We start from the raw sequence: 458,164 nt of genomic DNA, 5'->3' as shown, positions 1-458,164 counted from the left end.
TCCGCGACATCCTGGGTTCTTCCTCGGGTTTCCAGTCGCTGCAGTACCGGCAGATCGAATTCCTGCTCGGCAACAAGAACGCGCAGATGCTGGCGGTGTTCGCCTACGATCCGGCCGCGCAGGCCGCGCTGCGCGAGGTGCTGGAAGCGCCCAGCCTGTACGACGAATTCCTGGCCTATCTCGCGCGCCGCGGCCATGCCGTGCCGGCCGAGCTGCTGGCGCGCGACCGCACCCAGCCGCACCAGCGCAACGACGGCCTGCTGCCGGTGTTCAAGCGCATCTACGAAAACCGCGCGGAATTCTGGCCCGAGTACCACATGTGCGAGCAGCTGGTGGACGTGGAAGGGCAATTCCAGCAGTGGCGTTTCCGCCATATGAAGACGGTGGAGCGGATCATCGGCCACCGGCGCGGCACCGGCGGTTCGTCGGGCGTGGCTTTCCTCAAAAAAGCGCTGGAACTGGAGTTTTTCCCCGAATTGCTGGACGTGCGGACGGTGCTGGGCACCTGAGCCGAGGCGGCGTGGTCTGAAAAAGCGGCAAAGCCGCTTTTTTTGCGATCCGCACTTTCGGATCATGGCTTGTCCGGCTTTCCGCAAGATGCTGCGCCGCATTTGACGGCGCGGCGCCGGGCCGGTTACATGTCGCGGGTTTTGAATTTCCGATCTGTACGCGATGTGCGGATCAGTACATTTTTTCCAGCTCGACATGCCTGCACAACAGGGGATCGCATGACCGATACCACGACCACGGCGCCGACGGTGCCCGACTACCCCCAGACCATGGGTCACCCGCGTCCGCTGTGGATGCTGTTCATGACCGAGTTCTGGGAGCGCTTCGCCTTCTACGGCATGCGCTGGGCGCTCACGCTGTACATCGTGGCGGAGTTCTTCGGCGGCAGCCCCACCGGCCAGGCCTTCGCCAGCCGCACCTACGGCGCCTACCTGGCGCTGGTCTATGCGGCGGCGGTGTTCGGCGGCTACGTGGCGGACAAGGTCATCGGCTACCAGCGCTCGATCCTGGTCGGCGCGGTGGTGATGTCGGCCGGCCTGTTCATGATCATGCTGCCCAACCAGGACATCTTCCTGCTGGGCCTGTCCACGGTCATCGTCGGCAACGGCCTGTTCAAGCCGAACATCTCCTCGATGGTGGGCCAGCTCTACGGTGTGGGCGACCCGCGCCGCGACCGCGGCTTCACCCTGTTCTACATGGGCATCAACGCCGGCGCGCTGGCCTCGCCGCTGCTCACCGGCTGGCTGGCCAGCTATTTCACCGACACCCCGATGCAGCAGAACTACAAGCTGGTGTTCCTGGCGTCGGGCATCGGCATGCTGTTCAGCCTGTTCTGGTTCTGGTTCGGCCGCCGCCAGCTCAAGGGCGTGGGCCGTCCGCTGCCGGAGCAGGCCAGCCGCATGCGCGTGGTCTACGTGCTGATCGGCTGCCTGGTGGCGGTGCCGCTCGTCTACCTGGTGATGGCCAAGGCCGGCGCCGTGGTGCTGCAGTGGCTGCTCAGCTTCCTGTTCGTGGGCCTGTGTGTGCTGCTGATGATCGACGGCGTGCGCGAGGGCAAGGTGCAGCGCGACCGCGTGATCGCGATGCTGGTGATCTTCGTGTTCAACGTGCTGTTCTGGATGTTCTACGAACAGGCCGGCAGCTCGTTCAACTTCCTGGCCGAGAACATCGTCGACCGCAAGATGTTCGGCGGCTGGGAGTTCCCGGTGGGCTGGTTCCAGTCCGTCGCGCCGCTGGCCCTGGTGCTGCTGGCGCCGCTGATGTCGATGCTGTGGGGCTGGCTGGACAATCGCAAGCTCGAGCCTTCCATCCCGCGCAAGTTCGGCTTCGGCCTGCTCGGCAATGCGGTGGCCTTCGTGGCGCTGATGTACGCGCTGTCCAGCCTGGTGGACGACAAGGGCCTGATCCCGTTCTGGCCGCTGGTGGTGGTCTACGTGCTGCAGACCGTGGGCGAGCTGTGCCTGTCGCCGATCGGCCTGTCGATGGTGACCAAGCTGGCGCCCGGCCGCCTGGTCGGCCTGGCCATGGGCGGCTGGTTCCTGTCCACCGGCATCGGCAACAACCTGTCGGGCATCTTCGCCGGCCACGTCAGCGGCAAGACCGGCATGACGGTGGCGTCGGCACTCAGCGGCTTTACCTTCAGCTTCTGGCTGCTGGGCATCGCGGCGGTGATCCTGCTGGCGGTGGCGCCGCTGATCAACCGGCTGATGCACGGGGTGAAGTAAGCCCCGGCCGCGGCCTTCGCAATGCTAAAGAGGCGGCCCCGGGGGCCGCCTCTTTTTTTTATGCCGCGGTCGCCTCGGCGCCGCTTTCCCGCTGCCCGCTGCGCGGGGGCACCGGCGGGCCCAGCAGCTTGTCCAGGATGCGCGACAGCCAGGCCTGTTCGTCCGCGTCCAGCTTGGCCAGCAGCTCGCGCTCGCGTGCCCGCGCCATCGGCGCCACCACGTCGTGCACCTCCCAGCCGGCCTCGCTCAGGGCCAGCACCGAGCGGCGCTTGTCGCCCTCGTGCGTGCCGCGGTTGACCCGGCCGGCTTCGACCAGCCGGGCCAGGGCGCGGCTGACCGCCACCTTGTCCATGGCCGTGCGCTCAGCCACTTCGCGGGCGGAAAGCCCTTCGAAGCGCGCCAGCACGGCCATCACGCGCCACTCGGTGACGCTCAGGTCGAAGCGCGTCTGGTAGTCGTCGGCGATGCCCTGGCTGACCGTGTTGGACAGGATCGACAGGCGGTAGGGCAGGAAGCGTTCGAGCTCCAGCGGGGCGTGATCCGAGGGATGGGCGTGTTGTTGATCGGCGGGCACTGCTGCACCACTCCTTGCAAATGGTTTCACATGTAACTATAACGCTCAGGTCATACCGGCGGTCGCATCCTTTCAGTGATGTCGCGACCGGCGGAGCGAACCACCATCGCCCCCAGGCATTCCGACCCAGGAGATTCACCATGAGCGCGCAGCCCAATCTTGGCATGCAGGTGACCACTTTCGAGAACCCGATGGGCATCGACGGCTTCGAATTCGTCGAATTCGCCGCCCCGGCCGGCCGCGGCGCCGAGCTGCACGACCTGTTCAGCCGCATGGGCTTCACCGCGGTGCTCAAGCACAAGAGCCGCCCGATCACGGTGTACCGCCAGGGCGGCGTGAATTTCCTGATCAACGAAGACCCCGATTCCTTCGCCGCCGCCTTCGCCGCCCAGCACGGCCCCTGTGCCGCAGGTTTCGCCATCCGCTTCAAGCAGCCGTCCGCCGAGGTCTACGCCAAGGTGCTGGCCAACGGCGGCGAGGCGGTGGGCGAGAAGGAATCGAGCAAGGCGGTGAACGCCCCGGTGGTGAAGGGCATCGGCGACTGCATGCTGTACCTGATCGACCGCTACGGCGACCAGGGCGGCATCTACGACGGCGACTACGCGCCGATCCCGGGCGTGGAGCAGAACCCCGCCGGCTTCGGCCTCACCTTCATCGACCACCTCACGCACAACCTCTACTTCGGCAACATGCAGAAGTGGTCCGACTACTACGAGCGCCTGTTCAACTTCCGCGAGATCCGCTACTTCGACATCAAGGGCGCCAAGACCGGCCTGGTGTCCAAGGCGATGACGGCGCCGGACGGCATCGTGCGCATCCCGCTCAACGAATCGAGCGATCCGAAGTCGCAGATCAACGAATACCTCGATGCGTACCACGGCGAAGGCATCCAGCACATCGCCTGCTTCACCGACAACATCTACGACACCGTCGAAGCCATGCGCGCCAAGGGCGTGGCCTTCCTCGACACGCCGGACACCTACTTCGACGTGATCGACCTGCGCATCCCCAACCACGGCGAAGACGTGCCGCGCCTGGCCAAGAACAAGATCCTGATCGACGCCGACCCGGAGACCAAGCAGCGCAAGCTGCTGCAGATCTTCACCCAGAACAACATCGGCCCGATCTTCTTCGAGATCATCCAGCGCAAGGGCAACGAGGGCTTCGGCGAAGGCAACTTCCAGGCCCTGTTCGAATCGATCGAGCGCGATCAGATGCGCCGCGGCGTGCTCTGAGCTTGAGCCCCTCTCCCACCGGCGACCCGAAGGTAGTCCCTGTGGGAGAGAGGGGTTGGGGTGAGGGTACGGGCGGAGCGCAAGAGTGATGTTCACCACTCCGGCCGAACCCTCATCCGGCTGCCGCCACCTTCTCCCGGAGGGAGAAGGGTTCCTAATTTGAAGTTGAGGGAAGGGTGGATGCCTGGCTGAAGTTGCACACTGTCGGCTATGCAGGGATTCAAGAAACCGCCACTGCCGACACGGACTCACAAGCACTCGCGTGATCTGCGTCAGACTTCCACGGACGCGGAAAGGAAGCTCTGGTATCGGTTGCGTGCCGGTCGACTGAACGGTTACAAGTTCCGCCGCCAGCATCCGATTCCACCTTATGTTGTGGATTTCTACTGCGAGGCGGCGCGTCTGGTCATCGAGCTCGATGGCTCGCAGCACAATCAGGCGGTCGATCAAATACGTGCGGCATATATGGAAGTACGAGGTCTGAAAACCTTGCGCTTCTGGGATAACGAAGCTTTGCAGCAAACGGACGCGATCCTGGAGACTATCCTGCGTGCCGTGAGTGACCGGATCTCCACCCTTTAAGCAAACCACTGGTGCGATCGATGGAAACGAAGGGCTACCAATCCGGCTTCGGCAACGAGTTCGCCACCGAAGCCGTCGCTGGCGTGCTGCCGCATGGGCAGAACTCGCCGCAGCGCGTGGCGCATGGGCTGTATGCCGAGCAGCTGTCCGGCAGCGCGTTCACCGCGCCGCGGCACAGCAACCGGCGCAGCTGGCTGTATCGGATCCGGCCGGCGTCGATGCACCGGCCGTTCGAGCCGCTGGTGCACGAGCGTTTCCATAACCGCTTCGACGAAGCCCCGGCCACGCCCAACCAGCTGCGCTGGGATCCATGGCCGATGCCGGCGCAGGCCACCGACTTCGTCGACGGCCTGGTCACCCTGGCCGGCAACGGCGGCGCGGGCGAACAGGCCGGCTGCGGCATACATATATATGCGGCGAACCGCTCCATGCAGGGCCGCTTCTTCTACGACGCCGACGGCGAGCTGCTGCTGGTGCCCCAGCAGGGGCGCCTGCGCCTGTGCACCGAGCTGGGCGTGCTGGAAGTGGCGCCGCTGGAGATCGCGGTGATTCCGCGCGGCGTGCGCTTCCGCGTGGAGTTGCCGGACGGCGAGGCGCGCGGCTACGTATGCGAGAACTTCGGCGCGCTGCTGCGCCTGCCGGACCTCGGCCCCATCGGCGCCAACTCGATGGCTCTGCCGCGCGACTTCCTCACGCCGCATGCCTCGTACGAAGACGTCGAAGGCGATTTCGAGCTGATCGCGAAATTCCAGGGTTCGCTGTGGTCCGCGAAGATCGACCACTCGCCGCTCGACGTGGTGGCCTGGCACGGCAACTACGCGCCCTACAAGTACGACCTCACCACCTACAACACGGTGGGTTCGATCAGCGTCGACCATCCGGACCCGTCGATCTTCACCGTGCTGACCGCGCCCAGCGACACGCCCGGCACGGCCAACGTCGACTTCGTGATCTTCCCGCCGCGCTGGCTGGTGGCCGAGCACACCTTCCGCCCACCGTACTTCCACCGCAACGTGGCGAGCGAATTCATGGGCCTGATCCAGGGCGCCTACGACGCCAAGGCCGGCGGCTTCGTGCCGGGCGGCGCCAGCCTGCACAACTGCATGAGCGGCCACGGCCCGGATGCGGCGAGCTTCGAGAAGGCCTCGGCCGCGGACGTGAGCAAGCCCGATCACCTCACCGGCACCATGGCTTTCATGTTCGAGACGCGCAAGGTGATCCGGCCGACCCGGCAGGCGCTGGAAGCGCCGCAGCTGCAAGGCAACTACTACGAGTGCTGGCAGGGCATCCGCAAGCACTTCAAGCCCGGCTGAGCCGCGAGCATTGACCCCACGCGCGCGCAGGCGCGCATGGGCAGCCACCCCCACATCGATTAATGTTGAACGCTGCCGCTGAAGGCGCAGCGATCGGAGCGAAGCTATGAAACTGGGCAGTCTCAAGGAAGGCGGGCGCGACGGCACCCTGATCGTGGTAAGCCGCGATCTGTCGCGCGCGGTCAAGGCCAGCGGCATCGCCGCGACCTTGCAGGCGGCGATGGACGACTGGTCGAACCTCGCGCCGCGCCTGAACGCGCTGTACGCCGAACTGCAGGCCGGCACCGCGGCGGGCGCGTTCGCGCTCGACGTCGCCGCGCTGGCCGCGCCGCTGCCGCGCGCCTATGAATTCGTCGACGGCAGCGCCTACCTGCCGCACGTCGAGCGCGTGCGCCGCGCGCGCGGCGCCGAGGTGCCGGAGTCGTTCTACGTCGACCCGCTGATGTACCAGGCCACCAGCGCGGGCTTCCTGGCGCCGCGCGATCCGGTGCTCGTGCCCAGCGAGGACTACGGCATCGACCTCGAAGCTGAAGTCGTGGTGATCACGGACGACGTACCGATGGCCGCGACGCCCGCGCAGGCCGCGCAGCACATCCAGCTGATCGGCCTGGTCAACGACGTCTCGCTGCGCGGCCTGATTCCGAACGAACTGGCCAAGGGCTTCGGCTTCCTGCAGTCCAAGCCGCGCTCGGCGCTGTCGCCGGTGTTCGTCACGCCCGACGAACTCGGCGACGCATGGCATGGCGACAAGCTGCATCTGCCGATGCGCACCTGGATCAACGGCGCCTGGTTCGGCGAAGCCGAATGCGGCGTCGACATGCAGTTCGATTTCGCACAGCTCGTGGCGCACGCGGCGAAGACGCGTCCGCTCACCGCCGGCACCATCGTCGGTTCCGGCACCATCGCCAACGAAGACACCGGCAAGGGCGCTTCGTGTCTCGCCGAGCAGCGCACGGTCGAAACATTGCGCGACGGCAAGCCGAGCACGCCGTTCCTGAAGTACGGCGATGTGATCCGCATCGACGTGACGGATCGCGACAACGTGTCGATCTTCGGTGCGATCGAGCAACTTATTGCGTCGCCATCGCACTGATACGGCGTCGCTCGTTCGACACGAGCTGGACACGGAACCTTCACACAAGAGCCTGCAATGCAGGCTCTTTTCATGTGCGCTGCATGTTCAGGAAATGTAGAGGCATATAGCTCGTCCCCTAACGTGGGCTGTACGAGTGCGCGCGATCGCGACGCGATTCTCGCCATCGCGTCGGAACATTCTCTACTATCGACCTGGTTTTCGTCCGGCAGAAGTGGTTTGACGAAACAGGGGGATGTCGGTTTCAGGTTCGCGTATTGCGCGGCCTCCACATCTTTTTGCAGAGTCAGGCAACGCTGTGTTCCAACGTATCCTGCTTGTGTGTGTGGGCAACATTTGCCGTAGCCCCACCGCCGAATACCTGCTGAGGGATCGCCTGTGCGATGCCTCGCTTGAGATATCGAGCGCCGGTCTGGGCGCGCTCGAAGACCATCCCATGGACGCCACGGCGGCTACGCTTCTTGCGGAGCATGGCATCGATGCGAGCGCGCATCGCGGACGCCAGCTGCAGCCGTCGATGCTGCACGAGGTGGACCTCGTGCTGGTGATGGAGAAAAGCCACGCCGCCCGCATTGCGCGCCTCGCACCCGAGGCCAGCGGGAAAGTGCTCTTGCTCGGCAAGTGGCTAGGTGAAAAGGAGATTCCAGACCCGTACGGGCAGTCGCGCCCGGCCTTCGAGCATGTCTACGGACTGATCGACCAGGCCATCGCGCGCTGGCAGCCGTATCTGACCCCCTCCTTCTCCAGAGCGGCCTCCTCATGACCGATCCCCGCCCCGTTACTCAGCAGCGCAATGACGAAGAACTCGACCTTGGTGCGATTCTCGGCACCCTGGTCGACAACAAGTGGCTGATCTTCGCCATCACCGGCCTGTTCCTCGCCTGCAGCCTCGCCTATGCCTTGCTCGCCACGCCGATCTACCAGGCCGACGCGATGGTGCAGGTGGAGCAGAAAGTGCCCGAGCTGCCCGGCATCAGCGCGCTGAGCCAGACGCTGGGCGCGTCCAACTCGCAGGCCAACACCGAAATCGCGCTGATCACCTCGCGCGCAGTGATCGGCAAGGCGGTGGACGATCTCAAACTCGACATCAATGTGTCGGCGCGCCACTTCCCGCTGATCGGCACCGGCATCGCGCGGCGCTTCGCTTCCGCCAATCCCGGTGAGCTGGCCAGTCCGCTGCTTGGTTTCAACCGTTACGACTGGGGCGGCTCGAAGCTGGAGCTGCAGCGCATCGAAGTGCCGGACGACCTGCTCGGCAAGACCATGACGCTGATCGCCGGCGAGAACGGCGCGTATACCTTGTTCAGTCCCGATGGCGACGAATTGCTGCAGGGCGCGCCCGGCCAGATCGCCACCGGCCATGGCGTGACCTTCCAGGTCGGCGTGCTCAAGGCCAATCCCGGCACGCGCTTCGACGTGCGGCGCGAACGCGCGCTCACCACCATCAACCAGCTGCAGACGGCCATCCAGGCCGCCGAGAAGGGCAAGGACTCCGGCATCATCGGCCTCTCGTACCAGAACGCCAACGCCAGGCTCGCGGTGTCGCTGCTCGACCGCGTCAGCGAGTGGTACGTGCGCCAGAACGTGGAATGGAACGCGGCCGAAGCGGCCAACAGCCTGAAATTCGTGCAGGAACAACTGCCCAAGGTGCGGCAGGACCTGGACCGCGCACAGGCCGCGCTCAATGCGTTCCAGATCCAGGCCAAGTCGGTCGACATCACCATGCAGACCAAGGCCCTGCTGGACCAGAGCGTGGCGGTCGAGGCCAATATCCAGCAGCTGCGCATGCAGCAGGCCGACATCCAGCGGCGCTTCACGCCGGCGCATCCGGCCTACAAGGCGCTGATGCAGCAGATCGGCCAGCTGGAAGCGCAGAAAAGCGACATGGACAAGCAGGTCGGCGTGCTGCCCGACACGCAGCAGGAACTGCTCAAGCTCACCCGCGACGTCGAAGTCAGCAACCAGACCTACACCGGCCTGCTCAATCAGGCGCAGCAGCTGGACATCGCTCGCGCCGGCAAGGTCGGCAACGTGCATATCGTCGACAACGCCCAGGTGGACGTCACCAGCCCGGTGAAGCCGAAGAAGGTGCTGGTGGTGTTCGGCGGCACGTTTGTCGGCGCCTTCCTCGCCTTCGGCCTGGTGTTCGTGCGCCAGATGCTGAACCGCGGCGTGGAAGAGCCGGCGGTGATCGAGCAGCTCGGCCTGCCGGTGTATGCCTCGGTGCCGGTCAGCCCGACCGAGCACGAGATCGGCCTGTCCGACCACGCGCGCGGCGACGGCAGGCATCATCTGCTGGCGATCAGCTCTCCAGCGGATCTGGCCACCGAAGCCTTGCGCAGCCTGCGCACCAGCCTGCATTTCGCCCGGATGGAAGCGAAGAACAATGTGCTGATGATCTCCGGCTCCAGTCCGGAGGCCGGCAAGACCTTCGTCTCGGCCAACCTCGCCGCAGTGATGGCGCAGGCGGGACAGCGCGTGCTGGTGATCGACGGCGACATGCGCAAGGGCACGCTGCACAAGGTGATGGGCGGGCGGCCGAACAACGGCCTGTCCGAACTGATTTCCGGCCAGATCGACATGGACACCGCGATCCGTCCGCTGGCCTCGCTGGAAAACCTGCACTACATCGCGCGCGGCAAGGTGCCGCCGAACCCGTCGGAGCTGCTGATGAACCAGCGCTTCGCCGAGTTGATGGAACAGCTGATGCCGCGCTACGACCTGGTGCTGATCGATACGCCGCCGATCCTGGCGGTCACCGACGCCTCGATCATCGGCCACATGGCCGGCACCTGCCTGCTGGTGGTGCGCTTCGGCCTCAATCAGGCGCGCGAAATCGCCCTGGCCCGCCAGCGTTTCGCGCAGAACGGCGTGGAGATCAAGGGTGCCATCTTCAACGCGGTCGAGCGCCGCAGCAGCGGCTACTACTCGTACGGCTACTACGAATACAAGAACGGCACGTAAGCAGCGGAAGCGCGAGTGAAGCCGTGACGGCTCCACTCGCGCATGAATGGCGGTGTTGCGCGCGAGCGGATTTGCGATGCGCGTCGTGAATTTGGCCGTCACGCTTCATAAGCCTGTCAAGAGCGCAGGCGAACATCTGGACGTTTGGACGGCTAAACGTTGATGCGTTTCGCTGTATATGAAATGCGTCGCGAACGAGTCGTCGTGCTTCAGGTGTGAGTAAAGAAGCGCTTGCCACAGTACGTGGCTCTTGTGTCCGCAGCCGAGCCGAAAGGCTCTCCCCTTCACGGTCCATCGACACAGGCTAAGACGCCGGACCGCCACTATCTGGAAGATCGGATGCAGCAAGTGATCAATGCCAAGATTGCCGTCATCGGCCTGGGCTACGTCGGCCTCCCCTTGGCCGTGGAGTTCGGCAAGAAGTACGACACGGTGGGTTTCGATATCCGCACCGCGCGGGTGGAAGAACTGCGTGCAGGAAAAGATTCGACGCTGGAAGTGGACGCCGAGGAACTGCAGACCGCCACGCGGCTGCGCTATAGCGATGCGCTGGAAGACCTGCGCGATCGCAACGTCTATATCGTGACGGTGCCCACGCCGATCGACGCCGCCAAGCGTCCGGACCTGGGGCCACTGGTGAAGGCCAGCCAGATGCTGGCGACGGTGCTCAAGCGCGGCGACGTGGTGGTGTACGAGTCCACGGTCTACCCAGGCTGCACCGAAGAAGTCTGCGTGCCGCTGCTGGAGGCCGGTTCGGGCCTGAAGTTCAACCAGGACTTCTTCGCCGGCTACAGCCCGGAGCGAATCAATCCGGGCGATAAGCAGCATCGCGTGACGACGATCCTCAAGGTCACCTCCGGCTCCACGCCGGAAGCGGCCAGCTACGTTGACGCGCTGTACTCCAGCATCATCACGGCAGGCACGCACAAGGCCAGCAGCATCAAGGTGGCCGAGGCGGCGAAGGTGATCGAGAACACCCAGCGCGACCTCAACATCGCGCTGGTGAACGATCTGGCGATGCTGTTCAACAAGCTGGGCATCGACACGCTCGAAGTGCTGGAAGCGGCGGGAACGAAGTGGAATTTCCTGCCGTTCCGTCCCGGCCTGGTCGGTGGCCACTGCATCAGCGTCGATCCGTACTACCTGACGCACAAGGCGCAGGAGGTCGGCCATCACCCCGACGTGATTCTCGCGGGCCGCCGCACCAACGACGGCATGGGTCCTTACGTGGCCGGCGAGGTGGTGCGCCTGATGGTGCGCAAGGGCATCAACCCGGTGCGCGCCAAGGTGCTGGTGCTGGGCCTGGCCTTCAAGGAGAACTGCCCGGACCTGCGCAACACCCGCGTGATCGACATCGTGCAGGCGCTGCGCGACTACAACGCCGAGGTGGATGTCCACGATCCCTGGGTGGACGCGGACGAATGCCAGCACGAATACGGCCTGGCGACGATCGGCGATCCCTCGCGCGGCTCGTACGACGCCGTGATCGTGGCGGTGGGCCATCGCGAATTCGCCTCGCAGGGCGCCAAGGGCATCCGCAGCTATGGCAAGTCCGAGTCGGTGGTCTACGACGTGAAGTACGTACTGCCGCGCGAGGCGGTAGACGGGAGGTTGTGATGAAAGTCCTGGTGACCGGCACGGCGGGTTTTATCGGTTCGCACGTCGCACGCAAGCTGCTGGCGCGCGGCGACGAGGTGATCGGCCTGGACAACCTCAACGACTACTACGACGTGGGGTTGAAGAAGGCGCGCCTGGCACGCGTGCAGGCTTTCCCGGGCTATACGCATGTACAGGCCGATCTGGCCGACCGCCATGCGATGGAGAAGCTGTTCGCCGCCCATCGCCCGCAGCGCGTGGTGAATCTGGCGGCCCAGGCCGGCGTGCGCTATGCCGCGACTAACCCGCATGTCTACGTGAGCAGCAACGTCACCGGCTTCCTGCACGTGCTGGAAGGCTGCCGCCACCACGGCGTGGAACATCTGGTGTTCGCCTCGACCAGCTCGGTCTACGGCGCCAACCGCGACCTGCCGTTCTCCGAGCACCGCCCGGCCGAGCATCCGCTGACGCTCTACGCCGCCACCAAGAAAGCCAACGAGCAGATGGCGCACAGCTACGCGCATCTGTACGGGCTGCCGGCCACGGGCCTGCGCTTCTTCACTGTGTACGGTCCCTGGGGCCGGCCGGACATGGCGCTGTTCCTGTTCACCAAGGCCATCCTCGCCGGCGAACCGATCCGCGTGTTCAACGAAGGCCGGCACAAGCGCAGCTTCACCTACATCGACGACATCGTCGAAGGCGTGGTGCGCGCGCTGGACACCGTGCCCGGCAAGGACCAGGCATGGGACGCCATGCGCCCGGACCCCGCCACCAGCGGCGTCGCGCCCTACCGCCTCTACAACATCGGCAACGAACAGCCGGTGGAACTGCTGCGCTACATCGAGGTGCTGGAGCAGTGCCTCGGGCGCAAAGCCACGATGGAGCTGCTGCCGCTGCAGGCCGGCGACGTGCCCGAGACCGAGGCGGACGTATCGAGCCTGGTCGAGGCCGTGGGCTATCGGCCGAAGGTGTCGGTGGAGCAGGGCATCGCGGCCTTTGTGGACTGGTATCGAACCTATTACCCCGCCGCGGCTCCCCGCGCGGCCGTCGCAGGAGTCGCTTCATGAAGAACTTTGCTTTGATCGGCGCCGCCGGCTATATCGCCCCGCGCCACATGCAGGCCATCCGCGACACCGGCAACAAGCTGGTGGCCGCCTATGACCCGAACGATTCGGTCGGCGTGATCGACAGCTACTTCCCCGAGGCCGACTTCTTCACCGAATTCGAGCGCTTCGACCGCCATATCGACAAGATGCGCCGGGCTACCCACCCGCAGCGCGCCGACTATGTGGCGATCTGCTCGCCCAACTATCTGCACGACTCGCATATGCGCTTCGCCATGCGCTCCGGCGCCGACGCCATCTGCGAGAAGCCGCTGGTGCTCAATCCGTGGAATATCGACGGCCTGCGCGAGATCGAGCAGGACACCGGCCGCAAGATCAACACCATCCTGCAGCTGCGCCTGCACCCGGCCATCATGTCGCTGCGCGAGAAGGTGCGCGCCTCCAAGCGTGCGGCCAAGCACGAGGTGGATCTGGCCTATGTGACGTCGCGCGGCCACTGGTACCTGCAGTCGTGGAAGGGCGACGCCAAGAAGTCCGGCGGGATCGCCACCAATATCGGCGTGCATTTCTTCGACATGCTGCATTTCATCTTCGGCGAACTGCAGCAGAACGTGGTGCACCAGCTGTCCGACACCAAGGCCGGCGGCTATCTGGAATACGAGCATGGCCGCGTGCGCTGGTTCCTCTCGGTGGACGTGGAAGACGTGCCCGCCGCGCAGCGCCTGGCCGGCCAGCGCACCTACCGTTCCATCACGGTGGACGGCGAGGAGATCGAGTTCTCCGGCGGCTTCACCGACCTGCATACGCGCAGCTACCAGGAGATCCTGGCCGGCCGCGGCTTCGGGCTGGAGGAAAACCGCTGCGCCATCACCACGGTGTCGGATATCCGCCACGCGGCGCCGGTCGGCCTGCGCGGCGAATACCACCCCTTCCTCACACGCAATGCCGGCTGAGGCGCTTATGGCCTATTACCAACATCCCAGCGCGATCGTCGACGACGGCGCCCAGATCGGCGACGACTCGCGCGTATGGCATTTCGTCCACGTCTGCGGCGGCGCGCACATCGGCAAGGGCGTGTCGCTGGGGCAGAACGTGTTCGTCGGCAACCGCGTGGTGATCGGCGACCGCTGCAAGGTGCAGAACAACGTGTCGGTGTACGACAACGTCACGCTGGAAGAAGGCGTGTTCTGTGGCCCCAGCATGGTGTTCACCAACGTCTACAACCCGCGCTCGCTGATCGAGCGCAAGGACGAATACCGCGACACCCTGGTCAAGCGCGGCGCCACCCTGGGCGCCAACTGCACCATCGTCTGCGGCGTCACCGTAGGCGAGTACGCATTTGTCGGCGCAGGCGCGGTGGTGACCCAGGACGTGCCGGCCTATGCGCTGATGGTCGGCGTGCCGGCGCGCCAGATCGGCTGGATGAGCGAATACGGCGAGCAGCTCGACCTGCCGCTCAGTGGCTCCGGCGAAGCGTTGTGCCCGCATACCGGCAAGCGCTACGTGCTGCGCGAAGGCCGGGTCGGGCGCGAGGAGGTCACCGCGTGATCGACTTCATCGACCTCAAGGCACAGCAGGCGCGCATCAAGGCGCAGATCGACGAGGGCATCCAGCGCGTGCTCGCGCACGGGCAGTTCATCCTCGGGCCCGAGGTGGCGGAGCTGGAAGAAAAGCTTGCCGCCTATGTGGGCGCGAAGCACTGCATCAGCTGCGCCAACGGCACCGACGCGCTGCAGATCGCGCTGATGGCGCTGGGCGTGGGTCCCGGCGACGAAGTGATCATGCCGGGCTTCACCTTTATCGCCACGGCCGAAACGGCGGCGATCCTGCACGCGAAGCCGGTGTACGTGGATATCGATCCACGTACCTATCTGATGGATCCGGCGCTGCTGGAGGCGGCCATCACGCCGCGCACCCGCGCCATCATGCCGGTATCGATCTACGGCCAATGCGTGGACGCCGATGCGATCAATGCGATCGCCGCGCGCCATGGGCTGCCGGTGATCGAGGACGCCGCGCAGAGCTTCGGCGCCACCTACAAGGGCCGCCGCTCCTGCAATCTCAGCACCATCGCCTGCACCAGCTTCTTCCCGAGCAAGCCGCTGGGCTGCTATGGCGATGGCGGCGCGATGTTCACCAACGACGACGCACTGGCCACCGCCATGCGCCAGATCGCGCGGCACGGCCAGGACCGCCGCTACCACCACGCGCGGGTCGGCATGAACAGCCGCCTGGATACGCTGCAGGCGGCGATCCTGCTGCCCAAGCTGGCGATCCTGGACGAGGAAATCCGCCAGCGCCAGCAGGTGGCGGCGGCGTATGCGCGGCATCTGGGCGAGGCCGGCGTGGCGCCGCCGTTCGTCGAAGCGCACAACCTCAGCGTGTATGCGCAGTACACCATCCGCGTGGACGAGCGCGAAGCGCTGCAGGCGCGGCTGAAGGAAGCCGGCGTGCCGACGGTGGTGCATTACCCGGTGCCGCTGAACCGGCAGCCGGCGGTGGCGGACGCAAACGCGCAGCTGCCGGTCGGCGACCAGGCCGCACGCGAAGTGCTCAGCCTGCCCATGCATCCGTACCTGTCCGATGCGCAGATCGCGACGATCGTCGAGGGTCTCGCCGCGGTGCCGGCGAGGTAGGCGCCGTGATCGACCTGCTCGCCCGCTGCATCAGCGGCTCCGTGAACTGGGCGGAGCGCCGCAGCCATGCGCGGCGCCTGCGCGGCTATCCGGGCGTGGCGGCCTCCGCCACGGTGGGGCTGGGCAGCAAGCTGATCGGGCCGAGGGAGAACTTCCGCATCGGCGAGCACAGTTATCTGAACCAGGCGCACCTGTCCTGCGGACCGGGTTCGCGCGTGGTGATCGGGCGCGGCTGCGCCATCGGCTACAACGTGTCGATCAAGGCGCTGACCCACGATCCGGCCAAGCCGACCACCAATGCCGAGGGTCCGCTGCGCCACGTCGAGCGCGACATCGTGATCGGCGACGACTGCTGGATCGGCGACAACGTGTTTATCCGCGAAGGCGTGGTGCTGGGCGACCGCATCATCGTCGGCGCCAACTCGGTGGTGACCAAGTCTTTTGCCGGCAACCAGATCATCGCCGGCATCCCGGCGCGCGTCATCCGGGAGCGCTGAGGCCATGCGCACACCCGCCACCCGCGACGACATCCACGTGGACGACATCCACGTGCTGGTCATACCGTCCTGGTATCCGGCCCGGCCCGGCGATATCAGCGGCAGCTTCTTCCGCGAACAGGCGCTGGCCCTGCACTGGCATGGCTGCAAGCTGGGCGTGATCTATCCGCAGCTGCGCTCGCTGCGCCACTGGCGCGTCCCGGCCGGCAGCGAACGCGGCCCGCGGCGCGAGTTCGACCAGGGCATGCCGGTGCTGCGTTCGCCGGGCGTCAATCCGTTCCCGCTGCTGCACGGCGCCGCCGCCGCGTGGTGGGTGCGCCATGGGCTGAAGCTGTACCGGCGCTACGTGGCCGAGTTCGGGCGCCCGGACGTGGTGCACGCGCACGCCGCGCTGTACGGCGGCGCGCTGGCGCGGCAGCTGTGGCTGCGCGAAGGCGTGCCGTACGTGCTCACCGAGCACAGCTCGATGTATCCGCGCGGCCGGGTCAGCCGCACGCAGGCGCGCATCGCCCGCGAGGCGGCGCGCGAGGCGCGGCGGCGCTTTGCGGTGAGCGCATCGTTCGGTGGCTTCCTGGAAGGCTATTTCGGCGCCGACGTTGGATCGTGGGAAGTGATGCCGAACATCGTCGACGCCTCGTTCGGCGAGCGCCCGCTGGGCGAGCCGGCGAACGGCAGCGACTTCACCTTCCTCACCGTGGGTGGCCTCAACGAGAACAAAGGCATCCACCTGCTGTTCGAGGCCTTCGCGCGCGGCTTCGCCAACGAGCCAGGCGTGCGCCTGCGCATCGGCGGCCACGGGCCGGAACGCGCGCGGCTGGAGAAACTCGCCGCGCAGCTCGGCATCGCCGACCGCGTCACCTTCCTCGGTGCGCTGACGCGCCAGCAGGTGGCGGAGGAACTGGCGCGTGTACAGGCCCTGGTGCATCCCAGCCGCTACGAAACCTTCGGCGTCGCCATCGTGGAAGCGCTGGCGATGGGCCGCCCGGTGGTGGCTACGCGCTGCGGCGGCCCCGAGGGCATCGTCACCGCGCGCGACGGACTGCTGGTGCCGGTGGACGACATCGACGCACTGGCGCGGGCCATGCACGAACTGCGCGCGAACATCGGCCATTACGACGCGGCGGCGATCCGCCAGGCTTGCCTGGAGCGCTTCGGCGAAGCTGCCGTGGTGGCCCGGCTGCGCGAAACCTACGAAGCGGCGGCGGGACGGAAATTGCCGGCCGCGCACGATCGCGTGGTCGTGCCGCTGCGCAAGGCGGTCGGCCAATGAACAAGAACAAGCTGCTCGGCTTCGCGCTCGGTCCGCTCGGCTCGGCGGCGGTCGGCTTTGTCACCCTGCCGATGCTGGCCTGGTTCTTCAGCGCCGAGGACATCGGCCGCATCTCCATGCTGCAGGTGGCGACGAACTTCGCGGTGATCCTGTTCACCTTCGGGCTGGACCAGAGCTATGCACGCGAGTACCACGAGTCCGCCGACAAGCCCGCGCTGCTGAAGGCGGCGGCGCTGCCGGGCCTGATCGTGCTGGGCGTGCTGCTGGCCGCGTTGCTGGCCATCGCGCCGGGCCTGCTGTCGCAGGCCTTGTTCGCGGTGGACGATGGCGCGCTCAGCGCGATCGCCGCGGCTTCGATCTTTGCCACCTTCGTCTCGCGTTTCCTGTCGGTGATCCTGCGCATGGAAGAGAAGGGCTTCGCCTTCTCCATGAGCCAGGTACTGCCGAAGCTGCTGTTCCTGGCCCTGGTGGTGGCATACGCGCTGGCGGTGCCGGGGCGCACCTTCTTCATGCTGCTGGCTGCGTACACGCTGTCGATCGTCGCGGTGATGTTCGCCTATGCGTGGAACACGCGGCATGCCTGGGTGCCGGCGCTGGCGGCGCGGCTGGACCGGCGGCGGCTGCACCCGCTGATGGCGTTCGGCTTTCCGCTGATCTTCGGCGGTGTCGCGTCCTGGGCGCTGATGGCGATGGACCGGGTGTTCCTGCGCCAGCTGTCGACGCTGACGGAGCTGGGTGTGTTCTCGGTGGCGGCCAGCATCGCGGCCGCGGCCGGCATCGTGTCCAGCATCTTCTCCACCGTGTGGGCGCCGACCGTCTACCGCTGGGCGGCCGAGGGCGACGCCCAGGCGAAGATCGATGCGGTCACCGATCATCTGCTGGCCGCGGTGGTGCTGATCTTCGTCGCCACCGGCCTGCTGTCCTGGGTGCTGGCCCTGGTGCTGCCTTCAACGTATGACCGCGTGCAGTACATCGTCGCCGCCAGCCTGGCGCCGCCGCTGCTGTATGCGCTGTCGGAATGCGCCGCGGTGGGTATCAGCCTCGCGCGCCGCAGCCTGTATTCGATGCTGGCCTCGTTCCTGGCTGCGGCGCTGAACGTGGTGGGCAACTATCTGCTGGTGCCGCGGCTGGGCGCGGGCGGCGCGGCGATTTCCACCGCGGTTTCGTTCCTGCTGTTCCTGATCGTGCGCACCGAATTCTCGTGCCGCGTGTGGCGCCCCGTGCCGCGCGCGCGGCTGTATCTGGCGACCTCGGCGGCGACCGGCCTGGCGGTGGCCTTCGTGCTGTTCGGCGAGCGCCACCGCGGGCTGTTCCTGTGGCTGTGGGCGGGCCTGGGCCTGCTGTCGCTGGCCTGGTTCCGTCCTTCGCTGGCGCTGGCGCTGCAGGCCGGCGCGAAGCTGATGCAGGGTGCGCGGCTGCGCGCGGCGAACGTGTCGCCGCAGCTGCGCAGGAATGGAGTGCAATGAGCAAGGTCAATCTTTTCCTGTTCGCGGCCCATCATGCGACCGGCAACGTGGCGGCGCAGCGTTTCAAGGGCCTGGTGAAATACCTGGACGCGGATCGCTACCGGGTCCACGTGCTGGCGCGCGCGCATGGCGCCGCGCCCATCGCGGCCGGCTCACCGGCGGTGGAAGTGATTCCGCTGCCGGGACATTGCGTGGGCAGCGAATCCTCGCTGGCCGCGTCGCTGCTGAGCATGGCCTCGGCCTTCGCGCCGGCCCTGCCGTTCTCGCCGCTGGCGCGCGGCGCCGCCGCGCGCCGCCCGTGGCTGGTCAATGCGCTGGCCGAGGCGGACCGCCGCTGCAGCGAGCGCATCGCGGCCGGCGAACGCTGCGTGGCCGTGGGTACGTATTCACCGATCGATGCATTGATCGCCGCGTCCAGCCTGGCCTCGCGCCACGGCCTGCCGTGCATCCAGGATTTCCGCGACGGCCTGGTGTTCGAACCGCTGGGCCGCGCGGGCCGCGTCGCCGACGCCGCGCGCCGCATGATCGAGGCGCGCGTGATCGAAGCGGCCAGCATGGTCACCTCGGTGAGTCCCGCGCTGGTGGAAGATTTCGCGCGCCGCTATCCGGGCAAGCGCGTGGGGCTGCTGCCGAACGGCTTCGATCCGGATGACTTCGCCGCGCATATGGACGAAGACGCGCAGGAAGCCGCCGCCCTGCTGGCGCGGCAGATTCCGCAAGGCGCCATGCTGATCGGCCATTTCGGCCGCGTCGGCGCCAGCGATGCTTCCGCATCGCAGAGCCTGGACCGCTTCGTGTCGCTGATGAATGTGATCGAGGACGGCCAGGCGCGCCGCCACGTGCTGTTCGTGGGCGAGCTGACCGAGCGCGAACAGCAGTCGCTGCAGCGCGCGCGCTTCGGTGTCACCACCATCAAGCCGGTGCGGCGCGGGCTGGCCTTGCAGCTGATGAAGCGCTGCGACCGCCTGCTGCTGCTCACCGGCAACCGCGTGTGCTGCGCCACCGGCAAGGTGTTCGAGTACCTTGCCTCGGGCGTGCCGGTGGTGTGCGTATCCGGCGTGGAGAACGCGGCCTCGTCGATCCTGGCCGAGACCGGCGCCGGACAGACCCTGGTGACGCAAGGCGGCGGCGAAAGCGCCGAAGCCCTGCGCCGGATCATTGCCGCGCCGGCGGAAGGACGCCGCGAGATCGGCGCGTACAGCAAGGTGGCGCAAGCCGGCGTGCTGGATCGCTGGATCGCCGACATGGTGGCCTTATGAATCCGTCCCTCTCTCCTTCGATGCGCGGCATGCGCAGCCCGGTGCCGATGAGCGAGCGCAGCATCACGCGCCGGCATCTGTTCCTGCTGGCGGCGATCGGCCTGCTGTTCCTGTCGGTGGTGATCCCCAACTCGCTGCCGGTGCCCACCGCGGCGATGCTGGGCCTGACCGCGGTGCTCGCGCTGCCGGGTTTCCGCTTCGGCCTGGGCTTCAAGAAGCTGCTGGCGCTGTACGTGTGCACAGCCATGGTGACGGTGATCTACACCGCGGTCGGCTATCTCAACGACGCGCCGCCGGAAGCCGCCGCGCAGATGCTGGTGATCTACATCCTCTCGCCGCTGCTGTGGATGCTGGTGGCGGCGGGGCTGATGCGCGCGCCGGGGCCGGGGCGGCTGGTGGACTGGTTCGCGATCCTCACCGTGTTCGCCTGCGCCAGCGTGGCCTTGTACTTCTATCTGTACTTCCATTACGGCGCGGACGCCGTGTCGTTCTTTTTCAAGGGGCAGGCCAATATCAACCTGCAGGGCGGCTTCGCCGGCGCGATCATGCACGTGTACGGCTCGCTGATCTTCCTGGCGGGCGGTTTCTACAGTTCGCCGGAACTGATCCGCAGCCGCCTGCTGCGCATGGCGGTGCTGGCGATGATCTTCGTCTGCGCGGTGACGTCGGGCCGCTCGGCGCTGATCCTGGCCATTCCGGTGGGCTGGGTGCTGGGGCGCCTGCTGGGGCCGCGTACGGTGGGTTTCCACCGCAGCCTGACTTCGCCGCTGTCGCGCATGATCAAGGTCGGCCTGCCGATGCTGGTCGGCATGGTCGCGGTGGTGGTGCTGCTGCAGACCTATACCAGCGTGCGCCTGGACGTGATCTACGACAGCTTCGCCGACAAGATCAGTTCCGGCGGCGGCACGTCGCGCGTGGGCATGGCCGGCTCGCTGTTCCAGGGCATCCTCGACAACGGCGGCATCGGTGCCGGCCACGGCAAGGGCGTGAGCTTCGTCAGCAGCGCGGAATACCCGTGGCGCTACGAGCTGGTGTGGCTGGCCACCATCTACCGGGTGGGCCTGCTGGGCGCGGCGGTATATGCGTTCCCATTCTTCGTCTACATCGTGCGCGTGCTGCGCCTGGCCAGGGCCAGGCAGCTGCCGCCGCACCACAAGTTCCTGTTCAGCGCCTTCGTGGCCGCGTTCATCGCCTCCAATACCAATCCCTACATCGAAGCGTTCGCGTTCCAGTGGATGTACACCATCCCGCTGGTGGCGCTGTTCGTGGAATTCCCCTCCGGGGTGGAGCGCGTGCCTGCATGAAGCGTCTGAAGGTGATCCTGTTCGCCCGTTACTCCAGGCTGGGGCCCAGCACGCGCCTGCGCAGCCTGCAGTACCTGGAAGAGCTGGAACGTCGGGGCATCGACGTGGAAGTGCACGAGCTGTTTCCGGACTCGTATCTGGAAGGCCTCTATGGCGGGCGCCCGCAGGCGACCAAGTACACCGCATGGCGCTACTACGGCCGGCGCATCGCCGAGCTGATGCGCAACAGCGACCACGACCTGGCTTGGATCGAGGGCGAGCTGTTTCCGTATCTGCCTTATGGACTGGAGGCGCTGCTGTCGCGCCACGCGCGGCCCTACGTGGTGGACTACGACGACGCGCTGTTCCACAAGTACGATCTCTCGCCCAGCCCCGTGGTGCGCCGCGTGCTGGGCCGCAAGATCGACCGCGTGATGGCGCGCTCCGCCTGCGTGATCGCCGGCAATCCCTACCTCGCCGCGCGCGCCGAGCAGGCCAAGGCGGGCCGGGTGGAGATCATCCCCACCGTGGTGGACGAGTTGCGCTACGACACGGTCGAACACGGCGGCCGCGCGCAGCCGGTGATCGGCTGGATCGGTTCGCCGGCCACCGAGCATTACGCGCTGGACCTGCGCGACGTACTGATGGACGTGTGCGCCGGCGGCGCGGCGCGCGTGCTGCTGGTCGGCGCGCGGCCCGAGGTGGCGGCGCAGTTCGAAGGCGTGGCGGTGGACGTGCTGCCGTGGTCCGAGGAAACCGAAGCCGAGCTGATCGCCCATATGGACGTCGGCATCATGCCGCTGCGCGACGGGCCATGGGAACGCGGCAAGTGCGGCTACAAGATCATCCAGTACATGGCCTGCGGCCTGCCCGTGGTGGCTTCGCCGGTAGGTGTGAACGCGGACATCGTGCGGCATGGCGACAACGGCTTTCTTGCCGCCAACAACGGCGACTGGCGGCAAGGCTTGCGCCAGCTGATCGGCAGCCCTGAGCTGCGCGCGCGCCAGGGCCGCGCCGGCCGCCACCGGGTGGAAGACCATTACAGCCTCGCCTCGCAGGCCCCGCGCCTGGCCGACGTGCTGCGCAACGCGGAGGCACGCTGATGTGCGGCATCGCCGGATTGTGGATACCTGCCGGTGCGCCGCGCGAGCGGCTGGAGCGCCAGGCGCTGGCAATGACCGCGCGCCTGCTGCATCGCGGCCCGGACGACGGCGGCGTGTGGGCCGACGAGGCTTCCGGCATCGCACTGGCACAGCGGAGGCTGGCGATCATCGATCTGTCGCCGGCCGGGCATCAGCCGATGCATTCGGCCTGCGGCCGCTATACGGCGGTATTCAACGGCGAGATCTACAACCATCTCGACCTGCGCGCGCGCCTCGCCGCCGAAGGCAACGCGCCCACGTGGCGCGGCCATTCGGATACGGAAACCTTGGTGGCCTGCATCGCCGCGTGGGGGCTGGAAGCCGCGCTCAAGGCCTGCATCGGCATGTTCGCGCTGGCGCTGTGGGACCGCCGCGACCGCAGCCTCGCGCTGGCGCGCGACCGGCTGGGCGAGAAGCCGCTGTACTACGGCTGGCAGGGCGAGGCGCTGGTGTTCGGTTCCGAGCTGAAGGCGCTGAAGGCGTACGAGGGTTTCCGTCCCGACGTCGACCGCGACGCGCTCACCCTGCTGCTGCGCCACAACTGTGTGCCGGCGCCGTACAGCATCTATCGCGGCGTGGCCAAGCTGCGGCCGGGCCACGTGCTGCGGCTGCAGGCGGGCGGGCCGCGCGAAGCGGAGCCGCAGCCGTACTGGCGCTACAACGACGTGGTCGCCGAAGGCATGGCCGAGCCGTTCTTCGGCAGCGAGCAGGAGGCCGTCGACGCGCTGGAATCGCAGATCGCGCAGAGCGTGCGCGCGCAGATGCTGGCGGACGTGCCGCTGGGCGCCTTCCTGAGCGGCGGCATCGACAGCAGCACCATCGTCGCGCTGATGCAGAAGCAGAGCAGCCGCCCGGTGAAGACCTTCACCATCGGTTTCGGCGAAGACGGCTACGACGAAGCCACGCACGCCAAGGCAGTGGCCGCGCACCTGGGCACCGAGCACACCGAGCTGTACGTGCGGCCCGAGGATGCGCTGGCGGTGATCCCCAAGCTGCCCGGCATGTTCTGCGAGCCGTTCGCCGACAGCTCGCAGATTCCGACCTACCTGGTCAGCCAGCTGGCGCGCCGCCACGTCACCGTCGCGCTCAGTGGCGATGCCGGCGATGAGCTGTTCGGCGGCTACAACCGTTACCTCGCCGCGCGGCGGGTGTGGGAACGCATGCAACGCCTGCCGTCGTTCGTGCGCCACGCCGCCGCCGGCGCCTTGCGCGCGGTGCCGCCCGCGACCTGGGACAGGTGGTACGAGCGCGCCCGCGTGCTTTTACCTAAGCGCATGCACGTGGCCACGCCGGGCGACAAGGCGCAGAAGCTGGCCGGCGTGCTCACCCTTTCCAGCGGGCAGCAGTTCTTCCATCAGCTCACCAGCCAGTGGAGCGAGCCGGAACACCTCGTGCACGGCGCGGCGGAGCCGGCGACCCTGCTGACCGATCCGCAGGCCTGGCCGCAGACCGACAGCTTCGAGCACTGGATGATGGCGATGGATGCGCAGGCCTATATGGCCGACGACATCCTGGTGAAGGTGGACCGCGCGGCCATGGCCAACAGCCTGGAGACGCGCGTGCCGCTGCTCGATCCGCGCGTGGTCTCGCTGGCCTGGCGCATGCCGCTGCATCTGAAGATCCGCGACGGCCAGGGCAAGTGGCTGCTGCGCCAGGTGCTGTACCGGCACGTGCCGAAAGAATTGATCGAACGCCCGAAGCAGGGCTTCGGCGTGCCGCTGGACAGCTGGCTGCGCGGACCTTTGCGCGACTGGGCGGAAAGCCTGCTCGACGAAGGACGCCTGCGCCACGAGGGCTATCTGCGCCATGCGCCGATCCGGCGCGTCTGGCAGGAACATCTGAGCGGCAAGCGCAACTGGCAGCACCAGCTGTGGAACGTATTGATGTTCCAGGCCTGGCTGGGCGCCGAACAGGGGGAAACGGCATGAACGCGGCCACGGCAGGAAGGCGCATGCGCCGCCTGTGGCGGAGCCGCGCGAGCGACCCTTATCCCCGGAGCGGCAAGCCATCCCATGAAGATCGTCCTGTTCGCCAATACCGACTGGTATCTCTACAACTTCCGGCGCTCGCTGGCGCTGTCGCTGCATAAGGCCGGCCACGAGCTGCTGCTGCTGTCGCCACCGGGTCCGTACGGCGAGAAGCTGCGCGCGCTCGGCCTGCGCTGGGAGCCGGTGCCGATGGAGCGGCGCAGCCTCAATCCGCTGCGGGAGCTGGCGCTGCTGCGCTATCTGGCCAAGTTGCTCAAGCGCGAGCGGCCGTCGCTGGTGCATGGCTTCACCATCAAGTGCGCGGTGTATGGCTCGCTGGCGGCACGGCTGGCCGGGGTGCGTGCGCGCGTCAACGCGGTGGCCGGCATGGGCTATGTGTTCACCAGCAACGACCTGAAGGCGCGCGCGCTGCGGCCGGTGGTGCGCGCACTGCTGCGGCTGGCGCTGGACGGCGAGGGTGCGCGGCTGATCCTGCAGAACAGCGACGACGTGGCCTTGTTCGAACGCGCCGGGCTGGTCGATCCCTCGCGCATCCGGCTGGTGCGCGGCTCGGGCGTGGACTGCTGGCGCTTCGTCAAGCGCGGCGGCGAGCGTTCGGGCGGGCCGCTGCGCGTGCTCGTCGCCGCACGATTGCTGTGGGACAAGGGCCTGGAGGAATACGTCGCCGCGGCGCGCGAGCTGCTGGCCGAAGGGCGGCGTATCGAATTCATGCTCGCCGGCACGCCCGATCCCGGCAATCCCGCGGCGGTGCCGGAAGAGACCGTGCGCGGCTGGGTCAACGAGGGCGTCATCAACTGGCTGGGCCATGTGGAAGACATGCCGAACCTGCTCGGTGCGGTGGACGTAGTCGCGTTGCCCAGCTATCGCGAAGGCCTGCCCAAGACGCTGATCGAGGCGGCGGCTTGTGCGCAGCCTTTGATTACCACCGATGTGCCCGGTTGCCGCGAAGTGGTGAGCGACGGTGTCGATGGCCTGCTGGTGCCGGTACGCGATGCGAAAGCGCTGGCGCATGCGATCCGCCGCCTGCACGATGATCCGGCACTGGCGCGGCGCCTCGGCGAAGCGGCGTGGGCGAAGGCGCATGCGGAATTCGATGAGCGGATTGTGATCCGGCGGACCGTGGATGTGTATCGCGAATTGTGCGGCCCGTTGGCGATGCCGGTGGAGGAGCCTGTGGCACAGCGGCGCATGGCGTAGAGAGGTTCATGCGGCACACCTACCGAACTCTTCTCCCCGCCGGGGAGAAGATGCCGGCAGGCAGATGAGGGGTGGGTGCTCGCGGCATCGGATCGACGAAGCATCGCCCGCTTTCCCATCCCGCTTCTATGCTCCGTAGGTCCCCCTCACCCCAACCCTCTCCCCGGAGGGGAGAGGGAGATGGAAGGTTGTCGCCAGATGGCTGAGGAAGTTTTTGCATCTTCCTGCGCCCGGATCGCAAGGAATAGGTTCATGCGCGAGTAAACCTCGCGCCGCGCGTATCCCTAAACTCGGCGTTCCGGGGGAAGCCGATGAATGCGCATGTCTCGACGTGCGGCCAGCAGCGATCAGCTCCGAGGAACATCGTCATGCCCGACACGCCGGCGAACGTACTGGACTTCCTACCCAAGGAAGAGCACGCGGCGATCCGCGCGGGGCGTAGCAGCTACGACTGCACCGCCGGCATCCAGAAGGCCATCGACGGTTCGCGCCGCGTGCTGATTCCCGCCGGCGTCTATCCGGTGAAGCAGATCAACCTGCGCTCGGGGCTGGAGCTGTACGGCGAGGGCGCGTCGAGCGAGCTGCGCTCCTTCGACGATTCGCTGGCCTCGGAATTCATGCTGGCCACCTACATCAAGGATGGCGGTACGCCGCGCGTGGCCGACAATATGCGCGACATCCACCTGCACGATCTGAAGCTCAATGGCCGCGTGGGCGAGTACGGCTACGCGCAGTACTACTACCTGCTGGCGGCGAACGCCACGTCGGACCTGACCGTGGAGCGGATGACCTTCTTCGGCTTCCGCGGCGACGGCATGTACGTGGGCTCGGGCACCAAGTCCAACACCGAGCGGCACAACGAGCGGGTCACCGTGCGCGACTGCATCTTCGACGGCGCCGTGAAGGACAACCGCAACGGGCTGTCGATCATCGACTGCGACGGCCTGCTGGTGGAGAACTGCACCTTCCGCAATATCGGCAATGCCAAGCTGTCGCGCTCGGTGGGCGGCATCGATTTCGAGCCGGACCACGATTTCAGCGTGTACCGCAACGTGACGATCCGCCGCTGCAACTTCATCGACATCGACACGGTGAACACCGCCGGCATCACTTTTTTCAACGGTCACCAGAAGGGCGGCAATATCGGTAACTGGCAGGTGCTGGATTGCCAGTTCCGCAACTGCTACTGGGGCATCGACAGTTCGACCCGGCCCAAGACCGCGGCCGACACGCCGGACAACCTCACCGTGCGCAACTGCCATTTCCTCAATTCGGTGCGCACCGACCTGGCGATCAAGGGCCTGAGCGGCGCGCGCGTGATGGGCTGCATCTTCGAGCGCTCGCCGCCGGGCAACGGGCCGGGCGGCGATGCGATCCGGCTTGGCGACATGGCGTCGGCGCGCAGCCGCAATGCGGTGAATGCGGTGATCACCGGCAATACGTTTATCGGGGTCCGTCCGCAGATGGGTGCGATCGGCGTGCTCGGGGTGAGCGGGCTGGTGGTGGCCGGCAATACCTTCACCGATATCTATGGCACCTGCATCAACTTCTCCGAGGACGAATCGGCCGACAGCGCGCGGCATATCGGTTCGGTGGTGATTTCGGGCAATACGGTGCGGCGCACGCGCACGCTTGCCACGGGCAGGCCGGTGCCGATGGCCTTCCTCAGCACGGGCAAGAAGCTGCAGCTGAGCAAGGGCGACGTGCGGCTGGATGCGCAGTCGTTCGAGTACGACAACAAGGTGGATACGGGTGTGCCGCGGGTGGCGAATGGGGCGGCGGTGGAGTTCGGCGGCAAGCCTTGACGCAGGTTGGGGTGACCACCCCAACATCGCCCACTTCATGCGCCTCCCAGCGTTGGGGTTGTCACCCCAGCCTACGCCCACCCGCGCAATCGATAGACCCACAGGCCGATGTACTCGTGCAAGGTATGCGAGGCATCCCACAGCACCGCACGCCGCGGTTCCCATTCGCTGCCTGGCGCACGCACGGGAGGCATCAGCGCGGGCGCGGGAATCACACGCAGGCCCTGCTTCTCGAAGCTCGCCGCGGCACGCGGCATATGTTCGGGCGAGGTGACCAGCAGCACGGTATGCGCACCGTCGCCGCGCAGGATCGCCGCGGAGTTGCGTGCGTTCTCGTAGGTGGTATGGCTCGCGGTTTCCAGGCGCACCGCGGAGGAGGGCACACCCTGGCGCTCCAGCATCGCGGCCATCCGTTTCGCATCGCTCTCGCCGGAAAGCACCACCAGCGGCGCCCGGCTGGCGCGGAACAGCAGATAGCCGAAGCCGACGCGGCTGTTGGCGATGGCGTCGCCGCCTTCGTCGCGCCAGCTGTCTTTCTCGTCGGCCAGTGCCTCGCCGCCCAGCACCACGATGGCATCCGCCTTGGGGTAATCCACCGCGGGCTGCGTGGCGTACTGGCCTTGCAGCCAGCGCTGCAGTCCGTGTGCGAACACAGGCGTCGCACACAGCAGCAGCCATAGCGGCGCGATCGCGGCGATGCCCAGGCCCAGCCGATAGCGCCGCAGCACGATGCACAGCAGGGCGATGGCGCCGAGCAGCCACGCCTGGGTGATGGGGTGGCTGATGCTCAGGTTGACCAGGTCGAACATGCGCTGGCGCAGGCGCGCTGCCTGCGCCCTCCGCTCACTGTCCGCGCTGCTGCACCGCCTGGCTGGCGGCGATGGCGGAGCGGCGCGTAGTGCACACGATGTAGGTCAGCAGCAGGAAGCCGAACAGGCCCAGGCTGGCGAGCTGGCCGTAGTCGTGGATCAGATGGCCGATAAAGGCCAGCAGGATCGAGGCGATCACCAGCACCAGCAGGGTCATGCGCGGACTCAGGCCCGTGCGCAGCAGGATGTGGTGGATATGGCCACGGTCCGGCTTGAACGGCGACTGGTGGTTGCGCATGCGGCGGCACATCACCGCCAGCGTGTCCAGCGCTGGCAGGGCCACGCACCACAGCACGTCGGTGGGCAGCAGGTCCGAACCCGGGCTCTGGCTAAGGTCGATCAGCGCCCAGCCGAGCAGATAGCCGAGCACGGTGCTGCCGGCGTCGCCCATGAAGATTTTCCGGCCGAACAGGCCGAGGTTGGTGGCGAGGTAGGGAATCATCGCCGCGCCGAGCATGGCGATCAGAACCGTGACACCGGGCGTGACGCTGCCGTGATGGAACGCGAAGATCGAACCGATGCCGACCAGGCCCATGCTGCCGGAAAGACCGTCGATGCCGTCCATCATGTTGAACGCGTTGAGCAGTCCGATCACCGCGATGAGCGTGACCGGGATGCCGAGCGGGCCCAGCTGAAGCTGAACGCCGTTGAGCGTTCCCAGCGAACGGATATAGACGTCTGTACTGCCAATCATCACGAACACGGCCAGGGTCTGCACGATCAGGCGCGTGCGCACGCTGAGCTCGTGGCGGTCGTCCAGCGAACCCATGATGGTGAGGCCCGCGGCCGTGGTGAGCAGCATGCGGCTCATCTGCGTGGCGTCGCCATACCACCAGGCGCCGACGAAGACGCCGCAGAACATCGCCAGGCCGCCTACCAGCGGCACGCTGCCCTTGTGCTGCTTACGGTCGCTGGGGCGGTCCAGCAGGCCGAGGGGCTCCGCCAGGCGGCGCAGAACGACAATCGCCACGGCAGAAGTGAACAAGGCCGCAGCGCAGGCGAGCATCGTTCTTGTGTCTTGCATATCGTGGCTTCCTCGGGGCAATCCAGTGGGGATGGCTCGCGTCGAATGGAGCGTCACGCGTCGCCTATCATCGCTCGCTTCTGCGAAGCAGTGATGACAAGAAGCTGATCGAGCGAGTCGCAACAGCGAAAAGCTTGCGCGACATCACGAACCCGCGACGGAGATGAGCCAGATGTGTTGAAGCTCTTCGCGGTGAAGGGCAACTCTAAGCGATGTAAGTGAACGTCCAGTAGATTTTTCTCAATGTGGGTTGGTGTTGGTTCAGTCATTCACGCACGAACGAAGCTACAGTCCAGTCGCTTCACTCTCCGCATCTCCGCCATCACGCGACGCACCGAAGAGGATGCTCATGAAACTTCTTGCCGCTTCCATCGCAGCGACTTCCGCCCTGCTTCTGGCCAGCACCGCTTTCGCGCAGAACGCGCAGAACGCACAGCAGCAGCCGACCACTGTGAACCAGCTCATCGAGCAGCAGCAGGCCAAGCCTGCGACGCCGGCGCAGCTGATCTCGCCCAAGAGCGCCAAGGGCGCCGCGCACGGCAGCATGAAGGCCAACCACGCGGGTCCGGGTGCGGCGGCCGCAGCGGCTGTTGCAGGCACCGGTGGCACCGGTACGGGCGGCACCGGTACCGGTGGTACCGGCACCACGGGCACCACCGGCACGCATTGATTAGTTCTTAACGACGCGTTCGCATAAACGAACGCGTCGCGCGGTCTGCAGCCCACGCGGCACGCAGGCCGGCACGTCTCACGTCATCGGTAGGGGGCCGAGGATCCAAGTTCGCCGCACGCCGGCGTTCGCGATAATCGAAGGGCTCTACGGATGAACAAGCGACGGGCATTGTTGTTGGCATGTGCCGCCCTGACCCTGCACGGCTGTTTCTGGGCTCCAGGCCAGCACATGAGCGCGACCGACTTCTCGCGCCAAGGCTCGATCGACGCGGCTCGCTATCAGCTGGTGCCGATCACGCCGAAATTGCTGGCGATGGACAAAGCATCCAATCCGCTGGCCACCCTTCCCGACGAGTTGCGCAACTACCAGCCGGAGGCATACCGCATCGGCGTGGGCGACTCGCTCTACATCACCGTGTGGGACCACCCCGAGCTGACCTCGCCCGCGGGCTCGCAGCAGCTGCCCAGTGCGAACGGCCGCGTGGTGCGCGCCGACGGCACGCTGTTCTATCCCTATGTCGGCGTGGTCAAGGCTTCCGGCAAGACGGTGGAAGAACTGCGCGTGGAGATCTCGCAGCGCCTGGCCAAGTACGTGCAGGACCCGCAGGTCGACATGAGCGTGATCAGTTACGGCGCGCAGCGCATCACCATGCGCGGCGCCTTCGTCAAGACCGATCCGCTGCCGGTCACGGTAACCCCGCTGAGCCTTGCGCAGGCGGTGGGCACGGCGCAGATCAATACCGACCAGGCCGATCTCTCCGGCCTGGTGCTGTCGCGCGACGGACGCGATTACCACCTGGATCTCGACGCGCTCGCGCGCAATCACCAGCTGGGCGATGTGTGGCTCAAGCCCGGCGACCAGATCTTCCTTCCCTATGCGGATCGCAAGGAGGTCTACGTGGTGGGCGAGGTGACGCGTCCGGCGGCTTTCCCGTTCAAGACCAGCGACATGAGCCTGTCGCAGGCACTGGGCAAAGCCGGTGGATTGAACGAAACCACCTCCAAGGGCAATGCGGTCTACGTGATCCGCGGCGTGGAGGACATGGAGAAGTCGCCCGCCACGATCTACCAGCTCGACGCCAAATCGCCCGCGGCATTCGCGATGGCTGCGCAGTTCTCCGTGCATCCCGGCGACGTGGTGTTCGTGGGCCCTGCCGGCGTGACGCGCTGGAACCGCTTCCTCTCGCAGCTGCTGCCGCTGTCCGGCATCGTGACCAACGCGGCTTCGGCTAAGAACGACCTCACCAATTGAGGTATACGCGCATGACGAGCTTCCCGTGGCGAGCTTCGCTCCGCCTCGCGGCCCTGGCGGCTGCGAGTGGGATCGTCGCCGGCTGCACTGACGTATCGCTGGGAAGCGCAGATACGATCCGCCAGGCCATCGGCGGCGGCACCGACGTGCATCCCACCGCGGCGTCGGTGGCGGCCGAGCCGTATTACCAGCTGCAGGTGAATGCTCCGGGCGGCGAGGCGATCCTGTTGCTGGCCAGCGTGCAGGGCGGCTTGGAAAGCTGGTACGGCCAGGATGGGCAGGCGGTGTTCCTGCGCAACGGCGTGCTGGTGCGGACGGTGGGGCTGGAAGCGAACCTCGATCATGTCGCCTTCGATGGCGGCGATCCGTTCGCGTCGGGCCTGCAGCATGTGCAGGCGCCGATCGAGTACCGCCGCGTGCTGGACTGGTCGCCGGGTTATCGCTATGGCATCACCGCGGTCGCGCAGCTCGAACCGAAGGGTGTCGAGAGCGTGGACATCCTCGGTCAGCGCCATCAGCTGCGCCGCTACGACGAGCATGTGCGCGCCGATGGCGCGAGCTTCGACGTGACGAACCGCTACTGGGTCGATCCCGCCGATGGCTTTATCTGGAAAAGCCGGCAGCACGTCGCGCCCGGCCAGACGCTGGAGCTGATCCAGCTGCGCCCGTACCGCGAGGCCCGAACGTGAGGCTCGCCTGCCTGCCCGGATGGCTGGTGTGCCTGTGCATAGGCGTTGCCTGGCCGATCCAAGCGATGGCGGTATCCGTCAGCGTTTCCGGACAGGTCGATCGGCCAGGCGTGCAGGCCTTGAACGGCAATGCGCGGCTGGGCGATGCGGCGACGGCGGCGCAGGTGCGGCCCGAGGCTTATGTGCTCGGTGCGAGCTGGACGCAGAAGTCGAAGCAGTTCGAGCAGATGCGTTTGCAGGCTGGCTTGCTGTACGAGCTGGGCGCGGTGGTGGACCAGGCCAGGCGCGAAGGCAATGCGCCGCTGGCTGATCTGAGCACGAAGCTGCGGCGATGGCTGCAGGCCATGCCGGTGACTGGACGCCGCGTGGTCGCCACGCTGGATCCCGGCGCGCTCTATGCGAACGAGGCGGACGATCTGCCGCTGGAAGACGGCGACACGCTGAGCTATCCGCAACGTCCTTCGACGGTGCGTGTGATCGGCGCGGTGCAGAAATCCTGCGAGTTGCCGCACGTGGCGCTGCAGGAGGCACGAAAGTACGTAAAGGCCTGCCCCACGCAGATGGCCGATCGCGATTTCCTCTACGTGATCCAGCCCGACGGCAAGGTGTTCGAGCTGGGCATCGCACTGTGGAACGAAAGCGCGCCGATCGTGCTGGCGCCCGGCGCCATCGTCTACGTGCCGCTCGACAGCCGCCTCACCGCCGGCGCGGCCGACGCCGTGTTCGGCCACGAGATGGCGGACTTCATCGCCACCCAGCCGCTGGATGGCGGGGTGTTGCCATGATCGCTCGCCTTAACTGGCGCAGCGGATGCGTGATGTTGCCGGCCAGTCTGCTGCTGTCGCAGTGCATCGTCGGCGTATTGCACGCGCAGTCGGCGCCTGGCTATACGCGCAACGACTACGGCGAAGTCGGCCTGATGCAGACGCCGACGGCGCGCATGGCGGACGAAGGCGACCTGGCGTTCACCGCCTCGCGCACGTATCCGTACACGCATTACAACCTCTCGCTGCAGCCGCTGCCGTGGATCGAAGGCACGTTCCGCTACTCGTCGGTGAGCAACCGCCTGTACGGCCCGGTGGGCCTGAGCGGACATCAGAGCTACAAAGACAAATCGATCGACCTGAAGCTGCGCCTGTGGGACGAGACGCGCTGGCGTCCCGCGGTGGCGGTGGGCGGACGCGATATCGGCGGTACCGGCCTGTTCGGCAGCGAGTACGTGGTGGCGAGCAAGCGCTTCGGGCCGGTCGACGTCACCGCCGGCCTGGCCTGGGGCAACATGGGTGCGCGCGGCGACATCAAGAGTCCGCTCGGCTGGGCCTGGAGCGGCTTCGACAACCGCGCCGGCAATACCAATCAGCAAGGCGGCGAGTTCAACACGCTGCGTTACTTCCGCGGGCCGGCGGCATTTATCGGCGGCATCGAGTACCAGACGCCGCTGGACAAGCTGCGCCTGAAGGTCGAGCTGGACGGCAACAACTACAAGCACGAAGGGCTGGGCAACAAATTCAAGCAGCGCTCGCCGATCAATGTCGCGGCGATGTACCGGGTCAACGACAACGTCGATCTGTCGCTCGGTTTCGAGCGCGGCGACAAGGTCATGGCCACGCTCACGCTGCACACCAACCTGGCCAAGCACTTCGAGCCGCGCAAGACCGCCGACCCCGCGCCCGAGCCGGTGCGCGAACTGGCCACCACGCCGGATCCGCCGCAGGGCGCGGCCGCGATGGAGCGCAAGGCGCCGGAGCAGCTGGATTGGGACGAGCTGGCCAAGGCGCTGGGCCAGAACGCGGGCATCGACGTCACCAGCATCGGCCGGCGCGGTTCCGAACTGGTGGTGCATGGCGAGCCGCGCGCGTATTTCTATCCCAGCCGCACGCTGGGGCGCACCGCGCGCATTCTCGACAACCGCGTGGACCAGAGCATCGACTGGTTCACCGTGGGCGAAGAGAACTACGGGATGCCGCTGGCGGAGCAGAGCATCCATCGCCCGCGCTTTATCGACGCGCTCGATCACCGCATCGACATGCAGGAGCTGCGCCGCAGCGCCGAGCAGAATCCGCCGGGGCAGCAGGACGAGGTAACGCTCTACACCAAGCCGCCGAAGCGCTTCGATGGCGGCGTGTCGCTGGGCTACCAGCAGAGCCTGGGCGGGCCGAACGCGTTCGTGCTGTACCAGTTCACCGCCAACGGCAACGCGACGTATCGCTTCTCGCGCAATCTGTGGTGGGACGGCGTGGTGAGCGTGAATCTGCTCAACAACTACGACAAGTTCACTTACACCGCGCCGAGCCTGCTGCCGCGCGTGCGCACCAATATCCGCGAGTACCTCACCACGTCCGACGTGACCATGCCGAACTTCCAGCTCACCGGCACCAAGGTGCTGGGGCCGGATCTGTTCGGCATGGCTTATGGCGGCATGCTGGAATCGATGTATGCGGGCGTGGGCGGCGAAGTGCTGTACCGGCCGTATGGCGAGCGCTGGGCCTTCGGCGTCGACCTGAACTGGGTGCGCCAGCGCGGCTACCGCCAGGATTTCGCGCTGCGCGGCTACAAGACGGTGACCGGCAACGCCACGCTGTACTACAACACCGGCTTCCACGACGTCACCATCGCCGCCAGCGTGGGCCGCTATCTGGCCAAGGACTATGGCGTCACCGTCGACGTGTCGCGCGAGTTCGACAACGGCGTGCGCATGGGCGCCTACGCCACCATCACCAACAAGTCCGGCACGCAGACGGGCGAGGGAAGTTTCGACAAGGGCATCTATTTCTCGATCCCGTTCGACCTGCTGCTGCCGCATTCCAGCCGCTCGCGCGCCAGCTTCATGTGGGAGCCGCTGCTGCGCGACGGCGGCGCGCGGCTGTACCGGCGCTATAACCTTTACGACATGACCAGCGACCGCGATCCGGATCTGTTCGAGAAGAACCTGGAGAAGTCGCTGGACTGACGGGCCGCACGGTCGGGCATGGATGGAAGGCGCCGCGGCGTGGTTTACTGGGCGGCCCTTTCATTCAGGAGATCCGCATGTCCACGGTTACGCTCAAAGGCAATCCGGTCCAGGTCGACGGCCGTTTCCCCAAGCTCGGCGACAAGGCGCCGGCGTTCGCGCTGGTAGCCAAGGACCTGTCCAACGTCGCGCTGTCCTCGTTCGCGGGCAAGCGCAAGGTGCTCAATATCTTTCCCAGCATCGACACGCCGACCTGTGCCACCTCGGTGCGCCGCTTCAACGAACAGGCCGCCACGCTGAAGGACGCGGTGGTGCTGTGCATCTCGGCCGACCTGCCGTTCGCGCAGGCGCGTTTCTGCGGCGCGGAAGGTCTGGAGAACGTGGTGACGCTGTCGACCCTGCGCGGCGCGGAATTCCTGCGCGATTACGGCGTGGCGCTGGCTTCGGGTCCGCTGGCCGGCCTGGCCGCGCGCGCGGTGGTGGTGCTGGATCAGAACGACAAGGTGCTGCATGCCGAGCTGGTGAGCGAGATTGCGCACGAGCCGGATTATGAGGCGGCGTTGAAGGTGCTTTGACGTACGCAACTCGTAGGTTGGGGTGAGCCACAGGCGAACCCCAACACCACGGAATCGAAACGCCTCGCATCGTTGGGGTTACTGGCTGCATCAGCAGCCAGCCCTTCGGGCCATCCGCTACGCGGATGTTCGCTACGGCATCCTGCCTTCGCAGTCGCCTGCGGCTCACCCCAACCTACGCCGATCGTTTATTGATTGACGATGGGAATGCCGAGCGGCTTCGCCCCTCGGCGTTCCTGCAGTCCCAGCCCCATGCGCAGGCTGCTGCCGATGCGTTCGGCATTGCCGATGATCCGTGCGGCGGGTGCTTCCTCGAACAGCTCGCGCACCGTCTCCCGCCACAGTTCCAGCCAGCGGTCGAAATGCTCGCCGCGGATGCCGGCTTGCTGGCGGTGCACCGACATCGGCGAGCCGCGATAGGTCTGCGTGCCTAAGGTGACCGACGACCAGAACGACACCAGGGTGCGCTTGTGATCGTCCCAGTCGTGCACGGCGGCGTTGAAGATCGGGCCCAGCGCCGGGTCGGCGCGCACCTTGTCGTAGAAGCGGTCGACCAGGGTGGCGAGGCTGCGTTCGTCGATGGAGGCGTAGCGTTCCATGCCGTGCATGATAAAACGCCGTCCCTGTGATGGCCGTGCGGCAAGTCGACGCAAAGAAAAAGCCGGGCAAGGCCCGGCTTTTTCCGTTCAACAGGGCACTGGCGCTTACTTCGCGGCCATCAGCGCCTTGGTCATGTCGAGCATGCGGTTGGAGAAACCCCACTCGTTGTCGTACCAGCTCAGCACCTTGACCAGGGTGCCTTCCATCACGCGGGTCTGGGTGGAGTCGTAGGTGGACGAGGCCGGGTTGTGGTTGAAGTCCACCGACACCAGCGGCTTGTTGTTCACCGCCAGGATGCCCTTGAGCTTGCCGTTGGCGGCTTCGTTGACGATGGCGTCGATCTCTTCGTGGCTGGTCGCGCGCTTGGCGACGAAGCTCAGGTCGACCACCGACACGTTGATGGTCGGCACGCGCATGGCGAAGCCGTCCAGCTTGCCGTTGAGTTCCGGCAGCACCAGGCCCACCGCGGCGGCGGCGCCGGTCTTGGTCGGGATCTGGCTCATGGTGGCCGAGCGGGCGCGGCGCAGGTCCTTGTGATAGACGTCGGTCAGGACCTGGTCGTTGGTGTAGGCGTGGATGGTGGTCATCAGGCCGTGCACGATGCCGATCTTCTCGTGCAGCACCTTGGCCAGCGGCGCCAGGCAGTTGGTGGTGCACGAGGCGTTGGAGATGACCTGGTGCGCGGCGGTGAGCGTGTCGTCGTTGACGCCGAACACGAAGGTGCCGTCCACGTCCTTCTCGCCCGGGGCGGAGATGATCACCTTCTTGGCGCCGGCGGCGATGTGCGCGCCGGCCTTGGCCTTGGAGGTGAACAGGCCGGTGCATTCCAGCACCACGTCGACACCCAGGTCGCCCCACGGCAGCTTGGACGGGTCGCGCTCGGCGCAGACCTTGATGCGGTCGCCGTTGACGATCAGGTCGCCGCCGTCCACCGACACGGTGCCCGGGAAACGGCCGTGGGCCGTGTCGTACTGGGTCAGGTGGGCGTTGGTCTCGGCGTCGCCGAGGTCGTTGATCGCGACGATCTGGAACTCGTTGGTGCGACCGGACTCGTACAGCGCGCGCAGAACATTGCGGCCGATGCGACCGTAACCGTTGATGGCGACCTTGATGGCCATGGGACAGCGTCCTCCGGAGATGATGGCGGGGCAGCGGCGGCCGGACCCGGCCGCCAAAGAACCCTAATGTTAGCTGGAAAGCGGGGCCATCTCATCCGGCACGGTTCATTGGGCGTGCATGTGGGGTAGGCTCGCGAGCCTTATCCAAGATGTCGAAGCACCCGGGGCCAGGCCATGAGCGACGAACAGCAGACCATCGAGATCAGCCTGGAACAGATGTCCGGCTACGAATTCCGCGTGCGTTTCGACGACACCTCCGCACCGGACCTGCTCACCGACGAGCTGCCGCCGCTGGGCCAGGGCGCCGGCCCCAATCCCACCCGCATGCTGGCCGTGTCGGTGGCCAACTGCCTGGCCGCGAGCCTGCTGTTCGCCCTGCGCAAGTACAAGAACGACCCGGGCCAGCTCGCCGCCAAGGCCCGCGCCACGCTGGCGCGCAACGAGCATGGGCGCTGGCGCGTGGCGCGCATCGCGGTGGACCTCGACCTGGGCCAGGCCGAGGCGGACCTGGCGCACGTCGACCGCGCGCTCGCGCAGTTCGAGGACTTCTGCACGGTGACCGAGAGCGTGCGGCAGGGCATCGCCGTCGACGTAAGCGTGCGCGATGCCGCGGGCACCTTGCTGCACAAGGCCGCGACGGGCTGAGGCGCGTTGCGCCGCGGGGTCCTTGCCGCTCGCCGCGCCATCGCGCACGGTCCGGGCGATTTCTTCAACTCAAATTGAATTATTTGCGCGGTCCGCTCCGGCCTGCGCGCCCATCGATTCCCATCAAATCAAATTGAATGACATGCTGACTTCCCGACGTTTTCTCGCCGGCCTGCTGGCCGCGCTCGCCGTTGCACCCGCCGTCCATGCCTGGGGGCGCCAAGGCCACGCCATCGTGGCCGAGCTGGCGCAGCGGCGTCTGAGCCCGGCCGCCGAGGCCGAAGTCGAGCGCCTGCTGGCGCCGGAGAACACCAAGTCGCTGGCCGACGTCGCCAGCTGGGCCGACGAACTGCGCGGCGACGACACGCGCGCCGACCTGGCCAAGGCCACCAGCAAGCTGCACTACATCAACTTCCGTGCGGACGACTGCGTCTACGTGCCGCCGCGCGATTGCGCGAACGGGCAGTGCGTGGTCGGCGGCCTCGATCGCTACGTGGCCGTGCTGGCCGACCGCACGCAGCCGGACGCGGCGCGTCTGGAAGCGCTGAAGTTCGTGGTGCATTTCGTCGGCGACGTGCACCAGCCGCTGCATGCCGGCAACCGCGACGACAAGGGCGGCAACGCCTACCAGGTGCAGTTCCAGGGCAAGGGCACCAACCTGCACAGCCTGTGGGACTCCGGCCTGCTCGGCACCCATGGCAAGGACTGGCAGGCCTATGCGAAGGAACTGGACGCACGCCCGGCCGAGACCATGCCGGCGGCGATCGCGCCGCAGGACAACGTCTATGCGCAGTGGGCCGAGCAGTCGTGCGCGGCCAGCCGCGACATCTATCCCGACGGGCACAAGATCGACGACGCCTATGTGGCCGCCGAGCTGCCGCTAGCGGAGCGCCAGCTGCGTGTGGCCGGCGTGCGGCTGGCCGAGGTGTTGAACCGAGCGCTGGCGCGCTGACCGGTCTTTTTGTTGCGATGCGGAATGGATTTCCGCATCGCGTCGCAGCGCCTGGAAGGCCTGCAAAGGGTGCCCGGATGGATCGTCCGGGCGTCCTCGCGAACGGGTTCGCGATACGCCCCGGCGCATTCCACCCGGCGGCCATCTGGACGTCCATATGGCATACCAGTTGTATGGCTGAGGACTCATGTGGTCTCCGGCTCGTGATACCACTTTAGACAGTGGTAGACCACGCCGAGGGGGCTTCGGGCAGGGCGCCATGCAGCCCTCCGAAACTGGCCCGTCGACCCTCTGGCGCAACGAGGCAGTTCTGCTAGCCTCGAATGATGACCAACGAAACTCCGCTGCGCCGCACCAAGATCGTCGCCACCCTCGGCCCCGCCACCGACGTGCCCGGGATGCTCGAGAAAATCCTCGCGGAGGGCGTCAACGTCGTCCGCCTCAACCTGTCGCACGGGCAGCCCGACGACCATCGCGCCCGCGCCAATGCGGTCCGCGTGGCGGCCGAGAAGCTGGGCCGCGAAGTCGGCGTGCTGGCCGATCTGCAAGGTCCGAAGATCCGCATCGAGAAATTCGCCAACGGCCCGATCGAACTGAAGGTGGGCGACGAGTTCGTGCTCGATTGCAGCCCCGGTGCGCCGGCCGGCGACAACAGCCGTGTGGGCGTGAGCTACCACGACCTGCCCAGGGACGTGAGCGCCGGCGACGTGCTGCTGCTCGACGACGGCCTGGTGGCGCTGACGGTGGAAAGCGTGGTCGGCGCCGAAGTGCGCTGCCGCGTGCTGGTGGCCGGGCGCCTGTCCGATCGCAAGGGCCTGAACCGCCAGGGCGGCGGATTGTCGGTGTCCGCGCTGTCGGACAAGGACAAGGCGGACATCAAGCTCGCCGCCGAAATCGGCGCGGACTTCCTCGCCGTGTCGTTCGTGCGTTCCGCCGCCGACATGGAACTGGCGCGCCGCCTGCTGGAAGACGCCGGCGGCAAGGCCTCGCTGGTGGCCAAGATCGAGCGCGCCGATGCCATTCCCGTGCTGGGCGAAATCATCGACGCGTCCGACGTGGTGATGGTGGCGCGCGGCGACCTGGGCGTGGAGATCGGCGACGCCGAGTTGCCGGGCCTGCAGAAGAAGATCATCCGCGAGTCCGTGCAGCGCAATCGCGCGGTGATCACCGCCACGCAGATGCTGCAGTCGATGGTGCGCTCGCCCATTCCGACCCGCGCCGAAGTGCTGGACGTGGCCAATGCGGTGATCGACGGCACCGACGCGGTGATGCTGTCGGAAGAATCGGCGGCCGGTGCGCATCCGGATAAAGCCGTGGCCGCGCTGCGCCGCATCTGCCTCGGCGCCGAGCGCCAGTTCGAACCGAAGGAAGATCTCGCCACCGCCGGCCATCGCCTGGACCGCACCGACCAGGCCATCGCGCTGGCCGCGATGCTGCTGGCCAGCCAGGTCGGCGTGCGCGCGCTGGTGGCGCTGACCGAATCCGGCGCCACCGCGCAGTGGCTGTCGCGCTATCGCAGCGCGGTGCCGATCTATGCGCTGTCGCCGTTCGCCGATGCGCGCCGCCGCATGCTGATGCTGCGCGACGTGCAGCCGGTGGAATTCACCCACGCCAGCTCGCAGACCACCGCGGCCTCGGCGCGCGAAGCGGTGCGCCTGCTCTTCAGCCAGGGCAAGCTGGCCGAAGGCGACCGCGTGGTGATGACCCACGGCGACCATATCGGCCGTGGCGGCGGCACCAATACGCTGAAGCTGTTGTCGGTCGGCGCCGACGGCGTGGTGGAGAGCCTGCAGGATCTCTGACGCAGGGCGCGGCTGCACCGCCGCGCGGCGCCAGGGCTACACTGCCAGCCACACCCACGTCCCCAAGGAGTCGGCTCCATGAACACGATGCTTCGTTCCCTGTCGCTGGCTGCCGCGACGGCGCTGGCGCTGGCCGCCGCCATGCCGGCGCTGGCCCAGTCGCAGGCGCGCAGGGTCGGCCCCGAGCAGCTTCCCACGTATTGGATTTTGCTCAATTACGGTTCGGTGCAGGCCGACGTGCCCAACAGCGGGCAGAACCTGGACAAGCCCGGCTGCGTGGCCGTGACGTACGAGATCGGCACCGACGGCAAGCCGCAGGAAGCGGCGATCAAGAAGGTGGAACCCAAGAGCGATCTCGGTTCCGCCGCGCTCAGCGTGGTCAAGCGCTTCGAGTACGGCCCCTCGCTCAACAACGGCAGCAAGAAGGAACCTGTGTCGACCTACTACGTGGTGGGCTTCAACCTGCCCGAGGACAAGGCCGCGGCCAAGAAAGTTACCGACGCCTGCCGACTGCCCGGCTACGACCAGGCCTAAAAGCGGTTTTCGCCACGCTGCGAAGCCCCCAAACGCCCCGTCTCCACCGGAGGCGGGGCGTTCCCGTGCGCCGATCCGGCTATACTCGCGCCCTTTAGGCTTGGCCGCCCGGCGACGGGATGGTCTCCATTACCAACGCGGCCAAGGGCCGTCCCCGCGTTCCACGGAGTCGTCATGAGCATCGAAGATCTTGAAAGCATCGCCCTGGCGATGGTCGCGCCCGGCAAGGGCATCATCGCCATCGACGAGTCGACCAACACCATCAAGAAGCGTTTCGAAGCGGTCGGCATCGAGAACAACGAAGAGAACCGCCGCGCCTACCGCGAACTGCTGCTCACCACTCCGGGCCTGAGCGAGCACATCTCCGGCGCCATCCTCTATGACGAAACCCTGCGCCAGTCCACCAAGGACGGCGTGCCCTTCACCGAGGTGATGAAGAAGAACGGCATCATCCCCGGCATCAAGGTGGACAAGGGTCCGGTGCCGCTGGCCGGCTTCCCGGGCGACGTGGTGACCGAGGGCCTGGACGGCCTGCGCGAGCGCCTGCAGGAATACGCCAAGCTCGGCGCCCAGTTCTGCAAGTGGCGCGCGGTGATCAACATCACCGAAGACAACCCCAGCTCCACCGCGATCGAAGCCAACTGCCACGCGCTGGCACGCTACGCCGCGCTGTGCCAGGAAGCGGGCCTGGTGCCGATGGTCGAGCCGGAAGTGATCATGGACGGCGACCACAGCATCGAAGTCAGCTACGAAGTGCACGAAGCCGTGCTGCGCAGCCTGTTCAACGCGCTGTACGAGCAGAACGTGCTGCTGGAAGGCACCATCCTGAAGGTCAGCATGGTCATTCCGGGCAAGGACGCGGAAGAGCAGGCCGAGGTCGAGGAAGTCGCCGACGCCACCGTGCGCGTGCTGAAGACCACCGTGCCGGCGACGCTGCCGGGCATCGTGTTCCTGTCCGGCGGCCAGACCGACGAGCAGTCCACCGCCCACCTCAACGCGATGAACCGCATGGGTCCGCATCCGTGGCCGCTGTCGTTCTCCTACGGCCGCGCCATGCAGCAGGCCGCGCTCAAGCTGTGGGCCAAGGATATGAAGGCCAACTACGGCGAAGCGCAGAAGACCGTGCATGCCCGCGCCAAGGACAACGGCCTCGCCGCGCTGGGCCAGTGGAACGGCTGAGCTTCCGCTCCAGTGCGATAAAGAAAAAAGGCGCCCCAGGGCGCCTTTTTTCATGGTTCCGGCAAGCGAAGAGGGCGCCTTCCGGCGCCCTCCCGCTGTTACGCTCGCCAGTCCGAAGACGTGCGACTTGCCTTACTCAGAAGCGGTATTCCGCGCTCACCGACACCATGTCGGTGCTCAGGTCCACCTTGTTCTTCTTGGCGTCGAAGTAGTCGTAGTTCAGGCCGACGCTCATGTTGTTGCTGAAGTTGTAGCCAAAGCCCGCGCCGGCGTACCAGCTGGTGTCGTCCAGGCTCTTGCGGACCGGGTTCACGTCGTTGCTCAGACCGTGGCCCTTCCAGCTGTACACGCCGGCGCGCGCGCCGACATACCAGTTCTGGTCGATGTTGAAGCGGCCGTTCACGCCGGCGGTCCAGCCGTGCAGCTGGGTCTTGCCCTTGTCCACCACCGGGTTGCTGTTGAACAGGTTCTTCGGGTGGATGTTGCCCAGGTCGTTGTAGCCGACCTCGGCGCCCAGCGCGAAGTTAGGGGCCAGCGACCAGCGGTAGCCGCCGTTGAGGGCGTAGCCGGTGTCGTGGTCGTCGTACGGGCCCTTGTTGATCGAAGTGCGGCCCACATTGCCGTTGATGAACCAGCCGCCGTTGTCGGACGGCGCGTTCTGCGCGAAGGCGGGAACGGCCATCAGGCCGGCGGTGGCGAAAGCAAGGGCGAGCAGCGTCTTCTTCATGGAGAGTCTCCTGTTATGGAAGAACAGTGGCGGCCGTTGGGGAAAGGGCCGGGCACCGCGTGGCCGAGGGGTCTCGGCTTCACAAGGCTTAGATGGGAATAGTCCGAAAAAGATTCAATACCGATTAGTTCAGTATTAAGGCAAAGTTAAGATTTATGGCCGAGTTCGGGCAGGTTTAACTTGTTGATACCAAAAGAAAACGGGCGCCAGAAGCGCCCGTTTTCAACCCGGCTTGCGGTGATTCCAGATATCAGAAGCGGTATTCGCCGCTCAGCGACACGATGCCGGTGGAGCGCTTCAGGCCCTGGGTGACCTCGCCGGTGGCCGTGTTCTTGATCTTGCCGGCGTTGGCGTGGAAGTAGTCGTAGTTCACGCCCAGGCTGACCTGCTCGGTGATGTCCCAGCCGGTGCCGACGCCGCCGTACCAGCTGCCGCGGCCCGGACGGCCGCCGCTGGTCAGGCCGAGGTCCTGCCCCAGGCTGTTGTTGTAGTTGTTGCCGTTGTCATTGGCGCGGAAATAGCCGCCGTGGGCGCTGATGTACCACTGCGGCAGCAGGTTGATGCGGCCGTTCACGCCCAGCAGCCAGCCGCGCAAGGCGTTGGTGGTGCTGCGCTGGTTGACGTCCTGCGAATTGAAGACGTTCTTCACCCGGTAGTTGCCGAGGTCCGCGTAGCCGGCCTCAAGGCCCAGGCCCAGATCCTGGCCGGCCTTCCAGCGATAGCCGCCGAGCACGCCGTAACCGGTGCGGCGGCCTTTTTCGCCCTTGAAGAAATTGAAGCCGCTGCCGTTGCCGCTGCCGAAGCCGCCGTTATCGCCGCCATTGGTGCGGCCCACGTTGGCGCCGATGAACCAGTTGCCGCTGCCGACCGGCTGGCTGGGCAGGTAGTTGCCGCCCGCCGGAGCGGCCGGGCTGGAGGTGGTGCTGCTGTCCTGAGCCAGGACAGGGGCGCCGATGATGCTGGCGCTGGTGAAAGCGAGGGCAAGTAGGGACTTTTTCATGGGAATACTCCTCTTCTTCCTTTCTTAGGGAGCGATCGCCGACAGGGGGGAGGGGGAGTCTGCGATCGCACATGGCCTTGCCAGCCATGCCCCGGATTAGAGCGGCCCGGGACTGAAGGGTTTCCGTATTGCGACCGCACAAATTAAGGCCGAGTTAAGACCGTTGGAACGGGGTGAAGCGGGCGACAGCCCTGCGCGGATCGGTGACAATCACCGTTTTTCGCCGCCGCCTTTCCCTCCGGAGACCCCCGATGACCACCCGCCGCGAACTCGCCAACGCCGTCCGCGCCCTCGCCATGGACGCCGTGGAGGCCGCCAAGTCCGGCCACCCGGGCATGCCCATGGGCATGGCCGACCTGGCCGAGGTCTTGTGGAACGACTTCCTGCGCCATAACCCGGCCAACCCGAAGTGGTTCAACCGCGACCGCTTCGTGCTGTCGAACGGCCACGGTTCGATGCTGCAGTACGCCCTGCTGCACCTCACCGGCTACGACCTGCCGATGGCCGAGCTCAAGCGCTTCCGCCAGCTGCATTCGAAGACCGCCGGCCATCCGGAAGCCAGCGAAACGCCCGGCGTGGAGACCACCACCGGCCCGCTGGGCCAGGGCCTGGCCAATGCCGTGGGCTTCGCGCTGGCCGAGAAGGTGCTGGCCGCGCACTTCAACCGTCCGGGCCACCAGATCGTCGACCACCGCACCTTCGTCTTCCTCGGCGACGGCTGCCTGATGGAAGGCATCTCGCATGAAGTGGCTTCGCTCGCCGGCACCTGGGGCCTGGGCAAGCTGGTGGCGGTGTACGACGACAACGGCATTTCCATCGACGGCGAAGTGCACGGCTGGTTCACCGACGACACGCCCAAGCGCTTCGAGGCCTACGGCTGGAACGTGATCCGCCACATCGACGGCCACAACGCCGACGACATCAAGCGCGCGATCGAGCAGGCCGTGGCGCAGTCCGACAAGCCCACCCTGATCTGCGCCAAGACCATCATCGGCTTCGGCGCTCCGCACAAGCAGGGCAAGGAAGAAAGCCACGGCGCGCCGCTGGGCAAGGACGAAATCGCCGCCGCGCGCGAGCAGCTGGGCTGGCACTACGCGCCGTTCGAGATCCCCGCCGACATCTACGCCGGCTGGGACCACAAGGCCGCCGGCGCCGAGCGCGAAAAAGTGTGGAACGCCGCGTTCGACGCCTACGCTGCCGCGCATCCGGAACTGGCCGCCGAGTTCAAGCGCCGCCTCGCCGGCGAGCTGCCGGCCGACTGGGCCGAGAAGTCCGGCGCCTACGTGGCCAAGCTGCAGGCGGAAGGTCCGGAAGTGGCCAGCCGCAAGGCGTCGCAGATGGCGCTCGATGCGTTCGGCCCGCTGCTGCCGGAACTGATCGGCGGCTCCGCGGACCTGGCCGGATCCAACCTCACCAAGTGGAAGGGCAGCCTGGATGCCGGCAACGGCAACAGTGCCGACGGCAAGGGCAACTACGTGTATTACGGCGTGCGCGAGTTCGGCATGACCGCCATTGCCAACGGCCTGGCCCTGCATGGCGGCTTCATTCCGTACGACGCCACCTTCCTGGTGTTCTCCGACTACGCGCGCAACGCCGTGCGCATGAGCGCGCTGATCCCGGCGCACGCCATCCACGTCTACACCCACGACTCGATCGGCCTGGGCGAAGACGGCCCGACCCACCAGCCGGTGGAGCACATGGCCAGCCTGCGCTACATCCCGAACAACCAGCTGTGGCGTCCGTGCGATGCGGTGGAATCGGCGATGTCGTGGAAGGTGGCGATCGAGCGCAAGGGCGCGCCGTCGTGCCTGGTGTTCTCGCGCCAGAACCTCAAGCACCAGCAGCGTAGCGCGCAGCAAGTGGCCGAGATCGCGCGTGGCGGCTACGTGCTGTCCGACCCGCAGGACACGAAGTTCAAGGCGATCCTGATCGCCACCGGCTCGGAAGTGGAGCTGGCGATGGAGGCGGCGCGCACGCTGGCGCAGCAGGACATCGCGGTGCGCGTGGTGTCGATGCCCTGCACCGAGCTGTTCGACGAGCAGCCGCTGGAATACCGCGAAGGCGTGCTGCCGGGCTGGTGCCGTGCGCGCGTGGCGGTGGAAGCGGCGACCGCCGACTTCTGGCGCAAGTACGTGGGCCTGGACGGCGAAGTGGTCGGCATGACCACCTTCGGCGCGTCCGCGCCGGCGGGCCAGCTGTTCGAGCACTTCGGGTTCACCGTGTCGCACGTGGTGGACGCGGTGAAGCGCACGATCCGCTGAGCCGTCGATGCACCGGGAAGGCCGTGGCCTTCCCGGTGAGCGATAAAAAAACGCCGCATGTTGCGGCGTTTTTTTTATGTCCGCTGCGGCAGCGTCACGCCGCCAGCAGATCGCCCAGCTGCGACGGCTCGTTCACCAGCACGTGCGCGCCGGCCTGTTCGAGTTCTTCCTGGCTGCCGAAACCCCACAGCACGCCGATGCCGCGCACGCGGTTGGCCACCGCGCCGTCGATATCGAAATGGCGGTCGCCGATCATCACGGTCTGCTCAGGGTCCGCACCGAAATCCGCCAGCGCCGCGGCAATCATCGACGCCTTCTCGCTGTGCGCACTGTTCGGATCGGGGCCATACAGGCGGACGAACGCGTCGGCAAACGGAAACGCCTGCACGATCGGCGTCGCATGCCGCTCCGGCTTGCTGGTGACGATGGCCAGCTCGTGGCCGGCATCGCGCAGCCGCTGGATCATCGCCTCGATGCCCGGATACACCGTGTGCTCGCGCCAGCCGATGGAATGAAAACGCTGGTGGTAATGCTCCACCGCCGCTTCGACCAGGGCCGGGTCGTGGTCCAGCAGCGGCGCGAAGCTGTGCCGCAGCGGCGGGCCGATCCAGTGGCGCAGTTCCGACGGCGCCGGCACGCCCAGTTGCTCGAAGGCGTGCCGCACGCAGCTGACGATGCCCAGTTCCGAATCGATCAGGGTGCCGTCCAGGTCGAACAGGCAAAGCATGCGCGACCGGCTCACTTGGCTGCGCGCGCCTTGAGCGCGGCCACGGCCGGCAGTTCCTTGCCTTCCAGGAATTCCAGGAAGGCGCCGCCGCCGGTCGAGATGTACGAGACATCCTTTTCGATGTCGTACTTTTCGACAGCGGCCAGCGTGTCGCCGCCACCGGCGATGGAGAACGCGTCGGACGCGGCGACCGCGCGCGCCAGCGTTTCGGTGCCCTTGCCGAAGGCGTCGAACTCGAACACGCCGACCGGGCCGTTCCACACCACCGTGCCGGCCTTGGCGATCAGCGCGGCGTAGTTCTTGGCGGTCTGCGGGCCGATGTCGAGGATCAACTCGCCGTCCTTCACCTGGTCCACCGGCTTGACCGTGGCCGGTGCATGCGCGGAGAACTCCGGCGCTACCACCACGTCCACCGGCATCGGCACTTCGGCGCCGCGGCGCTTGGCGTCGGCGATCACCTTCTTGGCGGCGTCGAGCAGGTCCGGTTCGTACAGCGAGTTGCCGACGCCGTAGCCGGCGGCGGCGATAAAGGTGTTGGCGATGCCGCCGCCGACGATCAGCTGGTCGACCTTGCCGATCAGGTTCTCCAGCAGGGTGAGCTTGGTGGAGACCTTGGAGCCGGCCACGATCGCCAGCAGCGGCTGCGCCGGATGCTCCAGCGCCTTGCCCAGCGCGTCCAGCTCGGCCGACAGCAGCGGGCCGGCGGCGGCGACGGGGGCGTACTTGATCACGCCATGGGTGGAAGCCTGCGCGCGGTGCGCGGTGCCGAAGGCGTCCATCACGAAGATGTCGCACAGCGCTGCGTACTTCTTCGACAGGGCTTCGTCGTCCTTGCCCTCGCCGACGTTCATGCGGCAGTTCTCCAGCACCACCACCTCGCCGTCGGCGACATCGACGCCGCCGAGGTAGTCGGACACCAGGCGCACCGGCGTGCCCAGCTTGTCGCCCAGCCACTTGGCCACCGGGGCCAGCGAGGACTCGGCGTCGAACTGGCCTTCCTTCGGGCGGCCCAGGTGCGACATCACCATGACGCGGGCACCGGCGTCGCGGGCGGCCTTGATGGTGGGCAGAGAGGCGTCCAGGCGCTGGGTGGAGGTGATCCGCCCGTCCTCGATCGGCACGTTCAGGTCTTCGCGGATCAGCACGCGCTTGCCGCGCAGATCAAGATCGCTCATGCGGAGGAAGGACGACACGGCGCAACTCCTGGTTGGAAGGTGGGAAAGAGGGCGCCCTGGCGAGCGCGAACCCCGTATTGTCCCGCCCGTCCGGTGACGATGCAAACCGCGGTGCGGTTATCCTGGCCCGCCTTGAGACAGCGGAAGGACGCCCATCCATGAGCTCGGACCTGGTGCTGTACGGCTATTGGCGCTCCAGCGCCGCCTACCGCGTGCGCATCGCGCTGAACCTGAAGGGGCTGGCCTACGACAACCGTCCCGTGCACCTGGTGCGCGACGGCGGCGAGCAGCACCAGCAGGCCTATCGCGCGCTCAACCCGCAGGAGCTGGTGCCCTGCCTGGTCGACGGCGCGCAGGTGCTGACCCAATCCATGGCGATCATGGAATACCTCGACGAAACGCATCCGGCACCGGCCTTGCTGCCCGCCGATGCCGCCGGCCGCGCCCGCGTGCGCTCGCTGGCGCAGCTGCTGGCCTGCGACGTGCACCCGCTGGGCAACCTGCGCGTGCTGCAGTACCTGGGCAGCGAGCTGCACGTGGAGGAATCGATGCGCGGCAGCTGGTCGCGGCATTGGATCGGCGAGGGTTTCCGCGCGCTGGAAGCGATGCTGGCGGACAGCCCGGCGACCGGGCGCTACTGCCACGGCGACCTGCCCAGCCTGGCCGACGCCTGCCTGGTGCCGCAGCACTACAACGCGGTGCGCTGGAAGCTGCCGATGGAGGAGTTCCCGACCATCCGGCGCATCGTGGACGCCTGCCAGGCGCTGGAGGCGTTCAAGCGCGCCGCGCCGGAAGCGCAGCCGGACGCGCCGGCGGTCGATTGATCCGAGCACTGAAACGCATCACCCCGGCCTGGGCCGGGGTGATGGTGATGTTCCGCGGAAGGGCTTAGAAGCCGAGCCCGTAGGGGTCGTTACCCACCAGCTCCGCGCTCTCGGAGCCGCCGCCTTCGGACAGGCGGATCTTCAGCGCCAGGCCATCGCGCGAGTCGGCCTTGGCCAGCGCCTCGTCCAGCTCGATGCGGCCTTCCTTGTACAGGCGGTACAGCGACTGGTCGAAGGTCTGCATGCCTTCCTGCAGGCTGCGGTCCATCGCTTCCTTCACCTCGTGGATCTGGCCGCGGCGGATCATGTCGCGGATGAACGGGGTGTTGAGCAGCACTTCGGTGGCCGGCAGGCGGCGGCCGTCCTTGCCGATCACCAGGCGCTGGCTGATCACCGCGCGCAGGTTCAGGGCGAGGTTCATCAGCACGTTCTTGTGCGCCGATTCCGGGAAGAAGTTGAGGATGCGCTCCAGCGTCTGGTCGGCGTTGTTGGAGTGCAGGGTGGCCAGGCAGAGATGGCCGGTCTCGGAGAACGCGATGGCCGCTTCCATGGTGTCGGTGTCGCGGATCTCGCCGATCATGATCACGTCCGGCGCCTCGCGCATCGCGTTCTTCAGCGCCTCGTGATAGCTGTGCGTGTCCAGGCCGACCTCGCGCTGGTTCACGATGGACTTCTTGTGGCGGTGCAGGTATTCGATCGGGTCCTCGATGGTGAGGATGTGCCCGGAGGTATTCTGGTTGCGGTGGTCGAGCATGGCCGCCAGGGTGGTGGACTTGCCCGAACCCGTGGCGCCGACCACCAGGATCAGGCCGCGCGGCTCCAGGATCAGGTCGCGGAAAATACCCGGGAGCTGCAGCTGGTCGATGCTCGGGATCTCGCTCTTGATCGCGCGGATCACCATGCCGACTTCGCCGCGCTGCTTGAACACGTTGATGCGGAAACGGCCGGCTTCCTTCACCGCCAGCGCCATGTTGAGCTCGAGGTCGCGCTCGAACTGGGGCACCTGGCCCTCGTCCATGAGCGAATAGGCGATCTTCTTCACCATGCCGCCGGGGAGTCCGGTATTGCCCAGCGGGTACAGCTTGCCCTCCACCTTGATGTTCACGGGGGCGCCGGTCGTCAGGAACATGTCCGACGCGCCCTTGTCCACCATGAGCTTGAGGAAGTAACCAATGTCCACTCGTGTCCCCTGAAATGACGCTCACGCGTTGCAAACAACGATTATGCCCGCCCACAATACGCTGCGACACTCTTAGAGGAATGAGTGATGGTCCACATCTTTTCCGCGCCGGATAGCCGCCAGAATGGCGTCCGCACGGTGTTTTCCAGCCTGATCCTGGCCCTTGCGCTGGGCTCGCTCGGCGGCTGCGCCAGCGTGCCTCCGCCCGACGGCTCCATGAACCAGGCGCAGATGCAATTGCAGTACGCCCGCGACGCCGGTGCGGCCGATTACGCCCCGGTCGACCTGGATTTCGCGCAAAACAAGTTCCAGCAAGCCCAGGCCGCCATGGCCAGCCGCAAGTACGAGGACGCCGCCGCCCTGGCCGAAGAAGCCCAGGCCGACGCCGAACTCGCCCGCGCCAAGGCGCGGCTGGGCGCCGCCCGCGCCCAGATCCAGCGCAAGACCCAGGGCAACCGCGAACTGCGCGAGCAGATCGAGCAGAACCTGAACGCGCAGGAAGAAGCCGCCCAGCAGGCGGCCCAGCAGCAACAGCGCCAGTTCCAGGAACAGCAGCAGGGCCTGCCGGCGCAGGAACAGACGCAGGACATGCCGGCACCGTCCTCGTCCGTGCTGCAGCCGCTGCCGCAGGACGGCGGCTTCCAGACCCTGCCGCAGCCGCAGCCGCAACCGCAGACCAACGACCAGGGAGGCCACCCATGAAGCCCCTGCGCATCACCTTGTCGGCGCTCGTCCTCGCCGCCGCGGCCGTGGGTTCGGCCCACGCCAAGGACGACATGGACGTGGCCCGCCTCAACGGCAGCCTCGACCAGCTCGCCCGCGACCCCGCCCTGAGCGGCTACGCCCAGGCCGAGCAGGCCCGCGCCCGCGATGCCATCGGCCGCCTGGCCCAGGCCCGCTCGCGCGACCGCGCGCATGCGCTGTACGTGGCCGAACGCCGCGTCGACCTGGCCAAGGCCACCGCCCAGCTGCAGGAAGCCCAGATCAAGGTCAACCAGCTCGATCGCGAGCACGACCAGATCCAGCTCGACGGCACCCGCCGCGAGGTCGAGGCGGCCCGCCGCGAACTCGACCGCCAGCGCACGCAGTACCAGATGGCCCAGGAAGAAGCCGCCCGCCTGCAGCAGGAAGGCGCTGCCGCCCAGGCCCAGGCCGTGCAGGCCCAGGCCCAGGCCGACCAGGCCAAGAAGCTCGCCGCGGCCCAGGCCAAGGTGGCCAACGCCGCCAAGCGCCAGGCCGACCTGGCCACCCAGGCGGCGAAGGCGATGCGCTCGCAGATGCAGGGCGATTCGGGCAAGTAAATATCGCTGTCGCGATGTACGAACGAAGCGCCCGGCGGAGCATTCCACCGGGCGTTTTCGTTTCCATCGAAAGCATCGTTGAAAGCAACGTTTAACCTGAAAAAAAGCCTGCCGCGGCGGCCTTTTTCCGCGCGAATCGCAGTGTGATGCGCTTCGCTGGAACGCGCTTGCATGCCCCCGGATGCGGGAGTAGGGTCGGATACCCATGGGGCGCTCATGCACCATGGGTCAATGACCTGAATCATGCGCCTATCCCTCGATCACCCGATCACCTGCGTACCGGCAAGCCGGCGCGGGCCATTGGCATGCGCATGGTTTACCACCGTTAGCGGGCGCACCGATCCCGCGCCCGCGGTTCTTCGCGAGGAGGTCGGATCATGTTCGAAAACCAGCAGCGTGACGATGTCGAAGCCTTGATGAAAGCCGACGCCGAATTCCGTCGGCTGTACCAGCACCACAAGGAGCTCGACAGCAAGGTGCACGACGCCGAGATCGGCGTTCTTCCCATCGACGACATGACCCTTACGGGCATGAAGAAAGAAAAGCTCCACGCCAAGGAACGGTTGCAGCGCATGTGGGATGAACGAGCGCACAAGCACCGCATCGTCAACTAGCCTGCGGTTTCAAACTCAAGACACGCGGCCCCGGAGCCACCCTTGCGAGGGAACGGCTGCCGGGGCCGCTTCGTTTGCGCGCGCGGTCAGGGGAACGCAGGGCGGCTCGGTTATCATCGCCAGCCTGAGGCAGTCCGATCCGGGCCGCCCGCGAACCGAATGCAGGAGCTTCCATGACGGTCCACCAGAGTGTCCTCGAACTGATCGGCCGCACCCCGATGGTGCGCGCGCAGCGACTGGATGCCGGCCCCTGTGAGCTCTTCCTCAAGCTGGAAAGCGCCAATCCCGGCGGCTCGATCAAGGACCGCATCGGCCTGTCGATGATCGAAGGCGCCGAACGCGCCGGCAAGATCAAGCCCGGCGCCACCCTGGTCGAAGGCACCGCCGGCAACACCGGCCTTGGCCTTGCGCTGGTGGCGCAGCAGAAGGGTTATCGCCTGGTGCTGGTGGTGCCCGACAAGATGAGCCGCGAGAAGATCTTCAACCTCAAGGCGATGGGCGCCGAAGTGGTGCTCACCCGTTCGGACGTGGCCAAGGGCCACCCCGAGTACTACCAGGACATGGCCGAGCGCATCGCGCGCGAAACGCCCGGCGCCTACTTCATCAACCAGTTCGGCAATCCCGACAACCCCGCCGCGCACATCGCCACCACCGGCCCGGAAATCTACGAGCAGATGGACGGTCGCGTGGACGCCATCGTGGTCGGTTGCGGTTCTTCCGGCACCATGAGCGGCCTGTCGCGCTACTTCGCCGAAGTGTCGCCGAATACGGAAATCGTGCTGGCCGATCCGGTCGGTTCCATCCTCGCGCAGTACATCAACGAAGGCATTCTCTCGACCAAGTCCGGCAGCTGGATGGTCGAAGGCATCGGTGAGGACTTCTTGCCCAGCATCAGCGACTTCAGCAGGGTGAAGAAGGCCTACGCGATCAGCGACAAGGAAAGCTTCCTCGCCGCGCGCGAACTGCTGGCGAAGGAGGGCGTGCTCGGCGGTTCGTCCACCGGCACGCTGCTGTCCGCGGCCTTGAAGTACTGCCGCGAGCAGACCACGGCCAAGCGCGTGGTGACGCTGGTCTGCGATACCGGCAACAAGTACCTGTCGAAGATGTACAACGACTACTGGATGCTGGACAACGGCTTCATCGACCGCGACCAGCACGGCGACCTGCGCGACCTGCTGCTGCGCCCGTTCACCCAGCGCGACACCGTGGTGGTCGGCCCCGGCGAGCTGCTGATGACGGCCTACACGCGCATGAAGCTGTACGACGTCTCGCAGCTGCCGGTGATGGACGGCAACAAGCTGGTCGGCATCCTCGACGAGTCGGATGTGCTGATGCACGTGCACGCCGACGAAAGCCGCTTCCGCGACCCGGTCTCCACCGCGATGATCACCAACCTGCAGATCCTCGACATCCACGAGCCGATCACCGCGCTGCTGCCGGTGTTCGAGCGCGGCCACGTGGCCATCGTGCTGGACGGCGAGCAGTTCATGGGTCTGATCACCCGCATCGACCTGCTGAATTACCTACGCCGTAAGGTGCACTAGGCGCCAACACAGGCTTGGCGGATGCTGCTCGCCACAAAGCCGGCTGTTCGATGAACAGCCGGCCGCGCGAGTGCACGAAATGGCGCGTGCATGGTCGGATGCGTCACGAAAGTTTGCTGAAATGGGTGGCCGACAAAGTCCCGGCCCTGCGGAAGTCCGCTTCCGGTCCCCCTTTCTCCTCAAGAGGACTCTGCCCATGTGTGGAATCGTTGCCGCCACTGCCCAGCGCGACGTCGCCCCCCTGCTGATTGCCGGCCTGAAGGCGCTGGAATACCGCGGCTACGACTCGGCCGGCCTCGCCGTGCTGCAGCAGGATGAAATCCGCCGCGTCCGCGAAAAGGGCAAGGTGCGCGAGATGGAAGCGCAGTACCTGGCCGACCCGTTCCCCGGCGGCACCGGCATCGCGCATACGCGCTGGGCCACCCACGGCGTGCCGAACAAGGTCAACGCGCATCCGCACGTCGCCGGCCACGTGGCGCTGGTGCATAACGGCATCATCGAGAACTACGCCACGCTGCGCAGCGAACTCGAATCGCGCGGCCACGCGTTCACCTCCGAGACCGACACCGAAGTGATGGCCGCGCTGATCAGCGAGCGCCTCGCGTCCGGCAAGTCGCTGCTCGACGCGGTGTCCTCGGTGGTGCACGAACTGGAAGGCGCCTACGCCATCGCCGTGATCAGCGACAAGGAACCCGGCCGCGTGATCGGCGCCCGCCGCGGCGCGCCGCTGCTGGTCGGCGTGGGCATCGGCGAGAACTTCCTCGGCTCCGATGCGCAGGCGCTGATCCAGGTCACCAACCGGATGATCTACCTGGAAGAACACGACGTGGTGGAAATCACCCGCGACCAGGTACGCATCTACGGCCAGCACGGCCAGCCGGTGGAACGCGCCGTGCACGAGAGCGAGCTGTCCACCGACGCCGTCGAGCGCGGTGAATACCGCCACTACATGCAGAAGGAAATCTTCGAGCAGCCGCGCGCCGTGGCCGACACGCTCGAAGCGCGCATCGGCCCGCACGGCGTGCTGCCCAACATCTTCGGCGTCAATGGCGACGAGCTGCTGAGCAAGGCCAAGGGCCTGCACATCATCGCCTGCGGCACCAGCTACCACGCGGGCCTCGTCGCCAAGTACTGGATCGAGGACTACGCACGCCTGCCGGTCAACGTGGAAGTCGCCAGCGAATACCGCTACCGCGAAGCGGTGGTGCCGGAAGGCACGCTGTTCGTGGCCATTTCGCAGTCCGGCGAAACCGCCGACACCCTGGCCGCCATGCGCGAATCGCGCCGCCGCGGCTATCTCGGCACGCTGGCGATCTGCAACGTGCCGGAATCCTCGGTGGTGCGCGAAGCGGACCTCAAGCTGATGACGCGCGCCGGCCCGGAAATCGGCGTGGCCTCCACCAAGGCCTTCACCACGCAGCTCGCCGCACTGGGCCTGCTCACCCTGCAGCTCGCGCGCCAGCGCGGCCTGGAAGACGCACGCTATGCCGACCTCACCGCCCAGCTGCAGAGCCTGCCCAAGCGCATCGAAAAAGCGCTGGAGCTTGAACCGCAGATCGTCGACCTCGCCGAACACCTGATCCACCGCCAGCACGCGCTGTTCCTCGGCCGCGGCGCGCAGTATCCGGTGGCGATGGAAGGCGCCTTGAAGCTCAAGGAAATCTCATACATCCACGCCGAAGCCTACGCCGCCGGTGAACTCAAGCACGGCCCGCTGGCGCTGGTGGACGAAGACATGCCGGTGATCGCAGTGGCCCCGAACGGCCCGCTGCTGGACAAGCTCAAGTCCAACTTGCAGGAAGTGCGTGCACGTGGCGGCGAGTTGCTGGTGTTCGCGGACGGTGCGGCGAGCATGGATGGTAATGCGGCGCGCGGAAGCATTCTGCGTATCGACGGCGGCGGCGACTTTATTGCGCCGGCGGTGTTTACGGTGCCGATGCAGTTGCTTGCGTATCACGTGGCGGTGTTGCGGGGTACGGATGTTGATCAGCCGCGTAATCTGGCGAAGTCGGTGACGGTGGAGTAATTGCACATGAAAAAAAGCCGGGGCTCGCGAGCCCCGGCTTTTTTTTGTCAGTGCTGCGGCTTGACGGTCGTCAAATCGGTGGACGTCGGCGCCCCGCGATCAGCGAGATGATGAACAGCACGATGAAGACGATGAACAGGATTTTCGCGATGCTCGCGGCCAGGCCGGCGATGCCGAAGAAGCCCAGGAAGCCGGCGATCAGTGCGATGACTAGAAAGACGATGGCGTAGTACAGCATGGCGTACCCTCCTATCGGTGATGGTACTTGCCGTTGGCGGCGGCCGATCCGGATGTGGAGCGTGGCGGATTACCTTCCGTTCTCGTCGAATTCTTTCAGCTGCTTCATCGCTTCGTCCTTGGCGATGCCATAACGCTCCTGCAGCTTGCCGGCGAGATATTCGGAGCTTCCCTCGGCCACTTTCAGATCGTCGTCGGTCAATTTGCCCCAGCGAGCCTTGAGCTTCCCCTGGAGCTGTTTCCATTGGCCCTTGATCCGGTCTTCGTTCATATCCCGATACTCCACGATGCGTGCCGCGTCCAAACGGACGGCGGCGGTTGCGGTGGTTCTTAGGAATAGGAGCCGGCGGATGATTCGTGTGTGAATCGACGGCGTTTCGATCGAGTGCCGTTCATGAGTATGAGTAATGCGCGATGGCGCTAATGTTTTCGTCACGCGTCGATCATCTGCGCAGTGATGCGCGTCGTTTGCATAGTGGTTGCGATGCAAATTCGGATTTGCCCTAAAGACAACCCGAATGCGTCTCTGCTAGCGTGATCGATGTTGCCCGCGCTGTGTTTTCGTCGCGTCGCGGGCAACCATGGCAGCAATGTCGTGAGAGCGCGGGCCAAGGGTGTGTCACCACCCCTGACCCGCTAACCATCACCAACTTCTGAGGAGTCGATCATGGCTAAGCCAGATCATACGGTACTTGCACGCTCGCCGATCCCCTGGGCGACACATCCGCCGGCTAACCAGGTCGTCCGCATTCTTCGCGGACACGGTTGAAGAGCAGCGGCCTAAGAGTTTTCGTAGGTAATGAATCCTAGCCGTGAAACCCGGCGCGTTGCTTCGTGCAACGGCGAAAGCGACTGAGGCCGTCATCCACTTCATCAATCAAGCCGCCCGGCGCCGGTGTTCCAGGTGGTCGGTAAGCCTCGAGTCCGTGTGGTCGCGGCACGTCGTGCTGTCTGGCGGCGTGCCGTTCTCGGGACGAGGGCGGCGCATGGCAAGGAGTTGCTTATGGATATCTATGGCGAAGCGTGGCTCACACGCCACGTGGAATATTTTTCGGATCCGGAGGCGGGGCCGGATGCGTTGTTGAACGATGCCACCGAGTGGCTGCATTACGCGCATAACGCGATTCGGTTGTTGGCGGAGTTTTTCGAAGAGCGCGGCAGCGTGAATGCGCAACGCTTGCCGGTCATGTTGGAAAGCATCGCGGTGTTTATCGAAATGGGAACGCGCTGCGCGACGCAGGCGCATTTGCGGATGCAGTGGTTGCAGATACGTGGTGAAGAGCATTCGACTGTCGACGATGAGCGTAACGACGCCTAGAGCAAACCAGGCGACACCCTCTCAACTCCCTCTCCCCTTCGGGGAGAGGGTTGGGGTGAGGGGCCGGGCGGAGCGATGAGCGGAGGGGCGCGAAAACCAAAAGCTCTACTTATCTTCGTAGAACCATCACCGCGAGCACCCGCCCCTCATCTGCCTGCCGGCATCTTCTCCCCGGAGGGGAGAAGAGTTCGATAGGTAGTGACGGCGGGGGCGGGTGTCGCTTATACCCTACGTTGTGACGCGGACGCCCTTACTGCTGCACAGAACAGGTCTTGGACACACCCTTCAGCGGATCGGTAAACGCCGTATTCGAACAATCGACAGACTGCCCGACACCCACTTCCCGGTAATGCCAAACCCCACGCGCACCATAAGCCACCAGCCCCGTCCCCTGCGTCACCTTGCAGCTCGCCCCTTCCTTCGCACACACCGCAAACCCGCTCGGCGCATTACCCGTACCCCTGGGCGCAAGCACGCGGATCGCATCCTCGGTAAACAACAAGGTGCCAAAACCATTGTTATCCGCATACGGCGTCCGCCCTTCCGGACGAATATGCTCCGCCGCCTGCTGCGTATACGGCGCTGAAATATCCTTCCGGCGCGCGTAGTGGTTGTAGACCATCTCGTACACCGGACGGAAATCACCGCGGCTCTGGCTGGAAATGGTCTTGTGCGGATACTTGCCGGTGGTATCGACCATCGGATCGAACGGCACGTCATGGCCCAGATTGTATTGGGCGACATATTCGAAACCGGCCAGCAGTCGATTGCCGTACGCCGAATAAAGATCGAAGCCCTGCGACCACGCCACTTCCGCCACCTCGGCAAGATTGCCGACGCCCAGCTGCGTATGCGCCTGATCGCGCCCGCTCTCCTGCGTCTCGCCGAAGGTATTGATCACGTAATGCGTCAGCGCGCCATCCGAAGGCCCGTTGTAGTAGTAATCCAGCGCGCGATTGAACATGCCCCAGTCGTTGGTATACACGCCCATCGCGATCATCGCCTTCATGCAGCTGGAATCCCAGTTGCCGTTCGCATACGGGGCGAAATCCTTGATCACCGGATAGAACACGTTGCGGAACATCGCCTCGGATGCCGCGATGCCCTGCGCCGACCAGCCGGCCTTGCTGTAGCGGATCAGTTCCGCCGCGGCCACGAACTTGAAGCCGTTCAAACCGGCGGCGAGCGGTGCGTCATGGCCTTCGATCGATTTCAAGGTGCCCGACCAGGCATTGAGAATCCCGATCGCATTCGCCGCATAGCGCGGGTCGTCGCTCAAGGTCCACATTAGCGCCTGCTGATAAGCCGCATTGGCGTCGTCATTGAACTCGCCCATGCATTGGGCCGGCGTGTCGCGCACGACCTTGGCGCAATGGCCGCCGCGGATATGGTAGGTCGGCGACGAAAGGCCATCGTTCTTCAATTTGAAGTAACCACTCGCCCACGGTTCCTGCGTCAGATGGGCCTTGATGCGGGCGAGATCGTCGGCGGTGTGGATAACGCCGGGATGTACGAAGGTGGCGGTCGCGGCCTCGCTCGGCCGGATGCCGGCGCAGGCGGCCAGCGCCACCAGCAGCGGCGCAAAGGTTCGAACGGTCTGGCGTGCTTTCAGATGCATATCGATGACCCAGGGGACGGAGAGGCGCCACGTTGCGATGACCGGCCAAGGGCCGTCATGGTCATGCCGGGGCGGGTGGCCGTCATTTCGGGCCAGGCATCCAGAGATGCGGCCTGGGTCTAACCGAGATTCCCCGGCGGTACGCGGCGGCGCGCCACCCAGGCGTGACTGCCGTCACCCTTCTGCCCAACCGCCACCGGCCTTGGCTATCATGCCGCCGGGGGATGTCGTTTTCCGGTAAGCCTCGAAGACGACTCAGGAAAGCCTGGCCGCCGCCGATCCGATGGTTCCGACCGTCGGAACGCGTCGTGCCGCCGGCGCAGGAGCAAGGGAGAAGTATTTTGATCGTCGGTATCGATTTAGGGACGACCAACAGTCTCGTCGCGGTATGGAAGGACGGCGCGCCCGTGCTGATCCCGAATGCGCTCGGGGCGATGCTGACGCCGTCATGCGTCGGCCTGTCGGAGACCGGGGAACTGCTGGTGGGCCAGGCGGCCAAGGACCGCCTGCAGACGCACCCGCAGCTGACCGCCGCCAACTTCAAGCGCTACATGGGCGCGGCGCGCGAGATCAGCCTGGGCAAGCGCAAGTTCCGTCCCGAGGAAATCTCTTCCTTCGTGCTGCGCTCGCTCAAGGCCGACGCCGAGGCCTTCCTGGGCCATCCGGTGGAACAGGCCATCATCAGCGTGCCGGCGTATTTCAGCGACGCCCAGCGCAAGGCCACGCGCGCCGCCGGCCAGCTGGCCGGCCTGCGCGTGGAGCGGCTGGTCAACGAGCCCACCGCGGCCGCGCTCGCCTATGGCGTGTGCGATGCCGGCAGCGAGCGCAAGTTCCTGGTGTTCGACCTGGGCGGCGGCACCTTCGACGTGTCCATCCTGGAGATTTTCGACGGCGTGATGGAAGTCCGCGCCAGTGCGGGCGACAACTTCCTGGGCGGCGAGGATTTTCTGGAGGTGCTGGTCGAAGACATCATGGCTTCGATCGCGGCCAACACCTCGTTCAAGCCGGACGATTTCTCGCCCGGCGACCGGCAGCGCTTGCGCGACGCCGCGGAAAAACTCAAGCGCACGCTGTCGACCGCCGACTCGGCGGCGCTGTCCTTCCGCATGCGCGAGACCGAGATCGCCTATCGCATCGACGAAGACCGCTTCATGGCGCTGTGCGAGCCGCTGCTGCAGCGGCTGCGCCTGCCGGTGGAGCGCGCGCTGCGCGATGCGCGCATCCGCGCCGCGGACCTGTACGAGATCGTGCTGGCCGGCGGCGCCACCCGCATGCCGGTGGTGCGCAAGCTGGTCACGCGTATGTTCGGCCGCTTCCCGGCCACTACCTTGAACCCGGATGAAGTCGTGGCGCTGGGCGTGGCCGTTCAGGCCGGCCTGGAAATGGACGATGCCGCGCTGGACGAGATGGTGATGACGGACGTGTGCCCGTACACGCTGGGCATCAGTATCGTGGAAGGCTCCGGCCATAACGGCATGGTCAGCGGCTTCTACCTGCCGATCATCGAGCGCAACACGGTGGTGCCGGCCAGCCGCAGCCGCGACGTGTTTACGGTGAGGGATGGCCAGGCCAAGGTCGTCATCGAGGTGTTCCAGGGCGAGGCGCGGCTGGTCAAGGACAACATCCCGCTGGGCAAATTCGAGATCGCCGTGCGGTCCGGCATGCCCGCCGGCGGGGCCGGTGTGTCGGTGCGCTTTACCTATGACGTGAACGGCCTGCTCGAAGTGGAAGCGACCGCGCATGGCACCGAGGCGAAGAAGAGCATCGTGATCCAGGAGCACGCAGGCGTGCTGTCCGGCGAGGAGATCCAGCAGCGTCTCGCCGCGCTGTCCAGCCTGAAGCTGCACCCGCGCGAGGATGCGCGCAACGCGGCCATCATGGCGCGCGCCAACCGCCTGTTCGAAGAGACGCTGGGCGAGGCGCGCATGGTGATCTCCAAGGCGATGGCGCAGTTCGAAGCGGTGCTGGAACGGCAGGACCCGCGCGAGATCGCCACCACGCGCGAACAGTTCCAGGCCTGGCTCGACCGCTTCGAAAACCATCCTTTGCTGGATGCCTGATCTTCACCGTTTCATCTGGGAGCTCGCATGGAGTGGGTGTTCGAAACGCTGGGGATCGACCCGCAGGCTGACGTCAAGACGATCCGCAAGGCTTATGCGCGGGCGCTGAAGCAATGCGACCAGAAGACGGAGGCCGAGCGCTTCCAGCGCATTCGCCAGGCTTATGAGTGGGCGCTGCGCCATGCCGAGCATGCGGAGCGGGTGGCGGTTGTGCCGCAGGCCTCGGCCGCGCCGGAAGAGGAGCCGCAGGAATCGCCGCAGGCGGCGCGACCGGTACCTGTGCCGGTGCGCGTCGCGCTGGCGGATGACGCGCACGAGCTGGCCTCGCAGGTCTTCGCCGAGTTCGTGGAAGCCACTCGTGCGCCCGGTCCGGTTGCGATGAGCACGCTGCTGGCGAATTACTCCCAGGACGCGCGCCTGACTTCGCTCGACGCCAAGATGATGTTCGAGCAGGCCGTGCTGTTGCGCGCTTTCGCCGCGCCTCCCGACATGAACCTGCTGGACGAGGCTTCCGAGCTGTTTGCCTGGGAAACCTCGAACCGGCATCTCGCGGCGATGCGGCCCGATTTGGTGCATCGCCTGCAGCGCCAACAGATGCTGCGGCGTTTCCTGGATAACGGTGACGGCGCCGATCGCAAACAGTTCGTTGAGGCGGTGCAGCTCTACGCTCTGTGCCAGCGCGATCCCCGCGAGAAGGCCATGCCCTGGCAGGTGGCCGATGCCAACCGCTTGCTGGATCGCTATGCGGCCTTCCGGCCAGAGCTTGCCGAGCGCTTCGGCGGGGCCGCTTTGCAGTGGTGGCAGGAGCGGCTGCGCGAGAACGCGACCCTGCTGCGGGCCTATGAGGAGAAGCAGCAGGCACCGGCCTCGCCCGCACAGTACAAGCCGCGGCAGCGCAGTACCGGTAGCGGCTCGCCGTTCAACTGGCTGTTCCTGCTGCCGGTGTTCTTCGCGTTCATGCATACTTTCAGTGGCGGTTCTTCGTCGTCGCGCGATCAGCAGCAGCCTGCCTATACAGCACCCCAAGTGCAGATACCGCAGGAACCCTCGCAGCTTGCGCGCATCGCGTACGACGACGCCTTCATGCGCCAGATGGCCGAACAAGGCGACCCCGCGGTCCAGAACCGACTCGGCGAAAAGATCAGGCTCAAGGCGACCGATGCACAGGACTATCGCGAAGCCTTCGAGTGGTTCCAGAAGGCGGCCGAGCGCGGACATCCGCCGGCGCAGTACAACCTGGGCCTGATGTACGAAGAAGGGCAGGGCGTCGCGCAGAATCCGGTGAAGGCGCTGGAGCTGATCCGTCAGGCGGCGGTAAATGGCCATGCCGAGGCGCAGTTCCATCTGGGGGCCATGTACAAGGACGGGCGCATCGTAGAAGCCGATGCGCAGCAGGCGCGCCGATGGTGGGAGAAGGCGGCGGCGCAGCACCATCTGCCCGCGCAGTATCAGCTTGGTGTGCTGTACGCCAAGGGCGAGGGCGTAGAGCAGAGTTACGAGACCGCTGCGCGCTGGTGGGCCACGACCGCGTTGTCGGGCAATGCGGATGCGCAGAACGCTCTGGGTTCGCTCTATGCGCAGGGCTTGGGTGTCGCGCAGGATGACACCTTGGCGTTTCGCTGGTATCGCAATGCGGCGGCCCAGGGGCATGTTGCCGCGCTGGAAAGCCTTGCATCGATGTTTGAGCGGGGCGTGACCGTGGCGAAGAATCCGGTGATTGCGGATGCGTTGATGAGGGTGGCTGCTTCGAGAAAGGGACCGATTCAGTTCAACACCACGCCGGCTATGGCGAGTCTGGAGCGTGGACTGAGTGACGAGCAGCGGTATCACGCCAGGCTGCTGGCCGGCGACCTGGCCGGCTCGATCAGTGCCGGTTCGAGCTCGAATCGGGATTTCATCGCCGCGCTGGATAGGGCGGCTTCGGGGCATATCGTCCCCGGTCTTTGATCCAGGCAAGCGACTGCCTCACATCCCCCTCTCCCCTCCGGGGAGAGGGTTGGGGTGAGGGGCCGGGCGGAGCGGTGAGCGGAGGGTTGAGAAAGCCCAAAAGCTTTTCTTCGCTTCATGGAAGCTATATCGCGAGCACCCGCCCCTCATCTGCCTGCCGGCATCTTCCTCGCTCCTCAAAGCAGAGCACATCCATGTGCTCTCCCCGCGTGCTCCCCGGCGGGGAGAAGAGTTCGATAGGAGCCGCTAGGCCACCCGATCGCCTCGACGTACCCCCTCTCCCCTCCGGAAGGGAGAAGAGTTGCAGGACACACGGTGACGTTTTGTCTCAGTGCACCTGCGCACCCTACCTGGGATGATCCCCCACGGCCTCCATCAACACCCAGCACCCGACGTGACCCGACCGCGCCTGCACAAGCCCATCGCATGGCTGGCTTTCGCCGCCATGTGGCTGCTTGTCGCCGCGCCGCCGATCTCCCAGGTATTGGCCGCGGCGCCGGTCATGGCGATGGCCGATGGCGCCATGCACTGCGACGAACACGCCGGCCATGGCGGCGATGCTTCGCCGCACCCGTCGTCGCTGGACAAATGCGGCTACTGCGATCTGCTGGGCCATAGCCCGGTCGTCAGCAGCGTCGCCTGGCTGCCGCCGGCCACGCCGCCATCGCCGTACCGCTTGCCGTGGTTCCTTTCGGCGCCGCGCACCTCGCGAACGCTGCTCCTGTCGGCCGCGCCGCGCGGACCGCCGGCAGACCTCAACGCCTGATTGCCTTCGATCGTGCCGGCACGCGGAGCGTGCCGGCTGCGTTGCCGTCTTCCAAGGAACTGCCATGCATTCCGTTCTCACACACGGGCGCGCTCGCGTGCGTCCAGCGTTGCCTGTGTCGCATCCGCGCAACTATCGCGTCCACGCCTGGATGGTTTTCGCCGCCTGCAGCGCGGCACATGCGGCCGATACGCCGCAGACGCTGCCGCCGGTGGTGGTCACCGCGCCGATGCAAACCGACCCGCTCACCGTCGTCACCGACCCCAAGGCGCCACGCCAACCCGTGCCCGCCAGCGACGGCGCGGATTTCCTCAAGAGCATCCCCGGCTTCTCCAGCATCCGCAAAGGCGGCAGCAACGGCGATCCGCTGCTGCGCGGCATGGCCGGTTCGCGGCTGAATATCCAGATCGACGGCGGGCAGATCGGCGGCGGCTGTCCGTCGCGGATGGACCCGCCCACGGCGTATATCTCGCCGCAGCTGTTCGACAAGGTCACCGTGATCAAGGGGCCGCAGACGGTGCTTTACGGCCCGGGCAATTCGGCGGGCACCGTGCTGTTCGAACGCGAGTTCACGCGCTACGCCGCACCGAAGGCGAGCTTCCAGGGCAGCCTGCTCGGCGGCTCCGCCGGCCGCAACGATCAACTCGCCGACGCCCGCGCGGGCACGCCCGACGGTTACGTGGAACTGCGCGCCAACCACACCCATGCGCAGGACTACCGCGATGGCGACGGCCGCCGCGTGCACTCGGCCTACGACCGCTGGAACGCGGACACGGCGATCGGCTGGACGCCGGACGACGATACGCGCCTGGAATTGACCGCCGGCAAAGGCAACGGACATGCCGCCTACGCCTTCAGCGGCATGGACGGCGCGCAATTCCTGCGCGAGAGCGTGGCGTTGAAACTGGAGCGACGCCACCTGAGCAACCGCTTCGACAAGCTCGAAGCCCAGGTCTACTACAACTACGCCGACCACGTGATGGACAACTACACGCTGCGCCGGCCCGACCCCGCCAGCATGATGCCGATGGCGATGGCCAGCGACGTGGACCGGCGCACGCTGGGTGGGCGCGTCGCGGGTACCTGGATCTGGCCGGATGCGTGGCAGCTGACCGCCGGCGTCGACGGTTCGGTCAACACGCACACCATGCGCAATGGCGGACCGCCCGGCAGTCCCATGGGCGATTACCGCGATCTGCCGCGCGAGCGCGATGCGCGCTTGCGCAGCGTCGGCGCCTTCGCCGAGGCGCGCTGGAGCGTGGCGAAAGACCGGCGCGTGATCGGCGGCGTGCGGGTGGATCGCGCGTCCGCGCAGGGCTACGGCCTCGCGCGGGCGCACGAGGACATGGGCATGTCCATGGATATGGGCGGCGGCATGGATTCAGTAGCTACGGCGAATGCACGCCGCGACTCCACGTTGCCTTCCGGCTTCGTGCGCTACGAACAGGATCTCGCCGCCATGCCGGCCACGGTCTACGTGGGTGTCGGCCACGTGCAGCGCTTTCCCGATTACTGGGAGCTGTTCGGCCAGCATGCGGACAAGACGCTGGCTTCGTTCTCAGGCCTGCGTCCGGAAAAAACCACGCAGCTCGACGTGGGGCTGCAGTACCGCACCGCGCGCCTGCAAGCCTGGGTTTCCGCCTACGCCGGCGTGGTGAATGACTTCATCCTGTTCCGCTACGGCCAAGGCATGGCCGGCGGCAGCGCGATGAATGTGCAGGCGCGCATCGCCGGTGGCGAAGCCGGCATGGTGTATGCGCTGAACAAGCATTGGAAAGCCGATGCCACGCTGGCCTATGCCTGGGGTGCCAACCGCACGGAGCACCGTCCGTTGCCGCAGATGCCCCCGCTGGAAGCGCGCCTGGGCCTGACCTACGACAGCGGCACCTGGTCTGCCGGCGCACTCTGGCGGCTCGCCACCGCGCAGCGGCGCATCGCCGTGGGCGAGGGCAACCTGGTCGGCCAGGACCTCGGCGCCAGCGGCGGCTTCGGCGTGTTTTCGCTCAATGCGGGCTGCCGCCTGGGCCATGGGCTCACCCTCAGCGCAGGCATCGACAACCTGTTCGGCAAGACCTACGCCGAGCACGTCAATGCGGCGAACGCCGGCCTGGCCGGTTATGTGAACACCGTGCGGGTGAACGAGCCGGGCCGCACCGGCTGGCTGAAGCTCGACCTCGACATCTGACCATTCCGCGGCGGCGCGCAAGGCCGCCGCGGCCTATCATGTTTCCCTGCCTGCGAGGCATCTGCCCATGCTATCCATCCGCCGCTGTTCTTCCTTCGCGTTCGCCGCCGTACTCGCCGCGCCCGGCCTGGCCGCCGCCTGTTCCACCTGCGGCTGCTCGCTCAATTCCGACTGGTCCAGCCAGGGTTATGCCACCAGCCTCGGCTGGCATCTGAGCTTGCGCGAGGATTACTTCAATCAATCGCAGCTGCGCAGCGGCGCGGACAGCGTGAGCCGCAGCTCCTTCGCCTATCCCGCCGACGAAGAAGTGCAGCGCAAGACGATCAACCGGAACACGCTGCTGGGCGCGGACTACAGCCTCTCGCGCTACTGGGGCCTGTCGCTGCAGCTGCCCTATATGGACCGCCACCACCAGACCATCGCCGAGGGCGACACCGGCGTCTCCACCTCCGACGCGCGCGGCATCGGCGACCTGCGCGTGCTGGCGCGCTACCAGGGCTTCAGCGACGACGCCGGCATCGGCCTGCAGTTCGGTTTGAAGTTGCCGACGGGGCACTTCAAGCAGGACTTCGCCTCCGGTCCGCAGGCCGGCGAACTGCTGGATCGTGGTCTGCAGCTGGGCACCGGAACCACCGACGCGCTACTGGGTGTGTACAAGTTCGGCTACCTCACCGATTCGATCGGCTACTTCGGCCAGGCGATGGCGCAGATCGCGCTCGATGCACGCGAGCATTTTCGTCCCGGCAATTCGCTCAATCTCAATCTTGGCCTGCGCTATCTCGACGCCGGCCGCTTCACGCCACAGATCCAGCTGAACCTGCATGGCGAGCGGCGCGAAAGCGGTGGGCTCGCCGATCGGCCGAACAGCGGTGCGGTGCTCGCGTATCTGAGTCCTGGCATCGGGATCAGGATCACGCCGCGCCTGGATGCATTCGCCTTTGTGCAATTGCCGGTGTACCAGCACGTCAACGGCCTGCAGCTCGAACCTCGCCGCTTGTGGTCGCTGGGTTTGCAATACCGGCTTTGAGTTTCTGGTCTGAAATCTGGCTGAGATATTCCTGACTTAAACGCGCGCATTCGATAAAACCCGGCGAGCCGATACGAAAAACGGCGGCCCGTTTCCGGACCGCCGTTCGACGTTCAAGCCTGCGCTGTGCGCTTACGAGCGGCCGTAGACGTCTTCGAAGCGCACGATATCGTCTTCGCCGAGGTAGCTGCCCGATTGCACCTCGATCATCTCCAGCGGCACCCTGCCCGGATTGCGCAGGCGATGGACGCTGCCCAGCGGGATATAGGTGCTCTGGTTCTCGGCCAGCAGGAACACCTTGTCGTCGCAGGTCACCTCGGCGGTGCCGGACACCACGATCCAATGCTCCGCGCGGTGGTGATGCTTCTGCAGGCTGAGCGCCGCGCCGGGCTTCACCACGATGCGCTTCACCTGGAAGCGATCGCCGGCTTCCAGCGAGTCGTAGTTGCCCCAGGGGCGGTGCACCACGCGGTGCAGCGAGTGCTCGCTGCGGCCCATGGCCTTGAGATGGTCGACCACTTTCTTGACGTCCTGCGCCGCGTTGCGGTGCGCGACGAGGGTGGCGTCCGGCGTGGTGACGACGACGAGGTCGTCGACGCCCACCGTCGCCACCAGGTGGCGGTCGTGCGAACGCAGCAGCGAATTGCGCGTGCCGATGGCCAGCGTGTCGCCTTCGAGCAGGTTGCCGTTGTCGTCCTTGGCGCCGGCCAGCCACAGCGCGGACCACGAGCCGATGTCGCTCCACTCGCAGCTCACCGGCACCACGGCTGCGTTCTTGCTCTTCTCCATCACGGCGTAGTCGATGGAGTCGTCCGGCACCTTGGCGAAGTCGTCCTTGTCCAGGCGCACGAAGTCGAGGTCGGCCTTGGCCGATGCGAAGGCCTTGCGCGTGGCTTCCAGGATGGCCGGCGCGTGCGCGCCCAGTTCTTCCAGGTAGCGCGCGGCCTTGAACAGGAACATGCCGGAGTTCCAGTCGTAGCCACCTTCGGCCAGGTAGCCCTCGGCAGTGGCCTGGTTCGGCTTCTCGACGAACTTCTCCACGCGGTAGGTGCCGGTGCCGATGGATTCGGCGCGGCGGATATAGCCGAAGCCGGTCTCGGGGCGGTTGGGGCGGATGCCAAAGGTGACCAGCCAGCCTTCGCGGGCGGCCGGCAGGGCGGTTTGCACGGCCTCGACGAAGCTGGCGGTGTCGCCCACCAGGTGGTCGGCCGGCAGCACCAGCAGCAGGGCTTCCGGATCGGACTTCAGCGCCTGCATGGCGCCCAGGGCGATGGCCGGCGCGGTGTTGCGCGGCGCGGGCTCCAGCATGATGGTGGCGCCGCTGACCTCCATGTCCAGCAGCTGGTCGGCGGCCAGGAAGCGGTGGTCGTCGCTGGCCACCACGATCGGCGCGGTGGAGTCGGGCAGGGCGATGGCGCGGGCCACGGTCTGCTGGAACAGGGTGCCTTCGCCGGTCAGTGAGAGGAACTGCTTGGGCAGGTTCTTGCGCGAGATCGGCCACAGGCGCGTGCCGCTGCCGCCGCTGAGAATAAGGGGGATCAACATCGCGTCAGGATCCAGGCGAAATAAGGGATTGCAGTACGTCTTCCAGGCCATGCTGCCACGGCGGCAGGGTGGTGCGGAACGTGGCCTGGAATTCGCGGTTGTCCAGCAGCGAATAGGACGGCCGGCGGGCCGGGGTCGGAAATTCGCTGGTGCCGATGGCGGTGACGCGCGGCACCCGCGCGATCAGGCCCAGGGCATGGGCGCGCTCGACGATGGCGCTGGCGAAGCCATGCCAGCTGGTGCTGCCGCCGGCGACCAGATGATGCACGCCTTCCAGGGCCGGGCGTTCCGCGGCCGGGGCGGCCAGCCAGCGCTCCAGCGCGGCCAGCGTGGCCTCGGCGATAAGGCCGGTGCTGGTCGGCGTGCCGACCTGGTCGGCCACCACGCGCAGTTCGTCGCGCTCGCCGGCCAGGCGCAGCATGGTGCGCAGGAAGTTCTTGCCGTGCGCGGCATAGACCCAGGCCGTGCGGAAGATCAGCGCATGGCCGCCCGCGGCCAGCACCGCCTGCTCGCCGGCCAGCTTGCTGCGGCCGTAGGCGCTCAAGGGGCCGGTCGGGGCGTCGACGGGGTAGGGCGTGGGGCTTTCGCCGTCGAATACGTAGTCGGTGGAGTAGTGGATCAGCAGGGCGCCATGCGCGGCGGCCCACTGCGCCATGGCGCCGGGCGATGCGGCATTGACGCGATGGGCGAGCGCTTCTTCCTGCTCGGCGCGGTCGACCGCGGTATAGGCAGCAGCATTGATGACTACGTCTGGCTGCACGGCATCGAGCAGGGCGGTGACGCTGGCGGGTTCCGCCAGATCCGCGGCGACGGTGGCCACGTTCGCCACCGGCGAGCCGTCGCGCGTGGTGGCGGTGAGCTCGCCCAGCGCGGCCAGGCGGCCGCTTTCCAGGAAGGTCTGACCCAGCTGGCCGGCGCCGCCGAACAGCACGATCTTCAACGCACGAACTCCGGCAGGCGCTCGGCCGGGATGTCCTTCAGGAACGGGGTTTTCTCGTCCTTCTCCGACAGCAGCGGCGACTCGATCGGCCAGTCGATGCCGATGTCGGCGTCGTTCCAGCGCACGCCGGCATCGGCGGGGCCGTCGTACAGCGCGGTGCACTGGTAGCTGAAGGTGGCGAATTCGGAGACCACGCAGAAGCCGTGCGCGAAGCCTTCCGGGATCCAGAAGTGGCGCTTGTTCTCCGCGCTCAGCATCACGCCCACCCACTTGCCGAAGTCCGGCGAGCCGCGGCGGATGTCGACGGCGATGTCGTAGACCTCGCCTTCCAGCACGCTGACCAGCTTGCCCTGCGGATTCGGCCACTGGTAATGCAGGCCGCGCAGCACGCCGCGCGCGGAGCGCGAGACGTTGGTCTGCACGAATTCGCCGGTGATGCCGGCCTCCTGGAAGCGCGCCTTGTTGTAGCTCTCGTAGAAGAACCCGCGGGCATCGCCGAAGACGCGCGGTTCCAGCACGAGCGCGCCAGGCAGCGAGGTTTCCACCACTTTCATCGTACGGGTCCTTGTTCAACCATGTGCTGCAGGTACTGGCCATAGCCGGTCTTGGCCAGCGGCGCGGCCAGGCGCAGCACCTGCTCGGCGTCGATCCAGCCGTTGATGAAGGCGATTTCCTCCGGGCAGCAGACCTTCAGGCCCTGCCGGTTTTCGATCGTCTGGATGTAGTTGCCGGCTTCGGCCAGCGAATCGTGCGTGCCGGTGTCCAGCCAGGCGAAACCGCGGCCGAGCTGTTCCAGGTGCAGCGAGTCGTCTTCCAGGTAACGGCGATTGAGATCGGTGATCTCCAGCTCGCCGCGCGGCGAGGGCTTCAGTTCCGCGGCGTAGTCGCAGGCGCGGTTGTCGTAGAAATACAGGCCGGTGACCGCGTAGTTCGATTTCGGCTTGGCGGGTTTCTCTTCCAGGCCGATGACGCGGCCGGTGCCGTCGAATTCCGCCACGCCGTAGCGCTCCGGATCGCGCACCCAGTAGCCGAACACCGTGGCGCCGTGCGCGCGCTGCGATGCGCGGCGCAGCCGTTCGGTGAGGCCGTGGCCGTAGAAGATGTTGTCGCCCAGCACCAGGCAGCTCGGCTCGTTGCCGACGAAATCGCGGCCGATGATGTAGGCCTGGGCGAGACCGTCGGGCGAGGGCTGCGCGGCGTACTCGATGCTGATGCCCCACTGCGAGCCGTCGCCGAGCAGGGTGCGGAACAGATGCTGTTCGTGCGGCGTGTTGATCATCAGGATCTGCCGCACGCCGGCGAGCATCAGCGTCGCCAGCGGGTAGTACACCATCGGCTTGTCGTACACCGGCAGCAGCTGCTTGCTCACTGCCTGCGTGATCGGATACAGCCGCGTGCCGGAACCGCCGGCGAGGATGATGCCTTTCTGCGTAGTCATGTGCCCAGACGCTCCATTCGGTAGCTGCCGTCGAGAACCCGCTGCACCCAGGCCTGGCTGTCGAGATACCAGTGCACGGTCTGCGCGATGCCCGATTCGAAGGTCTGCGACGGCGACCAGCCCAGCTCGCGCTGCAGCTTGCTGGCGTCGATGGCGTAGCGGCGATCGTGGCCGGGGCGGTCCTTGACGAAGGTGATCAGGGATTCGCGTTTGCGGCCGTCGGCCAGCGGATGGCGCTCATCCAACAGGGCGCAGATGGCCTTGACCACAGTGAGATTCTCGCGCTCGGCATTGCCGCCGACGTTGTAGGTTTCGCCCACGCGGCCTGCCTCGAGCACGCGCGCGATGGCGCTGCAGTGGTCGCCGACGAACAGCCAGTCGCGGATGTTCATGCCGTCGCCGTATACCGGCAGCGGTTCGCCGGCTAAGGCCTTCTGGATCACCAGTGGAATCAGCTTCTCGGGAAACTGATACGGGCCGTAGTTGTTGGAGCAGTTGGTGGTAAGTACCGGCAGGCCGTAGGTGTGGTGGAACGCGCGTACCAGATGGTCGGAGGCCGCCTTCGACGCGGAATACGGCGAGTTCGGCGCATACGGCGTCTGCTCGGTGAACTTGCCTTCGCTGCCGAGCGAGCCGTAGACCTCGTCGGTGGAGACATGCAGGAAGCGGAACGCTGCGGCCGCCTCGCCTTCCAGCGATTTCCAGTAATCGCGCGCCGCTTCGAGCAGGGCCAGGGTGCCGACCACATTGGTCTCGACAAAGGCGGCCGGCCCGTCGATGGAGCGGTCCACATGGGATTCGGCGGCGAAATTGACGATCGCGGACGGACGATGGGTGGCGAGCAGCTGTGCGATCAGTTCGCGGTCGCCGATATCGCCTTGCACGAATACGTGCCGGGGGTTGTCCTGCAGCGAGGCCAGCGTGTCGAGGTTGCCTGCGTAAGTGAGCTTGTCCAGGTTGACGACTGTTCTGCCTTCGGCAATCGCACGCAGGACGAAATTGGCGCCGATGAAGCCCGCGCCGCCCGTAACCAGCAGGGGCGAGGATCCAGCAAGAGAACGACTCATGGATGGGGTCCGTAGTGGGGGCGGGAAAGGAGAGCGGGCAGCACGGCGCCCGCATGCATCTTTTCAATGATGCCTGCACGAATCCCAGTTACCAAGCTTCGGACGGCGCGGAATGCGAGCCGCGTCAGGTCAACAATCCGCGGATTCAGCTCCGGGTCGCGGTTGTGTACGAGCGCACATGCAAGGGATCGCCTTGTCCGGCCGGCCGCGATGCGCGCGCCAGCACCGCGCTGGCATGCCGGTGCAGAGCCAGGTCCAGCGCATTGCTCGCCATGAAGCGCGCGTGCAGTTCGCGGCCGAGCAAGGCCTCCAGCCGCTCGAGCTGGGCCGGGACCGATGCAGCGTCGGGTTGCGAGACGTTCTCGCGGTCATAGGCCAGCTTCAGGCCGGGCAGCAGCGGCGCGTAGAGCGCCTGGTAGGTATCGATGGAGCGCTCGTACTGTTCCACCACGCCGGCCATGCCCCAGCGGTCCAGCAAGGCGCAGGCTTCAGCGAGATCGGCCTCGCCCGCGCGCGCCTCCAGGATATGGCCGCAGCGCCATGAAGCCTCGGACAGGTGCACTACCTGGTAATCGCGGATCACGATGCTGCCGGCTTCCTCGCGCAGAGCACGGCGGATGTAGTCGGCGAACCCGACGTTGGCGGCGACCTCGGCGAAGGGCTGCTGCGGATCGCGGCGGGTGAACAGATAGACCGAATAGGCGCGCAGCAGCGGGTGCCGGATGAAGACGATGGGCAGGCTGTCCTCAAAGGGCAGTGGCGGCCGCGCCAGATGGCTGGAGATCGCCTTGTAGCCGGGATGGGCCAGCATATAGCCGCGCAGCTGTTCGGCGCCCTGGATATCGTGGGCATGGCTGCCCTCGAAGCTGCCCCAGGCCTCGCCGAAGCTGCGCTTGAGGCTCGCGTCGACGCTGCTGCCGGCGTTCTTGAAGATATGGTAGTGAACGAGTGCGCGAGTCCGGGTCATATTCGTAAGCATGGCGAAAGTTTGTGATTCCGCCAGGGCAAAACGTTTGATCCGTGGCCCGGTTGTCAAAAAAAGTAGGTTTTAAACAACTGTTTGATTTTAAGGGCGCATTGCCCGCAGCTTGCGTCGATGGTGCGCCCGCCTGAACGCCCGCCGCGCGCGGATTCGGTCAAACACGGCGAGGCAGGTAAGATGCGCGTTTGTCTCGAGCTGGAGCAGGTTTGCTACGTATGGCCAAGTCGAAGAAGAGCGCGGCAGTACAGTCCCCCCTCGGTCTGGGAACGCTGGCCATTCATGCGGGCCAGTCGCCGGATCCGACCACCGGGGCGATCATGACCCCGATCTACGCGACTTCCACCTACGTCCAGGAAAGCCCCGGCAAGCACAAGGGCTACGAGTACTCGCGTACCCAGAACCCGACCCGCATGGCCTATGAGGCCTGCGTGGCGGCACTGGAGGGCGGCGTTGCCGGCTTTGCCTTCGGCTCGGGCCTGGCCGCTGCCGCGACGGTGCTGGACCTGCTCGATTCGGGCAGCCACGTGATCGCGATGGACGACCTCTACGGCGGCAGCTACCGCCTGTTCGAGCGCGTCCGCCGCCGTTCCGCCGGCCTGGATTTCAGCTTTGTCGATCTCAACGACGACCGGGCGCTGAAGGCCGCCTTGAAGCCGAACACGCGGATGATCTGGGCGGAGACGCCGACCAATCCGATGCTGAAGCTGGTCGATCTGGCCAAGATCGCTGCCTTCGCGCGCAAGCACGGCCTGATCCTGGTGGTGGACAACACCTTCTGCTCGCCGATGATCCAGCGGCCGTTCGAGCACGGCGCCGACCTGGTGCTGCATTCGGCCACCAAGTACCTCAACGGCCATTCGGACATGGTCGGCGGCATCGTGGTGGCGCGCGAGCAGGAACTGAGCGAACGCATGGCCTTCCTGCAGAACTCGGTGGGCGCTGTCGCCGGTCCGTTCGACTCCTTCCTGGCCATGCGCGGCCTGAAGACTCTGCACCTGCGCATGAAGGCCCATTGCGAGAGCGCGCTGGAACTGGCGCAGTGGCTGGAACAGCACGCCGAAGTGGAGCGCGTGATCTATCCGGGCCTCAAGAGCCACCCGCAGCACGCCCTGGCGCGGCGCCAGATGAATGGCTTCGGCGGCATCATCAGCGTCGAAGTGAAGGGCGGCTTGCGCAAGGCGCGGCGCATGCTCGAGCGCTGCCACCTGTTCGCCCTGGCCGAATCGCTGGGCGGCGTGGAAAGCCTGATCGAGCATCCCGCGATCATGACCCATGCCTCGGTGCCGCCGGCCAACCGCAAGCGGCTCGGCATCAGCGATTCGCTGATTCGGCTTTCCGTGGGCGTCGAGGATATCGCCGACCTGCGCAGCGAGCTGGCCGAAGCTCTGCGCTGACGGCTACAAAGCGGGCGGGGCGCGTGCCGACGAGCGCCGCTCCCGCCATGAATGCACTTACCGGGTCTACTGTCAGCGCATGATTTCGAAGTACAGGCTTACCGATCCCTTGTCGCCCTACCGGGCCCTGCTGCGCCACTACCACCTGGTGGTGCAGATGGCCCGCCGTGACGTGATCGGCCGCTACCGCGGGTCGTTCATCGGACTGTTGTGGTCCTTCTTCAACCCCCTGCTGATGCTGGGGGTATACACCTTCGTGTTCGGTTTCGTGTTCAAGTCGCGCTGGACCGGGCAGGGCGGCGGCCAGTTCGAGTTCGCGGTGATCCTCTTCGCCGGCCTCAACATCAACACGCTGTTCCAGGAGTGCGCCACGCGCGCGCCGACGCTGATCATCGAGAACCGCAACTTCGTCAAGCGCATCGTGTTCCCGCTGGAGACGCTGTCCTGGAGCACGCTGGGTTCGGCCCTGTTCCACCTGGCCATTTCCACCATCGTGCTGCTGGCCTTCTCGCTGGTGATCCGTGGCTATGTGCCATGGACCATCGTGTACTTCCCGCTGGTGGTGCTGGTGTTCATGCCGTTCATGGCCGGCCTGACCTGGATGCTGTCGTCGCTTGGCGTGTTCCTGCGCGACCTCAAGCATGCGATGGGCATCATTACGGTGATGATGATGTTCCTGGCGCCGATCTTCTACGCCAAGGACATGATTCCCGAGCGCTACCGCGCGCTGCTCTATCTGAATCCGCTCACCGTCATCGTGGAGGCCTCGCGCGACGTGCTGATCTGGGGGCGCGCGCCGAACTGGCTGCATCTGGGCGCCTATACCGTCGCCTCCTGCCTGTTCGCCTGGCTGGCCTTCGCCTGGTTCGAGAAGACCAGGAAGGGATTCGCCGATGTCCTCTGAAGCCATGATTTCGGTCGACGCGCTCGGCAAGAAGTACGACATCTACGCGCAGCCGCTGGACCGCCTCAAGCAGATGCTGCTGCCGCGGCTCGGCCGTGCGCTGGGCCGCCACGGCCTGGCCTACCACAAGGAATTCTGGGCGCTGCGCGACGTCAGCTTCAGCGTGCGCCGGGGCGAGACCGTGGGCATCATCGGGCGCAACGGCTCAGGCAAGTCCACCCTGCTGCAGATGGTCTGCGGCACCTTGCATCCCACCGAGGGCGAGGTGCGCACGCAGGGCCGCATCGCGGCGCTGCTCGAGCTGGGCGCGGGTTTCAATCCGGAATTCACCGGCGAGGAAAACGTCTACCTGAGCGGCCTGCTGTACGGCATTCCCGAGGCCGAGCTGCGCAAGCGTTTCGATTCGATCCTGGCCTTCGCCGATATCGGCGACTTCATCCGCCAGCCGGTGAAGACCTATTCCAGCGGCATGTACGTGCGCCTGGCGTTCTCGATCGCCGCGCACGTGGACGCCGACGTGCTGATCATCGACGAGGCGCTCAGCGTCGGCGACGTGCGCTTCACCCAGAAGTGCATGCGCTTCCTGCGCGAGTTCCAGAAGAACGGCACCCTGCTGTTCGTCAGCCACGACACCGGCGCGGTGACCAATCTGTGCGACCGCGCGGTCTGGCTGGACCGCGGCAAGCTGGTGATGGACGGCGTGACGCGCGACGTGGTGGAGGCCTATCTGGCCGCCCAGCACGCGGCGGACCGCGCCGGCATGGGCGACGCGATCGCCATCCGCGCAGCGAAGAGCGAGGACGATGCCGACGCCAAGGCGGTAGCCGGGCCGGCGCTGGCGCTCGATGTGGCCGATTTCCGCGGGGACGTGCCCGGCGCCATCAAACCTGGACAAATCGTGCAGGTTTTCGAGTTCGACCCCGATAAGGTCGGCAGCGCATTCGGAGCGGGCAATGCGGAGATCGTCGCGGTGAACCTGCGCGATACCCAGGGCGCCGCGCTGCAGCTCCTGTATGGCGGCGAGCTGGTCGACCTGGTCATCGATGCGCACGCCAACGTGCCGGTGGAAGGCCCCATCCTCGGCTTCTACATCAAGGACCGCCTGGGCCAGCGGCTGTTCGGCGACAACACATATATGCCTTATCACGACCGCCCCCTGAAACTGGAGGCCGATTCCGACGTCCGCGCGGTCTTCCGCTTCCGCATGCCGATCCTGCCCACCGGCGATTATTCGATCGATGTCGCGCTGGCCACCGGTTCGCAGGACGACCACACGCAGCAGCACTGGATCCACGACGCACTGTCCTTCCGCGCCAGCGAAAGCACCATGCGCCATGGCCTGGTGGGTATTCCCATGCTTTCCATTGAGCTCAAGCCGACAGGGAGGCCGTGATGGAATTTACCGGCGAGCGCTTCCTTCCCACGGAGGCCGGCGGCATCCGCCACGAGCATCTGCACCGCTACGCCTGGTGCCGCGATCTGGCGCGCGGCAAGACCGTGCTGGACATCGCCTGCGGCGAAGGCTACGGCAGCGCCATGCTGGCGGAGGCGGCGGCGTCGGTGATCGGCATCGACATCTCCGACGAGGCGGTCGCGCATGCTGCGCAGGCCTATGCGGGCATCGCGAATCTGAGCTACCGGCAGGGCGATGCGGCGGTGATTCCGCTGCCCGACGCATCGGTCGATCTGGTGGTCTCCTTCGAGACCATCGAGCATCACGACCGGCACCAGGAAATGATCGACGAGATCCGCCGCGTGCTGCGCCCCGGCGGCACCCTGGTGCTGTCCTCGCCGAACCGTCCGATCTATTCGGACCAGGCCGGACATCACAACGAGTTCCACGTAAAAGAACTGGACTTCCGCGAGCTGGACGAACTGCTGCGCACGCGCTTCCCCAAGGTGCGCTACTACGGGCAGCGCCTGGCAGTGGGCTCGGCGCTGTCGCCGATGGCGCTGGAAGATAGCGGGCCGGCCATGCAGGCCTTCACCGATACCGGCGACGACGTCGCCGAGCGTTCGGTGCGCCTGATCGATCCGGTCTACTTCGTGGCGATCGCCACCGACGCGCAGACCGAGCTGCCGAAGCTGCCGCCGGCGGTGTTCTTCTCCGAATCCGAAGACCTCTACAACCATCACCACGAAGTGGTGAAGTGGGCGCAGAGCATCGACCGCGAGCTCACCGAAGCGCGCGGCAAGTACGGCGCCCTGGTGCAGGAGCACGAAGGCGTGGCCCAGTGGGCGCACAGCCTGGATCGCGAGCTGGAGCTCATGCGCAGCAGCGGCTCCAGCGTGAGCGAGATCGAACGCAAGCTGGACCGGCTCGGGCAGGAACTGCTCGGCGCGCACTTCCTGCAGGCGGAGCCGCCGGTGCCGACGCCGCGGCGCGATGGCGCCCTGCTGCTGGAGATGAGCGAATTCCATCAGGAGAACCAGCTGCTGCGCGAACGGCTGGAGCAGGCGCAGGCCAAGATCGAGGGCCAGCTCGCGCTGATCGGCCGGCACGGCCTGTACGAGCGCTATGCGCGCGAACGCATCAACGCGCTGGCGGAAAGCGATCGCCAGCTGCGCGCGGATTTCGAACGGGTGGTGTCGTCGCGCTCCTGGAAGCTGACCAAGCCGTTCCGCCTGCTGGGCCGCATGCTGCGTGGCGACTGGGCGACCGCGGTGGAATCGGTGCGGCAGGCGCCGCTGGTGCGCTCGCCGGCGCTGGCGCCGGTACGCAAGCTGGTGCGCCGCACCTTGACCCGCACCGCGCGCGGCGTGCCGGTGCCCGCGGTGACCGAGTACGACGAGTCGCCGCGCGAAACGGTCGCCAGGCTGGCCTTCCCGGAATACGCCCAGCCCAAGGTCAGCATCGTCATTCCCGCCTACGGCCGGCTCGATCACACGGCGACCTGCCTGCGCTCGATCATGGAGCACATGCCGCGCTGCGAGATCGAGGTCATCGTGGCCGAAGACGCTTCCGGCGACCAGGAAATCCACCTGCTGGCGCAGGTGCCGGGCCTGCGCTATGAGGTCAATCCGCAGAATCTCGGCTTCATCCGTTCCTGCAATCGCGCCGCCGGCATGGCGCGCGGCGAATACGTCTATTTCCTCAACAACGACACCCGCGTCACCGCCGGCTGGCTGGACGCCATGCTGGAGGTGTTCGACCGCTTCGCCGACTGCGGCATGGTCGGCTCCAAGCTGGTCTATCCGGACGGCAGCCTGCAGGAAGCCGGTGGCATCATCTGGAACGATGCTTCGGGCTGGAACTTCGGCCGCCTCGGCCATCCCGAGGCGCCGCAGTTCAACTATGTGCGCGAGACCGACTACTGCTCCGGCGCCTCGCTGTTGATCAAGGCGGCGCTGTTCCAGCAGCTCGGCGCCTTCGACGAGCTGTACGTGCCCGCGTATTGCGAGGACTCGGACCTGGCCTTCAAGGTGCGCGCTGCGGGGCTGAAGGTGTACTACACGCCGTTCTCGACCGTGGTGCATTACGAAGGCGTTTCGCACGGCACCGACGAGAGCGCCGGCATCAAGGCCTACCAGGTCGAGAACCAGAAGAAGTTCGCCGCGCGCTGGCACGAGGTGCTGCAGCGCGACCACTTCCCGAACGCGCGCAACGTATTCCGCGCGCGCGAGCGCTCCAAGGACCGGCCGGTGGTGCTGGTGGTCGACCATTACGTGCCGCAGGCGGACCGGGACGCGGGTTCGCGCACCATGTTCCAGTTCATGCGTCAGCTGTGCGCGATGGGCTGCTCGGTCAAGCTGTGGCCGGAGAACCTGTGGCGCGATCCGGTGTACACGCCCTTGCTGCAGGAGATAGGCGTGGAAGTGATCTTCGGCGCCGAATGGGATGGCGGCTTCGAGCGCTATCTGCATGAAGCCGACGGCCAGATCGACCGCGTGCTGCTCAGCCGGCCGCATATCGCCTGCAAGTTCATCCGCGCCGTCCGCAAGCAGCTGCCCAAGGCGCGCATTGCCTACTACGGCCATGACCTTCACTTCGCCAGGCTGCGCCAGCAGTACGAGCTGACCGGCGATGCCCGCTACCTCAAAGAGGCGCGCGAGATGGAAGCCGAGGAACGCCTGCTGTGGCGCGAAAGCGACATCGTGCTGTATCCCTCGCGCGATGAAGCGGACGTGGTCCATCAGCTGGAGCCGGTGGTGAACGTGCGCGAGATCCAGGCCTATGCCTACGAGCATTTCGGCAGCAGCGGGCTGGAGCCGGAGCAGCGCGTGGACATCCTGTTCGTCGCGGGCTTCGGCCATCCGCCGAACGAAGATGCGGCGGTCTGGCTGGTCGAGGAGATCCTGCCCAAGGTGCTGGCCCGCGTGCCGGAAGTGCGCCTGTATCTGGTCGGCTCCAATCCGACCGCGCGCGTCGAGGCGCTGTCGCGCGCCGGCGTGGTGGTCACCGGTTTCGTCGACGACGAGGCCCTGCAGGATTTCTACAATCGCAGCCGTGTCGCCGTGGTGCCGCTGCGCTTCGGCGCGGGCGTGAAATCGAAGGTGGTGGAGGCGCTGCAGCAGGGGCTGCCGCTGGTGACCACCGCGATCGGCGCCCAGGGCCTGTCCGGACTGGAACGGGTGGCCAGGATCGCGGACGATGCGGACGGCATCGCCGCCGCGCTGGTCGACCTGCTTACCAGCGCCGGGGACTGGCAGCAGCAGTCCGTCGCCGGCAAGCGTTATGCGGAAGCGCATTTCTCCACGGGCTCCATGCGTCGAGCCCTCGCCGATGCCCTGGAATTGAAGAGTCTTTCATGATTGTCAGATCGCGCGCTCCCCTGCGTCTTGGCCTTGCCGGTGGCGGCACGGACGTCTCGCCGTACTGCGACATCTATGGCGGCCATGTGATGAACGCCACCATCGACAAGTACGCCTTTGCCATTCTCTCTGAACCGGAATCGGGCCAGCGCGAATTCAGCGCGCTCGACGTCGGCGTATCGGAAACCCTCGCCTGCGACGAAGCGCTGTCGACCGATGGGCCGCTCAAGCTGCTGAAGGGCGTCTACGCGCGCATCTGCCAGGAGTTCCTCGGCGGCGAGCCGCGTCCGCTCAAGGTGCAGACTTTTTCGGATGCACCGCCCGGCTCGGGCCTGGGTTCGTCCTCGACCATGGTGGTCGCGCTGGTGCAGGCCTTCGCCGAGTATTTCGCCCTGCCGCTGGGCGAGTACGAGGTCGCGCATCTGGCCTACGACATCGAGCGCAAGGATCTGGGCCTCGCGGGCGGCAAACAGGATCAGTATGCGGCGGCGTTCGGCGGCTTCAATTTCATGGAGTTCTACAAGGACGACCGTGTCATCGTGAATCCGCTGCGGATCAAGGATTGGGTCTGGTCCGAGCTGGAAGCCTCGCTGGTGTTGTACTTCACCGGCGTTTCACGCGCTTCGGCGGACATCATCGACCAGCAGTCGCGCAACGTGGTCGAAGGCAACCGCAGCTCGATCGACGCCATGCACAGCCTGAAGCAGGAAGCGGTGCAGATGAAGGAGTGCGTGCTGCGCGGCGATCTGCATGGCCTGGCGCGCACGCTGCAGGCGGGCTGGGAAGCGAAGAAGCACATGGCCAGCTCGATCAGCAATCCGGTGATCGAACAGGTCGAGCGCGTGGCCTTCGCCAGCGGTGCGCACGCTGCTAAGGTGTCCGGCGCAGGGGGCGGCGGCTTCATGATGTTCATGTGCAGTCCCGACAAGCGCATCGCGCTGACCCGTGCGCTGGCCGAACAGGGGGGCAGATTGCTGGACTTCCATTTCACGCAACAAGGAGCGACGTCATGGCGCATCATGTAAAAGCCATGCTGCAATCCGAATTCAGCAAGTCGATCGCCTTGCTGCAGGTCATGTCCGACGACGCTGCGCTGCATGAGCAGGTCCAGCAGGTGCTCGAGCTGTCGGTGCAGTCGCTCAAGCGCGGCAACAAGCTGCTGTTCGCCGGCAATGGCGGCAGCGCGGCCGACGCCCAGCACTGGGCGGGCGAGCTGGTCAGCCGCTTCTATTTCGACCGCCCCGGCCTGCCGGCCATCGCGCTGACCACCGACACCAGCATCCTCACCGCGATCGGCAACGACTACGGCTACGACTACGTGTTCGCGCGCCAGGTCGAGGCGCTGGGGCAGGAGGGCGACGTGTTGTTCGCCATCTCCACTTCCGGCAACTCCAAGAATATCGTTCGCGCGATCGACGCGGCCAGGAAGAAAGGCCTCAAGGTGGTCGGCTTCACCGGCCAGGGCGGCGGCGCGATGGCTGCGCTGTGCGACGTCTGCTTCCGCGTGCCGTCGCCGGAGACGCCGCGCATCCAGGAAGGCCACGAAGCCCTGGGCCATCTGATCTGCGCCCTGATCGAGCAGGAGATCTTCGGCGATGGCAAGCACTGACGAAGCCGTGATCCTCGCCGGAGGATTCGGCACGCGCCTGCGCAGCGTGGTGAAAGACGTGCCTAAGCCGATGGCGCCGGTGGCGGGCCGCCCGTTCCTCGCCCACGTGCTCGACCTGATCGCCCGGCAGGGCATCCGGCGCGCGGTGCTGGCGACGGGCTTCATGGCCGAGCTGGTGGAGCGCGAGCTGGGCCGCGACTGGCAGGGCATGGAGCTGGCCTATTCGCCGGAGACGGAGCCGCTGGGCACCGGCGGCGCGATCGCCAAGGCGTTGCCGCTGCTTGCCGGCGACGCTTTCTTCGTATTGAACGGCGACACCTTCCTGTCGCTCGATTACGCCGCGCTGGACCGCACGGCGCACGCGCAGGGCTGCGCCATGTGCATGGCGCTGACGGCGGTACCCGACGTGGCGCGCTACGGCGCGGTGGTGGTCGAGGGCGAGCGTGTCACTGGCTTCAGGGAAAAAGGCCAGCCAGGCCCCGGCTACATCAATGCCGGCGTTTACCGGCTGCGCCGCGACGTGCAGGCGCGCTTTCCCGGCACGGCGAATTTCTCGTTCGAGACCGACGTCATGCCCGCCCTGCTGAAGGACGGTCAGGTGAGTGCGTTCGCGCACACGCAGCACTTTATCGACATCGGCGTGCCGGAAGACTACGAGCGCGCGCAGACCGAGCTGGCTGCATGAGCGTTGCCTCTGCGCAGGGGCCACGCGCCTTCTTCGACGCACACGCCGTACTGGCCTCGCCGGTGCCCAGGCCCGCGCTGTTCCTCGACCGCGACGGCGTGATCAATATCGATCATGGCTACGTGCACCTCGCGGAAGACACGCAATGGCTGCCGGGCATCTTCGAGCTGGTGCGGCGCGCGCGCGCCGCTGGCTATCTGTGCATCGTCGTGTCCAACCAGGCCGGCCTGGCGCGCGGCTACTACAGCGACGAGCAGTTCCGTGCCTACACGGGTTGGATGCACGCGCAGTTCGCTGCGCAGGGCGCGGCGCTCGACGCTACTTACTATTGCCCGCATCACCCGGACGCTGGGTTGGGCGAGCTGAAGCAGGCCTGCGCCTGCCGCAAGCCGCAGCCGGGGATGTTCGTTGCTGCCCGCGAGGCCTTCGGCATCGATATGCCGGCTTCGCTGATGGTGGGCAACCAGGCGACCGACATGCAGGCGGCACTGGCGGCTGCGGTCGGCCATGCGTATTGGTTGGGAGGGGAGCAGGGAACGGCTGCCCGCCTTGGGGCAAGTGTGACTTCCGTCGCGAGCCTGGACGACATTCTGCCGGGGGGAATGGCTGCACGATCCGGCTGATCGGACGCGTGCTATTGCAGTTGTCGCTGGTCTCGCGCTGGTCTCGCAAGTCGGTGTGAAAGATCGATCATGGAGCTGGACAATGCATGTATTCCGTTTTGAAACCTACGCTGCGCGCCAGGAAAACAAGGAACTGATCGGCTGCTGGCTGCACAGCAGGGATTTTTGCCAAGACCTCGGCAAGCGCGCCACGATCGCCCGGTTATGCAACGCCTGCGAGGAAATCGAGGAACTCAATATCTCGCGGCATGGCGGCGAGGTCGAGACCCGCGAAGGCATGCACTGCCCGCGCTGCAAGCTCAATGCCCGGGTGCGCGCCTGCCTGTCCTTGCTGCACGGCCTGGCCGATCCGGCCTCCGCGTCGATCTACGTGACCGAACAAGCCACGGCCACCTACGCCTGGTTGCAGGCGCACTATCGCGGCGCGCTGTACGGTAGCGAGTTCGAGCCGGATGCCGACAAGCGGGTCCGCCTGGCCGAGCGTCTGCAACGCCTGGGCGGCTACGGCGATGTCCACTTCGAGGACGTCACCCGGCTCAGCCTGGCCGACGGCAGCCAGGATGTCGTGCTGAGTTTCGACGTGCTCGAGCACGTGCCGGACTACAAGGCCGCCCTGCGCGAATTTGCCCGGGTGCTGAAACCGGGCGGCAGCCTGATCGCCACCTTTCCCTTTACCGACCAGCCCCCCACGATCACCCGCGCGTCGATCAACGCGCACGGCCAGGTCGAGCACCACCTGCCGGCGGAATACCACGGCGACCCGATCAGCGGCGGGGTGCTGTGCTTCTACCATTTCGGCTGGGACATCCTTGCCGAGGCGCGCCGGGCCGGATTCTCCCAGGTTGAATTCGTGCTGCCCTGGGCACCCGAGCAGGGCATCGTCTATGGGAGCTGGACCCTGCTGGCGCGGCGCTGACGGGCGGCGCGGGCCGGCTTCCGTCCCGACGGCTTCAGCCGTCTATGTGTATGGACGCCATGCGGCAGCGGCGTCCGTATTTTCATGCCGAGGCGCACGGTCAGCACGTATAATTCTGCGACGAATCTTCGTGAGCCATCGGGTGCGGCTCGTAAAGGCTTTGGGGGAATAGGGATCGTCCAGGTGAAAAAAGTAGAGTCTTCCAGCGTCATGGCGACGTGGATGACACGATTGCTGTCGCTCGGCGGTTGCGTCGCCGTGGCCGCGGGCCTGGCCCTGACGCCTGCCCTGCAGGGGCTGCACTCGGTCGTTACGGACCACAATCTGATCATTTTCGCCGCGATGCTGCTGGCCGGGGCCGCCGTGGCGGTGTTCCTGCGCTGGTCGCTGCCCAGCGCCTTGCTGCTGGTGGGGCTGTTGCTGCTGCTGCGTTTCGTCGGCGCCGGGCCCTTGCTTGCCGCCGCCCTGCTGGTGGCCGCCGCCGCGGTGATCGGCAGCGCGATCTGCCGCGCGGACGGATGGAGTCATCCCGCCATAGCCGTCCTGGTCGGCCTGGCGGTGTTGTCGGCGGCCGCCGGCTGGCTGCTGCCGTTCCCCGTGCATTACTTCGCCAGCTATCTGGTAGTGCTCGGCGCCATCGCCGGCCTGGGCCGCCATCGCCTGCTGGCGATGCTGCGCGGAACGCAGGCAAGCTGGCGCAATGCTGTCGGACTGGCCCCCGTGCATGCGGGCTTCGCCGTGCTGGTAGTCCTGATGGGCGGCGTGGCGCTGTGCGCGCCTACGGTGCAGTACGACGATCTGGCCACGCACATCCTGCTGCCGGAGCAGCTCGTGGCGCTGGGCTACTACAAGATGGACGTGGCCTCGCAGATCTGGAGCACGGCGCCATGGGCATCCGATGTCATCCAGGGCTATATCGCCTTGCTGGCCGGGCATGAGGCGCGCGGCGCCGCGAATCTGATCTGGTACAGCCTTACCGTGGCTTCGGTGTGGACCCTGGCCAGCGAGCTGGGCCTGTCTGCGCGCCTGCGCTGGCTGGCCGTCGCGCTGTACGCCTCGATGCCCATTGTGGTCTCGCTCAACGGCAGCATGCAGGCCGATACCGCGATCACTACGGTAACGGTGGCGCTGGCCGCGCTGTCCGCGCGGCTGGTGCGTACGCGCGAAGCGCGCCTGCTGTTGCCGTTCTTCCTGATCGGCGCGCTGGGCGTGGCCTTGAAGGCCACCCAGGGCCTGCTGGTGTTGCCCCTGGCGCTGGTGCTGCTCGGCCACGTCGGCTGGCGCGCCTTCCTGGCGCAGGCGCTGCGCGCGGCGATTCCGGTGGCCTTGATCGCCGGCTCGAGCTACGTCTACGCGTTCTACATCACCGGCAATCCGGTGTTTCCATTGTTCAACGGCGTATTCAAGTCCAGCTTCGGGCCGTTGCGGAATTTCGACGATCCGCGCTGGCACCAGGGCCTGCACTGGGATTCGCTGTGGCGCCTGACCTTCCAGACGGATCGCTACCTGGAAACCATCCCTGGCGCGATCGGCTTCTCCATGCTGGCGCTCAGCGGCGGCGCGCTGTGGACCCTGCTGCTGCCGCGGATCCGCTGGATCACGCTGGCGCTGCTGGCCACCACGCTCGGCATGTTCTTGGGCATCCAGTACGTCCGCTACGTGGCACCGCTGTTCCCGGCCTTGTTCACGCTGGGCCTGCTGGCCTGGGAGCGTGCGCGGCTGCGCTGGGGCGGCGAGCTGCTGCTCGGCATGGTGGCCATCGCCAACGTCGTGTTCATGCCGGCCTCGCTCTACATATTCGGCGATGACCTGTACTGGCGGCTGTTGCACAACGTCAACGCACAGCCGACGCTGGTGAAGGAGCAGGTGCAGCGCAGCTACGGCGTCGAACTGGTCTTCGCCAAGTACCTCAGCATGGCCTGGCCCAACGGCTATTCCCTGTTCCTCTCCGATCCGCGCCGTCCCTTCATCGCGCCGTTCAACGGCCAGGCTTTCAACGCGGCCTGGTACGACACCACCTTCCACGGAGTCTTCGATCATGCCAACGAGGACGCCTCGGGCGCGCTCTGGACCGGCATCTTCGAACGCACCGGCATGTCCCATGTGTTGACGACCAGCGACACGCCGAAGCCCGTTATGGCGTCCTTGAAATCGATCGGCGCGGTGCCGGAGTTCGCGGTGGGCGACGCGATGCTGTGGCGCTTGTGCAAGAGCGATTGCGACATCCAGCGGCATCCATTGATAGAACAGCGCGATATCGCCCGCAATTTGATCCGCCATGGCCGTCGATAAGTTGAGCCGCCCATCTTTCCGCCGAATCTGACGCGCCACTATCGAGGCAAGCATGAAGTTACTTAAGCAGGGATTCGGCTATGGCGTGGTCGGAGGCGTCCAGATCGCTTTGGACTGGATGATCTTCGTATCGCTCACTGCGCTGGGCGTGGCCACGGCCGGAGCGAACGTCACCGGGCGGGCGACCGCTGCCCTGCTGGGCTTCTGGCTCAACGGCAAATGGACATTCGCCGAGAATGGCGGCAAGCCTTTGGGTATGCGGCATTTCGGCCGCTATGTAGCGACCTGGCTTACTACGACCGCGTTGAGCACCTGCATCGTGGTCGCCACCTCTCGCGCCCAGGGCATGCATGCCGCGTGGCTGGTCAAGCCGGCCGCGGACCTGGCGCTGGCCGGACTGGGATTCCTCGTTTCCAAATATTGGATCTACCGCTGATCGTGCCAGCGCAGGACATGCCATGAGTACAACAACGGATATGCGAACCCCGCTCATCGCCGTCGTCATCCCCTGCTACCGCGTCGGCCGCCTGGTCCTGGATGTCATTGCGCGCATCGGCGGCGAGGTCGGCTGGATTTTCGTGGTCGACGACCAGTGCCCGATCAAGACCGGCGATATCGTGGAAGCGGAATGCCACGATCCGCGCGTTACCGTGATCCGCCATGAAGCGAACCAGGGCGTGGGCGGAGCGACCGTCACCGGCTACAACGCCGCGATGGCCTCGGCGGCCAAGGTGGTGGTGAAGATCGATGGCGACGGGCAGATGGATCCGAGCCTGATTCCGCAGCTGTCGCGCGCGATCCTGCTGGGCCGCGCGGACTACGTGAAGGGCAATCGCTTCCATCGCATCAGCGACGTGCACGGCATGCCGGCGATACGCCTGCTCGGCAATGCGGGGCTGTCGTTCCTGACCAAGCTGTCCAGCGGCTACTGGCAGCTGTTCGATCCGACCAACGGCTTCACCGCCATCCATCGCGAACTGCTCACCGAGATCGAATTGGACAAGCTGGCCAGGCGCTACTTCTTCGAATCGGATCTGCTCTACAACCTCAATCAGGTCCGCGCCGTGGTGGCCGAGATGCCGATGCGCGCGGTATACGGCGACGAGCCGTCCAGCCTCAGTCCGATGAAGGTGCTGCTGCCGTTCTTCAGGGGCAATATGCGCAACTTCTTCCGGCGTGTGCTCTATACCTATTTCGTGCGCAACTTCTCCGCCGCTTCGCTGGAACTGCTGCTCTCGGTTCCGCTGATCCTGATCGGACTGATCTATGGCATGGCGCACTGGTTCGCCGGCATCGAAACTGGCGTGCAGTCGGCGCCGGGCGTGGTGATGGCCGCGGCGCTGCCGCTGATCATCGGCACGCAGCTACTGCTGTCCTGGCTCAACTATGACGTCGCGGTGCAGCCGACCCAGCCCATCCACGTGTCGCTGGAAAAGGGGAGGGAAGGCTGATGATCCGATCGACAGGCACCTGCCGCGCGACAGCGATGTTTTGCGCGCTGGCCGCGCTCGCCCTGGCCGGTTGTTCGGAGCGTCAGACGGCGCCGATTCCCGGCGCCGCGCTGATCCTCGGCACCGGCGACGGCGTGGAGCTGCCGGGCGTCACCATGGCGCTGACACCCGGCACGCTGCGCACCTGCGAGCATCCCGATGGCCGCATGGTTGCCAAGGTGGCGTGGAATGCGAAGTCGGCCGGAGTCAGCTCGGTGACGATCTGGGTCAGCGACGCCACCACCGCAGAGAAAAGCTGGTACCACGGCCCGGTCGAGGGTTCGGCCGATACCGGTCCGTGGGTGGGCGATGGCGCGGTGTTCCGCATGGCGGACGGCAGCGCCAAGCAACGCACGCTCGCCGTGCTGCGCGTGCATGCGGTCAATTGCATGGCGGCGGCACCGGCGCCGTCCGCGGACCCGGCGACCCCCTGAGCGGGCGCGCCGGCCGGCGGTTCAGCGCACCAGGCTCAGCTGTTCGAGCTGGCCTTGCAGGCCCAGCGCCCAATACGCGCGGCGCTTGGATTCGTCCTGGAAGAAATAGGAACGGGCCGATTCAAACGCCGCGATATAGACCAGCGGCGCTTCCTTCATGAGCTGAAGATTTTCCGGCAGCGGATTGTAGAAGCGATCGTCGAACGCGACCGGCGCGAAATCGGCCTGGTACTCGACCAGGAAGGCGAAGGTCTTGCCGGGCAGCTCCAGCACGCGGAAGCCGTGCGGCTCGAAGATGCGGCGCAGCGCCTTCAGGCCGTACGACACGATATGGCCACGCCGCTTTGGATCCAGATAGTCCGGATCCTGCTCGCGCACATAGGCCGGCATGCCGGTGTTGAACAGCCAGGCGGAATTGACGTTGCAGATCTTGGCCAGCCCGGCGACCAGGCCATCGAGCATGCGCGGCGTCAGGTGCTCCACCACTTCGATGCACACGCCCGCGTCGAACTTCCCGTCCAGGCTGCCGACGTCGCCGACCACATAGTTCGGATGCTGGCTGCGCTCTTCCGGCGGGAACAGTTCTACCGCGTGGAAGGTGTCCGGACGCGCGGGGTAGCGCAGCGCCAGCTCGTCCAGCAGATAGCCGGGGCCGGCACCCACGTCGAGAAAGCGCCGCACCGGCCGGCGCGTGTAGAGAATGGTTTCGCCGGCGCAGATCAGGCCATCGGCCTGCGCGCGCTCGTGCGCCGAGGCGATCTCGCTGTTCCAGTAGTCCGCATCATATTCGCGGGTGGTGTGCCCTTCGTCGATCTTCGCCAGCACGGTCGGATCGATGTACAGCGAGTCGCAGCCGGCGCAGGCGTAGTAATCGTAACCGTCGCGAACGCCGAAATGGGCCTGTTCATGGCGGCCTTGGCAGATGGGACAAGCGGCTTGCATCGAAACTCCTGCTGCGATGGCGGTGAGCGATCGAAGCGCTCGCGCCGATACTGGCGGACTGGCGTGGTCCGGCCTCCCCTGTCGTCGGAATCTATCCCCGTACCTGATGCAGGGCAAGCCGTATCGGCGCGTTCGTTGCGGCGCCGGGCCGGAATTCGGCTGCGCTGCGTGAAGGCGATGCGAGCGTCGCCATCGCGCGGATATCGCTGCGATGCATGGCGATTGGTGGCAATGACGAAGGCGCGAGGTGCGATGAAAGCCGGCCCGGGCAGGGCGCCGCGGGCCGGTTCGATGAAGCAATGGGACGCGGGCTGCGCCGCGAAGCCCTTGCCGCCGGCGCTGTTCAGCCCAGCGCCTGTTCGATGTCCGGAATCAGCTTGAACAGATCGCCCACCAGGCCGATGTCGGCGATTTCGAAGATCGGCGCTTCGCCGTCCTTGTTGATTGCCACGATGGTGCCGGCGTCCTTGATGCCGGTCAGGTGCTGGATCGCGCCGGAAATGCCGAAGGCGAGGTACAGCTCCGGTGCGATGATCTTGCCGGTCTGGCCGACCTGCAGTTCGTTCGGCACGTAGCCTGCATCCACCGCGGCGCGCGAAGCGCCCACGGCGGCGCCGATCTTGTCGGCGAGCTTGAAGATGATTTCGAAGTTTTCCTTCGAGCCGACGCCGCGGCCACCGGACACCACCTTGCTGGCGCTCTGCAGGTCGGGGCGGTCGCTCTTGCCCTGCTGCAGGTTGACGAAGCGCGTATGCGTCGGCAGCGCGGCGTCGACGTTGACGGCTTCCACCGGCGCGCTGTTCGCACCCGTGGCGGCGGCGGGCCACGAGGCGGTGCGGATGGTGGCGACCACGGCGTGCGCCGGGTTCGCTTCCACGGTGACGATGGCGTTGCCTGCGTAGATCGGGCGCTTGAAGGTGTGCGCGCTTTCCACCGACATCACGTCGCTCACCTGCGCCACGCCGAGCAGGGCGGCCGCGCGCGGCGCCACGTCCTTGCCGAAGGTGGTGGAGGGGAAGAACACGTGGCTGTAGCCGGCGGCGGCCTTGGCCACCTGCGGCGCCAGCACGGCGGCCAGCGGATGCGCGTTCTCGGCGCGCGCGATGGTGAGCACCTTGCTCACGCCTTCGATGCGCGCGGCTTCGGCGGCGATGGCGTCGACGTTGTCGGCCAGCACCAGCACGTCGATCGCTTCGCCCTTGACGGCGGCGGCGGCGCTGACGGCGCGGGCGGTGGAGGGGTTCAGCTTGCCGTTGAGGTGTTCGGCGATAACCAGAATCTTGCTCATATCGATCTCCCGGCAACCTGCTTAGAGCAGGCCCTTCTGCTTGAGCGCGGCCACCAGTTCGGCAGCGTCCTTGACCATCACGCCCTTGCTGCGCTTCGGCGGCGCGGCGTACTGCGTGGTCTTGAGCTGGTCGTGGGCTGCCACGCCGAGCGAGCCGAATTCGATGGTGTCGATCGGCTTGGACTTGGCCTTCATGATGTCCGGCAGCTTGATGAAGCGCGGCTCGTTGAGGCGCAGGTCGGTGGTGATCACCGCCGGCAACTGCGCTTCGATCGTCTCAAGGCCGGCGTCCACTTCGCGGGTTACCGTGGCCTTGCCGTCAGCGATCTCCACCTTGCTGGCGAAGGTGGCCTGCGGGCGGTCCCACAGCGCGGCCAGCATCTGGCCGGTCTGGTTGGCGTCGTCGTCGATCGCCTGCTTGCCCAGGATGACCAGCTCGGGCTGTTCCTTCTCGACCAGCTTGAGCAGGGTGCGCGCGGCGGTGAGCGGCTGCACTTCGTCGGCGGTGACCACGTGGATGGCGCGGTTGGCGCCCATGGCCAGGCCGTTGCGCAGGTGCGCGGTCAGGTCGGCCGGGCCGATGCCCACCACCACCACTTCGGTGGCGATGCCTTTCTCGCGCAGGCGCAGGGCCTCTTCCAGGGCGATATCGTCGAACGGATTGGCCGAAAGCTTCACGCCGTCCGTCATCACGCCCGTGCCGTCAGGCTTGACCTGAATACGGACGTTGAAGTCCACCACCCGCTTGTAGCCGACAAGAATTTTCATCTCAGGACCTTTGGTGCGTGGCCGCCTGGCGGCGGCCGGAAGCCATCGATTGTACCTGCCGGCAAACGCTCGTTTGAAGTGCCGGCCGGTTCAGGCCAGGGCAGCCTCCAGGGTGGCGCGGGCGATGCTGGGGGAGAAATGCTCCTGGATGTTGCGCAGGCTGGCCTCGGACAGGCGCAGCCACAGCGCCGGATCGTCGTACAGGCGCAGCACGGCGGCGACGTAGGCGTCTGTGTCGTCGGCAACCAGCACGTTCTGGCCGTCGACCAGGAACATGCCTTCAGCCGCGATGCTGGTGGCTACCACCGGCAGGCCATGGCTCATCGCGGTGTTGACCTTGCCTTTCACGCCGGCGCCGTAGCGCAGCGGGGCCAGCGCGATGCGGCTGCCGTCCATCCACGGGTCGAGGTCCTCGACCCGGCCGTGCGCGACCACGCCGTTGCCGTGCAGCTCCTGGCGGGTAGCCTCGGGCATCTGGCCGATCAGGTGCAGCTCGATCTCGGGGCGCGCGGCGCGGATCTTCGGGAAGATCTTGCCGACCAGCCATTGCACCGCATCGACGTTCGGCGGATGGCCGAAGCCGCCCACGAAGATCAGCCCGCGGCGCTCCTCGAAGGATTTCCTGCGCCCATGCACCTCGTGCATGTTAGGCAGCAGCATCACGCGCGCTTCCGGCACTTCGCGCTGCAGCAGCTCCAGCTCCACCGTGCTGACCACGAAGGTCGCATGGCAGGCGCGGATGGTGGCGATTTCGCGCTGCTGCGAGGCGGCAGCGCGGCGGGCCAGGGTCGGATTGTTGGTGTGGTCGGCGGCGCGCTGCTCGCGCAGGAAATGCACGTCCACGGTGTCGAACAGCAGCCGCGCCTGCGGCGCCATGCGCTGCACCAGCGGCAGGTTGGCGTCGGCGACGTAGTGGCGGCACAGCAGCACCGCGTCCAGGGCGGCGCCTTCGTCCTTGAGCCAGGCGGCCAATGACGTCAGCGTGGGCTTGCACAACACCCGCACGCCGATGGCGCCGAGCGTGCGCAGATCGGCGGCGCCAGCCTGCGCGTTGTCGGCCATGAAGGTCACCCGCCAGCCCATGCCGCGCAGCAGCCGCATGATGTTGTAGAGCTGCAGCGAGCCGGCGTCGCGCCTGGGATCGGGGGTGAGCGCGTCCATGACGAAGATATGCCGCTGGCCGGCATGGATCGCCTTGTTCACCGGGGTGCCGCGCGCAGGCTGGCGTTTGAGCGCATCGGCCCATTTCTCGATGAACTTGGCGCGGTTGAGCAGCTGGTACTGCTTGGTGCCGGCGCTGAGATCGGTGCCCGAGCTGATGCCCTCGCAGTGGATCACTACGCTGGCCGGTTCGTAGACCACGCGGCGGCCGGCGGCGCGCACGGCAAAAGCCAGGTCCATGTCCTCGCAATAGGCCGGTTCGTAGTGCACATCGAAGCCGCCGAGCTGCAGGAACAGCGCCCGCTCGATCAGCAGCGCGGCACCGGAGACATAGTCCACGTCGCGGCGGTACAGATAGCGCGGATCGTCGCGCCGCTCGAAGCGCCCCACGTTCCAGGCCTCGCCGTCGTTGTAGACCAGGGCGCCGGCTTCCTGCAGGCGGCCGTCCGGATACACGAGCTGGCTGCCGGCGATGCCGCAGCCGGGTTCTTCCAGATAGGTCTGCAGCAGGCGATCCAGCCAGCCCGCGGTGACCTGGGTATCGTTGTTGAGGAACAGCAGGTACGGCGCGCGCGCCGCGGCGGCGCCGGCGTTGCAGCTATGAATGAATCCGAGATTGCGCTGGTTGGACAGCACGCGCAGGCCGCGCACCTGGGCCAGGATGGCGGCCGTCTCGTCGGGCGAGGCGTCGTCCACGACCAGGATCTCGATCGGCGCCGCGCTGCCGTAATGCGCGATGGAGCGCAGGCAGGCCAGGGTCCAGGCGAGCTTGCCGTAGACCGGAATGATCACCGTGACGCGCGGCTCGTCGCTGTGCGGCACCTCGAACGGCTCGAACGGCTGCTCCAGCGGCAGCAGCTCCAGCGCCAGGTCGTGCGGCGGCAGCGGACGGAACTCCTGCAGCACGCGCGACAGCGTGCCGCGCAGGCCGCGCTGGGCGATGCTGCCCAGCACGCGTTCGGACAGATAGCGCAGGCGCTTGACCCGCCATGGCAAGGAACTCAAAGGCATGCATATCTCTCGACTGCGGGCGCGCGCCACGGCGCGTCCGCGTGGGACCATGGCATCCGTGCCGGGGCCTTACAGATTCTGGTAGTTCGGGCCCGAACCGCCCTCGGGAGTGACCCAGTTGATGATCTGGTACGGGTCCTTGATGTCGCAGGTCTTGCAGTGCACGCAGTTGGCGGCGTTGATCTGCAGCCGCTTGCCGGCTTCGTCCTGCACGATCTCGTAGACGTTGGCCGGGCAGAAGCGCTGGCAGGGATTGCCGTATTCCTCGGCGCACTTGGTCACGCAGATCGAAGTGTCGGCCACGTGCAGGTGCACGGGCTGGTCTTCGTCGTGCTCGGTGGCGGCGAAGTACACGCCGGCCAGGCGGTCGCGCGGCGGTAGTTCGCGCTGTACGTAGTCGCGCTTGGGTTCTTCCTGCTGGCCGAGCTTGTGCAGCGACGACCAGTCGGCCTTGTTCTTGAGCGTCCACGGCGAGGCGCCGCCGGTGACGGTTTCCCAGGCGGCGTTGAGCATGCCGAACCACAGGCCCTTCTTGAAGGCGGGCTTGATGTTGCGGACCTTCTTGAGTTCCGCCATCACTTCCGAGCCGCGCAGCTTCGCGTCGAAGCCGGCAGGATCGAGTCCGTTCGCGGCGAGATGTTCGGCGGCGAGCATGCCGCTGCGGATCGCCTGGTGCGTGCCCTTGATCTTCGGCACGTTGAGCAGGCCGGCGGTGTCGCCGATCAGCAGGGCGCCGGGCATCTCCAGCTTCGGCAGCGACTGCCAGCCGCCGGTGACGATGGCGCGCGCGCCGGCCGACAGAATGCTGCCGCCTTCCAGCAGCGGCTTCATCGACGGGTGGTTCTTCCACTGCTGGAAGGCTTCCCACGGCTGGTAGTTCGGGTCGCTGTAGTCCAGGCCGCTGACATAGCCCAGCGCCACGCGGTCCTTGTCCAGGTGATACAGGAAGCTGCCGCCGTAGGTGTGGCTGTCGGCCGGCCAGCCGAAGCTGTGCACGATCTTGCCGGGCGTGACGCGGCCGGGCGGCAGCTGCCACAGCTCCTTGATGCCGATGGAGTAGCCCTGCGGGTCGGCGTTCTTGTCCAGCTCGAAGCGCTTGATCAGCTGCTTGCTCAGGCTGCCGCGCGCGCCTTCGGCCAGCACGGTGACCTTGGCCTTGATGTCGATGCCCTGGGTATAGCCGGCCTTGTGCGAGCCGTCCTTCGCCACGCCCATGTCGCCGATGCGCACGCCGGCGACGGCGCCGTTCTCGTCGTAGATAGTGTCGGCGGCGGCGAAGCCGGGGAACACGTCCACGCCCAGCGCTTCGGCCTGCGGCGCCAGCCAGGCGCACATGGCGCCCAGCGAGACGATGAAGTTGCCCTTGTTGTGCATGCCGGGCGGGATCGGCAGGCTGCGGTGGCCGGTCTTGCCGAGCAGCCAGAATTCGTCTTCCACGGCCGGCACGCAGATCGGCGGCGGGTTGTCGCGCCAGCCGGGCAGCAGCGCGTCCAGCGGCTGCGGTTCGATCACGGCGCCGGACAGGATCTGCGCGCCGATGGTCGAGGCCTTCTCGATCACGCACACGCTCACGTCGGGCTTGAGCTGCTTGAGCCGGATCGCGAACGACAGGCCGGCGGGGCCCGCGCCCACGACGACGACGTCGTATTCCATGATTTCGCGTTCGCTCATCGGTCGCTCCGGAAGGTTCTGGCTGGCTGGTGGTTTGCTGGCTATGGCGAGGTGGCCGGGGCCATCTCAGCGCGCCATTGTCCGGTTTCGTGCACTGTGCGGCAACGCATGGTGCACGGGGACGCTCTGATCTATCCCACGCACCCGTCACCGCTCTGCAAGCGCGTACCGCGCTTGCAGAGCGGCCCCAACGTTCTGAATTTGAAAGAGGGGGTGGCGTCCAGAAGGCCCGCAGGCGGCGGCGCGCGGCTTGAACAGACGGCCAGTCTGCCCGGCGCCGCGCGCCGCCGCCTGCGGGCCTTCTGGACGCCATGCCGGGTACGTGGGATAGATCAGAGCGCCCCGCCGCTTGCAAACGCTTAACCCGCGCCATCGATAATCGATCCCGCCACCAGGGAGACTTCATGAATCAATTGCCGCCGATCTCCGACCGTGACCTGCGTCGCGCCACGCTTTGCCAACTGCTGCACTGGCTTGCCGCCGGGAGGGTCCAGCCGGAGGGACTGGCCGAGGTCTACCAGGAAGCCATCGAGCGTTTGAATCCGCAGCTCAATGCTTTCGTGGGTCTGAGCCCCGGCCTGCTGCGCGAACAGGCCCGCGCCGCGCAGCACCGCCGCCGCGACGGCGTGCTGGGCCGGCTCGACGGCCTGCCGGTGGCGATCAAGGACAACTTCGACGTGGCCGGCTGGCCCACCCGCGCCGGCCTGCCGGGCCGCGCGCAGCCGGCCGAGGGCGATGCCCACGCGGTGGCGCGGCTGCGCGCTTCCGGCGCGGTGCTGCTGGGCAAGACCAATATGGACGAGGGCGCACTGGGCGCGGCCACCGACAATCCGCACTACGGCCCCACCCACAACCCGCATCGCCATGGCTATACCGCCGGCGGTTCCTCCGGCGGCGCGGCCGCGGCGGTGGCTTCGGGCCTGGCGGTGGCGGCGATCGGTTCGGACAGCCTCGGCTCGATCCGCATCCCCGCCAGCTACTGCGGCGTGTATGCGCTGAAGCCCACCCACGGCGAGATCTCCGCGCGCGGCCTGGTACCCGCGGCGCGGCGCCTGGATGCGGTGGGCCTGCTGGCGCGCAGCGCCAACGACCTGACCGTGCTGCTGCAGGTACTGGCCGGCTACGACGCCGACGATGCGCGCTCGCGCCGCCGCCGCGTGGCCTTCGCGCCGCCGGACTGGGAACCGGGCAACCTGCGCTGCGGCCTGCTGCCGAATCTCGCGGCGGTCGGCGTGGAGCCGGCGGTGATCGACGTGTTCGAAGATGCGCTGTCGCGCCTGCCGCGCGAACTGGGCGAACGCCGCGCCGTGGACTTCACCGACTGGGACTTCGCCCGCACCCGCCGCGCCGGCCTGTTCCTGATGGAAGCGGAGATGCTCAGCACCTTCGCCGCCGATCTGGAAGACCGCGAGCATCCGCCGTCGGAACGCTTCCGCCACATGCTTTCCTATGCCGCCACCAAGAGCGCGGCCGACTACGCCGTGGCCGACCGCGTGCTCGACGCGGCTACGCTGAAGATGCGCCGCCTGTTCGCCCAGGTCGACGTGCTGGTGCTGCCGACCACGCCACAGGGCGCGTTCCCGCTGGGCGGCGCGGTGCCGGATTCGCAGGCCGACCTGACCAGCTTCGCCAGCCTCGCCGGCTGTCCGGCGGTGAGCATCCCGATGGGCACGCTGCCGGACGGCATGCCGGTGGGCATGCAGCTGGTCGGCGCGCGCGGTTCGGATCTGCGCCTGCTGGAGCTGGCCGAGGTGTGCGCGGCGACGCTGGATGCGGAGCCGGTCTACCCCGTGGAGCCGCGTCCGCTCGCATGACCTTGTTTGCGCAGCAATGGCAGCCGATCCCGCTGCCGGGAGCGGAACTGCGCCTGCTGCCGCACTGGCTTGCGCAGGACGAAGCGGACGGCTTGCTGGAGGAACTGCGCGGTTCGATCGCCTGGGAGGTGCACCGCATCCGCATGTTCGGGCGCGAGGTGGATTCGCCGCGCCTGAGCTGCTGGATCGGCGACCCCGACGCCACCTATGTTTATTCGCGCACCCGCTTCGAGCCGCACCCCTGGACCGAAGCGATGGCCTCGCTGCGCTGGCGCGTGCAGCAGGCCTGCGGCGCGCGCTTCAACAGCGTGCTGGCCAATCTCTACCGCGACGGGCGCGATGCGATGGGTTGGCATAGCGACGATGAGCCTGAGCTGGGGCCGCATCCGGTGATCGCGTCAGTGAGCCTGGGCGCAGAGCGGCGCTTCTGCCTGCGCCCACGCGCGAAGGATGGCGACAAGCGCGACGTGCGTGGCCTGGAATTGCCGCATGGCAGCCTGCTGTGCATGTCGGGCGAAACGCAGCGGAACTACCAGCACTCGCTGCCGCGCACTTCAGCGGCGATCGGCGCGCGCATCAACCTTACTTTCCGCTGGATCGACGCGCGCCGCTGAGTGCCTCAGTCGCGCGCCGCCGCTGCGCGCTGTTCCAGCGTCCAGCCCACCACCTGCGCCGCCAGCGCATCGCCGGCCTGGCCGAACGCCGCCACTACCTGCGGCACGCCGGTGCCGTTCACCGGCTGGGTGACCTCGAAGCGGCGCGCCGCCACGATCTTCAGCCCGGTGTTGCGCACCAGCCGTGCGTCGTAGCGCAGCACCACCACCGGCTGCTTGCCGCGGTACTCCGACTGGAACGTGGTGAGGTCGGCGCTGAGCACGTAGTCGGCCTGCAGGTTGGTGTCGTCGCTGCTCAGCGCGGCGATGCGGCCGTCGTTGCGGAAGCCTTCGAGCAGGCGGTTGCGCAGCAGCACCGGCACGCGGTCGCTCCAGCGCGCGCCCTTGTACACGCTGACCACGTCGCCTTCGGGCAGCACCGCGATGCGCGCGCTGTCGAGCATGCGCTCGGCCTGCGGCGTTTCCACCCGCAGCGACCAGTTCACCGCGCCGGCCTGGGCCTGCGGCAGCGGCGCGGCGGGCAGCCGGTAAACATCCGGCGATTCGGCTTTCGGCAGCACCGAGCAGGCGGCGATGGCGAGCAGGGCCGCCAGCAGCGGGGCGCGGCGGGCGGCGGTCGTCAGGGCACGCGTCATGGCACGAACTCCTTGCTGCGGTCGCGGCCGAGCAGGAAGCCGGCCGGGTTGTCGTCGAGCTTGCGGGTAATGCCGCGCAGCGAGTTGGCGGCGTCGCGCAGTTCGCGCACCGCCGGGCCCAGTTCGCCCAGGCCTTGCATGCCGCCATCGAGCGAGGCGCGGTTGTCGTTGAGCAGGCGGTCGATCGACGCGGTGGAGCGCTCCAGCGAGGCCATCGCATTGCGCGCGCTTTCCAGCGTGGCGCGGCCCTGCTGGTCGACCAGGCCGTTGGCGCTGCGCGCCAGCTGCTCGGTCTGTTCCAGGGTGGCGGTGGCCTGCTTGCTGGCCAGGGCCAGCTGGCTGAGCAGGGCGCGGATATCGTCGCGCTGGTCGGCCACCGCGCCGGTGGCCTTGTCCAGGTGGTCGAGCGTGCGGCTGATGCGCGCCACGTTCTCGTCGGACATCAGCTGGCTGGCACGCGAGACCACGTCGTTGATATTGGTCATCACGTCCTCGCCGTTGGACAGCAGTTTGCTGAGCGGCGAAGGGTCGGCCACGATCACCGGCAGGCCGCCATCCGGTGCGGTGAGCGCGGGGCTGCCGGGCGAACCGCCGCTGAGCTGGATCACTGCCATGCCGGTGACGCCGGTGAGCGCGAGCTTGGCGTGGGTGTCCTGCTTGATCGGCGTGTCGGCGCCCAGGCGGATGCGCGCCAGCACGCGGCGCGGGTCCTGCGGGTCGAGCTTGAGCTGGCTGACGTCGCCGACCTTGATGCCGTTGTACTGCACGGCGCTGCCCTGGGAGAGGCCGCTGACCGCCTCGTTGAACACGATCTGGTATTCGGCGAACTGGCGGTCGGTGCTGGACTTGGCCAGCCACAGGCCGAACAGCAGGGCGGCCGCCACCACGATCACGGTGAACAGGCCGATCAATACGTGATGAGCGCGGGTTTCCATCTCACTTCACCTCTTGCGTCTTTTCCGCGGCATCGAGCGCGGCACGGCCGCGCGGGCCATGGAAATACGACTGGACCCAGGGGTCGGGGTTCTGCGCGACCACGTCCAGCCGGTCGCATACCAGCACCTTCTTCTGCGACAGCACGGCGACGCGGTCGCAGATGGTGTAGAGCGTGTCCAGGTCGTGGGTGACCAGGAACACGGTGAGGCCGAGCGCATCGCGCAGGGTCAGGATCAGCTGGTCGAACGCGGCCGCGCTGATCGGGTCCAGGCCCGCCGTGGGTTCGTCCAGGAACAGGATCTCCGGATCCAGCGCCAGTGCACGCGCCAGCGCCGCGCGCTTGACCATGCCGCCGGAAAGCTCGGACGGGTATTTGTGCTCGGTGCCCTGCGGCAGGCCGGCCAGGGCCAGCTTCACCGCGCCCAGCGCCTCGGCTTCGGGCCGCTTCAGGCGCGCGTGCTCGATCAGCGGCATGGCGATGTTCTCGACCACATTCTGCGAAGAGAACAGCGCGCCGTTCTGGAACAGCACGCCGAAGCGCCGCTCGATGCGCGAGCGCTGTTCCTGCGGCAGGCGCAGCAGGTCCTGGCCGAACACCTGCACCTGGCCGGAGGTGGGCCGGCGCAGGCCGACGATGGTGCGCAGCAAGACCGACTTGCCGGTGCCCGAGCCGCCGACCACGCCGAGGATCTCGCCGCGGCGCACGTCCAGGTCCAGGTGCTCGTGCACGGCCTGCGCGCCGAAGCGGTTGACCAGGTCGCGCACCTGGATCACGTCTTCCTGCGCTGCGGCTTGCTGCGCGACGGCGTTCACCAGTTCATCTCCATGAAGAACAGCGCGGCCACGGCATCCAGCAGGATCACCACGAAGATCGACTGCACCACGCTCGAGGTGGTGTGTTCGCCCACCGACTGCGCGCTGCCGCTGACCTTGAAGCCTTCCAGGCAGCCGATCACCGCGATCAGGAAGGCGAAGATCGGCGCCTTGGACAGGCCGACCAGGAAATGGTGTACGCCGATGTCGGCCTTGAACAAGGTCAGGAACATGGTCGGCGAGATATCCAGGGTGAGCGCGCACACCACCGCGCCGCCGGCTAGGCCCGACAGCATGGCCAGGAAGGTGAGCATCGGCAGCGATACCAGCAGGGCCAGCACGCGCGGCAGCACCAGCAGTTCCACCGGGTCCAGGCCGAGCGCGCGGATCGCGTCGATCTCCTCGTTGGCCTTCATCGAACCGATCTGCGCGGTAAAGGCGCTGGCGGTGCGGCCGGCCATCAGGATGGCGGTGAGCAGCACGCCGAATTCGCGCAGGAAGGAAAACGCGATCAGGTCCACCGTATAGATGGTGGCGCCGAAGTCGGCCAGCACGGTGGAACCCAGGAAGGCCACCACCGCGCCGACCATGAAGGTGAGCAGGGCCACGATCGGCACCGCATCCAGCCCGGTCTGCTCCACGTGCGCCACCAGCGAGGTGACGCGCCAGCGCCGCGGATGCGGCAGGCCGCGCGCCAGCGATTCCAGGGTCATGCCGATGAAACCCAGCAACTGCAGCTGCTGGCGCCACACGCTGTCCATGGCGCGGCCGATGCGCGCCAGCACTTCGGTGACGGCGGAACGATGGCGGCGCGGCTTCTGCGGCGTGCGGTAGGCGTCGAGCGCCTTGCCCACGGTGTCGAGCAGGGCGCGCCGCGCGGGCGGCAGTCCGTCGGCCTGCGCCAGTTCGGCGATGCGGTCGGTGCCGAGCAGGCGCACCAGCAGCGAAGCGCCGGCGGTGTCCAGCGCAGAGAGGCCGGCCAGGTCGATCTGCGTGCCCTGCGGCAGCGGAGCGGCGAAGGCGCCGACGCGGCGTTCGAGTTCGGCGTAGTGGGCCAGGGTCCAGTCGCCGGCGACGCGCAGCCGCGGCGGTTGCGCGCTAGCATCGAGTTCGGCGCTTCCTGTCGCGGGCGTTGGACTCATGAAGGGCGATCTTATAGGCAGCGGCTGGTTTTTGTATGCGCGGCGCTGTGTGGGCGACGTGCATGCATGCGTGCTTGCTGTCGTCCGAATCGCGCTTGCTGCGTTAGCCAAGGGTTCGGGGCGCGGCTGATGGCACCCGTTTTTTTACGGCAAGCGGAATCGACATGAACGAAAGCGCCCTCTGGCCCAGCTCCTGGCTCGATGCCCTTGAGGCGGAAAGCATCCATATCCTGCGCGAGACGGTGGCTGGCTTCGAGCGGCCGGTGCTGCTGTATTCGATCGGCAAGGATTCGGCGGTGCTGCTGCACCTGCTGCGCAAGGCGTTCTATCCCGCGCCGCCGCCGATGCCGCTGCTGCACGTGGACACCACCTGGAAATTCCGCGAGATGATCGCCAGCCGCGACCGCCTCGCCGCGCAGCCGGGCATCCGCTTGCTGGTGCATATCAATGAGGACGGCCTGCGCCAGGGCATCTCGCCGCTGGTGCACGGGCCTGTCGTGCATACCGATGTGATGAAGACCGCGGCGCTGCGCCAGGCGCTGGATCGTTACGGTTTCGATGCGGCGATCGGCGGCGCGCGGCGCGACGAAGAGAAGTCGCGCGCCAAGGAGCGCGTGTTTTCCTTCCGCGACGGCCAGCATCGCTGGGACCCGCGCCGCCAGCGTCCGGAACTGTGGGGCAACTACAACACGCGGCTGGGCCAGGGCGAGAGCGTGCGGGTGTTTCCGCTGTCGAACTGGACCGAGCTGGACGTGTGGCGCTACATCCGCCGCGAAGGCATCGAGGTGGTGCCGCTGTACTTCGCCCGGCCGCGGCCGGTGGTGGCGCGCGACGGCGCCTGGATCATGGCCGACGACGAGCGGCTGGCGCTGCGCGATGGGGAGCGGCTGGAGACGCGCACGGTGCGCTTCCGCACCCTGGGCTGCTATCCGCTGACCGGCGCGATCGAATCCACCGCGGCCACGCTGGACGCGATCATCGAGGAGATGGCCGCCTCGCGCAGTTCCGAGCGGCAGGGACGGGTGATCGACCGCGACGGCGCCGCCTCGATGGAGCGCAAGAAGCAGGAGGGTTACTTCTGATGGCGGCGATCGCCGGGCAGCAGGCGGGCCTGCTGCGCTTTATTGCCTGCGGCAGCGTCGACGATGGCAAGAGCACCTTGCTCGGACGCCTGCTGTACGACGTCGGCGCGGTGCCGGACGACCAGCTCGACGCACTGGCGCGCGACAGTCAGGCCGGGCGGCTCGACTTCGCCTTGCTCACCGACGGCCTCGACGCCGAACGCCAGCAGGGCATCACCATCGACGTGGCCTACCGCTATTTCCAGACGAGCCGGCGCGCCTTCATCGTGGCCGACTGCCCCGGGCACGAGCAGTACACCCGCAATATGGCCACGGGTGCGTCTACGGCGGAGCTGGCCGTGGTGCTGGTCGATGCGCGCAAAGGCGTGCTGCCGCAGACGCGCCGGCATACCTATATCTGCGCCCTGCTCGGCGTGCGCGAGGTGGTGCTGGCGGTGAACAAGATGGACCTGGTCGGCGGGCGGCGGGAGGTCTACGACGAGATCGTTGAAGCGTACCGGGCGCTGGCCGCGTCGCTGGACATCGCCACAGTGCACTGCCTGCCGGTAGTCGCGCCGGATGGCGACAACGTGGGCCGCCGTTCCGCGCGCCTGCCCTGGTACGACGGCCCCTGCCTGCTGGAGCTGCTTGAAGCCGCACAGCCGGCCCACGCGCGCTTCCCGGATTTCCGCATGCCGGTGCAGTGGGTAAACCGGCCGCACGAAGCGTTCCGTGGCTACATGGGCACCGTCTGCGGCGGCGCCGTGGCGCCGGGCGACGAGATCGTGGTGCAGCCGGGCACGCAGCGGGCGCGCGTGGCGCGCATCGTCACTGCCGGCGGCGATCTGGCGCAGGCGGTGCAAGGGCAGGCAGTGACGCTGACGTTGGACCGCGAACTCGATATCGGCCGCGGCGACCTGCTCGCCTGCGCGTCGCGGCCGGCGCCGGTGTCCGACCAGTTCGCCGCGCACCTGCTGTGGCTCGGCGACGAGGCGCTGCTGCCCAACCGTACGTACGAACTGAAGCTCGGCACACGCAGCGTCCACGCGCGCGTGTCGTCGATCAAGCACAAGGTGGACGTGAACAGCCAGGCCGCGCTGGCCGCGCGCCGGCTGGAACTCAACGAGGTGGGCTACTGCAACCTCGACCTGGACCAGCCGGTGCCGTTCGAGCGCTACGCCGACAACCGCACGCTCGGCGGCTTCATCCTGGTCGACCGCCAGAGCCAGGCCACGGTGGCCTGCGGCATGCTCGACTTCGCCCTGCGCCGCGCCACCAACGTGCACTGGCAGCACCTGGACATCGGCAAGCCGGCGCGCGGCCTGGCCAAGGGGCAGACGCCGCGCTGCCTGTGGTTCACCGGCTTGTCCGGCGCCGGCAAGTCGACCATCGCCAACCTGGTCGAGCGCCGCCTGCACGCGCTGGGGCGGCATACCTATCTGCTGGACGGCGACAACCTGCGGCTGGGCCTCAACAAGGACCTGGGCTTCACGCCCGAGGCGCGGGTGGAGAACGTGCGCCGCGTGGCCGAGGTGGCGCAGCTGATGGTGGACGCCGGGCTGATCGTGCTGGCCTGCGTGATCTCGCCGTACCGCAGCGAGCGGCGCTTCGCGCGCGAGCGCTTCGAGGACGGCGAGTTCGTGGAGATCTTCGTCGACACCCCGCTGGAGGAATGCGAACGCCGCGACGCCAAGGGCTTGTACCGCAAGGCGCGTAGCGGCGAGATCCGAAATTTCACCGGGATCGATTCGCCGTATGAGCTGCCGGAGGCGCCGGAGCTGCATCTGCAGGCGGGCACGATGCGTGCCGAAGCCCTGGCTCAGTGCGTAGTCGACTATCTGCTCGCGCGCGAAGAAACGCCCTGCTGAAAACGGACGTCCATGCGGCCGCGTACACCCGCCGCCGCATCGCAGCATGGCCGCGGCTTGGAATGCGGTGCGGCGCCCGGCGATAATGCGGCTTTTCCCCAGGCGCATTCCGATGACCGAGAAGACCGTACTCAATGCCACCCACCGCGCGCTCGGCGCGCGCATGGTCGATTTCGGCGGCTGGGACATGCCCATCAACTACGGCTCGCAGATCGAGGAGCACCACGCGGTGCGCCAGGACGCGGGCATGTTCGACGTCTCGCACATGACCGTGGTCGACCTGCACGGCGCGCGCACCCGGGAGTTCCTGCGCCACCTGCTGGCCAACAACGTCGACAAGCTGAAGGTGCAGGGCAAGGCGCTGTACTCCTGCATGCTGGACGAGCAGGGCGGGGTGATCGACGACCTGATCGTGTATTTCTTCGACGACGCCCACTTCCGCCTGGTGGTGAACGCTGCCACCCGCGCCAAGGACCTGGCCTGGATCGAGCGGCAGGCCAAGGCCTTCGCCGTCGAGGTGAAGGAGCGGCCGGACTTCTCCATGATCGCCGTGCAGGGACCGAACGCCCGCGACAAGACGATCGGCCTGCTGCACGAGGTGGACCGCGAGCGCATCCGCAAGCTCGGCAAGTTCGTCGCCGCCGCCGCGCAGGGTCCGCACGGCATGCCGCTGTTCATCGCCCGCACCGGCTATACCGGCGAGGACGGCTTCGAGATCCTGGTGCCGGAAGACCACGCCGTCGCGCTGTGGGAAGCGCTGGCCGCGGCCGGTGTGAAGCCGGCGGGCCTGGGCGCGCGCGATACGCTGCGCCTGGAAGCCGGCATGAACCTCTACGGCCAGGACATGGACGAGACCGTCAGCCCGTGGGAAGCCAACCTCGGCTGGACGATTTCGCTGGACGAGGGCCGCGACTTCATCGGCCGCAAGGCGCTGGAGGCGCACAAGGCCGCCGGCGTGAAGCGCGTGATGGTCGGCCTGGTGCTGGACGAGAAGGGCGTGCTGCGCCACGGCCAGAAGGTGCTGACCGCCAACGGCGAGGGCGAGATCCTGTCCGGCAGCTTCGCGCCGACGCTCAACAAGGCGGTGGCGTTCGCACGCATTCCGGCCGGCGAGCCGGGCGAGGTGCGGGTGGACATCCGCGGCCGCGAGGTGCCGGTGCGCGTGGTGAAGTACCCGTTCGTGCGCGACGGCAAGCCCTGCGAAGGCATCTGAAACGGCGGCCGAGTGTTGCCCTTCCGGCGAAGCGGCTTAGAATGCCGCGCATCGTCTGACCCCTATACCACCCAACCTCCTTCAACCCAGGACTGGACCCGATCATGAGCGAGATTCCCGGCGATCTGAAATTCCTCAAGTCCCACGAGTGGGCTCGCGCCGAAGACAACGGCAACGTCCGCGTGGGCATCTCCGACCATGCCCAGGGCCAGCTCGGCGACGTCGTGTACGTGGAGCTGCCTGAAGTCGGCGCCAGCGTGCAGGTCGGCCACGGCGTGGCGACGGTGGAATCGGTCAAGGCCGCTTCCGACATCTACACGCCGGTGTCCGGCGAGATCGTCGAGGTCAACGAGGCGCTGGCCGATTCGCCCGAGACCATCAACGAAGACGCCTACGGCGAAGGCTGGCTGTTCGTGGTGAAGCCGAGCGATCGCGCCGAGCTCAACGAACTGCTCGACGCGGACGCGTACGCCGAGCAGCTGGAGAACGAAGACCACTGATCGCGAGTGCGCGAAAGTGGATCGAACGACGGCCGCGCAAGCGGCCGTCGGTTTGTGTGAGGCGGCTCGCGCGAGGAGCTCGATCGAGGAGCTCGAGCGAGCCGTCGGAGGGGGAAGGACGCCTTCGGGCGGGTCGGAAGGGCCGCCGAGGGGCCTCCGGTCGAAATTCGTTCATCCACCGAAAAACACCCCCGCGAGGGGGCTAAGCCCTTGCTCGCCAAGGGGTTAGGCGTTCAGCTTGATTGGCTCACGCGATTATGAGCGAGTGGCGCGGAATAGCGCGTTTTATGCGGGATTTAGGCCGGTTTTTGATTTTTTCCGATTTTCTAGTATGGCCGTATGGACGTCCAAACGGATAATCCATTCCGGACCCGCGGAGCCTTGTGGGACGGGGCTTCCGGGGTGGATGCGGCAGGTCGGCCGGATTGAATTCCCGGTTGAAATCAATTGACAGCCGAAATAATCGGGAATAGTTTTCGCACCAGATAACGGGGAACAGGCGTTATGGCACCATCGAAGTTCATCAAGCCGTATGTGGAACACGGCGAGAAAGCCGGAGCGGTACGCAAGATCACCGTCTCCATTCCGGTCCACGTTTTGCGGCTGCTGTCGGACGAACGTACCCGTCGTCAAGTGAACAATTTAAGGCACGCCACCAACAGCGATCTGCTGGTTGAGGCGTTCCTACATGCTTTTACTGGGCAACCACTGCCAACTGATGAGGAGCTGAGACGAACTATGGCCACTGCCAAGAAAGCTGCGAAGAAACCGGCCGCCAAGAAGGCTGCCAAGAAGACCACCGCGAAGAAGGCCGCTACCAAGCGTCCGGTCGCGAAGAAGCCGGCCGCCAAGAAGGCCGTCAAGAAGACTGCGAAGAAGGCTGCCGCGCGCAAGCGTCCGGCTGCTGCCAAGAAGGCGTCCGTCAAGAAGGTCGCCGTGAAGAAGGTTGCCAAGAAGGCCGCCAAGAAGGTTGCCAAGAAGCGCACCGTGAAGAAGGCTGCCGCTGCCAAGGTGGTCAAGGCCACCAAGACGGCCAAGCCCAAGGCTGCCAAGAAGTAAGCACGACTAAAAAAGCTTTACCTCGATTTTCTCTCCCTGCGGTGCCCAGCGCAGGGAGGGGCACTTCGAAAAAGTTTTCGTCCCGGCCTTCGTGCCGGGACGCTTCGTTTCAGGGGTATGAAAATTGCCGGAGCGCGCGCCGGCGAGGTCCGGACGTCCGTTTTCCGTCGCCATCCGGCCGGCCGCCGCTAGCGCATTCCCCCTTCCAGCACCGTGAAATTAAGCGCGATTTGCCGTAGTGCTGCATTGCGGTTACCTTTCGCGTATCCGCGCCGCGGCAGGCCGGGGGGTCCGCCGCTCCTGGGTACACAGGGGGAAAAAGCGCGGGTATCTGATGACACTCAGCGAGAGACCATGGATACCCGATACATACGTCATGCGCGCACGCACGCGCGCGGGGCTATCCAGCCCATTGTCATAGCCGTTCTGGTGGTCGTCGTCGTGTTGGCGGCAGCGGCCTGGTTCCTCATCATCAAACCGCATCAGGACCTGATGCAGTCGGACAACGGCGGCCATCCGTCCACGCCGGTCTCGGCCGGTACGGAAGCGGCACCGCCGCCGGCAAACGTGGAGGCGATGAGCGTCAACCAGCTGCTCGCCGAAGCGCGCCGCGCCATGAACGAGCAGCGCCTGCTCGCGCCGGCCGGCAACAACGCGTTCGAGTTCTACCAGAAGGTGCTGCAGAAGCAGCCTGGCAACCAGGTGGCCACCGATGCGCTGCGCGAAACCTTCCCGTTCGCCGCCAATGCGGCCGAACAGGCCATCAACCAGCGCGACTTCAACGATGCGCAGCGCCAGATCGACCTGCTGGCGAAGGCGGATCCGGCCAACTACACGCTGACCATCCTGCGCTCCAAGCTGGACGCCCAGCGCAAGCTGCTCGACCGCGAACAGCAGCTGGCCGCCGACAAGGAGAAGCAGGCGCAATTGGCCGCCCAGAAGGCCGCCGCCGACAAGGTGGAAGCCGACCGCCAGGCCGAGCTGAAGACCCAGCAGGCCGCCGCCGCCGAGCAGGCGCGCGTGGCGCAGGCGCGCCAGGCGCAGCAGCAGCAGGCCGAAGCCGCCCGCCAGCCACAGACCTCGGCACCGGCGGCCGCCGCACCCAGCGATGCGGCGACGCATGGCGCGGTGCTGGTGAAGAACACCGCGCCGCGCTATCCGACTGCGGCGATGCGTTCGAACCAGGAAGGCTGGGTGGAGCTGTCGTTCACCATCACGACGGGTGGCGACGTCAGCGACGTGAAGGTGGTCGACGCGCAGCCGCGCCACGTGTTCGACCGCGCGGCGATCGACGCGGTGAGCCGCTGGAAGTACCAGCCGGCGACCCAGGACGGCACGCCGGTGGCATCGACCAAGCGCCAGCGCATCGAGTTCAAGCTGTAAGGGCCGGGCGACCGGCAGACGAAGGAGGCGCCGCACTGCGGCGCCTCTTTTTTTGCGCGTGGGTTTTGCGCCCGACAAAAAAGGCGCCACCAGGGCGCCTTCTCCGGATCCGCGGCTACCGGCTCAGCGCCGGTGCCCGCGCTTGCTCGATGCCGCCTTGGTGCCGCCGCTCTTGCGCGCCTTGAGCTTGCCCTTGCCAGTGGACTTGGCCGCCGCGACCACCGGTGCGTCGCTTTCCACGCCGGCCCAGTCCACGTGCTCCAGGCCCAGCATGCTGTCGAACACCATCGGCATCAGGCCGGACGGCATCGGGCTGGCGGAGTTCCACATGGTCACCACGCCCGTGCGGTACTTCGGGAAGAAACCGATCATGGTGCGGTAACCCTCGACCGCGCCGGCGTGGAAGATCAGCGTCTCGCCGCCGTACTGGAACACGCGCCAGCCGAGCGCGTACGAGGCCTCGGTCAGCCGTTCGCGGCGCCACGGCGTGGAGCGCAGCTCCACCGGCGTGCTCACTTCCGGGGCGTGCAGGGTTTCCAGCAGCCTGGGCGAAAGGACGTCCGGACGGCCGCCCATCTGCGCCACCAGCCACTGCTCCATGTCGCGCAGGCTGGCGTTGACGCCGGCGGCGGGGGCCACGCGGTAGTAGGCCTCCTTCGGCTCGAACGGACGCCAGGTGCCGGCACCGGCGGGGCGGTGCGGGCGCGCCCAGCTCGCGCTGTTCTCCAGCGCCTCGCGGCCGTAGCTGGCGGTCTTCATGCCGAGCGGGAAGAAGATGCGCTTGTCGACCTGGCGGTAGAAGAAGTCGCCGGTCATGCCGTAGATCACGTCGCCGATCATGCTGAAGGCCACGTTCTGATAGCCGTAGCACTGGCCGACGCCGCAGGTCATCTTCACTTCGTCGAGCCGGCGCACCAGCTCCTCGTAGGGCACGTCGCCTTCGAGCATGTTGTCGTAGGTGTTGCGCGGCAGGCCCAGGCGCTGGCCGAGGATGTCGCGCACCGTGGCCTTCTCGGCGGCCGCGGCGTCCTTGAGCTTGAAGAACGGCAGCACGTCGGCCAGCTTGGTGTCCCAGCTGAAGCGCCCGTCGTTGACCAGCACGCCGGCGACCGCGGTGGCGAAGGCCTTGGACAGCGAGGCGAGGCGGAACACCGTCTCCGGCGTGATCGGTTCCTGCGTGCTGGCGTTGGCGTAGCCCAGCGTGTGCTCGTACACCACTTTGTTGTCCACCACGATCGCGGTGGCCAGGCCGGCGACGGCGTGGCGTTCGTCGAGCTTCTGCAGCCAGTCCTGATAGGCGGCGACGGTGGCCTTGATGCGATCGTCCGGCAGGTGCTGCGGCGCGGGATTCGCGCTCTGCATGGACACCTGCGGCTGGGTCGGCGGCGGCGTCACCTGCGAAGGAATCGCGACCTGGGGCAGGACACCGTGGGGCAAGGCGGCTTGAGGCGCGCTGGCCTGGGGTGAACTGGCTTGAGGTGAGCCGGCCTGAGCCGGCGCGGACGCGGCTTCGGCGGGGAGTGGACCGCCGGCAAGGCCGAGCACACCGGCGATCAACAGAAAGAGATGGCGAAACTGCATGCTGCTCTGGCGTCGTATGGGCGCCGCTGGCGCCGTAAACGGGAGTACCTGGATTCCCTGAGGTTATCGGCGGGATCCTTCCCGGTTTTAGACATTCCAATTGTGGGGCACTTCGTGCCGCTCTACAACGGACTTCCCATGGCCTGCCGTGGCCCCAGTCACGCGGCGGACGGCTGCGCAGCCGGCCTCGACGACAAGTCCGCTTCCAGCATCAGCGCCGCGGCGCGCTCGGCCAGCATCAAGGTGGGCGCATTGGTGTTGCCGGTGATCAGCGTGGGCATCACCGAGGCATCCACCACGCGCAGGCCCGGCACGCCCCACACGCGCAGCTCGCTGTCCACCACCGCCTTGCGCTCGCGCCCCATGCGGCAGGTGCCTACAGGGTGATAAATGGTCTCGGCGCGGCGGCGGATGAAGTCCTCGTACTCCGTGTCGGTGCGCAGTTCCGTGGCCGGTTGCACCGGTGCGCCGCGGAAAGCGTCGAACGGTGCCTGCGCGAAGATCTCGCGGGACAGGCGCGCCGCTTCGATCATCATCTTCAGATCGTGGCCTTCCGCATCGCCCAGGTAGTTGGCGTGAATGGCGATGGGCGCCGCCGGGTTCGCCGAACGCAGGCGCAGCTGCCCGCGGCTGCGCGGATGCAGATAGCAGGCGTGCACCGTATAGCCGCGGCCGGGCAGGGCGCGTGCGCCGTGGTCGTCCAGCTGCGCGGGGATGAAATGGAACTGGATATCGCAGCGCTCGTCCGGCGCGTGGCGGCTGCGCACGAAGCCGCCGGCTTCGGCGGCGTTCGAGCTGCCGATACCGTCGCGGTGCCGCGCATAACGCCAGGCCACGGCCAGGTCGTTGAGATGGTCGAAGGTGGCGCGGCTGCGGGTGCCGGTGACGCTGCAGATGTCGAGGTGATCCTGCAGATGGGCGCCGACGTGGGGCTGGTCCAACGCCAATGCCACGCCGTGTTCGCGCAGATGATCGGCCGGACCGATGCCGGACAGCATCAGCAGCTGCGGCGTGTTGATCGCGCCGGCGGCGAGGATCACCTCGCCGGCCTCGATGCGCCGTCCATCGATCAGCACGCCCACCGCACGGCCTTGCTCGATCAGCACTCGCTGCACCAGCACGCCGGTGCGCACTTCGAGATTGGCGCGCTGCAGGGCGGGCCGCAGATACGCCACCGCGGCCGAGCATCGCGCGCCGTCGCGCTGGGTCACCTGGTACAGGCCGAAGCCGTCCTGCCGTTCGCCGTTGAAGTCGGGGTTGCGGTAGTAACCCGCGGCGACGCCGGCATCGACGAAGGCATCCGACAGCTCGCTGTGGAAGCGCAGGTCGGCCACGCCCAGCGGCCCGCCCGCACCATGCCAGGGGCCGGCGCCGCGCGCGTTGTCTTCGCCGCGCAGGAACCACGGCAGCACGGCGTTCCAGCTCCAGCGTTCGTCGCCGGTGGCCTGCGCCCAGGCGTCGTAGTCGGCCGCGGCGCCGCGGATGTAGCACATGGCGTTGATCGAACTGGAGCCGCCCAAGGTTTTGCCGCGCGGCCACCACAGGCGGCGGTGGCCGAGCTGCGCTTCGGGTTCGGTGCGGTAGCCCCAGTTGATGCGCTGGCTGCCGTAGATCCGCGCCAGGCCGCGATGGTCGCCGACCAGCTTGGCGATGCCGGCGGGCATGTGGATCAGCGGATTCAGGTCGCGCGGCCCGGCTTCCAGCAGCAGCACGCGCTTGCCCGGCGCCACGCTGAGCCGGTTGGCGAGGACGCAGCCGGCCGAACCGCCGCCGACGATCACGTAGTCGTAGTCGATGCGCTTGCCCATGCTCGTCCCCATGCTCGTCTCCATGGCTCGTCCCCATCCTTGTCCCAGGCCAGGCCGCCGCTGGCGCGTCATGCTCGCATGCTAGTCTGCGCGCGACCTACGCAGGATGTCCCCGGTGAACTCACCTCGTCCTACCGCGACCGGCCAGGCGCATGCCCCCGTGCTGTCCGCCGTGGCGTTCTTCTTCGTGATGGCGGGCTACTACATCATCCGTCCGGTGCGCGACCAGCTCGGCGGCGCGGTGGGAGCGCAGGCGCTGCCGCTGTTCTACGGCGCGGTGCTGCTGGTGATGCTGCTGCTCACGCCGCTGTTCGGCATCCTGGTGGCGCGTTTTCCGCGCAAGCAGCTGCTGAGCTGGAGCTACTGCTTCTTCGCGCTGTGCCTGCTCGCCTTCGTGCCCGCCTTCGTGGCGCAGGACCGCATCGGCGCTCGTTCGCTGGGCATGGCGTTCTACGTTTTCGGCAGCGTGTTCAACCTGTTCGTGGTGTCGCTGTTCTGGAGCTTCATGGCGGACATCTTCGACAGCGCCGGCGCGCGCAAGGTGTTCTCGCTGATCGCCCTGGGCGGCATGGCGGGCGCGGTCGCCGGCCCTGTCATCACCAAACTGCTGGTGACGGCGATCGGCGTGGCGCCGCTGCTGGTGGTGTCGGCGGTGACCCTGCTGGTGGCGCTGGCCTTGCTGCTGTTGCTGTCCGGCAGCCAGCAGCGCGGAGCCGGCGCGGACGAGCCCTTGGGCGGTTCGATCTGGGCCGGCATCAAGGAGCTGTGGTCGCGGCCTTTCCTGCGCTACATGGCGATCCTGATGCTGCTGGGCGACGGCATCGGCACGCTCGCCTATGCGCTGATGGCCGACTACACCAAGGCGCACATCGCCGACAAAGTGGCGCGCACCGCCTTCTACAACGACATCGACCTCTACACCAATGTGATCGGCGCGGTGCTGCAGCTGACCGTCACGCGCTGGCTGATGATGCGCCACGGCGCGGGCTGGGGCCTGGTGGTGCCGGCGCTGGTGAACCTGGTGCTGCTGCTGGGGCTGGCGCTGGTCGGCAGCGGCCAGATCGCGCTGTTCGGCTATGCGGTGCCGATGCTGGCGGTGACCATGGTCGGCTCGCGCGCCTTCGCCTACGGCATGACCAAGCCGGCGCAGGACGCGCTGTACACCCGCGTGCCGCGCGAGACGCGCTACAAGGGCAAGAACTTCGTGGAGACCGCGGTGTGGCGCTTCGGCGACGTGCTGGTCACCAGCGGCGTCAACCTGTTCGGCATGCTGGGCGTGACGCTGTCGGGCATGGCCTCGGTCGGCGTCGGTATCTCCGCGCTGGCCGCATGGATCGCGCGCCGTGCCGGGCACGCGCCCGACCTTGCGCCGGAGGCGCCCGCTTCGCACGAGACGCCGCCCGGTCCTGCGGTAAAGGCCTGATCAGCGCCCGGCGATGTACTGCTCGAGGTGGTCGATCTGCTCGGCCTGTTCCTCGATCACGGCCTTGACCAGATCGCCGATCGAGATCACGCCCATCACGCGGCTGTCGTGCACCACCGGCAGGTGGCGGATGCGGCTGTCGGTGCACAGGCGCATGCAGTATTCGACTTCCGTTTCAGGGCCGACGGTGAGCGCGGGGCTGCTCATGATCTCGGCCACCGACGTCTGCGCCGAAGAGCGGCCTTGCAGGATCACCTTGCGCGCGTAGTCGCGCTCGGAAACCATGCCGACCAGCTGTTCGCCGCGCATCACCAGCAGCGCGCCGACCTGGCGTTCGGCCATGTGCTTGATGGCGTCCAGCACCGTCGCGTCTTCCGCGATGCTGAAGACCTGGTGCCCCTTGCTGTCCAGCAGATGCTTGACCTGACGCATGCCTGGCCTCCGGAGTGAAGGTGGACGATCGCCGCATCAGTCTAGCGCCGCTGCCTGCTGGAGGTGTAGCGCGGACGTGAATCCGCCCGGCGTTCAGCCGCGTCCGCCGCGGCGCCGTTCCTCGACGAAGTACAGCGGCCGCTGCTTGCTCTCCGCGTAGTTGCGGCCCAGGTATTCGCCGATCACGCCCAGCGCCAGCAACTGGATGCCGCCCAGGAACAGGATCACCAGCATCAAGGTGGGATAGCCGCGCACCGCGTCGCCCCAGATCAAGGCCTTGGTCAGCACCCACACGCCGTAGGCGAAAGCCAGCAGCGAGGCGCTGACGCCGATCCAGGTAGCCAGGCGCAGCGGCGCGGTGGAGAACGAGGTGATGCCTTCCACCGCCAGCTGGGTCAGGCGCCAGTAGTTCCATTTGGTCTGGCCGGCGTGGCGCGGGTCGCGCTCGTAGCGCACCGAGGTCTGGCGGTAGCCGATCCAGGCGAACAGGCCTTTCATGAAGCGCTGCCTTTCGCGCAGCTGGCGCAGCGCGTCCAGGGCGCGGCGCGAGAGCAGGCGGAAGTCGCCGGTGTCGCGCGGCACGGCCGTGTCGGAGAGCTTTTCCATGGTGCGGTAGAACGCCGCCGAGGTGAACCGCTTCAAGCTGGTCTCGCCGGCGCGGACGCTGCGGGTGGCGTAGACCACGTCGTAGCCGGCGCGCCATTGTTCGACCAGGGCGGGGATCAGTTCGGGCGGGTCCTGCAGGTCGGCGTCGATCACCACCACCGCGTCGGCATCGGCTTCGTCCAGGCCGGCGGTCATCGCCGCCTCCTTGCCGAAGTTGCGCGAGAGCTTGAGGCCCGTGGCGCGCGGGTCGCTTCGGGTGAGCGCTTCGATGATGTCCCAGGTGCGGTCCGCGCTGCCGTCGTCCACGTACAGCACGCTGCAGTCGAGCGGCAGCTGGTCGAACACGCGCGCCAGGCGCTGGTGGAAGGTGTCGAGCACTGCCGCTTCGTTGTAGGCGGGCACGATGACGGTCAGCTGCGGCATGTGCGGGTCCATGCGGGAAACCCGCGCATGCTAGCGGACCGACCGCACGGCGGCGACGTTTTCAGCGCGTGCGGCGCACCTGCGCCGGCGTGTCGCCGCGCAGATAGCCCGGGCCGCCGAGCTGGCCCATCTGCTGCTGGATCCAGGCGGCGCGGCTCAGCACGTAAGGGCTGGGCTGGGCCACCTTGAAGCGGCGCGGGCTGGGCAGCACCGCCGCCAGGCGCGCCGCCTGAGCCGGCGCCAGCCGCGCGGGTGCCGCATGGAAATAGGCATCGCTGGCCGCGCCCACGCCGTACACGCCATCGCCCAGCTCCGCGATGTTCATGTACACCTCGAGGATGCGCTGCTTGGGCCAGGTCGCCTCGATCAGCACGGTGAAATACGCCTCCAGCCCCTTGCGCACGAAGCTGCGCCCGTTCCACAGGAACAGGTTCTTGGCGGTCTGCTGACTGATCGTGCTGGCGCCGCGCAGGCGCTTGCCGTCTTCGGCGGCGTCCATGGCGTTCTGGATGGAGTCGAAGTCGAAGCCGTGGTGGAACGGGAATTTCTGGTCCTCGCCGGCCACCATCGCCATCGGCACGTAGGGCGACACCTCCGACCACGGCACCCAGCGGTAGCGCAGGTGGAAATCCGGCTCGCCGTGGATCAGAGCGCTCAGGCGCCGTTCCATCATCACCGCCGAAGTCCACGGCGGCACGAAGCGCAGCACCAGTACCGCGAACCAGCTCAGGGCAAGCCAGGCGACCGCCAGGATGGCGACCGGGCGCAGCAGGCGGACGATGAGGGAGCGGCTGGGTGGCATGGGAACCCGGTCATAAGGGACGCGGCAGTATAAGAGGCCGCCCGGCCGCGCCAAGCCGGCCTGCCGGCCCGGCTGGCATACACTGGGCTGCGCCGCCGCCTCCCGGCCTGCCGGCTTGCATGCCCCAGCGGCGCCCCCATCTTTGCGCGCTTGTCCTTAGAGGTTCGAATCCGTGGAAACCGTTCTTGTCGAAGACGTGCTGCACCGCTTCCTGCTCGAGCGCGCCGGCGTGCGCGGCGTGCTGGTGCGGCTGGGCGCCGCCTGGCGCGAAGTGGCCGGGCGCGCGGACTATCCGCCAGCGCTGCGCTCCCTGCTGGGCGAATCGCTGGCGGCCAGCGCGCTGCTGACCGGCAACATCAAGCTGGAAGGCAATCTGTCGATCGAGCTCAAGAGCAGCGGCGCGCTGCGCCTGCTGTTCACCGAATGCACCGACCAGGGCCGCCTGCGCGGCCTGGCGCGCTGGGAAGGCATGCTGCCGGCGCCGCTGGCGCTGGAAGAGCTGCCGGAGGCGGTCATGGCCATCACCATCGGCCACGCCGAGCGCGGACAGCGCTACCAGGGCCTGGTCGACCTGCGCCATCCGCAGCTCGGCGGTGCGCTCGAAGGCTATTTCACCCAGTCCGAGCAGTTGCCGGCGCGCATTCTGCTGGCCGCCGACGGCGAGCACGCCGTGGGCCTGATGCTGCAGCGCCTGCCCGGCGAAGGCGGCCGCGACGGCGTACAGGACGACGACGCCTGGCCGCGCATCGGCCACCTGATCGACACGCTGGGCAAGGAAGAAATGCTGGCCACCGCGCCGGAGGAACTGCTGTACCGGCTGTTCCACGAGGAATCCGTGCGCCTGTTCGACCCGCGCCCGCTGGCCTTCGGCTGCAGCTGCACGCGCGAGCGCGTGGAATCGATGCTGCGCTCGCTGGGCCGCGAAGAAGTGGAAGCCGCGCTGGAAGCGCGCGAGGGCGAGATCGAGGTGACCTGCGAGTTCTGCGCGCAGCGCTACACCTTCGACCGCATCGACGCCGAGCACCTGCTCAGCCATTCCGCGGTGAGTGCGCCGGGCACGGCGCAGTAAGAGCGGCGCTTCAGGGCAGCGCGAAGTGATATTCGCGCTGCAGCCACACGTCCGCGGCATGCGGCGTGGCGAACAGGAAACCCTGGCCGTAGCGGCAGCCGACGCGCAGCAGCGCCTCGCGCTGGTCTTCCTGCTCGATGCCTTCGGCGATCACCTGCATCTGCAGCGAATCGGCCAGCACCTGGATGGCGCGCACCACGGCCAGGCTGTGGCCGCCTTCGCGCGGCAGTTCGGTGATGAAGGAGCGGTCCACCTTCAGCGTGCTGATCGGGTACTGGTGCAGGTAGCTCAGCGACGAGTAGCCGGTGCCGAAATCGTCCAGCGCGATGCCGACGTCGTGGGCGCGCAGGTTGTCCAGGATGCGCTTCACCTGCGAGGCGTTTTCCAGCAGCGCGCGCTCGGTGACTTCGATGCGCAGGCAGCGCGTGGGCACGCCATGCGCTGCCAGCAGGTCGAGCAGGCGGCGGTCGAGGTCCGGTGAGCGGAAATGGCGGCCGGACACGTTGATGCTGACGAAGCCGTCGCTGCCGGTGAGCGCCTCGGCTTGGGCGCAGACCTGTTCGAAGATCTGCCAGTCGATGCTTTCCGAGCAGCCGCTTTCCTCCGCCACGGCGAGGAAGTCGCTGGGCGTGAGCAGGCCGCGGTCCGGATGGCGCCAGCGCAGCAGCGCCTCGTAGCCCACGGTGCGGCCGTCTTCCAGCGAGACGATGGGCTGGTAGAACGGCACGAATTCGTTGCGGCTCAGCGCGCGGCGCAGGTCGCCTTCCATTTCCAGCAGGGACAGCGCCTCGCGGCGCAGGCGGTCGTCGAACACCGCGGCGCGGTGGCGGCCTTCGTCCTTGGCGCGGTACATGGCGGCGTCGGCGTCGCGCAGCAGTTCTTCCGGTCGCTGGTAATGCGGGCCGGGCAGGGCGATGCCGATCGAGGCGGAGGTGAAGATCTCCTTGGCGCCCAGGCGAAATGGTGTTTGCAGCTCGGCGATGATGCGCTCGGCGATGACCAGCGCCATGCGGTAGTCGGTGATGCCTTCGGCCAGCACGGCGAATTCGTCGCCGCCCAGGCGCGCCACCACGTCGCGGGTCTTCAGGCAGGCGCGGATGCGCCCGCCCACTTGGAACAGCAGGTCGTCGCCGACCAGATGCCCGACCGAGTCGTTGATGACCTTGAAGCGGTCCAGGTCGATGAACAGCACCGCGAACATGTCCTGCGGGCTGCCGTGGTAGCGCTGCAGCGCCTGCTCCAGCCGCTGCAGCAGCAGGGTGCGGTTGGGCAGGCCGGTGAGCGAGTCGTGCAGGGTTTCGTACTTGAGGCGGCGCTCCACGCGCTCGCGCTCGGCGATCTGTTCGCGCAGGTCGCGGTTGGCCAGGGCCAGCGCGCGGGTGCGTTCGGTGACGCGGCGTTCCAGGCTGGCGTAGGCCTGCTTCAGCGATTCGGTGGTGTGCTTGCGCTGGAGCGCATTGGCCACGTGGTAGCTGACGAAGGTGAGCAGCTCCTGGTCGCGCACGTCGTAGGTGTGTTCGGGCGAGTAGCTCTGCACCGCCAGCACGCCCATGGCCCGCTCGCCCCAGATCAGCGGCACGCCCAGCCAGCACACCGAGCGCGAGCCGTGGTGGCCGATCTCGCCCAGGCGGGCCAGGCGGTCGATGTCATCCGGCGAGGCCAGCAGCGGCTTGCCATGGCGCAGCACGTATTCGGTGAGGCCGCGGCCGTGCGAGCGCGGCAGGCGCACGGTGTCGAATTCGTCGACCGAGTACGGGAAGGTGAGCTGGTTCGGTTCTTCGTCCAGCAGCGCGATATAGAAGTTGCGCGCGTACAGCAGGCCGCCGATGACGCGGTGCACGGCGGCGTAGAAGTTGTCCAGGCTTTCCGAGGCATTGGCCAGTTCCGCGATGCGGAACAGCGCTGCCTGCAGGCGTTCGCCGCGCTGGCGCTGCAGCACCTGCTGGCGCAGCACGCGGTTGGCTTCGCGCAGCGCGGCGGTGCGGCTGGCCACGCGGCGTTCCAGTTCGGCGTGGGCTTCGCGGCGTTCCAGCGCGGTCTGCACGTGCTTGGCGACGTAGCTGAGCAGCTCGCGGTCGTGTTCGGTGTAGTGGGTGTCTTCGCGGTAGCTCTGCACCACGATGCCGCCGACCACGCGCCCGTCGCGCTGCAACGGCACGCCGAGCCAGTCCTCGCACACCGGGCCGAGCAGCACGAACTGGCCGGCGAACTGGCGCGAGAGTTCCTCCACCGAACCCATGATCGGCTGGCCGCTCTGCAGCAGGTTCCAGGTGAGGCTGTGGCGCATGTCCTGCAGCGGCACGCTCTGGTCGGGCAGCGGCGGGTCCTTGTCCATGGTGTCGACGTAGTACGGGAAGCGCACGCTGTCGGTGGCCGGGTCGTACAGGGCGACGTAGAAGTTTTCCGCGTACATCAGGCTGCCGAGGATGCCGTGCAGCGCGTGCATCATCTCGGCCATGTTGTGTTCGGTGCTGGCCTGGTCGGCGATGGCGTAGAGCGCGCGCTGCAGGCGCTCGGCCATGGCCAGGCGGGAGATCGCCTCGTACAGGCGCGAAGTCTCGGCCAGCTGGCGCAGACGGGTGGCGGCCATGCGGCCCAGCCAGGCGATTTCCTCGGTGTCGGCGGCCGGCACCGGCCCTTCCGCGGCCAGGACCAGCAGGCGCTGGCACTGGGGATCCTCGGCCAGGGCCAGCTGGCCCGGCAGGAGCGGGTCGGCCGGCGATTCCAGCGCACGCCAGAGCAGGGCGCCGCGGACCCCGAGCGCACGCAGCACGGCCCCGCAGACCTCGGTGACCCCGGCCGCGTCGCTGGCCCGGAACAGGCCCTCCACGGCCGCATGCAACGCCGCGGAGTGGGGCTCCGCAGACGGAAACATCGGGGTGGAACTGGTGGGTACTGAACTCATCCGGCGCGGACCGGTCCATGCGTAGGTTACATGCGCCTTTATATCGTCTCTGTTCAGCGTTGTCGCTGACGGGGCGGGCAGGCGCGGACGCTTTTCGCCCCGATCGGACTCCAGGGTTTTCTGCGGTCTGGATCACCCAATTACCAGGGCAAAAAGATCGCGCGTAAAAGTTAAATTGTGGTAAGCTCCGTCCACCCGAGCCCTGGGGAGGGTGTGGGTTCCATCCACGTAGAGCCTTGATTCGGTCCAATTCCATGCGCCGCCTGTTGTTGTCTGTGCCATTTCTGCTGATGCCGCTCGCCGCGGCAGGGCAGTCGCTGGCCGGCGATACGCATGAACTGGCCAACCGGCTGCTTACCCAGAAGCCCGACCAGGTGGTTCAGCTCGGTCCCGACGCGGCGGTACCGCTGTGGCGCGGCAGCGACGGCCGCTGGCTGGCGCTCAAGGCCGACAGCAGCAGCTTCGGCGCCGCCCAGCGCAACGACGGCCCCCTGCAGTTCACCGTGGTCGACGCCTCGCGCGCCGTCTCCACCGACCTTACTTATGGCCTGGGTTCCAACCTGCAGGCCCACGTGGGCGTCAGCGAGCACACCTGGATCAACAACCGCGTGCCGCGTGTCATCGGCAGCGAGATCGGCGCCACCTATAGCAGCGGCCGCTACAGCGTGGGCCTCAGCCTGGGCGCCAACAGCACGCCGAACAATTCGGTGCTGCCGCGCCTGCTGCCGGGCGCCCCGGCCGGGGTCAACGGCCTGAGCGCGTTCGACAGCAGCGCCCAGCTCAACGCCCGCGGCCGCGTTGCGCTGGACAACAAGAGCGGCATCGACCTCGGCGCCAGCGTGGGCCGCGTCCGCCTGCTGCCGGGCAACCTGCTGGGCGTGAACACCCTGGATCAAAAGGCGCTGAGCTTCGGCGTCGACCGCGGCCCGCTCAGTGGCGGCGTGGTCGGCCGCGTGATGCAGCCGGCGCTGCCGGGCACGGGCTACAACAGCGACCGCCGCTGGAGCAGCATCGACCTCGGCGTCACCCTGCGCCTGCCCTGGCAGGGCGAGCTGAGCATCGGCGCGCAGAACGTGTGGTCGTCCGGCAACGCGGTGAATACGCCGGTGGGTCCGGAGCCGGACCAGTCGCGCACGCCGTACGTGCAGTACCACCAGGATCTCTAAGCCGCCGTCTTCCACGGAAGCTTGAACGCCACAAAGCAAGAAGCCGTCGCCTCGCAGCGACGGCTTCTTCGTTTGCAGCGGCGGCAACCGCCCGCCTTCAATCCTGCCTGCGGATCTTCAGATCGCCGCTGAAGGTTTCCAGTTTGATGTTCGCGCCGCCGCTGCCCGCGTTGGCATCCAGCTCCATGCCGGGGCCGTGTTCCACCTTGCGCGGCGAACCGAAATCGCTGCGCAGGTCGCCGCTGAACGTGTTGGCGTGGATGCGCGCGGAAACATTGCCCGGCACCTGCACCTGCACGTCGCCGCTCATGCTGTCGACATTCATGTCGCCGCCGGCCTGCATGCCGCCACCCACCTGCACGTCGCCGGAGACGGTGCTGAGATTGAGCCGCTTCCACGGCCCGCCATTCACGCGGATGCGTCCGGACACCGTCTGCAGCTCGGCCTCGCGCCCCACCGACGGCGCGAGGATGTCGCCGCTCACCGTCTGCAGGTCGACTTTCTCCGCATGGCCGGCCAGTTCCAGGCTGCCGCTGACGCTTTCGGCTTCCACCGAAGGCGAGCGCGCATTGATGCGCACCTTGCCGCTGACCGAGTTGATCTTGATGGTGCCGCCATCGATGCCGTCGATGCTGGCCGGCGCGCTCACCACTTCCACTTCGAGCGAGGCGGCCTTGGGCACGCGCACGTCCAGCGTGGTGTTGCCCATCGAGGTATCGCTGTTGAAGTTGAACCAGCGCGACTTGCCGGTGGATTCCACCTTCAGTTCCAGGTCGCCGTTGTCGCCTTCGAACTCCAGCGGCTTGGCGCCGTCGCCGAGGCGGCCGGTGACCTGCACCTGGTTGCGGTCCCAGGCGGTGACGGTGACCGAGCCTTTGACGTTGCTGATCTGCAGCTGCACGTTGGGCTTGGCGTCGTGGCTGATGTTGATCGGCGTGTCGGCGTAGGCCTGGCCGATTGCCAGCGCCAGCAGGACAGGGAGATAGCGTGCGGTTTTCATGATTGTGCTCCGGTGGCTCAGCCTGCCTGTTGTTCCATCTGACGCAGTTGCGATTGACGTTTGGCCGTGCGGTCCAGCAGACGCTGCAGGGCGGGGGAATGCGGGGCCTGCTCCATGGCCTGTTGCAGTTCGACGCGTGCCGCGTCCAGTTCCACTGCCGCGCCGGCCAGGCGCGGGTCGGTGGGTTTCCAGTTCGCCGGCACCTGCGCTTCGAGCGTCGCGGGCGTTTCCACCCGCAACTGGTGATTGAGGGCGACGGCCAGCAGCGAGAGTCCCGCGAAGCTCGCCGCGAGCAGCCAGCGCTGGCCGCGCCGGGCGCGCGGTGCCGTGGTAGCGGCGGCCGGCGTGCCGGCATCGAGCTTCGCTTCGATGTCGGCCCACAGGTCGCGCCGCGGGGACACCGGTTCGCGCAGGGCGCGCATCTGGCGATGCCATTCGAATTCGTTCATGACGCTTCTCCAAGTACCTTTCGCAGCAGTCCGCGTGCGCGGTGCAGTTGCGCTTTCGACGAGCCGACGGCCATGCCGAGCTCGGCGCTGATTTCCTCGTGCCGCCAGCCTTCCACATCGTGCAGGACCAGCACGGCGCGTGCGCGTGGCGGCAGTTTGCCGATCGCACGTTCCAGTTCGTCGCGTTCGGCGGCACAGAACGGGGTTTCGCCGCGGTCGGGCAGGCTGTCCTCGTCCATCATGCTGACCGGGTCGGCGCCGCGGGAGCGGATATCCATCAGCGCCACGTTCACCGCCAGCCGGTACAGCCAGGTGCCGAACGCGCTTTCGTGGCGGAAGCCGGCCAGTTTCTGCCAGGCGCGCACGAAGGCGTCCTGGGTCAGATCCTCGGCGCGGGCGTGGTCGTAGCCGGCCAGGCGGTAGACGGCGCCGTAGACGCGGTCGGCATGCCGGCGATAGAGCCGCTGGAAGGCCGCGCGGTCGCCGTCCGCAGCCGCGCGCACATCGGCGACGTCGTCGTCGGGCGCTGCGACGGTGGCAGGCGGCATGGGGTTTCCGGTGGCGGCGCAGGCGGTGATCATCTTGCCAGCTTGGATGCAGCGTTGCGCTGCAGGGTTTAGAGAAAGGCGCTCATCCGCCATCAGTCATGGACGGCGGGAAGCGGCGGCCGGGCCTTGCGCCACGGCCGCCGCGGACGGTCAGGAAGCGACCGCCGAAACCCGCGGCGCGCCGGCGAGCGCGGCGGCAACGCGTTCGAGTTCGTCGTGCAGGCGCTGCGGCATGCGCTGGCCGAATTCGCGCAGGTAGTCGCCGATGGCGGAGGCTTCGGCCTGCCAGCCGGCCTGGTCGACGTGCAGCAGCTCGTCCAGCGCAGCACCGTCCAGCGCCAGGCCTTCGGTGCGCAGTTCGTCGCGCGCGGGCAGGGTCCCGATCGGCGTATCGACGCCGGCGGCCTTGCCTTCGACGCGGGCGATCATCCACTCCAGCACGCGCAGGTTGTCGCCGAAGCCCGGCCACAGGAACTTGCCGTCCTTGCCTTTGCGAAACCAGTTGACGTGGAAGATCTTCGGCAGCTGCGCGCCCGGCTGGTCGAACGACAGCCAGTGCTGGAAGTAGTCGCCGTAGTGGTAGCCGCAGAACGGCTTCATTGCCATCGAGTCTCGGCGCAGCACGCCCACCGCGCCGGTGGCCGCGGCGGTGGTTTCCGAACCCATCGCGCCGCCGACCAGCACGCCATGCGCCCAGTCGCGCGCCTCGAACACCAGCGGCACCAGCGAAGGACGGCGGCCGCCGAACACGATGGCGCTGATCGGCACGCCCTGCGCGTCCTCGGCCTTGGGCGACCAGGTCGGGCACTGCTTCGCGCTGACGGTGAAGCGTGCATTCGGATGCGCGGCCGGGCCGTTGGCCGGGTCGTAGGCGCGGCCCTGCCAGTCCACTGCCGGCTCGCCCGGCAGGCCTTCCCACCAGGGCTGGTTGTCGGCGGTGACGGCGACGTTGGTGAAGATGGTGTCGCGCGCGATGCTGGCCAGCGCATTCGGATTGCTGCCCGCGCTGGTGCCCGGCGCCACGCCGAAGAAGCCGGCTTCCGGGTTGATCGCGTACAGGCGGCCATCGGCACCGGGGCGCATCCAGCAGATGTCGTCGCCCACGGTCCATACCTTCCAGCCATCGCGGCGATAGCCTTCCGGCGGAATCAGCATGGCCAGGTTGGTCTTGCCGCAGGCCGACGGGAACGCGGCGGCGACGTAGTGCGTCTGCCCCTGCGGGTTCTCAATGCCCACGATCAGCATGTGCTCGGCCAGCCAGCCTTCGGACTTGGCCTGCCAGCTGGCGATGCGCAGCGCATGGCACTTCTTGCCCAGCAGCGCATTGCCGCCGTAGCCGGAACCGTAGGACTTGATGGTCAGGTCCTCGGGGAAATGCATGATGAAGCGGCGCTCCGGATCCAGCTCACCGGTGGAGTGCAGCCCCTTCACGAACGTGCCTTCGCGCTCGATGCGCGCCTGCGCCGCGGCGCCCATGCGCGTCATGGTGCGCATGTTGGCTACCACGTAGGGGCTGTCGGTGATTTCCACGCCGCAGCGGGCCAGCGGCGAATCGATCGGGCCCATGCAGTACGGAATGACGTACATGGTGCGGCCTTCCATGCAGCCGGCGAACAGGCCATCCATCTTGGCGTTCGCCTCGGCCGGGTCCATCCAGTGGTTGTTCGGGCCGGCGTCTTCCTGCTCTTTCGTGCAGACGAAGGTGAGGTGCTCGACGCGGGCCACGTCGGAAGGACTCGACCGGTGCAGGTAGCAGCCCGGATGGGTCTGCTGGTTCAGTTCGACCAGGTCGCCGGTTTGCAGCATCTGCTGCACCAGGGCCTGGTATTCGGCGTCAGAGCCATCGCACCAATGGATGTGGGCGGGGCGGGTCAGCGCCGCCACCTCGTCCACCCAGCGCTGCAGCGCTGCCAGCTTGCTCGCCATGCGTTCCTCACTCTGGTCTTAGAACAAAAAAGAGCAGAAACGGTAGTTTGCGTGTACTGGCATTGCAAGGCGGAGTGCAGCAAAGCGGCCTTGGAATGCCGCCAAGCCGCTGATGCGGCTGGTCTTTCAGGCCGGCGTGAGCGTCTTGATCATGTGCTCGACGTAGGCATCGAAGTCTTCATGGCTGATGCGCGGTAGACCCAGCGTGAAGTTGAGCTGCAGGAAGCCCACGTAGGCCGCATAGGTAAGGCGCGCGCGGTTCAGCGCCTCGGCCGGGGCCAGGCCGGCTTCGCGGTAGATCGTGGTGAGGAATTCCATGCGCCGCTGCGATACGCGGGCCATCACCGGCACCACCTGCGGGTGGTCCAGCGCCTTGAGCAGGGCGGCGTAGACGCGGTGCGGGGCGATTTCGTGGGCGACCCGGCGGAACAGTTCCGGCAGGCGGGCGCGCGGGTCGGGCATGGCCTCGATCTGGCTGATCACCTCGCGCTCGCCGTACTGCTCCCAGCGTTCCAGCGCGGCCTGCAGCAGGGCTTCGCGAGTGCGGAAGTGCCAGTAGAAGCTGCCCTTGGTCACCCCGAGCTGGCGGGCCAGGGCCTCGACGGCGAGGGCGCCGACACCCTGGTCGGCAATCAGCTTGAGGGCGGCATCTTCCCAATCTTCGGCGGAAAGACGGGTACGTTCGGGTTTGGCGCTCGCATTCATTCGAGCATGGTAGCCCCAGTCCTAGGCTTTGCAATCCGAACGGCCATGGTTGACGGCGGCTCGGACGGCAATCCATACTCGTCCGTATGGTTACCGTCGCGCCAGCTGCCGTTTCGTCCGATTCCTATACCGCCGCCGATGGCGTGCGCCTGGCGGTGGACGTACGCCAGCCCGACGGCAGTCCCGCCCTGCTGTTCGCCCACGGCTTCGGCCAGACCCGCCACGCCTGGACCGCCACCGCCGCCGCGCTGGCGGGCGAGGGCTTGCGCTGCGTCACTTTCGACAGCCGCGGCCATGGCGAAAGCGGCCGGGTGCCAGGCGGCGACTACCACATGGAACAGTTCGTGGCCGACCTGGTCGGGCTCGCCCGCGCCCAGCCGGAACCGCCGGTGCTGGTCGGCGCCTCGATGGGCGGCCTGCTCGGCCTGGTAGTGGCCGGCGAGATCGACCCCGGCCTGTTCCGCGCCCTGGTGCTGGTGGACATCACCCCGCGCTGGGAAACCGCCGGCGTCGAACGCATCCTGGCTTTCATGCAGGCGCATCCGGAAGGCTTCGCCGACTACGCCGAAGCGGCCGAACAGATCGCGGCCTACCTGCCGCACCGCGCCGGCCGCAAGAGCGAAGACCAACTGCGCCCCCTGCTGCGCGAAGGCGCCGACGGCCGCCTGCGCTGGCATTGGGACCCGGCCCTGCTCGGCGGCGACCTGGTGCGCGAGAGCGAGCGCTACCAGCCGCGCCTGATGAGCGCCGCGGCCAATGTGCGCGTGCCGCTGCTGCTGCTGTCGGGCGGCCGCAGCGACGTGGTCTCGCGCGACACCGTGGACGAATTCCTCCGCCTCGCCCCGCATGCCGAACACGTGGAACTGCCGCGTGCCACGCATATGGTGGCGGGCGACGCCAACGACGCTTTCACCCGTGAGATCGCACGATTCCTGCGCACTCTGGGCGGTGAAGCAACGCATTGAACGCCCGCACGGATGCGGTTTCTTGACTGACGTAATGCTCATGCCTGTCCATCGCCACAACGCCATTCGCGACGAGGTGCTTTCATGTCCGTGATCCTCACCCTGCTGGCGGCCCTCATCGCCACCGGCGCCTGTGCCTACCATCGCAGCAGCCTGCGGACCTGGGCGATCGTCACCGTCGGCGCCACCCTGGTCGTGGGCCTGATCGCCGGCGCGCCGGTCACCACCGTCGTGCTGCTGATCCTCGAGCTGCTGGTCGCGGTGCCGCTGCTGATGATCGACTTCCGCCGCAAGAAGATCAGCGCGCCGCTGCTGAAGCTGTTCGCCAAGGTCACGCCGAAGCTGTCGGAAACCGAGCAGACCGCGCTGGAAGCCGGCACCGTCGGTTTCGAAGGCCAGCTGTTCTCCGGCAAGCCGGACTGGCACGAGCTGATGAAGCAGCCCAAGCCGGAGCTGAGCACCGAGGAACAGGCTTATATGGACGGCCCGGTGGAGCAGCTGTGCGGCATGCTCAACGACTGGCAGATCACCCACGAGCTGGCCGACCTGCCGCCGGAAGTCTGGGCCTTCATCAAGAAGCACAAGTTCTTCGGCATGATCATCCCGAAGCAGTACGGCGGCCTGGGCTTCTCCGCGCTGGCGCATTCGGCGGTGCTGCAGAAGCTGGCGACCATGTCGGCCACGGTCGCATCCACCGTCGCCGTGCCCAACTCGCTCGGCCCGGCCGAGCTGCTGCTGCATTACGGCAGCGACGAGCAGAAGAACTACTACCTGCCGCGCCTGGCGGTGGGCGAGGAGATTCCCTGCTTCGCGCTTACCGGCCCGTATGCCGGTTCCGACGCCACCTCGATCACCGACTTCGGCATCGTCTGCAAGCAGCTGGTGGACGGTGTCGAGACGCTCGGCATCCGCCTCACCTTCGACAAGCGCTACATCACGCTGGCGCCGATCGCCACCGTGGTCGGCCTGGCCTTCCGCATGTACGACCCGGAGAAGCTGCTGGGCGACAAGGACGACCTCGGCATCACCCTGGCGCTGATTCCGCGCTCCACCGCGGGCCTGGAAATCGGCCGCCGCCACTTCCCGCTCAACATCCCGTTCCAGAACGGCCCGGTGCACGGCAAGGACATCTTCGTGCCGATGTCGGTGCTGATCGGCGGCCCGAGCATGGCCGGCCACGGCTGGCGCATGCTGGTGGAATGCCTGTCGGTGGGCCGCGCCATCTCGCTGCCTTCCAATGCCACCGGCGGCGTGCGTTCCGCCGTGGCCGCCACCGGCGCCTATGCGCGCATGCGCAAGCAGTTCGGTCTTTCGATCGCGCGCTTTGAGGGCGTGGAAGAAGCGCTCGCGCGCATCGGCGGCCTGACCTACGCCACCGCGGCGCTGTCGCGCGCCACCGCCGCCGCGGTGGACCGCGGCGAGAAGCCGGCTGTGCCGTCGGCCATCGCCAAGTACCACGCCACGGAATGGGGCCGCATCATCGCCGGCGACGCCATGGACGTGCACGGCGGCAAGGCCGTGCAGCTGGGCCCGAAGAACTACGCCGGCCGTGCCTGGCAGGGCGTGCCGATCGCCATCACGGTGGAAGGCGCGAACATCATGACGCGCAGCCTGATGATCTTCGGCCAGGGCGCGATCCGCTGCCATCCGTACGTGCTGAAGGAAATGCAGGCGCTGCAGATCGCCGACTACGGCGACCGCCTGAAGACCTTCGACCGCCTGCTCTTCAGCCATATCGGCTTCGGCATTTCCAATGCGGTGCGCGCCTTCACCTTCGGCATCACCGGTTCGCGCATCGGCGAGACCGCGGGCGACGCCTACACGCGCCGCTACTACCGCAAGCTCGACCGCTACTCGGCGGCGCTGGCGCTGTGCGCGGACACCTTCATGGGCGTGCTCGGCGGCAAGCTGAAGTTCAAGGAAAAACTGTCGGCGCGCCTGGGCGACGTGCTGAGCTATCTGTACATCGCCAGCGCCATGCTCAAGCGTTACGAGGACACCGGCCGTCCGGAGGCGGACCGTCCGCTGCTGGCCTGGGCCTTCCACGAGTGCATGTGGCGTACGCAGATGGCGCTGGACGGCGCGATCCGCAACTTCCCGGTGCGGCCGGTCTCCTGGCTGCTGCGCGTGCTGGTGTTCCCGTTCGGCCGCCGCGAAGTGCCGCCGTCGGACCGCCTGGGCCGCCGCGTCGCCGCCATCATCACCGCGCCCGGCGAAGCGCGCGACCGCCTGCTGGAGTGGGTCTACCTCACCCCGACGGCGAACAACACGGTCGGCCGCATGAACGAGCTGTTGCCGGACGTGATCGCCGCCGAGCCGGTGGAGCGCAAGTTCCTCAAGGCGCAGAAGGCCGGCCAGTTCAAGTCGCACGACTACTTCGGCCAGCTGGCCGAGGCGGAGAAGGCCGGCATCATCGACAGCGCCGAGGCGGCCTTGCTCAAGCGCGTGCGCGAGGGCGTGTTCGAGTTCATCTCGGTCGACGATTTCGACCCGTCGGAACTGGGCGCGGCGAAGACCAAGGAAGAGATCAAGAAGCTCGCCGACGCGGCGTAGGCGTAGGTTGGGGTGAGCGCAGCGAACCCCAACAGACCACCCCGGTTACCACGCCATCGAGTGTGGTAACCGGAAGATCGGACGTATCGATGGCCTGAGAGGCTTGTTGGGGTTCGCTGCGCTCACCCCAACCTACGGCGCTGTTTTTCAGGGAGCCATGACGCAGCAGTTCTTGCCGTCTTCCTTGGCCTTGTACAGCGCGCGGTCGGCGGCCTGGATCAGGTCTTCGTCGCTGCGCGCATCGCCGCTCCACAGCGCGATGCCCTGGCTGGCGCTCACCTGCGCCACGAAGGGGCCGCGGCTGCCGTCCAGCGGGTAGGGCGCGGCCAGTTCGCCGCCCAGCTCCTGGCAGCGGTGCAGCAGCCCCGCGGCATCGGACACGTCTTCCAGGATCAGCGCAAATTCGTCGCCGCCCAGGCGCGCCACGGTGTCGTTCGCGCGCAGCGCCGTATGCAGGCGCGCGGCGATCGCACGCAGCAGCGCATCGCCGGCCGGATGCCCGTGTTCGTCGTTGACGCCCTTGAAGCCGTCGATGTCCAGCAGCACCAGCGCGAACGCCACGCCGTGGCGCGGCGCGCGCTGCATGGCGGTGCGCAGGCGGTCGTGGAACAGCACGCGGTTGGGCAGGCCGGTGAGCATGTCGTGGGTGGCCTGGTGGCGGATCTGCGCCTCCACCCGTTCGCGCTCGGCCATCTCGATGCCGAGCTGGCGGTTGCGCTCGGACAGCTCGTCCAGCGTGGCGCGCAGCTGCGCGCGCGCTTCGTACAGCTCCAGGAACACGCGCACCTTCGACTGCAGGATGGCGTCGTTCACCGGCTTGGCGATGTAGTCCACCGCGCCGAACCGGTAGCCCTTGAGCCGGTTGATGTCGTCGGCGTAGGCCGCGGTGACGAAGATGATCGGCGTCTCCTGCAGCTGGCCGGATTCGCCCAGCAGCGAGGCCACCTCGAAGCCGTCCATGTCCGGCATGTTCACGTCCAGCAGGATCAGCGCGAACTCGTGGTCCAGGCACATCGCCAGCGCCTGGTTGCCGCTGCTCGCTTCCAGCAGCTCGGCGCCGCAATCGGCCAGCAGCACGCGCATCGCCACCAGGTTGGCGTGGGTGTCGTCGACGACGAGGATTTTCGGGCGGGCGATATTCATGCGAGACAGAGCCGGTTGAGCAGCGAAGGAATCTCCGCCAGGGGCAGGCAATGGTCGGCGCCGGCGCGCTCCAGCGCGGCCTGCGGCATGGTCGGCACTTCCGCGTCGCCGGGCTCCTGCACGATGGCGATGCCTCCCTGCGCGCGGATCGCCGCCAGTCCTTCGGCGCCGTCGCTGTTGGCGCCGGTGAGCACCACGCCAACCAGGCGTTCGCGATACGCCTCGGCGGCGGAGTCGAATAGTACGTCGATCGAAGGACGCGCGTAGCTCACGCGCGGGTCCACGCTGAGCGCGAAGCGGCGGTCATGCTCCAGCAGCAGGTGATAGCCGCTGGGCGCCACGTGTACCGTGCCCGGCTGCGGCAGTGCGCGTTCGCGTGCTTCGGTCACCGCCAGGCGGGTATGCCGCGCCAGCAGTTCGCACATCAGCTCGACCGTGGCCGAGCCGGTATGGCAGCACACCAGCAGGGTCTGCGGCAGGCGCGGATCCAGTTGCGCCAGCAGCCGCTCCAGCGCGGTGAGGCCGCCGGCCGAGCATCCGATCGCGATGGCTTCCGGCACCGCCACCTCAGGCCGCCCGCGGCGCCTTGGCGCCGAGCCGGTAGATGCGCAGGCCCGCGTCCACGGCCGTGAAATCGGCGGCCGAGGGCGCGAAATCCAGGCTTTCGCGCGTGCCCAGGCAGAGGAAGCCGCCGCGCACCAGGCTGTCGCGGAACAGGCCCAGGGTGCGGTCCTGCAGCGGGTCGGAGAAATAGATCAGCACATTGCGGCACAGCACCAGGTGCGCTTCGCAGAACACTTCGTCGGTGACCAGGTTGTGGTTGGCGAAGATCACGTTGCGGCGCAGGCTGCCGTCCAGCTTCAGCAGTTCGTAGCGTGCGCTGTAGTAGTCGGCGAGCGTATGGCTGCCGCCGGCCGCCAGATAGTTGCGCGACCACAGCTGCGCCTCGCGTGCCGGATAGATGCCTTCCTGCGCATGGCGCAGCGCGGCTTCGTTGAAGTCGGTGGCGTAGATCTGGGTGCGGTCGTACAGCCCGGCTTCTTCCAGCAGGATGGCCAGCGAATAGACCTCCTGCCCGTGCGCGCAGCCGGCCTGCCAGATATTGATCTGCGGATACGAAGCCAGCATCGGCAGCACCTGCTGGCGCAGCGCGCTGAATACTTCCGGGTCGCGGAACATTTCCGACACTGGCACCGACAGGCCTTCCAGCACCGGCGCCAGGAACGCCGGCTCGTGCAGCAGGCGGCCGGTGAGCGCGCTGATGGTGTCGGTATGGTGCGCGATCACCAGCTGCTGCACGCGCCGCTTGAGCGAGGCCGGCGCGTACTGGCTGAAGTCGTAGCCGTGGCGCGCCTGCAGCGCGCGCACGAACAGTTCGACCTCGATGTCCTCGAGTTCGCCGTCCGTCCTGCCGGCGCCGCGCTCCTTCATCGGTGCAGCCACACGCGCAGCATCGACGACAGCTTGTCGATGTCGATCGGCTTGGACAGATAGTCGTTGGCGCCGGCTTCCAGGCATTTCTCGCGGTCGCCGCGCATGGCCTTGGCGGTGAGCGCGATGATCGGCAGCTTGGCGAAGCGCTGCTGCGCGCGGATCTCGCGGATGGTGTCGTAGCCGTCCATCACCGGCATCATGATGTCCATCAGCACCACTTCGACGCCGCTCTGCTCGTCCAGCGCCTTCAGCGCCTTCTGGCCGTCCTGCGCCATGTTCACCTGCATGCCCCAGCCGCGCAGCACCTTGGACAGCGCGAACAGGTTGCGCATGTCGTCGTCCACCAGCAGCACCTTGCGCCCGCTCAGTTCGCTGGGCATGCCGTTGACGGCCGGCGCGTGCGCGGGTGCGGCGGCCGGCGCCGCCGCGCGCGCGTGGCCGCCGCGGATGCTGTGCAGGAACAGGCTGACCTCGTCCATCAGGCGCTCCGGCGAGCGCGCGCCCTTGATCACGATGCTGTCGGTGTACTGGCGCAGCTTCAGGCTTTCCTCGCGGCTGAGCTCGCGGCCGGAATAGATCACCACCGGCGGCACCTTGCCGCCGTTGCCCATGCGTTCGAGGAATTCCATGCCGGACATGCCGGGCAGGCCCAGGTCCAGCACGATGCAGTCGTACTCGGCCTCGCCGGTGCGCTGCAAGGCTTCCTCGCCGCTGGCGGCCTCGTCGATGGTGACGTCGTCGCCGCGCAGCAGGGTGCGCATGGCGGCGCGCGAATCGGCGTCGTCGTCGACGATCAGCAGGCGGCGCGCCTGGCCTTCGGCGAAATGCAGCATGCGCTCGAAGGCACCGTCGATCGATTCGCGGCTCACCGGCTTGGTGAGGAAGCCCACCGCGCCCAGCTCGCGTCCGCGGCTGGCGTCGTCCACCGCGGAAATGAAGTGCACGGGGATATGCCGCGTGACCGCGTTTTCCTTCAGCCGCGCGATCACCGTCCAGCCGTCCATGCCCGGCAGCATCACGTCGAGCAGGATGCCGGTGGGGCGGAAGCGCTGCGCCAGCTGCAGGCCGGACTCGCCGTCGGCCGCGGCCAGCGCGCGGTAGCCCTTGCGGCGGACCATGTCGGCGAGGATGCGCGCGAACACCGGGTCGTCCTCCACGATGAGGATGGCGGTGTCGCCCTCGGCCAGCGTGTCGCGGTCGTCCTCGATGCTTTCCGGCAGCAGCGCGCTTACCGGCGCGGGGCGCGGTTCGGCCGCGGCGCCCGGGGTCGGCGCGGGTGCGGCGGTGCCGTCCGCGCGCTCGGGCAGCAGCATGGTGAAGATGCTGCCGCGGCCTTCCTCGCTGTCCAGCACGATGTCGCCGCCGAGCAGTTCCACCAGCCGCCGCGAAATCGCCAGGCCCAGGCCGGTGCCGCCGTACTGGCGGCTGGTGCTGGCGTCGACCTGTTCGAAGGCGTTGAACACGCGCTCGGCCTTGGCGCGCGGGATGCCGATGCCGGTGTCGTGCACGGCGATGGCGATGGCCGGCTTGCCCTGCAGCGAAGCCGGCAGCGCCAGGCCGGACGGCGGCCGCGCGATGCGCACGGTGACGCCGCCCTGGTGGGTGAACTTGAACGCGTTGCCCACCAGGTTGTTGGCCACCTGTTCGAGTTTGGCGGCGTCGGTAAAGATGCCGGCCGGCACGCCGGCTTCGATCTCCACGCGGAACTCCAGGCCTTTTTCCTGCGCCACGTGGTTGAAGGTGCGCTTGAGCGTGCGCTCCAGGTCGGCCAGCGGCAGCTCGGCCAGCACCAGTTCCATCTTGCCGGCTTCGACTTTGGACAGATCCAGGATGTCGTTGATCAGGCGCAGCAGGTTGCTGCCGGAGTCGTGGATGATGCGCGCCGATTCCACCTGCTCGCCGTCGAGGTTGCCTTCGCGGTTCTCCGCCAGGCTGCGCGACAGGATCAGCAGGCTGTTCAGCGGCGTGCGCAGCTCGTGCGACATGTTGGCGAGGAACTCCGACTTGTACTGGCTGGCGCGGGCCAGCTCGTCGGCTTTCTCCTGCGTCTCGTGCTGCAGCGCTTCCAGCATGTGCTTCTGCTGGTTGAGCGTCTCGCTTTTCTGGCGCAGCTCCTCGTTGCTGGCCTGCAGCTCTTCGGTCTGCACGCGCAGTTCTTCCTCGGAGGCCAGCAGGCGCTGCGACTGCTCCTGCAGCTCGTGCGTCTTCAGGCTGAGCTCTTCGTTGCTGGCCTGCAGCTCGTGCTGCTGGTTGCGCAGCGTTTCCTCGGAGGCGCGCAGCTCGTCGGCCTGTTCGCGCGTGCGGTTGAGCAGGTCCTTGGTGCGCAGGGCGCGGCCGAGGTTTTCCAGCGACAGCGCGGCGATCGGCAGCAGTTCGTCGAGCAGGTTTTCCTGCGCGTAGCTCAGGTGCTTGAAGCTGGCCAGCTCCAGCACGCCCATCAGCTTGTCGCGCGACAGCAGCGGCAGCACGCTGATGCTCGACGGCGAGGCCTCGCCGGTGGCGGAATGGATGCGCACGTAGTCGGCCGGTACGTCCTGCAGGGTGATCGGCTTGCGCTCCAGTGCGCATTGGCCGACCAGGCCTTCGCCGAGCGCATAGCGCGTGCTCAGATGGCGGCGCTCGCGGTAGCCGTAGCTGCCTTGCAGTTCGAGGCTGCCGTGCTCCTCGTCGAAGCCGTAGAACACGCCCACGCCCGCTTCCAGCAGCGGCACCAGGGTGCCGGTGAGGCGGTCGCCGAATTCGCGCTGGTCGGAAACCTTCTGCAGCTCGCCGGAGATGTCGGAGACATTGCCCTTGACCCAGGTCTGCGCCGCCGTCTCGATCGCCATCTGCTTGAACACCAGCAGGGCGCGCGCGATCTCGCCGATCTCGTCGCGGCGTTCGGTCTGGCGGATCTCCACCGTGTGGTCGTGCTGGGCCAGGCGCGTCATCAGGTCGGTCATGCGGCGGATCGGCCGCGTGATCAGGCGGTAGGTGAGCCGCACCACGGCCAGGCCGAACAGCACGGTGATCAGCATGCCGGCCCAGGTCACCGCGCGCACGATCACCTCGTCGCGGCGCTGCGCGATTTCGCGCTGGCTGAGCAGGGCGGCTTCGGTGGCGTCCATCTGGTTGATCAGGCCGACCACGTCGTTGCCGGTGACCGTGCGGTGTTCCATGTAGGTGGCCTGGGCGCGCGAACGCAGCAGCGCCACCTCGGCGTCGCCGGAGACCTTGATCGCGTTCACTGCTTCGATGCCGTTGCGCTGCGCTTCCTGTTCCCACTGCGTGGTCATTGCCTGCACGCGGTCCAGGCGGGTCTGCTGCAGCGGGTTGTCGGCGGTGAGCTTGCGCACCGTATCGATGCCGACCTGCCAGCGGCGGTTGCCGTTCTGGAAGGCGGCCAGTTCCTTGGCGCTCTGGGTGAGCAGGTAGCCGCGCACGGCGGCCTGGCTGTCCTGCAGGCCTTCGATGATGTCGTCCAGCGCCTGGCGCACTTCATAAGTATGGCGCGACCACTGCCAGCTCTCGTCCTGCCGCGACAGCGAGAGCAGGGTGACCGAGCCGCTGATCACGAACAGCAGGGTGAGGCTGCCGATGGCCAGGAGGATCTTGCGCTGGATCGGCTGGTGCGCGAGCCAGGAATACTGGCGGGGGGCGGTGGTGGCCATGCGGGTTCCCTGTATCGATGGCCCGGCGCACAGCCTTCTGCCAGGCGTTCGGCGCAGGGTAGCGCAGCGGGCGTCAGCCCGGTGTGGTTGGTACGGCGGAAGCGCGCCGCCGCCATGCCGGCGGCACGATCGAGCCGCGGCGCAGTGCGATCGCCAGCAGCACGCCGCTGAGCGTGGTGCACACCAGCAGGGCGACCACCGAGGCCTCGGCGCCGAAGTCGCCGCCGCTGAGCCAGCTCGGGCCGGTCATCTTCGCGACCAGGAAGCCGTCCGGCGGCAGGCCGGAAACGGCGATGCCGAAGACGGTGCCCTGCAGCACGTTCCAGGCCAGATGCATGCCCGCGCAGATCCATAGCGAGCGGGTTACGTGATAGAGCAGGCCCAGCAGGATGCCGGCCTCGATCGCGATCGAGAGCGAGCTCCACAGCGTGGCGCCGGGGTTGTTCAGATGCACGGCGCCGAAGAACAGCGCCGAAATGGCCAGCGACCACCAGGTGCCCAGCCCTTCCTCGACGATGCGGAACAGCACGCCGCGGAACAGGATCTCCTCGCCCAGCCCGGCGCCGATACCCACCACCAGCACGGCCGGCGCCCAGTCGGCAGCGGGGTTGGTGTGCAGCACGTGGTAGCTGCCCAGCAGCCACAGTACGGCCACGGTGAGGCTCATCAGGCCGATGCCGATGGCCAGGCCGAAGCCGCCCTGTGCGGGCAGGCGGCGCAGCGACAGCTCGGCGACAGGCCGGCGCTCCACGCCGCGCACCAGGACCACGTAGGCGAGCAGGGCCGGTACCAGCCGTTCGATCATCTGCGCCACGGCGAACAGCAGCGGATCGGCATTCTTGGCGTTCCAGCCCAGCACATGGAACACCGTGCCGATCAAGAAGCCCGCGGCGATCATCGTCACCACGAAGTTGACGATGCGCCCCAGCGGCGAGAACACCAGCCGGCGTTGCCAGACGGTGGCGTGGGCGGGGGTGACGAAGGCCAGCTGGGAGTTAGCGTCCATGCGTTCCTTGGAGAATCAGACGTCGACGGAGGCGGCGTGCTCGCGCGTGGCCGAGAAGCGTACCTGCGGCCAGCGCTCCTGCGCCAGCTGCAGGTTGACCCGCGACGGCGCCAGGTAAACCAGCTCGCCGGCCGCGTCCACCGCCAGGTTCATGGCGTTCTTCTCGCGGAATTCTTCCAGCTTCTTTTCATCGCTGCAGTGCACCCAGCGGGCGGTGACCACGCCCACCGTCTCGAACGCGGCGTCGACGCTGTACTCGTCCTTCAGGCGATACGCCACCACGTCGAACTGCAGCACGCCGACGGCGCCCAGCACCAGGTCGTTGCTCATCAGCGGGCGGAAGAACTGCGTGGCGCCTTCTTCGGACAGCTGCGCCAGGCCCTTCTGCAGCGCCTTCATCTTCAGCGGATCGCGCAGGCGCGCGCGGCGGAACAGTTCCGGCGCGAAGTTGGGGATGCCGGTGAAGGACACCGGCTCGCCCTCGCTGAAGGTGTCGCCGATGCTGATGGTGCCGTGGTTGTGCAGGCCGATCACGTCGCCGGGGAAGGCGCTTTCGACGATCTCGCGGTCGCTGGCCATGAAGGTGAGCGCATTGGCGATGCGTACTTCCTTGCCGGTGCGGGTCTGGATCATCTTCATGCCGGCGGTATAGGTGCCGGAGCACACGCGCATGAAGGCCACGCGGTCGCGGTGTGCCGGGTCCATGTTCGCCTGGATCTTGAACACGAAGCCGGTGAGTTTTTCCTCGGTCGGCTCGATCTCGCGGCCCAGGGTGGAGCGCGGCTTGGGCGAGGGTGCGTGCTCGACGAAGAAGTCCAGCAGCAGCTGCACGCCGAAGTTGTTCACCGCCGAGCCGAAGAACACCGGGGTGAGCTTGCCATCCAGGTATTGCTGCAGGTCGAACGGATGCGAGGCGCCCTGCACCAGTTCCAGTTCGTCGCGCAGTTCCTTCATCGCTTCGGTGCCGATCGCGGCTTCGAGGCCGGGCGCGTCGAGGCCCTTGAAGATGGTCGAATCCTGCCGCGTGAAGTTCTTGCCCGGCTCGAACACATGCACTTCGTCCAGCAGCATGTGATAGACGCCCTTCAGGCGCTTGCCCATGCCGATCGGCCAGGTCAGCGGCGCGCAGGCGATGCCGAGCACGGATTCCACTTCGTCCAGCAGCTCGATCGGCGAGCGGCCCTCGCGGTCGAGCTTGTTGATGAAGGTCATGATCGGCGTGTCGCGCAGGCGGCACACCTCCATCAGCTTGATGGTGCGCTCCTCCACGCCCTTGGCGCAGTCGATCACCATCAGCGCGGAGTCCACCGCGGTCAGCACGCGGTAGGTGTCTTCCGAGAAGTCCGCGTGGCCCGGGGTGTCGAGCAGGTTGACGATCTTGCCCTCGTACGGGAACTGCATCACCGACGAGGTGACCGAGATGCCGCGCTCCTTTTCCAGCGCCATCCAGTCCGAGGTGGCATGGCGCGCAGCCTTGCGCCCCTTCACCGAGCCGGCCATCTGGATGGCGCCGCCGAACAGCAGCAGCTTTTCCGTGAGCGTGGTCTTGCCGGCGTCAGGGTGGCTGACGATGGCGAAGGTGCGGCGGCGGAGGGTTTCGTCGAGGTGGGTGTACATGGCGGGGCGGCTGGAGATGCGAAACCACTAATGATACCAGTGGTCTGGCCGTGCTCTGGGCTTTGTGGAAAAGCCAGGGAGCGGGACTTATTTCAGCCAACGCGCCATACGTGCTCTAGCCAGCGGTTGAGGCAGGTTGCGGCCTTCCTCGTATGCCCGCTCGCCCTTGGTGATGCCATCCAGTAGGGCCGTGCGTCGTTGAAGCTGCTCGAAATCAGCAAATTCGCTGAGCGTCTCGGACGTCGGATACTCAAGTGGGGTGCTGGGTTTGGTATGCATGAAATCGATACTGAAGTGCCGTAGTTGGCGGCGCAATACGATGTTTCACGTCGCCGGAGGTCCTTCCAGCGCCACCCGCCGCCGCTCCAGGCTCTCCGCCGTCCACACCTCGCTGCGCCGGTAGAACTCCGGCACCGCCCGGGCGCCCTCGGGAATCACCACCCAAGGCTGCTTGCTGGCGGTGAAGACGTGGATGTCCGGCGGCAGGCGGTCCGGGTCGTCCAGGGTGCCTACGCGCACGTAGGCGAAGGTGGCGCCGCCGCCGGCGTAGTGGCTCCACAGGGCGACCATGCAGTCCGGGCAGCGGGCCACCTGCTGGCCCTTGCCGCTGAAGCTGGGGATGGTTTCGACCAGCGGGCGGCCGCGCAGCAGGCGCAGGCGGTCGGTTTCGATCATGGCGTTGAGGGCGAAGGCCGAGCCGCTTTCGCGCTGGCACCAGCGGCAGTGGCAGCAGTGCACGATCAGCGGGCCGCTGGCTAGGCGGTAGCGGACTTCGCCGCAGGTGCAACCCCCATCCAGGGGCAGGAACTCGACCGCCATCGCGCTGGCTCCCGAGATTCGGACGGCCCAGCCTACTCGACCAGCAGGTCCTCGTAGAAGGCGCCGTAGGACTCGCTGGGGTGGGCGATCTGGATCTCCAGGATCCACAGGCCGCTGGACGGGGCCTGCTCCAGCGTGCCCAGGTCGCCGGCCTTGTGGATGGCATGGGGGAAATCGCCCACGCGGTGGCCCTTGATGGCGTGGTTGAGGCGCCAGCCCATCGCTTCGGCCCGCTCGGCGGCGAAGGCGTACAGCGCTTCGCCGCTCAGGCCCTGGGTACGCCAGGCCGCGGCCACTTCGTCGAACAGGGTACGGGCGGCCTCGGCGCAGGCGTGCCTGGCCGGGTCGGCGCCGGTGGTGAAGGTGTCGCCGACGTCGCCCTCGTGGCCGTCGAAGACCAGGCCGAGGTCGATGAAATAGATGTCGTCCACGCCCAGGCGCAGGGCGGGGTCGGAGGCTTCGCGGAAGGTCTTGAGGGTGTTGGCGCCGATGCGGATCACCACCGGGTGCCACAGCCGCTCCATTCCATGGGCGCGGAACACCTCGGCTGCCTCGGCCCGGGCTTCCTCCTCGCTGATGCCCGGGCGCATGCGCTCGCGGATGCCCTGCAGCACGGCCCAGCTGCGCTCGCGGGCGCGCAGCATCAGGGCGGGGTCGTAGGGGGCGCCGACGGCTTCGCGCGGGGTCGCGGTCATGGCGCTCAGATCCACAGCAGGATCAGGCCCAGCGCCGCCGGCACGGCCTGGAACAGCAGGATGCGGCGCGAGGCGGTAAAGCCGCCGTAGAGCCCGGCCACCAGCACGCAGCCGAGGAAGAAGCGCGCTACGGCGAGGCCGTCCGTGCCCAGCCACAGCGACCACAGCAGGCCGGCGCTGAGAAAGCCGTTGTACAGGCCCTGGTTCGCCGCCAGCACCTTCGACTGCGCGGCGAATTCCGCGGTGGTGCCGAAGGCCCTGCGGCCGGCCGGCTTATCCCACAGGAACATTTCCAGCACCAGGAACCATACGTGCAGCACGGCGACCAGGGCGATGACGATTTGGGCGGCAATGGACACGGCGGCTCCTTGGTTGAACCTGCATTGTAGGTGGCGGTGAGCCGCAGGCGCACCCCGGCTCAGGCCTTGCGGAAGGTCACCACCAGCACGTCGCGGTGCGCGGCCCGGCCGGGGTCGCGCGGCATCACCGGCGTCACCCCGTGGAACACCCGCGCATCGTCCACCAGCGCCGCATCCAGCGGGTGGGTGAGGGTGAAGCTGCCCAGCAGGCTGCCGTCGGCGGTATGGATGGTGGTGGTGCCGCTTTCGATGTTCTCGCGGTCCACCAGGAGCACCAGCACGTAATCCACCCCGTCGCGGTGCACGCCCTCGGGCGTGGGCTCGCCGGCCAGCCCGGCGCGGGCCTCGATGCGGAACTGGTGCACCTCGATGTGCCACTGCGCCACCTGCGGCGCCAGTGCGCCGAAGAAATCGCGGGCGAAACCCAGGATGCGCTGCAGGCTGGCGCCTTCGGCGATGGCCGGGCGCACCGGCTCGAACCAGCGTTCGATGCCGCCCTGCAGGTTGTTGTAGTCCAGGCTCTGGTAGTGCGGCTGCTGCAGGCGCAGCTCGAACGGGCCCGCCGCGCCGGCCGCGAACACCGCATGGCGGCGGCGCCGGTGGCGGCCCTTGGCGGCCAGGTAATCGTCCGGGCCCAACTCGTTCCAGCTGCCGGCGAATGCCGCCCAGTCCGCCATCGCCTGCCGGGAGCCTTCTTCCAGCAGGTGCTCCATCGCCAGGTGGGTGGCGAAGGCGAAGCCGTCGCGCTGGAGCAGCTCGCGCAGGGCCGGGGCGGACGTGGCCTGGTGTTCGGGGGCGGTCATGGGCGTCCCGGGGGAGTGGGAAAGCGGCCAAGCATAGCGCCGACGCGGGCGCGGCACATGGCCGGCGCGCGGCCTGCCGCAGGGCGGCTGGCGCCTTGCCTGGCGCGGCTTGGCGGGCGTTGTGCGAATAATCTTGAAACGATTGGGCGTGTAGACGTTTAGACGGCCAAACTATTGACAGCGCCGCGCGGGCGCCGATACAGTCCGCATCACTCATCGAGACCGGCTGAGGGACAGGCCCTTTGAAGCCGGGGCAACCTGCGGGATTTCCCGCCACGGTGCCAACTCCTGCGGAGGCGCAATCAGGCGCCGCCGAGAGATGGGCGAGCTTCGTGCCGGCACTCATGCCGGCCGCGTGGCGACCTCTCTCCGATCCGCAGGGCGATGCCCGAACCGGAGAGCGAGATGTCCAGCCAGCCCCAGCCCGTCACCAGCGCCGCAGCCTCCTGTATCCAGGCGGGCGTTGTCCGCGCGGATCTCACGACGCAGCGCAGCTCCCGCCGCATCCGTCTCTCGCCCAAGTACGGCAGCCGCCCCTGCGAAGTCGACGTGCGCTACCTGTGGTGCGGCGCGCCGGACGCGCCCACCGTGATCGTGCAGGGCGGCATTTCCGCCAACCGCGAAGTGGTGGCGCTGGATGACGAAGCCACCCCCGGCTGGTGGCAGGAAGCCGTCGGCGCCGGCCGCCCGATTGACCTCGACCGCTACCGCGTGCTGTGCATCGACTGGCTGACCCCGGCCGAACTCGACGGCGCCACCGCCGTCTCCAGCGAAGACCAGGCCGACGCGCTGGCCGCCCTGGTCGAGGCGCTGGGCATCGTGCGCGTGCATGCCTTCATCGGTTCTTCCTACGGCGCCATGGCCGGCCTGGCCTTCGCCGCGCGCCACCCCTATGCGCTGGACCGCCTGGTGCTGCTGGCCGGCGCGCACCGCCCGCATCCGCTGGCCACCGCGCAGCGCGCCGTGCAGCGCGGCATCGTGCGGCTGGGCCTGGAGACCGGGCAGCCGGAGCAGGCGCTGTCGCTGGCGCGCCAGCTGGCCATGACCACTTACCGCGGCAGCGAGGAGTTCTCGCGCCGTTTCACCGCCGCGCCGGAATTCCGCGAAGGGCGCTTCCATTTCCCGGTCGAGGACTACCTGGTGCACCAGGGCCGCCGCTTCGTCGAGCGTTTCGACGTGGAGCGCTTCCTCGCCCTGTCCGAATCGATCGACCTGCACGACGTGACGCCGGAGCGCATCGCCGCGCCCGCCACGCTGATCGGCTTCCCGTCCGACCGCCTGGTGCCGCTGTCCGACCTGTGCGAACTGCAGCGCCGCCTGCATGGCCCGGCCACGCTCGAAGTGCTCGAGTCGCCGTACGGCCACGACGCCTTTCTCAAGGAAACCCATCGCCTCGCGCCGCTGCTGCGCGAAGCGCTGGCCTGAACCCATTCGTCCCCACGCTTTTGCGCACCAGCAAACAAGAAACGGAGATCACCATGAGCGACACCACCGCCCCCTGTAGCACCAGCACCTGCGCGGTGCGCGCCGGCATCGAGTCCGACACCCAGCACGGCGCGGTGGTGCCGCCGCTGCACCTGTCGACCAACTACGCCTTCGAAGGCCTGGGCGGCAAGCGCGCCTACGACTACTCGCGCAGCGGCAACCCCACGCGCGATCTGCTCGGCAATGCGCTGGCCGAACTGGAACAGGGCGCGGGCGCGGTGGTGACGGCCAGCGGCATGGCCGCGGTGGCGCTGGCGCTGGAACTGGTGCCGGCGGGCGGCCGCGTGCTGGCCGCGCACGACTGCTACGGCGGCACCTGGCGCCTGCTCGACGCCTGGGCCAAGAAGGGCCGCTTCACGCTCGACTTCGTCGACCTCACCGACAGCGTGGCGCTGGCCGCCGGCCTGGCCAGCAAGCCCTCGCTGGTGTGGGTGGAGACGCCGTCCAATCCGCTGCTGCGCATCACTGACATCCGCCACGTGGCGCAGGCCGCGCACGCTGCCGGTGCGCTGGTGGTGGTGGACAACACCTTCCTCTCGCCCGCGCTGCAGCAGCCGCTGGTGCTGGGCGCGGACGTGGTGGTGCATTCCACCACCAAGTACATCAACGGTCACAGCGACGTGGTGGGCGGCGCGGTGATCGCGCGCGACCAGGCGGTGGCCGACCAGCTGAAGTGGTGGGGCAACTGCAATGGCCTCACCGGCGCGCCGTTCGACAGCTTCCTCACCCTGCGCGGCCTGCGCACGCTGAGCGTGCGCCTGCGCCAGCACCAGGAAAACGCACACCGCATCGCCGACCTGCTCGACGGCCACGCCGCCGTGCGCAAGGTCTACTACCCGGGCCTGGACAGCCACCCCGGCCACGCCCTGGCCGCGCGCCAGCAGGTCGGCTTCGGCGCCATGCTGAGCTTCGAGCTGGAAGGCGAGGTGGCGCAGATCGAAGCCTTCGTCAACGAGCTGCAGTATTTCTCGCTGGCCGAATCGCTGGGCGGCGTGGAAAGCCTGATCGCGCACCCGGCCTCCATGACCCATGCCTCGATGGCGCCGGAAGCGCGCCGCACCGCCGGCATCGCCGACAGCCTGCTGCGCATCTCGGTGGGCATCGAGGACGGCGACGACCTGGTGCGCGACATCGACGCCGCCCTGGGCCGCGCCTTCGCTTCGCTGGCCAACAAACGCCGGGTGAACGCATGAGCGCGGTGCTGGCGGAAGCGGACGTCCAGACGGCCAGGCCGGCCGCTGCCGCCAGCGGCACGGCCATCGTGCTGCTCGGCACCGGCGTGGTCGGTGGCGCGCTGCTCAAGCTGCTCAATACGCCGGCCGCTGCCTCGCTGCAGCTGGTGGCCGCGGCGAACTCGCGCCGCCAGCAGACCGATCCCCAGCAACTGGCCGACCGCGCCCTGCGCGAGAAGCTCAAGAGCCATGGCGACCCGCGCGACGACGCAGCCCTGCTGCGCGCGCTCGACGCCAGCGGCGCGGCGGTGAAAGTCATCATCGACGCCACCGCCAGCGCCAGCCTCGCCGCACGCCACGCCGACTGGCTGGCGCGCGGCTATCACGTGGTCACCGCCAACAAGGCGCTGGCCGGCGGCGAGCTGCCGGGCTGGCGCGCGCTGCAGGCGGCGGTGGCCGAAGGCGGCCGCTATGGCGATTCCGCCACGGTGGGCGCCGGCCTGCCGGTGCTGTCCACCCTGCGCCGCCTGCGCGGCTGCGGCGATGCGCTGCTCACGCTGGAAGGCGTGTTCTCCGGTTCGCTGTCCTACCTGTTCAACCAGTACGACGGCAGCCAGCCGTTCTCCGCGCTGCTGCGCGAGGCACGCAAGCTGGGCTATACCGAACCCGATCCGCGTTCCGACCTGTCCGGCGAAGACGTGGCGCGCAAGCTGCTGATCATCGCTCGCAATGCCGGTTTTGCGCTGGGCACCGACGAAGTGGACGTCGAAAGCCTGGTGCCCGAGGCGCTGCGCAAGGTCGACACCGACACCTTCCTCGCCCGCCTGGAAGAACTCGACGAACCGCTCGCCCGCCGGCATGCCGAGGCGAAGGCGCGTGGCGGCGTGCTGCGTTTCCTGGCGCGGCTCAATCAGCGCGGCAAGGCGCGGGTGGGGCTGGTCGAAGTGCCGGCGACGCATCCGGCCGCGCGGCTGTACGGCACGGACAACCAGTTCGCGCTCACCACCACGCGCTACCACTCACAGCCGCTGGTGATCCAGGGGCCGGGTGCGGGGCCGGAGGTGACGGCGCAGGCGTTGCTGGGCGATGTGCTCGCTCTTGCCTGACCTCGACGTAGGTTGGGGTGAGCCAACGGCGAACCCCAACATCACCACCTTCAAGCGCATCGCATTGTTGGGGTTCGCCAGCGGCTCACCCCAACCTACGCCGGCTTCCGTCGCCGGGACCGGAGCATAAAAAAACGCGCGGCTCTCACCGCGCGTTTTTATTTGGACGTCCGCAAAGCTCAATGCTTCGCGATGCGCTCCGACTCGAACTCATCCGGCGGCACCACCGGCGCGCCCGGATGCGCCTGCGCCTCCAGCTCGGCCGCTTCCACCGACGGCGTGCGCCAGCCGGACTTCACGCCCCAGAGATAGAACACCAGGCCGACCACGGCGACCACGCCCAGGTCCATGCCGTAGCTGAGGTAGCCCTTGCCGCCGAACGTGGTGCTGCCGGCCCAGGACACCAGGGCCAGGGTGGGCAGGTAGAAGATCAGCCACCACGCGCCCTTGAGCTGGCGGCCGAAGTCGTGCCAGCCGGCCTTGAGCTGGTAGTAGAAGTACACCGGCAGGGCCACGACCATCAGCAGGATGATTTCGCCCGTCAGCGGCCACTTCGCCCAGTACAACAGTTCCGTCGCCATGATGAAGGCAACGCCGGCCAGCACCGGCAGGCCGGCGATGCGCAGCGGGCGGTGCAGGTTGGGAGCGGTGCGGCGCAGGGTCATCGCGCTGACCGGGCCGGTGAGGTAGGAAATGATCGTCGCCACCGAGATCACCGCTGCCAGCGTGCCCCAGCCGCGGAACTTGAACAGGAACAGATACGACACCGCAAGGTTGAACCACATCGCCGGACGCGGGATGCCCCACTTCGGATGGATGCGGCCCAGCAGCTTCGGCAGCGTGCCGTTGCGCTCCATGCCGTAGATCATGCGCGCCGTGGTGGCGGTGTAGGTGATGCCGGTACCGCTGGGGCTGATGAAGGCGTCGACGTAGAGCAGCATCGCCAGCCAGTGCAGGTTGACGATGATTGCCAGCTCCGCGAACGGCGAGCGGAAATCGATACCGTGCCAGCCGGACTTCGCCAGCATCTCCGGCGGCACCGCGCCGAGATAGGCCAGCTGCAGGATCACGTACACGATGGTGGCCAGCACGATCGAGCCGATCACCGCGAACGGAATGCTCTTGCCCGGGTTGTGCGCTTCGCCGGCGAGGTTCACCGGGCTCTGGAAGCCGTTGAAGCTGAATACGATGCCCGCGGTGGCCACGGCGGTGAGCACCGCGGCGAAGTCGATCGCATGCGCGTCGCCGTGCACGCCCACCGAGAAGTTCTCGCTGTGGAAGCCGCTGGCGATCAGCGCCAGGCCGGTGGCGGCCGGCACGATCAGCTTGAACACGGTGATGGCCGTGTTGGAGCGGGCGAACAGCTTCACGCTCCAGAAGTTGAGCAGGAAGTACACGATCACCAACACGGCGGCGATGGCGATGCCCGCGTTGCTGAGCTCGCCGCTGCCGTCGGGCATGTGCATGTACAGGTCCTGCGCCCACTTCCACGGCCACGAGGCCATGTACTGCACCGACGCTTCGGCTTCGACCGGGATCACCGACACGATGGCGATCCAGTTGGCCCATGCGCCGATAAAGCCGACCAGCGAACCGTGCGAGTAGTGGCTGTAGCGCACCATGCCGCCGGACTCGGGGAACATCGCGCCCAGTTCCGCGTAGGTCAGCGCGATCGTCATGATGATGGCCGCGCCGAGCACCCAGGCCCAGATGGCGCCGGGTCCCGCCAGGCCTGCCGCGCGCCACGCGCCGAACAGCCAGCCGGAGCCGATGATGGAACCCAGGCCGGTAAGCATGAGCGCAAAAGGACCGACGTCGCGCCGGATGGAGCTGGAAGAGGACATGCAAACTCCCGCAGGATCTGGATCTCGAAGGCCGCCCCCGCGGACGGCACAAGGGCCGGATGATGACAGCCCCTAGCGCGGCTGTCAGCCCGGCGGGACGGAACTTCGGAAGATTCTGCGGGTGCGGCAAGTGCATGGCGCGGCGCAACATTTGCCGTGAGGGCAAGGGGTTTGCGGCACCTTCAGGGGCGTATGGAGGGCGCTTGGGAAGCTGGCGCGCCCATCCATGGGCGCGCTTCTCCAGTGTGGTGCTGCCTCGCGCCTTACGCGGTGATGTGGAGTTCCAGCCAGTCGGAAGCGGTTTGCGCCGCGTTCGCGGTACGAAGGTTCTCCGCCGGGTCGCCCGCGGTGTTGTTCCGCTCCTGCTGCGCGATGGCGCGCAGGTCGTCGGCCAGGGTCGCCTTGTTGCGCGCACCGCCGATGTCGAACGCATGCGGGTTGGAGAGCACTCGCATCAATTCGGCCGCGCCCACGCACGGTGCCTGCGCATCGGCGGCCTTGAGCATGTCGTAGACGTCCTGGCCGCTGAGTCCCGCATCCTGCAGCGAGCTGATGGCGGGACCACCGGAGTGGTTGCTCTGCAAGATGTTCGGAACGATCCGCGCCAGGTCCTGCAGCTCGTCGGGCGAGATGCCGGTGCCCAGCCATTGGTTGACCTGGCCGGGATCGGCGTTCGCCATCATGTCGATGTCGCTCGGCTTCAGGTTCACGCCATCGGCGCCCAGGTATTTCCTGACGTCCGCGTGGATCTGGTTGGCGTCCGTGATGTCGTCGATGATGCCGCCGGCGAACTGGAACGGCGCCGCCACCAGCGAGCCGATGGCATTGATGAAGGCGCCAGGCACTTCGACCCCGCCCACCTCAAGCGTGCTGCCGATCACCGAGAACAGATCGCCGATCACGGCGCCCGCATAGACGGGGTTGTTTTGCATGCTGTCGAAATCCGATTTGCACGCGCTCGTGGCGGCGATCAGCGACAGGCCGGGAACCAGGCGTGCACTGAACTCGGCGAGGCTCGCGGTCTTGCTGCCGGCTTTCTCGGCGTCCACCAGGGACTGCAGGGCGCCGCTGGCAAGTCCCACGGTGGTGCCGCCGGCCGTGGAATAGGAGTTGATCACCCCGCTGATGTTGTCTCCCAGATCTCCGTTGATGGCATTGACCATGATCGAAGCCATCGCCAGCCCCTTGCCGCCCGGGCCGAGTTCCTTGAACTCCTCGCCCAGCACCTTGGCGGTGAAAGCGTCTTCCTTGTTCTCGGCCATGCGCGTGTAGTTGGTGGTCAGCTGCGACCAGCCGTCGTTGGCCTGGAACAACGGTGCGGCGAGAGCGAGCAATTGGGTAGCTGCGCCCTTGGCGTCGCCATGGCCTTCCACCAGCAGCTGGGCTTGCGCCGCGGCGATGGAGTCGTTCACGACTTTGCTCTGGTAATCGGAGAACTGGTTGAAGGCTTTGGTCGCCGCGGGATCGGCGTCGATGGCAACGACGAAGGCCAGCGCCGTCTTGCCCTGGCCGGACTGGTTCAGATCCTCGATGGAGTCGTAGAGCTGCTTGGCGTTATCGGGACTGCGCCCGGCGGCGGCGACCAGTTCGTCCTGGTGGGCGCTCATGTAGGAGGCGAGGGTGCGTCCGGCATCGGTCTCGGCCTGATACACCTTGGCGTTGTCGGGGTCGGCTCGGTAGGCCTTGATAAAGGCCTGCTTCTGCTGGTCGTTCAACGGCCCGGCATGATTGAGCAGCTCGGCCAGATGCTCGTCCTTCTCCAGCTTGGCGCCATGCGCATCGTTGTAGGCCTTGAGCGGGCTGCCCGGTACGTTGGCGAGGTAGTTCTGCTGGCCGACGGTGGCCGCGACGGTGATGTCCTGCGCCTGATCGGTCTTGCCGTCGTTCTGCAGCGCATTCGCCAGCGCCATGGCGAGCGTGGGGCGGACGCCGCCGTTCATCGCGGTGGTGACGGAATCCACCGTCCGCTGGCTCCAGTCCTCGGCCTGGTGCAGATAGGCGCCGGCGACCTGGCTGGCCAGGTCCTGCGCGTCGGGTCCGGTGCCAAGCGCACTGATCACGCGCTGCATGGTGCCGAAGGTCTGCTCGCCGTCTCCGTTCATCGACATCTGCCCCATCTTCTGGATGGTCGGCAGGCTCTGGCGCACCACTTCCGCGGCGAGCGGCGGCGGCAGGCCCTGGATGCTGTCGAGCAGGGCGTGGGCGGCGTCGAGCGAGCCGGATCCGTTCTTGCCGCCGGCATAGGCCTGGTCGATCTGTCCGGCCGCCTGTTTGGCCCAGGCCTGCACGCGCGGGTCGGCGGCGACCGCATCGACCACGTCCTGCGGTTGTCCATCCAGCGCGATGTGCTTGAGCTTGTCGGCCGCGCTCCAGTCGCCGGAGAAATCGGGGATCAGCGCGTTGGCCTGGCTGCGCAGCTTGCAGGCATCCACGCTCGCCTGCAGCGTCGTGGCAAGCGCGGCATCGCCGGGGTGGCGCGCGATGATCGCGGCGCCGGCGCTGGCGATCTGCTGGTCGGCCGGCGCGCGGAAGTCCGGCGGCGTGTTCTGGTTGCGGAACGCGACTTCGCCGGCGATCTCATCGCCGATCGCCTGATCCATGGCCTGCTTCGCCGTATTGACCTTGTCCTGCTCGGTGCGGTCGATATCGCCGCGCAATGCGCCATTGCGCGGCGCATCGTGCATGGCGTCGTCGTGCTGCTTGACGGCGGCTTGATAGGCCGCGATCGCAGCATCGGTTTTCTGCGCCGGCGTCTGCGCCGCCGGTGCAGCTTGCGCGGTGGCCGCGGCGTGCGCCGGAAGCGTGAGCACCTGCCCGGCCGACAGGGTGCTGTCGACGCTGATGCGATTGATGCTGGCCAGCTCTTCCGGGGCGAGGTTGAACTGCTGCGCCACCTGCGTGACCGTTTCCTTGCCGGTGGCGGTGTAGGTCGCAGGCGGCGGCAGCTGCGGCTGCGCGTAGCTGGTGGATGCATCTGCAGGGATGATGTTCATGGCGGACTCCTTGCCGTGTTGCCGTGGGGACTGGCATTGGCATTTAGACCCGCCGTCATCGAGCGGCAATACGTAGTTTCCCTAGCTGCAGGATCTTTCGCTCGATATCGCTGTGTGCAGCCGATTAACAAGAAGAAGCATGCGCTGCTTGCGGAAAAAAATTACGTCATTCGATGCGCGCGCAAACTCGGCAACGTATCGACCCCCGTCATTCCAGCGAGGCGCTTCAAAACAGCGAAGCTGGTCAAGCTGGAATCCAGCGCCTTTAAGGTTCCGAAGGCACTGGACCCCAGCTTTCGCTGGGGTGACGGGTCCTGTCGGTAGCCGTCAATAAGGCCGCCCCTGGCCATCCGTGCCATAAGCGATATGCAGCAGCCGCGGATCCGTCTCGGCGATCTCCTGGATATTTTCCGGCGTAATGCCACGAGCACGCATCGCATTGAGCTGGTCCGGGCCAGCGCCGATCAGCGCCTCGCGCTCGTCCTTGCTCTCGATGCCGGCGCCTTCCAGGAACTTGTCCTGCGCTTCCTTGTATTCCTGGTCCTTGTGGTGCTGCTCGATAAAGTGCAGCGCCACCACGGCGATGGTCGCCACCGCGATGCCGATCGGCCCGGCAAAGCCGCCGAGCATTTCCTCGCCGCCAAAAGCCGCCAGGGCCGCGCCGCCCGCGCCCACGCCCGAGAAGATCGCGGTGGGATAGTCGTGGTCGGCCACGCCCTTCACCGCGCCGGCGGCGAAGTAGGCCACGTTGAGCACGCCGATGAATTTCTCGGTGATCTCCGGCGCCGCATGGCCCCATTGTTCGAGCACGTTGTTCTTGTCCAGGGCCTGGATGGTGCCGGTCAGGGCGTTCTTGGCCGGCGCCAGGTCCAGGCCGAAGGCCAGCGAACCGATCACGTTCTGCACGCTGGGGTCTTCGATGGTCTTGCCGGTCTGGCTGATAAAGGCCGCGCCAGTGATGCCCAGCGCCATCGTGCGGAACAGCATGCCGGCCTTGGCGTCGCTGAAGGGCAGTTCCTTCAGCTCCTGCAATTCCTTCTGCACCGAAGCGAACTCGTTCACCGCCTTGCCTTGCTTGGCGTCTTCCAGCGTTTCGGTGCGCAGCGAGTTGACCACTTCCTCCAGCTTGTCGATGCCCTTGTCCACTTCGCCCTGCGGAATGCCCAGCATCTGCGCACCGAGGCCGCGGAACGATTCCAGCGCCTGCTTCACCTTGGCGATGCTGGCGTCGTCGGACGGGTTCATCTCGCCCAGCGAAGGCATCAGGTGGCTCACCACATAGGCCTTGCCGACCGCGGCGGTGAAGTCCTTATCCTTGTGGCCCAGCTCGATCAGCAGCTTCGCGGCTTCGCCGCCTTCCTCGCCGTCGAACACGCTGGGGTCCTGCGTGGCGGCGAATTCGATCGACTGCTTGGTGGTGTCGTCGTCCAGCAGCTTGGCGGCGCCTTCCTTGGTGAGGCCGTAGCTCTTCAAGTTGTCGGGCACGCTGGTGAGCGAGGTGATGTCCAGGTCCAGCGCGCGCACGTCGGTGACGAGCTTGTCCTTGTTCGCCTTCAACTGGTCTTGCCAGTCCTTGCCCTTGCCGTCGATGTATTTCTGGATGGCCTGTTGCTTCTGGTCGTCGGTGAGGCCGGGGCCGAGGTCCTTGATCAGGTTGTTGAGTTCCTCGGTCTGCTTGGCGTAGGCCTGCATGTCCTGTTTCAGCGTCACCTGCTGCAGGTTGCCCATGCCGAGTTTCACCGAGCTCACCATCTGCATGGCCAGTGTGTTCTTGCCGTCGGCCTGCAGGTTGCTGGCCACGGCCAGCGCCAGCGCGGGATCGCCGCCATCGGAGATGGCCTTGGTCACGTCGTTGTTGTTGGCGAGCATGGAGTTGCGTTCCAGATACTTCGCCACGTCGCCGGCAAAGTCGCTCTGCGCCGCCTGGCCGGCGTCGCTGCCGCCGAGGTTGCGGTACACCACGCTGAGGTCGCGGTAGATATCCGGGTCGGACATCGCGCTCAGCACTTCGCTGTTGCTCGACATCCACGATTGAGTGTCCTGGGCGTTCCACCAATGCGTGGTGACTTCGCGGCCCAGCTCCGGCGATGCGCGGGTGAGGTCGGCCAGGTACTTGGCGCAATCGGCCGCCGACTTGCCGCTGGCATCGTGCGCCGCATCGGCCACCCACTGCTTGACGCGCGGATCGGCCAGCACCGCATCCACCACTTCCTTGGGCTGGCCTTGCAGGTTGATGCCCTTGAGCTTGTCCGCGGCGCTCCAGTCGCCGTAGTAGCCGGGGATCAGCGAGTCGGCCTTGGCCTGCACCTGGTAGGTGTGCACCGCGTCCTTGATCAGCGGCGTGGCGCCGGCATCGCCCTGGTGGCGCGCGAGGATGGCATCGCCCGCATTCGCCACCAGCTGGTCGGTGGGCGTGCGGAACTGGCCTGGCACGCCCTGGTTGCGCTGGGCGACTTCGCCGGCGATCTCGTCGTGGATGGCCTGGTCCATCGCGGTCTTGGCCTTGTTCACTGCATCGTCCGCGCCCTGGCGGATCTCCTGCCGCAGCGCGCCGTTCTGCGGCATGTTGCTGGTGGCCTCGGTGCGGTCCTTCACCGCCTGCTGGTAGGCGGCGATGGCGGCGTCTGTCTTGGCGGCCGGCGTGGCGGGGGCGGCGGGCGCGGCATCGGTCTGCGCGGGCTGCACCGCGTTGGGCGGCAGCTGCAGCTGCTGGCCGGGCGTGAGCTGGGTGTCGACCGTGATGTGGTTGGTGCGCGCAAGTTCTTCCGGCGTCACCTGGTAAGTTTTTGCGATCGTTGCGACCGTCTCCTGCGGCTTGACGATGTGCGGCGGGGGCGGAGGCGGTGTGGCCGGGGGCGTGTAGCGGACGGAAGATCCTGCGTCGACGGGAAACATGGCGCACTCCGGAAATGAAAAGACCGGCGCATTCAGCGCCGGCCTGTCATGGAGCCGCAATAAGGAGTTTCCCTAGGTGACAGCCGCGCTACGGCTGTGCCGTCAGCACTCGATCACGTTCACCGCGAGGCCGCCGCGCGAGGTTTCCTTGTACTTGTCCTTCATGTCGCGGCCGGTGTCGCGCATGGTGGCGATCACCTTGTCCAGCGACACGCGATGCTTGCCGTCGCTCTTCAGCGCCATGCGGCTGGCATTGATCGCCTTCACCGAACCCATCGCATTGCGCTCGATGCAGGGAATCTGCACCAGGCCGCCGATCGGATCGCAGGTCAGGCCCAGGTTGTGTTCCATGCCGATCTCGGCGGCGTTCTCCACCTGCAGCACGTTGCCGCCCAGCGCGGCGGTGAGGCCGCCGGCCGCCATCGAGCAGGCCACGCCCACTTCGCCCTGGCAGCCGACCTCGGCGCCGGAGATCGAAGCGTTCTCCTTGTACAGAATGCCGACCGCGGCGGCGGTGAGCAGGAATTCGATCACGCCGTCGTCGTTCGATTTGGGGCAGAAGCGGTGGTAGTAGTGCAGCACCGCCGGCACGATGCCGGCCGCACCGTTGGTCGGCGCGGTGACCACGCGGCCGCCCGCGGCGTTCTCTTCGTTCACCGCCAGCGCGTACAGGTTGACCCAGTCGAGGATGGTGAGCGGGTCCTTCAGTGCGGCTTCCGGCTGGTTGCGCAATTCCTGCGCCATCGCCGGCGCGCGGCGCGTCACCTTCAGGCCGCCGGGCAGGGTGCCGGGCGAGCGCAGGCCGCGGGTGACGCAGTCCTGCATGGCCTTCCAGATGGTGAGCAGGCCGGCGCGGGTTGCTTCCTCGCTGCGCCACACCTTTTCGTTCTCCATCATCAGCTGCGCGATGCTCAAGCCGTGCTGCGCGCACAGCGCCAGCAACTGGTCGCCGGTGGAAAACGGATAGGGCAGGGCGGTGGTGTCGGCGACGATGCGGTCTTCGGCCGCCTCGTCCTGGTTGACGACGAAGCCGCCGCCCACCGAGTAGTAGTCGCGCGTGCCCAGCTCGTGGCCTTCGGCGTCATACGCGGTGAAGCGCATGCCGTTGGTGTGGAACGGCAGCTTCTGGCGCTTGTTGAAGACCAGGTCGCGCTTCTCGTCGAATTCGATCTCGTGCCGGCCCAGCACGCGCAGGCGCTTGCTGTGGCGGATGCGTTCCAGCGTTTCGGGAATGCGGTCCGGGTCGACCGTGTCCGGATGCGCGCCTTCGAAGCCCAGCAGCACCGCCTTGTCGGTGCCGTGGCCGCGGCCGGTCATGGCCAGCGAACCGAACAGCTCCGCGCGCAGGCGCACCACCCGGCCCAGCACGCCTTTTTCGTCCAGCCAGCGTTCGGCGAAGCGCGCGGCGGCGCGCATGGGGCCGACCGTATGCGAGGAGGACGGTCCGATGCCGATCTTGAAGAGGTCGAATACGCTGACGGCCATGGCTTTGTGCTGGGGCTGGACGGGGAACCCGCTATTCTACGCATCCCCCCGCTGCCCCGCAGTCCGTACGCGAGCGTCTGTTGCCGCCATGGCCGACCTGATCCTCTACCAGCGCGACTACTGCCATCTGTGCGACCAGGCCCTGGCCGTGATGGCTGAGGCGCGCGCACCGGATTTCGACAGCGTGTGGGTGGACGACGCGCAGGAGCTGGAAGACCGCTACGGCACCCGCGTGCCGGTGCTGCGCGACGTGCGCGACGGGCGGGAGCTGGACTGGCCGTTCGATGCGGCGGCGGTGCGCGCCTTTCTGGCGGTCAAGCTCAGCGCGACTTGAGCCGGCGCAGGATCTCCTCGCGCGCCTCGCGCAGGATCGAATCGCGATCCAGCCCGGCCACGATCTCCGCCACCGCCCGCTTCGCCCCCAGCTCGCCCCAGGACTTGCCCGCCACCAGGTAGCGCTCCGCAGCGCGCCCGATCAGCACCGTGGCGTACCAGGCCAGCGCGCCCTGCGCGGCCGCGGTCACCAGCACCGACAGACCCGCGCTCACGCCCTTCAGCGCCGAAGCCACCAGCTGCATGCCCCATACCGCGCCCATCAGCGCGGCGAGCTGGGCGGAGATCACCGCCACCAGCTTGCCGGATTCGGCGCGCGTCAGCGGCAGTCCATACACGCGCGACAGCTGCAGCACCATCGCCGCATCCATGCCCGCCGCGGCGAGCAGGTCGGCGACGGGGATGGGATTGAGCGCCACCGCCACGCCCTTGGCCAGGCAGTAGTTGCGGATCAGCTTGTCGGCCAGCCGGCGCCGGCTTTCGGCGATGCGTTCGCTTACCTGGTCGGTAAGCCGGCTTGCGTACAGGCCGGCGTTGAGCGCGGACAGCGTCTTGCCTTCGCGCCGCGCGATGGCAAGCAGGCGTTCGCGCAAGGCGGCCACGTCCGGCGGCGCCGGCAGTTCGCGCAGATGTTCGCGGCCGTGTTCGTCGGTTTCCATGCGCCGCTGCGGCGTAGGGCGCGCGGCTACGGAGACCACGTCGTCGTCGCGCACCAGGCCATGCGCGCGTTCGCGCAGTTGCGCAAGCAGGGCATCGCGTTCGGCGGGTGCGTAGCGGTCGGCCTTGTTGAGTGCGAGCAGCACGGGGCGCTGGGTGGCGGCCAGTGTCTTCAGCGCATCGAGTTCGTCGCGGGTGAGGTCGCCGTCGGCGACGAAGATCACCAGGTCGCTGACTTCGGCCACTTCAAAGGCCAGCCGCTCGCGCGCCTCGCCATCGAGTTCGTTGATGCCGGGCGTATCGATCAGCACCAGGCCCGCTTCGCGCGCTTCGTCGAGCGCGGCCTGCTCGGCCTGGGTGGTCGTGCCGTGCAGCACGCCGACGGTGAACGCCTCGCGGCCCAGCAGCGCATTGCCCAGCGCCGACTTGCCGGCAGAGACGCGGCCGAACACGGCTACATGCAGTTCACCGCGCTGCAGCCGTTCGAGCATGTTTTCGATGCGGCCGAAATCGCCGGCCAGTTCCTCGCGGATGGCCGGCGGAATGCCCGGGTCATCCAGCAGGCGGCGCAGGCTGTCGGCCATGCGCGTCTGTGCGCGCTCTGCCACGGGTGCCGCGGCGGCGCCTGGCGCGTCCGGCTTTACCAGCCAGCCGCGCAGGCGCTGCCACAGCGTGTCGCCGCTCATTACTTGGCGGTGAGCACGAGGTGTGCGCTGACCTTGACGTCGGCGCCGATCACCGAGGTGTCGGCGTATTCGCCGCCGCCCACGCCGAAGTCCAGGCGCTTGACCGTGCCGCTCACATCCAGCGTGGCGCCGGCGCCGGCCGGCTTGAAGGTGACGTTGAGGCTGACCGGCTTGGTCACGCCGCGCAGGGTGAGGTTGCCGTCGGCGATCACCTGCGCGCCGTTCTGGTGGAAGCCGGTGGTGACGAAGTGCGCCTTGGGAAACTTGGCGACGTTGAAGAAGTCGGAGCCGGGCAGGGCGCCGTCGCGGTCCTTGTCGCCGGTCTTGACGCTGGCGAGGTCCACTTCCACGTCGAACTTCGAGGTGGCGAGCTTGGCGGCGTCATAGCTGATCGCCGCGGTGAACTTGCCGAAGGTGCCGTCGAACGAGGCGCCCTGGAAGCTGCTGGTGAAACCCAGCTTGCTGCCGGCGGGCTGCACCGCATAGTCGGCGGCGCCGGCCAGGCCGGGCAGGGCCAGTGCGAGCAGCAGCGAGGCAAAGGCATAGCGTTTCATCAGCGGTCTCCTTGAGAGGTATCGCCGCGCAGGCGGCGGAAGGGAAGCATGCGCAGCAGGGTGTTGTCGCGGTTCACCAGATGATGCTTCAGCGCACCGGCGATATGCGCCACCAGCACCAGCACCAGGAACCAGAACAGATATTCGTGCACGTCGCCGGCAAGGCCGCGCATGTCCTGGTCGGCCTGCGCCAGCGCGGGCAGGTTGAACATCTTGAAATACTGCAGCGGCTTGCCGGCGATGGAGTTGAACCACCAGCCGCTGAGCGGCAGCGCCACGATCAGCAGATAGAGCAGCGCATGCACCGTATGCGCGGCCAGCTGCTGCCAGCGCGGCGCGGGGTCTTCGCGCGGCCGCCGTTCGCTCATGCGCCACAGCAGGCGCAGCACGAACAGCGCCAGCACCGTCAGTCCGATCGACTTGTGCAGGGCCAGCCAGTTGATCTTCTGCATCGGCCCGTGCGCCAGGTCCATGCACAGGCCGAAGATGCCGTTGCCGATGATCAGCAGGGCCACGGTCCAGTGGAAGAACTTGGCGACCGAGCCCCACTGGCGGTCGTTGCTGCGCAGGCTCATGGGGTTTCCTTGTGAGTGTTGTCGACCGTGTCGTCGAGAATGGCTTCAAGTTCCAGCCACACGGTGACGCTGCGGCCGATCGAATTAGGGTTGGCGGTGATGCCGAAGTCGGTGCGGTCCAGCGTGGTGCGCGCGGAGAAGCCGGCCACGGTATGCAGTCCGTAGATGGTCTTGCCCACGCGGTTGGCGCTGAACGGCAGTTCCACTTCGCGCGTCACGCCGCGCAGGGTGAGCTTGCCGCGCAGCACGCCGTTGTCGCCGTCCTTGCGCTCCACCGAGGTGGAGACGAAATGGGCATAGCGGGCGCCCGCGCTGTCGAGGTACGACCCGCCGAGCACCGCTTTGTTCCAGTCCGCATCGCCCAGGTCCAGCGAGGCCAGGTCGATATCCAGCTCGGTGGCCGAGCGGCTCCAGTCGTCGGGATCGAAGCGCAGCCAGCCCTTGGCGATGTGCAGCCGTCCGAACGGGCGGGAGTAGCCGTTGTGGTCGATGCTGAAAACGATCTGGCTATGGACGGTGTCGTAGCGGTAGTTCGCGGACGCGGCATGCGCACCGCTGGCGCAGGCGGCCAGGATCAGGGCAAGGACGGTGGCGCGGGCGAAGGACATGGCGGGGAAGTCTGGCCGAAGGTGGGAGGGGGCGCCAGCGGGCGGGCGCCGAACGGATTGTTTCCCTGGCGTTGCCACCTCCTGGTAAGTGCGCCCGAAGCCGGCGTAGGTTGGGGTGAGCCGCAGGCGAACCCCAACAACATGCAACGTAGGCAGCGGGCGATGTTGGGGTTCGCCTGTGGCTCACCCCAACCTACGGCTGCGCTTTTTCCTTCCACGCATCGAGCGTCAACGTCGCCAGCTCCTTCATGCGCACCCCGCCCGCATCCGCCAGCAAGGCCTTGAGCTTGTCCGCCGCGTCTTCCTGGTCCAGCGATTCGCGTTCGGCCAGCGAGGCGGCGAGCGCGCGGCCCAGGCTGTCGAAGATCAGCGCATAGGCGAACGCATGCAGCACGCCGCCGCCCAAGGTGCCCAGTCCCGGAAAAGCCTTCAGCGCATTGCCGGCGATCGCCAGCACCAGCGAGCTGCCGGTGCGCAGGGTCAGGCGGGCCTGGCGCAGGAAGTCGTCGATCTGCACGTCGCTCACCGGCACGCCGTAGAGCTTCGCCAGCTCGCGGGTGAGTGCGGTGGCGAGCGCGCCCTGGATCACCAGGTCGCTGCCGGGCGCGATCGCGGCCATGGCGCCGATCACCGCGCGCTGCGCGTAGCGGCGCACGATGCGTTCGGCCTCGGCCGCGCGGGTCTGCGTTTCCAGCGTGCCGACGCGTTCGTGCAATCCGGCGAGCACCGCGCGTTCGCGCTGCGCTTCCAGTCCTTCGGCGCCGGGCGAGGACAGCCGCGCCAATGCCTTCCACAGCGCATCGATGGCGGGCTTGCGCTGGCGTTCCACTTGTTCGACGCCGCCATCCGGCAGCGCGCGCTGGAAACGCTCGCTGCCGCCGGCGCTCACCGCGACCACGCCGGCCGCATCGTCGTCGGTCTGGCGGCGCAGGCGTTCCAGCAGCTGCGCGAGTTCCGCCTCGCTCCACTGGTCGGCCTTGTTGAGCACCACCAGCAGCGGCTTGCCGAATTCGGCGAGCCAGTGCACTTCCTGCGCCTGCGTGCGGGTGAGGTCGCCAGCGCAGACATACACCACCACGTGCGCGCGCAGCGCCTCCTCGCGCGCCAGCGTTTCGCGCGCCTCGCCGCCGGCTTCGCGGCTGCCGGGCACGTCGGCCAGGGTGAGCGGACGTCCATCCGGCAAGGCGCTGTCGACGTGCAGCACCTGGCGCGTGGTGCCGCCACGCGCATCGCTGACGGTGGTGGCCTGCGGCGCGAGCGCGCGGATCAGGGTGGACTTGCCGGTGGAGATCTCGCCGAACAGGGCCACGTAGACGCGCGCCTCGCCGCGGCGGCGATCCAGCTCGCCCAGTTCCGCGGCGAGCGTGCCGGTGTCGGCGCCGCGCGTATGCAGTTGATCGATGCGGCGCTCCAGCGTGCCGCGGTCCGGCGCGGCCACCGCGCGCCGCGCGCGGCGTGGACGCAGGATCCACCACAGCACCGCCAGGCCGGCCAGGGCGAACAGGCCCAGCGCGCTGCCCAGGGTCCATTGCAGCCAGGCCGGCAGCTGCAGGAAACGCTGGGCCAGGGCCAGCGCGCGTTCGGCCGCGGCGAACAGCAGCCAGGCCAGGGCGGCCAGGGCGATTGCGGCGGTCAGCAGGCGTGAGCGGCGGGGCATGACGGGCATTCTATGCGGGGCCTCGCAAGCGCCATGGCGCCTGGGTTCTGGGGTGAAGGCATCTTCACACTTCTGGTCTCGTACCCGCCTGTCCGATTTGGCATGATCCCCCTGCTTAGGGGGAAATTCATGTTGTCTTCACTGCTGCTGGGCCTAGCGCTGCTCGCACCGTCGGCGTCCGTCGCCGACAAGGCCGCGGAGGGGCATGCCCCCATGCCTGCGCCCGCGGCGTCCGCCGGCATGGCCGGCGTGCTGCCCACGCCGCAGTTCCGCCGCTACGGCACCTTCAACGGCCTGCCCAGCAGCAGTGTGTATGCGGTGGCGCAGGCGCCGGACGGCGCCATGTGGTTCGGCACCAAGGGCGGCGTGGCGCGCTACGACGGCGTGGCGTTCAAGGTGTACCGCCACGTGGCGGACGATCCGGGCTCGCTGCACGACAACGGCATCGCCACCTTGCTGTTCGACGGCAAGGGCCAGCTGTGGGCAGCGGGACTGGAAGCGGGCCTCAATCGTTTCGACCCGGCCACGCAGACCTTCCAGCACTGGGCGCACGACCCGGCCGTGCCCGAGAGCATCGCCAGCGACAAGGTGTGGGATGCCATCGTCGGCCCCGATGGCGCGCTGTGGATCGGCACCCAGCACGGCCTGGACCGCATGCGTCCGGACGGCAGCGGCTTCGATCACATCGCCGCGCCGCCGCCGAGCAACGACCCCAGCGGCTTCGGCGCGGTGGGCGCGCTGTATCTGGACCCCAAGGGCCGCATCTGGATCGGCACCGACGAAGGCGTCTATGTGCGCGAGCCGGACGGCCGCATCAGCCTGGTGCCGCAGGAAGACCCGAAGGAAACCATCTCGGTGTGGCGCATCGAAGGCGACGGCGACGAAGTGCGCATCGCCGCCGCGCACGGCCTGCTGGTGGTTGGCGCCGACGGCATCGCGCGCAAGTTCTGCAAGGACATTGCCGACTTCAACGTGCTCAGCAGCGTGCGCGACCGCACCGGGCGCCTGTGGATCGGCACGCAGCGCGGCCTGTATCTGCAGATGCGCCGCGGCGGCCCCGTGAAGAAGGTGCTGGACCAGCCGCTGCTGTACGGCAACCTGCCCGGCACCTGGGTGTGGGCGATCAAGCAGGACCGCGAAGGCGGCCTGTGGGTGGCGCTGTTCGACGGCGGCGTGGGTTATCTCGCGCCGGGCTGGAGCGGCATCAGCCGCTTCACGCATATTCCGGAAGACGCCGACAGCCTGCGCGACAGCGTCGCCACCGCGATGGCGCGCGGCCATGACGGACGCGTGTGGGTAGGCGAGCGCGGCGGCCGCGTCGACAAGCTCGATCCGGTCACCGGCAAGGCCGAGCACGTCATCACCGAGATGCGCGGCGACGTGATCGGCATGACCGAGGACGATCACGACCGCCTGTGGGTCGCCACGCAAGGCAGCCTGTATCGCTACGCGCACGGCAAGCTCGACAAGGTGCCCACCGCCGAGCACGGCATGGTGCATCCGCTGGAAGTGGAACTGGGGCCCGACCGCAAGCTCTACGCGCGCAGTTTCGCCGAGGGGCTGTTCCGGGTGGACCAGGACACGCTCGACGTGACGCCGGTGAGCTTCCTGCCCGCCGAAGAGAAAACCCGCTGGGGCGCGCAGCTGACCCTGGTCGACGGCGTGTTCTGGTACGCCAGCGACGGCGGCATGTGGCGGCTCGACCCCACTTTCGACCACTTCGAACCGGCGCCGGGCGTGAACAACGATCGCAAGGTCGACGCCTTCATCTTCACTCCCGACGGCAAGCACATGTGGATGGCGCGTCCGGACGGCCTGGAGCGCTATCGCCTGGAGGGCGACCATTTCGTGCTGGAGCGCCGCGTCGATGCGCGCCAGGGCTGGCCTTCGGTGAACGTGGCGGACCTGGCGCTGGACAAGCGCGGCCGCGTCTGGATGCTCGGCCGCGACGGCATGCGCCGCTTCGATCCGGACACCGGCAGCTTCCGCACCTTCGGCCTGCAGGACGGCCTGAGCAACGGCGAATTCGTGCGCGGCTACGCCGCCATGGCGGACGGCTATATCTACGCGCCGACCATGGGCGGCGTGGTGGCGTTCAATCCCGACCTGGACGAAGCCGACGCGCCGAAGCCGCAGGTGGCGATCACCGGCGTGAGCGTGCGCGGCCGCAACGGCCTGCAGCCGGCGGTGCTGGGCGGCGGTCCGCTGGAACTGGACTGGCATGCGCGCGGCCTGAATATCGAAGCGCGCGTGTTCTCGTATATCGACCCGGCGGTGAACCGCTATCGCTTCCACCTGGAAGGCCTGGATACCGAGTGGGTGGACACCGGCACGCGCGGCGAACGCGAATTCGCCAGCCTGCCGCCTGGCGACTACACGCTGACCGTGATGGGCGCGGGCGCCGACGGCGTGTGGGGCCGCATGTCCGCGCCGCTGCAGGTCCATGTGCAGGCGCCGCCGTGGGAACGCTGGTGGGCGTGGTGCATGTACGTGCTGGCGGTGGCGATGCTGGCGTGGATGGCGCTGCTGGTATGGCGCCGCCGCCTGGCGCAGCGCCATCAGATGCAATTGGCGGAGCAGCGCAGCCGCCTGGCCGAACAGGCCAGCGCGGCGAAGACGCAGTTCCTGGCCACGCTCAGCCACGAGATCCGCACGCCGATGACCGGCGTGATGGGCATGGCCGAATTGCTGTTGAACAGCGGCCTGGGCGTGCAGCAGCAGGAATACGCCGAAGCGATCCAGCGCTCCGGCAAGATGCTGCTCAAGCTGCTCAACGACGCGCTGGACCTGGCACGCATCGAAGCCGGCAAGCTGTCGCTGGATCTGGCGCCGTTCGATCCGCGCGCGCTGCTGCGCGACATCGCCGCGCTGGAACAGGGCCAGGCGCGCGCCAAGGGCCTGGCCTTCAAGCTGGAGATCGCCGACGACCTGCCGGCGCGGGTGATGGGCGATGCGCTGCGCGTGCAGCAGATCCTGCTCAACCTGGCCAACAACGCGCTGAAGTTCACCGAGCGCGGCAGCGTGATCCTGCGCGCGCGGCGCGAAGGCAGCGAGTTGCGCTTCAGCGTGATCGACACCGGCCCCGGCATTCCGGAAGCCAGCCAGGCGCGCCTGTTCCAGCGTTTCGAGCAGGCCAACGGGCCGCAGCGGCGCGCCGGTAGCGGTTTGGGCTTGGCCATTTGCCGCGAACTGGTGGCGCTGATGGGCGGTCATATCGAACTGGAGTCGAAGGTGGCGCACGGCAGCAGCTTCCACGTGCACCTGCCACTGGAGGTGGTGCAGGAAGAAGCCGCGCCCAGCGCCGCGCCTGCGCGCGCGCCCGGCGCCGCCGGCCTGCGCGTGCTGCTGGTGGAAGACGACACCATCATCGCGGCGGTGGTGCGCGGCCTGCTCGAACGGCAAGGCCATCTGGTGCGCTACGTGGGCAACGGCCTGGCGGCGATGACCGAGCTGGCGCAGAACGACAGCGACGCGATGCTGCTGGATCTGGACCTGCCTGGTGTGGATGGTTTCCAGATCGCGCGCCTGATCCGCCAGCGCGAAAACAGCGGCACGCATCTGCCGATCATCGCCATCACCGCGCGTTCTGGCGGCGATGAGGAAGAGCGTGCGCGTGCCGCGGGGATGGACGGTTTCCTGCGCAAGCCGCTGACCGGCGAGCAGCTGGCGGAGGCGCTGGCGGCGACGGTGGTGGCCGAGCCCGCGACGTAGGTTGGGGTGAGCCGAAGGCGAACCCCAACATCGCCACCTTAGGATGTGCATCGCAGCGTTGGGGTTCGCCTGCGGCTCACCCCAACCTACATATCGTGCTTGGCAACCTCGATGCCGAGCCGCTTGTATTCCCCCCAGCGCGTGCGCGAACCCTCGCGCTCCGCAGGCTCCGCCGCCACCACTTCCAGCACGCGCTCGAAGCGCCCCGCGGGGCAGGTCTCGCGCAGGTTGATCAGCATGGGGCGGTCGGGCGTTTCCACGCCCGGCGGCACGATCAGCACGGCGGTGCTGTCGTCCTCTTCGTCGCCGGCGATCTGGTGCGGGATCCAGGTGTCCTCGTCGAAATCCCACAGCAGCTGGTCGATCGCCTCGGCCTGCTCGAAATCGCGCGCGAGGATCAGCGTCGGCTGCTGCGCCGCGTAAGCGCGCTTGGACAGCTCGCACACCAGCAGCAGCGGCTGTTCGCGGAAACGCGGCTTGTCGATGAGGTAGAAGTCGGCGCGGGGCATGGGCTGCGCGCTTATTCCGCCACGCGGTCGAGCAGCCACTGCGCCAGCAGTGGCACCGGGCGGCCGGTGGCCAGGCCCTTGCGGCCTTCGTCCCAGGCGGTGCCGGCGATGTCCAGATGCGCCCAGCGCTGACCTTCGGTGAAGCGCGCCAGGAAGCAGCCGGCGGTGATCGCACCGGCGTTCTTGCCGCCGATATTGGCTACGTCGGCGAAGCCGGAATCCAGCTGCACCTGGTAGTCGTCCCACAGCGGCAGGCGCCAGGCGCGGTCCAGCGAGGCTTCGCCGGCGGCGAGCAGTTCGGCGGCCAGGTCGTCGTGCTTGCTCATCAGGCCGCTGGCGTGCTTGCCCAGCGCCGCCACGCAGGCGCCGGTAAGCGTGGCCGCGTCGATCAGCACCTTGGGCTGGAAGGTCTGCGCCGTGTAGGTGAGCGCGTCGCACAGGATCAGGCGGCCTTCGGCGTCGGTGTTGAGCACTTCGATGGTCAGGCCCGACAGGCTGGTGAGCACGTCGCTGGGGCGGTAGGCATCGCCGTCGGGCATGTTTTCCACCGCCGGCACCACGCAGGCCAGGTTCACCGGCAGGCCCATCTTCACCGTGGCGACGAAGGCGCCGAGCACGCCGGCCGCGCCGCCCATGTCGTACTTCATTTCTTCCATGCCGGCGCCGGGCTTGAGGCTGATGCCGCCGGTGTCGAAGGTGATGCCCTTGCCGACGAAGGCGTAGGGCTTGTCGCCCTCGGCGCCGCCCTTGTACTCCAGCACTACGAGCTTGGGCTTGTTGGCCGAGCCGCGGCCTACCGCGAGCAGCGAGCCGAAGCCGAGGTTTTCCATCTCCACGTGGTCGAGCACGCGGCATGCCACCTTGTCCTGGCCTTCGGCGAAGGCCTGCGCCTGGGCGGCGATATAGGCGGGGTTGCAGATGTTCGGCGGCAGGTTGGCCAGCTCGCGGGCGAAGCGCACGCCCTCGGCGATGGCCGCGGCCTGCTCCAGGCCGGCCTTGCCTTCGTCGCCGCCGGCAAAGGCCAGCGCGCCCAGTTCCGGCTGGGAGCTCTTTTCGCGCGGCTTGAAGGTGGCGGTGTAGCGGTAGGCGGCATGGTCGGCGGCCAGCGCGGCGATGCGCACGCGCCAGGCGGCGTCGCGGCCGGGGACGTCCACTTCGGTCAGGCAGGACACCGCCGCCTCGATCGGCAGCCGGCCCAGCGCGCGGGCCGCTTCGATGCACACCTTCTGGAAGCGCGCACCGTCGAACGACTTCTGCCCGCCCAGGCCCACCACCAGCACGCGCCTGGCCACCACGCCTTCCGGCGCGAACAGCAGGTTGGTGCTGCCGGCCTTGCCGCTGATGTCCCCGCTCTCCACCTGGCGCTTGAGCGCGCCCTGGGCGGCGGTGTCCACACGGGCAGCCGCGCTGCTGAACACGCCGTTCTCGTACACGCCCACCACCAGGCAGGGGGTGTCGACGGTTTCGGGAGCGACGGGGCCGAGGCTGAACTGGAGCGTCATCGATAAGATCCTGCGGAGGTCCTGCCGGAGCGGCGGACAGGCTAGACTTGGGGTTTGCCGGACCCGAGCGGGCGCGGCACGGAGCCTTTAACTTTACCTCATGCTGAGCATCCTCGACCGATACTTCCTGCGGGAACTGGCCCAGACGGTCGCCGCCGTGGCTATCGTGCTGCTGGTCATCATGGCCGGCTCGGCATTCGCGCGCGTGCTGCAGCAGGTAGCGAACGGCAGCTTTCCGGCCAGCGTGATGTTCCAGGTGCTGGGCCTGAACATGCTCGACGGCCTGTCCAATCTGTTGCCGCTGGCTGGCTTCCTCGGCGTGTTCTGGGCGCTGGGCCGCATGTACCGCGAGAGTGAGATGCACGTGTTGGCATCTTCCGGCATGGGGCCGATGGGCCTGCTGCGTCCGGTGGGCATCCTGGCGCTGGGGCTGGCGCTGCTGTCGGGCATCGTGTCGATGTGGCTGGGGCCGTGGGCCGCGCGCACCTCGGACGCGCTGGTGGCCAATGCCAACCGCTCGGTGATCGCCGCCGGCCTCGACGCCGGCCGCTTCACCCAGCTGCCGGGCAAGGGCGGCATCATCTTCGTCGACAGCCTGAGCCGCGACGGCAGCGTGCTGGGCAACACCTTGATGGTCACCGAGCGCCCCGGCAAGGACAACGGCCCGGCGGTGCTGAAAGTGGTCACCGGCCGCAGCGGCCAGCTCTATCAGGACACCAGCGGCGATGGCCGCTATCTGTCGCTGCACGACGGCTGGCAATACGAGATCCCGCTCGGCGCCGACAACTGGCGCAAGATGAACTACGCGCGCAACGACGCCGCGCTTTCCAACGTGCAGAACGACGACAGCGACGAAGATCCCGCGCATACGCTGGACACCATCGCGCTGTCGCGCGTGACCAGCGCGGACGCCCGCGCCGAGTTCGCCTGGCGCATCACCGTGCCGCTGATGGCAGTGGTGCTGATGATGATGTCGCTGCCGATGTCCAAGCAGAGCCCGCGCGAGCCGCGCTACGGCCGCATGATGCTGGCGGTGGCCGCGTTCTTCCTCTACTTCAACCTGCTGGCCCTGTGCCGCGGCCAGATCATCAAGGGCCATTGGCACAACGCCGGGCCGCTGTGGCTGGTGAGCCTGCTGATCCTGGGCGGCGCCGCGTGGATGTTCCGCAGCCAGTACGTGGCGCGCGCCCCGCGCAAGGCCAAAGCGTGATGGCCGTGTCGCTCCGGCTCAAGCGCGTGGACTGGCTGATCGGCACCACGGTGCTCGGCTCGCTGCTCACCGTGTGGCTGCTGCTCACCGGCCTGGACGCGGTGCTGCAGTTCCTGCGCCAGCTCGCCTCGGTGGGCAAGAACGGCTACACGCTGACCAATGCGGTGGTGTACATCCTGGTCACCTTCCCGCGCCGCATGTACGAGATGTTCGGCCACTCGGCGCTGATCGGCGGCCTGCTCGGCCTCGGCGGCCTGGCCGCCAGCGGCGAGCTGACCGCGCTGCGCGCCGCGGGCATGTCCAAGCTGCGCATCGGCGTCTCCGCGGTAGGCGTGGTGGCGGCGATGATCCTGGGCGTGGTGATCCTGGGCGAGACGGCCGCGCCGTGGGGCGACCGCCAGGCGCAGGCGATGCAGCTGCGCATGAAGTCCAGCAATATCGGCATGGCCGGCAACATGGGCCTGTGGGCGCGCGACGGCGACCGCGTGATCAATGCCAAGGCCGCCATGGCCAAGCAGCACGAGGAGCGCAGCACGGTGCAGCTGGCGGACGTGCGCGTGTTCACGCTGAGCAAGGACGGCCAGCTCACCCGCTTCGATTGGGCCAAGACCGCCGAGCACGATGGCCGCCACTGGATCATGAGCGACGTGCGCAGCACTACGCTGGATGATGCGGGCACGCATAGCAAGGTGAGTCCGAAGGAGCAGTGGGATTCGAGTTTGAATCCGCAGGTGCTGGAGCAGTCGGTGATTCAGCCGCAGTATCTGCCTATGCGCGATTTGCGGCGGAATATTCGCTATCTGGAGGCGAATAACCAGAATCCTGGTGTGTATGCGGTGGCGTTTTGGACGCGGGCGTTGTATCCGCTGAATGTGTTGGTGCTGGTGTTGTGTGCGATGCCGTTTGCGTTTGGGACGCTGCGCTCGGGTGGCTTGGGTAAGCGGATGTTTATTGGCATTCTGCTGGCTATCGGCTGGTACTTCCTGCAGAAGGCGATGGTGAATTTCGGCACTGTGTATGGCGTGCCGCCGATGTTGGCTAATTTGTTGCCGGCGGTGATTTTGGCTGTCGCGGCGTGGTTGTACTTCCGTAAGCACGGGTAGTGCTCGTCATTGCGACTTGCTCGTCATCCCGGCGTAGGCCGGGATCCAGTAACGACCACGTTCGATTGTCGCGATAGCGCGATTTGGCCGCTTATGCAGCGGGCATTCCGTGCACCTGCCGGCGCCCGGGTCACTTTTTCTTTGCTGGCCCAATCCCCTCAAGGGGGACCTAGAGAAAAAGTAACCCAAAAGAAATGGCCTAAGAGCAACTGCTCGCGACGCGACTAGAAGGAGCGGTGGGCGGCTGCGGTAACCTGATTAACCTGGGTCTATACGAAACGACTGTGCGTTTACGTAGCGGGTTCTTCAACGTGCCGTGGCGAAGAGGACGTTCAAGAACTGCGGCCAGCTTCTGCTCTTCGCCCCTGCATACCTCACCACTTCACCCCTCTCCCCTCCGGGGAGAGGGCAGGGTGAGGGGCCGGGGCTCGCGGTGGAGCCGCATCGAAGGCTTACTTCACCTCTTCCGCATCCGGCGCAAACTTTCCTTCCTCGGCCAGCCGGGCGAACAGGCCGCCGCGCCGAATTAGTTCTTCGAAACGGCCCTGTTCGATCAGTCTTCCCTGATCCAGTACCAGAATCAGATCGGCGTTGCGTACTGTGGAAAGGCGGTGTGCGATGACGAAGGTTGTGCGGCCGCGTGTCAGGGCATCCAGCGCTTTCTGGATGCGTGCTTCGGTGGTGTTGTCCAGGGCGCTGGTTGCTTCGTCCAGCACCAGGATCGGGGCGTTCTTGAGCATCGCGCGGGCAATGGCCAGGCGCTGGCGTTCGCCGCCGGACAGGGAGCGGCCGCGTTCGGCCACCATTGTTTCGTAGCCTTCGGGTTTGCGCGCGATAAACGCCGCTGCTTCCGCGGCGACTACGGCGGCCTCGATTTCGGCGTGGTCGGCGTCGGGTTTGCCTACGCGCAGGTTGTCGAGGATGGAGCGGTAGAACATGCCGGGGTCCTGGAATACCACGCCTACGTTCCAGCGCAAGGATTCCAGGGTGATGTCGCGGATGTCGTGGCCGTCGATGGTGATGCGGCCGCCGCTGGGGTCGTAGGCGCGGTACAGCAGGCTCAGGGCGGTGGTCTTGCCGGCGCCGGTGGGGCCGACCAGGGCGATGGTGCAGCCGGGTTCGGCGCGGAAACTCAGGTCGTGCAGTGCGGGCTGTACGGGGTCGTAGCCGAAGCTCACGTGTTCGAACGCCACTTCGCCGCGCACCGCGGGCAGGTCTTTCGCGCCGATGGCGTCGACCACGCCGGGGCGTTCGTCCAGCACGGCGAAGTAATCGCGCAGCGACTGGCTCTGGAAGAACAGGCCGGAAATGAAATTAGCCAACTGTTCCAGGCGGCCGATCAGCATCATCGAGAAACCCACGAAGCTGACGATGCCGCCCACCGTCACCTCGCCGCGCGCATGCAGCGCGCTGCCCAGCGCGAAGATCGCCACGATGGTGAGCGTGCTCGCCGCGCGGTTGAGCACGGAGAGGATGGCCCAGCCGCGCAGCACCGGATACTGCGCATCCAGCACGCGGCGCATCATGTCTTTCAATGCAGCCGATTCGGCGGCCAGGCGGGTGAAGCTCTGCACCACCGTCACGTTGCCGAATACGTCGCCGGCGCGCGTGGCGATCTCGTGGTGCAGTTCCTCCACTTCACCTTGCGCGCGGTGCGTGCGGCGCACCGCCACCGCGTTGAACGTGGCGAAGCTCAGCATCAGAGCCACCATCAGCAGGGCCAGCTTCCAGTTCATCCACAGCGCCAGCGGGATCATCACCACGATTGCCAGCAAGGTGGCCAGCTGCTCGCGGAAGAAGCCCAGCCACAGGCCGAACAGATTGCCCACGCCGTTGTTCATGATGCGCGCGAGGCGGCCGGTGTGGTGCTCGCTGTGGAAACCCAGCGACAGCGCCGCGGCATGCTCGAAGAACAGCGCGATCGCGGCGAGGCGGCGGCGATGCGCGAGGCGGTCCGCATGCAGCGACACCCACACGCCGGCCAGCACACCGCCGAAGCCCACCGCGGCCCACCACGCGATCAGGCGCGGCGCGCTCCTGGCGGAAGGCGCGGCCAGCGCATCGACCACCCGGCCGAACAGCACCGGCTCCAGGAAGAACACGCCGGCCAGCGCGAGGTTGGCCAGCGCCAGCGAAATGGCGAGCTTGCGCTCCGGCGCCAGCAGGCCGAGCACGCGCAGGTAGAGGCGCAGGAAGGACAAGGCGACGGCTTCCCGTAAGGCGCGGTATCGCGTGGCGCGTAGCATCGCATGGCGCGCCACGCGCCCGGAATCCGGCCACACCGGCTAGGACGGACGTCCAGCCCGCTAGCGCGTGGTCACTTCGAATTCCGCCCGGCAACCCTTGTCGACCCAGATGCCGTCGCGGTTCCAGCCCCAGCTTTCGCGGTAGTCGCAGTCGGCTTCCGAGAGGCGCTGCCACAGGCGCACGCGCAGCACGCGCCCGTCCGCCGCGCAGCGCCGCATGCCATAGGCCTCGCTGCTGCAGGTGAGGATTTCACGGTGGCTTTCGCGTATGGGCGGCTGCTCGGCACAGCCGGCGAGCAGGGCGAAGGCAGCCAGCAGGCCGGCGCGCCAGGCGTTTGCGGATGTCATCGGCGCTCTCCCCGGCTCAGAAGCGGTAGGCCAGCGACACCGCCGCCAGGTAGTTGGTGCGTTCCTGCACGATCGGGCTGCGGCCGGCATCGCGCAGGTAGCGGGTAGCGCCGAGCGAGGCACGGGTGAACCAGTGCGCGTTGAACTGGTGCGTCCAGGTGGCGCTGGCCGACGCCGCATACAGGCCGTTGCCCGGCCTGAAGGCCGCGAAGCGGCTGCTGGCGGCTTGTGCGGTGCTGACGCCGAAATAGGTCTGGTTGTAGTCGCGGTTGCCCGCATCCAGCGTGCCGCTCAGATCGATGCTGTCGCGGTCGCCGCGCCAGGCGACCACGTGGCCGATCAGGTGCGCGCTCATGCCGTATTCGGTATGGCCCAGCGGCTTGCTGACCAGCACGGCGAGATCGGCACGGTCGCCGAAGCGGTAGCCGACGCCGACATTGGCCAGCGCGGTGGCCTTGATGTCGCCCATGCCGTGCAGGTAGTCGGAGCCGGGGCGCGCCACGTCGTCCTTGTCCTTGCGGCCGGGGTCCAGACCCAAGGCCGCGGTGGCGTAGAAGCTCTCGGTGAATTTCAGCCGATAGCCGACGCCCTGCGCGGTGTCGGCGAAGATGCCGTTCTTGAACAGCACCGAGGCCTCGACCAGCGGCGTGGGGCGATAGTCCTTGCTGCCCGCATAGCGCGGCGCATACGCGGCGCCGCCGCCGACATAGGCCGACTCGGAGGCGAAGCGCGAGGTCGGCTCGGTCTGGGCGTGCGCGGCGCCGCTCAGCGCGGCGAGCAGGGTGGCGAAAGCGATGGAACGGTTCTTCATGGGGCACTCCAGGTGGGGGAGTGGCGATCCTAAGAAGCACCGGCGGTCCAAGGCTGTGGAAGATTTGCGCGAGATTGTGTGTTTGTGTAACCGCGCCGCGCCATCGCACAAATACGCACAAATTCGCCCACGCCATTGCGTTGTCCGGGGCCGGTGGCAGTGCTACGTTGCGCCGTCTTTTTGCCCGGCCCCGCCATGCACAAGCTTTTGCTCATCGAGGACGACAGGCGCCTGGCGCTGCTGATCCAGGAGTTTCTCTGCGGCTACGAGTTCGACGTGCATGTCACCGGGCGCGGCGATACCGCCGTGGCCAGCTTTCGCCAGATCGATCCCGACGTGGTCGTGCTGGACCTGATGCTGCCGGGCATGGACGGCGTGGAGGTGTGCCGCCTGCTGCGCCAGATCACCGACCGGCCGATCCTGATGCTCACCGCGCGCGCCGACACCATCGACCAGGTGGCGGGCCTTGAGATCGGCGCCGACGACTACGTGCTCAAGCCGGTGGAGCCGCGCCTGCTGCTGGCGCGGCTGCGCGCGATCATGCGCCGCGGCGCCGAGCGCCCCACGCCGAAGGAAGAAGCGCGGCTTGCCAGGCTCGTCTTCGGCCATCTGTCGATCGATGAGCTGGCGCGCGACGTGCGCTGGAAGGAGCAGCCGGTGGAGCTGAAGACCAGCGAGTACAACCTGCTGCTGGCCTTCGCCCATGCGCCCGGCCAGGTGCTGAGCCGCGATGACCTGATGAAGCAACTGCGCGGCATCGAGTTCGACGGCCTGGACCGCAGCATCGACGCCGGCGTGTCGCGCCTGCGCCGCCGCTTCGACGACATGGCGCAGGAGCCGCAGAAGTTCAAGACGGTATGGGGCCGCGGCTACCTGTTCAATCCGTATGCGTGGGAAGACTGAGGCCGGCATGCTGCGCAGTTTCTACAAGCTGTATTTGCTGGTGGTGCTGGCCGTGCTGGTAAGCGCGCTGGCGGTGGTGCCGGGCATGCAGCGGCTGTTCGTGTTCGGCGAAAGCGGCTCCGACGCGGACAACATCCGCACCACGCTGTACCTGGCGCGCGAGCAGGTGCTGGCCTTGCCGGAAAGTGAGCGCGAGAGCGGCCTCCTGGCGCGCCGCGCGCCGCTGCCGCTGATCGATTTCAGGCTGGTGCCGCGGGACGCGTGGGCGCCGGATGCCAAGGAGGCGCAGCAGCTCGACCATGGCCTGGTGGTCACGCGTGCCTCGGGTGAAGTAGCGGCCACGCTGCCGCCGAGCCGGTTGTTGCTGGTGGGCAAGCCGGCGCCGTCGGATCTGGTGGTGACGCTGTTCCAGGTGCTCGCCTGGCTGGTGATCGCCGTCGTGCTGTTCGGCGGCTTGTTCCTGTGGCTGCGGCCGCACTGGCTGGACCTGGAGCGGTTGCGCGCCGCCGCGGACCGCTTCGGCGAAGGCCAGCTGCAGGTGCGCGCCGGTTTGTCCGAGCGTTCCAGCATCGCGCCGCTGGCGCGGCGTTTCGACAGCATGGCGGCGCGGATCCAGATCCTGGTGTCGACCCAGAACGACATGATCCATGCGATCTCGCACGAGTTGCGTACGCCGATCGCGCGCTTCGGTTTCGGGCTGGCCCTGCTGCGCGGCGCGCGCACCGATGAAGAGCGGCAGCGCCATGCCGATGCGCTGGCGCGCGACGTGGCGGAGCTGGATCAGCTGGTGGCCGAATTGCTCTCCTACGGCGCTCTGGAGCAGCCGGGCCGCGCGCCCGAACGCCTTCCGGTGCATCTGGGCGAGCTGATCGACAGCGTGGTCGGCGGACTGGCGCTGGAGATGGAACTGCTGGAGGTGCACTGCGAGGTGCGCCTGGACCTGCCTTCGCCGCAGATCGTCTGCGACCCGCGGCTTACAGCGCGCGCCCTGATCAACCTGGTGAAGAATGCGATGCGCTACGGTCACGGGCGCATTGTCATCGCGGCCGGGCTGGCCGGCGGCGCGCTGCTGATCCGCGTGGACGACAACGGCATCGGCATCGCCCCCGACGACCGCAAGGCCATCTTCGAGCCCTTCCACCGCCTGGACCGCAGCCGTGACCGCGACACCGGCGGTGTCGGCCTGGGGTTGGCGATCGCGCTGCGGGCGATCCGCGCGCAGGGTGGCGAACTAAGAGCCGATGACTCGCCGCTGGGCGGGGCGCGCTTCGAAATGAGCCTGCCGCAGCACACGGCAGCGGCACAGGCCGGCATGCCCTGAGCCGGCGCGGCGGAGGCGCTGTGCTTCCGGCTCTGTGACGCACACATCACCGCGCCGTCACAAACCCCCTCTAACCTTCGGCGCTTTCGCCACCCGTTTTGGGCGGCTTTCTGGGGGCGGCCTGTCCGCCGAACAAAGGGAAAGGAACGACATGAACGTCAGTCCGCGCGCGCGGCTGTTGCCGCTCGTCATTGCCTCGCTGCTGGCCGCTCCGGCCTTCGCGCAGAACACCTCCTCCTCGCTCAGCGGCCGCGCGCTCGACGCGGCGGGCCAGCCCGTGGCCGGCGCGCGCGTGCAGATCGTGCACGTGCCCTCCGGCACCACCCAGGTGGTGAGCACCGATGCCGATGGCCGCTACAAGGCGCAGGGCCTGCGCGTGGGCGGTCCGTTCGATATCACCGTGAGCAAGGACGGGCAGGCTTCCGCCGAGAAGGACGGCGTATACCTGCAGCTGGCGCAGGAGACCACGCTGGACCTGAGCCTGGGCGCCGCCGCGGCCAATGCCACCAACCTGCAGGGCGTGCAGGTCAGCGCCGACAGCTCGGCGGTGGCGATGGCGCAGATCTTCCAGCCGGACGCCAAGGGCATCAGCACCAATGTCTCGCAGCGCGAGCTGAAGGTGCTGCCGATTCCCAACCGCTCGATCCAGGACATCGCGCGGATGGACCCGATGATCACGGTAACCAACAAGAGCAAGGGCGAGATCTCCGCGCTCGGCCAGAACAGCCGCTACAACAACATCAGCATCGACGCGGTGCCGACCAACGATTCGTTCGGCCTGGAAGACAACGGCCTGCCGGCGCTCAACCAGCCGGTGGCGCTGGATGCGATCGAGGAATACAACATCTCCACCGCCAACTACGACGTGGCCAACAAGCGCGCGGTGGGCGCATCGATCAATATCGTCACCAAGAGCGGCACCAACGATTTCCACGGCTCGACCTACTACGCCTACCGCAATGCGGACGGCTGGGTGGGCAAGGACCGCGCCGGCAACCCGTTCACCGGCTACAAGCGCCAGTGGACCGGCGGCGCCACCTTCGGCGGCCCGATCATCAAGGACAAGCTGTTCTTCTTCGCCAACGTCGAGGAGTCCAAGACCATTGCCGCGGCGCCGAACTTCGGCCCGCAGGGCTCGGGCAAGGGCAATATCGTGCCGATCGCCCAGGCCGACATCGACCGCATCAGCCAGATCGCCAGCCAGCTCGGCATGAAGCCCGGCGTGGTCAATGCCGCCGGCGCCGACCAGGACGAGAAGCGCGCGCTGTTCAAGCTGGACTGGAACATCGCCGACGGCCACCGCGTGAGCTTCCGCTTCGACCGCGTGAAGAGCACTCAGCCCAACCTCAACGGCTACAGCACCTCATCCACCACGCCGAGCCTGAGCCTTTCCAGCTACTGGTTCACCAAGCACCGCGAGAGCAAGCAGTACGTGCTCAATGCGTACGATGCGTGGACCGACAGCTTCTCCACCGAGGCGGCGGTGTCCTACACCACCTATGACGCCACGCCGGTGCCGTTCGCGCAGCAGCCGCAGGTGCGCGTGTTCACCAATGGCAACATCAGCGGCAGCACCATCACCGGCCCGAGCGTGTACCTGGGCGAGGAAGAGTTCCGCCACTACAACATCCTCAACATCAAGAGCCTCAATACCTTCTTTGCCGGCACCTGGGCGCTGGGCGACCACAGCGTGAAGGTGGGCTTCGACTTCCAGCGCGACAAGTTCTACAACCTGTTCGGCCGCACCGAGTTCGGCGCGTATACCTTCCCCAGCATCGACGCCTTCGCGGCCGGCAACTGGTTCCAGTACTCCGTGTTCCGGCCCACCGACGGCAACCTGCAGAGCATCGCCGCGCGCTGGACGCTCAACCAGTGGGGCTTCTTCGCGCAGGACACCTGGCAGATCGGCAACCTGTCGCTGCAGTACGGCTTCCGTTACGACCTGCCCAAGGTGGGCAGCACGCCGCTGGCCAACCCGGTGTTCAATGCCGCCTATCCGGGCACGCCGAACCATGCCAGCTTCGACGGCAACGGCCTGTTCGAGCCGCGCATCTCCTTCAACTACAGCTTCGACGGCGAACGCGCGATGCAGCTGCGCGGCGGCGTGGGCCTGTCCGAAGGCGCGCCTCCGGGCGTGTGGCTGTCCAACCCGTACACCAATAACGGCGTGTCGCTTACCAGCTACTCGGCCTCCAATGGCGTGGGTTTCTCGGCCGATCCGAACAACCCGCTGATCCCGGCCGGCGCGCGCAAGGGCGGCTCGCCGGAAGTGGACGTGACCGATGCGCGCTTCCGCATGCCCTCGGTGTGGAAGGCCAGCCTGGGCTTCGATCGCCAGCTGCCGTGGTGGAACACGGTGTTCACCGCCGAGGTGGAGCATCTGTCCACGCGCGACGCCGTGTACTTCCAGGACCTCAACCTGGGCCAGGCCAACGGCGCGCTGCCCGACGGCCGCCTGAGCTACTGGAACACCACCGACCCGAACGCCTTCCTGGTCAACGGCAAGAGCCCCACCGGCCAGTCGCTGTGCGCCACGGCCGACCGCAGTTGCGCGGTGGCGCGCGCCAACCGCGACCAGCGCTTCGGCAACGTCATCTATCTGAGCAATACCCGCAACGGCTCGGCCGATTACCTGACGCTGAAGCTCACCCGCCCGTTCACCGCCGACTCCGACTGGTCCGGCTCGCTGGGCGTGGTGTTCGGCCGCTCCACCGACGTCAGCTCCGGCAACGAGAAAGTGGCCGCCAGCACCTGGGCGAACGACGCGGTGTATCAGCCGAACGCGGACAAGGCCAGCCACAGCAACTTCGAGATCGCGCGCCGCGTGATCGCCTCGCTGACCTGGCAGCACCGCTTCTTCGGCGACTACACCACCAGCATCAGCGCGTTCTACGACGGCCATACAGGCCAGCCGTACAGCTGGGTGTTCGGCAACGACGTCAGCGGCATCAAGCCGGCCGGCCTGTCGGCGCCGCCCGGGCTGATGTACATCCCGCGTGCAGGCGAAGTGCAGTTCCAGAAGGGCACGCCGCAGCAGGCGATCGACCAGTTCTACGCGTTTATCCAGCGCGACGATTATCTGCGCGACCACCAGGGCAAGGTGGCCGGCCGCAACGGTGCGCATTCGCCGTGGGTGAACGAGCTGGACCTGGCCTTCCGCCAGGAAATCCCCGGCCTGTTCAAGGGCAACAAGGGCGAGCTGCGCCTGGATCTGTTCAACGTGTTGAACATGGTGAACAAGCGCTGGGGCCAGGTGCGCGACGTGGGCTATCCGTATATGCGCAGCCTTGCCAACTTCGCGGGTGTCGATCCGGCGACCGGCAAGTACGTGTATGCGCTGCCCACCGACAAGAACGGCAACTTCAACAGCGGCGGCTATGTGCTGGAAGACGACCGCGCGCAGTCGCGCTGGTCGGTGCAGGCGACGCTGCGGTACACGTTCTGAGCCAATCTGCAGGCTCGCCCCACGTAGGTTGGGGTGAGCCGAAGGCGACAGCGAAGGCAGGATGCCGTAGCGAACATCCGTGTAGCGGATGGCCCGGAGGGCGGGCTGCTGACGCAGCCCGTAACCCCAACAGAGGCGACGCGATATCGAGCGCACGTTGGGGTTCGCTTGCGCTCACCCCAACCTACCAGGCGCTGATGCGGCATCAGAGTTTGATATAGATCCTGCGCCGATCCAGCGCATACACGACCAGCCACCACAGGCACACGAAAGCCAGTGCGCAGGCTAGCGAGGTGATGCGCGGATCGATCTGCCATGCGGCCGCCCACCCGTTCAGCACGGCCGCCTGGGTCTCCGGTTTCAGCACCAGCGGCATCAGCGTCTGCATGGTTTCCGCACCCGCGTAGGCGGCAACGGCATTGACGCCGAAGCGGCGGCCGAGCGGCGGCCAGCCGCGCCGGTCGACCAGGGTGTGGAACAGCCAGAGCGCGATCATCGCCAGGCCGGCCGTCCATAGCGCGAACGAAGACGTCCACAGATGCTTGTTGAACGGCAGCGCGTACGACCACAGCCAGGCCAAGGCGGCCAGGGCGATGCCGGCCGTCATGAGCTGCCGCGTTCGGCCCGCGCGCAGCACGTGGCCTGCCCACAGGCCAGCCAGGCACGTGGCGAGCGAGGGCAGGGTGCTGAGCAGGCCTTCCGGGTCGTGGCCGCGGCCGGTGGCGACATCGAACTGGTAAGCGCCATGGCCGAACACGAAGGTGTCGATGCGGTCGGTGAGGTTGCCGAACGGTTCCAGCGTGCCGCCGGCCAGCAGCAAGGCCCAATAGCCGAGCGCCAGCGCCGCGATGGCGGCCCACCACGTGCGCGGCCCCCTATACAGCGCGAATGCGCTCGCCGCCGCGAAGCACAGGCCGATGCGTTGCAGTACGCCGGGGACGCGCAGATGGCTGTCGGAGACCCATACATCGAGCAGATGGATGGCCAGGCCCAGGGCGACGATGCGTGCGGCGCGCAACAGCGCCGTACGCAGCAGTTGTTCGCGCGGCACGCCCTGCGCCAGCTTCGGCTCGAACGCCAGCGCGGTCGACACGCCGACGATAAACAGGAAGAACGGAAAGATCAGGTCGGTGGGCGTGCAGCCATGCCATGCCGCATGCGCCAGCGGTGCATAGACGTGGCTTTCGTCGCCCGGATCGTTGACCAGCAGCATGGCAGCGACCATGCAGCCGCGCAGGGCGTCGATCGAGGCGAGGCGTGCGGTCATGGGCGCGTGCCGTTGGCGACGGGCGCCTTGCCGAGTTGCACGCTGCCCACGCCGTAGTAGGGGTTGGCGGGCGCGCCGGTGACGATCAGGCAGAAGGCATGCGCGCCGCTGGCGGACAACGGTGCGCTCAGCGCGAACTGCGCGGGCGAGGTGGCCGGATCGGGCAGCGGCAGCACGGCGAGTGGTTTGCCATCGCAGCGGTCGAGCCGCAGTTCCAGTTCGCCATACGGCGTCGCGGCCTTGCGCGGCACGATCAGGTGGGCATCGTGGGCGAGGGCGATATTGCGCGGCAGGCGTGCCAGTTCGATCGTCAGTGCCTGCATGCCGTCTGCATGGAGTGCGGGCGTCAGGCGGCAGGTGTCGAAGTTGTTGATGACGTAGACGGGCTGCAGCGACGTCGCATCCGGCGATGGCTGCGCGCGCATCTCGTCGATGTCCTTGGCGGGGCAGGCCTTCAGTTCGCCGCCGTCGGCGCGGCGGAGCGTGGCCTCGTCGAGCATGCGCACGCGGGTGGCCGCCAAGGGCACGGTATCGGCGGAGAAAGTGGTGGCCTTGATGGTGGCCGGCAGCGCGATGCTGAAATCCTTCTGGTACAGCGTCGAGATCGTCGAAGGCTCGCTGCCGTCGAGGGTGTAGCGGATATCGCCGCTGCCGACCTGGTTGGCCAGGTGCACCTTGGCCTTGCCGTCGCGCAGGGCCTGCGCGCGATCGACGTCGATATCGACGGCATAGGCGCTGTCGCCGTAGGCGACGCCCTCCAGGCGGTAGCGCGCCAGCTGCACCGGCAGGCGCTGCAGGAAGCTCGCCCAATCGTGGCGTGCCGCGGGCGTCCAGGCGTTCTCGGCGAGTGCGTCCAGGCGCGGGAAGATCGCGTGCTGGAGGTGCGCCGCGCGGGGCATGTGCTCGCTCCACACATTGGCTTGCGCGCCGAGCACGCGGGCGGCCTGCCTGGCCGGAAGCCCAGGCGGCAGGATGTCGAAGCTGTAGACGCTCTTGAGCGTCTGCACGGGCAGGCGGCCGGCGGTTTCGTCGAGGCGGCTGCTCTGCACGTAATCGAAGTAGAGGTAGGGATCCGGCGCCACCACCACGTCATGTCCGGCGCGCGTCGCCTTGTCGATGCCCTTGGTGCCGCGCCAGGACATCACCGCCGCATCCCCGGGCACGCCGCCTTCGAGGATTTCGTCCCAGCCGATCAGGCGGCGGCCATGCTGGTCGAGATAGCGCCCGAGCCGGCCCATCAGCCAGCTCTGCAACTGCTCGGGATTCTTCAGTCCCAGCGCACGCATGCGCTCCTTCACCGCGGGCGAAGCTTCCCACTGGTCCTTGATCGCTTCGTCACCGCCGAGATGGATATAGCGCGAGGGAAACAGCTCCATCACTTCGTCGAGCACGTTTTCCAGGAAATGCAGGGTCGGCTCGTCGACGTTGTAGAGATACGGGTTGATGCCCCAGTCCCCGGAAACGGCGGGACGCTGCCCGGTCACGCCGTACTCGGGATACGAAGCCACTGCCGCCTGCGCGTGCCCGGGCATGTCCAACTCGGGTACCACGGTGATATGGCGTTCCGCCGCATAGGCGACGATGTGGCGGATATCGTCCTGCGAATAGAAGCCGCCATAGCGCGTCGGTTCGCCGTTCGTGCCGGCGCCCGGCGGCGTGCGCCAGGCGCCGGTGCGCGTGAGTTCCGGATAGCGCTTGATCTCGATACGCCAGCCCTGGTCGTCGCTCAGATGCCAATGCAGCGTGTTGAGCTTGTGCAATGCCATTTGGTCGAGGATGCGTTCCAGCTCCGGCATGCTCTGCATATGCCGCGCGGAGTCGATCATCAGTCCGCGCCAGCCGAAGCGCGGCCAGTCGGCGATGTGCGCGGCGGGCACCACGGCCATCTGCCGCTCGCCGGTGGGTAGAAGCAACTGCGCCAGGCTCATGGCGCCATAGAACAGCCCCGCTTCATCCCGCGCGGTGAGGCTGGCGCCGTTTTCCGTTATGTCGAGCACATAGCCTTCGCGTTGCGCCACGGCTGCCTGCGGATCCAGGCGGATCACGATGCCGGCGGTTTCCGTGGCCGCCCGTCCCCGCGCCGCCGGTCCATCGGCGACGTGCAGGGACGGGCCACCGTTTCGCGTCAGCATTTGCGCCAGGATCCGGGCGACACGGAGAGAGGAAGCGTCGTCTGGGTCGACGCGCAGCATCGCCACGGGGCCAATGGCCAGCTGGCCGTCGCGTGCTTCCACCGTTGAGGGTCGGGGAATCAGCGGCGGTTCGCTGCCTTGTGCAAATGCCAGGCACGAACTGGAAAACAGGGCGGTAAAGCAGAGCGTGCGCAGGGTCATGTCCGCATCAGAACTTGAAGTGGGCATTGAGCATATAGCGGCGCCCGGTGGTGTAAGTGTTGAGCGGTTCGCGCTTGGTGTCCTGGTACTGGAAGTATTTCTCGTCCAGCAGGTTCATCGCATCCAGGGTCACCGAGAAGTTGGGGTTGAAGGTCCAGCCGAAGCTGGCGTCCAGTTCGGTATAGGCATCGACGGTGGCCGGCGCGGCGCCGGCGATAAAGCCGCCGGCCAGGTATTTGCTGCGCCAGCCGTAGATCAGGCGCGCCGACAGCGGGCCCTTCTCGTAGTAGGGGCTGAGGTTCACCGCGTTGTCCGAACTGTACGGCAGCGATTCGCCCGCGCTGTTGCGCGCATGGGTGTAGGTGTAGTTCGCCGACAGGCCGAAGCCGGAGCTGCCGAACGGCTGTTGGTAGTTCAGGGTGAAGCCGCGGATCTTGCCGGCGCCGGCGTTGTAGGGGCGGATCACCGTGTAGTCGCAGAAGCCGGACACGTCGCAGTTGCCGAGCTGTCCGTTGACGTACTTCTGCACGAAGTTGTCGTGGTCGCTGTCGTTGAAGCTGTTGTACTGGCGCTCGATCTTGGCCACCTGGTCGATGTAGTTGAGCACGTGCTTGTAGAACACCGAGGCCGCCAGCACCGACTGCGTATCGAAGTACCACTCCGCCGAGGCATTGAAGTTGTAGGACTTGTACGGCTGCAGTCCGCTGTTGCCGCCGGTGCCGTTGAGGATGTCGTCGTTGAGGAAGGTGTTGGGCACCAGCTGGTTGTACGGCGCCCACGAGATGACCTTGGCGGCGGAGAAGCGCAGCACCACGTCGTGCTGGGTGTCGTAGGCCAGGTTGAAGGCCGGCAGCCAGTCGTTATAGGTGGCTTTTGACGTGCGGTGCCAGTCGCCGGGCACCGGATACACCGGCGCGCCGATGGCCTGGATGTAGGTGCCGTCGATCTTGGTATGTACGTAGCGCACGCCGAAGTTGCCGCGCAGCGAGTCGAAGGCGAAATTGCCCTGGGCGTACAGCGCCTCGGCTTCCTGGCGCACCTGCCAGGTGCCGTTGATGTAGTTGGCGGCGCTGACGTCGGAGTAGTCGACCGGGCTGTGGTCGATCCAGGCCAGCTCGGCGCCGTTGCTGGTCTGCACGTGGCGGCGCTGGTCGGCGGAGAAGCCGGAGAAGTTGCTGCTGTTGAGGAAGTCGGTGTAGCTGATGCTGCCCACGTCGGCCAGCGTGCCGTTGGTGATGCCCTGGGCGTAGGAGCGGTAGTCCGAGCCTTCGTTGTGGCGCGTGTAGCGCGCGCCGATCAGCAGCTGGTTCACCGCGCCGTCGAAGTCCTTGCTGAAATCGAGCTGCCCGTAGACGTCGCGCGAGGACAGCGGATTGCGCAGCAGGCTGTCGCTGCCGTTCGGCGAGATCCAGTTGGCCGGATCGCGCGCGGCCGACGGGTCGTCGAAATGGATGCCGCGCTTGATGTCCCAGGCGTAGGCGCCGCCGTAGAGGAAGCCCAGGTAGTACTCCTGCAAGGTATTGCTGGCCTTGCTGGCGCCGGCCTGGCCGCTGAGGTTCCAGCCGTCGCCGCGGTAGCTGCCTTGCAGGTCCAGCCCCTTGGTGGTGACGATGGATTTGCGTGCGAAGGAATCCAGGTAGATGGTCGGTGCGCAGTTCACCGGATCGTTGCCGCACACGTGGCCGCCGCGGATCACGCCCTGCTGGGCTGGCGCCTGCAAGCCGTCGAGGTTCTGCTCGGGACCCTGGAAATACAGCGATTGCTCGAAGTTGCTGAAGTTCTCGCGCACGTACAGCGCGCTGGCGCGCAGCTCGATGCGGTCGGTGGGCTTGTACTGCACGGTGGCGGTGACGGTGTCGCGCTTGCGGTGCTGCTGGAACCAGGCCGCGTTGAGCGAATCGGGCATCAGGTCGCTGCCCTGCACCTTGCCGCTGGCGAGCAGGCCGGCCACGTAGGGGCTGACCTGCGCGGCGTCATTCATCGACTCGTAGTTGAAGATCTCGGTGCCCTGGCGGTCGGTCTGCTCCTCGTAATGCGAGGCCGAGATCATCGCGCCGAAGGTGGAGCTGGGGTTCTTCCAGCTGTACAGCACCGAGGCGTTCGGGCGTCCCTTGTCGGCCTGGTCGCCGTAGTTGTAGCCAACCGTGCCGGTGACGGTGTTGGCTTTCAGGTCCAGCGGTTCGCGCGTGTGCATCACCACCGTGCCGCCGATGCTGCCTTCGGGCAGGCGTGCTTCCGGCGACTTGTAGATTTCCAGGCGGCCGAGCACTTCCGGCGCCAGCAAGGTGTAGTCGAAGCCGCGGTTGGGCTGCTCGCCGACCAGCCACGGCGTCTGCGCCACCGGATGGCCGTCGAGGAAGGTGAGGTTGAGGCTGGGGTCGGTGCCGTCGATGCTGACGCGCTCGCCCTGGCCGAAGCGGCGGTCGATGGTGACGCCGGGAATCTGCGCCATCGCTTCGGCGACATTGGTGCTGGGGAACTTGCCGATGTCTTCGGCGGTGATGGCATCGACGATGGCATCGGCATCGCGCTTGGTGTCCAGCGACTTGGCCATGCTGGCGCGGATGCCGGTGACGGTGACGCCGGCCAGGTCCTTGACGTTCTTCGGGTCGGTGGCGCTCTTGCCGGCAGCGTTCTGGCTGGTTTGCGCGGCGGGTGCCGGCGTGGGCGTGGCGTCCTGCGCGCTGGCGCGCGGTGCGGTGCAGAACAGGCTGGCGGCGATGGCCGCCGTCAAAACAGACATCCGGTACGGCATGACAGGTTCTCCCCAACGTTCGTGCGTGTTCGGTTCCGGACGATCGCTGCGCGTGCGGCTCCCCCCGCGGCGCGCCGCCGTGCCGGCCTAAGGTGGCGTGATCGGGTGCGGCATGTTTCGGGACGGCGCGGCGGACGGTTCCGCTGAGCCGTTGGTGATGTCTTCGAACAGCGATGCAGGCAGTGGCGGCAGTGCCGCTGCGCGGCGTGCGAGTTCCAGCGCGCCCCACAGCGGCGCGTCGTCGGCGAAGCGTGCGCGGGCCAGTGCCGGCGGAAACGGCACCAGGCGGTCCATCAGGCCGGACAGCGTGGCTTCGAACAGCGCGAACTGGCGGTTGATGCCGCCGCCGATGGCGAGGCGTTCCACGTCCAGCGCGATCGCCAGGTTCACCAGCTGCGCCGCGAGTGCGTGGATGCGGCGCTGCAGTTCGTGGCGGATCTTCGGGTCGTCGCTGGCGAACAGGTCTTCGGCGCGGCTGTGCTCACCCAGGGCCTGGCGTGCGAGTGCATCGAGCGAGGCGCCGGAGAAGGCGCTTTCCATCGGCGCCACGCCGTCGCGCCAGCCGCGCCAGAGTTCCGGCGCAAGCACGCTGGTGGCCGGGGTGAGCTGGTAGCCGATCTCCAGCGCGGCGCCGTTGCGTCCGCGATAGACCTCGCCGTGGATCACCGCGGCGGCGGCGAGGCCGGTGCCGACGTTGAGATAGAGACTCGGATCGCTGCCGCGCAGCGCGCCCCAGGCGTGTTCGGCGAGTGCGCCGGCTTTGACGTCGTTGTCGAGCGTGATGCTGGTGCACGCGAACGCGGATGCGAGTTCGTCGAACAGGTTCATGCCTTCCAGGCCCGGCGTGTTCGGCGCCAGCAGCAGGTGCTGGCCGCGCATCACGCCCGGGAACACGGAGGCGATGCCGAGCAGCGGCGTGGCCCCGTCGATCGCCAGTTCGCGCTGCACGCCCTGGATCAGCCGCTGCAGTGCCGCAGCGCCGCGCAGATTCGGCGCATGCGTTTCCAGGCGGCAGCGGCGCAGCGTGCCGGAGGCGATGTCGTAGCTGGCCGCCTGTGTCTTGGTGCCGCCGACGTCGATCGCCAGCAGCGTGCGCGCGCCGTTCGCCGGGGCGGTGGAAGACGGCTGGTTCATGCATGCTCCGTGCGCAGGCCGTGCGCGCGCGACCACAGCCGGTGCGCGACCGAACCCAGCAGCAGCCAGGCGAGCGACCACTGGATCGGATACGCACCCGACGCATTGGCATTGGAAGAAACGTAGATGTAGCTCCAGCCCGCCAGCGCGATCAGCGCGGGCACCGGATACAGCCACATCCGATAAGGACGCTGCAGCGCGGGACGCTGCCGGCGCAGCGCGAACAGCGCGGCGATCTGCGCGATCGACTGCACCAGGATCATCACCGTGGTGAGCAGCTGGATCAGCGTGGTCAGCGAGGTGGCGCGCCCGACGGCAAAACCCAGCGAGGTGAGCACGCCCATCGCCAGCAGGCCCCAGGTAGGAAAGCCCAGGCGCGGATGCAGCCCGGCGAAGGCGCGGAAGAACACGCCGTCGCGCGCCGCTTCGTAAGGCACGCGCGAACCGCCCAGCACGCCGGCGAACACCGAGGCCGCGCAGGTGATCAGGATCAGCACGGTGACGACGCGCGCCGCGGTATCGCCCCAGGTTTCGGCCAGCACCACCGAAGCGATGGAGTTGTAGGCGGCCGAGCTGGTGTCCAGCATGCGGTGCCAGTCGACCACGCCGAGCATGCCGACCTGCATGGTGAAGTACACGGCGAACATGCCGAGGATCGAATAGACGATCGACGCGGGCAGGGTGCGGCCTGGGTCTTTCAGCTCCGCGGCGATATAAGCAGTGGTGTTGTAGCCGAGGTAATCGTAGGTGCCGATGGTGAGGCTGCCGGCCAGGCCCAGCCAGAACGCGGCGCCGCCGAAGTCGAACGCGCCGGGCGGCAGGGTGAAGGCGCGCGCGGCGCTGAAATGCGTGAGCGAAGCGACGATCAGGCAGCCGATGCTGGCCAGCATGATCGCCCACAGCACGATGCCGAGACGGCCGATCGAACCGGTGCTGCGCCACAGCGCCGCGACGGTGAGCCAGATCAGCGCCAGGCCCAGCAGATGCCCCTGCATCGGCGTCATGCCCGGCCACAGCCAGCCGGCGTACTGCACGAAGCCGATCACGCCGGTGGCCATGGTCATCGGGATGAACAGCATCGCCGTCCACACGAACAGGAAGGGCAGCAGGGTGCCGGTGCGCTTGCCGAAGGCCTCGCGCAGATAGACGTAGGTACCGCCCGAGCCGGGCAGGGCCGCGCCCAGTTCCGCCCAGACCAGGCCGTCGCACAGGGCGAGCAGGGCGCCGAGCAGCCAGCCCAGGCAAGCCTGCGGGCCGCCCATCACCGCCACCATCGCCGGAATGGTGATGAACGGGCCGGCGCCGCACATCTGGCTCATGTTGAGCGCGATGGCAGAGGGCAGGCCCAGCAGGGGCTTCAGCCGCGGTGCGTCGGGGTTGGGGGACGTCGGGTCTTGCATGTGCTCGGAGGCTCCGGGTACAGCAAACGACAGTGCGGAACGCCCGGTGGGCCGGGCGGGTCGGGGCCAAGCAGAACACAGGATTTCTATTAATTCAAGTTGAAGAAATTAATCGGGCCGGGTGTAGTCTCAGTCCGGAATCGCGCCAGATCGGGCTTTCCCGGTCCGAACCGCCCGTAAAATGTCCCGGCACCCGCGCCCCCGCACGGAAGAACTCCAGCCAGCGATGCAAAATTCGTCACGGTCCAACCGCCCCGTCACGGGCACCAACCTCGAGCACGCCCGCCTGCACAACCGCCGGGTGGTGCTGGCGGCGATCCGGCAGGCGGGGCGGCTGACCCGGGCGGACCTCACCCGGCTGACTTCGCTCACCGCGCAGACCATTTCCAACATCGTGGCCGAGCTGGTTGCCGAGTCGATGCTGACCACCCACGCGCCGGAAAAGACCGCGCGCGGGCAGCCGCCGATCCCGCTGTCGATCAATCCGGACGGCGGCTTCTCGGTCGGCTTCCATGTGGAGCAGCACCAGGTACTGGCCGTGCTGCTGGACCTGAAAGGCAATACGCGCGGCCGCCGCGTGCATGCGGTCAGCTATCCCAGCTTCGCCGAAGCGCTGCCGCTGCTGGCCGGCACGGTGGAGACCTTCCGCGCCAACCTGCCGCCGGACCGCCTGCTCGGCATCGGCATCGCCTTGCCCGGCCCGTTCGGCGTGGAAGGCATGAGCGCGGTCGGCCCCACCAGCATGCCGGGCTGGGACGATGCGGCCAGCCTCGCGCGCCTGCGCGAACTGACCCGCTTGCCGGTGCTGCTGGAGAACGACGCCACCGCAGCGGCGATGGGCGAGCGGCTGTACGGCATCGCCGGCGCGCTGCGCGATTTCGCCTACCTGTTCTTCGGGCACGGCCTGGGTTCGGGCTTCTATCTCGATAACCGCCTGTACTCCGGCCACTGGCGCAATGCGGGCGAAATCGGCCACGTGATCGTCAGGCCCGACGGCAAGCCGTGTTATTGCGGCAAGCAGGGTTGCCTGGAGCGCTATGTCTCCGGCGCGTCGCTGCTGGAGCATCTGGGCATCGGCGCGGACCAGAGCCTCAACGATGTGGACCTCGCCGACCCGCGCCACGCTGCCGGCATCGAGCGCTGGCTCGCCGAAGCGGTGCCCGCATTGCGCCACGCGGTGAACGTGCTCGAATCCCTGCTCGATCCGGAAACGGTGCTGGTCGGTGGCACCTTGTCCGACGACATCCTGCGCCGGCTGATCGAGGCGGCGTTCCCGCTGTATCCGTCGGTGAGTGCGCGTGCGGATCGCGGCCACGAACGCCTGCGGCTGGGCACGGCCGGCCCCGATTGCGTGGCGCTGGGCGCCGCGGCGCTGGTGGTGCTGGCGGAACTCAGTCCCGATTACCAGGCCTTGCTGAAAGCCTGAAACTCCACAGCGCCGCGTGCTTGACTCTCCACCAAGTGGAGCCCGCAGGATGCCCGCATGAGCGAGAAGACGTACACGATCGGCGAGCTTGCAAGGCTCAGCGGCTGCGCCGTGCGCAAGATCCGTTTCTACGCGGACAAAGGCCTGCTGCCTCCGCTGGGGCGCACGCTCGGCGGCTATCGCGTATTCACCGATGCGGATGTCGCGCGGCTGGATCTGATCCGCGCCTTGCGTGAAGCGGGCATTGGCCTGGAGGCGATCGGCAGGATCCTGTCGCGGCGGCTGTCGCTGACCGACGTGCTGCGTGTACGGCTGGAAACGCTCGAAGCGGAGATCGCGGCGCAACAGCGCATCGCTTCGGTGCTGCGCGCCACCTTGCGATCTCCGGAACCCGGCGAGGCCGACCTACGGAGACTTTGGACCATGACGCAACTTTCCCAGACGCAATTCCGCCAGCTGATCGAGGGCTTTTTCGACAGCGTGACCGAGGGCGCGCCGATCGACGCCGCATGGCGGCAGCAGATGATCGCGGCAAACTTGCCCGAGCTTCCGGATGAACTGACGCCGCGGCAGATCGATGCGTGGAACGAACTCGCGGCGATGCTCACGGACCGCGCTTTTATCGAGGAAACGCGGCAGAACATGGCGAAGGCGTGGGACGACGGTTTCGATCAAAGTACGTACATCGAAGCGTCGAACGCCACCTTGGCGAAAGTGCGCGACGCCATCGACCGCGGCGAATCGCCAACCTCGCCAAGCGGCGCGGCGATTGCCAATGCATGGCTGGAGCAATCGGCGCGCGCGATGCAGCGCGAACCCGATCAGGCTTTCATGGCCTGGCAGATGGAGCAGTACCGGCAGCATTACGGACGATCCGCGCGCTATCAGGAACTGCTCGCCGTGCTGCGTGGCGAAGAGCTCCAGGCCGGCAACGAATGGACCTGGCTGCATGAGGCGATGAAGCCGCTCATCGCCGCTTAGCCGGGTAGGTTGGGGGTGAGCCGCAGGCGAACCCCAACGATGCGATGCGCCCGATGTTGGGGTTCGCCTCCGGCTCACCCCAACCTACGCCAGCACGCTGTTTCAGCGAGGCCTGAGTGCCGCCCGGACAGCGGCTGGCTCCACCATCTATTCGCAAGAAATTGCCGATGGCGCGCGACGGCGATAAACCCGTTTTGAGCAGAAAGCGGCACGCCGCCGATGCCGTTTCCTTCCATGCTCGGCCCGCGTTCGGAAAAGACTTGCGCCCATCCGCGGCCATTTTACCCCCGTGCCGTTAGTCCGATTGACCGAGCCGCCATTTCGGTTCAATAATGAGAATGATCGTTCACTCTTGTTCTGCCGCCCCTCCCCTCCGGCAGGGACCGAGGTCTCTCATGTCTTCAAATCGTAGTTTCTTGCGCGGCCTGGCCCTGACGGCCCTGGCCGCTTCCGTCCTTACCCTGGCCGCCTGCAAGGGCCAGCAGGGTGCGCAGCAGCAGGGCGGTCCCGCCGAAGTCACCGTAGTAACGCTCAAGCCGCAGGCGGTCACGGTCACGCGCGAGCTGCCGGGGCGCACCAGTGCGTTCCAGATCGCCGAAGTGCGTCCGCAGGTGAATGGCATCGTCAAGCAGCGCCTGTTCGAGGAAGGCGCGCTGGTGAAGGCAGGCCAGCCGCTGTACCAGCTGGACGACGCGGTGTATCGCGCGGAAAACAACAACGCCAAGGCCACGCTGGCGAAAGCGAAGGCCGCGCTGTATTCGGCGCAGCTCAATGCCAAGCGCACCAGCGAGCTGGCGCGTATCGACGCGGTGAGCAAGCAGGACGATGAAACCGCCACCGCGACCTGGCGCCAGGCCGAGGCCGACGTCGCCGCCGGCCAGGCGCAGGTGGAAAGCACCGGCGTCAATCTGGCCTTCGCGCGCATCGTGTCGCCGATCACCGGCCGCATCGGCAAGTCCGCGGTGACGCCGGGCGCGCTGGTCACCGCCAACCAGGCCGATCCGATGGCGCGCGTGCAGCAGATGGACCCGATCTTTATCGACGTCACCCAGTCCAGCGGCGAACTGCTCGATCTGCGCAAGCGCATCGCCGCCGGCTCGCTGAAGGAAGCCGACGGCACGCCGGTGAAGATCCTGCTCGAAGACGGCAGCACCTACGCGCACGACGGCAAGCTGCAGTTCGCCGACGTCAGCGTCGACCCCACCACCGGCAGCTTCGCGCTGCGCGTGATCGTGCCCAATCCGGAAGGCGTGCTGCTGCCCGGCATGTACGTGCGCGCGGTGCTCGACAAGGGCAGCAATCCGCATGGGCTGCTGGTGCCGCAGGCGGGTATTTCGCGCGACCCGAAGGGCGGCGCCACCGCCATGGTCATCGGCAAGGACGGCAAGGCGGAACTGCGCGAAGTGCAGGTCGGCCGCACCGTCGGCGACCAGTGGCTGGTCGAAAGCGGCCTGGCCGCCGGCGACAAGGTGATCGTCGAAGGCCTGCAGATGATCCAGCCCGGCATGCCGGTGCACGCCAGCGAAGCCGGCGCGGCTGCTGTCGCCGCCGGCGGACACGCTGCCGCCGCGGCGCACTGAGGACTCATACCCATGGCACGCTTCTTTATCGATCGCCCCATCTTCGCCTGGGTGATCGCCATCATCGTGATGCTGGCCGGCGCGCTGTCGATGCTGCGCCTGCCGGTATCGCAATACCCGGTGATCGCGCCGCCGCAGGTCACCATCAACGCCAACTACCCCGGCGCTTCGGCGCAGGCGGCGGAAGACTCGGTGACGCAGATCATCGAGCAGAACATGAAGGGCCTGGACGGCCTGCTGTACATGTCCGCCACCAGCGACTCCGACGGCTCGGTGCAGGTCACGCTCACCTTCGAGAACGGCACCAATCCCGACATCGCCCAGGTGCAGGTGCAGAACAAGCTGCAGCTGGCCACGCCGCTGCTGCCGCAGATCGTGCAGCAGCAGGGCATCAACGTGGTGAAGTCCAGCTCCGGCTTCCTGATGGTGGTGGGCTTCGTCTCCGAGGACGGCCGCCTGGACGGCGAAGACATCTCCGACTTCGTCAACGCCCATCTGGTCGATCCGCTGAGCCGCGTCGCCGGCGTGGGCAATATCGAAGTGTTCGGTTCCAAGTACGCCATGCGCATCTGGCTGGACCCGAACAAGCTCGACACCTACAAGCTGACGCCGCCCGAAGTGGTGGCCGCGCTGCGTGCGCAGAACCAGCAGGTGGCGGTGGGCCAGATCGGCGGCAACCCCGCGGTGAAGGGCCAGCAGATCAACGCCTCGGTGATCGCGCAGCAGCGCCTGCAGACGCCGGAGCAGTTCCGCCAGATCGTGATCCGCAGCAATACCGACGGCTCGGTGCTGACGCTGGGCGACGTCGCACGCGTGGAACTGGGCCTGCAGGACTACGGCTCGGCCAGCAAGTACAACGGCAAGTCCGCCACCGGTATCGCCGTCTCGCTCACCTCCGGCGCCAACGCGCTGGCCACGGCCGAGCGCGTGAAGGCGGCGCTCAAGCAGATGGAACCCTCGTTCCCGCGCGGCGTGAAGTCGGTGATCGCGTTCGACACTACGCCGTTCGTGCGCGTGTCGATCGAAGGCGTGATCAAGACCCTGCTCGAAGCGATCGTGCTGGTATTCCTGGTGATGTACCTGTTCCTGCAGAACTTCCGCGCCACGCTGATCCCGACCATCGCGGTGCCGGTGGTGCTGCTGGGCACCTTCGGCGTGCTCGCGGCGATGGGTTATTCGATCAACATGCTCACCATGTTCGCCATGGTGCTGGCGATCGGCCTGCTGGTGGACGACGCCATCGTGGTGGTGGAGAACGTCGAGCGCGTGATGAGCGAGGAAGGGCTGTCGCCGCTGGAAGCGACGCGCAAGTCGATGTCGCAGATCACCGGCGCGCTGGTGGGCATTGCCCTGGTGCTGTCGGCAGTGTTCGTGCCGATGGCTTTCCTGAGCGGTTCCACCGGCGTGATCTACCGGCAGTTCTCGGTGACCATCGTGTCCTCGATGGCCTTGTCGGTGCTGGTGGCGATCGTGCTGACGCCGGCGCTGTGCGCCACCTTGCTCAAGCCGATCGCCAAGGGCCATCACGCCTCCGATCGCGGCTTCTTCGGCTGGTTCAACCGCCGCTTCGACCAGGGCACGCGCAAGTACCAGGGCGTGGTGGGCGCGATCATCGCGCGCGGCCGGCGCTTCCTGCTGGTGTTCGTGGCGATGAGCGCGGCGATGGTGGTGGTGTTCCTGCGCCTGCCCACCTCGTTCCTGCCGATGGAAGACCAGGGCTTTCTGTTCACCATGGTGCAGGCGCCGGTGGGCGCCACCACCGAGCGCACGGCGCGCGTGATGGGCCGCATCGAGCAGCACTTCATGGCCGACCCCGCGGTGGACTCGGTGTTCTCCGTGCTCGGCTTCAGCTTCGCCGGCAACGGCCAGAACGCGGGCATGGCCTTCGTGCAGCTGAAGGACTGGAGCGAGCGCCATGGCGAAGCGGCCAGCCTCAATGCGGTGGCCGGCAATGCCATGGGCGCCTTCAGCCAGTACAAGGACGCGCTGGCCTTCGCCTTCGCGCCGCCGGCGGTGCCGGAGCTGGGCAATTCGGCGGGCTTCGATTTCTATCTGAAGGACAACGCCGGCCTGGGCCACGAAGCCCTGGTGGCGGCGCGCAACCAGTTCCTGCAGGAAGCTGCGCAGAGCAAGCTGCTGGCCAACGTGCGCGCCAACGGCCAGGACGACACGCCGCAGTTCCGCATCGACGTGGACTACAAGAAGGCCGCGGCGCAGGGCCTGTCGATCGGCGATCTCAACGACACGCTGACCATGGCCTGGGGCGGCCAGTACATCGACGACTTCATGGATCGCGGCCGCGTCAAGCGCGTGTTCGTGCAGGCCGATGCGCCGTTTCGCATGGCGCCGGAAGATTTCGAGAAGTGGTCGGTGCGCAATGCCGCCGGTGCGATGGTGCCGTTCCGCGCCTTCGCCAGCACGCGCTGGGATTTCGGTTCGCCGCGCCTGGAACGCTACAACGGCGTGTCCGCGATGCAGATCAATGGCGAGGCCGCGCCGGGCGTGAGCTCGGGCGACGCCATGGCCGAAGTGGAGAAACTGGTGGCCAAGCTGCCGGCCGGCGTCGGCCTGGAATGGACCGGGCAGTCGTACCAGGAGCGCGAGGCCGGTGCGCAGGCGCCGATGCTGTACACGCTGTCGGTGCTGGTGGTGTTCCTGTGCCTGGCCGCGCTGTACGAAAGCTGGTCGATCCCCACCTCGGTGCTGCTGGTGGCGCCGCTGGGCATTCTCGGCACGGTGCTGGCGGCGTACTTCCGCGGGCTGGATCGCGACGTGTACTTCCAGGTGGCGATGCTCACCACGGTGGGCCTGTCGAGCAAGAACGCAATCCTGATCGTGGAGTTCGCCAAGGAGAACGTGGAGAAGGGCATGGCCCTGCTCGACGCCACCTTGCTGGCGGTGCGCACGCGCCTGCGGCCGATCCTGATGACCTCGCTGGCCTTCGGCCTGGGCGTGCTGCCGCTGGCGCTGGCCAACGGCGCGGGTTCCGGCGCGCAGCGCGCGATCGGCACCGGCGTGCTGGGCGGCATGGTCGCCGGTACGGCGCTGGGCCTGTTCTTCGTGCCGCTGTTCTTCGTGCTGGTGCAGCGGCTGTTCGGGCGGCGCAAGCGCGCCGTGGGCGACGTCGCCGTCGCTGGAGATACCTCGCATGAATAAGTCTTTCATTTTGAGTTGTGCGGTCACGCTCGCCTTGAGCCTGAGCGGCTGCGTGAGCCTGGCGCCGAAGGTGCCGTCCGCGCAGCCGGATGTTCCGGTAAGCTGGCCGCTGCCCGAGAACAGCGTGGCGCCCGACGCTTCGGCTCCGGCCGTGAGCCAGGGCAGCACCGCGGATATCGGCTGGCGCCAGTTCTATGTCGATCCGCGCCTGTCCGCGCTGATCGAGCAGGCGCTGCACAACAACCGCGATCTGCGCGTGGCCGTGCTCAACGTGGAGAAGGCGCGCGCGCAGTACCGCATCCAGCGTGCGGACCGCCTGCCGTCGATCGCGGCGACCGCCTCGCTGCAGCGCAGCCGCGACATCAACCAGCCGCAGCCGATCACCCAGCAATACCGCGCCGAACTGGGCACCACCCAGTTCGAGCTGGACCTGTTCGGCCGCGTCGCCTCGCTGAGCACCGGTGCGCTGGAGCGCTACCTGGCCGAAGGCGAGGCCAGCCGCAGCGCGCAGCTGAGCCTGATCGCCGAAGTGGCCAATGCCTGGCTGACGCTGGCGGCGGACCGCGAGTCGCTGAAGGTGGCGCAGGCCACGCGCGACACGCAGGAGGCTTCATTCAAATTGACTGAACAACGCCACGCGCTCGGCGCGGCGTCGAGCCTGGATGTCAGCCAGGCGCAGACCACGGTCGAAACCGCGCGCGCCGACATGGCGCGCTACACCGGCCAGGTGGCGCAGGACATCAACGCGCTGCGCCTGCTGGCAGGCGGTGCGCTGGACGAATCGCTGCTGCCCACCGGCCTGGGCGACGACACCACCATGCTCGGCGCACTGCCGGCGGAGCTGCCCTCGGACGTTCTGCTGCGCCGCCCGGACATCCTGCAGTCGGAACATCTGCTGCGCGCGGCCAATGCCGATATCGGCGCGGCGCGCGCCGCGTTCTTCCCGTCCATCATGCTGACCGGCAGCGTGGGCACGGCCAGCGGGCAGCTCAACAATCTGTTCGACAGCGGCACCCGCGTGTGGAGCTTCGCGCCGCAGATCAGCCTGCCGATCTTCCAGGGCGGCCGTCTGCGTGCGCAACTGGCCGGCGCCAAGGCCGATCAGCAGATCGCGCTGGCGCAGTACGAGAAAGCCATCCAGGCCGGCTTCCGCGAAGTGGCCGATGCGCTGGCGCTTACTTCCACCCTGGCCGGGCAGCGCCAGGCGCAGGAGGCGCTGGTGGGTGCGGCGGCGCGGGCGGACGAGCTTTCGCGGGCGCGCTACAAGGCCGGCAAGGACAGCTACCTGGTGGCACTGGATGCGCAGCGCGCGCTGTACGCCGCGCAGCAGCAGCTCATCGCGACGCGGCTGGCCGAGCAGACCAACCGGGTCACTTTGTATAAAGTGCTGGGCGGCGGCTGGAACGAGCGCAGCCCTATCCCCGGTACCCCATGAGCCGCGACGACAAGAACGACGAAACCACTTTGAGCCCGCGTGCGCGCGAACAGCGCGAGCGCATCCTGGCCGCGGCGCAGCACTGCTTCGTGAAGTACGGTTTCCATGCCGCCAGCATGGCGAACATCGCCGAGGCCGCGGCGATGAGCGCCGGCCTGATCTACCGCTACTTCCCGAACAAGAGCTCGATCGTGCTGGCCATCATCGAGCGCCAGAGCGAGATGGAGCTGGAAGACATCCGCGCGCTGAGCGCATCGACCGATCCGGTCGATGCGCTGATGGAATGCTTCGTGGAATGGAGCCGGCCGCGTCCGGACATGCGCATCATGAATGCGGCGCTGTTCCTGGAAACCAGCGCCGAGGCCACCCGCGACAAGCAGGTGGCGAGCGCGATCCACCACGCCGACGAGCTGGCCTGCATCGAATTCCGCCAATGGCTGGAGAAGCCCGTGGACGAAGGCGGCATCGGCATGTCGCCGGCGATCAGCGAACGCCGCTCGATTGCGTTGATGCTGCTGGTCGAGGGGCTGGCGGTGCGAGCGGCGAGGGACCCGAAGTTCGATACCCAGAAGCTGCGCGAAGCCCTGGCCGAAGTGGTGCCCTTCTTGATGGGTGAGCCCTGATGGGCAAATCCTGATGGGCGAGGGCTGACCGGCCCGCGGCGCTTGTCGCCGCGCCCCGCGCAGGCCAAGCTTGGCGCTTTCCGCCAAGGAGCATGCCGTGGACTGGGTCGACCTGCGCAGCGATACTGTGACCAAGCCCACCCGCGCCATGCGCGAGGCCATGCTGCTGGCCGAGGTGGGCGACGACGTCTACGGCGAAGATCCTACGGTCAACGCCTTGCAGGCCAAGCTGGCGGATGAACTCGGCTTCGAGGCGGCGCTGTTCGTGCCGACCGGCACGCAGTCGAACCTGCTCGCGCTGATGTCGCATTGCGAGCGCGGCGACGAATACCTGGTCGGCGCCGACGCGCATACCTACAAGTTCGAAGGCGGCGGCGCCGCGGTGCTGGGTTCGATCCAGCCGCAGCCGATTCCGCACGAGGCGGATGGCAGCTTGGCGTTGGACAAGCTCGCCGCGGCGATCAAGCCGGTCGATCCGCACTTCGCACGCACGAAGCTGCTGGCCCTGGAAAACACCTGGCACGGCCGTGCGCTCCCGCTGGACTACTTGCATGCCGCGCAGAAATTCGCGCGCGAACGCGGGCTGGGTTTCCATCTCGACGGTGCGCGGCTGTTCAACGCCGCCGTGGCCAGCGGCGTGCATGCGCGCGAGATCGCGAGCCTGTTCGATACCGTCTCGGTCTGTCTGTCGAAGGGGCTGGGTGCGCCCGTAGGTTCGGTGCTGCTCGGTCCCGGCGCCTTGGTGGAGAAGGCACGGCGCTGGCGCAAGGTGGCCGGCGGCGGCTGGCGCCAGGCCGGCATGCTCGCGACGGCGGCCATCCATGCGCTGGATCATCACGTGGCGCGCCTGGCCGAGGATCACGCGCGCGCCGCCACGCTGGCGGCACGCATGGGCGAGATTCCCGGGGTGAAGCTATTGGGCCATCACACCAATATGGTGTTCGTCGACGTGCCGGCGGCGCATCTGCGCGAACTCGACGCGCATCTGCGCGAAGCCAAGGTGCGCATCAGCATCGGCTATCTGCCGACCTTGCGGCTGGTTACCCATCTGGATATCGACGACGATGGTGTGGAACGCACCGTCGATGCGTTCCGCGCGTTTTTCCGGCACTGAGGCCTCAGGCCAGCGGCTGATCGAAGCGCTTGATGAAATCCCGCACCTGCGGGTAGACCACTTCGCGCCAGCGGCGGCCGCTGAAGATGCCGTAATGGCCGGCGCCTTCGATCATCTTGTGCGCGCGCCGATCGGCCGGAATCCCGCTGCACAGCGTGTGCGCCGCCTGGGTCTGGCCCAGGCCGGAGATATCGTCCAGCTCGCCTTCCACGGTGAGCAGGGCGCTCTTGGTGATCGCGGCGGGCGTCACGCGTTCGCCGCGCACGTCCCATAGCCCGCGCGGCAGCAGGAACTGCTGGAACACGGTGTGGATGGTGTCGAGGTAATACTCGGCCGGCATGTCCAGCACGGCGTTGTATTCGTCGTAGAACTTGCGGTGCGCCTGCGCGTCGTCCAGGTCGCCGCGCAGCAGGTCGAGATAGAAATCCCAGTGCGAATTCAGATGGCGGCTGGGGTTCATCGCCACGAAGCCGGCATGCTGCAGGAAGCCCGGATACACCTCGCGGCCATGGCCGGGGTAGTTCGGCGGCACGGTGTGGATCAGGTTGCCCTTGAACCAGCTCAGCGGCTGCGTGGTCGCCAGGCTGTTGACGCCGGTGGGATTGCTGCGCGGCTCGATCGGGCCGCCCATCATGGTCAGGCTCAGCGGCGTGGCTTCGCCGCGCGACGCCATCAGGGACACCGCGGCGAGCACCGGCACGGTCGGCTGGCACACCGAGATCACGTGCAGGCGCTGCGCGCCGATATGGCGGATGAACTCCTGCACGTATTCGACGTAGTCATCCAGATGGAACGTGCCTTGCTCGGCCGGCACCATGCGCGCGTCGACCCAGTCGGTGATGTACACCTTGTGGTCGCGCAGCAGGGTGCGCACGGTGTCGCGCAGCAGGGTGGCGTGGTGGCCGGACAGCGGCGCCACCACCAGCACGGAGGGTTCGTTCTTCAGCCGCTCGATGGTGTCCTGGTCGTCGCTGTAGCGCTTGAAGCGCTTGAGCTCGCAGAACGGCTTGGCCAGCACGGTGCGCTCGACAATGGCGATGTCCTGCCCGTGCGATTCCACCTGGTGGATGCCGAAGGCGGGCTTCTCGTATTCCTTGCCCAGCCGGTGCAGCAGCTCGTAGCCGGCGGCCATGCGCTGCGCGCCGGGCACCTGGGCGAACGGGCCCGAGGGATCGGTCAGCATCTTCGCGCTGGCATCGGCGTAGTGGCTGAGCGGGCCGAGAAAGGCGCGCTGCCATTCGTGAATCTGATAGAGCATGGCGAGAAGATACGAGGGCGGAAAATCTCATTCTACCCGCTCCCGCGCCTCCGTGCTGCGATGCCGCAAGAATGTTATGCGAGTGTAATCAGCGGCTTAAATGAAGCGCCCGACGCTTCGTTCGGGCACTGCGCCGAAAACGACGTCAGGCTTTGCGACAAACCAGCAGGATTTCGTCCACGCCCGTGGTGTCGCCCAGCCCCGCGCGCCATTGCAGCGGCTTCTGCATGCGCACCGCGATCGGCATGAACACGCGGTTGTACCACCACATCGCGCGCTCTCTTTTGTGCGTGAGGTACCACTGGCCGATCTCGAGCAGGCGCGAGGATTTCGGCTGCATGCCGTAGACCGCGCTCTGCTCGATGCGGAAGCCGTGCTGCGCCAGGCGCGCATGGATGTCGTCCGGTTCGTAGCGGCGGCAATGGCCGACGAATTCGTCGAACGGCGTCCACGCCGCGATATGCAGCGGCACCGAAAGCAGCAACGTCGCGCCGGGCGCGGCGACGCGGGCGAGTTCCTTCAATGCACCGACGTCGTCCGCCACGTGCTCGAGAATGTCGAACGCGCAGACCAGGTCGAACTGCGCATCGGTATAGGGCAGGGCGCCGATCGTGCCGTGCACGGCGCTGGCGCCGTGGCGGCGCAGCTTGCGCAGCGCCTCGGCGCTGAGGTCGACGAAGCAGGTGTCCTGCAGCGGCAGGCGCGGGCGCAGGCCAGGGGCGATTTCGAGGCGGCGCGTGGATGCCGCGGACAGTTCGCGCACCAGTGGCCAGGTATTGAAGCGTTCCGGCGGCACTAGGCGGGCTTCGGCCCACAGCGGTTCGTAGAAGCTGCGGTTGGCAGCAGCCAGGTCGGCGTCGCTGCGCGGCGCGGGCGCGAAGTGGGTGGGCATCGGACTAGTGTGGCGCGGGCCCGGCTGACAAGCGAGTGAATGCCGGCGCGAGTTCTTGCGTCAGCCGATGCGCACCACTTCGGTGCCGGCGATCACGTCGTGCAGCGCGCGGCGGCGCGTATTGGTCAGCGCCCAGGCGAAGTAAATGACCCAGGCAATAAGCACCGTCCACAACGCCACCGCGGTGCTGGATACGCGGGCCAGTTCCAGCAGCAACAGCGGTGCGGCACCCACCAGCAGACGGATCAACGCCTGCGCGAAGCGCACCCGTCCGCCATCCACGCGCACCAGCCGCAGGCGCCACGGCCGCATGCCCAGCGTCTGTCCGCCGCGCAGCCACGAAGCGATGAAATACGCCGACAGCACCAGACCCTGCAGCGGCTGATACCACCACACCGTTTCCACATGGCCGGCGGTGGCGATCAGCTGGCCGCCGGTGGCGCGCTGGCAGGCGTAGCCCACCATGGCAACGATGGCGATCACCGCCCACAGGTCGTAGAACAGCGCCAGCAGGCGGCGCGGCAAGGTGGCGGGCATAAGCGAAGGATTCGGGATGCTCGGGTTCATTCGTCGGCTTGCGTCCGGCGCGCGCTATGCCCAGCATCTCGCGCATGTCAGAGAAAGCCGCAAGTATCGCCGAAGCCGACCAGCGCAGCATCGCCGCCTTCCTGGAGCGGGTGTGGTCGGAGGACGGCCTGTCCGACCGCACCCTCGATGCCTACCGCCGCGACCTCGAAGGACTGGCCCGCTGGCTGGCCGGCAAGGGCCTGGGTCTGAACCAGGCGCAGCGCCAGCATCTGTCCGAATACCACGGCGCGCAGCCGGTGGCGGTGCGCTCGATGGCGCGGCGGCAGTCCTCGTTCCGCCGCTACTACGGCTTCGTGGCCCGCAACGAGCCGGGCTTCGAAGATCCCACCTTGCTGATCGAACGCCCGCGCACGCCGCGCAGCCTGCCCAAGGCGCTGGCCGAGCGCGAGATCGAAGGCCTGCTGCAGGCGCCGGACCTGGACACCACCCTGGGCCTGCGCGACCGCGCCATGCTGGAGCTGATGTATGCCTCGGGCCTGCGCGTGTCCGAACTGGTCGAATTGCCGCTGGCTTCGCTCAACCTGCGCCAGGGCGTGCTGCGCGTCACCGGCAAGGGCGGCAAGGACCGCCTGGTGCCGGTGGGCGAGCTGGCGCTGGAGCGGATCGAGGCTTACCTCGCGGCCGCGCGCCCGGTGCTGGCCAAGGGGCGCCAGCCGGCGGCGCTGTTCCTGAGCAAGCGCGGCGAGGGCATGACGCGGCAGATGTTCTGGACCCTGGTCAAGCGCTATGCGCTGCGCGTGGGCATCGTGGCCAAGCGCATCTCGCCGCACGTGCTGCGGCATTCCTTCGCCACCCATCTGCTCAACCACGGCGCCGACCTGCGCGCGCTGCAGATGCTGCTGGGCCACAGCGCGCTCAGCACCACGCAGATCTACACGCTGGTGGCCAAGGAAGGACTCAAGCGGCTGCATGCGCAGCACCATCCGCGCGGTTGAGACAGGCGCGGCGGAGCGTTTAGGCGGCCTGTGCGAGAATCGGGCCATCCCCCGATCATTCCGTGCCGAACGGAAGCCAGTGAGGTTTGCGATGTTCAAGAATGGATGGCTGGCCCTGTGCGCCAGCGTGGTTTGCGCGGTGGCGTTCGCCCAGCCGGCGCACGCCGCCGACGATGCGGCCAAGGCCGGCCCCGAGGACACCGTGCGCCAGGCGGTGCTGGGCCTCGCCAGCAAGGTGAAGATCGAATCGATCAGGCCGGCGCCGCTGCCGGGCTTCTACCAGGTCATTGCCTCCGGCCAGCTGGTCTATGTGAGCGCCGACGGCAAGTACATGCTCACCGGCAACCTGATCGACCTGTCCAGCAAGAAGGACATGAGCGACCTGGTCTGGGCCGACTTCCGCAAGGCCCAGCTGGACAAGCTGCCGGTGTCCGACCGCATCGTGTTCGGTCCGGCCAAGCCGCGCTACAAGGTCACCGTATTCACCGACGTCAACTGCGGCTACTGCCGCGCGCTGCACCAGCACGTGGACGACTTCACCAAGGCCGGCATCGCCCTGGAATACGTGGCCTGGCCGCGCGAAGGCGTGACCAGCACCGCGGGCAATCCCACCCCGACCTATACCGAGATGGTTTCGGTGTGGTGCGCGGCGGACCGCAAGGCCGCCTTCAGCGCCGCCAAGGAGGGCAAGCAGCCCAAGTCGGCCACCTGCGCCAACCCGGTGAAGGATGAGTTCGATCTGGGCGTGCGCTTAGGCGTCACCGGCACCCCGACCATCGTGGCCGAGGACGGCACCGTGATCGGCGGCTACATGACCCCCGATCAGCTGATCGAAGCCCTGCAGAAGCGCGGTATCAAGCCGATCGGGGGCTGAGCCGCCCCCTCCCGGGGAGGGTCCCGCCGGGTCCCTCCCCGATGTTGTCCTGCAGCATGGGGTAGAATGGACGGCTTCTCCGCATAGCTCCCGTTCCCCGCCATGATCGCTCTCGACGGGCAGGCCGCCCTTTCGCCGTTCCGCCTCGAACGTCTCAATGCCCGCCTGGATGCCCTGCATCGCGGCGCCCGCGTGCAGGCTTCGTGGTTCGTCTACTTCATCGACGCCGACGCCGCCCCGGAAGGCGAGCAGCGCCGGCGCCTGCTGGAAGTGCTGGAGGCCAAGGAGAGCGCCGCCGAGACCGCTTCCCTGTGGGTGGTGCCCCGCCTGGGCACGATCTCGCCCTGGTCGAGCAAGGCCACCGACATCCTCCACGGCGCCGGTTTCGCGGTACGCCGCGTGGAGCGCGGTGTGGCCTACCAGATCGCCGGCCTGCCCGAGCCGGGCGCACCCGAATACGACGCGATGATGGCGGTGCTGTGCGACGCCATGACGCAGTCGGTGCTTCACCGCATCGACGAGGCCAAGGGCCTGTTCCTGGCCGGCAAGCCCGGCGACCTGGTGCACATCCCGCTGGGCAGCGACCCGCGCGCCGCCCTGGCCAAGGCCAATGCCGAGCTGGGCCTGGCCCTGGCCGAGGACGAGATCGACTACCTGGCCGAGCGCTACGCCGAGCTGGGCCGCGATCCCACCGACGCCGAACTCTTCATGTTCGCCCAGGCCAATTCCGAGCACTGCCGCCACAAGGTGTTCAACGCCAGCTGGACGCTGGACGGCCAGCCGCAGGACAAGAGCCTGTTCGGCATGATCAAGAACACCCACCAGCACTCGCCGGCCTACACGCTGTCCGCCTACAAGGACAACGCCGCGGTGATCGAGGGCAGCGACGGCAAGCGTTTCTTCACCGGCGCCGACGGCGTGTGGCGCCGCAGCGGCGAGCGCATCGACTACGCGATCAAGGTGGAAACGCACAACCATCCCACCGCGATCGCACCCTGGCCGGGCGCGGCCACCGGTGCCGGCGGCGAGATCCGCGACGAAGGCGCCACCGGCCGCGGCGCCAAGCCGAAGGCGGGGCTCAGCGGTTTCTCGGTGTCCGACCTGCGCATTCCCGGTCATCCGCAGCCGTGGGAAGTGGAGCGTCCGCTGCCGCCGCGCATGGCCAGCGCGTTCGAGATCATGCGCGACGGCCCGCTCGGCGCCGCCGCGTTCAATAACGAATTCGGCCGCCCCTGCCTGGGCGGCTATTTCCGCACCTACGAGCACGAGACCGGCGAAGCCGGCGTGCGCCGCGGCTACGACAAGCCGATCATGATCGCCGGCGGCCTGGCCAATATCCGCTCCGGCCACGTGCAGAAGCTGGAGATCCAGCCCGGCCACAAGGTGATCGTGCTGGGCGGCCCGGCCATGCTGATCGGCCTGGGCGGCGGCGCCGCCTCGTCGGTGGCTTCCGGCACCTCTAGCGCGGAGCTGGATTTCGCCTCCGTGCAGCGCGACAACGCCGAGATGGAGCGCCGCTGCCAGCAGGTGATCGACAGCTGCTGGTCGCTGGGCGACGACAACCCCATCGTGAGCATCCACGACGTCGGCGCGGGCGGTCTTTCCAACGCCATTCCCGAACTGCTCAACGATGCGGGCGTGGGCGGCGTGATCGATCTCTCGAAGGTGCCGTGCGACGACCCGTCGCTGTCGCCGATGCAGGTGTGGAGCAACGAATCGCAGGAGCGCTACGTGCTCGGCATCGCCGCCGAGCGCCTGGCCGAATTCGAAGCGTTCTGCGTGCGCGAGCGCTGCCCCTACGCGGTGGTCGGCGACGCCACCGAAGAGCGCCGCCTGCTGGTGGCCGACCCGCGCCGCGAGCTCACCGTCATCGACCTGCCGATGGACGTGCTGTTCGGCAAGGCGCCGCGCATGCACCGCGACGCCAAGCGCGTGAAGCCGCGCATCGACGTGGTGCCGGATCTGTCCGGCATCAGCATGGACGAGGCCCTGCGCCGCGTACTGCGCCTGCCCACCGTGGGCAGCAAGAGCTTCCTGGTCACCATCGGCGACCGCACCGTGGGCGGCTTGAATCATCGCGATCCGATGGTCGGCCCCTGGCAGGTGCCGGTGGCCGATTGCGCCGTGACCATCGCCGATTTCGACGGCTACGCCGGCGAAGCCATGGCCATGGCCGAGCGCGCGCCGGTAGCCCTGCTGAGCAGCGCCGATGCGGCGCGCCTGGCGGTGGGCGAGGCCATCACCAACCTGGCCGCCGCGCCGATCCGCTCGCTGGGCGAAGTGCGCCTGTCGGCGAACTGGATGGCTGCGGTGAACCACCCCGGCGAAGACGCGGCCCTGTTCGAAGCGGTGAAGGCCGTGGGCATGGAGCTGTGCCCGGAGCTGGACATCTCCATCCCGGTGGGCAAGGACTCGCTGTCCATGCAGACGGTGTGGACCGACGGCGACCAGCCGCAGCGCACGATCGCGCCGGTGTCGCTGGTGATTACGGGTTTTGCGCGCGTGCACGACGTGCGCCGCACGCTCACCCCGCAGCTGCGCCTGGACCGCGGCGATTCCGACCTGTGGCTGCTGGACCTCGGCGGCGGCCGCGACCGCCTCGGCGGCTCCGCGCTGACCCAGGTGTTCAACCGTGGCGGCGGCGTGCCGCCGGATCTGGATGACGCCAAGCATCTGAAGGGCCTGTTCGACCTGGTGCAGGAAGCCAATGCGGCCGGCCTGCTGCTGGCCTATCACGACCGCTCCGACGGCGGCGCCATCGTCACCCTGCTGGAAATGGCTTTCGCCGGCCGTTGCGGCCTGGAGATCCAGCTCGAAGGCTGGGCCGAGGCCGCGCTGCGCGCGCTGTTCAACGAAGAACTGGGCGCCGTGGTGCAGGTGGCGCAGGCCAACCGCGAGGCGTTCGAGGCGCTGCTGGTCAAGCACGGCCTGGCCGGCATGAGCTATCGCATCGGCCATCCGAAGGAAAAGCTCGGCATCAAGCTGTTCCACGGCGGCGAGAAGCAGTTCGCCTGGAAGTGGACCGAGCTGTTCGCCGCGTGGAACGAAACCAGCCACCACATGCAGCGCCTGCGCGACAACCCGCTCAGCGCCGACGCGGAACTGGAATGGCGCCTGGACGACGCCGACCCGGGCATCAGCCCCAAGCTCAGCTTCGACCCGACCGACGACGTGGCCGCGCCGCTGATCGCCAAGGGCGCGCGTCCGCGCGTGGCGATCCTGCGCGAGCAGGGCGTCAACGGCCAGGTGGAAATGGCCGCCGCGTTCGACCGCGCCGGCTTCGAGGCGGTGGACGTGCATATGTCCGACCTGGCCAGCGGCCGCATCAAGCTGGCTGATTTCCGCGGCTTCGCGGCTTGCGGCGGCTTCTCGTACGGCGACGTGCTGGGCGCCGGCCGCGGCTGGGCCACCTCGATCATGTACAACGAAATGCTGCGCGCACAGTTCACCGCGTTCTTCGCCGACACCAGCAAGTTCGCGCTGGGCGTGTGCAACGGCTGCCAGATGCTGTCGCAGCTGAAGGAGATCATCCCGGGCGCGCAGCATTGGCCGAAGTTCCTGCGCAATGCGTCCGAGCAGTACGAAGGCCGCGTCGCCACGCTGGAAGTGCTCGATTCGCCCAGCATCTTCTTCAAGGGCATGGCCGGTTCGCGCATCCCGGTGGCGGTGGCGCACGGCGAAGGCCGCGTGAGCTTCCCGCAGGTGTGCAGCCCGTCGAAGTCCGGCGGCGCGGTGCGCTTCGTCGATAACCGCGGCCGACCGACCGAGCACTACCCGCTCAACCCGAACGGCTCGCCGGGCGGCCTGGCCGGCTTCACCGCGGCCGACGGCCGCGTGACGATCATGATGCCGCACCCCGAGCGCGTGTTCCGCAGCGCGCAGATGAGCTGGCACCCGGATCACTGGGGCGAGGACTCGCCGTGGATGCGCATGTTCCGCAACGCCAGGGTGTGGTGCGGCTGACAGCCCGCCATAAGCTTGTGACCGGGCGCACCGCATGAATGCGCCCGGCCAGCGTTTCGCCCGCTGGCTGCTGCTGGCCGGATGGGCGGTATTGCTGGCGCTGCTGCCGTGGTGGCTGGGGTTGGCATTGCTGGTCGCGCTTACCGCGGGTGCGGCGATCTACACGCGCCGCTCCCATCCATGGGGTGAGCTGTGCCGCAGCGGCTTGAAGTGGGGCCTGCCGGGCCTGCTGTTCGCCGTGCAGCGTGCGCTCGGCGGCGACCTCATCGCCTGGGGCGCGGCCTTGCTCGGCGCCCTGGTCGGTTATTCGCTGGTGGCATTGCTGGAATCGCTGCTGCTGCATCGCGTACGGCGCGCGTCGGCACCGACGCCGGAATGGAGCGAGCTGGCGATGGCGCCCGTGGGACCGCCGGCGCGCATCATCGAGCTGGCGCCGGTGCAATGGCGCGACGCGGCCGACGTGCACGAGCTGCAGTACGAAGCCACCGGCCAGGACGAAGGCAACTATCGCCTCGCCGACGGGCACACACTGCGGCGCCTGGGTTCGCGCTGCAGCTTCAGCCCGCAGGGCCGCTGGTTCGCGGCGAATCAGTCCGGCGGCAACGGCGACCTGCTGTTCGACCGCACGCGCGGCAAGCAGCATCGCCTGCGCGGCTGGGAACTGTGCGGCTGGGACCAGGACGATGCCCCCTGGCTGGCCCGCCATGCCGACGGCGTGCCGGTGCCTCTGCACGAAGCGCTGGGCCAGGACGCACCGCGTGATTGATGCTTCCTCCACCGCGATGTCGCGCCGCCGCTATGCCGTTCGCCGGCTGCTCCCCCATACTTGGCGATCATGAATTCAGCCTTCGAAACCACACCCCTCGTCAGCGTGATCGTCGTGGCCGCGGATAGCGGTCCGACCCTGCGCGAATGTGTACGACGCGTGATGGAATGCGAGGTGCCGCTGGAATTGATCCTGGTGGATAACGGGTCGTCCGACGGCACGCCGCAGGCGATCGAGCGCGCGATGCAGCACGAGTGGCGGCTGCGCCCGCTCTACAACCACGCCAATCTCGGCTTCGGCCCCGCGGTGAACCGCGGCGCCGCGCAGGCGCGGGCCAAACTGCTGCTGATCCTCAATCCGGACTGCATGCTCGACGACGCCAGCCTGCGGCGCCTGCTGGAGCTGCAGCAGGCGCATCCGAAGGCCGGCGTGATCGGCGCGGTGGTGTGCGACGAGCAAGGCCGGCCGGATCGCGCTTCGTATCGCCGCGACCCTTATCTCGGCCGCGCGCTGCGCACCTTCATGGGGCAGGGCGAGGGCGTGAACATCGGTGGCGACATGCCCGCCGAACCGGTGCAGGTGGAAGCGGTGTCGGGTGCGCTGATGCTGATGCCGCGCGTGGCGTTCGAGAACCTCCGCGGTTTCGACGAAGCCTATTTCCTGCATTGCGAAGACCTGGACCTGTGCCGCCGCGCGCGCGACGCCGGCTATCAGGTGTGGCTGGCCGGCGACGTGCGCGTGCTGCACGGCAAGGGCGGCTCCAGCCGGCACCGGCCGGTGTTCGTCAGCTGGCACAAGCATCGCGGCATGTGGCGCTGGTTCCGCAAGTTCGATCCGGCGGCGCGCAACCCGGCCGTGTCCGCCGTGGTGTGGCTGGGCGTGTGGGCGCATTTCCTGCTGAAGATCCCCGGCCAGTGGCTGCGCCTGCTGCGCCGCCGTCCGGCGCCCGCGGCGAGTGACGCATGAGCGCTGCGCAGGCGCGCGTCGCCACGCTGGCGACGCTGGGGCTGGTCGCGGTCACCACCATCTGGGGTTCCACGTTTTTCCTGATCAAGGATCTGGTCGGGCGCATGGCGCCGGCGGATTTCCTGGCGGTGCGCTTCCTGATCGCGGCGGTGTCGATGCTGCTGCTGTTCCATCGCTCGCTGCGGCGGCTGGGCAGGCGCGAATGGCTGCAGGGCGCGGCGCTCGGCGTCGTGTACGGCATCGCGCAGCTGCTGCAGACGACCGGCCTGGAACATACCTCCGCCAGCATCAGCGGCTTCGCCACCGGCATGTATGTGGTGTTCACGCCGCTGCTCGGCACCGTGCTGCTGCGGCAGCGTCTGCCGTCGATCACCTGGATCGCCGTGCTGCTCGCCGTCGGCGGCCTGGCCTTGCTGGCGCTGCGCGGTTTCAGCCTGGGCTATGGCGTGTGGATCACCCTGGCGTCGGCCTTGCTGTACGGCCTGCATATCGTGGGGCTGGGCGTGTGGTCGCGGCCGGGGCATGCGTTCGCGCTGTCGACGTTGCAGATGCTGGTGATCGCAGCCGTGTGTCTGCTGGCCACGCTGCCGCATGGCCCTTCCTTGCCGCCGGATGCGAAGGCATGGGTGGCAGTGGTGTACATGGCGCTCGCCGCCGGTGCCGGCGCCATGCTGGTGCAGACCTGGGCACAGGCGCATATCAGCGCGACGCGGGCGGCGATCGTGATGACGACGGAGCCGGTGTTCGCTGCGGGGTTTGCGGTGGCGTTCGGCGGGGAAGGGCTGACGTGGCGGATGCTGGCCGGCGGGGCCTTGATCCTCGGAGCGATGTATCTGGTGGAGCTGGCGCCGCGGCGTTCGAACGCTTTATCTGCCGAGGCCGCGCATCACGAGGTGTAGGTTGGGGTGAGCCGCAGGCGAACCCCAACGTCGCGGTGCACATGAGCGTGACGATGTTGGGGTTCGCCTGCGGCTCACCCCAACCTACGGCGCTTTCTTCGGCCGCGGCTGCATGGCAATCCGCACCAGATAAACCACGATCGCGATATTCCCCAGCAGCACCACCAGCTTCAGCCAGCTGAAGTGCGCAATCGTCTCGTAGAACTCCACCGGCACCAGCGACCCGGTGGCGATCACCGTGAACCACTCCGCCCAGTGCTTGCGCAGCCACAGCCCCGTGCCCTCGGTGGCGAAGATCGCCGCATAAGCCAGCGCCACGATGCCTACCGCCACGAACTTGCTCGGCCCCTGCTCCATCAGCAGATTCACCAGCTGCCAGCGCAGATGGTTGCTGTCTGTGAGCGACAGGTGCTCCAGCCAGTGCACCAGGTGATCGAAGCTTTCCTGCCGGTTGAGCCTGAAGGCGGCGATCGCGACCAGGATCAAGCCCACGGTCTTGAATGCCTTGTAGATGGCGATGATGCGCAGGCCGAGACTGTGCTGCGCCTCGATTTCCGAGCTGGGCCGGGTGAGATGGTGGTCTGAGTGGGTCATGGTGGCCGGGGACTTGGCGATGTCCCTATTGTCCCTGGAGCCACCTGAGCCGGGAATAGCCCAGGCGTAAGTTGCCAGCGGAGAGCCGCGGTTGTGCCGGCTTCGATGGCGCCTGCGAGCTATTGGAAAAATCCAGGCGCCCAGGCATCGGCACCCCTGCAATATCCCGCGCTTCCCCCAAAGCGCATCAGGGATCGCATCACGTGCCTACGCTCGGCAGTCATAGCGGCACCGCATCCATGCAGGCGGATACAGCCCGCCATCGCGTCCCTTTCCGGCCTCCATTCCACGCAGGCAACACCCCCGCGCAGCCAGCGCAGTCCGGGTAATTCCGCGCCCCAAATGTCCTTGCTACGGCTGGCCTTCAAGGCCGCCGCCGCGTTTCCGCGATCCATGGATGGCTCGCGGCCCGAGGGGGTATTCAAAATGAGGCAATTCGCATGTCGAAATCCAAGAACCATGTCCTGCGCCGCCGCGAGCTGTATGTGGCGGCCGCGCTGATCCTTCCGGCCAGTGCGTTTGCGGCGATCACGCCGGTGGCGGGCGGGGCGAACGTGCTGCCGGGCAACACGCCGGTGGTGAATATCGTTGCGCCCAACGCGGCCGGCGTGTCGCACAACCGCTTCGATGCGTTCGGTGTCGATGCGTCGGGCGTGGTGCTCAATAACAGCGTCAATGCGGTGAAGTCGCAGCTCGCCGGCCAGATCGACGGCAATGCGAACTTCGCCGGCCGCGCGGCCCAGGTGATCATCACCGAAGTCACCGGCAAGACCGCCACCGCACTGAACGGCGCCATGGAAATCGCCGGTCAGCGCGCGGCCCTGGTGGTGGCCAATCCGAACGGGATCAGCGCCGACGGCGCCAGCTTCATCAACGCCTCGCGCGTCACGCTGACCACCGGCACGCCGCAGTTGGATCGCTATGGCCGGCTAAATGCGATCAATGTCAGCCAGGGCGTGATCAGCGTGACTGGAAAGGGTCTCGATGCGACCGGCGCCCAGCGCGCCGATCTGCTCGCGCGCAGCGTGGAACTCAACGCCAAGCTGCAGGCTAGGCAGCTGAGCGTGGTGACCGGCGCGAACACGATCGGCTATGCCAATGGGCGTATTTCCTCGGCCGAAGCCAAGGATGCGGCGCCGACCGTGGCGCTGGACGTGGCGGCGCTGGGCAGCATGTATGCCGATGCGATCCAGATGGTCGGCACCGAGAACGGTGTGGGCGTGAATATCGCCGGCACGATTCAAGCCTCGAAGGGCAGCGTAGTGATGGACGCGGCAGGCGCGGTGAATGTCGCCGCATCCGGTGCCTTGAAAGCGCAGGCCGATGTGATCCTCAATTCCGGCCATGTCGATCGCTACGGCGCGTCGTCCGATGGCGCGGGCGTGAGCGTTGCTGGCCAGCTCGAAGCGGTGAACGGTTCGATGAGCCTCTCCAGCACGGGTTCGGTGGACGTGGCCGAGACGGGCACGCTGAAAACGCAGCGCTATGCGAACCTCAGCGCGGGTTCCGGCCCCTGGGGTTATCCGGCGTCCGATACGGCCGGCGTGAACGTGGCCGGCAAGCTTGACGCCGGCTCGCTCACGGTGAACAGCGCCGGCGCGCTGAAGGTGGCCAAGTCCGGCACGCTGACCGCGAAGAACGACGTGTATCTGCGTGCCGGCGATCGCTACGGTTATGCGGCCGACAGCGGCATCGACGTGGCGGGTAAGGTGCAGGCCACGTCCGGTTCGGTATCGGCCAGTGCGTCCGGTGCGATGAAGATCGCCGACAGCGGCAGCGTGCAGGCGCAGCGGGATCTGTATCTGTCGGCATCGGATATGGACAACGCCGGCGCGATGACCACGGTCAAGGGCAATATCTACGCGCGCGGCCCGGGCTTGTGGTCCAGCCAGTCGAGCAAGTTCGCCAACACCGGCTCGATCTCCGCCGGCGGCCGGGCCTACGTCACCGGCTTCGACGACAAGGAAGTGGGTGGCACCGTCCACACCGCCAAGGGCGACTTCCTGCTGGACGAATACGGCCATCAGCTGAAGTCGGGCAGCGAGGATCACACGGGCTCGGACTTCAAGGCGAAGTGGGGCAGCTGGATGTGGTGAGCTGACATCCCGTCAGCGGTTTGAAAAAAGACGGCCGGGGCGCAAACCCCGGCCGTTCTGTTTTTCACGGTGGGCCATTCAGCAGCAGCGCCCGCCCGTTCCTTTGTATCGCGCAACTTGCCGCTCGCGGAAAAACTCCGCATACGTAGGCACCGCACGTTCCGGATGATGCTCGCGCAGATGCCGCACATACACGTCGTAATCCGGAACGCCGCAGCACAGGCGGGCGGTCTGCACCGCCCATTTCCGGAATGCCTCGAAGCTGGCTTTCATGGCATGGCCCTCAGCGGGTGGGAACGCCGTCCAGCGCCACGTACGGTTCCTCGTGCGCGGTGGGATGGTTGATGCGCCAGGCTTTCATGATGGCGTTGATGGCAAAGCCGGCCATGCTTACCACCAGCAGCATGAAGATGCCGGTGAGCGCGGCGTCCACATAGTTGTTGGTGACGATGCGCTGCATTTCTTCAGCGGTCTTGGCCGGTGCCAGCAGCTTGCCGTCGGCCGCGGCCTGGGCGTATTTCTGCGCGGCGGCGGTGAAGCTGATCGAGCCGGACAGCTTGTAGTAGCCGGCCGTCAGCGTGCACACCACCAGCCAGATCGCCGGGATGCCCGGCACCCACACATAGCGTTCGCGCTTGAGCTTCACCGTCACCACCGTGGCCAGCATCAGCGCCACCGCGGCGAGCATCTGGTTGGCGATGCCGAACAGCGGCCACAAGGTGTTGATGCCGCCCAGCGGATCGACCGCGCCCTGATACAGGAAATAGCCCCACAGGCCGACGCAGATCGCGGTGGCGATCAGATTGCCCAGCCACGATTCGGTGTGCTTCAGCGGCTCGTGCACCAGGCCGGCGATCTCCTGGATCATGAAGCGGCCCACGCGCGTGCCGGCGTCCACCGTGGTGAGGATGAACAGCGCTTCGAACAGAATCGCGTAGTGGTACCAGAACGCCATCATGCCTTCGCCCGGGATGATCCCGTGCAGCAGCTGGGCCATGCCTACCGCCAGCGTCGGCGCACCGCCGGCGCGGCTCAGGATGCTGCTCTCGCCGATGTTCTTGGCCGTGTTCAAGAGTTCATCCGGCGAGACCACGAAGCCCCACTGGCTGATGGTGGTGGCGGCCTGCTGCGCGGTGGTGCCGATCAGCGCGCCGGGCGAGTTCATCGCGAAGTACACGCCCGGATGCAGCGAGGCGGCGGCGATCAAGGCCATGATGGCGACGAAGGCCTCCATCAGCATGCCGCCGTAGCCGACCATGCGCGCCTCGCCTTCATTGCTGAGCAGCTTGGGCGTGGTGCCGGAGGCAATGATCGAGTGCCAGCCCGAGACGGCGCCGCAGGCGATGGTGATGAACAGGAACGGGAACAGGTTGCCCTGGAACACCGGGCCGCTGCCGTCGACGAACTTGGTCAGCGCAGGCATCTGCAAGGTCGGCGCGGCCAGGAAGATCGCCAGCGCAAGCAGCGCGATGGTGCCGATCTTGAGGAAGGTGCTGAGGTAGTCGCGCGGCGCCAGCAGCAGCCACACCGGCAGCACCGAGGCGCAGAAGCCGTAGGCGATCAGCAGCCAGGCCAGCGCCTTGGCGTCGAAGTCGAACGCGGCGGCCCAGGCCGGCGAAGCGGCGATGAAGGCGCCGGACCAGATCGCCAGCAGCAGCAGGATCAGGCCGATGATCGACACTTCGAGGATCTTGCCCGGCCGGATATAGCGCAGGTAGATGCCCATCAGCAGCGCGATTGGAATGGTGCAGGCCACCGTCCAGGTGCCCCAGGGGCTGTGCGTGAGCGCCTTGACCACCACCAGCGCCAGCACCGCCAGCACGATCATCATCAGCACCAGCACGCCAAACATGGCGACGATGCCGGCCACGGGCCCCAGTTCGTCGCGCAGCATGTTGCCGAGCGAGCGGCCGTCACGGCGTACCGATAAACCGAGAATCATGAAGTCCTGCACCGCACCGGCGAACACCACGCCGAACAGGATCCACAAGGTGCCGGGCAGATAGCCCATCTGCGCCGCCAGCACAGGGCCGACCAGCGGGCCGGCGCCGGCGATCGCGGCGAAGTGGTGGCCGAACACCACCCATTTGTCGGTGGGCACGTAGTCCAGCCCGTCGTTGCGCAGCACGGCCGGGGTGGCGCGGCTGGGGTCCATGCGCAGCACGTAGGCGTTGATGAACTTGCTGTAGAAGCGGTAGCCGATCACGAACACGGCGATCGAGGCGGCGACCAGCCAGATCGCGTTGATCGGTTCGCCGCGGCGCAGGGCCACGACGCCTAGACACCACGCGCCGACGATGGCGATGGCGGCCCAGAGGATCTTGCCCGCTGGGCTGGGTTTGCTGACGGCGGTATGCATGAACGGACTCCCACGGATGGTCATCCGCAAGGGTCCGCTCCACGCCGACAGGGGTCAATGCCGGCGCGCGGCCGCCGGCATTAGCCATTGGTCGAATGGTTGCGCGCGCCGCGCCATGCGGCGCTGCCGCAAAGTTCAGCCCGCCGATTCCGCCGGTGTCCGGGCCAGCACGGCCGCTAGCGCCTGGACCAGCTGCTCGCCGTGCAGCGGTTTGCGCAGGAAGCCGTCCATGCCCGCGGCGTAGGCGCGGCTTTCCTCGTCGCCGCCGGAGCGCGCGGTGATGGCGATCATCGGCAGGCGGCCGTCCTGTTCGCGCGAGCGCACCAGGCCGGCCCACTGGAAGCCGTCGAGGCCGGGCAGGTCCAGGTCGACCAGGGCGGCGTCGAAGCGCTGGCGCTCCAGCGCTTCCATCGCGTGCAATGCGTTTGGCACGTGCTCCACCGCGTGGCCCTGCGCTTCGAGCAGGCCGGCGATCACCGCGGCCACGGTCGGGTCGTCCTCCAGCAACAGCAACTGCCAGCGCGGACCTTCGCCGCCGCGCACCGCGCGTTCCACCGGCGAGGCCGCGGCCGGCAGCGGCAGGTGCACGCGGAAGCTGCTGCCCTTGCCGGGCGCGGAATCCAGTTCGATACGCCCGCCCATCAGACCAGCCAGCTCGCGGCAGATCGCCAGGCCCAGGCCGCTGCCGGAGCCGCGCTGCGGGCTGTCCAGCTGCTGGTAGTGCTGGAACAGCTTGGCCTGGTCGGCGGCGGCGATGCCGGGGCCGGTGTCGCTCACCACGAAGACGAGGCCGTCGCCGTCGGTGTTCAAGCTCAGCCGCACTTCGCCGCGCTCGGTGAACTTCAATGCGTTGCCGCTGAGGTTGAGCAGGATCTGTCGCACGCGCACCGCGTCGCCGGACACATGCGGCGGCACGTCCGCGCCCACGTGCACGCGCAAGCCGAGGCCCTTGCTCACCGCCTTGCCGCGCTGCAGGTCCGCGACGTCGAGCAGCAAGGCATAAGGATCGAACGGCGCGGGATTGAGCTGCAGCCGCCCGGCTTCGATGCGCGCCAGATCCAGCGCGTCGTTGACCAGGGTAAGCAGCACCTCGCCGGAGTTGCGGATGGTCTGCGCGTAGTGCCGCTCCGTGCTGCCGAGCGGACGGCTCAGCAGCAGCTCCGCCATGCCCAGCACACCGGTCATCGGCGTGCGGATCTCGTGGCCCAGCTCGGCCAGGAACTGCGTCTTGGCGCGGCTGGCGGCCTGCGCGAGCTGGTGTTCCTGGGTGATCAGCTCCAGTCGGTGGCGCTGCGCCTGGCGCCGGCGCATGGCGGCGAGCAGGGCGGCGAACAGCAGGGCCAGCAGCAGCGCATAGGCCAGCCATGCCCACCAGCGCAGCCAGGGCGGACTGTCGGCATGGATCGCCAGCGCCGGTGTTTCGCCCCAGGCGCCGTCGGGGTCGGAGGCCTGCACGTGCAGCACGTAGTCGCCGCCGGGCAGCTGGGTGAAGCTGCGGTCGCCGCGCGCGCCGGTCTCCACCCAGTCGCTGTCCAGGCCGTCCAGGCGGAAGCGGTAGCGCGTGCGCTCCGGTGCCAGGTAGGTGAGCGCGCGCGCGTTGACGGTGAGATCGCGGTCGCTCCAGTCCAGCTGCCACGGCTGCGCATCCGCGGCCAGGCGCACGGTCTTGCCGCCGCGGCGCACGGTGCCGTCTTCCAGCCGCACGCGCGGTTCGCGCGAGTGCTCGCCGATGGACTCCGGCACGAAGATCGCGATGCCGTCGCTGGTCGCCGCGGCCACGCGTCCGTCGGCCAGCAGCACCTGGTTGACGTTGGTGAACTGGGCATCCGGCAGGCCTTGCTCCAGCCCCGGCTCGCGCACGTTGCCGCTGGCCGGGTCGTAGCGCCACAGGCCGCTGCGCGAGAAGAACCACAGCCGGCCCAGGCCATCGGCGTGGATGCCGAGCAGGTCGTTGAGCGGATGCTGGCGATAGATCGGATAGCTGCCGGCCGGCACGGCGCGCAGGCCATCCAGCCGGTAGGCGCTCAGGTTCTGCTCGTCCACCAGCCACAGCTTGCCGTCGCGCAGCGCGAGGAAATTGAACGGTGTCGCCGGCACGCCTTCGATCGCACTGGCCTGCGCATCGCCCGGCGCCCAGCGCATTACGCCGGCGCTGGTGGCGAACCACAGCGCGCCGTCGTACAGGCGCATGTCGCTGAGCGTGAGGTCCTTGGCGTGCGGGCCGAAGCTGAGCGGCCGCGCCTTCAGCGTGTCCGGGTCGTAGGCGTAGACGCCGTCGTCCATCTGCAGATACGCCGTGCCGTCGGCGCCGAACACGATGCGCTCGGCCATCGGTGCATCGAGCTCGGTGGCCTTGTCGCCGTCGACCACGAAGCTGCCGCTGGCCGAGGCGATCCACAGCCGGCCGCGCGCATCTTCGGCGATGCAGTTGGCGCTGCGTCCCTGCGGGATATGGAAGGTCAGATGGCGCACCTTGCCGGTGGCCAGGTCCAGGCGGTCGATCGCGCCCTTGGCGCCGGCCAGCCACAGATGGTCGCCGCCGTTGCCGGCGATGGCGTAGTACGCGCCGGGCACGATGCTGTCCGGGTTTTCCGGCACGTGCGTGACGTACTGGAAGTCGGCCCAGCGCGGCGACAGATAGGCCAGCCCGTCGTAGCTGCCGATCCACAAGCCGTCTTCGTGGTCGCGCAGCAGCTGGGTGATGAAGCCGTTCGGCAGGCCATGGCGCTGCAGCGGGCGCGGTTCGAGATGGCGGTAGCTGCCGTCGGCTTCGCGCAGGTAGATGCCGTCGTGGGTGCCGATCCACAGCCGGTGCTGCGCGTCGGCGGCCAGCGTGTAGATCAGCGTCTGCGGCAGCACGTCCGGCGCCACCGGCATCGCGCTGGATGCGCCCGGCGCCAGCGCGTACAGGCCGCGGTTGCCGGCGATGTACAGCGTGCCGTCGATGCGGGCGAGCTGGTAGATCTTCAGCGGCTTGTCGCGGGACGCATCGTCGGGGCGCGCGAACGCGACGTGGCTGAGGCGGCCGTCCGGCGCGCGGCGGTCCAGGCCTTTGCCGGTGCCGATCCACAAGGTGCCGTCCGCGTCGGCCAGCAGCGAGTACACGGTGTCCGAAGCGAGCGTGGCGGGATCGGCGGGGTCGTGGCGGAAATGATCGAAGCCGCGCCCGTCGGCGCGCATGCGGTCCAGGCCCACGTCGAAATGGCCGACCCATAGCGGCCCCTGCGGCGGCTGCGCCAGCGCGGTGACGTCGTCGCTGCCGGCCGAAGCGGCGTCGGCCGGATCGTGCCGCCAGTGCTCGAAGTTCTCGTGCGCCGCGTCGTAGCGCACCAGACCGTCGCGGCTGCCGCCCCACAGCTGTCCCTGCGCATCCACCATCAAGGTGGCCAGCGGCGCGGCGGACAGCGAGCGCGGATCGCGCGGGTCGTGCCGCCATACGCGGAAGCGGTTGCCGTCGTAGCGCGCCAGCCCCGATTCGGTGGCCACCCATATATAGCCGCGGCCGTCCTGGGCCAGCGCGTCGATATTGCTGCTGGGCAGGCCTTCGGCCATGCCGTAGTTGCGGAAGCTCGGTGCGACCCAGGCCGGTGGCGGCGCGCCGGTTGCGGCGGCGGCCAGCAGCGTCTGCAGGATCAAAGCGGAAAACAACGGTCGGTCTCCTCGCCGGCCTGGCGGCGCTGCGCCGGAGCGGGTGGTGAGTGGGCATTCGATGGCATGGCCCCGGATGCGCCCGGCGCATCCTTCGCCAGCTTGCCCGGCCGATGATGCCGCATCGGCCGCGGGCGTGCTGTTTTCGCGTTCACACCGCATGCACGCCGCACTAAGCTGGCGGCCCCGCCGCGCCTTGCAAAGCGAGCGCGCGGCCCTCAGTCAGAAAGCATCGTCAACGCATCGAGGCCAGCATGATCCGCGAGATTCTCAAGATGGGCGACCCGCGCCTGCTGCGCGTGGCGCCACCGGTGCCGGACGCGATGATCGGCAGCGTCGAGCTGGATGCACTCATCCAGGACATGTTCGACACCATGCACGATGCCGGCGGCGTCGGCCTGGCCGCGCCGCAGATCGGCGTGGACCTGCAGCTGGTGATCTTCGGCTTCGACCGTTCCGAGCGTTATCCGGATGCGCCGGCGGTGCCGCGCACCATCCTGCTCAACCCGGTGATCCTGCCGCAGTCGCAGGACATGGAAGAAGGCTGGGAAGGCTGCCTGTCGGTGCCCGGCCTGCGCGGCGCGGTCAACCGCTACACCATGATCCGCTACCAGGGCATCGACCCGAAGGGCGAGAAGATCGACCGCGACGCGCAGGGCTTTCATGCGCGCGTGGTGCAGCACGAATGCGATCACCTGATCGGCCGGCTGTATCCCTCGCGCATCACCGACTTCGGCAAGTTCGGCTTTACCGAGGTGCTGTTCCCGGGCATGGATCCGGGCGCGGACGACTGACGCGCCTTCAGCCCGCGCGCCGCCACGCGCTCCACGGCCGCCCGCGTGGCGCGCGCCGTTCCGCCAGCGGGGCTTCCGGCAGGTCGAACCAGAACGTGCTGCCGCGCCCGGGCGCGGAGCGCAGTCCGATATGCGTGCCGAGCAGGCGCGCCAGGCGGTCGCCGATGGTCAGGCCCAGGCCGTAGCCGTCGCGGCGCGGGTTCTCCGTGTCGGGCAGCTGCACGAATTCCTCGAAGATCTGCTGCTGATGGTTTTCGGCAATGCCGGGGCCGTTGTCGCGCACCTCGATGCGCACGGCGTGGTCGCGCCGGCGCGCGGCGATCAGTACGCGGCCCATCGGCGCATTGGCGATGGCATTGCTGGCCAGCTGCAGCAGCAGGCCGGCGGCCAGTTCCGCGTCGCCGTGCAGGCGGTGGTGGCTGCCGTGCCAGGTCAGGGTGACGCCGCGGCGGGCGGCTTCTTCGGCCAGCCAGGTGCGGTCGTGCAGGAACAGTTCCGCCGCGCTGAATTCGGCGGGGCGCACCACCACCACGCCGGCATCCAGGCGGGAGATTTCCAGCAGGCCTTCGAGCAGGCGCGTCATCGAGGTCACGCTGGTGCGCATGTGCGTGAGCAGCGCCTGCTGGTCCTGGTCGGGGCCGGGATCGAAATTGGCGGCGAACAGCTGCAGCGCCTGCAGCGGCTGGCGCAGGTGATGGTTGACCAGGGCGATGAAGCGCGATTTGCCGCGCGCGGCGGCATGACGCTGGCGCATCACGTCCTGGCGCGCCGAACGCCAGGCGCGCGGCCAACCGTCGGCCAGGGACAGTTCCAGCGCGCGTTCCAGTTCGCCGAATTCGCGGGTGGAGGCCGTCACCGCCAGCGGCGGCAGGCGGTCCTCCTCCAGCGCGCGGCGCAGTTCGGCCAGCGGCCGCAGCACGTGGCGGCGCAGCGACCAGCGCGCCAGCCAGGCCAGCAGCAGGATGCCGCAGGCGCACAGCGCGCCGAGCAGCCAGGTGACGGCCTGCGCGCGGCGCACCGCAGTCAGGTCGGCCTGCGCGGTCAGCAAGGGGCGGTTGCCGGCGGTGCCGGCCAGCTCGCGGCGGTAGTTGCCGGCGTCCTGCTCGGGCAGGGCGCTGCCGCTGTTCCATTCCGGGCCGTCCGGGTAGCTCAGGCCCGCCTGACGCAGCAGGCCGTCGCGGCGGGCTTCGTCCAGGATGCCCTGCGGCGCGGCCAGGGCCTGTTCGACCGCCAGCGCGCCGGCCAGCTGTTCCACGCGCAGGGCGGCGCGGGCGTCCGCCCGCTCGCCTTGCATGCTGGCCACCTGGGAGGTGAGTGCGGCGACCAGCACCAGCGAGGCGAGGGTGGCGGGCAGTACCGCATCCAGGAGCAGCCGGCGCAGGAGGGATTCGCTGGCCATCGGCTCAGCCTCCGCGGCCGGGCTTGCCGCCAAGCAGGGCTGGAGCAGGGCACTGCGGCAGGGGCACGGCTGGAGTCGTGGACATGAACGGTCGCGGCGGCGGTTGATGGCGGGGCGCGGCGGGCGCCTTGGTGCCGTCCATGGCATGCGACCACTCTAGGCGAGCCCGTACGGCCATTCGATACGCTGTTCGAACTAGCTTCTCGGCGTATGGACCGAAGATGTGACGAAGCCGTGCATGACGCGGCCATGTTTTGCGGCTACCGTGCCCGGCCAGGGGCCCGCCGGGCCCGTCCTCGAGGCTCTGGAGATCGCCATGTCGACCCGTTTCCGTCCGTTGTTCGCGCTGTCCCTGCTGTGCCTGGCCGCCTCCGCGGCCGCCGTCGAACTCCCGGCCAACCTGCCCAAGCGCAAGGCCGGCCTGTGGGAGATGCAGATGGGCACGGCCGGCGGCCAGTCGCAGACCATGAAGGTGTGCCTGGACGAAGCCACCGACAAGGCGATGTACCAGATGGGCGCGCAGATGAGCGGCTCGATGTGCAGCAAGTTCTCGCTCGCCGTGAAGGACGGCGCCGTGGTCGCCGACGCCGTGTGCAGCCTGCCCGGCCCGCAGGGCAACGTCACCATGACCAGCCACAGCGAAACCCGCTTCCAGGGCAACAGCTCCTACAGCACCACCGGCCACGTGAAGTACGACCCGGCCGTGATGGGCCACAGCGAAGCCGACGTCAGCAGCAGCGGCAAGTGGGTCGGCGCCTGCGCCGCTGGGCAGAAGCCGGGCGACATGATTCTGCCGAACGGGCAGAAGGTGAATATCAACGACATGGCGGCGGCCAAGTAGGTTGGGGTGAGCCGCAGGCGAACCCCAACAGGAGCTTGGGGCTCGCCTCACCGGACATCATCGCCATCACCTGCGTTTGTTGGGGTTCGCCTGTGGCTCACCCCAACCTACGGCGACGAAATCGCCAACCGCTTCACCAGCGCCTGGTGATCGTCATCCAGCTTCTTCAGCCGCGCATCCAGTGCCGCGCTGTTCACCCACTGCGCACCCAGCGCGCGCCGGCGCTCCAGCGTGTAGGCGATGTCCGCGAACGGCAGCAGGGTGTCGTTGCCGGCGGGGGCGAAGCCGCTGATGTCGTGGATCAGCTTCAGCTTGGCCAGCTCCGCCGCGCCGTTCTTGCCCTTGGCGTAGCCGGTGAAGAACGCGGCGATGCGCTGGCGCAGCTCCGGCGGCAGGTCGGTCCGCATGATCACCACCGCGTGCGGGATCAGGCTGGACTTCCACAGGACGCGCAGCCGCGCGTACTGCTCGGGGAAGCGCTGGGCGAAGCGCTCCAGGTCGGCGGTGTTGTTGGTGGCGAGGTCGGCTTCGCGGTTGGCTACGGCCAGCGCGTTGTTCTGGTGGTTGTCCACCGCGACGCTGGCGAAGAAGGTGTCCGAATCCAGTCCGCGGCCGGCGAACAGCTGGGTCTCCGGCACTACGTAGCCGGACACCGACAGCGCCTCACCGCGCGCGTAACGCCAATGCCCGGGCTGGCGGAAGATGTCTTCCACGCTGCGGATCGGCGAGTTCTTCTCCACCAGCAGCACCGAGTAATAGCCGCGCGAACCGTCGCCGCGGGTGAGCTGGGCGAACACGCGCATGCGGTCGCGCGCCACCGCGTCCAGGGCCAGCTTGCCGGAGACGAAGGCCAGGTCGATGCGGTCCTCGGCCAGGGCTTGCGCCAGGCCTTCGTAGGTGCTGACCGACAGCGGCCGCACGCTGCGGTGCAGGCTGCGCTCCATGTCGTCCAGCATCGGCCGCCAGGCTTCCAGCGATTCGGACGGCCCGCCGATGGGCAGGATGCCGAAGGTGAGCGGGCGTTCCTCAGGGGCCGGCGCGGCGGCCGCGAAGCCGCTCAGCAGGCCGGCGAGCAGCGCCAGTGCGCGCGCAAAAAAAAGCACCTTGGCCGGTAGCGACCGGCCATGCCGTAAGCCTGCGGACCGTCCCTCGCGCAACGCTTTTCTCCCCCGGCGGTCGGCGAAACGGGTCGCCGTGTCGGGGCGGCTCCTCCACCCCGGATGGGGGCGAAGCATACGCCAAGGGCGGCACTCCGGAAGCGGAGCGCCGCACGTCAGCCGCATGGAAGATTCAAAGCCCGCTGATGCGCCGCGAGGCCACCACCGCCTCGACGCGGTTGCGCACGTTGAGCGCGCGGAAGATCGCCGCCAGGTGGATCTTCACCGTGCCCTCGCTGATCCCCAGGTCGCGCGCGATCAGCTTGTTCGGCTTGCCCTGCGAAAGCAGGCGCAGCACGTCGATCTGGCGCTCGGTGAGCAGCTTGCGCAGCCGCTCCTCCAGCGAGTCGATGCCGTTGGACGCGCCGGGCGGCGGCGGTACGGCGACGTGCCGCTCGTCCAGCATCATCGGCGGCACGTAGGTGCCGCCGGACAGCACCAGGCGCACGGCCGACAGCATCACTTCGGGCGAGTACGCCTTCGGGATGAAGCCGCGTGCGCCGGCGGAAAGCAATTCCTTCATCAGCGCAGGATCTTCCGAGCCGGACAGCACGATCACCGGCAGCCCCGGCAGCGCGCGGATGGTCTCCAGCAGATGCGCCGTACCGTGCGCCCCGGGCATGGCCAGGTCGATCAGGGCCAGCCGCAAGGTGCGCGCGTCTTCGCTGCGGATCAGGTCGCGCAATTCGTCCACATCCTGCGCTACCGCGAAATCCGTCTCCGGCCCAAGCTCGGCGAGCTTGAGTTTGACTCCTTCGACGATCAGTCGATGGTCGTCTGCGATCAGTATCCGCATGTCGCTCCCCATGGCGCCGGCATCCTCCCGTCCCTCGCGGCGCGCGCCAGCAACATAGTGCCAGCGCCTACCCGTCGCAACCGCGTTCTGATTCGCCATATGGCCTAGACGCTAGGTGATAGGGGCGTGAACCCCCCGGCGGAGATCGGCATGCCCCGGCCGGTCACCCGCAAGGTGACCATCGCCTCGCGCAGCTGCTCCGGCGAGACCGGCTTGTACAGCACCGGAATCCGCGCGGCCATGATGGTGCGCAGGCGGTCGCTGCGCGTCTCGCCGGTGATCAGCAGGCGCGGGAACGGCTCGAAGCCCAGCTCCGCATAGCGGCGATCCAGTTCGGCCAGCACGTCCAGGCCGCTCTCGTTGTCGCGCAGGCGCAGGTCGGACATCACCAGGTCCGGCGGCGTCACCCAGGTTTCCATCGCCTCCAGCGCCTGCACGCGGTCCTCGGCTACCGCCACTTCGCAGCCCCAGCTGCGCAGCAGGTAGCGGATGCCGGAAAGGATCGCCGGCTCGTCGTCGATCACCAGCACGCGCATGCCGGAAACGTCCAGCGCCGCTTCGTCCACTTCCATGCGGGTGGGATGCTGCGGCGGCACTTCCGGCAGGTGGAAGCTGAAGACGCTGCCGCGCGCCGGCGTGGATTTCAGCAGCACGCGCGTGTCGAGCAGTTCGGCCAGGCGCTGCACGGTGGCCAGGCCCAGCCCCAGGCCGCGGCGCGGGCCCGAATCGTGTTCGCCGCTGCCGTGGTGGTCGACGCGGTAGAACTCGTCGAACACGCGCGCCTGGTGTTCCGGCTCGATGCCGCTGCCGGTGTCCCATACGTCGACGCGCACGGTGCCGTCCTGGCGGCGGCGCGCCACCACCAGCACGCCGCCTTCGTGCGTGTAGCGCAGCGCATTGCTCACCAGGTTGTTGAGGATGCGCGCCAGCATGGTGCGGTCGCTGCGCACCCACAGATGCGTGGTGCGCATCACCAGGCGCAGGCCGTGCTGCTCGGCGATCATGCGGAAGTTGCGGCTGACTTCCTCGAACACGTGGTCGAGCGGGAACTCGCTGATCTCGATCTGCATCGCGCCGGTTTCCAGGCGCGACAGGTCCAGCAGTTCGCTGAAGAGATGGTCCAGGGCTTCCACGCATTCCTGGATATGCGCGATGCGGTCCAGGCGCACCGGGTCGCGTTCGTCCACCGAAAGCGAAGACGAGAACAAGGTCAGCGCGTACAGCGGCTGGCGCAGGTCGTGCGAGGCGGCGGCGAGGAAGCGCGCCTTGGCCACGCTGGCCGCTTCCAGTGCGGCGTTCTTGCGCGCCAGTTCCACCGTGGCGTGTTCGATTTCCTGCTCCATGCCGCGCTGCACGTCGAACAGCGCGGCGGCAGCGCTGTTGAAGCCGCGCTGCAGTTCGCCGATCTCGTTTTCGTCGGTGACTTCCACTTCCACGCGGCGGTCGCCGCGTCCCAGCTTGTGCACCGCGCCGGCCAGGCGGCGCAGCGGGGCGCTGATCCAGCGCGCGGCCTGCCAGCCGATCACGCCGGCGATGAACAGCGCCAGCGCCAGCGCGATCAGCGCGTTGCGCAGGCTGGCGCGCTGCGCGGCGATGGCTTCGCCCAGGCTCAGGTCGATCAGCACCGAACCGAGCGCGGGCTGCAGCGGCTGGTCGCCGTCCTTGACGTCGCGCACCACGGTCAGCACGTCGCGCGAGCGGGGTGCGGCATCACCGTGGCTGTCGGCCAGGATCTCGCCGTCGGCGGCGCGGATCTGCACGTGCACCACGTGCGGCAGGTTGCCGACCGATTCGGCAATGCGCTTGAGATCGCGCCGCTGCATGTTGCGGATCGCATCGGCGGACACCGAAGCGGCCTGTGTGGCGATGGCGTCCGCGGTGCTCTGCGCCATGCCGCGCAGCGTGTTGAGCTGGTAGCGCGTGAGCATCACCACCAGCAGGGCGGCGGTGACCATGGTGGGGACCAGGGCGATAAAGGCGAGGCGCTGCATCAGCGACGTGCGCCGCCACAAGCGTACCGTCCAGTTCGCCCCCGCGACGACCATTTGGCCATTCCCCATGCGGCGCGCGGCGCCGGCGCGCTGAGCCTAGCGCGAAACGGGGGTGAGGGAGCTAGTCGGCTTGAGGAGGTAGCCCGGATGCCTGTCGCGAAGCTGTGCCGCCGCGGTGCAGCCGCCCGCGGAACACCCGTTCGAGCAGCAGCGGCAGCAGTGCGAGCAAGGCGATGCAGCCCAGCGAAAGCAGGATCTTCGGCTGCAGCAGCACCGAGGTATCGAAGCGGCCATGCGTGCGCGCAAGCGCTTCGCCCAGGCCCGCGCCGATGGAAGTTTCGAAGATCAGCGACACCGTGCCGCCCAGCCAGCTCGCGCCGAGAAACAGCCACAGCGGACAGCGCAGCCAGGCCAGGCACACGGTGATCAGCCCGAACGGCGCCACCGGCACGAAGCGCAAGAACATGGTGTACGCCACCGGATGGCGCTCGAAGCCGTGGTGGATGCGTTCGATCAGCGCCGGCGGATGGCGGCTGCCGTTGCCGAAGGCGTAGCGGCTGGCCAGGTACAGGATCAAGGTGCCCAGGGTGAGCCCGATCGACGCATACGCGGTGCCTTCCAGCGTGCCGAACACGAAGCCGCCGGCCATGATGATCAGCACCGTGCCGGGCACGCCGGTGGACATCGCCAGCGTCAGCACGCCGATGAAGGCGATGCGGCTCAGCCAGGGGCTGTCGGCGACCTGGGCGCGCAGCTGCTCCTGATGCGCCACCAGCCGTTCCGGATGCAGTTGGTCGAAGGCGCCGGAAAAGAACAGCACCACGCCGGCCAGCACCAGCAGGAGCAGCGGCAGCGCGGCGCGCAGGCGGCTCACGGTGCGCTCAGTAGCTCTGGCCGCGCGCGCCGTAGGCGGCCAGCACGGCGCGCGCCTCGTCGCGCAGGATGTCGCGGCGCACGGCGATGCCGCGGCGTTCCAGCTCGCCGACCCAGTCGGCCGGGAGCGGGCCTTCGTCGAACGCGGTCAGCTCCATGACGTCTTCGGCGCGCGCGCCGATCAGCAGCTCGTCCACGCCGGCCCACACGGTGGCGCCGTAGCACTGGCAGCACGGTTGCGCGCTGGTGGCCAGGATGTAGCGGCCGCCGTCGCCATTGAGGCGGAAGCTGGCCATGCGCTGCTGCGCGGCCATGTAGGCCATCATCTCGGCATGCGCCACCGAGCAGGACTGCGGCACCACGCGGTTCACGCCGACCGAGATGACGCGGCCCTGTCCGTCGAACACCGCGGCGCCGAACGGGCCGCCAAGGCCGTGCTCGATGTTGTGGCTGGACAGCTGGATGGCCAGGTCCACGCGTTCCTCGTCGGTGAGATAGCGCTTGCTGGTATCGACCAGGTCGCCCAGCCACGGCGGCAGGGTCAGGTGGATCTGCAGCGGCAGCATGCTCATGCCTGCTTGGCCCAGGTGTCGCGCAGGGTGACGGTGCGGTTGAACACCGGCTGCTGCACCTTGTGCTCGACGCGGTCGGCCACGAAGTAGCCCAGGCGCTCGAACTGGAAGCGCTGTTCCGGCGCGGCGGCGGCGGCGGACGGTTCCAGCCAGGCCTGCACGATGCGCTTGGCTTCCGGATTGATGTGCTCGATCCAGCTCTTGCTGTCGCTGTCGTCGTCCGGCGCGGCCACGTTGAACAGGCGATCGTACACGCGCACTTCGGCGGCCACCGCATGGCGCGCGCTCACCCAGTGGATGGTGCCCTTCACCTTGCGGTCCGCGCCGGGCATGCCCTGGCGCGAATCGAGGTCCAGCGTGCAGCGCAGTTCGATCACGTTGCCGGCGGCGTCCTTGACCAGTTCCTCGCACTTGACGATGCCGACGCCGCGCAGGCGCACTTCGCCCTCGGGCTTGAGTCGGTGGAAGCCCTTCGGCGGCACTTCGGCGAAGTCCTCGCGCTCGATCCACAGCTCGCGCGCGAACGGCACGGTGCGCGTGCCGAAGCTCTCGTCCTTGGGATGGTTGGAGAAGCTGAGGTTTTCCTCGTGGCCTTCCGGCAGGTTGGTGATCGTCAGCTTGAGCGGATCGAGCACGGCCATGCGGCGCGGCGCGCTGCCATCGAGGTCTTCGCGCACGCAGTTCTCGAAGATGGCGTAGTCGATCAAGCTGTTCTGCTTGCTCACGCCCAGGCGCTCGATCAGCAGGCGGATGCCGCCCGGCGTGAAGCCGCGGCGGCGCAGGCCGCGCAAGGTGTTCATGCGCGGGTCGTCCCAGCCGTCGACCAGGCCTTCGTTCACCAGCTGGGCGAGCTTGCGCTTGCTGGTGATGCAGTAGCTGAGGTTGAGGCGCGAGAACTCGATCTGGCGCGGCTTGGCCGGCTCGGTCTTGAAGCCGCCTTCGCGCAGGTGGGTCCACAGCTCCGGATGGTTGACCAGGTCGACCTTGTCGACGAACCAGTCGTACAGCGGGCGGTGGTCTTCGAATTCCAGCGTGCATAGCGAGTGGGTGATGCCTTCCAGCGCGTCCGACAGGCAGTGCGCGTAGTCGTACATCGGGTAGATCGGCCAGGCGTCGCCGGTGTTCTGGTGCGGGATGCGGCGGATGCGGTAGATCGCCGGGTCGCGCATGTTGATGTTGCCGGAGGCCATGTCGATCTTCGCGCGCAGCGTCTTGGCGCCGTCGGCGAACTCGCCCTCGCGCATGCGGCGGAACAGGTCGAGGTTCTCGGCCACGCTGCGCTCGCGGTGCGGCGAGTTGCGGCCCGGCGCGGTGAGCGTGCCGCGGTAGTCGCGCATCTCCTCGGCGTTGAGGTCGTCGACGTAGGCGTGGCCGTCCTCGATCAGCTTGACCGCGGCGAGGTAGAACACCTCGAAGTAGTCGGAAGCGTGGCGCAGGTCGTGCCACTCGTAGCCGAGCCAACGCACGTCGTCCTTGATGCCTTCGACGAACTCGGGGTCTTCCTTGCCGGGGTTGGTGTCGTCCAGGCGCAGGTTGCACCAGCCGGCGAATTCGCGGGCGATGCCGAAGTTCAGGCAGATCGCCTTGGCGTGGCCGATGTGCAGATAGCCGTTGGGCTCGGGCGGGAAGCGCGTGCGGATGGCGTGGTGCTTGCCCGTGGCCAGGTCGTCGCGAATGATCTGGCGCACGAAGTCACGCTGGCCCTCGGCCGGGGCGGCGCTGGCGGACGTGGTTTCGGCGGCGGCGGGTTCGGTCGACATCGGGCGGGACTCGCGGGTGATTGGCTGAAACGGCCGAGTTTACCCTGTCCCCGCGTGATGCCGCTGCAGGCCGTTCCCTCAGACCGTGGCTCGCGCCACATCCCTTCAGACCGTGGCTCGCGCCACATCCCTTCAGACCGTGGCTGGCGCCACATCCCTTCAGACCGTGGCAGGCGCCACGTGGCCCCCACCGCCGCGGGCCGGGGCCACGCAGACGCGGTTGCGGCCCTGTGCCTTGGCCCGGTACAGGGCCAGGTCGGCCTGGCGCATCCAGGCGCCGACGTCGCGGGCGTCCTCGCCCACCGAGGCGACGCCCAGGCTGATGGTCCACGGGATGTGCTGGTCGCCTCGCTCGGGGCGGCTGTTCTCGGCCAGCAGGCGGATCCGCTCGGCCACCGCGCTGGCGCGCTCCAGGTCGGTCTCCGGCAGCACGATGCCGAACTCGTCGCCGCCCAGGCGGCCGGGCGTGTCCACGTCGCGCAGGCCGCGCTGCAGCAGGCGGGCGAGGTCGCCCAGCAGCTGGTCGCCGGCGGCGTGGCCGTAGCGGTCGTTGATCTGCTTGAAGCCGTCCACGTCCAGCAGGATCAGCGCGGCCGGCCGCTGGTTGCGCTGGTAGCGCAGCCATTCCACGCCAACCGCCTCCAGCCAGTGGTTGCGGTTGTTGAGGCCGGTGAGGGCGTCGGTGCGGCTGAGCTGGTCGAGCTGGCGGTTCTGCTGGCGCACTCTTTGCGCCAGGGTGAAATTCACCATGCTCATCCACACCGGGTAGATCACCAGCATCGGGATGCTGGCGGCCACATTGAGCATGGTCGACGCCGGCTGCAGGCGGAACCCGTTCAGCCACCACACCGCCAGGCACACCGCCACCTGCAGGGCCAGCGACTTCAGCACCAGGCGCAGGCCGCCGGCGCTGATCCGGTCCATCGCCATCATCGCCACCAGCAAGGCGCTCGGCAGCAGGTTGAACTGCATCAGCGCGACCCAGGCGCCGCCCATCGCGGCATCGATCACCAGGTTGCCGTGCTCGGTCTCGATCGGACGCGCCGAGCGCGAGGCGCGGAAATGCGCCAGATGCGGCCAGACCAGCGCGTTCACGCCGAGCAGGGCCCACAGCCACCACGCGGCGTGCAGCTGATACAGCACGCTGGCGACGGGCAGCGCGCCCAGGGCGAGCCCGAGCAGGCGGAGGCGGTAGACCCGCGTCACGAACCTGAGGTGTCCTTCCACTGCCGCCTTCGACATTCCGCCTCTTCCCCAAAAGAGTCGCGCTACGAGGGCGACCTTAAAGCAGCGTCCGCGGGGTTGCCACTAGGCCGCACGGCCGGCCGGCAAGCTCTTGCGGCACCGGCAGGCGGGGGGTAGCTTGCCGGCCATGCGCATTGCCTACCGAGCCGAAACGCTGATCGACGCCCACCTGGTGAAGGACGCGCTGGAAAGCGCGGATATTCCCGCCTTCGTTGCCGGCGAATACCTCACCGGCGCGGTCGGCAATCTGCCGGCGCTGGACTACGTGGCCGTGCTGGTGCCCGAAGCGAGCCTGCCCGCCGCGATGGCGGTGGTGCGCGAAGTGGAGCGCGAGCTGATCGATGCGCGCCTTGCGTTGGACGAGCAGTACGGCGACGAAGAGCAGGCCGGCGACGACGCACCCTCGTTCATGCCGGCCTGAAGCACGCCGCGCGCTATGCTTGCGCGCTCCCTTCGGTACAGGCAGCGCGCGTTCCCATGGAATCGAACATCCGACAGATCGAGGCGCTGATCCGCGCCGTTCCCGATTTTCCGCAAGCCGGCGTGGTGTTCCGCGACATCACGCCCTTGCTGGCCGACGCCGGCGGCTTCGCCCGCTGTATCGACGCGCTGGCCGAACCGTGGCAGGGCAGCGGGGTGCAGGCGGTGTGCGGGATCGAATCGCGCGGTTTCATCTTCGGCGCCGCGCTGGCGCAGAAGCTGCACGCCGGCTTCGTGCCGCTGCGCAAGCCGAACAAGCTGCCGCCGCCGGTGGTATCGGTGGACTACGCGCTGGAATACGGCAAGGACCGGCTGGAGGCACGTAACGATGCGCTGCGTCCGGGCGAAAGAGTGCTGATCGTCGACGACGTGCTCGCCACCGGCGGCACTCTGGACGCCGCCTGCCGGCTGGTGGACATGCTCGGCGCGGTGCGCGTGGGGGCCAGCGTGGTGATCGAGCTGGAGGCCCTGCAAGGCCGCCATCGCCTGCCCGGGAACACGCCGCTGCACGCGTTGCTGCGCTACTGAGAAGCGCGGCGCGGAGTGTTGAGAAGCACGTCGGCCGACGCCATTTTGTCCACTCTCGAACGCAGGAGGAGCATCAAAATGCTCGGTATCGGTGCCTGGAAACAACGCATGCCCCGCCGCGAGGACGCGCTGCCTGGACGCACGCAGCCGATCGCGCCCCCATCCGCCCATCACGTGCATGGCCGTCCGCTGACGCCGGAAGCCTTCCCCGGCAGCGAAGTGCTGCAGGTCGGCATGGGCTGCTTCTGGGGCGCGGAACGCAAGTTCTGGCAATTGCCCGGCGTGCTGACCACGGCGGTCGGCTATGCCGGCGGCTACACCCCCAACGCCAGCTATCGCGAAGTGTGCTCGGGCGAAACCGGGCATACGGAAGTGGTGCAGGTGGTGTACGACCCGGCCCAGGTCAGCCTGGATACGCTGCTGCGCACGTTCTGGGAGAACCACGACCCCACCCAGGGCATGCAGCAGGGCAATGACGTGGGGACGCAGTACCGTTCGGCCATCTATACGTCCACGCCGGCGCAGCGCGAGGCGGCGGAAGCGTCGTTGGAGCGCTATCAGGCGGAGCTGGATCGGGCGGGGCATGGGCGGATCACTACCGAGATTGCCGACGCCGGTCCGTTCTATTACGCGGAGGCGGAGCATCAGCAGTATCTGTCGAAGAATCCGGCGGGGTATTGCGGGTTGGGTGGGACGGGTGTGAGTTGCCCGATCGGCCTCACCGGCGCCTGAGTGACTGCTCCCTCTTCCCTCCGGGGAGAGGGTTGGGGTGAGGGGCGGGCGGAGCAGTGAAGCAGACACGGTAAGCAAGCCCCGCCCTGTTGCTACGTTGTGGCGAGCCCCGGCCCTCATCTGCCTGCCGCATCTTCTCCCCGGAGGGGAGAAGAGTTTCTTATTTCACGCCTCGGCTGGACCTGATTTTCCAGTAGCCCCACAACGTCGGGTGATACCACTGCTTCGAAACCCCTTCGCCCACACGCGGCGCGAGCTTCCCTTCAGCCGCATCGTTCAACGCCGCCTTCATCAACGGCAAGGCCGCCGCCAACTGCAACACCGGATACGTCGCGAAGCTGTCCTCTGCTTCCGGCTCGATACGCGCCTGATAAAGCACGCCTCCCGTATCCACCCCTTCATCCACCAGGTGCACGGTAACCCCGCAGCGCTCGCGATCATCGTTCGCCAGCGCCCAGTAACCACCATGCACCCCGCGATACGCCGGCGTCATCCCCATATGCGTATTGATGAACGGCGCATCCACCGCGGCCAGCAGTTTCTTCGACAGAATGCGCGTGCCGTTCACCACCACGGCCTGCGGCTCCAGCTTCTTCAGCAGCGAAGCCACGCGCTTGTGGTTGGCGCTTTCGACCTGGGTGACGGCGATGCCGGGTATCGGCGTATCCGACAGGCCGTGGCGATGCATCAGCATGGCGATGCGCATGTCCGCGGCGCGCGCCAGCAGCCGGCTGTAGAGGATGAAACAGAACTGCCCGAAGGTTTCCATCCAGCCCAGCGTGCGCGCACGGTAACGCAGCATCTTCAGTGCCGAGGGCTTGCGTTCGACGATCACCGCGACGATCTCGAACTCCTCGCGCAGGCCGTTGTACATCGCGCTGGTCGACCAGCCTTCGCCCGCAAGCAGGGCGATCCTAGGCCTGGCCGGCATGCATGTCCTCCAACAAGTTGGCTACTTCGCCCATGTTGAGCGACTGCATGCCGTAGCGCTCGCGCAGATAACCGTAGTAGCCGAGCACCTCGGTGAGGCAGGCCAGGTTCTGGCGAGTGTCCGCGCCGAAGTTGTGCGGATGCCACCACAGGTGGAACAGCCGCTCGCCGGTGGCCGCGTCCAGCATGGCGCGCTTGATGCGGCGCAGGCGCAGGCTCTCCAGCAGCGCCAGCGGGCGCGAATACGGACGCAGGAAACGGCTGGACGGAATATTGAACGGACGGCTGCGCGCGCAATCGCGCAGCGCGTAGGTGTGGTAGCCGCTGAGGTTGACGTAGGCATCGAGCAGGCGCGAGGCGCGCACGATCAAATTCTGCTCGCGCTGGTTGCGCGGCGTGTAGAACGCCGCGTTCTCGTTGCCGCGATAGCAGGCGATGCCGAGTTCGTCGAGCACGGCGAGGTAGTCCGGATTGCTCTGGTTGCGCGGGAACACCAGGCTGGCGGTGGGAATGCCGTGCGCCTGCGCCGCGGCCAGCGCGGCCTTCAGGTCGGCGCGGAACGCTTCCAGCGTCTGCCCGTCTTCCAGGCAGTAGTAGTGCGAGAACGTATGCGTGCCGATTTCCTGGCCGTCGTAATCGCGGATCAGCTGGACCATCTCCGGCGCGAAGTGGAAATGATCGTCGTCGCTGCCCCAGGCGTGTTCCTGCAGGTAACGGTAGGAGGAAAGCTGCTGGCGGCTGTAGTCGGGAAGCACGTCCGGCAGGTGGTGCCGCAGTTCCTCGGCGTCCTTGTAGAACAGGAAGCCCAGGGTGGCCCAGGTGGCATGGATGTCGTGTTCTTCGAACAGCTCCAGCATGCCGCGGATGGCTTCGCGCTCGCCGCGCAGGTTGGACTCGTAGCTCTCGATGCTGCGCGCGTCGCGCACGCCCCAGTAGAGCTCGAGATCCAGCGAGACGGTGAAGATGCCCGGCATTGTCTGCACTCAAACCTCGTGTTCTGGTTCGCCGCCTAGTCCTGCCGCGCCATCGGCCACCGCGCCGCTCGGCGCGGCGTGGGTCGATCCGGCAGTCCATCTGCCCCCCTTTGTTCAGCCTCGAGGCGTGCGTCGAGTGAACAATCTCGCGGATTGTTCTGGCCGAAATATGAAGGTTCCATGAGGGGGCGGACGCGAGCGAATCCGCCGTTTAGGTGCCCGTTTGTGTGCGGCCGCACATCCTGCGGCAACAGGCTCTTACGCGCGCTTAGGTCGAGGCGCGCGGGCGGCTGGCCGGTTTCGATTCGTTAAGTTCCGGGCGCAGCAGTTCGGGCGGCATGCTGCGGATGACTTCCGCGAACCGCTTAAGAAAATTTCCTACCGACGAACTCTTACGCCATACCAGGGCGATCCGCCGGCTGGGCGGATGGCCGGCGAATTCCACCAGATGCACGTTGTCGGTGCGCGCCACCGGCGGCTTGATCGCGAGCGTCGGCAGCAGGGTGATACCGACATTGGCGGCGACCATCTGGCGCAGCGTTTCCAGGCTGGTGGCGCGGAAGCCCGAGCGTTCGCCCGCGCCGGCCAGCTGGCAGACCTCCAGCGCCTGGTCGCGCATGCAGTGGCCGTCTTCCAGCAGCAGCAGGCTTTCGTCTTCCAGATCGCCCAGCTTGAGACGATGTTTCTTATGCGCCAGCGGGTGGCTTTCCGGCACCGCCAGTACGAAAGGTTCCTCGAACAGGAACTCCGTATGCAGGCTGTCTTCGTGCAGCGGCAGGGCGAGCACGCCGACGTCCAGCGAGCCTTCGCGCAGCATGCGGATCACCTGCTCGGTCTTTTCCTCCACCAGCAGCAGTTCCAGCCGCGGAAAGCGCTGGCGCACCAGCGGCACCAGATGCGGCAGCAGGTAGGGGCCGAGGGTAGGGAAGATCCCTAAGCGCAACGTGCCCGATTCCGGATCGCGCGTGCGCTGCGCGATGGCCTTGATCTCGTCGATCTCCGACAGCACGCCGCGCGCGCGGCGGGCGATCTCGCGGCCGGTTTCGGTCAGCAGCACCTTGCGCGGCGTGCGCTCCACCAGCGGCACGCCCAGTTCGTCTTCCAGCTTCTTGATCTGGGTCGACAGCGTGGGCTGGCTGACGAAGCTGGCCTCGGCCGCGCGGCCGAAGTGGCGGTGCTCGGCGAGGGCGACGAGGTACTGGAGATCGCGCAGATTCATGGGGATGGCCGCGGCGGGCGAGGGCAATAGCCGGAATCTATCACGATCATGAGAACAATCAATTGGAGCAATCTGGCCGGGGCGCCTAAAGTTCACCTCACCAACCGGTTGCTCCACCCGCGCGCCATCCTTGCCCTCCCCCCGCAGGCGCGCGGTTCCCCACCGGCGGCGAAGCCCCCCCTTCGCCGCCGGTTTTTTCATGGGCGGCTTTCGCTGCGTCGGCCTTGTCCATGCTGCGCAGCAACGGGACGGGCATGTCTTCTGGCACTGTGTCCGAAGTCATGCCAGCTCCTAGCTTGCAAGGCTCTTTGTGTCCCCTGGGGAAATTCTCATGCGTCGTTTCGTCCGCCCGCTCGTGCTGAGCGTCCTTGCCGCGTCCTGCGGTGCCGCTCTGGCCGCCGTCCCCGCTTCCGACCAGCCGCAAGGCAAGCTGCCGCGCTGGGCGATGCCGGAGTCCTATCAGCTGGCCTTCAAGGTGGACCCGAAGCAGCAGGATTTCACCGGCACTACTTCCATCAAATTGAAGTTGGAACAGGCCTCGGACCACATCTGGATGCACGGCCGCGAGCTGAAGGTGAGCAAGGTCACCATCACCGACGCCAAGGGCAAGACGCACGCCGGCAAGTACGTGGACGTGGCGCCGAAAGAAGGCGTGGTGCGCATCGATCTCGGCGCCACCATGCAGCCGCAGGAACTGACCGTGGCGATCGAGTACACCGCGCCGCTCAACCAGCAGCTGCAGGGCCTGTACAAAGTCAGCCACGAAGGCCAGCCGTACGCGATGACGCAGATGGAGCCGATCAGCGCGCGCTTCGCCTTCCCCGGTTTCGACGAGCCCTCGTTCAAGACGCCGTTCGACCTGAAGCTGACTATCCCCACCGATGAAGTCGGCATCGCCAACACCAAGCAGGTGAAGGAAGAGAAGGCCGCCGCCGGCTGGAAGACCCTCACCTTCGCCACCACCCAGCCGCTGCCCACCTATCTGGTGGCGTTCGGCGTGGGTCCGTGGGACGTGGTCAACGGCCCGATCATCCCCGCTTCCGAATACCGCAAGCAGGCCACCGACCTGCGCGGCATCGCCGCCAAGGGCGAAGGCCATCGCATGCAGCACGTGCTGGGCGAGACGCCGAGCATCATCAAGGCGCTGGAGGACTACTACGGCTTCGGCTATCCGTTCGACAAGCTCGACCTGCTCGCCGCCCCGGACTTCTCCGCCGGCGCGATGGAGAACCCGGGCCTGGTCACCTTCCGCGACTGGCTGCTGCTGCTCGACAAGGATTCCGCCGCTCAGTACGTGCGCGGCTCCTTCAATGTCACCGCGCATGAGCTGGCGCACCAGTGGACCGGCGACACCGTGACCATGGGCTGGTGGGACGACCTGTGGCTCAACGAGGCGTTCGCCACCTGGATGCAGCAGAAGGTCACGCAGAAGGTGCATCCGGAATACCGCGCCGATCTCGACCGCGTGCGCGGCGCGCAGGGCGCGATGAACGGCGACAGCCTGGTCACCACGCGCAAGATCCGCCAGCCGATCACCGGCAACGGCGACATCGAAACCGCGTTCGACGGCATCACCTACCAGAAGGGTGCCGCGGTGCTTGGCATGTTCGAGGGTTATGTCAGCGAGCCGGTGTTCCAGAAGGGCATGCGCGGCTATATCCAGGAACACAAGTTCGGCAACGCCACCGCCGAGGACCTGATCGACTCGATCGCCAAGGCCGCCGACAAGGGCGAGGACTTCAAGAACGCGTTCAAGAGCTTCCTCAACCAGCCGGGCGTGCCGTACGTGCAGACCAAGCTGGCGCAGGAAGGCGGCAAGACCGTGCTGCACCTGACCCAGAGCCGCTACCTGCCGCTGGGCAGCACCGGCGATGCCAACCACGTGTGGGGCGTGCCGGTGTGCGTGCGCTACGCCACCGCCGACGGCAGCAAGGTTGCCTGCGAACTGCTCGACAAGGCGCAGGGCACCATGGCGTTGCCGGGTGCCACCGCGCAGAGCTGGGTGATGCCCAATGCCAATGGCTCGGGCTATTACCGCTTCAGCATGGACAAGGCCGACCTGGCCACGCTCGGCAAGCAGATCGGCAAGCTGGCCGACGCCGAGCAGCTGGCCTACGGCGATGCGGTGAATGCCGCGTTCCGCCGCGGCGACATCGACGCCGGCTCCGCGCTGGCCGCGCTCAAGCCGCTCACCGGTTCGAAGGTGCGCGAGGTGTCCACCGCGCCGATGAACACCTTCGGCTGGATCTACGACCAGCTCGCCACCACCGACGCGCAGCGCGCCAAGCTGGTGGCCTGGGCCAAGTCCTCCTACCTGCCGGAACTGCAGAGCCTGGGCTACAAGCACAAGGACGGCGAGCCGGACGGCGACTCCCTGCAGCGCGCCACCCTGGCAAACTTCCTCGGCCTGGACGTGAAGCTGCCGGAAGTGCGCGCCGAACTGCTCAAGCAGGGCGACGCGGTGCTCAAGGGCAAGGCCGACGGCAGCCTGGACTTCGCCGCCGCCGACTCCAACCTGCTGGCCAGCGCGCTCGGCGTGTCGGTGCAGGAACACGGCAAGAGCGCGGTCGATACGCTGATCGCCCAGTTGCCGAAGACCAGCGACCCGGCGCAGCGCAATGCCATCCTGGCGGGCCTGGCCGAAGCCAGCGATGCGGCGCAGGCCGAGCGCGTGCGCGACCTGTCGCTGGACAAGTCGGTGAAGGTGGGCGAGATGGCTGCGCTGCTGCGCGGCAACCGCGACACCCAGGCCGGCCGCGATGCGGTGTGGAAGTGGTCGGTGGCGAACTACGACAAGATCGTGGCGCGCACCGGCAGCTTCGCCGGCGGCCGGCTGCCGGGTCTGATGGGCGGCGGCGGCTGCTCCAAGGCCGAGGCGGACCGCCTGCAGGAGTTCTTCAAGACCCGCGCCAAGGAAGTCACCGGCGCCGAACGTGGCCTGGCTCAGAACACCGAGTCCACGCTGCTGTGCTCCGCGCTGAAGGCCAAGCAGGATCCGGCCGCGATCCTGCGTTGATCCAGCGGCACTGATTGTCACGACAGCAGTGACCCACCGGGCGGCGCGAGCCGCCCGGTTTTTTTATGCCCGGCGCCAACCCCGCATCGCCAACCCCCGCGTTGCACCCTTCACGGCGTTGTCACCGATGGCGCCGTTCCACCACACTGCGTCGCGGCCACTGACGGCCCAAGGGAGACAGGTATGCGTCGATGGGGATGGCTGTTGGGTCTGTGGGCGCTCGCGGCGCCCGTGCTGGCGCAGGACGTGCCGCCGCCGCTGCGCAATTGGCAGGACTGGGTGCTGCACGACGTGCCGCAGCATGCCTGTCCATTTCTCGCCAACCAGGGGCCGGGCAATGTGCAATGCGCCTGGCCCGGGCGGCTGGGCGTGGATGCCGGCAAGGATGGCGGCCGCTTCTCCCTCGACGTGCATGTGGATGCGCCCAGCTGGGTGACCCTCCCCGGCGATGCGCGCAGCTGGCCGCAGCAAGTCGCGGCCGGCGCGAAGGCGCTGGCGGTGCTCGAGCGCGGCGGTGAGCCGTCGGTGTGGCTGGAACCGGGCGACTACAGCGTGCATGGCGTGTTGCCGTGGACTTCGCGGCCCGCGCGTCTGCGCGTGCCGGCTTCGATCGGCCTGGTGGCGTTGAACGTGGATGGCGCTGCGGTCACCCGCGTCGAACGCAACGGCGACCAGCTGACGCTCGGCGAAGCCGCCGCGGCGCAGCGCGCGGCGGATGCCTTGTCCTTGCGCGTCTATCGCCGGCTGGAAGATGGCCTGCCGTCGACGCTGGAAACGCATCTGCAGATCAACGTCACCGGCAGCGCGCGCGAGCAGCTGCTCGGTCCGGCGCTGCCGCAGGGCTTCGTCGCCACTTCGCTGAGCAGCAACCTGCCGGCGCGGCTGGAAAGCGACGGCCGGCTGCGCATCCAGCTGCGCCCGGGCCAATGGACGCTGGACCTCACTTCGCGCGGTACCGATGTGCTCAAGCAAGTGGCGCTGAAGCTGCCGGCCGAGCCCTGGCCGCGCCAGGAAGTCTGGAGCTACCAGGACAACACCGAACTGCGCAGCACGCGCGTGGAAGGCCAGCCCACCGATGCCGCGCAGGCCGGCGTGCCGGATGACTGGCGCGAATTGCCGGCGTTTGCGCTGGACGACAACCAGGGCCTCGCCATCGAGCAGGGCACGCGCGGCAGCGAAGGCGGGCAGGGCGACCAGGTGCAGGTGCAGCGGCAGATCTGGCTGGACTTCGATGGCCGCGGACTCAATGTCAGCGACCGCCTCACCGGCACGCTGCGCAAGAGCCAGCGCCTGGACGTGAGCGCGCCGTGGCAGTTGCAGCGCGCGGCGCAGGGCGAGACGCCGCTGCTGGTCACCAGCGGCGAGAACGGACGCAGCGGCGTGGAGCTGCGCGAATCGCAATTGAATCTGAGCGCGGGTCTGCGCCTGCCGCACGGCGGTTCGCTGCCGAGCGGCGGTTGGCAGTTGCCGCTGGAGAACATAGAGGCGACTTTGCATCTGCCGTACGGCTATCGCCTGCTCGGTGCATCCGGCGCGGATCGCTCGCCGGATTCGTGGATTGCGCAGTGGAGCCTGCTCGATCTGTTCGTGGTTGCGTTGATCGCGTTGCTGGCGGGCCGCCTGATGGGCTGGCCGTGGGCCTTGCTGGCGATCGCCTTCCTTGCGCTGTCGCAGCATGAATCCGGCGCGCCGCGCTGGACGCTCGGCGTTGCGCTTGCCTTGGCTTTGCTGGCGCGTGCGTTGCCGGAAGGCAAGCTGCGTCTGGGTTCGCGCATCGGCGCGGGTGCCGTGCTGGCGTTGGCAGTGCTGTGGTCCTTGCCGTTCGCGGCGACGCAGATGGATTACGTGTTGCATCCGCAACTGGAACAGGGTGAGGCGATGCCGGTTGCCGTCGCCTGGACCGAGCCCAAGCCCGCACCGTCGCTGGACGCGATGGAGCAGATGGACAAGGCGGAAGCGCGCCGGCAGGTGGCGCCCGCTCCTGCGGTCGAAGAAGCATCCAGTGAAGCGGTTTCGGCTCCGGAAGCGTTGCCGGCACCGCCTCCGCCTCCGCCTCCCGCGCCTCCCTACGATGCGAACGTCTCCGAGGGTTACGTCAGCAAGGCGAAGGGCCTGAGCAGCATCGTCGTGTCCGCGTCGGTCATCCAGGCCGGCAACCGTTTCTCGCAGCAGGCCGACACCCGCAACATCATCCAGGCCGGCCACGGCGAACCGGGTTGGAATGTTGGCAACAACTATCGCCTGGGCTGGTCTGGTCCTGTCACCGCCGAGCAGACCACGCGCCTGGTGATTGCGCCGTCCTGGCTGGTGCGGCTGCTGCGCTTCGCCATGCTGGTGCTGCTGGCGGCCTTGCTCGCGCGCATCGTGCTGCGCGTGTTCCGCCCGAGCGACGGCGGTGCGCCGCGCTGGCCGTTCGCGCGTGCGAGCGCTGCGTTGCTGCTGATCGCGCTGGTGCCGCAGATCACGCATGCGCAGGATGCACTGCCGAACGAAGCGTTGTTGCAGCAGTTGCGTCAGCGCCTGACCGAAGCGCCGAAGTGCGTGCCGAACTGCGCGGCGGTGGCTGCCGCGCAGATCCAGGCGAATGGCGATCAGATCGATGTCGATCTGGAATTGCATGTGGGCGCGCCGGTGGCGGTGCCGCTGCCGCAGCCGGATGCCTCCCTGCAGTTGCAGAGCGTCGGCGTCGATGGCCATGCCGATGCGGCGCTGGCGCAGCGCGGAGCGCAGACCCTGGTGCGCATCGAGCGCGGCGTGCATCGCCTGTCGCTGCGCTACCGCGCGGTGGCGGCCGATACCGTGAGCCTGCGCTTCGCCCTGCATCCGCAGCGCGTGGCCTTCGCCGGACAGGGTTGGGCGATCGACGGTGTGGACGAGGGGCGCGCCCTGGGCGACAGCCTTTCGCTGCACCGCGTGCGTGCCGGCGCCGATGGCAAGGAAGTCACCGCCAACAGCCAGGCCTTCCCGCCTTACGTCACGGTGCAGCGCGTGCTGGTGCTGGGCGTGGACTGGACCGTGGAAACCACGGTGACGCGTGTTGCGCCGAGCGACGGCGGCTTCAGCCTCGACCTGCCGCTGCTGCCGGGCGAGCACCCGTTAGGCGATGACATCCGCGTGCACGACGGCCTGATCGGCGTGACCTTCAACGGCAACCAGCAGGAAGTGAGCTGGACCAGCCGTCTCGATCATGCCGACAAGCTGGAACTGAAGGCGCCGGCGCTGGGCGAGCGTGCGGAGTACTGGGAAGTGCAGGCCGCGCCGATGTGGCATGTCGACGGCGACGGTGTGCCGGCCAGCCAGAACGACGGCGCGCTGGCGTTCCGTCCGCTGCCGGGCGAGGTGCTGCATCTGGCGGTGACCCAGCCCAAGGCGCTGGCCGGCGACAGTCTCGCCTTCGACTCGGTGACCTTGAACAGCACGGTGGGCGATCGCGCCACCGAGACCACCATGAAGCTGCAGGCGCGCAGCACGCGTGGCGGCGAGCACGTCATCGTGCTGCCAGCCGGCGCGGAGCTGCTGGAAGCCAAGCGCGACGACCAGCCGCTGAGCCTGGCCGTGCGCGACGGCAAGCTGAGCCTGCCGCTGCTGCCGGGCGCGCACTGGTTCGAACTGCGTCTGCGCGAGCCGCACGGCATTGCCGCGGCGACGCGCAGTGCGCAGCTGGGGCTGGGCGCATCCGCGGCCAACCTGTATCTGGGCGTGAAGCTGCCGGAGGATCGCTGGGTGCTGTGGACCTGGGGTCCGACTGCTGGCCCTGCCGTGCTGTACTGGTCGCAGCTGGTGGTGCTGTTGCTGGTGGCCTGGCTGCTGGCGCGCTACGCACCGACGCCGCTGCGCTTCCATCACTGGCTGCTGCTGGGCCTGGGCTTCTCCGCATTCGCCTGGAGCGCGTATGCACTCGTGGTGGTGTGGCTGATCGTGCTGGGCCTGCGTGCGCGCAGGGCACCGCCGGAGCGACTTGGTGCGGTGGGCTTCAACCTGCTGCAGATCGCGCTGGCCTTCTTCACGGTGATCGCGCTGGTGGTGCTGATCTCGGCGGTGCCGAAGGGGTTGCTCGGCCTGCCGGACATGCATGTCGCCGGCAACGGCTCCACGGCCTGGCAGTTGCGCTGGTTTGCCGACCAGACCACCGACGTGCTGCCGCGCGGCGGCGTGTTCAGCGTGTCGCTGTGGGCCTACAAGATCGCCATGCTGCTGTGGGCGCTGTGGCTGGCCAATGCGCTGATCGGCTGGCTGCGCTGGGGTTTCGAGGCCTGGACGCGCGAAGGCTATTGGCGCAAGGGCGAACCGAAGCCGGCGCGTCCCGCCGCGATGCCGCCCGAACTGCCGCCGCAGCAGCCGGAACGTCACGATGGTTGATGTGCGCGGCGCGCTGGCTGCGGCGACGCAGCGCCTCGGCGAACGGATCGATGCCGAGGCGCTGCTGCTGCACGCGCTGGACAAGCCGCGCGCCTGGCTGATCGCGCACGACACCGACGTCCTGGATGACACCACCCGCGCGGCCTTCGAAGCGATGGTCGCGCGGCGCGAGGCAGGCGAGCCGGTGGCTTACATCACCGGCCGCCGCGGCTTCTGGTCGCTGGAACTGGATGTCACGCCGGCCACGCTGATCCCGCGGCCGGAAACCGAACTGCTGGTGGAGCTGGCGTTGGAACGCCTGCCGCCCGATCGTGCCTGCCGCGTGGTGGATCTGGGCACGGGCAGCGGTGCGATTGCGCTGGCCATTGCGAAGGAACGCCCGAGAGCGGAAGTGGCTGCGGTCGACTTGAGTGTGGATGCGCTCGCGGTGGCGCGTGGCAATGCACAGCGGCTGGGCCTGGGGCGCGTGCGCTTTCTGCATGGGACATGGATGACACCGTTGTCCGGCGAGCGCTTCGATCTGGTCGTTTCCAACCCGCCCTACATCGAATCCGCCGATCCGCACCTCGGCGAGGGCGATCTGCGCTACGAACCCGCCACGGCGCTGGCTTCCGGCGCCGACGGGCTGGATGCGATCCGCGAGATCGTCACCGGTGCGCCGGGCCATCTCGTCCCGGGTGGCTGGTTGCTGCTGGAACACGGCTGGAACCAGGGCGCGCCGGTGCGTGCGCTGCTGGAGCAGGCTGGCTACACCGACGTCTTCACCGCCACCGACCTGGAAGGCCGCGGCCGCGTCTCCGGCGGCCGCCGCTAGCGCTCCGCTTACTTGGTTTTCACTTGGCCACCACGCCGCCGGCGTGGTGGCCGTCTGCGCGCATCGCAAAAACGTGCTCTTCCGCGCAGTCTTGCGCAGGACAGGATTGACAACGTTGTCAGACAGGAGTCCAGTGCAGCGGCTGGCGCCTGGGCGCCAGTGCTGATGGGGAGCCGGGGAGGGCGCCACATCGTCGGGAGGGAGGCGGGCATCCGGTGGGGGCCGGGCATCCGTTCTTCGGGCAGCGCGCATGACGGCGCTGCGCCAGCGCATCCGGCGTTCCAGCGTCATCGCATCCGGCGTTCGAATCCTTTCGATCACGGAGTCGTGTCATGCGCAACCTGTTGAGGGTTCTCCTGCTGCTAGCCATGCTGCCGGCAGCACTGTGGAGTGGAGCGGTCGGCGCGCAGAGCGCAAGCTGCGCGGGCGTGGCGGCGTGGAACGCCACCACCATCTACAACGCGGGCGACAAGATGGTCTACAACAACCATCTGTACCAGGCGTCCACGCAGATCTGGAATACGCCGCCGGACTACTGTCCGAGCTGCGGCTGGTATCAGGACCTCGGTCAATGCGGTTCCAGCAGCAACCAGCCGCCGTCGGTGGCTCTCACATCGCCGGCCAATGGCGCCACGTTTACCGCCGGCGCCAGCATTACGGTGAGCGCCAATGCCAGCGACAGCGACGGCACGGTGAGCAAGGTCGAGTTCTTCAACGGCTCCACCTCGCTGGGCGCGAAAACCACGACACCGTATTCGGTGACCTGGAGCAACGTGCCGGCCGGCAGCTACACGCTCAAAGCCGTAGCTACCGATAACGGCGGACTGTCCACGACTTCTTCCACCGTCAGCATCACGGTCAATCCCAACAGCGGTGGCGATACCACGCCGCCGAGCGTGCCGCAGGGCCTGGCTTCGCCGTCGCAGACGGCCAGCACCGTGTCGCTGAGCTGGAGCGCTTCCACCGACAACAGTGGCGGCAGCGGCGTGGCCGGCTACGACGTGTACCGCAACGGCACGCTGGTCGGCTCCACATCGGCCACCAGCTATACCGACACCGGGCTGGCTGCGAGCACCACCTACAGCTACACGGTGCGTGCGCGCGACAACGCTGGCAACGCCTCCGCGCAGAGCTCCGCGATCAATGCCAAGACCAGTGCAGGCGGCGGCGGTGGCGGCAAGCGCGTGATCGGCTACTTCGTGCAGTGGGGCATCTACGGCCGCAATTACCAGGTGAAGAACATCGACACCAGCGGCTCGGCGGCGGTACTCACGCACATCAATTACGCCTTCGGCAACGTGCGCAACAACAAGTGCGAAGTGGGCGTGACGCAGGCTTCCGATCCGAATACGGGCGTCGGCGGCGATGCGTATGCCGACTACACCAAGTCGTACGACGCCGGCAGCAGCGTCAGCGGCGTGGGCGATACCTGGGACCAGCCGCTGCGCGGCAACTGGAACCAGCTCAAGGAACTGAAGGCGAAGTATCCCAACCTGAAGGTGCTGATCTCGCTGGGCGGCTGGACCTGGTCGCGCGGTTTCGCCAGCGCGGCGCAGCCGGCCAATCGCCAGGCCTTCGTGGCTTCGTGCATCGACGCCTACATCAAGGGCAACCTGCCGGTGACCGACAGCGCCGGCGGTGCGGGTGCGGCAGCCGGCGTGTTCGACGGCATCGATATCGACTGGGAGTATCCGGCCGCGTGCGGCCTGAGCTGCGGCGGCAGCGAGGACACCGCGAACTTCACCGCCCTGCTGGCCGAGTTCCGCCGCCAGCTCGATGCGGTGCGTCCGGGCCTGTTGCTGACCATCGCCGGCGGCGCGGGCGTGGACAAGATCCGCGTGACCCAGCCCAGCCAGTACGCCTCGTCGATCGACTTCGTCAACCTGATGACGTACGACTTCCACGGGGCCTGGGAAAGCCCGACCAACTTCCACTCCGCGCTGTACAAGCCGGCGGGCGATCCCTCCACCGGCGATGCAGCCAAGTACAACACCAACGACGCCATCCAGGCTTTGATTGCCGCGGGCATGCCAGCCGCCAAGATCAACCTGGGCATCGGCTTCTACGGCCGCGGCTGGACCAACGTGCCCAACAGCAACAACGGCCTGTTCCAGGCCAGTACCACGGCGGCGCCGGGCACCTACGAGGCGGGCATCGAGGACTACAAGGTGCTCAAGAACCTGGGCTATCCCAGCTATGACGACACCGCGGCCGGCGCGCACTGGATCTTCAACGGCAGCACGTTCTGGAACTTCGACGATCCGGCCAACATCCAGCGCAAGATGAACTACGTGAAGGCGCAGTCGCTGGGCGGCGCGTTCTCGTGGGAATTCAGCGGGGACGATGCGAACGGCACGCTGATCAAAGCTATTTCAAATGGATTGAAGTAAGCGGGTTGTGCGAAAACGAAAAGGCCGCCCCGAGCGATCGGGGCGGCCTTTTTTTGCTCGTCATTCCGGCGCAGGCCGGAATCCAGTAGCGATAACGCGAGGTTTAGCGATATGGCTACAGAGTTTTTGCTCTCAAGCGTCGACGCGACAATTGAGCGCCGTCGCTACTGGATTCCGGCCTGCGCCGGAATGACGGCAGTGAGAGACGTTCGCGGTTTAGGATTCAGGCCGAAGCGGCAGCAGCAAACTGGGGAAATCGCGCGCGGATCGCATTGCGGATCCCCGGCAGGTCCAGCCCCGCCATGGTCAGCACTTCCTCGCGGCTGCCGTGTTCCAGATACACATCGGGCAGGCCCAGGTGCAGGATCGGCAAGGTCACGCCATGCGCGGCCAGGCACTCGGCCACGCCCGAGCCGGCGCCGCCGGCGATGGCGTTGTCTTCCAGGGTGACGAAGGCTTCGTGGGTCTTGGCCAGCTCCAGGATCATCGCTTCGTCCAGCGGTTTCACGAAGCGCATGTTCACCAAAGTGGCGTCCAGCTCCGCGGCGATCTCCACCGCCGGCGCGAGCATCGCGCCGAAGCTGAGCAGGGCCAGGCGGCGGCCGCGGCGGCGCAGTTCCGCCTTGCCCAGCGGCAGCGTTTCCAATTCCTTGCGCAGCGCCACGCCGGGGCCGGTGCCGCGCGGATAGCGCACCGCGGCCGGGCCGTCGTAAGCGAAGCCGGTGCTGAGCATCATGCGGCACTCGTTCTCGTCGGCCGGCGCCATGATCACCATGTTCGGCAGGCAGCGCAGGAACGAAAGATCGAAGCTGCCCGCGTGGGTGGCGCCGTCCGGGCCGACCACGCCGGCGCGGTCGATGGCGAAGGTCACGTCCAGGTTCTGCAGCGCCACGTCGTGGATGGCCTGGTCGTAGGCGCGCTGCAGGAAGGTGGAGTAGATCGCCACCACCGGCTTGGCGCCTTCGCAGGCCATGCCCGCGGCCAGGGTCACCGCGTGCTGCTCGGCGATCGCCACGTCGAAATAGCGCTGCGGATATTCCTTGGAGAAACGCACCAGGCCCGAGCCTTCGCGCATCGCCGGGGTGATGCCGAGCAGGCGTTCGTCGGCGGCGGCCTGGTCGCACAGCCAGTCGCTGAACACGTCGGTATAGGTCGGCTTGGCCGGGCCGGATTTCTTCACCAGGCCGGCCTGCGGGTCGAACGGGCCGACCGCGTGGTATTCGATCTGCGCCTGTTCGGCCGGGGCATAGCCCTTGCCCTTGGTGGTGACCACGTGCAGCAGCTGCGGGCCGGGCAGGTCCTTCACCATGCGCAGCGCGTGCAGCAGCTGCGGGATGTTGTGGCCGTCGATCGGGCCCGTGTAGTGGAAGCCCAGTTCTTCGAACAGCGTGCTGGGCACGAACATGCCCTTGGCGTGCTCTTCCCAGCGCTTGAAAAAGCGGCCGAAGAAGGATTGCTTCGGGATCGCCCGCTTGGCCCGCTCGCGCCAGGCGTTGAGCGTGTGGCTGGCCATGGCGCGGGCCATCATCTTGGTCAACGCGCCGACGTTCTCGCTGATCGACATGCCGTTGTCGTTGAACACGACCAGCATGTTCGGCTCGACGTCGCCGCCGTGGTTGAGCGCTTCGAAGGCCATGCCGGCGGTCATCGCGCCGTCGCCGATCACCGCCACCACCTTGCGGTTGTCACCCTTGCGTTGCGCGGCGATGGCCATGCCCAGCGCGGCCGAGATCGAGGTGGACGAGTGGCCGACGCCGAAGGTGTCGTACTCGCTTTCCTCGCGGCGCGGGAACGGCGCCAGGCCGTCCTTCTTCTTGATCGTGGTGATGCGGTCGCGGCGGCCGGTGAGAATCTTGTGCGGATAGCACTGGTGGCCCACGTCCCAGACCAGCCGGTCGCGCGGCGTGTCGAACACGCGATGCAGCGCCACGGTCAGCTCGACCACGCCCAGTCCCGCCCCGAAATGCCCGCCCGAGCTGGCCACGGACTCGATCAGGTACTGGCGCAGCTCGTCGGCGACGGCCGGCAGCTCCTCGTCGGAGACGCGGCGCAGGTCGGCCGGCGTCTCGATAGCCGCCAGGTGGGAAAACCGGGTAGGAATATTCATAGCTGCGTATTGTTGAACCAGCCGGAGGGCGGGGCAAGGGCAGGACCGTGAAAGAAAGCTGTCCGAGGGGTTTGGCCCCGGGCCGATCTCACGCCCTGCCGACGCCGCGGCGGCCAGTGTGGCTCCGTTCAAGCTGAAGGAGCCTGTGATGAGCCGACAGACGGCATTCCGCCGCTTCGCCGAGGCCACCGCCCGCTACGCCGGCAGACCGGGGGCTTTCCTGCTGGCCGTGCTGCTGATCCTGGGCTGGGCGGTCACCGGCCCGATCTTCCATTTCAACGACACCTGGCAGCTGGTGATCAATACCGGCACCACCATCATCACCTTCCTGATGGTGTTCCTGATCCAGAGCACGCAGAACCGCGATACCGCCGCCCTGCAGATCAAGCTGGACGAGCTGATCTGCAGCAGCAAGGCGCACAACGCCTTGCTGAACCTGGAAAACCTGGACGATCAGCAGTTGGAGCGCATCCGCCGCCACTACGCCCGCCTGGCGGAGAGCGCCCGCGACGACCTCAGCCAGTTCGAGGAAGTGGTGGAGGAAGCACGGGAGCAGGCGCAGGAGCGCCGCTAGGGCTTCAGCCCATCAGGTGGCGGCGGTCGCGCGGCAGGTGGCTGACCAGGAATTCCATCTGGTCGGCCAGGATGTTGCGGTTGGACAGGATCAGGTGCTCCACCCAGCTCGGGCGGTACGGCACCGCCAGCAGCGGCATATTGGCCTGCTGCGGGGTGCGGTTGCTCTTCTTCAGATTGCAGGCCAGGCAGGCGCTGACCACGTTCTCCCACTCGTCCTTGCCCTTCTTGGAGATCGGCAGCACGTGGTCGCGGGTCAGCTCGCCGCGGCTGAAATGGTCGCCGCAGTACAGGCAGATATAGCGGTCGCGGGCGAACAGGGCGGTATTGGTCAGGGTCGGCGCCGGGTCCACCGCATGCTCGCGGCAGTGGCCGGAGCTGGCCACGATCGGGTGCAGCTGCAGCGAGCTGCGCCGGCCCAGATCGCGATTGTGGCCGCCGTAGACGGTCAGGCAGGGCTCGCCCAGGGTCCAGGCGACGGCGTCGCGGACGTACAGGCAGACGGCGTCCTGCCAGCTGATCCAGTCGAGAATGCGGCCCGCCGCGTCCAGGGAGAGGATGCGGGTCGAATGCAGATCGGCGACCTTTCCTGGTCCGTCGATCAGCCGCATGGGAACTTCCATCGGCATGTGTTCCGTCCTTCAAGATGACTCGAGGAGCGTCCAGGCGTTGCTTAGGCGCTGGTTTGCCCGAGCATAAACCAAGTTTCGTTGCAAATTGCGTGCAAATGGGTTCCCGCGAGGGGTTGGGTGCCCGGTTTAGAGGTTTCGCATCCGCATCGGAACGGCGGCCGGGCTGATCGCGGCCGGCGGATCCGCCCGTCTGGAAATTTCCTGGCGCTCACGAAGTAGCTCAATGTTTAGTATGGAAAAATCATCATTTCCAGAGCTGCGCGCACTCCCGAAAGTAAGCGCGTGCTTCGTGCAGGAACGCGTATATGTCGGCCCCTCTCGTGTTTTCCCGGAAAGGCACTTTCGATCTTTTCCTGGCGATGTTTCTGATCCCCCTGCTGTCGTCCGTGCGGTCCTTGGGCCGCCGGCGCGGCCGGTTCACCGCCTGACCGGCCCCGGCGCAGGCAGGTGCGTGCAACTGCTTGTCTCCGCTGGAAGATGCCCGCCTGGGCCGGGATTACGCTTCAACGCGGGCCTGCGATATAGTGCCCATTCATCTGTAGACCCGACGCCGGGTTTGGGAGGGGAAGCCTGGGTGGCGACCCCGGCACGGCGGGGCAGAGGTAAACGACGTGGCTGAAGTTCTTTTCTACGAGCGCCCGGTGCCGCTCAACCGTACCCAACACAAGGATCTGCGCCTGAAGGGCATCCCGAGCCTGCGTTTCGCGGCCGGCGTGCACTCGGTGCCGCTGACCGGCGTGGAATTCCCCGCCGCGGCGCGTGACCTGCCGATCCTGTTCGCCGGCAGCAGCATGGAAGAAGCCGGCCCGATGGCCCTGCTGGGCCTGCGCCAGAACGAGAACCTGTTCGTCGACGGCGACGGCCAGTGGGCGGCCAACACCTACGTGCCGGCCTTCGTGCGCCGCTATCCGTTCGTGCTGGCCGAAAAGCCGGCGGGCGAGGAAGGCGACGACTTCACCGTGTTCCTGGACGAGGCCTACGAAGGCTTCGGCAGCGACGAGGGCGAGCGCCTGTTCCAGGAAGACGGCACCGACAGCGAGATGCTGAAGAACGCCGTGAACTTCCTCGGCGAGTTCCAGCAGCACGTGGGCCGCACGCAGTGGTTCATGGAGCAGGTCCGCAAGCACGACCTGCTCGAGCCGCGCAACATCCGCCTGGAGAAGGACGGCAAGGCGATCAACCTCAACGGCCTGTACGTGGTCAGCGAGGAGAAGCTGCGCAAGCTCGACGCCAAGACCGCGCAGGAATTCCTGCAGGAAGGCGTGTTCGGCTGGATCTACGCGCACCTGCTGTCGCTGTCCAACATCGACCGGGTGGCGCAGCGCCTGGACCAGCTCGAGCAGGTCGAGAGCAAGTCCACCAAGAACTGAGCGCGCTTGCGCGATCGAACAAACGGCGCCCTCGCGGCGCCGTTTTTTTTGGGGCGGCGCATCTAAGCGGCCACTAAGGCCCTGCCGGGAAGATGCGCGGCATGCGACATGCTCTGTTACGCGCCCTGGGCGCCGTCGTCCTGGCCGCGCTCGCCGGTTGCGCACACTACCAGGCACGGCCCATCGATCCCGCCGCCACCGCCGCGCAGTGGCAGGCCCGCCGCCTGGACGATCCGGCGCTGGCCGCGCGCCTGGGCTCCGCCGTGGCGTGGCCGCCCGCGCGCTACGGGCGCGGCGAACTGCTGCTCGCCGCGCTGGTGCTCAACCCCGACCTCGCCGAAGCGCGCGCGCATCTGGCCGAAGCGGACGCCGCGGTGCGCACCGCCAAGGCCTGGCCCAATCCTTCGGTGAACCTGGCGCTGGAGCGCTACGCGCAGGACCAGGCCGGCAGCAGTCCCTGGCTGTGGGGCGTCAGCACCAACTGGCTGATCGATACCGCCGTGCGCCGCCGCCTGCGCGCCGATCTGGCCGATGCCGGCGTGCGCGGCGCGCGGATCGATTACGCCGAGAAAGTGTGGGAAGTGCGCCGCACGCTGCGCACCGCGCTGGCCGACGTGCTGCTGGGCGAACGTCAGCACGCACTGGCCGAAGATGCGGTGGCCAAGGCGACTGCGCTGCAAACCGCGCAGGAACGCCGCCGCGCCCTGGGCGAAGCGATGCCGGCGGACGTATTGCAGGTGGCGCTGGTGCTCGCGCAGGCGCGCGATGCCTCGGCCACGGCGGCGCAGCGTGTAGCCGATGCGCGTGCGCGCCTGGCCCGCGCCGTCGGCCTGCCGGTGCACGCGCTGGATGGCGTCGCACTTGCGTGGGACGACCTCGAATCGCCGCCGCCTCTAGCGGCTGCGCAGCTCGATCAACTGGCAACCCAGGCGCGCCTCTCGCGCCCCGACCTGGAACGCGCCCTCATCGACTACGCCACGCGCGAAACGGAACTGCGCCAGCAATCGCGCATGCAATACCCGCAGATCAGCATCGGCCCCGGCTACACCTACGACCACGGCGTACGCAAACTGCAGTTCAACCTCGGCGCCACGCTGCCGCTGCTCGACCAGAACCAGGGACCGATCGCCGAAGCCGAAGCGCGGCGCGAAGCCGCTGGCCGCCATGTCGAAGCCGTCCAGGCCGGCATCGACAGCGAGATCGAAGGCGCCACCGCGAAACTGGCCGCCGCACGCCAGGCGCTGGATGCCGCCACGCACGGCCGCAGCGCCGCCGAACGCCTGCAGCAACAGACCGCCACCGGCTACGCGCACGGCGAGGACGACCGCCTGGCCGTACTAAACGCGCAACTGGCCACCGTCACCGCCGCACAGGCGCAGCTCGCCGCCGCCGACCAGGCCCAGCAGGCGCTGGGCGCGCTGGAAGATGCCGTACGTACACCGCTGGAAGGCAACGAGGCCGAGCTGCTGCGCGCAGCGGGCCATGCCGGAGATAACCCATGAACGCCGTTCGCTCCTTGCTGCTCGCCGCATCGCTTGCACTGATCGCTGCCGATGCCGCAGCGACCGAAGTGGATGCCGCCACGCAGAACCGCCTCGGTCTCGCGCTGGTCGAGCTGCGCGCCGCGCAGGCGCCGGTCGAGCTGGCGGCCACCGCGGAGGTGCTGGATCCATCCACGCTGGCAAAGATCGCCGACGATATCGCCGCGCTGCAGGCCACGGCCGACGCCTCGAACGCGGAAGCGCGCCGCGTGCAGGCGCTGTTCGCGGCCGACGGCAATATGTCGCGCAAGGCGGTGGAAGCGGCGCGTGCGCAGGCCGCGGTCGACCAGGCGAAGCTGCAGCAGGCACGCACCCAGTTGCGCACGGATTGGGGCAGCGCCATCGCCGCGCTCGATGCGCACACGCTGCATGCGCGCGCGGAAAGCCTGCTCGATGGCCACACAGCCTGGCTCAAGGCCGAGCCACTCGCTGCGCCCACACCCGGATTCCAGGCCGCCGGTGCACAGCTGGGCGATGTCGCCGCGCACGTGCTCGGACCGCTGCCGCGCAGCACCTCGGGTCTCGCCGGTGGCTGGCTGCTTGAAGCGCCGGGTGCGGGCCTGATGCCAGGCATGACGCTCACCGCGCGGTTGCGCGGCGCGGCGGCCGGCGCCGCGGGCGTGCTGCTGCCGCGCGGCGCGGTGGTGCGTTGGAATGGCGTGGCCTGGGCGTATGTCGCCACCGATGCCACGCACTTCGAACGCCGCGCGGTGAACGCATTGGCGATCACGGCGGACGGCTGGATCGTCGGTGCACCGTTCAAGGCTGGCGAGAAAGCAGTGGCGCGCGGCGCGGAAACGCTGATCGCGCTCGATGCCGCGCCCGTTCCCGCGGCCGCCGATGCGGGCAAGCCGGGCGACGACTGAATCATGCTGACCTTTATCGTCCGCGGCGCCTTGCGCCATCCATGGTGGATCGCGCTGCTTGCCACGCTGCTGCTGGTGGTCGGCGTTGCCCATCTGCGCACCGCGCGCTACGACGTGTTTCCCGACTTCGTGCCGGCGGAACTCACCATCCAGGTCGAATCCCCCGGTTTCACCGCGCTGCAGGTGGAGCAGCGCGTGACGCAGCCGATCGAGAACGCTGTCAACGGCGGCACCGACGTCGACGTGGTGCGCTCGCAGTCGATCCAGGGCCTGGCCGTCATCACGGTTGTGTTCAAGGAAGGCAGCGATCCGTTCCGCGACCGCCAGCTGCTGGCCGAGCGCATCGCCGAAGCATCCGCGCGTCTGCCGCAAGGCGTGCAGGCGCCGACCATCAGCCCGATGGTGTCCTCCACCATGGACCTGCTGAAGTTCGGCCTGCTCAGCGACAAGCTCGATCCGCTGGCGCTGCGCTCGCTCGCCGACTGGACGGTGAAGCCGCGCCTGCTCGCGGTGGCCGGCGTGGCCGACGCCACCGTCTTTGGCGGCGGCGTGCGCGAGTGGCAGGTGCGCGTGCATCCGGACCGGCTCGCCGCGTTCGGACTCACGTTGGAGGACGTGCGCGCCGCCGCGGCCGCAGCCAACGGCGTGCGTGGTGCCGGCTACGTCGACACACCCGCGCAGCGCGTAGTGCTGGAAGCCGACGGCACGCTCGCGACGCCAGCGCAGCTGGGCCAGGCGGTGATCACGCAGCACGCGGGGCGCAATGTCACGCTCGCCGACGTGGCGGATGTCGCCGAGCAGGCGGCGCCTGCCTTCGGCGACTCGCGCATCATGGCCAAGCCCGGCGTGCTGGTCGCACTGAACAGCCAGTACGGCGCCAACACGCTGGAAGTCACGCATGCCGTGGAAGCCGCGCTGGACGAACTCAAGCCGATGCTCGCCGCGCAGGGCGTGACCCTGGTGCCCGCGCTGCACCGTCCGGCCACCTTCGTGGAAGTGGCGCTGGCCAATATGCGTGGCGCGCTGCTGCTTGGTGCCGTGCTGGTGCTGGCCGTGCTGGTGCTGTTCCTGCGCGACTGGCGCACCGCGCTGATCTCGTTTCTCAGCATTCCGCTGTCGCTCGCCGTCGCCGTCATGGTGTTTCCGTGGTTCGGCTGGACCATCAACACCATGACCCTGGGCGGCCTGGCGGTGGCGCTGGGCGTGGTGGTGGACGACGCCATCATCGACGTGGAGAACGTGATGCGCCGCCTGCGCCGCGCCGGCTCCACCGCGGTGCGCGCGGAAGTGATCCTCGACGCTTCGCTGGAAGTGCGCCGTCCGGTGGTGCTGGCCACCGTGGTGGTCGGCCTGGTGTTCCTTCCGATCCTGCTGCTTCCCGGCCTGCAGGGCAGTTTCTTCGCACCGCTGGCCGGGGCCTTCCTGCTGGCGACGTTCGCCTCGCTGCTGGTGGCGCTTACGGTGACGCCCGCCTTGTGCCTGTTGCTGCTGCGTGCCGACCGCCGCCATCGCGAGCCGCGCTGGCTCAAGCGCGCCAAGCTGGCGCAGCACCGGTTGCTGGAACGCGCACTGCCGCACGGCCGCGCGTGGCTGATCGGCGCCTTGCTGCTGGGCGCGGCGGCGGTGGCGGTGCTGCCGCTGTTCGGCGCGGCGCTGCTGCCGGAATTCCGCGAAGGACATTTCGTGATCCAGCTGCAGGGGCCGAGCGGCACCTCGCTGGAGGAGATGACGCGCATCGGCGAGCACATGGGCAAGGACGTGCTGGCGATTCCCGGCGTGGCCACCGTGTCGCAGCAGGTCGGCCGCGCCGAAGCGGTGCAGGACACCTGGCCGCCGAATCAGAGCGAATTCCACGTCGAGCTGAAGCCGGGCCTGGGCGCGGCTGATCAGGTGCGCATCGAAACCGCGTTGAAGAACGTGGTGGATGGCTATCCGGGTTTCAGCGGCGAGGTGGTGACCTTCCTCGGCGACCGCATCGGCGAATCGCTGTCCGGCGAAACCGCGCCGGTGACGATCAGCATCTACGGCAACGACCTGGACACGCTCGACCGGCTCGCCGAGAAGGTGAAGCAGTCGATGCAGTCCGTACCCGGCAATGGCAGCGTGCGCTTATCCGATGCACCCACCGTGCCCACCCTGCGCATCGCACCGCAAGCGGAACGTCTCGCCGCGTACGGCCTGCGTATGACCGACGTGCTCGACGCGGTGGCCGCCGCGCACCAGGGCGTGGTGGCGGGCGAAGTGTTCGACGGCGTGCAGCCGATCGCCGTGCGCCTGCGGCTGGATCCTTCAGCGCAGCGCGATCCGGAGACCGTGGGCCAGCTGCTGTTGCGTAGTCCCGCCGGACGCAACGTGCCGCTGTCCGCCGTGGCCGATACCGATCTGCTCGAAGGCCGCGCCAACGTGCTGCACGAAGGCGGCCGGCGGCGGCTGGTGCTGGCGGTGTATCCGGCTACCGCCGACGTGGTCGGCTTCGTCGACCAGGCGCGCGCGGTGCTTGCGAAGAGCGTGCCGCTACCGGCCGGTTATTACGTCGAATTCGGCGGCACCGCCGAAGGCGCCACGCAAGCGCGCCACGACCTGCTGCTGCATGGCGGGCTGGCCGGCGTGGGCATCGTCGCGCTGCTGCTCGCCGCGTTTCCGGACCGGCGCAGCGTGGCGCTGGTGCTGGCCAACGTGCCGTTCGCGCTGGTCGGCGGCGTGATCGCCGCGGGGTTGGCCGGCGGTGTGCTGTCGATCGGTGCGCTGGTGGGTTTCGTCACGCTGTTCGGCATCTCCGCGCGCAACAGCATCATGCTGGTGTCGCACTATGAGCATCTGGTGCGCGTGGAGGGGGCGCACTGGAACCGCCACACCGTGCTGCGCGGCGCGCGCGAGCGGTTGACGCCGATCCTGATGACCGCCCTGGTGACCGCGCTGGGCCTGCTGCCGCTGGCGCTGGGCAATGGCGAACCGGGACGCGAGGTGGAAGGGCCGATGGCGATCGTGATTCTCGGCGGCCTGGCCAGTTCGACCCTGCTCAACCTGCTGGTGCTGCCGGCGCTGGCCGGGCGCTATCTGCGCCTGGCCAGGCCGTAGCGTTCAGCGCACCGGCTTGGCCAGCCGCAGCAGGTCGGCGCCGTAGCCGGCTTCCTCGTAGATCTTGCGCGCGCGTTCGTTGCCGGGAAACACGGCCAGCGTGATCAGGTGGCAGCGGTGTTCGCGCGCCCAGGCTTCGGCGTGTTCGAGCAGGGCGCGGCCCACGCCCTGGCCTTCGTGCGTCTGCGCGACGGCGAGGTCGGAGATGTGGCAGTTCACGCGGCCGGTGAAGTAGTCCTGGGTCTTCTGCAGGTGGACGAAGCCGACCGGGCTGCCGTCGTCGTCTTCGGCGACGAACAGGAAGCTGTTGGCCGGTTGTTCTTCCAGGTGGCGCGAGAGGTCCTTGCGGATGCCGTCGATGCATTCGTGGCGTTTGCGCCAGTTCGGCAGATGGAAATCGACGAAGCGGGGGACCAGGCCGAGGATGAAGTCGTCATCGTCTTCGGCTAGACGGATCAGGAACGTGGGGTCGCTCATGCGCTTGGGCGTCTTGGGGGCCGGGGGTTGGTTCTACACCCGGAGTGTGGGTGGGCGGAAGTACCGCCCTATGCTCGTCATCCCGGCGCAGGCCGGGATCCAGTGGCGGTATCGCCGGGTTGTCGCGTTGCGGTTGGTTGTCTCGCCGTTGGCGAGTGTTTCGTGCCGCTGCCGCGGCCCGACTTACTTTCTCTTGCGTGCCCAAGAGAAAGTAAGCAAAGAGAAGGGCACCCTGCTTGGCGCCCTCAGCAGCGAAGCTGCTGAGGGTCCGTGAGGGCTGGCCGGGCTTTTTGACAGGGCATCCATGCCCTGATCAAAAAGGCGGGGACATCGTGTCCCCGCCCCCTGCGGGGCCTTTTCGTCCAGCCCTCACCGCCGGCGCCAAGGGGACCCGGTGGATCAAGAGCAAGATCAAGAGCAAAAGCGCGCAAGCGGAACGCCGCGGTTGCGCCGCGTGCTCTTCGCTGGATTTTCGCCCCGCCCTACATCCCCCTCTCCCCTCCGGGGAGAGGGTCGGGGTGAGGGGCCGGCCGGAGCGGTGAGTTAAAGCTCACCGCAACCTGAGCAGCACGACAGCCTCAGCCAATCGCCGGCAGCGTACCCACGCCCGCTTCAATCGCCGCCTTGTGCGTCAAGCAACGCGGCAGCATGCGTGCGAAGTAGAACGACGCGGTGTCGCGCTTGGCCTGCTTGAAGGCTTCGGACTGGCCGCTCGCGTTTGCTGCGGCAACGCTGCGCGCCCACACGTAAGCCAGGGTGGCGTAGCCGGAGTAGTACAGGTAGTCGATCGCGGCGGCGCCCAGTTCCTCCGGATTGCCCTGCACGCGCGCGGCCAGGGCCAGGGTCAGGTCGGCCCATTCCTTGGCGGTCTTGGCCAGGGGGGCGATCAGGGGGAGCAGGGCGGGGTCCTGGGCGTGCTGCTGGCAGAAGGCCTGGATTTCCTGCAGGAACAGCTTGAAGCCGGCGCCTTGCAGCTGGAGGATCTTGCGGCCCAGCAGGTCGGCGGCCTGGATGCCGGTGGTGCCTTCGTACAGGGTGATGATGCGGGCGTCGCGGACGAACTGCTCCACGCCGCTTTCCACGATATAGCCGTGGCCGCCGTAGACCTGCAGCGCTTCCTTGGTCGACTCCTGCGCCAGCTCGGTGACCAGGCCCTTGGCGATCGGAATCAGGAACGCGACCAGGTCGCTCGCGTTCTTGCGCGCGGCTTCGTCGGTGGCGCGCGCTTCCACGTCAGTCTGCAGCGAGGTGTATAGCAGCAGGGCGCGCGAGCCTTCCACGATGGCGCGCTGGGTCAGCAGCATGCGGCGCACGTCGGGCTGCACCAGCAGGTTGTCGGCGGGCTTGTCGGGGAACTTCGGACCGGACAGCGCGCGGCCCTGCAGGCGCTCGCGCGCATAGTTCGAGCTGTTCTGCAGCGCGCGCTCGGCCAGCGCCAGGCCCTGCACGCCGACGCCCAGGCGCGCGGCATTCATCATGGTGAACATCGCAGCCAGGCCCTTGTGCGGCTGGCCGATCAGGTAACCCTCGGCGGCATCGAAATTCATCACGCAGGTGGCCGAGCCGCGCAGGCCCATCTTGTGCTCGATATTGCTGGCCACCACGGTGTTGCGCGCGCCCAGCGAGCCATCCGCATTCACCTTGAACTTCGGCACGATGAACATCGAGATGCCGCGGCTGCCGGCCGGTGCGTCGGGCAGGCGGGCCAGCACCAGGTGGATGATGTTTTCGGCCAGGTCGTGCTCGCCGGCGCTGATGAAGATCTTGGTGCCACTGATCTTATAGGCGCCGTCCTTGTAGCTGCCGTTGTCGCCGGGTTCGGCGCGCGTCTTCAGCAGGCCCAGGTCCGAACCGGCCTGCGGCTCGGTCAGGCACATGGTGCCGGTCCAGCGGCCTTCGACGATGGGCTTGAGGTAGGTGTTCTGCTGTTCTTCGGTGCCGTGCAGCTCCATCGCGTGGCAGGCGCCTTCGGACAGCAGCGGGTAGAGGCTCCACGACAGGTTGCCGGCCTGGAAGATCTCGGTGGTGGCGGTGCCCACCGTATTGGGCAGGGCCTGGCCGCCGAAATGCTCAGCCTGGGTCAGGCCGGTCCAGCCGCCTTCGGCGAAGGCCTTGAAGGCTTCCTTGAAGCCCTTGGGCGTGGTCACCGTCTGCGCGGCCTTGTCGTACTTGCAGCCTTCCTCGTCGCCGCTGGCGTTGAACGGCGCGAGCAGCGCCTCGCTCAGGCGGCCGGCTTCTTCCAGCACCGCGTCGAGCAGGTCGCGCGTATGGCCATCGCCGCCCTGCAGCTTGGTCAGGGTCGCTTCCGCGCCCAGCACGTCGTAGAGGGCGAAGCGCAGATCGTCGAGGGGAGCCTTGTAGATGGTCATTGCGGGTTCCTGCTTGGAATGCGGTGAGGAAAGTGGTGAAAAGCGCGGCGCGTGCTCAGCGCCAGGTGTTGGCGATGCCCGGCACCGGCGAGAGCCAGTCGTTGCCGTGGAATTCGAAATCGCGGGCCTGGTCTTCCTGTTCCGGCTTGGCGTTGGCGCGGCCCACCACGCTGTACGGCACCGAGCCGCTGCTGCCCTTGGCCGCCGCCGCGGCGAGCGCCTGGCTCATTTCCGGCGTGGGCAGCACGTTGACGCGGGTGATGTCGCCGGCGAAGGCGGGGATGTCCAGGTCGAACTTGGCATGCAGGCGCACCGGCACCAGTTCGGCCAGCTTCAATTCGCCGTCGACCGAGCGGAAATTCATGCCGCCATAGCTGTTGTTCTGGATGCGCACGGTGAGCTGCCACTGCCCGTCCGGCCGCACCGTCATCTCCTGGATGCTGATGGTGGGCGGGAACACGCTCTTGCGCGGCGGGCCGCAGGCAACCATCCCCAGCGAGAGCAGGCCAAGCAACAGCAGCAGGGGGATCAGGCGGTACAGCCGACGCAACATGGCCACTCCAAACGATCGTTTGAATGGCGATTCTGCCATGAGAAAGGGAAAGGGGAACAGGGAGCGGGGAACATGCGGGTCGGCGTGCGTCGGGACTCGCGATTTCCTTCATGTTCCCCGTTCCCCGCTCCCCCCGAACAAGGCATCATCTCCATTTCCCCGAGCCAGGTTCCTCCCCATGTCCCGTCGTTTCATCGCACGCCGCTCCCCCATCCACGGCAATGGCGTGTTCGCCACCGCGCCGATCAAGAAGGGCGAGGAGATCGTCGAGTACAAGGGCACGCTGATGACGCACCAGGAAGCCGACGTGATGTACGGCGACGGCGGCGAAACCGGCCACACCTTCCTGTTCACCCTCAACGACGAATACCTGATCGACGCCAACCGCAAAGGCAATACGGCGCGCTGGATCAACCACAGCTGCGACCCGAACTGCCAGGCCCTGGTCCTGGAAGCCGACGGCGACGACCGCCGCAAGGACCAGGTCTTCATCGAAGCCATCCGCAGCATCAAGCCCGGCGAAGAACTCACCTACGACTACGGCATCACCCTGGACGTCCCCCACACCGCCCGCCTGAAAAAGGTCTGGAAGTGCCTGTGCGGCTCCCCCAAGTGCATCGGCACCATGCTCAAACCCAAGCGCGGCCGCTGAGCCCCGCGAGCAAGAAAAAAAGCCGCGTGCAGAACACGCGGCTTTTTTCTTGCCCCGCGCAAGCGATGGGCCTGCTGTGCAGAGAGCAAAGCTGACCTCAGCCCTCGAACTTCCGCTCACCGCTCCGCCCGGCCCCTCACCCTGCCCTCTCCCCGGAGGGGAGAGGGGTGAAGGGGTGGGGCGGGCAGGAACGAAGAGCAGAAGCTGGCACCAGTCCTTGAACCTCCTCTTCGCCACGGCACGTTGAAGAACCCGCTACGTAAACGCACAGTCGTTTCGTATAGACCCAGGTTAATCAGGCTACCGCAGCCGCCCACCGCTCCTTCTAGTCGCGTCGCGAGCCTTTGACTTGAGGCTATTTCTCTTTGGTTACTTTCTCTTTGAGCCAGCAAAGAGAAAGTAACTCGGGCGCCGGCAGGCGTCCGAAATGCCCGCTGCATAAGCGGCCCAATCGCGATACCGCGAAAACCAGGCGACACAGTCACCGGATCCCAGCTTCCGCTGGGATGACGAGCAGGGGGGAGGCCCCCGAGGCGTCCCCCTCACACGTCATGCACACGCGAGAAATCCTCCCTATACTCCCCGAGTGCCTGCTATGGGGGCTGGCACTCATCCACAAGGACGGAACCATGGAAAAGGAACAGAACTACTACGCCGCGCCGCAAGCCGCCGTGGCGGACGTCGGGGGCTACTCGGAACAGGATCTCGAGTCGCGCAAGGCCACACGAGGCCAGCGCCTCGGCGCAGCCCTGCTCGACGGCTTGATCGTCGGCGTGGGCGCCGTGCTGGTCGGCATCGGCGGCGCGGCAGCCAGCAAGGGCGAGGGCGGCCTGGTCGCGGTGGCGGTCGGCATGCTCATCATCCTGGGCATCTTCGTCGTCAACTGCGTGCTGCTGCACCAGAACGCCCAGACCATCGGCAAGAAAGTGCTCGGCATCAAGATCGTGCGCACCAACGGCGATCGCATCGGCCTGGGCCGCATCATCGGCATGCGCATCATCCCGATCAGCCTGCTCGGTGCGATTCCCTACCTCGGCGGCTTCATTTCTCTGGCCGACTCGCTGGTGATCTTCGGCGCCGAACGCCGCTGCCTGCACGACATGATCGCGGACACCATCGTCATCACCGACTGATGCTGGATACGCTCCGGCAGATCGAAACACCCGAAGGGGTGTTTCTACGCCTGCGCGCGGCCGGCGCACTGCCGCGCGCGCAGGCGTGGACGATCGATTTCGTGCTGCGCATGCTGGTGTTCTGGATCGGCATGATTCCCCTCTCGCTGCTCGGTACGGCGGGCGCGGGCGTCGGCGCCTTGCTGATGTTCGTACTGATGTGGGCCTATGCGGTGGTGTGCGAGGTGTGGTTCGGCGGACAGACGCTGGGCAAGCGCGCCATGGGCCTGCGCGTGGTCAGCGCCGACGGCGCGCCGGTGACCCTGGTGCCGTCGGTGCTGCGCAACCTGCTGCGCGTGGTGGACATCCTGCCCGGCGTGTATGCGGTGGGGCTGGCCAGCACGCTGATCGACCCTTACGGGCGCCGCCTCGGCGACGTCATCGCCGGCACCCTGGTGATCCACGGCGGCGAACTGCCGGCCGGCAGCCAGGTGCCCAACGTGGCGCCGGTGGCGCCGCCGCCGGGCTTGGCCGCGGACGAGCAGGCGGTGATTGTGGAATTCGCCGAACGCTGCGCGCAGCTCACGCCGCAGCGCCAGCAGGAACTGGCCGACCTGCTGCAACCGCTCACCGGTTGCAGCGGCGACGCGGGCGTGCAGCGCCTGCTCGGCTATGCCAACTGGCTGCTGGGGCGCGCATGAAGCAGGAACGGTTCGTCGCCCTGCATCGCGAGGAATGGAGCGAACTGCAACGCTGGCTCGACCTGGTCGAGCGCAAGCAGCGCCAGGCTCTGCGCGATCCGCGCGCGAGTGGTTTTCCGGTCGAATACCGCCGCCTGTGCCATCACCTGGCGCTGGCGCGCGCGCGCGGCTACAGCCGCGAAGTCACCGACCGCCTGCAGCGCATGGTGCAGCAGGGCCATCGCCTGCTGTACCGCCCGCCGGCGCCGCGCTGGCATCGCGCGCTCACTTTCTTGATCGCGGGGTTTCCGCGGCTGGTGCGCAGCGAGTGGCGCTGCATGGCGGCCGCGGCGGTGCTGTTCTTCGGGCCGGCGCTGTTCTGCCTGATCGCGCTGCAGTTCCATCCGGAATGGGCGCATTCGATCTTCGGCAGCGGGCAGCTGGCCGAGTTCGAGAAGATGTACGACCCGAGCAACGACAAGATCGGCCGCAGCAGCGGAACCGATATGGCGATGTTCGGCACCTACGTGATGAACAACGTCAGCATCGCGTTCCGTACTTTCGCCTCCGGCCTGGTGCTGGGCGTGGGGGCGGTCTACGTGCTGGCCGCCAACGGCGTGATCATCGGCGGCGTCGCCGGCCATCTCACCCAGATGGGCTACGGCGGGCCGTTCTGGCGCTTCGTCGCCGCGCATGCCGCGTTCGAACTCACCGCGCTGGTGATCGCCGGCGGCGCGGGCCTGCGGCTGGGCCTCACCTTGCTGGCGCCGGGGCGGCAGCGGCGCGGGCCGGCGATGGTGGCGGCGGGCTGGATCGGCGCGCAGCTTGCGCTGGGCGCATTCGCCATGCTGCTGGTGGCCGCGGCGATCGAGGCATTCTGGTCGTCGATCGCTTCGTTCCCGGATGTATTGAAGTTCGGCAGCGCCGCGGTCCTGTGGGTGCTGGTGATCGGCTGGCTGTGGCGCGGCGGCGCGGAGGGCAGCGATGGAGCTTGAACGCATCACCGTGGCCCTGCGTCCGCGCACGGCGCGCGAGGCGGTCGACCTCGGCGCGGCCATGCTGCGCGCGCATGCCAGAACCGTGTGGTCCGCGTGGTTCGCCTTCAGCCTGCCGGTGGCGGCGCTGTGCATCGCCCTGGGCTGGCTGCTGCACTGGCCCTGGCTGGCCACGCTGCTGATCTGGTGGTTGCTGCCGCTGTTCGACCGCGTGCCGCTGTACGTGCTGTCGCGCGCCGTGTTCGAGCGCGCGCCGCGCTGGCGCGAAACGCTGCGCGGCCAGCGCCAGTGGCGCTGGGGCGGCACCATCGCCTCGATCACCTGGCGGCGCATCGACAGCCATCGCGCGCTGCGCCTGCCGATGGAATTGCTGGAAGGCCTTGCGGGCAAGCAGCGCAGCGAGCGCTGGCGCGTGCTGCGGCGGCCGATCGGCACCGAGGCCTCGTCGCTCGCCTTCGGCTGTATGGAACTGATGCTGGTGATCTTCCTCGGCCTGTTCCTGTCGGTAGTGTTGTTCATTCCCGCCGAGCTGATGCCCGACTGGGTGCGCGGCTCGGTAGGCGGCGTCGCTCGCCGCACGCCCGAAGTCACCGGCGCGCTGATCGCCGGCGTGGCCTACCTGGCCTGGAGCGCGATCGAGCCGCTGCACGTGGCCGCCGGTTTCGCGCTCTATCTCAACCGCCGCACGCAGCTGGAAGCCTGGGACGTGGACCTGGCCTTCCGCCGCCTGCGCGACCGCTGGCTCGCCGCCGGCCGCGCCGCCGCCGTGCTGCTGCTGGCGCTGGTTTGCGCCTGTCCGCACGGCGCCTGGGCGCAGAAGGTCGCGGCGCTGAAGAAGGAAGAAGCGCCGGTCACCCGGATCGAAGAAGCCTTTGCCGTGCCCGCCAGCAACAGCGACAAGCGCTTCGCCACCGCGGCAGCGGAAGCCTTCCGCGATCCGCGCTTCGGCGGCGAGCACAAGGACCACACCTGGAGGCCGCGCAACTGGTCGTGGGATCCCAAGCCGGTCAAGCTCGGGCGCTCGCCGTTCGAAGGTTTCGGCAATGTGTTCGCGATCGGCGTGAAGGGCTTGTTCGCCTTGCTGCTGATCGGCTTGATCGTCGCCATCGCGGTGTATGTGATCCGCCGTGCGCGCATGCCGGTGATCGCGGCGCGCACGCGCGGCGAGGCGAAGCTGGACACGCACCTGGAGACCATCGAGGTGCAGGAGGTGCTGCCGGACGACCTGGCCGGCGCCACGCACCGCCTGTGGAGCGGCGGACATCGCCGCGAGGCGCTGGCGCTGCTCTATCGCGGCTGCGTCGAACAGGTGGCCGCGGCGCTGCAGGTGCCGGTGGAACAGGACGCCACCGAGGCGGACTGCCTGCGCAGCGCGCGCCGGCTGGGCGACACGCAGCGGCGCCAGCGCGCCGAGGCGATCGTGCGCGCCTGGCAGTACGCGGCCTATGCGGACCGTTATCCGCGCGACGAGGATTTCGCCCGCCTGCTCGATGGCTGGCCCGCACGGCACGGGAGCGCGGCATGAATCGCGCGCCGGTGATGGTGATCGTGCTGGCTTGCGTGCTCGCGGTGGGCCTGGTCGGTTTCTTTACTCTGTTCGAGCGGCAGGAAGTCACCGTGCCGGCGGAGGCGAAGGGCGAGGCGAGGTACAACCGCTTCTTCGCGCTGGAGCGCACGCTGGCCAAGCTCGACATTCCGGTGAGCTCCATCGCCACGTTGTCGCCGAGCCGCGTGCCGCTGGGCGAGAACGACACGCTGGTGCTGGGCGACGGTCTCGAACGCATCGACGTGGACGATGCGCAGCGCATCGCCGACTGGGTCAACGCTGGCGGCCGCCTGGTGCTGGCGCCGGGCGCGGCGGGCGATGCCGCGCATACGCCGCTGCTGGAGGCGCTGGGTGGGCTCTCGTCCAAGCGCATGGAAGAAGGCTGCGACCGGCTGAGCACGGATGCGCCGAACAAGAGCGAGGCCAGTTTCGTGCTGTGCGGCCCGCGCTTCCTGCTCGACGACGAAGCCGCCGAGAACGCGGACATGCTCATCGGCGACCAGAAGCGCGGCTACTCCTTCGCGCGCTACTTCGCCGGCGACGGCGAAGTGAGCCTGCTGTCCGACCTGGCGCCGCTCTCGAACCGCGAGCTGAGCCACGCGGCGCAGCAGCGCTTCGCCCTGCGCGTGCTGGCGCCGTCGGAGGAGCGTCACGTGTGGCTGCTCTACGCGCTGGACGGTCCCTCCTTCTGGCTCGCGCTGTTCACCCGCGGCTGGCCCGGCCTGCTCGCGCTCACCGTCCTGCTGCTGGCCTGGATGGCGATGCGCAGCGCGCGGCTGGGCCCGTTGATGCCGGCGCCGCCGCTGCAGCGCCGTGCGCTGCTGGAGCATGTGCAGGCGGCCGGCGAATTCCTCTATCGGCGCGATGCGGGCCTCGGCCTGCACGCGCTGGCCTGCCGCGCCGCGCTGGCGCGCGCGCGGCGGCAGGATCCGTCCTGTGCCGAGCTCGAAGGCGAGGCGCTGTACGAACGCCTGGCCGACCGCCACGGCGTCGATCCCGCGCAGCTGGCGCGGGCTTTCCAGATCCCCGCGAACGCCAACGCGTTCCGCGAAAGCATCACCACCCTGGCGCGACTCAGGAGCCGCCCATGACCACCGAATCGCCTTCCCCCGCCCTGGCGCAGGAGCCGCCGGCCGCCGCCGTGTCCGCGCTGCCGTTCGACCAGCTGATGGCGCGCATCGCTTCGCTGCGCGAGCAGGTGGCGCGCGCCTTCATCGGCCAGGAGCAGGTGTTCGACGAAGTGCTGCTGGCCCTGCTGGCCGGCGGCCACGTGCTGATCGAAGGCGTGCCGGGCCTGGGCAAGACCCTGCTGGTGCGCGCGCTTGCCGCCGCGGTGAGCTGCAGCTTCGGCCGCGTGCAGTTCACGCCGGACCTGATGCCCACCGACGTCACCGGCCACGCCATCTACGACCCGAAGGCCGAGCGCTTCCAGATCCGCCGCGGCCCGGTGTTCGCCAACCTGCTGCTGGCCGACGAGATCAACCGCGCGCCGGCCAAGACCCAGGCCGCGCTGCTGGAATGCATGCAGGAAGGCCAGGTGACCATCGAAGGCCGCCGCTTCCCGCTGCCGGCGCCGTTCATGGTGGTGGCGACGCAGAATCCGATCGAGCAGGAAGGCACCTATCCGCTGCCGGAAGCGCAGCTGGACCGCTTCCTGATCAAGGTGCTGATCGACTATCCGACGCTGGACGACGAAAAGCGCATGGTCGACGAAGTGCTGAGCGGCCGCGTCGCCGCCGACCTGGACGTCTCGCGCGTCAACCCCGTGCTGAGCCAGCCCGAGCTGCTGGCACTGCAGCAGGGCGTGGCCGAGCTGCGCGTGGACGCGGCGGTGATCGACTACGCCGTGCGCATCGCGCGCGCCACCCGCGAATGGCCTGGCGTGCTCGGCGGCGCCGGTCCGCGCGGCGGTCTGGCGCTGGTGCGCCTGGCGCGCGCGCAGGCGGTGCTGGACGGCCGCGACTTCGTCACTCCGGACGACGTGCGCGCGGTGGCCTTGCCCGCGCTGCGCCATCGCCTGCTGCTGGCGCCGGAAGCGCTGATCGAGCGCCAGCGTCCGGACGACGTGCTGAAAGCCCTGCTGCACAAGGTCGCCGCGCCCCGCCAATGATGCGTCCGGCTTCCACCCTGCTGTGGCTGTTGCTCGGCTGGACCGCGCTGGGCGTGCTGGCCGCGATCGGCTGGCTGCCGCTGGCGGCGTGGCTGGCGTTTGCCGCGCTGCTGGTCGTCGTCGCCGCGCTCGACGCGCGCCAATTGCGCGCCGAACCCAGCCCCGTGCTGGGCCGCGAACTGCCGCCGGTGGTGCCGCTGGGACCCGAGCTGGTGGTGGGCCTGCGCCTGCGCCCGCAGGGCAAGCGCACGCTCGCGTTCGAACTGCACGACCTGCATCCGGGCAGCTGGCCGGTGCGCGGCATGCCGCGCCAATTGAGCCTGCCGCCGGGACGCGAGCTGGCGCTGGACTACGCGGTGACGCCCACCGGCCGCGGCCGCTTCGACTTCGCCGGCAGCCATCTGAGCCTGCGCTCGCCGTGGCGGCTGTGGACGCAGCGGCGCACCATCGGCGAACCGGCCAGCCTGCGCGTGTATCCGAACTTCGCGCCGCTGGCGCGCATGGCGGGCTTGAGCGTGGAAGTCGCTTCGCGCAGCGTCGGCGCGCGCCTGCAGCGCCGGCGCGGCGAAGGCACCGAGTTCCACGAGCTGCGCGATTACCGGATCGGCGACAGCCTGCGCAAGATCGACTGGAAGGCCACCGCGCGCGTGGCGCGCCTGGTCTCGCGCGAATACCGCGACGAACGCAACCAGCAGGTGGTGCTGCTGCTCGATTGCGGCCGCCGCATGCTGGCGCAGGACGACCGCCTCGCGCATTTCGACCACGTGCTCAATGCCTCGCTGGCGCTGGCGTATATCGCGCTGCGCCAGGGCGATTCGGTCGGCATGCTCGCCTGCGCCGGCGAAGACCTGCGCTGGATGCCGCCGCAGCAGGGCAGCGGCGGCATGGACATGCTGCTGGGCGCGGGCTACGACCTGCAGCCCAAAGCGGTGGCGACCGATTACCTCGCCGCGGCGAGCGCGCTGCAGGCAAGGCAGCGGCGGCGCGCGTTCGTGGTGCTGGTGACCAATGTGCGCGACGAGGACGACGAAGAACTGCGCATGGCGGTGCGGCTGCTGTCGCGGCGGCACCTGGTGCTGGTGGTGAGCCTGCGCGAGCTGGCGCTGGATCAGGCGGCGGCGACGGTCGATCACGAGCTGGATACGGCGATCCGCGCAGCCGCGGCGATGGATTACCTGGCGCAGCGCGATGCGATGCACGATGCGCTGCGCCGCGAAGGCGTGGCGATGCTGGATGTGAGCTGCAATGAGCTGTCGGGTGTGCTTGTTGAGCGCTATCTGGCGGTGAAAAGAGCAGGGCGCTTGTAGCTCTTCGATACCGGCGTAGGTTGGGGTGAGCCGCAGGCGAACCCCAACGCCGGCACCTGCAAACACGCCGCAATGTTGGGGTTACTGGCTGCATCAGCAGCCAGCCCTTCGGGCCATCCGCTACGCGGATGTTCGCTACGGCATCCTGCCTTCGCAGTCGCCTGTGGCTCACCCCAACCTACGACGGGCTGCTCAGGTATCGTCGCCGTAATCGATCGCAACGATCTCCACCTTCAGATCCCCCGCCGGCCGCTGCCACGTCACCTCCTCACCGACGCGCGCCCCGATCAACGCCCGCGCCAGCGGCGACACGTAACTCACCAGGCCATGCTCCACATCCGCCTCGTCCTCGCCGACGATGCGATACGCATGCTCGCCTTCCTGTGCCGAATCCACCGTCACCCCGGCGCCGAACGCCACGCGGTCGCGCGGCTGCTGGGCCAGGTCGATCTCGATCGCACCGGCCACGCGCGCCTTCAGCCAGCGCAGCTCACGCTCCACCGCGGCCAGCTCGCTCTGTTGCGCCAAGGTCGGCTCGCCGGTCTTCAAGGCATCGCGCCGCGATTGCGCGGCATCGAGGCGTTCGCGCAGCTGGACCAGCCCATGCGGCGTGACGTAGTTGGGATGTTCGCTCAGCGGGATTTCCGGCAAGGCGTCGCCCGCGTCGTCGCTGTCCTTTACGAAGGCACGGCTCATAATTCCTCCCGCGCTCCGGTATCGCGGAGCGCACACGTGGTTCTTCCATGTAGATGGCGCCATCGCGGTGCCCGCTCAAGCGCCTGGTGGCCGATTGATGTGAAGACGCCGTCAGTCCTCCTCCACATGCGGCTTCCACGCCTCGCTGAGCTGCTTCTGCACCGGCGGCGGCACCGGTTCGTAGTGGCTCAGGTCCAGGCTGTAGCGGCCGCGTCCGCCAGTCACCGCCTTCAGCTCCGAGGGGTAGTCGATCAGCTCGGCCAACGGCGCCTGCGCCTTGATCACCAGCTCGCCGCCGCGCTGCGTGTCGGTGCCCAGGATGCGCGCGCGCTTGCCGGCCAGGCCGCCGGTGACGTCGCCGACATTCGCTTCGGGGATGGCCACTTCCACATCCACGATGGGTTCCAGCACGATCGGCCGCGCCTTGCCCACCGCATCGAGAAAGGCCTTCTTGCCCGCGGAGACGAAGGCCACTTCCTTGGAATCCACCGGGTGGTACTTGCCGTCGTACACCGTCACGCGCAGGTCCTGCATCGGATAGCCGGCCACCGCGCCGTTCTCCATCGCCTGGCGCACGCCTTTCTCGATCGCCGGCAGGAACTGGTTGGGAATCACGCCGCCCTTCACTTCGTCGACGAACTGGAAACCCGCGCCGCGATCCAGCGGTTCCACCCGCAGAAACACTTCGCCGAACTGGCCGGCACCGCCGGTCTGCTTCTTGTGGCGATGGTGGCCTTCGGCTCGTGAGGCAATGGTTTCGCGATACGCCACCCGCGGCGGATGGGTCACCACTTCCACGCCGTAGCGCTCCTTCATGCGTTCGAGCATCACCTTCAGGTGCAGGTCGGACAGACCGCGCACCACGGTCTCGTTCAGTTCCTTGTGATGCTCCACGCGGAAGCAGGGATCTTCCTCGGACAGCCGCGTCAGTGCTTGCGAAAGCTTCTGTTCCTGGCCCTTGTGCTTGGGCTCCAGCGCCAGGCCGAACATCGGCTGCGGGAAACGCAGCGGCGCGAGGTGGATCAGGTCCTCATCGTGCGAATCGTGCAGCACTGCGTCGAAATGGATTTCCTCCACTTTCGCCACCGCGGCGATATCGCCGGGGATGGCCTGCTCGATCTCCACATGCTGCTTGCCGTTGAGGCGGAACAGATGGCCGACCTTGAACGGCTTGCGCCCGTCGTCGATGAACAGCTGCGTGTCGCGGCGGATCGTGCCCTGCCACACGCGGAATACGCCGAGCTTGCCGACGAAGGGATCGTTGACGATCTTGAACACGTCCGCGACCACGTGCTTGGCGGGGTCGGATCCGACTTCAATGGTTTCGTCTTTCAAATTGAGGAAAGGAGGCGGATTGCCTTCGGACGGATTCGGCAGCAATCGTTCGGCCAGCTCCAGGAACTCGGCGACTCCCGCGCCGGTGCGTGCGCTGACGAAGCAGATCGGCACCAGATGTCCTTCGCGCAGGCATTGCTCGAAGGCATCGTGCAATTGCTGCGGAGTGAGTGCTTCTTCGCCGGCATCGAGATAGGAGCCCATCACCGACTCGTTGATCTCCACCACCTGGTCGAGGATGCGCTGGTGCGCTTGCGCCAGCGAAGAGAAGTCGGTGGCGCCGTCGCTGTGGAAGAAACAGTCCAGCACCTTCGCACCGCCGTCGGCAGGCAGGTTCACCGGCAGGCATTCGGAGCCGAATTCTTCGCGCAATGCTTCGGTCAGCGCTTCCAGGCGCGCGACGTCGGCATCGGTCTTGTTGATCACCAGCACGCGGGCCAGGCCGCGTTCCTTCGCTCGCTCCATCATGCGGCGCGTGCCGTATTCGATGCCGTTGGCGGCATTGACCACGATGGCGACGGTCTCCACCGCGGCGAAGGCGGACAGCGCGGCGCCGCGGAAATCCGCGTAGCCGGCGGTGTCGATCAGGTTGATATGGCAGCGGGGCAGGTCGATCGCGGCGAGGCAGCTGTCGATGGAATGGCCGCGGGTTTTTTCCTGGCTGTCGGTGTCCGACTGGGTGCTGCCGCGTTCCACCGAACCTTGCGTCTGGATGGCGCCGCCTGCGTGCAGCAGGGCTTCGAACAAGGTGGTTTTGCCGGAGCCGGCATGGCCGGCGAGTGCGATGTTGCGGATGGTTTCCGTGTTGTACGACACGATGCGACCCTCCTCTGCTGAAGCCGGAGGCGCGGGTCCTGCGGTCGTCGACAGTCGGCGCCGCACGAGGCCGCGACTGCGGCTGACGATGGCGGGGCGTCATGGCGAGTCCGGGCGTCGGGGACGCGGGGGCGGTCATGGCGGGGCACGGCGCGGGGCGCCGTTCGCATAGCCTTGAGCGAGGGGGCGGCCGGGTCAAGCTGCAGCGCGGGGAACCACGACCGATGGGATTTGTCTTGGATGGGTTGCACGCGGACCATCCGCGCTTTCGCCCGCTTCAAGGTCACCGCCATCGAACACGCACCGCAGGTCGAACATCACCGCTGGAACGCGCCTGACGGGCGCGAGCGTGGCCTGGCCCCGCTGGACGGCCCGACCCGCGCCCTGCTGCACGAGCTGCGCTGGCGCCGCCAGCCGCGCGACCGGCGGCGTTTCTGGGCCGGCATGGCCCTGGCCCTGGTGCTGCACCTGCTGTTCATCGGCGTGACTTGGTGGGAAATGCAGCCCCGGCCCGGCGAGCCCCTGCCGCCGCCGCGCGCCGGGGACGCCCTGCAGGTGCGCTTCATCCCACGCGGCACGCCGCGCACCGCGCCGCCGCCGCCGGTGGAGGCCGTGCCCCCTCCGCCGCCCGCGCCGCGCGTGGCGCCCGTGCGCGAGCCGCCGGCGAAGAACGCGATGACGGCCAGCCTGCCCACCCCGGCGCCGGCCCCGGCGGCCAGCGCCGCCACGCCGGCGCCGCGCCTGTTCGGTGCGGATGGCCGGCCCCTGCTGCCCACCGCGCAGCCGGCGGCGGCGTCCAGCGCCAGCTATGTCGAGCGCGGCGTGGTCGGCGACAGCAAGGTGATGCGCCACGACAACCCGGTGAAATACCAGGCCACGCGCTTCGACCAGGACTGGGACAAGGGCAATGTGCTGGACAGTGCCTTGAAGCGGGTGGTGGACGCGACCACGGTGAAGAAGACCGTGACCCTCGCTCCCGGCCTGCGCGTCCACTGCGCTGTGGCCCTGGCCGCGCTCGCGGGCGGCTGCGGCGGCGATCCGCCCGCACCGCCCTCGGCGAAGGACGGCGACGAGCGCCTGAGCATGGCGCCGGCGCGCTCGCTGGCGCCGCCGCCGAACCCGCCCAAGCCGCCGAGCGAAGAGGAATGCATCCAGATCTACCGCGACGGCAAGCCGCTGCCGCACGGCTGCCCGGTGGATACGCCCAATCGCTCGGTGGACGCCGAATTGAAGATGCACGCGCCGAAACCGGCGGGCGACCAGGGCGGCGGCTGATCCAGCGGAACCGTAAGCGCGCCGGCTACACTGCGCGCCATGTCGTCGCCTCCCCAGGACCCCTCCCGCGCTACCGTCGCGCTGCCTTCGCCGCGCGAGGCGGCCACGCGCGCGGCGGTCTATCGCAATCGGCGCAAGGATCGCCCGCGCGACCGCCTGCTGCGCGTGCTCGGCCTGGTCGGCACGCTGCTGGTGCATCTGATCGTGCTGTTCGGCGCCATCCTGGGGCCGGCGTACGACCTGGTCGAACCGGCGGAAGAACACAGCGCACCGCTGCAGGTGCGGCTGATCGAGAAGAAGAAAGACGAACCGCCGCCGCCGCCCCCGGTGCGCGGCACGCCGCCGAAGGAAGTCGGCCCCGTGCGCAAGGCCGGCGGTGCGCCGGCGGTGGCGCGCACGCGGCGCGAGAGCAGCAGTTCCACCCGCGTCGAAGCCGATCTCGCCCCCGTGCCGGTGCCCGCGGTGGAAACACCAGTAATCGTGGTGAAGGCCCGCCCCAGCGCACCCAAGCCCGAACCGGTCGCCGCGCCGCGTCCGGCCGTGACCTTACCCAAGCCGGCCCCGGCGCCGGAACTGCAGCCCGTGCCGACCAGCGCGGAGCCGCCGCAGGTCACGCTCGACACTCCGCCTGCGCCGCAGCCGGTGCCGCCGAAATTCCAGCCCGAGCCGGTGCGCAAGGCGCAGGCCGAAGGCAGCGCGCCGATGCCGCCGCCGGCTTCGCTGGCCCTGCCCGACGTGCCCGCGCAGTCCGCGCCGCAGGTGAGCGCGCCGACCATCGCGATGGAACATGCGGTGCCCAAGCCCACGCCGCCGAGTCCGCCGCAGGCGATCCGCGCCGAGACCGTCGCCGCGCCCACCGAACCGGAACTGCAGGCCGTGCCGCTGCCCGCGCAGGCGGCGCCGACGGTGAACCTGCAGGCGCAGTCCACCACCACCGCGGTGGTGCCGCGCGAACAGCAGCGCATCCAGGCGCCGTCGATCCGCGTCGCCGAAGCCGAGCTCGAAGCGGTGCCGCTGCCGGAGAACGCGCGCCCCAGCCTCGACAAGCCGCAGGCGCCGCCGGTGCAGACGGTGTCGCCGCAGTCGGTGGCGATCGACAACAAGCCCGCGCTGGAACGTCCGCAGATCCAGCCGTCGCCGTCGTCCGCCGAAGCCTCGACGTCTTCCAGCGAGCAGGCTGCGCCCGCGCAGAACCAGGCCGCCAGCTCCACCGCCGGGCCCAAGGCCAGCGCGCCCACCGGCGAAACCGCCAGCGCCGAGAGCGGCAAGAGCAGCGCGCCGAACGCGACGCCGCAAGGCAGCGAGAGCGGCACGCCGGGTGCGTCGCCTAATGGCGTGGCGTCTTCGCCCGGCGGTCCCGGCAAGAGCGGCCTGAATCTGTCGCTGCCGCCGGGGCAGGGCAATGGCCAGGGCAACGGGCAGCAGGGCAAGGGCGAGGGCCAGAACGGCCTGGCCGGCAACTACATCCAGCTGCAGCCGCGCGGCAATACGGAAATCATGGAGCACCGCGCGCCGAACATCGGCTACAAGTCCACGCGTTTCGAAAAGGACTGGACGCCGGAAGGCGAAAGCTCGATCGACACCGCACTGCGCCATGCGGTGGAGAAGACCACGGTGCGCCACACCTTCCATCTGCCGCGCGGCGTGCGCGTCGAATGCGTGGTGATGCCGCTGTTCCCGGTCGGCCTGTTCGGTTGCGGCAACGGCGATCCGCCGCCGAAGCCGGTGGACGACAAGGTCTACGAGCGCATGGTGCTGGCGCCGGCCAACCCGCTGGTACCGCCCGCGCCGGCGGCGTCCGCGGCAACGGTGGCTGCGCCGATCAAGCTCGATAACAGCGCGCAGTGTGCGACGGCGAAGGTCAGCGGCGGGCCGTTGCCGCCGGGGTGCGTGGATGATCGGTTGCCGGCGGGGCGTGTGGTGCCGGCGAAGGCGACGAGCTCGTCCTGGGTGCCGGCGAGCGATCAGTTCCACTGATCCGCCGCATCTACCTTCGGCGTAGGTTGGGGTGAGCCGCAGGCGACTGCGAAGGCAGGATGCCGTAGCGAACATCCGCGTAGCGGATGGCCCGAAGGGCTGGCTGCTGATGCAGCCAGTAACCCCAACAATGCGACAGGCCTGAACGTGGTGATGTTGGGGTTCGCCTGCGGCTCACCCCAACCTACGCCGGCCTTGCGTTGCGGGCGTTACTTGAAGTTGATCGCCACCCGCGCAAACCACGACGCACCGTTCAAGCCGAACTGCACAGCTTCGTACTTGAAGCCGTTGTCCGTCTCGTTCGGATCCTGCTTGGTCGGAAACTTGTCGAAGATATTCGAGCCGCCCACCGTCAACTTGACCTGATCGTTGAAGTGGTAGGTCAGCGCGACGTCCGCCGAGGTCTTGTCCGCGTAATGCTGGTTCGGCACCGGCGGTCCGCTGAAGGTGCCCAGCGTCATCGGCCCGAAGTAGATGAACTTCCAGCTCGCCTCCCATTTGCCCAGCGCATAGTCGAAACCGAGGATCGCTTTCGAACTCGGCGCGCCGTCTTCCAGGAACAGCCGCTCGCGGTCGGACAGCAGCACGTCCTCGCGGCCGGCCAGCGCGGGTGGGGCGTGGATCTTCTTGACGCGGGTGAAGGAGCGGTTGAAGCCGAAGTTGGTGCGCAGCGTGCCGCCGCCCAGGTCCATGCGGTGGCTGGCGGTGAAGTCCAGGCCCTTGGTGCTGGTGTCCACCGAGTTGACGAAGAACTGCGCCTCGCCCACGCCCAGCTGCTGCAGGATGCCGCCGATATTCGGATCGGTGGTGTCGAAGCGGCCGCTGAGCACGATGCGGTCGTCGATATCGATGCGGTAGCCGTCCAGGGTGAACTGCAGGTCGTTGCCAGGCGACCAGGTGGCGCCCAGCGTGTAGCTCTTGGACTTCTCTTCCTTCAGCGGCGGAATGCCCGCGGCATTGGCGATGGTGCCGCCGTTCGGCGCCAGCACCACGTCCACCGGCTGGCCGCTGACGAAGTCGGTGAAGGTGGACGAGAACCAGCGCTGCTGCAGCGACGGCGCGCGGAAACCGGTGGACACGGAACCGCGCAGCAGCAGTTTGTCGGTGGCGTGATAGGCGCCGGCCAGCTTGCCGGTGGTGGTGGAGCCGAAGTCGCTGTAGTGCTCGTAGCGCACGGCCGCGTCGGTGAGGAAGCGTTCCGTCCAGTCGGTTTCCACGTCGGCATAGGCCGCATAGCTGTGGCGGCTCTGGTTGGTGGCGTCGCCGGGCTGGAAGCCGGGGAAACCCTGGCTGCCGGCATTGCCGCCGCCGGGGCCGTCGGCATCGATGTACGAGCCGCGTTCGCCGGGCGTGATGCGGTAGTTCTCGCGGCGGTATTCCGCGCCGAAGGCGATGTTGAGGCCGGCGAGGATGTCGCCGTAGTAGCGCGACAGATCCAGGTTGGTGGTTTCCTGCTCGAACGAGAAGCCGCCGGCATGGAAGCGGTTGGGGCTCAGGCCCGGGCCGTCGGCGAGCAGGTCGGCATTGGCGATGGAGGCGTTGAGCGTGTTGCTGATGATGTCCTGCAGCGCGTTGTAGCCGTAGGTCTGCGAGAGATCCGCGCGCCAGTCGCCGAAGTTGTCCCACACGCCGAGGATGGCGTAGCGGTCCTTGATGGCGCCGTTGATGTACGGCACGAAGCCGTCCGGATACATCGCCGCCGAGTTGCGCGAAGGGATGTCGTCCGAGCCGATGCCGCCGCGCGCGAACGCCGCCGACGAAGCCGAACGGTTCTGCACGCCGCCGGTGAAGTACAGGTGCGCCGATGCCGCCACCGGCACTTCGCCGTTGACGTACAGGGTTTCGTTGTCGACCTTGGTGTCGCCGATGGTGCGCGGATCGCCCGGGTCGGAACGGTTGGAACGCCCGCGCTTCTGCCACTCGCCGGTGACGCCGACGCTGCCGCCGTTGTCGAAGCGGAAACCGCAGTACGCCGAGGTGAGGTAGTTCTTGCCGTCGCCGCGGGTGTATTCGCCGAAGCCCGCCACGCTTTCGCAGCCGGGGCTTTTCTTCAGCACGATATTCATCACGCCGGCGATGGCGTCCGAGCCGTACTGCGCAGCGGCGCCGTCGCGCAGCACTTCCACGCGTTCGATCGCCAGCGCGGGAATCGCGTTGAGGTCGGTGCCGGTATTGCCGCGGTTGCGCGCGCCGAACAGGTTCACCAGCGCCACGCTGTGGCGGCGCTTGCCGTTCTCCAGCACCAGGGTCTGGTCCGAACCCAGGCCGCGCAGCGCAGCCGAGTCGACCAGGTCGGCGTTGTCGGAACCGGTCTGGCGCACCGAGGTGAACGAAGGCACGGTGTATTGCAGGTTCTGCGCGAGATCGAACTGCGGGCTTTGCTCGGCCAGCTTCTGCATCGGGATGACGTCGACCGGTACGGGCGTTTCCGTCTCCGAGCCGCCGATGCGGCGCGAACCGAGCACGGTCACGCCTTCGAGGTTGGTGGCTTTCTTCTGATCCGCCGACGGTGCGGCCGGATTCTGTGCCGTGCTGCTGCTGGTGGTGTCCTGTGCCGCCGCCGCGGCGGCGAAGCCGGCCATGGCCAGCGCGATAGCGGTGCACAGCAAGGTCTTGCGCGAGTAATGCATCCCACCCTCCCCGGTGTAGTGAATCCCCCCAGGGAGCGAGACTAAGCGACGCACGCGGCGCGTGAAAACCTGCGCAGCGCACATTTGCTGCGATGTCAGCTATGCGCAAGCTTTGATGAAGGCCGGTGTAGGTTGGGGTGAGCGCAGCGAACCCCAACACCGCGCAACGTTGGGGTTCGCTGCGCTCACCCCAACCTACGTGTCGGCTACGCGCCACCTCACAGCAGGCGCAGCAGTTCCCTCATCAGCGGCAGCCTGCGCACGCGCACCGCGCTCACGCGGAACACCGCATTGGCCAGCGCGGGCGCCGCGGTGGGCATGGCCAGGAAGCTGGCGCCGGCGGGGTCGCGGTCGCCCGGCACGATGATCACGTCCATCGCATCGGGCAGCTGCGCCATGCTGGCCAGCGGGTAGTCCTTGTAGCTGCGCTGCTGCGGCTGGCCGTCCTTGAAGGTGACGGCGAGATTGAGCGCGGCGGAGAGCGCATCCAGCGTGGCGCCGGCGACCTGTCCTTCCAGGCCGAGCGGATTGATCACGCGGCCCACGTCCACCGCGCACACCACGCGTTCGATATTGAGCTTCTGGCCCTGCAGCGATGTCTCCACCGCATGCGCCACGTAGGCGCCGTCCATATGCCAGCAGGCGATGCCGAGGCCGTTGACGGTGCGCAGCCAGTTCTTCCACTCGATGCGGTCGGCCACCAGCTTGAGCACATTGAGCAGGCGGCCCGTGTCGAAATTGCCGCCGCCCTGCAGCGGCACCTGGCGCGCGTCGCCGAGCAGGCGCAGGCGCGTGGCCAGCGGGTCTTCCTTCAGCGCGTTGGCGATCTCGTCGACGAAGCTTTCCACCGCGAACGCATTGGCCACGTGCGGCATGCCGCGATGCGGGCCGCGCGGCAGCGCCGACTGCAGCGCGTACCAGTCGCTGCGGTAGTTGGGCACCAGGCCGGCCGGCAGCTGGTTGACGTCGACTTCGGACGTCCACAGCCGCTGTTCCGGCGCGCCGCGGCGCGCGAGCGCGGAGGCGCTGGCCATGCGCTGGTCCCAGGTGACGATCTGGCGCTTGCCGTCGAGCGTGGCGCTGAGCTTGTGCACGCTGGCGGAGCGGTAGTAGTCGTGCGCGAGGTCTTCCTCGCGCGTCCACAGCAGGCGCACGGGGCGGTCGGCCAGCTTGGCCAGCATCACCGCCTCGGCGACGAAATCGTGATCCAGCCGGCGGCCGTAGCCGCCGCCGACGCGCGGCACGCGGATCTCGATCTGGTCGGGCTTGAAGCCGGTCAACCGCTGCACCACCGACCACGCGCGCTGCGGCGCCTGGGTCGGCGCGACCAGCACGGCGCGGTCCTTGTCCACGCGCACCAGGCAGTTCATCGGCTCGGCGGTGGCGTGGGCCAGCCAGGGCTGCACGTAGGTGGCGTCGACGCGGCGCGCGGCTTTCTTGGCCATGCCGTCGACGTCGCCGTCGTTGCGCACGCGCGTGGTGGGCGCAATGGGCTGGCTGGCGGGGTTGGCGGCCAGTTCCTTGGCGGAAGGCGTTTTCGCGCTGACCAGCTCGGTGGCCTGCTGCTCCAGCGCGGCGCTGGATTCGCTGCCGCTGGGGCCGGGCTTCCATTCGAGCTTGAGCTTGGCGCGCGCCTGCAGCGCGGACCAGGTGTCCTCGGCCAGCACCGCCACGGACGGCGCCAGCGGCGTTTCGCCGGGCAGCAGGCCGGGCTCGGGCTTGAGCTCGACCACCTTGAACACGCCCTTGACCGCTTCCGCTTCGCGGAAGTCCTTGTTGACCAGGCTGCCGTCGATCCACGGGCAGTGCACCAGCACGGCGACCAGCGCATCGCCGAAATAGCTGTCGATGGCGAACTGGGTCTGGCCGGTGACGATGGCGCGCGCGTCGACGTCGCCAGCGGGCTGGCCGATCAGGGTGTAGCGGTCCGGCGTCTTCACCGCGACCGGCGCCGTGGGCGGGGCCACCTTGGAGGCGGCCTCGGCCAGCGAGCCGTAGTCGAAGCGGCGGCCGTCCGGCGAGATCACCGCACCGCCCTGCGTGCGCAGGCGGTCGGCCGGCACGCCGAGGCGGCGCGCGGCGGCCTGCATCAGCAGCCAGCGGGCCAGCGCGCCGGCCTGGCGCAGATCGGTCCAGGCGGCGGAAATCGAACTGCCGGTGCCGCCGAGCTGGTGGCCGTAAGTCCAGCGCGGTTCGCCGTTGCCGTTCTCCACGCCCAGGCCCAGCGGCACCACGCTCACGCGCGACCAGTCCGCGTCGAGTTCGTCGGCGACGATGCGCGGCAGCGAGGTGGCCACGCCGGTGCCGGTATCCGGATCGCGCGCGCCGATCAGCACGTTGCCGTCCGCATCGATGCGCACATAGGCACCCAGGCCGTACAGCGCGTCGCCGAGCATGGCTGGCGGCACCGGCGCGTCGCCGGCCTCGGCATAGCGCACGCCGACGATCAGCGCGCCGGCGGTGCCGGCCAGCACCTGCAGGAAGCGGCGGCGCTGGGGCAGGGCGGGCGTGTCGGTGCGGCGGCTCATGCGCGGCCTCCGGCCATCGCCGCGGAAGCGCGCTTGATGGCGCGGCGCACGCGCGTCTGGCAGCCGCAGCGGCACAGGTTCGGCAGCTGGTCGATCTGGTCGTCGGTGGGCTGGGGGTGGCGGTTGAGCAGGTCCAGCGAGGCGATCAGCCAGCCCGGCGTGCAGTAGCCGCAGCCGATGGCGTCCTCGTCGACGAAGGCCTGCTGCAGCGGATGCAGCTTGCCGTCGGCGGCGGCGAGGCCTTCCACGGTGGTGATTTTCTTGTCGGCCAGCTCGTGCATGGGCACGCTCACCGCCGACACCGGCTTGTTGTTGGCCAGCACCAGGTCGGCGCCGCCCAGGCCGTGATCGCTGGCGTACTTGGTGCCGGTGAGGCGCAGCACGTCGCGCAGGTACCACAGCAGCGGCATGTCCGGATCGCCGGTATGGCGGAACGGGCGGCCGTTGATCTCCACCGCGATGCCTTCGCGCACCTTCTCGGGGGTGATGCTGCTGGTCGGTTTGCTTGCCAGGGCCTGCGCCTGCGCCATCGTGAAACTCTCCGTGCCGATCCGGTGCATTGTGGCATCGCGGGGGGCGGCTTGGGCACTACGCGGGGCGCCCGCGTTCATACAGGCGCGGCTGCGCCGCGCCGAAAGCGGGACTCAGCTGGCCTGCGCGAGCGGGAACAACCGGCGCCAGATGTAGTAGACCGGCACACCGGCCACCATGATCAGCACGCCGATGCCCGCATTGACCGGGTTGCTGCGCATGGTCTCGATCACCACCCAGCCGACCACGCCGACGAAGATCAGCGGCAGCAGCGGATAACCCGGCACGCGGAAGCTCGCCTCCGCGCCCTGGGTGCGGCGATACCAGAACAGCGTGGCCACACCCAGCGCGCAGGCCAGCCAGTCGCCGAAGGTGGCGTAGTCCAGCAATTGGCCGTAGCTGCCCGACAGCGCCAGCAGCACGGCCCAGCCGGAGAGCAGCAGCAGGGCCACGTTCGGCGTGCGGTGCTGCGGATGCAGCTTCGCCACGCTGCGGAAGAACAGCCCGTCCGCGCCCATCACCTGCAGCACGCGCGCGCCGGCCACCAGGGTGATGTTGCAGAAGCCCAGGGTGGAGACGGCGATGCCGATCGCGATCAGCTTGGCGCCGATCGGGCCGAACACGCGGTTCATCACGTCCGCCGCCGGCGTGGTGCTGGCGGCGAGGCCGGCATGGCCGAGCACGGCGAGATACGCCACGTTGACCAGCGCATACGCCGCGATCACCAGCAGCATGCCCATGAACAACGACCGTGGCAGCGTCCGCTGCGGCTCGCGCACTTCGCCGGCCAGATTATTGAGATAGGTAAAACCCGAATACGCGAACAGCACCGGCAGCGCCGCGCCGATAAAGCCGACATTGCTGCGCGCCGGATCGGCAGCCAGCACGCCCGCGCCATTGGCGCCGGCCAGGAACAAGCCGCACACCACCAGCACCGCCACGGCGAGCAGCTTCAGCAGCGTAAACAGGTTCTGCACCTGCGCGCCCAGCTTCAAACCGAACAGATTGATGCCGGCCACGAAGACCAGCGCGCCGGCGGCCAGCGGCTTGATCGTGCCCGGCGGCAGGCCGAACACGCCGGAGGCGTAGCTGGCGAAGATCGTCGCCACCGCGGCGGCCGAGCCGGAATAGATCACCAGCAGCATGGTCCAGCCGAACAGGAAACCCGCCAGCGAACCGAACGCTTCGCGCAGGTAGACATAGCTGCCGCCGGCATGCGGGCGGCGTGCGCCGAGTTCCGCGTAGCACAGCGCGCCGATCAGGGTGAGCACGCCCGCGCCCACCCACACCAGCAGCAGGGCGAGGCCCGATTCCGTGCGCTGCGCGGCAATGCCGGGATTCAAGAAGATCCCTCCGCCGATGATCCCGCCCACCACGATCATGGCGGCGTCCCACGAAGTCAGTCGCCGCACGTAGCCGGATGCCGGGGTATCGCTCATGAAGGGGCCGCCCTGTGGGTAAAAAACTGGCGGCGAGCATGGCCGGTTATGGGGGAGCGGGCAAGGGAGGGAGCAGCGTGGCCCGGCTCTCCCCTCGCGCGGACGGGAATATGTGCGCTGCGATTTTCAGCGGCGGTTACGCCGCTATTTGCTGGCGATTGCTCCCAAATCAGCACCAGATAAATCCGGGTTACCCACTCCTGCCCGCTACCTACCATGCGCATCCCGACGGTTTTTTAACGGCAGGAACGGTGCGCCGGATGCAGGGGCTGCAATAACGGAGAGTCGGGTCGGTGCGTTCCGTCATTTATCAACCTTTCGAACAAACAGGTATTCAAATGAAGCAGTGGATTTACAAGGCCGCCCTGGCGGTCGCGATGGTGGGCGCGTCGGGTGCGTCGATGGCGGCCGATGACGGCCAGTTCTTTGTCAACGGCGAAGTGGGCAGCAAGACGCATCACCTGTCGCGCAATGCGCATGGCGAGAAGAACGGCTGGGGCGGCGGTCTGCGTCTTGGCTATCTGTGGAATGTCGAGAACGTCTCCTTCGGCCTGGAAGGCGGCTACGTCAACCTCGGCAAGGTCAAGGCCAGCGAGACGGTTCCGGCGATCGGTCCGCGTGCGGTTGGCCCGGCCCCGACCACCAAGATCGGCTACAAGGGCTCGATGAAGGGTATCGTGCTCGGCGGCAACCTGAAGTATCACTTCGGCGACAACTGGTTTGCTTCCGCGCGTGGCGGCCTGTTCCGCGCCACGACCAATGACAGCATCTCGCAGGACGGCGCCACGCTGATTTCCATCAAGGAAACTGCCAACAAGTTCTACGCCGGCGTCGGTGCCGGTTACGACTTCAACGAGCATTTCGGCCTGGCTGCGAATTTCGATTACTTCCGTGCCGGCAGCGGCGACCATGCCAAGCTCTACGGCGTTTCGGCCGAATACCGCTTTTAATGCCGGGTAAGTCCAGCATTTTCTGAGGTAAGGAACATGGCCGCACAAATGCGGCCATGTTCTTTTTCGGCATATAAAAAACCGGCCCCTTTCGGGGCCGGCCAAGTCCTGTAACTCCAGCGGCGTCTCAGAACGCCCGCAGGAACAGATCGAAGTTCGCCACGTTCAACGTGCCGATGCCCGAGCCCGGCTCATAGCCGCCGCTGCCCTGGTAGTACCAGTTGTCGCCCTGGCGGATGTCGTTGAAGCTGCTGAAGCTGCCGTAGCCGAAGATGTTCTGCAGCGCATACACCTGCGGATTCCAGAAGCCCACGCGGTGGTGCCCGCTCTGCGTCAGCAGCGCGCTGATGCCATTGAGCTGCGGCGCCACGAAGCTGGTGCCGCCATTGCCGGCGGTGGCGCCGCCGTCGACGGTGGACACCACGATGTAGCCAGTCTCTGGATCCGCATTGAGCGAGACATCCGGCAGGTTGCGGCCGTGGAAGTTGCCGGGCAGTTTCAGCAGCACCTGCGGGCCGGTGGTGTCGTTGAAGGTCAGCGTCTGGTTCTTGGCGCTGGTGCGGATGCCCTGGGTGAACAGCTGATAGAACGGCCGCTTCCAGTACACGCTCACGCCGCCGCCGGCGCCGACCGAGAACAGGTCGATCACGCCCTTGCCGACGTACTGGTCGAAGTAGTTCTGGATGTAATCCCAGCCCCACACCTGTTCCTTGGTGATCGACTGCACCGGACCGGTGCGGAACTTGTAGCTGAAGGGCGTGGTGGTGCCGCCCGCGGCGGTCATCAGCGGATCGGAAGCCGGCGAGTCCACCGTCAGCGGTGCGTTGAAGGTGCCCGGCGTGGTGCCGACGCCAAGGCCGCGCACGGTGTCGTATGCACCGGAGTCGCCGGTGGCGGCGAAGAACGACTGACCCTGCACCGCGGCTTCCAGCAGGATCTGGTGCCAGATCTGCAGATCGCCCACGTCGGTGGTGTCGGTGTTCTTGGCGCCGTCCACGTTCAGCGCGGCGAAGTTGAAGATTTCCGGCAGGCCCCAGCTGGTGGAGATGGTGTCGGCCACGTTGTCCGATACGGCCTGCAGCGCGGCATTGGTGAAGCTGTTGCCGGAGTTGGGCGCGTGATAGACCAGGATGTCCGCCTCGGGCGCCAGGCCGCCGGCCTGTTCCACGTCCAGCGAGGTCTCGCCGCTGCCGCCGTCGAAGGCAGCGCCGCCATCCACGGCCACCTTCACGATGCGGTTGGCCTTGGTGGTCAGGCCGATGCCGTCCCAGTAGGTCTGCGCGTCGGACGGATAGAAGTCCGACAGCGTGACGATGGCCACCGTGGTGCCCTTGCCGGTGATGCCGCGCGCGTACAGCGGATTGATGTTGTAGAAGTTGGCGACGTCGCCCACGGTGTACTCGCCCGGGGTGCCCGTGGCGGTGGGATTGCCGGCGGCGGGCTTCGCCGCGGCGGCGATGCTGGCCTGGGCCTTGGCGGTGGCCTGCAGCGTGACCTTGGCCGCATCCGGCGTGCTGATGCGGTGCGAGAGCATCTTGTGCTCGCTGCTCAGGCTGGAGCCGAGCAGCACGTTGCCGGCGATCGAAGCCGGCAGGGTCGGCGCCTTGGACGGACGATGGAACACATCGCCGTTTTCCGTCGACCGATAGTTGTGGATCGGCGCCTGGAAGGCCGTGGCAAACTGGCTGATCGTGCCGCTGGTGCGGATCGCCATGCGGTTCGGCAGCAAGGTGCCGCTGAGCCCGTTCTGGCGCAGGAAGTCCTGCACCCGCTTGATCTCCTGGTCCGTCGCGCCGTACTTGTCGGCGAACTGGGCCGTGGTCAGGAAGCGGCGGAAGTTCGGATGGCCGGGCGTCACGGTCTGCTGGACGTACTGCTCCAGCTGTTCCAGGTTGTGCAGCTTCAGCACCAGGGTGACGTTGACCTTCTGGTCGGCATTGGCGGCGCCCAGATCGGCGGCCGGCTTGGTGCCGGCAGCGAAAGTGGCGGTGGAGACAGTGGCGAACAGGAGCGTCAGGGACGCGGCGAGGGTCTTGCGGTGAAGCTGGGCGAGCATGTGCGTTCCTCCGTGGATGGACCCGGAAGCGCGGATGCGAGCGGACGGCGAGGCGGCACATGCCGACGCCGCGCTCCGCGGCCGGGCCGGCTAAGCGCTGCTTTGGTCAATGCGAAGAACTTCCCCGCCGATACGTGGCTCCCCTGAACGCCGAGGTATCGGTACCGGCAAAACTAGCGCGATGGCAGGCGCGCGCAAAGTAGGCGTAAGGCGAAATATTTTGCGAATCAGGCGGATGCAAAGCCTGGTCTTGGTTTGGAGAAGTCACATCAATTTGATTTATAAGAATTTTCGCGCGAAGGAAATTGCGATATCGCGCGATATGACGATTCTTTCGATGCATATGTCTTGCGGCCATCGGACATCCGTCAGAGCAGGAGCCGCTTCACAGGTCAGGCCTTCGCATGGCCGCTTTGCACACCGTCTGCCGGACATGAAATCGGTTTCCAATCAGCGGTTTGGGCGCTCCTGCCCGCTTGCGGCACAATAGCGGGGTTGTGCGCCGCGAAAACCGCATCGCGGCAGTTTCCCCTCCCGCATCCCAAGCAGCCGCCAATGACTACCATCAAGCAAGACGATCTGATCCAGTCCGTCGCCGACGCCCTGCAGTACATCAGCTACTACCACCCGGTCGACTACATCACCAACCTGGCCCAGGCCTACGAACGCGAGGAATCGCCGGCGGCGCGCGATGCGATGGCGCAGATCCTGATCAACTCGCGCATGGCCGCCGAAGGCCATCGCCCGCTGTGCCAGGACACCGGCATCGTCACGGTCTTCCTGAAGGTGGGCATGAACGTGCGCTGGGACGCCACCATGTCGCTGGAGGACATGGTCAACGAAGGCGTGCGCCGCGCCTACAACCATCCGGACAACAAGCTGCGCGCCAGCGTGCTGGCCGACCCGGCCGGCAAGCGCCTCAACACCAAGGACAACACGCCGGCGGTGATCAATGTCTCGATCGTGCCGGGCGACACCGTCGAGGTGATCGTGGCCGCCAAGGGCGGCGGTTCGGAGGCGAAGTCGAAGTTCGCCATGCTCAATCCGTCCGATTCCATCGTCGACTGGGTGCTCAAGACCGTGCCGACCATGGGCGCCGGCTGGTGCCCGCCGGGCATGCTGGGCATCGGCATCGGCGGCACCGCCGAGAAGGCCATGCTGCTGGCGAAGGAATCGCTGATGGAGCACATCGACATCCAGGAGCTGATCGCGCGCGGCCCGCAGAACCGCATCGAGGAACTGCGCCTGGAGCTGTACGAGAAGGTCAACGCGCTGGGCATCGGCGCGCAGGGCCTGGGCGGCCTGACCACCGTGCTCGACATCAAGATCAAGGACTACCCGACCCACGCCGCCAACCTGCCGGTGGCGATGATCCCCAACTGCGCCGCGACCCGCCACGCGCACTTCACCCTGGACGGCTCCGGCCCGGTGATGCTCGAGGCGCCGTCGCTGGAGCATTGGCCCAAGCTCACCTACGACTCGTCGAAAGGCCGCCGCGTCGATCTCGACACGGTCACCCGCGAGGAAGTGGCCGGCTGGAAGCCCGGCGAAGTGCTGCTGCTCAACGGCAAGCTGCTCACCGGCCGCGATGCCGCGCACAAGCGCATGGTCGACATGCTCAACAAGGGCGAGCCGCTGCCGGTGGATTTCCACGGCCGCTTCATCTACTACGTCGGCCCGGTCGATCCGGTGCGCGACGAAGTGGTCGGCCCCGCCGGCCCCACCACCGCCACCCGCATGGACAAGTTCACCGAGCAGGTGCTGGCGCAGACCGGCCTGCTGGGCATGGTCGGCAAGGCCGAGCGCGGCCCGGCGGCGATCGAGGCGATCAAGAAGCACCAGTCGGTGTACCTGATGGCGGTGGGCGGCGCGGCGTATCTGGTCTCGAAGGCGATCAAGTCCTCGCGCGTGGTGGGCTTCGCCGACCTCGGCATGGAAGCGATCTACGAGTTCGACGTGAAGGACATGCCGGTGACCGTGGCCGTCGACTCGGCTGGCACCTCGGTGCACCAGACCGGCCCGAAGGAATGGCAGGCGCGGATCGGCAAGATTCCCGTAGTGGTGGCCTGAGCGGTTCCGTAGGTTGGGGTGAGCCATAGGCGAACCCCAACAGAGCGCATCTGGACGTCTGGACGTCCGTTGGGGTTCGCCTGCGGCTCACCCCAACCTACGCCGCCGCGCCGCACATACGCCCGCGTCCGGCCCGCAATCTAGCCCTGCATCCCATTGCTTTTCCCCCTGGTGCAGCGCAACACTCCCGTAATTGCTTTCCCCACCACGCAACCGAAGGTACCCGTGAACCCGCAAAGCCCCGCGTCGCTTCCTGCCGACGCATCCTGGATCGTGATGAAGTTCGGCGGCACCAGTGTCGCCACCCTGCCGCGCTGGCAGAACATCCGTGAGCTGGTTGCCAGCCGCCGCGCCGAAGGCGCCCGCGTGCTGGTGGTCGTGTCCGCGCTCACCGGCATCACCGACGCACTCAAACAGATGTGCGCCCAGGAAGACCAAGGCAAACGGGTCGAGGCTGCACGGGCGATCGCACAGCGTCACTACGACCTGCTCGATCACATGCAGCTGGCGGTTCCGGCAACGCTCGCACAGCGCCTGTCCGACCTGGCGAAACTCGCCGGGGAAGGACCGGGCGCCATGGGCGAGCTGGCCTGGGCCGCGCTGGTGCAGGCGCACGGCGAGCTGATGTCCAGCGCGCTGGGCGCCGCGTTTCTCACCCATTCGGGGCTGTCGACCGAATGGCTCGATGCGCGCGACTGCCTCGCCGCCGTCGCGCTGCCGAACCAGAACGAACGCACCAAGCTGCTCTCGGCGATGGTCGAGGCGCGTCCGGATCCCGCGCTCAATGCGCGCCTGGCGGAACTCGGCGAGGTCTTCATCACGCAGGGCTTCATCGCCCGCGAGGCGCAGGGCCGCACCGTGCTGCTCGGCCGCGGCGGCTCGGATACCTCGGCCTCGTACTTCGGCGCGCTGCTGAAAGCGCAGCGCGTGGAGATCTGGACCGACGTGGCCGGCATGTTCACCGCCAACCCGCGCCAGGTGCCGGGTGCGCGCCTGCTGCAGCGGCTGGATTACGAAGAGGCCCAGGAAATCGCTTCCACCGGCGCCAAGGTGCTGCATCCGCGCTGCCTGTCGCCGCTGCGCGAGCCGCGCGTGCCGATGCTGATCAAGGACACCAACCGGCCCGAGCTGGAAGGCACCGTGATCGGTCCCGAGGTGCGCGAGCACGCGCCCAGCGTCAAGGCCATCAGCGCGCGCAAGGGCATCACCCTGGTGTCGATGGAATCGGTGGGCATGTGGCAGCAGGTCGGCTTCCTCGCCGACGTGTTCGCGCAGTTCAAGCAGCACGGCTTGTCGGTGGACCTGATCGGTTCGGCCGAGACCAACGTCACCGTGTCGCTGGACCCCACCGAGAACCTGCTCGACTCCGACGCCATCGCGGCTCTCGCCAGCGACCTGGCCAAGGTATGCCGGGTGAAGGTGATCGCGCCCTGCGCGGCGATCACCCTGGTCGGCCGCGGCATGCGCTCGATGCTGCATACGCTGTCGGGCGTGCTGGCGGAGTTCGGCCAGATCCGCGTGCATCTGATCTCGCAGTCGTCCAACAATCTCAACCTCACCTTCGTGGTGGACGAGAACGTGGTGGACGACCTGCTGCCGCACCTGCACGAGCTGCTGATCGCCGCCGGCGCGCTGCGCACCGACGACAGCGCGCTGTTCGGCCCCAGCTGGCAGGCGCTGTACGGCAGCGGCGAAGTGCTGGCCCCGGCGGCCTCGTGGTGGCGCACGGCGGAGCGCGAGCGCCTGCTCAAGCTCGGCGCCGAACGCACGCCGCGCTACGTCTACCACCTGCCCACCGTGCGCCAGCAGGCGCGCGAGCTGAAATCGCTGGGCGCGGTCGACCGGCTGCATTACGCGGTGAAAGCCAACACCCATCCGGCCATCCTCAAGGCGCTGGCCGAAGAAGGCTTCGGCTTCGAATGCGTGTCGCCGGGCGAGATGAAGGCGGTGATGGCCGCGGTGCCCGAATCGGCGCCGCTGCTATTCACGCCCAACTTCGCGCCGCGCGCCGACTACGAGTGGGCCTTGGGCACGCGCGCCACCATCTCGCTGGATTCGCTGTACCAGCTGGAACACTGGGGCGAGATCTTCCGCGGCCGCGAAATCGTGCTGCGCGTCGATCTTGGCCGCGGCCTGGGCCACCACGAGAAGGTGCGCACCGGCGGCAGCGGCAGCAAGTTCGGCCTGCCGGTGGAACTGGTCGACCAGTTCCTGCGCCTGGCCGACACCCACGGCGTGATCGTGCGCGGCCTGCACGCCCACCTGGGCTCGGGCATCCTCGACGAAGGCCACTGGGGCGAGGTCTACGGCCAGCTGGCGAGCCTGGCCGAGCGCATCGGCAGCGTGGCCTTCCTGGATATCGGCGGCGGCCTCGGCGTGCCTTCGCATCCCGGCGAGGCACGGCTGGACATCGCCGCGCTGGACCGCGTGCTGCGCGGCGTAAAGGCCGCCTATCCGCACTACCAGCTGTGGATGGAGCCCGGCCGCTACCTGGTTGCGGACGCCGGCGTGCTGCTCGCCCGCGTCACCCAGCAGAAGGGCAAGGGCGCCTGGCGCTACTTGGGCGTGGACACCGGCATGAACAGCCTGATCCGCCCCGCGCTGTACGAAGCCTGGCACGAGATCGTCAACCTCAGCCGCCTGGACGAACCGGCCACCGGCCTGTTCCAGGTCGTCGGCCCGATCTGCGAAAGCGGCGACGTCCTGGGCACCGACCGCCGCCTGCCGGAAGCGCAGGAAGGCGACGTGGTGCTGGTGGCCCAGGCCGGCGCGTACGGGAAGGTGATGTCGTCGCCGTACAACATGCGGGATGAGGCGGAAGAAGTGATCCTCGACTGAACGCGCCTCGGTCCAACACTTCCCCCTCTCCCCTCCGGGGAGAGGGCGGGGTGAGGGGCCGGGGCTCGCCACTACCTCACCGACAGAGCGTTCAAGGATGAAGCGCTTAAACATAGGCAGGGCGCGCAATCTTCGCCAGAAACAAACCGACGCCGAGCGGGCACTCTGGCGTCAACTGCGGGCCAGGCACTTCCAAGGTTGGAAGTTCCGTCGGCAGCATCAGGTCGGCAGCTACATCGTCGATTTTGTCTGCACGGATGCTTGGTTGGTCGTTGAGCTCGACGGTGGCCAGCATGCCGATCAGGTGATCTACGACGAGTACCGCACCCTGGAGCTGCAAGCGATGGGCTACCGCGTGCTGCGTTTCTGGAACAATGACGTCCTTGCGAACCCGGAAAGCGTCCTCGAGGTTCTGCTGGAGGCTCTCGCAAGCCCCGGCCCCTCACCCCAACCCTCTCCCCGGAGGGGAGAGGGGGCAGGTTGCGACCAGCCCCGCACGTCCATGCACGAAGAGAATTCAGCCACCTTGCCGCCAGCACGATCAGGCAAGGTGACCAACGGAGCCACGCAAAAGTGACCACCCCCATCCAACCCCGCCTCACCCAGGTCTTCCGCTTCGTCCGCTGCAGCTACGCCGACGGCGTGGCCGAGCTGGCCTATGCCTTCGACAACGGTGAGGAACTGGTCGAGCGCGTGCGCTTTCCCAACGCGCCCGCCGTGCCGCCCGCGCATGCCGCTGCCTTCGAGCGCGCGCTCAAGCTGCTGCATCTGGTCGCGGGCGTCAGCTACTACAAGGCCGGCGTGCCGCCGCGCATCGAGGTGGCGGGCGGTCCGCTGGACGACGCCACCGCCGATCTGCTCGATGCGCTGTACCTGCACGGGCTGGCCGAATTCGCCTACCGCAACGGGCTGGATCTCCGCGGCCGCATCGCCTTTCCGCGTGGCGCCGCCGCGCAGGCGGCCGCTCCCGCCCTGAAGCTGCCCCGGCGCACCCTGGTGCCAATCGGCGGCGGCAAGGATTCGCTGGTGGCGGTGGAAGCGATCAAGTCCGCCGGTGGCGAGGCGACCGCGGTGTGGGTGGGCAATTCGGAATTGATCGCCGCCTGCGCCACGCGCACCGGGCTGCCCACGCTCAATATCCAGCGCGAGCTGGCGCCGCAGCTGTTCGACCTCAATCGCCTGGGCGCATGGAACGGGCATATCCCGGTGACCGCGGTGAACTCGGCGATCCTGGCGCTGGCGGCCATCCTCTACGGCTACGACAGCATCGCCTTCGCCAACGAGCGCTCGGCTTCCGCCGCCACGCTGGAATACGAAGGCCAGCAGGTGAACCACCAGTGGAGCAAGGGCTATGCGTTCGAGCAGCTGCTCGGCGACTGGCTGCACGCGCAGGTGGCGGCGGATCTCGATTATTTCTCGCTGCTGCGTCCGTACTCCGAGCTGGCGGTGACGCGCGCGTTCGCCAAGCTCACGCCGTATTTCGACGTGTTCTCCAGCTGCAACCGCAACTTCCGCATCCTCGGCCCCAAGCCGGCGGATCGCTGGTGCGGGCAGTGCCCGAAATGCCATTTCGTGTTCCTGGCGCTGGCGCCGTTCCTGCCCAAGCCGCGCCTGCTGCAGATCTTCGGCCGCAACCTGCTGGACGACGACAGCCAGGCCGCCGGCTTCGACGCGCTGCTGGAATACCAGGACCACAAGCCGTTCGAATGCGTGGGCGAGGGCGCCGAGGCGCGCGCCGCCATGTATGCGCTGAGCCAGCGGCCGGAGTGGCAGGAAGACGCGCTGATCGCGCGCTTCCGCAGCGAGATCCTGCCGCAGCTCGACGTCTCCGCGCTGGCGCTGGAGCCATGGCTGCAGGCGTCGCCGGAACAGCGCATTCCCGCCCGCCTGCGCGGCGCGCTCGACTTCTTCGCCTGAGCGCCCCGCATGCGCATCGCTGAACTGGACGGCCGGCGCGTCGCCATCTGGGGCTTCGGCCGCGAGGGGCGCGCGGCCATCGCGGCGCTGCGCCAGCGCCTGCCGGCACTGCCGCTGACGCTGTTCTGCAGCGAAGCGGAAGTGGCTGGTGCGCAGGCGTTCGATGCTGCGCTCGCGGTGCATGGCCGCGAACCCGATGCGATCGATCTCGCCGCGTTCGACGTCGTGGTGAAATCGCCCGGCGTCTCGGCCTACAAGCCCGCGCTGCTCGCTGCGCAAGAAGCCGGCCTGCGCGTCACCTCGGGTACCGCGCTGTGGTTCGGCGAGAATCCCGGCGCCAAGGTCGTCGCCGTCACCGGCACCAAGGGCAAGAGCACCACCACCGCGCTGCTCGCGCACCTGGCGCGTGCGCTGGGCGTGCGCACCGCGCTGGCCGGCAATATCGGCATGCCGCTGCTGGAACTGCTCGGCCAGTCCGCCGAACTGTGGGCGATCGAGCTGTCCAGCTTCCAGACCGGCGAAGCCGGTCCGCTGGCGCTGGGCGTGATCACCAGCCTGTACGAGGAACATCTCGACTGGCACGGCTCGCGCGAACGCTACGTCGCCGACAAGCTCAAGCTCGCCGACGTCTCGCAGCGCCTGCTGGTGAATGCGCTGCAATCCTCGCTGCTGGAAAAGACCGCCGGCCATCGCGCACGCCTGCTGTTCGGCGAAGCGCAGGGTTGGCATGTGGCGAACGGTTTTATTCGCCGTGGCAACCAGGACATCTTCGAAGCGAAGCGCCTCGCCGCTCCTGGCGCGCACAACGCGCTCAATGCATGCGCCGCGCTCGCCGCGCTGGAAGCGATGGGCTACGACGCCGTCGCCGCCGCGCCCGCGCTCGCCAGTTTCGTGCCGCTGCCGCACCGCCTGCAGCCGCTGGGCGAGCGCGACGGCGTGCTGTGGGTCAACGATTCGATCAGCACCACGCCGCTGGCCACGCTGGCGGCGCTGGAAAGCCTGCACGGCCGCGCGGTGACCGTGCTGGCCGGCGGCCACGACCGCGGCCTGGACTGGTCGGACTTCGTCGCCGAAGAACTGGCGCATCCGCCGCACGCCATCGTATGTAGCGGCGCGAACGGCCCGCGCATCGCCGCCGCGCTGCGCGAGGCGAAAGTGGCAACCACGCTGGTCGAAGCTGCCAACCTCGATGCCGCGGTGGCCGAAGCACGCAAGCTGACGCCCGCCGGCGGTTGCATCCTGCTGTCACCCGGCGCGCCGAGCTTCGACCAGTTCCGCGACTATGCCGAACGCGGCCGGCACTTCGCCGATCTGGCCGGCTTCGATGGCCGCACCATCACCGGCATTGCGGGATTGGGCATCGCCTGAAACACGCGGATGTCGTAGGTTGATGCACGCATCGACCCACGAAGGAATCCCCATGAGCCGCGTCGCCTCCACCTCCATCGTCTCCACCGGCACCGACTACCTGCACCATATCCAGGCCGGCCACTACGCGCTGGACACCGACGAACCGAAGGCCTTGGGCGGGCAGGGCGCGGCGCCCGCGCCGTTCGATCTGTATCTGTCCGCGCTGGCCGCGTGCACCGCGATCACGCTGCGCATGTACGCGCAACGCAAGGGCTGGGATCTGGGGGAGTTCCGCGCGGAGCTGAGCCTGACGCGCGATGACGAAGGCAAGCTGCATATCCTGCGCGTGCTGCATTCGGATCAGCCGCTGAGCGACGAGCAGTGGAAGCGGTTGCTGGAGATCGTGGCCAATACGCCGGTGACGAAGGCGATGCGCGAGGGGGCGGAAATCAGCAGCGAGCGTGGAGCCTGAGCGCCGCTCAGGGCGCCATGGTGGCGCCCAACTGCTTCGCCAACGCATACAACACCCGCACATCGTCCCCATCGAGCGTATCGCCATCCATCCCCCGAAAGTGATGATGGAACGACCGCACCGCCGCCGCCCGGTTATCCAGCGCATAGCCGATCAACCCCAGCGCCATCCATGGATCGAAATCCGCCGGCGGATCCACCAGCGGCCCCTGCGGCCATAAGCCATAACCGGCATTCGCCAGCTGGTTCCACGGAAACAGCGGGCCGGGATCGTCCTTGCGCCCCGGTGCCAGGTCTTCATGCCCGATCACCTGCGTGCGCGGAATGCGCAGGCGCGTGGTGAGATCCGCCAGCAGGCGCAGCAGGCTGTCGATCTGCGGTTGCGCGAACGGCGTGTGGCCGTCGTTGTCCAGCTCGATGCCGATCGAGGCCGAATTGAGGTCGGTGATGGTGCCCCAGCGCCCCGGCCCCGCATGCCAGGCGCGCTGCTCGTCCGCCACCAGCTGGTAGATATGGCCGTCCGCGCCGATCAGGTAATGCGCGCTCACCGGGCCGCCGCTGTTGGCGGTGCGCAGGGTATCCAGGCTCTGCTGCACCGAGTGCTGGTCGGTGAAGTGCAGCACGATCACCACCGGCCGGCGGATATCGTGATTCGGCGAGGGCACCCAGGTGGCCATCGGGTTGCGCGCCGGCAGCGGCGCGCAGGCGGCCAGCCAGGCCAGCGGCAGCAGGAGCAGGCCGCGGCGCGCGGTGCGGAGCAGGGAAGCGCTGGCGGAACGTGGCACGGCGGTCTCTCGCAGCGGGAAAACCCGCCGAAAACTGCCGCAGTGCCGCGGCAGCGTCAAGCCGGGCCCGATCCCGGCGCTAAGATCGCAACGACTCCCACCGCTGCCATGCCATGGACATCCGCCCCGACCGCGACCTCACCGACCACCGCATCGTCGGCCTGCTGCAGGAACACCTGCGCGACATGGCGCGCCACTCGCCGCCGGAAAGCATCCACGCCCTGGACCTGGACGGCCTGCGCCGGCCGGAGCTGAGCTTCTGGACCGTGTGGGACGGCAACGACCTGCTCGGCTGCAGCGCGCTCAAGCAACTGGACGCCGGCCACGGCGAGATCAAATCCATGCGCACCGCCAACGCGCACCGCCGCCGCGGCGTAGCGGCGGCCATGCTGCGGCATCTGCTGGACGAGGCCGCCGCGCGGTCGTACCGGCGGTTGAGCCTGGAAACCGGCTCGATGGCGGCGTTCGAACCGGCGCGCCGGCTCTACGCCAGCTTCGGCTTCGATGTCTGCGGACCGTTCGACAGTTACGTCGACGACCCCAACAGCGTGTTCATGACCCGCCTGCTTTAGCCCTGCACCCGCACCGCCACCCTGGGCAATAATGCGGGCGTCTGCACTTTAGGGGGCGCCGGTACGGCGCAGGGGTGTGCGATGCATCTGGACCTTCTCACGCTCGGCGTCATCGGACTCGCCGTCGGCGCGACCATTTCCCTGAGCTTCACCCTGCTGGGCCTGGTGCTGCGCGGGCTGCCGGCGCTGCGCATCTGGGCGGCGGCGTTCTGGATCATCACCCTGGCCGGCCTGGCGCAGGGCCTGGACGAGCGCGAGACCTTTCTTTCCGCCATCGTCGGCAACGTGCTGATCGCCATCGCCAACGCGGCGATGCTGATGGGCATCGCCGTGCACGTGCGCTATCCGCTGCGCTGGCGCTGGCCCTTGCTGCTGTCGGGCCTGTTCCTTGCCATGCAGATCGGGTTCCTGCTGGCATCGCCGGGGCAGCGCGTGGAGGCGCTGGCGTTCGGCGCCAGGAGCGTGGTGTGGGACGGCTGGATGATCTGGGTGCTGCTGCGCCGCTCGCCGCGCGACCTGCGCGTGAGCTGCGTGTTCACCGCGCTCGTGTTCGGTTCGGATGCGGTGTTCTACGCCATGCGCTCGATCGTGATGGTGGCGCCGGCCACCACCTCGCAGGTGCTGCTGGCGACGCAGCTGATCACCGCCAATTATCTGTTCGCCATTTTCTGCACCTTCCTGGTCAGCACCGGCTTCACCCTGATGCTGGCCGAACGCCTCACCCTGGACTTGCGCAGCATGGCGCGCACCGACGGCCTGACCGGGCTGCGCAACCGCAATGCGGTGATCGAGGACGGCCGCCAGGCGGTGGAGACCTGCCGTGCACAGGGGCGCACGTCGTCGGTGTTGCTGCTCGACCTGGACCGTTTCAAATCGGTCAACGACAGCTGGGGCCATGACGCGGGCGACGAAGTGCTGCGCCATTTCGTCAAGATCGTGCACGCCGTGCAGTTGCCGGATGGCACGCTGCTGGGCCGCTACGGCGGCGAGGAATTCCTGCTGGTGCTGCCGGGCATCGACGCCGCGCAGGCCATCGTCGCGGCGGAGGAAGTGCGCACCCGCGTGGCCGCCTTGCCGGCCGTGCACGGTGAGCTGCGCATTCCCGTCACCACCAGCGTCGGCGTGGCCGGCGGCAGCGGCCTGGATTTCAACGGCCTGATCACCGCCGCCGACGCGGCGCTGTACCGCGCCAAGCACCGCGGCCGCAACCGCGTGGAATGGGCCGGCTTCCGGCCGGCGGAAAGCGCAGCGGGGTAAGACGGGCGGCGCAGTTCATTACCTGTGAGGTAATCGTCCATGCGCCGTGCAGGCGGCAAAGTGGCTCCACACCAACCACAAGGAGCCACGCCATGAACGCCACGCAGACCCTGATCGAACGCTATATCGAAGGCTGGAACGAGACCGACGCGCTGCGCCGCCGCGTGCTGATCGAGGAGGTCTACGCCGAGCACGCCGTCTACACCGACCCGATGGTGCAGGCGCGCGGCTGGGAAGCGATCGATGCCACCATCGCCGCCGTGCAGTCGATGTTTCCCGGCCACGTGTTCCGGCTCGCCGGCCCGGTCGATGCCCACCACGACATGGCACGCTTCCATTGGCATCTCGCCGCGCCGGGTGCGGACGAGCCGCTGGTGATCGGCTTCGACGTCGCTCAGCTGGACGACGGCCGCGTCCGCCAGGTGCTGGGCTTCCTCGACAAGGTGCCGCAGCCGGCCTGATGCCGCGGCCAGTGACCGATGGCCGATCGCGCGCGCCGATGTCCATGGGATCATCGGCGCGCTGTTTTTCCCGCACCGTTCTGGAGACTGCATGCCGCCCGCCGCCGCTTCTTCCCGTCCCGTCGGCGACCTGCTGCGCGAATGGCGCCGGCATCGCCGCCTCAGCCAGCTGGAGCTGGCGACGGAGGCGGAGATCTCCACGCGCCATCTCAGCTTCGTCGAATCCGGCCGCTCCACGCCCAGCCGCGACATGATCCTGCACCTGGCCGAATACCTGGATATTCCGCTGCGCGAGCGCAACGCCTTGCTGGTGGCGGCGGGCTTCGCGCCCGTGTATGCCGAGCGTGCGCTGGACGATCCGGCGTTCGAGACGGTGCGGCGGACGATCGAGCTGCTGCTCAAGGGCATGGAGCCGTATCCGGCGCTGGCGGTGGACCGGTATTGGCAGTTGATCACCGCCAACGGCGCGGCGCTGCGCCTGATGGCCGGCTTGCCGGCGAGCTTGCTGGAAGCGCCTGCGAATGTGTTGCGCGCCAGCCTGCATCCGGCCGGGTTGGCGCCGCGCATCCGCAACCTCGCGCAATGGCGCGCGCATCTGCTGGAGCGTCTGCAGCGGCAGGTGGATGCCAGCCAGGATCCGAAGCTGGTGGCCTTGCTGCGGGAGTTGCAGGGGTATCCGGCGCCGGCGCTGGAGCCGGGTTATACGGTGGATGCCGGCGGGCGGATCGCGGTGCCGATGGAGCTGGAAGTCGATGGGGCGGTGCTGTCGATGCTCAGCACTACGACGGTGTTCGGTACGCCCACGGATGTGATGTTGCAGGAGCTGGCGATCGAGGCGTTCGTGCCGGCGGATGAGGCGACGGCGGAAAAACTGCGGGCGATGGCGCAATAACCGTCGCCGTAGGTTGGGGTGAGCCGAAGGCGAACCCCAACAGACGCCGCAGGTGGTCGCGGTGTTGGGGTTCGCTGGCGCTCACCCCAACCTACGCCGGTGGGGGCTTATCGCGGCAACGCTTGCGTCCCTTCAATCGCGAATTCACTACCAGCTTCACCAGCCGGCTGCTGCCCACCCGCAAACAGCTGGTACGTGCCAGCCACTACCTTCCGCTCCCCCTGCGCATCCACCGTGCTCAACTGCCGCGCATCGATCTCGAAATGCACGAGCTTCGACTCGCCGGCTTTCAACGCCACACGCTGAAAACCCACCAGGCTATGCCGCGCCGCGCCCGCGGCCTTCGAACTCAGATACACCTGCACCACTTCATCGCCATCCCGCTCACCGGCATTGCGCACCTGCACGTCCACCCCAAGCTTGTCGCCCGCCTTCAAGCTCCTGGCCGACAGCTTCGGCGCCTCATACGCAAACCGCGTGTAGCTCAAGCCATCGCCGAACGCGAACAGCGGCGTGCCGCGGAAATAGCGATACGTCCTTCCTTCCATGCGGTAATCGTCGAACTTCGGCAGATCGTCCGCCGACGCATAGAACGTCACCGGCAGACGCCCCGCCGGGTTGTAGCCACCGGCCAGCACGTCGGCGATGGCGGTGCCGCCTTCCTCGCCGGGATACCAGGCGACCACGATGGCGTCCGCATGCTGCTTCGCCCAGTTCAAGGCCACCGCGCTGCCGCTGGTCAGCACCACGATCAGCGGCTTGCCGCTGGCGGCGGCGGTTTCCAGCAGCCGCTGCTGCGTCGCGGGCAGGGACAGGTCGGTGCGGTCGCCGCCGGCGAAGCCCGGCACGCTGACCTGCAATTCCTCGCCTTCTACATCCGGCGACAGGCCGACCACCGCCACCACCGCATCGGCCTTGGCGATCGCTTCCTTCGCCTCGCGCAACTGCGCTTCTGCTGGCGCGCTCCACTGCAGGCGGATGCCCTGGTCCTCGCCGGTATGGCGCAGCTCCAGTTTCAGCGGGCGCGGCCGGGTGTCGGCGAAATGCAGCGGCACGTTGAGGTCATAGTCCTTGCCTTGGTCGTCCAGCACCAGCTTGCCGTCCACGTACAGGCGCACCGGATCGTGGCCCTTGCAGTCGAAGCAGCGGTCGATGTGCAGGTTGAGGTTGTAGTCGCCGGAGCCGGGTGGCAGCAGGTCGCCGGTCCAGCGCACGGCGTAGCGGGCCGGGTCGAGCTGCTTCGCAGGGGCCACTTCGTCCCAGTCGAAATCGATACGGCGGTCGGTGCGGACCAGGGCGGGCTTGCCGCTGAAATCGGTGTTGGCGAAGTACTCGCCGCGCAAGCCGGGCGCCGCTTTCTTGCCGCCCGTGCGCAGCGCGGTGGACGGCACCGGCACGGACACGCCCTGCGCCAGCGTCGCGCCCTGGGCGTAGCTGACGTGCGCTGCGCCGAAGCGCTGGCGCAGGCCGGCCAGCGGCGTCACCGGGTCGACCGCGGTGCCGTGATAGTTCGCTTCGAGAATATTCAAGGCATCGGCGTTCGGGCCGATCACCGCGATGCGCGCCGTGCTCTTCAGCGGCAAGGTGTTGCGCTCGTTCTTCAGCAGCACGATCGATTCGCGCGCGGCCTGCAGGGCCAGCGCGCGGTGCGCCGGGGAATTGATGTCCTGCGCGCCCAGCGTCGCGTAAGGGCCGCCGGCATCGTCGAGCATGCCCATGCGGTAGCGCGCCGCGAACAGGCGGCGCGCGGCCCGGTCGAGCGTGGCTTCGCTCACCTGGCCCTTGCGTACCGCGTCGCCCAGCGCGGCATAAGCGATGCCGCAGTCGAGATCGGTGCCGGCGGCAACGGCTACCGCGGAGGAACCGGCGTTATCCGGCTTGTAGTGGTGGAACTGGGTCATGTCGTCCACCGCATCGCAGTCGGACACGACATAGCCGGCAAAGCGCCAGTCGCGGCGCAGGCGCTCCTGCAGCAGCAGCGGCGACGCGCAGGCGGGCGTGCCTTCCAGCGCGTTGTAGGCGCACATTACCGAGGCAGCCTGTCCTTGCGTCACCGCCATGCGGAACGCCGGCAGGTAGGTATCTTCCAGATCGTGCGGCGAGGTGCGCGAGTCGAAACCGTGCCGGCCTTTCTCCGGCCCGCTGTGCACCGCGAAATGCTTGGGCGTGGCGGCGGCCTTCAACTGCGCGGGGTCGTCGCCCTGGATGCCGCGCACGAACTGCGTGGCCAGGGTGCCGGTGAGGAAGGGATCCTCGCCATAGGTTTCCTGGCCGCGGCCCCAGCGCGGGTCGCGGAAGATATTGATGTTCGGCGACCAGATGCTCAGCCCGTGATAGCGCGGATGATCGCCGCGCCCGGCCAGGTTGTACTTCGCGCGCGCCTCGGTGGACACCACGTCGCCCACCGCGTGCAGCAGCGGCGCATTCCAGCTCGCCGCGAGGCCGATCGCCTGCGGAAACACCGTGGCGTAGCCGGCGCGCGCGGTGCCGTGCAGGCCTTCGCTCCACCAGTCGTAGGCCGGCACGCCCAGGCGTGGAATCGCCGGCGCCGAGCTCTGCAGCTGCGCGATCTTTTCCTCCAGCGTCATGCGCGCGACCAGGGCCGCGGCGCGCTGGTCGGCCTGGGCGGCATCCATGGCGGCGGCGTGGCCGGCCAGCGCCAGGCCAAGCGCGAGGACGGCCAGGCGCCAAGGGGAACGAACGCGGGAACGGTACGACGGCTTCACGGACTCTCCTCGCTGGGCAGCGGAGGTCCGAGTCTGCCACGGCTATTTTTTTGGACGGGACAATCGCTGCTCGCGGTAGCTGGCTTCCATCAGGGCCGTGGCCAGCTCGCCGAGCTTCAGGTGATCGAAGCTGGTGTTGTTCATCACGATCACGCTGTGGCCGTCGTCCAGCGTGCGCCAGGCCAGCACGCGGAAGGCGCCGTTGGAGCCGTACTCCCAGGCCACGGGATGGTCGGCGCCATCAAAGGGCAGGGTCCGGGTGCGTCCGCCCAGGGCGTAGTTCTGCAGCGGACGTTCCACGCTCATCAGCGTGCGCGTGCTTTCCGGCGACAGCAGCCGGCCGCCGAACAGGGCATCCATCAGCACGAACAGGTCGTTGGCGCTGGCGTAGAAGCCGCCGGCCAGCACCATGAAATCGGGCAAGGGTTTGTCCAGCGGCAACACCTGCGGCGCCAGTTGCTGGTAGCCCAGCGCCATGCCGCGCACGGCGGACGAGCTGCCGCGGTAGATGCCGCTGTGGCGCAGCGCGAGCGGCTGGACCAGATAGCCGTCCACCAGCGAAGCGTAGTCGCGGCCGGTGGCCTGCTCGATCACCGCTTTGACCAGCAGCCAGTTGGAGTGTGAGTAGTCCCAGTCGGTGCCGGGGACGAAGCGCAGGTCGCCGCTGGCGAAACGGCGCACGGCTTCGGCATTGCTTAGCGACAGATCGCGCGTGGCCGGATCGCGCTTGATCGCTTCGTCGATCTCGTTCGGCACGCCGCTGGCGTGGCTGATCAGCTCGCGCAGGGTGAGCTGGTCGCCGTTGTCGCGGCGATAGTCCGGCAGGTAGGTGGAGATTGGCTCGTCCAGGGCCAGCTCGCCTTGCTGCACCAGGCGCATGACCACGATCGAGGCGATCCATTTGGAGATCGAGCCGGTCTCGAACGGCGTGTCGGCGGTGAGCGGCTGCTGCGTGGCGGCGTCGGCGATGCCGAAGCTCTCGGCGTAATCCACGTGCGAACCGTGGCCCACCAGGATCACGCCATTGAAGTGCTGGTCCACCGCGAAGCGCCGGGCCGTGACGGCGCAGGCATCGCAATCGGCGAGGGCGGGAAAGGCGACGAGCAGGGCGAGCATCGCCCACATCAGCCGCCATCCCGCACGACCATCCTTAGGCTTGTGCAACTTCGGCGGGCCATTCATCGGGGCACCTGGCGAGCGGGAGACTCCCGGTCGGATGCCTGGCGGCGCGATTGGGTTTAAGCGCGCCGTACTGCTTTCGATCGCGTGCGGCTCAGCGGTTGGCGGCGACGGCGGTGGTGGCAACCGATGCCGGGGCCGATGCATGCGTGGTCAGCATGCCGCCCAGGACCAGGGCGCAGACCAGCAGACCGGCGGCGAAGAAACCATGCAGCATGATGTTTTCGAATTTCATGACGACTCTCCTTAGCGCGAATGAAGCGGTAACTGCTTAGCGGTGGGCGGCGGCCACGGCGGTGGCGGCGATCGCCTGCGGAGCGGCGGCGTGGGTGGTCAGCATGTTGCCCAGCACCAGGGCGCAAACCAGCAGGCCGGCGGCGAAGAAGCTCTTGAGCAGCAGGGTTTCGGCTTTCATGACATCTCTCCTTGAGGTGGGTGTTTGAGGCTTTCGAGGTATAGATGGCAAGGGTCGTGCCAACCGCGCAGATGGCTCGCAGGCCGCGCCGTTGAGCCATTCCTGCAAAACGCCATGACAGCCCGAAGTTGTCCGCGGACAGGCGGACAGCTGTGTCCGGACAGAAGGCGGACAGAAGGCTGCTTCGAGACAGCTCAGTTTCCAAACTGGAATCCTTCTCCCTCCGGGAGAAGGTGGCGGCAGCCGGATGAGGGTACGGGCGGAGTGGGGCGCTTCACTCCGCCCGTACCCTCACCCCAACCCCTCTCCCGGCGGGAGAGGGGCTCTACGCATCGCACGCCAGAGTGGCGCCTGGGGAGTTGAAGCGCGCCGAACCGTGCCCATGTGGCAACCACCGGTTGGCGGTGTGCTGCCGCCAACCGGCTTCACCCCCTCACGATCAGGAACGAACGATGAGCATCAGTTCCACTTTCGCCCGCACCGCCTTGTCCGCCGCCATCGTGCTCGGCGGCGCGCTCGCCCTGGCGCCCGCGCATGCCGCGGCGCCGATGGCCAAGACCAGTGCGCCGGGCTACTACCGCATGATGCTGGGCGACTTCGAAGTGACCGCGCTGTCCGACGGCACCCACGCGCTGGACGTCAACCAGCTGCTGGACCAGGCCAAGGCCTCGACCATCCAGCAGTCGCTGAAGGCGGCCGACCAGACGCCGTCGTACGAATGGAGCTTCAACGGTTTTCTGGTCAACACCGGCAGCAAGCTGGTGCTGATCGACACCGGCGCCGGCGCCTTCATGGGCAGCGACCTGGGCAAGCTGGCCGCGCGCATCAAGGCCGCCGGCTACACGCCCGAGCAGATCGACGAGATCTACATCACCCATATGCACCCCGACCATATCGGCGGCCTGGTGGCCGACGGCAAGGCGGTGTTTCCGAATGCCACCGTGCGCGCCGGCAAGGCCGATGCGGATTTCTGGCTGAGCAAGGCGCAGGAAGAGAAGGCGCCGGCCGACGGGCGCGAAGGCTTCGAGAACGCGCAGAAGGCGCTGGGTCCCTACGTCAAGGCTGGCCACTTCAAGCCGATCGCCGCCGACGCGGAGCTGGTGCCGGGCATCCGCTCGATCAGCCTCAACGGCCACACGCCGGGCCATACCGGCTATGCGGTCGAGAGCAAGGGCCAGAAGCTGCTGGTGTGGGGCGACACGCTGCACGTGCAGACGGTGCAGTTCGCGCATCCGGAGGTGTCGATCAAGTTCGACAGCGATGGCGCGAGTGCGGAGAAGGTGCGCGAGCGCATCCTGGCCGATGCGGCCAAGAACGGCTACCTGGTGGCCGGCGCCCACATCTCGTTCCCGGGCATCGGGCATATCGCGGCGGACGGCAAGGGTTATCGGTGGTTGCCGGTGAGTTACGCCGAGATCCACTGAGTGACGATGGAAGGGCCCGCGCGATGCGGGCCCTTCTCTTTATGGACGGATGCTTACCAGGCTGGTCATCGCATCCACATAGGAAAGCTTTTCGTCCACCAGCAAGGGCAGCAGCGGCGTGACGGAGACTTCGTTGGTCTTGGTCCAGCGCACCTTGCCTGCGCCATCGCGGAAAACCAGGCCGCCGACATCCTGGATCACGTACGGCTCGCCGCCGATCCGGCCCAGGAACATCATCACGTGGCCGGGGATATAGATCAGGTCGCCGACCTGGGCCTGGGCCAAGGCACGCATGCGCGCTTCGTGGCTGTCCTTTGCATCGAACAGCCGGTGCTTCAGCACCGGACTCCTGGCCTGGTCGCCGGTGTTGCGCGGCAGTTGCACACCCATGCTGCGGTACACGTCTGAAACGAAGCCGCTGCAATCGCGGCCGTTATAGAGATGGCCCCAGCCATAGCGTTCGCCGAGGAATTTGAAAGCCTGGCGGATCAGGTTGGCGCGGGTCAGCGGCAGATAATCGGCGGCGCTGTCGGCTTTGCGCTGGAGCAGGGCCGGCTGCAGATGCAGCGAGCCGTCTTCGGCACGGGTGGGCAATGACAGAGTCCACGCTTCATAGGGGCCCTGGCCGTTCACCGGCTGATCGGGCGGCAACTGCGCCAGCGGAATGCGCGTGCCCATGTCCAGTTGCGTTTCCGACACGGCAGGCGCTTCGGGCGTATACACCGTGCGCAACTTGTCGCCGGTGATCACGCGGTACCGCGTCTTCGCCGCATAGGACAGCACTTCGTCGCGCGTGCCCACGGCAATGGCGCTGCGTTCCACCCAGGCGGCATAGCGCGGGCTGACCACGAAGCACCATGCGCCATCCGCGCTGCTGTGCACGATCGCCACCGGGTCGCCGGGGAACAGCGTGCTTTCCTGGAACTGTTCGAAATCCTGCAGCCCCTTGCCGGGAAAGGCGCGCAGGCTGGTGGGAAGGTTGCGCATCGAAACGCGGTGCACCACCAGGCCATAGCTGACCGGTGCACGCGCGGGAATCCGGTCGAGCGCCAGGCCGTTCACGGCCGCGTCGATCGCGGCCTGCGGAACCGGCTGGTCTCGCTCGTCGTAGAGCGGTTTGGACGGTGCCTTCGACACCTTGGCGATCCAGGCATGCACCTGCGCGCCGCTTACTTCGTTACCGAGCCTGGACAGGTCGTACATGCTCGGGTCGTTCGCGATCAGCCGCGCATTCAAGGCGTCGATCGCGCCGCGATCCAGGATTACTTGCTCAGGTGCGGCCGCACGCGCCACCCAGTATTCCGGCGAGAGCATCGCATCGTCGGTGCCGATCACGCCCGAGGGCGGAATGGGCAACACATCGCCGGCGAAGACCGGCGCGCAGGCCATGGCAAGCAGCAGCGCGCCGGTGAGTTGGGTGGTCAGTCGCATGCTTATGTTTCCGGATCAGCGGTGAGCGGAAACAGCGGCGGTGCCGGCGACCGATTCCGGGGCCGAAGCGCGCGTGGTCAGCATGCCGCCCAGCACCAGGACGCAGACCAGCAGACCGGCGGCGAAGAAACCCTTCAGCATCAGGCTTTCGACTTTCATGACATCTCTCCTTGCGTGGTTGGTCTTGCGTGGTTGGTTGGTCTTGCGAGGTAGATATGGCAAGGCGCGTGCCAACCGCTCCGATGGCTCGCAGGCCGCGCCGTTGAGCCATTTCTTCAAAGTGTCATGGCGTGGGGCGGTTGTCCGCGGACAGGTGGACAGGCGTGTCCGGACAGCGCGGCGGACAGCGGACGCACGCTTTTTCGCCCAGCGGACCCTGCCGCCGGATAGTGGGGTCCCGGTCACGCGGCCCGCCGGCACGCCCCGCTAAAATCGCCCGAACGCAAGACGCGGCCACCGCTGAAAAGGAGTTTCACGGTATGCGCATCGAAACCGTCGATGAGCTGAAGGATCACCTCAAGATCCTGTTCGACGATCCATCCCTGAAGTTCGGCGACGACCTCGGCTACGGGGTCACCTTCGACGTGCCCGGCAAGGCCCGCGCCGTGATGCTGTCATTGCAGGAACGCACCGACGCCGCACGCTGGGGCGGCGACGCGGGCAACTGGTTCTACAAGTGCGATGACGAGAACTGGCTGCTTTATCTACGCTCGATTCCGCATGCGGTGGTTTGCATTGCTTCGGTGAGGTCGTTGCATCGGCGGCATCTGGAGCAGTATCAAGGAAGCAATGCGCCGGTTTGAGGCGAGTGGGACTGCCTGGATGCGGAAAGCCGATTTTCTATCGCTGATGAAGTTCCCACCCGAATGGGAGGAGTGGGGTCTCTATCCCGATGAGCTCTTTCTGGAGCAATGGGCGCTTTACCGGTCGGGTGACGAGGCTGGCAGCGAGCATGATCGGAATGGCGCCTTCCATTGGTGGCTGAGGCAAAAGCCGGGTCTGGAAATTCTGGAAAAATTGTTGGTGTTGACTGAACTCGATCGTGATCCGGTCATGGCCTTGGATGTCCGCAGATACGTCGAGAAGGCCGTGCAGGACCTGCAGTTGCAAGATGAAGCTCACCTCGACGGCCGGTACAAGCCATGAGCATGTACCTGCTGATTCTCCTTATGTTCGGCTTTTGGTTCGTGTTCTCCGTGCATCCGGGTTCAAGGCTTGGTTTCGCTCTCACGGCGGCCGACTGGGGCCAGCTTTGGCGCGACTTGGGTGACAAGGAAAAGCAGACCAAGGCGGCTCTACGGTCGGCCGGCGCTCGCTCGCTGGCCGTTCAGTCGTTGCTGACGTTCTTCGGGGTGCTGAGCAATTACGCGTACGGGCCGCACGACAAGCTCCACACCTTGACCTTGATGATTGCCGCCTTGGGTGGACTCGCCGCCGGCTACTTGGTGCTGATCTGGATGACGCGCGACAAGGGCTGGTACGGGCAAAGCTGAGGAGCGGGGCGGCAACTGGAACGGCCCACGGAAGTCGGGCACCCTGGGCGAGTGGCGGAGCGTGCGTGGACAGGCGAGGCGCTCCAGATCCGGCGATGACCAGGGGAAAGGAATGTTCAAGAACGGACTTTGGTCCATACCGAAAGTCTGGAATCTCAGTCCAGGGATGCGGGTTGGTATTGCAGTTTTTGCTGCCGCTTATCTGGCCGTCACTCATCCCTGGGCGAACGGCGAGCCTTCGATAGCGCATGGCCACTATCAGGTGGCGCTGGCCTTCCTGATGATGGCGGTGTTCCCGCGTGGAACCAGGTTGTACGTTGCGGTTGGCGTTACGCTTCTTGTACTTCTGTTGGCTGGTATGGCCATTAATGGGCTTTCAATCGCGTGAAGTCCGGGGTTGATCGCTGGCGCAAGCGGAGGTGATGCCTTGTGGAATACATCAGAGTCTTATCGAAGGGCGTGGGGCTCGGCTATCCCGTCGAGATCCTGATCGAAGTCGGGCCGGATGGTTGTGCGCGCCGCAAGCTGGAACGGTTTGCGGATGGGCGGGTGGCGCTTGCCAGTGCGCGGTTTGCCGAGGGCGATACGCGGGTGGATGACAAACCGGTGCCGTCGCTGGATGAAATCGATGCCGATCCGGAGTTCGTGGCGCAGAAGATGACCAGGGTTGAGTTTGAGCGGGCGTGGAATGCGGGATTCCTGACGCAACCCGCTTCGCCCTGGCATGGATAAGCAGGTTCAATCTGCTCATCGCCCAAAGTCGCCTCTGCTTAAATCAAATGGAATGAAGAAGAAGGTATGACGGAATTCATTTCGATCACGCCGGTCCGCACCTATGGAGACACCTTCAGTGCAGTGGCGCAGATTTGGCTGACAACTCCTTCCAGCCGTTGGGGGATGGTGGTGATGTTCGCGCTCATCGCAGGCGTGAATGCATGGTCAGGGCCCTGGTGGATGGCAATCGTTGGCGGAGCGCTATGGCTGTTGCTGATTGTGCCGCTTGCTATTGCTTTGCAGAGCTGGAATATCCTGCGATCCGCGCGGCGGGAAGGACCATCTACCTTTGCCTTCGGCGAAGAGGGCGTCGTCTGTCGATCCAAGACGATGGAGGCGCGAGTGCTTTGGTCCGGGATGGTGCGGGTCTTGCTGACCAAGCAGCACTGTTTCCTCTACTTCACGCCACGTTTCGCTTGGTTTCTTCGGCGCGACGGGATGAGCTCTAGTGAGGAGATTGCGATATTGAAGCTGGCCAGCGATGCGGGTGTGAAGGTGCAAGGAGTTCGGTGAGGATTCGCGACGGACGAGCGGCGCTTGCTGATCCTGGATCAGGCGAATCTAGAAGCATGGCTGGCGTAGGGTGAATGATGAAGCGTTGTGAGTATCCCGCGCTTCCGGTTCGAGCTGACACGACGTGCGAAGCTGCCTTCTCCCTCTCCCCTCCGGGGAGAGGGTTGGGGTGAGGGGCCGGGCGGAGCGGTGAGCTGAGGGGCGCGAATGCCTAAGAGCTTTCTTCGCTGCGTAGAAATGGCATCGCTAGAGCGGCCCCTCATCCGCCTGCCGGCACCTTCCTCGCTCCTCAAAGCAGGGCACATCCCTGTGCCCTCCCCGCGTGCTCCCCGGAGGGGAGAAGGGTTCTATATCCGGGCTCTTTATGCTTCTGGCGGCGTCACTCCGCACGCTTCGAGCATCTCCGTAATCCTCGCACTCACCCAATCGAAATCCTCCGGCCCAGCCGCGGCCAACGGTGGATCGGTAAGCGTGGCGAACGCGCTCCAGAACTCATCGCGGTCACCTGTGTCGCGCAGCAGGTGCGGTACCTGCTGCGCGATGCCATCGAGCATGGCCTGAAGCTGTTCGCGGGGCGTAGTCATTCATCGAGCGTACACCGCCGGTTGCTATCGCGGCGTGTAGGTCTTTGCCGTGGGGCAGGTCAGGCAATGCCCCACAGCTTCTTCGCTTCTTCCGCAATCACGTCGGGGAATTCCTCGGGGAAGAACAGGTTGGCGCCTTCGATCCTGCGCACGCCCTTGGAGTTGCCCAGCGTCTTGTCGAGGTAGTCCGGGTCGGAGCCTTTGAAGATGGTGTCGCCGGTGCCCCAGATGATGCGGGTGGGGATGGTGCTCTTCTTGAGCAGCGGCTCGACGCCGGCCAGCGGATTCGGATCCAGGCCCAGCGCGTACGCATCGGCCAAGGCCTTGCGCTGCGGCGTGGCCACGATCGGGCCGAGGTACATATCGAAGGTTTCGTCGGCCATGCGCGCCGGGTAGGTGAAGGTGGCGCCGCCCAGGCCCTTCGGCGAGCGGGCGAAGTTCTTGTCGAGCACGTTGGGCACCAGCCATTCGTCGGCGAACTTGCCGCGGCGTGCGGCTTCCAGCACGGGCAGCACGGCGGGCGGCGGGCTGTCCGATTCCACGTCGCAGTTGGTCAGCAGCACGGTGCGCACCCGCTCCGGGTGCGTGGTCATGAACAGCTGGGCGACGGCGCCGCCGCTGTCGTTGGCGATCAGGTCGACGGTGTCGATATGCAGCTGGTCGAGCAGGTAGGTGAGCATCTGCACCTGGTCGGCCGGCGTCACGCTCTGGCCGGGCGCGGGGCGGGTGTAGCCCAGGCCCATGGAGTCCGGCGCCACGCAGCGGCGGTAGGGCGAGAGACGGTCGATGGCGCCGCGCCACTGGTAGCTGTTGAGCGGGAAGCCGTGCAGGAACAGCGCGGCGGGGCCGCTGCCGCGGTCGACGTAGGCGATCTCGCCGAACGGCGTCTTGGCAAAGCGGCGGGCGGCGTTGAAGGCGGCGACGCTTTCGAGGCTGCCGCTGCTGGAACCGCCGGCGGCGGCGATGGCCTTCTGCGCGGCGCGGGGGGCGCAGGCGGCGAGCGCGCCTGCGGCCAGGGAACCCGCGGCCAGGGCTAGGAACTGTCTGCGATGCATGTCGGTGCTCTCCGGAGGGTGCGTAGGGGGCGGCTGATGGGAGCGGATGATTCGCTCGTGACGGCATGGCGGCAATGACCTCGCAGGTCATGGCGGCATGACCTCCCAGGTCATTGGTCTGGGCACGGACCGCGCCGTATGCTCGCGCCCCATGAACCGAGCCCACGCCCCCTTGCCGATGGCCGCACCCGCTTCCGCCGTAGGCGGACTGCTACGCGAATGGCGCGCCGCGCGCCGTCTCAGTCAGCTCGACCTCGCCCTGGAGGCGGGCATCTCCGCCCGGCACCTGAGCTGCGTGGAAACCGGCAAGGCCCAGGCCAGCCGCGAGATGCTGGCGCGCCTGGCGGACACCCTCGGCATGCCGCTGCGCGAGCGCAACGCGCTGCTGGTGGCGGCGGGCTTCGCGGCGAAATACCCGGAAACCGAACTGGCCACGCCGGCGATGGCGCAGATCCGCAAGGCCATCGACGCGATCCTGCAGCAGCAGGAGCCGTACCCGGCCTTCCTGCTCAACCGCCACTGGGACGTGCTCGGCGCCAACCGCGCGGCGGAGCGGGTGGGCGACTACGTGATGCGCGGCCAGCCCAGCAAGCACACCAATATGCTGCGGCAGATGTTCGATCCGGAGGACTTCCGCCAGGCGGTGGTCAACTGGGAAGAGATCGCCGAAAGCATCGTGCGCCACCTGCACAACGAAGTGGCGGCGGCGCCGTCCGACACCACGGCGCGTGCCCTGCTGGACGAAGTGCTCGCCTACCCGGGCGTGCCGGCGAGCTGGCGTACGCGCGACCTGTCCAGCGCACCGTCGCCGCTGATGACCACCGTGCTGCAGGGCGACGGCGAGCAGCTGCATTTCTTCTCCACCATCACCACCTTCGGCACGCCGCGCGACGTGACGCTGGAAGAGCTGCACATCGAATGCTGCTTCCCGATGGACGAGGCGACCGCGGCCCGTTGCCGGCAGTTGGCGGAGCGGAACCCCTGAGCGCCCTCAGTGGCAGACCAGCACCGGCACGTCGCAGCACAGAATCACCTTGTGCGTGACATTGCTCAGCATCAGGCGCTCGATGCCGTTGTGCGTGTGCGCATCCATCACGATCAGATCGCAGTGGTGCTTGGTGGCGGCGCCGGCGATGGCGGCGTAGGGGCGGTTGTCGAACACGTATTCGCCGTCGCACGGGACGCCAGCGGCCTGCGCTTTCTCGCGCACCTCGTCGAGGTATTCCTGGGCATGCTCGATGGAGCGGCGCTTGCAGGCGTCGCCCTGGACGATGTCGGCGATAAAGCTCACGGCCGGTAGTGGCGGCAGTACGTGGAGGGCGTGCACTCGCGCATGCAACTGAGCAGCGAGGCGTATGCCGGTGTCGATGGCGTGGATGGAGGCGTCGGTGCCGTCGGTGGGAATGAGGATGTGGGTGTACATGGCCGTCTCCCTAGGTGGCTCGCCAGCCGTGCGGTTGGGGCGCGGCGAGGGCGGGTGACGGTTTCTGATATCCGCTGATTGCGGTGGGGTTGCAACTGGGCTTTCGTTGGATGGAAGGGTTCGCTTCGGATGGCCCCTCATCTGCCTGCCGGCATCTTCTCCCCGGAGGGGAGAAGAGATTCACTGGCGGACGTAGCAAACACCTTCAAACGCCCCGCAACCTACCCCCTCTCCCCTCCGGGGAGAGGGCTGGGGTGAGGGGCCGCCCGAAGCGCAACGCCAAAGGCTAGCCATACCCCCTTCCGCTCTACCCAAAAAAAGAAAGCCGCACCCCTTCGGATGCGGCTCTCCAGATCGAACGAAAAACCCCTTACCAGATCTTCACCCGCTGCTTCGGATCCAGATAAAGCTTCTGCCCCGCCTGCACCTTGAACGCGTCATACCACGCGTCCAGATTACGCACCGTCTGCGCCCGGAACGACCCCGGCGAATGCCCATCGCCAATCACCTGCGCCCGCAGTGCCGCATCGCGCGTCTTAGTGCGCCACGACTGCGCAAACGCCAGGAAGAAGCGCTGGTCGCCGCTCAGCCCGTCGATCACCGGTGCCGGCTTGCCGCCCAGCGACTTCACATACGCGGCATGCGCAATCGCCAGGCCCGACACGTCGGCGATGTTCTCGCCCAAAGTCTGCTGTCCGTTGATATGCAGGCCCGGCAGCGGCTCGTAGGCGTTGTACTGCTCGACCAGCTTCTGGCCGGCGGCCTTGAAGTGGGCCTGGTCGTCCGGCGTCCACCAGTTGGCGAGGCGGCCTTCGGCGTCGAATTCCGCGCCGGTGTTGTCGAAGCTGTGGCTGATCTCGTGGCCGATCACCGCGCCGATCGAACCGTAGTTGGCGGCGTCGTCGGCCTTGGGATCGAAGAACGGCGCTTCCAGAATGGCGGCGGGGAAGTTCAGCGCGTTCTGCAGGGGCAGGTTCACCGCGTTCACCGTCTGCGGCGTCATCCACCACTCGCCCTTGTCCACCGGCTGGCTGAGCTTGGCCAACTGGTGCTTGTACTCGAACTCCTGCGCGCGCAGCGAATTGCCGAGTGCATCGTCGGGGCGGATCTCCAGCGACGAGTAATCGCGCCAGGTTTCCGGATAGCCCACGCCCACCTTCAAGGTGGCGATCTTGGCCTTGGCCTTCTGCTTGGTGGCAGGGCTCATCCAATCGAGCGTATCGACGTGCTCGTTGAAGGCGGCCTTGAGGTTGTCCACCATCTGCGTCACGCGCGCCTTGGACGAGGCGGGGAAGTAACGCTGCACGTAGATCTGGCCCACCGCGTCGCCCAGCGCATTGCCGGTGGAACCCACCGCGCGCTTCCAGCGGTCGCGCTGCTTGGGCGTGCCGTTCAAGGTGTGGCCGTAGAACTCGAACTGCGCGTCGGCAAAGGCCTTGGGCAGCAGGCTGGCGCTGCGGTTGATGGTGTGGAAGCTCAGCCAGTCCTTCCAGGTCTGCAGCGGTTCGCTGGCGGTGAGCGCGGAGAGCTTGCTGATCGCCTCCGGCTGCCACGCGATCACCGTTTTCTGGCCGGACAGGCCGGCCGCGCTGAAGTAGGCATTCCAGTCCAGGCCCGGCGCCTTCTTGGCGAAGTCGGCCATCGCCCACGGGTTGTTGGCCTTATGCACGTCTTCGCTGTCGACGATGCTGGCCTGCGCCTTGGCGATCTTGATCTCCAGGTCGAGCACGGCCTTCGCCTTGGCGTCGGCATCCGACACGCCGCCCTGCTTGAGCTGCGCGGCGATATACGCCTGGTACTTCTCGCGATAGCCCTTCATCTGGGCGTCGTCGTTGAGGTAGTAGTCGCGGTTGGGCATGCCGAGGCCGCCCTGCAGCAGGTAGGGCACGTTGTGCGAAGGGTCTTCCAGGCCTTGCGTCACGAACAGGCCGAACAGGTTTTCCGTCCACCAGTTGGTGGCATTGACCGGATCGACGTCGGCGCGCAGCGTGCCGCCGAGCACGCGGGCGAGGTCGGCCTTGCTCTTGATCGCGTCGACTTCGGCCAGTTCCGTCTTGACCGGCGCGAGGCCAGCCTTTTCGATCGCCGCCTCATTCATATAGGCGGCGTAGTAGTCGGCGATCTTGCGTTCGTTGCTGCCGGCCTTGGGGTTGCTCTTGCCGATGTCGCGGATCAGTTCCGCGTTGCGGTTCTCGGCCTTCTCGAACACCTTGAGGAAGATGCCGGTGCTGGAGCGGTCGGCCGGGATCTGCGCGGTCTTCGCCCAGTTGCCGCTGGCGTAGCCGTTGAAGTCGTCGCCGGGTTTCACGGCGTGGTCGATGCCGGCCAGGTCCACGCCGGAAGCGGAGGCGGGAGCGGGGGCAGCGTGCGCGGTGGCGCAGGCGGCCGCGATGGCGGCGGCGAGTATCCAGCGGGTCGACTTCATGGCGAAGCTCCTTGGGGGTGGTCAAAAAAAGGGTGGCTCACGATAGCGCCGCACCCGTGAGCGGGTGGGCATGACCAATGGGCTAGGGCGGCGTCGGCAGCGCGCAAGCCGGACGTCCGCGCGGTCGTCCGCGGACAAGGCGGCGGGCCGGAGTGGCAAGGCGCCATGCGGCTCGGCGGTGTTTTGGCAGGTGGCATGGGGATTGCTCAGAAGCCATGGATGGCGGGGCCTGGTCGGCATCCGCAACTGCCCGCGCGGCCAGCCGCGCCACCACGTCGAAGGATGCCCATGCGTTTCCCGGGATTGCCCTTGCTTGCCACGCTGGCGCTGTGCGCCGGCATCGCTTCCCTGCAGGCGCAGGACGCACCGCTGCCGCCGCTCGATCGCGCCGCCGCCACCAAGATCATCGGCGACCTGCGCCGCATCGTGGCGCCGGAAGGCATCGAGCGGCACGAGAAGGTGCGCATCGGCGGCATCGACCAGTGGGTGAGCATCCGCGGCATGGACAAGCGCAACCCGGTGTTGCTGATGATCCATGGCGGCCCGGGCTGGGTGGCCATGCCCACCAGCTGGTATTTCCAGCGCGGCTGGGAGGACTACTTCACCGTGGTGCAGTGGGACCAGCGCGGCGCCGGCAGCACGTATGCGGCGAACGATCCGGCGGCGGTGGCGCCGACCATGACGCCGGAGCGGATGGTGGCGGATGCCGAGGAGATGGTGGCGTGGCTGCGCAAGGAGTTCGGCCAGGACAAGATCTTCGTGCTCGGCCATTCCTGGGGTTCGTACCTGGGCCTGGAAGTGGCGCGCCGGCATCCGCAGTGGCTGTATGCGTATATCGGCGTGGGCCAGGTCACCGATATGCCGGCCAGCGAACGCGAAGGTTGGCGTTTCGATATGGAAGAGGCGCAGAAGGCCGGCGATACGCAAGCGATCAAGGAGCTGCGTTCCATCGCGCCGTATGCGGAAGGCAACCGCCCCGTGCCATTGGCGGATCTGCAACTGCAACGCAAATGGCTCAACCGCTATGGCGGCATGGTCTATGGGCGCAACGGCGGCGAAGCCGAAGCGGCGGCGATGGCCTTGTCGCCGGAGTACAGCGACCGCGACGTCAAGCTGGTGTTCGAAGCGGCCGACTACTCGGTGGGCAAATTGCTGGGCCAGGTGCTGACCATCGACGAGAGCAAAGTGCGGCGGCTCGATTGCCCGGTCATCCTGCTGCTGGGCCGGCACGACCACAACGTTTCTTCGCATCTCGCCGCGGCGTGGTTCGAGCAGGTGCAGGCGCCGTCCAAGCGGCTGGTGTGGTTCGAGCATTCGGCCCACGAAGTGATGATCGAGGAGCCGGGCAAGACCCTGGTCTCGCTGGTGCAGTACGCGTTGCCGCTGGCGGCGAAGAGCGGTGGCGATACGGCGGGCGAGGTACTAGACGACCGGTCTAATGGGCGCTAGAGTGCGCGCCCATGAACCCTGCCGCCCCTGCCACCGACGTCCGCCAGCACATCCTCGATGTGGCCAGGCCGCTGTTGCTGAGCAAGGGATTCACCGCCGTGGGGCTGGCCGAAGTGCTGGCCGCGGCGCGGGTGCCGAAGGGGTCGTTCTATCACTACTTCGGTTCGAAGGAGGCCTTCGGCGAAGCCGTGCTGGAGGACTACTTCGGCAACTACCTCGCGCATACCGACGCGCTGCTGGCCCAGCAGGGCACGGCGGCGCAGCGCCTGCTGGCGTACTTCAACGACTGGCTGGATTCGCAGACCGGCGACGAAGCGCAGAGCCGCTGCCTCGCGGTAAAGCTGGGCGCGGAAGTGTGCGATCTGTCGGAGAGCATGCGCACCGCGCTGGAGCGCGGCACCGGCGGTGTGATCGAGCGCTTGGCGCGTTGCATCGAGCAAGGGCGCGCGGATGGCTCGGTGACGCCGGCGCTGGAACCGCAGGCCGTGGCGGCGATGCTTTATCAAAGTTGGCTGGGTGCGAGCCTGCTGGCGAAGATCGCGCGCGATCGCGCGCCGCTCGACACGGCGATGTCCGGTACACGCCAACTGCTCGGACTGCACGACAAAGTTTGAGGCGGGAGATGCGCAAGCGCTCCCGCCTTTTTTGCGCCCCATGACTAGACGATTGGTCTAATTCCCCACAGGAGTGATCCCCATGCCCCAGAACGACACCGTCAACCGCCGCCTGGTACTTGCCGCGCATCCGAAGGGCGCGCCGACGCCGCAGGACCTGCGCCTGGAAGAAGTGCCGGTGCCGCAGCCTGCCGAAGGCCAGGTGCTGCTGCGCACGCTGTATCTGTCGCTCGATCCGTATATGCGCAACCTGATGGACGTGGTCGGCCCGAGCTACGCGGAAGCGGTGAAGATCGGCGCGCCGATGGCGGGTGGCACGGTGAGCCGGGTGGCGGCGTCGAAGCATCCGCAATTCAAGGTGGGCGATCTGGTGCTGAGCAATGCCGGTTGGCAGGACTACGCGTTGTCTGACGGCAAGGATCTGTTGCCGCTGGGCGATATGGCGCGTCCGTCGCTGGCCTTGGGCGGGCTGGGCATGCCGGCGTTTACGGCGCACTACGGCCTGCTCGATATCGGCCAGCCGAAGCCGGGCGAGACGGTGGTGGTGGCTGCCGCCACCGGCGCGGTGGGTTCGGTGGTGGGGCAGATTGCCAAGTTGAAGGGTGCGCGTGTGGTTGGCATTGCCGGTGGTGCGGACAAGTGCCAGTACGCGGTGGACGAACTGGGTTTCGACGTGTGCCTGGACCGGCGCGATCCGGAGTTGGCGAAGAAGCTGGCGGAGGCTTGCCCGAACGGGATCGACGTCTACTTCGAGAACGTCGGCGGCGAAGTATTCGACGCGGTGCTGCCGCTGCTCAACAACCATGCGCGCGTGCCGGTGTGCGGGATCATCGCGCACTACAACGACAAGTCGCTGCCGGCGGGGCCGAATCGCCTGCCGCTGGCGATGTCCACCGTGTTGCAGAAGCGGGTGCGGATGGAGGGCTTCATCATTCTTGACCACTATGGCGAGCGGTTTGCGCAGTTCCGGCGTGAGATGGGTGAGTGGATTGCGCAGGGGAAGGTGAAGTTGCGCGAGGATGTGGTGGAGGGGTTGGAGCATGCACCGCAGGCGTTTATCGGGCTGCTGGAGGGGAAGAATTTTGGGAAGCTGGTGGTCAAAGTCGCTGACTGACCTGCATGGTGAAACTCTTCTCCCCTCCGGGGAGAAGATGCCGGCAGGCAGATGAGGGGCGGGTGCTCGCGGTGGCGTTGCTACGAAGAGAGGAGAAGCCTTTGGGCTTTCTCGATCATCAGCGCACTGCTCCGCCCGGCCCCTCACCCCGACCCTCTCCCCGGAGGGGAGAGGGAGTGCGTTGAGGTAATCGGGAAACGTAGTTCCCAAGTTGGAACTCTTCGCCCCTCCGGGGAGAAGATGCCGGCAGGCAGATGAGGGGCGGGTGCTCGCGGTGGCGCCTCTACGAAGATATGTAGAGCTTTGGGTTTTCGCGCCCCTCAGCTCACCGCTCCGCCCGGCCCCTCACCCCGACCCTCTCCCCGGAGGGGAGAGGGGGTTGAGAGGGTGTCGCTGGATTTGCTCTAGGAGGCGTCGCGGTCATCGTCGATGGTCGCGTGCTCCTCGGCGCGTACCTGTAGCCACTGCATCCGCAAATGCGCCTGCGTCGCGCAGCGCGTTCCCATTTCGATAAACGCCGCGATGCTTTCCAGCATGACCGGCAGGCGCTGTGTATTCACGCTGCCGCGTTCGTCGCCCAATTCAGCCAGCCATCGAATGGCATTGTGCGCGTAGTGAAGCAACTCGGTCGCATCGTTCAACAACGCATCCGGCCCCGCCTCCGGATCGGAAAAATATTCCACGTGGCGTGTGAGCCACGCTTCGCCAAAGATATCCATAAGCAACTCCTTGCCATGCGCCGCCCTCGTCCCGAGAACGGCACGCCGCCGGACAGCACGGCGTGCCGCGACCATACGGACTCGAGGTTTACCGACCACCTGGAACACAGGCGCCGGGCGGCTTGATTGAGGAAGTGGAATGCGGCTTCAGTCGCTTTCGCCGTTGCACGAAGCAACGCGCCGGGTTTCACGGCTAGGAATCATTACCTGCGAAAACTCTTAGGCCGCGGCTCTTCAACCGTGTCGGCGAAGACGGCGGACAGCCCGATTAGTCGGCGGATGTGTCGCCCTGGGGATCGGCGAGCGTACGAGTGACGTATGATCTGGGGTAGCCATGATCAATTCCTTAGATTGGTGATGGTTAGCGGGTCAAGGGTGTTCCTAGCACCCTTGGCTCGCGCTCTCACGACATTGCTGCCATGGTTGCCCGCGACGCGTCTTCAAATCACAGCGCGGGCAACGCAATCACGCTAGCAGAGCAACTTAGGGTTGTCTGTAGTCGTAATCCGATAAATGCATCGTTGATGCAGATCGCAACCGTCAGGGCAGTCGTGGTTCACGGCGAGCGGTGAGCATTCCATCAGAATGGAACTCAAGCGCTATCGGATGCCCCTTCGCATCGCGCGCAACGTGGATGTAATCGGTGCCATCGCCCGCGTAATAAAGCACGTCGCCCTTCGCCGCGGCCAACTCGCGCTCAGGGCCGCCATCGCGCCGGATCGTCAGCTTTGCATCGCGAATCCCGAGCACATGCTTGCTGTCGCCGGCGATGCGATAGCTGCCCGCCAACGCCTGCATGTCACTTGCGGATAGCGCTTGCGGCGTCCAGCTCGTATACGGATCGTCAACCGCAAGCGCACCCAGGCGGTGCGCAAGGGCGCGCGGATTCGGACGTCCACCATCGGTATTGGCAAGCACCACCACCGTCACGTCCTGCTCGGGAAAGTAGGTGAACTGCGTGGCGAAGCCCGCGATGCCACCGTTGTGTTCGTACACGGGTTTGCCACGCACCGTGCCAACCGCGATGCCGTAACCGTAAGCCACGGGTTGGCCGTCGGACGTGGTCTTCGGTGTGGTCATCGCTTCGCGCAATGCGGACGGCAACAGCTCGCGATGCAGCGCGCGCAGAAATTTGAACAGATCGTCCACCGTGGAACTCAGCGCACCGGCGGCGCCGGGACCGGTCATGCTGGAGTAGGGCGCGCGCGTCGCATTGCCCTTGGCATCGGTGCTGTAACCCTCGACCTGGCCGGACACGATGGACTCGTCGCCGGCATACAGCGTGTGCTGCATGCCGACCGGTGCCAGCACCAGGTCGTGCATGGCGCGATCCCATGATTGGCCAGTCACGCGCTCGATCACCGCGCCCAGCAGCATGTAGCCGGAGTTGCTGTAGCGCCATTGCGCACCGGGCGCGAAATCCGGCGCCTTGGTTGCGATGCGCTCGACCAGCGACTTGGTATCGAAGGTCTCGGCCGGACCGGCTTCCCAGTCGTCGCTGACGCCGGAGGTATGGTCCAGCAGCTGCGCCAGGGTGATGTGCGCGGCGTTGGGAAAATCCGGCAGATAGCGCGACAGCGGATCGCTCACAGACAGCTTGTGCATCGCCGCCAGCTTCAACACGGTGGTGGCGGTCAGCGTCTTGGTGATCGAGCCGATATGGAAGCGCTGGTCCGCGGAAAGCGGCACGCTCAGTTCGACATTGGCCATGCCCGTCGCGCCGCGGTAGAGCACCTGGTTGCCACGCGCCACCAGCACGGCGGCGCCGGGGTTGCCATTGGCAATGTCGCCGGCAAGCATGGCTTGCGCACGCGCGGCGAAATCTTCGCTGGCCAGTGCCGGCAGGGCGAGGGAACACAGCAGGGCGGACAGACAAACGGTGCGGAGGTGGTTCATGGCGTCCCTGCATCTGTGGATGATGGCGAGGGACTGTAGCAGCGTCGCAGCGTAGGTTGGGGGGGGGGGGGGGGGGGGGGGGGGGGCCCCCCCCCCCCCCCACCCCAACCTACGCCGGCGTTTTTAGTCGTTGCCGAGCAGCTCCAGTTCGGCCAGCGACACGGAGGCGCCATTGCCGAAGCTCACCCGGTACCACGCGTAGGCGCCCGGCTTGGCGATGCTGAAAGCGCGCGTCTGCCCCGGCCACGGGAAGCGTTCGCCATGGCGGCTGTCCAGCGCCGTCCACTGCTTGCCGTCGTTCGAGCCTTCCAAGGTCCAATCGCCAGGTGCGTTGCCGAGCGGGGCTGAGGTGAGCGTATACATCGCCACCTTCGCCGCTGCCGGCGCATGCCAGCGCACCACGGCATGCGCGGCAAGCGTGGTGTCGGTGCGCCCGTCGTTGTCGAATAGGGCGTCCGGCTTGGCGACACCGGTTGCATCGCGCTCGCCCTTGCCGCCATCGGTAAAGTCGCGCAGCGGCTTCGGACCGGCCGCACCGCTCAGCGAAGTGGGCAAGTCCGCTTCGTCGCCCGCCCAGTGCGAAGGCTGCGGTCCCATCTCGAAACTCAGGGTGGCGCCCTTCGCCAGCAGCTCATGCGGCAAGGTGAGGCGATGCCACGGCTGGCCGTTGACCTTCAGGCTCTGCACGTAGCGGTTGCGGTCGCTGACCTGCGGCGCATCGATCACGATGTGCTTGCCGCTGTCCAGCTTGATGTCCATATGCGGGAAGAACGGCGCGCCGATCACATACTCCGGCGCGCCCATGCGCAGCGGATAGAAGCCGGCGGCGCTGAACACGTACCAGGCCGACATCTCGCCGTTGTCCTCGTCGCCCGGATAACCCTGGCCGATATCGCTGCCGAGGTACACGCGCGACAGCAGGTCGCGCACCTTGTCCTGCGTCTTCCACGGCTGCCCGGCGTAGGCGTACATGTAGAGGATGTGGTGCGAGGGCTGGTTGCTGTGGCCGTACTGGCCCATGCGGATATCGCGCGCTTCCAGCATCTCGTGGATCGGCTCGCCGTAGCCGCCGACGTGGAACTCGCCGGGCGTGGCGAAGAACTGGTCCAGCTTCGCCGCGAGTTTGTCGCGGCCGCCGTACAGCGCGGCCAGGCCGGCGCCGTCGTGCGGGGCGTGGAAGGCCATGTTCCAGGCATTGGTCTCGGTGTAGTCGTCGCCCCAGCGCAGCGGGTCGAACTGCGCCTTGGTGTAGCGCCACTGGCCCTTGGCATCGCGGCCGACGAAGAAGCCGATCTCGGGATTGAACAGGTTGACGTAGTCCTGTGCGCGCGAGTGGAAATACGCGGCGTCGGCGGCGTAGTTGGCGCGGTAGGGATCCTTGGCGTTCTGGTCGGCGGCCAGCGCGGCGGCGAGGTTGCCGATAGCGAAGTCGTTGATATAGCCGTCCATCGACCAGGACAGGCCTTCCTTGGTGCCGGTGTCGACATAGCCGTTGAAGTTGGAGCGGTCCAGCCCCTTGCGGCCGGTGCCGGCGATGGGGCTGAGCACGGTCGCGTCCTTCAGGGCGGCCTGGTAGAAGCTGAGCACGTCGAAGTTGTGGATGCCCTTGAGCCACGCATCGGCGAAGGCCACGTCGGCGCTGGTGCCGACCATCAGGTCCGCATAGCCGGGCGAGGACCAGCGCGCGATCCAGCCGCCGTCGCGGTATTCCTGCACGAAGCCGTCGATCAGTTCGCCGGCCTGCCGCGGCGCCAGCAGCGTGTAGGCGGGCCAGGCGGTGCGGTAGGTGTCCCAGAAACCGTTGTTGACGTAGACCTTGCCGTCGAGCACGCGCGCGCCGGTATGCGTGGGCGTGTTGTCGCCGGTGGCGGCGGAGAACGGGCTGGCGTAGCGGTAGACGCGCTTGGCCTGGTCGCCGGTGTTCTCGTAGGCGGAGTTGGGATAGAGGAACAGGCGGTACAGGTTGGAATACAGCGTGACCAGCTCGTCGTGGTTGGCACCCTTTACGGCAACGATGCCGAGCTGTTCGTCCCAGCGCTTGCGCGCGCGTTCGCGCACGGTGTCGAGGGTGTCGCTCTTGGCGATCTCCAATGCGAGATTGTGCTTGGCCTGGTCGACGCTGATCAGCGAGGTGGCGATGCGCAGGTTGACGGTCTTGTTCTTCGAGGTATCGAAGCCGAACCAGGCGGCAACGTGGTCGCGGCCTTCGCCGGCGAGCTTGCCGCTTTCGCTGACGGGCTGGTCGGCTTCGGCATAGAAGAACAGACGCGTGGCGCCGGTGGAAAGGCGGCTCTTCACGTCCGAGTAGCCGCTGAAGCTGCGGCCGGAAGGGTCGAGCGTAATGCCGCCCTGGTCGCTGCGGTTGTCGAACACCAGCTGGCCGCGCGCGGCGGGGAAGGTGAAGCGGAAGATCGCGGCGTGGTCGGTGGGTGCGATCTCGCTGACGATGCCGTTGTCGAACGCCACCTTGTAGTAGTCGGCGCGCGCCACTTCGTGGTCATGGCCGAAGCTCAGCGCGCGTGCCTTGCGGTTGGCGGTGGGCGCGCCGCTGACGACGCTGGCCGGCATCAGCTGGAAGGTCTGGCGGTCGCCCATCCACGGGCTGGGTTCGTGCGACAGCACCAGGGCTTCCAGGCGCGGGCGATTGTCGTCGCCGTTGCGCTGCTGGTACTGGTACATCCAGTCGGAGCCGGCATCGGTCACCGGCGCCCAGAAGTTGAAGCCATGCGGCAAGGCGGTGGCGACGACGTTGTTGCCGCGCGAGAAGTCGGCATTGGAGTTGGTGCCGCGCAAGGTGCTGACGTAGTCGCTGGGGCGCGTGGCGGTATCCGCCGGCGCATCGCCGATGCGCACGTCGTCGAGGAAACCTTCCACCGTGCCGGCCGGGCCGTCCTGCGCGAGCACGATGCGCTTGATGGTGCGGCTTTGCGCCACCGCGCCCACGTCGATGACCAGGCGGTTCCACTGGTTGGGATAGAGCGTGCGGCCTTCGCCTTGCGCGCGCGCGGTGGCGGCGACGTGGCGCTGGTCGTAGGCGGCGTGGGCGGAGAGATGCGAGCCGTCGTCGAACACCAGGTCCACCGCGGCGTAGGTGGACGGGTTGGCGAGGTTGTCGCCCACGGTGACGGGGAACAGCAGGTAGGAGAGTTGCGTATGCGCGCCCACCGGCAGGTTGACGTCGAACAGCGCGGCTTCCTGCGCCTTGCCACCCTGGCTGCGGTAATGCAGCGAGTGCAGGCCGGTGAAGCCGACGCCGGGCTTGGCGGTGAGCACCACGTTTTTATCCGGGCCGCCGGCGATGTCGACGGCGAGCGGGGATTTGGACGTCTGCAGCGTCGGGTCGCCCGGTTCGAAGGAGCTGAAGAAGTCACCGTCCTGGCTGGCATGCGCCAGGGGCAGGGCGAGCAGCAGGGCGCAGGTAAGGAGATGCGGAGCGGAGATGCGGAGCCGGTGGCGCATGCGTAGGTCTTCCCCTCGTGGGCGCGCGGTGCGAGGGGACCGGGCGCGGAAGTCCCGATTTGAATCGTTCTAAATGCGCTGTGTCAAACCGCGCCGCAGCATCCTTGCGTGCCCCCTCTCCCCTCCGGGGAGAGGGCTGGGGTGAGGGGCCGGGCGGAGTCGTGAGCGGAGGGGCGCGAAAACCCAAAGCTCTTGTTCTCTTCGTAGAAGCGTTGCGGCGAGCACCCGCCCCTCATCTGCCTGCCGGCATCTTCTCCCCGGAGGGGAGAAGAGTTGCACGATGGATGTCGATTCTTGCGACGCACATTCGTCATCCTCACAAACCCGGCGCAAGATGCACCGGCCATTTCCCCCGCAAGCGAGCCAAACATGACCAACCATGTTTCCCCCGGAACGAATCCCGATCACCACGAGCGCCGACGCTGGATCGCGCTGCTGGTGCTGTGCATGGGTGTGCTGATGATCGTGCTCGACACGACCATCGTGAACGTGGCGCTGCCCTCGATCAAAACCGACCTGAAGTTCAGCGACACCGAGCTGGCCTGGGTGGTCAATGCCTACATGCTGACTTACGGCGGCTTCCTGCTGCTCGGCGGTCGCTTGGGCGACCTGTACGGCCATCTGCGTTTCTTCCTGCTCGGCATCGCGCTGTTCACGCTGGCCTCGCTGGCCTGCGGCCTGTCGCAGACGCAGGGTTTCCTGATCGCCTCGCGGGCGATTCAGGGCCTGGGCGGTGCGGTGGTCACGGCGGTGGCGCTGTCGCTGATCATGGATCTGTTTACCGAGCCGGCCGATCGCGCCAAGGCGATGGGCATCTATGGCTTCGTCTGCGCGGGCGGCGGCAGTCTCGGGGCGATGCTCGGCGGCGTGCTGACCAGCACGCTGACCTGGCACTGGGTGTTCCTGGTGAACCTGCCGATCGGCATCGCGGTGATCGTGTTCGCCCCGAAGCTGCTGCCTTCGACCAAGGGCGTGTCGGATACGCGCCATCTCGACGTCAGCGGTGCGATCACCGTGACCAGCGCGCTGATGCTGGCGGTGTACGCCATCGTCAACGGCAATGAGCTGGGTTGGACTTCGGCGCGCACGCTGGGCGAGCTGGCGGTTGCGGTGCTGCTGTTGGCGGTCTTCTTCGTGATCGAGGCGCGCGTGCGCAAGCCGCTGATGCCGCTGCGCCTGTTCCTGCGCCGCAATATCGCCGTGTCCAACACGGTGGGCGTGCTGTGGGCGGCGGCGATGTTCGCGTGGTTCTTCCTGTCCGCGCTCTATATGCAGCTGGTGCTGGGCTACGGGCCGCTGGAAGTGGGCCTGGCGTTTTTGCCGGCCAACCTGATCATGGCGGTGTTCTCGCTGGGCATCTCGGCCAAGCTGGTGATGCGCTTCGGCATCCGCAAGCCGTTGGCGGCGGGGTTGGCATTTGCCGCGCTGGGCTTGCTGTTGTTCGCGCGTGCGCCGCAGGACGGGCATTACCTGATCGACATCATGCCGGGCATGGTGCTGCTGGGACTGGGCGCGGGCATCGCGTTCAATCCCTTGCTGCTGGCGGCGATGGGCGATGTGGAGCCGTCGGAATCGGGACTCGCTTCCGGCCTGGTCAATACCGCCTTCATGATGGGCGGCGCGCTGGGCCTGGCGGTGCTGGCCAGTCTTGCCGCCTCGCAGACCGGCACCGCGCTGGCCGATGGCGTCGAGCGCGGCGCGGCCTTGTTGACCGGTTATCGCACGGCCTTCCTGGCCGGTGCCTGCTTCGCCGCGCTGGGCGCGGTGCTGGGCGCGACGCTGCTGCGGCCGCGCGAAGCGGCGGCTGGCGAAGCGCCCGTGTCGGCGCATTGAAACCTTGCGAGGAGATGCCGCCATGGATCATCAGACCGTATCGCGCGACGCCTGGATAGAAGCGCGCGTGGCCTTGCTGGAGAAGGAAAAGGAATTCACACGGCTGAAGGACGAGCTCAGCGCCGCGCGGCGCGAGCTGCCGTGGGTCGAAGTGACCGAGCCTTATGTGTTCGACGGGCCGCAGGGCCCGGTGACGCTGGCCGAGCTGTTCGGCGGGCGCAGCCAGTTGTTCGTGAAGCACTTCATGCTGCGGCCGGGGCAAGAGAAGCCCTGCATCGGCTGCTCCTTCGAAGTGGATCATCTGGCCGGCATCCTGGTGCATCTGGAAAACCACGACGTGGCGTATGTGGCGATCGCGCGTGCGCCGATCGCGGAGATCGAGGCGCTGCGGCAACGCATGGGTTGGCAGTTTCCGTTCGTGTCGTCGCATCGCAGCGACTTCAACTTCGACTTCCAGGTGTCGTTCACGCCGGAGCAGATGGCCGAGGGCAAGGCGATCTACAACTATCGCGAGGAGAAGCCGGAGGGTACGGATTACTCGGGCGACAGCGTGTTCTACAAGGATGCGGATGGAAGGATCTTCCATACGTACTCGACCTTCGGCCGCGGCGGCGAGCAGTTTCTCGGGATCTATGGGTTTCTGGATGTGATGCCGAAGGGGCGGGCCGAGAACGGGCCGTATCGGTCGCTGGGGGATTGGGTGAAGTTGCGGGATGCGTATGGAACGGCCGCTGGCTGCGGCTGTAAAACCTGACCGTAGGTTGGGGTGAGCGAGAGCGAACCCCAACGTGCGTAGCGCCGCGATGTGTTGGGGTTCGCTTTCGCTCACCCCAACCTACGCCGAGCGCTCGGCCTATTTCTCGAGACGGTAATTCAAACTCGCCCGATTGAAATCCGTCGCACTCTGCGCCTCGAAATTCCACCGATGGCTCAAGCGATAACGCAGCGTCACCACCTGTCCAGGCTCGAACAACCCGACGCCATAGCTCAGATACAAACGCGGCGACAGGAATTTGCCGACGGTAAACGCCGACGTCCCGCCCAGCGCCTCGTTGCTCGAAACACCCACGTCGTCGATACCGAGCTTGCTGCCCACGCTCTTGGCCAGCAGATCGCCTGCCGCAGACCCCAGCGCCTGCGCCGCCGCACCGACCATATCGCCTTCGCCGCCTTTCACCTGCGACAGCGGCTTGCCGGTGATCAGATAGGACAGCGCATCCGACTGCTCCATCACCGGATTGGAGAACACGGTAAGCACCGGACGCTGCGCCGTCCCCGACACCATCAGGCCGACCTTCTGCCCTTCGTCGATGGTGGCATTCGGATTGAGCTTGCGCGCCGCGCGGATATCCAGGCCGGGGTTGTCGACCGGCGTGCTCGCGAACAGCAAGCGTCCCTGCTCGATCTGCAGGTTCTGCCCGTAAGCCTTGTAGATACCGTCGACGGTGATCTGTCCCTGGCCGGTCGTGGCGCGGCCGGGACGCTCGCTGACGGTAAGCGTTCCGCTGAGGCGGCCGTCCAGGCCGAAGCCGACCAGATGCGTCTTGCGCCCCAGATCGACCTTCACCGACGCGGTGATCGGCAAGGCCTTGGCCTTCTCTGCCTGCTGCTCCTGGTCCACCACCACCACGTCGGGCGAGGCCTGCGTGGCGCCGGCGCCGGGCAGGCGGGAGACGTCGATGTCGGCGGTGTCGAGCGTGACGTCGCCGCCGACGTTGATGCCCTTGGCGTCCTGGGTGATCTGCAGGTCGGGCGAGATGATCACCTTGGCCGAGGGAATATCCGCGGCGGTGAACTGGCTGCCCTTGACGTTGATCGCGGTGGTGGCGCCTTCGCCGACGCCCGCATGCCCGTCGATGCGCAGCGAACCCTTGCCCGACTGCACGCTGCCGCCGATCAGAAACTGCCTGGCGTCGGTGGTGCTGACGGTGAGCTGGCCCTGGCTGAGCTTCAAGCCGGCCGACGGCACTTCGGCGGCGAAGCCGGTGACGGCTGCCTGGCCGGAAACCAGCGGCTGCGCCACGGTGCCGGCGAAGCGGAAGCTGCCGTTGGCCGCGCCTTTCACTTCCGCGACTTCATTGCTGAAGAGTTCGATGAACTTGAGATTGTTGAGGTGCAGTTCCAGCTGCCCGCCCAGCGCCTGCTGCGCGCCGTTGATCGAGACCTGCCCGTCGACGCGGCCGCCGTCGTTGAGGCCCGCATGCAAGGTGGCGTTCTGGCTGGAGGGGCTGAGCTGCGCCTGCAGCGCGAGTTCGTTATAGGACAGCAGCGGCTGGTCGGCGCGGTCGACATAGGTGATGGTGCCGCGCGGCGAGGTAATCGAGGCGCTGCCGCTGAGCGCGCCGGCCGCGTTGCGCCGGATGCTGCCGCTGCCGCCCAGGGTGCCGTCGGCGCGCATCGGCATGTCGGGGCCGGCGAAGGTCATCAGCAGCGCCAGCGGCAGATCGCGCAGGCGGTAGTTGGCGTCGAGATTGCCGGCCTTGTCCTGCTTGGCCGCCACGCACAGCTGCGGCTCGCCGGCGGTGAGGCACAGCTCGGACAGGCTCATCGCACCGTTGTCGTAGCCCAGCTGCGCGGGCTGCTGCAGATGCCAGCGCGGAATGCCTTGCGGCTCCAGGTCCAGCGTGGACAGCGTGCCGTTCCACGCGCTGCCCTTCATGCCGCCGCTGAGCGCGACACGCGTGGAAAGCTGCTGGCCGCTGGCCTGCAGGGTGAGGCTGTGGCGTGCGGAGCTGCCTTCGCCGTGCAGGTCGATGCGCTTGAAATCCAGGCCGCCGAGCTTGGCGGCGCCGGTTTCCAGGTCGAGCTGTCCGCCCGGGTTGCTGAGGTCGGGCAGGTTGGCGTTGAGGTGCAGGCTGTCGATGGTCTGGCCGGCGTAGGCGATGCCATTGCCTTGCAGCTTGGCGTCGAGCGAGAACTTCGGCGCCTTGCCGCGCAGGCGCAGGTCGCCCTGCACGCGGCCTTGCGCATCCGGCAGCCAGTCGCCCAGCGAGGCGATGGCCAGATCGAGCTGCGCGTCGTTGCTGGCGCCGGGCTTGGCGTCGAGCTTGACCGTGCTGCCGCCGGAGGCGAGATCGAGCTTGCCGTCGACCACTTGTTGCGGCGTGAGATGCAGCTTGCCCTGCGCGCGCACCGGGCGGTCGCGCAGGGTGCCGGCGAGCTTGCGGATATCCAGCGTGGCGTCGGGCTGGTTCTGCGGCAGCGTGCCGTCGGTGGCGATGTCGAAATCCAGCGCGCCGTTCCAGCCGGCCAGCAGCTGGCCGGGGTCGAGCTTGTTCGCTGTAGCTTCGAGCTGCCAGGCCAGCGCGGGCTGCAAGGTGAGCGTGCCCTTGGCCTGCATGCCGCCCTGCGGCTGCTTGAGTTCCAGCGTGTGCAGGGTGATGAGTTTCGGTGTGCCGTCCAGATTGAGCGCGAGCTTGGCCAGCTTGCCGGGCGGGCCGATATCGACATCGCCTTCGGCATGGAAGGCATCCGCGCTGCCGCGCGCTTTCAGGCTGCCCTGGCTGGCCAGGTCCTGGCCGGCGAGCGATGCCGGCAGCAGCAGGTCTTTCCAGGCGATGGTGAGGTCGCCGCTCACCGGTTGCGCGCCGAGCTGCACGGTGCCGTTGGCTTCGAGCTGGCCCTTGATCTGCGGCGAGCCCAGCGTGAGCTTCTGCAGTTGCAGCGTTTTGAAGTCGTCGCTGAAGCGCGCGCTCAGCGGCTGCAGCAGCAGCTGGTAGTCGTTGAGATCGACCTTGCCCTGCAGCGTGCCGCCGTGGCGGTCGCCGCTGCCCTGCAGGGCCAGGCCCAGCGCGGTGAGCGAGCTGTCGCCGAGCAGGGGCTTGGGATCGAAGCGTGGCGCGTCCAGGCGCGCGTTCCAGTCGTAGTCGCCGCGCTGCGCGGCGTCCACGGTGAGCTGCAGCGCGGTGGGCTGGGTGAGTTTGAGTTCGGTCTTGATGCGCTTGCCGTCGCCGTGCGCTTCGATGCTGCCGGCGTATTCCACGCCGGCCACTTTCCAGGCGAAACCTGCGGCGCCATCGCCTTGTTCGCCGGCGGCAATGACGAGCTTGCCGTTGAGGTCGGCGTGGCCATCCGGCGCCAGCAGATTGAGCTGGTGCAGCTCGATGCCGGCGGAGGTCCACTGGCCGGCCAGGTCCAGGCGGTTGGAGGCGAACAGCGGTTCGCCCGCCTGCGCGATGCGCACGGCGCCGACGTGGACGCGGTCGAGCACGATGTCCAGCGGCGGCTTGAGCGAGAAGCTGGTTTCGCTGGGTTTTTCTTCTTCCTTCGATTTGGGCAGCGCGACGTCGATGCCGTCGGCGTCCAGGTTCAGCACATGCGCGCGCTTGCGCAGCAGCGGCCACAGGCGCAGGTCGAGCGTGGCGCTGGCCACCTTCACTTCCATGCCCTGGCCGTCGGCGTAGCGCAGGCCCTTGAGCTGCAGCGGGCCGGCGAGATGGCCATCCGCCTGCTGCACGGTAAGCGCGCCATCGGTGAAGGCTTGCGCGCGCGCCAAGGCGAAACGCAGGCCGGACGCGCTGCCCAGCAGCCACCACAGCGCAACCGCCAGCAACAGCACCACGATGCCGAGGAAGATGCCGATGCGCTTGAGCCACTTGGCCATCGTCATGCTCCTTACAAGTCCGGCCCGATCACGAGATGCAACTGCACCCCGTGTTCGCGCTTGTCATTGATCGGCGTGCCGACGTCCACGCGGATCATGCCCACCGGCGACAGCCAGCGCACGCCCAGGCCGGCGCCGACGCGCGGCCGGTAATCGGTGCCGTCGAAAGCATTGCCGGCGTCGACGAAGGCGGCCATGCCCCAGTTGCGGGTGAAGTAGTGCTCCACTTCGGAGCTGGCCACCAGCAGGTTGCGGCCGCCGACGACGCGGTCGAAGTCGTTGCGCGGGCCGATGGTCTGGAAGCCGTAGCCGCGCACCGAGCGGTCGCCGCCGGCGAAGAAGCGCAGCTGCGGCGGCAGGGCGTTGAAGTCGTTGGTCCAGGTATAGCCGACGCTGCCGCGCAGGATCAGGCGGTCGCGTTTGGTGAAGGCGCGGATCCACTTCGCGTCCGCGGCGAGCTGGCTGAAGCTGGCGTCGGACAACAACGTGCCGACGGTGCTGCGCGCGTAGATGTCGATCGCCCAGCCGTTGCGCACGAAGGTGGGGTTGTCGGCCTGTTTGCGCGACAGCGAGGCCTCCGGATAGAACAGCGTGCTGCGGCCGTGTTCGATGCCGGCGACGTTGTCGTTCTCGCCGGCCTGCTTGCCCACGGTGAAGGTGCCGGACAGCGCATGCAGGCCGATGGTGCGCGTCCAGCCGTGCCACAGGCGGGTTTCGTTGGCGACCAGTTCGAGCGTGCGCGATTTCGAGGTGTCGGTGTTGGCGTCGCGGAAGTTGGCGCCGAAGTTGAACGAGCGCTGGTTCTCGCCCGGCATGGGGATGGAATAGAGCGTGGACAGCGTCTTCAGCCGCTGCGCCAGCACCAGTTCGTTCTTCCACTTGTGGCCGCTGCGGTTGATCCAGCGACGCTCCATGCCGGCGCGCACGCCGGCGCCGGTGTCGGTGCCGACGAAGGGGCCGCCGGTGTAGATGGTGCGCTTGGCCGGCGCCAGCTGCACGGTGACGTCGACCACGCCGTCCTTGGCCTCGTCCACGTCGGGCAGCACGTTGACCACCGAGAAATAGTCGGCGCCATTGAGCGCCTGCTGCAGCTGGAGTAGCTGGTCCTGCTGAAAATAGTCGCCGCTTTTGAACGGCACGTAGCGCTGCAGGAAGCCTTCCTTGAACTGCGAGCCTTCGAAGTGCACCTCGCCGTAGCGGTAGCGCTTGCCGGCCTCCCACGCCAGCGCGATGGTGGCGGTGCGCTCGCCGCGGTTGACCTCCACGCGATGGGTGACCATGCGCGCGGACAGATAACCGTTGGCGGTGAGCGCGCCGGCGAGCGCGTCGCGGGTGCTGGTGTAGGTGCCGTGATTGAGCTGCTGGCCCTTGAGCCGTTCCACCGCGCGCTCGGCGCGGCGCACGGCGGGAATCTTCATGGCCTCGTCGTCGAGCTTGACCTCGACCGCGCTGACCAGCACCGGCTCGCCCGGCTTCACGTGCAAGGTGACGCGCCAGTCGGCGCCGTTCTGCTGGATGTCGCCTTCGGCGCTGGCTTCGTAGTAGCCGTAGGGCTCCAGCGCGCTGCGCACCTGCTCCGGCGCGCGCTCGAACAGGCGGCGCACCTGGGCTTCGCTCACTTCACGGTTGGCGTACTGGGAGAGTTCGACGCCGGCGATCACCGGAGCCTTGAGCGTGTCGTCCACCCCGTCCACCACCAGCTGCACGCCGGCCCGCGCGAACGGGCTCAGCAACAGCAGGGGCAGGGCGGCCAGGCCCAGGCGTCGTTGTCGGCGCATGCGGGGGTTCCATCCATTGGGGCGGCAGGCGAATGCATCGCCTGGACCGAGCTTAGCGGGTGGGGGTGAGACCGCAACCTCGGGCTGCCGTTCGCAGCTTCTTGAACTGGGGTGGGCGAATGCGAACCACAACGAGTGTGGAGGGTACGGGGTGTTGGGGTTCGCGTTCGCTCACCCCAACCTACGCAGGCGTGGCGGGATCAACCGGCCTTGTCGCCTGCCTTGTGCGCGATCCACGCGCCGACCACGGCCGACACGTAGGGAATCGCCTGCGCGCTGAGGATGAACATCCACAGCTTGCTCTCCACGTAATGCGTGCCATAGGCCATGCCCATGCCCACCACGCACAGCAGCAGGGCGACGGCCATCAGCATTTCCTCGCGCACCGGTGCGAAGGCGGCGAAGTTGCTGCCGCCCAGGCGGCGGCTCTTGGCGGTGACCACGAACGAGGTCTTCTCGCGCGTGAGGCCGTGCAGGATGCCGCGTGCGATCGCGTGCGACAGGCCCATGCTGGCCAGCGAGGCCATCAAGGTGTCGTACCAGCTGCAGGGCACGCGGGCGCGGTACAGCACGATGCCGAAGATGGCCTTGGCGAAGAAGAAGCCGATCACCGGGATCAGGAACAGCTGCATCGGCAGGGTGAACAGCTTCGGCGCGGCCACCATGCCGGCGGTCCAGAAGATCGCCATCAGGGTGAAGATCAGATGCAGCGCGTCGGCGAACCAGCTGAACCAGCCGGTGAGGAAGTGGAAGCGCTGGCCCACCGAGAGCGGCCCCTTGCGCGTCATCCAGTCCCAGCGGCCCTTGAGGATCTGCATGGCGCCGAAGGCCCAGCGGTAGCGCTGGCTCTTGTAGGCCTTGAAGTCGGCCGGGGTGAGGCCCTTGCCCATCAGCTCGTCGACGTAGACCAGCTCGTAGCCGGCATGCATCAGGCGCAGGCCCAGTTCCGCGTCTTCGCAGATGGTCCATTCGGACCAGCCGCCGGTGCCTTCCAGCGCCGAGCGGCGCACCATGGTCATGGTGCCGTGCTGGATGATCGCGTTGCGCTCGTTGCGGTGGTGCATGCCGATGCGGAAGAAGCCGTCGTATTCCCACGCGGTCATGCGGCGGAAGCGGTTGTGCTCGAAGTCGCGGTGCGCCTGCGGGCACTGCACCACGGCGACCTTGGGGTCGTGGAAGTGGCCGGTCAGCGTGGCCAGCCAGTCCTGGCGCACCACGTAGTCGGCGTCGATCACCGCCACCACGTCGGCGCGAGGATCGGTTTCCTTCAGGCCGAAGTTCAGCGCGCCGGCCTTGAAGCCGGGCCACGGCTCCAGGTGGAAGAAGCGGAAGCGGTGGCCGAGCTTTTCGCAGTATTCCTGCACGGGCTGCCAGATCGCCGGGTCCTTGGTGTTGTTGTCGATCACCAGGACTTCGTAGTTCTCGTACTCGAGCTCGGCCAGCGAGTCGAGCGTGACGATCACCATTTCCGGCGGCTCGTTGTAGCAGGCCAGGTGGATCGACACGAACGGCTGCTTCGCCGGCGGATCCGGGCGCAGCATGGCGGCATGGCGCACCCACGAGCGGCGCCACAGCACTTCGGTGAATTCGAAGCCGTTGATCAGCAGGATGGCCAGGATGGCGATCTGCGCCGGGAACAGCAGGACCAGCATGGTCCAGTCGATCCAGCTCAGGTAGAAATTGAAGGGCAGGGTGGCCGACCACACCACCAGGCCGCAGGCCAGCTGGATCAGCGCAGCGAAGAAGAAGCGGCCGGTGAGCTTGAAGCGCGCGAAGCGGCGCCCGAACCAGATCATCGGCACCAGCGCCAGCAGGCCGGCGGCCAGCGCCTTCCAGGGCCAGCCGGTGTCTTCGGTCACCGGGCCGGTGAACGGGAACTTGGGCTGGCGGTCGGCGTTGAACATGCCCCAGTAGGCTTCGGTGCGGCCGGCCAGCTTTTCCTTCCAGGGCTGGTCGAAAGCTTCCATCACGTAGTAGTCGAGCTTTTCCTGCTTGGCCTTGTTGAACCACAGGCGCAGGAAGATCGCTTCGTCGGAGACCGAGGGCTGGGCGTACTTGAAGCGGTCGCCGTTGGACGGCCAGCCGATCTCGCCGATCACGATGTGCTTGTTCGGGAACAGCTGCTGCAGCGCCTCGTAGCTCTTCACCGCGTCTTCCACGGCGTCGGTGCGGGGCACGCCGTTCCAGTACGGGAACAGGTGGACGGTGATGAAGTCCACGTGGTCGGCCAGTTCCGGATACATGGCCCAGATATGCCAGGGCTCGGCGATCGACACCGGCTGCTTCAGCGCCGCGCGGGCGCGGTCGGCATAGGCCATCAGCTGCTCGGGCGTGAGGTCGCCGCGGAACAGCACCTCGTTGCCGACGATCACGCGGGTGATCGAATTGGGGTAGCGGCGGGCCTGGGCGATCAGCGCGTCCAGCTCCAGCTCGTTGTTGTCCAGGCGGCGGTCCATCCAGGCGCCGGCCATGACGTCCAGCCCGTCGCGCTCGGCCAGGCGGTAGACCTGGGGGTTCTGCAGGGTGGAATAGGTACGGACGCGCGAGGTGTAGCGGCTCAGCAGCTTCAGGTCGCCCTCGATCTCCTCCTCGCTGGGGAAATCGTTTTTCAGCGGGTTCTGGTAGCGCTGGAAGGCGGACAGGGCGAAGCCGCCGACCGGGCCGTTCCAGTCCTTGGGACCGTTCGGAAGGTTGCCCCACCACCACAGGCCGACATTCAGGGCCGCGACGACCAGCGCCAGCAAAATGGCTGAAAACAGCGTGGACCGGCTGGGATGGGTGGCTGCTGCAGCGGTAGCGCTCAAGAACGATCCCCGTGGTTGCCTCTCACACGAGGCGCCAAAGCTTGAGGAGCTTACCGAGGCCGGGCAGCAGGCTCAATAAAGGCGGGGGCGGGTGGTCAGCGCGAGGTCAGGGCGGGGAGCCGGCGTAGGTTGGGGTGAGCCGCAGGCGAACCCCAACGTATGCGTCCAACGAGTTCATGTCCGGCCTGCCGGGCCCGGGCGCCGTTGGGGTTCGCCGAAGGCTCACCCCAACCTACCTGTGAGGGGCCGCCGGCCCCTCACTTCAGCAGCGAACGCAGCATCCAGGCCGTCTTCTCATGCTCCTTCAGCCGCCCGGTGACCATGTCCGCCGTGCCCTCGTCGCCCGCCGCATCAGCCACCTTGATGGTCTCGCGGGAGGTATGGGCGGCGATTTCATGCCCCTCGACCAGCTGGCCGACCATGTCCTTCCACTCCGGCACGCCGGCTTCTTCCTTGATGGTGGTGAGCTTGCCGAACTGGCTGTAGGAGCCGGGGGCGAACACGTCCAGGGTGCGGATGCGCTCGGCCACTTCGTCGGCGGCCAGCCACAGCTCGTTGTACTGGGTCTCGAACATGGCATGCAGGCTGTTGAACTGCGGGCCGGTGACGTTCCAGTGGAAGCTGTGGGTCTTCAGGTACAGGGAGTAAGTGTCCGCCAGCAGCTTGGACAGGTGCTTGGCGACCTGCTCGCGATCTTTCTTGGCGATGCCGATATCGATGGCCATGGCCGTACTCCTTAGTGGTGAAAGTCTGTCGTCGAGCTTAGCGGGGCGTCCCGTTAGGAAGAAATGAATGCTTCCGATGCGCGCGATAGTTCTGGGCTATGACGGCCGCGCTGCCGGTACAATGTGCGGTCCGATGAGCGACACACCTGCCTCCCGACCCATTCCGCCCGATGACCGCCTGCGCAGCCTGCGCAAGGCGCTGGACGGCGTTTCCAGCCGCGATTTCGGCCGATTGCTGGGGCGCTGGCGCGGCCTGTCGCGCCGTGCCGACGACAAGAAGCTGGAGGCGCTGGCCGGCGACATCGAGCGTTCCGCGGCAAAGCGCCGCGTCCGTGCCGAGGCCAAGCCGGCCATCCGCCTGGACGAATCGCTGCCGATCACCGCGCGCGCCGAGGAGATCGTCGAGCTGATCCGCCGCCACCAGGTGGTGGTGATCGCCGGCGAGACCGGCTCCGGCAAGACCACCCAGCTGCCCAAGCTGTGCCTGGCCGCCGGCCGCGGCGAGGCCGGCATGATCGGCTGCACCCAGCCGCGCCGCCTGGCCGCCCGCTCGGTGGCACGCCGCGTGGCGGAGGAACTGGGCACCCAGCTGGGCGACCAGGTCGGTTTCCAGGTGCGCTTCAACGACCAGGTGTCCGAGCGCAGCCTGGTCAAGTTCATGACCGATGGCATCCTGCTGGCCGAGACCCAGGGCGATCCGTGGCTGTCGGCCTACGACACGATCATCATCGACGAGGCGCACGAGCGCAGCCTCAACATCGATTTCCTGCTGGGGTATCTCAAGCGGCTGGCGGTGAAGCGGCCGGACCTGAAGATCATCGTCACCTCCGCCACCATCGACACCGCGCGCTTCGCCGAGCATTTCGGCAACGCGCCGGTGGTGTCGGTCGAAGGCCGCGCCTATCCGGTGGACGTGCGCTGGCGCTCGCTGGACGAACTGGGCGAACGCCGCGGCCGCGACATGCAGCAGGGCGGCGCCGAGCACGTGGCGGCGGTGCTGGACGAACTTACCCGCGAGGACCCGCGCGGCGACGTGCTGGTGTTCTTGCCCGGCGAGCGCGAGATCCGCGACGCGCACCTGCTGCTGTCGCGCCGGCAATACCGCGAGACGGAAATCCTGCCGCTGTACGCGCGCCTGTCCGCCGCCGACCAGGACCGCGTGTTCAAGCCCGGCCCCAAGCGCCGCGTGGTGCTGACCACCAACGTGGCCGAGACCTCGCTCACCGTGCCGCGCATCCGCTACGTGATCGACTCGGGCCTGGCGCGCATCAAGCGCTACAGCCAGCGCAGCCAGCTCGAACGCCTGCACGTGGAACCGGTGTCGCGCGCCGCCGCCGACCAGCGCAAGGGCCGCTGCGGCCGCGTCGGGCCGGGCATCTGCTACCGCCTGTACGACGAGGCCGACTACCACGCGCGCGCCGCCTTCACCGACCCGGAACTGCTGCGCTCCTCGCTGGCCAACGTGATCCTGCGCATGCTGTCGCTGCAGCTGGGCGAGGTGGACGAGTTCCCGTTCCTGGAGGCGCCGGATCCGCGCGTGGTGGCCGACGGCTATCGGCGCCTGGCCGAGATTTCGGCGATCGACGAGCACAAGAAGCTGACGCCGGTGGGCCGCACGCTCGCACGGCTGCCGATCGACGTGCAGCTGGCGCGCATGCTGGTGGAAGCGAACCAGCTGGGCAGCTTGCGCGAACTGCTGGTGCTGGTGGCCTTCCTCAGCATCCAGGACCCGCGCGAGCGGCCGGCGGATGCGCGGCAGCAGGCGGATCAGGCGCATGCGCAGTTCAGCGATCCGAAGTCGGATTTCGCCGGGGTGCTGAATCTTTGGCGGGCTTATGACGAGTCGCACAAGGAGTTGACGCAGTCGAAGCTGCGCGATTGGTGTTCGCGCAATTTCCTGAGCTTCATGCGGATGCGGGAGTGGCGGGAGCTGCATCGGCAGCTTTTGCTGGTGTCTGACGAGTTGGGGTGGCACAACACTTCTCCCTCTCCCCTCCGGGGAGAGGGCCGGGGTGAGGGGCCACGGGTGCGACAGACTCTGTCCGCGCCTCAGGCAAAAAAAGCCGCTCCGAACAAACCATCCCGCGAGCCTCGCCCCCTCACCCCAGCCCTCTCCCCGGAGGGGAGAGGGGGCGAGGTTGAGGGTGACGATCAGCGTCTCTACGAAGCCGTGCACCGCAGCCTGCTGGCAGGCCTCCCCACCCAGGTCGGCCACAAGGACGAAAAAGGCCTCTACCGCGGCACCCGCGAACGCCGCTTCCAGGTGTTCCCCGGCTCGGCGCTGGCCAAGGTGCCGCCGAATTGGATCTTCGCCGCGCAGATCCTCGATGTCGGCGGCAAGGTGTGGGGCATGATGTGCGCCCGCGTGGAGCCGCTGTGGATCGAGCAGCAGGCCGCGCATCTGCTCAAGGCCAGCTGCCGCGACGCGCACTGGTCGCGCAAGCGCGGCACCGTGGTGGCCTACGAGCAGGTGAGCCTGTTCGGCCTGACCCTGGTCGAGCGCCGGCCGGTCACCTTCCAGCAGCAGGACCCGCCGCTGGCGCACGAGATCTTCCTGCGCGAGGCGCTGGCGCGCGGCGATATCGAAGCGCGCGCCGACTTCGTGCGCGCGAATCTGCGCGTAATGGAGGATGCGCGCGGCATCGAGGCGAAGCAGCGCCGCGAAGGTCTGATCCGGCACGAGGACGATCTCGCCGCCTTCTTCGAAGGCAAGCTGCCGCAGGACATCGCCAGCAGCCGCGGATTGGACGCGTGGTACAGCCGTGCGCGGCCCACCGAACAGGCGGCGCTGCGCTGGTCGTTGGACGACGTGATGGCGGGTGGCGCAGGCCTGGATCCGAAGGCATTTCCCGCTTCGCTCGATATTCCACCGATGACCATGGATGGTCGAGTGCCGCGGGCGCAGGATGCGCAGGAGCGGCCGCAGCGCTATCGCCTCGAATACCGCTTCGTCCCTGGCGACGACGCGGACGGCGTCACGCTGCATCTCCCACTGGCCATGCTCAACGCCTTGCCCGCCGCGCGCTGCGAATGGCTGGTCCCCGGCCTGCTCGGCGAAAAGGTCGCCGAACTGATCCGCGGCCTGCCTAAGCCGCTGCGCCGCAACTTCGTGCCGGCGCCGGATTTCGCGCGCGCCTTCGTCGAAGCGGAAGCGCCGCGCGACGAGCCATTGCCCAAGGCGCTGGCCGCCTTCCTCAAGCGCGCCACCGGCGTGGACATCGCCGCGAACGAATTCGACGCGGCCGCGCTGCCCGCGCATTTCCGCATGCGTTTCCGCCTGCACGACGAGAACGGCCGCACGCTTGCCGCCGGCCGCGATCTGGCCGCGCTGCGCGGGCAGTGGGAAGGGCAGGCGCGCGAGGCGTTCTCGCGCAAGACCGATCTGGAACTGACCCGCGAGGACGTCACCCGCTGGGATTTCGAGGACATCCCGGCGCAGGTGCGTTCCGACGGCGGGCTGATGGCCTTCCCCGCGCTGGTCGACCTGGGCGATGCCGTGGCGCTGCGCGTGTTCGAGCGCAGCGACGAGGCGCGCGAGGCGCATCGCGGCGGCGTGGTTCGCCTGCTGCGCAATGCGCTGGCCAGCGAGATGAAACAGGTGCGCCGCCGCCTGCCGGTGGGCAATCCGCTGGCGCTGAAATACGCGCCGCTGGGCAGCGTCGACAGCCTGCGCGAAGACCTCGCCGAAGGCGGCTTCGCCGATCTGCTGGAACGCCACGCGCTGGATGCGCGCACCGCCGGTGCGTTCGAAACCCTGCATACCCAGGCCAACCGCGAGCTGTTCGGCGCGGCGGTGGAGCGGCTGAAGCTGGCCGAGCCGATCATCGAAGCGCAGGCCGAGCTGAAGCCCTGGCTGGAGCCGCCGCTGATCGGCTTCGCCCGCGCCAGCTACGACGACCTGCGCGAACAGCTGGTGCATCTGCTGGAGCCGGGCTTCCTGCGCGAGCTGCCGACCGCGCGGCTGGCGCACTTCCCGCGTTACCTGAAAGCCATGCGCCTGCGCGCCGAGCGCCTGCGCCAGGACCCGGCCAAGGACCAGCAGCGCATGCTGCAGGTTCTGCCGTATTGGCGCGAATACCTCAAGCATCGCGCGGCGGGCGCCGAGCCGGCCGCGCTGGCGGAGCTGCGCTGGCTGATCGAGGAATGGCGCGTGTCGCTGTTCGCGCAGGAGCTGAAGACGGCCGAACCGGTCTCGGCCAAGCGGCTGGCGCGGGCGTTGGAAGCGCTGGGCTGAAACGCGGGCGCAGGCCCTAGAATGAGCGCATCCGCTTAAGGACGTCCCGCGTGGTCCAAGCCGCCCCCACCGCAGCATCCAGCCTGGCCCAGTGGCGCGACCGCGCCGCCGCGCCGGCGCCCGTGCTGGCGCAGGCGCTGCAGGCCTGTGCGGGGCATGCGCTGCGCGAAGCCGAATGCGTGGACGTGCTCGACCTGCTGGCCATGCTCGGCTGCGACGCGCAGACCCAGGCCGCGGCGCTGTGGTTCGAGCTGGCGCGGGTGAAGCCCGAAGCCTGGGCCACCATCGAACCCACCCTGGCGCCGGAACTGCAGCGCCTGGTGCAGGGCCAACTGGCGGCGGAGAAGGTCTGGGCGCTGCATGCGCAGCAGGCGCCGCAGAGCGGATCGGAAGGCCTGCGCCGGCTGCTGCTGGCGATCATCCGCGACCTGCGCGTGGTGTTCGTGCTGCTGGCGCGGCAGCTGGCGCGCATGCGCGGCGCCAGCGCGCTGGCGGAAGCGGAGCGGGTGGAACTGGCGCGGCTGACCCGCGACATCCACGCGCCGCTGGCCAACCGCCTCGGCATCTGGCAGCTGAAGTGGGAGCTGGAAGACCTGGCCTTCCGCTATCTGCAGCCGGAAACCTATCGCCGCATCGCCAAGCTGCTGGACGAGCGGCGCACCGACCGCGAGAGCTTTATCCGCGAATCGCTGCACCAGCTGCGACGCTCGCTCGATGCCGCCGGCATCCGCGCCGACCTGGCCGGGCGGCCCAAGCACATCTATTCCATCTGGAAAAAGATGCAGCGCAAGTCGCTGGAGTTCTCCGACCTGTACGACATCCGCGCGATCCGCGTGCTGGTCGACAGCGTGGCGGACTGCTACGGCGCGCTCGGCGTGGTGCATACGCTGTGGCCGCATCTGCCGGGCGAATTCGACGACTACATCGCGCGGCCCAAGGGCAACGACTACCGCTCGCTGCATACCGCGGTGATCGGCCCGCACGGCAAGACGCTGGAAGTGCAGATCCGCACGCACGAGATGCACCGCGTCAACGAGCTGGGCGTGGCCGCGCACTGGCGCTACAAGGAAGGCGGCAGCGCCGACAGCGAGTTCGAGGCGAAGATCGCCTGGATGCGCCGTCTGCTGGAACCGAAGGCCGAGAGCGAAGGCGACCTGGCCGCGGAACTGCATACGGAGCTGATGGAAGACCGCGTCTACGTGCTCACGCCGCGCGGCGAAGTGGTCGACCTGCCGCGCGGCGCCACCGTGCTGGATTTCGCCTATCACGTGCACACCGAAGTGGGCCATCGCTGCCGCGGCGCCAAGGTGAACGGGCGCATCGTGCCGCTCACCCACCAGCCGCACAGCGGCGACCGCATCGAGATTCTTACCGCCAAGCTGGGCGATCCGAGCCGCGACTGGCTGTCCGCGCATCACGGCTACCTCAACACTTCGCGTGCCCGCGAAAAGGTGCGCGCCTGGTTCCGCCGCAGCGCGCACGACGCCAACCTCGCCGCCGGGCGCGCGATGTTCGAGCGCGAACTGAAGCGCCTTGCGCTGGCGGCGCCGGATCTCAGCAAGCTGCCGGCGCATTTCCATCTCAAGCAGCTGGACGACGTGCTGGTGGCGCTGGCGCTGGGCGAGATCACGCCGGGCCAGATCGCCCGCGTGCTGCAGGAAGCCGAGACGCCGCCGGTGGAGATGACCCAGTCGCAGCTGCCGGTGGCTTCGCGCCACAGCACGCTCGATCACAGCGCGCTGAGCATCGAGGGCGTGGGCAACCTGCTCACCACCCTGGCGCGCTGCTGCCAGCCGCTGCCGGGCGACCCGGTGCGCGGCTTCGTCACGCGCGGGCGCGGGGTGTCGGTGCATCGCGCCGATTGCCCCAGCCTGGCGCGGCTGGCGCGGCGCGATCCGGACCGGGTGATCGAGGTGGAGTGGGGCAAGGCCGCCGCCCAGGCCTACGAAGTGGACGTGGAAATCCGCGGCTACGATCGCAAGGGCTTGCAGAAGGACGTGACCAGCGTGATCAGCAACGCCGGCACCCACATCATCGCCTCGTCCAGCCGGGTGTTCGTGCGCACCGGCGAAGTGGAAATGCGCTTCACCCTGCGCGTGCGCGATTTCGAGCAGCTCTCCACCCTGCTGGCCCGCGTGGTGGCCCTGCCGAACGTGGTGGACGCCAGGCGCGTCGGCGGCGGCTGAAGCCCGCCTTTTCGGGGCGGCGGCAGACACGCGGCGGGGCCATGGCGCGGTGCTAAGCTCCCGCGGTCGAAACGATTGTGTGGACCATGAACGGACGCAGAGACCAGCACGAATCCGATCCGCAGGGGCGCACGGAACCCACCCTGGGCAACCTCGATCAGCTCGACGCCGCCGATGCGCGCGACGCGCGCAAACCGGACGACGGCCTGCCCAAGGTGACCGTGGATGCCGGCCAGCGCCGCGCCCATGCGAACGAAGGCCGCTCTGCGCGCGAATCGCGCGCATCCTCCGGCAAGCGCGGCTGGCTATGGCCGCTGCTGCTGCTGGTGGCGATCGGCGTCGGCGTTACTTTCTATCTGGAACAGGACCGCGTGCGCGGCCTGCTGCCCACCACGGAACTCAACGACGTGCTCGGCCGCGCCGAGCAGGCGCTGCACGACGGCCGCCTGGACGGCAACGACGGCAGCAGCGCGCGCGAACTGTTCGAAGCGGCGCGCGCACTGGAACCGGACAACGACCGCGCCCGCGACGGCCTGCGCAAGGTCGGCCTGGCCGAAGTGGCCAAGGCGGATGCCGCGCTGGCCGCCGGCAAGCCGGACGAAGCGGAGCAGGCCACCAATGCCGCGCGCGAACTGCTCGGCGGCGGCAGCGACGTGGACCGCCTGAGCCAGGCGATCGCCAAGGCGCGCGGCGCCAGCTTCGAAGCCGGCACCCTGGTCGACCAGGCGCAGCAGGCCATGAACGACGGCCGCCCGGCCGATGCCGGCGCGCTGTACAAGCGCATCCTCGCCGCCGACCCCGGCAATGCGGTGGCTTCGCACGGTCTGGACAAGGTGGGCGACGCGCTGGCCGCGCAGGCGCACAAGGAAATCGACGCCGGCGACCGCGCCGCCGCCGGCGCCAGCGTCGACCGCCTCGCCGCGCTGCTGCCCAACTATGGCGAGTTGCCTTCATTGCGCGCCGCGCTGGTGCAGGACCAGAAGGAAGACGACGGCCAGCTGTCCGAGGCGATCCGCCTGGGCCAGGCCGCGCTGCGCGCGGGCCGTATCAGCGGCAGCGGCAGCGATACCGCGCTGGCGCATTTCAAGGACGCGCTGGCGCTGGATCCGGACAACGCCCAGGCCAAGGCCGGGCTGGGCCAGGTGGCGCAGGCGCTGGTGGTGCAGGCCAATGCCGCGCAGGACAGCGGCGACGCCGCCCAGGCCAGCCGCCTGCTGGACCAGGCCGCCGAGCTGGCGCCGAAATCGGCAGAACTGGCCGCGGCGCGCGCGCATCTGAGCGACACCGCGCATCGTCCCAGCGAAGGCGTGGTGCCCGGCGCGCTGCCGCAGGCGGATGCGCAGGCCGAACTCACTCCGCAGCAGAACGCCGAGCTGGCGCGGCTGGTGCGCCAGGCCGAAGCGGCCGCGCGCAGCGGCAACGTGATGCTGCCGCCCGGCGAAAGCGCCTACGACCTGTATCGCCGCGCGCTGGCCATCGACGGCAATAACGAGGCCGCGCGCCGCGGCCTGCAGGAGCTGCCGGCGACGGTGGTGCAGCAGTTCAACCAGGCGCTGTCCAACGGCAACCTGCAGCAGGCCGGCGAGCGCCTCAACGATCTCGGCGACCTGGCGCCCGGCGAAGCCGGCCAGGCGGAACTGCGCCAGCGGCTGGCCAATGCGTGGATGGATCAGGCGGAAAAACGCCTTTCCGGCGGCGACCGCCCCGCCGCCGCGCAGGCGCTGGACCACGCGCGCAAGCTGGCGCCGGGCAATCCGCGGCTGACCAGCATCACCGCGCGCCTGCAGGCCGGCGGTTGAGCCTTATCTCCATGCGTGTCCTCGTCTTCGGCGCCAGCAGCCAGATCGGGCATTTCCTGCTGCCGCGCCTGCGCGAGCGCGGCGCGGACGTGGTCGCGGTGAGCCGGCGCGCGCGCGACGGCGCGGGCGTGACCTGGCTGCAGGGCGACCTGCCGCACGACGTGCCGGCGATCGGCGAGATCTCGGCGATCGTCAGCTTCGGCCCCCTGCAGGGGCTGGCCGACTGGCTGCTCGGGGCGACGTTCGAAGGCGCGCCGCGGGTGATCGCCACCAGTTCGATGAGTGCGGAGAGCAAGCGCGAATCTGCCGTGCCGGCCGAGCGCGCGCTGTCGCGCCAGCTGCGCGATGCGGAAGCGGCGCTGGCGGCGATCTGCGAGCGCCGCGGCTGCGCCTGGACGGTGTTCCGGCCCACCCTGGTGTACGGCGCCGGCCTGGACAAGAGCCTTACCCCGATCGCCCGCCGCGCCGTGCGCACGCGGGTGTTTCCGCTGCCGGCCGGGCGCGGCCAGCGCCAGCCGGTGCATGCCGATGACATCGCCCAGGCCGTGCTGGCCGCGCTGGATACGCCACTGGCTGCCGGCAAGGTGATCCCGCTGGGAGGCGGCGAGCGGCTGCATGCCGGCGAGATGTTTGCCCGCGTGCGGCGCAGCCTGCCGGTGGCGACGCTGCCGGTGCCGCTGCCGGCCTGGCTGCTGCGGCTGGGCCGCCATGCGGTGCCGCGCTTGCGCGGACCGCTGGCGCGGCTGGAGAGCGACCTGATCGCCGACAACAGCGCCGTGCAGCAGCTGCTGGGCATTTCGCCGAGGCCGTTCCGGCCCGACGCGGCGTGCTGGGGGATGGCTAAAGCCCCTCTCCCACCGGCGACCCGAAGGTAGTCCCCGTGGGAGAGAGGGGTTGGGGTGAGGATGCGGGCGGAGCGCAGCAGTGAGGTGTGCCGCTTCGGCCGGACCCTCATCCGGCTGCCACCACCTTCTCCCGGAGGGAGAAGGATTCCAGCTTGGTGACTGAGGGACGCCATCGTCCTGCCCGAAAACCCCCGCCCGCATTCATATGCGCGCCGGGAAGCACCCCCTATGATCGACCCCTTATCGTTCAGGATTCCCCCCGTTGGCCTTTCTGACCCGACTCCGCTCGCTTGCAAGCGCTATCTGGCCCTGGGTGCGCATTCCCTTCTGGATCGGCCTGGGCCTGTTCTTCGGCTTCGTGCTGCCGTACACCCTGGTGCTGAACAAGCGCGTGCAGGACCGCTTCAACGACCTGGTCTTCGCCGTCCCCACCCGCGTCTATGCCCGCCCGCTGGCGCTGGAAGCCGGCGCGCCGATGACGCCGGGCGCGCTGGAACTGGAGCTGACCTTCGCCGGCTACGGCAATGACGGCCACGGCCAGGTCGCCGGCACCTGGGCCAAGGACGGTTCCACTTATGTGATTTCCTCGCGCGGCTTCGCCGGTCCCGATGGCGGCGAGCTGCCGCACCGCATCCGCGTGGCGCTGAACAAGAGCGCGGTGGTGTCGGTGAAGGACGCCGCCAGCGGCAAGGCGATCGAGACGGCGCACCTGGATCCGGCGCGCATCGCCACGGTGTACGGCTCGCAGCAGGAAGAGCGCCGCATCGTGCGCCTGGCCGACGTGCCGCCGATGCTGATTGCCGGCCTGCAGGCGGTCGAGGACCGCGACTTCAAGCACCACATCGGCATCGACTTCAGCGCGATCCTGCGCGCCAGCTTCGCCAACCTGCGCGCCGGCCACACCGTGCAGGGCGGTTCCACGCTGACCCAGCAGCTGGTGCGCAACCTGTTCCTGGACCGCGATCAGAACTTCACGCGCAAATTCAACGAAGCGCTGATGTCGATCCTGATCGAAGCGCACTACGACAAGGGCCGCATCCTGGAGGCCTACGTCAACCAGGTGTTCCTGGGCCAGCAGGGCGCGCAGGCGGTGCACGGTTTCGCCGCCGCGTCGGAGTTCTATTTCGGCCGCCGCATGGAAGACCTGCGCCCGCAGGAAATGGCCTTGCTGATCGGCATGGTGAAGGGTCCGAGCTATTACGACCCGCGCCGCTATCCGGACCGCGCACTGTCGCGCCGTAACCTGGTGCTGGAGCAGTTCGCCAGCACCGGTCTGCTGCCGCCGGAGCAGGCCAAGGCCGCCGAAGCGACGCCGCTGGGCATCGTCAGCAACGGCCAGCTGCCGCATAACCGCTTCCCGGCCTTCATGCAGCTGGTGCGCGCGCAGATCACCAACGATTTCGACGACGCCACGCTCAGCGCCGGCAATTTGAGCATCTTCACCACGCTCGATCCCGCCGCCCAGCTGTATGCGGAGCAGGGCATCACCACCGCGATGGCGGGCCTGGGCAAGCGCGGCGAAGCGGCGCAGGCGGCGGCGGTGGTCACCGACGCGCAGACCGGCAGCGTGCTGGCCATCGTCGGCAGCAAGGACCCGGGCGACCAGGGCTTCAACCGCGCGATCGATGCGCGCCGCTCGATCGGCTCGCTGATCAAGCCGCTGGTGTACCTGGTGGCGCTGGCGCAGCCGGAACGCTGGAACCTCGGCTCGCCGGTGGAAGACACGCCGATCAGCATGCGCCAGCCCGACGGCACGCAGTGGACGCCGAAGAACGACGAAGGCGATGTGCACGGTTCGGTGCCGATGGTCGACGCGCTGGTGCATTCGTGGAACCTGGCGACGATCCATCTCGGCCTGGAAGTGGGCCTGCCGCGCATCAAGTCGTTCCTGGAATCGTTCGGCCTGGAAGACGTCAATCCCAGCCCCTCGCTGCTGCTCGGCGCGCAGGGCATCCCGCCGCTGCAGGTGGCGCAGCTGTACCAGTACATCGCCGCCGACGGCCATGCGCTGCCCCTGGTGGCGGTGCGCGGCGTGGTCGATGCCGACGGCAAGACGGTCAAGCGCTACGAAGTGAAGACCGGCAACGGCGAATACCAGCTGGCCGTGCGCCAGGTGACCTGGGCCATGCAGCAGGTGGTGCGTTCGGGCACCGCGGCGGCGATCGGCAAGACCCTGCCCAGCCTCAATGCGGCCGGCAAGACCGGTACCAGCAACGAGATGCGCGACAGCTGGTTCGCCGGCTTCACCGCCGATCACCTCGCCGTGTTCTGGATGGGCCGCGACGACAACAAGCCCAGCGGCCTGTATGGCGCCACCGGCAGCCTGCGCGCATGGCAGGAGCTGTTCCGCAAATTGCCGTCCAAGCCGCTGCCCGCGGCGCCGGGCGAGGGCCTGGAGATGGCCTGGGTGAATCCGGCCGACGGCAAGCGCACCGATCCTTCCTGCGAAGGCGCGCGGCAGCTCCCGGTGGTTGCGGGTACGCTTGCGCAGGATTCCGAAGGCTGCTTCTGGCAGCGCGTCCAGAACTGGTTCGGCGGCGACGACAACAAGTCGCCGGCGCCGGCCTCTACCGCTCCCATCCGAGATTGATCATGTCGTACCGCCGTCTGCTGCTCGCTTCCACCGTCCTGACCACGCTCGCGCTGGCCGCCTGCAACCAGCCTGCCGCACCGTCGCAGGCGACCCGCCCGACGCGTTCGGACGCCGACATCCTGGCGTCGATCCAGGCGGCGGGGGACAAGGAGAAGTCGGTGATCGACGTGCATCCCCTGCGCGATCCCGGCGTCGCTTCGCTGCAGGACGCCGCGCAGGCCGACGTGCGCACGGGGCAGTTCGACGCAGCGGCAGCGAAGCTCGATTCGGCGATCAAGCTCAGCCCGAATTCGCCGGACCTGCTGCAGGATCGCGCCGAGATGGCGATCCGCTTGAAGGACTACGCCACGGCCGAGCAGCTTGCGCGCAAGTCGTGGGAAATCGGTCCGCGCCTGGGCCCGCTGTGCGCGCGCAACTGGCAGACCATCGAAGAGCTGCGCGATCGCGCGGGCGATCAGGCGGCTGCGGCTACGGCGGGCAAGTGGGTGAAGCAGTGCCACGTGGAAGGCGTGCCGCGTTATTGATGCCTGCGTAGTTTCTTTCCGGGGAAATCGAGCCGCGCAGGATGAACATCGCGCCAAGGCGTGTTCCGGCGCACCGTTCTTTCTTTTTCCAGAAGACTTGAAGCAAGTCCGCTGATCTAATGCATCCTTGAGCGCTCAGGGCCGGTATCGAGAGAACCTCTTGGCCGGCCCGGGTGAATGAATTCATGGATGCATGCCGGAGGATGAGTGGAAAAGGATCGGGCTGCTGACGGACTGCGCGGCATGGCTGCGCTGGCCGTATTTTTTGCGCACTTTTTCCTGACCTTTTACCCAGGCGGGTTCCAGCATTTCTTTCCCTGGGCGGTCGCGCCCGGCGCGCTTTCCGGATGGGCCGAAAGGATTCTGCAGCTTCCGTTCCTGTCCGCGCTGGTCAGCGGCGGACTTCCCGTCTGCATTTTTTTCGTGTTGAGCGGCTATGTGCTGACGAGGCAATACGCCAGGAGCGGAAGCCTCGATGCGCTGCGTTCGCTCGCCGGTCGCCGATACCTCAGGCTGGGCATCCCGGTCTTTGCCAGCATCATGTTTTCCTATGGCCTGTTTTGCCTGGGGCCGTATCAGGTCGGCGCGGTCGCGCAGATCACCAGGTCGGCATGGCTGACCTCGCAGAGCATCCATGGGCAGCCAGGTTTTCTGGATGCGCTCAAGGACGGCCTCTACGGTGCGATCTTCCTGGGCCGCGTCGGTCTCAATACGCCGCTATGGACCATACGCATCGAGTTCATCGGCTCGATGCTTATTTTCGCGTACTCCGCGCTTGCCTGGCGCGGCAAGCGCGGTGCGATCAGTGCGGCGCTGTACCTGGCGATGATTTATTTCTACACGCCGCGGGAATGGCCGTATTACCTGGCCTTTCTGATCGGCAGCTATCTCGGGAACGCGCATTTCAGGCTGGGTGGATGGGCGTCTGCCGGCAGCGTTCTGCTCGCGCTTTATCTGTCGAGCATGGACGGCTCGCCGATGTTCGCCTGGCTGCACGTGCTTCCGTTCGAGCCGGGCATCCTGGTGGCGCTATGCCACGTGCTGGCCGGGAGCCTGATCGTGATGGTGACGCGCTATGGCAGGTTCGGGGGGGGATGCTTACGCTGCGGCCGGTTCAATTTCTCGGCCGCATCTCCTATTCGCTGTATCTGGTGCACGTTCCCATCATCATGACCCTGGGCTGCGGAGTGTTCCTGAGTCTTGAGGCGGGAAGCATTCGATTGCTGGCGGTGGGCGTGACGCTGGCGGCGACGCTTACCACGGTCGTCCTGGTGGCGTGGATGTTCGAGCGCTATGTGGACCAGCCGGCGATCAGGCTGTCCAGGCTGCTCGTCCGGCATGAGCGGCGGAATCCGAGCGTGGCAGCCGATCTCTCCTCCTGACCGGTACCAGCCTTCGCGCCAGCGCCCGCGCGGGCATGACGCATGGCGTTCCCGTCGGCGATACTTGCCGCCATGACCGACACCGACATATCCGCGCTGCTGGGCGCGGATGGCCCCTTCGCCCGCGAACTGCCCAACTTCGCTCCGCGCGCCGCCCAGCAGGCGATGGCGCGGGCGGTCGAGCATGCGATTGCCGAGCGCGAGACGCTGATTGCGGAAGCGGGCACGGGCACCGGTAAAACCTATGCGTATCTGGTGCCGGCCTTGCTGTCGGGCGAGCGGGTGATTATTTCGACCGGCACCAAGGCGCTGCAGGATCAGCTGTATTTCCGCGATCTGCCGAAGGTGCGCTCGGTGCTCGGTGCGCGTTTGAAGACGGCGCTGCTCAAGGGGCGCGCGAATTACCTGTGCCTCTATCGCCTCGACCAGACCGTGCGCGAAGGGGCGACCTTCGACCGCGTGCAGGCTTCGCAGCTGGCGGCAATCCGCGCGTGGTCCGCGCGCACGCGCCAGGGCGACCGCATGGAGCTGGCCGAGGTGCCGGAGGAATCGCCGATGTGGCCGCGCGTCACTTCCACGCCGGAGAACTGCATCGGCGTGGAGTGTCCGTTCTTCGACGACTGCCACGTGGTGAAGGCGCGGCGCGAGGCGCAAGAGGCGGATCTGGTGGTGGTCAATCACCATCTGCTGTTTGCCGACCTGGCGTTGAAGCAGGAAGGCTTCGGCGAGATTCTGCCGGGTGCGCAGGCTTTCATCCTGGACGAGGCGCACCAGGTGCCGGAACTCGCCGGCCAGTTCTTTTCGCAGAGCATCAGCGCGCGTCAGCTCACCGAGCTGGCGCAGGATGCGCTGGGCGAATGCAATGGCATCACCGGCGCGATCGGGCTGGTGCTGGAGCCGGTGGAGTCGCTGCGCGAGGCGGTGCGCAAGCTGCGCCTGGCGATGGATGCGCTGCCGGAACGCGGGCCGTTCCATCAGCTGGAACAATCGTCCGCGGTGTCGGAGTCGCTGCACGACGTGCGCGAGCTGCTGGCCGCGCTGACCGACGTGCTGGCCTCGCAGGCGGAACGCTCGCGCGGCTTCGCCAATGCGCACGAGCGCGCGGCGCTGTACAGCGAGCGGCTGGACCGCATCGTCGAGCAGGCGGACGAACAGGACGTGCGCTGGTACGAGCTGTTCCCGCGCGGCTTCGCGCTGCATGCCACGCCGCTGGACCTTGCCGCGCCGATGCGCGCCTTGCGCGAGCGTGCGCAGGCGGCGTGGATCCATACCTCGGCCACCTTGTCGGTGGCGGGGCAGTTCGGGCATTTCGCGCGGCAGCTGGGGCTGGACGATCCGGTCACGCTGAGCCTGGAAAGCCCGTTCGATTACGCGCGCCAGGCGCTGTGCTATCTGCCGCCGGGCCTGCCCGATCCCGCCGCGCGCGACTACACCGAACGCGTGATCGATGCGGTGCTGCCGGTGCTGCACGCGTCGAACGGCCGCGCCTTCCTGCTGTTCACTTCGCATCGCGCGCTGCGCCGCGCGGCCGAGCTGCTGGAAGGGCGCGTGCCGTGGCCGCTGTTCGTGCAGGGCACGGCGCCGCGGCATCGGCTGCTGGAGGATTTCCGCGCCAGCGGCCACGGCGTGCTGCTCGGCGCGGCCAGTTTCTGGGAAGGCGTGGACGTGGCCGGCGAGGCGCTGAGCGTGGTGGTGATCGACAAGCTGCCGTTCGCCGCGCCGGACGACCCGGTGCTGCAGGCGCGGCTGGATGCGCTGGAGCAGGCCGGCATCAATCCCTTCATGGGCTGGCAGGTGCCCAATGCGGTGATCGCGCTGAAGCAGGGCGTGGGGCGGCTGATCCGCGACGTGCGCGACCGCGGCGTGCTGGTGCTGTGCGATCCGCGCCTGAGCAGCAAGGGTTATGGACGGCTGTTCCTGGCCAGCCTGCCGCCGATGCCGCGCACCAAGGAGCTCGGTGAGGTGCAGGCGTTCTTCGCAGAGACTGCAACGACGTAGGTTGGGGTGATAACCCCAACGTGGCCTGGCGTATGTCGAGCCGATGTTGGGGTTGTCACCCCCAACCTACTCGCAGGAGCGCGCGCGTTCCAGCAGCAGGTCCTGCTCGCGCACATTGCGCGTGAGCGAAGCGGCGCGCTCGAACTCGCGCCTGGCTTCGTCCATGCGGCCGAGCTTGCGCAGCAGGTCGCCGCGTACGCTGGGCAACAGGTGGTAGTTCTTCAGCGAAGGCTCGTTGACCAGGCCTTCCACGATCACCAGCGCCGCCGCCGGGCCCGCGGCCATCGACACTGCCACCGCACGGTTCAATTCCACCACCGGCGAGGGCGCGATCTGCGCCAGCTCCGCGTACAGCGTGGCGATGCGCCGCCAGTCGGTGGCTTCGGCGGTGCGCGCACGCGCGTGGCAGGCGGCGATGGCGGCCTGGCTGGTGTAGATGCCGCGCTGTTCCGACAGGCGTTCGGCGCGTTCCAGCGAGGCCAGGCCGCGGCTGATCAGCAGGCGGTCCCACTGCGCGCGGTTCTGGTCCAGCAGCAGGATCGGCTCGCCGGTGGGGCCGGTGCGCGCCTTGGCGCGCGAGGCCTGGATTTCCATCAGCGCGGACAGGCCATGCGCCTCCGGTTCGCGCGGCACCAGCTCGGCGAGCACGCGGCCCAGGCGCAGCGCTTCCTCGCACAGGGCGGGGCGCATCCAGTCGTCGCCGGCGGTGGCGGAATAGCCTTCGTTGAAGATCAGATAGATGACGCCGAGCACCGAGGTCAGGCGCTCGTGCAGTTCCTCGCCGCGCGGCACTTCGAACGGCACCTTGGCTTCGGCCAGCGTGCGTTTGGCGCGCACGATGCGCTGGGCCACGGTGGGTTCGGGTACCAGGAAGGCGCGGGCGATCTCGTCGGTGGTGAGGCCACCGAGCAGGCGCAGGGTGAGTGCGACGCGCGCTTCCATCGACAGCACCGGATGGCAGGCGGTGAAGACCAGCCGCAGCATGTCGTCGCCGATATGGTCGTCGGCGGCGAGCTCCACTTCGGAATAGGCCAGTTCCTGATCCGCTTCCAGGTCGCGGCCGATTTCCTCGTGCTTGCGCTCCAGCAGCTTGTGCCGGCGCAGGCGGTCGATGGCGCGGTGCTTGGCGGTGGTCATCAGCCAGGCGCCAGGGTTGTCCGGTACGCCGCTGTTGGGCCATTGCTCCAGCGCCGCGACGAGCGCGTCCTGGGCCAGTTCCTCGGCCAGGCCGACGTCGCGCACCATGCGCGCGAGTCCGGCGATGAGCTTGGCGGATTCGATGCGCCAGACGGCGTCGATGGTGCGATGGATGTCGGAGGCGGTCACGGGGGGCGATCAGAGCACCCCGCCGTCTCAGGACGCAAGACGGCGACAGCTGAAGCCCCTCTCCCCCTGGGAGAGGGGTTGGGGTGAGGGTGCGGGCGGAGCGGTGCGCTCGACTCCGCCCGTACCCTCATCCGGCTGCCGCCACCTTCTCTCCCACGGGGACTACCTTCGGGTCGCCGGAGGGAGAAGGATTCACTAGGCTGCGTTGTTACTGCTGCTGCATGGTCAGGATCATCCAGTCCACGCCGAACTTGTCGGTGAGCATGCCGAAGCTGGAGGTGAAGAAGGTCTTGTCCAGCGGCATGGTGACCGTACCGCCTTCGGCCAGGGCGTCGAAGCGCTTGCGCGCCTCGGCGTCGGTGGCGCAGGTGAGCGAGAGCGAGAAGCCGCTGAAGGCGGTCTTGCCGCTGTTGAAGCCGTCGGTGGCCATCACCGTGGTCTCGCCGATGCGGAAGGCCGAGTGCATCACCTTGTCCTCGAAGCCCGGCGCCGGCATGCAGCCTTCCTGCGGCTCGACGGGGCTGTCCTTGTAGCGCATCAGCATGTCGACCTTGGCGTCGACGGCCTGCTTGTAGAACTCGATGGCTTCATCGCAACGGCCTTCGAAGTGGAGGTAGGGCTGGACGATCATGGGTGCGGCTCCTGGTGTGAGTGGAAGGGATCAGTGGCTGGGACGGGCGGCGACTTCGGCGCGCAGGCGTTCTTCCTGCGCGCGCAGTTCGGGGGTGAATTCGGCGCCGAAATCTTCGGCTTCGAAGACCTGGCGGATCTCGATATCCGACTCTTCGTTCATCGGGTTGGGGCAGCGCTTGACCCATTCGATCGCTTCTTCCAGCGACTTGACCTGGATCAGCCAGAAGCCGGCGATCAGCTCCTTGGTCTCGGCGAACGGGCCGTCGATCACGGTGCGCTTGCTGCCGGAGAAACGTACGCGGGCGCCGCGCGAACTCGGATGCAGGCCTTCGCCGGCGAGCATGATGCCGGCCTTCACCAACTCTTCGTTGTATTTGCCCATCGCGGTGAGCAGTTCCTCGCTCGGCATCACGCCGGCTTCGGATTCCTTGGTGGCATGGACGATCAACATGAAACGCATGGGCGATCTCCTCTTCGGCTGGTTTCGGCCCCGCGGGGCGGGGTCTCTTGCCTAGGCGACGAACGGAAGGGGAGGAAATCGACATCCGTGCGCACCGCGCCCGGGCATGCCGCCGCGCTGCCCCGAACCGGCCGCGGAAGGCCAGCCACGCGCCCTGCGCGGGCGCTGTGATGGCGACCTGGCATGACGCCAGCGGCTACCATGGTGCCCCTATGAATCTGCTCGCCATCGAAACCTCCACCGAAGCCTGTTCCGTCGCCCTGGTCCATGGCGACGAGGTGATCGCCCGCAGCGAAATCGCTCCCCGCCGCCACGCCGAACTGGTGCTGCCCATGGCCGACAGCCTGTTGGCCGAGGCCGGCCTGGGCCGCCATGCGCTGGATGCGATCGCGGTGGGCCGCGGGCCGGGTGCGTTCACCGGCGTGCGCCTGGCCATCTCGCTGGCGCAGGGCATGGCGCTGGCGCTGGACCGGCCGGTAGTGACGGTGTCGTCGCTGGCCGCGCTGGCGCTGGAGGCGCCGGAAAGCGAGGGCTCGATCCTGGCGGTGATCGACGCGCGCATGGGCGAGGTTTATGCGGCCGCTTACCGGCGCGATGCCTACGGCGGCCTGGTGGCGCTGGACGAGGAGCGGGTCTGCCCGCCGGAAGCGCTGCGCCTGCCGCGGGCCGAGGGCTGGCATGTGGTGGGTTCGGGCTGGGCCACCTATGCGGGCGTGCTGCTGGAGCGGATCGCGGCGCCCGTGCTGTCCGAGCGCGGCGACTGCTATCCGCAGGCCGAGCACATCGCAGAACTGGCGGTGCGCGAATTCCGCGCCGGCCATGCGCAGGCACCGGAACTGGCCCTGCCGGTCTATCTGCGCGACAAGGTGGCGCTCACCCTGGTCGAGCAGGGCAAGGCCTGATCAAAGCTGGCCGATCGCCAGCTGCACCAGCAGGCTGCTGATCGACACCGCCGCCCACACACCCAGGCCCAGCAGGATCGGCCGGGCGCCGGTGGAAGCCATGCGGCGCAGGTTGGACGACAGGCCGATCGCGGTCAGCGCCACGATGATCAGGAATTCGGCGGCCATATGGATGGCCGGCTGGATCGCGACCGGAATCAGGCCGGCCGTGCGCAGACCCGAGGCGACCAGGAACCACAGGATGAACCAGGGGAAGATCTTCTTCAGGCTGAAGTCGCTCTGGCCCTGCTTCTTCTCGCGCCAGGCCACCAGCAGGGCCAGCACCAGGCAGATCGGGATGATCAGCGTCGCGCGGGTGAGCTTGACGATGGTGGCGTAGTCGCCTGCCGCCTTGCTGAAGCTGTAGCCGGCCGCGACCACGGAGGAGGTGTCGTTGATCGCCGTGCCGGCCCACAGGCCGAAGCCCAGGTCCGAGAGGTGCAGCACGTGGCCCAGCAGCGGGAACAGCAGCACCGCGACCAGGTTGAACAGGAAGATGGTCGAGATGGCGAAGGCGGTCTCGTGCTCGTCCGGCTTGATGATCGGCGTGACCGCGGCGATGGCCGAGCCGCCGCAGATCGCGGTGCCCACGCCGATCAGGATCTTCAGCTTGTCCTGCACCTTCAGCGCGCGGCCCAGGCCCCAGGCGGCCAGGAAGGCCACCGTGATAGTGACCAGGGTGACCGACAGCGATTCCAGGCCAGTGCGGGCCACCTGGTCCAGGCTCAGCCCGAAGCCCAGGGCGATGATCGACCACTGCAGCACCTGCTTGCCGGCGAACTGGATGCCCGGGGTATAGGTGCCGCTCGGCGCGAACACGTTGCGCACCAGGATGCCCAGCACGATGCCGAACACCGGCCCGCCCACCAGTGGCGCGACCCGGCCCAGGCCCAGCGCCGCCAGGGCCACCAGCATCGCCAGCAGCAGGCCGGGGGCGCGTTGGCCGAAGGAGGGGGCGGGGGCGGTGGGGATGCTGGTGGCGGCCATGGGGGTGTCCTCGAAGTCGAGGCATTGTCCTGGCGCCATTCGATCAGGAAAACTTTAAATATCTGATCGATGGAATAAGATTAGCTGATGATCAATATCAGCCCGCGCCAGCTGGAGGTCTTCGTGCAGATCGCCCGCCTGGGCAGCGTCCGCGCCGCCGCCGAGGCCCTGCACCTGACCCAGCCGGCCGCGAGCATGGCCCTGGCCGAGATGGAGCGGCAGCTGGACGCCCCGGTGTTCGCCCGCGAGCGCGGCCGGCTGCGGCTCAACACGCGCGGCCGCGAACTGCTGCCGCTGGCGCAGGAGCTGCTGGAGCGCTACGCCGAATTCGGCCGCCTGGGCCGCGGTGGTGCCGCCTCGCTGGCGGGCGAGCTGCGCATCGGCGCCAGCAATACGGTGGGCAATTACCTGGTCGGCGCGCTGCTGGGGGATTTCGTGCGGGCGCATCCGCAGGTGGCGATCCGGCTGCGCGTGGCCAATACCGATGCGATCGCCGCCGCCTTGCTGGCGCACGAGCTGGACGTGGGCTGCGTGGAAGGCCCCGTGGTGCATCCCGCGCTGGAGATGGAGCCGTGGCGCGACGACATCCTGGTGGTGTGCGCCTCGCCCGACCATCCGCTGGCCCGCCGCGGCCAGCTGCGGCCGCAGGACTTCGCCGGGGCGCGCTGGGTGCTGCGCGAACCCGGCTCGGCCACGCGCGCCAACAACGAACGCGTGCTGGCCCAGCTGCCGCCGGGCGAGACGGTGCTGGAGCTGGATCAGATCGAAGCGATCAAGCAGGCGGTGGTGGCGGGGCTGGGCATCGCCTGTCTGCCGGCGGTGGCGGTGACCGACGCATTGGCGACCGGACGCTTGGAAGCGCTGCACACGCCGTTCCTGGATCTGCGCCGCAAGCTGTTCCTGCTGACGCACCGGGAGAAGTATCGAGGCGCGTTGCTGGATGCGTTTCTGGTCAATGCGCGAGCCTGATGTAGGTTGGGGTGAGCGCAGCGAACCCCAACGATGCGGCGGCGTGTAGACATGTTGGGGTTCGCCTTCGGCTCACCCCAACCTACGCTTGACGTCGACGCGCTTCAGCAGGTAATCCGCGACAGCAGATCTTCCGCTTCCTCATGCGTCCGGCAACGCAGGATCGCCGGCGCCAGCCGCCGCAGACCCTTGTGATTCAACGCCGCGATGCGGTCGCGCACGTGCAGCAGCTGGCTGGAGTGCATGCTGAATTCGCACAGGCCCAGCGCCAGCAGCAGGGCGGTGAACTTGGTGTCGCCGCCGATCTCGCCGCACAGGCTGACCGGCTTGCCGGCGCGGCGGCCGGCGGCGATCACGTAGGAGATCAGCCGCAGCAAGGCCGGCTGCAGCGGGTTGTAGATATTGTCGAGCGCGTCGTTGCCGCGGTCCGAGGCCAGCACGTACTGCGCCAGGTCGTTGGTGCCGATGGCGAGGAAGTCCGCGTGCTCCAGCAGCGAGCGCACGTTGATCGCCGCCGCGGGCACTTCGATCATCGCGCCGAGCTGCAGTTTTTCCGGCAGGTCGATGTTCTCGCGCTTCAAGTCCTGGCGCGCCAGCTTGAACAGCGTGCGCACGGCGATCAGTTCGTCCGGCTGGGTGACCATCGGCACCAGCACGCGCACCGGGCCGTAGCAGGCGGCGCGCAGGATGGCGCGGATCTGCGTGGTGAACACCGCCGGATAGCGCAGCGACAGGCGCACGCCGCGCACGCCGAGCGCGGGGTTTTCTTCGCCGCGCAGGGCCAGGCCCGCCGCGTCGGCCTTGTCGGCGCCCAGGTCCAGCGTGCGGATGGTCACCGGCAGGCCGCCCATGCCCAGCACCAGGTCGCGGTAGGCGATGAACTGTTCGTCCTCGGACGGCAGGCCCTTGTGGCGCAGGAACAGGAATTCGGTGCGGTACAGGCCCACGCCATCGGCGCCGCGCGCGCGCGCCATGGCGATGTCGGCGCTGGTCTCGGCATTGGCGAGCAGACGGATGTCGGTGCCGTCGCGGGTGCGCGTGGGCGCATTCGCCAGCGAGGCCAGGCGGCGGCCTTCCTGCTGCGCCTCGCGCTGCCAGGCGCGGTAGCGGGCCAGGTCCTGCGCGGTGGGATGCACCACCGCTTCGCCGCGCTCGGCGTCGAGCAGGATCAGGTCGTCGTCGTGGATGGTGGCGAGCGCGTCGCGCACGCCGACCAGCATGGGCAGGTCCAGGCTGCGCGCCAGGATCGCGCTGTGCGAATACGGACTGCCGGAACTGGCCACCACGCCGAGCAGGCCGTTGCCGGCCAGGTGCGCCATGTCGGCCGGCGCGATGGTGTCGGCGATCAGGATCTCGCCCACGCGCGCGGCGAGCTTGCGCTCCTCGCGGCTGGTCTGGCGCTGCAGGGCGGAGATGACGCGGTTGATGACCTGGTCGACGTCTTCCTTGCGGCTGCGCAGGTAGGGGTCGTCCATCGCCTCGAACACCGCGGCGAGGCGGTCGCGCTGTTTTTTTAGCGCGGCGCCGGGGCGGTAGTGGCCGATGCGGACCAGGTCGTCGAGGCCGCGCAGCAGTTCCTGGTCGTCCAGCAGCAGGCTGTGCGCGTCGATGAATTCGTTGACTTCGCGCGCCAGCGCGCCGTGCAGCTTGCCGCGCAGTTCGCGCAGTTCCTGGCGGGCGGTGTCGAGCGCGCGGTGGAGTTTTTCCAGCTCGACGTCGACCTCGTCCTCGGCCAGCGGACGCGTGTCGACCAGATAGCGGCTCGGCTGCACCAGCCGCGCGCGGCCCAAGGCCATGCCGCGGGAGGCGTTGGAACCGGGCAGCACGTGCCTCATGCGGCGGCTCCATGGCTGCGGAACAGCAACGAAGCGTGCGGCGCGCCTTGCGGCATGCGGCGGTTCAAGCTTCGTGTCCTCTGCGCCATGGGCAACTCCACATCAGGCTCCTTCGTCGAACTTCCGGTCGAACAGGTCCACCACCGCATCCAGCGCCTGCTGCTCGTCCGCGCCTTCGGCGCGCACGGTGAGCGGGGTGCCGATGCCGGCGGCCAGCATCATCACGCCCATGATGCTTTGCGCATTGACCTCACGGCCCTTGCTGATCAGCCACACGGTGGATTTGAAACCCTGCACGAGCTGCACCAGCTTGGCCGATGCGCGGGCGTGCAGCCCCAGTTTGTTGGATACGACAATCTCTTTTTCAAGCATGGTCGATGAAGATTCCTCCGCGGCCGCCGCTGGCAGCCACTTCCGCCAGTTCGTCCAGCGGCTTTTCGGCATAGTTGAGGACGCGCAGCAGCATCGGCAGATTCAGGCCCGAGACGCAGCGCAGGTGGACGCCGAGCTTGCCCAGCGACAGGCCGATATTGCACGGCGTGGCGCCGTACAGATCGGCCAGCACCAGTACGCCGTCGCCGGTGTCCAGCTCGCGCGCATGCTTGGCGGTGAGGGTGCGCATCACGTCCGGATCGGCCGAGGGCGGCACTTCCACCGCCTCGACCTGCAACGGCAGCTTGGGCAGCACGTGGTGGGCGGCGGAGATCAGCGCATGGCCGACCGCCTCGTGGGTCATCAGCAGCACGCCGACGCTCATGGCCGGATTCCTGCGCTAAGGAAAGATTGAGCCTTCATCACTCGAGCTCGCGATGGAAGGTGAGGGCGCCTTCGTGCCGCGCCCGGTAGTGGGCGGCGAGCCGCTCCACCAGGTAGACCGAACGATGCCGCCCGCCGGTGCAGCCGATCGCCACGGTGACGTAGCTGCGGTCGTCCGAGGCGAAGCGCGGCAGCCAGGCGTCGAGCCAGCGCACGGTGTCATCGAAGTATTCCTCCACCAGCGGCTGCGCCTCCAGGTATTCGCGCACCGGCGCGTCCTTGCCGGACAGCGGGCGCAGGCGCGGTTCCCAGTGCGGATTGGGCAGGCAGCGCGCGTCGAACACGAAGTCGGCGTCCAGCGGCAGGCCGCGGCGATAGGCGAAGGAGGTGAACATCAGGGTCAGGCCGTCGGTGGCCTGGGCGTAGTCGGTGGCGATCAGGCGGCGCAGCTGGTGCACGTTCAGTTCGCTGGAATCGATCACCTTCTCGGCGATGGCGATCAGCGGACGCAGCAGCTTGCGTTCCTCGGCGATGGCGTCGGACAGCGACAGGCCCAGCACCGAGAGCGGATGGCGCCGGCGCGTTTCCGAATAGCGCTTGATCAGCACTTCGTCGCGGCAGTCGATGAAGACCAGGTGCACCTGCACGCCCGCCGCCGCCAGTTCGGACAGCACGGTGGGCATGCGCAGGAAATCCTCGCCGCGGTTGCGCACGTCCACGCCCACCGCGATGTTCTGGCGGCGCCCGGCTACCGCGCCGTGGCTCACCGCGGCGACCAGCTCGGGCAGCAGGGCGGTGGGCAGGTTGTCGACGCAGTAGAACTCCAGGTCTTCCAGCGCGCGCAGCGCGACGGTCTTGCCGCCGCCGGACATGCCGGTGAGCACGATCAGGTGGATCGCGTCGGGCTGGTGGATGTCGGAAGTCAGGAAAGCATTGCTCATGCGTGTCACCACGGGGGCAGGCGGCGCATCTGGTGGGCCTGCCGGTCGATGAAGGTCTGGGCGGGATCGATGCCCTTGCTTTTCAGCATATGGTTGCGCACCGCCGCTTCCACCAGCACCGCGAGGTTGCGGCCGGGCGCGACGGGAATGGTGATCATCGGCACCGGCACCTCGAAGATGTCGCGGTGGCCGACGTCGCCGGTAAGGCGGGTGAGGCCGTCGGTGTCCTCGCCTTCGCGCATGGGCTTGAGGTGCACCACCAGGCGCAGGTACTTGGACGGCTTCACCGCGGTGTGGCCGAACATCTCGCGCACGTTGAGCACGCCCAGGCCGCGCACTTCCAGAAGATCCTGCAGCAGCTCGGGGCAGGTGCCGTCGATCACGTCCGGCGCGATCAGGGTGAATTCGGTGGCGTCATCGGCGACCAGGCGGTGGCCGCGGCTGATCAGTTCCAGCGCCAGCTCGCTCTTGCCCGAGCCCGATTCGCCGGTGATCAGCACGCCGATGGAGAACACCTCGAGGAACACGCCGTGCAGGGTGACCTTCGGCGCCAGCATGCGCGCCAGGTGGTACTGCATCCAGGTGAGCAGCTCGTGGCCGCGCTTGGAGCTGATCCACAGCGGGGTGTTGGTTTCCTCGGCCACCTCGCGCAGGTCGGGCGGGATGGCCTGGTCCTTGGTGACGATCATCGCCACCGGCTGGTAGGCGGCGATCTTGTTGATCGCTTCCCAGCGCTGGCGCGAATCCAGGGCGTCGAGGTAGTTGAGCTCCTCGGTGCCGATGATCTGGATCTTGTTCGGATAGATGACGTTGAGATAGCCGATCAGCGACGGACGCCGCGACGCGGTCATGCCGCGCTCGAGCACCCGCGATTCGCCGCGCATGCCGGCCACCCAGCGCAGGGCCATGCGCTCGTGCACGCCATCGTAGAGTTGTCGGGCGGTAAGCCGGTCCAAACCGAATCCTTTGCACCGCGTGATGCCCGGCAGGGGCCGGCGGCGATGGCGTACATTGTGCCAGTTCGGACGGTTTGGTGCGCCGCAAGACGGCGCGGGCGGGGGCCAGGCTTGGGAGCGGCCCGCCCCGGCAGGCGGGGCGGGCCGGCGAGGTTCAGCCGTACTGGCGATCCTCGCGCACTTCGCGCTGGTGCTTGTCGCACACCTTGTCGCGGTGCTTGCGCAGCTGCGCCACCAGCTTGTCGAACATGTTGTCGATGGAGACGTACATGTCCGATTCGGTGGCTTCCGCGTGGAGCGGTGCGGCGCCGGGGACTTTGAGCGTGCCTTCGCAGCGTTGCTGCAGCTTGTCGACGGAGAGGACGACGCTCAATTCGAGGAGTCTGCTTTCGAGGCGGGTAAGTCGCTCACAGTGGCCGTTCACGCGTTCGCGAAGGGCCTGGGTGATCTCGATCTTCTGGCCGCTGAGCTGGACTTGCATGGTGCGCCTCCTCTGGTACTGCCGCATGACGCGGCGTGGGTCGATGCGCCGGTGCCGGTTGGTCGCCGACACATCACTGTCATCTCTTGGTATGGGGACGCTTTCCGTCCCGCCAAGTTCCCGTCCAGGCGCAAACGCGCGGCGGACCGTCGCGGGTCAACCGGCCCGCTGGCGCTCGCTGGAGCTGGGAATTCGCATGGCCTCCCGATATTTGGCAACGGTCCGGCGCGCCACCTGAATGCCCTTGCGGTGCAGTTCTTCGGCGATGGCCTGGTCGGACAGGGGTTTGCGCGGGTCTTCCGCGTCGATCAGCTTGCGCAGCATGGCCTGGATGGCGGTGGCGGATGCACTGCCGCCGTCTTCCGTGGACACGCCGCTGGAAAAGAAGTGCTTCAGCTCGAAGGTGCCCCGCGGCGTATGGATGTACTTGCGGGTGGTGACGCGGGAAATGGTGGACTCGTGCATGCCCACTTCCTCGGCCACCTCGCGCAGCACCAGCGGGTGCATGGCTTCGGGGCCGTAGTCGAGGAAGGCGCTCTGCCGGCGCACGATGGCCTCGGCCACCTTGAGCAGGGTCTCGGCGCGCGATTCCAGGCTCTTGATCAACCAGCGGGCCTCCTGCAGCTGGCCGCGCATCCAGCTGGCGTCTTCGCCGCGGGCCTGCGCGATGAGGTTGCAGTAATGCTGGTTCAGGCCCAGCCGCGGCTGGCAGTCGGGATTGAGGCTGACGCGCCAGCGGCCGCTGTCCTTGCGTGCGTACACGTCGGGCGCGACGTACTCCACCGGGGTGACGTCGAGCGCGGCGCCGGGGCGCGGGTCCAGGCTGCGGATCAGCATGGCCGCGGCGTGGGTTTCCTCGTCGCTGGCGCGCAGGCGGCGCGACAGGCGGGCGATGTCGTTGCGCGCCAGCAGCTCAAGCTCGCTGTCGACGATGCGCAGCGCCAGCTCGCGCTGGGGCAGTTCCGGATCGAACTGTTCCAGCTGCACGCGCAGGCAGTCGCGCAGGTCCAGGCTGGCCACGCCGGTGGGATCGAAGCGCTGCACCTGGCGGCGCACGGCGTCGACTTCCTCGACGTTTGCTTTCAAGTCGGCCGGCACCGCGGCGGTGACCGATTCCAGCGTCTCGCCCAGATAACCGTCCGCATTGAGCGCATCGATGATGATCGCGGCGATGGTGCGCTCGCGCAGGCTCATGTGGGTGAGGTTGAGCTGCCACAGCAGGTGTTCCTGCAGGGTCTCGGGCGCGGCGTTCTGCGGTTCGAAGTGGTCCTCGTCGCCGCCGCTGTTGCGGCTGCCGCCGGCGGAGGAGAAATCGATGGGTTCTTCGGCGTTGCCGCCGGACTGGCTCCAGTCGGCCGGCTCGTCGCCGCTGTCGCCGTCGTTGGCGGAGGTGGCGGCCTCGGTGGGGGCGTCGAAGGTGGCGGCCTCACCGTCGCCTTCGCTGTCGCCCTCGTTGGCGGCGTCCTCGGAGAACTCCAGCAGCGGGTTGCTCTCGGCGATCTGGCGCAGCTCTGCTTCCAGCTCCAGCTGCGACAGCTGCAGAAGGCGGATCGCCTGCTGCAATTGCGGCGTCAGGGTGAGCTGTTGATTGAGGCGAAACTGCAGTCCGGGTTTCATGCCACTGTTTTGAATGAGCCCAAAGGCTTGGATGAGCTTCGGGTCATCCTAACCCCTAGGGGGAGGACCGGCCATAGGTTCCCGCCGATCCTCGCGTAGGCCGAATGGCTGAATGTGACGGCGCGCGCACGCCGGCGATCAGGAAAGCCCTACAGCCTGAATTCGCGGCCCAGATAGACCTCGCGTACTTTCTCGTCGGCCAGGATGTGCGCCGGCGTGCCGCGCGACAGCACTTCGCCGTCGTTGAGGATGTAGGCGCGGTCGCAGATGCCCAGCGTCTCACGTACGTTGTGATCGGTGATCAGCACGCCGATGCCGCGCTCCTTCAAGTGCCGCACGATGCGCTGGATCTCGCCCACCGAAATCGGGTCGACGCCGGCGAAGGGTTCGTCCAGCAGCATGTAGCGCGGCTCGGCGGCCAGCGCGCGGGCGATCTCGACGCGGCGGCGCTCGCCGCCGGAGAGGCTGATGCCGCGCTGGTCGGCGATGTGCGCGATCTTCAGCTCGTCGAGCAGGCTTTCCAGCTCGGTGGCACGCTGCTTGGCGCCGAGGTTCTCGCGCAGCTCCAGCACGGCCATGATGTTGTCGGCCACGGTGAGGCGGCGGAACACCGACGGCTCCTGCGGCAGGTAGCCGATGCCCAGCTTGGCGCGAGCATGCATCGGCAGGCCGGTGATGTCGTACTTGTCGAGCTTGATGGTGCCGGCGTCGGCCTCGATCAGGCCCACCACCATGTAGAAGCAGGTGGTCTTGCCGGCGCCGTTGGGACCGAGCAGGCCCACCACCTCGCCTTCGCGGATGGAAAAAGCAAAGTCGCGCACCACCTGGCGCGCGCGGAAGCGTTTTTGCAGGCCTTCGGCGGACAGCATCGATTACTTACCCGCGGCCGAAGCCGCCGTGGCCGGCTTGGGGGCCGAACTGGCCGGTGCCGGGGTAGCCGGCTTGGCGGCGGGTGCCGCGGCGGCCGGCTTGGGCTTGGGTAGGAAGGTGCCGTGGACCAGGCCGTCGCCGCCGGACTCGCCGGTGATCAGGCTGGTGTCGGTGTTGTAGGTGATCTTGTCGCCGTGGAATTCACCGCGGCCCTGCTGGGTCACCTTGGCATTGCCGGTGAGCACGGCGATGCCGTTGATGTTGTCGTAGTCGAGCTGGGCGGCGTCGCCCTGCATCAGGTTGTTGTTCTCGTCCAGCTGCTGGATGTGCGCCTGGCTGCCGGTGACCACCACGCGCGAGATCTGGGTGTCCTTGTCCAGATAGACCTTGGCCTCGGCGCCGGTGATCAGCAGGGTGCCCTGGGTCAGCTTCACGTTGCCGGTGAGCGTGGTGATGCTGTTGGGCGCGTTGTAGGCGTTGGTGGACTTGGCGGTGAAATTCATCGGCTGGCTGCGGTCGTCCTTCTTGGCCAGCGCAAGGGCCGGCAGCAGGGCGAGGGTGGCCAGCGCGAACAGGAGGCGGCTACGCATGAGGTCAGGACTTCCGTTTGCGCGGCGGGAACGAGCCGTGGCTGTCATCGAGCAGCTCCAGGTGATTGTCAGTGAGGTTGGCACGCATGCCGACGCCGCTCATTCTACTGTCGCCTTGCGTCAACTGTGCCGGCTCGGCCGTTTCCATGCGGTTCTCCTTGGGCCAGGCGGTGACCTCGGAGGTATGCAGCTCGGCCTGCGGCGTGTCGCCGTAGGCGGGGCGATGCATATAGACCGGCCCCTGCAGCTTCAGCAGGCTGCCGCTCTTGTCCACCCAGCCGTAGCGGGATTCGCCCTTCCAGTCCGGCACGCCGGGCTGCTTGGCCGGGAGCTCGAACTTGGGCGAGTCGAGGTAGAGCGAGTCGTCGCCCTCGCGGCGGTCCAGGCGCGGGCCGGTGACGCGGAAGGTCGGGTGGCCGTCCTCGCCGTACACGTAGCCCTTGAAGTCGGCCAGGGTGTAGCCGGAACGCGGCGGGCCGATGAAGTCGTTCGGCTTGGGCGCCGGCCCCAGCCACCAGATCAGCAGCTGGCTGAGCACGGCAGCGCCGCCGACCAGGACGATCGCGACCGTCAGCCGACGGTCGCGCAGGTAATCGCGAAGACTCACTGCCAGCGCCCCCGTTCCTGCTCGGCCTTGCCCTGGGCGAGCAGGATCAGGTCGCACACTTCGCGCGCCGCGCCCATGCCGCCGGTCTTGGCCGTACGCCAGTGCGCCTGCTCGGCCACCCAGGGGTGGGCATTGGCCACGGCCACGGCCAGGCCGGCCTGGCGCATCGGCGGCAGGTCGGGCAGGTCGTCGCCGACGAAGGCGGCCTGCTCGGCCTCCAGGCCCAGCGCGGCCAGCAGTTCGCGCAAGCAGGCGAGCTTGTCGCGCTGGCCCTGGTAGACGTGGGCGATGTTCAGTTCCTCGGCGCGCAGCGCGACCGGGTGGCTGATGCGCGCAGTGATCAGGGCCACCTGCACGCCGTGCGTCTGCAGCAGCTTCAGGCCCAGGCCGTCATGCACGTGGAAGACCTTGGTCTCGCGCCCGTCCTCGCCGTACCACAGGCGGCCGTCGGTGAGGGTGCCATCCACGTCGAAGACCGCGAGCCGGATCTTGGCGGCGCGGGCGAGCAGTTCGGCGGGCAGATGGTCGAGGTAATGGGCCACGGGGAAGTCTGATCAGGGGCTCGGGGGAGGGCCGGGTCAAAGGCCCGGCCGGCAGAACGCATGAGGCGGCGAAGCGTTGTCCGGCGGCGCGGTCGCCCGCGCCAGCCAAGCATCACACCACGCGCGCGCGGAGCAGATCATGAATGTTCAGCGCGCCGACCACCCGCTGCGCCTCGTCCACCACCAGCAGGGCGTGGATCTGGTGCTTCTCCATCATCTGCGCGGCTTCGATCGCCAGCTTGTCGGCGCCGATGGTCTTGGGGCCGCGGGTCATCAGCTCGGCCACGATGGCGCCGCGCAGGTCGACGTCCTCGTCGTCCAGGGCGCGGCGCAGGTCGCCGTCGGTGAATACGCCGAGCAGGCGCTGTTCGGCGTCGACCACGGCGGTCATGCCCAGGTGCTTGCGGGTCATTTCCATCAGCGCGGCGGTGAGCGAGGCGTCCGGCGCGACCCTCGGAATGCCCTCGCCGGTGTGCATGACGTCGCCGATGTGCAGCAGCAGGCGGCGCCCCAGGCTGCCGGCCGGATGCGAGCGGGCGAAGTCCTCGGAGGTGAAGCCGCGCGCCTCCAGCAGGGCGATGGCCAGGGCATCGCCCATCACCAGGGCCGCGGTGGTGCTGGCGGTCGGGGCCAGGCCCAGCGGGCAGGCTTCGGCCGAGATGCTGGCGTCCAGGTGCACGTCGGCCTGGTCGGCCAGGGAGGAGCGCTCGTTGCCGGTGATGGCGATCAGCGGAATGCCCTGGCGCTTGAGCACCGGCAGGATGAACAGCACCTCGTCGGTCTCGCCGGAGTTCGACAGCGCCAGCACGATGTCCTGCGGCAGGATCATGCCCAGGTCGCCATGGCTGGCCTCGCCCGGATGCACGAAGAATGCGGGTGTGCCGGTGGAGGCGAGGGTGGCGGCGATCTTGCGGCCGACGTGGCCGGACTTGCCCATGCCGGTGACCACTACGCGCCCGGCGCAGCCCAGGATCATGCGGCAGGCCTCCACGAAGGACGGGCCGATGCGCGGTTCCAGCGCGCGGATCGAAGCCGCCTCGGTGGCGATCACCGTGCGGGCGCTGCGCACCAGGGTATCGGCGTCGAGCAGGGCGGGCTTGGCGGGCGGGGCGACGTGGGCGTTCATGCGTTCTCGGGTGGCGGGCCGTGCGGCGTTGATGCCGGTGACGGCGGGCGGGGTCAGCCGTAGCTTCCCATTCTTTCAAAGGCGGGTCAGCCAAGGCTTCCCATTCTTTCAAAGGCGGGTCAGCCACAGCTTCCCGTGTGATTCAAAGGCTTGGCTGTGACGAAACCGGGCCGGCAGGCGGCGCGTCGTTTCTGTGACAGCGGATTTCCATTACCATGGCATATTCGCATTTTATCGTCACGGTCGGCGCCGATGTGGTCCTGATGAGGGATTCCGCAAGCCCAGGCGCCGGTGACCCCCGACTGGATTCCCGATGGACGCTGCCACCATACAGGCAATGATCGAACAAGGCCTGCCCGGTGCGCAGGCGCAGGTTTCCGGCGACGACGGCGTGCATTTCGAGGCGGAAGTGGTGGCGGCGCAGTTCGCCGGCAAGCTCCCCCTGGCGCGCCATCGCCTGGTCTACGGCACGTTGGGCGAGCTGATGGGCGGTGCGATCCATGCCCTGGCGCTGAAGACCCTGACTCCCGAGGAAGCCGCGGCGCGCCGCTGACGGCCGTCGCCCGGTTCCAAGAACACCCCCAAGGACAAGAATGGCCAAGATCCTGATCAGCGGCGGCGTGCCGCTCAATGGCGAGGTCGGTATTTCCGGCGCCAAGAACGCGGTGCTGCCGATCCTCGCCTCCTGCCTGCTCGCCGACGAGCCGGTGACCATCAGCAACGTGCCGCATCTGCACGACGTCACCACCTTCATCGAGCTGCTCGGCCAGATGGGCGTGCAGCTGGTGCTGGACGACCGCATGAAGATGCACGTCGACCCGCGCTCCACCGACCGCCACGTGGCGCCGTACGACCTGGTGCGCACCATGCGCGCCTCGATCCTGGTGCTGGGTCCGCTGGTGGCGCGCTTCGGCCAGGCCGAGGTCTCGCTGCCCGGCGGCTGCGCGATCGGTTCGCGCCCGGTGGACCAGCACATCCGCGGCCTGCAGGCGCTGGGCGCCGAGGTGAGCGTGGAGAACGGCTTCATCAAGGCCAAGGCCAGCCGCCTGAAGGGCGCGCGCATCGTGATGGACATGGTCACCGTCACCGGCACCGAGAACATCATGATGGCCGCGGCGCTCGCGCAGGGCACCAGCATCATCGAAAACGCGGCGCAGGAACCGGAAGTGGTGGACCTGGCCAACTGCCTGATCGCCATGGGCGCGCAGATCGAAGGCGCCGGCAGCTCCACCCTCACCATCCACGGCGTCGAGCGCCTGCACGGCGCGCAGTACGAAGTGCTGCCGGACCGCATCGAGACCGGCACCTTCCTGGTCGGCGCGGCGATGACCGGCGGCAAGGTGCGTGCCCGCAACGCGCGCGCCAACACGCTGGACTCGGTGCTGGCCAAGCTGGAAGAAGCCGGCGCGCACATCAATACCGGCCCGGACTGGATCGAGCTGGACATGCAGGGCCGCCGCCCGAAGGCAGTGAACATCACCACCGCGCCGTACCCGGCGTTTCCCACCGACATGCAGGCGCAGTTCACCGCGCTCAACTGCGTGGCCGAGGGCGTGGGCGTCATCACCGAGACGGTGTTCGAGAACCGCTTCATGCACGCGCACGAGCTGCAGCGCCTGGGCGCGGACATCCGCCTGGAAGGCAACACCGCGATCATCAAGGGCGTGGACAAGATGAGCGGCGCGCCGATCATGGCCACCGACCTGCGCGCCTCCGCCTGCCTGGTGCTGGCCGGCCTGGTCGCGGACGGCGACACCACGGTGGACCGCGTGTATCACATCGACCGCGGCTACGAGAACATCGAGGAAAAGCTCGGCGTGCTCGGCGCGAAGATCCGCCGCCTGCCGTCCTGAGGCGACAAAAAAAGCCGGCATCGCTGCCGGCTTTTTTGATGAAGGGAGTGCGCTGTCCGCGCGCTCCCTTTTTTTCGTCAGTTCTTATCGGCCGGCCTGGTAGCTCACCAGCTGCAGGGTGAGGTTGCCGCCATCGCTCTGGGTCAGCTTCACCGGCACCAGGTATTTCTGCGGCACGTACCAGGCGCTGAAGCTCTGGTCCTTGTCGGTGCGTTCCACGCGCTGCGCCTTGAAGCTGCCGGCCGGCACTTTCACGTCGTCGTTGCCGGCGACCTTGAACTGCTGGTTCTCGACGTTGCGCTTTACCGCCACCGGCAGGGTCACGGTCTGCTTGCCGTCGTGCAGCGCCAGGCCGATGGCGTAAGGCGCGGTGTTGCGGTCGACCATGCCCGGCGCGGCGGCGTAGGTTTCCGCGCCCTTGCCGTCATCGACGCTCACCTGCTTGCTGTTCCAGTCGACGCGGGTGGTGCGCTGCTTGCTCTTGATCGCCGCGTTCATGCGGTAGTCGTAGGCCACGGTTTCCGGCGCGTTGTTGTTCCAGCGGAAGCGCGTGATCTCGCTGGAGCTGGCGCCCAGCGCCGCGGCCAGGCCGCCGGTGCCGCGCGTCTGGTTGCTGTATTCCCAGCCGAGCGCGGTGGACTTGAGGCTGATGGTGGCTTCGCCGATCACCTGGTCGCCTTGCAGCACCTGGTAGGTGGCGGTGAATGGTGTGGGCGTCGTCGCGGCAAAAGCGGCGGTGGAGGCGACAGCCAGCGCGAGACCGGCCAGGAACTTGCGGGGAGAGGTGAGGGTAGCCATGGCGGGGCAGTCTACGCGCGCCGGCTGAATGACTCGTTGGGCGTCGATGAAGATCGCGTCAGCGGACCAGCTCGTCTCCGCGCAGCTCCAGCGGCGAGGACAAACGCTCGCCATCCAGTGCCACGCCATCTGGTGCCGCATAAGCCAGCCGCCCCGCGGCAATCATCCGCACCACCGCCGGCAGCAACCGGTGCTCATAGGCAAGCAGCCGCTGCGCAAGCAGGTCTTCATGATCGCCGGCTTCGATGCCGATGCGCGCCTGCGCGATCACCGGCCCGCCATCCAGCTCGGCGGTCACGTAATGCACGCTGGCGCCATGTTCCGGATCGCCCGCTTCCAGCGCGCGGCGATGCGTATGCAGGCCGCGGTATTTCGGCAGCAGCGAGGGATGGATATTGATCATCCGCCCCACCCACGGGTGCAGCGCCTCGCCGTCGAGGATGCGCATATAGCCGGCCAGCACCAGCAGGTCGGCGCCGCTGGCTTCGATGCGCGAGAACAGCTCCAGGTCGAATGCGCGGCGCGACGGATACGCCTTGGGATTCAGCACCAGCCGCGGAATGCCCGCCGCCTCGGCCAGTTCCAGCGCGCCGGCCTGCGCCTTGTCGCTGCCGACCAGCACGAACTCCACCGGCAGCTTGCCCGCATCGCGCGCGGCGATCAGGGCCTGCAGGTTGCTGCCGCGTCCGGAAGCGAGGACGGCGATGCGAAGAGGAGAGGACATGCGCGGGGCCGGGCGTTCGGGCCGCGCGATCGCAGGGGATCGCGCGGCGATGTGAAGAGAAAAAGAGCGGACCGGCTCAGCCGATATGCACGCGCTCGTCGCCCTGCGCCGGCACCACTTCGCCGATCACCGAGCTGGCCAGGCCGTGCTTGTGCAGCAGCGCGGTGGCGGCGGCCACGGCGTCGCGCGGCAGGATCACGGTGAAGCCCACGCCGCAGTTGAAGGTGCGCCACATTTCCTCGCGCGCCACCTTGCCTTCGTGCATCAGCCAGTCGAACACCGGCGGCAGCACGATGGCGGCGGCGTCGAGCGCCAGGCCCAGGCCGTCGGGCACCACGCGGATGATGTTTTCCTTGAGGCCGCCACCGGTGATATGGGCCATGCCGTGCACCGGCGCGGACTTCAGTAGTTCCAGCATCGGCTTGACGTAGATGGTGGTCGGCGCCATCAGCGCATCGGCCAGCGTGACGCCGCCCAGGTCCAGCTCCAGCGGGCTGCCGGCGCGCTCGACGATCTTGCGGATCAGCGAATAGCCGTTGGAATGCGGACCCGAAGAGGCCACGCCCAGGATCACGTCGCCGGCCACGATGGCCTCGCCGCTCAGCAGGGCGGATTTCTCCACCGCGCCGACGGTGAAGCCGGCCAGGTCGTATTCGCCCGGCGGGTACATGTCGGGCATTTCGGCGGTCTCGCCGCCGATCAGCGCGCAGCCGGCCAGTTCGCAGCCCTTGGCGATGCCGCCGACCACGGCCACCGTGGTGTCGACATCGAGCTTGCCGGTGGCGAAGTAGTCCAGGAAGAACAGCGGTTCCGCACCCTGCACCAGCACGTCGTTGACGCACATGCCGACCAGGTCGATGCCGATGGTGTCGTGGCGGCCCAGCTGCTGGGCGAGCTTGAGCTTGGTGCCGACGCCGTCGGTGCCGGACACCAGCACCGGCTCCTTGTAGCGCCCGGCCAGGTCGAACAGGCCGCCGAAGCCGCCCAGGCCGCCCATCACTTCGGGGCGGAAGGTGCGCTTGACCAGGGGCTTGATGCGTTCGACCACGGCATTGCCCGCGTCGATATCGACACCGGCGGCGCGGTAGGTGAGTGCGTCGGACATGGCAGGAACCGGCGTGGAGAAACGCCCAATGATAGACGCTGGGGGCCGGATTGGGCAGACTGCGGAGCGTTTTCCCCGCCGGCCTTCCGAGCTTATGCGCCTGTCACGCCTGCTGTTCGTCGGCCTTCTGCTGGCCTTCCTGATCCCCGCGGCGCATGCCCAGGGCCAGGTCTCGCCCTATACCGTCACCGTGCCGGTCACCGACACCAGCGAAGCCAAGCGCGACGAGGCTTTCGGCGTGGCGCTCAGCCAGGTGCTGGCGCGCACCGCCGGCGGCCAGGACCTGCGCGGCAAGCCTGGCTACGACGACACCCTGAAATCGGCCTCCGGCATCGTGCAGCAGTATCAGTACCAGCGTGCCGCCGGCGGGCTGGCGCTGCAGGTCAGCTTCGATTCCGGCGCGGTGCAGCGGGCGGTCTCGCAGATGGGCGTGGCCGGCACCACCGGCAAGCCGCCGGTGCTGCTGCTGGTGCGCGACGCCAGCGGCAACGTGATGGACAAGGACGCCCTGGCGCCGCTGTCCCAGGCCGTGGCCCAGCGCGGCTACGGCGTAGTGCTGGCCGACCCGGGCAAGAGCGCCGACGCTCCCTCCGTGGCTACCGCCGAACCCGACCAGATCTTCGGCCTGGCCCGCCAGTACAAGACCGGCCTGGTCCTGCTCGGCCAGCTGCGCGCCGACGGCGCGGACTGGAACCTGGTTTCCGGCGGCCCGCAGCAGAAGTGGAACAGCACCGGCGCGCCCACCCAGCAGACCCTGATCGACGCCGGCAACGCGTTGTCCGACCGCCTGGGCAAGCAGCTCAACGTGATCGGCTCCGGCAATGTCGCGGGCAAGCTGTGGGTGAGCGGCGTGGGTTCCGCGCTGGACTACGCCAACCTGCTGGCGACGTTGCGCGCCGACCCGATGGTGCGCGAGGTGGTGACGCTGAGCGCGCAGAACGACGGCATCCTGTTCGCCGTGAAGACCGGCCTGCCGCTCAATGTGATGGCCGGCAGCCTCACCGCCGGCGGGCGCCTGCTCGAAGCGGACGCCCACAGCGGCGCCGACGCCAGCCTGCGCTGGGTGCACTGAGTCTCCGGCGGCAGGGAGCGCGGCGATGCCTGGCGGGCCGCACTCACCCTGGCGCCACCTGCCCAACGCGATCACGCTGCTGCGCATCCTGCTGGTCCCGCCGATCGGCTGGGCCATCCTGGCGCATGAGCCGCGCCTGGCCCTGGGCCTGATCGCGCTGGCCGGTTTCACCGACGGCCTGGACGGTTTCCTGGCGCGGCGCTTCGGCTGGCAGAGCCGGCTCGGCGGCATCCTCGACGCGGCGGCGGACAAGCTGCTGCTGGTCACCTGCTTCGTGCTGCTGGCGCTGATCGGTCTCGCGCCGTGGTGGCTGGCGGCCCTGGTGTGCGGGCGCGACGCGGTGATCGCCACCGGCGCACTGGCCTGGCGGCTGCTGATCGGCCCGCTGCGGCCCGAGCCCAGCCTGGTTTCCAAGGCCTGCACCTTGCTGCAGATCGTCTATCTGCTGGGCATCCTGGCCAGCGGGGCAGGCTGGCGGCTGCCGCCGCTGAATCCGCTGGCCTGGCTGGTCGCCGCGCTGTGCCTGGCCAGCGGCGCGGACTACGTCTGGCGCTGGTCGCGCCGGGCCCGCGCGGCGCTGCGCTGACAGCGCAGCGCGCATCAGTCACACTTGCGCGTGAGGCCATGCCGCCTGGCAAGCCGCCCTCGCCACCTCCCACGACGAGCCGCGACGAATGACCCAAGACATTTCCCGCCGCTGGCAGATGCTGGCGATCACCGCAGTGATCCTCTACCTGCTCTGGCTGCTGGCGCCGGTGCTGATGCCGTTCGCCGTGGCCGGCATGTTCGCCTATCTCGGCGACCCGCTGGCCGACCGCCTGGAGCGGCTGGGCATGGGCCGCACGGTGGCGGTGAGCGTGGTGTTTTTCGTGCTGCTGCTGGTGACGGTGGGCGCGCTGCTGCTGCTGATCCCGCTGATCTCGCGCCAGGTGGAGAACCTGGTGCAGAGCCTGCCGCATTACGTGGACTGCGTGCGCAACACCGCGCTGCCCTGGCTGCAGGCCAAGCTGCGGCTGGACCCCAACGCCTTCGATACCGACCGCCTGATCGCCGAGATCAAGGACCACCTGGGCTCGCTCGGCGGCGTCGTATCCACCGTGCTGGGCAAGGTCACCCGCTCGGGCCTGGGCGTGATCGCCTGGATGACCAACCTGGTGCTGATCCCGGTGGTGGCGTTCTACCTGCTGCGCGACTGGGACCGCCTGGTGGCGTGGGTCGACAATATGCTGCCGCGCTCGATCGAGCCGACCATCGCCCACCTGGCGCGCGAATCAGACCTGGTGCTGGGCGCCTTCGTGCGCGGCCAGCTGCTGGTGATGCTGGCGCTGGGCATCTTCTACGGCGCGGGGCTTTCGCTGCTCGGCTTGTCGGTGGGGCCGCTGATCGGCATGGTCGCCGGCCTGCTCAGCTTCGTGCCTTACCTGGGTTTCATCGTCGGCTTCGGCTCGGCGCTGATCGCGGTGCTGGTGCAGTACGGCGACTGGACCCACGTGTCGCTGGTGGTGGTGGTGTTCGTGATCGGCCAGCTGCTGGAAGGCTATGTGCTGGTGCCGCGCCTGGTCGGCGAGAAGATCGGCTTGCATCCGGTGGCGGTGATCTTCGCGGTGCTGGCCGGCGGCTATCTGTTCGGCTTCCTCGGCATCCTGCTGGCGCTGCCGGCGGCGTCCGTGATCCTGGTGGTGCTGCGCTATCTCAGCCAGCGATACCGGCATAGCGGACTGTATACGGAGGAAGGGCGGCAGGACCCGGTGATCGCGGAGATGGAAGTGGCGGTGGAGCAGGGCGAGGACGGCATCGAGGTGGATGTGAAAGAACACACCCGGAAGGATCGGGACGACCAGCACTCATGATTCCGCAGTTGCCCCTGGCGCTGCGCTGGCCGCGGCGCCAGCGCTTCGAGCATTTCCACGACGGTTCCAATGAAGCGACGGTAGCAGCGGTACGCCAGCTGGCCGTGACTTCAGGCACACCCTGGCTCTACCTCAGCGGCCCCGCCGGCAGCGGCAAGAGCCACCTGCTGATGGCTGCCTGCCAGGCGGCGAGCGAAGCCGGCCGCACCGTGCAGTACCTGCCCTTGGCCACGATCGGCCAGCGCGCCGCGGCGATCCGCGGCGTGGCCGGCAGCGAGCTGCTGGCGCTGGACGACCTGGGCGCCATCGCCGGCGACCGCGAGGCCGAGCACGCGCTGTTCGACGTCTACAACCAGGCCCGCGCCGAAGGCCTGGCGATGCTGTTCGCCGCCGAGGCGATTCCCGCCCAGCTCGGCCTGGGCCTGCCGGACCTGCGCTCGCGCCTGGGCGCCTGCCAGCAGGCGGTGCTGAAGCCGCTCGACGACGCCGAGCGCCGCGCCGTGCTGAAGGGCCAGGCCGCCGGCCGCGGCATCGAGCTGGACGACACCGTGCTGGACTGGCTGTTCGCCCGCTACGCGCGCGACCTGGGCGCGCTGCTGGACCTGCTCGACAAGCTCGACAAGGCCTCGCTCGCCGCGCAGCGGCGCATCACCGTGCCGTTCCTGCGCGGCTTCCTCAAGGATCAGGGCTGACTTGAACCTGCCGGTGTAGGTTGGGGTGAGCCGAAGGCGAACCCCAACACTGCGGTGAGTTTGGATGTGACGATGTTGGGGTTCGCCTAGGGCTCACCCCAACCTACGCTTTCAGCAGGCCCGGCGTCGACTGCGCGCCGATGATCTCGGTCATCGCCTGCACCACGTGCAGGTTGCCGGCGATGATGTTGCCGCTGGCCGGGATACCGTCGCGGCCGGCGAAGTCGCCGTAGCGGCCGCCCGCCTCGCGCACCAGCAGCACGCCGGCGGCCATGTCCCACGGCTTCAGGCCGATCTCGAAATAGCCGTCGTAGCGGCCGGCGGCGACATAGGCCAGGTCCAGCGCGGCGGAGCCCGAGCGGCGGATGTCCTCGGCCTGGCCCAGCAGCACACGCGTCATGTTGAGCTGCGCTTCCAGGTGCTGGCGCTGCCGGTAGGGATAGCCGGTGGCGATCATCGCGCCGCCCAGGTTCTCGCGGCGGCTGACGCGGATGCGGCGGTCGTTGAGGTAGGCGCCGTCGCCCTTGCTGGCGGTGAACAGCTCGCCGCGCAGCGGATCGAACACCACGCCGTAGACCGGTTCGCCCTTTTCCAGCAGGGCGATGGACACGGAGAAATGCGGGATGCCGCGCAGGTAGTTGTGGGTGCCGTCGAGCGGGTCGATCACCCAGGTCAGCGGACCCTTGCCCATCTGGCCGCTTTCCTCGGCGAGGATGGCGTGGCTCGGGTAGGCGCGGCGCAGTTCCTTGACGATCTCGGCTTCGGCCAGGCGGTCGACTTCCGAGGCGAAGTCCATGCGTTGTTTTTCCACGATATTGAGACCGTCGATGCGGTTCATATAGCGCAGGATCACGTTTCCAGCGGCGCGAGCGGCGCGCACCGCGACGTTGACGGCGGGTCTGGGCATGGCTTCGGCTTTTCGAAAGAACGGGGAGCGGCCGCGAAGTCTAGCAGGGCGGCGAGACGGGAGCCAGGGAACGGGCCGCGCTGGGCGGCGGTTCCCGTTATCCTTGCGCCCCCTCTGCTGCCCGCCGTCCCCCGCGCCCATGACCGATCTGGCCTCCCTCGTCCGCTTCGTCCTGGTGCGCACCTCGCACCCGGGGAACATCGGCAGCTCGGCGCGGGCCATGCGCACCATGGGCTTCGGCCGCATGACCCTGGTCGCCCCGCACCGCTTTCCCCACGCCGAGGCCTCGGCCCTGGCCGCCGGCGCGGACGAGGTGCTGGCCGAAGCCGGCGTGCACGACGGCCTGGTCGACGGCCTGGCCGGCTGCAGCCTGGCCCTGGGCCTGTCGGCGCGCCGGCGCGGCGTGGACCTGGAAGAACTCTCCCCGCGCGAAGCCGCCACGCGCGTGCTGGCCGCGGCCAGCCGCGGCGAACAGGTGGCGCTGGTGTTCGGCAACGAGCGCACCGGCCTGGAGAACGAGGAACTGGCGCGCTGCCACGCGATGGTGCGCATTCCCAGCGTGGACGATTTCAGCTCCTTGAATCTCTCGCAGGCCGTGCAGGTGATGGCCTACGAACTGCGCGTGGCCCTGCTCGGCGGCGACGTGCCGGCGGCGCCGGTGCGCGACGATGCCGAACCGCCGGCCGATGCGGCGCGCATGGAGCGCTTCTACGAGCACCTCGCCGAGACGCTGGACGACATCGACTTCCACAAGGGCCGCGCGCCGACCACGATCATGCTGAGGCTGCGCAAGCTGTTCCAGCGCGCGCAGATGGACGAGCGCGAGCTGCGCATCCTGCACGGCATCTTCGCCGACGCGCAGCGGATGGTGAAGATCGCGCAGGACAAGCCCAAGGACTGAGCCGCGGGGCTTACTGCTCGTCGTCGGCCAGTTCGATCGGCCGCGCCGGCGTGATCAGCAGCTTGTCGATGCGCGCCCCGTCCAGGTCCACCACTTCGAAACGGATGCCCTGCCAGGCGAACACTTCGCCGGTCTGCGGGATATGGCCGAGCACGGCCATCACCATGCCGGCGGCGGTGCGGTATTCGTGTTCCTGCTCGCCGGGCAGGTGGTCCACGTGCAGCAGTTCGCGCAGGTCGTCGGTGGAGATCGAGCCGTCGACCAGCCAGCTGCCGTCCTCGCGCGGCACGATCGGCGCGGTTTCCTCGCCGCCTTGCGAGGCACGCTGGCTGGCGCCGACCACGGCCGAGAGCAGGTCGTTGAGGGTGACCAGGCCTTCGATGTCGCCGTATTCGTCCACCACCAGGGCGAGCTGGGTCTCGGCGTCGCGGAATTCTTCCAGCAGGTCCAGCGCGCGCGCCGTGGCCGGCACGAACAGCGGCTTGGCCATGCGGCCGAACAGGTCCGGCGAGCCGTGGCGGAAATTGCGCAGCAGGTGCTTCACCTCGACGATGCCGACCACGTCGCTTTCGTCGGCGCGGTAGACCGGATAGCGCGAATACGGCGTGTCGCGCAGCACGTCGTCGTTCTCTTCCGGCGTGGCGGCCACGTCCAGCCAGGCGATGCGGGTGCGCGGGGTCATCACGCTGTCCACCGTGCGGTCGCCCAGGCGCAGCACGCGGTTGACCATGTTGTGCTCGTCCGCATCCAGCACGCCCTGCTCGGCGCTTTCGGCCACCAGCAGGCGGATTTCCTCTTCCGTCACCGCGTCGCTGCTGCGCTTGGCCACGCGCAGCAGGCGCAGCAGCTGGGTGCTGGAGAAATTCAGCAGCCACACGAACGGCGCGGCGATGCGCGACAGCACCAGCATGGGCATGGCGACGAAGCCGGAGACTTTCTCCGGCGCCGACAGCGCCAGGCGCTTGGGCACCAGTTCGCCGATCACGATCTGGATGAAGGAGATCAGGGCGAAGCCCAGCACCAGGCCGATCACCTTGGCGTAGGGTTCCAGCCAGGCCGCGCGGCCGCCGTGGATGGCCTCGGCGATATGGTCGCCCAGGGCGTCGCCGGCGATGGCGCCGGTGACCAGGATCACCAGGGTCATGCCCACCTGCACGGTGGACAGGAAATGCTCGGGTGCCTCGGCATGGCGCAGCGCGACGCGGGCGCGCCGGCTGGTCTTGGCCATCTGCTTGAGGCGGCTCTTGCGGGAGGCGACCAGGGCCATTTCCGAGAGGGCGAAGAAGCCGTTGGCCAGCGCGAGCACGAAGACGGTCGCGATCGCGGTCAGCATCGGGGGGAAGCGGTAGCGGGTCGGGGCATGCCCGGGAGTGTAAGGCCTGCGGGGGTGGGGCCGGCAGCCGGGGCTTGATGCCGGGGCTTAAGCCTGTCCTGTAACATATCCGTCAATTTTCCTTTCTTCCCATCGGCTTCCAGGCACTCCCCGCATGTTTTCACTGCAGACGATCTTCGGCAAAGGCGACAAGTTCTACGGCCTGCTCGAGCAAAGCGCGGAGGCGGTGCGGGAAAGCGCCCACGCCCTGCACGAGCTGGTGACCCATAGCGACCGCGCCCCGGTGATGGCCGCCTTCGCCTCGGCCCGGGCACGCGAGAAGGCGCTGGCCGCGCAGATCAGCGAGGAACTGGTCAACACCTTCGTCACCGCGCTGGACCGCGAGGACATCGAGGCGCTGAACTCGGCGCTGTACAAGATCCCCAAGACGGTGGAGAAGTTCGCCGAGCGCTACGAGATCGTCGCTGTGCGCCTGTCGGACGTGGACTTCGCCCAGCGTGCCCAGGTGCTGGAGCAGGCCAGCGCGGTGGTGTCGGAGATGATCGGCGAGCTGCGCCGCGGCCTGCGCATCGACCCGGTGAAGAAGCTGCAGGACCGCCTGCAGACGCTGGAATCCGAAGGCGACCGCATGCTGCTGGCGCCGTACCGCACGCTGTACGTGGAAGGCAACGACGCCATGCGCGCCATGCTGGCCAAGGACCTGTTCGAGCTGATCGAGAAAGCCATCGACAAGTGCCGCGATGTCGGCAACATCGTGTATTCCATCGTGCTCAAGAACTCCTGAGGCGCCCGCGATGAGCATGGTTTTCGCGGTGGTGCTGATCGCACTGGTCTTCACCTACATCAACGGCTTCCACGACACCGCCAACTCCATCGCCACGGTGGTGGCGACCAAGGTGCTGACGCCGGGCCAGGCGGTGATCCTGGCCGCCATCACCAACCTGATCGGCGCGCTGTGGGGCACGGCGGTGGCCAAGACGATCGCCGCCGGCCTGATCGACACCCACGTGGTGGCGGCCGGTTCCCAGCTGCTGATCTGCGCGCTGGGCGCGGCCACGGTGTGGAACCTGCTGACCTGGTGGCTGGGCCTGCCGTCCAGTTCCAGCCATGCCCTGGTCGGTGCGCTGGTGGGCGCGGCGATCGCGGCCTCGGGCGACAACTTCGCCGCCATCATCTGGTCGCAGGGCGGCGACCACTGGTGGCAGGGCAAGGGCGTGATCCCCAAGGTGGTGGTGCCGATGGTGGTGTCGCCGCTGATGGGCTTCGTCATGGGCTTCCTGCTGATGGGCGCGCTGTATGCGCTGCTGGGCTGGTTCTCCAGCCAGAAGGGCCTGCTGCGCCGCTTCGGCCGCACGCCCTTCGTCAACAGCTTCTTCGGCAAGGCGCAGATCGTCTCGGCCAGCGCGATGGGCCTGGCCCACGGCATGAACGACGCGCAGAAGAGCATGGGCATCATCGCCCTGGCCCTGGCCGGCGCCACCGCGGCGGGCCAGTTCGACAGCCTGCCTTCGTGGCTGGGTTTCCTGCGCATCCACGGCTCGTCCGATGGCGGCTTCGACGTGCCGGCCTGGGTGGCGGTGGTGTGCGCGCTGACCATGGCCGGCGGTACCGCCGGCGGCGGCTGGCGCATCATCAAGACGCTAGGCCACAAGATGGTGAAGCTGCATCCCATCAATGGCTTCGCCGCCGAAGGCAGCTCGGCCGCGGTGATCCTCACCGCCTCGGCGTTCGGCGTGCCGGTGTCGACCACGCATAACGTGTCGGCCTCGATCATGGGCGTGGGCGCGGCCAAGCGCTGGAATGCGATCCGCTGGTCGGTGGTGGAGCGGATGGTGTGGGCGTGGATACTCACCCTGCCGGTCACGGCCCTGCTGGCCTACGGCGCGGTGCGGCTGGCGCAGGCGCTGTCTTAAGACCTCAGAAGTCGTCGCCGCCGTCGGCGACGACTTGTTCCAGCTCGTCGCCCAGTTCGCCCAGCTCGTGGATCACCCGCTGCAGTTCTTCGATCGAGAGCAGCTCATAGGGGCGGTTCTCGCACAGGTGCAGGAAGGGCGAGCCGTCCAGGTCGGCCACGGCGAGAAAGCCCACGCGCTGTTCCCAGTTGAAGCGCAGGCAGCGGCGCGCATCGGCGCCGGCCAGGGGGCCGATCGGGGTGGAGACGCGCAGAAACCGGCGGCCGGCTTCGTCTTCCAGCTCGGCCAGGTAGATGCCCTGGTGCCGCCCGCGCGGCAGCGGCAGGTCGAAGCTGATCAGGTAGGGCCCGTTGTGGCGCAGCTCGTGCTTTGCGCCGATATGGGAACGCACGGCTTCGAAGTGATGCATGAGGCGGCTCCCGGCAGCAGAACGGGTTCCGCTACTCTGCCACGACTTTATGACGGCGCGCGCTAAGACTTACCGCTATAGGCCTTCATGCCGTCTCACATCGGTCACGCCATGAACGAACAGCACGCCCGCATTTTTGCCGCCATTGCCGCCATTCCCCCGGGCCGCGTCGCCAGCTACGGCGCCATCGCCGCCCGCGCCGGCCTGCCCGGGCGCGCCCGCCTGGTCGGGCGGGTGCTGGGCGAGGTGCCCGACGGCATGGAACTGCCGTGGTTCCGCGTGCTGCGCTCCAGCGGGCAGATCGCGTTTCCGCCGGGCAGCCGCGGGTTTCGCGAACAGTCCAGGCGCCTGCGCGCCGAGGGCGTGGAAGTGAAGAACGGCAAGGTGCCGCTGTCGCGCTTCGGGCTGGATGCGGACGTCGACCACGCGCTGTGGGGCATGCCGGGCACCTGACGCCCGCCGCGCCGACCGCGAAATCGGAACTTGCCTACAGGATGAAGCGCCGCCTACGGGCGGCGGCGCGGGCCGCATTTGCTAGCATTCGAGGAATGTCTTCCTCTCCCCTCGACATCCTTCACAGCGTCTTCGGCTACACCAGCTTCCGCGGCCAGCAGCAAGCCATCGTCGAACAGGTGGCGGAGGGCGGCGACGCCCTGGTGCTGATGCCGACCGGCGGCGGCAAGTCGCTGTGCTACCAGATTCCCGCCTTGCTGCGGCAGGGCACGGGCATCGTGGTGTCGCCGCTGATCGCGCTGATGCAGGACCAGGTCGACGCGCTGCGCGAGGCCGGCGTGGCCGCTGCCTATCTCAACTCCAGCCTGTCCGCCGAGGACCAGCGCGAAGTGGAGCGGCAGCTGCTGGCCGGTGAGCTCAATCTGCTCTATGTGGCGCCGGAGCGCCTGCTCACGCCGCGTTTCCTCAGCCTGCTGGAACGCACTGAAGTGGCGCTGTTCGCCATCGACGAAGCGCATTGCGTATCGCAGTGGGGCCACGATTTCCGTCCCGAGTACCGCGAGCTGGCGGTGCTGCACCAGCGCTTCGCGCAGGTGCCGCGCATCGCGCTCACCGCCACCGCCGACCCGCGCACGCGCGAGGAGATCGTCGAGCGCCTGGCGCTGCAGGACGCGCGCCAGTTCCTGTCCAGTTTCGACCGCCCCAATATCCGCTACCGCGTGGGCCTGCGCCACAACGCGAAGCGCGAGCTCGCGGATTTCCTCGAAGGCCATCGCGGCGAAGCCGGCATCGTGTATTGCCTCAGCCGCCGCAAGGTCGACGAAACCGCGCAGTGGTTAGCCGAGGCCGGCATCGCCGCGTTGCCTTATCACGCCGGGCTGGACGCGCCCACGCGTGCGGCGAACCAGCAGCGCTTCCTGCGTGAGGACGGCGTGGTGATGGTGGCGACGGTGGCCTTCGGCATGGGCATCGACAAGCCGGACGTGCGTTTCGTCGCGCACCTGGACCTGCCGCGCAGCATGGAAGGCTATTACCAGGAGACCGGCCGCGCCGGACGCGACAGCCTGCCGGCCGAAGCCTGGATGATCTACGGCCTGTCCGACGTGGTGACGATGAGCCAGATGATCGCCCAGTCCGAATCCGCCGACGAGCGCAAGCGGGTGGAGCGGCAGAAGCTGGAATCGCTGCTCGCTTATGCCGAGGCCACCGAATGCCGCCGCGTGCGCCTGCTCGGCGCGTTCGGCGAAACCTACCAGGGCTCCTGCGGCAACTGCGACAACTGCCTGGAGCCGCCGAAGACCTGGGATGCCACCGTGCCCGCGCAGAAGGCGCTGTCGGCGGTGTACCGCAGCGGGCAGCGCTTCGGTTCGGGCCACGTGATCGACATCCTGCGCGGTGTGGACAGCGAGCGCATGAGCCAGCTGCGCCACGATCACCTGAGCACCTTCGGCATCGGCGCCGACATGGACGAAAAACAATGGCGCTCGGTATTCCGCCAGCTGCTCGCCGCTGGCTTGCTCGAAGCGGAAGGCGAGTACGGCACGCTGCGCCTCACCCGCAGCAGCCGCGAGGTGCTGACCGGCAACCGCGAGGTGCTGCTGCGCGAGGACACGCGGCCGGAACGCCGCTCGCGCCGCCGCCGCGACAGCCAGCTGGTCACCGGCAGCAGCCTGGGCATCGAAGCCTACGAGCAGCCGATGTGGGATGCGCTGCGCGCCCTGCGCGCGAAGCTCGCGAAGCAGCATGGCGTGCCGGCTTACGTGATCTTCCACGACGCCACCTTGCTCGCGATGCTGCGCGAGCTGCCGGCGAACGAGGAGGAAATGGGCTCGATCAGCGGCGTGGGGAAGGCGAAGCTGGAGCGGTACGGGCAGGATTTCCTGGCGGTGATCAACGCGCAGGAGTGAACCGGCGCAGGCTTGAGATGAGGCCGAACTTGCCGCCGGAATCCGCCTTCGCGCTTGTGCCGCACCGGGCTTGCCCTTACAACAGGTAGACGCGCCACGACGAGCCCGCTTGTCCCCCACGGCGCCCCGCGCTGACGCAGCGCCCGGGTACCCGCTCATCACCGGAAGGACCGCCGCCATGCATGACGCCCCTCTTATCGGCACCATCGTCGGCGGCATCGTGCTCGCCTTCTTCTTCGCCGCCATCGCGCACCGCCTGCGTTTGCCGCCGCTGGCCGGCTATCTGCTGGCAGGCGTGGTGTGCGGCCCGTTCACCCCGGGCTTCGTGGCCGATGGCCATCTCGCGCACCAGCTGGCGGAGATCGGCGTGGTGCTGCTGATGTTCGGCGTGGGCCTGCATTTCTCGCTGAAGGATCTGCTCTCGGTCAAATCCATCGCCATTCCCGGGGCGCTCGGACAGATGGCGGTGGCCACGGTGCTGGGCATGCTGCTGGGCTGGGCGCTGGGCTGGCCGATGGTGCAGAGCTTCGTGTTCGGCCTGGCGCTGTCGGTGGCCAGCACCGTGGTGCTGCTGCGCGCGATGGAAGAGCGCCGTCTGATGGAGACCGAGCGCGGGCGCATCGCGGTGGGCTGGCTGATCGTCGAAGACCTCGCCATGGTGCTGGCTCTGGTGCTGCTGCCGGCGATCGGCGCGTCGCTCAATGCCGGGCAGTCGATGTCCTTCGGCGAGATCGCCATGACCGTCGGCATCACCATCGGCAAGGTGGTGGCCTTCGTGGCGGTGATGCTGATCGTGGGCAAGCGGCTGATTCCCTGGCTGCTGCAGGTGATCGCGCAGACCGGCTCGCGCGAACTGTTCCGCCTGGCCGTGCTGGCGATCGCGCTGGGCGTGGCCTTCGGCGCCGCGGGGCTGTTCGGCGTGTCGTTCGAACTGGGCGCGTTCTTCGCCGGCATGATGATGGGCGAGTCGAAACTCGCGCATGACGCCGCCGAGGAAACCCTGCCGCTGCGCGATGCCTTCGCCGTGCTGTTCTTCGTCTCCATCGGCATGCTGTTCAATTACCAGGTGCTGCTGTCCGAGCCGCTGGTGGTGCTGGCGGCGCTGGCGATCATTGTGATCGGCAAGTCGGTGGCGGCGCTGGGCATCGTGCTGGCCTTCCGCAAGCCGATGACCACCGCGCTCACCATCGCCACCAGCCTGGCGCAGATCGGCGAGTTCTCTTTCATCCTGATCGGCGTGGGCGTGGCGCAGAACCTGGTGACCAAGGAAGCGCAGGACGTGCTGCTGGCCGCGGCGATCCTGTCCATCCTGATCAATCCGTTGCTGTTCAAGCTGCTCGACCGCGCCAAGGCGCGGATGGATGCGCGCGCCGCCGCCGCCGAGGCGGAGCAGGGCGGCACCGCCGCCGTGCCGCTGCAACCTACCGAGCTGAGCGGGCACGTGGTGGTGGCTGGCTACGGCAAGCTCGGCCAGCTGCTGGGCGAAGCAGTGCATGCCACTGGCCTGCCGCTGCTGGTGCTGGAAGAGGAAAAAGACCACGTCGATACCTTGCAGCAGCAGGGCATCGAGACCCTGGTGGGCAATGCGTCCAGCGACGAAGTGCTGGGCGCCGCCAACCTGCCGGAAGCGAAAGCGCTGCTGGTGACCTTGCCGCAGGCGTTCGAAAGCGGCGAAGTGGTGCGCGCGGCGCGGCAGTTGAATCCGCAGCTGCGCATCATTGCGCGGGCGGATTCGGAGGAGTGCCGCGAGCATCTGCAGAAGCAGGGCGCAGATATGGTGGTGATGGGGGAGCGTGAGCTGGCGCGGGCGATGACCGAAGGCCTGGCGCCTGTGTAGGTTGGGGTGAGCGCAGCGAACCCCAACGAACCTCGCAGCCGTGCTGCCAAGTTGGGGTTCGCTGCGCTCACCCCAACCTACGTTGCGTTCAGCCCGCCATGCGCCAGCGCTCTCCCGGCTCATCCGGATCGCGGCCATGCATCATCGCCGCGGCCTGGCGCAGATAACGCCATTCTTCCAGCGACGCCGGCAGGCGCGCATGCGGCCAGGCTTCGCGCAGCGCGGACAGGGCCTGTTCGGCGCTGTCGTGGCGTCCGGTTTCTTCCATGTCGAACATGCTGCGCCAGCGGCGTCCGTGGCGGACGATGCGGAACAGCCCTGCCTTGGCGGGGTATACGTATTGGGCGAGCATGAAGCGGTTTCTTGCCGTGGGGGACGGTGTCCGCATAGCGTGCGCGCGGCCTATGACCGGATCGTGATTCGACGAAGACGGCTTTGTGGCTCTTCGTGAAATCTCCGTTCATCCGCTGATGAAAAACAAACGGCCCGCCGAAGCGGGCCGTTCGTGTGCTGCGGTGAGCGCCGCTTACTTGCGGTCAGCGGCGGTCTTGTCGCGGGTTGCGCGGAACTCGGAATCCTTGCTCCAGTCCGGCCACTGGTTCGAATTGGCCAGCTCGCTGCCCAGCGTGTAGAGGATCTGCAGGTCGCGCGCCATGCCGGTGAACGACCAGCCGGCTTCCCACTCGTCCGAGGGCTGGTGGTAGTGCTTGTCGGTGTATTCGTCCTCGGCCTGCTTGCCCGCGGCCAGGCCGCCATCGACCCAGTCATTGCCCGAGCCGAACGAGATCGCCGGCACGCCGCGCTTGGCGAAGGAGAAATGATCGGAGCGGAAAAAGTGGCCCGCTTCCGGCTTCGGGTCCGGCGAGTAGCTGAGGTTCCAGCGCTTGGCGGTGGCGATCAGGTCGTCCAGCAGATCCAGCTTGGCGCTGCCGGAAATGGTGAAGTTGCGCGCCGGACCGTGCGGGTCGAGCGCGTCGAGATTGATCACGCCCACCGTCTTGCCCAGCGGGTAAAGCGGATTGGCCGCGTAGTACTCGGAACCGAGCAGGCCTTTCTCTTCCGCGGTGACGTTGAGGAACACGATGGAACGCTCCGGCTTGGGCGCGCTCTTGAACGCGCGCGCCAGCTCGATCAGCGCCGCGGTGCCGGTGCCATTGTCGACCGCGCCGTTGTAGATCTTGTCGCCCTTGGCATCGGGCGCGCCGACGCCCAGATGATCCCAGTGCGCGCTGTAGATCACGGTCTCGTCCGGATGCTTGGCGCCATCGATGCGGCCGACGACGTTGTGCGAAGTGATGACTTTGCTGTCCACCTTGTAGCTGGCGGAGAAGCTTTCGCCCTTCAGCGTCACCGGCTTGAACTCGCGCGTCTGCGCCTGCTTCTTCAGCGCCTCGAAATCCAGGCCCGCGCGCTTGAACAGGTCCACCGCGAAATCGCGCTGGATCCACGCTTCCACCTGCGGGTGCGTGTCGGCCGGCTTGTCGCGCACGATGTCGAACATCGCATTGGTGTTGGAGTTCTTCACCGTGTTCCAGCCGTAGGACGCCGGCTCGGTCTCGTGCACGATCAGCACGCCCGCCGCGCCCTGGCGCGCGGCTTCTTCGTACTTGTAGGTCCAGCGGCCGTAGTAGGTCATGGCCTTGCCGCCGAAATCGCCCTGGCCGGTTTCGAAATCCGGATCGTTGATCAGCACCACGGCGATCTTGCCGTGCAGGTCCACGCCCTTGAAGTCGTCCCAGTTGCGCTCCGGCGCCTTCACGCCGTAGCCGACGAAGACCAGCGGCGCGTCCTTGATTGCCACCAGCCTGGAGCCGTCCATCGCGGCGCGCACGGCGATCTGCTCGCCCTGGGTCAGCGCCTGCGGCTTGCCGTCCACCGACACCGACAGCGCCGGCGTACCGGTAATCTCCGCGCGCAGCAGCGGCACGGCCTGGGTCCACGCGCGCTTGCCGTTCTTCAGATCGCCGCCGGGCTGCAGGCCGGCGGCCTTGTACTGGGCGATCAGGTAATCGACGGTCTTGGTCTCGCCGGCCGTGGCGGGGCCGCGGCCTTCGAACGCATCGGAAGACAGCGTCTTCACGTCGGCCGAGAGGCGATGCGGATCGAAGCTCGGCGCTTGGGCCGCCAGCACGGCGCTGGAAATGGACAGGGCGAGTAGCGAAAGGGCGAGTCGTTTCACGGGCGTTACCTGTGGGGAAAACGGACTCAATCATAGAGCGTGGTGTGCGCGCCGGTCCCGTTTCTTTTTGGATCGAGATAATGTCAAAGAGTCCTAGAGACAGTTCCTGCCGGATGGAACTGCATCACAGAACGCCTGTGCGCAGGCTCCCTACCATGCGCGCCGGGGAGCTAAGTGTTCGACTTCCCGCGGCGTGTCGACAGGGGGCTAGGGATAGCAGGCTCGACGCAATCCACATGGCCGTGAACGCCGCCTATTTATTTCGCCGTCCGGCGCATCGCGCGAACGGCTTTCGGGGATGGATATCCAGATATGCAAAGCGCCGGGGCGTGAGCCACCGGCGCTTTGTGTATGTGGCTTGTGTATGCGGCGGGATCAGTCGGTGCCGATCACCTTGCCCGTATGCGGATCGATCTGCAGCTTCACGTCGGCGCCGGCGGGGTTTTCCGCCTTGGCGCGCCACACGCCGTCCTTGAAATCCACATCGTGCACATGGGTATAGCCGGAGGTGGACAGCGAGGCGCGCACGTCGGTTTCGCTGAGGCGCGACACCTGCTCGTCGGGATAGGCCTCGCCGGTGCGCGGATCGATCTTGACGGTGACGCTGCGTCCGTCCGCGCTCTTCGCGCGGGCCCGCCACATGCCGTCGCGGAATTTCAGATCGTGGATCTTCTTGTAGCCCTGCTGCTCGAGCTGGGTATGCACCTGCCGTTCGGTCAGCGCGTCCTGCGCCATCGCGAGCGGAGCGGCCAGCGCTACAGCGAGCGCCAGTGCGGTGGCCAATGAAGAAGGATGAAGCTTCATCGACGTCTCCTCTTTGCGGTGGGGAATGGAGCTCGTCGAGTCTTCCTTCGGCGGACGCAACCTCGGGTGAACGAGGACGCCGCGTGCACGAAGCGAAAGATGCGCTGAACATCGCGCTGCCTGGATAGCGAGGGAAAAATCCCGGCGGCGAGTCGCTCCGACGACCTCGCCGCCGCTGGCGTGCTCGCCAGTACCGGCCATCCCCGGCAGTAGGAAGGTGGCCCGCGACGAGGGTCGGGCTGGCAAGGGGGCACGTGCAACTGACCTCGCCGCGGGCACGTGAGCATCGTGCCGATGAGGCTCGATGCTCGGAATCAGATAAGTCCTATGAGGTGCGCCAGGTTCCGGGCGGTTCAGGCCGTGAGGTTCTGCAGCTTATGTTCGAACGCAGCCATATCGCCGACGAACCAGAACATCGCTCCGCGATTGGTCTCATGCGCGAAATCGCGCAGCGCCTTGCTGCGTTCCAGCCATGCATCGATGTTGCCGATCACGGCGACACGCACGCCGTAGTTGACGAACTTCTGCAGCATGGCGCCGGCCAGGCGGGTGTCGAGGCGGAAGAAATCTTCGTGCAGGCGTTCGGCGGGCAGGGCGACCCACACCGCCTCGTGCACGCCGGCCTCGGCAATCAGATCGTTCGCGTCGCGCTCCTGAGCCAGCAGCGGACCTTGTGCGGCGTAGACCAGCACGCGGGTGCCGGCGAGCGTGGAGATGCCTTCGAGCATGTTCTCGATCCTTCCCTGGGGCGCGGCGGGCGGTTCAGTTCATCAGTTGCTGCAGATAGGTCACTACTTCCTCCTCCGGGAGGAAGGTGAGCACGTCGTCCACCTTCAAGCCGTACTTGCGCTTGATGTCCATGAACTCGGTCCTGGCCAGCGCCAGGCGCTGCTCCGGACTCAGGCGGGCCAGTTCGTCGCGCGACAGCGGCGCGGATGGTTTGCGATCGACAGCTGCGAGTTCGTCCTGGAACTGACGCCAGATATCGTCAGAAATGCGAGTAGGCATTGCTGCGGGGGTTCTTATCGGGAGGAGGGGAATGTAGCAGCCGCATCGTCGGATGCTAGCGGTTGATGATGGCCTGGGCACCGCGCACCAGGATGCCGCTGCGCGATTCGCCGGGATGCTCGGCCACGTAGCGGTCGATCATCTTGAGCAGCGGCTCCGGCACGGTGATGTTCACGCGAATGGCCTTGGCGGTGAGCCTGGAGGTGTCGACGTCGATGACGTGCCAGGCCCACCGGGTGGACGGGAAATGCCTGGGGCCGCCCCTGGGGTCCTTGCCCGAGATCAGGTCGGCGAGATTCGATGCGGCGGGAAAGTCCTTGCCTTCGCTCACCACGTCTTCAAGCGCGAACAGGATGGCCTCTTCGGCCTGGGCCAGGGCCTCGTCCAGCGTGTCGCCGGCGCTGAACACACCGGGGAAGTCGGGGGCGATGACGCCGAAGGCGGTTTTATCGTTGCCGGTTTCGATGACGACGGGGTAACGCATAGGCACCTCGGGCAAGGCTCAAAGGCCGGCCTGCTTGAGTATGGCGGCGACCAGTCCCTTGCCCAGGTCCTTCTTGGGATGAGGAATGATCACCGTGATTCTGGCCACATTGCGCAGCTTGTGGTGGCTGCCGCGGACGCCGACCACGAAGAAGCCTTTGGATCGGAGGAGTTTGAGAAGGTCGGCGCTGTTCATGGCTGTTATACACACGTAGTGTGTATCGGTCAATGGCGGGGCGATGACCGACAGGCTAAAGGTCGGCGTGGGCCGATTGACGCAGCGAGGCCTGCTTTTGGGCTTGCGCTTACGCGGCGCCGAACGCAGGGCGCAAACGATCCGAAGTGCGTCCGCCTCGTTCGACGGACGCGGATACGCGGCGTCGCAAGCACGGCGCACAGCTCATCGATCGGATGACCGGAGTTTTTGGCAGGGCGGGGGATTTTTTAGCGGCTGCTTCAGCGCAACGCTGGAAAACCGCTTGAGATGGTGGCCGAGGACGGAATCGAACCGCCGACACGGGGATTTTCAATCCCCTGCTCTACCAACTGAGCTACTCGGCCAGAAGTGCTGACGACCAGGAAGGTCATCGGTACTGCGTGGAGCCGCGCATTAAACCGAAGTTCGCCGCAGCCGTCAAGAATCCGCGTCCGGCGCCACGTAGCCTTCGGGCTGTGCGACGTCGCCGCCGAAAAGGAATTTCTCCATTTCCTCGCCCAGGAACTTGCGCGCCTTCGGGTCCAGCGGATTGAGGCGGTATTCGTTGATCAGCATGGTCTGGTGCGCCAGCCATTCCTGCCAGGCGGGCTTGGAGATTTCCGCGTAGATGCGCTGGCCGAGCGGGCCGGGCCAGGGGGAGAAGTCCAGCCCTTCGGCCTCGATGCCGAGCTTGGCGCAGCGGACGGTACGGCTCATCGCGGAGTTTCCTTAAAGACTTTGCAGCAGGGTGCGCACGGGAGCGGGCAGGCCGAGCGCGGCGAGGTCGCCGGTATCGCACCAGCGCAGCGCGGGATTATCGGCGATTGCGCGATGCGCTGTCGCGCCGTCGAACAGCAGCGGCTCCACCTGCAGGCGGTAATGGCTGAAGACGTGCACGAAGGGCGTCAGCGCCTGCGCGTCGTCGATGCGCGCCAGCTGCTGCGCCTTGCGCCAGGCGTCCTCGGTGCCCGCGGCTTCCGGCAGGCTCCACAGGCCGGCCCATACGCCCTGCGGGCCGCGGCGTTCCAGCAGCACGCGGCGGCGTTCGTCGCGCAGCAGCAGCATCACGGTGGAGCGCGTGGGCACGGTCTTGGCGGGCTTGGCGCTGGGCAATTGCGCGGTGAGCTCGTCGCGTTTCGCCACGCAGTCGGCGGCGACGGGGCAGTCCTCGCACTTCGGTTTGGAGCGCACGCAGACGGTGGCGCCCAGGTCCATGATCGCCTGGGTGTAATCGGCGACGCGCGCGGCGGGTGTGTATGCCTCCGCATGCCGCCACAGTTCTTTTTCCACCGCGCTCTGGCTGGGATGTCCGTGGATGCCGAGATGGCGCGTCAGCACGCGCTTGACGTTGCCGTCCAGGATGGCGAAGCGCAGCCCGTACGCCTGCGCCAGGATCGCACCGGCGGTGGAGCGGCCGATGCCGGGCAGGGCAGCGAGTGCGTCGAAGTCGCGCGGCAGTTCGCCGCCATGCTGTTCCACGCACAGCTGCGCGGCGCGATGCAGGAAACGGGCGCGGCGGTAGTAGCCCAGGCCCGACCACAGCGCGAGCACCGTGTCCTCGTCCGCCGCGGCCAGGTCGCGCAGCGTCGGCAGTGCGCCGACAAAGCGCTGGAAGTAGGGGATCACCGTGCCGACCTGGGTCTGCTGCAGCATCACCTCCGACAGCCACACGCGGTACGCGCCGCGCGGATGCTGCCAGGGCAGGTCGTGGCGGCCATGGCGGTCGAACCACGCCAGCAGCCGGGTGGCGAAATCGGGCATCGCGGGTTTGCTCATTTCGGTGCGCGCGGCGCGGCGGACTTGCTGTCGGCGGGCGCGGCCGCGGAAGCCGCCGCCACCGGCGCGACACCGGTCTTGATGCTCAGGCCTTCGATGCTCACGCCGCCGCTTTCCAGCTTGGCGATCTCGGCGGTGCCGCTGCCAGGCGGCACGCTCAGGCGCGGACCCTGCGGATGGTTGAGCTGCGCCCACCAGTCGGCCAGCGCCAGCGGCGGCAGGCGCAGGTCGGCGTGGTTGCCGGGGCCGTCGAGCTTGACCGCCAGCAGCAGCGGGTCGACCTGGTTGGCGGGAGTGAGCACCAGCGAGGTGTCGTAGACGCCGGCTTCGGCATGATCGAGCTTGCCGCGCAGGCGCAGCGAGGCATCGGCCGCGCCGTGCCAGTGCGCGTCGCCGGACAACTGCAAGGTGAGCGTGCTGCCTTGGGAGAAATGCACGCTCAGCGCATCGAGCTGCAGCGTGTCGCCCTTCAACCGCGGCGTCGCCGACAGATCCAGCTGCAGCGGTTCGCCCTCGGCGTCCTTGGCGGAAATCGACAGCGGAAACGGCTGGCCGGAAATCAGGCTGCCGGTATCCAGCGACACATCGCCCAGCAGCAGTTCATTGCCGCGCACCAGGCTGCCGCGCGTCACGCGCACGCCGGCGTCGATGCGCGGAATCTGCGGCGGCTCGCCGGCGGAACGCGGCGGCAGGCTGGCGGCCCAGGCTTCCAGTGCGTCCAGGTCCACGCGCGGAGAGTCGATCTCCAGCCGCGAAATCACCGTTTCCTTGCCCAGCAGCGCGCGCCACGGCAACTGCAGGCGCCCGCGCGCGGCGAGCAGGATCGGCATGCTGGCGTCTTTCGCGCTCAGCGTAAGTCCCTGCAGTTCCAGCGCGGGGCGCGGGAACAGGGTGGGGCTGGCGGGGCTGGCGAGATTGAGCACCAGGCCGGCATTGCTGGCTTCGCGCTGCAGCAGCGCGGTGAAGCGGCCCGGCTGCAGCAGCAGGTACAGCGAGATCACCACGGTGAGCAGTCCGACCAGCGCCAGGCCACCGACGCTCCACAGCGTGATGCGCAGCCAGCGGGGCAGGTTCACTCGCATGGCTGGCGCATACCGTCAGGCACCGATGCTGGCCGGCAGCAGGCCGTCCACGTAATCCTGGGCGTCGAACACGCGCAGGTCCGTGGCGCTTTCGCCCAGGCCGACATAGCGGATCGGCAGGCCGAACTCGCGGGCCAGCGCGAACACCACGCCGCCCTTGGCGGTGCCGTCCAGCTTGGTCACCACCAGGCCGGTCACGCCGACGATCTGGCGGAACTGGCGTACCTGGCTCACCGCGTTCTGGCCGGTGGTGCCGTCGATCACCATCAGCACCTCGTGCGGCGCGTCGGTGTCGAGCTTCTTCAGCACGCGGGCGATCTTGCCCAGCTCGTCCATCAGGCCGCCCTGGGTATGCAGGCGGCCGGCGGTGTCGGCGATCAGCACGTCGGCGCCGCGCGAGCGGGCAGCCTGCAGCGCGTCGAAGATCACGCTGGCCGAATCGGCGTCCTGGCCCTGGGCGATCACCGGCACGTTGTTGCGCGCGCCCCAGGTCTTGAGCTGTTCCACCGCGGCGGCGCGGAAGGTGTCGCCGGCGGCGAGCAGCACCGCGCGGTTTTCGTCGCGGTAGCGGCGCGCCAGCTTGCCGATGGTGGTGGTCTTGCCCACGCCGTTGATGCCCACGGTGAGCACCACGAATGGCTTGCGTCCGCTGACGTCGAGCGGCTGCTGCACCGGCGCCAGCAGGGTCACCAGTTCCTTGCGCAGCGCGGCCAGCAGGGCGGCGGCGTCGCCGAACTCGCGCTTGTGCATGCGCTTGCGCAGGTCTTCCACCAGCGAGGTGCTGGCTTCGATGCCGACGTCGGCGGTGATCAGGGTGGTTTCCAGCTCGTCGAGCAGGGCGTCGTCGAGCTTGGGATTGCGGCTGAACAGCGAACTCAGGCCACGCGCGAAGGAGCTGCCGGAAAGGCGCTCGCGCCAGCTGCGCTTGGCCGGGGCGGCTTCGGCGGCGGGGACTTCGAAGGGGTGCTCTTCGGTGTCGGGTTCGGCCGGCGGGGCGGCTTCCGACAGTGCTTCGCCAAGGGCCGGGTTATCCAGCGAGCCGGCATCCGCGTCGTGCGGGATGGCCGCCGCCGGAGCGTCGGCGGCCTGCTCGTCTGCAGCCTGCTCGGCCGGCGGCGGCGTGGTCGTCTCGGCGGGTTTCTTCTTCCAGAACTTGAGCATTGCGGCGGGGATTCGAAGACAATGCCGCCCATGCTACCACCCCCGACTTTTCCTCCCCGACTCCCAGCCGGCACCCCGCGCATCGCGGCGCGGCCGCGGTTCACATGAGCGGCGCGGCCGGGCGCATCCGCATCATCGGCGGCACGCTGCGCAATTCCCGTCTCGACGTGCCCGAACTGCCGGGCCTGCGCCCTACCGCCGAGCGGGTGCGCGAAACCCTGTTCAACTGGCTGGCGCCGGTCATCGCCGGTGCGGAGTGCCTGGATCTGTGCGCGGGCACCGGGGCGCTGGGTATCGAGGCGCTGTCGCGCGGTGCTGTGCGCGCGCAGTTCGTGGAGCGCGATCCGCGCACGGCACAGGCCCTGCGCGGCAACCTCGTCCGCTTGAAGGCGGCTGGCGGCGAGGTGGCGGCGGCGGATGCCGGGGCTTACCTGCAAGGCCCGGCGCGGCCGTACGGCGTGGTCTTCCTCGACCCGCCCTTCGCGCTGGAGCTATGGGAGCCGCTGTCGAAACGGCTGGAATCCGGCGGCTGGCTGTCGCCTTCGGCCTGGATCTACGTCGAATCGCCGCGCGGCAAGGCGCTGAGCCTGCCGCCGACGTGGCAGCTCCATCGCGAGGGCCATGCCGGCGAGGTGCATTACGCACTGTACCGGCGGGTTGCCTGAGGCTTTCGAGGCGCTAAGCTACCGGTCCTTTTCGCCGCAGCGTCGAAGCCCACGTGAATCCGCCGGTCAATACGCGTCTCGCCGTCTACCCGGGCACCTTCGATCCGATCACCAACGGCCACGCCGACCTGGTCGCGCGCGCCGCGCCGCTGTTCGAGCGCGTGGTGGTGGCCGTGGCCGAAAGCCAGAACAAGGGCGGCAAGGGTCCGGGCTTCAGCCTCAACGAGCGCATCGCGCTGGCGCGGCTGGCCCTGGCCGACCTGCGCAATGTGGAAGTGCGCGGCTTCGACTGCCTGCTGGCGGACTTCGTGCGCGAGATCCATGCCGGCGTGATCATCCGCGGCCTGCGCGCGGTGTCGGACTTCGAATACGAATTCCAGCTGGCCAGCATGAACCGCCATCTGATCCCCGGCGTGGAAACGCTGTTCCTCACCCCGGCCGAGCAGTACAGCTTCATCTCGTCTTCGCTGGTGCGCGAGATCGGCCGCCTCGGTGGCGACATCTCCGGTTTCGTGCATCCGGCCGTGCAGCAGGCGATGCGCCAGCGCCGTATCTGAGGCGTGGTTGCACCGGGGGGCGTCGTGTATGCTCCCGGCCATCCTGCGGACAGGGGCAGCGTTCCCGTCAGCGGCACCGGAGGGTCCTGTCTTCCGGGGATCCACCTCCAGACTTCCAAGAACTCCAGGGTGACCACCATGTACAAGTACGCACTCCTTGCCGCCATCGCGCTCGGCTCGCTGGCCCTCGCCGGCTGCAACAAGGGCGAGGACGAGAATGCCGGCCAAGCCACCACGCAGGCTGCGCAGGTTTCCAAGCCGACCGACCCGAACGACGCCAAGGCGTGGAACTCGTACCTCGGCCAGATCGTGCAGAAGAACATGCAGGGCATGACCGCCGATCGCCCGTACCCCTACCTGGTGAACGCCGGCGACAGCGACGACGACAAGGCCAAGCGCGACCGCCAGCTGTCGAACGTGCAGGACACCGTGGCCCGCGGCGTGCTGCCGGGCAATATGCTGGTGTTCGCCGGCCCGGAATCGGCCAAGACCGCCGACCTGATCATCGAAGCCTTCAAGGATGCCAAGCCGGGTTCCTTCAAGGACGTGATCATCCTGTTCATCGGCGACCAGGCCGACGAGGCGCGCGTCACCACCGCGCTGCAGCCGACCGGCGCCAAGCTGCGTTTCGTGGCGATGTAAGCCAGGGCTCCGGCCTTCGCAGCAAGAACCCGCGGCGTGCAGACGCCGCGGGTTTTTTATTGGGCGAAATCCTGAGTCTTGGGCCGATTGCTGCGCCGCGGCATCCGGCGCTACCGTGTACACTCGCGCGATGTCCCTGAAAATCCTCGATACCTGCGTCAATTGCGACGTATGCGAACCGGTCTGTCCGAACAAGGCTATCTCGCTGGGCGAGGAGTACTACGTGATCGACCCGGCGTTGTGCACCGAGTGCGTGGGGCATCATGACGAACCGCAATGCATCGAGGTCTGCCCGGTCGAGTGCATCCTGGTCGACCCCGAGCACACCGAGACGCAGGAACAGCTTCAACTCAAGTACCGCCAGTTGATGAACGAGGGGCAGGCATGAGGTTTTCCGTGAAGTGGCCGGCGCTGCGCGCCCGCGCCGTGCTATTGGGCTTGCTGCTGGTCAGTGGCGCCGCATGTGCAGATAGTCCGCGTAACGTTCCCGCCGCCGCTAAGACGCCGGCCGCGCTGAAGGGCCCGGGCAAGGCCGCCATCGCCAGCGCCAACTTCCACGCCACCGAAGCCGGCCTCGAGGTGATCGCCAAGGGCGGCAATGCTTTCGACGCCGCGATCGCGGTGGCTTCCGCGCTGTCGGTGGTGGAACCGGAAAGCTCCGGCATCGGCGGCGGCTTCATGGCGGTGCTGCATCGCGCTTCCGACGGCAAGGAGATCTTCATCGACGCGCGCGAGACCGCGCCGGCTTCGGTGAATGCCAAGGACTACCTCAGCGCCGACGGCTCGCCCAACCGCGACGCCGCGCTCAACGGTCCGCTCTCCGCCGGCATCCCCGGCGAACCGGCCGGTCTGGCCTGGCTGGCCAAGCACTACGGCAAGCTGCCGCTTAAGCAGTCGCTCGCTCCCGCGGTGCGCCTGGCGCGCGACGGTTTCGAACCGGACAGCCGCCTGCTCAACGCCATCGACGAACGCCAGAAGGATATCCAGCGCTGGCCCGCTTCCGCTGCCAAGTTCCTGCCGGGCGGCAAGGTGCCGGGCAAGGGCGAAACCTGGTGCGACCCCGGCCAGGCCCGCACGCTGGAACTGCTGGGCGAGCAGGGTCACGACGGTTTCTATCGCGGCGACGTGGCGCAGAAGCTGGTCGCCGCGGTGAACGCGGCCGGCGGCCACTGGACCGCGAAGGACCTGGAGAGCTACCAGGTGAAAGAGCGCGCGCCGATCGTGGTCGACTACCGCGGCTACCGCATCGTCACCGCGCCGCCACCGTCCTCGGGCGGTGTGGCGGTGGCCGAGATCCTCAATATTCTTTCCGGCTTCGACCTGACCAAGCTGGACGACGCGCACCGCACCCATCTGGTGATCGAGGCGATGCGCCGCGCTTTCCGCGACCACAACGATTACCTGGGCGACCCGGACTTCGTGAAGATGCCGCTGGACATGCTGCTGTCGCCTTACTACGCGGCCGGCCTGCGCCAGACCATCCTGCCGGACAAGGCCACGCCCTCGGCGATGCTGCCGGCCAGCACCGGCGTCGATCCGGGCATGCACACCACGCATTTCTCGGTGATCGACCGCGAGGGCAATATCGCCTCGATCACGCTCACGGTTAACTACACCCTGGGTTCCACCTTTGTCGCCGACGGCACCGGCGTGCTGCTCAACGACGAGATGGACGACTTCGCCCTGGTGCCGAACAAGCCCAACGTCTACGGCCTGCTCGGCAGCACCGCCAACGCGCCGGAACCGGGCAAGCGCATGCTGTCGTCGATGACGCCGAGCATCGTGTTCGGCGCCGACCGCGTCGGCGTGATCGGCTCGCCCGGCGGCTCCACCATCATCACCCAGGTGCTGGAAGGCATCATGGCGTTTATCGATGGCAAGGACGCGCTCGGCATCGCCGGGCAGAAGCGCTTCCATCACCAGTACATGCCGGACCGCGTGGACGTGGAGGAGGGCGTGTTCGACGCCGCCACCACCGACGCGCTGACCCGCATGGGCTATACGCTGAAATCCCGCTCGCCCTGGGGCTATATGAACGTGGTCACCTGGGACCTCAAGAGCGGCAAGCTCGACGCGGCCAGCGATCCGCGCCGCCCGTCGGGCCTGGGCAAGGTGCAGTAAGAGGAACGCCGGCGCGCTGCTAAGGGGGCGCGCGCCGGTGCCATAAGACAAGTGGTAGGGCAGGGGATTTCCATGCAGTTGTGGTCGCTCACCGGTAACTCCCAGCAGCTCGACGGCGGCGCGATGTTCGGCAATGCGCCGAAGGCATTGTGGTCGCGCTGGATCGCGCCCGACGCGCAGAACCGCATCCCGCTCGCCTGCCGCTGCCTGCTCGCCAAGGGGCTGGACGGCCGCAACGTGCTGTTCGAAACCGGCATCGGCGCCTTCTTCGAACCCACGCTGCGCGAACGCTACGGCGTGGTGGAAGAACGCCACGTGCTGCTCGACTCGCTGGCCCAGGCCGGCCTGTCGCACGAGGACATCGACGTGGTGGTGCTCTCGCACCTGCACTTCGACCATGCCGGCGGCCTGCTCGCCGCATGGGAAGAAGGCGAGCCGCCCAGCCTGCTGTTCCCCAAGGCCACCTACGTGGTGGGCGCCGAACACTGGCGCCGTGCGCGGCAGCCGCATCCGCGCGATCGTGCGTCGTTCATTCCCGAACTGCAGGCGCTGCTGGAAGACAGCGGACGGCTGGAGCTGGTCGAAGGCGAGCATTCCACGACGCTGGGCGCGTCGGTGCGCTTCAGCTATTCGGACGGCCATACGCCCGGGCTGATGCTGGCCGAAGTGGGCGGCGTGGTGTTCTGCGCCGACCTCATCCCCGGCCGCTTCTGGGTGCATCTGCCGATCACCATGGGCTACGACCGCTACCCCGAAGAGATCATCGACGAGAAGCGCGTCTTCCTTGAAGACAAGCTCGCGCGCGGCATCGAACTGTTCTTCACCCACGACCACGACTGCGCCATCGCGCGCGTGGTGCGCGACGAGCGCGGCCGCTACGGCACCGCCGACGAACGGCGCGAGCTCGCCGGGCTGGTGCGCGCATGAGCGCGCGGCAGTGGCTGGCGGGAGTGGCCGGCGCCGTGCTGGTGCTGGCGGGCTTGGGGCTGGTGGCGATGACCGAGCAGGCGGCGATCGAGCATCGCGTCGCCGCCGAGCGCCACGGCGGCCAGGTGCTGGACGTGCAGGGCGATGCGCGCCCCGACGTCGGCAAGGACCGCTATATGGTCCGCGTCAGCGGCCGCCTCAACGTGGTCGACGCGCCGCTCGATCCCGAATTCAACCAGCGCGTGGCCACGCCGGTGCTGGTGCGCCACGTGGAGATGTTCCAGTGGCGCGAAGTGCGCGTCGGCAGCGACGTGCATTACGAGCAGGACTGGGTGGATCGTCCGCTCGACGCCAGCCGTTTCGAAAAACCCGCCGGCCACGCCAATCCGGGCGCCTTCCCCATCCAGGGCAAGCAGTTCGATGCCGGCCTGGTGAAGATCGGCGGCTATGCGCTCGCTCCCGCGTTGCTGCATGCCTTGCCGGGCGGCGATCTGATCGGTCCCGATCTCAAGACGCTGCCGGCGAATCTTGCCGCGAGCTTTTCCAGCTACGGCGATTACCTGGTGACCAGCGCCAGCCCCGAGCATCCGCGCCTGGGCGACCTGCGCGTGAGCTGGGAAGCCATCCCGGTGCAGGTGCTCACCGTCTTCGCCCGTCCGCAGGGCGACCTGCTGGTGCCGGCCAGCGACGCCGCCGACGGCAAGGGCTACGACGTGCAGGTCGGCGAACGCCGGCTGGTCGACGTGCTGCCGGACGTGCCGGAGCCGCCGGTCTTCGCCGTAGCGCGTCGCGTGCTGGCGGTGCTGCTGGTCAGCCTGGGTATCTTCCTGCTGCTGCGCAGCCGGATGTCCGACCATCATGCGCCGCTGATCGCGCTGGGCGCGGGCGTGCTGCTTGCCGGCGCCGTGGCGGGTGTCATGTGGCTGGGCAAGGACCTGCAGGCCAGCGCGTACTGGTTCGTGCTCGCGGTGGCGGGGCTCGCGGTGGTGGTGTGGCGGCTGCATGCACGGGCGGCTCACTGAGCACCGCTCAAGCTCGCCATGGCGGCTTTTGCCGAGTGATAAACCCTAAACGTTGACCCCCACCGCACACACGGGACGAGGCATGGCGGAGCAAGTCGATGTTCTGGTGGTGGGCGGCGGCATCAACGGCACCGGCATCGCGCGCGATGCGGTAGGCCGCGGCTTGAGCGTCTGGCTGTGCGAGCAGGACGACCTGGCCGCGCACACGTCCAGCGCCAGCACCAAGTTGATCCATGGCGGCCTGCGCTACCTGGAGCAGTTCGAATTCGCCCTGGTGGGCAAGGCGCTGGCCGAGCGCGAGGTGCTGCTGCGCGTCGCGCCGCACATCATCTGGCCGCTGCGCTTCGTGCTGCCGCACCAGTCGCATCTGCGCCCGGCGTGGATGATCCGCCTGGGCCTGTTTCTCTACGACCATCTGCAGCGCGGCCGCCGCAGCCTGCCCGGCTCGCGGCGCGTGCGCCTGTCCAGGCATGCGGTGGGCCAGCCGCTGCGCGAGGAATTCCTCACCGGCTTCGTCTACTCCGACGCCTGGGTGCAGGACGCGCGCCTGGTGGTGCTCAATGCGATGGACGCCGTGCAGCGCGGCGCTCGCGTGATGACGCATACGCGCTGCGTCAGCGCGCGGCGCAGCGGCGACCGCTGGCTGGCGCGCCTGCAGGGTGCGGATGGCAGGATCACCGAAGTGGCGGCGCGCGCGCTGGTCAATGCCACCGGTCCGTGGGCCGTCGACTTCCTCGACGATGTCGCCGCCGAAGGCCACGACCGCAGCCTGCGCCTGGTCAAGGGCAGCCATATCGTGGTGCCTCGGCTGTACGAGCATCGCTACGCGTACATCTTCCAGCAACCTGACCGGCGCATCGTGTTCGCCATTCCCTACGAGCGCGAGTTCACCCTGATCGGCACCACCGACGTCGAATACCGGGCCGACCCGGCGCATCCGCGCATCGAGGCGGAGGAAATCTCGTACCTGTGCGACGCGGTCAACCGCTACTTCAAGCGCAGCATCGCGCCGGCCGACGTAGTGTGGAGCTACAGCGGCGTGCGTCCGCTGCTCGACGACGAAAGCGGCAAGGCTTCGGAAGTGACGCGCGATTACCTGCTGGAGATCGAGCCGGCCAGGGGCGCGCCCCTGCTCAACGTGTTCGGCGGCAAGCTCACCACCTTCCGCAAGCTGGCCGAGGAAGCGGTGGACAAGCTCGCGCCCCTGCTCGGCAACAAGGAACCCGCCTGGACCGGCAAGGGTCACCCGCTGCCCGGCGGCGATATCCAGGACGTCGACGGCCTCGCGCAGCAACTGCGCGCCACGCGTCCCTGGCTGGGCGAAGCGATGGCCTGGCGCCTCGCGCATACCTACGGCAGCCAGTCGGTGCGCGTCATCGGCGAGGCCGCTTCGCTGGCGGAACTGGGCGAGCATTTCGGCGCCGATCTCTACGCCAGCGAAGTGGACTACCTGCGCCGCTACGAATGGGCGAGCTGCGCCGAGGACGTGCTGTGGCGGCGCACCAAGCTTGGCCTGCACGTAGGCGCGGAAGGCGCGGCGCGGCTGGACGCCTATTTCGGCAAGAAGTGAGATTCCGTTTCACACGCCGGGCGCGGACGGCCCGGCGCACCCTGAGGAGAGCGGTGGAATGCGGCAGACGATCGGTGAATTGATTTCGGAAGCGCTGGCGATGTTCATCATCATCGGCTTGGGCGACTCGGTGGCGTGCATGTACGTGCTGTACGACCCCAGCCCCTACCAGAACGCCTACTGGGGCGTGTGCATCGCCTGGGGCCTGGCGGTGACCCTCGCCATCTACGCCACCGCGTCGGTATCCGGCACGCATGCCAACCCGGCGGTGACTTTGGCGCTCGCGCTGTTCCGCGGCTTTCCGTGGAAGAAGGTGCTGCCGTACACGGTGGCGCAGGTGATCGGCGCGTTTCTCGGCGCGGCCATCGTCTACGTGCTGTTCGGGCCGGTGATCGACCACTACAACCAGACGCACGGGCTTACCCGCGAAGCCGGTGGCGCGGCCGGCGTGTTCTTCACCCATCCGGGGCTGGCGATCACGCCGATGCATGCGCTGCTGGACCAGGTGATCCTCACCGCCTTCCTGCTGTTCGGCATCTTCGCCATCACCGAGCGCTTCAACGAGATGGCGCCTGGCGCCAATTCCGGCGCGCTGATGATCGGCCTGCTGGTGGCGACCATCGGCGCTTCGATGGGTTATCTCGAAGCCTGGGCGATCAACCCCGCGCGCGATTTCGGCCCGCGCGTGTTCGCCTTCTTCGCCGGCTGGGGCAGTTCGGCCTTGCCCAGTCCGGACAACTACTGGTGGGTGCCGATCGCCGGTCCGCTGATCGGCGGCGTGGTCGGTGCCGGCGCGTATCAGCTGCTGGTGCATCCGTTCCTGCCGGCGCGCGTGCGCGAGCTCGAAGCGGCGCGCGCGGCCGCCGCGCAGGGCAAGCCGGTTTCCTCTTCCAGCACGTCGGCCTGAGCGAGGCGTTCCATGGACAAGACCTACATCCTGGCGATCGACCAGGGCACCACCAGCTCGCGCAGCATCCTGTTCGACCACGACGGTCATATCGTCGGCACCGCACAGCGCGAATTCCCGCAGGTGTTCCCGCAACCCGGCTGGGTGGAGCACAACCCGCGCGAGATCATGACCAGCGTGCTGGTGACCATGACCGAGGTGATCAACCAGGCCGGCGTGGACCCCGCACGCATCGCCGGTATCGGCATCACCAACCAGCGCGAGACCACGGTGGTGTGGGACAGGAGCAGCGGCCAGCCGATCCATAACGCCATCGTGTGGCAATCGCGCCAGACCGCCGCGATCTGCGAGCGGCTGAAGCAGGAAGGCTACGACGAGCTGGTGCGCGGCAAGACCGGACTGCTGATCGACGCGTATTTCGCCGGCACCAAGGTGCGCTGGATCCTCGACCACGTCGACGGCGCGCAGGAGCGCGCGGAACGCGGCGAGCTGCTGTTCGGCACCATCGACACGTGGCTGATCTGGAACCTCACCGGCGGCAAGGTCCACGTCACCGACTACACCAATGCCTCGCGCACGCTGATCTACGACATCTACCGGCGCCAGTGGGACGACGAGCTGCTGCAGATGCTGAACATTCCGCGCGCGATGCTGCCGGAAGTGAAGTCCTCCAGCGAGGTCTACGGCCAGACCTTGCCCAAGCATTTCTTCGGCCGCGAAGTGCCGATCGCCGGCATCGCCGGCGACCAGCAGGCCGCGCTGTTCGGCCAGGCCTGCTTCGAGCCGGGCCTGGCCAAGAACACCTACGGCACCGGCTGCTTCATGCTGATGAACACGGGCGAGAAAGCGGTGGCGTCGAAGAACGGTCTGCTCACCACCATCGCCTGGGGCGTCGACGGCAAGGTCGAATACGCACTCGAAGGCAGCATCTTCGTAGCCGGCTCGGTGATCCAGTGGCTGCGCGACGGCCTGCGCATGCTGGGCAAGGCCAGCGATTCGCAGGACTACGCCGAGCGCGCGCGCGACAGCGAAGGCGTGTACTTCGTGCCGGCCTTCGTCGGCCTGGGCGCGCCGTACTGGCGCAGCGACGTGCGCGGCGCGGTGTTCGGTCTGTCGCGCGGCACCACGAAAGAGCAGTTCATCCGCGCGGCGCTGGAATCGATGGCGTACCAGACGCGCGACGTGCTCGAAGCGATGCAGAGCGATTCCGGTATCGAGCTGAAGGAGCTGCGTGCCGACGGCGGCGCCATCGCCAACGATTTCATGGCGCAGTTCCAGGCCGACATTCTCGACGTCACGTTGCTGCGGCCGAAGGTGCAGGAAACCACGGCGCAGGGTGCGGCGTATCTGGCCGGGCTTGCCGTGGGTTTCTGGCAGAGCCGCGACGAGATCGCGCAGCGCTGGGCGGTGGACCGGGAGTTCAAGCCGTCGATGGCGCAGGAGAAGCGCGAGAAGCTCTACTGCGGCTGGAAGAAGGCGGTGCGGGCGACGATGGAGTTCACGCCGGACTGATGGTCACACCCGGCGCAGGTTGGGGTGAGCCGAAGGCGAACCCCAACAGGGCGCATGCGTAGCGGTGACGTTGGGGTTCGCTGCGCTCACCCCAACCTACGCTGCTCTAATTTCAATGCGGCTTCTGCTCCGCAAACGAATGCACATGGTCCGCCCAGCGGATCGCTTCCAGATACGCCGCCGCCATGCGCCGGATATGCTGCGGCGATGCTTCGCCCCCGCGCAGCTCGCCGGCTTCCCAGCGCTGCACCTGTTCCAGCAGCGGCGCGAACGGCCCCTGCTGTTCCAGCAGGGCGGCGCGGATGTCCGGCGCCAGCGGCAGATGCTGCAGCAGCAGTTCCATCGGCGCGCACATCAGGCTTTCCAGCAGCGAGAACAGGCCGGTGGTGAAGGCCATCTCGCGCTGCTCGCGCGACAGGTTCTGCGCCAGCTGCTCGCACATGTGGGCGCGGATCAGCGCGGCGCGCAGCAGTTCCGGCGGACGGTCGTCCATGCCGCTCAGCGCCATGGTGCTGATCCAGTTGCGCATGCGGGTGAGGCCGAAGAAGATCGCCGCCTGCTCCACCGACTTCAGCTGGCGCGGCAGCGCGAAATAAGCCGAGTTCACGCAGCCCAGCAGCTTGTAGCTGAGGATCACGTCGTTGCGGATGATCTGGCCCAGCTCCACCGGGCCGTTGCCGTCCTCGTCCAGCGCGCGCAGCAGGCGCAGCACGCTGAGGCGGTTGGCGGTGAGCACCGGCATGTCCACTTTCTCGGGACGCAGCAGATACGGCCCCTGGATGCCGGCGAACGGCAGCGCCATGCAGCGGTTGCAGGTGTCGTGGTCGTTCACGTGCCCGGCCACCACGTGCAGGCCGCGCGCGTGCAGCGCCTCGCAGCGTTCGCGCAGGGTGGCTTCGTCGAGGCGGCTGGCATCCAGGCGCACGTAGCGCGACAGGTCCAGCAACACGCGCAGTTCGTCCAGGTCGCCGGCTTCGCCGTCCAGGTCCAGCAGCAGCGCGCAGCCGCGCGTCGACAGCTGGCGCAGGCGCTCCAGCAGCAGCACGTCGTGGATGGCTTGCGGCGAAACGACCAGGCCGATGCGCGGATGGCGCAGCACCTGGTCGGCCTGTTCCAGCACCAGTTCGCGCGGCAGGCGCACGAACACGCGATTGCCGCGCGCCCACTGGGTGACCGAGCCGTCGATGATGGTGGAGAGCAGGCGGTGGCCGAGCGCGGCCTCGTCCTCGCCGTCTTCCTGCAGCAGCAGCTCGTACGCCATCAGCTGGCGGTCGCGGTCGAGCATCGGGATGCGCACCACCGGCAGCGGCGAGCTGGCGGCGGTGCCGGCCAGAGCGGCGGCGTGGGCTTGGGCGGCTTCTACAGCGATATCGGTCATGGAGAGGTCGGCCAGCGATGGACCTGCGCCGGGGCAGGGCCGTGGGGATTCGCCCGCCGCGTGCGGCAGGTCCGTCAGGTGGGGTGCTTCAAGGTCAGGCTTCCGCCAGCGACAGCGAGCGGTGATCGATGCGTAAGGTGCCGCCGGGGCCGTACACCCCCGACTCGGCGCCGCCGGTCAGTACCGCCAGGGCCTGGCGCACCTGGCGCAGGCGCTGCCCGACGATCTGGCCGTTGTTCCGGTTGGCGCGCTGGCAGTCGGCGAGTGCGGCCATCACGCCGTTCCAGGCCGCGCTCTGCGCGGGCGTGGAGGCGGCGATGGCGCGCGCCAGCTGCTGGCGCTCGGCATCCAGTTGTTCCAGGCGATCCAGTTGCGTCTGCTTGTCCTGCCCGGCGAGATGCAGCGCGTCCGCGTCGGCGCGCTCCAGCGCATCGCGCTCGGCGGCCAGCGCTTCGGTCAGCCGGGATGCGCTGTGGCGCATCTCGCCGAGCACGGCGTCGAAAGCGTCGCTCATCTCGTGGCGCAGGTCGGCGCTCATGGCTTGCCGCTGAGCTGGCCTTCCATGGAGATCAGGCCGTCGGCGATCTTGCCGGCGTCGACGCGGTAGCTGCCGTCGGCGATCGCCGCGCGGATCTGCTCCACGCGCTTGGTGTCGATGGCCGGAGCCTTGTCTCCCTGCGCGGCGGTGAGCGCGCGTGCCGACTCGGTGAGCTTCACGCTGTCGTCCGCCTTGGCCGCGGGAGCGGCCTCGGTCGCCGGCTGGCTGGCCTGGGCCTGGGCATTCTGGTTGCCCTTGGCCTGGGGAAGTACCGGCAATCCATTGGAGGTGATGGTGGTGTTCATGAGACGTTTCCTTGAGGGCTTGTCGACCCTTCAAACCGGTTATCGGCGGCGGGCAGGTGAACTTTAGCGGGGTCGGAAGGCGGGGTCATGGCAGGGCTTCCACCACGCCGGGGTCGCGCACCATGGCGTCTACGGTGCGGCCGGAGCTGTCGTTGCGCACGCGCAGGCGGGCGCCGGTGTCGCCGCCGCCCAGGGCCACGCCGGAGGCGCGCACCTCGATGCCGTCCACGCGGGCGATCAGCTGCACGCGGTCGCCCGCGCGCACGGTCTGGCGGCCGCCGAACGCGGCAGGCGCCAGCACTGCGCCGGCGCCCAGCGGGCGCGACAGCAGGCGGCCGGCGACCTGGTCCAGGCCGTCGATATAGCCGTAGCCCAGGCGGGTGACGTCGCGCTCCTCGCCACGCACGTCGGCGGCGGTGACGCCGTCGCCGCGCTGCAGCGGCTTGTTCGCCACCAGCACCGTACGGAACAGCTGCAGCTTCACCGGCACCTGCATGCGCCAGCCGGTGCTCGGACAGCGCACTTCCACACTCATGCGCGGCGCGGCGCGCGCGCCGTCGGGCAGGGCGGCCTGCCAGGGCTGGGCACAGGACGGCGGCTGCAGGCGCGTATCCGCCGGCTCCGCTGCGGCCACCACGCGGTTGCCCGGCTGATCGAAATGCTGGCGCAGCCATTGCTCGGCCACGCGCCGCGGTTCGTCCGCGGCGGCAGCCTGCGCCGCGCCCGCCGCCAGCAGCGGCAGGAGCAGCAGCAAGGGCTGCGCGCGGTGCTTCATGCCTCGGCTTGCGCCAGCAGCTGGCTGAGCTGCTGATGGATGGATTCGCGCTCGCGCTCGACCTGGTCGGACAGCTGCGCGGCCTGGGCGGTCTGGCCCTCGCCGAGCAGGCGCACGAAGTTGCCGGCATGGCCGGACAGGCGCTGCCCGGCTTCGAGCAGGGTGGCCGCGGCCGGGTGCTCGGCGCGCTGCGCGCCCAGGCGGGCCAGGGCGCGGTCGAAAGTGGCGGTGTCGAACCAGCGCCGGTCCAGCGCGGCCGGTTCGTGCAGGGCCAGCTCCATCGCCTGGCGCAGGCCCTGGATGGATTCGCGCAGGCTCAGGCTCAGGCTGGCCATCGAGGCCGTGTCGGCGTGATCCAGCCAGCCCAGGCACAGCCGGTGCGACAGCACGGCGGCGCGGTCCAGCGATTCGGCCTGGCGGATCGCCTCCATGCTGCGCCGCTGCAGCGCGCCCAGGGTGGCCTGGGCCGCGGCGATGCGCGCGTTCTGCGCATCGCAGCCCTGCTGCGAGCCCTGCACGCGTGCGGCGATGGCGCGCAGCGCCTCGCCTTCGCGTTCCAGGGTGCCGGCGGTATGGCCGGCGCGGTCCTGCGCGCGCTCCAGGCGCTGCACGCCCTGGCGCACGTCGCCGTCGAGCTGCTGCGAGAACTCGCCGATGGACGCGGTCACCGCCTCGATCTGATCGGTGGCCTGGGTAGTTTTTTCCGCCAGTTGCTTCACTTCGTCGGCGACGATGGCGAAGCCGCGGCCGGCTTCGCCCGCACGCGCCGCCTCGATGGCGGCGTTGAGCGCGACCAGGTTGGTCTGGTGCGCGACCTCTTGCACGGTGGAAGTGAGCTTGCGGATCTGCGCGACTTGCTCGGCCAGCTTGCTCTGGTTGCGGTTCATCGCCGACAGCGCGCTGCGCAGCAGGCGCAGCTGGCCATCGAGTTCGGTGACGGTCTCGGCGCCCTGGCGGTTGTGCGCGGTGGCCTGCGCCAGCTCGCCGGCGGCCTGCTGCAGGGATGTCGAGATCCCGGCGCCTTGCTCCGTCAAGCGGCCGACGCTGTCGCGCGCCTCGCCGGTGGCCTGGTGCAGGGACTCCTGCGCCCGCAGCACGGTCTGCGCGGTACCCATCACCAGGCTTTGCTGTTCCACCGACTGCAGCGCGATGGCGGCCGGCTCGCGCGGCGCGATGCGCGCCAGCAGCGGGGCGAGGGCCTCGGCCAGGCGGGGATGGCGGCGCGCGAGCTGCCCGGCCCGGTCGGTGTCGCCGGCAGCGGCGGCTTGGGCAAGGTCGGCGATGGCTTTGGCCGGGATGAGGCTCATGGATAAGGTGTTCCTTGGGTCTACGCGTCTGCGTAGAGATCGTCTGGATGTGGCGGAACTTGAGGAAGCAAGGGGTGTGCCATAGGGTCCGCACGCAAAAACGGCCGGAGCTTGCGCTCCGGCCGTTCGCCAGGCTTCACGGTGGCTGATCGCCGATCAGCCGCCGCTTTTCTCACTTAGCGCCAGCGCGGTCCCCGCACCCCGTAGGAAGCCATCGGGCGGTACGGCGAGAACACCGGCTGCGGGCGGAAGAACGACGGCATCCACGGCGCGAAACCGTAGGACGGGGCGTTCCAGCCCACATAGCCATAGGACGGGCGATACCACGGCGAGTAGCCGTACGAACCGAGGCTCCAGGGGGCGAAGCCGTAGGACGGGTAGTTGAAAAGCGCGTCCAGCAGCTGGCCCAGGTCGTAGGAAGGCACCGGGTCGGTGGCCGGCTTGGGCTGTTCGACCGGCTTGTCGACGGGCTTGTCCACCGGCGGCTGGGCGGGCTTGTCGACGGGCTTGTCCACCGGCGGCTGGGCCGGCTTGTCGACGGGCTTGTCGATCGGCGGCTGGGCGGGCTTGTCGACGGGCTTGTCGATCGGCGGCTGAGCGGGCTTGTCGACCGGCTTGTTCACCGGCGGCTCGACGGGCTTGTCGACCGGCTTGTCCACCGGCGGCTCGATCGGCTTGTCGACCGGCTTGTCCACCGGCGGCTCGACGGGCTTGTCGACCGGCTTGTCCACGGGCGGCTCGATCGGCTTGTCGACCGGCTTGTCCACGGGCGGCTCGATCGGCTTGTCGACCGGCTTGTCCACCGGCGGCTCGATGGGCTTGTCGACGGGCTTGTCCACCGGCGGCTCGACGGGCTTGTCGACGGGTTTGTCCACCGGCGGCTCGACGGGCTTGTCGACGGGCTTGTCCACCGGCGGCTCGACGGGTTTGTCGACCGGCTTGTCTACCGGCGGCTCGACCGGCTTATCAACCGGCGGTTCAACCGCCGGCGTCACCGGCGGACGCGTCGCGAATGTTCCGTTGCCATCGCTTACCGAGGAGCCGGAGCCGATCATGTTGCCGTTGTCGTCGGTAGCGAGGCCGCCGTTCGCGGCAATCACCTGGCCCGTGCGCTTGTTGCCGAAGTTGGTGAGCGTCACCGTGCCCTTCGCCGCCGAGGTCGTGCCGCCCTGGCCGTCGAACGTGGCGGAATAGCCAGGCTGCAGGGAGGCCAGGGCGATATTGCCGCTGTCCGCCGAGATCGAGCCGGCGTTGAACACATGCGTGCCGGCGTCGATGCTCACTCCGCCGCCAGACTGGATCGTGCCGCCCTTGACGATGTTCACCATGTCGCCACTGGCCACGCTGACCGAGTCCGCGCCCTTGATGGTGCCGGCCACGTTCACGCCGACGCCCTTCTCGGTGCCGACCATGCGGATGGCATTGGCATACATGCCGCCCAGGTTGCTGACATCCAGCGCCAGCTTCGGCGCTGCGCCTTCGCCGGCGATCGCCTTGGTCACCACGGAATTGCCATTGCTGGCATAAGCGATCTGGTTGGCGCCGGTCACCACGCGCAGCTGCTGGGCCTTCAGCTCGGCATTCAGCACGACGCTGCGCGCCATCAGGTCGGCCATCTCCACGCCGCTGGCGTCGATGCCCTTGCCCGTCACATTGATCACGCCCTTGGCGACGCTGAGCGCGGACACGGCGCCGCTGGCGTCGAACTGCGGCGTGCCGGTGGCGAGCGTGACGCGCGAGGCATTGATGAAGCTGGCGCCGTCCGCGTTGATGCCATTGGGATTGGCCACGATCAGGGCAGCTTTCTGGCCGGCGATTTCCAGTGCGCCGTTCAATTGCGACGGCGCGCCGCCGGTGACCTCGTTGATGATGAGCTTGGCCGCGCCATTGGCGAGATTGCCGTTGCCGGCGATCTGCCCGGCCAACTGCGAAGCCACGGCGGTGCCACTGTTGTTCAGCACCATGCCCTGCGCGCCGACATCGAACTGGTTGAACTGGTTGTGCGATACGCCCGCGGCGTTCGGGGCGGCGATCTGCACGACCGGCACATTGCCGCCGGCGGCTGCCATGGAGCTGAGCGGCAAGGCCAGCGCCAGCGCAGCGTAGAGCTCCCGCTGATGCAGGACTTTCTTGCTTGATTTCGACATATGCATGCCTTGTGGATGAAATACCCCCTTAGAGCCGGCGGTCATCCCTGGCCTGCCGGAATGCCTTGCCAGTCCTTGCGACTGGCCGGGAACGGACGGAAATCAGAATCGCGCGGTCATCCGCAGCGACACGTTGAAGCCCCCGTCCGGGATCCCCTTGGGTTTGTCGAGGATGCGGCCGACCGACACGTCGTAACCGAAGCGCGCCACCTGCCCGCGCAAGCCGAGGCTGACGCTGCCGAAGCGCTGGGCGCCCTTGCCGGCCAGCGAGGGGCCGCTGAGCCGCGCGGCATCCACGCCCAGATACGGATTGCCCAGCTTGCCGCCGCTGTTCCACACCACGTCGTTGTGCGCGATCCAGCCGTTCTCGCCGGTGAATACATAGCGTCCGTCGAAGCCGCGCACGGCGTAGCGGCTGCTGATCGAGAGGTTTTCGGTCCACGGCAACGGGGTGAACGCGTGCTGGCCGGACAGCGTGCCCTGGTAGGTGAAGCTCTCGCCGCCCACGCTGAAGGGCGCGTTCACCACCAGGCTGGCGGTGCCCAGGCGATAGCTGCCATTCCAGCGGTCGCGGCCGATCACCGCGCCGGGATAGGCCGACCAGCCCGGGATGCTGCCGCGCAGGCCCAGGTTCGCCTGCAGCGAAGCCGTGCCGATGTAACGCAGGTATTCGAAGCTCACCCCGTAGCCGGTGATGTCGTGCCGCTGCACATCCAGCCGCGTGTCGGCCAGCTTGCTGGAATCGATCCTGCGATTGAGCTGCAGCTTGACCGTGCTGCGGCTGCGCGAAGTGCGCGCGATCACGCGGTCCACGCCCAGCTGCACCAGGCGCGACTTGCTGGTGTAGGGAAAGCTTCCGTAGGGCGGCACGGAGAGCGTGGAACGGGATGCCGAGCCGCTGGCGGCAAGGGAGACATTCCAGTAGCCGACCGGCATCGACCAGTTCAGGCCCAGTCCGCGCGACATCTGCTCGCGGTTGCTCACGTTCAAGTTATTGCTGTACGTCAGCAGCAACAGGTCGTCGCGGCCCAGCGGGGCATCCAGGATGCCGATCAGGCCGACCTGGTTCTGGCCGGTGGCATCCTGGCCGCCGTTGTCGGCGGTAAGCACCGCGTGCCAGCGCCCCTTGCCGGCTTTGCGGTCGACGGTGATGTCGCTGGTGCCGACCTCGGCGCCGGGCGACAGGGTAAAGGACGCGCCGGCCTGGCCGGGTACGCGGCGGATATTTTCCAGGGCCTGGTCCAGGTCGCGCAGATTCAGCACGTCGCCTTCGCGGAACGGAAAGGCATTGCGTGCGTGCAGCGGCTGCCCGGTGGCCTTGTCGAGCAGCTTGCCGACGCGGCCGGGAATCACCTGGATGAAGAGCCGGCCTTCCGCCTGTTCGTCCTGCTGGATATGCACGGTGCTGGTGACATAGCCGCGTTCGATCAGCTGGCCGGTGAGATAGCGCTGCAGCTCCTGCCGCCCCTGCGCGCCCAGGCACATGCCGCGCGGGGAAACGGTTTTCGGCAGCCACGGAAAGGGCAGGATCCCGCTCCAGCCCACGTCGGTCACGGCGGCGCAGGGCGTTTCGTTCGGGGGCGCAAACACCGTGCGCTTCTTTGCGGCCGCATCCGGGAGTACACGGCTCTTCTGCTCCACCGCCTGCCGCGCGCTGTCCATTTCCCGGTGCAGGCGCCGCTCCACTTCACGTCCGTCCTGCGGTGGCAGCGCGGTCTGTGCATGCATGGTTGTGGTGTGGGCCATGCCGCAGGCGATGGCCAGCGCAAGACTGGGATACCGGAAGTTCGTGCCGCGAAGGATCTTCACGTCCAGAGCTGTCGAGGGGCGGGGAGTCCTTGGCGGCACGATTCTCGATCCTGTGTCGATTCTTAAAGAGCGACGGATTCTCCGGGGGCGATGGGATGGGGGCGTCCGGATTTTTCCAATAAGGGCTTGTGCGCCGGTGCATGGCCCGGGTGCGATCCGTGCGGCGTCGGATTTCCGACACGCGCGCGGCGCGATGCCGGGCGAATAGCCGCCAGCCCTTGCGGCACAAGGGTTTTCCGGCCATGGCATGCGTTTTGCTCCGATCCTTCCGCGGACTTTCCGCGCGGAGGCTTCAGGCCATGAGCCAGATCAACGACAAGCTGTTCGGCATCCATACCCAGGCGCTCGGCCTGTGGCAGAAGCGTGCGGAAGTGCTGGCGGGGAATCTGGCGAATGCGGATACGCCGGACTACAAGGCGCGCGACGTGGATTTCCGCCAGGCGCTGATGAGCGCGGGCGGCGACGGCAAGCTGCCGCTGGCGGCGACGGAATCCGGACACATCGATCCGGCAAGTCAGGCGAACGAGCAGCTCGCCTATCGCGTGCCGCTGCAGCCCACGATGGACGGCAACACCGTCGACACGCAGGTGGAGCAGGCGAACTTCGCCGCCAACAGCGTGCACTACCAGGCCAGCCTGTCCTTCATCACCGCGCAGATCCACATGCTGCGCACGGCCATCACCGGAGGGCAGAGCTGATGTCCCTGTTCAAGATCTTCGACGTGGCCGGCTCCGGCATGGCCGCGCAGTCGCTGCGGCTCAATACCGTGGCCAGCAATATCGCCAATGCCGACAGCGTCGCCGGTTCGCCGGAAGCGGCATACCGCGCCAAGGAACCGTTGTTCGCCACCGTGCAGCGCAATCTCGCCGCCAAGGAGCAGGAGGGCGCGCAGGGCGTGCAGGTGCTCGGTGTCACCGAGAGCCAGGCCGCGGTGGAAAGCCGCTACGAGCCGGGCAATCCGCTCGCCGACGGCGACGGCTACGTCTACGCCAGCAACGTCAATCCGGTGGACGAGCTGGTCAACATGATTTCCGCCTCGCGTTCGTACCAGAACAACGTCGAGGTGATGAACAGCACGCGTCAGCTCATGCAGAAGACGCTGGACCTGGGCAAGTAAGCGGAACCCCGACATGGCCGATATCGCGATCAATAACACCACCGGCTCTTCCGCCTCGCAGGCGGTCAAGAAGAGCAATGGCAGCACCTTGAGCCAGGCCGATTTCCTCAGCCTGCTCACCCAGCAGATGCGCAACCAGGACCCGACCCAGCCGATGGATTCATCGCAGATGGTCAGCCAGCTTGCGCAGATCGCGCAGGTCTCGGCCACGCAGTCGCTGCAGACCTCGTTCGACACGCTGAGCACCGCGCTGCAGGGCAACCAGCTGCTGCAGGCCAGCGACCTGGTGGGGCGCACCGTCACGGTGCCGTCCAACGCGGCCAAGCTCGAAGGCACGGCGGGCGTCGACGGCGCGATCAATGTCGGCGATGCCGGCCAGACCGCCTCGGTGCAGATCGTCGATACCGCCGGCAACGTGGTGCGCACCATCGACCTGGGCAAGCCCGACGTGGGCCTAGCGGATTTCCATTGGGACGGCAAGGACGAGAACGGCCAGCCGCTGCCGAACGGCACCTACGGCATCAAGGCGCAGGTGGGCACCACCGCGGTGCAGGCCTATGTGAGCGGCAAGGTCGACAGCGTCGGCATGGCCGGCGAGCAGGGGGCGTATCTGCAGGTCGCCGGCTTCGGCGGCGTGCTGCTGGGCCAGGTCGCGCGCATCGATTGACATCGATTGACATATCGGGGGGCCGGGCGGCCCCGCACACACAGTCTCCACAGGGGAGCACAGCATGGCATTCAACATCGCACTGAGCGGCTTGAAGGCGGCCTCTTCGGATCTCGAAGTCACCGCCAACAATATCGCCAATACCTCCACCACCGGCTTCAAGGGTTCGCGCGCGGAATTCGCCGAGCTCTACAGCGTGGCCGGCAAGAACCTGAGCGCGACCCAGGTCGGCAGCGGCGTGCGCCTGACCAACGTGGCGCAGCAGTTCACCGCAGGCAACGTGGAGAACACCAACAACGCGCTGGACTTCGCCATCAGCGGCGACGGCTTCTTCACCCTGAAGGACGGCAAGGGCCTGTCCTACACGCGCGCCGGCGCGTTCCGCCAGGACGCCAACGGCTATGTGGTGAACAGCGCCGGGCAGAACCTGCAGGTGTTCCCGGCCAACAACGCCGGCGGCTTCGACACCAGCACCATGACCGACCTGCGCCTGATCACTTCGCAGAACGCGGCCAAGGCCACCGGCAGCGTGCAGTTGGCGCTGAACCTGCCGTCGGATGCCACGCCGCCGGCCAAGGCCTTCGATCCGAAGGACGCCACCAGCTACAACCAGGCCACGCCGTTCACTGCCTACGATTCGCTTGGCGCCACGCATAACGGCACCGTGTACTTCGTGCGCAACGCCACCGCCAACACCTGGGACGCGCACCTGTTCATCGACGGCAAGGACACCGGCGCCACCCAGCAGCTGAGCTTCACCAGCACCGGCGCGCTGGCCACGCCGGCCGGCGGCAAGCTGACCTTCCCGGCGATCAGCGCCAGCCCGGGCTCCGACCCGATGGCGATCACCCTGGACGTGACCAAGGCCACCCAGTTCGGCAACAACTATGCGGTGACCTCGATCAGCCAGGACGGTTATCCCACCGGCACGCTGTCGAGCATCGACGTGTCCAGCGACGGCGTGGTGCAGGCCAAGTTCTCCAACGGCCAGTCGCAGTCGCTCGGCCAGCTGGCGCTGGCGAACTTCGCCAACCCGCAGGGTCTGCGCCAGATGGACAACACCAACTGGGCCGCCTCGTACGACTCCGGCACGCCGGTGATGGGCGCGGCCGGCAGCGGCAACTTCGGCAATGTGCAGTCCGGCGCGCTGGAAGCGTCCAACACCGCCGACCTCACCGCGCAGCTGGTGAACATGATCAAGGCGCAGCGCAACTACCAGGCGAATGCGCAGGTGATCTCCACCGACGACAAGCTCACCCAGACCATCATCAACATCCGCAATTGATGAAGCGCACGGACGGGGCGCGACCCAAGCGCGCTCCGTCCCTTATTCACTGATCCGCGAGAAACGCCATGGACCGTTCCGTCTATGTAGCCATGACCGGCGCGACGCAGATGATGCGTGCGCAGACCGAGGTGGCGCACAACCTGGCCAATGCCGACACCGTCGGTTTCAAGGCGCAGATGTCGGCGTTCAAGCCGCTGCCCGTGCAGGGCCAGGGCATGAACTCGCGCATCAACGGCGTGGCGCAGGGTATCGGCCTGGACATGCACGCCGGTGCGCAGATGGACACCGGCCGCCCGCTCGACGTGGCGGTGCAGGGCGACGGCTGGATGGCGGTGCAGGGCGCCGACGGCGGCGAAGGCTATACGCGCGCCGGCCAGCTGCAGCTCACCGCCGACGGCCTGCTCACCGACGCGCGCGGCAATCCGGTGCTGGGCGACGGCGGCCCGATCACCGTGCCGGACGCCACCCAGGTCAGCATCGGCGCCGACGGCACCATCTCGGTGGTGCCGAAGGGGCAGGGGCCGGACACGTCCTCGGTGATCGGCAAGCTGAAGCTGGTCAATCCCGCGGCCGATCAATTGCAGCAGGGCGACGACGGCCTGATGCACCTGGCCAATGGCGGCACCGCGCAGGCCGATCCGGCGGTGACGGTGAAGGCCGGCGCGCTGGAATCGAGCAATGTGAATCCGTCGCAGACGCTGGTGCAGATGATCCAGTTGTCGCGCCAGTACGAACTGCAGGTGCGTTCGATCCGCACCGCCGACGACAACGCGCAGTCGGCCACGCGCCTGCTGCAAGTGGGCTGATTTTTTTCCTGCAAGCGGCACGCGCCGCGCGGAGAGCGAAGCAATGTTTTCTTCCCTGTGGGTCGCCAAGACCGGTCTCGATGCGCAGCAGACGCGCATGGACGTGATCTCCAACAACCTGGCCAATGCCAACACCACCGGCTTCAAGAGCTCGCGCGCCTCGTTTCAGGACCTGATGTACCAGAACGTGCGCCAGCCCGGCGGCCAGACCACCGAGCAGACGCAGTCGCCGTCCGGCCTGATGCTGGGCACCGGCGTGCGCGTGGTGGGCAGCGAGAAGCTGTTCACCCAGGGCAATCCGCAGCAGACCGGCAATGCGCTGGACCTGGCCATCCAGGGCCGCGGCTTCCTGCAGGTGACCCAGCCCGACGGCACCGTGGCGTACACGCGCGACGGCTCGCTGCACCTGGACCAGAACGGCCAGCTGGTCACCGCGTCGGGCTACCAGCTCGATCCGGCCATCGTGATTCCGCAGAACGCGCAGAGCGTGACCATCGGCACCGACGGCACGGTCAGCGCCACCCTGCCGGGCCAGGCCGCGCCGCAGACCATCGGCACGGTGCAGCTGGCCGACTTCATCAATCCCGCCGGCCTGCAGCCGAGCGGCGACAACCTCTATCTGGAAACCGCCTCCAGCGGCGCGCCGCAGATTGGCCAGCCCGGCCTCAACGGCCTGGGCACGGTCACGCAAGGTTCGCTGGAAAGCTCGAACGTCAACGTGGTCGAGCAGATGGTGGACATGATCGAAACGCAGCGCACCTACGAGATGAATTCCAAGGCGATCTCCGCCGCGGATTCGATGCTGCAGTTCCTCACCAACAAGACTTGAGCAAGGCTATGTCGAACTTCCGCCACCTGCGCCTGTGCGGCGCGCTCATCGTCCTGGCCCAGCTTGCCGGCTGCGCCATGCCCGCGCCGCGCGGCGACGATGCCGCCTGGGCCGCCACGCCGCCGCAGGAACCGGTGGCGCCGCCGGCCGCGGATGGCTCGATCTATCACGAAGCGCAGAACATGGAGCTGTTCAACGACCCGCGCGCGCACCGCGTGGGCGACATCCTCACCGTCTCGCTGGTGGAGAGCACGCAGGCCAGCAAGAAGGCCTCGACCAGCACCAGCAAGAAGGACAAGAGCAATCTCGCCGCGCCCACCATCCTGGGCCGCCCGGTCAGCATCGGCGGCACCGACGTGAGCTTCGGCACCAGCGGCGACCGCAGTTTCGATGGCAGCGGCAACAGCAGCCAGAGCAACCAGCTTACGGGTTCGATCACGGTGACCGTGGCGCAGCGGCTGTCCAACGGCAATCTGCTGGTGCGCGGTGAGAAGTGGCTGACGATCAACCAGGGCCAGGAGCTGGTGCGTATCTCCGGCATCGTGCGGCCGCAGGACATCGGGCAGGACAACAGCGTGCCGTCGACGCGCGTGGCGGATGCGCGCATTGGCTATACCGGGCGCGGCACCTTGGCGGATGCGAATACGCAGGGGTGGCTGTCGCGGTTCTTCAGCTCGAAATGGATGCCGTTCTGATGAATACGAAGACGCGCTTTTCCCCCTCTCCCCCGTACACAAAATTTGTAAACGGGGGAGAGGGCTGGGGTGAGGGGCGGGTGCTCGCGACTGCATTGATCGGTGCCAGGCGTTCGCGTAAGGGGCTTGAGCAAGCCTTCGATGTTTCGCTCCGCCCGGCCCCTCACCCCAACCCTCTCCCCGGAGGGGAGAGGGGGCTGGTCTCTAGGCCTTGGTTAGTTCGTATGCGCTCACGCGTCGTTCTTTTCTTTTCGCTGCTGCTGTGCGTCGCTTCGGTACACGCCGACAAGATCCGCGATCTCGCCCAAGTGGCCGGCGTGCGCACCAACCAGCTCATCGGCTACGGCCTGGTAGTCGGCCTCGACGGCAGCGGCGACCAGACCACCCAGGCTCCATTCACCACGCAGAGCCTGGAAAACATGCTGCAGCAGTTCGGCATCACGGTGCCGGCGAATGTGCGGCCGCAGCTGAAGAATGCGGCGGCGGTGACGGTGACGGCGCAGCTGCCGCCGTTCGCCAAGCCGGGGCAGGCGATCGACGTGACGGTGGCTTCGATCGGCAATGCCAAGAGCATCCGCGGCGGCGAGCTGCTGATGACGCCGCTGCGCGGCGCCGACGGCAATGTGTACGCGATGGCTCAGGGCAGCGTGGTGGTCGGCGGCATCAGCGCGCAGGGCAAGAGCGGTTCCAGCGTGCAGGTGAATATCTCGGCCAGCGGCCGCGTGCCGAACGGTGCGACGGTGGAGCGCAGCGTGGCGTCCTCGTTCGGGCAGGGCGGCGACCTGGTGCTCAATCTCAATACGCCGGACTTCACCACCGCCGCGCGCGTCGCCGAAGCGGTGAATCGTGCTTATGGCGCGGGCACCGCGCAGGCGGTGGACGGCGGTTCGGTGGCGGTGCGCGGGCCGGCCGATCCGGCCCAGCGCGTGTCCTGGCTGGGCATGATCCAGTCGCTGGACGTGCAGCCCGGCGATGCGCCGGCGCGCGTGGTGGTCAATTCGCGCACCGGCACAGTGGTGATCGGTTCGGACGTGAAAGTCACCGCCGCCGCGGTGGCGCACGGTTCCATCCAGGTCACCATCAGCGAGCAGCCGCAGGTCAGCCAGCCGGCGCCGTTCAGCCGCGGCGGCCAGACCGTGGTGGTGCCCAGCAGCAGCGTGCAGGTCAGCGAGGACGGCGCGCATATGTTCAAGTTCGGTCCCGGCGCCAGCCTGGACACGATCGTGCGCGCGGTGAACCAGGTGGGCGCTTCGCCGACCGACCTGATCTCGATTCTGCAGGCGTTGAAGCAGGCCGGCGCGCTGCGTGCCGAACTGGTGGTGATCTGAGATGGCCGTCGGCGACGGTGGCATCATCGGCGCGGCCAACGGCGCGCTCAATACCTGGACGGAGCTGTCGGGCTTCCAGCAGCTGCGCGCGCAGGCGGCCGGCGACGGCAAGTCGGCGCTGCCGCAAGTCGCCAAGCAGTTCGAAGCGATCTTTACCCAGATGATGCTGAAGTCGATGCGCGAAGCCAGCCCCGGCGGCGGCATCGGCGACAGCGAGCAGGGCAATGCCTATCGCGATCTGTTCGATCACCAGTTGTCGCTGAGCCTGTCCAACGGCGGCCATGGCCTGGGCATCGCGCAGATGCTGATGCGCCAGCTCGGCGGCAAGGATAGCGGCGGTGCCGATGCCTCCGCCGATGCCGCATCGAGCTGGCAAAGCACGCTGGACCAGCTCGCGCACGGCGCCAGCAAGGTCGCCGGCAAGGTGGCCGCATGGATGCCCGGCACCGGCGACGCGGTGAACTTCGTGCAGGCGCTGGCGCCGCATGCGGAGGCCGCGGCCAAGAAGCTCGGCGTGTCGGTGCGCGCGCTGCTGGCCCAGGCCGCGCTGGAAACCGGCTGGGGCAAGCATCTGCCCTCGCACCACGACGGCAGCAGCAGCAACAACCTGTTCGGCATGAAGGCCGGGCGCAGCTGGGACGGCGACAAGGTCAGCGTGCCCACGCTGGAATACGAAGACGGCGTGGCGGTGCGCAAGCGCGACCAGTTCCGCGCCTATGGCAACCCGGGCGATTCGTTTTCCGACTACGCCGACGTGCTGGCCAACAACCCGCGTTATGCCGGCGCCATCGGCAAGGGCGAGGACATCAAGGGCTTCGCCAAGGCGCTGGCGCACGGCGGCTATGCCACCGACCCGGCCTACGCGGCCAAGCTCGAGGCGATCGCCAACAGCCCGGAAATGCGCAAGGGGCTGGATGCGCTCGCCGCGCTCAAGTCGGGCGACGCTTTGCCGTCACAGTCGCCATGACGTGCTCCCCATTCCCTATGACACGTACCGCTACAAGGACCGCCCACCATGGCTGACCTGCTTTCCACCGGCGTCTCGGGCCTGCTGGCCTCGCAGATCGGCCTCAGCACCGTCAGCCACAACGTGGCCAACGTCAACACCGACGGCTACAGCCGGCAGACCGTGCAGTTCAACGCGCGGCAGGCGCAGCAGCTGGGCAATTTCTACGTCGGCACCGGCGTCAATACGGTGGCGGTGCAGCGCGCCTACAGCCAGTACCTCAACACCGCGCTGTGGACCGCCTCGTCGGACCAGAGCCGCGCGGCCACGTACCAGAGCCTGACCGCGCAGATCAACAACCAGCTTTCCGGCAGCACCAACCTGCAGACCTCGCTGGACGCGTTCTACGGTGCGCTGGGCGACGTCTCCAACGCGCCGGCCGACTCGGCCGCGCGCGGCGTGCTGCTGGCCCGCGCCAATGCGCTGGGCAGCACCTTCCAGGCGCTGTCCGGCCAGTTCAACCAGCTCAACACCCAGGTGCAGCGCCAGATCAGCGACACAGTCGATTCGATCAACAGCGACAGCGCATCCATCGCCAAGCTCAACGAACAGATCCGCACCGCCTATGCCGGCGGTAAGGGCGAGCCCTCCGACCTGCTCGACCAGCGCGATGCGCTGATCAAGAAAGTCTCCGGCGAAGTCGGCGTCACCGTGGTGCAGCAGGACGACCATACGGTGAGCCTGTTCGTCGGCAACGGCCAGGCCCTGGTCAACGGCTCCAACGCCTACTCGCTGGCCACCGCGCCGAATCAATACGACCCGACGCGGCTGGAGATCGTCGGCAAGGACAGCGGCAGCGTGATCACCGGCCAGGTCGGCGGCGGTTCGCTCGGTGCGCTGCTGGATTTCCGCACCAATGTGCTGGACCCCGCGCAGAACCAGCTCGGCCGCGCCGCGGTGGCGATGGCCAGCGCCTTCAATGCCCAGCATGCGCAGGGCATGGACCTCAACGGCAATATGGGCGGCGCCTTCTTCAACGTCGGCGCGCCGCAGGTGCAGATCAGCTCCGCCAACCAGGGCACGGGCACGGTCGGCGCCAGCATCTCCGGCGTCGGCGCGCTGACCACCAAGGACTACGTGATGCGCTACGACGGCAGCGCCTGGAGCCTGAGCGATACCGCCGGCAATGCGGTGGCGATGACCGGCACCGGCACGGCCGCCGATCCGTTCAAGGCCGATGGCCTGAGCCTGGTGGTGGGCGGCGCTCCGAGCGCCGGCGACAGCTTCCAGGTGCGCCCCACTGCCGCGGCCGCGGCGGGTTTCGGCGCGGCTATCACCGACCCGAACAAGATCGCCGCGGCGGCGCCGCTCGCCGGCTCGGCCGGCGCGGCCAACAAGGGCAGCGGCAGCATCGGCGGCATCGCGGTCACCGATCCGTCCAATGCGGGCCTGCTCGGCACGGCGAATATCGTGTTCACCTCGCCGACCAGCTACACCATCAACGGCGGCGCGGCGCAGACGTATACGCCGGGGCAGCCGATCAATGCCAACGGCTGGAGCCTCACCCTCAACGGCACGCCTGCGGCGAACGACACGTTCACCCTCAAGGCCAATACCAATGCACGCGGCGACAACGGCAACGCGCTGGCGCTGGGCAAGGTGGCGAACCTGGGCGTGCTCGACAACGGCGCCACCAGCGTGGGCCGCGCCTACGGGCAGCTGACCAGCCAGGTGGGCAGCGCAGGGTCCCTGGCCAAGGACGCGCTGACCACGCAGAACGCGGTGTACCAGCAGGCGCTGCAATCGCAGCAGGGCGTGTCGGGCGTGAACATCGACGAGGAAGCCGCCAGCCTGGTGCGCTACCAGCAGGCCTACCAGGCCTCGGCGCAGGTGATTTCCACCGCCAGCCAGATCTTCGACGCGCTGCTCAGCGCCGTGCGCAACTGAAGGAGCATCCGATGAGAGTCTCCACCAGCTGGATGGCCCAGCAGTCGGTCAGCAGCATGCTCGATGGGCAGGCCAGTCTGTCGGACCTGCAGAACCGCATCAGCAGCGGCAAGCGCATCAACCAGCCTTCGGACGATCCGGTGGGCGCGGCGCGCGCGCTGGAGCTGGGCCATATGGACGCGGACGTGGCGCAGTACCAGCGCAACATCACCTCGGCCAATGCGCGGCTGGGCCTGGAAGACCAGGCGCTGTCGACCAGCTCCGACGCGCTGACCCGCGTGCGCACCCTGGTCTTGCAAGGCATCAACGGCACGCAGACCGACCAGACCCGCTCCGACATCGCCGCCGAGCTGAGCCAGATCCGCACCCAGCTGATGGGCCTGGCCAACGGCAAGGACGGCAACGGCGATTATCTGTTCGCCGGCAACCGCACCGGCGGGCAGCCGTTCTCGGCCCAGGGCGGTGCGGTGGTCTACAACGGCGACGACGGCCAGCGCATGGTCGCCGCCGGCCCCGGCATGCAGGTGGCCACCGGCGACCCCGGCTCGGCGGTGTTCATGAATATCCCCACCGGCAACGGCACCTTTCAGGTGTCTTCCGGCGCCGGCAATACCGGCACCGCGGTGGCCGGCACCCTCAGCGTGGCCGACCGCACGCAGTGGGACAACGGCAACTACACCATCGCCTTCACCTCGGCCACGGCTTACGAGGTGCGCGACGCCTCCAACAATGTGATCGGCAGCGGCACCTATGCCGACGACGGCAACGCGGTGGTGGCCTTCCGCGGCGTGCAGGTAGGCATCAGCGGCACGCCGGCGGCCGGCGACAATTTCAGCGTGGGGCCTTCGGGCAAGCAGGACATCTTCAGCACGCTGGACAACATCATCGGCGCGCTGAAGACCACCGGCGGCGGGCCGGCGATGAAGAACGCGCTCAACGCGCAGTTCTCCAACCTCGACCAGGCCATCGACACCGTCACCCAGACGCGAGCCGCCATCGGCGGACGCATGAATGCGCTGGACCAGCAGCAGTCGCTCAACGGCGACCTGTCGCTGCAGTACCAGGGCGCGCTGACCGACGTGCAGGACCTGGACTACTACGACGCGATCAGCAAGCTCAATCTGCAGAACACCGCCCTGCAGGCCGCGCAGATGACCTACACCAAGGTGCAGTCGTCCACGCTGTTCGATTATCTGAAGTGATGCGGACGCAGGGATGAGCAGCGAACGCGCACGAGCGGAAACGAGGGCCAGCGGCGCCGCGCGCCGCGCCGCCGTATCCGTTCGTCCGCTGCTGGTATCCCTGCGTAGCGCTTTGCCCTCGATCCGCTGCAGCTCCATGCCGCTGCCGCCGACGCCCTCCTTGAGGCGGCGGCGTTCCTGCTGGCATTCCCATGGGAATCCGAACCGCCGTCCTCGACGGTTCCGAATCCATTGGAGTGCAAGCACCATGAGCCTGAGCGTCACCACCAACATCAGCTCGCTGAATGCCCAGAACAACCTGGCCAGGACGCAGAGCAAGCTGAGCACCGCCATCGAGCGCCTTTCTTCCGGCATGCGCATCAACAGCGCCAAGGACGATGCGGCGGGCCTGGCCATCTCCACCCGCTTCACCACTCAGATCAACGGCCTGAACCAGGCCGTGCGCAACGCCAACGACGGTATCTCGATGGCGCAGACCACCGAGTCGGCGCTGGACGAAGTGACCAACAACCTGCAGCGCATGCGCCTGCTGGCGGTGCAGTCGGCGTCCGGTTCCAACTCGTCCACCGATCGCGCCGCGCTCGACAAGGAAGTGCAGCAGCGCCTGGCCGAAGTGACGCGTATCGCGCAGCAGACCAACTTCAACGGCACCAAGGTGCTGGACGGCAGCGCCGGTACGGTGGCGTTCCAGGTCGGCGCCAATGTCGGCGAGACCATCAGCGTCAACTTCGGCGTTGGCATGAAGGCCAGTCAGATCGGCCAGATCGAAGCGGCTTCGGTGAGCGCCAGCGGCAAGGCCCCGGTGTTTCCGCTCAAGCTTGGCGAAGCGCAGACGGTGAAGGTCGATGCTGCCAGCGTCACGCTGAAGAAGGACGCTTCGTTCAAGGATGCCAAGGAGCTGGTCGCAGCGTTGAATGCGGGCTTCAAGGATGCAGGCGTGGATGCACAGGCATCGGCCGATGCGAATGGCAAGCTCAGCATCGCCACCTCCAGGCTCGATGCCGTCTTCGATGTTTCCGGTGCCACGGCGTTGGGTTTTGCAGCCAGCGACAAGGCGACGGTCGGCCTGGACAGCAAGCACCTGTCGGACATCTCGATCGCCACCACCGATGGCGCCAACGACGCGATCCGCCGCGTCGATGCCGCCCTGCAAGCGGTGAGCGACCTGCGTTCGAACCTGGGCGCGGTGCAGAACCGCTTCCATTCCACCATCACCAACCTGCAGACAATTTCGCAGAACCTCGATTCGTCGCGCAGCCAGATCAAGGACGCGGACTTCGCGGCGGAGACCGCCAACATGTCCAGCGCGAACATCCTGCAGCAGGCCGGCGTGTCGGTGCTGGCGCAGGCCAATACCAGCCAGCAGAGCGTGCTGAAACTGCTGCAGTAAGCGATCACCGATGGCCGCGCAAAGGGCGCGGCCATCCATCACTCAAGGAAACCAGGCGGCCATGACGATCACGCTCACCACCACCACCGTTCCGGGCGGCCTCGCCGTCGGGGCGGAGCGTGGCCGGGCGTGGCCGTTACTAGCCCAAATCGCCAGCCTGCTCAAGTTCCATGGGAACCGGTCGAAACAGTACCTGAGGCGGACGTTCCAGCAGGAATTCCCGCTGAATCAACCGCCGGCCTCTTTTCCGGCTTCGACCCCAACGGAGTGAATTCCCATGGTCATGAGCGTTACCACCAACATCAGCTCGCTGAATGCCCAGAACAACCTGGCCAAGACGCAGAGCAAGCTGAGCACCGCCATCGAGCGCCTGTCCTCGGGTATGCGCATCAACAGCGCCAAGGACGATGCGGCCGGCCTGGCGATCTCCACCCGCTTCACCACCCAGATCAATGGCCTGAACCAGGCCGTGCGCAACGCCAACGACGGTATCTCGATGGCGCAGACCACCGAGTCGGCGCTGGACGAAGTGACCAACAACCTGCAGCGCATCCGCGAGCTGGCCGTGCAGTCGGCCACCGGCTCCAACTCGACCACCGACCGCGCCGCGCTCGATAAGGAAGTGCAGCAGCGTCTGGCCGAAGTGACCCGTATCGCGCAGCAGACCAACTTCAACGGCACCAAGGTGCTGGACGGCAGCGCCGGCAACGTGGCGTTCCAGGTCGGCGCCAACGTCGGCGAGACCATCAGCGTCAACTTCAGCGTCGGCATGAAGACCAATCAGGTCGGCCAGGTGGACACCGCCTCGGTGACCGGCAGCGGCACCGCCGCCACCTACCCGCTGACGCTCGCCGCCGACCAGACGGTGAAGATCGGCACGACCAGCGTCACGCTCAAGAGCGGCACGGTGTTCAACACCGCGCAGGACGCCGCCGACGCGCTGAACTCCGGCTTCAAGGATGCCGGCGTGGACGCGCAGGCTTCGACGGACGCCACCGGCAAGCTGACCGTGGCCGCCTTCGGCGCCGACGTCGACGCTTCCGCCGCCACCGCCCTGGGCTTCGCCGCCGCCGACAAGGCCACGCATGCCCTGGACAGCAAGCACCTGTCCGACGCTTCGATCTCGACCGTGGCCGGCGCCAACGACGCCATCCGCCGCGTCGACGCCTCGCTGCAGTCGGTGAGCAACCTGCGTTCGGACCTGGGCGCCGTGCAGAACCGCTTCCAGTCCACCATCTCCAACCTGCAGACCATTTCGCAGAACCTCGACTCGTCGCGCAGCCAGATCCAGGACGCCGACTTCGCCGCGGAAACCGCGAACATGTCCAGCGCGAACATCCTGCAGCAGGCCGGCGTGTCGGTGCTGGCCCAGGCCAACTCGAGCCAGCAGAGCGTGCTCAAGCTCCTGCAGTAACTCCCGGTGGACGGCCGCGCATGACGCGCGGCCGTCCTTTTTCATAAGGAAACCCAGCGACCATGGCGATCACCACCTCTTCCACTTCATCCTCCACCGGCCCGCTTACCGCCGCCGGCGTAGGTTCGGGACTGGACGTGAACGGCCTGGTCAGCCAGCTGGTGGCGGCCAAGAAAAAGCCGCTGCAGGACCAGATCGATTCCCAGACCAGCACGGCGAAGACGCAGATCTCCGCGCTGGGCCAGGTCAGCTCGGCGCTCGCCGCCCTGCAGACCGCATTGAAAGGCCTGAGCGACGGCACGTCGTTCCAGACCCGCAAGGCCGCGACCAGCGACGCCAGCGTGTTCAGCGTGACCTCGACCACCGGCGCGATGAACGGCAGCTACAACCTCAACGTGAGCCAGCTTGCCACCGCGCTGAAGGTGCAGTCGGCCGGCGTGGCCAGCAGCGATGCCAAGGTCGGCACCGGCACGCTCACCATCGGCGTCGGCAGCAAGTCGATGAGCATCGACATCGGCAGCGACGGTTCCTCGCTGTCGCAGATTCGCGACGCGATCAACAAGAGCAGCGGCAACCCCGGCGTCACCGCCACCATCGTCACCGGTTCGGACGGCGCGCACCTGGTGCTGAGCAGCACCGCCACCGGCCAGGCCAATGCCTTCACGGTGAGCAGCAGCGGCGGCGACGGCGGCCTGGCGGCTCTCAATTACAACCCGGCGTCCAGCGGCAACGGCATGTCCGTGCTGACCGCGGCGCAGGACGCGAAATTCACCATCGACGGCATGGCCGCCACCAGCGCCAGCAATACGGTGACCGGCGCCATCGACGGCATCACCCTGAGCTTGTGGAAGCCGGGTACGGCCACGCTGTCGGTCAGCACCGACAGCTCGGCGGCGTCCACCGCGGTGGGCAACTTCGTCACCGCGTACAACAACTTCGTGGGCATGTACCAGTCGCTCACCGCCTACGATCCGACCGGCGCCAATACCGGTGCGCTGATCGGCGACGCCACGCTCAACAGCATCAAGAGCACGCTTTCCTCCATCGTCAGCGGGCCGGGCGGCAACGGCGCCATGCTCAACTCGATCGGCGTCACCCTGCAGATCGACGGCACGCTGAAGCTGGACACCGGCGCCTTGTCCACCGCGCTGAGCGACGGCGGCACCAAGGTGAGCGGCCTGTTCTCCGGCACCGGCGGCATGGCCACCCAGCTCAACAGCCCGCTGACCGACTGGACCGCCAGCACCGGCGTGCTGACCACGCGCACCAACAATCTCAACAAGCAGTTGAAGGACCTGGGCACCCGCCAGGACAACCTCAACTCGGACATGGACGCGCTGACCACCCAGTACACCAAGCGCTTCACCGCGCTGGACACCCTGCTGACCAAGCTCAACAGCACCAGCAGCTACCTGACGCAGCAGTTCGACGCGCTCACCAAGAGCAGCAAGTAAGCGAGGAGCCAGACCATGGGATTCGGATACGGCGCCGGCGCCTACCAGCAGGTGCGTTCGCACGGGACGGTGGAAACCGCCGACCCGCACGGCCTCATCACCATGCTGATGGACGGCGCGATCGAGCGCCTGACCAAGGCGCGCGGCCACATGCTGCACGGCGAGGTGGCCGCCAAGGGCGAGCTGATCTCGCGCTGCCTGGACATCATCAGCGAGCTGCGCGGAAGCCTCGACCCTGCGGTGGAAACGCCGCTGGTCGGCCAGCTCGGCGCGCTGTACGACTATATGGGCCGCCGCCTGCTGCACGCCAACCTGCATGACGACGCGCGTGCGCTGGACGAGGTTTCCGACCTGATGCAGAAGCTGCGCCGCGCCTGGAACGGCATCCCGATGGACGCGCGCAGCCCGCAGCGTCCCGTGCAGGCCGCGCCATGAACGGCCTGGAGCAGGTGATGGCGCTGAGCCGCGGCATGCTGGAAATGGCCGAGCAGGGCGACTGGGAACGCTTCGCCGCGATCCAGGACGAACGCGAGCGCATGCTCGAACAGGTGCTGCCGGCCAGCCGCAGCGACGAGACCGCCCTGCGAGCCCTGATCGACTACAACCGCCGCCTGTGCGAGGTGGTGGAGCGCGAGCGCGATAAAGTGGCGCAGGAATGGCAGGCCGCGCATGGCCGCTCGCAGGCCATCGCCGCGTACACCAGCAACTGACGTCGCGGAACCATCCGTGTAGGTTGGGGTGAGCCGCAGGCGAACCCCAACGCCGGCCACTTCATGCGCCTCGCCACGTTGGGGTTCGCCTGCGGCTCACCCCAACCTACGCCTGACCAGGCGGCATCGCCGGAGAACGCCACACATGAACGCCAGTGCCTGGGACGAATTCCAGCAACTGCTCGCCTGCGAGGGCGACTGGCTGGCCGAGCTGGAGCCGCTGGCTCTGCCGCTGGACGAGCGCATGGCCGCCGGCTACGCCGAACGCAATCTGGCGGCGCTGGGCATGCTGGACGTCCTGGACGAGCGCACCGCCGACGTTTCCGACGAGGACAGTCCGCTGGTGCAAGATCTTGCGCGGATGGACGCCAAGCTCACCGCGTTGATCCACATCATCAACCGCGTACTGATTCCCGACGCGCTGACCCGGCCTCGCCACGCCCTGCGCTTCAACGCCGTGGGCGCCTTGGTGCCGCCGGCGCTGGCGCCAGCCGGGGAGGGTGCGCTGCTGCGCATCCGCCTGGACGGTTGCCCGAGTTTTCCGCTGGAACTGCCGGTGCGCGTGGAGCGCCGTTTCCCCGACGGCCGCGTGTTCCTGACCTTTGAGAATCATTCCGACGCCTTGGGCGAAGGGCTGGAACGGATGGTTTTTCGCCATCACCGACGCAGAGTGGCAGTCACCCGGCAAGGGCATCCGCCGGCGGCCTGAAGCAGCCCGTGAAGGCAATGTGATCGTTATCACAAAACCGAGGCCCCAAAAGTTCAGTTTTTTGACGTGTCTGACACTTGGCATGTGCGGTGTGCCCGGGCCTGCAGCGTCAGCATCCATTCATTTAGCGCCGATCACTCAACGGTTTAAGGCGTTTCCCCGGCGTCGTGAATACGTTTTCAGCACTAGGGAGTAGTCGGAAAACCGACCCCATCCAGCCCCCCCGTCATAGACCCGCCACCTCGTTGGCCCCGATTTTGCGTATAGCCCAACGGCATCGACGTCGGAGCGTTGACGCTATGGGTCAGCAGAAAAAACGAGTGACAGGGCATAGGAACGCCGGTCACCACCATGGGCAGGGGGTTTAGCGTGCAAAACGAAGTCCAAGACATCGACGTACTGGTCATCGAAGCGGATGCCGTCCGGGCGGATACCATCGGATCGGCGCTGCAATTCCTGGGGTATCGCCCGCGTTTCGCCGGTAACGATACCGCCGAAAGCGGCAAGGGCGATTGGTGCGCGATCTACATCGGCGACGTGGTGGACCTCGACGATTTCCAGCGTCAGCTCGACAGCTTGGGCGAGCAGGCGCTGCATCTTCCGCTGCTGGTGGCGAACGATTCCCCGCTCGCCGCGCAGCTGCCAGGCGCGCTGCCGGGTTCGCGTTCGCGCTCGGTGGAGCTGCTCTCGTTCCCGTTGCGCTACGAACCGCTGCTCGACGCGCTGCGCCGCTGCTCGGCGCCGTCGCGGCTGAGCTTCAAGGGCGGCCAGACCGGCTGCGCCACCGGGCAGTCCGGTATGCACCGCATCGTCGGCGCCTCCAATGCGCTGGGCCGCGTGAATGCGCTGGTGCGCCAGGTCGCGCCGTTCGATTCCACCGTGCTGGTGCTGGGCGAATCGGGCACCGGCAAGGAAATGGTGGCGCGCGCCATCCATGAATCCTCGCAGCGCCGCGACAAGCCGTTCATCGCGATCAACTGCGGCGCGATTCCGGCGGAACTGCTGGAAAGCGAATTGTTCGGTCACGAGAAGGGCGCCTTCACCGGTGCGATCAGCGCGCGCAAGGGCCGCTTCGAACTGGCCGAGGGCGGCACGCTGTTCCTCGACGAGATCGGCGACATGAGCCTGCCGATGCAGGTGAAGCTGCTGCGCGTGCTGCAGGAGCGCGTGTTCGAGCGCGTCGGCGGCAACCGCACCCAGCGCTGCGACGTGCGCATCATCGCCGCCACGCATCGCAACCTGGAGCAGGCCATCGCCGACGGCCGCTTCCGCGAAGACCTCTACTACCGCCTCAGCGTGTTCCCGCTGGAGATGCCGCCGCTGCGCGAGCACCTGGAAGACCTGCCGGAACTGATCGCCGAATTCAACCAGCGCCTGCTGCGCCGCGGCCTCGGCGGCGTGCGCTTCAGCGCCAGCGCGATGAACGCCCTGCGCAGCCACACCTGGCCCGGCAACGTGCGCGAGCTGTGCAACCTGGTCGAACGCATGGCCATCCTGTACCCCTCCTGCGAAGTACGCGCCGGCGACCTGCCGGAGAAATACCGCGGCGTCCCCGTCGGCGAAGAAGTCACCGGCGCCGCTCTGCTGGCCGTAATGGAAGGCCGCACCCCCGTGATCGCCACCCCGATCGCCGCCTCGGTTGCCCACGAGCCATCGGCAGCCATCCTCCCGGAAGGCGGCCTGGATCTGAAGGATCACCTCTCGGATATCGAAGTAGGCCTGATCCGCCAGGCCCTCGACGCCACCGGCGGCGTCGTTGCCCACGCAGCCAAGCTGCTGCGCATGCAGCGCACCACACTGGTGGAGAAGCTGCGCAAGTACGGCTTGCAGACAGGTCTGCAGGTGCCTTGATCAACTCAAATCCGGCGCGCCCATCGCGCGCCGGATTTGGATCGTTCTATCAGGGCGCAAACAACTCCATCTCCTCGCTCCGCCCGCCCCCTCACCCCGACCCTCTCCCCGGAGGGGAGAGGGAGAACTGCAATGGCGTCGCATACAGGAACGAAGAGCTAAAGCTAGCCCCGTTCCTTGAACATCCTCTTCGCAACGGCACGTTGAAGAACCCGCCACGTAAACGCACTGTCGTTTCGTATAGACCCAGGTTAATCCGTTTACCGCAGCCGTCACTGCTCCTTCTAGTCGCGTCGCGAGCCTTGGCTCTCAGGCCATTTCTTTTGGGTTACTTTTTCTTTGGGCCAGCAAAGAAAAAGTGACTCGGGCGCCGGCAGGCGCACGAAATGCCCGCTGCATAAGCGGCCCATTCGCGCCACCGCGAAAACCAAGCGATACCGCCACTGAATCCCGGCCCACGCCGGGATGACGAGCAACGCGCGCGCAGCGCATTTTTGGTGATGGCACACCTTGTGCATTCATCCCCCTAGTCATCACAGGACGCGCTGGAATTCCGTCATGCCCACAATCGACGTCAACAGCCTTCTATCCCAAATGCGGCAAATGTCCGCCACCATGCCGACGCCCGAAATCGCCTCGCGCAGCGTAATTCCAGCCCAAACCAGCGATTTCGGCGCACTCCTGAAGCAATCGATAGCCACCGTCGGCCAATCCCAAATGGAAGCCGGAAAATTGGCGGCCTCCTTCGAACGCGGCGACGCCGGCGCCGACCTCGGCCGCACCATGGTCGCCGTGCAAAAGGCCGACCTCTCCCTGCGCGCCATGACCGAAGTGCGCAACAAACTCGTCGATGCCTACAAAGACATCATGAACATGCCGGTGTAACGGACCGCAGCGTCCGCCCGCCATCCCACCTCACCGATAACGAGCAGTTTTCATGGCCGAAAACGCCATCGCGCAGACCGACCCGAACGGCAAGCGCCTGGACCCGCTGAAGCAACTCGCGCAGAGCCCGGCGACGCGGCAGCTGCTGCTGCTGGTTGCCGTGGCCGCGGCCGTGGCGTTCGGCGTCGCGGTGGTGCTGTGGTCGCGCGGGCCCAGCTTCGCGCTGCTGTATGCGGGCCTGGATTCCAAGGACGCCTCAGCCATCACCCAGGCGCTGCAGACGTCCAACACGCCTTATCAGCTGGGGCCGGATGGCGCATCGATCTCGGTGCCCGCGGCCGACCTCGCCGCTGTGCGCCTGCGTCTTGCCGCGCAGGGCCTGCCGCAAGGCAGCGCAGGCACCAGCGCCACGGTGCCCGGCGCGGATTCGCCGTTCGGCATGAGCGACCTGGCCGAACGCACGCGTTATCAGCAGATGCTGGAAACGGACCTGGGCAACACCATCGCCGGCCTGCAGTCGGTGCGTGCGGCGCGCGTGCATCTGGCGCTGCCGAAACCGTCGGCTTTCATTCGCGACAATAAGCAGGCCAGCGCCTCGGTGCTGGTGACGCTGTTCCCGGGACGCCAGCTCGATGCCTCGCAGGTGGCGGCGATCGTGCACCTGGTGGCCTCGAGCGTGCCGGAGCTGGATCCGCGCCAGGTTTCCGTCGTCGACCAGCAGGGCCAGCTGCTCACCGTCACCGATCCGGACAGTGCCGGCGCTGTGAGTGACAGCCGCCTGCGCCTGGCCACGCGGATGGAGAACACCTATGCGCAGCGCATCGAGGAACTGCTCACGCCGCTGGTCGGCCCGGGCAAGGTGCGCGCGCAGGTCTATGCGGACCTGGATTTCAGCCAGACCGAGAAGGCCACCGAAACCTACAACCACGACAACCCCGCGCTGCGCAGCGAACAGGTCAGCAGCGAGCAGCGCCGCGACGGTTCCAGCAACGGCGGCGTACCGGGCGCGCTGAGCAACCAGCCGCCCACTACGGTGGCGCAGCCGACCGCGGCCAAGCCCAATGCCGGCGCGGGCAATGCCAACGCCACGGCGGCCACGGCGAATACCAATGCCGGCGGCGAGAGTTCCAGCAGCGCCACGCGCAACTACGAACTCGATCGCACCGTCAGCCACGTCAGCGATCCGGCCGGCCGCCTCGCGCGCCTCACGGTGGCCGTGGCGGTGGACAACAAGGCCACCACCGACGACAAGGGCAACAGCAAGAGCGTGCCGTTCACCGCGCAGGAGCTGGAGCACCTTACCGACCTGGCCAAGAACGCTGTCGGTTTCAACCAGCAGCGCGGCGACAGCGTCAGCGTGATCAACCAGCCCTTCCACAAGGCGCCGGGCAACGAACCCTTGCCGGAGACGCCGTTCTGGCAGCGCCCCGGCGTGATGGACCTGATCAAGCAGGGCGGTGGCGTGCTGGTCGCGCTGATCATCGCCTTCGGCCTGCTGCGCCCGCTGCTGCGCGGCGTGTTCAGGGGCTCGCCGGGCACCGCGCTGCAGGCGCTGCCTGCCGGCGGTGTGCCGACGGTGTCGGTGCGCATCGACGATATGGATGACGACGTGGCGCCGGGGCGTTTGGCCCCGCCGCCGGGTATGAACTACGAAGCGCGCGTGGCGATGGCCAAGCGCATGGTCACCGAGAACCCCAAGCAGGTGGCGCAGGTGGTCAGGAGCTGGGTGGGCGAAGATGGCGGCTAATATCGAAATCACCGGTGCGCAGCGCGCGGCGATCCTGTTGCTCACCCTGGGCGAGCAGGACGCGGCCGAAGTGCTCAAGCATCTCAATGCCCGCGACGTGCAGGCCGTCGGCCAGGCCATGGCGGGCTTGAGCAACGTCTCGCGCGAACAGGTGGAGCACGTGCTCGGCCGCCTCACCGAGGACATGGGCCGGCACACCTCGCTGGGCGTGGGCACCGAGGAATACATCCGCAAGATCCTGGTCAACGCGCTGGGCGAGAGCAAGGCGGGCGGCCTGATCGACCGCATCCTGCTAGGCCGCAGCAGCAAGGGCCTGGAATCGCTGAAGTGGATGGAGAGCCGCGCGATCGCCGAGATGATCGGGCAGGAACACCCGCAGATCATCGCCCTGGTACTGGCGCATCTGGAGCCGGACCAGGCCGCCGAAGTGATCGGCTACCTGCCGCCGCGCGTGCGCAGCGATTCGGTGATGCGCATCGCCACGCTCGACGGCGTGCAGCCGCATGCGCTGAACGAACTGGACGAGATCATGGAGCGCCAGTTCTCCGGCAATACCAACAAGCTGAAGTCCGCCACCGTCGGCGGCCTGAAGGCGGCGGCGGACATCCTCAATGCGATGGAAACCAGCCGTGAGACCGAGCTGATGACCGCGATCCGCGGCCACGATGCGGCGCTGGGCGGCCGCATCGAAGAACTGATGTTCGTGTTCGAGGACCTGGCCGAACTCGACGACCGCAGCATGCAGATGCTGCTGCGCGAAGTGCCGTCGGCGCGACTGGTCACTGCCTTGAAGGGCGCCGAGCCCGGCGTGCGCGAACGCATCTTCTCGAATATGTCCAAGCGCGCTTCCGACATGCTGCGCGACGACCTGGAAGTGAAGGGGCCCGTGCGCCTGAGCGAAGTCGACGCCGCGCAGAAGGAAGTGCTGCAGATCGCCCGCCGGCTGGCCGACACCGGGCAGATCAGCCTCACCGGCGGCGGTGACGACTTCGTCTGATGGCCGCCTCCTTTCTCTCGCGCGAACAGCTGAAGGATTTCCGCCGCTGGGAGCTGCCCGAGGTGGGCGAGCCTAAGCCGGCCGAGGCGGCGGAAGCCCAGGCGGCGCTGCCGACCGTGGCCGATCTGGAAGGGCTGGAACGCGAAGCGCGCGATGCGGGTTACGCGGCAGGCCTGGCCGAAGGGCTTGCCGCCGCGGACGCGGAACTGCGTGAAAAGCTCGCCTTGTTCGACGGCATCCTGCACGCCGCCGCGCGGCCGCTGCAGGCGCTGGACGATGCGACCGAACAGGAACTGGCGCGGCTGGCGCTGGTGATCGCGCGCCGCGTGGTGGGGCATGAACTGAAAACCTCGCCGGCGCTGATCGTGCGCACCGTGCGCGAAGCCGCGCTGGCCTTGCCGGCGGCGACGCGCGCCCTGCGCGTGTATCTGCATCCGGACGACCTGGCCCTGCTGCGCGAAATGGATGCGGCGGAGCCGCACTGGCAGCTGCTGCCCGACCCGGACATGCAGCGCGGCGATTGCCTGCTGGAAAGCGAAAGCTCGCGCCTGGACGCCAAGGTGGAAACGCGGCTCGCCGCTATCGCCGACGCCGTGTTCGGCGACGAAGCCAGCGAAGATCCCGAGACCGAAATGGCATGAGCAGCGGCTCCGCCACCACCGAACGCTGGCGCCATCGCCTGGCCCGCCGCGCGCGCCGCGCCGAGGCGGCCACGCCGCTGGTGGTCGAGGGGCGCCTGCGCCGCGTGGTCGGGCTCACGCTCGAAGCCGAAGGCTGCGAAGCGGCGCTCGGCGCGCGCTGCCTGGTCGCCGCCGCGGGCGGCGTACAGCTGGATACCGAAGTGGTCGGCTTCGCCGACGACCGCCTGCTGCTGATGCCGGTGACCGAAATGCACGGCGTGCTGCCGAATGCGCGTGTGCGTCCGTGTTCGCATACCGGCGGCCTGCCGGTGGGCGCCGCGCTGCTGGGCCGTGTGATCGGCGCCGATGGCGTACCGCTGGATGGCGCCGGTCCACTCGACGTGGACGAACACGCCTCGCTCAAGCGCGAGCCGATCAACCCGATGGCGCGCAAGCCGATCGACGCGCCGCTGGATACCGGCGTGCGCGCGATCAATGCGCTGCTCACCGTGGGCCGCGGCCAGCGCCTGGGTCTGTTTGCCGGCTCCGGCGTCGGCAAATCGACCCTGCTCGGCATGATGACGCGCTACACCGACGCCGACGTGGTGGTGGTGGGCCTGATCGGCGAGCGCGGCCGCGAAGTGAAGGAATTCGTCGAGCACACGCTGGGCGAGGAAGGCCGCGCCCGCGCGGTGATCGTCGCCGCGCCGGCCGACGCGCCGCCGCTGAAACGACTGCGCGGCGCGCAGTACGCCACCGCGATTGCCGAATGGTTCCGCGACCGCGGCCAGCGCGTGCTGCTGCTGATGGATTCGATCACCCGCTATGCGCAGGCGCAGCGCGAGATCGCGCTGGCCATCGGCGAGCCGCCGGCGACCAAGGGCTATCCGCCGTCGGTATTCGCCCTGCTGCCGGCCCTGGTCGAGCGCGCCGGCAACGATGCCGAGGGGCGCGGTTCGATCACCGCGTTCTATACGGTGCTGACCGAGGGCGACGACTACCGCCACGATCCGATCGCCGATGCGGCGCGCGCGATCCTGGACGGCCATATCGTGCTGTCGCGCGACCTGGCCGAAGCCGGCCACTATCCGGCTATCGATATCGAAGCGTCGATCAGCCGCGTGATGCCGGCCGTGGTCGAACGCACGCATCTGCGCGCGGCGCAGCAGTTCCGGCAGATCTATTCGGCGTATCGCCAGCAGCGCGACCTGATCGCGGTGGGCGCGTACCAGAAGGGTTCCGACCCGCAGGTGGACAAGGCCATCGCGATGTGGCCGCAGCTGCGCGGTTTCCTGCAGCAGGAAGTGGACGATCCCATGCCGCTGGCGCAGGCGATCGAGGCGCTGCAGGAGCTCGCTGCCGAGGCCGCCGCATGAAGCCGCGTTCCGCCCGCCTTGCGCCGGCCGCCGATCACGCCAAGGAAAAGCGCGAGACTGCCGCGCTGCGCCTGGCCGAGCAACAGGAACGCCTGCGCGCGGCCGAGCACCAGCTTTCCGAACTGCACCGCTATCGCGCGGAGTACGCGCTGGACGGCGCCGCCGCGGTTTCGGTGGCCGCACTGCTCAACCGGCAGCAGTTCGTGGAACGCATCGACCGCGCCATCAATCAACAGCTGTTCGAGGTGGAGCGTCAGCGCCGCCTGCTCGACCAGGCCGGCGCCCACTGGCGTGCCGCGCATGCGCGCGAGCGCGCGCTGGAAAGCGTGATCGGCCAGGCGCGCGAGCAGGAACGCAAGAGCGAAGAGCGCCGCGAACAGAACGACATCGACGAACGCATGCAGCACCGCAATCCGCGGCGCCGCAGCTAGCAGGCTTCTTCCCATGACCCCGAACGTATCCATGCCCACTTCCACGCCCAAGCCCGTCGCCTCCGGCGCGCATGCCGCCGCCGGCAAGGGCGCGCAGGCCGGCGCGGCCGATGCCGCCTCCGGACCGGAGGGTTTCGACCGCCAGTTCAATCAGGCGATGCGCCAGCAGGTGAGCGCGGCCTTGCCGGCAGCGATCGCACCGCCGGTGTTGCCGGCGAAGGTTGCATTGGCCTCGGTGGAGGCCGGCGGCCCGCTCGCCGGCAAGGATGAAACGACCACCGATCCGGCCGAGCGCGACGGCAATGCGCTGGCTGCGGCGGTGCTCGCGATGCTGGGGCAGGGCGTGGCCGCGCAGGCGAAGATCGCCGCCGGGAGCCAAGGCCAGACGGTATCGGCCGACGCGGGCAAGGGCGGCGCACAGCGTGGATTGCCGGGATTGGTAACGGATGCCGCGAAAGATGCAGGCGCCGCGGCACCCGCGCCGTCCATCGGCATCGACGCCAGCGCGCTGGTCGCAGCGGCGAGTGCGTCGCCTGCGCCGGAAACACACAAGTCCGCCGAGCCGGGCAATATCGAAGCGCTCGCGGCTTCGATGACGCCGCATGCGCCTGCGCCGAATGCAGCGCCCGTCGCGCACAGCCTGAAGATGGACACACCCGCCGGCAATCCCGGCTTCGCGCAGGAACTCGGCCAGCAGGTGGCCTGGCTGGGCGGCCAGGAGATCAAGCAGGCGCGCATCCGGCTGCGCCCGGAGGAACTGGGCCAGCTCGACGTGAAAGTGAGCGTGGCCGAGCACGGCCGCGTCGACGTCAGCTTTACCGCGCAGCACCCGGCGGCCGTCACCGCCGTGCAGCAGACGCTGGGTCAGCTGGATCTGATGCTGGCGGGGCATGGCCTGTCGCTGGGGCAGGCGCAGGTGGGGCAGCAGGGGGCAGGGGAGCGGGGAACGGGATCTTCGGGCGATCCGCAGGATGCACTGGTGGCGGACGCGGATCCGGTCGAAAGCGTCAGCGCCCGCACGGTCGCCGTCGGCCTGCTGGATACGTTCGCCTGAGGCACGGGTTCAGGCCGGGCTGAGCACTTCGTGCTCCAGCGCGACCTGCAGCAGCTGGTTGAGGCTGACGCCGCGCGCCGCCGCCGCCGTGACGGCGCGTTCGTGCAGCTTGGGCGGGATGCGTGCCTGGAACTTGCCGGAGAAGTTCTTGTACGGCTCGATGCCGTTGGCGCGGCAGGTCTCGAAGAACACGCGCAGCGAAGTGCTGCCTTCGCGCGCCAGGCCGGCCACGTCGGTGGCGTAGAAATCGGCGCCGCCGTTGAGGCTGGTGAACTCGCCGCGGAACATCTCGAGTTCCGGGTCGTACTCGATCACGGCCTTGTGGCCGTCGATGGTCATGACATTGATCATGGCTTCACTCCAAGAGACTCCAACCATTTGCGGACGCCGGCCACGGCGCCCTTGTCCATGTCGGGCCGCGGGTGAGGGCGGTGGAACACGTGGACCTCCCCGAACAGCACGACTGCCACGCGGGAGCCTTCCGCCTGGCTGATCCTGGCGCCCAGGTCCCTGAAAAGAGCCTCCACGTCCGCCCACTTCACGTTGCCGGAAGCGGGGCGGTTGAAGATCAGGCTCAGCGTCCTTGCATGTTTGTTCTTCATGCCCTGATGGTACCGAATGATGGTACCACATAAATCCGAAAATGCGCCGCCATGACGGCGTCGCGACACCTCCCCGCCACGCGTCAATAAAACGCCGCAACGCTGGCCAGAAGCCTCGCAAACCGCGCCATTGAGCCATTCCCGCCGATGGCATGCCGATTGCTACAAGACCTCCGCCAGGCATCGCCCCCAGGCGCTGCCGACAAGGAACCGTGTCCATCCGAGGTCTTGCATGTCGAACGCCGAGCCCACTCCCGCCGTCGCCGCCCCCGCCCCCAAGGCGGGCCATGGGCGGGGCACCGTCCTGATTCTTGCCGCGGCCCTGGTGCTGGTGTCGGCGGTGAGCGGCTACGCGCTGTACACGCTGCGTGGGCATGCCGTGCAAGGCGCCGCGGGCAGCGAAGCGAAGGTCGAGAAGAAGAAGGAAGGTCCGGAGGTATTCATGCCGATGGACCCGGCCTTCGTGGTGAATTTCCAGAAGGCCGACGGCCTCAGCTATCTCCAGGTCGGCGTCACCCTGATGTCGCACGACCCGGCCGCGCTGCAGGCCGCCAAGGAAGCCGATCCGGTGATCCGCAATGCGCTGGTGATGCTGTTCTCCGCGCAGGACTACACCGCGCTGTCCGACACCGCCGGCAAGCAGAAGCTGCAGGCCAAGGCGCTGGCGGCGGTGCAGAAGATCATCGAGGACCGCACCGGCCGCCCCGGCGTGGAAGCGCTGTATTTCACCAGCTTCGTGATGCAGTGAGGCGGCCGTGAGCGACCTGCTCTCCCAGGAAGAAATCGACGCCCTGCTCAACGGCGTCAACGGCGGCGACGTACCGACCGGCGGCGACGAACCGCCGCCGAAGGACGCCGTGCTGCAGTACGACTTCACCCAGCAGGACCGCATCGTGCGCGGCCGCCTGCCCACGCTGGAGATGGTCAACGACCGCTTCGCGCGCTACTTCCGCACCGGCATCTTCGGCGTGCTGCGCAAGACCTGCGAGGTCTCGGTGCTGGGCGTAAAGATGTCCAAGTTCGTCGAATACGTGCACGGCCTGGCCGTGCCGACCAATCTCAACCTGGTGCGCGTGAAGCCGCTGCGCGGCACCGCGCTGATCGTGATGGAGCCGCGCCTGGTCTTCAGCGTGATCGACAATTTCTTCGGCGGCGACGGCCGCTACCACGCACGCATCGAAGGCCGCGACTTCACGCCGACCGAGACGCGGGTGATCCAGATCGTGCTGGCGGAAATCTTCACCGCCATGGTCGAGGCCTGGTCGCCGGTGCTGCCGCTGAACTTCGAGTTCCTGAACTCCGAGATCAACCCGCAGTTCGCCAACATCGTCAGCCCCACCGAAACTGTGGTGGTGTCGCGCTTCCACGTGGAAGTGGACGGCGGCGGCGGCGAGATCCACCTCACCCTGCCGTACTCCATGGTCGAGCCGATCCGCGTGCTGCTGGACGCCGGCGTGCAGAGCGACCGCGTCGAGCGCGACGAGCGCTGGCTGCAGAGCCTGCACCAGGAAGTGCTGGACGCCGAGGTGGAACTGAGCTCGCTGCTGCTGGAAGCCGACATGCATATCGGCGACTTCCTCAAGCTGCGTCCCGGCGACGTGATCCCGGTGAACCTGCCGGAGCTGTGCACGGTGTTCGCCGAGGACGTACCGATCTTCCGCGGCCAGCTCGGCCGCGCCAGCGGCCATAAGGCCGTCCGTTTCCAGACCCCCGCCGGCCGCCGCGAAACGCGCACGTCCGCCGAGTTCTCCACCGGGAATCCCAACGCATGAGCACCACCAACGACTCCGCCACCCTGCTCGATCCGGCCGGCCGCCCGGAATACGAAACCATGCTGGGCGTGGCCGGCGAGAACGGCGACGTCAACCTCGACCTGATCCTGGACGTGCCGGTCACGCTGGCGATGGAGGTCGGCCGCACGCGCATCAGCATCCGCAACCTGCTGCAGCTCAACCAGGGCTCGGTGGTGGAACTGGACCGCGCCGCGGGCGAGCCGCTGGACGTGTTCGTCAACGGCACCCTGGTCGCGCATGGCGAAGTGGTGGTGATCAACGAGAAGTTCGGCATCCGCCTCACCGACGTGATCAGCCCCGCCGAGCGCGTGCGGAAGCTGCGCTGATGATGCTCCTGCTTGCCGTGGCCGCCGTGCCCGCGGCCGAACCCAGCGTGGGCGGGGAACTGCTGCGCGTATGCCTGAGCCTGATCGGCATCATCGCGCTGATCTTCGCCGCCGGCTGGCTGGGCCGTCGCGCGCAAGGGCGCGCGCAATCCGGCGGCCGCCGCATCCGCTGCGTCGAATCCTTCGCGGTGGGCACGCGCGAGCGCGTGCTGCTGCTGGAGGCGGACGGCAAGCGCCTGCTGGTCGGCGTGGGGCAGGGCGGCATGCGCACGCTGCATGTGTACGAAGGCGACGCGCCCGCCGCCGAGACTCCGCCCTCGCCGCCGATGCCCGCCTTCGCGGACCTGCTCGGCTTCTGGAAGCGCAAGTGATGAAGTATTTCCTGTTCGCCCTCCTGCTGCTGGCGCCGCTGCCGCTGCTGGCCGATCCGGTCACCGGCATCCCGGTGCTGAACGTGCAGAACGCCGCCGGCGGCGGCCAGAGCTGGACGCTGTCGCTGCAGATGCTCGCGCTGATGACGGTGCTGACGCTGCTGCCGGCGATCCTGCTGATGATGACTTCGTTCACACGCATCATCATCGTGCTGGGCTTTCTGCGGCAGGCGCTGGGCACGCAGTCCACGCCGCCGAACCAGGTGCTGCTGGGCCTGGCGCTGTTCATCAGCCTGTTCGTGATGTCGCCGGTGCTGGAGCATGCCTACGCCGACGGCGTAAAGCCCTATATGGACGGCCAGCTCGCCGCCGAGCAGGCGCTGCCCGCCGCGGCCGCGCCGTTCAAGCGCTTCATGCTGGACCAGACGCGCGATGCCGACCTGCAGCTGTTCACCCGCCTGGCGAAAGAACAGCCCTACGCCAGCAAGGACGAGGTGCCGTTCCGCGTGGCCATGCCGGCCTTCGTCACCAGCGAGCTGAAGACCGCGTTCCAGATGGGCTTCCTGCTGTTCATCCCGTTCCTGATCATCGACCTGGTGGTGGCCAGCGTGCTGATGTCGATGGGCATGATGATGGTGTCGCCGATGATCATCTCGCTGCCGTTCAAGATCATGCTGTTCGTGCTGGTCGATGGCTGGTCGCTGCTGCTGGGCACGCTGGCCGGGAGTTTCTTCTCATGACGCCCGAATCGGTCATCGAATTCGGCCAGCACGCGCTGTACGTGGCGATGCTGGTGGCCGCGCCGCTGCTGCTCACCGCGCTGGCGGTGGGTGTGCTGGTCGGCGTGATCCAGGCGGCGACGCAGATCAACGAAATGACCTTGAGCTTCATCCCGAAGCTGATCGCGATGGCGCTGGTCGCGCTGATCACCGGGCCGTGGATGCTGCGCACCCTGGTGCAGTTCACCCGGCACCTGATCGAAGGATTGCCCGGAGCGGTGCGGTGACCACGCTCGACCTCGCCCAGCTGCCGATCCTGCTCGGCAGCGTGCTGTGGGCGATGGGCCGCGTGGCCGGCCTGTTCCTGGTGGCGCCGGTGTTCGGCGCCACGGTATTGCCGGCGCGCATCCGCGTCGGCCTGATCCTGCTGCTGACCATGGTGCTGGCGCCGCTCGCGCCGGCACGGATCGATCCGATGAGCGCCAGCGGCATCGCCACCATGGCGGGGCAGGTGCTGATCGGCGCCGCGGTGGGTTTCGTGCTGCGGCTGACTTTCGAGGCGGTGGCCTTCGGCGGACAGCTGGTGGCGCAGAGCATGAGCTTAGGGTTCGCCGAAGTGGTGAACCCGCAGGGCGGCGGCAGCTCGCCGGTGCTCAACCAGTTCTATCTGCTGCTGGTGACCTTGCTGTTCCTGGCCATGGACGGGCATCTGCGCCTGATCGCGCTACTGGCGGAAAGCTTCCGCACGCTGCCGCCGGGTGCCGGAGCGATTTCGCCGGACGGCCTGCATGCGGTGGCGATGTTCGGCGGGCAGTTGTTTTCCGGCGCGGTGCGCGTCGCCCTGCCGGCGATGACGGCGCTGCTGGTGGTGAACATGGGCTTCGGCGCGATCAGTCGCGCGGCGCCGTCGATGAATCTGTTCGCGGTGGGTTTCCCGATCACCTTGTGCCTGGGCTTTATCGCCTTGTGGCTGTCGTTGCGTGCGCTGCCGGGAGCTTTTGGCTCGCTCGAAGAAAGCGCGTGGTCCTTGATGCGCGAGCTGCTGGGAGCTTGACGTGTCCGAGAGCGACGACCAGGAACGCACCGAAAAACCATCAGAAAAACGCCTGCGCGAAGCGCGGGAGAAGGGCGACGTTCCGCGCTCGCGCGATCTGTCGGGCGCCCTGGTGGTGCTGGCCGGTGTCGCCGCGCTGATGAGCGGCGGCGAGCGTGCGTTCGTCCACGCCAAGCGCGTCTACGAACTCGGCTTCGGCTACAGCCGCGAAGCGCTGTTCTCCGGCGAGCTGCCGGCGCGTGTGCTCGCTGCCGCGCTGCGCGAGGCGATGGCCCTGATCACGCCGGTCGCGGTGGCGACGATGTTGGCCACGTTCGCTGCCCCTTTGCTGCTGGGCGGCCTCAGTTTCAGCGCGCAGGCGCTGGAGCCGAAGTTCGACCGGCTCGATCCCATCGCCGGCCTCGGCCGTCTTGTATCGATGCGCGGCGCGGTGGAGCTGGCGAAGTCGCTGCTCAAGCTGGTGTTTATCGGCGCCGCGCTGGCCTGGTTCCTGTGGCACCGGCAGGACGCCATGCAGGCCACCGGGCGCGGCACCGTCGGTGCGGGCATCGCGCTGTCGCTGGCGCAGATGGGTAACGCTGCGCTGCTGTTCGGCACCATGCTGGCGCTGATCGGCGGCATCGATGCGGCTTACCAGCGCTACGACCACGGCCGCCGCCTGCGCATGACCAAGCAGGAGCTGCGCGACGAGAACAAGGAAAGCGAAGGCAATCCCGAGCTCAAGGGCCGCATCCGCCAGGTGCAGCACCAGCTGGCGCGCCGCCGCATGATGCAGGAGCTGCCCAAGGCCGACGTGGTGGTGACCAACCCCACCCACTTCGCCGTGGCGCTGAAGTACGACGAGAGCCGCATGCGCGCGCCGCGCGTGGTCGCCAAGGGCGCCGACGTGCTGGCCATGCAGATCCGCCAGGTCGCCGCCGGGCACCGCATCCCGATGGTGGAAGCGCCGCCGCTGGCGCGCGCGCTGTACGCCACCACGGAACTGGGCCGCGAGATTCCCGCCGCGCTCTACGTCGCCGTGGCGCAGGTGCTGGCCTACGTGTTCCAGCTGCGCCAGGCCGTCGCGCATGGCGACGCGCCGCCCGTGCCTCCTTCGCCGCAGGTCGATCCGGACCTGCTCGGCCCTTACCGCTGATTCTTTCCAGGACACCGCTCCATGGCTGCCGCAAGCGCAAGCGCGTTCGAGACCTTCAAGCAGATCACCCGCCGCGGAGCCGGCGCGCCCATCGTGATGCTGGCCGCGCTGGCGATGGTGATGCTGCCGATGCCGCCGTTCCTGCTGGACATGCTGTTCAGCTTCAACATCGCGCTGTCGCTGGTGATCCTGCTGGCGGTGATCTACGTGATGCGGCCGCTGGAATTCGCCGCGTTTCCCACCGTGGTGCTGATGGCCACCCTGCTGCGCCTGGCGCTGAACATCGCTTCCACCCGCGTGGTGCTGCTGCACGGCCATAACGGTCCGGGCGCGGCGGGCAAGGTGATCGAGGCCTTCGGCGAGTTCGTCATCGGCGGCAATTTCGCGGTGGGCCTGGTGGTGTTCGCCATCCTCACCATCATCAACTTCGTGGTGGTGACCAAGGGCGCCACGCGCGTGTCCGAAGTGACCGCGCGCTTCACCCTGGACGCCATGCCCGGCAAGCAGATGGCGATCGACGCCGACCTCAACGCCGGCCTGCTCACCCAGGAACAGGCGCGCGAGCGCCGCCAGGAAGTGCGCGAGGAAGCGGACTTCTACGGCTCGATGGACGGTGCCTCGAAGTTCGTGCGCGGCGACGCCACGGCGGGCATCCTGATCCTGGTGATCAATATCGTCGGCGGCTTCTTCGTCGGCGTGATGCAGCACGGCCTCAGCGCCGGCGACGCGGCCAAGACCTACACCTTGCTCACCATCGGCGACGGCCTGGTCGCGCAGGTGCCGGCGTTGATGCTGTCGATCGCCACCGCGGTGATCGTCACCCGCGTCTCGCGCGCGCAGGACATGGGCAAGCAGGTGCTCGGCCAGGTGTTCGGCCAGCCGCGTGCGCTGGCGGTGGCTGGCGTGGTGCTGGGCGTGATGGGCCTGGTGCCCGGCATGCCGAACATCGCCTTCCTGCTGCTGGGTGCGATCTGCGGCGGCGCCGCGTGGATGATGCTCAAGCGCGAGCGCGAAACGCGCGCCAAGCTGGCCGAGGAAGCCATCGCCGAAGCCGCGCCCGCCGCGGCGCCCACCGAGCGCTTGGAGCTGGGCTGGGAAGATGTCGCGGGTGTCGATCCGGTGGGTCTGGAAGTGGGCTATCGCCTGATCCCGCTGGTGGACAAGAACCAGGGCGGCGAGCTGATGGGGCGGATCAAGTCGGTGCGCCGCAAGCTGTCGCAGGAGCTGGGCTTCCTGGTGCCGCCGGTGCACATCCGCGACAACCTCGACCTTGGCCCCAACACCTATCGCATCACCCTGATGGGCGTGCCGATGGGCGAGGCCGAGGTGCACAACGAGCGCCTGCTGGCGATCAATCCCGGCCGCGTGCACGGCAGCTTGCAGGGCATCGCCACGCACGATCCGGCCTTCGGCCTGGAAGCGGTGTGGATCGAATCCGGCCAGCGCGACAACGCGCAGGCGCTGGGCTACACCGTGGTCGACCCCGCCACCGTGGTGGCCACGCATCTGTCGCACATCCTGCAGGGCCACGCGCACGAACTGCTCAGCCACCAGGACGTGCAGCAATTGCTGGACCGCCTCGCCGCCGTCGCGCCGAAGCTGGTGGAAGACCTGGTGCCCAAGCGCATGTCGCTGGGCGTGGTGGTGAAGGTGCTGCAGAACCTGCTGGCCGAGCGGGTGCCGATCCGCAACATGCGTTCCATCGTCGAATCCTTGGCGGAACACGCGGGCCAGAGTCAGGATCCCGGCGCGCTCACCGCCGCCGTGCGCGTGGCGCTGGGCCGCCAGATCGTGCAGGAGATCGCCGGCCTGGGCACCGAGATCCCGGTCATCACGCTGGCGCCGGAACTGGAGCAGATCCTGCTCGGTTCGCTGGCCAATGGCGGTGTGGCGGGCGCCGCGGTGGAACCGGGCCTGGCCGACCGCCTGCAGAGCGGCGTCGCCGACGCCGCGCGCCGCCAGGAAATGGGCGGCGAACCGGCCGTGCTGCTGGTCGCGCCGCAGCTGCGGCCGTGGCTCGCGCGCTTCACGCGCCACGTGGCACAGAACCTGCACGTACTGGCCTACAACGAGGTGCCCGACAACCGTCGGGTGCGTTTGGTGCAGGCGCTGGGACGCTGATCCGGCGCTGGAACTAGGGATCGAACCGACCGATGAAGATCAAGCGTTTCGTAGCCGCGGACATGCGCCAGGCCATGCGCGAAGTGCGTGAGGAACAAGGCCCCGACGCGGTCATTCTTTCCACGCGCCGTCTCGACGAGGGCGTGGAGATCATTGCTGCCGTCGACTACGACGAATCCCTGGTGCGCGAGGCCGCGCGCTCGGGCGAGCCGTTGCCGACCGAAGTGCGCATCGTGCGCGAGCGTGCGGCGGAACCGCCGGCGCTGCCGCCGAAGCCGCGGCGTGCGCCGGCGCCTGCGCCGGTGGCTCCCGTTGCCGCGCCGGTGCAGCGTGCCCCGGTAGCGCCGGTTGTCGCGCCAGTTGCCGCCGCACCGGTCGCCGCTGCAAAACCCGAACCGGCTGCCACGCCCGCCGAACCGGCCCCGCTGCATCCGATGGTGGAGCAGGCCGCGCTCGACACCGCGCGCATGCGCGCCGAGCTGGGCAGCCTGCGCGAGCTGCTGGAATCTCAAATGGCTTCGCTCGCATGGAACGACTTGCAGCGCCGCCATCCGCTGCGCGGCCGCGTGCTGCGCGACATGACGCGCATCGGCATCGAGCCCGATGTGGCGCGCCGCCTCGCCGACGAACTGCCCGACCGCCTCAGCGCCGACCAGGCGCGCTATCTGCCGCTGGGCGTGCTCAGCCGCAGCCTTGCCATCACCGGCTATGACGTCGCCGCCAGCGGCGGCGTGGTGGCCCTGGTCGGACCGACCGGCGTGGGCAAGACCACCACCATCGCCAAGCTTGCCGCGCGCGCGGTGCTGCGCCATGGCGCTTCGCAGGTGGCCCTGGTCAGCACCGACAACTACCGCATCGGCGCCGCCGCGCAGCTGGAGCACTACGGCCGCCTGCTCGGCACCCGCGTGTTTCCCGCGCACGATGCCGAAAGCCTGCGCGAAGTGCTCGACGTGCTGCGTGGCCGCCGCGTGGTGCTGGTCGACACCGCCGGCGTGGCCGGCAGCGATCCGCGCCTTGAGCAGCAGATGCAATTGCTGCGCGCCGCCGGCGAGCTGCGCACCTGCCTGGTGCTGGCCGCCAATGCGCAGGCGCAGGCGATCGACGACATGGTGCGCGCCTTCCTGCCGCAGCAGCCGCAGGCCTGCATCCTGACCAAGCTCGACGAAGCGCCCAGCCTGGGCGGCGCGCTGTCCGCGCTGATCCGCCACCGGCTGCCGCTGGACTACACCACCGACGGCCAGCGCGTGCCCGAAGACCTCGCCACCGCCGATGCGCGCGTGCTGGTCTGCCGTGCCGCGCAGGTGCTCAAGGGCAGTGCGCCCGCGGTGGACGAAGGCTATATGGCCGAGCGCTTCGGCCTGGCCATGGCAGGTGCACGATGACCACGCTGGCGATGGACCAGGCCTGGGGCCTGAGCAATCTGTTTTCGGCTTTTCATTCCTCGGGCGACAACGACGTGCGTCCGCTCGCCGCGGGTTCCGGCCATTCGCTGCCCGCCGCGCCGCCGCGCCGCTGCCGCGCGATCGCCGTGGCCGGCGGCAAGGGGGGCGTGGGCAAGTCCACGGTGGCGGTGAACCTCGGCATGTCGCTGGCCATGGCCGGGCGCGAGGTGGCGCTGCTGGATGCGGACCTGGGCCTGGCCAACCTGGACGTGCTGCTCGGCCTGCAGCCGTCGCGGCATATCGGCCATCTGCTCGACGGCAGCTGCTCGCTCAGCGAATTGATGCTGCCGGCGCCGCATGGGCTGAAGGTGATCCCGGCAGGCTCCGGTGCGCGCCGCCTGGCCCAGCTGGATACGCGCGAGCACGCCGCGGTGATCCGCGCCTTCGACGAACTGCCCGATCCGCCGGAATTCCTGATCGTGGACACCGCCGCCGGCGTGGCCGACAACGTGGTGATGTTCGCCGCGGCGGCCGACGACGTGGTGCTGGTGGTCTGCGACGAGCCGGCCTCGCTCACCGACGCCTACGCGCTGACCAAGGTGCTCAGCCGCGACTTCTGCGTGCGGCGCTTCCACGTGGTGGCCAACATGGTCCGCCATGCCGGCGAGGCGCGGCAGCTGTACGAGAAGCTGGCCCGCGTGTGCGACCGCTTCCTGGATGTGGCGCTGGATTTCATGGGCGCGGTTCCTTACGACGAACACCTGCGCCAGGCCATCCGCCGCCAGAGCGCGGTGGTGGATCTGTGGCCGGCCAGCCGGTCCGCACGGGGATTCAAGCAAATGGCGGGTGCGGTCGATACATGGGGAGAACCCCTGCGCACGGGTCGCGACCGCATCGCTTTTTTTGGAGGGCAGGTCGCCATGGCGCCGGACCCGGTACGCGAGGGGGGTGTGAGATGAGCGTGGCTTCCGAATATCTGCAACTGCAACGCGAAAGCACGGAGGAGATGGTGCGCCGGCACGCTCCGCTGGTGCGCCGTATCGCCTATCACCTGATGGGCCGGCTGCCGCCCAGCGTGGACGTGGACGACCTGGTGCAGGCCGGCATGATCGGCCTGCTGGAAGCGGCGCGGAACTACGCGACCGACCGCATGGCCAGCTTCGAGACCTATGCGGGCATCCGCATCCGCGGCGCCATGCTGGACGAGCTGCGCAAGACCGATTGGACGCCGCGCTCGGTGCATCGCAAGTTGCGCGAGGTCTCGGAGGTGGTGCGCCAGATCGAGAACGAAACGGGCGCCGACGCCACCGACGCCGAGGTCATCCGGCGGCTGGGCATCGACGCGCAGGAGTACCACCAGATCCTGGCCGACGCGGCCAGCGCGCGCTTGCTCAGTCTCTCCGCGCCGGAGGACGACGAGGACGGCGCCGCGCTGGACGTGGCCGACCAGGAAGGCCTGGGGCCGCAGGACCGCTTCGAGCAGGAAGGCATGCGCGGGGCGCTGGTCGAGGCGATCGGCGGGCTGCCGGAGCGCGAACAGCTGGTGATGTCGCTGTACTACGAGCAGGAACTGAATTTGAAGGAGATCGGCGCCGTGCTCGGCGTGACGGAATCGCGGGTGTGTCAGATCCATGGCCAGGCCCTGATCCGGTTGCGCGCACGGATGACCGGTTGGCGCGAGCAGGGTGCGGCAGCCGAAAGCGGTAAGCCGAAGAAGTTGAAGAGTACGGGTTAAAGCGGTCACTCCACGCTGGCGCCCTTCTCCCGCCGGGAGAAGGTGGCGGCAGCCGGATGAGGGTTCGGGCGGAGCGCAAGACATCACTCTCGCGCTCCGCCCGAACCCTCACCCCAACCCCTCTCCCGAGGGGAGAGGGGCTAAAGCACAACGCTTCAACCAATACGCAATCTAAAGACCTGGAGAGAGGCGTTTGGACAAGAACATGAAAATCCTCGTGGTGGACGACTTCTCCACCATGCGGCGCATCGTGCGCAACCTGCTGGTGGAGCTGGGCTTCACCAATGCGCTGATCCAGGAAGCCGACGACGGCGTCAATGCCATGGCGGTGCTCAAGCAGCAGTCGTTCGACATGGTGGTGACCGACTGGAACATGCCGAACATGACCGGCATCGACCTGCTGCGCGCGATCCGCGCCGAGCCCGCGCTGAAAGGCCTGCCGGTGCTGATGGTCACCGCCGAGAACAACCGCGACCAGATCATCGCCGCCGCCCAGGCCGGCGTGAACGGTTACATCGTCAAGCCCTTCACCGCGGTCACGCTGAAGGAAAAGCTGGACAAGATCTTCGAGCGGCTCGCCGCGCAAGGAGCAAGCGCATGAGCGCCGTGATGATTACCCCCATGAGCGCGGCGCTGCCGCAGGAAGTGCAGGAACTGCTGGCCAGCCCCGACGGCGCCGCCTTCGAGATGGCGCTGGACACCATGGTGCGCCAGCGCGAGCAGCACCTGTTCCGCGCGCTGGGCCTCTTGGCCCGCGACCTGCACGAAGCCGTGCGCCGCCTCGGCGGCGAGCTGGCCCAGGAAGGCGTGCCCGGCAGCGTGGCCGACGCGCGCCAGCATCTGCACGACGTGCTGGAGATGAGCGCCAAGGCCGCGCATCGCAGCATCGATTTCGCCGAACGCATGCGGCCGCAGGCCACCGCCCTGGAAAGCAGCGCCGATGCCGTGCTGGCCGGCGGCGGCGAAGCCGCGGAGCTGGCGACGCAGGCGCGGCAGTTCGCCGGGCAGTGCCGCGAAGGGCTGTCGGACATGGTGATGGCGCAGTCCTGGCAGGACCTGTCCGGCCAGCGCATCAAGAAAGTGTCCACCTTTATCGGCAGTGTGGAATCCTCGCTGCTGGAACTGGTGCGCCTCACCGGCGCGCTGGCCGGCGGCGAAGCGCCGGTGGCCGCGGCCAAGGTGAACAGCCAGGACGAGGCGGACCGCCTGCTCAGCGAATTCGGTTTCTGAGCGCGGGGTTCTGATGGATCCGTCACTCGACAGCGAGCTGCGCGACGATTTCCTGGTCGAGGCCGGGGAACTGGTGCAGCGCCTGGGCGAACAGCTGGTGGCGCTGGAGGAAGCGCCGCGCGACGCCGAACTGCTCAATGCGGTATTCCGCGCCTTCCACACGGTGAAGGGCGGCGCGGGCTTCCTCGGCATCGACCCGATGGTGCAGCTGTGCCATCACGCCGAAGACCTGCTCAATGAAGCGCGCTCCGGCCACGTGCTGATCGACGCAGCGCGGATGGACGCATTGCTGGAAGCGCTGGACCTGGTCAACGCGATGATGTCCGCGCTGGCTGCGTCCAGCGAGATGCCGGTGGCGCCCGCGGCGCTGCTGGTGCGGCTGCAGCCGCATGCGGCGCGCCCGCCGGCTCCGGCACCCGCTCCCGTGCCGGCGCCCGCGCCGGTGGCGGAAGAGGGCGGCACCATCGACGACAGCGAGTTCGAGGCGCTGCTCGACAATCTCTACGGCATGGGCGGCGCGCCGGGCGCACCGGTGCAGCCGCCGGCGTCCGAGACGATCGACGACGCCGAATTCGAAAAGCTGCTGGACAACCTGCACGGCAAGGGCAAGGCGCCCGGCACGCCGGCGCAGCCGTCGGCCAGCACCATCGACGACAGCGAGTTCGAAGCGCTGCTCGACAGCCTGCATGGCAAGGGCGCCGCACCCGGCGCCGCGGCGAAGGCTGCCGCAACGCCTGCGCCGGCCAAAGCCGCGGCAAAGGTCGCGCCGCCGCCGGAAGCCACCGTGCGCGTGGATACCGGCCGCCTCGATGCGCTGGTCAACCGCGCCGGCGAACTGGTGCTGGTGCGCAACCGCCTGCTCAGCCTCGCCGCCAGCAGCGGCGACGAACCGTTCAACACCGCGGCCGGTGAACTCGATCGCGTGGCCGATGAACTGCAGGGCGCCGTGCTCGGCATGCGCATGCAGCCGGTGGGTCGATTGTTCCAGCGTTTCCCGCGCATCGTGCGCGATCTCGCCCGCCAGCTCGGCAAGGAGATCGAGCTGGTGCTGGAAGGCGAGGACACCGACCTGGACCGAAGCCTGGTCGAGGCGCTGGCCGATCCGCTGATTCACCTGCTGCGCAACGCGGTCGACCACGGCCTGGAAACACCGGACGTGCGCGAAAGCGCCGGCAAGCCGCGCAAGGGCCGCGTGCGCCTGGCGGCCAGCCAGCGCGGCGAACGCATCGTGATCGTGGTGGCCGACGACGGCCGCGGCATGGATCCGGACATCCTGCGCCGCAAGGCGGTGGAGAAGGGCGTGATCGACGCGGCACAGGCTTCGCGCCTGTCCGAGACCGAATGCCTGGAACTCATTTTCCGTCCCGGCTTCAGCACGGCCGCACAGGTCTCCGACATCTCCGGTCGCGGCGTCGGCATGGACGTGGTCAAGACGCGCGTGGCGGAACTCGGCGGCACCTTGCAGGTGCGCTCGAAGCTGGGGCAGGGCAGCGAGCTTGAGCTCACCGTGCCGCTGACGCTGGCGATCGTGCGCGTGCTGATGGTGCGCGTCGGCGCGCGCCTGTTCGCGATGCCGCTGAGCAACGTGGACGAAGTATTCGAACTTTCCGCCGGGCAGGACCGCCTGCTCGACGGCAGCCTGATCGCCGCGCATCGCGACCGCGCGCTGCCGCTGGGCGACCTGGCCGCATGGTCCGCGGCCGCGCCGACGGCGGGCCGCCACGTGGTGGTGCTGCATATCGGCCACCAGCGCCTGGGCTGCCTGGTGCACGACGTGCTCGGCCGCGAGGACGTGATGGTCAAGCCGCTGGGTCCGCTGTTCGCCGGCACCGCCGGCGTGGCCGGCGCGACCATCACCGGCGACGGGCGCCTGGCCCTGGTGCTGGACCTGGCGGGCCTGGCCGGCGAAGGCGGCCCGTGGCAGCTGGCGCCGCGGGTATCCCCAACACTAGAGGCGGTGGTCTGACATGGATCTGGTTAGCGTCATCGGCACGATCCTGGCCTTCGTGGTCGTGATCCTCGGCACCATCCTCAAGGGTTCCAGCGTGGAAGCGCTGTGGAACCCGGCTGCTTTCGTGATCGTCTTCGCCGGCACCATCGCCGCCCTGCTGGTGCAGACCCAGGGCAAGGTGCTCAAGCATGCGATGGGCATGCTGCCGATGATCTACAAGCCGCCCAAGCACGTGCCCAACGATCTGATCAGCCGCGTGATCGGCTGGAGCGAGATCTCGCGCCGCCAGGGTCTGCTCGGCCTGGAGCCGCAGATCGAATCCGAGCAGGACCCGTTCGTGCGCAAGGGCCTGCAGCTGCTGGTCGACGGCAGCGAGCCGGAGGCCATCCGCGGCGTGCTGGAAGTGGAGCAGGACACGCGCGAGCACGAGGACCTGGCCGGCGCGAAAGTGTTCGAGCAGGCCGGCATCTATTCGCCGACCATGGGCATCATCGGCGCCGTGATGGGCCTGATGGCCGTGATGCAGAACCTGGCCGACCCCAGCAAGCTGGGCCACGGCATCGCTGCAGCTTTCGTCGCCACCATCTACGGCGTGGCGCTGGCCAACCTGCTGATGCTGCCGATGTCCTCGCGCCTGAAGGGCATGATCCACAAGCAGGGCAAGATGCGCGAGATCATCATCGAAGGCCTGGTCTCGATCGCCCGCGGCGACAATCCGCGCCAGATCGAAAGCCGCCTGCAGGGCTACCTCACATGAGGAAGAAGAAGCACGAGGACCACGTCAATCACGAGGCCTGGGCGATCCCCTATGCCGACCTGATGACGCTGCTGCTCGCGTTCTTCGTGGTGATGTACGCGGTGTCGGTGGTGAACGAGGGCAAGTACCGCGTGATGTCCGAGTCGATCATCGAAGCCTTCAACGGCAACAACAAGCAGATCCAGCCGGTGCAGACCAACAGCGCGACCGCGCCTGCGCCGGTGCCGGCCAAGCGCTCGACCAGCACCACGCCGCCGTCGCTGCGCCCGCGCCTGGCCGTGGCGCTGCCCTCGCAGTCGCTGCCGCCGCAGATGACCCAGGGTTCGCTGACCACGCGCGAGAACGCGCAGGAAAACCTGCAGAAGATCCAGGACGAGGTGCAGCACGCGCTGCAGCCGCTGATCGACCAGAGCCTGGTGGTGGTGCGCCGCACGCAGAGCTGGCTGGAGATCGAGATCCGCACCGACATCCTGTTCCCCAGCGGCGTGGCGCGGCTGTCGCCCGAGGCGGACACCACGCTGCGCAGCGTGGCCGGCATTCTGTCGCCGTTCCCGAATCCGCTGCGCGTGGAAGGCTATACCGACGACAAGCCGATCAATACCTCGGTCTTTCCGTCGAACTGGGAACTGTCCGCCGCACGTGCGGCGAGCGTGGCGCGGCTGTTTGCCGACAACGGCGTGGATCCGAACCGCATCGGCATCATGGGCTGGGGGCAGTACCGTCCCGCCGCGGACAACGTCAGCGAGGAAGGCCGCAACCGCAACCGCCGCGTGCTGGTGGTGGTGCTGGGCGACCAGCAGGGCCCGGCGCGCTTCTACAGCGATGCCGATCGCGCGGAGCCGGCGGTGGCGCAGGCGGCGCCGGCGAAGGTGCCGGATGCGTCGGCGCCGGTCATGCATGTTGTCGCGCCACCTGCGGAACACGCTGTGTTGCCGGAGGCGATTCCCGCGGTCGCCGTGCCTGCGGTGCCGACCGGCAGTTTGCCGGTGGCCGCGAAGTTGCGTGCCGTGCAGATTGCGCCCGCCGAGAACGGCTGAGCTGGGCGCCGCCATGACTTATCAAGAGACTTACGCATGAATCAGGACCGCGCTTCCGCGCCTCCCGCCGAGCGCGGCTGGCTGATCTTTCATCTTGCGGGGCAGCCATATGCGGCGCCGCTGACGCAGGTGAGCGAGGTGGTGCGCGATGGGGATATCACGCCGGTGCCGGGGGCGGCGGCGGATCTGCTTGGCATTCGCCAGTTGCGGGGGCGCATTGTGCCGGTGCTGGATGGGTGCCGGAGGCTGGGGTTGCCAGCGGATGCTGGCGAGAGTGCGCGGAGGCGCATTGTGGTGTTGTCGCACCAGGGGCATCTGGTGGGGTTGCGTGTGGACGCTGTCGGGGATCTGCTCGATGTGAGTGGGGAGATGGTGGCGGCGCCGCTGGGGAGGGTGGTCCGTGAGGACGATCCGGTGGAGGGGGTAGCGCCTTGCGCGAGTGGGTTTGTCGCTTTGCTGGATGTGCGGCGGTTGTGTCGCCTGCCGGAGGGGTTGGAGGCTGTTGCCTGATTTTTTGCGCTGACGCGATTTGGCCGCTTATGCAGCGGGCATTTCGGGCGCCTGCCGGCGCCCGAGTCACTTTTTCTTTGCTGGCCCAAAGAAAAAGTAACCCAAAAGAAATGGCCTGAGAGCAACGGCTCGCGACGCGACTAGAAGGAGCAGTGGGCGTCTGCGGTAACCTGATTAACCTGGGTCTACACGAAGCGACTGTGCGTTTACGTGATGCGCCCTTCAACGTGCCGTGGCCGAGAGGACGTTCAAGGACTGGGGCCAGCTTTGGTTCTTCGTTCCTGCTTGCCTCACGACATCACCCCTCTCCCCCCCGGGGAGAGGGCAGGGTGAGGGGCCGGGCGGAGCGCTGCGCTTGTCGTACCTCTCACGCAAAAGCCTGAGCGCAGCGATCTGCAACTGAGCGGCGCTTATCAGAAGAACGCTGCGGGACTTACACCAAAGCGCTTGGAGAGGCCGCGGATGTGGTTGACGGTGAGGTCGCGGCGGCCGGAGAGGATTTCGGAGACTACGCTTTGCGTGCCGATTTCGGGCAGCTGGCTCTGGCGCAGGTCGTGTTGTTCCATCAGGAAGCGCAGCATGTCTACGCCGCTTACGCCCTGTTGGGGGTAGTGCGTCTGGTCGTAGGCGTAGATCAGGTCGCTCAGCACCATGAACAGCGAATGCTGTGGATGCGCTTCGTCCATGGCGCCATCGTCCAGCAGGGCATCGGCGAGATCGGTGGCTTCGGTGTAATCGGCTTCGGTCTCGATATGGCGTACGCCGGAGATTTCCTGGAAGGTTTCCCAGGCGTCGAAGACGGGGGCGAGCAGGGCGTTCATTTCCAGGTTCCTCGATCGTATTCGGCGTGCGTGAGAACAGCCTTGATGAAGCAGATCTGCAGTTGAAAGCTGACGCCTGTGATCAGTCGATAGCGATTGCCGCGAATGTCGAACGCGTACTTGTCGCCGACCACGTCCACAGCACCGAAGCTTCGCTTGATATCCGCGAAACCACCGAAGTCAGTGGACTCCATCAACTTGCGCCAGGCCTGCAGTGCAGCGTGCGCATCGGGATGCCTGGCCGAAAACTCCATCAGCCGCCGATTGGATACGACTCTCATACGTTGCGCCCGCCCAGATACGTTATCGCAAATTGCGATGATGTCAATAAGGCCGACCGCACCAGCGTGCTTTTAGGACAATTGGCTATGAGTCGGAGCGCCTGATCGAGTGCAGCAGCGCCAATCACACTCTCGACCACAGACATCCAGCGCTTCCATCGGGGGCTTCCGATAAGCGTGTAAGAAAAGCTCGTGCCAGCCCGACAGCGAGAACTTCGTTACGAGATTCAACGCCGCGCTCCGCCCGGCCCCTCACCCCGACCCTCTCCCCGGAGGGGAGAGGGAGAAGTGATGTGGTGGGGCATACAGGAACGAAGAGCCAAAGCTGGCCTCGGTCACTGAACATCCTCTCGGCAACGGCACGTTGAAGCACCCGCTACGTAAACGCACGGTCGTTTCGTGTCGACTCTGGTTAATCCGTTTCCACAACCGTCACTGCTCCTTCTAGTCGCGTCGCGAGCCTTGGCTCTCAGGCCATTTCTTTTGGGTTACTTTTTCTTTGGGCCAGCAAAGAAAAAGTGACTCGGGCGCCGGCAGGCGCACGAAATGCCCGCTGCATAAGCGGCCAAATCGCGACACCGCGACAACCAAGCGATACAGAAACTGGATCCCGGCCTACACCGGGATGACGAGCAAAGCGAGGCGCAGCCTCACCCCTCCTCAGACGCGCGATAAACGCTGCTCAAGACAGCGGCCGCAGCCGCATACAACTCCACCGGAATATCCGCGCGCAACTTAAGCGCAGCAAGCAACGCCCCCACCTGCGCATCATGATGCAACGCAATCCCCAACGACCGCGCCCGCGCCAGCAACTGCTCCAACGCCTCCGGCGGCAACGCAGGCGACGCCGCCCCCCCGCTCGCGGCCACGCGCAAACTCACCTTGCGGCTGGGCGGAGGCAAGGCCTGCGTCATGCCGTGGCCTTCAGCAGCACGGCGCTACGCGAACCTGGCGGTTGCGGCATGCCGGTCTGGCAAGTGAGCTGATCCAGCAGCAGGCCATTGGCCGTGAGCTGATGGCTGAGGTCGCCGAACAGACGCTCCAGCCGCGCCGTCGTCTCGGCCCGCTGCGCCCACAGGCGCACCGACAACCGCAATCCGCGCAACTGCAGTTCGCCCTGCACCGGCCCCAGCCGCGACAGATCGATGGCGAAGCCCAGCACCCACGAGGTGGGCTGCTCCGGATCGTCTTCATGCGGCGTCATCTGCAATTGCAGGATGTCCTGCCCGCCTTCGCCCTGCAGCGGAATCTCGATCATCCACGCGCCGCTGGCCTGGGTCTCCAGCTGCGCCACTTCCAGCCGCGCCAACGCGGCATGCACTTCGCCGTGCAGGCGCACCAGCAGGCTGTCGACTTCGCCGGGCTGGGCGGACTCGGGCATCGGCGCGCGTGGCTGCGCCACCAGGCCGCGCTGCACCAGCGGCGGAGCGGTTTCGGTGTGGTCGCTGTTCGGTTGCGGCGGGCTGCCGCGGTCCAAGGTGGCGGCCAGGCGGAGCAGGGCGGCTTTCCAGTCGTCCTCGCCCAGTTCGCCAAGATCGGTCTGCGGATGGGCGAGCTGGGATTCCAGGAACAGGCCGCTGCGCTTCACCGCTTCTTTCAGGCCGGCGGCATGCGCGATCTCCACCGGTGTGCGGATGCTGTGTTCCAGCAAGGCCAGCGCCGCGCGCAGCGGCGGCGGCAGCTGGCGCAGCAGCGGGCGCTGGGCCAGCGCGCCGAGCGTGGCCAGCAGCGGTGCGTAGCCGTTCTGCTGCGGCAGGCGTTCGCGCAGGGCGCGGCTGACGGCCTGGTCCAGCGGCGGGCCGCCGAGAATTTCGAGCTTCGGTTCCGCGCCCAGGCTCAGCACGCGCACCTGGAACTGCGAGGGCAATTGCGTACCTGGCGGTTCGGCCTCGACGGTGAGCGAGCCGATCTGCAGCACCAGCTTGGCCTGTTCGCTGTAGCCCAGGGTGCGCGCAGCCAGCACGGCGCCGACGCGCCAGCTGTCCGCGCTGGCGCCGGAAGCGGCGCCGGCCCAGGTCAATGCGGCAAGGCTGGTTGGCTGGATGATCACTTCGGCTCCTGGGCTATGAGCGTCACCGGTTTGACGCCCTTGCCGTCTCTACACGCATGTCTTCGGCCGGATGCGCAGGAACTTGAGCGACGATTTTCCGACGCCGCACCAGGCCATCCGGAAGGTGGGAGCACGTTCCGTGCCGGCCGCGAAAAAAAGCCGCGCACCCGGCTAAAGGCGCCCGCGTCCCCGCCGATAACCGCCCCGTAAGCCATCACACAGCAGGACGGCGGGACATGGGCAAGGCGAAGACGGACAAGGCGGACGGGCGCGTGGCGCTGCCGGCGGACTGCCGCATCGCGGATCTGGCGGCGGTGAAGGCCGCGCTGGAAGCGGCCCTGTCCGCACCTGCCGCGGAGCTGGACGGCGCCGCGGTGGAGCGGGTGGACACGGCCGCGCTGCAGCTGCTGGCGGTGTTCCGCCGCGAGGCGGCGGCGCGCGGCGTGGCGGTGCGGTGGGCGGGCGCCAGCGACGTGCTGCGCGACGGGGCGGCCCGGCTGGGCCTGGCACAGACATTGGAACTGCCGGCAGCGATGCCGGCCTGACGAGGTAGACGATGGCAAAGATCCTGGCGGTAGACGATTCGGCTTCCATGCGCGGCATGGTCGCCTTCACCCTGCGCGGCGCGGGCCACGATGTGAGCGAGGCGGAGAACGGCCAGCTGGCGGTGGACGCCGCCAAGGGCGCGCGTTTCGACCTGGTGCTGGCCGACGTGAACATGCCGGTGATGGACGGCATCAGCATGGTGCGCGAGCTGCGCACCATGCCCGAATACAAGGGCGTGCCGATCCTGATGCTGACCACCGAGTCGCACACGGACAAGAAGATGGAAGGCAAGGCGGCAGGCGCCACCGGCTGGCTGGTCAAGCCGTTCGATCCGGAGCAACTGCTGGCCACGGTCAAGCGCGTGCTCGGCTAAGGGCATTCTTATGAGCACGGTGAGCCTGGCGCAGTTTCATCAGACCTTCTTCGACGAGAGCCACGAAGGCCTCGACGCCATGGAGACGGCGCTGCTGGCGCTGGACGGCGGCGGCGACAAGGAACTGGTCCACGGCATCTTCCGTGCGGCCCATTCGATCAAGGGCGGCGCCGCCACGTTCGGTTTCCCGGACATGGCGGCCTTCACCCACGAAGCCGAATCGCTGCTCGACGAGCTGCGCGACGGCCGCCGCGCGGTCGACGCCGGCATCGTGGAAGTGCTGCTGCGCTCGGTGGACTGCCTGCGCGGCATGTTCGCCCGCGCGCAGTCCGGCCAGCCGCTGGCCGACGCCAACAGCGAGGCGCTGCGGCACGAACTGGCCGCGATGGTCGGCCGCACGCTCGCACCGGCCGCCGCGCCCGCGCGACGCAGCGACGACGCCGCCACCGGCTGGTCGATCGCGTTCCGCCCGCACCGGGGCATGCTGGCCGGCGGCAACGACGCGCTGCGCCTGCTGCGCGAACTCGGCGAGCTGGGCGAACTGAAAGCCGAGGCCGAGCTGGACCGATTGCCCGGCCTGGCCGCGCTCGATCCGTCCGAATGCCATCTGGGCTGGCGCCTGGAATTGCGCGGCGACGTGACCCGCGCCGCGGTGCAGAGCGTGTTCGACTGGGTCGAGGACGAATGCGACCTGGCTATCGAAGCGCTGCCCGGCGCGCAGGTGCATCACGCGCCTGTCGTCGCCGAAGCACCGGCTGCCGCTCCCGTTCCCGCGGCCGTGGCACCCAAGGCCGCCGCGCGCGAAGCCGTCGCCACCGAATCCTCGGTGCGCGTGGGGATCGACAAGATCGACAGCCTGATCAACCTGGTGGGCGAGCTGGTGATCACCCAGTCCATGCTCGACACCTTCCGCGAGGACTTCGACGCCTCGCGCCTGGAAATGCTGCAGCAGGGCCTGGCCCAGCTGGCGCGCCACACGCGCACGCTGCAGGAAAGCGTGATGGGCATCCGCATGCTGCCGATCGGCTCGGTGTTCAACCGCTTTCCGCGCATGGTCCGCGACCTGAGCCAGAAACTCGGCAAGCAGGTGAAGCTGGACCTGGTCGGTGAGCAGACCGAGCTGGACAAGACCGTGCTGGAGAAGATCGGCGACCCGCTGGTCCACCTGGTGCGCAACGCCATCGACCACGGCCTGGAAACCCCCGACCGCCGCCGCGCCGCCGGCAAGGGCGACATCGGCACCCTGCGCCTGGAAGCCTCCCACCGCAACGGCTCGATCGTGGTGGAAATCAGCGACGACGGCGCCGGCCTCAATCGCGAAGCCATCGTCGCCAAGGCCCTGCAGCGCGGCCTTATCGCCAGCGCCGAAGGCCTGACCGACGAAGCCGTCGCCGACCTGATCTTCCAGCCCGGCTTCTCCACCGCCGCCGTCACCACCGACCTGTCCGGCCGCGGCGTCGGCATGGACGTGGTCCGCCGCAACGTGGTGGATCTCGGCGGCAGCATCCAGATCCGCAGCGTGGCCGGAAAGGGTTCGGTCTTCACCATCACCTTGCCGCTGACCCTGGCCATCATCGACGGCCTCACCGCCCTGGTCGGCGGCGAGCATTACATCGTGCCGCTGGCCTCGATCGTCGAAACCGTGCAGCTGCGCAGCGAACAACTGCGCACCGTCACCGGCGGCGGCGAACTGTTCCACTTCCGCGACGGCTGGCTCCCCGTTCTACGCCTGCAAGACGCCTTCGCCTGCAACGGCACCCGCCGCCCGATCGAACAAGGCCTGGTCGTCGTCGTCGAAGGCGACAACTCCCGCATCGGCCTGTTCGTCGACGAACTGATCGGCCAGCAGCAAGCGGTGGTGAAGTCGCTGGAAGCAAACTACCGGCGCGTATCAGGCATCTCCGGCGCAACGATCCTGGCCGATGGCTCCGTCGCATTGATCGTCGACGTGGCAGGCCTCTCGCGCCAGCTGTCCCGCCGCCGCGCGGCCTGACAAGCAAAAGGGTGAGGTAAGCCCGGCGTTCCGCTCCGCCCGGCCCCTCACCCCGACCCTCTCCCCGGCGGGGAGAGGGAGAAGTGCGGTGGTGGGGCATGCAGGAACGAAGGACAAAAGCTGGCCTCGATTCTTGAACGTCCTCTTCGCCACGGCACGTTGAAGCACACGTCACGAAACCGTTCCCTGGCTCGTGTCGACTCTGGTTAATCCGTTTACCGCAGCCGCTCACCGCTCCTTCTAGTCGCGTCGCGAGCCTTTGCTCTGAGGCTATTTCTCTTTGGTTACTTTCTCTTTGAGCCAGCAAAGAGAAAGTGACCCGGGCGCCGGCAGGCGTCCGGAATGCCCGCTGCATAAGCGGCCAGTTAGCGGCCACACGACAACCGAGCGATACCGCTACTGGATCCCGGCCTACGCCGGGATGACGAGCAGGGGACCACCAAATCCCCCTAGGAAAACTCTCAAGCCCCGCGTTCACCTGCCGATAACGGCAATACAGGCGCGGTCACCCGCGCAAACGAGACCCCCATGAGCCAGCCATCGCCCGGCGCCGCCGAAGCGGCCCCCACCCAATACCTCATCGTCGGCCTGGGCCCCGAGGAATACGGCCTGGACATCCTGGCCGTCCGCGAAATCCGCGGCTGGACCCCGGTCACCCGCATTCCGCAGGCCCCGCACTACGTGCTGGGCGTGCTCAACCTGCGCGGCGCCATCGTGCCCGTGCTGGACCTGCGCCTGCGCTTCGGCCTGCCGAGCGAGGCATACACCCAGACCACCGTCACGGTGATCGTCACCGTCGCCGGCCGCCTGTTCGGCGTGGTGGTCGACAGCGTGTCGGACGTGCTCGACGTCAACGCCGGCGCCGTGCGCCCGGTGCCGGACATGGGCACCTCCGTGGATACCGAATACCTCAAGGGACTCACCTCTGTAGCAGAGCGCATGGTGCTGCTGCTGGACGTGGACAAACTGCTGCAACCGCAGGACGCGCAGATGCTGGAGGCCGCCTTGCCCGCGGCTATCGACGAGAAGGCCGTGGCCTAAGGAATTCCGATGAAGATCCCTGCTATCAAGTTCAAGCTTCCCGCCATGACCGTCCGTAACCGCCTGCGCGGCGTGCTCGGACTGCTCGGCCTCATGCTGATCGGCGGCGCCGCCGTCGGCCTCGGCGCCATGCACCTGCAGAACGAGGGCATGCGCCAGATGTACGACGATGAGATGGCGCCGACCGAGCTGGTCAGTCGCATCAACACGCGTTCGCTGATGTCCTTCATCGTGATGGGTGAAGCCACCACGCTGCTGGACAAGCCCGACCCGCTCAAGCAGAAGCTGGGCGAATTCCAGAAGTACCAGGACGAGATGGTGGAGCTGAAGAAGCAGTACGCCGCGCTGCCGCGTTCATCGAAGCTGGTCGAGCTGTACAAGAAGTGGCGTTCCACCGACGAGGACTACGCCCAGGCCAAGAAAGACATGATCGACGCGCTGAACCAGAAGGATCCGGCTGCGTCGGACGTGCTGGAAATGCAGGTGCGTCCGCTGATGATGGAGCGCCAGGCCGCGCTGGCCAAGCTGATCGAAGCGCAGCGCGTGGAAGCCAAGGAAATCTACGACGGCCAGGTCAGCCGCTACCAGTGGATCCGCGCGGCCAGCCTGATCGCGCTGATCGCCGGCCTGCTGATCGCCATCGTCGCCGCGGTGATGCTGATCCGCTCGATCATCGGCACGCTCAACCGCGCCGTGCGCATCGCCAACGAAATCGCCGAAGGCAAACTCGGCCACGATATCGAAGCCGGCCGCAACGACGAACTGGGCCAGCTGCTCGAAGCGTTCCGCACCATGGACCAGCGCCTCGCCGCGATCGTCGGCGAAGTGCGCCACGGCTCCGGTGCGGTGAGCACCGCCGCGCAGCAGATCGCCCGCGGCAATGACGACCTGAGCCAGCGCACGCAGGAACAGGCATCGAGCCTGGAGGAAACGGCTTCTTCGATGGAGGAAATGACCTCCACCGTGAAGCAGAACGCCGAGAACGCCAGCCACGCCAACCAGCTGGCCCGCGGTGCCCGCGAGCAGGCCGAGCGCGGCGGCGAAGTGGTGACCCAGGCGGTCGGCGCGATGCGCGAGATCAACGACTCCAGCCGCAAGATTTCCGACATCGTCAGCCTGATCGACGAGATCGCCTTCCAGACCAACCTGCTGGCGCTCAATGCCGCGGTGGAAGCGGCGCGTGCCGGCGAACAGGGCCGCGGCTTCGCGGTGGTGGCGACCGAAGTGCGCAACCTGGCGCAGCGCAGCGCGGGTGCGGCGAAGGAGATCAAGGGGCTGATCGCCGACAGCGCCGAGAAGGTGCGCACCGGTACGTCGCTGGTGGACCAGTCGGGCAAGGCGCTGGCCGAGATCGTGGACAGCGTGAAGAAGGTGACCGACATCGTGGCGGAGATCGCCGCGGCCAGCCAGGAACAGTCGGCCGGCATCGACCAGGTCAACAACGCCGTCACCCAGATGGACGAGATGACCCAGCAGAACGCCGCGCTGGTGGAAGAAGCCGCGGCGGCCGCGCGGGCCATGCAGGAACAGGCCGGCGAGCTGTCGCGCCAGGTGGGCTTCTTCCGCCTGGGCGACGAGGCGGCGGTGGCGGCTCCGGCGCGCAAGGCGGCGGCGACGGCCAGTGCGGAAGCCGAGGCGGTGTTCGCCGCGGTGCGCAGTTCCGCGCCAGTGCGTGCGCAGCGCGCGGTGGAGACGGCCGACGCCGGGGTGTGGAAAGAGTTCTGAGCGATGCGGCTTGAGCCCCTCTCCCCGTTTACCAATTTGTGCACGGGGAGAGGGGTTGCGGTGAGGGTACGGGCGGAACGCAAGAGTGATGTGCACCGCTCCGGCCGAACCCTCATCCGGCTGCCGCCACCTTCTCCCGGAGGGAGAAGGATTCCAGTTTGGGGACTGGAGAAATAAGGGAAGTCAGCAGCACAACGATAAGAGGTGCGTCGTGACGGGTGGCGGAAACATCTTCAACACGGGGAAGGAGCGCTGACCCATGGCCGCGAATCTTTCCGGTGACATCGCCGCACCCGGCCTCGGCGGCCCCGTGCTCGGCAACCGCGATTTCGATTTCCTGCGCGAATTCGTGCTGACCCACTGCGGCATCGCACTGAGCGAGCAGAAACGCCAGCTGGTGCAGGGCCGACTGCTGCGCCGCCTGCGCGCGCTGGGCCTGAAGGAGTTCGGCGAATACTGCGAGCTGCTGCGCCGCGATCCGGACGCCGAGATGGGCGACCTGGCCAGCGCGATCAGCACCAACGTCACCTCGTTCTTCCGCGAATCGCACCACTACGACCTGCTGGAGCAGACCCTGCTGCCGCAGTGGCTGGCGGAGAAGCGCCGCAGCGGCGAACGCCTGCGCATCTGGTCGGCCGGCTGCTCCACCGGCGAGGAACCCTACGCGCTGGCGATGGTGCTGGCCGAGGCGCTGGAAAAGCACGGTTCCAGCGTGGACGCGAAGATCCTCGCCACCGATCTTTCGCCGCAGGCGCTGGCCGGCGCGCGCGAAGGCGTCTACGCGCTGGACAAGCTCGGCGGCGTCAGCGCCGAGCGGCGCCGGCGCTGGTTCCTGCGCGGCGAAGGCAGCTATGCGGGCCTGGCCTGCGTGCATCCGCGCCTGCGCGAGCTGGTGGCGATCCAGCCTTTGAACCTGCTGCACGAATGGCCGATGAGCGGCGTGTTCGATGCGATCTTCTGCCGCAACGTGGTGATCTATTTCGACAAGCCGACCAAGGAACGCCTGTTCCGGCGCTATGCCGGCAAGCTGGTGGCCGAGGGTTATTTGTTCCTCGGCCACTCCGAATCGATGCACGGCTTGAACGACGACTTCGCCCTGGTCGGCCGCACCGTCTACCGGAAGAAGCCCGCATGAACGCCCAGACGCGCCCCGCGCCCACCGACGAAGTGCTGCCCGGCTTCGAGCACGTGCGCCGCTACTGGGACCCGGCCCAGGCCAGCATGACCGCCAAGGTGTTGCCGGGCGAGTACTACGTCAGCCGGCAGGAGGAACTGATCGCCACCGTGCTCGGCTCCTGCGTGTCGGCCTGCATCCGCGACCGCCGCCGCGGCATCGGCGGCATGAACCATTTCATGCTGCCCGAGCCGATGGGCGAGCGCGATGCCTGGTCGTCCACCGTGGGCCGCGCCGCGCGCTACGGCAACGACGCCATGGAGCAACTGATCAACGCCATCCTCAAGGCCGGCGGCCGGCGCGAAGACCTGGAAGTGAAGATCTTCGGCGGCGGCCGCGTGCTGACCCAGATGACCGACATCGGCGAACGCAATATCGCCTTCGTGCGCCGCTACCTGGCCGCCGAGCGGCTGGACCTGGTCGCCGAGGACGTGGGCGACGTCTATCCGCGCCAGGTGCAGTTCTTCCCGTGCAGCGGCAAGGCTCGCGTGCGCCAGCTGCGCGGCCACCACGCCAGCGTGCTGGTGGACGGCGAGCGGAAGTACCTCAAGCGTTTGGCCAACGATCCGATAAAGGGAGAGGTGGAATTGTTCTGACCGGTTCGCAGGGATGAGCAGTGAGGGCGTGCGACCGGCGCCCGCGCGGCAGCAGATTCAAGCCGGAGACGGCCAGGAACAGGGGGCTGCCGCGCGAGCCGGCGCGGCGCCCTCACTGCTCATCCCTCAGCACGACGACCTTCCACCCTCGCATCACTGAAGAGAAGCCTGCATGTCCCGAGTCCGAGTCCTGGTGATCGACGATTCCGCCCTGGTGCGGAAGCTGCTGACGACCATGCTCTCCTGCGATCCGATGATCGAAGTGGTGGGCACCGCGGCCGATCCCTTCATCGCGCGCGAAAAGATCAAGCAGCTGGAGCCGGACGTGCTCACGCTGGACGTGGAAATGCCGCGCATGGACGGCCTCACTTTCCTCGAGAACCTGATGCGCCTGCGGCCGATGCCGGTGGTGATGGTGTCCTCGCTGACCCAGCAGGGTGCGGAAGTGACCCTGCGCGCGCTGGAACTGGGCGCGGTGGATTTCTTCACCAAGCCCAGCAGCGACCTGGCCAGCACCTTCGCCGAGGGCGCGCAGGACATCTGCGCCAAGGTGAAGCTGGCCGCACTGGCGCGCCCGCGCGTGCGCACCGCGGTGCGCAAGCTGGAAGTCGCGCCGCGGCTTTCCGCCGATGCGGTGCTGCCGCGTGCGCAGACGGCGGACAGCCGCGGCGGCAGCCCGATCATCGCCATCGGCGCCTCCACCGGCGGCACCGAGGCGATCCGCGTGGTGCTGGAATCGATGCCGCCGGATGCGCCGCCGATCGTGATCACCCAGCACATCCCGGCTGCCTTCAGCGGCCCGTTCGCCACGCGCATGGACAACTGCTCGGCGATGCGCGTGTGCGAAGCGCGCGACGGCCAGCCGATCCAGCCCGGCCACGCGTATATCGCGCCGGGCAGCCAGCACCTGCTGGTGATGTGGGACGGCGCGCGCCACGTCTGCCGCTTGCACGACGGCCCGCCGGTGAACCGCCACAAGCCGAGCGTGGACGTGCTGTTCCGCTCGATGGCCGCCACCGTCGGCCGCACCACCATCGCCGCCCTGCTCACCGGCATGGGCGACGACGGCGCGCGCGGCCTGCTGGAACTGAAGGAAGCCGGCGCCGCCACCGTGGTGCAGGACGAAGCCAGCTCGGTGGTGTGGGGCATGCCCGGCGCCGCCTGGAAGCTGGGCGCGGCGGCCGAGATGCAACCGCTGGAACATATCGCCGCGCGCCTGCTGGAACTGGCGCGCCAACCTGTGGCGAACGCGCTGCGCGCCGCCACCCGCTGACCTGGACGCTGTCATGTCTGCCATTCCCGCCCCGTCCTTTCCCCGCCTGCCGCTGGGCCTGAGCGTCAGCGCCGTGGCGCTGCTGCTGTGCCTGCTGTGGCAACCCGCCTGGCTGGCGCCGCTGGCGATCCTTGCCACCGCCGCGGCCTGGATCGTCGAGCAGCGCCGCACGCCGGCGCGCGTGGTGACGATCGCCCCGCCGCAGCCCGACAACGCACCCGTGCGCGAAGCGCTGGAAGACGTGCGCGAGGCCCTGGTCGAGGAACTCGGTCACGCCACGCGCGAACTGCACCAGGCGCTGGACCTGCTGCGCGATGCCGTGTCCGAACTGGGCGGCGGCTTCGACGGCCTGTCGCACAAGACCGGCCAGCAGCAGTCGCTGCTCAAGCAGATCATCGACGGGCAGAAGGACGGCGTGTCGGTGCAGGACTTCGCCGCGCGCACCAGCGACCTGCTGGAGCATTTCGTCGGCCTGATCGTGCAGCTGTCGCGCGACAGCCTGCGCATCGTCTACCGCATCGACGGCAT

General features: G+C 67.8%; 393 protein-coding genes, 1 tRNA gene and 1 riboswitch (2 of these 395 cut by a window edge). Of the genes, 230 read left to right on the top strand and 164 right to left on the bottom strand.

The genetic code is table 11. The annotated features are described in order from the left end of the window. Nucleotides 1-509 carry the 3' portion of a tryptophan 2,3-dioxygenase family protein gene (locus tag KK141_RS02255; protein WP_214570758.1) on the top strand. It extends 340 nt beyond the left edge of the window, so only the last 509 of its 849 coding nucleotides appear in the window; its start codon lies beyond the left edge, outside the window; it ends in the stop codon at nt 507-509. Between the two features lie 219 nt (nt 510-728). Next, nucleotides 729-2,234 (top strand): oligopeptide:H+ symporter, encoded by a 1,506-nt coding sequence (locus KK141_RS02250; protein WP_214570757.1) that lies wholly within the window; start codon nt 729-731, stop codon nt 2,232-2,234. A gap of 58 nt (nt 2,235-2,292) precedes the next feature. Here KK141_RS02250 and KK141_RS02245 read toward each other — a convergent pair whose 3' ends face one another. After that, complete coding sequence (locus tag KK141_RS02245; protein WP_345777569.1) at nt 2,293-2,808, bottom strand: MarR family winged helix-turn-helix transcriptional regulator; 516 nt, start codon at nt 2,806-2,808, stop codon at nt 2,293-2,295. A 140-nt stretch (nt 2,809-2,948) separates the two neighbouring features. Here KK141_RS02245 and hppD point away from each other — a divergent pair, with 140 nt between their 5' ends. The 20 genes from hppD to KK141_RS02145 all read left to right on the top strand — a co-directional run bounded on the left by hppD (nt 2,949) and on the right by KK141_RS02145 (nt 27,198). Further along, a complete protein-coding gene (gene hppD / locus KK141_RS02240; RefSeq protein ID WP_214570755.1) occupies nt 2,949-4,043 on the top strand; it encodes a 4-hydroxyphenylpyruvate dioxygenase in 1,095 nt (364 codons plus the stop codon). Between the two features lie 210 nt (nt 4,044-4,253). After that, nucleotides 4,254-4,625, top strand: a complete 372-nt coding sequence (locus KK141_RS02235) for a DUF559 domain-containing protein (RefSeq protein WP_214570754.1) — start codon at nt 4,254-4,256, stop codon at nt 4,623-4,625. A 20-nt stretch (nt 4,626-4,645) separates the two neighbouring features. After that, nucleotides 4,646-5,938 carry a homogentisate 1,2-dioxygenase gene (hmgA, locus tag KK141_RS02230; RefSeq protein ID WP_214570753.1) on the top strand — a complete coding sequence of 431 codons (1,293 nt, stop codon included), beginning with the start codon at nt 4,646-4,648 and terminating at the stop codon, nt 5,936-5,938. 106 nt (nt 5,939-6,044) lie between these two features. Beyond that, nucleotides 6,045-7,031, top strand: coding sequence for a fumarylacetoacetate hydrolase family protein (locus tag KK141_RS02225; RefSeq protein ID WP_214570752.1), 987 nt, complete (start codon nt 6,045-6,047; stop codon nt 7,029-7,031). A 298-nt stretch (nt 7,032-7,329) separates the two neighbouring features. Continuing rightward, entirely contained in the window at nt 7,330-7,794 is a 465-nt protein-coding gene (locus KK141_RS02220; protein ID WP_345777568.1) for a low molecular weight protein-tyrosine-phosphatase, read from the top strand. Further along, the gene (locus KK141_RS02215; RefSeq protein WP_214570750.1) at nt 7,791-9,995 is read left to right on the top strand and encodes a polysaccharide biosynthesis tyrosine autokinase; all 2,205 of its coding nucleotides are present in this window, start codon (nt 7,791-7,793) and stop codon (nt 9,993-9,995) included. The genes KK141_RS02220 and KK141_RS02215 overlap by 4 nt, the downstream gene beginning before the upstream one ends. Nucleotides 9,996-10,334: 339 nt before the next feature. Further along, nucleotides 10,335-11,612 (top strand): Vi polysaccharide biosynthesis UDP-N-acetylglucosamine C-6 dehydrogenase TviB, encoded by a 1,278-nt coding sequence (gene tviB, locus KK141_RS02210; protein WP_214570749.1) that lies wholly within the window; start codon nt 10,335-10,337, stop codon nt 11,610-11,612. Further along, on the top strand, nt 11,612-12,658 hold the full coding sequence (locus KK141_RS02205) for an NAD-dependent epimerase (RefSeq protein ID WP_214570748.1): 1,047 nt from the start codon (nt 11,612-11,614) through the stop codon (nt 12,656-12,658). The genes tviB and KK141_RS02205 overlap by 1 nt, the downstream gene beginning before the upstream one ends. After that, nucleotides 12,655-13,608, top strand: coding sequence for a Gfo/Idh/MocA family oxidoreductase (locus KK141_RS02200; RefSeq protein ID WP_214570747.1), 954 nt, complete (start codon nt 12,655-12,657; stop codon nt 13,606-13,608). Before KK141_RS02205 ends, KK141_RS02200 begins: the two co-directional genes overlap by 4 nt. A 7-nt stretch (nt 13,609-13,615) precedes the next feature. Next, a complete protein-coding gene (gene wbpD, locus KK141_RS02195; protein WP_214570746.1) occupies nt 13,616-14,203 on the top strand; it encodes an acyltransferase in 588 nt (195 codons plus the stop codon). Next, on the top strand, nt 14,200-15,291 hold the full coding sequence (locus tag KK141_RS02190) for a DegT/DnrJ/EryC1/StrS family aminotransferase (protein WP_214570745.1): 1,092 nt from the start codon (nt 14,200-14,202) through the stop codon (nt 15,289-15,291). The genes wbpD and KK141_RS02190 overlap by 4 nt, the downstream gene beginning before the upstream one ends. 5 nt (nt 15,292-15,296) lie before the next feature. After that, the gene (locus KK141_RS02185; protein ID WP_214570744.1) at nt 15,297-15,788 is read left to right on the top strand and encodes an acyltransferase; all 492 of its coding nucleotides are present in this window, start codon (nt 15,297-15,299) and stop codon (nt 15,786-15,788) included. Between the two features lie 4 nt (nt 15,789-15,792). Continuing rightward, a complete protein-coding gene (locus KK141_RS02180) occupies nt 15,793-17,058 on the top strand; it encodes a glycosyltransferase (protein ID WP_214570743.1) in 1,266 nt (421 codons plus the stop codon). After that, complete coding sequence (locus KK141_RS02175) at nt 17,055-18,524, top strand: lipopolysaccharide biosynthesis protein (RefSeq protein WP_214570742.1); 1,470 nt, start codon at nt 17,055-17,057, stop codon at nt 18,522-18,524. The genes KK141_RS02180 and KK141_RS02175 overlap by 4 nt, the downstream gene beginning before the upstream one ends. Then, nucleotides 18,521-19,783 carry a glycosyltransferase gene (locus KK141_RS02170; RefSeq protein WP_214570741.1) on the top strand — a complete coding sequence of 421 codons (1,263 nt, stop codon included), beginning with the start codon at nt 18,521-18,523 and terminating at the stop codon, nt 19,781-19,783. The genes KK141_RS02175 and KK141_RS02170 overlap by 4 nt, the downstream gene beginning before the upstream one ends. Continuing rightward, nucleotides 19,780-21,087, top strand: coding sequence for a hypothetical protein (locus tag KK141_RS02165; RefSeq protein WP_214570740.1), 1,308 nt, complete (start codon nt 19,780-19,782; stop codon nt 21,085-21,087). Before KK141_RS02170 ends, KK141_RS02165 begins: the two co-directional genes overlap by 4 nt. Next, nucleotides 21,084-22,169: a glycosyltransferase family 4 protein gene (locus KK141_RS02160; RefSeq protein WP_214570739.1), complete on the top strand. Its 1,086-nt coding sequence runs from the start codon at nt 21,084-21,086 to the stop codon at nt 22,167-22,169. The genes KK141_RS02165 and KK141_RS02160 overlap by 4 nt, the downstream gene beginning before the upstream one ends. Then, the gene (asnB, locus tag KK141_RS02155; protein WP_214570738.1) at nt 22,169-24,136 is read left to right on the top strand and encodes an asparagine synthase (glutamine-hydrolyzing); all 1,968 of its coding nucleotides are present in this window, start codon (nt 22,169-22,171) and stop codon (nt 24,134-24,136) included. The genes KK141_RS02160 and asnB overlap by 1 nt, the downstream gene beginning before the upstream one ends. A gap of 84 nt (nt 24,137-24,220) precedes the next feature. Continuing rightward, the gene (locus KK141_RS02150; protein ID WP_214570737.1) at nt 24,221-25,393 is read left to right on the top strand and encodes a glycosyltransferase family 4 protein; all 1,173 of its coding nucleotides are present in this window, start codon (nt 24,221-24,223) and stop codon (nt 25,391-25,393) included. Between the two features lie 368 nt (nt 25,394-25,761). Then, nucleotides 25,762-27,198, top strand: a complete 1,437-nt coding sequence (locus KK141_RS02145; RefSeq protein WP_214570736.1) for a right-handed parallel beta-helix repeat-containing protein — start codon at nt 25,762-25,764, stop codon at nt 27,196-27,198. 71 nt (nt 27,199-27,269) lie between these two features. Here KK141_RS02145 and KK141_RS02140 read toward each other — a convergent pair whose 3' ends face one another. Then, a complete protein-coding gene (locus KK141_RS02140) occupies nt 27,270-28,007 on the bottom strand; it encodes a YdcF family protein (protein ID WP_214570735.1) in 738 nt (245 codons plus the stop codon). A gap of 34 nt (nt 28,008-28,041) precedes the next feature. After that, complete coding sequence (locus KK141_RS02135; RefSeq protein WP_250901485.1) at nt 28,042-29,091, bottom strand: undecaprenyl/decaprenyl-phosphate alpha-N-acetylglucosaminyl 1-phosphate transferase; 1,050 nt, start codon at nt 29,089-29,091, stop codon at nt 28,042-28,044. Nucleotides 29,092-29,440: 349 nt separating this feature from the next. On the opposite strand from KK141_RS02135, the gene KK141_RS02130 reads away from it, so the two are divergent. The 6 genes from KK141_RS02130 to tpx all read left to right on the top strand — a co-directional run bounded on the left by KK141_RS02130 (nt 29,441) and on the right by tpx (nt 35,229). Next, nucleotides 29,441-29,761 carry a hypothetical protein gene (locus tag KK141_RS02130; protein ID WP_214570734.1) on the top strand — a complete coding sequence of 107 codons (321 nt, stop codon included), beginning with the start codon at nt 29,441-29,443 and terminating at the stop codon, nt 29,759-29,761. 231 nt (nt 29,762-29,992) lie between these two features. Beyond that, nucleotides 29,993-31,015: a polysaccharide biosynthesis/export family protein gene (locus tag KK141_RS02125; protein WP_214570733.1), complete on the top strand. Its 1,023-nt coding sequence runs from the start codon at nt 29,993-29,995 to the stop codon at nt 31,013-31,015. Between the two features lie 11 nt (nt 31,016-31,026). After that, nucleotides 31,027-31,704 (top strand): YjbF family lipoprotein, encoded by a 678-nt coding sequence (locus KK141_RS02120; protein ID WP_214570732.1) that lies wholly within the window; start codon nt 31,027-31,029, stop codon nt 31,702-31,704. Nucleotides 31,705-31,769: 65 nt separating this feature from the next. Next, nucleotides 31,770-32,489: a capsule biosynthesis GfcC family protein gene (locus tag KK141_RS02115; RefSeq protein WP_214570731.1), complete on the top strand. Its 720-nt coding sequence runs from the start codon at nt 31,770-31,772 to the stop codon at nt 32,487-32,489. Further along, nucleotides 32,486-34,654, top strand: a complete 2,169-nt coding sequence (locus tag KK141_RS02110; RefSeq protein ID WP_250901484.1) for a YjbH domain-containing protein — start codon at nt 32,486-32,488, stop codon at nt 34,652-34,654. The genes KK141_RS02115 and KK141_RS02110 overlap by 4 nt, the downstream gene beginning before the upstream one ends. Before the next feature lie 77 nt (nt 34,655-34,731). Beyond that, a complete protein-coding gene (gene tpx / locus KK141_RS02105; protein WP_214570730.1) occupies nt 34,732-35,229 on the top strand; it encodes a thiol peroxidase in 498 nt (165 codons plus the stop codon). A 188-nt stretch (nt 35,230-35,417) separates the two neighbouring features. On the opposite strand, the gene KK141_RS02100 is transcribed toward tpx, so the two are convergent. After that, nucleotides 35,418-35,837, bottom strand: a complete 420-nt coding sequence (locus tag KK141_RS02100; RefSeq protein WP_345777567.1) for a group III truncated hemoglobin — start codon at nt 35,835-35,837, stop codon at nt 35,418-35,420. A 96-nt stretch (nt 35,838-35,933) separates the two neighbouring features. Then, a complete protein-coding gene (gene gap / locus KK141_RS02095) occupies nt 35,934-36,947 on the bottom strand; it encodes a type I glyceraldehyde-3-phosphate dehydrogenase (RefSeq protein ID WP_214570729.1) in 1,014 nt (337 codons plus the stop codon). A gap of 174 nt (nt 36,948-37,121) precedes the next feature. On the opposite strand from gap, the gene KK141_RS02090 reads away from it, so the two are divergent. The 5 genes from KK141_RS02090 to KK141_RS02070 all read left to right on the top strand — a co-directional run bounded on the left by KK141_RS02090 (nt 37,122) and on the right by KK141_RS02070 (nt 42,059). Further along, the gene (locus KK141_RS02090) at nt 37,122-37,592 is read left to right on the top strand and encodes an OsmC family protein (RefSeq protein ID WP_214570728.1); all 471 of its coding nucleotides are present in this window, start codon (nt 37,122-37,124) and stop codon (nt 37,590-37,592) included. A 142-nt stretch (nt 37,593-37,734) separates the two neighbouring features. Beyond that, on the top strand, nt 37,735-38,544 hold the full coding sequence (locus tag KK141_RS02085) for a S1/P1 nuclease (protein ID WP_214570727.1): 810 nt from the start codon (nt 37,735-37,737) through the stop codon (nt 38,542-38,544). A gap of 326 nt (nt 38,545-38,870) precedes the next feature. Beyond that, nucleotides 38,871-40,346, top strand: coding sequence for a pyruvate kinase (gene pyk, locus KK141_RS02080; protein WP_214570726.1), 1,476 nt, complete (start codon nt 38,871-38,873; stop codon nt 40,344-40,346). A gap of 78 nt (nt 40,347-40,424) precedes the next feature. Next, nucleotides 40,425-40,880, top strand: a complete 456-nt coding sequence (locus KK141_RS02075; protein WP_214570725.1) for an energy transducer TonB — start codon at nt 40,425-40,427, stop codon at nt 40,878-40,880. Nucleotides 40,881-41,054: 174 nt separating this feature from the next. Then, nucleotides 41,055-42,059, top strand: coding sequence for a class I fructose-bisphosphate aldolase (locus KK141_RS02070; protein ID WP_214570724.1), 1,005 nt, complete (start codon nt 41,055-41,057; stop codon nt 42,057-42,059). Nucleotides 42,060-42,195: 136 nt separating this feature from the next. Here KK141_RS02070 and KK141_RS02065 read toward each other — a convergent pair whose 3' ends face one another. Then, nucleotides 42,196-42,786, bottom strand: a complete 591-nt coding sequence (locus KK141_RS02065) for a porin family protein (protein ID WP_167257094.1) — start codon at nt 42,784-42,786, stop codon at nt 42,196-42,198. A 250-nt stretch (nt 42,787-43,036) separates the two neighbouring features. Further along, nucleotides 43,037-43,786 carry a porin family protein gene (locus KK141_RS02060; protein WP_214570723.1) on the bottom strand — a complete coding sequence of 250 codons (750 nt, stop codon included), beginning with the start codon at nt 43,784-43,786 and terminating at the stop codon, nt 43,037-43,039. Between the two features lie 251 nt (nt 43,787-44,037). Here KK141_RS02060 and tkt point away from each other — a divergent pair, with 251 nt between their 5' ends. Further along, nucleotides 44,038-46,047 (top strand): transketolase, encoded by a 2,010-nt coding sequence (tkt, locus tag KK141_RS02055; RefSeq protein ID WP_214570722.1) that lies wholly within the window; start codon nt 44,038-44,040, stop codon nt 46,045-46,047. Between the two features lie 94 nt (nt 46,048-46,141). Here tkt and KK141_RS02050 read toward each other — a convergent pair whose 3' ends face one another. Together KK141_RS02050 and KK141_RS02045 are read right to left on the bottom strand one after the other, a co-directional pair. Further along, nucleotides 46,142-46,774 (bottom strand): HAD hydrolase-like protein, encoded by a 633-nt coding sequence (locus KK141_RS02050; RefSeq protein ID WP_214570969.1) that lies wholly within the window; start codon nt 46,772-46,774, stop codon nt 46,142-46,144. Nucleotides 46,775-46,785: 11 nt separating this feature from the next. Beyond that, the gene (locus KK141_RS02045) at nt 46,786-47,949 is read right to left on the bottom strand and encodes a phosphoglycerate kinase (RefSeq protein ID WP_214570968.1); all 1,164 of its coding nucleotides are present in this window, start codon (nt 47,947-47,949) and stop codon (nt 46,786-46,788) included. Nucleotides 47,950-48,107: 158 nt separating this feature from the next. On the opposite strand from KK141_RS02045, the gene maiA reads away from it, so the two are divergent. Then, entirely contained in the window at nt 48,108-48,773 is a 666-nt protein-coding gene (gene maiA, locus KK141_RS02040) for a maleylacetoacetate isomerase (RefSeq protein ID WP_214570721.1), read from the top strand. A 64-nt stretch (nt 48,774-48,837) separates the two neighbouring features. Here the strand turns inward: maiA and KK141_RS02035 are convergent, their stop codons facing one another. Next, entirely contained in the window at nt 48,838-49,953 is a 1,116-nt protein-coding gene (locus tag KK141_RS02035) for a PilT/PilU family type 4a pilus ATPase (protein ID WP_214570720.1), read from the bottom strand. An 87-nt stretch (nt 49,954-50,040) separates the two neighbouring features. Here KK141_RS02035 and KK141_RS02030 point away from each other — a divergent pair, with 87 nt between their 5' ends. From KK141_RS02030 to glmS, 5 genes are all read left to right on the top strand, one after another. Next, a complete protein-coding gene (locus KK141_RS02030; RefSeq protein ID WP_214570719.1) occupies nt 50,041-50,655 on the top strand; it encodes a DUF4398 domain-containing protein in 615 nt (204 codons plus the stop codon). Continuing rightward, entirely contained in the window at nt 50,652-51,254 is a 603-nt protein-coding gene (locus KK141_RS02025) for a hypothetical protein (RefSeq protein WP_214570718.1), read from the top strand. The genes KK141_RS02030 and KK141_RS02025 overlap by 4 nt, the downstream gene beginning before the upstream one ends. A gap of 377 nt (nt 51,255-51,631) precedes the next feature. Then, nucleotides 51,632-51,868 carry a YdcH family protein gene (locus tag KK141_RS02020; RefSeq protein WP_167257087.1) on the top strand — a complete coding sequence of 79 codons (237 nt, stop codon included), beginning with the start codon at nt 51,632-51,634 and terminating at the stop codon, nt 51,866-51,868. Between the two features lie 173 nt (nt 51,869-52,041). Beyond that, nucleotides 52,042-53,412, top strand: a complete 1,371-nt coding sequence (locus KK141_RS02015) for a pyridoxal-phosphate dependent enzyme (protein WP_214570717.1) — start codon at nt 52,042-52,044, stop codon at nt 53,410-53,412. A 196-nt stretch (nt 53,413-53,608) separates the two neighbouring features. Continuing rightward, complete coding sequence (glmS, locus tag KK141_RS02010) at nt 53,609-55,438, top strand: glutamine--fructose-6-phosphate transaminase (isomerizing) (RefSeq protein ID WP_214570716.1); 1,830 nt, start codon at nt 53,609-53,611, stop codon at nt 55,436-55,438. Nucleotides 55,439-55,508: 70 nt separating this feature from the next. Here the strand turns inward: glmS and KK141_RS02005 are convergent, their stop codons facing one another. Both KK141_RS02005 and KK141_RS02000 read right to left on the bottom strand, forming a co-directional pair. Next, entirely contained in the window at nt 55,509-55,676 is a 168-nt protein-coding gene (locus KK141_RS02005; protein WP_214570715.1) for a DUF1328 domain-containing protein, read from the bottom strand. Between the two features lie 69 nt (nt 55,677-55,745). Beyond that, the gene (locus tag KK141_RS02000) at nt 55,746-55,946 is read right to left on the bottom strand and encodes a CsbD family protein (protein WP_214570967.1); all 201 of its coding nucleotides are present in this window, start codon (nt 55,944-55,946) and stop codon (nt 55,746-55,748) included. A 732-nt stretch (nt 55,947-56,678) separates the two neighbouring features. Between KK141_RS02000 and KK141_RS01995 the strand changes: the two genes are divergently transcribed. Then, complete coding sequence (locus tag KK141_RS01995) at nt 56,679-56,993, top strand: hypothetical protein (protein ID WP_214570714.1); 315 nt, start codon at nt 56,679-56,681, stop codon at nt 56,991-56,993. 250 nt (nt 56,994-57,243) lie between these two features. Here the strand turns inward: KK141_RS01995 and KK141_RS01990 are convergent, their stop codons facing one another. Further along, nucleotides 57,244-58,611 (bottom strand): alginate lyase family protein, encoded by a 1,368-nt coding sequence (locus KK141_RS01990; RefSeq protein ID WP_214570713.1) that lies wholly within the window; start codon nt 58,609-58,611, stop codon nt 57,244-57,246. 341 nt (nt 58,612-58,952) lie between these two features. Between KK141_RS01990 and KK141_RS01985 the strand changes: the two genes are divergently transcribed. The 5 genes from KK141_RS01985 to KK141_RS01965 all read left to right on the top strand — a co-directional run bounded on the left by KK141_RS01985 (nt 58,953) and on the right by KK141_RS01965 (nt 66,596). Further along, nucleotides 58,953-60,671, top strand: coding sequence for a molecular chaperone HscC (locus KK141_RS01985; protein ID WP_214570712.1), 1,719 nt, complete (start codon nt 58,953-58,955; stop codon nt 60,669-60,671). A 27-nt stretch (nt 60,672-60,698) separates the two neighbouring features. Then, entirely contained in the window at nt 60,699-62,618 is a 1,920-nt protein-coding gene (locus KK141_RS01980) for a J domain-containing protein (protein WP_214570711.1), read from the top strand. 394 nt (nt 62,619-63,012) lie between these two features. Then, entirely contained in the window at nt 63,013-63,384 is a 372-nt protein-coding gene (locus tag KK141_RS01975; RefSeq protein ID WP_214570710.1) for a DUF2946 domain-containing protein, read from the top strand. Between the two features lie 64 nt (nt 63,385-63,448). After that, entirely contained in the window at nt 63,449-65,569 is a 2,121-nt protein-coding gene (locus KK141_RS01970; RefSeq protein WP_345777566.1) for a TonB-dependent copper receptor, read from the top strand. Between the two features lie 67 nt (nt 65,570-65,636). Beyond that, nucleotides 65,637-66,596 carry a hypothetical protein gene (locus KK141_RS01965; protein WP_250901483.1) on the top strand — a complete coding sequence of 320 codons (960 nt, stop codon included), beginning with the start codon at nt 65,637-65,639 and terminating at the stop codon, nt 66,594-66,596. Nucleotides 66,597-66,728: 132 nt separating this feature from the next. Here KK141_RS01965 and KK141_RS01960 read toward each other — a convergent pair whose 3' ends face one another. The 6 genes from KK141_RS01960 to KK141_RS01935 all read right to left on the bottom strand — a co-directional run bounded on the left by KK141_RS01960 (nt 66,729) and on the right by KK141_RS01935 (nt 72,553). Further along, complete coding sequence (locus tag KK141_RS01960; protein WP_214570709.1) at nt 66,729-68,141, bottom strand: mannose-1-phosphate guanylyltransferase/mannose-6-phosphate isomerase; 1,413 nt, start codon at nt 68,139-68,141, stop codon at nt 66,729-66,731. 4 nt (nt 68,142-68,145) lie between these two features. Next, entirely contained in the window at nt 68,146-69,081 is a 936-nt protein-coding gene (gene rfbD / locus KK141_RS01955; protein WP_214570708.1) for a dTDP-4-dehydrorhamnose reductase, read from the bottom strand. Beyond that, nucleotides 69,078-69,635: a dTDP-4-dehydrorhamnose 3,5-epimerase gene (rfbC, locus tag KK141_RS01950; RefSeq protein WP_214570707.1), complete on the bottom strand. Its 558-nt coding sequence runs from the start codon at nt 69,633-69,635 to the stop codon at nt 69,078-69,080. Before rfbC ends, rfbD begins: the two co-directional genes overlap by 4 nt. Beyond that, nucleotides 69,632-70,519 (bottom strand): glucose-1-phosphate thymidylyltransferase RfbA, encoded by an 888-nt coding sequence (rfbA, locus tag KK141_RS01945; RefSeq protein WP_214570706.1) that lies wholly within the window; start codon nt 70,517-70,519, stop codon nt 69,632-69,634. Before rfbA ends, rfbC begins: the two co-directional genes overlap by 4 nt. Further along, nucleotides 70,516-71,586, bottom strand: coding sequence for a dTDP-glucose 4,6-dehydratase (gene rfbB, locus KK141_RS01940; RefSeq protein WP_214570705.1), 1,071 nt, complete (start codon nt 71,584-71,586; stop codon nt 70,516-70,518). Before rfbB ends, rfbA begins: the two co-directional genes overlap by 4 nt. Before the next feature lie 145 nt (nt 71,587-71,731). Further along, nucleotides 71,732-72,553: a hypothetical protein gene (locus tag KK141_RS01935; RefSeq protein WP_214570704.1), complete on the bottom strand. Its 822-nt coding sequence runs from the start codon at nt 72,551-72,553 to the stop codon at nt 71,732-71,734. A 230-nt stretch (nt 72,554-72,783) separates the two neighbouring features. On the opposite strand from KK141_RS01935, the gene KK141_RS01930 reads away from it, so the two are divergent. From KK141_RS01930 to KK141_RS01870, 13 genes are all read left to right on the top strand, one after another. Beyond that, nucleotides 72,784-73,962: a PLP-dependent aspartate aminotransferase family protein gene (locus KK141_RS01930; RefSeq protein WP_214570703.1), complete on the top strand. Its 1,179-nt coding sequence runs from the start codon at nt 72,784-72,786 to the stop codon at nt 73,960-73,962. A gap of 79 nt (nt 73,963-74,041) precedes the next feature. Next, nucleotides 74,042-74,866 (top strand): ABC transporter permease, encoded by an 825-nt coding sequence (locus KK141_RS01925; RefSeq protein ID WP_250901482.1) that lies wholly within the window; start codon nt 74,042-74,044, stop codon nt 74,864-74,866. Further along, complete coding sequence (locus KK141_RS01920) at nt 74,856-76,259, top strand: ABC transporter ATP-binding protein (protein ID WP_214570702.1); 1,404 nt, start codon at nt 74,856-74,858, stop codon at nt 76,257-76,259. The genes KK141_RS01925 and KK141_RS01920 overlap by 11 nt, the downstream gene beginning before the upstream one ends. After that, nucleotides 76,259-79,618, top strand: a complete 3,360-nt coding sequence (locus tag KK141_RS01915; RefSeq protein ID WP_214570701.1) for a methyltransferase domain-containing protein — start codon at nt 76,259-76,261, stop codon at nt 79,616-79,618. The genes KK141_RS01920 and KK141_RS01915 overlap by 1 nt, the downstream gene beginning before the upstream one ends. Then, nucleotides 79,615-80,643 carry a dehydrogenase gene (locus tag KK141_RS01910; RefSeq protein ID WP_214570700.1) on the top strand — a complete coding sequence of 343 codons (1,029 nt, stop codon included), beginning with the start codon at nt 79,615-79,617 and terminating at the stop codon, nt 80,641-80,643. Before KK141_RS01915 ends, KK141_RS01910 begins: the two co-directional genes overlap by 4 nt. Then, on the top strand, nt 80,628-81,227 hold the full coding sequence (gene gmhA / locus KK141_RS01905) for a D-sedoheptulose 7-phosphate isomerase (protein WP_284733840.1): 600 nt from the start codon (nt 80,628-80,630) through the stop codon (nt 81,225-81,227). Before KK141_RS01910 ends, gmhA begins: the two co-directional genes overlap by 16 nt. Continuing rightward, the gene (locus KK141_RS01900) at nt 81,214-81,912 is read left to right on the top strand and encodes a nucleotidyltransferase family protein (RefSeq protein WP_214570699.1); all 699 of its coding nucleotides are present in this window, start codon (nt 81,214-81,216) and stop codon (nt 81,910-81,912) included. The genes gmhA and KK141_RS01900 overlap by 14 nt, the downstream gene beginning before the upstream one ends. Continuing rightward, nucleotides 81,909-82,535 carry an HAD family hydrolase gene (locus KK141_RS01895; protein ID WP_214570698.1) on the top strand — a complete coding sequence of 209 codons (627 nt, stop codon included), beginning with the start codon at nt 81,909-81,911 and terminating at the stop codon, nt 82,533-82,535. The genes KK141_RS01900 and KK141_RS01895 overlap by 4 nt, the downstream gene beginning before the upstream one ends. Before the next feature lie 82 nt (nt 82,536-82,617). Continuing rightward, nucleotides 82,618-83,451, top strand: a complete 834-nt coding sequence (locus KK141_RS01890) for a class I SAM-dependent methyltransferase (protein ID WP_214570697.1) — start codon at nt 82,618-82,620, stop codon at nt 83,449-83,451. Nucleotides 83,452-83,673: 222 nt separating this feature from the next. Then, nucleotides 83,674-85,743, top strand: a complete 2,070-nt coding sequence (locus tag KK141_RS01885; RefSeq protein WP_214570696.1) for a glycosyltransferase family 39 protein — start codon at nt 83,674-83,676, stop codon at nt 85,741-85,743. A 52-nt stretch (nt 85,744-85,795) separates the two neighbouring features. Next, nucleotides 85,796-86,179: a GtrA family protein gene (locus KK141_RS01880; RefSeq protein WP_214570695.1), complete on the top strand. Its 384-nt coding sequence runs from the start codon at nt 85,796-85,798 to the stop codon at nt 86,177-86,179. Nucleotides 86,180-86,219: 40 nt separating this feature from the next. Then, nucleotides 86,220-87,194 carry a glycosyltransferase family 2 protein gene (locus KK141_RS01875; RefSeq protein WP_250901481.1) on the top strand — a complete coding sequence of 325 codons (975 nt, stop codon included), beginning with the start codon at nt 86,220-86,222 and terminating at the stop codon, nt 87,192-87,194. Continuing rightward, nucleotides 87,194-87,667: a hypothetical protein gene (locus KK141_RS01870; RefSeq protein ID WP_214570693.1), complete on the top strand. Its 474-nt coding sequence runs from the start codon at nt 87,194-87,196 to the stop codon at nt 87,665-87,667. Before KK141_RS01875 ends, KK141_RS01870 begins: the two co-directional genes overlap by 1 nt. Before the next feature lie 21 nt (nt 87,668-87,688). Here KK141_RS01870 and KK141_RS01865 read toward each other — a convergent pair whose 3' ends face one another. The 5 genes from KK141_RS01865 to KK141_RS01845 form a co-directional block, all read right to left on the bottom strand. Then, nucleotides 87,689-88,609 (bottom strand): class I SAM-dependent methyltransferase, encoded by a 921-nt coding sequence (locus tag KK141_RS01865; protein WP_214570692.1) that lies wholly within the window; start codon nt 88,607-88,609, stop codon nt 87,689-87,691. Nucleotides 88,610-88,952: 343 nt separating this feature from the next. After that, nucleotides 88,953-89,897, bottom strand: coding sequence for an FAD-binding protein (locus KK141_RS01860; RefSeq protein ID WP_214570691.1), 945 nt, complete (start codon nt 89,895-89,897; stop codon nt 88,953-88,955). Between the two features lie 21 nt (nt 89,898-89,918). Next, nucleotides 89,919-90,665, bottom strand: a complete 747-nt coding sequence (locus tag KK141_RS01855; protein ID WP_214570690.1) for an electron transfer flavoprotein subunit beta/FixA family protein — start codon at nt 90,663-90,665, stop codon at nt 89,919-89,921. Nucleotides 90,666-90,755: 90 nt separating this feature from the next. Continuing rightward, nucleotides 90,756-92,837 (bottom strand): glycosyltransferase, encoded by a 2,082-nt coding sequence (locus tag KK141_RS01850; RefSeq protein WP_214570689.1) that lies wholly within the window; start codon nt 92,835-92,837, stop codon nt 90,756-90,758. A 69-nt stretch (nt 92,838-92,906) separates the two neighbouring features. Next, complete coding sequence (locus tag KK141_RS01845; protein ID WP_214570688.1) at nt 92,907-94,508, bottom strand: electron transfer flavoprotein-ubiquinone oxidoreductase; 1,602 nt, start codon at nt 94,506-94,508, stop codon at nt 92,907-92,909. A 404-nt stretch (nt 94,509-94,912) separates the two neighbouring features. Between KK141_RS01845 and KK141_RS01840 the strand changes: the two genes are divergently transcribed. Further along, nucleotides 94,913-96,322: an amidase gene (locus tag KK141_RS01840; RefSeq protein WP_214569764.1), complete on the top strand. Its 1,410-nt coding sequence runs from the start codon at nt 94,913-94,915 to the stop codon at nt 96,320-96,322. Beyond that, nucleotides 96,319-96,936 carry an alpha-ketoglutarate-dependent dioxygenase AlkB gene (locus tag KK141_RS01835; protein ID WP_214569763.1) on the top strand — a complete coding sequence of 206 codons (618 nt, stop codon included), beginning with the start codon at nt 96,319-96,321 and terminating at the stop codon, nt 96,934-96,936. Before KK141_RS01840 ends, KK141_RS01835 begins: the two co-directional genes overlap by 4 nt. A gap of 5 nt (nt 96,937-96,941) precedes the next feature. On the opposite strand, the gene KK141_RS01830 is transcribed toward KK141_RS01835, so the two are convergent. The 4 genes from KK141_RS01830 to KK141_RS01815 are packed head-to-tail and all read right to left on the bottom strand — an operon-like array spanning nt 96,942 to nt 100,462. Next, nucleotides 96,942-97,571: an ABC-type transport auxiliary lipoprotein family protein gene (locus KK141_RS01830; RefSeq protein ID WP_214569762.1), complete on the bottom strand. Its 630-nt coding sequence runs from the start codon at nt 97,569-97,571 to the stop codon at nt 96,942-96,944. Further along, nucleotides 97,568-98,506 carry an MlaD family protein gene (locus KK141_RS01825; protein ID WP_214569761.1) on the bottom strand — a complete coding sequence of 313 codons (939 nt, stop codon included), beginning with the start codon at nt 98,504-98,506 and terminating at the stop codon, nt 97,568-97,570. The genes KK141_RS01830 and KK141_RS01825 overlap by 4 nt, the downstream gene beginning before the upstream one ends. A gap of 1 nt (nt 98,507) precedes the next feature. Next, the gene (locus KK141_RS01820) at nt 98,508-99,320 is read right to left on the bottom strand and encodes an ATP-binding cassette domain-containing protein (RefSeq protein ID WP_345777553.1); all 813 of its coding nucleotides are present in this window, start codon (nt 99,318-99,320) and stop codon (nt 98,508-98,510) included. Beyond that, nucleotides 99,317-100,462 carry an ABC transporter permease gene (locus tag KK141_RS01815; RefSeq protein ID WP_214569760.1) on the bottom strand — a complete coding sequence of 382 codons (1,146 nt, stop codon included), beginning with the start codon at nt 100,460-100,462 and terminating at the stop codon, nt 99,317-99,319. Before KK141_RS01815 ends, KK141_RS01820 begins: the two co-directional genes overlap by 4 nt. A gap of 164 nt (nt 100,463-100,626) precedes the next feature. Here KK141_RS01815 and cysD point away from each other — a divergent pair, with 164 nt between their 5' ends. From cysD to KK141_RS01785, 6 genes are all read left to right on the top strand, one after another. Beyond that, nucleotides 100,627-101,544 (top strand): sulfate adenylyltransferase subunit CysD, encoded by a 918-nt coding sequence (cysD, locus tag KK141_RS01810; protein WP_214569759.1) that lies wholly within the window; start codon nt 100,627-100,629, stop codon nt 101,542-101,544. Then, nucleotides 101,544-103,391 (top strand): adenylyl-sulfate kinase, encoded by a 1,848-nt coding sequence (cysC, locus tag KK141_RS01805; RefSeq protein WP_214569758.1) that lies wholly within the window; start codon nt 101,544-101,546, stop codon nt 103,389-103,391. Before cysD ends, cysC begins: the two co-directional genes overlap by 1 nt. A 112-nt stretch (nt 103,392-103,503) precedes the next feature. Beyond that, nucleotides 103,504-104,604 carry a glycine cleavage system aminomethyltransferase GcvT gene (gcvT, locus tag KK141_RS01800; RefSeq protein WP_214569757.1) on the top strand — a complete coding sequence of 367 codons (1,101 nt, stop codon included), beginning with the start codon at nt 103,504-103,506 and terminating at the stop codon, nt 104,602-104,604. Nucleotides 104,605-104,708: 104 nt separating this feature from the next. After that, the gene (gcvH, locus tag KK141_RS01795; protein WP_167257051.1) at nt 104,709-105,104 is read left to right on the top strand and encodes a glycine cleavage system protein GcvH; all 396 of its coding nucleotides are present in this window, start codon (nt 104,709-104,711) and stop codon (nt 105,102-105,104) included. A 504-nt stretch (nt 105,105-105,608) separates the two neighbouring features. Further along, on the top strand, nt 105,609-106,163 hold the full coding sequence (metJ, locus tag KK141_RS23095) for a met regulon transcriptional regulator MetJ (protein ID WP_167257050.1): 555 nt from the start codon (nt 105,609-105,611) through the stop codon (nt 106,161-106,163). 354 nt (nt 106,164-106,517) lie between these two features. Beyond that, nucleotides 106,518-107,546, top strand: coding sequence for an energy transducer TonB (locus tag KK141_RS01785; protein ID WP_214569756.1), 1,029 nt, complete (start codon nt 106,518-106,520; stop codon nt 107,544-107,546). Between the two features lie 123 nt (nt 107,547-107,669). On the opposite strand, the gene KK141_RS01780 is transcribed toward KK141_RS01785, so the two are convergent. Both KK141_RS01780 and KK141_RS01775 read right to left on the bottom strand, forming a co-directional pair. Further along, nucleotides 107,670-108,908: a serine hydrolase domain-containing protein gene (locus KK141_RS01780; RefSeq protein WP_214569794.1), complete on the bottom strand. Its 1,239-nt coding sequence runs from the start codon at nt 108,906-108,908 to the stop codon at nt 107,670-107,672. Nucleotides 108,909-109,285: 377 nt separating this feature from the next. Further along, nucleotides 109,286-110,947, bottom strand: coding sequence for a GMC family oxidoreductase N-terminal domain-containing protein (locus KK141_RS01775; RefSeq protein ID WP_250901480.1), 1,662 nt, complete (start codon nt 110,945-110,947; stop codon nt 109,286-109,288). Nucleotides 110,948-111,050: 103 nt separating this feature from the next. Between KK141_RS01775 and KK141_RS01770 the strand changes: the two genes are divergently transcribed. Continuing rightward, nucleotides 111,051-112,358, top strand: a complete 1,308-nt coding sequence (locus tag KK141_RS01770) for an MFS transporter (RefSeq protein WP_345777552.1) — start codon at nt 111,051-111,053, stop codon at nt 112,356-112,358. On the opposite strand, the gene KK141_RS01765 is transcribed toward KK141_RS01770, so the two are convergent. From KK141_RS01765 to mtgA, 3 genes are all read right to left on the bottom strand, one after another. Beyond that, nucleotides 112,359-112,790 (bottom strand): CBS domain-containing protein, encoded by a 432-nt coding sequence (locus KK141_RS01765; protein ID WP_214569754.1) that lies wholly within the window; start codon nt 112,788-112,790, stop codon nt 112,359-112,361. It abuts the gene before it with no gap. Between the two features lie 93 nt (nt 112,791-112,883). Further along, nucleotides 112,884-113,819: a glycosyltransferase family 2 protein gene (locus KK141_RS01760; RefSeq protein ID WP_214569753.1), complete on the bottom strand. Its 936-nt coding sequence runs from the start codon at nt 113,817-113,819 to the stop codon at nt 112,884-112,886. 61 nt (nt 113,820-113,880) lie between these two features. Further along, nucleotides 113,881-114,621, bottom strand: coding sequence for a monofunctional biosynthetic peptidoglycan transglycosylase (mtgA, locus tag KK141_RS01755; RefSeq protein WP_214569752.1), 741 nt, complete (start codon nt 114,619-114,621; stop codon nt 113,881-113,883). 172 nt (nt 114,622-114,793) lie between these two features. Between mtgA and KK141_RS01750 the strand changes: the two genes are divergently transcribed. Next, nucleotides 114,794-115,690, top strand: coding sequence for an Hsp33 family molecular chaperone HslO (locus tag KK141_RS01750; RefSeq protein WP_214569751.1), 897 nt, complete (start codon nt 114,794-114,796; stop codon nt 115,688-115,690). A gap of 10 nt (nt 115,691-115,700) precedes the next feature. Here KK141_RS01750 and KK141_RS01745 read toward each other — a convergent pair whose 3' ends face one another. After that, a complete protein-coding gene (locus KK141_RS01745) occupies nt 115,701-118,565 on the bottom strand; it encodes an EAL domain-containing protein (RefSeq protein ID WP_250901522.1) in 2,865 nt (954 codons plus the stop codon). Nucleotides 118,566-118,849: 284 nt separating this feature from the next. Here KK141_RS01745 and KK141_RS01740 point away from each other — a divergent pair, with 284 nt between their 5' ends. Further along, nucleotides 118,850-119,761 (top strand): hypothetical protein, encoded by a 912-nt coding sequence (locus tag KK141_RS01740; protein WP_214569749.1) that lies wholly within the window; start codon nt 118,850-118,852, stop codon nt 119,759-119,761. Between the two features lie 97 nt (nt 119,762-119,858). Here the strand turns inward: KK141_RS01740 and KK141_RS01735 are convergent, their stop codons facing one another. The 5 genes from KK141_RS01735 to KK141_RS01715 all read right to left on the bottom strand — a co-directional run bounded on the left by KK141_RS01735 (nt 119,859) and on the right by KK141_RS01715 (nt 124,389). After that, entirely contained in the window at nt 119,859-120,761 is a 903-nt protein-coding gene (locus KK141_RS01735) for a DUF4097 family beta strand repeat-containing protein (RefSeq protein ID WP_214569748.1), read from the bottom strand. A 17-nt stretch (nt 120,762-120,778) separates the two neighbouring features. Further along, on the bottom strand, nt 120,779-121,210 hold the full coding sequence (locus tag KK141_RS01730) for a hypothetical protein (RefSeq protein ID WP_214569747.1): 432 nt from the start codon (nt 121,208-121,210) through the stop codon (nt 120,779-120,781). Beyond that, complete coding sequence (locus KK141_RS01725) at nt 121,207-121,758, bottom strand: RNA polymerase sigma factor (RefSeq protein ID WP_214569746.1); 552 nt, start codon at nt 121,756-121,758, stop codon at nt 121,207-121,209. Before KK141_RS01725 ends, KK141_RS01730 begins: the two co-directional genes overlap by 4 nt. Before the next feature lie 150 nt (nt 121,759-121,908). Next, the gene (locus KK141_RS01720; protein WP_214569745.1) at nt 121,909-123,684 is read right to left on the bottom strand and encodes a phosphoenolpyruvate carboxykinase (GTP); all 1,776 of its coding nucleotides are present in this window, start codon (nt 123,682-123,684) and stop codon (nt 121,909-121,911) included. A gap of 126 nt (nt 123,685-123,810) precedes the next feature. Continuing rightward, complete coding sequence (locus tag KK141_RS01715) at nt 123,811-124,389, bottom strand: TetR/AcrR family transcriptional regulator (RefSeq protein ID WP_214569744.1); 579 nt, start codon at nt 124,387-124,389, stop codon at nt 123,811-123,813. 86 nt (nt 124,390-124,475) lie between these two features. Between KK141_RS01715 and KK141_RS01710 the strand changes: the two genes are divergently transcribed. Next, nucleotides 124,476-125,354, top strand: a complete 879-nt coding sequence (locus KK141_RS01710) for an alpha/beta hydrolase (protein WP_214569743.1) — start codon at nt 124,476-124,478, stop codon at nt 125,352-125,354. 84 nt (nt 125,355-125,438) lie between these two features. Beyond that, the gene (locus KK141_RS01705; RefSeq protein ID WP_214569742.1) at nt 125,439-127,907 is read left to right on the top strand and encodes an acyl-CoA dehydrogenase; all 2,469 of its coding nucleotides are present in this window, start codon (nt 125,439-125,441) and stop codon (nt 127,905-127,907) included. 147 nt (nt 127,908-128,054) lie between these two features. On the opposite strand, the gene KK141_RS01700 is transcribed toward KK141_RS01705, so the two are convergent. The 11 genes from KK141_RS01700 to KK141_RS01650 form a co-directional block, all read right to left on the bottom strand. Continuing rightward, nucleotides 128,055-129,050 carry a diguanylate cyclase gene (locus tag KK141_RS01700; RefSeq protein ID WP_214569741.1) on the bottom strand — a complete coding sequence of 332 codons (996 nt, stop codon included), beginning with the start codon at nt 129,048-129,050 and terminating at the stop codon, nt 128,055-128,057. Then, a complete protein-coding gene (locus KK141_RS01695) occupies nt 129,047-129,610 on the bottom strand; it encodes a chemotaxis protein CheB (protein ID WP_345777551.1) in 564 nt (187 codons plus the stop codon). Before KK141_RS01695 ends, KK141_RS01700 begins: the two co-directional genes overlap by 4 nt. Before the next feature lie 7 nt (nt 129,611-129,617). Further along, nucleotides 129,618-130,481 carry a protein-glutamate O-methyltransferase CheR gene (locus KK141_RS01690; RefSeq protein ID WP_214569739.1) on the bottom strand — a complete coding sequence of 288 codons (864 nt, stop codon included), beginning with the start codon at nt 130,479-130,481 and terminating at the stop codon, nt 129,618-129,620. Further along, nucleotides 130,478-134,134, bottom strand: a complete 3,657-nt coding sequence (locus KK141_RS01685; protein ID WP_214569738.1) for a response regulator — start codon at nt 134,132-134,134, stop codon at nt 130,478-130,480. The genes KK141_RS01690 and KK141_RS01685 overlap by 4 nt, the downstream gene beginning before the upstream one ends. Before the next feature lie 73 nt (nt 134,135-134,207). Next, nucleotides 134,208-135,140 carry a type II CAAX endopeptidase family protein gene (locus KK141_RS01680; protein ID WP_214569737.1) on the bottom strand — a complete coding sequence of 311 codons (933 nt, stop codon included), beginning with the start codon at nt 135,138-135,140 and terminating at the stop codon, nt 134,208-134,210. Between the two features lie 15 nt (nt 135,141-135,155). Further along, nucleotides 135,156-136,757, bottom strand: coding sequence for a peptide chain release factor 3 (locus KK141_RS01675; protein WP_214569736.1), 1,602 nt, complete (start codon nt 136,755-136,757; stop codon nt 135,156-135,158). An 87-nt stretch (nt 136,758-136,844) separates the two neighbouring features. Further along, nucleotides 136,845-137,036: a hypothetical protein gene (locus KK141_RS01670; protein WP_214569735.1), complete on the bottom strand. Its 192-nt coding sequence runs from the start codon at nt 137,034-137,036 to the stop codon at nt 136,845-136,847. A 45-nt stretch (nt 137,037-137,081) separates the two neighbouring features. Then, the gene (locus KK141_RS01665; protein WP_214569734.1) at nt 137,082-137,576 is read right to left on the bottom strand and encodes a GFA family protein; all 495 of its coding nucleotides are present in this window, start codon (nt 137,574-137,576) and stop codon (nt 137,082-137,084) included. 32 nt (nt 137,577-137,608) lie between these two features. Further along, nucleotides 137,609-138,271 carry a M24 family metallopeptidase gene (locus KK141_RS01660; RefSeq protein WP_214569733.1) on the bottom strand — a complete coding sequence of 221 codons (663 nt, stop codon included), beginning with the start codon at nt 138,269-138,271 and terminating at the stop codon, nt 137,609-137,611. A 5-nt stretch (nt 138,272-138,276) separates the two neighbouring features. Beyond that, nucleotides 138,277-138,630: a DUF1304 domain-containing protein gene (locus tag KK141_RS01655; protein WP_343820498.1), complete on the bottom strand. Its 354-nt coding sequence runs from the start codon at nt 138,628-138,630 to the stop codon at nt 138,277-138,279. Between the two features lie 59 nt (nt 138,631-138,689). Further along, nucleotides 138,690-139,433 carry a 2OG-Fe dioxygenase family protein gene (locus tag KK141_RS01650; protein WP_214569732.1) on the bottom strand — a complete coding sequence of 248 codons (744 nt, stop codon included), beginning with the start codon at nt 139,431-139,433 and terminating at the stop codon, nt 138,690-138,692. Between the two features lie 210 nt (nt 139,434-139,643). Beyond that, nucleotides 139,644-139,759, top strand: a riboswitch (SAM riboswitch). Nucleotides 139,760-139,838: 79 nt separating this feature from the next. On the opposite strand from KK141_RS01650, the gene KK141_RS01645 reads away from it, so the two are divergent. The 3 genes from KK141_RS01645 to KK141_RS01635 are packed head-to-tail and all read left to right on the top strand — an operon-like array spanning nt 139,839 to nt 143,196. Beyond that, nucleotides 139,839-140,858: a homoserine O-succinyltransferase gene (locus KK141_RS01645; protein ID WP_214569731.1), complete on the top strand. Its 1,020-nt coding sequence runs from the start codon at nt 139,839-139,841 to the stop codon at nt 140,856-140,858. 47 nt (nt 140,859-140,905) lie between these two features. Continuing rightward, entirely contained in the window at nt 140,906-142,111 is a 1,206-nt protein-coding gene (gene metB / locus KK141_RS01640) for a cystathionine gamma-synthase (protein ID WP_214569791.1), read from the top strand. Then, nucleotides 142,108-143,196 (top strand): homoserine dehydrogenase, encoded by a 1,089-nt coding sequence (locus tag KK141_RS01635; RefSeq protein WP_214569730.1) that lies wholly within the window; start codon nt 142,108-142,110, stop codon nt 143,194-143,196. Before metB ends, KK141_RS01635 begins: the two co-directional genes overlap by 4 nt. A gap of 179 nt (nt 143,197-143,375) precedes the next feature. Here the strand turns inward: KK141_RS01635 and KK141_RS01630 are convergent, their stop codons facing one another. From KK141_RS01630 to KK141_RS01615, 4 genes are all read right to left on the bottom strand, one after another. Beyond that, nucleotides 143,376-145,040, bottom strand: a complete 1,665-nt coding sequence (locus tag KK141_RS01630; RefSeq protein ID WP_214569729.1) for an APC family permease — start codon at nt 145,038-145,040, stop codon at nt 143,376-143,378. A 263-nt stretch (nt 145,041-145,303) separates the two neighbouring features. Then, nucleotides 145,304-148,033 (bottom strand): LysM domain-containing protein, encoded by a 2,730-nt coding sequence (locus KK141_RS01625; protein WP_214569728.1) that lies wholly within the window; start codon nt 148,031-148,033, stop codon nt 145,304-145,306. A gap of 327 nt (nt 148,034-148,360) precedes the next feature. Further along, nucleotides 148,361-150,928 carry a LysM domain-containing protein gene (locus KK141_RS01620; RefSeq protein WP_214569727.1) on the bottom strand — a complete coding sequence of 856 codons (2,568 nt, stop codon included), beginning with the start codon at nt 150,926-150,928 and terminating at the stop codon, nt 148,361-148,363. A 102-nt stretch (nt 150,929-151,030) separates the two neighbouring features. Further along, nucleotides 151,031-152,413 (bottom strand): L-serine ammonia-lyase, encoded by a 1,383-nt coding sequence (locus KK141_RS01615; protein ID WP_214569726.1) that lies wholly within the window; start codon nt 152,411-152,413, stop codon nt 151,031-151,033. An 88-nt stretch (nt 152,414-152,501) separates the two neighbouring features. Between KK141_RS01615 and KK141_RS01610 the strand changes: the two genes are divergently transcribed. Then, the gene (locus KK141_RS01610) at nt 152,502-152,747 is read left to right on the top strand and encodes a glutaredoxin family protein (protein ID WP_214569725.1); all 246 of its coding nucleotides are present in this window, start codon (nt 152,502-152,504) and stop codon (nt 152,745-152,747) included. Here the strand turns inward: KK141_RS01610 and KK141_RS01605 are convergent. From KK141_RS01605 to KK141_RS01585, 5 genes are all read right to left on the bottom strand, one after another. Then, entirely contained in the window at nt 152,734-154,089 is a 1,356-nt protein-coding gene (locus tag KK141_RS01605) for a GTP-binding protein (protein WP_214569724.1), read from the bottom strand. The genes KK141_RS01610 and KK141_RS01605 overlap by 14 nt on opposite strands. Further along, nucleotides 154,089-154,643 (bottom strand): YceI family protein, encoded by a 555-nt coding sequence (locus tag KK141_RS01600; RefSeq protein WP_214569723.1) that lies wholly within the window; start codon nt 154,641-154,643, stop codon nt 154,089-154,091. The genes KK141_RS01605 and KK141_RS01600 overlap by 1 nt, the downstream gene beginning before the upstream one ends. Next, nucleotides 154,643-155,218: a cytochrome b gene (locus KK141_RS01595; protein ID WP_214569722.1), complete on the bottom strand. Its 576-nt coding sequence runs from the start codon at nt 155,216-155,218 to the stop codon at nt 154,643-154,645. Before KK141_RS01595 ends, KK141_RS01600 begins: the two co-directional genes overlap by 1 nt. Further along, entirely contained in the window at nt 155,215-155,826 is a 612-nt protein-coding gene (locus KK141_RS01590) for a YceI family protein (protein ID WP_214569721.1), read from the bottom strand. The genes KK141_RS01595 and KK141_RS01590 overlap by 4 nt, the downstream gene beginning before the upstream one ends. Before the next feature lie 193 nt (nt 155,827-156,019). Next, nucleotides 156,020-157,483 carry a GTPase gene (locus tag KK141_RS01585; RefSeq protein WP_214569720.1) on the bottom strand — a complete coding sequence of 488 codons (1,464 nt, stop codon included), beginning with the start codon at nt 157,481-157,483 and terminating at the stop codon, nt 156,020-156,022. 129 nt (nt 157,484-157,612) lie between these two features. Between KK141_RS01585 and KK141_RS01580 the strand changes: the two genes are divergently transcribed. Then, entirely contained in the window at nt 157,613-161,194 is a 3,582-nt protein-coding gene (locus tag KK141_RS01580; RefSeq protein WP_214569719.1) for a hybrid sensor histidine kinase/response regulator, read from the top strand. A gap of 86 nt (nt 161,195-161,280) precedes the next feature. On the opposite strand, the gene KK141_RS01575 is transcribed toward KK141_RS01580, so the two are convergent. Both KK141_RS01575 and KK141_RS01570 read right to left on the bottom strand, forming a co-directional pair. Continuing rightward, nucleotides 161,281-161,703, bottom strand: coding sequence for a DNA polymerase III subunit chi (locus KK141_RS01575; RefSeq protein ID WP_167257009.1), 423 nt, complete (start codon nt 161,701-161,703; stop codon nt 161,281-161,283). 11 nt (nt 161,704-161,714) lie between these two features. Next, nucleotides 161,715-163,205, bottom strand: coding sequence for a leucyl aminopeptidase (locus KK141_RS01570; RefSeq protein ID WP_214569718.1), 1,491 nt, complete (start codon nt 163,203-163,205; stop codon nt 161,715-161,717). A gap of 100 nt (nt 163,206-163,305) precedes the next feature. Here KK141_RS01570 and lptF point away from each other — a divergent pair, with 100 nt between their 5' ends. Continuing rightward, complete coding sequence (lptF, locus tag KK141_RS01565; RefSeq protein ID WP_214569717.1) at nt 163,306-164,415, top strand: LPS export ABC transporter permease LptF; 1,110 nt, start codon at nt 163,306-163,308, stop codon at nt 164,413-164,415. Beyond that, entirely contained in the window at nt 164,415-165,518 is a 1,104-nt protein-coding gene (gene lptG / locus KK141_RS01560; RefSeq protein WP_214569716.1) for an LPS export ABC transporter permease LptG, read from the top strand. The genes lptF and lptG overlap by 1 nt, the downstream gene beginning before the upstream one ends. Nucleotides 165,519-165,970: 452 nt before the next feature. On the opposite strand, the gene KK141_RS01555 is transcribed toward lptG, so the two are convergent. From KK141_RS01555 to KK141_RS01545, 3 genes are all read right to left on the bottom strand, one after another. After that, nucleotides 165,971-167,719 carry a glucan ABC transporter ATP-binding protein/ permease gene (locus KK141_RS01555; protein WP_214569715.1) on the bottom strand — a complete coding sequence of 583 codons (1,749 nt, stop codon included), beginning with the start codon at nt 167,717-167,719 and terminating at the stop codon, nt 165,971-165,973. Between the two features lie 105 nt (nt 167,720-167,824). Continuing rightward, nucleotides 167,825-168,112, bottom strand: coding sequence for a DUF3011 domain-containing protein (locus KK141_RS01550; protein WP_250901478.1), 288 nt, complete (start codon nt 168,110-168,112; stop codon nt 167,825-167,827). 16 nt (nt 168,113-168,128) lie between these two features. After that, nucleotides 168,129-168,923, bottom strand: a complete 795-nt coding sequence (locus KK141_RS01545) for a MipA/OmpV family protein (protein WP_214569713.1) — start codon at nt 168,921-168,923, stop codon at nt 168,129-168,131. A 195-nt stretch (nt 168,924-169,118) separates the two neighbouring features. Between KK141_RS01545 and KK141_RS01540 the strand changes: the two genes are divergently transcribed. From KK141_RS01540 to KK141_RS01530, 3 genes are all read left to right on the top strand, one after another. Then, entirely contained in the window at nt 169,119-169,826 is a 708-nt protein-coding gene (locus KK141_RS01540) for a response regulator (protein WP_214569712.1), read from the top strand. 7 nt (nt 169,827-169,833) lie between these two features. Beyond that, complete coding sequence (locus KK141_RS01535; RefSeq protein WP_214569711.1) at nt 169,834-171,147, top strand: ATP-binding protein; 1,314 nt, start codon at nt 169,834-169,836, stop codon at nt 171,145-171,147. A gap of 151 nt (nt 171,148-171,298) precedes the next feature. Next, nucleotides 171,299-174,592 carry a TonB-dependent receptor gene (locus KK141_RS01530; protein ID WP_214569710.1) on the top strand — a complete coding sequence of 1,098 codons (3,294 nt, stop codon included), beginning with the start codon at nt 171,299-171,301 and terminating at the stop codon, nt 174,590-174,592. A 205-nt stretch (nt 174,593-174,797) separates the two neighbouring features. On the opposite strand, the gene KK141_RS01525 is transcribed toward KK141_RS01530, so the two are convergent. From KK141_RS01525 to KK141_RS01505, 5 genes are all read right to left on the bottom strand, one after another. Further along, a complete protein-coding gene (locus KK141_RS01525) occupies nt 174,798-175,859 on the bottom strand; it encodes a heparan-alpha-glucosaminide N-acetyltransferase domain-containing protein (protein ID WP_214569709.1) in 1,062 nt (353 codons plus the stop codon). Beyond that, on the bottom strand, nt 175,856-178,192 hold the full coding sequence (locus KK141_RS01520; protein ID WP_214569708.1) for a family 20 glycosylhydrolase: 2,337 nt from the start codon (nt 178,190-178,192) through the stop codon (nt 175,856-175,858). Before KK141_RS01520 ends, KK141_RS01525 begins: the two co-directional genes overlap by 4 nt. Nucleotides 178,193-178,199: 7 nt before the next feature. Next, entirely contained in the window at nt 178,200-180,947 is a 2,748-nt protein-coding gene (locus KK141_RS01515) for a TonB-dependent receptor (protein ID WP_214569707.1), read from the bottom strand. A gap of 87 nt (nt 180,948-181,034) precedes the next feature. Beyond that, nucleotides 181,035-182,081: an ROK family protein gene (locus KK141_RS01510; RefSeq protein ID WP_214569706.1), complete on the bottom strand. Its 1,047-nt coding sequence runs from the start codon at nt 182,079-182,081 to the stop codon at nt 181,035-181,037. Further along, nucleotides 182,078-183,481, bottom strand: coding sequence for an APC family permease (locus KK141_RS01505; RefSeq protein WP_214569705.1), 1,404 nt, complete (start codon nt 183,479-183,481; stop codon nt 182,078-182,080). Before KK141_RS01505 ends, KK141_RS01510 begins: the two co-directional genes overlap by 4 nt. 226 nt (nt 183,482-183,707) lie before the next feature. On the opposite strand from KK141_RS01505, the gene KK141_RS01500 reads away from it, so the two are divergent. From KK141_RS01500 to ltaE, 7 genes are all read left to right on the top strand, one after another. Further along, a complete protein-coding gene (locus KK141_RS01500) occupies nt 183,708-184,907 on the top strand; it encodes an ROK family transcriptional regulator (protein WP_214569704.1) in 1,200 nt (399 codons plus the stop codon). Between the two features lie 57 nt (nt 184,908-184,964). Next, the gene (locus KK141_RS01495; RefSeq protein WP_214569703.1) at nt 184,965-185,888 is read left to right on the top strand and encodes a MerR family transcriptional regulator; all 924 of its coding nucleotides are present in this window, start codon (nt 184,965-184,967) and stop codon (nt 185,886-185,888) included. A 395-nt stretch (nt 185,889-186,283) separates the two neighbouring features. Beyond that, the gene (locus KK141_RS01490) at nt 186,284-187,468 is read left to right on the top strand and encodes an efflux RND transporter periplasmic adaptor subunit (RefSeq protein WP_214569702.1); all 1,185 of its coding nucleotides are present in this window, start codon (nt 186,284-186,286) and stop codon (nt 187,466-187,468) included. A gap of 12 nt (nt 187,469-187,480) precedes the next feature. Next, nucleotides 187,481-190,624 carry an efflux RND transporter permease subunit gene (locus KK141_RS01485; protein WP_214569701.1) on the top strand — a complete coding sequence of 1,048 codons (3,144 nt, stop codon included), beginning with the start codon at nt 187,481-187,483 and terminating at the stop codon, nt 190,622-190,624. Beyond that, nucleotides 190,617-192,059, top strand: a complete 1,443-nt coding sequence (locus tag KK141_RS01480) for an efflux transporter outer membrane subunit (protein ID WP_214569700.1) — start codon at nt 190,617-190,619, stop codon at nt 192,057-192,059. Before KK141_RS01485 ends, KK141_RS01480 begins: the two co-directional genes overlap by 8 nt. After that, entirely contained in the window at nt 192,056-192,682 is a 627-nt protein-coding gene (locus KK141_RS01475; protein WP_214569699.1) for a TetR/AcrR family transcriptional regulator, read from the top strand. Before KK141_RS01480 ends, KK141_RS01475 begins: the two co-directional genes overlap by 4 nt. 97 nt (nt 192,683-192,779) lie before the next feature. Then, on the top strand, nt 192,780-193,796 hold the full coding sequence (gene ltaE, locus KK141_RS01470; protein WP_214569698.1) for a low-specificity L-threonine aldolase: 1,017 nt from the start codon (nt 192,780-192,782) through the stop codon (nt 193,794-193,796). A gap of 4 nt (nt 193,797-193,800) precedes the next feature. On the opposite strand, the gene phaZ is transcribed toward ltaE, so the two are convergent. The 3 genes from phaZ to KK141_RS01455 form a co-directional block, all read right to left on the bottom strand. Further along, complete coding sequence (gene phaZ / locus KK141_RS01465; protein ID WP_214569697.1) at nt 193,801-195,054, bottom strand: polyhydroxyalkanoate depolymerase; 1,254 nt, start codon at nt 195,052-195,054, stop codon at nt 193,801-193,803. A 145-nt stretch (nt 195,055-195,199) separates the two neighbouring features. Continuing rightward, complete coding sequence (locus KK141_RS01460; protein ID WP_214569696.1) at nt 195,200-195,946, bottom strand: class I SAM-dependent methyltransferase; 747 nt, start codon at nt 195,944-195,946, stop codon at nt 195,200-195,202. A gap of 60 nt (nt 195,947-196,006) precedes the next feature. Beyond that, complete coding sequence (locus KK141_RS01455) at nt 196,007-196,513, bottom strand: RDD family protein (RefSeq protein ID WP_250901476.1); 507 nt, start codon at nt 196,511-196,513, stop codon at nt 196,007-196,009. 44 nt (nt 196,514-196,557) lie between these two features. Here KK141_RS01455 and xerD point away from each other — a divergent pair, with 44 nt between their 5' ends. From xerD to KK141_RS01425, 6 genes are all read left to right on the top strand, one after another. Next, the gene (gene xerD / locus KK141_RS01450; protein ID WP_250901475.1) at nt 196,558-197,469 is read left to right on the top strand and encodes a site-specific tyrosine recombinase XerD; all 912 of its coding nucleotides are present in this window, start codon (nt 196,558-196,560) and stop codon (nt 197,467-197,469) included. A gap of 91 nt (nt 197,470-197,560) precedes the next feature. Further along, the gene (locus KK141_RS01445) at nt 197,561-198,343 is read left to right on the top strand and encodes a DsbC family protein (RefSeq protein WP_214569694.1); all 783 of its coding nucleotides are present in this window, start codon (nt 197,561-197,563) and stop codon (nt 198,341-198,343) included. Between the two features lie 102 nt (nt 198,344-198,445). Next, the gene (gene purL, locus KK141_RS01440; protein WP_214569693.1) at nt 198,446-202,306 is read left to right on the top strand and encodes a phosphoribosylformylglycinamidine synthase; all 3,861 of its coding nucleotides are present in this window, start codon (nt 198,446-198,448) and stop codon (nt 202,304-202,306) included. 34 nt (nt 202,307-202,340) lie between these two features. Beyond that, nucleotides 202,341-203,072: a hypothetical protein gene (locus KK141_RS01435; protein WP_214569692.1), complete on the top strand. Its 732-nt coding sequence runs from the start codon at nt 202,341-202,343 to the stop codon at nt 203,070-203,072. Between the two features lie 69 nt (nt 203,073-203,141). Beyond that, nucleotides 203,142-204,038 carry a glycosyltransferase family 2 protein gene (locus KK141_RS01430; protein WP_214569691.1) on the top strand — a complete coding sequence of 299 codons (897 nt, stop codon included), beginning with the start codon at nt 203,142-203,144 and terminating at the stop codon, nt 204,036-204,038. Then, nucleotides 204,035-204,937, top strand: coding sequence for a DMT family transporter (locus tag KK141_RS01425; RefSeq protein ID WP_214569690.1), 903 nt, complete (start codon nt 204,035-204,037; stop codon nt 204,935-204,937). The genes KK141_RS01430 and KK141_RS01425 overlap by 4 nt, the downstream gene beginning before the upstream one ends. A gap of 84 nt (nt 204,938-205,021) precedes the next feature. On the opposite strand, the gene KK141_RS01420 is transcribed toward KK141_RS01425, so the two are convergent. Continuing rightward, nucleotides 205,022-205,531, bottom strand: coding sequence for a DUF2127 domain-containing protein (locus KK141_RS01420; protein WP_214569689.1), 510 nt, complete (start codon nt 205,529-205,531; stop codon nt 205,022-205,024). Nucleotides 205,532-205,971: 440 nt separating this feature from the next. Between KK141_RS01420 and KK141_RS01415 the strand changes: the two genes are divergently transcribed. Next, nucleotides 205,972-207,627 (top strand): filamentous hemagglutinin N-terminal domain-containing protein, encoded by a 1,656-nt coding sequence (locus KK141_RS01415; protein WP_214569688.1) that lies wholly within the window; start codon nt 205,972-205,974, stop codon nt 207,625-207,627. A 78-nt stretch (nt 207,628-207,705) separates the two neighbouring features. On the opposite strand, the gene KK141_RS01410 is transcribed toward KK141_RS01415, so the two are convergent. The 3 genes from KK141_RS01410 to KK141_RS01400 all read right to left on the bottom strand — a co-directional run bounded on the left by KK141_RS01410 (nt 207,706) and on the right by KK141_RS01400 (nt 213,634). After that, complete coding sequence (locus tag KK141_RS01410) at nt 207,706-207,900, bottom strand: YbdD/YjiX family protein (protein ID WP_214569687.1); 195 nt, start codon at nt 207,898-207,900, stop codon at nt 207,706-207,708. Between the two features lie 10 nt (nt 207,901-207,910). After that, a complete protein-coding gene (locus KK141_RS01405; RefSeq protein ID WP_214569686.1) occupies nt 207,911-209,986 on the bottom strand; it encodes a carbon starvation CstA family protein in 2,076 nt (691 codons plus the stop codon). 135 nt (nt 209,987-210,121) lie between these two features. Beyond that, nucleotides 210,122-213,634, bottom strand: a complete 3,513-nt coding sequence (locus KK141_RS01400) for a hybrid sensor histidine kinase/response regulator (RefSeq protein ID WP_214569685.1) — start codon at nt 213,632-213,634, stop codon at nt 210,122-210,124. A 254-nt stretch (nt 213,635-213,888) separates the two neighbouring features. Between KK141_RS01400 and def the strand changes: the two genes are divergently transcribed. After that, on the top strand, nt 213,889-214,428 hold the full coding sequence (gene def / locus KK141_RS01395; RefSeq protein WP_214569684.1) for a peptide deformylase: 540 nt from the start codon (nt 213,889-213,891) through the stop codon (nt 214,426-214,428). 7 nt (nt 214,429-214,435) lie between these two features. On the opposite strand, the gene KK141_RS01390 is transcribed toward def, so the two are convergent. Further along, on the bottom strand, nt 214,436-215,827 hold the full coding sequence (locus KK141_RS01390; RefSeq protein WP_214569683.1) for a HAMP domain-containing sensor histidine kinase: 1,392 nt from the start codon (nt 215,825-215,827) through the stop codon (nt 214,436-214,438). Nucleotides 215,828-216,143: 316 nt separating this feature from the next. On the opposite strand from KK141_RS01390, the gene KK141_RS01385 reads away from it, so the two are divergent. After that, nucleotides 216,144-216,668, top strand: a complete 525-nt coding sequence (locus KK141_RS01385) for a DUF3617 family protein (protein WP_214569682.1) — start codon at nt 216,144-216,146, stop codon at nt 216,666-216,668. Nucleotides 216,669-216,775: 107 nt separating this feature from the next. On the opposite strand, the gene phnD is transcribed toward KK141_RS01385, so the two are convergent. The 7 genes from phnD to KK141_RS01350 all read right to left on the bottom strand — a co-directional run bounded on the left by phnD (nt 216,776) and on the right by KK141_RS01350 (nt 225,059). Then, nucleotides 216,776-217,771 (bottom strand): phosphate/phosphite/phosphonate ABC transporter substrate-binding protein, encoded by a 996-nt coding sequence (gene phnD / locus KK141_RS01380; RefSeq protein WP_345777550.1) that lies wholly within the window; start codon nt 217,769-217,771, stop codon nt 216,776-216,778. Nucleotides 217,772-217,958: 187 nt separating this feature from the next. Further along, on the bottom strand, nt 217,959-218,621 hold the full coding sequence (locus KK141_RS01375; protein ID WP_167258344.1) for a response regulator transcription factor: 663 nt from the start codon (nt 218,619-218,621) through the stop codon (nt 217,959-217,961). Between the two features lie 104 nt (nt 218,622-218,725). Then, nucleotides 218,726-220,666: a hybrid sensor histidine kinase/response regulator gene (locus KK141_RS01370; RefSeq protein ID WP_214569680.1), complete on the bottom strand. Its 1,941-nt coding sequence runs from the start codon at nt 220,664-220,666 to the stop codon at nt 218,726-218,728. A 67-nt stretch (nt 220,667-220,733) separates the two neighbouring features. Further along, a complete protein-coding gene (locus KK141_RS01365) occupies nt 220,734-221,486 on the bottom strand; it encodes a VTT domain-containing protein (RefSeq protein WP_214569679.1) in 753 nt (250 codons plus the stop codon). A gap of 7 nt (nt 221,487-221,493) precedes the next feature. Beyond that, nucleotides 221,494-222,051 carry a nucleoside deaminase gene (locus KK141_RS01360; protein ID WP_214569789.1) on the bottom strand — a complete coding sequence of 186 codons (558 nt, stop codon included), beginning with the start codon at nt 222,049-222,051 and terminating at the stop codon, nt 221,494-221,496. A gap of 2 nt (nt 222,052-222,053) precedes the next feature. Further along, nucleotides 222,054-223,817 (bottom strand): glutamine--tRNA ligase/YqeY domain fusion protein, encoded by a 1,764-nt coding sequence (locus tag KK141_RS01355; protein ID WP_214569678.1) that lies wholly within the window; start codon nt 223,815-223,817, stop codon nt 222,054-222,056. Between the two features lie 159 nt (nt 223,818-223,976). Further along, nucleotides 223,977-225,059 (bottom strand): diguanylate cyclase, encoded by a 1,083-nt coding sequence (locus KK141_RS01350; RefSeq protein WP_214587333.1) that lies wholly within the window; start codon nt 225,057-225,059, stop codon nt 223,977-223,979. Between the two features lie 130 nt (nt 225,060-225,189). Between KK141_RS01350 and KK141_RS01345 the strand changes: the two genes are divergently transcribed. The 3 genes from KK141_RS01345 (at nt 225,190) to msrA (ending at nt 226,802) form a co-directional block, all read left to right on the top strand. Beyond that, on the top strand, nt 225,190-225,483 hold the full coding sequence (locus tag KK141_RS01345) for a DUF2007 domain-containing protein (RefSeq protein ID WP_214569676.1): 294 nt from the start codon (nt 225,190-225,192) through the stop codon (nt 225,481-225,483). Between the two features lie 56 nt (nt 225,484-225,539). After that, nucleotides 225,540-226,070: an adenine phosphoribosyltransferase gene (locus tag KK141_RS01340; RefSeq protein WP_250901474.1), complete on the top strand. Its 531-nt coding sequence runs from the start codon at nt 225,540-225,542 to the stop codon at nt 226,068-226,070. A gap of 78 nt (nt 226,071-226,148) precedes the next feature. Continuing rightward, nucleotides 226,149-226,802 (top strand): peptide-methionine (S)-S-oxide reductase MsrA, encoded by a 654-nt coding sequence (gene msrA / locus KK141_RS01335; protein ID WP_214569675.1) that lies wholly within the window; start codon nt 226,149-226,151, stop codon nt 226,800-226,802. 160 nt (nt 226,803-226,962) lie between these two features. On the opposite strand, the gene KK141_RS01330 is transcribed toward msrA, so the two are convergent. The 3 genes from KK141_RS01330 to oxyR all read right to left on the bottom strand — a co-directional run bounded on the left by KK141_RS01330 (nt 226,963) and on the right by oxyR (nt 229,925). Next, the gene (locus tag KK141_RS01330; RefSeq protein WP_214569674.1) at nt 226,963-227,733 is read right to left on the bottom strand and encodes a formyl transferase; all 771 of its coding nucleotides are present in this window, start codon (nt 227,731-227,733) and stop codon (nt 226,963-226,965) included. Beyond that, nucleotides 227,717-228,706, bottom strand: coding sequence for a polysaccharide deacetylase family protein (locus KK141_RS01325; protein WP_214569787.1), 990 nt, complete (start codon nt 228,704-228,706; stop codon nt 227,717-227,719). Before KK141_RS01325 ends, KK141_RS01330 begins: the two co-directional genes overlap by 17 nt. Nucleotides 228,707-228,974: 268 nt before the next feature. Further along, entirely contained in the window at nt 228,975-229,925 is a 951-nt protein-coding gene (oxyR, locus tag KK141_RS01320) for a DNA-binding transcriptional regulator OxyR (protein WP_214569673.1), read from the bottom strand. A 331-nt stretch (nt 229,926-230,256) separates the two neighbouring features. Between oxyR and KK141_RS01315 the strand changes: the two genes are divergently transcribed. The 4 genes from KK141_RS01315 to KK141_RS01300 all read left to right on the top strand — a co-directional run bounded on the left by KK141_RS01315 (nt 230,257) and on the right by KK141_RS01300 (nt 240,504). Beyond that, nucleotides 230,257-232,941, top strand: a complete 2,685-nt coding sequence (locus KK141_RS01315; protein WP_214569672.1) for a M1 family metallopeptidase — start codon at nt 230,257-230,259, stop codon at nt 232,939-232,941. A 183-nt stretch (nt 232,942-233,124) separates the two neighbouring features. Then, nucleotides 233,125-237,300 (top strand): hypothetical protein, encoded by a 4,176-nt coding sequence (locus tag KK141_RS01310; protein WP_214569671.1) that lies wholly within the window; start codon nt 233,125-233,127, stop codon nt 237,298-237,300. After that, nucleotides 237,293-238,114: a peptide chain release factor N(5)-glutamine methyltransferase gene (gene prmC / locus KK141_RS01305; RefSeq protein ID WP_214569670.1), complete on the top strand. Its 822-nt coding sequence runs from the start codon at nt 237,293-237,295 to the stop codon at nt 238,112-238,114. The genes KK141_RS01310 and prmC overlap by 8 nt, the downstream gene beginning before the upstream one ends. Nucleotides 238,115-238,482: 368 nt before the next feature. After that, the gene (locus KK141_RS01300) at nt 238,483-240,504 is read left to right on the top strand and encodes a glycosyl hydrolase family 18 protein (protein WP_214569786.1); all 2,022 of its coding nucleotides are present in this window, start codon (nt 238,483-238,485) and stop codon (nt 240,502-240,504) included. 223 nt (nt 240,505-240,727) lie between these two features. On the opposite strand, the gene dxs is transcribed toward KK141_RS01300, so the two are convergent. Further along, nucleotides 240,728-242,611: a 1-deoxy-D-xylulose-5-phosphate synthase gene (dxs, locus tag KK141_RS01295; RefSeq protein ID WP_214569669.1), complete on the bottom strand. Its 1,884-nt coding sequence runs from the start codon at nt 242,609-242,611 to the stop codon at nt 240,728-240,730. A gap of 148 nt (nt 242,612-242,759) precedes the next feature. On the opposite strand from dxs, the gene KK141_RS01290 reads away from it, so the two are divergent. After that, a complete protein-coding gene (locus tag KK141_RS01290) occupies nt 242,760-243,185 on the top strand; it encodes a low affinity iron permease family protein (RefSeq protein WP_214569668.1) in 426 nt (141 codons plus the stop codon). A gap of 4 nt (nt 243,186-243,189) precedes the next feature. On the opposite strand, the gene KK141_RS01285 is transcribed toward KK141_RS01290, so the two are convergent. Continuing rightward, nucleotides 243,190-243,813: an HNH endonuclease gene (locus KK141_RS01285; protein ID WP_214569667.1), complete on the bottom strand. Its 624-nt coding sequence runs from the start codon at nt 243,811-243,813 to the stop codon at nt 243,190-243,192. Between the two features lie 614 nt (nt 243,814-244,427). On the opposite strand from KK141_RS01285, the gene KK141_RS01280 reads away from it, so the two are divergent. The 4 genes from KK141_RS01280 (at nt 244,428) to KK141_RS01265 (ending at nt 250,671) form a co-directional block, all read left to right on the top strand. Further along, a complete protein-coding gene (locus KK141_RS01280) occupies nt 244,428-245,186 on the top strand; it encodes a SapC family protein (RefSeq protein ID WP_214569666.1) in 759 nt (252 codons plus the stop codon). 101 nt (nt 245,187-245,287) lie between these two features. After that, nucleotides 245,288-246,688, top strand: coding sequence for a TolC family protein (locus KK141_RS01275; protein WP_214569665.1), 1,401 nt, complete (start codon nt 245,288-245,290; stop codon nt 246,686-246,688). After that, nucleotides 246,685-247,593 carry a hypothetical protein gene (locus KK141_RS01270; protein WP_214569664.1) on the top strand — a complete coding sequence of 303 codons (909 nt, stop codon included), beginning with the start codon at nt 246,685-246,687 and terminating at the stop codon, nt 247,591-247,593. The genes KK141_RS01275 and KK141_RS01270 overlap by 4 nt, the downstream gene beginning before the upstream one ends. 3 nt (nt 247,594-247,596) lie before the next feature. Further along, nucleotides 247,597-250,671: an efflux RND transporter permease subunit gene (locus KK141_RS01265; RefSeq protein WP_214569663.1), complete on the top strand. Its 3,075-nt coding sequence runs from the start codon at nt 247,597-247,599 to the stop codon at nt 250,669-250,671. 3 nt (nt 250,672-250,674) lie between these two features. Here KK141_RS01265 and KK141_RS01260 read toward each other — a convergent pair whose 3' ends face one another. From KK141_RS01260 to KK141_RS01250, 3 genes are all read right to left on the bottom strand, one after another. After that, on the bottom strand, nt 250,675-251,148 hold the full coding sequence (locus tag KK141_RS01260) for a GNAT family N-acetyltransferase (RefSeq protein ID WP_214569662.1): 474 nt from the start codon (nt 251,146-251,148) through the stop codon (nt 250,675-250,677). Nucleotides 251,149-251,726: 578 nt separating this feature from the next. Then, on the bottom strand, nt 251,727-253,517 hold the full coding sequence (locus tag KK141_RS01255; RefSeq protein ID WP_214569661.1) for an acyl-CoA dehydrogenase C-terminal domain-containing protein: 1,791 nt from the start codon (nt 253,515-253,517) through the stop codon (nt 251,727-251,729). Between the two features lie 55 nt (nt 253,518-253,572). Beyond that, nucleotides 253,573-254,067, bottom strand: coding sequence for a hypothetical protein (locus tag KK141_RS01250; protein WP_214569785.1), 495 nt, complete (start codon nt 254,065-254,067; stop codon nt 253,573-253,575). Between the two features lie 181 nt (nt 254,068-254,248). Here KK141_RS01250 and KK141_RS01245 point away from each other — a divergent pair, with 181 nt between their 5' ends. The 8 genes from KK141_RS01245 (at nt 254,249) to KK141_RS01210 (ending at nt 262,472) form a co-directional block, all read left to right on the top strand. Next, nucleotides 254,249-254,722 carry an SET domain-containing protein-lysine N-methyltransferase gene (locus tag KK141_RS01245; RefSeq protein WP_214569660.1) on the top strand — a complete coding sequence of 158 codons (474 nt, stop codon included), beginning with the start codon at nt 254,249-254,251 and terminating at the stop codon, nt 254,720-254,722. A 629-nt stretch (nt 254,723-255,351) separates the two neighbouring features. Continuing rightward, entirely contained in the window at nt 255,352-255,855 is a 504-nt protein-coding gene (locus KK141_RS01240) for an RDD family protein (RefSeq protein ID WP_214569659.1), read from the top strand. Continuing rightward, complete coding sequence (locus KK141_RS01235) at nt 255,855-256,535, top strand: RDD family protein (RefSeq protein WP_214569658.1); 681 nt, start codon at nt 255,855-255,857, stop codon at nt 256,533-256,535. The genes KK141_RS01240 and KK141_RS01235 overlap by 1 nt, the downstream gene beginning before the upstream one ends. Continuing rightward, nucleotides 256,532-257,509, top strand: a complete 978-nt coding sequence (locus tag KK141_RS01230; protein WP_214569657.1) for a stage II sporulation protein M — start codon at nt 256,532-256,534, stop codon at nt 257,507-257,509. The genes KK141_RS01235 and KK141_RS01230 overlap by 4 nt, the downstream gene beginning before the upstream one ends. Beyond that, nucleotides 257,499-259,034: a DUF4129 domain-containing protein gene (locus KK141_RS01225; RefSeq protein WP_214569656.1), complete on the top strand. Its 1,536-nt coding sequence runs from the start codon at nt 257,499-257,501 to the stop codon at nt 259,032-259,034. The genes KK141_RS01230 and KK141_RS01225 overlap by 11 nt, the downstream gene beginning before the upstream one ends. Further along, a complete protein-coding gene (locus KK141_RS01220; RefSeq protein WP_214569655.1) occupies nt 259,031-260,146 on the top strand; it encodes a DUF4350 domain-containing protein in 1,116 nt (371 codons plus the stop codon). Before KK141_RS01225 ends, KK141_RS01220 begins: the two co-directional genes overlap by 4 nt. 77 nt (nt 260,147-260,223) lie before the next feature. After that, complete coding sequence (locus KK141_RS01215; protein WP_243868125.1) at nt 260,224-261,165, top strand: MoxR family ATPase; 942 nt, start codon at nt 260,224-260,226, stop codon at nt 261,163-261,165. Beyond that, nucleotides 261,165-262,472 carry a DUF58 domain-containing protein gene (locus KK141_RS01210; RefSeq protein ID WP_214569784.1) on the top strand — a complete coding sequence of 436 codons (1,308 nt, stop codon included), beginning with the start codon at nt 261,165-261,167 and terminating at the stop codon, nt 262,470-262,472. Before KK141_RS01215 ends, KK141_RS01210 begins: the two co-directional genes overlap by 1 nt. A gap of 192 nt (nt 262,473-262,664) precedes the next feature. On the opposite strand, the gene KK141_RS01205 is transcribed toward KK141_RS01210, so the two are convergent. Together KK141_RS01205 and fusA are read right to left on the bottom strand one after the other, a co-directional pair. Beyond that, complete coding sequence (locus KK141_RS01205) at nt 262,665-263,168, bottom strand: GreA/GreB family elongation factor (protein ID WP_214569653.1); 504 nt, start codon at nt 263,166-263,168, stop codon at nt 262,665-262,667. A 111-nt stretch (nt 263,169-263,279) separates the two neighbouring features. Then, nucleotides 263,280-265,319, bottom strand: a complete 2,040-nt coding sequence (gene fusA, locus KK141_RS01200; protein WP_214569652.1) for an elongation factor G — start codon at nt 265,317-265,319, stop codon at nt 263,280-263,282. Between the two features lie 240 nt (nt 265,320-265,559). Between fusA and KK141_RS01195 the strand changes: the two genes are divergently transcribed. After that, the gene (locus tag KK141_RS01195; protein WP_250901472.1) at nt 265,560-266,594 is read left to right on the top strand and encodes a hypothetical protein; all 1,035 of its coding nucleotides are present in this window, start codon (nt 265,560-265,562) and stop codon (nt 266,592-266,594) included. 39 nt (nt 266,595-266,633) lie between these two features. Further along, nucleotides 266,634-268,571 carry a hypothetical protein gene (locus KK141_RS01190; RefSeq protein ID WP_214569651.1) on the top strand — a complete coding sequence of 646 codons (1,938 nt, stop codon included), beginning with the start codon at nt 266,634-266,636 and terminating at the stop codon, nt 268,569-268,571. A 209-nt stretch (nt 268,572-268,780) separates the two neighbouring features. Here KK141_RS01190 and KK141_RS01185 read toward each other — a convergent pair whose 3' ends face one another. The 4 genes from KK141_RS01185 to KK141_RS01170 all read right to left on the bottom strand — a co-directional run bounded on the left by KK141_RS01185 (nt 268,781) and on the right by KK141_RS01170 (nt 275,699). Further along, a complete protein-coding gene (locus KK141_RS01185; protein ID WP_214569650.1) occupies nt 268,781-271,201 on the bottom strand; it encodes a TonB-dependent receptor in 2,421 nt (806 codons plus the stop codon). 218 nt (nt 271,202-271,419) lie between these two features. Next, a complete protein-coding gene (locus tag KK141_RS01180; RefSeq protein WP_214569649.1) occupies nt 271,420-273,729 on the bottom strand; it encodes a molybdopterin cofactor-binding domain-containing protein in 2,310 nt (769 codons plus the stop codon). Beyond that, the gene (locus KK141_RS01175) at nt 273,726-274,259 is read right to left on the bottom strand and encodes a (2Fe-2S)-binding protein (protein ID WP_214569648.1); all 534 of its coding nucleotides are present in this window, start codon (nt 274,257-274,259) and stop codon (nt 273,726-273,728) included. Before KK141_RS01175 ends, KK141_RS01180 begins: the two co-directional genes overlap by 4 nt. Before the next feature lie 114 nt (nt 274,260-274,373). Next, nucleotides 274,374-275,699 carry an amino acid permease gene (locus KK141_RS01170; protein WP_214569647.1) on the bottom strand — a complete coding sequence of 442 codons (1,326 nt, stop codon included), beginning with the start codon at nt 275,697-275,699 and terminating at the stop codon, nt 274,374-274,376. 338 nt (nt 275,700-276,037) lie between these two features. On the opposite strand from KK141_RS01170, the gene KK141_RS01165 reads away from it, so the two are divergent. Continuing rightward, nucleotides 276,038-276,649, top strand: coding sequence for an outer membrane beta-barrel protein (locus tag KK141_RS01165; protein WP_214569646.1), 612 nt, complete (start codon nt 276,038-276,040; stop codon nt 276,647-276,649). Between the two features lie 127 nt (nt 276,650-276,776). On the opposite strand, the gene KK141_RS01160 is transcribed toward KK141_RS01165, so the two are convergent. Then, nucleotides 276,777-278,705, bottom strand: coding sequence for a S53 family peptidase (locus KK141_RS01160; protein ID WP_214569645.1), 1,929 nt, complete (start codon nt 278,703-278,705; stop codon nt 276,777-276,779). Nucleotides 278,706-279,260: 555 nt separating this feature from the next. Here KK141_RS01160 and KK141_RS01155 point away from each other — a divergent pair. The 6 genes from KK141_RS01155 (at nt 279,261) to KK141_RS01130 (ending at nt 287,352) form a co-directional block, all read left to right on the top strand. After that, the gene (locus KK141_RS01155; RefSeq protein ID WP_214569644.1) at nt 279,261-280,775 is read left to right on the top strand and encodes a fumarate hydratase; all 1,515 of its coding nucleotides are present in this window, start codon (nt 279,261-279,263) and stop codon (nt 280,773-280,775) included. Between the two features lie 225 nt (nt 280,776-281,000). Further along, nucleotides 281,001-283,613, top strand: coding sequence for a bifunctional aspartate kinase/diaminopimelate decarboxylase (locus KK141_RS01150; RefSeq protein ID WP_345777549.1), 2,613 nt, complete (start codon nt 281,001-281,003; stop codon nt 283,611-283,613). Nucleotides 283,614-283,710: 97 nt separating this feature from the next. Continuing rightward, a complete protein-coding gene (locus KK141_RS01145) occupies nt 283,711-284,190 on the top strand; it encodes an endonuclease domain-containing protein (protein WP_214569643.1) in 480 nt (159 codons plus the stop codon). Continuing rightward, nucleotides 284,187-285,530, top strand: coding sequence for a UDP-N-acetyl-alpha-D-muramoyl-L-alanyl-L-glutamate epimerase (gene murL / locus KK141_RS01140; RefSeq protein ID WP_214569642.1), 1,344 nt, complete (start codon nt 284,187-284,189; stop codon nt 285,528-285,530). The genes KK141_RS01145 and murL overlap by 4 nt, the downstream gene beginning before the upstream one ends. Before the next feature lie 9 nt (nt 285,531-285,539). After that, entirely contained in the window at nt 285,540-286,898 is a 1,359-nt protein-coding gene (gene murD, locus KK141_RS01135; protein ID WP_214569641.1) for a UDP-N-acetylmuramoyl-L-alanine--D-glutamate ligase, read from the top strand. A 52-nt stretch (nt 286,899-286,950) separates the two neighbouring features. Next, entirely contained in the window at nt 286,951-287,352 is a 402-nt protein-coding gene (locus KK141_RS01130) for an OsmC family protein (RefSeq protein ID WP_214569640.1), read from the top strand. Between the two features lie 7 nt (nt 287,353-287,359). Here KK141_RS01130 and KK141_RS01125 read toward each other — a convergent pair whose 3' ends face one another. Further along, complete coding sequence (locus tag KK141_RS01125) at nt 287,360-288,112, bottom strand: N-acetylmuramoyl-L-alanine amidase (RefSeq protein WP_250901515.1); 753 nt, start codon at nt 288,110-288,112, stop codon at nt 287,360-287,362. Nucleotides 288,113-288,249: 137 nt separating this feature from the next. On the opposite strand from KK141_RS01125, the gene KK141_RS01120 reads away from it, so the two are divergent. The 4 genes from KK141_RS01120 to KK141_RS01105 all read left to right on the top strand — a co-directional run bounded on the left by KK141_RS01120 (nt 288,250) and on the right by KK141_RS01105 (nt 291,318). Continuing rightward, nucleotides 288,250-288,708: a GNAT family N-acetyltransferase gene (locus KK141_RS01120; protein WP_214569639.1), complete on the top strand. Its 459-nt coding sequence runs from the start codon at nt 288,250-288,252 to the stop codon at nt 288,706-288,708. Between the two features lie 81 nt (nt 288,709-288,789). Next, on the top strand, nt 288,790-289,965 hold the full coding sequence (locus KK141_RS01115; protein ID WP_214569638.1) for a GGDEF domain-containing protein: 1,176 nt from the start codon (nt 288,790-288,792) through the stop codon (nt 289,963-289,965). A gap of 92 nt (nt 289,966-290,057) precedes the next feature. Then, complete coding sequence (locus KK141_RS01110) at nt 290,058-290,426, top strand: nuclear transport factor 2 family protein (protein ID WP_214569637.1); 369 nt, start codon at nt 290,058-290,060, stop codon at nt 290,424-290,426. Nucleotides 290,427-290,517: 91 nt separating this feature from the next. Beyond that, on the top strand, nt 290,518-291,318 hold the full coding sequence (locus KK141_RS01105; protein ID WP_214569636.1) for a helix-turn-helix transcriptional regulator: 801 nt from the start codon (nt 290,518-290,520) through the stop codon (nt 291,316-291,318). Nucleotides 291,319-291,425: 107 nt separating this feature from the next. Here the strand turns inward: KK141_RS01105 and KK141_RS01100 are convergent, their stop codons facing one another. The 4 genes from KK141_RS01100 to KK141_RS01085 all read right to left on the bottom strand — a co-directional run bounded on the left by KK141_RS01100 (nt 291,426) and on the right by KK141_RS01085 (nt 295,638). Continuing rightward, complete coding sequence (locus tag KK141_RS01100) at nt 291,426-293,954, bottom strand: glycoside hydrolase family 3 C-terminal domain-containing protein (RefSeq protein WP_214569780.1); 2,529 nt, start codon at nt 293,952-293,954, stop codon at nt 291,426-291,428. A 132-nt stretch (nt 293,955-294,086) separates the two neighbouring features. Next, nucleotides 294,087-295,160 (bottom strand): serine hydrolase domain-containing protein, encoded by a 1,074-nt coding sequence (locus tag KK141_RS01095; protein WP_214569635.1) that lies wholly within the window; start codon nt 295,158-295,160, stop codon nt 294,087-294,089. Between the two features lie 157 nt (nt 295,161-295,317). After that, entirely contained in the window at nt 295,318-295,458 is a 141-nt protein-coding gene (locus tag KK141_RS01090) for a hypothetical protein (protein ID WP_214569634.1), read from the bottom strand. Between the two features lie 36 nt (nt 295,459-295,494). Then, the gene (locus KK141_RS01085; RefSeq protein ID WP_167256425.1) at nt 295,495-295,638 is read right to left on the bottom strand and encodes a hypothetical protein; all 144 of its coding nucleotides are present in this window, start codon (nt 295,636-295,638) and stop codon (nt 295,495-295,497) included. Nucleotides 295,639-296,090: 452 nt separating this feature from the next. On the opposite strand from KK141_RS01085, the gene KK141_RS01080 reads away from it, so the two are divergent. Further along, nucleotides 296,091-297,062 (top strand): MBL fold metallo-hydrolase, encoded by a 972-nt coding sequence (locus KK141_RS01080; protein WP_214569633.1) that lies wholly within the window; start codon nt 296,091-296,093, stop codon nt 297,060-297,062. Nucleotides 297,063-297,101: 39 nt separating this feature from the next. Here the strand turns inward: KK141_RS01080 and KK141_RS01075 are convergent, their stop codons facing one another. Together KK141_RS01075 and KK141_RS01070 are read right to left on the bottom strand one after the other, a co-directional pair. Further along, entirely contained in the window at nt 297,102-298,493 is a 1,392-nt protein-coding gene (locus KK141_RS01075) for an SH3 domain-containing protein (protein ID WP_214569632.1), read from the bottom strand. 15 nt (nt 298,494-298,508) lie between these two features. Then, the gene (locus tag KK141_RS01070; protein WP_214569631.1) at nt 298,509-298,652 is read right to left on the bottom strand and encodes a hypothetical protein; all 144 of its coding nucleotides are present in this window, start codon (nt 298,650-298,652) and stop codon (nt 298,509-298,511) included. 320 nt (nt 298,653-298,972) lie between these two features. On the opposite strand from KK141_RS01070, the gene KK141_RS01065 reads away from it, so the two are divergent. From KK141_RS01065 to KK141_RS01040, 6 genes are all read left to right on the top strand, one after another. After that, entirely contained in the window at nt 298,973-299,296 is a 324-nt protein-coding gene (locus KK141_RS01065) for a hypothetical protein (RefSeq protein ID WP_214569630.1), read from the top strand. A 19-nt stretch (nt 299,297-299,315) separates the two neighbouring features. Further along, complete coding sequence (locus tag KK141_RS01060) at nt 299,316-299,639, top strand: hypothetical protein (RefSeq protein WP_250901471.1); 324 nt, start codon at nt 299,316-299,318, stop codon at nt 299,637-299,639. Continuing rightward, nucleotides 299,636-299,986: a hypothetical protein gene (locus tag KK141_RS01055; protein WP_214569629.1), complete on the top strand. Its 351-nt coding sequence runs from the start codon at nt 299,636-299,638 to the stop codon at nt 299,984-299,986. Before KK141_RS01060 ends, KK141_RS01055 begins: the two co-directional genes overlap by 4 nt. Nucleotides 299,987-300,098: 112 nt before the next feature. Further along, complete coding sequence (locus KK141_RS01050) at nt 300,099-300,374, top strand: hypothetical protein (RefSeq protein WP_214569628.1); 276 nt, start codon at nt 300,099-300,101, stop codon at nt 300,372-300,374. A gap of 41 nt (nt 300,375-300,415) precedes the next feature. After that, nucleotides 300,416-300,718, top strand: coding sequence for a hypothetical protein (locus tag KK141_RS01045; RefSeq protein WP_168647868.1), 303 nt, complete (start codon nt 300,416-300,418; stop codon nt 300,716-300,718). A gap of 66 nt (nt 300,719-300,784) precedes the next feature. Then, nucleotides 300,785-301,273: a YcxB family protein gene (locus KK141_RS01040; protein ID WP_214569627.1), complete on the top strand. Its 489-nt coding sequence runs from the start codon at nt 300,785-300,787 to the stop codon at nt 301,271-301,273. Between the two features lie 362 nt (nt 301,274-301,635). Here the strand turns inward: KK141_RS01040 and KK141_RS01035 are convergent, their stop codons facing one another. Beyond that, the gene (locus KK141_RS01035; RefSeq protein WP_214569626.1) at nt 301,636-301,857 is read right to left on the bottom strand and encodes a hypothetical protein; all 222 of its coding nucleotides are present in this window, start codon (nt 301,855-301,857) and stop codon (nt 301,636-301,638) included. Nucleotides 301,858-301,916: 59 nt separating this feature from the next. Then, nucleotides 301,917-302,912 (bottom strand): alpha/beta hydrolase, encoded by a 996-nt coding sequence (locus KK141_RS01030; RefSeq protein WP_214569625.1) that lies wholly within the window; start codon nt 302,910-302,912, stop codon nt 301,917-301,919. A gap of 151 nt (nt 302,913-303,063) precedes the next feature. Between KK141_RS01030 and KK141_RS01025 the strand changes: the two genes are divergently transcribed. After that, nucleotides 303,064-303,897, top strand: coding sequence for a helix-turn-helix transcriptional regulator (locus KK141_RS01025; RefSeq protein ID WP_250901470.1), 834 nt, complete (start codon nt 303,064-303,066; stop codon nt 303,895-303,897). Between the two features lie 6 nt (nt 303,898-303,903). Here the strand turns inward: KK141_RS01025 and KK141_RS01020 are convergent, their stop codons facing one another. Then, nucleotides 303,904-304,335: a universal stress protein gene (locus KK141_RS01020; protein WP_214569624.1), complete on the bottom strand. Its 432-nt coding sequence runs from the start codon at nt 304,333-304,335 to the stop codon at nt 303,904-303,906. A gap of 370 nt (nt 304,336-304,705) precedes the next feature. After that, complete coding sequence (locus KK141_RS01015; protein WP_214569623.1) at nt 304,706-306,760, bottom strand: M13 family metallopeptidase; 2,055 nt, start codon at nt 306,758-306,760, stop codon at nt 304,706-304,708. 288 nt (nt 306,761-307,048) lie between these two features. Here KK141_RS01015 and KK141_RS01010 point away from each other — a divergent pair, with 288 nt between their 5' ends. The 3 genes from KK141_RS01010 to KK141_RS01000 all read left to right on the top strand — a co-directional run bounded on the left by KK141_RS01010 (nt 307,049) and on the right by KK141_RS01000 (nt 309,937). Beyond that, on the top strand, nt 307,049-308,209 hold the full coding sequence (locus tag KK141_RS01010; protein ID WP_214569622.1) for an alpha/beta hydrolase: 1,161 nt from the start codon (nt 307,049-307,051) through the stop codon (nt 308,207-308,209). 11 nt (nt 308,210-308,220) lie between these two features. Then, nucleotides 308,221-308,823: a TetR/AcrR family transcriptional regulator gene (locus tag KK141_RS01005; protein WP_214569621.1), complete on the top strand. Its 603-nt coding sequence runs from the start codon at nt 308,221-308,223 to the stop codon at nt 308,821-308,823. Between the two features lie 82 nt (nt 308,824-308,905). After that, entirely contained in the window at nt 308,906-309,937 is a 1,032-nt protein-coding gene (locus KK141_RS01000) for an NADP-dependent oxidoreductase (protein WP_214569620.1), read from the top strand. 404 nt (nt 309,938-310,341) lie between these two features. Here the strand turns inward: KK141_RS01000 and KK141_RS00995 are convergent, their stop codons facing one another. From KK141_RS00995 to KK141_RS00985, 3 genes are all read right to left on the bottom strand, one after another. Then, on the bottom strand, nt 310,342-310,656 hold the full coding sequence (locus KK141_RS00995; RefSeq protein WP_214569619.1) for a hypothetical protein: 315 nt from the start codon (nt 310,654-310,656) through the stop codon (nt 310,342-310,344). A 540-nt stretch (nt 310,657-311,196) separates the two neighbouring features. Further along, a complete protein-coding gene (locus tag KK141_RS00990) occupies nt 311,197-312,552 on the bottom strand; it encodes a serine hydrolase domain-containing protein (RefSeq protein WP_214587332.1) in 1,356 nt (451 codons plus the stop codon). Nucleotides 312,553-312,675: 123 nt separating this feature from the next. Next, complete coding sequence (locus tag KK141_RS00985; RefSeq protein WP_214569617.1) at nt 312,676-316,011, bottom strand: GH92 family glycosyl hydrolase; 3,336 nt, start codon at nt 316,009-316,011, stop codon at nt 312,676-312,678. A 369-nt stretch (nt 316,012-316,380) separates the two neighbouring features. On the opposite strand from KK141_RS00985, the gene KK141_RS00980 reads away from it, so the two are divergent. Together KK141_RS00980 and KK141_RS00975 are read left to right on the top strand one after the other, a co-directional pair. Further along, nucleotides 316,381-317,844, top strand: coding sequence for an MFS transporter (locus tag KK141_RS00980; RefSeq protein ID WP_214569616.1), 1,464 nt, complete (start codon nt 316,381-316,383; stop codon nt 317,842-317,844). Between the two features lie 22 nt (nt 317,845-317,866). Beyond that, complete coding sequence (locus KK141_RS00975) at nt 317,867-318,598, top strand: thioredoxin family protein (protein WP_214569615.1); 732 nt, start codon at nt 317,867-317,869, stop codon at nt 318,596-318,598. Nucleotides 318,599-318,697: 99 nt separating this feature from the next. On the opposite strand, the gene KK141_RS00970 is transcribed toward KK141_RS00975, so the two are convergent. The 4 genes from KK141_RS00970 to KK141_RS00955 form a co-directional block, all read right to left on the bottom strand. Next, nucleotides 318,698-322,447, bottom strand: coding sequence for a translocation/assembly module TamB domain-containing protein (locus KK141_RS00970; RefSeq protein ID WP_214569614.1), 3,750 nt, complete (start codon nt 322,445-322,447; stop codon nt 318,698-318,700). An 11-nt stretch (nt 322,448-322,458) separates the two neighbouring features. Beyond that, nucleotides 322,459-324,225: an autotransporter assembly complex family protein gene (locus KK141_RS00965; RefSeq protein ID WP_214569613.1), complete on the bottom strand. Its 1,767-nt coding sequence runs from the start codon at nt 324,223-324,225 to the stop codon at nt 322,459-322,461. Nucleotides 324,226-324,425: 200 nt separating this feature from the next. After that, complete coding sequence (locus KK141_RS00960; RefSeq protein ID WP_250901469.1) at nt 324,426-327,029, bottom strand: glycosyltransferase family 2 protein; 2,604 nt, start codon at nt 327,027-327,029, stop codon at nt 324,426-324,428. A 257-nt stretch (nt 327,030-327,286) separates the two neighbouring features. Continuing rightward, nucleotides 327,287-327,754, bottom strand: a complete 468-nt coding sequence (locus KK141_RS00955) for a Dps family protein (protein ID WP_214569612.1) — start codon at nt 327,752-327,754, stop codon at nt 327,287-327,289. 133 nt (nt 327,755-327,887) lie between these two features. Between KK141_RS00955 and hrpA the strand changes: the two genes are divergently transcribed. The 9 genes from hrpA to KK141_RS00910 all read left to right on the top strand — a co-directional run bounded on the left by hrpA (nt 327,888) and on the right by KK141_RS00910 (nt 343,315). Further along, the gene (gene hrpA / locus KK141_RS00950; RefSeq protein ID WP_214569611.1) at nt 327,888-331,988 is read left to right on the top strand and encodes an ATP-dependent RNA helicase HrpA; all 4,101 of its coding nucleotides are present in this window, start codon (nt 327,888-327,890) and stop codon (nt 331,986-331,988) included. Between the two features lie 50 nt (nt 331,989-332,038). Continuing rightward, entirely contained in the window at nt 332,039-334,174 is a 2,136-nt protein-coding gene (locus tag KK141_RS00945; RefSeq protein WP_214569610.1) for a bifunctional (p)ppGpp synthetase/guanosine-3',5'-bis(diphosphate) 3'-pyrophosphohydrolase, read from the top strand. An 86-nt stretch (nt 334,175-334,260) separates the two neighbouring features. Then, nucleotides 334,261-335,973 (top strand): hypothetical protein, encoded by a 1,713-nt coding sequence (locus KK141_RS00940; RefSeq protein ID WP_214569609.1) that lies wholly within the window; start codon nt 334,261-334,263, stop codon nt 335,971-335,973. A gap of 11 nt (nt 335,974-335,984) precedes the next feature. Next, on the top strand, nt 335,985-336,848 hold the full coding sequence (locus tag KK141_RS00935) for an NAD-dependent epimerase/dehydratase family protein (protein ID WP_214569608.1): 864 nt from the start codon (nt 335,985-335,987) through the stop codon (nt 336,846-336,848). Nucleotides 336,849-337,080: 232 nt separating this feature from the next. Then, nucleotides 337,081-339,408, top strand: a complete 2,328-nt coding sequence (gene mrcB / locus KK141_RS00930; RefSeq protein ID WP_214569607.1) for a penicillin-binding protein 1B — start codon at nt 337,081-337,083, stop codon at nt 339,406-339,408. Nucleotides 339,409-339,410: 2 nt separating this feature from the next. Beyond that, nucleotides 339,411-339,935, top strand: a complete 525-nt coding sequence (locus tag KK141_RS00925; protein ID WP_214569606.1) for a tetratricopeptide repeat protein — start codon at nt 339,411-339,413, stop codon at nt 339,933-339,935. Nucleotides 339,936-340,142: 207 nt separating this feature from the next. Further along, the gene (locus tag KK141_RS00920) at nt 340,143-341,108 is read left to right on the top strand and encodes an acyltransferase (RefSeq protein WP_345777548.1); all 966 of its coding nucleotides are present in this window, start codon (nt 340,143-340,145) and stop codon (nt 341,106-341,108) included. Next, nucleotides 341,105-341,317, top strand: a complete 213-nt coding sequence (locus tag KK141_RS00915) for a hypothetical protein (RefSeq protein ID WP_214569604.1) — start codon at nt 341,105-341,107, stop codon at nt 341,315-341,317. Before KK141_RS00920 ends, KK141_RS00915 begins: the two co-directional genes overlap by 4 nt. 42 nt (nt 341,318-341,359) lie before the next feature. Then, nucleotides 341,360-343,315, top strand: coding sequence for an ATP-dependent DNA helicase (locus KK141_RS00910; RefSeq protein ID WP_250901468.1), 1,956 nt, complete (start codon nt 341,360-341,362; stop codon nt 343,313-343,315). 66 nt (nt 343,316-343,381) lie between these two features. Here KK141_RS00910 and KK141_RS00905 read toward each other — a convergent pair whose 3' ends face one another. From KK141_RS00905 to KK141_RS00895, 3 genes are all read right to left on the bottom strand, one after another. Next, nucleotides 343,382-344,641, bottom strand: a complete 1,260-nt coding sequence (locus KK141_RS00905; RefSeq protein ID WP_214569603.1) for an RNA polymerase sigma factor — start codon at nt 344,639-344,641, stop codon at nt 343,382-343,384. 208 nt (nt 344,642-344,849) lie between these two features. Beyond that, nucleotides 344,850-345,272 (bottom strand): VOC family protein, encoded by a 423-nt coding sequence (locus tag KK141_RS00900; protein WP_214569602.1) that lies wholly within the window; start codon nt 345,270-345,272, stop codon nt 344,850-344,852. Between the two features lie 30 nt (nt 345,273-345,302). Beyond that, nucleotides 345,303-345,734 (bottom strand): YciI family protein, encoded by a 432-nt coding sequence (locus tag KK141_RS00895; RefSeq protein ID WP_214569601.1) that lies wholly within the window; start codon nt 345,732-345,734, stop codon nt 345,303-345,305. Between the two features lie 212 nt (nt 345,735-345,946). Here KK141_RS00895 and tsaB point away from each other — a divergent pair, with 212 nt between their 5' ends. Next, complete coding sequence (tsaB, locus tag KK141_RS00890; protein WP_214569600.1) at nt 345,947-346,636, top strand: tRNA (adenosine(37)-N6)-threonylcarbamoyltransferase complex dimerization subunit type 1 TsaB; 690 nt, start codon at nt 345,947-345,949, stop codon at nt 346,634-346,636. On the opposite strand, the gene KK141_RS00885 is transcribed toward tsaB, so the two are convergent. Beyond that, nucleotides 346,637-347,662 carry a putative sulfate exporter family transporter gene (locus KK141_RS00885; RefSeq protein WP_214569599.1) on the bottom strand — a complete coding sequence of 342 codons (1,026 nt, stop codon included), beginning with the start codon at nt 347,660-347,662 and terminating at the stop codon, nt 346,637-346,639. An 87-nt stretch (nt 347,663-347,749) separates the two neighbouring features. On the opposite strand from KK141_RS00885, the gene KK141_RS00880 reads away from it, so the two are divergent. Beyond that, nucleotides 347,750-348,631, top strand: a complete 882-nt coding sequence (locus KK141_RS00880) for a LysR family transcriptional regulator (protein WP_214569598.1) — start codon at nt 347,750-347,752, stop codon at nt 348,629-348,631. 104 nt (nt 348,632-348,735) lie between these two features. Here the strand turns inward: KK141_RS00880 and ptsP are convergent, their stop codons facing one another. The 12 genes from ptsP to KK141_RS00820 form a co-directional block, all read right to left on the bottom strand. Then, nucleotides 348,736-350,466, bottom strand: coding sequence for a phosphoenolpyruvate--protein phosphotransferase (gene ptsP / locus KK141_RS00875; protein ID WP_214569597.1), 1,731 nt, complete (start codon nt 350,464-350,466; stop codon nt 348,736-348,738). Between the two features lie 102 nt (nt 350,467-350,568). Next, nucleotides 350,569-350,838, bottom strand: a complete 270-nt coding sequence (locus KK141_RS00870) for an HPr family phosphocarrier protein (RefSeq protein ID WP_214569596.1) — start codon at nt 350,836-350,838, stop codon at nt 350,569-350,571. After that, nucleotides 350,831-351,223, bottom strand: coding sequence for a PTS fructose IIA subunit family protein (locus tag KK141_RS00865; protein ID WP_214569595.1), 393 nt, complete (start codon nt 351,221-351,223; stop codon nt 350,831-350,833). Before KK141_RS00865 ends, KK141_RS00870 begins: the two co-directional genes overlap by 8 nt. Before the next feature lie 37 nt (nt 351,224-351,260). Then, on the bottom strand, nt 351,261-352,163 hold the full coding sequence (gene rapZ / locus KK141_RS00860) for an RNase adapter RapZ (protein ID WP_167256616.1): 903 nt from the start codon (nt 352,161-352,163) through the stop codon (nt 351,261-351,263). Between the two features lie 5 nt (nt 352,164-352,168). Further along, on the bottom strand, nt 352,169-353,119 hold the full coding sequence (gene hprK, locus KK141_RS00855; RefSeq protein WP_214569594.1) for an HPr(Ser) kinase/phosphatase: 951 nt from the start codon (nt 353,117-353,119) through the stop codon (nt 352,169-352,171). Between the two features lie 154 nt (nt 353,120-353,273). Then, the gene (raiA, locus tag KK141_RS00850; RefSeq protein ID WP_214569593.1) at nt 353,274-353,600 is read right to left on the bottom strand and encodes a ribosome-associated translation inhibitor RaiA; all 327 of its coding nucleotides are present in this window, start codon (nt 353,598-353,600) and stop codon (nt 353,274-353,276) included. Between the two features lie 156 nt (nt 353,601-353,756). Then, nucleotides 353,757-355,217 (bottom strand): RNA polymerase factor sigma-54, encoded by a 1,461-nt coding sequence (locus KK141_RS00845; RefSeq protein WP_214569592.1) that lies wholly within the window; start codon nt 355,215-355,217, stop codon nt 353,757-353,759. A gap of 149 nt (nt 355,218-355,366) precedes the next feature. Continuing rightward, nucleotides 355,367-356,086: an LPS export ABC transporter ATP-binding protein gene (gene lptB, locus KK141_RS00840; RefSeq protein ID WP_167256624.1), complete on the bottom strand. Its 720-nt coding sequence runs from the start codon at nt 356,084-356,086 to the stop codon at nt 355,367-355,369. Nucleotides 356,087-356,089: 3 nt separating this feature from the next. Continuing rightward, entirely contained in the window at nt 356,090-356,677 is a 588-nt protein-coding gene (gene lptA, locus KK141_RS00835) for a lipopolysaccharide transport periplasmic protein LptA (protein WP_250901467.1), read from the bottom strand. 4 nt (nt 356,678-356,681) lie between these two features. Further along, on the bottom strand, nt 356,682-357,284 hold the full coding sequence (gene lptC, locus KK141_RS00830; protein WP_214569590.1) for an LPS export ABC transporter periplasmic protein LptC: 603 nt from the start codon (nt 357,282-357,284) through the stop codon (nt 356,682-356,684). Further along, nucleotides 357,281-357,826: an HAD hydrolase family protein gene (locus KK141_RS00825; protein ID WP_214569589.1), complete on the bottom strand. Its 546-nt coding sequence runs from the start codon at nt 357,824-357,826 to the stop codon at nt 357,281-357,283. The genes lptC and KK141_RS00825 overlap by 4 nt, the downstream gene beginning before the upstream one ends. A 112-nt stretch (nt 357,827-357,938) precedes the next feature. Continuing rightward, a complete protein-coding gene (locus tag KK141_RS00820; RefSeq protein WP_214569588.1) occupies nt 357,939-358,952 on the bottom strand; it encodes a KpsF/GutQ family sugar-phosphate isomerase in 1,014 nt (337 codons plus the stop codon). A gap of 313 nt (nt 358,953-359,265) precedes the next feature. Between KK141_RS00820 and KK141_RS00815 the strand changes: the two genes are divergently transcribed. Continuing rightward, on the top strand, nt 359,266-359,505 hold the full coding sequence (locus tag KK141_RS00815; RefSeq protein ID WP_026636810.1) for a BolA/IbaG family iron-sulfur metabolism protein: 240 nt from the start codon (nt 359,266-359,268) through the stop codon (nt 359,503-359,505). A gap of 40 nt (nt 359,506-359,545) precedes the next feature. Further along, nucleotides 359,546-360,805 carry a UDP-N-acetylglucosamine 1-carboxyvinyltransferase gene (gene murA / locus KK141_RS00810; protein WP_167256634.1) on the top strand — a complete coding sequence of 420 codons (1,260 nt, stop codon included), beginning with the start codon at nt 359,546-359,548 and terminating at the stop codon, nt 360,803-360,805. Nucleotides 360,806-360,889: 84 nt separating this feature from the next. Here murA and KK141_RS00805 read toward each other — a convergent pair whose 3' ends face one another. The 3 genes from KK141_RS00805 to purM all read right to left on the bottom strand — a co-directional run bounded on the left by KK141_RS00805 (nt 360,890) and on the right by purM (nt 363,432). Continuing rightward, nucleotides 360,890-361,603, bottom strand: a complete 714-nt coding sequence (locus KK141_RS00805) for a DUF3108 domain-containing protein (RefSeq protein WP_214569587.1) — start codon at nt 361,601-361,603, stop codon at nt 360,890-360,892. 58 nt (nt 361,604-361,661) lie between these two features. Further along, nucleotides 361,662-362,327, bottom strand: coding sequence for a phosphoribosylglycinamide formyltransferase (gene purN / locus KK141_RS00800; protein WP_214569586.1), 666 nt, complete (start codon nt 362,325-362,327; stop codon nt 361,662-361,664). A 76-nt stretch (nt 362,328-362,403) separates the two neighbouring features. Beyond that, nucleotides 362,404-363,432: a phosphoribosylformylglycinamidine cyclo-ligase gene (purM, locus tag KK141_RS00795; RefSeq protein WP_214569585.1), complete on the bottom strand. Its 1,029-nt coding sequence runs from the start codon at nt 363,430-363,432 to the stop codon at nt 362,404-362,406. Nucleotides 363,433-363,526: 94 nt separating this feature from the next. Between purM and KK141_RS00790 the strand changes: the two genes are divergently transcribed. The 4 genes from KK141_RS00790 (at nt 363,527) to hda (ending at nt 367,046) form a co-directional block, all read left to right on the top strand. Continuing rightward, nucleotides 363,527-364,504: a DUF2066 domain-containing protein gene (locus tag KK141_RS00790; RefSeq protein WP_214569584.1), complete on the top strand. Its 978-nt coding sequence runs from the start codon at nt 363,527-363,529 to the stop codon at nt 364,502-364,504. 25 nt (nt 364,505-364,529) lie between these two features. After that, nucleotides 364,530-365,090, top strand: a complete 561-nt coding sequence (locus tag KK141_RS00785; protein ID WP_214569583.1) for a CDP-alcohol phosphatidyltransferase family protein — start codon at nt 364,530-364,532, stop codon at nt 365,088-365,090. Nucleotides 365,091-365,178: 88 nt separating this feature from the next. Continuing rightward, nucleotides 365,179-366,354: an AI-2E family transporter gene (locus KK141_RS00780; protein ID WP_214569582.1), complete on the top strand. Its 1,176-nt coding sequence runs from the start codon at nt 365,179-365,181 to the stop codon at nt 366,352-366,354. Further along, nucleotides 366,351-367,046 (top strand): DnaA regulatory inactivator Hda, encoded by a 696-nt coding sequence (hda, locus tag KK141_RS00775; protein WP_214569581.1) that lies wholly within the window; start codon nt 366,351-366,353, stop codon nt 367,044-367,046. Before KK141_RS00780 ends, hda begins: the two co-directional genes overlap by 4 nt. A 103-nt stretch (nt 367,047-367,149) precedes the next feature. Here hda and KK141_RS00770 read toward each other — a convergent pair whose 3' ends face one another. Next, complete coding sequence (locus tag KK141_RS00770) at nt 367,150-367,953, bottom strand: inositol monophosphatase family protein (protein WP_214569580.1); 804 nt, start codon at nt 367,951-367,953, stop codon at nt 367,150-367,152. A 139-nt stretch (nt 367,954-368,092) separates the two neighbouring features. Between KK141_RS00770 and KK141_RS00765 the strand changes: the two genes are divergently transcribed. After that, entirely contained in the window at nt 368,093-368,854 is a 762-nt protein-coding gene (locus KK141_RS00765; protein WP_214569579.1) for an RNA methyltransferase, read from the top strand. 10 nt (nt 368,855-368,864) lie between these two features. Here the strand turns inward: KK141_RS00765 and KK141_RS00760 are convergent, their stop codons facing one another. Further along, nucleotides 368,865-370,187, bottom strand: a complete 1,323-nt coding sequence (locus tag KK141_RS00760; protein WP_214569578.1) for a hemolysin family protein — start codon at nt 370,185-370,187, stop codon at nt 368,865-368,867. A 154-nt stretch (nt 370,188-370,341) separates the two neighbouring features. On the opposite strand from KK141_RS00760, the gene KK141_RS00755 reads away from it, so the two are divergent. Together KK141_RS00755 and KK141_RS00750 are read left to right on the top strand one after the other, a co-directional pair. Then, nucleotides 370,342-370,971: a pit accessory protein gene (locus tag KK141_RS00755; protein ID WP_214569577.1), complete on the top strand. Its 630-nt coding sequence runs from the start codon at nt 370,342-370,344 to the stop codon at nt 370,969-370,971. Between the two features lie 10 nt (nt 370,972-370,981). Then, complete coding sequence (locus KK141_RS00750; protein ID WP_214569576.1) at nt 370,982-372,100, top strand: inorganic phosphate transporter; 1,119 nt, start codon at nt 370,982-370,984, stop codon at nt 372,098-372,100. A gap of 4 nt (nt 372,101-372,104) precedes the next feature. On the opposite strand, the gene KK141_RS00745 is transcribed toward KK141_RS00750, so the two are convergent. Next, nucleotides 372,105-372,509, bottom strand: coding sequence for a hypothetical protein (locus KK141_RS00745; RefSeq protein ID WP_167256655.1), 405 nt, complete (start codon nt 372,507-372,509; stop codon nt 372,105-372,107). 111 nt (nt 372,510-372,620) lie between these two features. Between KK141_RS00745 and KK141_RS00740 the strand changes: the two genes are divergently transcribed. The 3 genes from KK141_RS00740 to ybaL all read left to right on the top strand — a co-directional run bounded on the left by KK141_RS00740 (nt 372,621) and on the right by ybaL (nt 376,706). Beyond that, nucleotides 372,621-372,962, top strand: coding sequence for an MGMT family protein (locus KK141_RS00740; RefSeq protein ID WP_214569575.1), 342 nt, complete (start codon nt 372,621-372,623; stop codon nt 372,960-372,962). Nucleotides 372,963-373,057: 95 nt separating this feature from the next. Further along, complete coding sequence (gene recQ / locus KK141_RS00735) at nt 373,058-374,869, top strand: DNA helicase RecQ (RefSeq protein WP_214569574.1); 1,812 nt, start codon at nt 373,058-373,060, stop codon at nt 374,867-374,869. 178 nt (nt 374,870-375,047) lie between these two features. Next, nucleotides 375,048-376,706, top strand: coding sequence for a YbaL family putative K(+) efflux transporter (gene ybaL, locus KK141_RS00730; RefSeq protein WP_214569573.1), 1,659 nt, complete (start codon nt 375,048-375,050; stop codon nt 376,704-376,706). Between the two features lie 88 nt (nt 376,707-376,794). Here ybaL and KK141_RS00725 read toward each other — a convergent pair whose 3' ends face one another. The 12 genes from KK141_RS00725 to ftsY form a co-directional block, all read right to left on the bottom strand. Then, the gene (locus KK141_RS00725) at nt 376,795-377,058 is read right to left on the bottom strand and encodes a hypothetical protein (protein ID WP_214569572.1); all 264 of its coding nucleotides are present in this window, start codon (nt 377,056-377,058) and stop codon (nt 376,795-376,797) included. A gap of 174 nt (nt 377,059-377,232) precedes the next feature. Beyond that, complete coding sequence (locus tag KK141_RS00720; RefSeq protein WP_214569571.1) at nt 377,233-378,885, bottom strand: M28 family metallopeptidase; 1,653 nt, start codon at nt 378,883-378,885, stop codon at nt 377,233-377,235. Nucleotides 378,886-379,260: 375 nt separating this feature from the next. Continuing rightward, the gene (locus tag KK141_RS00715; RefSeq protein WP_214569570.1) at nt 379,261-379,689 is read right to left on the bottom strand and encodes a PepSY domain-containing protein; all 429 of its coding nucleotides are present in this window, start codon (nt 379,687-379,689) and stop codon (nt 379,261-379,263) included. 353 nt (nt 379,690-380,042) lie between these two features. Beyond that, complete coding sequence (locus KK141_RS00710; RefSeq protein WP_214569569.1) at nt 380,043-380,417, bottom strand: DUF4180 domain-containing protein; 375 nt, start codon at nt 380,415-380,417, stop codon at nt 380,043-380,045. 34 nt (nt 380,418-380,451) lie between these two features. Then, complete coding sequence (locus tag KK141_RS00705; protein ID WP_214569568.1) at nt 380,452-380,697, bottom strand: 2-hydroxyacyl-CoA dehydratase; 246 nt, start codon at nt 380,695-380,697, stop codon at nt 380,452-380,454. Nucleotides 380,698-380,752: 55 nt separating this feature from the next. After that, complete coding sequence (locus KK141_RS00700; protein WP_214569567.1) at nt 380,753-381,181, bottom strand: type II toxin-antitoxin system HicB family antitoxin; 429 nt, start codon at nt 381,179-381,181, stop codon at nt 380,753-380,755. A gap of 18 nt (nt 381,182-381,199) precedes the next feature. After that, entirely contained in the window at nt 381,200-381,376 is a 177-nt protein-coding gene (locus tag KK141_RS00695) for a type II toxin-antitoxin system HicA family toxin (RefSeq protein ID WP_214569566.1), read from the bottom strand. Between the two features lie 289 nt (nt 381,377-381,665). Beyond that, a tRNA-Phe gene (locus tag KK141_RS00690) sits at nt 381,666-381,741 on the bottom strand. Nucleotides 381,742-381,814: 73 nt separating this feature from the next. Next, complete coding sequence (locus KK141_RS00685) at nt 381,815-382,093, bottom strand: oxidative damage protection protein (RefSeq protein WP_214569565.1); 279 nt, start codon at nt 382,091-382,093, stop codon at nt 381,815-381,817. A 12-nt stretch (nt 382,094-382,105) separates the two neighbouring features. Beyond that, entirely contained in the window at nt 382,106-383,137 is a 1,032-nt protein-coding gene (gene mutY, locus KK141_RS00680; RefSeq protein WP_214569775.1) for an A/G-specific adenine glycosylase, read from the bottom strand. A gap of 11 nt (nt 383,138-383,148) precedes the next feature. Continuing rightward, nucleotides 383,149-384,234, bottom strand: coding sequence for an AsmA family protein (locus KK141_RS00675; RefSeq protein ID WP_250901465.1), 1,086 nt, complete (start codon nt 384,232-384,234; stop codon nt 383,149-383,151). 15 nt (nt 384,235-384,249) lie between these two features. Further along, nucleotides 384,250-385,395: a signal recognition particle-docking protein FtsY gene (gene ftsY / locus KK141_RS00670; RefSeq protein ID WP_214569564.1), complete on the bottom strand. Its 1,146-nt coding sequence runs from the start codon at nt 385,393-385,395 to the stop codon at nt 384,250-384,252. A 104-nt stretch (nt 385,396-385,499) separates the two neighbouring features. Between ftsY and rsmD the strand changes: the two genes are divergently transcribed. From rsmD to glpK, 10 genes are all read left to right on the top strand, one after another. Further along, a complete protein-coding gene (gene rsmD, locus KK141_RS00665; protein WP_214569563.1) occupies nt 385,500-386,060 on the top strand; it encodes a 16S rRNA (guanine(966)-N(2))-methyltransferase RsmD in 561 nt (186 codons plus the stop codon). Nucleotides 386,061-386,113: 53 nt separating this feature from the next. After that, nucleotides 386,114-386,617 carry a pantetheine-phosphate adenylyltransferase gene (gene coaD / locus KK141_RS00660; RefSeq protein WP_026636784.1) on the top strand — a complete coding sequence of 168 codons (504 nt, stop codon included), beginning with the start codon at nt 386,114-386,116 and terminating at the stop codon, nt 386,615-386,617. 138 nt (nt 386,618-386,755) lie between these two features. Further along, on the top strand, nt 386,756-387,259 hold the full coding sequence (locus KK141_RS00655) for a hypothetical protein (protein WP_214569562.1): 504 nt from the start codon (nt 386,756-386,758) through the stop codon (nt 387,257-387,259). 130 nt (nt 387,260-387,389) lie between these two features. Next, a complete protein-coding gene (locus KK141_RS00650) occupies nt 387,390-387,647 on the top strand; it encodes a YfhL family 4Fe-4S dicluster ferredoxin (protein ID WP_167256670.1) in 258 nt (85 codons plus the stop codon). Further along, entirely contained in the window at nt 387,644-389,380 is a 1,737-nt protein-coding gene (ggt, locus tag KK141_RS00645) for a gamma-glutamyltransferase (RefSeq protein ID WP_214569561.1), read from the top strand. Before KK141_RS00650 ends, ggt begins: the two co-directional genes overlap by 4 nt. 72 nt (nt 389,381-389,452) lie before the next feature. Continuing rightward, the gene (locus tag KK141_RS00640) at nt 389,453-390,307 is read left to right on the top strand and encodes an MBL fold metallo-hydrolase (RefSeq protein ID WP_214569560.1); all 855 of its coding nucleotides are present in this window, start codon (nt 389,453-389,455) and stop codon (nt 390,305-390,307) included. Continuing rightward, a complete protein-coding gene (locus KK141_RS00635; RefSeq protein ID WP_168647906.1) occupies nt 390,304-391,329 on the top strand; it encodes a TMEM43 family protein in 1,026 nt (341 codons plus the stop codon). The genes KK141_RS00640 and KK141_RS00635 overlap by 4 nt, the downstream gene beginning before the upstream one ends. A gap of 82 nt (nt 391,330-391,411) precedes the next feature. After that, nucleotides 391,412-392,899, top strand: a complete 1,488-nt coding sequence (gene glpD, locus KK141_RS00630) for a glycerol-3-phosphate dehydrogenase (RefSeq protein ID WP_214569559.1) — start codon at nt 391,412-391,414, stop codon at nt 392,897-392,899. Nucleotides 392,900-392,957: 58 nt separating this feature from the next. Then, nucleotides 392,958-393,806 carry an MIP/aquaporin family protein gene (locus KK141_RS00625; protein ID WP_214569558.1) on the top strand — a complete coding sequence of 283 codons (849 nt, stop codon included), beginning with the start codon at nt 392,958-392,960 and terminating at the stop codon, nt 393,804-393,806. 12 nt (nt 393,807-393,818) lie between these two features. Continuing rightward, nucleotides 393,819-395,318: a glycerol kinase GlpK gene (glpK, locus tag KK141_RS00620; protein WP_214569557.1), complete on the top strand. Its 1,500-nt coding sequence runs from the start codon at nt 393,819-393,821 to the stop codon at nt 395,316-395,318. A 112-nt stretch (nt 395,319-395,430) separates the two neighbouring features. On the opposite strand, the gene KK141_RS00615 is transcribed toward glpK, so the two are convergent. From KK141_RS00615 to KK141_RS00585, 7 genes are all read right to left on the bottom strand, one after another. After that, complete coding sequence (locus KK141_RS00615; protein ID WP_250901464.1) at nt 395,431-396,696, bottom strand: HDOD domain-containing protein; 1,266 nt, start codon at nt 396,694-396,696, stop codon at nt 395,431-395,433. A 94-nt stretch (nt 396,697-396,790) separates the two neighbouring features. Then, entirely contained in the window at nt 396,791-397,234 is a 444-nt protein-coding gene (locus tag KK141_RS00610) for a flagellar protein FlgN (RefSeq protein WP_214569556.1), read from the bottom strand. Next, nucleotides 397,231-397,539: a flagellar biosynthesis anti-sigma factor FlgM gene (flgM, locus tag KK141_RS00605; protein ID WP_214569555.1), complete on the bottom strand. Its 309-nt coding sequence runs from the start codon at nt 397,537-397,539 to the stop codon at nt 397,231-397,233. Before flgM ends, KK141_RS00610 begins: the two co-directional genes overlap by 4 nt. 85 nt (nt 397,540-397,624) lie before the next feature. Beyond that, nucleotides 397,625-398,314, bottom strand: a complete 690-nt coding sequence (gene flgA / locus KK141_RS00600) for a flagellar basal body P-ring formation chaperone FlgA (RefSeq protein WP_214569554.1) — start codon at nt 398,312-398,314, stop codon at nt 397,625-397,627. After that, the gene (locus tag KK141_RS23050) at nt 398,311-399,621 is read right to left on the bottom strand and encodes a methyl-accepting chemotaxis protein (RefSeq protein WP_214569553.1); all 1,311 of its coding nucleotides are present in this window, start codon (nt 399,619-399,621) and stop codon (nt 398,311-398,313) included. The genes flgA and KK141_RS23050 overlap by 4 nt, the downstream gene beginning before the upstream one ends. A gap of 176 nt (nt 399,622-399,797) precedes the next feature. Beyond that, nucleotides 399,798-401,768, bottom strand: a complete 1,971-nt coding sequence (locus KK141_RS23045) for a filamentous hemagglutinin N-terminal domain-containing protein (protein ID WP_214569552.1) — start codon at nt 401,766-401,768, stop codon at nt 399,798-399,800. A gap of 102 nt (nt 401,769-401,870) precedes the next feature. Next, nucleotides 401,871-403,577 (bottom strand): ShlB/FhaC/HecB family hemolysin secretion/activation protein, encoded by a 1,707-nt coding sequence (locus KK141_RS00585; RefSeq protein ID WP_214569551.1) that lies wholly within the window; start codon nt 403,575-403,577, stop codon nt 401,871-401,873. Between the two features lie 299 nt (nt 403,578-403,876). Here KK141_RS00585 and flgB point away from each other — a divergent pair, with 299 nt between their 5' ends. From flgB to KK141_RS00455, 26 genes are all read left to right on the top strand, one after another. Beyond that, nucleotides 403,877-404,275 (top strand): flagellar basal body rod protein FlgB, encoded by a 399-nt coding sequence (flgB, locus tag KK141_RS00580; protein ID WP_167256683.1) that lies wholly within the window; start codon nt 403,877-403,879, stop codon nt 404,273-404,275. Beyond that, the gene (flgC, locus tag KK141_RS00575) at nt 404,275-404,694 is read left to right on the top strand and encodes a flagellar basal body rod protein FlgC (RefSeq protein WP_167256684.1); all 420 of its coding nucleotides are present in this window, start codon (nt 404,275-404,277) and stop codon (nt 404,692-404,694) included. The genes flgB and flgC overlap by 1 nt, the downstream gene beginning before the upstream one ends. A 13-nt stretch (nt 404,695-404,707) precedes the next feature. Further along, nucleotides 404,708-405,361, top strand: a complete 654-nt coding sequence (locus tag KK141_RS00570) for a flagellar hook capping FlgD N-terminal domain-containing protein (protein WP_214569550.1) — start codon at nt 404,708-404,710, stop codon at nt 405,359-405,361. A gap of 64 nt (nt 405,362-405,425) precedes the next feature. After that, nucleotides 405,426-406,646, top strand: a complete 1,221-nt coding sequence (gene flgE / locus KK141_RS00565; RefSeq protein ID WP_214569549.1) for a flagellar hook protein FlgE — start codon at nt 405,426-405,428, stop codon at nt 406,644-406,646. A 68-nt stretch (nt 406,647-406,714) separates the two neighbouring features. Further along, nucleotides 406,715-407,455: a flagellar basal-body rod protein FlgF gene (gene flgF / locus KK141_RS00560; protein WP_167256687.1), complete on the top strand. Its 741-nt coding sequence runs from the start codon at nt 406,715-406,717 to the stop codon at nt 407,453-407,455. A 43-nt stretch (nt 407,456-407,498) separates the two neighbouring features. Continuing rightward, on the top strand, nt 407,499-408,284 hold the full coding sequence (flgG, locus tag KK141_RS00555; protein ID WP_214569548.1) for a flagellar basal-body rod protein FlgG: 786 nt from the start codon (nt 407,499-407,501) through the stop codon (nt 408,282-408,284). Between the two features lie 8 nt (nt 408,285-408,292). Next, nucleotides 408,293-408,979 (top strand): flagellar basal body L-ring protein FlgH, encoded by a 687-nt coding sequence (gene flgH, locus KK141_RS00550; protein WP_214569547.1) that lies wholly within the window; start codon nt 408,293-408,295, stop codon nt 408,977-408,979. A gap of 224 nt (nt 408,980-409,203) precedes the next feature. Further along, on the top strand, nt 409,204-410,307 hold the full coding sequence (locus KK141_RS00545) for a flagellar basal body P-ring protein FlgI (protein ID WP_214569546.1): 1,104 nt from the start codon (nt 409,204-409,206) through the stop codon (nt 410,305-410,307). A 1-nt stretch (nt 410,308) separates the two neighbouring features. After that, nucleotides 410,309-411,274, top strand: a complete 966-nt coding sequence (flgJ, locus tag KK141_RS00540) for a flagellar assembly peptidoglycan hydrolase FlgJ (RefSeq protein ID WP_214569545.1) — start codon at nt 410,309-410,311, stop codon at nt 411,272-411,274. 48 nt (nt 411,275-411,322) lie between these two features. Beyond that, nucleotides 411,323-413,200 carry a flagellar hook-associated protein FlgK gene (gene flgK, locus KK141_RS00535; protein WP_214569544.1) on the top strand — a complete coding sequence of 626 codons (1,878 nt, stop codon included), beginning with the start codon at nt 411,323-411,325 and terminating at the stop codon, nt 413,198-413,200. An 11-nt stretch (nt 413,201-413,211) separates the two neighbouring features. After that, nucleotides 413,212-414,402 carry a flagellar hook-associated protein FlgL gene (flgL, locus tag KK141_RS00530; RefSeq protein WP_214569543.1) on the top strand — a complete coding sequence of 397 codons (1,191 nt, stop codon included), beginning with the start codon at nt 413,212-413,214 and terminating at the stop codon, nt 414,400-414,402. A 247-nt stretch (nt 414,403-414,649) separates the two neighbouring features. Continuing rightward, nucleotides 414,650-415,792, top strand: a complete 1,143-nt coding sequence (locus KK141_RS00525; protein ID WP_214569542.1) for a flagellin — start codon at nt 414,650-414,652, stop codon at nt 415,790-415,792. A 61-nt stretch (nt 415,793-415,853) separates the two neighbouring features. Beyond that, on the top strand, nt 415,854-416,063 hold the full coding sequence (locus KK141_RS00520) for a hypothetical protein (protein ID WP_214569541.1): 210 nt from the start codon (nt 415,854-415,856) through the stop codon (nt 416,061-416,063). Between the two features lie 6 nt (nt 416,064-416,069). After that, entirely contained in the window at nt 416,070-417,206 is a 1,137-nt protein-coding gene (locus tag KK141_RS00515; RefSeq protein ID WP_214569540.1) for a flagellin, read from the top strand. Between the two features lie 62 nt (nt 417,207-417,268). Next, nucleotides 417,269-418,660, top strand: coding sequence for a flagellar filament capping protein FliD (gene fliD / locus KK141_RS00510; protein WP_214569539.1), 1,392 nt, complete (start codon nt 417,269-417,271; stop codon nt 418,658-418,660). A 15-nt stretch (nt 418,661-418,675) separates the two neighbouring features. After that, a complete protein-coding gene (fliS, locus tag KK141_RS00505; protein ID WP_214569538.1) occupies nt 418,676-419,095 on the top strand; it encodes a flagellar export chaperone FliS in 420 nt (139 codons plus the stop codon). After that, complete coding sequence (locus tag KK141_RS00500) at nt 419,092-419,370, top strand: flagellar protein FliT (RefSeq protein ID WP_214569537.1); 279 nt, start codon at nt 419,092-419,094, stop codon at nt 419,368-419,370. Before fliS ends, KK141_RS00500 begins: the two co-directional genes overlap by 4 nt. Nucleotides 419,371-419,515: 145 nt before the next feature. Continuing rightward, nucleotides 419,516-420,079, top strand: coding sequence for a PilZ domain-containing protein (locus KK141_RS00495; RefSeq protein WP_214569536.1), 564 nt, complete (start codon nt 419,516-419,518; stop codon nt 420,077-420,079). A gap of 369 nt (nt 420,080-420,448) precedes the next feature. After that, on the top strand, nt 420,449-421,930 hold the full coding sequence (locus KK141_RS00490) for a sigma-54 dependent transcriptional regulator (protein WP_345777547.1): 1,482 nt from the start codon (nt 420,449-420,451) through the stop codon (nt 421,928-421,930). A 558-nt stretch (nt 421,931-422,488) separates the two neighbouring features. Further along, complete coding sequence (gene fliE, locus KK141_RS00485; RefSeq protein ID WP_214569534.1) at nt 422,489-422,815, top strand: flagellar hook-basal body complex protein FliE; 327 nt, start codon at nt 422,489-422,491, stop codon at nt 422,813-422,815. 52 nt (nt 422,816-422,867) lie between these two features. Next, nucleotides 422,868-424,562, top strand: coding sequence for a flagellar basal-body MS-ring/collar protein FliF (fliF, locus tag KK141_RS00480; RefSeq protein ID WP_214569533.1), 1,695 nt, complete (start codon nt 422,868-422,870; stop codon nt 424,560-424,562). Between the two features lie 7 nt (nt 424,563-424,569). Continuing rightward, nucleotides 424,570-425,559 (top strand): flagellar motor switch protein FliG, encoded by a 990-nt coding sequence (gene fliG, locus KK141_RS00475; RefSeq protein WP_214569772.1) that lies wholly within the window; start codon nt 424,570-424,572, stop codon nt 425,557-425,559. Then, nucleotides 425,559-426,200 (top strand): FliH/SctL family protein, encoded by a 642-nt coding sequence (locus KK141_RS00470; RefSeq protein ID WP_214569532.1) that lies wholly within the window; start codon nt 425,559-425,561, stop codon nt 426,198-426,200. Before fliG ends, KK141_RS00470 begins: the two co-directional genes overlap by 1 nt. Further along, nucleotides 426,197-427,555, top strand: a complete 1,359-nt coding sequence (gene fliI / locus KK141_RS00465) for a flagellar protein export ATPase FliI (protein ID WP_250901462.1) — start codon at nt 426,197-426,199, stop codon at nt 427,553-427,555. The genes KK141_RS00470 and fliI overlap by 4 nt, the downstream gene beginning before the upstream one ends. Further along, nucleotides 427,552-427,986 (top strand): flagellar export protein FliJ, encoded by a 435-nt coding sequence (gene fliJ / locus KK141_RS00460; protein ID WP_214569531.1) that lies wholly within the window; start codon nt 427,552-427,554, stop codon nt 427,984-427,986. The genes fliI and fliJ overlap by 4 nt, the downstream gene beginning before the upstream one ends. Nucleotides 427,987-427,999: 13 nt before the next feature. Continuing rightward, entirely contained in the window at nt 428,000-429,040 is a 1,041-nt protein-coding gene (locus tag KK141_RS00455; RefSeq protein ID WP_214587331.1) for a flagellar hook-length control protein FliK, read from the top strand. Between the two features lie 9 nt (nt 429,041-429,049). Here the strand turns inward: KK141_RS00455 and KK141_RS00450 are convergent, their stop codons facing one another. Together KK141_RS00450 and KK141_RS00445 are read right to left on the bottom strand one after the other, a co-directional pair. Continuing rightward, nucleotides 429,050-429,391, bottom strand: coding sequence for a type II toxin-antitoxin system HicB family antitoxin (locus KK141_RS00450; protein WP_214569529.1), 342 nt, complete (start codon nt 429,389-429,391; stop codon nt 429,050-429,052). Further along, the gene (locus KK141_RS00445) at nt 429,388-429,642 is read right to left on the bottom strand and encodes a type II toxin-antitoxin system HicA family toxin (RefSeq protein ID WP_214569528.1); all 255 of its coding nucleotides are present in this window, start codon (nt 429,640-429,642) and stop codon (nt 429,388-429,390) included. The genes KK141_RS00450 and KK141_RS00445 overlap by 4 nt, the downstream gene beginning before the upstream one ends. Before the next feature lie 232 nt (nt 429,643-429,874). On the opposite strand from KK141_RS00445, the gene KK141_RS00440 reads away from it, so the two are divergent. The 18 genes from KK141_RS00440 to KK141_RS00355 all read left to right on the top strand — a co-directional run bounded on the left by KK141_RS00440 (nt 429,875) and on the right by KK141_RS00355 (nt 445,763). Continuing rightward, nucleotides 429,875-430,390: a flagellar basal body-associated FliL family protein gene (locus tag KK141_RS00440; protein ID WP_214569527.1), complete on the top strand. Its 516-nt coding sequence runs from the start codon at nt 429,875-429,877 to the stop codon at nt 430,388-430,390. A gap of 7 nt (nt 430,391-430,397) precedes the next feature. Further along, nucleotides 430,398-431,414: a flagellar motor switch protein FliM gene (gene fliM / locus KK141_RS00435; RefSeq protein ID WP_214569526.1), complete on the top strand. Its 1,017-nt coding sequence runs from the start codon at nt 430,398-430,400 to the stop codon at nt 431,412-431,414. A 59-nt stretch (nt 431,415-431,473) separates the two neighbouring features. Next, nucleotides 431,474-431,761, top strand: a complete 288-nt coding sequence (gene fliN, locus KK141_RS00430; RefSeq protein WP_231504260.1) for a flagellar motor switch protein FliN — start codon at nt 431,474-431,476, stop codon at nt 431,759-431,761. After that, on the top strand, nt 431,761-432,132 hold the full coding sequence (gene fliO, locus KK141_RS00425) for a flagellar biosynthetic protein FliO (RefSeq protein WP_250901461.1): 372 nt from the start codon (nt 431,761-431,763) through the stop codon (nt 432,130-432,132). The genes fliN and fliO overlap by 1 nt, the downstream gene beginning before the upstream one ends. Next, a complete protein-coding gene (gene fliP / locus KK141_RS00420; RefSeq protein WP_214569525.1) occupies nt 432,132-432,872 on the top strand; it encodes a flagellar type III secretion system pore protein FliP in 741 nt (246 codons plus the stop codon). Before fliO ends, fliP begins: the two co-directional genes overlap by 1 nt. Next, nucleotides 432,869-433,138, top strand: coding sequence for a flagellar biosynthesis protein FliQ (gene fliQ, locus KK141_RS00415; protein WP_167256713.1), 270 nt, complete (start codon nt 432,869-432,871; stop codon nt 433,136-433,138). The genes fliP and fliQ overlap by 4 nt, the downstream gene beginning before the upstream one ends. Then, on the top strand, nt 433,135-433,905 hold the full coding sequence (gene fliR, locus KK141_RS00410; RefSeq protein WP_214569524.1) for a flagellar biosynthetic protein FliR: 771 nt from the start codon (nt 433,135-433,137) through the stop codon (nt 433,903-433,905). The genes fliQ and fliR overlap by 4 nt, the downstream gene beginning before the upstream one ends. A gap of 1 nt (nt 433,906) precedes the next feature. After that, nucleotides 433,907-435,040, top strand: a complete 1,134-nt coding sequence (gene flhB, locus KK141_RS00405; protein ID WP_214569523.1) for a flagellar biosynthesis protein FlhB — start codon at nt 433,907-433,909, stop codon at nt 435,038-435,040. 21 nt (nt 435,041-435,061) lie between these two features. Beyond that, nucleotides 435,062-437,161, top strand: coding sequence for a flagellar biosynthesis protein FlhA (flhA, locus tag KK141_RS00400; RefSeq protein ID WP_214569522.1), 2,100 nt, complete (start codon nt 435,062-435,064; stop codon nt 437,159-437,161). Between the two features lie 32 nt (nt 437,162-437,193). Beyond that, nucleotides 437,194-438,543 carry a flagellar biosynthesis protein FlhF gene (flhF, locus tag KK141_RS00395; RefSeq protein WP_214569521.1) on the top strand — a complete coding sequence of 450 codons (1,350 nt, stop codon included), beginning with the start codon at nt 437,194-437,196 and terminating at the stop codon, nt 438,541-438,543. Continuing rightward, nucleotides 438,540-439,502, top strand: coding sequence for a MinD/ParA family protein (locus KK141_RS00390; protein ID WP_250901460.1), 963 nt, complete (start codon nt 438,540-438,542; stop codon nt 439,500-439,502). Before flhF ends, KK141_RS00390 begins: the two co-directional genes overlap by 4 nt. Next, nucleotides 439,499-440,278 (top strand): RNA polymerase sigma factor FliA, encoded by a 780-nt coding sequence (locus KK141_RS00385; RefSeq protein WP_214569520.1) that lies wholly within the window; start codon nt 439,499-439,501, stop codon nt 440,276-440,278. The genes KK141_RS00390 and KK141_RS00385 overlap by 4 nt, the downstream gene beginning before the upstream one ends. 193 nt (nt 440,279-440,471) lie before the next feature. Continuing rightward, on the top strand, nt 440,472-440,879 hold the full coding sequence (cheY, locus tag KK141_RS00380) for a chemotaxis response regulator CheY (protein WP_167256719.1): 408 nt from the start codon (nt 440,472-440,474) through the stop codon (nt 440,877-440,879). After that, nucleotides 440,876-441,508, top strand: a complete 633-nt coding sequence (locus tag KK141_RS00375; RefSeq protein WP_214569519.1) for a protein phosphatase CheZ — start codon at nt 440,876-440,878, stop codon at nt 441,506-441,508. The genes cheY and KK141_RS00375 overlap by 4 nt, the downstream gene beginning before the upstream one ends. A gap of 13 nt (nt 441,509-441,521) precedes the next feature. Then, nucleotides 441,522-443,474: a chemotaxis protein CheA gene (locus KK141_RS00370; RefSeq protein WP_214569518.1), complete on the top strand. Its 1,953-nt coding sequence runs from the start codon at nt 441,522-441,524 to the stop codon at nt 443,472-443,474. A 1-nt stretch (nt 443,475) separates the two neighbouring features. Beyond that, on the top strand, nt 443,476-444,216 hold the full coding sequence (locus KK141_RS00365) for a flagellar motor protein (RefSeq protein ID WP_214569517.1): 741 nt from the start codon (nt 443,476-443,478) through the stop codon (nt 444,214-444,216). Continuing rightward, on the top strand, nt 444,213-445,253 hold the full coding sequence (motD, locus tag KK141_RS00360; protein WP_214569516.1) for a flagellar motor protein MotD: 1,041 nt from the start codon (nt 444,213-444,215) through the stop codon (nt 445,251-445,253). Before KK141_RS00365 ends, motD begins: the two co-directional genes overlap by 4 nt. A gap of 36 nt (nt 445,254-445,289) precedes the next feature. Then, nucleotides 445,290-445,763: a chemotaxis protein CheW gene (locus tag KK141_RS00355; protein ID WP_214569515.1), complete on the top strand. Its 474-nt coding sequence runs from the start codon at nt 445,290-445,292 to the stop codon at nt 445,761-445,763. 413 nt (nt 445,764-446,176) lie between these two features. Here the strand turns inward: KK141_RS00355 and KK141_RS00350 are convergent, their stop codons facing one another. From KK141_RS00350 to KK141_RS00335, 4 genes are all read right to left on the bottom strand, one after another. Next, nucleotides 446,177-446,584, bottom strand: coding sequence for a hypothetical protein (locus KK141_RS00350; RefSeq protein ID WP_214569514.1), 408 nt, complete (start codon nt 446,582-446,584; stop codon nt 446,177-446,179). After that, entirely contained in the window at nt 446,581-446,865 is a 285-nt protein-coding gene (locus KK141_RS00345; protein ID WP_214569513.1) for a type II toxin-antitoxin system HigB family toxin, read from the bottom strand. The genes KK141_RS00350 and KK141_RS00345 overlap by 4 nt, the downstream gene beginning before the upstream one ends. 650 nt (nt 446,866-447,515) lie before the next feature. After that, nucleotides 447,516-447,779 carry a flagellar biosynthesis protein gene (locus tag KK141_RS00340; RefSeq protein ID WP_214569512.1) on the bottom strand — a complete coding sequence of 88 codons (264 nt, stop codon included), beginning with the start codon at nt 447,777-447,779 and terminating at the stop codon, nt 447,516-447,518. Beyond that, a complete protein-coding gene (locus KK141_RS00335) occupies nt 447,776-448,915 on the bottom strand; it encodes a flagellar hook-length control protein FliK (RefSeq protein ID WP_214569511.1) in 1,140 nt (379 codons plus the stop codon). Before KK141_RS00335 ends, KK141_RS00340 begins: the two co-directional genes overlap by 4 nt. Before the next feature lie 236 nt (nt 448,916-449,151). On the opposite strand from KK141_RS00335, the gene KK141_RS00330 reads away from it, so the two are divergent. The 9 genes from KK141_RS00330 to KK141_RS00290 all read left to right on the top strand — a co-directional run. Continuing rightward, nucleotides 449,152-449,460, top strand: a complete 309-nt coding sequence (locus KK141_RS00330; RefSeq protein ID WP_167256729.1) for an STAS domain-containing protein — start codon at nt 449,152-449,154, stop codon at nt 449,458-449,460. An 11-nt stretch (nt 449,461-449,471) separates the two neighbouring features. Then, nucleotides 449,472-449,834 (top strand): response regulator, encoded by a 363-nt coding sequence (locus tag KK141_RS00325; RefSeq protein ID WP_167256730.1) that lies wholly within the window; start codon nt 449,472-449,474, stop codon nt 449,832-449,834. A 10-nt stretch (nt 449,835-449,844) separates the two neighbouring features. Next, nucleotides 449,845-451,827 carry a chemotaxis protein CheA gene (locus KK141_RS00320; protein ID WP_214569510.1) on the top strand — a complete coding sequence of 661 codons (1,983 nt, stop codon included), beginning with the start codon at nt 449,845-449,847 and terminating at the stop codon, nt 451,825-451,827. Nucleotides 451,828-452,355: 528 nt separating this feature from the next. After that, nucleotides 452,356-452,868 (top strand): chemotaxis protein CheW, encoded by a 513-nt coding sequence (locus KK141_RS00315; protein WP_167256732.1) that lies wholly within the window; start codon nt 452,356-452,358, stop codon nt 452,866-452,868. Between the two features lie 9 nt (nt 452,869-452,877). Then, nucleotides 452,878-454,593: a methyl-accepting chemotaxis protein gene (locus KK141_RS00310; protein WP_214569509.1), complete on the top strand. Its 1,716-nt coding sequence runs from the start codon at nt 452,878-452,880 to the stop codon at nt 454,591-454,593. Nucleotides 454,594-454,852: 259 nt separating this feature from the next. Next, nucleotides 454,853-455,728: a protein-glutamate O-methyltransferase gene (locus KK141_RS00305; protein WP_214569508.1), complete on the top strand. Its 876-nt coding sequence runs from the start codon at nt 454,853-454,855 to the stop codon at nt 455,726-455,728. Continuing rightward, nucleotides 455,725-456,363: a chemoreceptor glutamine deamidase CheD gene (gene cheD / locus KK141_RS00300; RefSeq protein ID WP_214569507.1), complete on the top strand. Its 639-nt coding sequence runs from the start codon at nt 455,725-455,727 to the stop codon at nt 456,361-456,363. The genes KK141_RS00305 and cheD overlap by 4 nt, the downstream gene beginning before the upstream one ends. A gap of 172 nt (nt 456,364-456,535) precedes the next feature. Continuing rightward, on the top strand, nt 456,536-457,636 hold the full coding sequence (locus KK141_RS00295) for a chemotaxis response regulator protein-glutamate methylesterase (protein WP_167256736.1): 1,101 nt from the start codon (nt 456,536-456,538) through the stop codon (nt 457,634-457,636). A gap of 13 nt (nt 457,637-457,649) precedes the next feature. Then, nucleotides 457,650-458,164 carry the 5' portion of a methyl-accepting chemotaxis protein gene (locus KK141_RS00290; protein ID WP_214569506.1) on the top strand. It continues 667 nt past the right edge of the window, so 515 of the gene's 1,182 nt are visible here — the first part of the coding sequence; its start codon is at nt 457,650-457,652; its stop codon lies off the right edge, out of view.

The sequence above is a fragment of the Dyella sp. LX-66 genome (genome assembly GCF_018599165.1).
Lineage (GTDB): Bacteria > Pseudomonadota > Gammaproteobacteria > Xanthomonadales > Rhodanobacteraceae > Dyella_D > Dyella_D marensis.
This window is presented reverse-complemented; position numbering and strand designations above follow the sequence as displayed.

Excerpts from the sequence above, each read along its gene's own strand:
- KK141_RS02250 (WP_214570757.1), top strand. The coding sequence starts at position 729 with ATGACCGATACCACGACCACGGCGCCGACGGTGCCCGACTACCCCCAG.
- hppD (WP_214570755.1), top strand. The coding sequence starts at position 2,949 with ATGAGCGCGCAGCCCAATCTTGGCATGCAGGTGACCACTTTCGAGAAC.
- KK141_RS02235 (WP_214570754.1), top strand. The coding sequence starts at position 4,254 with ATGCAGGGATTCAAGAAACCGCCACTGCCGACACGGACTCACAAGCAC.
- hmgA (WP_214570753.1), top strand. The coding sequence starts at position 4,646 with ATGGAAACGAAGGGCTACCAATCCGGCTTCGGCAACGAGTTCGCCACC.
- KK141_RS02225 (WP_214570752.1), top strand. The coding sequence starts at position 6,045 with ATGAAACTGGGCAGTCTCAAGGAAGGCGGGCGCGACGGCACCCTGATC.
- KK141_RS02215 (WP_214570750.1), top strand. The coding sequence starts at position 7,791 with ATGACCGATCCCCGCCCCGTTACTCAGCAGCGCAATGACGAAGAACTC.
- tviB (WP_214570749.1), top strand. The coding sequence starts at position 10,335 with ATGCAGCAAGTGATCAATGCCAAGATTGCCGTCATCGGCCTGGGCTAC.
- KK141_RS02205 (WP_214570748.1), top strand. The coding sequence starts at position 11,612 with ATGAAAGTCCTGGTGACCGGCACGGCGGGTTTTATCGGTTCGCACGTC.
- KK141_RS02200 (WP_214570747.1), top strand. The coding sequence starts at position 12,655 with ATGAAGAACTTTGCTTTGATCGGCGCCGCCGGCTATATCGCCCCGCGC.
- wbpD (WP_214570746.1), top strand. The coding sequence starts at position 13,616 with ATGGCCTATTACCAACATCCCAGCGCGATCGTCGACGACGGCGCCCAG.
- KK141_RS02180 (WP_214570743.1), top strand. The coding sequence starts at position 15,793 with ATGCGCACACCCGCCACCCGCGACGACATCCACGTGGACGACATCCAC.
- KK141_RS02175 (WP_214570742.1), top strand. The coding sequence starts at position 17,055 with ATGAACAAGAACAAGCTGCTCGGCTTCGCGCTCGGTCCGCTCGGCTCG.
- KK141_RS02170 (WP_214570741.1), top strand. The coding sequence starts at position 18,521 with ATGAGCAAGGTCAATCTTTTCCTGTTCGCGGCCCATCATGCGACCGGC.
- KK141_RS02165 (WP_214570740.1), top strand. The coding sequence starts at position 19,780 with ATGAATCCGTCCCTCTCTCCTTCGATGCGCGGCATGCGCAGCCCGGTG.
- KK141_RS02160 (WP_214570739.1), top strand. The coding sequence starts at position 21,084 with ATGAAGCGTCTGAAGGTGATCCTGTTCGCCCGTTACTCCAGGCTGGGG.
- asnB (WP_214570738.1), top strand. The coding sequence starts at position 22,169 with ATGTGCGGCATCGCCGGATTGTGGATACCTGCCGGTGCGCCGCGCGAG.
- KK141_RS02150 (WP_214570737.1), top strand. The coding sequence starts at position 24,221 with ATGAAGATCGTCCTGTTCGCCAATACCGACTGGTATCTCTACAACTTC.
- KK141_RS02145 (WP_214570736.1), top strand. The coding sequence starts at position 25,762 with ATGCCCGACACGCCGGCGAACGTACTGGACTTCCTACCCAAGGAAGAG.
- KK141_RS02140 (WP_214570735.1), bottom strand. The coding sequence starts at position 28,007 with ATGTTCGACCTGGTCAACCTGAGCATCAGCCACCCCATCACCCAGGCG.
- KK141_RS02135 (WP_250901485.1), bottom strand. The coding sequence starts at position 29,091 with ATGCAAGACACAAGAACGATGCTCGCCTGCGCTGCGGCCTTGTTCACT.
- KK141_RS02130 (WP_214570734.1), top strand. The coding sequence starts at position 29,441 with ATGAAACTTCTTGCCGCTTCCATCGCAGCGACTTCCGCCCTGCTTCTG.
- KK141_RS02125 (WP_214570733.1), top strand. The coding sequence starts at position 29,993 with ATGAGCGCGACCGACTTCTCGCGCCAAGGCTCGATCGACGCGGCTCGC.
- KK141_RS02120 (WP_214570732.1), top strand. The coding sequence starts at position 31,027 with ATGACGAGCTTCCCGTGGCGAGCTTCGCTCCGCCTCGCGGCCCTGGCG.
- KK141_RS02115 (WP_214570731.1), top strand. The coding sequence starts at position 31,770 with ATGGCGGTATCCGTCAGCGTTTCCGGACAGGTCGATCGGCCAGGCGTG.
- KK141_RS02110 (WP_250901484.1), top strand. The coding sequence starts at position 32,486 with ATGATCGCTCGCCTTAACTGGCGCAGCGGATGCGTGATGTTGCCGGCC.
- tpx (WP_214570730.1), top strand. The coding sequence starts at position 34,732 with ATGTCCACGGTTACGCTCAAAGGCAATCCGGTCCAGGTCGACGGCCGT.
- KK141_RS02100 (WP_345777567.1), bottom strand. The coding sequence starts at position 35,837 with ATGCACGGCATGGAACGCTACGCCTCCATCGACGAACGCAGCCTCGCC.
- gap (WP_214570729.1), bottom strand. The coding sequence starts at position 36,947 with ATGGCCATCAAGGTCGCCATCAACGGTTACGGTCGCATCGGCCGCAAT.
- KK141_RS02090 (WP_214570728.1), top strand. The coding sequence starts at position 37,122 with ATGAGCGACGAACAGCAGACCATCGAGATCAGCCTGGAACAGATGTCC.
- KK141_RS02085 (WP_214570727.1), top strand. The coding sequence starts at position 37,735 with ATGCTGACTTCCCGACGTTTTCTCGCCGGCCTGCTGGCCGCGCTCGCC.
- pyk (WP_214570726.1), top strand. The coding sequence starts at position 38,871 with ATGACCAACGAAACTCCGCTGCGCCGCACCAAGATCGTCGCCACCCTC.
- KK141_RS02075 (WP_214570725.1), top strand. The coding sequence starts at position 40,425 with ATGAACACGATGCTTCGTTCCCTGTCGCTGGCTGCCGCGACGGCGCTG.
- KK141_RS02070 (WP_214570724.1), top strand. The coding sequence starts at position 41,055 with ATGAGCATCGAAGATCTTGAAAGCATCGCCCTGGCGATGGTCGCGCCC.
- KK141_RS02065 (WP_167257094.1), bottom strand. The coding sequence starts at position 42,786 with ATGAAGAAGACGCTGCTCGCCCTTGCTTTCGCCACCGCCGGCCTGATG.
- KK141_RS02060 (WP_214570723.1), bottom strand. The coding sequence starts at position 43,786 with ATGAAAAAGTCCCTACTTGCCCTCGCTTTCACCAGCGCCAGCATCATC.
- tkt (WP_214570722.1), top strand. The coding sequence starts at position 44,038 with ATGACCACCCGCCGCGAACTCGCCAACGCCGTCCGCGCCCTCGCCATG.
- KK141_RS02050 (WP_214570969.1), bottom strand. The coding sequence starts at position 46,774 with ATGCTTTGCCTGTTCGACCTGGACGGCACCCTGATCGATTCGGAACTG.
- KK141_RS02045 (WP_214570968.1), bottom strand. The coding sequence starts at position 47,949 with ATGAGCGATCTTGATCTGCGCGGCAAGCGCGTGCTGATCCGCGAAGAC.
- maiA (WP_214570721.1), top strand. The coding sequence starts at position 48,108 with ATGAGCTCGGACCTGGTGCTGTACGGCTATTGGCGCTCCAGCGCCGCC.
- KK141_RS02030 (WP_214570719.1), top strand. The coding sequence starts at position 50,041 with ATGGTCCACATCTTTTCCGCGCCGGATAGCCGCCAGAATGGCGTCCGC.
- KK141_RS02025 (WP_214570718.1), top strand. The coding sequence starts at position 50,652 with ATGAAGCCCCTGCGCATCACCTTGTCGGCGCTCGTCCTCGCCGCCGCG.
- KK141_RS02020 (WP_167257087.1), top strand. The coding sequence starts at position 51,632 with ATGTTCGAAAACCAGCAGCGTGACGATGTCGAAGCCTTGATGAAAGCC.
- KK141_RS02015 (WP_214570717.1), top strand. The coding sequence starts at position 52,042 with ATGACGGTCCACCAGAGTGTCCTCGAACTGATCGGCCGCACCCCGATG.
- glmS (WP_214570716.1), top strand. The coding sequence starts at position 53,609 with ATGTGTGGAATCGTTGCCGCCACTGCCCAGCGCGACGTCGCCCCCCTG.
- KK141_RS02005 (WP_214570715.1), bottom strand. The coding sequence starts at position 55,676 with ATGCTGTACTACGCCATCGTCTTTCTAGTCATCGCACTGATCGCCGGC.
- KK141_RS02000 (WP_214570967.1), bottom strand. The coding sequence starts at position 55,946 with ATGAACGAAGACCGGATCAAGGGCCAATGGAAACAGCTCCAGGGGAAG.
- KK141_RS01995 (WP_214570714.1), top strand. The coding sequence starts at position 56,679 with ATGGATATCTATGGCGAAGCGTGGCTCACACGCCACGTGGAATATTTT.
- KK141_RS01990 (WP_214570713.1), bottom strand. The coding sequence starts at position 58,611 with ATGCATCTGAAAGCACGCCAGACCGTTCGAACCTTTGCGCCGCTGCTG.
- KK141_RS01980 (WP_214570711.1), top strand. The coding sequence starts at position 60,699 with ATGGAGTGGGTGTTCGAAACGCTGGGGATCGACCCGCAGGCTGACGTC.
- KK141_RS01970 (WP_345777566.1), top strand. The coding sequence starts at position 63,449 with ATGCATTCCGTTCTCACACACGGGCGCGCTCGCGTGCGTCCAGCGTTG.
- KK141_RS01965 (WP_250901483.1), top strand. The coding sequence starts at position 65,637 with ATGCTATCCATCCGCCGCTGTTCTTCCTTCGCGTTCGCCGCCGTACTC.
- KK141_RS01960 (WP_214570709.1), bottom strand. The coding sequence starts at position 68,141 with ATGTTGATCCCCCTTATTCTCAGCGGCGGCAGCGGCACGCGCCTGTGG.
- rfbC (WP_214570707.1), bottom strand. The coding sequence starts at position 69,635 with ATGAAAGTGGTGGAAACCTCGCTGCCTGGCGCGCTCGTGCTGGAACCG.
- rfbA (WP_214570706.1), bottom strand. The coding sequence starts at position 70,519 with ATGACTACGCAGAAAGGCATCATCCTCGCCGGCGGTTCCGGCACGCGG.
- rfbB (WP_214570705.1), bottom strand. The coding sequence starts at position 71,586 with ATGAGTCGTTCTCTTGCTGGATCCTCGCCCCTGCTGGTTACGGGCGGC.
- KK141_RS01935 (WP_214570704.1), bottom strand. The coding sequence starts at position 72,553 with ATGACCCGGACTCGCGCACTCGTTCACTACCATATCTTCAAGAACGCC.
- KK141_RS01930 (WP_214570703.1), top strand. The coding sequence starts at position 72,784 with ATGGCCAAGTCGAAGAAGAGCGCGGCAGTACAGTCCCCCCTCGGTCTG.
- KK141_RS01925 (WP_250901482.1), top strand. The coding sequence starts at position 74,042 with ATGATTTCGAAGTACAGGCTTACCGATCCCTTGTCGCCCTACCGGGCC.
- KK141_RS01920 (WP_214570702.1), top strand. The coding sequence starts at position 74,856 with ATGTCCTCTGAAGCCATGATTTCGGTCGACGCGCTCGGCAAGAAGTAC.
- KK141_RS01915 (WP_214570701.1), top strand. The coding sequence starts at position 76,259 with ATGGAATTTACCGGCGAGCGCTTCCTTCCCACGGAGGCCGGCGGCATC.
- KK141_RS01910 (WP_214570700.1), top strand. The coding sequence starts at position 79,615 with ATGATTGTCAGATCGCGCGCTCCCCTGCGTCTTGGCCTTGCCGGTGGC.
- gmhA (WP_284733840.1), top strand. The coding sequence starts at position 80,628 with ATGGCGCATCATGTAAAAGCCATGCTGCAATCCGAATTCAGCAAGTCG.
- KK141_RS01900 (WP_214570699.1), top strand. The coding sequence starts at position 81,214 with ATGGCAAGCACTGACGAAGCCGTGATCCTCGCCGGAGGATTCGGCACG.
- KK141_RS01895 (WP_214570698.1), top strand. The coding sequence starts at position 81,909 with ATGAGCGTTGCCTCTGCGCAGGGGCCACGCGCCTTCTTCGACGCACAC.
- KK141_RS01890 (WP_214570697.1), top strand. The coding sequence starts at position 82,618 with ATGCATGTATTCCGTTTTGAAACCTACGCTGCGCGCCAGGAAAACAAG.
- KK141_RS01885 (WP_214570696.1), top strand. The coding sequence starts at position 83,674 with ATGACACGATTGCTGTCGCTCGGCGGTTGCGTCGCCGTGGCCGCGGGC.
- KK141_RS01880 (WP_214570695.1), top strand. The coding sequence starts at position 85,796 with ATGAAGTTACTTAAGCAGGGATTCGGCTATGGCGTGGTCGGAGGCGTC.
- KK141_RS01875 (WP_250901481.1), top strand. The coding sequence starts at position 86,220 with ATGCGAACCCCGCTCATCGCCGTCGTCATCCCCTGCTACCGCGTCGGC.
- KK141_RS01870 (WP_214570693.1), top strand. The coding sequence starts at position 87,194 with ATGATCCGATCGACAGGCACCTGCCGCGCGACAGCGATGTTTTGCGCG.
- KK141_RS01865 (WP_214570692.1), bottom strand. The coding sequence starts at position 88,609 with ATGCAAGCCGCTTGTCCCATCTGCCAAGGCCGCCATGAACAGGCCCAT.
- KK141_RS01860 (WP_214570691.1), bottom strand. The coding sequence starts at position 89,897 with ATGAGCAAGATTCTGGTTATCGCCGAACACCTCAACGGCAAGCTGAAC.
- KK141_RS01855 (WP_214570690.1), bottom strand. The coding sequence starts at position 90,665 with ATGAAAATTCTTGTCGGCTACAAGCGGGTGGTGGACTTCAACGTCCGT.
- KK141_RS01850 (WP_214570689.1), bottom strand. The coding sequence starts at position 92,837 with ATGCCTTTGAGTTCCTTGCCATGGCGGGTCAAGCGCCTGCGCTATCTG.
- KK141_RS01845 (WP_214570688.1), bottom strand. The coding sequence starts at position 94,508 with ATGAGCGAACGCGAAATCATGGAATACGACGTCGTCGTCGTGGGCGCG.
- KK141_RS01840 (WP_214569764.1), top strand. The coding sequence starts at position 94,913 with ATGAATCAATTGCCGCCGATCTCCGACCGTGACCTGCGTCGCGCCACG.
- KK141_RS01835 (WP_214569763.1), top strand. The coding sequence starts at position 96,319 with ATGACCTTGTTTGCGCAGCAATGGCAGCCGATCCCGCTGCCGGGAGCG.
- KK141_RS01830 (WP_214569762.1), bottom strand. The coding sequence starts at position 97,571 with ATGACGCGTGCCCTGACGACCGCCGCCCGCCGCGCCCCGCTGCTGGCG.
- KK141_RS01825 (WP_214569761.1), bottom strand. The coding sequence starts at position 98,506 with ATGGAAACCCGCGCTCATCACGTATTGATCGGCCTGTTCACCGTGATC.
- KK141_RS01815 (WP_214569760.1), bottom strand. The coding sequence starts at position 100,462 with ATGAGTCCAACGCCCGCGACAGGAAGCGCCGAACTCGATGCTAGCGCG.
- cysD (WP_214569759.1), top strand. The coding sequence starts at position 100,627 with ATGAACGAAAGCGCCCTCTGGCCCAGCTCCTGGCTCGATGCCCTTGAG.
- cysC (WP_214569758.1), top strand. The coding sequence starts at position 101,544 with ATGGCGGCGATCGCCGGGCAGCAGGCGGGCCTGCTGCGCTTTATTGCC.
- gcvT (WP_214569757.1), top strand. The coding sequence starts at position 103,504 with ATGACCGAGAAGACCGTACTCAATGCCACCCACCGCGCGCTCGGCGCG.
- gcvH (WP_167257051.1), top strand. The coding sequence starts at position 104,709 with ATGAGCGAGATTCCCGGCGATCTGAAATTCCTCAAGTCCCACGAGTGG.
- metJ (WP_167257050.1), top strand. The coding sequence starts at position 105,609 with ATGGCACCATCGAAGTTCATCAAGCCGTATGTGGAACACGGCGAGAAA.
- KK141_RS01785 (WP_214569756.1), top strand. The coding sequence starts at position 106,518 with ATGGATACCCGATACATACGTCATGCGCGCACGCACGCGCGCGGGGCT.
- KK141_RS01780 (WP_214569794.1), bottom strand. The coding sequence starts at position 108,908 with ATGCAGAGCGCGAATCCCGCGCCGCAGCACCTGCCGGACGATCGCATC.
- KK141_RS01775 (WP_250901480.1), bottom strand. The coding sequence starts at position 110,947 with ATGGGGACGAGCATGGGCAAGCGCATCGACTACGACTACGTGATCGTC.
- KK141_RS01765 (WP_214569754.1), bottom strand. The coding sequence starts at position 112,790 with ATGCGTCAGGTCAAGCATCTGCTGGACAGCAAGGGGCACCAGGTCTTC.
- KK141_RS01760 (WP_214569753.1), bottom strand. The coding sequence starts at position 113,819 with ATGCCGCAGCTGACCGTCATCGTGCCCGCCTACAACGAAGCGGCAGTG.
- mtgA (WP_214569752.1), bottom strand. The coding sequence starts at position 114,621 with ATGCCACCCAGCCGCTCCCTCATCGTCCGCCTGCTGCGCCCGGTCGCC.
- KK141_RS01745 (WP_250901522.1), bottom strand. The coding sequence starts at position 118,565 with ATGTTTCCGTCTGCGGAGCCCCACTCCGCGGCGTTGCATGCGGCCGTG.
- KK141_RS01740 (WP_214569749.1), top strand. The coding sequence starts at position 118,850 with ATGCGCCGCCTGTTGTTGTCTGTGCCATTTCTGCTGATGCCGCTCGCC.
- KK141_RS01735 (WP_214569748.1), bottom strand. The coding sequence starts at position 120,761 with ATGAAAACCGCACGCTATCTCCCTGTCCTGCTGGCGCTGGCAATCGGC.
- KK141_RS01730 (WP_214569747.1), bottom strand. The coding sequence starts at position 121,210 with ATGAACGAATTCGAATGGCATCGCCAGATGCGCGCCCTGCGCGAACCG.
- KK141_RS01725 (WP_214569746.1), bottom strand. The coding sequence starts at position 121,758 with ATGCCGCCTGCCACCGTCGCAGCGCCCGACGACGACGTCGCCGATGTG.
- KK141_RS01720 (WP_214569745.1), bottom strand. The coding sequence starts at position 123,684 with ATGGCGAGCAAGCTGGCAGCGCTGCAGCGCTGGGTGGACGAGGTGGCG.
- KK141_RS01715 (WP_214569744.1), bottom strand. The coding sequence starts at position 124,389 with ATGAATGCGAGCGCCAAACCCGAACGTACCCGTCTTTCCGCCGAAGAT.
- KK141_RS01710 (WP_214569743.1), top strand. The coding sequence starts at position 124,476 with ATGGTTACCGTCGCGCCAGCTGCCGTTTCGTCCGATTCCTATACCGCC.
- KK141_RS01705 (WP_214569742.1), top strand. The coding sequence starts at position 125,439 with ATGTCCGTGATCCTCACCCTGCTGGCGGCCCTCATCGCCACCGGCGCC.
- KK141_RS01700 (WP_214569741.1), bottom strand. The coding sequence starts at position 129,050 with ATGAATATCGCCCGCCCGAAAATCCTCGTCGTCGACGACACCCACGCC.
- KK141_RS01690 (WP_214569739.1), bottom strand. The coding sequence starts at position 130,481 with ATGAAGGAGCGCGGCGCCGGCAGGACGGACGGCGAACTCGAGGACATC.
- KK141_RS01685 (WP_214569738.1), bottom strand. The coding sequence starts at position 134,134 with ATGGCCACCACCGCCCCCCGCCAGTATTCCTGGCTCGCGCACCAGCCG.
- KK141_RS01680 (WP_214569737.1), bottom strand. The coding sequence starts at position 135,140 with ATGGACGCTAACTCCCAGCTGGCCTTCGTCACCCCCGCCCACGCCACC.
- KK141_RS01675 (WP_214569736.1), bottom strand. The coding sequence starts at position 136,757 with ATGTACACCCACCTCGACGAAACCCTCCGCCGCCGCACCTTCGCCATC.
- KK141_RS01670 (WP_214569735.1), bottom strand. The coding sequence starts at position 137,036 with ATGCATACCAAACCCAGCACCCCACTTGAGTATCCGACGTCCGAGACG.
- KK141_RS01665 (WP_214569734.1), bottom strand. The coding sequence starts at position 137,576 with ATGGCGGTCGAGTTCCTGCCCCTGGATGGGGGTTGCACCTGCGGCGAA.
- KK141_RS01660 (WP_214569733.1), bottom strand. The coding sequence starts at position 138,271 with ATGACCGCGACCCCGCGCGAAGCCGTCGGCGCCCCCTACGACCCCGCC.
- KK141_RS01650 (WP_214569732.1), bottom strand. The coding sequence starts at position 139,433 with ATGACCGCCCCCGAACACCAGGCCACGTCCGCCCCGGCCCTGCGCGAG.
- KK141_RS01645 (WP_214569731.1), top strand. The coding sequence starts at position 139,839 with ATGTCCAGCCAGCCCCAGCCCGTCACCAGCGCCGCAGCCTCCTGTATC.
- KK141_RS01635 (WP_214569730.1), top strand. The coding sequence starts at position 142,108 with ATGAGCGCGGTGCTGGCGGAAGCGGACGTCCAGACGGCCAGGCCGGCC.
- KK141_RS01630 (WP_214569729.1), bottom strand. The coding sequence starts at position 145,040 with ATGTCCTCTTCCAGCTCCATCCGGCGCGACGTCGGTCCTTTTGCGCTC.
- KK141_RS01625 (WP_214569728.1), bottom strand. The coding sequence starts at position 148,033 with ATGAACATCATCCCTGCAGATGCATCCACCAGCTACGCGCAGCCGCAG.
- KK141_RS01620 (WP_214569727.1), bottom strand. The coding sequence starts at position 150,928 with ATGTTTCCCGTCGACGCAGGATCTTCCGTCCGCTACACGCCCCCGGCC.
- KK141_RS01615 (WP_214569726.1), bottom strand. The coding sequence starts at position 152,413 with ATGGCCGTCAGCGTATTCGACCTCTTCAAGATCGGCATCGGACCGTCC.
- KK141_RS01610 (WP_214569725.1), top strand. The coding sequence starts at position 152,502 with ATGGCCGACCTGATCCTCTACCAGCGCGACTACTGCCATCTGTGCGAC.
- KK141_RS01605 (WP_214569724.1), bottom strand. The coding sequence starts at position 154,089 with ATGAGCGGCGACACGCTGTGGCAGCGCCTGCGCGGCTGGCTGGTAAAG.
- KK141_RS01600 (WP_214569723.1), bottom strand. The coding sequence starts at position 154,643 with ATGAAACGCTATGCCTTTGCCTCGCTGCTGCTCGCACTGGCCCTGCCC.
- KK141_RS01595 (WP_214569722.1), bottom strand. The coding sequence starts at position 155,218 with ATGAGCCTGCGCAGCAACGACCGCCAGTGGGGCTCGGTCGCCAAGTTC.
- KK141_RS01590 (WP_214569721.1), bottom strand. The coding sequence starts at position 155,826 with ATGTCCTTCGCCCGCGCCACCGTCCTTGCCCTGATCCTGGCCGCCTGC.
- KK141_RS01585 (WP_214569720.1), bottom strand. The coding sequence starts at position 157,483 with ATGCCCCGCCGCTCACGCCTGCTGACCGCCGCAATCGCCCTGGCCGCC.
- KK141_RS01580 (WP_214569719.1), top strand. The coding sequence starts at position 157,613 with ATGTTGTCTTCACTGCTGCTGGGCCTAGCGCTGCTCGCACCGTCGGCG.
- KK141_RS01575 (WP_167257009.1), bottom strand. The coding sequence starts at position 161,703 with ATGCCCCGCGCCGACTTCTACCTCATCGACAAGCCGCGTTTCCGCGAA.
- KK141_RS01570 (WP_214569718.1), bottom strand. The coding sequence starts at position 163,205 with ATGACGCTCCAGTTCAGCCTCGGCCCCGTCGCTCCCGAAACCGTCGAC.
- lptF (WP_214569717.1), top strand. The coding sequence starts at position 163,306 with ATGCTGAGCATCCTCGACCGATACTTCCTGCGGGAACTGGCCCAGACG.
- lptG (WP_214569716.1), top strand. The coding sequence starts at position 164,415 with ATGGCCGTGTCGCTCCGGCTCAAGCGCGTGGACTGGCTGATCGGCACC.
- KK141_RS01550 (WP_250901478.1), bottom strand. The coding sequence starts at position 168,112 with ATGACATCCGCAAACGCCTGGCGCGCCGGCCTGCTGGCTGCCTTCGCC.
- KK141_RS01545 (WP_214569713.1), bottom strand. The coding sequence starts at position 168,923 with ATGAAGAACCGTTCCATCGCTTTCGCCACCCTGCTCGCCGCGCTGAGC.
- KK141_RS01540 (WP_214569712.1), top strand. The coding sequence starts at position 169,119 with ATGCACAAGCTTTTGCTCATCGAGGACGACAGGCGCCTGGCGCTGCTG.
- KK141_RS01535 (WP_214569711.1), top strand. The coding sequence starts at position 169,834 with ATGCTGCGCAGTTTCTACAAGCTGTATTTGCTGGTGGTGCTGGCCGTG.
- KK141_RS01530 (WP_214569710.1), top strand. The coding sequence starts at position 171,299 with ATGAACGTCAGTCCGCGCGCGCGGCTGTTGCCGCTCGTCATTGCCTCG.
- KK141_RS01525 (WP_214569709.1), bottom strand. The coding sequence starts at position 175,859 with ATGACCGCACGCCTCGCCTCGATCGACGCCCTGCGCGGCTGCATGGTC.
- KK141_RS01520 (WP_214569708.1), bottom strand. The coding sequence starts at position 178,192 with ATGACCCTGCGCACGCTCTGCTTTACCGCCCTGTTTTCCAGTTCGTGC.
- KK141_RS01515 (WP_214569707.1), bottom strand. The coding sequence starts at position 180,947 with ATGCCGTACCGGATGTCTGTTTTGACGGCGGCCATCGCCGCCAGCCTG.
- KK141_RS01510 (WP_214569706.1), bottom strand. The coding sequence starts at position 182,081 with ATGAACCAGCCGTCTTCCACCGCCCCGGCGAACGGCGCGCGCACGCTG.
- KK141_RS01505 (WP_214569705.1), bottom strand. The coding sequence starts at position 183,481 with ATGCAAGACCCGACGTCCCCCAACCCCGACGCACCGCGGCTGAAGCCC.
- KK141_RS01500 (WP_214569704.1), top strand. The coding sequence starts at position 183,708 with ATGCAAAATTCGTCACGGTCCAACCGCCCCGTCACGGGCACCAACCTC.
- KK141_RS01495 (WP_214569703.1), top strand. The coding sequence starts at position 184,965 with ATGAGCGAGAAGACGTACACGATCGGCGAGCTTGCAAGGCTCAGCGGC.
- KK141_RS01490 (WP_214569702.1), top strand. The coding sequence starts at position 186,284 with ATGTCTTCAAATCGTAGTTTCTTGCGCGGCCTGGCCCTGACGGCCCTG.
- KK141_RS01485 (WP_214569701.1), top strand. The coding sequence starts at position 187,481 with ATGGCACGCTTCTTTATCGATCGCCCCATCTTCGCCTGGGTGATCGCC.
- KK141_RS01480 (WP_214569700.1), top strand. The coding sequence starts at position 190,617 with ATGAATAAGTCTTTCATTTTGAGTTGTGCGGTCACGCTCGCCTTGAGC.
- KK141_RS01475 (WP_214569699.1), top strand. The coding sequence starts at position 192,056 with ATGAGCCGCGACGACAAGAACGACGAAACCACTTTGAGCCCGCGTGCG.
- phaZ (WP_214569697.1), bottom strand. The coding sequence starts at position 195,054 with ATGCTCTATCAGATTCACGAATGGCAGCGCGCCTTTCTCGGCCCGCTC.
- KK141_RS01460 (WP_214569696.1), bottom strand. The coding sequence starts at position 195,946 with ATGCCCACCCACTTCGCGCCCGCGCCGCGCAGCGACGCCGACCTGGCT.
- KK141_RS01455 (WP_250901476.1), bottom strand. The coding sequence starts at position 196,513 with ATGAACCCGAGCATCCCGAATCCTTCGCTTATGCCCGCCACCTTGCCG.
- xerD (WP_250901475.1), top strand. The coding sequence starts at position 196,558 with ATGTCAGAGAAAGCCGCAAGTATCGCCGAAGCCGACCAGCGCAGCATC.
- KK141_RS01445 (WP_214569694.1), top strand. The coding sequence starts at position 197,561 with ATGTTCAAGAATGGATGGCTGGCCCTGTGCGCCAGCGTGGTTTGCGCG.
- purL (WP_214569693.1), top strand. The coding sequence starts at position 198,446 with ATGATCGCTCTCGACGGGCAGGCCGCCCTTTCGCCGTTCCGCCTCGAA.
- KK141_RS01435 (WP_214569692.1), top strand. The coding sequence starts at position 202,341 with ATGAATGCGCCCGGCCAGCGTTTCGCCCGCTGGCTGCTGCTGGCCGGA.
- KK141_RS01430 (WP_214569691.1), top strand. The coding sequence starts at position 203,142 with ATGAATTCAGCCTTCGAAACCACACCCCTCGTCAGCGTGATCGTCGTG.
- KK141_RS01425 (WP_214569690.1), top strand. The coding sequence starts at position 204,035 with ATGAGCGCTGCGCAGGCGCGCGTCGCCACGCTGGCGACGCTGGGGCTG.
- KK141_RS01420 (WP_214569689.1), bottom strand. The coding sequence starts at position 205,531 with ATGACCCACTCAGACCACCATCTCACCCGGCCCAGCTCGGAAATCGAG.
- KK141_RS01415 (WP_214569688.1), top strand. The coding sequence starts at position 205,972 with ATGTCGAAATCCAAGAACCATGTCCTGCGCCGCCGCGAGCTGTATGTG.
- KK141_RS01410 (WP_214569687.1), bottom strand. The coding sequence starts at position 207,900 with ATGAAAGCCAGCTTCGAGGCATTCCGGAAATGGGCGGTGCAGACCGCC.
- KK141_RS01405 (WP_214569686.1), bottom strand. The coding sequence starts at position 209,986 with ATGCATACCGCCGTCAGCAAACCCAGCCCAGCGGGCAAGATCCTCTGG.
- def (WP_214569684.1), top strand. The coding sequence starts at position 213,889 with ATGATCCGCGAGATTCTCAAGATGGGCGACCCGCGCCTGCTGCGCGTG.
- KK141_RS01390 (WP_214569683.1), bottom strand. The coding sequence starts at position 215,827 with ATGGCCAGCGAATCCCTCCTGCGCCGGCTGCTCCTGGATGCGGTACTG.
- KK141_RS01385 (WP_214569682.1), top strand. The coding sequence starts at position 216,144 with ATGTCGACCCGTTTCCGTCCGTTGTTCGCGCTGTCCCTGCTGTGCCTG.
- KK141_RS01375 (WP_167258344.1), bottom strand. The coding sequence starts at position 218,621 with ATGCGGATACTGATCGCAGACGACCATCGACTGATCGTCGAAGGAGTC.
- KK141_RS01370 (WP_214569680.1), bottom strand. The coding sequence starts at position 220,666 with ATGGTCGTCGCGGGGGCGAACTGGACGGTACGCTTGTGGCGGCGCACG.
- KK141_RS01360 (WP_214569789.1), bottom strand. The coding sequence starts at position 222,051 with ATGCTGCCGCTGCAGATCCACCTGACCCTGCCGCCGTGGCTGGGCGAC.
- KK141_RS01355 (WP_214569678.1), bottom strand. The coding sequence starts at position 223,817 with ATGTCGACCGAACCCGCCGCCGCCGAAACCACGTCCGCCAGCGCCGCC.
- KK141_RS01350 (WP_214587333.1), bottom strand. The coding sequence starts at position 225,059 with ATGTCGAAGGCGGCAGTGGAAGGACACCTCAGGTTCGTGACGCGGGTC.
- KK141_RS01345 (WP_214569676.1), top strand. The coding sequence starts at position 225,190 with ATGCGCATTGCCTACCGAGCCGAAACGCTGATCGACGCCCACCTGGTG.
- KK141_RS01340 (WP_250901474.1), top strand. The coding sequence starts at position 225,540 with ATGGAATCGAACATCCGACAGATCGAGGCGCTGATCCGCGCCGTTCCC.
- msrA (WP_214569675.1), top strand. The coding sequence starts at position 226,149 with ATGCTCGGTATCGGTGCCTGGAAACAACGCATGCCCCGCCGCGAGGAC.
- KK141_RS01330 (WP_214569674.1), bottom strand. The coding sequence starts at position 227,733 with ATGCCGGCCAGGCCTAGGATCGCCCTGCTTGCGGGCGAAGGCTGGTCG.
- KK141_RS01325 (WP_214569787.1), bottom strand. The coding sequence starts at position 228,706 with ATGCCGGGCATCTTCACCGTCTCGCTGGATCTCGAGCTCTACTGGGGC.
- oxyR (WP_214569673.1), bottom strand. The coding sequence starts at position 229,925 with ATGAATCTGCGCGATCTCCAGTACCTCGTCGCCCTCGCCGAGCACCGC.
- KK141_RS01315 (WP_214569672.1), top strand. The coding sequence starts at position 230,257 with ATGCGTCGTTTCGTCCGCCCGCTCGTGCTGAGCGTCCTTGCCGCGTCC.
- KK141_RS01310 (WP_214569671.1), top strand. The coding sequence starts at position 233,125 with ATGCGTCGATGGGGATGGCTGTTGGGTCTGTGGGCGCTCGCGGCGCCC.
- prmC (WP_214569670.1), top strand. The coding sequence starts at position 237,293 with ATGGTTGATGTGCGCGGCGCGCTGGCTGCGGCGACGCAGCGCCTCGGC.
- KK141_RS01300 (WP_214569786.1), top strand. The coding sequence starts at position 238,483 with ATGCTGCCGGCAGCACTGTGGAGTGGAGCGGTCGGCGCGCAGAGCGCA.
- dxs (WP_214569669.1), bottom strand. The coding sequence starts at position 242,611 with ATGAATATTCCTACCCGGTTTTCCCACCTGGCGGCTATCGAGACGCCG.
- KK141_RS01290 (WP_214569668.1), top strand. The coding sequence starts at position 242,760 with ATGAGCCGACAGACGGCATTCCGCCGCTTCGCCGAGGCCACCGCCCGC.
- KK141_RS01285 (WP_214569667.1), bottom strand. The coding sequence starts at position 243,813 with ATGCCGATGGAAGTTCCCATGCGGCTGATCGACGGACCAGGAAAGGTC.
- KK141_RS01275 (WP_214569665.1), top strand. The coding sequence starts at position 245,288 with ATGCGACATGCTCTGTTACGCGCCCTGGGCGCCGTCGTCCTGGCCGCG.
- KK141_RS01270 (WP_214569664.1), top strand. The coding sequence starts at position 246,685 with ATGAACGCCGTTCGCTCCTTGCTGCTCGCCGCATCGCTTGCACTGATC.
- KK141_RS01265 (WP_214569663.1), top strand. The coding sequence starts at position 247,597 with ATGCTGACCTTTATCGTCCGCGGCGCCTTGCGCCATCCATGGTGGATC.
- KK141_RS01260 (WP_214569662.1), bottom strand. The coding sequence starts at position 251,148 with ATGAGCGACCCCACGTTCCTGATCCGTCTAGCCGAAGACGATGACGAC.
- KK141_RS01255 (WP_214569661.1), bottom strand. The coding sequence starts at position 253,517 with ATGACCATCTACAAGGCTCCCCTCGACGATCTGCGCTTCGCCCTCTAC.
- KK141_RS01245 (WP_214569660.1), top strand. The coding sequence starts at position 254,249 with ATGTCCCGTCGTTTCATCGCACGCCGCTCCCCCATCCACGGCAATGGC.
- KK141_RS01240 (WP_214569659.1), top strand. The coding sequence starts at position 255,352 with ATGGAAAAGGAACAGAACTACTACGCCGCGCCGCAAGCCGCCGTGGCG.
- KK141_RS01235 (WP_214569658.1), top strand. The coding sequence starts at position 255,855 with ATGCTGGATACGCTCCGGCAGATCGAAACACCCGAAGGGGTGTTTCTA.
- KK141_RS01230 (WP_214569657.1), top strand. The coding sequence starts at position 256,532 with ATGAAGCAGGAACGGTTCGTCGCCCTGCATCGCGAGGAATGGAGCGAA.
- KK141_RS01225 (WP_214569656.1), top strand. The coding sequence starts at position 257,499 with ATGGAGCTTGAACGCATCACCGTGGCCCTGCGTCCGCGCACGGCGCGC.
- KK141_RS01220 (WP_214569655.1), top strand. The coding sequence starts at position 259,031 with ATGAATCGCGCGCCGGTGATGGTGATCGTGCTGGCTTGCGTGCTCGCG.
- KK141_RS01215 (WP_243868125.1), top strand. The coding sequence starts at position 260,224 with ATGGCGCGCATCGCTTCGCTGCGCGAGCAGGTGGCGCGCGCCTTCATC.
- KK141_RS01210 (WP_214569784.1), top strand. The coding sequence starts at position 261,165 with ATGCGTCCGGCTTCCACCCTGCTGTGGCTGTTGCTCGGCTGGACCGCG.
- KK141_RS01205 (WP_214569653.1), bottom strand. The coding sequence starts at position 263,168 with ATGAGCCGTGCCTTCGTAAAGGACAGCGACGACGCGGGCGACGCCTTG.
- KK141_RS01195 (WP_250901472.1), top strand. The coding sequence starts at position 265,560 with ATGGGTTGCACGCGGACCATCCGCGCTTTCGCCCGCTTCAAGGTCACC.
- KK141_RS01190 (WP_214569651.1), top strand. The coding sequence starts at position 266,634 with ATGTCGTCGCCTCCCCAGGACCCCTCCCGCGCTACCGTCGCGCTGCCT.
- KK141_RS01185 (WP_214569650.1), bottom strand. The coding sequence starts at position 271,201 with ATGCATTACTCGCGCAAGACCTTGCTGTGCACCGCTATCGCGCTGGCC.
- KK141_RS01180 (WP_214569649.1), bottom strand. The coding sequence starts at position 273,729 with ATGAGCCGCCGCACCGACACGCCCGCCCTGCCCCAGCGCCGCCGCTTC.
- KK141_RS01175 (WP_214569648.1), bottom strand. The coding sequence starts at position 274,259 with ATGGCGCAGGCGCAGGCCCTGGCAAGCAAACCGACCAGCAGCATCACC.
- KK141_RS01170 (WP_214569647.1), bottom strand. The coding sequence starts at position 275,699 with ATGAGCGATACCCCGGCATCCGGCTACGTGCGGCGACTGACTTCGTGG.
- KK141_RS01165 (WP_214569646.1), top strand. The coding sequence starts at position 276,038 with ATGAAGCAGTGGATTTACAAGGCCGCCCTGGCGGTCGCGATGGTGGGC.
- KK141_RS01160 (WP_214569645.1), bottom strand. The coding sequence starts at position 278,705 with ATGCTCGCCCAGCTTCACCGCAAGACCCTCGCCGCGTCCCTGACGCTC.
- KK141_RS01155 (WP_214569644.1), top strand. The coding sequence starts at position 279,261 with ATGACTACCATCAAGCAAGACGATCTGATCCAGTCCGTCGCCGACGCC.
- KK141_RS01145 (WP_214569643.1), top strand. The coding sequence starts at position 283,711 with ATGAAGCGCTTAAACATAGGCAGGGCGCGCAATCTTCGCCAGAAACAA.
- murD (WP_214569641.1), top strand. The coding sequence starts at position 285,540 with ATGCGCATCGCTGAACTGGACGGCCGGCGCGTCGCCATCTGGGGCTTC.
- KK141_RS01130 (WP_214569640.1), top strand. The coding sequence starts at position 286,951 with ATGAGCCGCGTCGCCTCCACCTCCATCGTCTCCACCGGCACCGACTAC.
- KK141_RS01120 (WP_214569639.1), top strand. The coding sequence starts at position 288,250 with ATGGACATCCGCCCCGACCGCGACCTCACCGACCACCGCATCGTCGGC.
- KK141_RS01115 (WP_214569638.1), top strand. The coding sequence starts at position 288,790 with ATGCATCTGGACCTTCTCACGCTCGGCGTCATCGGACTCGCCGTCGGC.
- KK141_RS01110 (WP_214569637.1), top strand. The coding sequence starts at position 290,058 with ATGAACGCCACGCAGACCCTGATCGAACGCTATATCGAAGGCTGGAAC.
- KK141_RS01105 (WP_214569636.1), top strand. The coding sequence starts at position 290,518 with ATGCCGCCCGCCGCCGCTTCTTCCCGTCCCGTCGGCGACCTGCTGCGC.
- KK141_RS01100 (WP_214569780.1), bottom strand. The coding sequence starts at position 293,954 with ATGGATGCCGCCCAGGCCGACCAGCGCGCCGCGGCCCTGGTCGCGCGC.
- KK141_RS01095 (WP_214569635.1), bottom strand. The coding sequence starts at position 295,160 with ATGCTCGCCCTGCTCGTCGCCTTTCCCGCCCTCGCCGATTGCGATGCC.
- KK141_RS01090 (WP_214569634.1), bottom strand. The coding sequence starts at position 295,458 with ATGAAATTCGAAAACATCATGCTGCATGGTTTCTTCGCCGCCGGTCTG.
- KK141_RS01085 (WP_167256425.1), bottom strand. The coding sequence starts at position 295,638 with ATGAAAGCCGAAACCCTGCTGCTCAAGAGCTTCTTCGCCGCCGGCCTG.
- KK141_RS01080 (WP_214569633.1), top strand. The coding sequence starts at position 296,091 with ATGAGCATCAGTTCCACTTTCGCCCGCACCGCCTTGTCCGCCGCCATC.
- KK141_RS01075 (WP_214569632.1), bottom strand. The coding sequence starts at position 298,493 with ATGCGACTGACCACCCAACTCACCGGCGCGCTGCTGCTTGCCATGGCC.
- KK141_RS01070 (WP_214569631.1), bottom strand. The coding sequence starts at position 298,652 with ATGAAAGTCGAAAGCCTGATGCTGAAGGGTTTCTTCGCCGCCGGTCTG.
- KK141_RS01065 (WP_214569630.1), top strand. The coding sequence starts at position 298,973 with ATGCGCATCGAAACCGTCGATGAGCTGAAGGATCACCTCAAGATCCTG.
- KK141_RS01060 (WP_250901471.1), top strand. The coding sequence starts at position 299,316 with ATGCGGAAAGCCGATTTTCTATCGCTGATGAAGTTCCCACCCGAATGG.
- KK141_RS01055 (WP_214569629.1), top strand. The coding sequence starts at position 299,636 with ATGAGCATGTACCTGCTGATTCTCCTTATGTTCGGCTTTTGGTTCGTG.
- KK141_RS01050 (WP_214569628.1), top strand. The coding sequence starts at position 300,099 with ATGTTCAAGAACGGACTTTGGTCCATACCGAAAGTCTGGAATCTCAGT.
- KK141_RS01040 (WP_214569627.1), top strand. The coding sequence starts at position 300,785 with ATGACGGAATTCATTTCGATCACGCCGGTCCGCACCTATGGAGACACC.
- KK141_RS01035 (WP_214569626.1), bottom strand. The coding sequence starts at position 301,857 with ATGACTACGCCCCGCGAACAGCTTCAGGCCATGCTCGATGGCATCGCG.
- KK141_RS01030 (WP_214569625.1), bottom strand. The coding sequence starts at position 302,912 with ATGCATCGCAGACAGTTCCTAGCCCTGGCCGCGGGTTCCCTGGCCGCA.
- KK141_RS01025 (WP_250901470.1), top strand. The coding sequence starts at position 303,064 with ATGAACCGAGCCCACGCCCCCTTGCCGATGGCCGCACCCGCTTCCGCC.
- KK141_RS01020 (WP_214569624.1), bottom strand. The coding sequence starts at position 304,335 with ATGTACACCCACATCCTCATTCCCACCGACGGCACCGACGCCTCCATC.
- KK141_RS01015 (WP_214569623.1), bottom strand. The coding sequence starts at position 306,760 with ATGAAGTCGACCCGCTGGATACTCGCCGCCGCCATCGCGGCCGCCTGC.
- KK141_RS01010 (WP_214569622.1), top strand. The coding sequence starts at position 307,049 with ATGCGTTTCCCGGGATTGCCCTTGCTTGCCACGCTGGCGCTGTGCGCC.
- KK141_RS01005 (WP_214569621.1), top strand. The coding sequence starts at position 308,221 with ATGAACCCTGCCGCCCCTGCCACCGACGTCCGCCAGCACATCCTCGAT.
- KK141_RS01000 (WP_214569620.1), top strand. The coding sequence starts at position 308,906 with ATGCCCCAGAACGACACCGTCAACCGCCGCCTGGTACTTGCCGCGCAT.
- KK141_RS00995 (WP_214569619.1), bottom strand. The coding sequence starts at position 310,656 with ATGGATATCTTTGGCGAAGCGTGGCTCACACGCCACGTGGAATATTTT.
- KK141_RS00990 (WP_214587332.1), bottom strand. The coding sequence starts at position 312,552 with ATGAACCACCTCCGCACCGTTTGTCTGTCCGCCCTGCTGTGTTCCCTC.
- KK141_RS00985 (WP_214569617.1), bottom strand. The coding sequence starts at position 316,011 with ATGCGCCACCGGCTCCGCATCTCCGCTCCGCATCTCCTTACCTGCGCC.
- KK141_RS00980 (WP_214569616.1), top strand. The coding sequence starts at position 316,381 with ATGACCAACCATGTTTCCCCCGGAACGAATCCCGATCACCACGAGCGC.
- KK141_RS00975 (WP_214569615.1), top strand. The coding sequence starts at position 317,867 with ATGGATCATCAGACCGTATCGCGCGACGCCTGGATAGAAGCGCGCGTG.
- KK141_RS00970 (WP_214569614.1), bottom strand. The coding sequence starts at position 322,447 with ATGGCCAAGTGGCTCAAGCGCATCGGCATCTTCCTCGGCATCGTGGTG.
- KK141_RS00965 (WP_214569613.1), bottom strand. The coding sequence starts at position 324,225 with ATGCGCCGACAACGACGCCTGGGCCTGGCCGCCCTGCCCCTGCTGTTG.
- KK141_RS00955 (WP_214569612.1), bottom strand. The coding sequence starts at position 327,754 with ATGGCCATCGATATCGGCATCGCCAAGAAAGATCGCGAGCAGGTCGCC.
- hrpA (WP_214569611.1), top strand. The coding sequence starts at position 327,888 with ATGAGCGACACACCTGCCTCCCGACCCATTCCGCCCGATGACCGCCTG.
- KK141_RS00940 (WP_214569609.1), top strand. The coding sequence starts at position 334,261 with ATGAACGGACGCAGAGACCAGCACGAATCCGATCCGCAGGGGCGCACG.
- KK141_RS00935 (WP_214569608.1), top strand. The coding sequence starts at position 335,985 with ATGCGTGTCCTCGTCTTCGGCGCCAGCAGCCAGATCGGGCATTTCCTG.
- KK141_RS00925 (WP_214569606.1), top strand. The coding sequence starts at position 339,411 with ATGTCGTACCGCCGTCTGCTGCTCGCTTCCACCGTCCTGACCACGCTC.
- KK141_RS00915 (WP_214569604.1), top strand. The coding sequence starts at position 341,105 with ATGACCCTGGGCTGCGGAGTGTTCCTGAGTCTTGAGGCGGGAAGCATT.
- KK141_RS00910 (WP_250901468.1), top strand. The coding sequence starts at position 341,360 with ATGGCGTTCCCGTCGGCGATACTTGCCGCCATGACCGACACCGACATA.
- KK141_RS00900 (WP_214569602.1), bottom strand. The coding sequence starts at position 345,272 with ATGATCGTCCAGCCCTACCTCCACTTCGAAGGCCGTTGCGATGAAGCC.
- KK141_RS00895 (WP_214569601.1), bottom strand. The coding sequence starts at position 345,734 with ATGCGTTTCATGTTGATCGTCCATGCCACCAAGGAATCCGAAGCCGGC.
- tsaB (WP_214569600.1), top strand. The coding sequence starts at position 345,947 with ATGAATCTGCTCGCCATCGAAACCTCCACCGAAGCCTGTTCCGTCGCC.
- KK141_RS00885 (WP_214569599.1), bottom strand. The coding sequence starts at position 347,662 with ATGGCCGCCACCAGCATCCCCACCGCCCCCGCCCCCTCCTTCGGCCAA.
- KK141_RS00880 (WP_214569598.1), top strand. The coding sequence starts at position 347,750 with ATGATCAATATCAGCCCGCGCCAGCTGGAGGTCTTCGTGCAGATCGCC.
- ptsP (WP_214569597.1), bottom strand. The coding sequence starts at position 350,466 with ATGAGGCACGTGCTGCCCGGTTCCAACGCCTCCCGCGGCATGGCCTTG.
- KK141_RS00870 (WP_214569596.1), bottom strand. The coding sequence starts at position 350,838 with ATGCTTGAAAAAGAGATTGTCGTATCCAACAAACTGGGGCTGCACGCC.
- KK141_RS00865 (WP_214569595.1), bottom strand. The coding sequence starts at position 351,223 with ATGAGCGTCGGCGTGCTGCTGATGACCCACGAGGCGGTCGGCCATGCG.
- rapZ (WP_167256616.1), bottom strand. The coding sequence starts at position 352,163 with ATGAGCAATGCTTTCCTGACTTCCGACATCCACCAGCCCGACGCGATC.
- raiA (WP_214569593.1), bottom strand. The coding sequence starts at position 353,600 with ATGCAAGTCCAGCTCAGCGGCCAGAAGATCGAGATCACCCAGGCCCTT.
- KK141_RS00845 (WP_214569592.1), bottom strand. The coding sequence starts at position 355,217 with ATGAAACCCGGACTGCAGTTTCGCCTCAATCAACAGCTCACCCTGACG.
- lptB (WP_167256624.1), bottom strand. The coding sequence starts at position 356,086 with ATGCTGTCCGCCGAAGGCCTGCAAAAACGCTTCCGCGCGCGCCAGGTG.
- lptA (WP_250901467.1), bottom strand. The coding sequence starts at position 356,677 with ATGCGTAGCCGCCTCCTGTTCGCGCTGGCCACCCTCGCCCTGCTGCCG.
- KK141_RS00820 (WP_214569588.1), bottom strand. The coding sequence starts at position 358,952 with ATGAACGCCCACGTCGCCCCGCCCGCCAAGCCCGCCCTGCTCGACGCC.
- KK141_RS00815 (WP_026636810.1), top strand. The coding sequence starts at position 359,266 with ATGGACGCTGCCACCATACAGGCAATGATCGAACAAGGCCTGCCCGGT.
- murA (WP_167256634.1), top strand. The coding sequence starts at position 359,546 with ATGGCCAAGATCCTGATCAGCGGCGGCGTGCCGCTCAATGGCGAGGTC.
- KK141_RS00805 (WP_214569587.1), bottom strand. The coding sequence starts at position 361,603 with ATGGCTACCCTCACCTCTCCCCGCAAGTTCCTGGCCGGTCTCGCGCTG.
- purN (WP_214569586.1), bottom strand. The coding sequence starts at position 362,327 with ATGTCCTCTCCTCTTCGCATCGCCGTCCTCGCTTCCGGACGCGGCAGC.
- purM (WP_214569585.1), bottom strand. The coding sequence starts at position 363,432 with ATGTCCGACGCACTCACCTACCGCGCCGCCGGTGTCGATATCGACGCG.
- KK141_RS00790 (WP_214569584.1), top strand. The coding sequence starts at position 363,527 with ATGCGCCTGTCACGCCTGCTGTTCGTCGGCCTTCTGCTGGCCTTCCTG.
- KK141_RS00785 (WP_214569583.1), top strand. The coding sequence starts at position 364,530 with ATGCCTGGCGGGCCGCACTCACCCTGGCGCCACCTGCCCAACGCGATC.
- KK141_RS00780 (WP_214569582.1), top strand. The coding sequence starts at position 365,179 with ATGACCCAAGACATTTCCCGCCGCTGGCAGATGCTGGCGATCACCGCA.
- hda (WP_214569581.1), top strand. The coding sequence starts at position 366,351 with ATGATTCCGCAGTTGCCCCTGGCGCTGCGCTGGCCGCGGCGCCAGCGC.
- KK141_RS00770 (WP_214569580.1), bottom strand. The coding sequence starts at position 367,953 with ATGCCCAGACCCGCCGTCAACGTCGCGGTGCGCGCCGCTCGCGCCGCT.
- KK141_RS00765 (WP_214569579.1), top strand. The coding sequence starts at position 368,093 with ATGACCGATCTGGCCTCCCTCGTCCGCTTCGTCCTGGTGCGCACCTCG.
- KK141_RS00760 (WP_214569578.1), bottom strand. The coding sequence starts at position 370,187 with ATGCTGACCGCGATCGCGACCGTCTTCGTGCTCGCGCTGGCCAACGGC.
- KK141_RS00755 (WP_214569577.1), top strand. The coding sequence starts at position 370,342 with ATGTTTTCACTGCAGACGATCTTCGGCAAAGGCGACAAGTTCTACGGC.
- KK141_RS00750 (WP_214569576.1), top strand. The coding sequence starts at position 370,982 with ATGAGCATGGTTTTCGCGGTGGTGCTGATCGCACTGGTCTTCACCTAC.
- KK141_RS00745 (WP_167256655.1), bottom strand. The coding sequence starts at position 372,509 with ATGCATCACTTCGAAGCCGTGCGTTCCCATATCGGCGCAAAGCACGAG.
- KK141_RS00740 (WP_214569575.1), top strand. The coding sequence starts at position 372,621 with ATGAACGAACAGCACGCCCGCATTTTTGCCGCCATTGCCGCCATTCCC.
- recQ (WP_214569574.1), top strand. The coding sequence starts at position 373,058 with ATGTCTTCCTCTCCCCTCGACATCCTTCACAGCGTCTTCGGCTACACC.
- ybaL (WP_214569573.1), top strand. The coding sequence starts at position 375,048 with ATGCATGACGCCCCTCTTATCGGCACCATCGTCGGCGGCATCGTGCTC.
- KK141_RS00725 (WP_214569572.1), bottom strand. The coding sequence starts at position 377,058 with ATGCTCGCCCAATACGTATACCCCGCCAAGGCAGGGCTGTTCCGCATC.
- KK141_RS00715 (WP_214569570.1), bottom strand. The coding sequence starts at position 379,689 with ATGAAGCTTCATCCTTCTTCATTGGCCACCGCACTGGCGCTCGCTGTA.
- KK141_RS00710 (WP_214569569.1), bottom strand. The coding sequence starts at position 380,417 with ATGCTCGAAGGCATCTCCACGCTCGCCGGCACCCGCGTGCTGGTCTAC.
- KK141_RS00705 (WP_214569568.1), bottom strand. The coding sequence starts at position 380,697 with ATGCCTACTCGCATTTCTGACGATATCTGGCGTCAGTTCCAGGACGAA.
- KK141_RS00700 (WP_214569567.1), bottom strand. The coding sequence starts at position 381,181 with ATGCGTTACCCCGTCGTCATCGAAACCGGCAACGATAAAACCGCCTTC.
- KK141_RS00695 (WP_214569566.1), bottom strand. The coding sequence starts at position 381,376 with ATGAACAGCGCCGACCTTCTCAAACTCCTCCGATCCAAAGGCTTCTTC.
- KK141_RS00685 (WP_214569565.1), bottom strand. The coding sequence starts at position 382,093 with ATGAGCCGTACCGTCCGCTGCGCCAAGCTCGGCATCGAGGCCGAAGGG.
- mutY (WP_214569775.1), bottom strand. The coding sequence starts at position 383,137 with ATGCCCGATTTCGCCACCCGGCTGCTGGCGTGGTTCGACCGCCATGGC.
- KK141_RS00675 (WP_250901465.1), bottom strand. The coding sequence starts at position 384,234 with ATGCGAGTGAACCTGCCCCGCTGGCTGCGCATCACGCTGTGGAGCGTC.
- ftsY (WP_214569564.1), bottom strand. The coding sequence starts at position 385,395 with ATGCTCAAGTTCTGGAAGAAGAAACCCGCCGAGACGACCACGCCGCCG.
- rsmD (WP_214569563.1), top strand. The coding sequence starts at position 385,500 with ATGAGCGGCGCGGCCGGGCGCATCCGCATCATCGGCGGCACGCTGCGC.
- KK141_RS00655 (WP_214569562.1), top strand. The coding sequence starts at position 386,756 with ATGTACAAGTACGCACTCCTTGCCGCCATCGCGCTCGGCTCGCTGGCC.
- KK141_RS00650 (WP_167256670.1), top strand. The coding sequence starts at position 387,390 with ATGTCCCTGAAAATCCTCGATACCTGCGTCAATTGCGACGTATGCGAA.
- ggt (WP_214569561.1), top strand. The coding sequence starts at position 387,644 with ATGAGGTTTTCCGTGAAGTGGCCGGCGCTGCGCGCCCGCGCCGTGCTA.
- KK141_RS00640 (WP_214569560.1), top strand. The coding sequence starts at position 389,453 with ATGCAGTTGTGGTCGCTCACCGGTAACTCCCAGCAGCTCGACGGCGGC.
- KK141_RS00635 (WP_168647906.1), top strand. The coding sequence starts at position 390,304 with ATGAGCGCGCGGCAGTGGCTGGCGGGAGTGGCCGGCGCCGTGCTGGTG.
- glpD (WP_214569559.1), top strand. The coding sequence starts at position 391,412 with ATGGCGGAGCAAGTCGATGTTCTGGTGGTGGGCGGCGGCATCAACGGC.
- KK141_RS00625 (WP_214569558.1), top strand. The coding sequence starts at position 392,958 with ATGCGGCAGACGATCGGTGAATTGATTTCGGAAGCGCTGGCGATGTTC.
- glpK (WP_214569557.1), top strand. The coding sequence starts at position 393,819 with ATGGACAAGACCTACATCCTGGCGATCGACCAGGGCACCACCAGCTCG.
- KK141_RS00615 (WP_250901464.1), bottom strand. The coding sequence starts at position 396,696 with ATGACCGATATCGCTGTAGAAGCCGCCCAAGCCCACGCCGCCGCTCTG.
- KK141_RS00610 (WP_214569556.1), bottom strand. The coding sequence starts at position 397,234 with ATGAGCGCCGACCTGCGCCACGAGATGAGCGACGCTTTCGACGCCGTG.
- flgM (WP_214569555.1), bottom strand. The coding sequence starts at position 397,539 with ATGAACACCACCATCACCTCCAATGGATTGCCGGTACTTCCCCAGGCC.
- flgA (WP_214569554.1), bottom strand. The coding sequence starts at position 398,314 with ATGAAGCACCGCGCGCAGCCCTTGCTGCTGCTCCTGCCGCTGCTGGCG.
- KK141_RS23050 (WP_214569553.1), bottom strand. The coding sequence starts at position 399,621 with ATGAGCCTCATCCCGGCCAAAGCCATCGCCGACCTTGCCCAAGCCGCC.
- KK141_RS23045 (WP_214569552.1), bottom strand. The coding sequence starts at position 401,768 with ATGTCGAAATCAAGCAAGAAAGTCCTGCATCAGCGGGAGCTCTACGCT.
- flgB (WP_167256683.1), top strand. The coding sequence starts at position 403,877 with ATGAGCCAGATCAACGACAAGCTGTTCGGCATCCATACCCAGGCGCTC.
- flgC (WP_167256684.1), top strand. The coding sequence starts at position 404,275 with ATGTCCCTGTTCAAGATCTTCGACGTGGCCGGCTCCGGCATGGCCGCG.
- KK141_RS00570 (WP_214569550.1), top strand. The coding sequence starts at position 404,708 with ATGGCCGATATCGCGATCAATAACACCACCGGCTCTTCCGCCTCGCAG.
- flgE (WP_214569549.1), top strand. The coding sequence starts at position 405,426 with ATGGCATTCAACATCGCACTGAGCGGCTTGAAGGCGGCCTCTTCGGAT.
- flgF (WP_167256687.1), top strand. The coding sequence starts at position 406,715 with ATGGACCGTTCCGTCTATGTAGCCATGACCGGCGCGACGCAGATGATG.
- flgG (WP_214569548.1), top strand. The coding sequence starts at position 407,499 with ATGTTTTCTTCCCTGTGGGTCGCCAAGACCGGTCTCGATGCGCAGCAG.
- flgH (WP_214569547.1), top strand. The coding sequence starts at position 408,293 with ATGTCGAACTTCCGCCACCTGCGCCTGTGCGGCGCGCTCATCGTCCTG.
- KK141_RS00545 (WP_214569546.1), top strand. The coding sequence starts at position 409,204 with ATGCGCTCACGCGTCGTTCTTTTCTTTTCGCTGCTGCTGTGCGTCGCT.
- flgJ (WP_214569545.1), top strand. The coding sequence starts at position 410,309 with ATGGCCGTCGGCGACGGTGGCATCATCGGCGCGGCCAACGGCGCGCTC.
- flgK (WP_214569544.1), top strand. The coding sequence starts at position 411,323 with ATGGCTGACCTGCTTTCCACCGGCGTCTCGGGCCTGCTGGCCTCGCAG.
- flgL (WP_214569543.1), top strand. The coding sequence starts at position 413,212 with ATGAGAGTCTCCACCAGCTGGATGGCCCAGCAGTCGGTCAGCAGCATG.
- KK141_RS00525 (WP_214569542.1), top strand. The coding sequence starts at position 414,650 with ATGAGCCTGAGCGTCACCACCAACATCAGCTCGCTGAATGCCCAGAAC.
- KK141_RS00520 (WP_214569541.1), top strand. The coding sequence starts at position 415,854 with ATGACGATCACGCTCACCACCACCACCGTTCCGGGCGGCCTCGCCGTC.
- KK141_RS00515 (WP_214569540.1), top strand. The coding sequence starts at position 416,070 with ATGGTCATGAGCGTTACCACCAACATCAGCTCGCTGAATGCCCAGAAC.
- fliD (WP_214569539.1), top strand. The coding sequence starts at position 417,269 with ATGGCGATCACCACCTCTTCCACTTCATCCTCCACCGGCCCGCTTACC.
- fliS (WP_214569538.1), top strand. The coding sequence starts at position 418,676 with ATGGGATTCGGATACGGCGCCGGCGCCTACCAGCAGGTGCGTTCGCAC.
- KK141_RS00500 (WP_214569537.1), top strand. The coding sequence starts at position 419,092 with ATGAACGGCCTGGAGCAGGTGATGGCGCTGAGCCGCGGCATGCTGGAA.
- KK141_RS00495 (WP_214569536.1), top strand. The coding sequence starts at position 419,516 with ATGAACGCCAGTGCCTGGGACGAATTCCAGCAACTGCTCGCCTGCGAG.
- fliE (WP_214569534.1), top strand. The coding sequence starts at position 422,489 with ATGCCCACAATCGACGTCAACAGCCTTCTATCCCAAATGCGGCAAATG.
- fliF (WP_214569533.1), top strand. The coding sequence starts at position 422,868 with ATGGCCGAAAACGCCATCGCGCAGACCGACCCGAACGGCAAGCGCCTG.
- KK141_RS00470 (WP_214569532.1), top strand. The coding sequence starts at position 425,559 with ATGGCCGCCTCCTTTCTCTCGCGCGAACAGCTGAAGGATTTCCGCCGC.
- fliI (WP_250901462.1), top strand. The coding sequence starts at position 426,197 with ATGAGCAGCGGCTCCGCCACCACCGAACGCTGGCGCCATCGCCTGGCC.
- fliJ (WP_214569531.1), top strand. The coding sequence starts at position 427,552 with ATGAAGCCGCGTTCCGCCCGCCTTGCGCCGGCCGCCGATCACGCCAAG.
- KK141_RS00455 (WP_214587331.1), top strand. The coding sequence starts at position 428,000 with ATGACCCCGAACGTATCCATGCCCACTTCCACGCCCAAGCCCGTCGCC.
- KK141_RS00450 (WP_214569529.1), bottom strand. The coding sequence starts at position 429,391 with ATGATCAATGTCATGACCATCGACGGCCACAAGGCCGTGATCGAGTAC.
- KK141_RS00445 (WP_214569528.1), bottom strand. The coding sequence starts at position 429,642 with ATGAAGAACAAACATGCAAGGACGCTGAGCCTGATCTTCAACCGCCCC.
- KK141_RS00440 (WP_214569527.1), top strand. The coding sequence starts at position 429,875 with ATGTCGAACGCCGAGCCCACTCCCGCCGTCGCCGCCCCCGCCCCCAAG.
- fliN (WP_231504260.1), top strand. The coding sequence starts at position 431,474 with ATGCTGGGCGTGGCCGGCGAGAACGGCGACGTCAACCTCGACCTGATC.
- fliO (WP_250901461.1), top strand. The coding sequence starts at position 431,761 with ATGATGCTCCTGCTTGCCGTGGCCGCCGTGCCCGCGGCCGAACCCAGC.
- fliP (WP_214569525.1), top strand. The coding sequence starts at position 432,132 with ATGAAGTATTTCCTGTTCGCCCTCCTGCTGCTGGCGCCGCTGCCGCTG.
- fliQ (WP_167256713.1), top strand. The coding sequence starts at position 432,869 with ATGACGCCCGAATCGGTCATCGAATTCGGCCAGCACGCGCTGTACGTG.
- flhA (WP_214569522.1), top strand. The coding sequence starts at position 435,062 with ATGGCTGCCGCAAGCGCAAGCGCGTTCGAGACCTTCAAGCAGATCACC.
- flhF (WP_214569521.1), top strand. The coding sequence starts at position 437,194 with ATGAAGATCAAGCGTTTCGTAGCCGCGGACATGCGCCAGGCCATGCGC.
- KK141_RS00390 (WP_250901460.1), top strand. The coding sequence starts at position 438,540 with ATGACCACGCTGGCGATGGACCAGGCCTGGGGCCTGAGCAATCTGTTT.
- KK141_RS00385 (WP_214569520.1), top strand. The coding sequence starts at position 439,499 with ATGAGCGTGGCTTCCGAATATCTGCAACTGCAACGCGAAAGCACGGAG.
- KK141_RS00375 (WP_214569519.1), top strand. The coding sequence starts at position 440,876 with ATGAGCGCCGTGATGATTACCCCCATGAGCGCGGCGCTGCCGCAGGAA.
- KK141_RS00370 (WP_214569518.1), top strand. The coding sequence starts at position 441,522 with ATGGATCCGTCACTCGACAGCGAGCTGCGCGACGATTTCCTGGTCGAG.
- KK141_RS00365 (WP_214569517.1), top strand. The coding sequence starts at position 443,476 with ATGGATCTGGTTAGCGTCATCGGCACGATCCTGGCCTTCGTGGTCGTG.
- motD (WP_214569516.1), top strand. The coding sequence starts at position 444,213 with ATGAGGAAGAAGAAGCACGAGGACCACGTCAATCACGAGGCCTGGGCG.
- KK141_RS00355 (WP_214569515.1), top strand. The coding sequence starts at position 445,290 with ATGAATCAGGACCGCGCTTCCGCGCCTCCCGCCGAGCGCGGCTGGCTG.
- KK141_RS00350 (WP_214569514.1), bottom strand. The coding sequence starts at position 446,584 with ATGAACGCCCTGCTCGCCCCCGTCTTCGACGCCTGGGAAACCTTCCAG.
- KK141_RS00345 (WP_214569513.1), bottom strand. The coding sequence starts at position 446,865 with ATGAGAGTCGTATCCAATCGGCGGCTGATGGAGTTTTCGGCCAGGCAT.
- KK141_RS00340 (WP_214569512.1), bottom strand. The coding sequence starts at position 447,779 with ATGACGCAGGCCTTGCCTCCGCCCAGCCGCAAGGTGAGTTTGCGCGTG.
- KK141_RS00330 (WP_167256729.1), top strand. The coding sequence starts at position 449,152 with ATGGGCAAGGCGAAGACGGACAAGGCGGACGGGCGCGTGGCGCTGCCG.
- KK141_RS00325 (WP_167256730.1), top strand. The coding sequence starts at position 449,472 with ATGGCAAAGATCCTGGCGGTAGACGATTCGGCTTCCATGCGCGGCATG.
- KK141_RS00320 (WP_214569510.1), top strand. The coding sequence starts at position 449,845 with ATGAGCACGGTGAGCCTGGCGCAGTTTCATCAGACCTTCTTCGACGAG.
- KK141_RS00315 (WP_167256732.1), top strand. The coding sequence starts at position 452,356 with ATGAGCCAGCCATCGCCCGGCGCCGCCGAAGCGGCCCCCACCCAATAC.
- KK141_RS00310 (WP_214569509.1), top strand. The coding sequence starts at position 452,878 with ATGAAGATCCCTGCTATCAAGTTCAAGCTTCCCGCCATGACCGTCCGT.
- KK141_RS00305 (WP_214569508.1), top strand. The coding sequence starts at position 454,853 with ATGGCCGCGAATCTTTCCGGTGACATCGCCGCACCCGGCCTCGGCGGC.
- cheD (WP_214569507.1), top strand. The coding sequence starts at position 455,725 with ATGAACGCCCAGACGCGCCCCGCGCCCACCGACGAAGTGCTGCCCGGC.
- KK141_RS00295 (WP_167256736.1), top strand. The coding sequence starts at position 456,536 with ATGTCCCGAGTCCGAGTCCTGGTGATCGACGATTCCGCCCTGGTGCGG.